Annotated in this window: 364 protein-coding genes, 2 tRNA genes, 1 other RNA gene, 4 pseudogenes, 3 CRISPR repeat arrays and 2 riboswitches (1 of these 376 cut by a window edge); of the genes and pseudogenes, 197 read left to right on the top strand and 174 right to left on the bottom strand. The window is 42.3% G+C overall.

Going from position 1 to position 461,373, the window contains the following annotated elements; genetic code table 11:
- On the top strand, positions 1 to 397 hold the 3' portion of the coding sequence (locus FHS24_RS03905) for a cation diffusion facilitator family transporter (protein ID WP_183618854.1). The gene continues 692 nt to the left of window position 1, outside the view; only the last 397 of its 1,089 coding nucleotides appear in the window; the start codon falls outside the window, past its left edge; the stop codon is at positions 395 to 397.
- Positions 398 to 502: 105 nt separating this feature from the next.
- Positions 503 to 1,192: a DUF2059 domain-containing protein gene (locus FHS24_RS03900; RefSeq protein ID WP_183618852.1), complete on the top strand. Its 690-nt coding sequence runs from the start codon at positions 503 to 505 to the stop codon at positions 1,190 to 1,192.
- A gap of 181 nt (positions 1,193 to 1,373) precedes the next feature.
- On the opposite strand, the gene dps is transcribed toward FHS24_RS03900, so the two are convergent.
- Positions 1,374 to 1,856, bottom strand: a complete 483-nt coding sequence (gene dps / locus FHS24_RS03895) for a DNA starvation/stationary phase protection protein Dps (protein ID WP_183618850.1) — start codon at positions 1,854 to 1,856, stop codon at positions 1,374 to 1,376.
- A 550-nt stretch (positions 1,857 to 2,406) separates the two neighbouring features.
- Between dps and uvrB the strand changes: the two genes are divergently transcribed.
- The 3 genes from uvrB to FHS24_RS03880 all read left to right on the top strand — a co-directional run bounded on the left by uvrB (position 2,407) and on the right by FHS24_RS03880 (position 6,518).
- The gene (gene uvrB, locus FHS24_RS03890) at positions 2,407 to 4,518 is read left to right on the top strand and encodes an excinuclease ABC subunit UvrB (protein ID WP_183618848.1); all 2,112 of its coding nucleotides are present in this window, start codon (positions 2,407 to 2,409) and stop codon (positions 4,516 to 4,518) included.
- Between the two features lie 225 nt (positions 4,519 to 4,743).
- Positions 4,744 to 5,814 carry a pyridoxal phosphate-dependent aminotransferase gene (locus FHS24_RS03885; protein WP_183618846.1) on the top strand — a complete coding sequence of 357 codons (1,071 nt, stop codon included), beginning with the start codon at positions 4,744 to 4,746 and terminating at the stop codon, positions 5,812 to 5,814.
- Positions 5,815 to 6,134: 320 nt separating this feature from the next.
- Positions 6,135 to 6,518 carry a hypothetical protein gene (locus FHS24_RS03880; RefSeq protein ID WP_183618844.1) on the top strand — a complete coding sequence of 128 codons (384 nt, stop codon included), beginning with the start codon at positions 6,135 to 6,137 and terminating at the stop codon, positions 6,516 to 6,518.
- Positions 6,519 to 6,656: 138 nt separating this feature from the next.
- Here FHS24_RS03880 and FHS24_RS03875 read toward each other — a convergent pair whose 3' ends face one another.
- Together FHS24_RS03875 and FHS24_RS03870 are read right to left on the bottom strand one after the other, a co-directional pair.
- The gene (locus FHS24_RS03875; protein ID WP_183618842.1) at positions 6,657 to 8,348 is read right to left on the bottom strand and encodes an alkaline phosphatase D family protein; all 1,692 of its coding nucleotides are present in this window, start codon (positions 8,346 to 8,348) and stop codon (positions 6,657 to 6,659) included.
- Between the two features lie 130 nt (positions 8,349 to 8,478).
- Positions 8,479 to 8,865 (bottom strand): hypothetical protein, encoded by a 387-nt coding sequence (locus tag FHS24_RS03870; RefSeq protein WP_183618840.1) that lies wholly within the window; start codon positions 8,863 to 8,865, stop codon positions 8,479 to 8,481.
- Positions 8,866 to 9,807: 942 nt separating this feature from the next.
- On the opposite strand from FHS24_RS03870, the gene FHS24_RS03865 reads away from it, so the two are divergent.
- Genes FHS24_RS03865 through FHS24_RS03855 form a run of 3 tightly spaced genes read left to right on the top strand, consistent with a single transcriptional unit; the run spans position 9,808 to position 13,448 of the window.
- Complete coding sequence (locus FHS24_RS03865) at positions 9,808 to 10,839, top strand: TAXI family TRAP transporter solute-binding subunit (RefSeq protein ID WP_183618838.1); 1,032 nt, start codon at positions 9,808 to 9,810, stop codon at positions 10,837 to 10,839.
- A complete protein-coding gene (locus FHS24_RS03860; RefSeq protein ID WP_183618835.1) occupies positions 10,817 to 11,362 on the top strand; it encodes a DUF1850 domain-containing protein in 546 nt (181 codons plus the stop codon). Before FHS24_RS03865 ends, FHS24_RS03860 begins: the two co-directional genes overlap by 23 nt.
- The gene (locus FHS24_RS03855) at positions 11,334 to 13,448 is read left to right on the top strand and encodes a TRAP transporter permease (RefSeq protein ID WP_201598971.1); all 2,115 of its coding nucleotides are present in this window, start codon (positions 11,334 to 11,336) and stop codon (positions 13,446 to 13,448) included. The genes FHS24_RS03860 and FHS24_RS03855 overlap by 29 nt, the downstream gene beginning before the upstream one ends.
- A gap of 142 nt (positions 13,449 to 13,590) precedes the next feature.
- On the opposite strand, the gene lipA is transcribed toward FHS24_RS03855, so the two are convergent.
- Complete coding sequence (gene lipA / locus FHS24_RS03850; RefSeq protein WP_183618833.1) at positions 13,591 to 14,634, bottom strand: lipoyl synthase; 1,044 nt, start codon at positions 14,632 to 14,634, stop codon at positions 13,591 to 13,593.
- A gap of 195 nt (positions 14,635 to 14,829) precedes the next feature.
- Positions 14,830 to 15,255, bottom strand: coding sequence for a carboxymuconolactone decarboxylase family protein (locus FHS24_RS03845; RefSeq protein WP_227671715.1), 426 nt, complete (start codon positions 15,253 to 15,255; stop codon positions 14,830 to 14,832).
- Between the two features lie 422 nt (positions 15,256 to 15,677).
- Between FHS24_RS03845 and acnB the strand changes: the two genes are divergently transcribed.
- The 3 genes from acnB (at position 15,678) to FHS24_RS03830 (ending at position 19,534) form a co-directional block, all read left to right on the top strand.
- A complete protein-coding gene (gene acnB / locus FHS24_RS03840; RefSeq protein WP_183618831.1) occupies positions 15,678 to 18,281 on the top strand; it encodes a bifunctional aconitate hydratase 2/2-methylisocitrate dehydratase in 2,604 nt (867 codons plus the stop codon).
- Positions 18,282 to 18,498: 217 nt separating this feature from the next.
- A complete protein-coding gene (locus FHS24_RS03835) occupies positions 18,499 to 18,927 on the top strand; it encodes a DUF805 domain-containing protein (RefSeq protein WP_183618828.1) in 429 nt (142 codons plus the stop codon).
- A gap of 160 nt (positions 18,928 to 19,087) precedes the next feature.
- On the top strand, positions 19,088 to 19,534 hold the full coding sequence (locus tag FHS24_RS03830) for a PACE efflux transporter (protein ID WP_183618826.1): 447 nt from the start codon (positions 19,088 to 19,090) through the stop codon (positions 19,532 to 19,534).
- 109 nt (positions 19,535 to 19,643) lie between these two features.
- Here the strand turns inward: FHS24_RS03830 and FHS24_RS03825 are convergent, their stop codons facing one another.
- The gene (locus FHS24_RS03825) at positions 19,644 to 20,441 is read right to left on the bottom strand and encodes an enoyl-CoA hydratase/isomerase family protein (protein ID WP_183618824.1); all 798 of its coding nucleotides are present in this window, start codon (positions 20,439 to 20,441) and stop codon (positions 19,644 to 19,646) included.
- Positions 20,442 to 20,781: 340 nt separating this feature from the next.
- On the opposite strand from FHS24_RS03825, the gene FHS24_RS03820 reads away from it, so the two are divergent.
- Positions 20,782 to 21,594, top strand: a complete 813-nt coding sequence (locus tag FHS24_RS03820; protein ID WP_183618822.1) for an alpha/beta fold hydrolase — start codon at positions 20,782 to 20,784, stop codon at positions 21,592 to 21,594.
- 158 nt (positions 21,595 to 21,752) lie between these two features.
- On the opposite strand, the gene FHS24_RS03815 is transcribed toward FHS24_RS03820, so the two are convergent.
- From FHS24_RS03815 to FHS24_RS03795, 5 genes are all read right to left on the bottom strand, one after another.
- Entirely contained in the window at positions 21,753 to 22,829 is a 1,077-nt protein-coding gene (locus tag FHS24_RS03815; protein ID WP_183618820.1) for an HpcH/HpaI aldolase/citrate lyase family protein, read from the bottom strand.
- A gap of 140 nt (positions 22,830 to 22,969) precedes the next feature.
- Entirely contained in the window at positions 22,970 to 24,169 is a 1,200-nt protein-coding gene (locus FHS24_RS03810; RefSeq protein WP_183618818.1) for a cysteine protease StiP domain-containing protein, read from the bottom strand.
- A 69-nt stretch (positions 24,170 to 24,238) separates the two neighbouring features.
- Positions 24,239 to 25,060, bottom strand: coding sequence for an HAD hydrolase family protein (locus FHS24_RS03805; RefSeq protein ID WP_183618816.1), 822 nt, complete (start codon positions 25,058 to 25,060; stop codon positions 24,239 to 24,241).
- A 92-nt stretch (positions 25,061 to 25,152) separates the two neighbouring features.
- Entirely contained in the window at positions 25,153 to 26,457 is a 1,305-nt protein-coding gene (locus tag FHS24_RS03800; RefSeq protein WP_183618814.1) for a phosphoribosyltransferase domain-containing protein, read from the bottom strand.
- A 44-nt stretch (positions 26,458 to 26,501) separates the two neighbouring features.
- The gene (locus FHS24_RS03795; protein WP_183618812.1) at positions 26,502 to 27,665 is read right to left on the bottom strand and encodes an ATP-grasp domain-containing protein; all 1,164 of its coding nucleotides are present in this window, start codon (positions 27,663 to 27,665) and stop codon (positions 26,502 to 26,504) included.
- A 300-nt stretch (positions 27,666 to 27,965) separates the two neighbouring features.
- On the opposite strand from FHS24_RS03795, the gene FHS24_RS03790 reads away from it, so the two are divergent.
- Entirely contained in the window at positions 27,966 to 29,249 is a 1,284-nt protein-coding gene (locus FHS24_RS03790; RefSeq protein WP_183618810.1) for a TerD family protein, read from the top strand.
- Between the two features lie 107 nt (positions 29,250 to 29,356).
- On the opposite strand, the gene FHS24_RS03785 is transcribed toward FHS24_RS03790, so the two are convergent.
- The 3 genes from FHS24_RS03785 to FHS24_RS03775 form a co-directional block, all read right to left on the bottom strand.
- The gene (locus FHS24_RS03785; protein ID WP_183618808.1) at positions 29,357 to 29,965 is read right to left on the bottom strand and encodes a TerD family protein; all 609 of its coding nucleotides are present in this window, start codon (positions 29,963 to 29,965) and stop codon (positions 29,357 to 29,359) included.
- A 129-nt stretch (positions 29,966 to 30,094) separates the two neighbouring features.
- Complete coding sequence (locus FHS24_RS03780; protein ID WP_183618806.1) at positions 30,095 to 30,847, bottom strand: TIGR00266 family protein; 753 nt, start codon at positions 30,845 to 30,847, stop codon at positions 30,095 to 30,097.
- 255 nt (positions 30,848 to 31,102) lie between these two features.
- The gene (locus FHS24_RS03775) at positions 31,103 to 31,678 is read right to left on the bottom strand and encodes a TerD family protein (protein WP_183618804.1); all 576 of its coding nucleotides are present in this window, start codon (positions 31,676 to 31,678) and stop codon (positions 31,103 to 31,105) included.
- Between the two features lie 333 nt (positions 31,679 to 32,011).
- Between FHS24_RS03775 and FHS24_RS03770 the strand changes: the two genes are divergently transcribed.
- Positions 32,012 to 32,671 (top strand): 7-cyano-7-deazaguanine/7-aminomethyl-7-deazaguanine transporter, encoded by a 660-nt coding sequence (locus FHS24_RS03770; RefSeq protein ID WP_183618802.1) that lies wholly within the window; start codon positions 32,012 to 32,014, stop codon positions 32,669 to 32,671.
- Positions 32,672 to 33,052: 381 nt separating this feature from the next.
- On the opposite strand, the gene FHS24_RS03765 is transcribed toward FHS24_RS03770, so the two are convergent.
- The 9 genes from FHS24_RS03765 to queC all read right to left on the bottom strand — a co-directional run bounded on the left by FHS24_RS03765 (position 33,053) and on the right by queC (position 43,893).
- Positions 33,053 to 34,120, bottom strand: coding sequence for a DUF475 domain-containing protein (locus FHS24_RS03765; protein ID WP_183618800.1), 1,068 nt, complete (start codon positions 34,118 to 34,120; stop codon positions 33,053 to 33,055).
- Positions 34,121 to 34,397: 277 nt separating this feature from the next.
- Entirely contained in the window at positions 34,398 to 34,973 is a 576-nt protein-coding gene (locus FHS24_RS03760) for a TerD family protein (RefSeq protein WP_025650997.1), read from the bottom strand.
- A 274-nt stretch (positions 34,974 to 35,247) separates the two neighbouring features.
- Positions 35,248 to 37,554, bottom strand: coding sequence for a bifunctional 23S rRNA (guanine(2069)-N(7))-methyltransferase RlmK/23S rRNA (guanine(2445)-N(2))-methyltransferase RlmL (gene rlmKL, locus FHS24_RS03755; RefSeq protein WP_183618798.1), 2,307 nt, complete (start codon positions 37,552 to 37,554; stop codon positions 35,248 to 35,250).
- Positions 37,555 to 38,020: 466 nt separating this feature from the next.
- Positions 38,021 to 38,548, bottom strand: a complete 528-nt coding sequence (locus tag FHS24_RS03750) for a peroxiredoxin (protein WP_183618797.1) — start codon at positions 38,546 to 38,548, stop codon at positions 38,021 to 38,023.
- A 254-nt stretch (positions 38,549 to 38,802) separates the two neighbouring features.
- Positions 38,803 to 39,990, bottom strand: a complete 1,188-nt coding sequence (locus FHS24_RS03745; protein ID WP_227671714.1) for a mechanosensitive ion channel family protein — start codon at positions 39,988 to 39,990, stop codon at positions 38,803 to 38,805.
- Positions 39,991 to 40,225: 235 nt separating this feature from the next.
- The gene (locus FHS24_RS03740; protein ID WP_183618793.1) at positions 40,226 to 41,725 is read right to left on the bottom strand and encodes a dihydrolipoyl dehydrogenase; all 1,500 of its coding nucleotides are present in this window, start codon (positions 41,723 to 41,725) and stop codon (positions 40,226 to 40,228) included.
- A 77-nt stretch (positions 41,726 to 41,802) separates the two neighbouring features.
- Positions 41,803 to 42,300, bottom strand: a complete 498-nt coding sequence (locus tag FHS24_RS03735; RefSeq protein ID WP_183618791.1) for a peroxiredoxin — start codon at positions 42,298 to 42,300, stop codon at positions 41,803 to 41,805.
- A 180-nt stretch (positions 42,301 to 42,480) separates the two neighbouring features.
- Positions 42,481 to 42,810: a hypothetical protein gene (locus FHS24_RS03730; protein WP_183618789.1), complete on the bottom strand. Its 330-nt coding sequence runs from the start codon at positions 42,808 to 42,810 to the stop codon at positions 42,481 to 42,483.
- A 360-nt stretch (positions 42,811 to 43,170) separates the two neighbouring features.
- Complete coding sequence (queC, locus tag FHS24_RS03725) at positions 43,171 to 43,893, bottom strand: 7-cyano-7-deazaguanine synthase QueC (protein WP_233449087.1); 723 nt, start codon at positions 43,891 to 43,893, stop codon at positions 43,171 to 43,173.
- 551 nt (positions 43,894 to 44,444) lie between these two features.
- On the opposite strand from queC, the gene ttcA reads away from it, so the two are divergent.
- Complete coding sequence (gene ttcA / locus FHS24_RS03720; RefSeq protein WP_406947776.1) at positions 44,445 to 45,464, top strand: tRNA 2-thiocytidine(32) synthetase TtcA; 1,020 nt, start codon at positions 44,445 to 44,447, stop codon at positions 45,462 to 45,464.
- 148 nt (positions 45,465 to 45,612) lie between these two features.
- Here ttcA and FHS24_RS03715 read toward each other — a convergent pair whose 3' ends face one another.
- From FHS24_RS03715 to ccoN, 6 genes are all read right to left on the bottom strand, one after another.
- Positions 45,613 to 46,194 (bottom strand): FixH family protein, encoded by a 582-nt coding sequence (locus tag FHS24_RS03715; protein ID WP_183618784.1) that lies wholly within the window; start codon positions 46,192 to 46,194, stop codon positions 45,613 to 45,615.
- A gap of 223 nt (positions 46,195 to 46,417) precedes the next feature.
- Positions 46,418 to 47,827, bottom strand: a complete 1,410-nt coding sequence (ccoG, locus tag FHS24_RS03710; RefSeq protein ID WP_183618782.1) for a cytochrome c oxidase accessory protein CcoG — start codon at positions 47,825 to 47,827, stop codon at positions 46,418 to 46,420.
- A gap of 511 nt (positions 47,828 to 48,338) precedes the next feature.
- Positions 48,339 to 49,499 carry a cytochrome-c oxidase, cbb3-type subunit III gene (ccoP, locus tag FHS24_RS03705; RefSeq protein ID WP_183618780.1) on the bottom strand — a complete coding sequence of 387 codons (1,161 nt, stop codon included), beginning with the start codon at positions 49,497 to 49,499 and terminating at the stop codon, positions 48,339 to 48,341.
- Entirely contained in the window at positions 49,496 to 49,678 is a 183-nt protein-coding gene (locus FHS24_RS03700; protein ID WP_183618778.1) for a cbb3-type cytochrome oxidase subunit 3, read from the bottom strand. The genes ccoP and FHS24_RS03700 overlap by 4 nt, the downstream gene beginning before the upstream one ends.
- Entirely contained in the window at positions 49,678 to 50,316 is a 639-nt protein-coding gene (gene ccoO / locus FHS24_RS03695) for a cytochrome-c oxidase, cbb3-type subunit II (protein ID WP_183618776.1), read from the bottom strand. Before ccoO ends, FHS24_RS03700 begins: the two co-directional genes overlap by 1 nt.
- 9 nt (positions 50,317 to 50,325) lie before the next feature.
- Positions 50,326 to 51,807 (bottom strand): cytochrome-c oxidase, cbb3-type subunit I, encoded by a 1,482-nt coding sequence (ccoN, locus tag FHS24_RS03690; protein WP_183618774.1) that lies wholly within the window; start codon positions 51,805 to 51,807, stop codon positions 50,326 to 50,328.
- A gap of 886 nt (positions 51,808 to 52,693) precedes the next feature.
- On the opposite strand from ccoN, the gene FHS24_RS03685 reads away from it, so the two are divergent.
- Complete coding sequence (locus tag FHS24_RS03685) at positions 52,694 to 53,083, top strand: SCP-2 sterol transfer family protein (protein WP_183618772.1); 390 nt, start codon at positions 52,694 to 52,696, stop codon at positions 53,081 to 53,083.
- 108 nt (positions 53,084 to 53,191) lie between these two features.
- On the opposite strand, the gene FHS24_RS03680 is transcribed toward FHS24_RS03685, so the two are convergent.
- Positions 53,192 to 54,172 carry a hypothetical protein gene (locus tag FHS24_RS03680; protein WP_183618770.1) on the bottom strand — a complete coding sequence of 327 codons (981 nt, stop codon included), beginning with the start codon at positions 54,170 to 54,172 and terminating at the stop codon, positions 53,192 to 53,194.
- 460 nt (positions 54,173 to 54,632) lie between these two features.
- On the opposite strand from FHS24_RS03680, the gene FHS24_RS03675 reads away from it, so the two are divergent.
- The 3 genes from FHS24_RS03675 to FHS24_RS03665 all read left to right on the top strand — a co-directional run bounded on the left by FHS24_RS03675 (position 54,633) and on the right by FHS24_RS03665 (position 57,075).
- The gene (locus FHS24_RS03675) at positions 54,633 to 55,868 is read left to right on the top strand and encodes a lipoprotein-releasing ABC transporter permease subunit (RefSeq protein ID WP_183618768.1); all 1,236 of its coding nucleotides are present in this window, start codon (positions 54,633 to 54,635) and stop codon (positions 55,866 to 55,868) included.
- 44 nt (positions 55,869 to 55,912) lie between these two features.
- Entirely contained in the window at positions 55,913 to 56,593 is a 681-nt protein-coding gene (gene lolD / locus FHS24_RS03670; protein WP_183618766.1) for a lipoprotein-releasing ABC transporter ATP-binding protein LolD, read from the top strand.
- A 164-nt stretch (positions 56,594 to 56,757) separates the two neighbouring features.
- Complete coding sequence (locus FHS24_RS03665) at positions 56,758 to 57,075, top strand: hypothetical protein (protein WP_183618764.1); 318 nt, start codon at positions 56,758 to 56,760, stop codon at positions 57,073 to 57,075.
- Positions 57,076 to 57,152: 77 nt separating this feature from the next.
- Here FHS24_RS03665 and FHS24_RS03660 read toward each other — a convergent pair whose 3' ends face one another.
- Positions 57,153 to 57,728 carry a DUF2062 domain-containing protein gene (locus FHS24_RS03660; protein ID WP_183618761.1) on the bottom strand — a complete coding sequence of 192 codons (576 nt, stop codon included), beginning with the start codon at positions 57,726 to 57,728 and terminating at the stop codon, positions 57,153 to 57,155.
- 274 nt (positions 57,729 to 58,002) lie between these two features.
- Here FHS24_RS03660 and FHS24_RS03655 point away from each other — a divergent pair, with 274 nt between their 5' ends.
- The 4 genes from FHS24_RS03655 (at position 58,003) to FHS24_RS03640 (ending at position 64,381) form a co-directional block, all read left to right on the top strand.
- Positions 58,003 to 61,143, top strand: a complete 3,141-nt coding sequence (locus FHS24_RS03655) for a ComEC/Rec2 family competence protein (RefSeq protein ID WP_227671713.1) — start codon at positions 58,003 to 58,005, stop codon at positions 61,141 to 61,143.
- A gap of 272 nt (positions 61,144 to 61,415) precedes the next feature.
- The gene (sppA, locus tag FHS24_RS03650; RefSeq protein WP_183618759.1) at positions 61,416 to 62,471 is read left to right on the top strand and encodes a signal peptide peptidase SppA; all 1,056 of its coding nucleotides are present in this window, start codon (positions 61,416 to 61,418) and stop codon (positions 62,469 to 62,471) included.
- Between the two features lie 147 nt (positions 62,472 to 62,618).
- On the top strand, positions 62,619 to 63,506 hold the full coding sequence (locus tag FHS24_RS03645) for an alpha/beta fold hydrolase (protein WP_183618757.1): 888 nt from the start codon (positions 62,619 to 62,621) through the stop codon (positions 63,504 to 63,506).
- Between the two features lie 71 nt (positions 63,507 to 63,577).
- Positions 63,578 to 64,381, top strand: coding sequence for a CPBP family intramembrane glutamic endopeptidase (locus FHS24_RS03640; RefSeq protein ID WP_406947775.1), 804 nt, complete (start codon positions 63,578 to 63,580; stop codon positions 64,379 to 64,381).
- Positions 64,382 to 64,477: 96 nt separating this feature from the next.
- Here the strand turns inward: FHS24_RS03640 and dusA are convergent, their stop codons facing one another.
- The 3 genes from dusA to FHS24_RS03625 form a co-directional block, all read right to left on the bottom strand.
- Positions 64,478 to 65,449, bottom strand: a complete 972-nt coding sequence (gene dusA, locus FHS24_RS03635; RefSeq protein WP_183618755.1) for a tRNA dihydrouridine(20/20a) synthase DusA — start codon at positions 65,447 to 65,449, stop codon at positions 64,478 to 64,480.
- Between the two features lie 199 nt (positions 65,450 to 65,648).
- Positions 65,649 to 66,950, bottom strand: a complete 1,302-nt coding sequence (locus tag FHS24_RS03630) for an MFS transporter (RefSeq protein ID WP_183618753.1) — start codon at positions 66,948 to 66,950, stop codon at positions 65,649 to 65,651.
- 283 nt (positions 66,951 to 67,233) lie between these two features.
- A complete protein-coding gene (locus FHS24_RS03625; protein WP_183618752.1) occupies positions 67,234 to 68,949 on the bottom strand; it encodes a phospholipase D family protein in 1,716 nt (571 codons plus the stop codon).
- 500 nt (positions 68,950 to 69,449) lie between these two features.
- Between FHS24_RS03625 and FHS24_RS03620 the strand changes: the two genes are divergently transcribed.
- The 4 genes from FHS24_RS03620 (at position 69,450) to FHS24_RS03605 (ending at position 73,417) form a co-directional block, all read left to right on the top strand.
- Complete coding sequence (locus FHS24_RS03620; protein ID WP_183618751.1) at positions 69,450 to 70,724, top strand: O-succinylhomoserine sulfhydrylase; 1,275 nt, start codon at positions 69,450 to 69,452, stop codon at positions 70,722 to 70,724.
- A gap of 92 nt (positions 70,725 to 70,816) precedes the next feature.
- Entirely contained in the window at positions 70,817 to 71,146 is a 330-nt protein-coding gene (locus FHS24_RS03615) for a YbaB/EbfC family nucleoid-associated protein (protein WP_025651278.1), read from the top strand.
- Between the two features lie 197 nt (positions 71,147 to 71,343).
- Positions 71,344 to 71,937: a recombination mediator RecR gene (gene recR, locus FHS24_RS03610; protein WP_183618750.1), complete on the top strand. Its 594-nt coding sequence runs from the start codon at positions 71,344 to 71,346 to the stop codon at positions 71,935 to 71,937.
- Between the two features lie 148 nt (positions 71,938 to 72,085).
- Complete coding sequence (locus FHS24_RS03605) at positions 72,086 to 73,417, top strand: ribonuclease D (protein ID WP_183618749.1); 1,332 nt, start codon at positions 72,086 to 72,088, stop codon at positions 73,415 to 73,417.
- Between the two features lie 34 nt (positions 73,418 to 73,451).
- Here FHS24_RS03605 and FHS24_RS03600 read toward each other — a convergent pair whose 3' ends face one another.
- Positions 73,452 to 74,159 carry an esterase/lipase family protein gene (locus FHS24_RS03600; protein ID WP_183618746.1) on the bottom strand — a complete coding sequence of 236 codons (708 nt, stop codon included), beginning with the start codon at positions 74,157 to 74,159 and terminating at the stop codon, positions 73,452 to 73,454.
- Positions 74,160 to 74,455: 296 nt separating this feature from the next.
- Between FHS24_RS03600 and FHS24_RS03595 the strand changes: the two genes are divergently transcribed.
- A complete protein-coding gene (locus FHS24_RS03595; RefSeq protein WP_183618744.1) occupies positions 74,456 to 74,740 on the top strand; it encodes a hypothetical protein in 285 nt (94 codons plus the stop codon).
- Between the two features lie 112 nt (positions 74,741 to 74,852).
- On the opposite strand, the gene gcvP is transcribed toward FHS24_RS03595, so the two are convergent.
- From gcvP to gcvT, 4 genes are all read right to left on the bottom strand, one after another.
- Positions 74,853 to 77,750: an aminomethyl-transferring glycine dehydrogenase gene (gene gcvP / locus FHS24_RS03590; RefSeq protein ID WP_183618742.1), complete on the bottom strand. Its 2,898-nt coding sequence runs from the start codon at positions 77,748 to 77,750 to the stop codon at positions 74,853 to 74,855.
- 77 nt (positions 77,751 to 77,827) lie between these two features.
- Positions 77,828 to 78,586 carry a nitroreductase family protein gene (locus tag FHS24_RS03585; protein ID WP_183618740.1) on the bottom strand — a complete coding sequence of 253 codons (759 nt, stop codon included), beginning with the start codon at positions 78,584 to 78,586 and terminating at the stop codon, positions 77,828 to 77,830.
- A gap of 277 nt (positions 78,587 to 78,863) precedes the next feature.
- On the bottom strand, positions 78,864 to 79,244 hold the full coding sequence (gene gcvH, locus FHS24_RS03580; protein WP_011280078.1) for a glycine cleavage system protein GcvH: 381 nt from the start codon (positions 79,242 to 79,244) through the stop codon (positions 78,864 to 78,866).
- 69 nt (positions 79,245 to 79,313) lie between these two features.
- Positions 79,314 to 80,486 (bottom strand): glycine cleavage system aminomethyltransferase GcvT, encoded by a 1,173-nt coding sequence (gcvT, locus tag FHS24_RS03575; protein WP_183618739.1) that lies wholly within the window; start codon positions 80,484 to 80,486, stop codon positions 79,314 to 79,316.
- Between the two features lie 168 nt (positions 80,487 to 80,654).
- Positions 80,655 to 80,806: riboswitch (glycine riboswitch) on the bottom strand.
- 54 nt (positions 80,807 to 80,860) lie between these two features.
- Positions 80,861 to 80,996: riboswitch (glycine riboswitch) on the bottom strand.
- Positions 80,997 to 81,343: 347 nt separating this feature from the next.
- Here gcvT and FHS24_RS03570 point away from each other — a divergent pair.
- From FHS24_RS03570 to FHS24_RS03555, 4 genes are all read left to right on the top strand, one after another.
- Entirely contained in the window at positions 81,344 to 81,664 is a 321-nt protein-coding gene (locus tag FHS24_RS03570; protein ID WP_183618737.1) for a YcgL domain-containing protein, read from the top strand.
- 335 nt (positions 81,665 to 81,999) lie between these two features.
- Positions 82,000 to 82,698: a hypothetical protein gene (locus FHS24_RS03565; protein WP_227671711.1), complete on the top strand. Its 699-nt coding sequence runs from the start codon at positions 82,000 to 82,002 to the stop codon at positions 82,696 to 82,698.
- 266 nt (positions 82,699 to 82,964) lie between these two features.
- Positions 82,965 to 83,831 carry an AAA family ATPase gene (locus FHS24_RS03560; RefSeq protein ID WP_183618735.1) on the top strand — a complete coding sequence of 289 codons (867 nt, stop codon included), beginning with the start codon at positions 82,965 to 82,967 and terminating at the stop codon, positions 83,829 to 83,831.
- An 81-nt stretch (positions 83,832 to 83,912) separates the two neighbouring features.
- On the top strand, positions 83,913 to 85,136 hold the full coding sequence (locus tag FHS24_RS03555; protein ID WP_183618733.1) for a vWA domain-containing protein: 1,224 nt from the start codon (positions 83,913 to 83,915) through the stop codon (positions 85,134 to 85,136).
- Positions 85,137 to 85,262: 126 nt separating this feature from the next.
- Here the strand turns inward: FHS24_RS03555 and FHS24_RS03550 are convergent, their stop codons facing one another.
- The 3 genes from FHS24_RS03550 to FHS24_RS03540 all read right to left on the bottom strand — a co-directional run bounded on the left by FHS24_RS03550 (position 85,263) and on the right by FHS24_RS03540 (position 89,120).
- Positions 85,263 to 86,102 (bottom strand): phosphodiester glycosidase family protein, encoded by an 840-nt coding sequence (locus FHS24_RS03550; RefSeq protein WP_183618732.1) that lies wholly within the window; start codon positions 86,100 to 86,102, stop codon positions 85,263 to 85,265.
- A gap of 91 nt (positions 86,103 to 86,193) precedes the next feature.
- Positions 86,194 to 87,996 (bottom strand): FMN-binding glutamate synthase family protein, encoded by a 1,803-nt coding sequence (locus FHS24_RS03545; protein ID WP_183618730.1) that lies wholly within the window; start codon positions 87,994 to 87,996, stop codon positions 86,194 to 86,196.
- 296 nt (positions 87,997 to 88,292) lie between these two features.
- Entirely contained in the window at positions 88,293 to 89,120 is an 828-nt protein-coding gene (locus FHS24_RS03540) for an IclR family transcriptional regulator (RefSeq protein WP_183618728.1), read from the bottom strand.
- 175 nt (positions 89,121 to 89,295) lie between these two features.
- Between FHS24_RS03540 and FHS24_RS03535 the strand changes: the two genes are divergently transcribed.
- The 3 genes from FHS24_RS03535 (at position 89,296) to FHS24_RS03525 (ending at position 93,098) form a co-directional block, all read left to right on the top strand.
- Entirely contained in the window at positions 89,296 to 90,480 is a 1,185-nt protein-coding gene (locus FHS24_RS03535) for an acyl-CoA dehydrogenase (protein ID WP_183618726.1), read from the top strand.
- Positions 90,481 to 90,746: 266 nt separating this feature from the next.
- On the top strand, positions 90,747 to 91,946 hold the full coding sequence (locus tag FHS24_RS03530) for a CaiB/BaiF CoA transferase family protein (protein ID WP_201598969.1): 1,200 nt from the start codon (positions 90,747 to 90,749) through the stop codon (positions 91,944 to 91,946).
- 102 nt (positions 91,947 to 92,048) lie between these two features.
- Complete coding sequence (locus FHS24_RS03525; protein WP_183618724.1) at positions 92,049 to 93,098, top strand: histone deacetylase family protein; 1,050 nt, start codon at positions 92,049 to 92,051, stop codon at positions 93,096 to 93,098.
- A 62-nt stretch (positions 93,099 to 93,160) separates the two neighbouring features.
- Here FHS24_RS03525 and FHS24_RS03520 read toward each other — a convergent pair whose 3' ends face one another.
- Positions 93,161 to 93,925, bottom strand: coding sequence for an IclR family transcriptional regulator (locus FHS24_RS03520; RefSeq protein WP_183618722.1), 765 nt, complete (start codon positions 93,923 to 93,925; stop codon positions 93,161 to 93,163).
- Positions 93,926 to 94,187: 262 nt separating this feature from the next.
- On the opposite strand from FHS24_RS03520, the gene FHS24_RS03515 reads away from it, so the two are divergent.
- The 3 genes from FHS24_RS03515 (at position 94,188) to FHS24_RS03505 (ending at position 98,789) form a co-directional block, all read left to right on the top strand.
- A complete protein-coding gene (locus tag FHS24_RS03515; RefSeq protein WP_183618720.1) occupies positions 94,188 to 95,660 on the top strand; it encodes an NAD-dependent succinate-semialdehyde dehydrogenase in 1,473 nt (490 codons plus the stop codon).
- A gap of 146 nt (positions 95,661 to 95,806) precedes the next feature.
- Positions 95,807 to 97,069: a 4-aminobutyrate--2-oxoglutarate transaminase gene (gene gabT, locus FHS24_RS03510; protein WP_183618718.1), complete on the top strand. Its 1,263-nt coding sequence runs from the start codon at positions 95,807 to 95,809 to the stop codon at positions 97,067 to 97,069.
- Positions 97,070 to 97,349: 280 nt separating this feature from the next.
- Positions 97,350 to 98,789, top strand: coding sequence for an APC family permease (locus tag FHS24_RS03505; protein WP_183618716.1), 1,440 nt, complete (start codon positions 97,350 to 97,352; stop codon positions 98,787 to 98,789).
- A gap of 94 nt (positions 98,790 to 98,883) precedes the next feature.
- Here FHS24_RS03505 and FHS24_RS03500 read toward each other — a convergent pair whose 3' ends face one another.
- From FHS24_RS03500 to FHS24_RS03480, 5 genes are all read right to left on the bottom strand, one after another.
- Positions 98,884 to 100,257: an NAD-dependent succinate-semialdehyde dehydrogenase gene (locus tag FHS24_RS03500; protein WP_183618714.1), complete on the bottom strand. Its 1,374-nt coding sequence runs from the start codon at positions 100,255 to 100,257 to the stop codon at positions 98,884 to 98,886.
- A 219-nt stretch (positions 100,258 to 100,476) separates the two neighbouring features.
- A complete protein-coding gene (aguB, locus tag FHS24_RS03495; protein ID WP_183618712.1) occupies positions 100,477 to 101,346 on the bottom strand; it encodes an N-carbamoylputrescine amidase in 870 nt (289 codons plus the stop codon).
- Positions 101,347 to 101,470: 124 nt separating this feature from the next.
- A complete protein-coding gene (locus FHS24_RS03490) occupies positions 101,471 to 102,964 on the bottom strand; it encodes a Na+/H+ antiporter NhaC family protein (RefSeq protein ID WP_183618710.1) in 1,494 nt (497 codons plus the stop codon).
- Between the two features lie 213 nt (positions 102,965 to 103,177).
- Positions 103,178 to 104,554 (bottom strand): NAD(P)/FAD-dependent oxidoreductase, encoded by a 1,377-nt coding sequence (locus FHS24_RS03485; protein WP_221185001.1) that lies wholly within the window; start codon positions 104,552 to 104,554, stop codon positions 103,178 to 103,180.
- Between the two features lies 1 nt (position 104,555).
- Positions 104,556 to 105,899: a glutamine synthetase family protein gene (locus FHS24_RS03480; RefSeq protein WP_183618708.1), complete on the bottom strand. Its 1,344-nt coding sequence runs from the start codon at positions 105,897 to 105,899 to the stop codon at positions 104,556 to 104,558.
- Positions 105,900 to 106,398: 499 nt separating this feature from the next.
- Here FHS24_RS03480 and FHS24_RS03475 point away from each other — a divergent pair, with 499 nt between their 5' ends.
- Both FHS24_RS03475 and FHS24_RS03470 read left to right on the top strand, forming a co-directional pair.
- Complete coding sequence (locus FHS24_RS03475) at positions 106,399 to 107,139, top strand: gamma-glutamyl-gamma-aminobutyrate hydrolase family protein (protein ID WP_183618706.1); 741 nt, start codon at positions 106,399 to 106,401, stop codon at positions 107,137 to 107,139.
- Positions 107,114 to 107,857, top strand: a complete 744-nt coding sequence (locus FHS24_RS03470; protein WP_183618704.1) for a cupin domain-containing protein — start codon at positions 107,114 to 107,116, stop codon at positions 107,855 to 107,857. Before FHS24_RS03475 ends, FHS24_RS03470 begins: the two co-directional genes overlap by 26 nt.
- Before the next feature lie 133 nt (positions 107,858 to 107,990).
- Here FHS24_RS03470 and FHS24_RS03465 read toward each other — a convergent pair whose 3' ends face one another.
- The 8 genes from FHS24_RS03465 to FHS24_RS03430 form a co-directional block, all read right to left on the bottom strand.
- Positions 107,991 to 109,412, bottom strand: a complete 1,422-nt coding sequence (locus FHS24_RS03465) for a glycosyltransferase (protein WP_227671710.1) — start codon at positions 109,410 to 109,412, stop codon at positions 107,991 to 107,993.
- A 161-nt stretch (positions 109,413 to 109,573) separates the two neighbouring features.
- On the bottom strand, positions 109,574 to 110,458 hold the full coding sequence (locus FHS24_RS03460; RefSeq protein WP_183618702.1) for a TIGR03915 family putative DNA repair protein: 885 nt from the start codon (positions 110,456 to 110,458) through the stop codon (positions 109,574 to 109,576).
- Positions 110,459 to 110,510: 52 nt separating this feature from the next.
- The gene (locus FHS24_RS03455; protein WP_183618700.1) at positions 110,511 to 111,779 is read right to left on the bottom strand and encodes a putative DNA modification/repair radical SAM protein; all 1,269 of its coding nucleotides are present in this window, start codon (positions 111,777 to 111,779) and stop codon (positions 110,511 to 110,513) included.
- 287 nt (positions 111,780 to 112,066) lie between these two features.
- Positions 112,067 to 113,032 (bottom strand): hypothetical protein, encoded by a 966-nt coding sequence (locus FHS24_RS03450; protein WP_227671709.1) that lies wholly within the window; start codon positions 113,030 to 113,032, stop codon positions 112,067 to 112,069.
- 504 nt (positions 113,033 to 113,536) lie between these two features.
- The gene (gene greA, locus FHS24_RS03445) at positions 113,537 to 114,013 is read right to left on the bottom strand and encodes a transcription elongation factor GreA (protein ID WP_079691347.1); all 477 of its coding nucleotides are present in this window, start codon (positions 114,011 to 114,013) and stop codon (positions 113,537 to 113,539) included.
- Positions 114,014 to 114,385: 372 nt separating this feature from the next.
- Positions 114,386 to 117,640 (bottom strand): carbamoyl-phosphate synthase large subunit, encoded by a 3,255-nt coding sequence (gene carB, locus FHS24_RS03440; protein ID WP_183618698.1) that lies wholly within the window; start codon positions 117,638 to 117,640, stop codon positions 114,386 to 114,388.
- 152 nt (positions 117,641 to 117,792) lie between these two features.
- Entirely contained in the window at positions 117,793 to 119,025 is a 1,233-nt protein-coding gene (gene carA / locus FHS24_RS03435) for a glutamine-hydrolyzing carbamoyl-phosphate synthase small subunit (RefSeq protein ID WP_183618690.1), read from the bottom strand.
- Between the two features lie 537 nt (positions 119,026 to 119,562).
- A complete protein-coding gene (locus FHS24_RS03430; protein WP_183618682.1) occupies positions 119,563 to 120,114 on the bottom strand; it encodes a phosphatase PAP2 family protein in 552 nt (183 codons plus the stop codon).
- A gap of 284 nt (positions 120,115 to 120,398) precedes the next feature.
- Between FHS24_RS03430 and FHS24_RS03425 the strand changes: the two genes are divergently transcribed.
- The gene (locus tag FHS24_RS03425) at positions 120,399 to 120,935 is read left to right on the top strand and encodes a gamma carbonic anhydrase family protein (RefSeq protein ID WP_183618680.1); all 537 of its coding nucleotides are present in this window, start codon (positions 120,399 to 120,401) and stop codon (positions 120,933 to 120,935) included.
- A gap of 140 nt (positions 120,936 to 121,075) precedes the next feature.
- On the opposite strand, the gene FHS24_RS03420 is transcribed toward FHS24_RS03425, so the two are convergent.
- Positions 121,076 to 121,522, bottom strand: coding sequence for a hypothetical protein (locus FHS24_RS03420; protein ID WP_183618679.1), 447 nt, complete (start codon positions 121,520 to 121,522; stop codon positions 121,076 to 121,078).
- A 197-nt stretch (positions 121,523 to 121,719) separates the two neighbouring features.
- Between FHS24_RS03420 and FHS24_RS03415 the strand changes: the two genes are divergently transcribed.
- The 3 genes from FHS24_RS03415 to ppnP all read left to right on the top strand — a co-directional run bounded on the left by FHS24_RS03415 (position 121,720) and on the right by ppnP (position 124,129).
- Entirely contained in the window at positions 121,720 to 122,421 is a 702-nt protein-coding gene (locus tag FHS24_RS03415; protein WP_183618678.1) for an HAD family hydrolase, read from the top strand.
- A gap of 116 nt (positions 122,422 to 122,537) precedes the next feature.
- Positions 122,538 to 123,633, top strand: a protein-coding gene (gene prfB / locus FHS24_RS03410; protein WP_183618677.1) for a peptide chain release factor 2 whose coding sequence is annotated in 2 segments (ribosomal slippage) — positions 122,538 to 122,609 and positions 122,611 to 123,633 — 1,095 coding nt in all. Because the reading frame shifts where the segments join, the coding sequence is not laid out codon by codon here.
- Positions 123,634 to 123,844: 211 nt separating this feature from the next.
- Complete coding sequence (gene ppnP, locus FHS24_RS03405) at positions 123,845 to 124,129, top strand: pyrimidine/purine nucleoside phosphorylase (RefSeq protein ID WP_183618676.1); 285 nt, start codon at positions 123,845 to 123,847, stop codon at positions 124,127 to 124,129.
- A 132-nt stretch (positions 124,130 to 124,261) separates the two neighbouring features.
- On the opposite strand, the gene FHS24_RS03400 is transcribed toward ppnP, so the two are convergent.
- Entirely contained in the window at positions 124,262 to 124,714 is a 453-nt protein-coding gene (locus FHS24_RS03400) for a GNAT family N-acetyltransferase (RefSeq protein WP_183618675.1), read from the bottom strand.
- A 180-nt stretch (positions 124,715 to 124,894) separates the two neighbouring features.
- Here FHS24_RS03400 and FHS24_RS03395 point away from each other — a divergent pair, with 180 nt between their 5' ends.
- The 9 genes from FHS24_RS03395 (at position 124,895) to FHS24_RS03360 (ending at position 137,778) form a co-directional block, all read left to right on the top strand.
- A complete protein-coding gene (locus FHS24_RS03395; protein ID WP_227671708.1) occupies positions 124,895 to 125,806 on the top strand; it encodes a DNA topoisomerase IB in 912 nt (303 codons plus the stop codon).
- Positions 125,807 to 125,856: 50 nt separating this feature from the next.
- Positions 125,857 to 126,054: a hypothetical protein gene (locus tag FHS24_RS12415; RefSeq protein WP_227671707.1), complete on the top strand. Its 198-nt coding sequence runs from the start codon at positions 125,857 to 125,859 to the stop codon at positions 126,052 to 126,054.
- 203 nt (positions 126,055 to 126,257) lie between these two features.
- Positions 126,258 to 127,952 carry an AMP-binding protein gene (locus FHS24_RS03390; protein WP_183618674.1) on the top strand — a complete coding sequence of 565 codons (1,695 nt, stop codon included), beginning with the start codon at positions 126,258 to 126,260 and terminating at the stop codon, positions 127,950 to 127,952.
- Between the two features lie 87 nt (positions 127,953 to 128,039).
- Entirely contained in the window at positions 128,040 to 128,819 is a 780-nt protein-coding gene (locus FHS24_RS03385) for an SDR family NAD(P)-dependent oxidoreductase (protein WP_183618672.1), read from the top strand.
- Positions 128,820 to 128,951: 132 nt separating this feature from the next.
- Positions 128,952 to 129,515 (top strand): L,D-transpeptidase family protein, encoded by a 564-nt coding sequence (locus FHS24_RS03380; protein WP_183618671.1) that lies wholly within the window; start codon positions 128,952 to 128,954, stop codon positions 129,513 to 129,515.
- 477 nt (positions 129,516 to 129,992) lie between these two features.
- The gene (gene clpB, locus FHS24_RS03375; RefSeq protein ID WP_183618669.1) at positions 129,993 to 132,590 is read left to right on the top strand and encodes an ATP-dependent chaperone ClpB; all 2,598 of its coding nucleotides are present in this window, start codon (positions 129,993 to 129,995) and stop codon (positions 132,588 to 132,590) included.
- Between the two features lie 220 nt (positions 132,591 to 132,810).
- Positions 132,811 to 134,052 (top strand): PQQ-dependent sugar dehydrogenase, encoded by a 1,242-nt coding sequence (locus FHS24_RS03370; RefSeq protein WP_183619149.1) that lies wholly within the window; start codon positions 132,811 to 132,813, stop codon positions 134,050 to 134,052.
- Positions 134,053 to 134,251: 199 nt separating this feature from the next.
- Positions 134,252 to 135,901, top strand: a complete 1,650-nt coding sequence (locus FHS24_RS03365; protein WP_183618667.1) for a BCCT family transporter — start codon at positions 134,252 to 134,254, stop codon at positions 135,899 to 135,901.
- 221 nt (positions 135,902 to 136,122) lie between these two features.
- Positions 136,123 to 137,778, top strand: coding sequence for a BCCT family transporter (locus FHS24_RS03360; RefSeq protein WP_183618665.1), 1,656 nt, complete (start codon positions 136,123 to 136,125; stop codon positions 137,776 to 137,778).
- Positions 137,779 to 137,953: 175 nt separating this feature from the next.
- Here FHS24_RS03360 and FHS24_RS03355 read toward each other — a convergent pair whose 3' ends face one another.
- The 9 genes from FHS24_RS03355 to dnaQ all read right to left on the bottom strand — a co-directional run bounded on the left by FHS24_RS03355 (position 137,954) and on the right by dnaQ (position 147,447).
- A complete protein-coding gene (locus FHS24_RS03355) occupies positions 137,954 to 138,307 on the bottom strand; it encodes a hypothetical protein (RefSeq protein ID WP_183618664.1) in 354 nt (117 codons plus the stop codon).
- Positions 138,308 to 138,559: 252 nt separating this feature from the next.
- Complete coding sequence (locus FHS24_RS03350) at positions 138,560 to 138,913, bottom strand: DUF3144 domain-containing protein (protein ID WP_193031653.1); 354 nt, start codon at positions 138,911 to 138,913, stop codon at positions 138,560 to 138,562.
- Between the two features lie 135 nt (positions 138,914 to 139,048).
- Complete coding sequence (gene metK / locus FHS24_RS03345; RefSeq protein ID WP_149489126.1) at positions 139,049 to 140,215, bottom strand: methionine adenosyltransferase; 1,167 nt, start codon at positions 140,213 to 140,215, stop codon at positions 139,049 to 139,051.
- Between the two features lie 144 nt (positions 140,216 to 140,359).
- Positions 140,360 to 140,956, bottom strand: a complete 597-nt coding sequence (locus tag FHS24_RS03340; protein WP_183618662.1) for a DJ-1/PfpI family protein — start codon at positions 140,954 to 140,956, stop codon at positions 140,360 to 140,362.
- 97 nt (positions 140,957 to 141,053) lie between these two features.
- Positions 141,054 to 141,749 (bottom strand): endonuclease III, encoded by a 696-nt coding sequence (gene nth / locus FHS24_RS03335; RefSeq protein WP_183618661.1) that lies wholly within the window; start codon positions 141,747 to 141,749, stop codon positions 141,054 to 141,056.
- A gap of 52 nt (positions 141,750 to 141,801) precedes the next feature.
- Positions 141,802 to 142,653, bottom strand: coding sequence for an RnfABCDGE type electron transport complex subunit B (locus tag FHS24_RS03330; RefSeq protein ID WP_183618660.1), 852 nt, complete (start codon positions 142,651 to 142,653; stop codon positions 141,802 to 141,804).
- 124 nt (positions 142,654 to 142,777) lie between these two features.
- Positions 142,778 to 143,857: an NAD(+) diphosphatase gene (gene nudC, locus FHS24_RS03325; RefSeq protein WP_183618659.1), complete on the bottom strand. Its 1,080-nt coding sequence runs from the start codon at positions 143,855 to 143,857 to the stop codon at positions 142,778 to 142,780.
- 125 nt (positions 143,858 to 143,982) lie between these two features.
- Positions 143,983 to 145,665: a hypothetical protein gene (locus tag FHS24_RS03320; protein WP_183618657.1), complete on the bottom strand. Its 1,683-nt coding sequence runs from the start codon at positions 145,663 to 145,665 to the stop codon at positions 143,983 to 143,985.
- A gap of 177 nt (positions 145,666 to 145,842) precedes the next feature.
- Positions 145,843 to 147,447 (bottom strand): DNA polymerase III subunit epsilon, encoded by a 1,605-nt coding sequence (gene dnaQ / locus FHS24_RS03315; RefSeq protein ID WP_183618655.1) that lies wholly within the window; start codon positions 147,445 to 147,447, stop codon positions 145,843 to 145,845.
- Positions 147,448 to 147,468: 21 nt separating this feature from the next.
- On the opposite strand from dnaQ, the gene FHS24_RS03310 reads away from it, so the two are divergent.
- From FHS24_RS03310 to FHS24_RS03300, 3 genes are all read left to right on the top strand, one after another.
- On the top strand, positions 147,469 to 147,735 hold the full coding sequence (locus tag FHS24_RS03310) for a hypothetical protein (RefSeq protein ID WP_183618653.1): 267 nt from the start codon (positions 147,469 to 147,471) through the stop codon (positions 147,733 to 147,735).
- Between the two features lie 4 nt (positions 147,736 to 147,739).
- Positions 147,740 to 148,297, top strand: coding sequence for a hypothetical protein (locus tag FHS24_RS03305; protein WP_183618651.1), 558 nt, complete (start codon positions 147,740 to 147,742; stop codon positions 148,295 to 148,297).
- 124 nt (positions 148,298 to 148,421) lie between these two features.
- The gene (locus FHS24_RS03300; protein WP_183618649.1) at positions 148,422 to 148,727 is read left to right on the top strand and encodes a hypothetical protein; all 306 of its coding nucleotides are present in this window, start codon (positions 148,422 to 148,424) and stop codon (positions 148,725 to 148,727) included.
- A 108-nt stretch (positions 148,728 to 148,835) separates the two neighbouring features.
- On the opposite strand, the gene FHS24_RS03295 is transcribed toward FHS24_RS03300, so the two are convergent.
- On the bottom strand, positions 148,836 to 149,246 hold the full coding sequence (locus FHS24_RS03295) for a YkvA family protein (protein ID WP_183618647.1): 411 nt from the start codon (positions 149,244 to 149,246) through the stop codon (positions 148,836 to 148,838).
- A gap of 282 nt (positions 149,247 to 149,528) precedes the next feature.
- On the opposite strand from FHS24_RS03295, the gene FHS24_RS03290 reads away from it, so the two are divergent.
- Positions 149,529 to 150,815 carry an LD-carboxypeptidase gene (locus tag FHS24_RS03290; protein WP_183618645.1) on the top strand — a complete coding sequence of 429 codons (1,287 nt, stop codon included), beginning with the start codon at positions 149,529 to 149,531 and terminating at the stop codon, positions 150,813 to 150,815.
- 131 nt (positions 150,816 to 150,946) lie between these two features.
- Here the strand turns inward: FHS24_RS03290 and FHS24_RS03285 are convergent, their stop codons facing one another.
- On the bottom strand, positions 150,947 to 151,969 hold the full coding sequence (locus tag FHS24_RS03285) for a GlxA family transcriptional regulator (RefSeq protein WP_183618641.1): 1,023 nt from the start codon (positions 151,967 to 151,969) through the stop codon (positions 150,947 to 150,949).
- Between the two features lie 173 nt (positions 151,970 to 152,142).
- On the opposite strand from FHS24_RS03285, the gene FHS24_RS03280 reads away from it, so the two are divergent.
- The 5 genes from FHS24_RS03280 (at position 152,143) to arfB (ending at position 157,322) form a co-directional block, all read left to right on the top strand.
- Positions 152,143 to 153,963 (top strand): acyl-CoA dehydrogenase, encoded by a 1,821-nt coding sequence (locus tag FHS24_RS03280; RefSeq protein ID WP_183618640.1) that lies wholly within the window; start codon positions 152,143 to 152,145, stop codon positions 153,961 to 153,963.
- 56 nt (positions 153,964 to 154,019) lie between these two features.
- Positions 154,020 to 155,027, top strand: coding sequence for an NADP-dependent oxidoreductase (locus tag FHS24_RS03275; RefSeq protein ID WP_183618639.1), 1,008 nt, complete (start codon positions 154,020 to 154,022; stop codon positions 155,025 to 155,027).
- Positions 155,028 to 155,030: 3 nt separating this feature from the next.
- Positions 155,031 to 155,813, top strand: a complete 783-nt coding sequence (locus FHS24_RS03270) for an SDR family NAD(P)-dependent oxidoreductase (RefSeq protein ID WP_183618637.1) — start codon at positions 155,031 to 155,033, stop codon at positions 155,811 to 155,813.
- A 42-nt stretch (positions 155,814 to 155,855) separates the two neighbouring features.
- A complete protein-coding gene (locus FHS24_RS03265; RefSeq protein ID WP_233449076.1) occupies positions 155,856 to 156,620 on the top strand; it encodes an SDR family oxidoreductase in 765 nt (254 codons plus the stop codon).
- A 288-nt stretch (positions 156,621 to 156,908) separates the two neighbouring features.
- Complete coding sequence (gene arfB, locus FHS24_RS03260; protein WP_183618633.1) at positions 156,909 to 157,322, top strand: alternative ribosome rescue aminoacyl-tRNA hydrolase ArfB; 414 nt, start codon at positions 156,909 to 156,911, stop codon at positions 157,320 to 157,322.
- A 122-nt stretch (positions 157,323 to 157,444) separates the two neighbouring features.
- On the opposite strand, the gene FHS24_RS03255 is transcribed toward arfB, so the two are convergent.
- Positions 157,445 to 158,644: a sugar transporter gene (locus FHS24_RS03255; RefSeq protein WP_183618631.1), complete on the bottom strand. Its 1,200-nt coding sequence runs from the start codon at positions 158,642 to 158,644 to the stop codon at positions 157,445 to 157,447.
- A 416-nt stretch (positions 158,645 to 159,060) separates the two neighbouring features.
- On the opposite strand from FHS24_RS03255, the gene FHS24_RS03250 reads away from it, so the two are divergent.
- The 6 genes from FHS24_RS03250 (at position 159,061) to amaA (ending at position 167,862) form a co-directional block, all read left to right on the top strand.
- Entirely contained in the window at positions 159,061 to 160,008 is a 948-nt protein-coding gene (locus tag FHS24_RS03250) for a LysR substrate-binding domain-containing protein (protein WP_183618629.1), read from the top strand.
- Positions 160,009 to 160,279: 271 nt separating this feature from the next.
- Positions 160,280 to 161,551: a 2-aminoadipate transaminase gene (locus FHS24_RS03245; RefSeq protein ID WP_183618627.1), complete on the top strand. Its 1,272-nt coding sequence runs from the start codon at positions 160,280 to 160,282 to the stop codon at positions 161,549 to 161,551.
- A 199-nt stretch (positions 161,552 to 161,750) separates the two neighbouring features.
- On the top strand, positions 161,751 to 163,151 hold the full coding sequence (gene hglS / locus FHS24_RS03240; protein ID WP_221185010.1) for a 2-oxoadipate dioxygenase/decarboxylase HglS: 1,401 nt from the start codon (positions 161,751 to 161,753) through the stop codon (positions 163,149 to 163,151).
- Positions 163,152 to 163,321: 170 nt separating this feature from the next.
- Positions 163,322 to 164,812: an L-piperidine-6-carboxylate dehydrogenase gene (gene amaB / locus FHS24_RS03235; protein WP_183618622.1), complete on the top strand. Its 1,491-nt coding sequence runs from the start codon at positions 163,322 to 163,324 to the stop codon at positions 164,810 to 164,812.
- Positions 164,813 to 165,097: 285 nt separating this feature from the next.
- Positions 165,098 to 166,558, top strand: a complete 1,461-nt coding sequence (nhaC, locus tag FHS24_RS03230; protein ID WP_183618620.1) for a Na+/H+ antiporter NhaC — start codon at positions 165,098 to 165,100, stop codon at positions 166,556 to 166,558.
- A 17-nt stretch (positions 166,559 to 166,575) separates the two neighbouring features.
- Entirely contained in the window at positions 166,576 to 167,862 is a 1,287-nt protein-coding gene (amaA, locus tag FHS24_RS03225; protein WP_183618618.1) for an L-pipecolate oxidase, read from the top strand.
- A gap of 160 nt (positions 167,863 to 168,022) precedes the next feature.
- On the opposite strand, the gene FHS24_RS03220 is transcribed toward amaA, so the two are convergent.
- A complete protein-coding gene (locus FHS24_RS03220) occupies positions 168,023 to 168,958 on the bottom strand; it encodes a LysR substrate-binding domain-containing protein (RefSeq protein WP_183618615.1) in 936 nt (311 codons plus the stop codon).
- Between the two features lie 106 nt (positions 168,959 to 169,064).
- Here FHS24_RS03220 and FHS24_RS03215 point away from each other — a divergent pair, with 106 nt between their 5' ends.
- From FHS24_RS03215 to FHS24_RS03155, 13 genes are all read left to right on the top strand, one after another.
- Entirely contained in the window at positions 169,065 to 169,763 is a 699-nt protein-coding gene (locus tag FHS24_RS03215; RefSeq protein WP_183618613.1) for a cupin domain-containing protein, read from the top strand.
- A 1-nt stretch (position 169,764) separates the two neighbouring features.
- Complete coding sequence (locus tag FHS24_RS03210; RefSeq protein WP_183618611.1) at positions 169,765 to 170,898, top strand: flavin monoamine oxidase family protein; 1,134 nt, start codon at positions 169,765 to 169,767, stop codon at positions 170,896 to 170,898.
- 520 nt (positions 170,899 to 171,418) lie between these two features.
- On the top strand, positions 171,419 to 171,604 hold the full coding sequence (locus tag FHS24_RS03205) for a hypothetical protein (RefSeq protein ID WP_183618609.1): 186 nt from the start codon (positions 171,419 to 171,421) through the stop codon (positions 171,602 to 171,604).
- Between the two features lie 14 nt (positions 171,605 to 171,618).
- The gene (locus FHS24_RS03200) at positions 171,619 to 172,191 is read left to right on the top strand and encodes a TetR/AcrR family transcriptional regulator (protein WP_183618606.1); all 573 of its coding nucleotides are present in this window, start codon (positions 171,619 to 171,621) and stop codon (positions 172,189 to 172,191) included.
- Between the two features lie 193 nt (positions 172,192 to 172,384).
- Positions 172,385 to 173,911 (top strand): betaine-aldehyde dehydrogenase, encoded by a 1,527-nt coding sequence (gene betB / locus FHS24_RS03195; protein ID WP_183618604.1) that lies wholly within the window; start codon positions 172,385 to 172,387, stop codon positions 173,909 to 173,911.
- A gap of 118 nt (positions 173,912 to 174,029) precedes the next feature.
- Positions 174,030 to 175,730 carry a choline dehydrogenase gene (betA, locus tag FHS24_RS03190; protein WP_183618602.1) on the top strand — a complete coding sequence of 567 codons (1,701 nt, stop codon included), beginning with the start codon at positions 174,030 to 174,032 and terminating at the stop codon, positions 175,728 to 175,730.
- Between the two features lie 318 nt (positions 175,731 to 176,048).
- Positions 176,049 to 178,094 (top strand): choline BCCT transporter BetT, encoded by a 2,046-nt coding sequence (betT, locus tag FHS24_RS03185; RefSeq protein WP_183618593.1) that lies wholly within the window; start codon positions 176,049 to 176,051, stop codon positions 178,092 to 178,094.
- A gap of 713 nt (positions 178,095 to 178,807) precedes the next feature.
- Positions 178,808 to 179,722 carry a hypothetical protein gene (locus FHS24_RS03180; protein WP_183618591.1) on the top strand — a complete coding sequence of 305 codons (915 nt, stop codon included), beginning with the start codon at positions 178,808 to 178,810 and terminating at the stop codon, positions 179,720 to 179,722.
- Positions 179,723 to 179,779: 57 nt separating this feature from the next.
- Positions 179,780 to 180,364, top strand: coding sequence for an alpha/beta hydrolase (locus FHS24_RS03175; protein ID WP_183618589.1), 585 nt, complete (start codon positions 179,780 to 179,782; stop codon positions 180,362 to 180,364).
- A gap of 290 nt (positions 180,365 to 180,654) precedes the next feature.
- Positions 180,655 to 181,290, top strand: coding sequence for a hypothetical protein (locus FHS24_RS03170; protein ID WP_183618587.1), 636 nt, complete (start codon positions 180,655 to 180,657; stop codon positions 181,288 to 181,290).
- 303 nt (positions 181,291 to 181,593) lie between these two features.
- Entirely contained in the window at positions 181,594 to 182,253 is a 660-nt protein-coding gene (locus tag FHS24_RS03165; protein ID WP_183618585.1) for a glutathione S-transferase, read from the top strand.
- 348 nt (positions 182,254 to 182,601) lie between these two features.
- Complete coding sequence (locus FHS24_RS03160) at positions 182,602 to 183,204, top strand: hypothetical protein (RefSeq protein WP_183618583.1); 603 nt, start codon at positions 182,602 to 182,604, stop codon at positions 183,202 to 183,204.
- Positions 183,205 to 183,289: 85 nt separating this feature from the next.
- Positions 183,290 to 184,003 carry a DarT1-associated NADAR antitoxin family protein gene (locus FHS24_RS03155; protein ID WP_183619147.1) on the top strand — a complete coding sequence of 238 codons (714 nt, stop codon included), beginning with the start codon at positions 183,290 to 183,292 and terminating at the stop codon, positions 184,001 to 184,003.
- Positions 184,004 to 184,180: 177 nt separating this feature from the next.
- On the opposite strand, the gene FHS24_RS03150 is transcribed toward FHS24_RS03155, so the two are convergent.
- Positions 184,181 to 185,176 carry a diaminopimelate dehydrogenase gene (locus FHS24_RS03150; protein ID WP_183618581.1) on the bottom strand — a complete coding sequence of 332 codons (996 nt, stop codon included), beginning with the start codon at positions 185,174 to 185,176 and terminating at the stop codon, positions 184,181 to 184,183.
- Positions 185,177 to 185,685: 509 nt separating this feature from the next.
- Here FHS24_RS03150 and rluF point away from each other — a divergent pair.
- Positions 185,686 to 186,684 (top strand): 23S rRNA pseudouridine(2604) synthase RluF, encoded by a 999-nt coding sequence (rluF, locus tag FHS24_RS03145; protein WP_183618579.1) that lies wholly within the window; start codon positions 185,686 to 185,688, stop codon positions 186,682 to 186,684.
- An 11-nt stretch (positions 186,685 to 186,695) separates the two neighbouring features.
- Positions 186,696 to 189,506 carry a tyrosine-type recombinase/integrase gene (locus FHS24_RS12550; protein WP_183618577.1) on the top strand — a complete coding sequence of 937 codons (2,811 nt, stop codon included), beginning with the start codon at positions 186,696 to 186,698 and terminating at the stop codon, positions 189,504 to 189,506.
- A 170-nt stretch (positions 189,507 to 189,676) separates the two neighbouring features.
- On the opposite strand, the pseudogene ssb reads toward FHS24_RS12550, so the two are convergent.
- From ssb to FHS24_RS12605, 4 genes and pseudogenes are all read right to left on the bottom strand, one after another.
- Positions 189,677 to 190,033: pseudogene (gene ssb / locus FHS24_RS03135) on the bottom strand (single-stranded DNA-binding protein); the annotation flags it as partial.
- Between the two features lie 63 nt (positions 190,034 to 190,096).
- Positions 190,097 to 190,921, bottom strand: a complete 825-nt coding sequence (locus tag FHS24_RS03130; protein WP_183618574.1) for a methyltransferase domain-containing protein — start codon at positions 190,919 to 190,921, stop codon at positions 190,097 to 190,099.
- A gap of 334 nt (positions 190,922 to 191,255) precedes the next feature.
- Positions 191,256 to 191,843: direct repeats of the CRISPR family, unit length 36 nt; unit sequence GTCTTAATCCCTTACGAATCAGGGAGTGTTTCAGAC.
- A 299-nt stretch (positions 191,844 to 192,142) separates the two neighbouring features.
- Positions 192,143 to 192,433: a CRISPR-associated endonuclease Cas2 gene (gene cas2, locus FHS24_RS03125; protein WP_183618572.1), complete on the bottom strand. Its 291-nt coding sequence runs from the start codon at positions 192,431 to 192,433 to the stop codon at positions 192,143 to 192,145.
- 169 nt (positions 192,434 to 192,602) lie between these two features.
- Positions 192,603 to 192,824, bottom strand: a pseudogene (locus FHS24_RS12605) (CRISPR-associated endonuclease Cas1); the annotation flags it as partial.
- 440 nt (positions 192,825 to 193,264) lie between these two features.
- Here FHS24_RS12605 and FHS24_RS03115 point away from each other — a divergent pair.
- The 3 genes from FHS24_RS03115 to FHS24_RS03105 all read left to right on the top strand — a co-directional run bounded on the left by FHS24_RS03115 (position 193,265) and on the right by FHS24_RS03105 (position 201,897).
- Complete coding sequence (locus FHS24_RS03115; RefSeq protein ID WP_183618568.1) at positions 193,265 to 194,980, top strand: hypothetical protein; 1,716 nt, start codon at positions 193,265 to 193,267, stop codon at positions 194,978 to 194,980.
- A gap of 2 nt (positions 194,981 to 194,982) precedes the next feature.
- Positions 194,983 to 196,551, top strand: a complete 1,569-nt coding sequence (locus FHS24_RS03110) for a hypothetical protein (protein WP_183618567.1) — start codon at positions 194,983 to 194,985, stop codon at positions 196,549 to 196,551.
- A gap of 72 nt (positions 196,552 to 196,623) precedes the next feature.
- The gene (locus FHS24_RS03105; RefSeq protein WP_183618566.1) at positions 196,624 to 201,897 is read left to right on the top strand and encodes an ATP-binding protein; all 5,274 of its coding nucleotides are present in this window, start codon (positions 196,624 to 196,626) and stop codon (positions 201,895 to 201,897) included.
- 256 nt (positions 201,898 to 202,153) lie between these two features.
- Here the strand turns inward: FHS24_RS03105 and FHS24_RS03100 are convergent, their stop codons facing one another.
- Complete coding sequence (locus FHS24_RS03100; RefSeq protein WP_183618565.1) at positions 202,154 to 202,978, bottom strand: methyltransferase domain-containing protein; 825 nt, start codon at positions 202,976 to 202,978, stop codon at positions 202,154 to 202,156.
- Between the two features lie 918 nt (positions 202,979 to 203,896).
- Here FHS24_RS03100 and FHS24_RS03095 point away from each other — a divergent pair.
- Positions 203,897 to 204,352, top strand: a complete 456-nt coding sequence (locus tag FHS24_RS03095; RefSeq protein WP_183618564.1) for a lecithin retinol acyltransferase family protein — start codon at positions 203,897 to 203,899, stop codon at positions 204,350 to 204,352.
- 33 nt (positions 204,353 to 204,385) lie between these two features.
- On the opposite strand, the gene csx2 is transcribed toward FHS24_RS03095, so the two are convergent.
- The 6 genes from csx2 to FHS24_RS03065 form a co-directional block, all read right to left on the bottom strand.
- A complete protein-coding gene (gene csx2, locus FHS24_RS03090) occupies positions 204,386 to 205,564 on the bottom strand; it encodes a TIGR02221 family CRISPR-associated protein (RefSeq protein WP_183618563.1) in 1,179 nt (392 codons plus the stop codon).
- A 222-nt stretch (positions 205,565 to 205,786) separates the two neighbouring features.
- A CRISPR array of direct repeats spans positions 205,787 to 206,445; the repeat unit is 36 nt; unit sequence GTCTTAATCCCTTACGAATCAGGGAGTGTTTCAGAC.
- 305 nt (positions 206,446 to 206,750) lie between these two features.
- On the bottom strand, positions 206,751 to 207,041 hold the full coding sequence (cas2, locus tag FHS24_RS03085) for a CRISPR-associated endonuclease Cas2 (RefSeq protein WP_183618562.1): 291 nt from the start codon (positions 207,039 to 207,041) through the stop codon (positions 206,751 to 206,753).
- 68 nt (positions 207,042 to 207,109) lie between these two features.
- The gene (gene cas1, locus FHS24_RS03080; RefSeq protein ID WP_183618560.1) at positions 207,110 to 208,237 is read right to left on the bottom strand and encodes a CRISPR-associated endonuclease Cas1; all 1,128 of its coding nucleotides are present in this window, start codon (positions 208,235 to 208,237) and stop codon (positions 207,110 to 207,112) included.
- 21 nt (positions 208,238 to 208,258) lie between these two features.
- Positions 208,259 to 208,546 carry a CRISPR-associated endonuclease Cas2 gene (cas2, locus tag FHS24_RS03075; protein WP_183618559.1) on the bottom strand — a complete coding sequence of 96 codons (288 nt, stop codon included), beginning with the start codon at positions 208,544 to 208,546 and terminating at the stop codon, positions 208,259 to 208,261.
- A 130-nt stretch (positions 208,547 to 208,676) separates the two neighbouring features.
- Complete coding sequence (locus FHS24_RS03070; RefSeq protein WP_183618557.1) at positions 208,677 to 209,444, bottom strand: alpha-ketoglutarate-dependent dioxygenase AlkB family protein; 768 nt, start codon at positions 209,442 to 209,444, stop codon at positions 208,677 to 208,679.
- 61 nt (positions 209,445 to 209,505) lie between these two features.
- Positions 209,506 to 210,417 carry a hypothetical protein gene (locus tag FHS24_RS03065; RefSeq protein WP_183618556.1) on the bottom strand — a complete coding sequence of 304 codons (912 nt, stop codon included), beginning with the start codon at positions 210,415 to 210,417 and terminating at the stop codon, positions 209,506 to 209,508.
- An 897-nt stretch (positions 210,418 to 211,314) separates the two neighbouring features.
- Here FHS24_RS03065 and FHS24_RS03060 point away from each other — a divergent pair.
- From FHS24_RS03060 to FHS24_RS03035, 6 genes are read left to right on the top strand one after another with little or no spacing between them, the layout of a single operon-like run.
- Positions 211,315 to 213,090: a Cas10/Cmr2 second palm domain-containing protein gene (locus tag FHS24_RS03060; protein ID WP_183618555.1), complete on the top strand. Its 1,776-nt coding sequence runs from the start codon at positions 211,315 to 211,317 to the stop codon at positions 213,088 to 213,090.
- 2 nt (positions 213,091 to 213,092) lie between these two features.
- The gene (locus tag FHS24_RS03055; RefSeq protein WP_183618554.1) at positions 213,093 to 213,764 is read left to right on the top strand and encodes an RAMP superfamily CRISPR-associated protein; all 672 of its coding nucleotides are present in this window, start codon (positions 213,093 to 213,095) and stop codon (positions 213,762 to 213,764) included.
- Between the two features lie 4 nt (positions 213,765 to 213,768).
- The gene (locus FHS24_RS03050) at positions 213,769 to 215,427 is read left to right on the top strand and encodes a type III-B CRISPR module-associated Cmr3 family protein (RefSeq protein WP_183618553.1); all 1,659 of its coding nucleotides are present in this window, start codon (positions 213,769 to 213,771) and stop codon (positions 215,425 to 215,427) included.
- On the top strand, positions 215,427 to 216,869 hold the full coding sequence (locus FHS24_RS03045) for an RAMP superfamily CRISPR-associated protein (RefSeq protein ID WP_183618552.1): 1,443 nt from the start codon (positions 215,427 to 215,429) through the stop codon (positions 216,867 to 216,869). The genes FHS24_RS03050 and FHS24_RS03045 overlap by 1 nt, the downstream gene beginning before the upstream one ends.
- Positions 216,869 to 217,378 carry a hypothetical protein gene (locus FHS24_RS03040; protein ID WP_183618551.1) on the top strand — a complete coding sequence of 170 codons (510 nt, stop codon included), beginning with the start codon at positions 216,869 to 216,871 and terminating at the stop codon, positions 217,376 to 217,378. Before FHS24_RS03045 ends, FHS24_RS03040 begins: the two co-directional genes overlap by 1 nt.
- A gap of 53 nt (positions 217,379 to 217,431) precedes the next feature.
- Positions 217,432 to 219,576 (top strand): TIGR03986 family type III CRISPR-associated RAMP protein, encoded by a 2,145-nt coding sequence (locus FHS24_RS03035; protein WP_183618550.1) that lies wholly within the window; start codon positions 217,432 to 217,434, stop codon positions 219,574 to 219,576.
- A 451-nt stretch (positions 219,577 to 220,027) separates the two neighbouring features.
- Here the strand turns inward: FHS24_RS03035 and FHS24_RS03030 are convergent, their stop codons facing one another.
- The 12 genes from FHS24_RS03030 to csx16 all read right to left on the bottom strand — a co-directional run bounded on the left by FHS24_RS03030 (position 220,028) and on the right by csx16 (position 231,640).
- Entirely contained in the window at positions 220,028 to 220,597 is a 570-nt protein-coding gene (locus tag FHS24_RS03030; RefSeq protein WP_183618549.1) for a hypothetical protein, read from the bottom strand.
- Between the two features lie 61 nt (positions 220,598 to 220,658).
- Positions 220,659 to 221,162 carry a hypothetical protein gene (locus FHS24_RS03025; protein ID WP_183618548.1) on the bottom strand — a complete coding sequence of 168 codons (504 nt, stop codon included), beginning with the start codon at positions 221,160 to 221,162 and terminating at the stop codon, positions 220,659 to 220,661.
- Positions 221,163 to 221,276: 114 nt separating this feature from the next.
- A complete protein-coding gene (csm6, locus tag FHS24_RS03020; protein WP_183618547.1) occupies positions 221,277 to 222,377 on the bottom strand; it encodes a CRISPR-associated ring nuclease Csm6 in 1,101 nt (366 codons plus the stop codon).
- A gap of 117 nt (positions 222,378 to 222,494) precedes the next feature.
- On the bottom strand, positions 222,495 to 223,700 hold the full coding sequence (locus FHS24_RS03015) for a Card1-like endonuclease domain-containing protein (protein ID WP_183618546.1): 1,206 nt from the start codon (positions 223,698 to 223,700) through the stop codon (positions 222,495 to 222,497).
- A 63-nt stretch (positions 223,701 to 223,763) separates the two neighbouring features.
- A complete protein-coding gene (locus FHS24_RS03010) occupies positions 223,764 to 224,462 on the bottom strand; it encodes a nucleoside/nucleotide kinase family protein (protein WP_183618544.1) in 699 nt (232 codons plus the stop codon).
- 69 nt (positions 224,463 to 224,531) lie between these two features.
- The gene (locus FHS24_RS03005) at positions 224,532 to 225,050 is read right to left on the bottom strand and encodes a GreA/GreB family elongation factor (RefSeq protein WP_183618543.1); all 519 of its coding nucleotides are present in this window, start codon (positions 225,048 to 225,050) and stop codon (positions 224,532 to 224,534) included.
- 63 nt (positions 225,051 to 225,113) lie between these two features.
- Positions 225,114 to 225,608 (bottom strand): hypothetical protein, encoded by a 495-nt coding sequence (locus FHS24_RS03000; RefSeq protein WP_183618542.1) that lies wholly within the window; start codon positions 225,606 to 225,608, stop codon positions 225,114 to 225,116.
- A gap of 143 nt (positions 225,609 to 225,751) precedes the next feature.
- Entirely contained in the window at positions 225,752 to 226,600 is an 849-nt protein-coding gene (locus tag FHS24_RS02995; protein ID WP_183618541.1) for a hypothetical protein, read from the bottom strand.
- A 105-nt stretch (positions 226,601 to 226,705) separates the two neighbouring features.
- Positions 226,706 to 227,845 (bottom strand): CRISPR system precrRNA processing endoribonuclease RAMP protein Cas6, encoded by a 1,140-nt coding sequence (gene cas6, locus FHS24_RS02990; protein ID WP_183618540.1) that lies wholly within the window; start codon positions 227,843 to 227,845, stop codon positions 226,706 to 226,708.
- Positions 227,846 to 229,019: 1,174 nt separating this feature from the next.
- On the bottom strand, positions 229,020 to 229,526 hold the full coding sequence (locus FHS24_RS02985) for a hypothetical protein (RefSeq protein WP_183618539.1): 507 nt from the start codon (positions 229,524 to 229,526) through the stop codon (positions 229,020 to 229,022).
- Between the two features lie 107 nt (positions 229,527 to 229,633).
- Positions 229,634 to 230,128 carry a hypothetical protein gene (locus FHS24_RS02980; RefSeq protein WP_183618538.1) on the bottom strand — a complete coding sequence of 165 codons (495 nt, stop codon included), beginning with the start codon at positions 230,126 to 230,128 and terminating at the stop codon, positions 229,634 to 229,636.
- Between the two features lie 1,203 nt (positions 230,129 to 231,331).
- On the bottom strand, positions 231,332 to 231,640 hold the full coding sequence (gene csx16 / locus FHS24_RS02975) for a CRISPR-associated protein Csx16 (RefSeq protein ID WP_183618537.1): 309 nt from the start codon (positions 231,638 to 231,640) through the stop codon (positions 231,332 to 231,334).
- 382 nt (positions 231,641 to 232,022) lie between these two features.
- A CRISPR array of direct repeats spans positions 232,023 to 232,475; the repeat unit is 37 nt; unit sequence GTCTGAAAGCCTCCCTGATTTGTAAGGGATTAAGACA.
- A 318-nt stretch (positions 232,476 to 232,793) separates the two neighbouring features.
- Between csx16 and FHS24_RS02970 the strand changes: the two genes are divergently transcribed.
- Positions 232,794 to 233,786, top strand: coding sequence for a WG repeat-containing protein (locus FHS24_RS02970; protein ID WP_183618536.1), 993 nt, complete (start codon positions 232,794 to 232,796; stop codon positions 233,784 to 233,786).
- An 83-nt stretch (positions 233,787 to 233,869) separates the two neighbouring features.
- Positions 233,870 to 235,687, top strand: a complete 1,818-nt coding sequence (locus FHS24_RS02965; protein ID WP_183618535.1) for an ATP-binding protein — start codon at positions 233,870 to 233,872, stop codon at positions 235,685 to 235,687.
- A 102-nt stretch (positions 235,688 to 235,789) separates the two neighbouring features.
- On the opposite strand, the gene FHS24_RS02960 is transcribed toward FHS24_RS02965, so the two are convergent.
- Positions 235,790 to 236,941: a cysteine desulfurase family protein gene (locus tag FHS24_RS02960; RefSeq protein ID WP_183618534.1), complete on the bottom strand. Its 1,152-nt coding sequence runs from the start codon at positions 236,939 to 236,941 to the stop codon at positions 235,790 to 235,792.
- Between the two features lie 163 nt (positions 236,942 to 237,104).
- Between FHS24_RS02960 and FHS24_RS02955 the strand changes: the two genes are divergently transcribed.
- The 3 genes from FHS24_RS02955 to FHS24_RS02945 all read left to right on the top strand — a co-directional run bounded on the left by FHS24_RS02955 (position 237,105) and on the right by FHS24_RS02945 (position 242,388).
- Entirely contained in the window at positions 237,105 to 238,121 is a 1,017-nt protein-coding gene (locus FHS24_RS02955) for a DUF4007 family protein (RefSeq protein WP_183618532.1), read from the top strand.
- Positions 238,122 to 238,185: 64 nt separating this feature from the next.
- On the top strand, positions 238,186 to 241,551 hold the full coding sequence (locus FHS24_RS02950) for an AAA family ATPase (protein WP_183618531.1): 3,366 nt from the start codon (positions 238,186 to 238,188) through the stop codon (positions 241,549 to 241,551).
- On the top strand, positions 241,552 to 242,388 hold the full coding sequence (locus FHS24_RS02945; RefSeq protein WP_183618530.1) for a phosphoadenosine phosphosulfate reductase family protein: 837 nt from the start codon (positions 241,552 to 241,554) through the stop codon (positions 242,386 to 242,388).
- A 160-nt stretch (positions 242,389 to 242,548) separates the two neighbouring features.
- Here the strand turns inward: FHS24_RS02945 and FHS24_RS02940 are convergent, their stop codons facing one another.
- From FHS24_RS02940 to FHS24_RS02900, 10 genes and pseudogenes are all read right to left on the bottom strand, one after another.
- Complete coding sequence (locus tag FHS24_RS02940; protein ID WP_183618529.1) at positions 242,549 to 242,980, bottom strand: hypothetical protein; 432 nt, start codon at positions 242,978 to 242,980, stop codon at positions 242,549 to 242,551.
- Position 242,981: 1 nt separating this feature from the next.
- Positions 242,982 to 245,078 (bottom strand): AAA family ATPase, encoded by a 2,097-nt coding sequence (locus FHS24_RS02935; RefSeq protein ID WP_183618528.1) that lies wholly within the window; start codon positions 245,076 to 245,078, stop codon positions 242,982 to 242,984.
- Positions 245,079 to 245,091: 13 nt separating this feature from the next.
- Entirely contained in the window at positions 245,092 to 245,301 is a 210-nt protein-coding gene (locus tag FHS24_RS02930; RefSeq protein WP_183618527.1) for a hypothetical protein, read from the bottom strand.
- 2 nt (positions 245,302 to 245,303) lie between these two features.
- The gene (locus tag FHS24_RS02925; RefSeq protein WP_183618525.1) at positions 245,304 to 246,782 is read right to left on the bottom strand and encodes a DEAD/DEAH box helicase; all 1,479 of its coding nucleotides are present in this window, start codon (positions 246,780 to 246,782) and stop codon (positions 245,304 to 245,306) included.
- Positions 246,783 to 247,110: 328 nt separating this feature from the next.
- Positions 247,111 to 247,467, bottom strand: a complete 357-nt coding sequence (locus tag FHS24_RS02920) for a phospholipase D-like domain-containing protein (protein ID WP_183618524.1) — start codon at positions 247,465 to 247,467, stop codon at positions 247,111 to 247,113.
- Between the two features lie 182 nt (positions 247,468 to 247,649).
- Positions 247,650 to 247,796: pseudogene (locus FHS24_RS12685) on the bottom strand (IS256 family transposase); the annotation flags it as partial.
- A gap of 430 nt (positions 247,797 to 248,226) precedes the next feature.
- On the bottom strand, positions 248,227 to 249,093 hold the full coding sequence (locus FHS24_RS02915) for a leucine-rich repeat domain-containing protein (protein WP_183618523.1): 867 nt from the start codon (positions 249,091 to 249,093) through the stop codon (positions 248,227 to 248,229).
- 845 nt (positions 249,094 to 249,938) lie between these two features.
- Positions 249,939 to 250,709: a hypothetical protein gene (locus FHS24_RS02910; protein ID WP_183618522.1), complete on the bottom strand. Its 771-nt coding sequence runs from the start codon at positions 250,707 to 250,709 to the stop codon at positions 249,939 to 249,941.
- Between the two features lie 61 nt (positions 250,710 to 250,770).
- Positions 250,771 to 251,727, bottom strand: coding sequence for a WG repeat-containing protein (locus FHS24_RS02905; protein WP_183618521.1), 957 nt, complete (start codon positions 251,725 to 251,727; stop codon positions 250,771 to 250,773).
- Between the two features lie 250 nt (positions 251,728 to 251,977).
- The gene (locus FHS24_RS02900; RefSeq protein ID WP_183618520.1) at positions 251,978 to 253,030 is read right to left on the bottom strand and encodes a WG repeat-containing protein; all 1,053 of its coding nucleotides are present in this window, start codon (positions 253,028 to 253,030) and stop codon (positions 251,978 to 251,980) included.
- A gap of 475 nt (positions 253,031 to 253,505) precedes the next feature.
- Between FHS24_RS02900 and FHS24_RS12405 the strand changes: the two genes are divergently transcribed.
- The 7 genes from FHS24_RS12405 (at position 253,506) to FHS24_RS02870 (ending at position 259,720) form a co-directional block, all read left to right on the top strand.
- Entirely contained in the window at positions 253,506 to 253,766 is a 261-nt protein-coding gene (locus FHS24_RS12405) for a hypothetical protein (protein ID WP_227671706.1), read from the top strand.
- Positions 253,767 to 253,811: 45 nt separating this feature from the next.
- Positions 253,812 to 254,363 carry a PP2C family protein-serine/threonine phosphatase gene (locus FHS24_RS12400; protein ID WP_227671705.1) on the top strand — a complete coding sequence of 184 codons (552 nt, stop codon included), beginning with the start codon at positions 253,812 to 253,814 and terminating at the stop codon, positions 254,361 to 254,363.
- A 54-nt stretch (positions 254,364 to 254,417) separates the two neighbouring features.
- The gene (locus tag FHS24_RS02890) at positions 254,418 to 255,506 is read left to right on the top strand and encodes a helix-turn-helix transcriptional regulator (protein ID WP_183618519.1); all 1,089 of its coding nucleotides are present in this window, start codon (positions 254,418 to 254,420) and stop codon (positions 255,504 to 255,506) included.
- Between the two features lie 51 nt (positions 255,507 to 255,557).
- Complete coding sequence (locus tag FHS24_RS02885; RefSeq protein ID WP_183618518.1) at positions 255,558 to 256,787, top strand: PDDEXK-like family protein; 1,230 nt, start codon at positions 255,558 to 255,560, stop codon at positions 256,785 to 256,787.
- A gap of 32 nt (positions 256,788 to 256,819) precedes the next feature.
- On the top strand, positions 256,820 to 257,833 hold the full coding sequence (locus FHS24_RS02880; protein ID WP_183618517.1) for a leucine-rich repeat domain-containing protein: 1,014 nt from the start codon (positions 256,820 to 256,822) through the stop codon (positions 257,831 to 257,833).
- 195 nt (positions 257,834 to 258,028) lie between these two features.
- Positions 258,029 to 259,066, top strand: coding sequence for a PD-(D/E)XK nuclease family protein (locus FHS24_RS02875; RefSeq protein WP_183618516.1), 1,038 nt, complete (start codon positions 258,029 to 258,031; stop codon positions 259,064 to 259,066).
- 54 nt (positions 259,067 to 259,120) lie between these two features.
- Positions 259,121 to 259,720, top strand: coding sequence for a hypothetical protein (locus tag FHS24_RS02870; protein WP_183618515.1), 600 nt, complete (start codon positions 259,121 to 259,123; stop codon positions 259,718 to 259,720).
- Between the two features lie 513 nt (positions 259,721 to 260,233).
- Here FHS24_RS02870 and FHS24_RS12395 read toward each other — a convergent pair.
- Genes FHS24_RS12395 through FHS24_RS02855 form a run of 3 tightly spaced genes read right to left on the bottom strand, consistent with a single transcriptional unit; the run spans position 260,234 to position 261,874 of the window.
- Complete coding sequence (locus FHS24_RS12395; RefSeq protein ID WP_227671704.1) at positions 260,234 to 260,422, bottom strand: hypothetical protein; 189 nt, start codon at positions 260,420 to 260,422, stop codon at positions 260,234 to 260,236.
- Positions 260,419 to 261,642: a tyrosine-type recombinase/integrase gene (locus FHS24_RS02860; protein ID WP_183618514.1), complete on the bottom strand. Its 1,224-nt coding sequence runs from the start codon at positions 261,640 to 261,642 to the stop codon at positions 260,419 to 260,421. Before FHS24_RS02860 ends, FHS24_RS12395 begins: the two co-directional genes overlap by 4 nt.
- 16 nt (positions 261,643 to 261,658) lie before the next feature.
- On the bottom strand, positions 261,659 to 261,874 hold the full coding sequence (locus FHS24_RS02855) for a hypothetical protein (protein WP_011513303.1): 216 nt from the start codon (positions 261,872 to 261,874) through the stop codon (positions 261,659 to 261,661).
- 196 nt (positions 261,875 to 262,070) lie between these two features.
- On the opposite strand from FHS24_RS02855, the gene FHS24_RS02850 reads away from it, so the two are divergent.
- Positions 262,071 to 262,295 (top strand): helix-turn-helix domain-containing protein, encoded by a 225-nt coding sequence (locus tag FHS24_RS02850; protein ID WP_133104085.1) that lies wholly within the window; start codon positions 262,071 to 262,073, stop codon positions 262,293 to 262,295.
- A 427-nt stretch (positions 262,296 to 262,722) separates the two neighbouring features.
- Here the strand turns inward: FHS24_RS02850 and FHS24_RS02845 are convergent.
- Positions 262,723 to 262,797, bottom strand: a tRNA-Gly gene (locus FHS24_RS02845).
- 260 nt (positions 262,798 to 263,057) lie between these two features.
- On the opposite strand from FHS24_RS02845, the gene FHS24_RS02840 reads away from it, so the two are divergent.
- From FHS24_RS02840 to FHS24_RS02830, 3 genes are all read left to right on the top strand, one after another.
- Positions 263,058 to 264,722, top strand: a complete 1,665-nt coding sequence (locus FHS24_RS02840) for an alpha-keto acid decarboxylase family protein (RefSeq protein WP_183618513.1) — start codon at positions 263,058 to 263,060, stop codon at positions 264,720 to 264,722.
- Positions 264,723 to 264,987: 265 nt separating this feature from the next.
- Positions 264,988 to 265,323 carry a GlpM family protein gene (locus FHS24_RS02835; protein ID WP_183618512.1) on the top strand — a complete coding sequence of 112 codons (336 nt, stop codon included), beginning with the start codon at positions 264,988 to 264,990 and terminating at the stop codon, positions 265,321 to 265,323.
- A 340-nt stretch (positions 265,324 to 265,663) separates the two neighbouring features.
- Positions 265,664 to 267,454, top strand: a complete 1,791-nt coding sequence (locus FHS24_RS02830; protein WP_183618511.1) for a potassium/proton antiporter — start codon at positions 265,664 to 265,666, stop codon at positions 267,452 to 267,454.
- Positions 267,455 to 267,503: 49 nt separating this feature from the next.
- On the opposite strand, the gene FHS24_RS02825 is transcribed toward FHS24_RS02830, so the two are convergent.
- On the bottom strand, positions 267,504 to 268,403 hold the full coding sequence (locus tag FHS24_RS02825; RefSeq protein WP_183618510.1) for a LysR family transcriptional regulator: 900 nt from the start codon (positions 268,401 to 268,403) through the stop codon (positions 267,504 to 267,506).
- A 227-nt stretch (positions 268,404 to 268,630) separates the two neighbouring features.
- Here FHS24_RS02825 and speB point away from each other — a divergent pair, with 227 nt between their 5' ends.
- The 4 genes from speB (at position 268,631) to FHS24_RS02805 (ending at position 274,686) form a co-directional block, all read left to right on the top strand.
- Positions 268,631 to 269,599, top strand: a complete 969-nt coding sequence (gene speB / locus FHS24_RS02820) for an agmatinase (RefSeq protein WP_011513879.1) — start codon at positions 268,631 to 268,633, stop codon at positions 269,597 to 269,599.
- Positions 269,600 to 269,708: 109 nt separating this feature from the next.
- Positions 269,709 to 271,442, top strand: coding sequence for a 5-guanidino-2-oxopentanoate decarboxylase (locus tag FHS24_RS02815; protein WP_183618508.1), 1,734 nt, complete (start codon positions 269,709 to 269,711; stop codon positions 271,440 to 271,442).
- Between the two features lie 136 nt (positions 271,443 to 271,578).
- Positions 271,579 to 272,985: a YjiH family protein gene (locus FHS24_RS02810; protein WP_183618507.1), complete on the top strand. Its 1,407-nt coding sequence runs from the start codon at positions 271,579 to 271,581 to the stop codon at positions 272,983 to 272,985.
- Positions 272,986 to 273,192: 207 nt separating this feature from the next.
- A complete protein-coding gene (locus FHS24_RS02805; RefSeq protein WP_201598966.1) occupies positions 273,193 to 274,686 on the top strand; it encodes an aldehyde dehydrogenase family protein in 1,494 nt (497 codons plus the stop codon).
- Positions 274,687 to 274,856: 170 nt separating this feature from the next.
- Here FHS24_RS02805 and FHS24_RS02800 read toward each other — a convergent pair whose 3' ends face one another.
- A complete protein-coding gene (locus FHS24_RS02800) occupies positions 274,857 to 275,390 on the bottom strand; it encodes a DUF2058 domain-containing protein (protein WP_183618506.1) in 534 nt (177 codons plus the stop codon).
- A 385-nt stretch (positions 275,391 to 275,775) separates the two neighbouring features.
- Here FHS24_RS02800 and FHS24_RS02795 point away from each other — a divergent pair, with 385 nt between their 5' ends.
- Positions 275,776 to 277,458 (top strand): NAD-dependent malic enzyme, encoded by a 1,683-nt coding sequence (locus tag FHS24_RS02795; RefSeq protein ID WP_183618505.1) that lies wholly within the window; start codon positions 275,776 to 275,778, stop codon positions 277,456 to 277,458.
- Positions 277,459 to 277,925: 467 nt separating this feature from the next.
- On the opposite strand, the gene FHS24_RS02790 is transcribed toward FHS24_RS02795, so the two are convergent.
- Positions 277,926 to 278,582, bottom strand: coding sequence for a TetR/AcrR family transcriptional regulator (locus tag FHS24_RS02790; protein ID WP_227671703.1), 657 nt, complete (start codon positions 278,580 to 278,582; stop codon positions 277,926 to 277,928).
- Between the two features lie 280 nt (positions 278,583 to 278,862).
- On the opposite strand from FHS24_RS02790, the gene FHS24_RS02785 reads away from it, so the two are divergent.
- The 7 genes from FHS24_RS02785 to FHS24_RS02755 all read left to right on the top strand — a co-directional run bounded on the left by FHS24_RS02785 (position 278,863) and on the right by FHS24_RS02755 (position 287,868).
- Entirely contained in the window at positions 278,863 to 280,014 is a 1,152-nt protein-coding gene (locus FHS24_RS02785) for an acyl-CoA dehydrogenase family protein (RefSeq protein WP_183618503.1), read from the top strand.
- Positions 280,015 to 280,163: 149 nt separating this feature from the next.
- A complete protein-coding gene (locus FHS24_RS02780) occupies positions 280,164 to 281,372 on the top strand; it encodes an acetyl-CoA C-acetyltransferase (protein WP_183618501.1) in 1,209 nt (402 codons plus the stop codon).
- A 77-nt stretch (positions 281,373 to 281,449) separates the two neighbouring features.
- A complete protein-coding gene (locus FHS24_RS02775; protein WP_183618500.1) occupies positions 281,450 to 283,621 on the top strand; it encodes a 3-hydroxyacyl-CoA dehydrogenase NAD-binding domain-containing protein in 2,172 nt (723 codons plus the stop codon).
- Positions 283,614 to 284,672, top strand: a complete 1,059-nt coding sequence (locus tag FHS24_RS02770; protein WP_183618499.1) for a CaiB/BaiF CoA transferase family protein — start codon at positions 283,614 to 283,616, stop codon at positions 284,670 to 284,672. Before FHS24_RS02775 ends, FHS24_RS02770 begins: the two co-directional genes overlap by 8 nt.
- 89 nt (positions 284,673 to 284,761) lie before the next feature.
- Positions 284,762 to 286,444, top strand: coding sequence for an AMP-binding protein (locus FHS24_RS02765; protein ID WP_183618498.1), 1,683 nt, complete (start codon positions 284,762 to 284,764; stop codon positions 286,442 to 286,444).
- A gap of 283 nt (positions 286,445 to 286,727) precedes the next feature.
- The gene (locus tag FHS24_RS02760; RefSeq protein ID WP_183618497.1) at positions 286,728 to 287,027 is read left to right on the top strand and encodes a hypothetical protein; all 300 of its coding nucleotides are present in this window, start codon (positions 286,728 to 286,730) and stop codon (positions 287,025 to 287,027) included.
- Positions 287,028 to 287,241: 214 nt separating this feature from the next.
- Positions 287,242 to 287,868 (top strand): hypothetical protein, encoded by a 627-nt coding sequence (locus tag FHS24_RS02755; RefSeq protein ID WP_183618496.1) that lies wholly within the window; start codon positions 287,242 to 287,244, stop codon positions 287,866 to 287,868.
- A 112-nt stretch (positions 287,869 to 287,980) separates the two neighbouring features.
- Here FHS24_RS02755 and FHS24_RS02750 read toward each other — a convergent pair.
- The 7 genes from FHS24_RS02750 to FHS24_RS02720 all read right to left on the bottom strand — a co-directional run bounded on the left by FHS24_RS02750 (position 287,981) and on the right by FHS24_RS02720 (position 297,265).
- Positions 287,981 to 288,057 (bottom strand) — tRNA-Ile (locus tag FHS24_RS02750).
- 93 nt (positions 288,058 to 288,150) lie between these two features.
- Positions 288,151 to 288,963 (bottom strand): pteridine reductase, encoded by an 813-nt coding sequence (locus FHS24_RS02745; RefSeq protein ID WP_183618495.1) that lies wholly within the window; start codon positions 288,961 to 288,963, stop codon positions 288,151 to 288,153.
- A 91-nt stretch (positions 288,964 to 289,054) separates the two neighbouring features.
- Complete coding sequence (locus FHS24_RS02740) at positions 289,055 to 290,251, bottom strand: tRNA nucleotidyltransferase (protein WP_183618493.1); 1,197 nt, start codon at positions 290,249 to 290,251, stop codon at positions 289,055 to 289,057.
- A gap of 159 nt (positions 290,252 to 290,410) precedes the next feature.
- Complete coding sequence (locus FHS24_RS02735; RefSeq protein ID WP_183618492.1) at positions 290,411 to 292,738, bottom strand: NADP-dependent malic enzyme; 2,328 nt, start codon at positions 292,736 to 292,738, stop codon at positions 290,411 to 290,413.
- A gap of 342 nt (positions 292,739 to 293,080) precedes the next feature.
- On the bottom strand, positions 293,081 to 294,547 hold the full coding sequence (locus FHS24_RS02730) for a protein adenylyltransferase SelO (protein ID WP_183618491.1): 1,467 nt from the start codon (positions 294,545 to 294,547) through the stop codon (positions 293,081 to 293,083).
- Positions 294,548 to 294,804: 257 nt separating this feature from the next.
- Positions 294,805 to 295,980, bottom strand: coding sequence for an acyl-CoA desaturase (locus FHS24_RS02725; RefSeq protein ID WP_406947774.1), 1,176 nt, complete (start codon positions 295,978 to 295,980; stop codon positions 294,805 to 294,807).
- A 544-nt stretch (positions 295,981 to 296,524) separates the two neighbouring features.
- The gene (locus FHS24_RS02720) at positions 296,525 to 297,265 is read right to left on the bottom strand and encodes a glycerophosphodiester phosphodiesterase (RefSeq protein ID WP_183618490.1); all 741 of its coding nucleotides are present in this window, start codon (positions 297,263 to 297,265) and stop codon (positions 296,525 to 296,527) included.
- 375 nt (positions 297,266 to 297,640) lie between these two features.
- Here FHS24_RS02720 and FHS24_RS02715 point away from each other — a divergent pair, with 375 nt between their 5' ends.
- A complete protein-coding gene (locus FHS24_RS02715) occupies positions 297,641 to 298,621 on the top strand; it encodes a hypothetical protein (RefSeq protein ID WP_183618489.1) in 981 nt (326 codons plus the stop codon).
- Between the two features lie 153 nt (positions 298,622 to 298,774).
- Here the strand turns inward: FHS24_RS02715 and FHS24_RS02710 are convergent, their stop codons facing one another.
- On the bottom strand, positions 298,775 to 299,374 hold the full coding sequence (locus FHS24_RS02710) for a cob(I)yrinic acid a,c-diamide adenosyltransferase (RefSeq protein WP_183618488.1): 600 nt from the start codon (positions 299,372 to 299,374) through the stop codon (positions 298,775 to 298,777).
- Between the two features lie 233 nt (positions 299,375 to 299,607).
- Here FHS24_RS02710 and cysS point away from each other — a divergent pair, with 233 nt between their 5' ends.
- The 7 genes from cysS (at position 299,608) to FHS24_RS02675 (ending at position 310,436) form a co-directional block, all read left to right on the top strand.
- Positions 299,608 to 301,068 carry a cysteine--tRNA ligase gene (cysS, locus tag FHS24_RS02705; protein ID WP_183618487.1) on the top strand — a complete coding sequence of 487 codons (1,461 nt, stop codon included), beginning with the start codon at positions 299,608 to 299,610 and terminating at the stop codon, positions 301,066 to 301,068.
- 159 nt (positions 301,069 to 301,227) lie between these two features.
- Entirely contained in the window at positions 301,228 to 303,309 is a 2,082-nt protein-coding gene (locus FHS24_RS02700; protein ID WP_227671701.1) for a mechanosensitive ion channel family protein, read from the top strand.
- 471 nt (positions 303,310 to 303,780) lie between these two features.
- Entirely contained in the window at positions 303,781 to 305,253 is a 1,473-nt protein-coding gene (gene guaB / locus FHS24_RS02695; RefSeq protein WP_183618486.1) for an IMP dehydrogenase, read from the top strand.
- 195 nt (positions 305,254 to 305,448) lie between these two features.
- Entirely contained in the window at positions 305,449 to 306,816 is a 1,368-nt protein-coding gene (gene glmM / locus FHS24_RS02690; RefSeq protein WP_183618485.1) for a phosphoglucosamine mutase, read from the top strand.
- Between the two features lie 79 nt (positions 306,817 to 306,895).
- Positions 306,896 to 307,561, top strand: a complete 666-nt coding sequence (pdxH, locus tag FHS24_RS02685; protein ID WP_227671700.1) for a pyridoxamine 5'-phosphate oxidase — start codon at positions 306,896 to 306,898, stop codon at positions 307,559 to 307,561.
- Positions 307,562 to 307,845: 284 nt separating this feature from the next.
- A complete protein-coding gene (locus FHS24_RS02680) occupies positions 307,846 to 309,117 on the top strand; it encodes an alanine racemase (protein ID WP_183618484.1) in 1,272 nt (423 codons plus the stop codon).
- On the top strand, positions 309,105 to 310,436 hold the full coding sequence (locus FHS24_RS02675; protein ID WP_183618483.1) for a D-arabinono-1,4-lactone oxidase: 1,332 nt from the start codon (positions 309,105 to 309,107) through the stop codon (positions 310,434 to 310,436). Before FHS24_RS02680 ends, FHS24_RS02675 begins: the two co-directional genes overlap by 13 nt.
- A 90-nt stretch (positions 310,437 to 310,526) precedes the next feature.
- Here the strand turns inward: FHS24_RS02675 and FHS24_RS02670 are convergent, their stop codons facing one another.
- The 5 genes from FHS24_RS02670 to FHS24_RS02650 all read right to left on the bottom strand — a co-directional run bounded on the left by FHS24_RS02670 (position 310,527) and on the right by FHS24_RS02650 (position 315,349).
- Complete coding sequence (locus FHS24_RS02670; RefSeq protein WP_183618482.1) at positions 310,527 to 311,162, bottom strand: glutathione S-transferase family protein; 636 nt, start codon at positions 311,160 to 311,162, stop codon at positions 310,527 to 310,529.
- Between the two features lie 29 nt (positions 311,163 to 311,191).
- Entirely contained in the window at positions 311,192 to 311,869 is a 678-nt protein-coding gene (locus FHS24_RS02665; protein WP_183618481.1) for a type 1 glutamine amidotransferase domain-containing protein, read from the bottom strand.
- A gap of 262 nt (positions 311,870 to 312,131) precedes the next feature.
- Positions 312,132 to 313,193: an NADP-dependent oxidoreductase gene (locus FHS24_RS02660; protein ID WP_183618480.1), complete on the bottom strand. Its 1,062-nt coding sequence runs from the start codon at positions 313,191 to 313,193 to the stop codon at positions 312,132 to 312,134.
- Positions 313,194 to 313,324: 131 nt separating this feature from the next.
- The gene (locus FHS24_RS02655) at positions 313,325 to 314,542 is read right to left on the bottom strand and encodes an iron-containing alcohol dehydrogenase (RefSeq protein ID WP_183618479.1); all 1,218 of its coding nucleotides are present in this window, start codon (positions 314,540 to 314,542) and stop codon (positions 313,325 to 313,327) included.
- 204 nt (positions 314,543 to 314,746) lie between these two features.
- Complete coding sequence (locus tag FHS24_RS02650) at positions 314,747 to 315,349, bottom strand: TetR/AcrR family transcriptional regulator (protein ID WP_183618478.1); 603 nt, start codon at positions 315,347 to 315,349, stop codon at positions 314,747 to 314,749.
- Positions 315,350 to 315,710: 361 nt separating this feature from the next.
- Here FHS24_RS02650 and FHS24_RS02645 point away from each other — a divergent pair, with 361 nt between their 5' ends.
- Positions 315,711 to 317,201, top strand: a complete 1,491-nt coding sequence (locus FHS24_RS02645) for an aldehyde dehydrogenase family protein (protein ID WP_183618477.1) — start codon at positions 315,711 to 315,713, stop codon at positions 317,199 to 317,201.
- A gap of 135 nt (positions 317,202 to 317,336) precedes the next feature.
- Here FHS24_RS02645 and FHS24_RS02640 read toward each other — a convergent pair whose 3' ends face one another.
- Positions 317,337 to 317,573: a hypothetical protein gene (locus tag FHS24_RS02640; protein ID WP_183618476.1), complete on the bottom strand. Its 237-nt coding sequence runs from the start codon at positions 317,571 to 317,573 to the stop codon at positions 317,337 to 317,339.
- Between the two features lie 379 nt (positions 317,574 to 317,952).
- Here FHS24_RS02640 and FHS24_RS02635 point away from each other — a divergent pair, with 379 nt between their 5' ends.
- Both FHS24_RS02635 and FHS24_RS02630 read left to right on the top strand, forming a co-directional pair.
- Positions 317,953 to 319,206: an NnrS family protein gene (locus FHS24_RS02635; RefSeq protein WP_183618475.1), complete on the top strand. Its 1,254-nt coding sequence runs from the start codon at positions 317,953 to 317,955 to the stop codon at positions 319,204 to 319,206.
- Between the two features lie 144 nt (positions 319,207 to 319,350).
- Positions 319,351 to 319,923: an Rrf2 family transcriptional regulator gene (locus FHS24_RS02630; protein WP_183618474.1), complete on the top strand. Its 573-nt coding sequence runs from the start codon at positions 319,351 to 319,353 to the stop codon at positions 319,921 to 319,923.
- Between the two features lie 96 nt (positions 319,924 to 320,019).
- Here FHS24_RS02630 and FHS24_RS02625 read toward each other — a convergent pair whose 3' ends face one another.
- Both FHS24_RS02625 and FHS24_RS02620 read right to left on the bottom strand, forming a co-directional pair.
- Positions 320,020 to 320,766, bottom strand: a complete 747-nt coding sequence (locus FHS24_RS02625) for a hypothetical protein (RefSeq protein ID WP_183618473.1) — start codon at positions 320,764 to 320,766, stop codon at positions 320,020 to 320,022.
- 305 nt (positions 320,767 to 321,071) lie between these two features.
- Positions 321,072 to 322,061, bottom strand: coding sequence for a dienelactone hydrolase family protein (locus FHS24_RS02620; RefSeq protein ID WP_183618472.1), 990 nt, complete (start codon positions 322,059 to 322,061; stop codon positions 321,072 to 321,074).
- A 587-nt stretch (positions 322,062 to 322,648) separates the two neighbouring features.
- Between FHS24_RS02620 and FHS24_RS02615 the strand changes: the two genes are divergently transcribed.
- From FHS24_RS02615 to mmsB, 8 genes are all read left to right on the top strand, one after another.
- Positions 322,649 to 323,794: an MFS transporter gene (locus FHS24_RS02615; protein ID WP_265088148.1), complete on the top strand. Its 1,146-nt coding sequence runs from the start codon at positions 322,649 to 322,651 to the stop codon at positions 323,792 to 323,794.
- Positions 323,795 to 324,153: 359 nt separating this feature from the next.
- Positions 324,154 to 325,824, top strand: a complete 1,671-nt coding sequence (locus FHS24_RS02610; protein WP_183618471.1) for a fatty acid--CoA ligase — start codon at positions 324,154 to 324,156, stop codon at positions 325,822 to 325,824.
- Between the two features lie 245 nt (positions 325,825 to 326,069).
- Complete coding sequence (locus tag FHS24_RS02605) at positions 326,070 to 328,154, top strand: propionate--CoA ligase (RefSeq protein WP_227671699.1); 2,085 nt, start codon at positions 326,070 to 326,072, stop codon at positions 328,152 to 328,154.
- A gap of 305 nt (positions 328,155 to 328,459) precedes the next feature.
- Complete coding sequence (locus FHS24_RS02600; RefSeq protein WP_183618470.1) at positions 328,460 to 329,944, top strand: CoA-acylating methylmalonate-semialdehyde dehydrogenase; 1,485 nt, start codon at positions 328,460 to 328,462, stop codon at positions 329,942 to 329,944.
- A gap of 200 nt (positions 329,945 to 330,144) precedes the next feature.
- The gene (locus tag FHS24_RS02595) at positions 330,145 to 331,305 is read left to right on the top strand and encodes an acyl-CoA dehydrogenase family protein (RefSeq protein WP_183618469.1); all 1,161 of its coding nucleotides are present in this window, start codon (positions 330,145 to 330,147) and stop codon (positions 331,303 to 331,305) included.
- 105 nt (positions 331,306 to 331,410) lie between these two features.
- Positions 331,411 to 332,193, top strand: a complete 783-nt coding sequence (locus FHS24_RS02590) for an enoyl-CoA hydratase (RefSeq protein ID WP_183618468.1) — start codon at positions 331,411 to 331,413, stop codon at positions 332,191 to 332,193.
- 58 nt (positions 332,194 to 332,251) lie between these two features.
- Complete coding sequence (locus tag FHS24_RS02585; RefSeq protein ID WP_183618467.1) at positions 332,252 to 333,517, top strand: enoyl-CoA hydratase/isomerase family protein; 1,266 nt, start codon at positions 332,252 to 332,254, stop codon at positions 333,515 to 333,517.
- Positions 333,518 to 333,628: 111 nt separating this feature from the next.
- Entirely contained in the window at positions 333,629 to 334,582 is a 954-nt protein-coding gene (gene mmsB / locus FHS24_RS02580) for a 3-hydroxyisobutyrate dehydrogenase (protein ID WP_183618466.1), read from the top strand.
- Between the two features lie 90 nt (positions 334,583 to 334,672).
- On the opposite strand, the gene FHS24_RS02575 is transcribed toward mmsB, so the two are convergent.
- A complete protein-coding gene (locus tag FHS24_RS02575; RefSeq protein WP_183618465.1) occupies positions 334,673 to 335,431 on the bottom strand; it encodes an IclR family transcriptional regulator in 759 nt (252 codons plus the stop codon).
- 656 nt (positions 335,432 to 336,087) lie between these two features.
- Here FHS24_RS02575 and FHS24_RS02570 point away from each other — a divergent pair.
- Positions 336,088 to 336,960 (top strand): hypothetical protein, encoded by an 873-nt coding sequence (locus FHS24_RS02570; protein ID WP_183618464.1) that lies wholly within the window; start codon positions 336,088 to 336,090, stop codon positions 336,958 to 336,960.
- A gap of 120 nt (positions 336,961 to 337,080) precedes the next feature.
- Here the strand turns inward: FHS24_RS02570 and FHS24_RS02565 are convergent, their stop codons facing one another.
- The 3 genes from FHS24_RS02565 to FHS24_RS02555 all read right to left on the bottom strand — a co-directional run bounded on the left by FHS24_RS02565 (position 337,081) and on the right by FHS24_RS02555 (position 339,423).
- Entirely contained in the window at positions 337,081 to 337,881 is an 801-nt protein-coding gene (locus FHS24_RS02565; protein ID WP_183618462.1) for a 4'-phosphopantetheinyl transferase family protein, read from the bottom strand.
- Positions 337,882 to 338,087: 206 nt separating this feature from the next.
- Entirely contained in the window at positions 338,088 to 338,606 is a 519-nt protein-coding gene (gene pal / locus FHS24_RS02560; RefSeq protein WP_183618461.1) for a peptidoglycan-associated lipoprotein Pal, read from the bottom strand.
- A 151-nt stretch (positions 338,607 to 338,757) separates the two neighbouring features.
- Positions 338,758 to 339,423 carry a DUF6231 family protein gene (locus tag FHS24_RS02555; protein ID WP_183618460.1) on the bottom strand — a complete coding sequence of 222 codons (666 nt, stop codon included), beginning with the start codon at positions 339,421 to 339,423 and terminating at the stop codon, positions 338,758 to 338,760.
- Between the two features lie 474 nt (positions 339,424 to 339,897).
- Here FHS24_RS02555 and pepN point away from each other — a divergent pair, with 474 nt between their 5' ends.
- Positions 339,898 to 342,498 carry an aminopeptidase N gene (pepN, locus tag FHS24_RS02550; protein WP_227671724.1) on the top strand — a complete coding sequence of 867 codons (2,601 nt, stop codon included), beginning with the start codon at positions 339,898 to 339,900 and terminating at the stop codon, positions 342,496 to 342,498.
- A 150-nt stretch (positions 342,499 to 342,648) separates the two neighbouring features.
- On the opposite strand, the gene FHS24_RS02545 is transcribed toward pepN, so the two are convergent.
- A complete protein-coding gene (locus FHS24_RS02545) occupies positions 342,649 to 343,731 on the bottom strand; it encodes a 3-deoxy-7-phosphoheptulonate synthase (protein ID WP_183618458.1) in 1,083 nt (360 codons plus the stop codon).
- A gap of 562 nt (positions 343,732 to 344,293) precedes the next feature.
- Here FHS24_RS02545 and lpxB point away from each other — a divergent pair.
- Entirely contained in the window at positions 344,294 to 345,544 is a 1,251-nt protein-coding gene (lpxB, locus tag FHS24_RS02540; protein WP_233449083.1) for a lipid-A-disaccharide synthase, read from the top strand.
- A 117-nt stretch (positions 345,545 to 345,661) separates the two neighbouring features.
- Complete coding sequence (locus FHS24_RS02535; RefSeq protein ID WP_183618456.1) at positions 345,662 to 346,534, top strand: ribonuclease HII; 873 nt, start codon at positions 345,662 to 345,664, stop codon at positions 346,532 to 346,534.
- Between the two features lie 139 nt (positions 346,535 to 346,673).
- Here FHS24_RS02535 and FHS24_RS02530 read toward each other — a convergent pair whose 3' ends face one another.
- Positions 346,674 to 347,339: a DUF924 family protein gene (locus FHS24_RS02530; protein WP_183618455.1), complete on the bottom strand. Its 666-nt coding sequence runs from the start codon at positions 347,337 to 347,339 to the stop codon at positions 346,674 to 346,676.
- A gap of 176 nt (positions 347,340 to 347,515) precedes the next feature.
- On the opposite strand from FHS24_RS02530, the gene FHS24_RS02525 reads away from it, so the two are divergent.
- Together FHS24_RS02525 and FHS24_RS02520 are read left to right on the top strand one after the other, a co-directional pair.
- Positions 347,516 to 348,751 carry a carboxynorspermidine decarboxylase gene (locus FHS24_RS02525; RefSeq protein WP_183618454.1) on the top strand — a complete coding sequence of 412 codons (1,236 nt, stop codon included), beginning with the start codon at positions 347,516 to 347,518 and terminating at the stop codon, positions 348,749 to 348,751.
- Between the two features lie 277 nt (positions 348,752 to 349,028).
- Positions 349,029 to 350,303, top strand: a complete 1,275-nt coding sequence (locus FHS24_RS02520; protein ID WP_183618453.1) for a saccharopine dehydrogenase family protein — start codon at positions 349,029 to 349,031, stop codon at positions 350,301 to 350,303.
- A 172-nt stretch (positions 350,304 to 350,475) separates the two neighbouring features.
- Here FHS24_RS02520 and htpX read toward each other — a convergent pair whose 3' ends face one another.
- Positions 350,476 to 351,390 carry a protease HtpX gene (gene htpX, locus FHS24_RS02515; protein ID WP_183618451.1) on the bottom strand — a complete coding sequence of 305 codons (915 nt, stop codon included), beginning with the start codon at positions 351,388 to 351,390 and terminating at the stop codon, positions 350,476 to 350,478.
- Between the two features lie 288 nt (positions 351,391 to 351,678).
- Between htpX and FHS24_RS02510 the strand changes: the two genes are divergently transcribed.
- The 4 genes from FHS24_RS02510 to FHS24_RS02495 all read left to right on the top strand — a co-directional run bounded on the left by FHS24_RS02510 (position 351,679) and on the right by FHS24_RS02495 (position 353,747).
- Positions 351,679 to 352,140 carry a methyltransferase family protein gene (locus tag FHS24_RS02510; RefSeq protein ID WP_183618450.1) on the top strand — a complete coding sequence of 154 codons (462 nt, stop codon included), beginning with the start codon at positions 351,679 to 351,681 and terminating at the stop codon, positions 352,138 to 352,140.
- A 62-nt stretch (positions 352,141 to 352,202) separates the two neighbouring features.
- Positions 352,203 to 352,532, top strand: a complete 330-nt coding sequence (locus FHS24_RS02505) for a DHCW motif cupin fold protein (protein ID WP_183618449.1) — start codon at positions 352,203 to 352,205, stop codon at positions 352,530 to 352,532.
- Positions 352,533 to 352,596: 64 nt separating this feature from the next.
- Positions 352,597 to 353,418 (top strand): PhzF family phenazine biosynthesis protein, encoded by an 822-nt coding sequence (locus FHS24_RS02500; RefSeq protein ID WP_183618448.1) that lies wholly within the window; start codon positions 352,597 to 352,599, stop codon positions 353,416 to 353,418.
- Positions 353,415 to 353,747, top strand: a complete 333-nt coding sequence (locus FHS24_RS02495) for a YnfA family protein (RefSeq protein ID WP_183618447.1) — start codon at positions 353,415 to 353,417, stop codon at positions 353,745 to 353,747. The genes FHS24_RS02500 and FHS24_RS02495 overlap by 4 nt, the downstream gene beginning before the upstream one ends.
- A gap of 137 nt (positions 353,748 to 353,884) precedes the next feature.
- Here FHS24_RS02495 and FHS24_RS12500 read toward each other — a convergent pair whose 3' ends face one another.
- Positions 353,885 to 354,007 carry a hypothetical protein gene (locus FHS24_RS12500; RefSeq protein ID WP_020443648.1) on the bottom strand — a complete coding sequence of 41 codons (123 nt, stop codon included), beginning with the start codon at positions 354,005 to 354,007 and terminating at the stop codon, positions 353,885 to 353,887.
- A gap of 389 nt (positions 354,008 to 354,396) precedes the next feature.
- On the opposite strand from FHS24_RS12500, the gene FHS24_RS02490 reads away from it, so the two are divergent.
- The 11 genes from FHS24_RS02490 (at position 354,397) to radA (ending at position 365,681) form a co-directional block, all read left to right on the top strand.
- Complete coding sequence (locus FHS24_RS02490; RefSeq protein ID WP_183618446.1) at positions 354,397 to 355,020, top strand: 6-pyruvoyl trahydropterin synthase family protein; 624 nt, start codon at positions 354,397 to 354,399, stop codon at positions 355,018 to 355,020.
- Positions 355,013 to 355,537: a tRNA (adenosine(37)-N6)-threonylcarbamoyltransferase complex ATPase subunit type 1 TsaE gene (gene tsaE, locus FHS24_RS02485; protein WP_183618445.1), complete on the top strand. Its 525-nt coding sequence runs from the start codon at positions 355,013 to 355,015 to the stop codon at positions 355,535 to 355,537. Before FHS24_RS02490 ends, tsaE begins: the two co-directional genes overlap by 8 nt.
- Before the next feature lie 84 nt (positions 355,538 to 355,621).
- The gene (gene mutL, locus FHS24_RS02480; RefSeq protein WP_320158065.1) at positions 355,622 to 357,388 is read left to right on the top strand and encodes a DNA mismatch repair endonuclease MutL; all 1,767 of its coding nucleotides are present in this window, start codon (positions 355,622 to 355,624) and stop codon (positions 357,386 to 357,388) included.
- Positions 357,389 to 357,492: 104 nt separating this feature from the next.
- The gene (gene miaA / locus FHS24_RS02475; RefSeq protein WP_183618444.1) at positions 357,493 to 358,662 is read left to right on the top strand and encodes a tRNA (adenosine(37)-N6)-dimethylallyltransferase MiaA; all 1,170 of its coding nucleotides are present in this window, start codon (positions 357,493 to 357,495) and stop codon (positions 358,660 to 358,662) included.
- 403 nt (positions 358,663 to 359,065) lie between these two features.
- Complete coding sequence (gene hfq / locus FHS24_RS02470; RefSeq protein ID WP_183618443.1) at positions 359,066 to 359,608, top strand: RNA chaperone Hfq; 543 nt, start codon at positions 359,066 to 359,068, stop codon at positions 359,606 to 359,608.
- 430 nt (positions 359,609 to 360,038) lie between these two features.
- Positions 360,039 to 361,031 carry a KpsF/GutQ family sugar-phosphate isomerase gene (locus tag FHS24_RS02465; RefSeq protein ID WP_183618442.1) on the top strand — a complete coding sequence of 331 codons (993 nt, stop codon included), beginning with the start codon at positions 360,039 to 360,041 and terminating at the stop codon, positions 361,029 to 361,031.
- A gap of 82 nt (positions 361,032 to 361,113) precedes the next feature.
- The gene (locus FHS24_RS02460) at positions 361,114 to 361,680 is read left to right on the top strand and encodes a KdsC family phosphatase (protein WP_183618440.1); all 567 of its coding nucleotides are present in this window, start codon (positions 361,114 to 361,116) and stop codon (positions 361,678 to 361,680) included.
- Positions 361,677 to 362,261, top strand: coding sequence for an LPS export ABC transporter periplasmic protein LptC (gene lptC, locus FHS24_RS02455; RefSeq protein WP_183618438.1), 585 nt, complete (start codon positions 361,677 to 361,679; stop codon positions 362,259 to 362,261). Before FHS24_RS02460 ends, lptC begins: the two co-directional genes overlap by 4 nt.
- 167 nt (positions 362,262 to 362,428) lie before the next feature.
- Positions 362,429 to 362,998, top strand: a complete 570-nt coding sequence (lptA, locus tag FHS24_RS02450; RefSeq protein ID WP_455238243.1) for a lipopolysaccharide transport periplasmic protein LptA — start codon at positions 362,429 to 362,431, stop codon at positions 362,996 to 362,998.
- Between the two features lie 240 nt (positions 362,999 to 363,238).
- The gene (lptB, locus tag FHS24_RS02445; RefSeq protein WP_183619122.1) at positions 363,239 to 363,949 is read left to right on the top strand and encodes an LPS export ABC transporter ATP-binding protein; all 711 of its coding nucleotides are present in this window, start codon (positions 363,239 to 363,241) and stop codon (positions 363,947 to 363,949) included.
- Positions 363,950 to 364,244: 295 nt separating this feature from the next.
- Complete coding sequence (gene radA / locus FHS24_RS02440) at positions 364,245 to 365,681, top strand: DNA repair protein RadA (protein ID WP_183618436.1); 1,437 nt, start codon at positions 364,245 to 364,247, stop codon at positions 365,679 to 365,681.
- A 180-nt stretch (positions 365,682 to 365,861) separates the two neighbouring features.
- Here the strand turns inward: radA and FHS24_RS12600 are convergent.
- Positions 365,862 to 366,209 (bottom strand): annotated as a pseudogene (locus FHS24_RS12600) (septal ring lytic transglycosylase RlpA family protein); the annotation flags it as partial.
- Positions 366,210 to 367,446: 1,237 nt separating this feature from the next.
- Complete coding sequence (gene rodA / locus FHS24_RS02430; RefSeq protein ID WP_183618432.1) at positions 367,447 to 368,589, bottom strand: rod shape-determining protein RodA; 1,143 nt, start codon at positions 368,587 to 368,589, stop codon at positions 367,447 to 367,449.
- 294 nt (positions 368,590 to 368,883) lie between these two features.
- On the opposite strand from rodA, the gene FHS24_RS02425 reads away from it, so the two are divergent.
- Entirely contained in the window at positions 368,884 to 369,873 is a 990-nt protein-coding gene (locus FHS24_RS02425) for a D-Ala-D-Ala carboxypeptidase family metallohydrolase (protein WP_183618429.1), read from the top strand.
- Positions 369,874 to 370,001: 128 nt separating this feature from the next.
- Here the strand turns inward: FHS24_RS02425 and FHS24_RS02420 are convergent, their stop codons facing one another.
- The 3 genes from FHS24_RS02420 to FHS24_RS02410 all read right to left on the bottom strand — a co-directional run bounded on the left by FHS24_RS02420 (position 370,002) and on the right by FHS24_RS02410 (position 373,439).
- Positions 370,002 to 371,534 carry a M16 family metallopeptidase gene (locus FHS24_RS02420; protein WP_183618428.1) on the bottom strand — a complete coding sequence of 511 codons (1,533 nt, stop codon included), beginning with the start codon at positions 371,532 to 371,534 and terminating at the stop codon, positions 370,002 to 370,004.
- Between the two features lie 68 nt (positions 371,535 to 371,602).
- On the bottom strand, positions 371,603 to 373,180 hold the full coding sequence (locus FHS24_RS02415) for a M16 family metallopeptidase (RefSeq protein ID WP_183618426.1): 1,578 nt from the start codon (positions 373,178 to 373,180) through the stop codon (positions 371,603 to 371,605).
- A 112-nt stretch (positions 373,181 to 373,292) separates the two neighbouring features.
- On the bottom strand, positions 373,293 to 373,439 hold the full coding sequence (locus FHS24_RS02410) for a hypothetical protein (protein ID WP_183618424.1): 147 nt from the start codon (positions 373,437 to 373,439) through the stop codon (positions 373,293 to 373,295).
- 409 nt (positions 373,440 to 373,848) lie between these two features.
- Here FHS24_RS02410 and ftsY point away from each other — a divergent pair, with 409 nt between their 5' ends.
- From ftsY to bilR, 3 genes are all read left to right on the top strand, one after another.
- Entirely contained in the window at positions 373,849 to 375,192 is a 1,344-nt protein-coding gene (ftsY, locus tag FHS24_RS02405) for a signal recognition particle-docking protein FtsY (protein WP_320158064.1), read from the top strand.
- Positions 375,193 to 375,257: 65 nt separating this feature from the next.
- Complete coding sequence (locus FHS24_RS02400) at positions 375,258 to 375,833, top strand: methylated-DNA--[protein]-cysteine S-methyltransferase (RefSeq protein WP_183618422.1); 576 nt, start codon at positions 375,258 to 375,260, stop codon at positions 375,831 to 375,833.
- 103 nt (positions 375,834 to 375,936) lie between these two features.
- The gene (gene bilR, locus FHS24_RS02395; protein ID WP_233449074.1) at positions 375,937 to 377,886 is read left to right on the top strand and encodes a bilirubin reductase, long form; all 1,950 of its coding nucleotides are present in this window, start codon (positions 375,937 to 375,939) and stop codon (positions 377,884 to 377,886) included.
- A gap of 271 nt (positions 377,887 to 378,157) precedes the next feature.
- On the opposite strand, the gene feoB is transcribed toward bilR, so the two are convergent.
- The 3 genes from feoB to FHS24_RS02380 all read right to left on the bottom strand — a co-directional run bounded on the left by feoB (position 378,158) and on the right by FHS24_RS02380 (position 381,513).
- A complete protein-coding gene (feoB, locus tag FHS24_RS02390) occupies positions 378,158 to 380,065 on the bottom strand; it encodes a ferrous iron transporter B (RefSeq protein WP_183618420.1) in 1,908 nt (635 codons plus the stop codon).
- Positions 380,066 to 380,166: 101 nt separating this feature from the next.
- Positions 380,167 to 380,532, bottom strand: coding sequence for a FeoA family protein (locus FHS24_RS02385; RefSeq protein WP_183618418.1), 366 nt, complete (start codon positions 380,530 to 380,532; stop codon positions 380,167 to 380,169).
- Between the two features lie 231 nt (positions 380,533 to 380,763).
- A complete protein-coding gene (locus tag FHS24_RS02380; protein WP_183618416.1) occupies positions 380,764 to 381,513 on the bottom strand; it encodes a YebC/PmpR family DNA-binding transcriptional regulator in 750 nt (249 codons plus the stop codon).
- 360 nt (positions 381,514 to 381,873) lie between these two features.
- Between FHS24_RS02380 and FHS24_RS02375 the strand changes: the two genes are divergently transcribed.
- The gene (locus tag FHS24_RS02375; RefSeq protein ID WP_183618414.1) at positions 381,874 to 382,704 is read left to right on the top strand and encodes an ion transporter; all 831 of its coding nucleotides are present in this window, start codon (positions 381,874 to 381,876) and stop codon (positions 382,702 to 382,704) included.
- Between the two features lie 52 nt (positions 382,705 to 382,756).
- On the opposite strand, the gene FHS24_RS02370 is transcribed toward FHS24_RS02375, so the two are convergent.
- Together FHS24_RS02370 and aroQ are read right to left on the bottom strand one after the other, a co-directional pair.
- Positions 382,757 to 384,058 (bottom strand): ABC1 kinase family protein, encoded by a 1,302-nt coding sequence (locus tag FHS24_RS02370; RefSeq protein ID WP_183618412.1) that lies wholly within the window; start codon positions 384,056 to 384,058, stop codon positions 382,757 to 382,759.
- A gap of 193 nt (positions 384,059 to 384,251) precedes the next feature.
- Positions 384,252 to 384,827 carry a type II 3-dehydroquinate dehydratase gene (aroQ, locus tag FHS24_RS02365; RefSeq protein WP_183618410.1) on the bottom strand — a complete coding sequence of 192 codons (576 nt, stop codon included), beginning with the start codon at positions 384,825 to 384,827 and terminating at the stop codon, positions 384,252 to 384,254.
- 512 nt (positions 384,828 to 385,339) lie between these two features.
- On the opposite strand from aroQ, the gene FHS24_RS02360 reads away from it, so the two are divergent.
- Both FHS24_RS02360 and FHS24_RS02355 read left to right on the top strand, forming a co-directional pair.
- Positions 385,340 to 385,555, top strand: coding sequence for a cold-shock protein (locus FHS24_RS02360; RefSeq protein ID WP_011513806.1), 216 nt, complete (start codon positions 385,340 to 385,342; stop codon positions 385,553 to 385,555).
- Between the two features lie 318 nt (positions 385,556 to 385,873).
- Entirely contained in the window at positions 385,874 to 387,028 is a 1,155-nt protein-coding gene (locus FHS24_RS02355; RefSeq protein ID WP_221185000.1) for a DEAD/DEAH box helicase, read from the top strand.
- 126 nt (positions 387,029 to 387,154) lie between these two features.
- On the opposite strand, the gene FHS24_RS02350 is transcribed toward FHS24_RS02355, so the two are convergent.
- The 8 genes from FHS24_RS02350 to ilvA all read right to left on the bottom strand — a co-directional run bounded on the left by FHS24_RS02350 (position 387,155) and on the right by ilvA (position 394,241).
- Positions 387,155 to 387,988, bottom strand: a complete 834-nt coding sequence (locus tag FHS24_RS02350) for a sulfite exporter TauE/SafE family protein (RefSeq protein ID WP_183618408.1) — start codon at positions 387,986 to 387,988, stop codon at positions 387,155 to 387,157.
- A gap of 164 nt (positions 387,989 to 388,152) precedes the next feature.
- On the bottom strand, positions 388,153 to 388,383 hold the full coding sequence (ccoS, locus tag FHS24_RS02345) for a cbb3-type cytochrome oxidase assembly protein CcoS (protein WP_183618406.1): 231 nt from the start codon (positions 388,381 to 388,383) through the stop codon (positions 388,153 to 388,155).
- 145 nt (positions 388,384 to 388,528) lie between these two features.
- Positions 388,529 to 389,302 carry a YdcF family protein gene (locus FHS24_RS02340; RefSeq protein WP_183618404.1) on the bottom strand — a complete coding sequence of 258 codons (774 nt, stop codon included), beginning with the start codon at positions 389,300 to 389,302 and terminating at the stop codon, positions 388,529 to 388,531.
- On the bottom strand, positions 389,292 to 390,440 hold the full coding sequence (gene murB / locus FHS24_RS02335) for a UDP-N-acetylmuramate dehydrogenase (RefSeq protein ID WP_183618402.1): 1,149 nt from the start codon (positions 390,438 to 390,440) through the stop codon (positions 389,292 to 389,294). The genes FHS24_RS02340 and murB overlap by 11 nt, the downstream gene beginning before the upstream one ends.
- 151 nt (positions 390,441 to 390,591) lie before the next feature.
- Entirely contained in the window at positions 390,592 to 391,089 is a 498-nt protein-coding gene (locus tag FHS24_RS02330; RefSeq protein WP_183618400.1) for a low molecular weight protein-tyrosine-phosphatase, read from the bottom strand.
- 275 nt (positions 391,090 to 391,364) lie between these two features.
- A complete protein-coding gene (locus FHS24_RS02325) occupies positions 391,365 to 391,805 on the bottom strand; it encodes an RNA-binding S4 domain-containing protein (protein ID WP_183618398.1) in 441 nt (146 codons plus the stop codon).
- 121 nt (positions 391,806 to 391,926) lie between these two features.
- On the bottom strand, positions 391,927 to 392,607 hold the full coding sequence (locus tag FHS24_RS02320) for an FMN-binding negative transcriptional regulator (protein WP_183618396.1): 681 nt from the start codon (positions 392,605 to 392,607) through the stop codon (positions 391,927 to 391,929).
- Between the two features lie 80 nt (positions 392,608 to 392,687).
- Positions 392,688 to 394,241 (bottom strand): threonine ammonia-lyase, biosynthetic, encoded by a 1,554-nt coding sequence (ilvA, locus tag FHS24_RS02315; RefSeq protein WP_183618394.1) that lies wholly within the window; start codon positions 394,239 to 394,241, stop codon positions 392,688 to 392,690.
- Positions 394,242 to 394,703: 462 nt separating this feature from the next.
- Between ilvA and rpiA the strand changes: the two genes are divergently transcribed.
- Positions 394,704 to 395,363 (top strand): ribose-5-phosphate isomerase RpiA, encoded by a 660-nt coding sequence (gene rpiA, locus FHS24_RS02310; RefSeq protein WP_183618392.1) that lies wholly within the window; start codon positions 394,704 to 394,706, stop codon positions 395,361 to 395,363.
- Between the two features lie 147 nt (positions 395,364 to 395,510).
- Here the strand turns inward: rpiA and argF are convergent, their stop codons facing one another.
- The 3 genes from argF to dnaB all read right to left on the bottom strand — a co-directional run bounded on the left by argF (position 395,511) and on the right by dnaB (position 399,341).
- On the bottom strand, positions 395,511 to 396,434 hold the full coding sequence (argF, locus tag FHS24_RS02305) for an ornithine carbamoyltransferase (RefSeq protein ID WP_183618390.1): 924 nt from the start codon (positions 396,432 to 396,434) through the stop codon (positions 395,511 to 395,513).
- A gap of 178 nt (positions 396,435 to 396,612) precedes the next feature.
- Positions 396,613 to 397,731, bottom strand: coding sequence for an alanine racemase (alr, locus tag FHS24_RS02300; protein WP_183618388.1), 1,119 nt, complete (start codon positions 397,729 to 397,731; stop codon positions 396,613 to 396,615).
- A 206-nt stretch (positions 397,732 to 397,937) separates the two neighbouring features.
- Positions 397,938 to 399,341 carry a replicative DNA helicase gene (gene dnaB, locus FHS24_RS02295; protein WP_183618387.1) on the bottom strand — a complete coding sequence of 468 codons (1,404 nt, stop codon included), beginning with the start codon at positions 399,339 to 399,341 and terminating at the stop codon, positions 397,938 to 397,940.
- Between the two features lie 348 nt (positions 399,342 to 399,689).
- Here dnaB and pdxA point away from each other — a divergent pair, with 348 nt between their 5' ends.
- From pdxA to FHS24_RS02275, 4 genes are all read left to right on the top strand, one after another.
- Positions 399,690 to 400,784 carry a 4-hydroxythreonine-4-phosphate dehydrogenase PdxA gene (pdxA, locus tag FHS24_RS02290; protein ID WP_183618386.1) on the top strand — a complete coding sequence of 365 codons (1,095 nt, stop codon included), beginning with the start codon at positions 399,690 to 399,692 and terminating at the stop codon, positions 400,782 to 400,784.
- A gap of 319 nt (positions 400,785 to 401,103) precedes the next feature.
- Positions 401,104 to 402,078: a sterol desaturase family protein gene (locus tag FHS24_RS02285; RefSeq protein ID WP_183618385.1), complete on the top strand. Its 975-nt coding sequence runs from the start codon at positions 401,104 to 401,106 to the stop codon at positions 402,076 to 402,078.
- 469 nt (positions 402,079 to 402,547) lie between these two features.
- Complete coding sequence (gene rsmA, locus FHS24_RS02280) at positions 402,548 to 403,411, top strand: 16S rRNA (adenine(1518)-N(6)/adenine(1519)-N(6))-dimethyltransferase RsmA (RefSeq protein ID WP_183618384.1); 864 nt, start codon at positions 402,548 to 402,550, stop codon at positions 403,409 to 403,411.
- A gap of 69 nt (positions 403,412 to 403,480) precedes the next feature.
- A complete protein-coding gene (locus FHS24_RS02275; RefSeq protein WP_183618383.1) occupies positions 403,481 to 404,323 on the top strand; it encodes a symmetrical bis(5'-nucleosyl)-tetraphosphatase in 843 nt (280 codons plus the stop codon).
- A 118-nt stretch (positions 404,324 to 404,441) separates the two neighbouring features.
- Here FHS24_RS02275 and FHS24_RS02270 read toward each other — a convergent pair whose 3' ends face one another.
- The 8 genes from FHS24_RS02270 to FHS24_RS02235 all read right to left on the bottom strand — a co-directional run bounded on the left by FHS24_RS02270 (position 404,442) and on the right by FHS24_RS02235 (position 419,073).
- Entirely contained in the window at positions 404,442 to 406,922 is a 2,481-nt protein-coding gene (locus FHS24_RS02270; RefSeq protein WP_183618381.1) for a site-specific recombinase, read from the bottom strand.
- A 443-nt stretch (positions 406,923 to 407,365) separates the two neighbouring features.
- A complete protein-coding gene (locus tag FHS24_RS02265; protein ID WP_183618379.1) occupies positions 407,366 to 409,150 on the bottom strand; it encodes an acyl-CoA dehydrogenase C-terminal domain-containing protein in 1,785 nt (594 codons plus the stop codon).
- Between the two features lie 298 nt (positions 409,151 to 409,448).
- Positions 409,449 to 411,242 (bottom strand): acyl-CoA dehydrogenase C-terminal domain-containing protein, encoded by a 1,794-nt coding sequence (locus FHS24_RS02260; RefSeq protein ID WP_183618377.1) that lies wholly within the window; start codon positions 411,240 to 411,242, stop codon positions 409,449 to 409,451.
- A gap of 350 nt (positions 411,243 to 411,592) precedes the next feature.
- Positions 411,593 to 413,317, bottom strand: a complete 1,725-nt coding sequence (locus FHS24_RS02255; protein WP_183618375.1) for a bifunctional diguanylate cyclase/phosphodiesterase — start codon at positions 413,315 to 413,317, stop codon at positions 411,593 to 411,595.
- Between the two features lie 64 nt (positions 413,318 to 413,381).
- Positions 413,382 to 414,254, bottom strand: coding sequence for a 16S rRNA (uracil(1498)-N(3))-methyltransferase (locus FHS24_RS02250; protein ID WP_183618373.1), 873 nt, complete (start codon positions 414,252 to 414,254; stop codon positions 413,382 to 413,384).
- 265 nt (positions 414,255 to 414,519) lie between these two features.
- Positions 414,520 to 415,368 carry a methylenetetrahydrofolate reductase gene (locus FHS24_RS02245; protein ID WP_183618371.1) on the bottom strand — a complete coding sequence of 283 codons (849 nt, stop codon included), beginning with the start codon at positions 415,366 to 415,368 and terminating at the stop codon, positions 414,520 to 414,522.
- 13 nt (positions 415,369 to 415,381) lie between these two features.
- Positions 415,382 to 416,806: an adenosylhomocysteinase gene (ahcY, locus tag FHS24_RS02240; protein ID WP_183618369.1), complete on the bottom strand. Its 1,425-nt coding sequence runs from the start codon at positions 416,804 to 416,806 to the stop codon at positions 415,382 to 415,384.
- 326 nt (positions 416,807 to 417,132) lie between these two features.
- Complete coding sequence (locus tag FHS24_RS02235; protein ID WP_183618367.1) at positions 417,133 to 419,073, bottom strand: TonB-dependent receptor; 1,941 nt, start codon at positions 419,071 to 419,073, stop codon at positions 417,133 to 417,135.
- A 490-nt stretch (positions 419,074 to 419,563) separates the two neighbouring features.
- Here FHS24_RS02235 and FHS24_RS02230 point away from each other — a divergent pair, with 490 nt between their 5' ends.
- Entirely contained in the window at positions 419,564 to 421,483 is a 1,920-nt protein-coding gene (locus FHS24_RS02230) for a mechanosensitive ion channel family protein (protein ID WP_183619114.1), read from the top strand.
- Positions 421,484 to 421,585: 102 nt separating this feature from the next.
- Here the strand turns inward: FHS24_RS02230 and FHS24_RS02225 are convergent, their stop codons facing one another.
- The 5 genes from FHS24_RS02225 to FHS24_RS02205 form a co-directional block, all read right to left on the bottom strand.
- A complete protein-coding gene (locus FHS24_RS02225; RefSeq protein ID WP_183618365.1) occupies positions 421,586 to 422,218 on the bottom strand; it encodes a DNA-3-methyladenine glycosylase family protein in 633 nt (210 codons plus the stop codon).
- A 231-nt stretch (positions 422,219 to 422,449) separates the two neighbouring features.
- The gene (locus FHS24_RS02220; protein ID WP_183618363.1) at positions 422,450 to 423,181 is read right to left on the bottom strand and encodes a Smr/MutS family protein; all 732 of its coding nucleotides are present in this window, start codon (positions 423,179 to 423,181) and stop codon (positions 422,450 to 422,452) included.
- Between the two features lie 100 nt (positions 423,182 to 423,281).
- Positions 423,282 to 424,169 (bottom strand): indole-3-glycerol phosphate synthase TrpC, encoded by an 888-nt coding sequence (gene trpC, locus FHS24_RS02215; RefSeq protein WP_183618361.1) that lies wholly within the window; start codon positions 424,167 to 424,169, stop codon positions 423,282 to 423,284.
- 118 nt (positions 424,170 to 424,287) lie between these two features.
- The gene (gene trpD, locus FHS24_RS02210) at positions 424,288 to 425,424 is read right to left on the bottom strand and encodes an anthranilate phosphoribosyltransferase (RefSeq protein WP_183619112.1); all 1,137 of its coding nucleotides are present in this window, start codon (positions 425,422 to 425,424) and stop codon (positions 424,288 to 424,290) included.
- Between the two features lie 116 nt (positions 425,425 to 425,540).
- Positions 425,541 to 426,164, bottom strand: coding sequence for an anthranilate synthase component II (locus FHS24_RS02205; protein ID WP_183618359.1), 624 nt, complete (start codon positions 426,162 to 426,164; stop codon positions 425,541 to 425,543).
- A gap of 734 nt (positions 426,165 to 426,898) precedes the next feature.
- On the opposite strand from FHS24_RS02205, the gene glnA reads away from it, so the two are divergent.
- Complete coding sequence (glnA, locus tag FHS24_RS02200) at positions 426,899 to 428,308, top strand: type I glutamate--ammonia ligase (RefSeq protein ID WP_183618357.1); 1,410 nt, start codon at positions 426,899 to 426,901, stop codon at positions 428,306 to 428,308.
- A 190-nt stretch (positions 428,309 to 428,498) separates the two neighbouring features.
- Complete coding sequence (locus tag FHS24_RS02195; protein ID WP_183618355.1) at positions 428,499 to 429,308, top strand: DUF4124 domain-containing protein; 810 nt, start codon at positions 428,499 to 428,501, stop codon at positions 429,306 to 429,308.
- 173 nt (positions 429,309 to 429,481) lie between these two features.
- Here FHS24_RS02195 and FHS24_RS02190 read toward each other — a convergent pair whose 3' ends face one another.
- Positions 429,482 to 430,198: an SIMPL domain-containing protein gene (locus FHS24_RS02190; RefSeq protein ID WP_183618353.1), complete on the bottom strand. Its 717-nt coding sequence runs from the start codon at positions 430,196 to 430,198 to the stop codon at positions 429,482 to 429,484.
- A 267-nt stretch (positions 430,199 to 430,465) separates the two neighbouring features.
- Here FHS24_RS02190 and ffs point away from each other — a divergent pair.
- The 12 genes from ffs to FHS24_RS02130 all read left to right on the top strand — a co-directional run bounded on the left by ffs (position 430,466) and on the right by FHS24_RS02130 (position 446,751).
- Positions 430,466 to 430,562: signal recognition particle sRNA small type (ffs, locus tag FHS24_RS02185), an RNA gene on the top strand.
- A gap of 207 nt (positions 430,563 to 430,769) precedes the next feature.
- Positions 430,770 to 431,366: a LemA family protein gene (locus tag FHS24_RS02180; protein ID WP_183618351.1), complete on the top strand. Its 597-nt coding sequence runs from the start codon at positions 430,770 to 430,772 to the stop codon at positions 431,364 to 431,366.
- Between the two features lie 50 nt (positions 431,367 to 431,416).
- Complete coding sequence (locus FHS24_RS12390; protein ID WP_227671697.1) at positions 431,417 to 434,581, top strand: M48 family metalloprotease; 3,165 nt, start codon at positions 431,417 to 431,419, stop codon at positions 434,579 to 434,581.
- Positions 434,582 to 434,720: 139 nt separating this feature from the next.
- On the top strand, positions 434,721 to 435,608 hold the full coding sequence (locus FHS24_RS02170; RefSeq protein WP_183618349.1) for a hypothetical protein: 888 nt from the start codon (positions 434,721 to 434,723) through the stop codon (positions 435,606 to 435,608).
- A gap of 227 nt (positions 435,609 to 435,835) precedes the next feature.
- Positions 435,836 to 436,945 carry a 3-phosphoserine/phosphohydroxythreonine transaminase gene (gene serC / locus FHS24_RS02165; RefSeq protein WP_183618347.1) on the top strand — a complete coding sequence of 370 codons (1,110 nt, stop codon included), beginning with the start codon at positions 435,836 to 435,838 and terminating at the stop codon, positions 436,943 to 436,945.
- Between the two features lie 280 nt (positions 436,946 to 437,225).
- The gene (locus tag FHS24_RS02160) at positions 437,226 to 439,058 is read left to right on the top strand and encodes an extracellular solute-binding protein (RefSeq protein ID WP_183619110.1); all 1,833 of its coding nucleotides are present in this window, start codon (positions 437,226 to 437,228) and stop codon (positions 439,056 to 439,058) included.
- A gap of 118 nt (positions 439,059 to 439,176) precedes the next feature.
- Positions 439,177 to 439,956: a hydroxyacylglutathione hydrolase gene (gene gloB / locus FHS24_RS02155; RefSeq protein ID WP_183618345.1), complete on the top strand. Its 780-nt coding sequence runs from the start codon at positions 439,177 to 439,179 to the stop codon at positions 439,954 to 439,956.
- Between the two features lie 42 nt (positions 439,957 to 439,998).
- Positions 439,999 to 441,066: a microcin C ABC transporter permease YejB gene (yejB, locus tag FHS24_RS02150; protein ID WP_183618343.1), complete on the top strand. Its 1,068-nt coding sequence runs from the start codon at positions 439,999 to 440,001 to the stop codon at positions 441,064 to 441,066.
- Positions 441,067 to 441,089: 23 nt separating this feature from the next.
- Positions 441,090 to 442,148: an ABC transporter permease gene (locus tag FHS24_RS02145; protein WP_201598975.1), complete on the top strand. Its 1,059-nt coding sequence runs from the start codon at positions 441,090 to 441,092 to the stop codon at positions 442,146 to 442,148.
- Positions 442,149 to 442,164: 16 nt separating this feature from the next.
- Positions 442,165 to 443,847, top strand: a complete 1,683-nt coding sequence (locus tag FHS24_RS02140) for an ABC transporter ATP-binding protein (protein ID WP_183619109.1) — start codon at positions 442,165 to 442,167, stop codon at positions 443,845 to 443,847.
- A gap of 56 nt (positions 443,848 to 443,903) precedes the next feature.
- Positions 443,904 to 445,106, top strand: coding sequence for a low temperature requirement protein A (locus FHS24_RS02135; protein ID WP_221184999.1), 1,203 nt, complete (start codon positions 443,904 to 443,906; stop codon positions 445,104 to 445,106).
- 322 nt (positions 445,107 to 445,428) lie between these two features.
- Complete coding sequence (locus FHS24_RS02130; RefSeq protein WP_183618339.1) at positions 445,429 to 446,751, top strand: iron-containing alcohol dehydrogenase; 1,323 nt, start codon at positions 445,429 to 445,431, stop codon at positions 446,749 to 446,751.
- 122 nt (positions 446,752 to 446,873) lie between these two features.
- Here the strand turns inward: FHS24_RS02130 and folE are convergent, their stop codons facing one another.
- Entirely contained in the window at positions 446,874 to 447,470 is a 597-nt protein-coding gene (gene folE / locus FHS24_RS02125; RefSeq protein ID WP_183618337.1) for a GTP cyclohydrolase I FolE, read from the bottom strand.
- 352 nt (positions 447,471 to 447,822) lie between these two features.
- Here folE and FHS24_RS02120 point away from each other — a divergent pair, with 352 nt between their 5' ends.
- Both FHS24_RS02120 and FHS24_RS02115 read left to right on the top strand, forming a co-directional pair.
- Positions 447,823 to 448,629, top strand: a complete 807-nt coding sequence (locus tag FHS24_RS02120; protein ID WP_068405263.1) for an enoyl-ACP reductase FabI — start codon at positions 447,823 to 447,825, stop codon at positions 448,627 to 448,629.
- Positions 448,630 to 448,738: 109 nt separating this feature from the next.
- Positions 448,739 to 449,437 carry a YoaK family protein gene (locus FHS24_RS02115; RefSeq protein ID WP_183618335.1) on the top strand — a complete coding sequence of 233 codons (699 nt, stop codon included), beginning with the start codon at positions 448,739 to 448,741 and terminating at the stop codon, positions 449,435 to 449,437.
- A 55-nt stretch (positions 449,438 to 449,492) separates the two neighbouring features.
- Here the strand turns inward: FHS24_RS02115 and FHS24_RS02110 are convergent, their stop codons facing one another.
- Positions 449,493 to 449,654, bottom strand: coding sequence for a hypothetical protein (locus FHS24_RS02110; RefSeq protein WP_183618333.1), 162 nt, complete (start codon positions 449,652 to 449,654; stop codon positions 449,493 to 449,495).
- 509 nt (positions 449,655 to 450,163) lie between these two features.
- On the opposite strand from FHS24_RS02110, the gene FHS24_RS02105 reads away from it, so the two are divergent.
- The 7 genes from FHS24_RS02105 to FHS24_RS02075 all read left to right on the top strand — a co-directional run.
- Positions 450,164 to 451,585, top strand: coding sequence for an SLC13 family permease (locus tag FHS24_RS02105; RefSeq protein ID WP_183618331.1), 1,422 nt, complete (start codon positions 450,164 to 450,166; stop codon positions 451,583 to 451,585).
- Between the two features lie 124 nt (positions 451,586 to 451,709).
- Positions 451,710 to 452,498 carry a metallophosphoesterase family protein gene (locus FHS24_RS02100; RefSeq protein WP_183618329.1) on the top strand — a complete coding sequence of 263 codons (789 nt, stop codon included), beginning with the start codon at positions 451,710 to 451,712 and terminating at the stop codon, positions 452,496 to 452,498.
- A 90-nt stretch (positions 452,499 to 452,588) separates the two neighbouring features.
- Positions 452,589 to 453,179: a DUF1543 domain-containing protein gene (locus FHS24_RS02095; protein ID WP_183618327.1), complete on the top strand. Its 591-nt coding sequence runs from the start codon at positions 452,589 to 452,591 to the stop codon at positions 453,177 to 453,179.
- A 1-nt stretch (position 453,180) separates the two neighbouring features.
- On the top strand, positions 453,181 to 453,498 hold the full coding sequence (locus tag FHS24_RS02090) for a hypothetical protein (RefSeq protein WP_183618325.1): 318 nt from the start codon (positions 453,181 to 453,183) through the stop codon (positions 453,496 to 453,498).
- A 345-nt stretch (positions 453,499 to 453,843) separates the two neighbouring features.
- Entirely contained in the window at positions 453,844 to 458,028 is a 4,185-nt protein-coding gene (gene hrpA, locus FHS24_RS02085; protein WP_183619105.1) for an ATP-dependent RNA helicase HrpA, read from the top strand.
- Positions 458,029 to 458,737: 709 nt separating this feature from the next.
- Entirely contained in the window at positions 458,738 to 459,715 is a 978-nt protein-coding gene (locus tag FHS24_RS02080; RefSeq protein ID WP_183618323.1) for an OmpA family protein, read from the top strand.
- Positions 459,716 to 459,776: 61 nt separating this feature from the next.
- Positions 459,777 to 461,373: Ig-like domain-containing protein (locus tag FHS24_RS02075; RefSeq protein ID WP_233449073.1), on the top strand; the 1,597-nt coding region annotated here is incomplete at its 3' end.

The following is a 461,373-nucleotide window of genomic DNA, read 5'->3' as shown; positions in this document are numbered from 1 at the left end:
GGGCATGCATGCTTATACCGGACAACCTTTTTGGGATGCGCTTGGATCAATTGTTGTCGGTATACTGTTGGGTATGGTCGCTATCTTTTTAATCAGCCGCAATCGCGATTTTTTGGTTGGCTATAAAGTCTCAGAAAAAATGCATTGCTACATATTAACTGAGTTATTAAATCATCCGGATATCGATAGCGTCTCTTATTTACATTTGGAATGGGTCGGACCCAAAAAAGTATTTATGGTGGCCGCAGTAGACATCGCTGGTAACCAGAAAGAACAACAAATCGCGCAAAAATTTGAAGATATTGAAAATCAGTTTCGCGCCAATCCGCTATTTCAAGAAGCCATCCTAACGCTGTCAGTCCCTAATGCTGAGATTCTATTCCCACCAGATGTCTGATACTGTTTAAAAGGTCTATTTAATAACTGAACATTAATAACTGAACATTAATAACCATACTACTTAAAACTATAATGCCGAAAACTATAATAATGAGAGCCTAATATGAAACGTTCTAATAACGCTACTATAAAAAAGTCGCGAAAGTATACCAGTGCCATAAACCCATTGCTCACCTTAGTAGTAACGACGCTTTTATCAGCGCCTATCGTCAATGCCAATGCAGAATTGATTATCCATAGTGAGCCCAATACGGTTAATAACAACGCCAATAATATTGCCAATCAGAAAAATAATAAACAAGCACCGACTGATGTTTCTATTATCAAGTTGATGCAAGTGATGCATATTGACGAGCAAATAGAATCTATCGTTAATGGCCAACAGGCGGCTATCGATGCCATCAATATGCAAACACAACAACAGGCTCAAAACGGCAGTCAGCAAGTAAATGATAAGCCGTTAAACAAGCGTCAACGTGAATTACAAGCGCAGATTCAAAGTGTTCTAGGTCAATACGCTAAGATTATGAGCAATGGGATAGGCGATGCTACTGACGCGCAGACTTTAACGCAAGCTTATATCAGTGCGGCTAAGACTTACTATACACAAGCAGAAGTTGATGCCCAAATCAAATTTTATGATACGGAAATGGGTCAAAGTATTCTTGCCAAGCAACCACAAATTACGGCGGCCTTTTTACAGCAATCATTGCCAGAAGATACCAGTGAAACTGAAGCACAACTGGGCGAGCTTTTGCCACAAATGAAGCAAATCATTAAAGGTGTTTTTTAACTTTGCTATTTTAAAGCTTAGTTTCAACGCTTGTCTCCAACGTCAACTCCTTTAGATGTGATTGCAATTCAAACTTAAAATCTTCGTGCATAAAAACTCGTACATAAAAAAAGGTCACTATTAAAGTGACCTTTTTATAATTTTATAACTTATTTTAATGTTTTGTTGATTTATAAGGCATTTATTTTTTTGGCGCATTGGCACCGATAAACCAAGCATCTTTATCAACGATACGGCTAACTTCAGTCAATAAATCAGCGGTATCTTCATCGCCTACATCACCCGCAGTATCAATCGCTTCGCGCAATGAAGCGGCAATAGTTTTATAGCGGTTGGTAAGCTCGCGCACATGCTCATCCACTTCTGTAATATCAGTTGGGTAAGTCTCTAAAATAGAGTCCTCAACGACACGTTTAGAGATGCCATTGGCTTTACCACCAAGGATAACAATGCGTTCAGCAACCGTATCATAAGCTTCTGTTAAGCGCTCATAAGTGTCATCTAATAGCTGATGCACACCAATAAAGCCAGTACCTTGCAAATTCCAATGGCACTGTTTGCTATCCATGCTTAAGTCAATTAAATTTGCCAAGTTGGCATTCAATAACTCGATCATTTTTTTAGCTGTCTTATCATCAATACCACTTGCGAAACGTTCTCTCATGTTCTTCTCCATTGTATTATTTTACATCGTTAGTGAATAAGCTGTTAGTGAGTCAGCCGTTAATGAATATATAGATTGTTATTAATATTCTTCCAAATAAATATTCATTAAATGCTCAATAGCTAATTAAGGATTTACTAATCGTTTTTCTGTTTATTATGTATTGATATTTATTTAATTCAATACTGATAATAGCAGCTTAAATTCGCTATGGAACCCTTGTGCGTTAGGCTTTATTAAGTGGTCGTGTAATGAGTTTGTTAATCGTGAAAATCTTTGTAAGTTTAACCGCGGCTCTGTGCGTTTTTTATAAAGAAAAAGTGCTTATATGGCTGGTAGTATTCTAGAAATACTCAGCCTAGTGCTTCTGTCTCGGACGTTATGTGCTTATTTACACGAGGCTGACTTGATCTTTTGCTTTGGCTTTTAGATAGCATGACCGTTAAAGGAGAAACCCAGATATTATCCTTTAAAAACTGTAGTTTAGACCCCATATTGTTATAAATCTAACCTCTTATAACCTTTTATAAATACCAGGAAGAAAGCCATTATGCGAATGCCTGAACCGCGCTCGTCGCGTCAGTTAAACCAATTGGCCACTCAGCTGCAAGGCGAAGCCGAAATTAGTGGTGTCAACGCGTCTGGGACGCAAATATCAAGTCGTGCTTTTGAGATGGTCACAGAATTTGAGCCAGCAGGGGACCAGCCGCAAGCGATCGAAAAGTTAGTCAAGGGTATTAATTCTGGCATGGATGAGCAGCTGTTACTTGGAGTGACGGGTTCGGGTAAGACCTATACTATGGCAAAGGTCATCTCTGAGACTCAACGCCCTACCATTATTATGGCGCATAATAAAACCCTTGCCGCGCAGTTATATGGTGAGTTTAAGTCATTTTTCCCCAACAATGCCGTTGAGTATTTCGTCAGTTACTATGATTACTATCAGCCAGAAGCTTATGTCGCGGCTAGTGATACTTTTATCGAAAAAGACAGCGCCATTAACGACCATATTGACCAAATGCGTCTGTCAGCGACCCGGGCTTTATTAGAGCGTCGTGATGCGATTATCGTCGCTTCAGTATCCTGTATCTATGGTTTGGGTGATCCAGAGAGTTATCTGAAAATGCTGCTGCATATTGTAGTCGGAGACAAAATAGACCGTACCGCAACGATTAAGCGCTTGGTTGAAATGCAATATACCCGTAACGAGCTGGACTTTGGACGTGGTACTTATCGCTTGCGCGGTGAGTTGTTGGATATCTACCCAGCTGAGTCTGAGCAGTTGGCAGTGCGTGTGCATCTGTTTGACAATGAAGTCGAGAAAATTACGTGGTTTGATCCATTGACTGGCAAGACAGTACGCAAAGTGCCGCGTATTACTATTTATCCAAAATCGCATTATGTGACGCCTCGCAATAAATTAGAAGCTGCCAGTCATACGATTCGTGCTGAGCTTGAGCCGCGTCTCGAGTATTTCCGTGAAAACAATAAATTGATCGAAGCGCAGCGTCTTAAAGAGCGGACCCAGTATGATCTTGAGATGATTCAGCAGCTTGGCTACTGTAACGGTATCGAAAACTACTCACAGCATCTTTCTGGTCGTCCGTCAGGGGAAGCGCCGCCAACATTGTTTGATTATATTCCAGAGGATGCGTTGCTATTCATTGATGAGTCACACGTGACCGTTTCGCAAATTGGCGCGATGTATAAAGGTGATAGATCGCGTAAAGAGAACCTCGTCAATTATGGCTTTCGTTTGCCAAGTGCGATGAATAACCGCCCGATGAAGTTTGAAGAGTGGGAACGTATCAAACCTAAAACGATTTACGTTAGTGCTACGCCGGCACTATATGAGCTTGAGCACAGCGAGCAAGTCGTCGAGCAGGTGGTACGTCCAACGGGTTTGATTGATCCAGAGATTGAAATTCGTCCGGTATTGACTCAAGTTGATGATGTGCTATCGGAGATTACTAAGCGTCGTGAAAAAGATGAACGCGTTTTAATTACCACTTTGACCAAGCGTATGTCAGAGGATTTGACCAGCTATCTAAAAGAATACGATGTGAAAGTCGCTTATCTGCACTCGGATATTGATACGGTAGAGCGCATGCAAATCATTCATGAACTGCGTACTGGCGTCCATGATGTGCTGGTCGGCATCAACCTATTACGTGAAGGTTTAGATATGCCAGAAGTTTCACTGGTGGCGATATTTGATGCGGATAAGGAGGGCTTCTTGCGTTCTGAGCGGGCACTGATTCAGACCATTGGTCGTGCTGCGCGTCATATCAATGGTAAGGCTATCCTTTATGCTGATCGCATTACTAACAGTATGCAAAAGGCAATAGACGAGACCGATCGTCGCCGCGAAAAACAAGTGGCATTTAACTTTGAGCATAACATCACGCCAAAAGGCGCGCGTCGTAGTATCACGGATAAAATCGATACCGGTGATGACCATGATGCCAATGATAATCAGGCGATTCCGGTCAAAAGTCATCTACCTGATGTCGATATCAGTATTTTACGTAGCCCTGATTTGTTGGCCAAAGAAATCAAACGCCTCGAGAAGCAGATGCAGCAGATGTCACGGGATTTAAAATTTGAAGAAGCGGCAAAAACTCGTGATAAAGTGTTGGAGTTAAAAGCGCATTTAATCTAGTAGGTTAAGGCGGACTGAATGTAAACGTAGATAAGGTGAGTTGCATATTTGTAGTTCACCTTTTTTTATTTAACATTTTAAACCAAGTAGGCTTGTACCTGCATAGATTGATAACTAATAATTTGCTGTCAGATAACTTGTAATTATACCAAATGCCACTTAATATGATATTAAGCAGCTGCATGCGCTTTATTACTCACGGACGACTTAGGCGGATTATCTATCATGCATACCAGTACCCAGAATAAAACCAATGAATTACTCAGATTAGATTTCAATGAAAACTCTTTAGGCATGTCAGACTCTGCCAAAGCAGCTATCCTCAGTGCTTTAGATGGCGCTGCTCGTTATCCTGATCAAGAGCGCGCTAAACTGATGAGCAAAGTAGCCGACATCAACGGCGTACCTGAAAAACAGGTCTTATTGGGTAATGGCTCAATTGAAAGTATCAGGGCTGTTGTGCAAATGCTTCATGACAAAGCCTTAAAGACAGATAAAAGATTTCAGCTCGTCATTCCAGACCCAACCTTTGGCTGTGCAGAGTTGTATGCACACTCTCTAGGGGTACCAGTGGTCAAAGTACCATTAACACGCGATAACTACGATTTAGATTTCGACAACCTACAAGAACCTGCCACTAAGTTTGACGGTATTAGCTTATTTTATTTGTGTAATCCTAACAATCCAACGGCCATCATTACCGCAACGGATAAGCTCAAAGTTTGGATAAAAAACGCGCCAAAAAACCACTATTTCTTATTGGATGAAGCTTATTTTGGGTATATCACAGACCCAAATTTTGAGAGTGGCGTTGAGTGGATAAAGCAAGGGCTATCAGATAACCTGATTGTCGTTCGTACCTTCTCAAAACTATTTGGGCTTGCAGGTTTGCGCGTCGGCTACGCGATTGGACAGCCGCAGATTATTGCGGAAATCGGGTCTTTAATGTCTACGGATAACATCAACGTATCAGGTGCCGTTGCCGCAATCGCAACGCTAGAAGATGAGGCGTTTTTGGCGCACAGTTTGCAAACCACCAACCAAGCAAGGCAAATGATGGAGACGGCGCTCGATGAGCTAGGACTGCGTTATTTGCCCTCGCAAACCAATTTTATTTTTTATGAAGTAAAGGGTAGTGTGCAAACATACATAGATAGAATGAAAGAGCATGGTATCGCGGTCGGTCGTGAATTTCCTTCTATCCCAGGTTTCAATCGCATCACACTAGGGACACCCGAAGAGATGGCGGTGGTTATTGACACGTTGCATTTATTTCGAAAGAAAGGCTGGGTGTGAATAAGCTAAATTGTATGTTTTGATTGATGAAAAGGAGAGCGGCTTAGATGGCAGCTTTCCTTTTTTTTCTAATGAATTTTATAGCCTACAGCTGGAACGAGCAGCATTTTTTACCAACAGCAAACGCAGTTTTACATATCCCGTCTTAAAAAATAGCACTACCTCTTATAGTCTAAGTAAACAAAGCATGACCTATTAGCCAATTAGCTAAAAGACCAGTAACTAATAACTATAGGCTGGTCAGCTAGTGAAAGTTAAAAAAAGTCTGCTAATGAACGTTTAATCATAATTATAAATTTGTAAATGTTAGGGATATAGAAATGTTCGATATAAAAGCGTTGTTAAAGCGCGAGGTAGAAAAAAAGCTTATTGATGTCGATGATTATATATTTATGCCTGAGCGCATAGAGATGGCGCTCGAAGGTGGTAAATTGAACTGTGTGTTAAATAGTGATGGTCGCGTTGATATTTTTTATACCAAGCAAGGGGTGACGGAAGTCAGTTCAGCGGCGCGCAAGCATCCTTATACGCCGTTTGAAAAGGAGTTAAGTCATGGGATATATGATGACATTATTCGTGACTTACTCAAAGCGGTAAACAAAGTTTTAGACGGAAAATCTAAATACTTCCATCATAGAGTGGTGCCTATAAGGACGCCGCAACTGCCAACGTCAACCGTTATTAAAGAGGATAGCTCCTTTTAATAATACATCTACTTAGCTATTTCATAAAAAGGGCGTGTTATATGCATATAACACGCCCTTTTTGTTAAGCATTTTTTATTAGGTATTTTTAGTAGACGCTACAACTATTTTAAATAGTAGATGTATCTATCTTTTATTTTAACCAGCACTTAAGGCAGCTGATTTTTTCATCGCTATAGAGCTATCTTTACTGGCTAAAGCAGCCGTTCTAGTAATAGGGCGAGACTGGCCACCTTCGACTAAATGATTGCTACTTGCTTGGGTCACCAGTCCTTTGGCGTAACGACAGCGGTCATCACGTTTTTTTAACGTCTCAGTATAGTACCACTCGCATTGAAAAGCCTGCTCGTTGATGTCCAGTAACATATAGCCATGGTCGGTTTGGTTATTGAATTTTTGGTGCGGGTTTTCTTCTACTCCTGCGCCACTTTCGGGAAACGCTAAGGAAGTTAGGGCAGGACAGACAAATTCGACCGCAATGGAGCCTTTTCCGGTCTCTGGATTGTAGCTATTGGCATCAAAAGGATTTTGACAAACATCGAAAGCAAATGAGGCATGATAGTCACCGGTTAAAACCACCGTATTATCGATGGCGTTTTCTTCGATAAAGTCTAGTAAACGCGTACGCGCGCTGGCATAGCCGTTCCAAATATCGCCAGAATTGGTAGCAGAAGCACCTTTAAAGGGCGCTAAAATGACTTGCTGCCCAAGTATTTGCCACGTTGCTTGCCGGCGTTTGCCTTCCAGCATCTTTAAATATAGCCAGTTTTCTTGCTCAAGCCCCAGCAGTTGGCGTTCAGGCTCATTACTGGCAGCCGCATCAAGCTTTTCACGACCAAATATGCGCGTATCTAGCATATTTAAATCAAACAATTTGCCAAATTCAAAACGTCTATAGATGCGTAATTGACTGTCTAATTCGTTACTACTGTCATCGCGAATGGGCATCCACTCATGGTAGGCACGTACGGCGGACATTTTACGTTCTAGATAACTGCCTTTGCTATCATTATGGAAACGGGCGCCATCCTTCCATGAATTGTCGGCTATTTCATGATCATCCCAGACAGCTATAAAAGGATGCTGGCGATGACATTCTTGCAAATCAATATCGGTACGGTAGCAGGCATAGCGGCGACGATAGTCGTCCAAACTGATGATCTCGTTTTTAGGAAACAGCGGGCGTTCTTCTCTTAAGTCGTTATCGCGATAAAAGCCTTCTCGATACTCATAGATATAATCGCCTAAATGTATAACAGCAGAGATGTCGATTTGCTTAGCGATATTGGCATAGCCGTTAAAGTAACCAAAGCCGTAGTTCGAGCAGGAAACCACTGCTAAGCGTACGCGATCAACTTCGCTGGCTGGCAGGTCTGGGTGCGGTATGGTACGTGTACGATCGATAGGAGAGAGATAGCCCAATGCTTCAAAGCCATAGTAACAAGTGGCATTAGGTTGCAGATTCTTAGGGTCAACTTTTACGGTAAAATCAGAGGCGGTGGAGGCTTTTTCTCGCCCTTGAGCGACGATGTTTTTAAGTGTTGGATCTGTTGCAATCGTATAAGCCACAGGGATGCTGGAAACCTCGATACTACCGTCGTTGGTAATTCGTGTCCACAGTATCACGCGGCCATGCAGTGGGTCGCCACTGGCAATACCATGCACAAATGGTGCTGCCCCTTGATAGCCTAAGTCATCTAGATCATAAAGCTTATTTAGCGGTCTGACGTTATCGTCATCTGACGAACAAGCGCTCAGCTGCGTCAACATAGTGCCAGATACCGTTACCTGACCACCAGTTTTATAAATGCGCGTCTTTTCATGAGTCATCCTTGATATGAGTTGCAGATAAATTCCATTTATCCTTAATGATAGTAAATAATCTATATGAATAGGCTGCGTTAAGCAATCGCTAACCCAGCCTAATTATTTATAATGACTGATATTATTAACAAAGTATTTATTTAACGATACTGGAATAACAGCTCTGCAATGATTTGGCGACGACTCTAGCCACTAATTGCACACGATATTGTGGATCTATGGCTGCATTACCCAATTCAACGATACTAACTTGTTGCGGTGCTTGCTCGCTAACGCAGCCACAAACTCTGCCTTTTACCGCCTCTTCTTGAGCATCAGTCATAGCGACACTCGCAATACGCCACGCGTTTTGTTTTTCAATCTGGCTACGGCATTGATTATCAATGGCAGTTTTAAAGATATTCATGCCAATCTCGTTTGCCGTACCAATCGCTGTACCGGCATTGGAATTGACATCAGTTGTGGCACAGCCCGCTAGCGCAAATGTGGCCAACATCATGGTTGAAGTAAGTAATTTTTTCATAAATTTTCCTATAAGGTTATTCAGTATTATTGGTGGTCGTATGCTCTAAGCGTTAATAACTTTCATTTTCTATCTTAGGCTTAGCTATAGAGCGAATACAGCGTTTGCACTTTAGCATAATAGAGATGGATTTCGCCTTCAAAAAATTGAATGGGCAATAAAAAATATTTTTCAGTCGAGGTGCAGTTATTCTGTTAAAGGGCGGTTATATAAGCAGCATCAATCAATTAAGCAAATAAATGGCTAGTAGCAGTATTATAAGGAAAATGCTATTAATATATTTTTTAATAAAATATCTTTTTGACGAAAATACCTTAGCGCCTTTTTATGAGGAGGAGCGCCGATAAAGGTTTACAACCCCTTTAAAATTTGCTTAAATAACTATAATATGAAACTTAGTATCGCATAGCGAAACTATACGCATGGTTTCGGTTGTTGATATATAGTTAAAAGACTTTGGAAACGATACAGTGTTGCTGGGATTAATTTTGCGCAGCCTCTGTCAGCGTAGACAAAGTACGAAAGTAAAATTAATCCCAGCAGCACGTGACAAAAAACGTTTCAGTTTTATTTAGGATTAACCATAGCTTTGGTACAGGGTGTAGCTTAGATTTGGATTGTGACTCGCGCTATATTGATTCGCTTATCACATATAGATAACTGACTATCTTTTGCACATAATAACTCGTATCTATTAAAACATCATAGCAATATATGACATGTCATGTTTTAATTGAGTAGACCTTAGGTTGTGAGGTGCTTAACTCCTGAGTCTATAGCGAAATTTAACGTTATAGATTGGGGTTAGTAGTCAACAAGAATGAGTTGCTACTTCAATTTTGTATTTAAGAACTATGTATTTAGTAACCTTGCGTTCAAGAACTTTGCATTTAAGTATTTTTTATAAACCCATTTTGCTTTATTTTATCAAGGAAGAAAATAATGAAGTCTATTTATAAAATGCCTCTACTAGCCGCAATGATTGCAGCCAGTATGACGCTGGTCGCTTGTTCAGACAAAGCGCCTGCTGATAACGCAGCTAATGACAGTGCTACTACCGACACTTCTACAGATACTGCTGCTACAGCAGGCGATAAGCTTGAAACTAAATTTGTCACCATTGCCACAGGCGGTGCGTCAGGTCCTTACAACATTATTGGAACGTCTTTGGCAGAGATTTATGCCAAAACTTTTGGGGTCAACGCCAAGACTCAAACGACCGGTGCTTCAGTAGAAAACGTCAATCTATTGACCCAGGGTAAAGTAGATATGGTGCTGGCGCTTAGTGATGTCGTCACTGATGCGGTTGAAGGTAAAAATGACTTTAAGGCGCCTATCGCCAATATTCAGCAAATTGCCGTGCTTTATCCTAACGTCATTCAAGTGGTTGCCTCAGAAAAGTCTGGCATCAAAAACATTGAAGATTTAAAAGGCAAGCGTATTGCGGTTGGCGACCAAGGCTCTGGTACTGAAGTCAATGCTCGTACTTTGTTAGAAGGTTTTGGTATTACTTATGATGATGTCAAGGTCGATTATCTAGGCTTTGCGGATGCTGCAGATGCGATGAAAGCGGGCAAAATTGAAGCAGCGTTTTTTAGTAGTGGTTTACCAAACTCTTCATTATTAGAATTAGAGCAGGGCATTAAGTTGCAGCTGGTCACCATCAATCAAGATAAGCTCAAGAAAATTATCGAGACCAAGCCTTACTTTAAGACTTTTGAGATTCCTGCCGGTACCTATGGTAATGATGTTGCTATTCCAACCACAGCCGTCATGAATGCCTTATTGGTGCGTTCTGATATCTCTGAAGAAGACGGCTACAAGCTGACCAAGGCATTGTTTGAAAACTTGGATGGTCTAAAGAATGCTCACCAAGCGGCAAACGATATCAGTTTAGAGACGGCCCAAGTCGGTATGGTTGCTCCTATTCATCCTGGTGCCAAAAAATACTATGATGAGAAAGCAGCTAAATAAGCAGCTATGGTGGTTTACTGGCGTAGCATCTATTGCTGCGCTAGTTTTGTTTATACTATGGGCGATTTTTAGCCGCCAAACTGTCATTGAAGTACGGGTAGCGAGCGTTGCTGATAACGATAGCCTAGTTTGCTATTTTGTCGAGCCCAATTTTCAATTGCGCTGGATCCATTCAGTAGAAAAACAGTGGTGGGAGGAGGAGTATCTTCGTCAAAAAGATGGCCTATTATTAACCAATACCTACTTTCAAGCATTTGGCGCTGGAACGCCATCTACTGAGAAATTTGCTACTATACAAAAAGAGGGCTACGTCGGCTATCAAATCAACCAAAGATTTCCTCATCTTAACTGGGTTGTATCAAGATTAACTCAGGGTGAGATTGATTATGCTGGTCAGCGCATTTTTATTCATCAACTGGTACCAGATTATTCAGAAGTAACTATCATGCCCAAGGCATATAGTCTAATCGATAGATTTAATAAGGATTTTTGTCATGAACTCCCAAGTGATGGATCACAATAGCGGGACTCCTATTTATAACGATGATGCAAATTCTAACGATAATGTGAATTCTAATGAAAATGCGATATTGGCACATCAGCCAAATGCGCCTGCAGAGACTGAAGATTACGACGACGTTGATCCTAGTGTCACGCAAGCGATATTAGAAAAATACGATCGAGAGTCTATTACGCGTCATATCACTCAAGGTCCAGTAAAGTATATCATCGCTGCGATCTGTATTTTCTACTCCATTTTTCATTTATACATCACTTTTAACCCAATGCCATCATTACTACAGCGCTCAGTGCATGTGGGCGTTGGCTTCGCTTTGATTTTTTTGATCTTCCCTGCTAGCAAGAAGAGTAGCCGTAAGAAAGTTGCATGGTATGACTGGATTTGGTTTATTTTTTCCTTATCTGGGATGGCGTATCTCATCTATGAATACCAAGATATTGTCACCAGTCGCGGCGGCATGGCAAATTCGGTCGATGTGATATTTTCTATTATCACCGTCATCTGCGTCCTTGAAGGCAGTCGGCGGATTACGGGCTGGATATTGCCCATATTAGCCTCTATATTTTTGCTATATCCTTTTGTCAGTCATCTGAGCTTTATGCCTGATCGGCTACTCACCCGCCCTTATGATATGGGTGATATTTTTGGTCAATTATTCTTAAAAACCGAAGGCTTATATTCAGTTGCAATCGGCGCATCCGTCACCTTTATCTTTCTATTTATTTTGTTTGGGGCATTTTTGGCGCGCTCTGGAATGGGTCAGCTGTTTAATGATTTGGCATTGGCGCTGGCAGGGGATAAAAAGGGCGGCCCTGCTAAGGTGGCTGTCATTTCAAGCGGCTTTATGGGCAGTATCAATGGTTCAGCTTTATCAAACGTAGTCAGTACGGGCGCGTTCACTATCCCCTTGATGAAAAAGGTTGGTTATCATAAAGACTTTGCAGGGGCAGTTGAGGCAAGTGCGTCAGTTGGTGGTCAAATATTGCCACCTATTATGGGTGCCAGTGCTTTCATTATGGCGGAGACCACAGGACTACCGTATAGCACTATCGCTTTAGCAGCATTGCTACCCGCTATTCTCTATTATTTAGGCGTTATCGCGCAGGTGCATTTTCGCGCCGGTCGCCGAGACTTAAAGGGCATGGCAAAAGAGAGTTTACCACAAGTAAAAGAGGTCTTAAAAGCACGCGGTCATATGCTATTGCCGATTGTGTTTTTGATTTATTTATTAATACAAAATGTGCCGGTAGGGTACGCTGCGGCTTATACCATTGGCTTTACTGTTGTCATCAGTATGCTACGTAAAGAAACGCGCATGGGCTTTAAGGATATATTGGGTGCGCTAGAAGATGGTGCACGCCAGTCATTAGCAGTGATGGCAGCTTGTGCGGTTGTAGGTATCATCATTGGTGTCGTCAGTTTGACCAGCTTTGGTACGGTAATGACTTCTTCGATTGTCACCTTGGGTGCAGGATCGCTATTGCTTACATTGATTCTGACCATGCTGGCTTCGATGGTTTTAGGTATGGGATTGCCTTCTATTCCTGCTTATATCATTACTGCAACTATGGCAGCGCCAGCGTTAGCGGGATTTGATATTCCTATTTTATCAGCGCATATGTTTGTCTTCTATTTTGGTGTGTTTGCTAACATTACCCCGCCAGTCTGTCTGGCAGCTTTTGCTGGTGCTGGTATCTCTGGCGGTGATCCGATGAAAACCGGGTACTTGTCATTAAAACTAGCGCTAGCAGGTTTTATTGTGCCGTTTATGTTTATTTATAATCCTGCGATGTTGATGATTGACCCGACAGATCTTGCCGTCACAGCGAAAGAGTTTCCATTGCCACCGGTCATCGATATTGTTATTGCCGTTGTGACATCTGTCATTGGTGTGATTGGACTTAGCGCAGCATTAGAGGGTTATTTCAAAAGTGATATGAATACCGTTACGCGCTTAATATTAGCATTGGGTGCATTACTACTGATTTATCCTGGGCTTATCACAGGTGCAATCGGTGGTGTAATAGTACTGGGTATCGCGGCATTCAATATAAAAAGGAGTAAGGCGCCAGCAGTTTTAAATGTTTAAGTACTTAAAGCTGATAGGCTGATGCTTTAAGTGAGACAGATAACTCTGAATCATAGAAAAGGGCGAATAGTAGATATCTACTATTCGCCCTTTTTATATTTTAATAGTCGTCATTCTACCTTGATATAGTGACGAATATCATTTAACAGCCAAGTTTACCTTCTGCTGCTAAGGCTTTTTTGCTACGGATAGGTGCTGGGCAATCTTCGCCGTAGTATTGACGATCAGCAAAGTAGCTTGAACGTACCATAGGACCTGCCCAAATGTTAAAGAAGCCAATCTTTTTGCCATAATCCATATAACGCTGGAACTCATCTGGATGAACATAACGATCGACAGGTGCATGATCTTTACTTGGTTGTAAGTACTGACCAACGGTAATCATATCAACGTTATGGGCTTTTAAATCATCAAGTAGCTTATAGATTTCTTCTTCCGTTTCACCAAGTCCAACCATGAAGCCGCATTTGGTAGCGATATCAGGGCGACGCTCTTTGTAGAGCTTCAGCAAATCTAAGGAATGCTGATAGTCAGAGCCTGGGCGGAAGGCTTTATATAAACGCGGCACGGTTTCGATGTTATGGTTAAAGACATCGGGAGGCGTTTCCGTCAGCAGGTCTAAGGCAACTTCCATACGACCACGGAAATCTGGCACCAAAATCTCGATTAAGCAATTTGGACTTAAAGCGCGAGATTCGTTCAAGACTTCAACGAAATGAGCGGCGCCACCATCTTTTAAATCATCACGGTCAACCGAGGTAATCACGGCATATTTAAGACCCAAACCTTGAATGGTCTCAGCGGTATGGCGTGGCTCGTCTTTGTCCAATTCATTTGGGCGACCGTGTCCGACATCGCAAAACGGGCAGCGACGCGTACAGATATCACCCATAATCATAAAGGTGGCGGTACCATCGGCAAAGCACTGCGGCAGGTTAGGGCAAGCGGCTTCCTCACAGACGGTATAAAGCTTTTGCTCACGCAGGGTGGATTTAATACGCGCCACTTCCGCAGGTGAGGACATTTTGACCCGAATCCAATCTGGCTTTTTCTTTGCCTCGACGGTCGGAATCACTTTAATAGGAATACGCGCTACCTTGTCGTAGCCACGTAGCTTTTCACCTTGGATGGCTTTTTTGGGTTTCGCACGGGCAGCGGGGACGTGGGTTTGTACGGCGTTTGTCATAATCAAATGTTCTCTTAACCCCTGATAGAATAAGGGTTTATGGCATTATTAGAATGTTTTATGAATGAAGCTATTATAGCAGATAACGGGTCAATATTTTTTAGGAAATCTTGTTAAGATAACTAAGAAAGATACTAGCAATAACAAAGCATGTCTAAATAACAGGGTACTACGAAGCGTGCCTTTACCGTAGTTTTATTTATTGATATCAATGTCCATGTCATTTAGCACTTCTATGGCAGCGCGAAACGCTTCTTGGCTGGCAGGTGCGCCGCAATAAGGTAGGCTATGCAGCAATACTTCTCGGATTTCAGCGACGCTAGCACCATTATTTATCGCGCCACGGATATGACCTTTTAGCTCAGCGGGACTTTTTTGTGCAATTAAAAAAGCCATGGTAATTAATGAGCGGTATTTACGCGGTAATACAGAATCATCTTGCCACGTGCTGCCCCAAGCGTGTTCGATAATCCAGTCTTGCAACGGCTGGGTAAATGGTGTCGCTGAGTCAAGCGAGCGTTTAACATGCGCTGCGCCCATCACTTCAGTACGAACTTTTAAACCATTATCGTAATGAGCGTTATTGTCCTTATCGCTATTTTTCATACTGCTATTGTCCATATTGCTATTGTCCTTAATATTCACTCATGGCGTCTGTGTTATAAAACCATGTATTAAAAAATGGTCTTAGAAAAAATATCTTATAAAGTCATAGACGTTTAGATGATAAGAGTATAGCAGCCGTGCCATTTTTATTTAACCGTCAATGTAGAAGTCTATGCAGAAAAGGAGAAGGACAAAAATGAGCGGTAAGGTGATAGGGTTGCTATTTAAGGGCGTCAATCATATTAGTTATGGTACTATTTTTATAATAAATGTCCAATATGGCCTTATTCTGCGCCTTTTCGCCGCACAGCCATTAACATTTTGAGCGTTTTGAGCTATGATTGCACGGATAATTATTCAATGCAGTACATCGATGTAGGCTGTCATCCTGACTACTCACGTGATGTACTGGTCACCAACCGACGAGGACGACTATTGTGTTAGAAGCTTATCGTAAACATGTCGCAGAACGTGCTGAGCTAGGAACTGTACCACTTCCACTAAATGAGAAGCAGGTAGCAGAATTGGTTGAGCTACTCAAAAACCCACCAGCGGGCGAAGATGCGTTCTTAATGGACTTGTTAGAAAACCGTATTCCTGCCGGTGTTGACCAAGCCGCTTATGTTAAAGCTGCATTTTTAGCCGCTATCGTTAAAGGCGAAGCGACTTCACCACTTATCAGCAAGAAAAAAGCCGTTGAAATATTAGGTACTATGCAAGGTGGTTACAACGTTCAGCCATTGGTTGCTGCTCTTGATGATGCGGAAGTGGCACAAGAAGCCGCTGATGCATTGAAAAAGACATTACTCGTATTTGATGCGTTCAATGACGTGACCGAAAAAGCTGAAGCTGGCAATGACATCGCAAAAGAAGTCGTGCAATCTTGGGCTGACGCTGAGTGGTTCTTAAACCGCCCTGAAGTACCAAAGAAAACCACTTATACAACCTTTAAAGTGACTGGCGAAACCAACACGGATGACTTGTCACCTGCGCAAGACGCATGGAGCCGCCCAGATATCCCATTGCATTCATTAGCCATGCACAAAAACTCTCGCGACGGCATCTTTGCTGACGAAGAGGGCGTTGTTGGTCCAATGAAGCAAATCGAAGCTTTGAAAGAAAAAGGTCATCCACTTGCTTATGTTGGTGATGTGGTTGGTACGGGTTCTAGCCGTAAGTCTGCAACCAACTCAGTACTTTGGCTCATGGGCGATGATATCCCGAACGTACCAAATAAACGTGGTGGTGGTCTAGTACTAGGTAATAATATCGCTCCTATCTTCTTTAATACTATGGAAGATTCTGGCGCGTTACCAATCGAAAAAGTTGCGGTTGATAACCTAAACATGGGCGATGTATTTGACATCTATCCGTATGAAGGCAAAATCACTAAGCATGATTCTGACGAAGTATTGTCAACGTTTACGCTAAACTCGCCAACACTCCTTGACGAAGTTCGTGCAGGCGGCCGTATTCCACTAATCGTTGGTCGTGGTTTGACTAACCGCGCTCGTGAATACATGGGTCTTGGTCATTCTGACGTATTTGCTAAGCCAGAAGAGCCAGCTGATACCGGTAAAGGCTTTACATTAGCACAAAAAATGGTTGGTAAAGCTTGTGGTCTACAAGGCGTCCGTCCTGGTATGTACTGTGAGCCAAAAATGACTACGGTCGGCTCGCAAGATACTACTGGTCCTATGACCCGTGATGAGCTAAAAGACTTGGCATGCTTGGGTTTCCAAGCAGACCTAGTTATGCAGTCATTCTGTCATACCGCTGCTTATCCAAAGCCAGTTGACGTTGAAACTCAGCATACACTACCTGACTTTATCATGAACCGTGGCGGCGTAAGCTTACGTCCTGGTGATGGTATCATTCACTCATGGTTGAACCGTATGCTACTTCCAGATACTGTTGGTACTGGTGGTGACTCGCATACTCGTTTCCCAATGGGTATCTCGTTCCCAGCTGGTTCTGGTTTGGTTGCATTCGCAGCGGCAACTGGTGTTATGCCACTTGATATGCCTGAGTCTGTTCGTGTGCGCTTCGTTGGCGAACGTCAGCCTGGTATCACGCTACGTGACTTGGTCCATGCGATTCCTTATCAAGCGATCAAAGAAGGCTATTTGACCGTTGATAAGAAAGGTAAAATCAACGAGTTCAACGGTCGTATTCTTGAAATCGAAGGTCTAGAAGACCTAACCGCTGAGCAAGCGTTTGAGTTATCTGATGCGTCAGCTGAGCGTAGTGCTGCTGGTTGTACCATTACTCTATCTGAAGCGTCAGTGACTGAGTACTTAAACTCAAACATTACACTACTTAAGTGGATGATTTCAGAAGGTTATGGGGATGCGCGTACAATTAGCCGCCGTGTTGAGCAAATGCAAGAATGGCTAGCAAACCCAAGCCTATTGCGTGCTGATGAAGATGCAGAATACGCCATAGACATGACTATTGATATGTCTGAAATCAAAGAGCCGATTCTTTGCTGCCCGAACGATCCAGACGATGCTAAGACTTTAGCTGATGTCGCTGGTGATACCATTGATGAAGTATTCATTGGTTCATGTATGACCAACATTGGTCACTTCCGCGCTGCCGGTAAACTGCTACAAGACGTACCAGCAGGTAGCCTCAAAACTCGTCTATGGATTGCGCCGCCTACTAAGATGGATGCGCGTCAATTGATGGAAGAAGGTTATTACAACATCTATGCACAAGCCGGCGCTCGTACTGAGATGCCAGGTTGTTCACTATGTATGGGTAACCAAGCACGTATCGCACCGAACTCTACTGCGGTATCGACGTCTACGCGTAACTTCCCGAACCGTCTAGGTCAAGGTGCTGACGTTTACCTAGCGTCTGCAGAGCTTGCAGCAGTCGCAGCGGTACTTGGTAAATTGCCAACCAACGACGAATATCAGCAGTATGCTGGCATGCTTGATAGCATGGGTGAAGAAGTCTATCAGTACATGAACTTCGACCGTATGGATTCTTATACTGAAGAAGCTGACAAAATTAACGTTGCTCAGTTGACCTAATTTTGCTTAAAGCTTAGGTTAAGTATTTTTAAGTTTTACAGTTCTCATTTAAATAGAAACCCCGTATCGTGATGATGCGGGGTTTTTTTAATTTAAAATAAATCAATAACGGTTTGCAAACTTTTATTGAGTGCTTATAATCAAAGTGGCTGATTAAATTTTTTGGTTGATGATTTCACCGTTAAGGTTGACGACCAATCCTAGGGAAAATAAAAATATGCTTGATAAAATGACGCCGCCACCTTTACCGAATTCTGCAATGGTTAATAATCATAGTGCTGAAGCAAACTTTGGCATCCTTGACTGGTTTAAAAAAGCTTTAAGAAATTATACCAATTTCTCTGGTCGTGCTCGACGTAAAGAATATTGGTACTTTGTATTAGTACAAATGGGTTTAATTATTGTAGCGATGATTTTAGATGCCATTATATTTAATTCAGAAACGGGGCTATTCTATATTGTTGTAGTGCTCGGTCTGTTTTTGCCGGGATTAGCGGTGACTATTCGCAGATTGCATGATACCAGCCGTTCAGGATGGTGGTTTTTGCTATCCATTTTGCCATTGATAGGCTCTATTATATTACTGGTATTTTTAGCGAGCGATACTAAGCTCGAGACCAATCAATGGGGTCCGCCAGCAAAATAAGCTACGACTGGTTTCTCGCCTTTGGTTTCTTGTGTTGTCTTATGTATAATATAGGGGCAGGCGGAAACCGTGGCTCTGCACTTTTTTCTCTTTTCTATCTCGGGACGGACCGACACTTTGCTAGGCAACTTTTTTATACTTAAGTGCTTTGGAGTTTTGGTTGATTACTTTATCCCCACTCAAACGTCGCATCGTCTATGTGACTGTTTTTGAGATTATCGCTATCATTGCTTCTACCTTTGTACTAATGAAACTTAGCGGCGGCGATGCGGCAGAGTCGTTACCCGTTGCTGTTATGGTGTCATTAGCCGCCGTTATTTGGAACTTTTTATACAATACGGCTTTTGAAGCGTGGGAACGTCGCAAGCAAGTGACTAAGCGCACGTTACTCATCCGCAGTGCTCATGCTTTAGGGTTTGAAGGCGGATTGGTATTGATTTGCTTACCGCTGTATATGATTTGGTACGATGTTGGTTTAATAAAAGCCTTTATGATGGAGGCGGCGTTACTGCTATTTTTCTTGGTTTATACCTTTGTTTTTACCTTGGGATTTGACAAGATATTTACTTTGCCGCATCACTATAAGACCGCTTCTGCTTCTTCATGAGTAAATAGATCAAGGGTGTTAATATAGACTGTACTTCAAATTTATTTACTCAAAAAAAAGCTGCCAAATGGCAGCCTTTTTTCTGATACTAAAAAAGCGTTAGAAACTTTTATTTACCTTGATAAACGGGCTTACGTTTTTCCATAAAGGCGGTGATACCTTCGGCAAAGTCAGCAGTTTTTGCCATCATGGTTTGTTGGTCAACTTCCATATCGAGTGCTTCATTTAAGCCTGCAAAAGCATGAACGTTAATCATATGCTTCATTGATGCCAAAGCTTTACCGGGTAAGTTGCTTAGGCGTGTTGCCAATGCCAATACACTGGCGTCAAGCTCATCTTTGCTCACGACACTATTGACTAAGTTTAGACGCGCGACATCATCACTAGTGAGTTTATCACCTAACATCACAAGCTCAGTCGTTTTAGCCGCGCCAATCAGCTGATTAAGCAAGTAAATCCCGCCCGCATCTGGAATCAAACCGATATTGACAAATGCTTGCACAAATTTGGCATTATCAGCGGCAATTCGGAAATCACACGTTAATGCTAAGTTCATCCCAGCACCTGCTACCGCACCTTCTAATTTGGCAATAATTGGCTTATGAATATTACGCAACTTTAGGCTCACTTCTGCCACTTCTCTGAGCATAAAATCAAGCTTTGCCACTAGTGCTTCAGATTCCATACCGTTCTCTAGCATCTCACCGATATGACCGCCACTAGAGAAGTTGTTATTTGACCCTTGCAGGACAATTACGCGCACATCAGTATCTTGATCGGCTTGATCAAGCGCGTCTATAATCGCGCCTTTTAATGGCGTGCTAAACGCATTTAGCGTCTTAGGGTCATTCATGGTAATGGTGGCAATATGATTTTCGCTGTGATATTCGACCAGAGGTTGTGACATATTTGGTTTCCTTAATGAGAAGTTTTAGATAAGCATTGCTGATAACAATGGACGTTATGATGGATAGGGTGGTTAGGTAGGTGTAACAAATCGTTCAAGCTGATTACTATAGCAGCTTGCTATGATTATAAAAGCAGGTTTTGTGGGCGCTTAAGGCACGCTTAAAGAGGTTTAAATTTTATCTATTTCGATAAATATTTATATTATTGAATATATAACGCGTACTGTGCAAAAATAACGCTATGAACTATCCGCTCGCTGCATTATGCTAAAAGGTAGTATTTTTAAGGATTTCGTTAATTAAATAAGCAATCAACAAGCAAAAAACAAGGAAGTTATTATGCCAATGATAAATGTAAATAACGTTGATATTTATTATGAAGACAGCGCGCCCGAGGATAAGCAAAAACCAGTGATGGTATTTGCCCATGGACTGCTATGGAATACGCAGATGTATGATAAGCAGGTGGAATACTTTAAATCCGGCTGCCGCTGTATTACATTTGATTTTCGTGGACAAGGTCAGTCTGAGATTACCAAGTCGGGCTATGATATGGATACTCTGACCGAGGATACACTAGCGTTATTGGAAGCACTAAATATTGAGAAATGCCATTTTTTAGGGTTATCCATGGGTGGCTTTGTCGCTCAGCGTATCGCGCTAAAACATCCAGAGTTACTATTATCGCTGACACTACTGGAAACATCGGCAGACCCTGAAGACCCAAAAAACGTCCCACAGTATCGTAAATTGATGAAAGCTATCCGCTGGCTTGGGATGAAGCGGGTCAGTCAAAAAGTCATGCCTATTATGTTTGGCAATAGCTTTTTGAACGATAAGTCGCGTAAGGCTGACCGTAGAGAGTGGTTAGCGATGCTACAAAGTAATCGTAAAGGCGGCGTCGTTAAGGCGACCACAGGCGTGATAGAGCGCTCGGGCACTTATGATCAGCTAGGGGAAATTACCACGCCGACACTGATTATTGTTGGCGATGAAGATACGGCAACGCCTTATGCAAAGGCTGAGCGTATGCATTTTGCGATTAAAGGCTCTAAGCTTGCGGTTATCAATGGCGCTGGGCATACAGCGACGGTAGAAGAGCCTGAGCAGGTTAATAAGGTGATTAATACCTTTTTAGCAAACTGTGTCTAGGTTTGAGATAGACTGGAACCAGTTTTGAATCAGACATAGCAATTCATAAAGTGTTTATACGAAAAAAAGCCGTTATCCTATTTAAGATAACGGCTTTTTTATTGAAACTATTTAAGAGGTTAACGTTAATCTTAAAGCAACAAGGTTAACGTCTTTATTTATAACCGTGCTGTATAGTCATTATTAATATCATCAAGGGTGCCAAAAACCTCGGCGCGATTGACGATTTCTGTTGCCCATGCACGATGCGTGGCAGGCTCGAGCATCGTATCGTTATATTTAAATACCGCTTTTGCCTCGCTGTGCAATATTGCCTGCGCTTCATCCAAGGTGCTTAAAGGCACGCAGTACGCTTGCTGTACCAAAGCAATCTGACTTGGGTGAATGACCGTTTTTCCGACCAGTCCCAAGTTCACATCACGCATCAGCTCTTTCATAAATAGCGTTGGCTGCTCTAAGTATTCAAATACCGGCGCGGTGAGATAAAAACCATGCGGTACAAAGCAGCCAAGCAGCTGATAGGCGAGCGTACCAATCGGGGTGTCATAAACTATGCTGTTTTTAGGACGGCGCAAACGCAGCGCTGCAAATAAGTCATTACCACCGATACGCAGGGCAAATACTGGTTGGCTGAAGGCTTCTTTAAAGGCAATCGCCAATTCTTGATTGTGATGCGGATTAAATAGCGCTGCCGTCTCAAGCGTCGGCATCAATAGCTGCTCAGTGCTTAAATTCTGACAGGCCATGCGCCAATTAGACAAGCTATACATATCGACTTTTGGCATAACAAAGCCGTCGACCAAATCAATATGCGCAAAATCTGCCAGCTGCTCTAACATCGCTGGATGACGCGGACGTATAAATACTAACGGTCTGGTTGGCTGACCGGTGTGCGCTTTTGATTGAATGCCATCTTTTTTTGCTGGGTCATTGATACTATCGGCATGCGCGGCCCAAGTATGTAGCAGCGTTTGCAGACGCTCAAGTGCCAGCTCAACATCGCTATGGCTGACAGCATCTTCTAAGCAGATAATAATACTGTTGATCGTCGGTAATTTATCACGCGTAATGACTTGCCAAATATCTTGTCGCGTCGCAGGCATATATAGGCTGGCACCCAGCTGATATGGATGATGGGTATGCGGCTTAAGCATCGCATGACGCTCAGTAATCAGATGGGCGTAAGACTGATTGTTATTATAAAGGTTGGACTCATTGTGGGGCATATCGGACATAGTTGGCATCGTAAATAGTGATAAGTGAATGGTTATAGCAAGAAATCATAGCGTTAAGGATGTATGATAAAAACAGCGGTGCTGATTCAGTACAGATGCAATTTTTTCGCAAGGCATCAATTCATTAATATATTAATGAATCATGAGCGATCTGTTGCCCGCTGCTTGATCAGTGTAATCGCTTGATAGGGGAGTATTTTAGCACCTAATACCGTGATATTGATATCTCGCTCGCTACATAAATGCCGCAATAATACAGTATCAGGGTGATCGGCGGTTGCCAGCAAGATGCGCTCAGGATCACGGCGTAATATCGCCCGTGTCGCCTCTGCAATCGTCGGCTTAATACGGTTGCGGTTGTTAATGTTATATTCTGCTGCCAGCGTATCAATTAAATTCGCGGTCTGATAGCGTGGTTGCTCAAACGTTTGCAAGTATTGTGGAGATGTAGACAATGCACGTCGCGCACCATCAATATGATCAACAAAGGCTAGGCTATGATCTACCTCAACCAAGTTATCATAAAAGACGCTACGATGTAGCCCCGATTGTGGCTCAGTATATAAACTGCGTGATATCAGTCCTGATACGGTGCTGTTTAATAAACCTGATGGAATCAGCCAGTCATCCTCACTAGCCGCCAACCAAGCAACGCCTGCTGGATCAGCAAGTGTAAGTAGCGGAATAACATCTGCACCTTGATGGAAAATATTGGCAAAATTTGGATGGTTAGGGTTACTAAAGATGTCTAAGCTACGAGCTAGCTCTTGATAAATTGCCCCTTTGCCTGTCCAGCCATCAACAAATACGATAATACTGTGTGGATGAGCGTCTAATATCATTTGCAAAGCGACTGCATCAAGTCCGCGGTCGCGAATGATACTGATACCATAATGCATACTTGGCAACGCATAGCTGCTATCGGTATCTGACCTTTCATTATCTGATAGGGCACGCTGCAGCAATACGCCAACTGGTAAACCTGCTCGTACCAAGCTGACTAACACTAATGGACGTTCATTACTCACAGTTTGCTGAAAATTCTGCTGTAGTGTATAAGCCAAGTTTGCAATATCATTCGCAGTTCTGGTTGTACCTTGCACTAATGCCTGCTGATACAATTGCTCATGCATGGCAGTTGGCGCGCTTTCTAATGTCAACATATCTGAATAATGGCGCTGACCGCTTTGGATCAGCGCTTCTTTTTGACTGACTGGTACATCAGCAACGGCATTTTTATCAACGATATCAAGCAGTACAGTCACATCGCTGGCAAGATAGCTGCCCGAGCCGTATTCCTGTATTTTTTGAATATTAGGGTTCGTTATAGGATGGGTCATAAGATGGTTTCTACTTACAAAAATGAGTTCGATTATTATTTTTATTTAAGAGAGGTTAAACGTTTAGAATTATTGCGAGCTAAAGCACTCATGTAGCTGACCATGATTGGGCACGCCATACCAGTCTAGTAATTGCAAAAATGGTAAATCGGCCAAGCTATCACCAAAACCAAAGCTTGAACGCTGACTGTCTAAATGATGCTCTAATAAAAACTGTACCGCATGATGTTTATGAACCGCGTGCGGTAATATCGCCAGATTATTAGCATTCACATGCACATAAAAATCTTGCTCAAAATCACGTATTAACGTTGGCAATTTTTTAGCTAGCTCTACTAATGCTTGATGGTCTTTTTGTGCATGCTTAATAGCCAGATAAATGGTCAATTCTTCATTCACAGCACCATTATTAAAGCTATCGATATGCGGTGTAAATACCAGCTGGCTGTTGTCATTTCTACTATGGTTGGCAAATAATTGGCTTAGCTGCTGTAATTTATCTTGCAGCGGTGCAAGCTGACTATGCATACGCTGTTGCCACTGCGCTTGTAACGCACCGTCTTTATCAAGAATAATCGCACCATGGGTTAAAACTTGCCAACTGTCAAAAGGCAGCTTAACGCGCTCAATTTCACTGCGGTCGCGTGCGGTGACCACTATCAATTCGGTACTAGCAAGTAGCCAATTAAAGAACACTGCTTGACGCTGACTCATAAAACTCAGTGGCTTTCCTTGTTTATTAACAGTCGCGCAAACTAGATTTTCAGGTTCAGACGTTGGCAGTTCCCATGCATCAATTTTGCGTTGGGTTTGAAATAGGGTATCGTCCAAATCCATCAGCGCGTAGGGTTTGATGATATCGGGATTGGCTTGAAAAAATGGGGTAGTCATAATATTTGCCATAAAGCGTGCGTAAGTGTTGAATGTGAAAATAAAGTAGAATTCAAAGGATAATTTCAATGGGACAGCTTTTATAAGATAGCTTAAAGCGTCGGACTCATCACCAACACATTATCCAAATCTTTCCACATGTCATCAACACTATCCGCCGATGTTTCTACACATAAGACAATCAAATCCCAATCGTTAGGCTCAACATTATAAGCAAAGTTGGTCATACCAAGCCCATAGTTGTCGCTAAAACTCAGCATCGTCTTAATCGCGCCACCAAGGGCAATCGGTGAGCGGGTTAACGCGCTAAAGTTAACCGTAGAGTTTTGAGTTTGCGTCTCAAGCCATTCAGCCAATAAAAACGGTAACCAAACAAACTCATTACTGCCCAATACTAAAATCCGCTTGGGCAACTGCTCTTTCTCAAATTGTTCTTTCTCAGATTGGGCTTGCTTATTAAACACCTTGAATGCGGTTTGAAACTTCAAAAGGTAATTATCAAAGCCATCGGTGCTGTCTAGGGTTGGGAAGCGTCCCCAGTTGCCAGTATCACCTAGCGTATGACTGCCAGCCTCAGTGGTATCGACCGATGGCATCGTTATCGGTTCAGGATTAGGCACATCTGTCCATGTCCATGCACCAGACAACAGGTGATGACGTTGAAACTTGATATTAGGTAGGCGTTTAGCGATTTGATCAGACACAACGTCTTCCGAGTCAGCGTTATCAGAATCAGCTGCACCCTGATGCTGGTTTAATGACCAATCTACCAAAGTGGTCAGATGTACTTGCTGTAATTGGTCAAGTCCCGCATTGCGTAAGGCCGTGACGACATTGACGCAAGTATTGCCCGTTGATGCTTCGTCATCGACCATAATCAAGGTTTTGCTCGCTAGTAGCTGCGCTTGAGTGACGTTGTCTGCACTTTGATAAATCAAATGTTGGCTAGCGTGACTGTGGTCTTCGCTAAAAGTGGTCAATAAAGAATCATTACTACTGTCATCATGTTGCGCGTGACGGGTAGAGTTTAATAGTAGTGCATTGGGGTAACGCGTTTGTAACGCTTGATGCACCCCCGCAGATAAGCCAACAGCAGTCTCAGCCATACCAATGACCAATATGGGCTCAGGCAAGTTATTAGGTACTAGGTTTGCCAAATCCGTAAAAGCATGACGCATGGTACTAGGCGCGACTGGAATATGGCGACCTAAGACTTTTGAGACAAATAAAAACGCACGTTTAGGATTAATACGCTGTGCAAATCCAAGCAAGTCTTCTAATTGATAATGATTGCTTTGTTCTGTTCCATTCTTCGCAGTGGCTGAATTGGTTTGATAAGTTAAATCAAGGGTACCGCGTGGTAAGTTAATGGTCGTGCTGTATTGCTTATTTAGCATTTATTTTCCTTTGGTCTTTCAAATTTTTATATCGTTATTTTTACTTACTCGCCAGCATCTTCTTCAATTTTTACGCTGACCATGATAGAGCGTACTTGGCACGGCGTAATCTGCTGTGCAATATCAACCAGTTTTGGCTTATCGGTTAAGCCAAGCCAATAACTGAATCCAACTTGGGTTAAATCGACCCCGCTATGGGTGGTGTAACCGATGCCACCAGAGGGACGACTGTTAATCTCAAGCACTCGGTGCTGACCGTCATCATCGGCCTTGGTTTGTACACTGACGATGCCATCACAGCCAAAGGCTTTGATTAGTGGAATAACCACATCCATGACCGATTGCTCATAGCCGATATGCTGGATTTTCCCCGTCTTATAACGGGTAATAGCAGCTAGCACTTCACCATATTCGCAAACGACATCGATAGAGTATTCTTGCCCTGATAAATAAGGCATCAGCAACATAGGAATAGGGCGCTCGTGCACCATCAGACTGTTCGCGTAGGCATTGATAAACTGCAAGGTATTGATTTTTTTCTCTTCGGTAAAGTATAAATGCTCAAAGCTATCGTACTGTTCACCATCGTTTTTGGCTAAGTCTAGCCGCCAAAACCCTTGGGCAAAAATACCAGTAACCGGTTTAACGCATAAAGGCTGATGACCATGCGTAGCAAGTAATGCTTCAAGCTCTGCGACATTATCAAAGCGCCATGCATTGGCAACGGGAATATCGTGCTGATGACACTGTTGCATAAAGGCAAATTTATCATCTATCGCTTCTAACGCCGCCACACTTGTCGCGCCAGTTAATAAACGAATACCCGCCGCGTCAAATGCCTGACGATGAGCTTCATAATCAATGCCATTACGTCCAGTCAGTAACACTTTAACGTTATTGTTTTTGGCTTGCTCTAAGACAAACTGCCAACGCGGCATCAATGGCTCTAAAGGTTCGAGCATTGCTTGCTCATCGCTATCTGTAGCGCTCGAAGATGGCTCACGATAAACGCTATCGGCAAATTCAAAAATCTCGGGTCTATTGTGGCGGTGTGAAGCGATAATGTTAAATGGCGTCTCAGATTGTGCTTTTAGTGTTTGCAGACTGGCTAACATATCACGCTGGCTCGACTGACCTTCAGCTAACCAAGCGGCAGGTGGCACGGCAGTCGACGTTGTATGAGGGCTATCGTTAGCAGGGTTTTTCATAATTCTCTCAGCGTTATCATAAATTTTAGAGGGGACTAATTAGTAATGGCATTTAATAAGGCGATAACCCAAGGTACGATACGGCATTGGCTATAGCAGGGTCTATTATATACAAATGCTAAGCGTTATAAATGCTGCTGACAAAATAGCATTAAGGATTTGTAAAAATGTTTTTGCAGCGTTGTTAGTGCTTTATTGAACGGCCGTACACTGTAAAAATCAGGCGTTATCCATGCTACTATATAGCGATAGTTAACAACACCCATATCAATAAATAATAAATAACGTAAAGGATAAATGATGAGTCAACCTCAAAAGCTGATTGCGGGTGCCAATGCGCCTTTGCCAACGGATAATATCAGCATTCGTATTTTAAGCCAAAGCGCCATTGATTGCGCCGCTTATCGCCTGACGACTGAAGGTAAAGTACGCGGCGATGGCGATATGATATTTTATGGGCAGACGCGTAGCGATGATGGCAGCGTAAGTTTCCGTGGTCATGATAGCGATGGATTTTTTGATATTAACTTACCTGCGCAGCCAGCCAGTATTGAGAAGATAGCCCTCGCATTTTCTAGTGCGCAAACGCTTGCTCAAGTTGGTGATGTGGATATTCAAGTCTTACAAGGCAGCCAAGTGCTGATGACTTGCCAACTAAGCGCTGCTGGACGTAGTGAAAAAGCGATTATTTTAGCAGAGTGTTACCGCCGCCAAGGCAGTTGGAAATTTCGTTTTATTGCGCAAGGTTTTGAAGGTGGTTTAAAACCTTTATCTGAGCATTTCGGTGTAGAGATTGCCGATGAAGCACCAGCTCAAAACCAGTCACAAAATCAGAATCAAAGCCAATCTCAACCTATCAATACGCAAAGGCCTATTAACACGCAAAAAGCGGGTAGTGCGCCTCAAACAAATACGCCACCGCCAATTCCTACAGCTTCTCCAAATCCGTCAATTAACCTAAGTAAAATTACCTTAACCAAAAACCAATCTAGCATCAACCTAAAAAAACGTGATGATTTTGGTAAAATCTCTGTCAATCTTAACTGGAATCAACGTCCAGATATGAGCAAGCAAGCACCCAAAAAAGGGCTGCTTGGTGACTTGTTTAAACAGCATAAAGCTGGTGGTATTGACCTTGATGTTGGAGCGATGATTCATTTGAAAAATGGTGAAAAAACGCTGATTCAAGCCTTGGGCAATCGCTTTGGTAACTTACAATCAGCGCCTTATGTATTGTTGCGTGCCGATGATAGAACCGGACAAGTCAGCGGCGGTGAGTGGCTCGATATTAATGGGCAACAGTGGTCCCAGATAGAAGAGGTATTTATTTTCGCTTTTATTTATGAAGGTGCACCAAATTGGGCGCAAACCGATGGCGTGGTGACCATTCATGTACCCGAGCAGCCACCGATTGAAACCCGTTTAACGGAAGGTGCGGGTAATTTACCAATGTGTGCGATTGCGCGTTTGGTCAATCAGCAAGGCAGTATCAATGTTGAGCGTATCAACCAATACTTTAAGGGCCATCAAGAGATGGATAAAGCCTTTAACTGGGGCTTTAGCTGGAAGCGTGGTAGCAAGTAAGCGCTTTAATAGTATTATTTAATCCAAAAAATCAGCCCGTCTATTATAAATAGACGGGCTGATTTTTTATAGATTACTAAAAGTCTTACAAGTTATGCTGGGATAAATTAAGCATGCGGTGTAATAGCAGGCATTAAATCATGGAAGGTACGACCAGAGGCAGTCTCGCCAATGGCATGCATTTTCCACTCATTGTTATGGCGATAGACTTTTGCCATAATCATCGCTGTATGAGTACCTTGTGAAGATAAGTTATAGCGCGCCACTTCGGTATTGTTGTTGGCATTAACGATACGGCAAAATGCGTTTTCTACTGTTTCAAACGTCTGACCAGTAAAGCTATTTACCGTAAATACCAGTGATACTACGTTTGCTGGAACTTTTGATAAATCAACATTGATGACTTCGTCGTCGCCGTCGCCATCACCAGTGCGGTTATCGCCGGTATGGACGATACTGCCATCTTTTGATTTTAGCTGGCTGAACCAAATCGCATCGACGGCCTGTTTATTGGCATCAAACATGATGCATGAGGCATCTAAATCGATAGAGTCGCCGCCGCTGCCACCGCCAAATAATTTGCCTAAGAAGCCGCCTTTTTTCTCTTGCTGTCCTTGAAAAACGTCCCAACCTAAACCCAGTTTTACTTGAGTAAGCTCGCCACCAGCTTCTTTGCTGAGGGAGATTTTTTGACCCTTTTGTAAACTAACTGCCATGATAAAATCCTTATAATAATTGTGAGTAGAAAACTAAAGTTGTCAGCGCTATTTTTCGGTTATCAATTTCAGCGCTGATTTGTAGCTTTAATTTTAGCTATAAACTTTAATTATAAAATGAAATTTAAGTTATAAGATGTTATCTAAAAAACCACCGCTGCCACCGCGACCGCCTGAGCTAGTACCTAGGATGCTTTGTAGCCAGCCTTGGTAGCTATCACGATTACGCGAGCAGATGATAACTTTACCTGTTCCTGAGAAGTTTAAAACCATCCCTTCGCCACTGGTGACGGAGTTGATAATATTGCTCATGATGCCTTTTTTCTTACTGGTTGATACCGAGAGCTTATAATCAAGGTTTGAATCCCAGCAGACCACATGGCCGTTATCAATGATGACGTCTTTATCAGGCGTCACATCAATCTCAAATAGTGAGCCAAAACCTGACACCACTACCTGACCTTGACCTTGGGTTTGCATGACCATAAAGCCGCCGGTATCACCAAATACCGCGCCGCCGAGGTTACGTTGGATATTGGCTCTGATATCGACGCCAGTTTGTGCGGCAACGAACGCGCCATCGCTCAAGGTATATTGCTGAGCGCCGCAATCGATGATTTGCATGTCACCGTCTAGGGTTGGTGCTAGCAAACAATCACCTTCACCGCCCGTCGCTTCAATTTGCTGTTGAAAAAGTGATTCGTCATTGGCAAAGCGGCGCATCAGTGACTGCATGAGCCCACCTTGTAGCTTACCTTTCAGCTCAAGGTTCGACTCCATCATCACCATCGCATTGGCTTCACAATAAATTGAATCGCCTTTTTTTAAATTGCAATGCAAAAAGGGTTCAATTGTGCCGATTAAGCTAAACGTTGCGGCCATGGGGTGCAAATCCTTATTCTAATGTCTTGAAATTATGCTCTTAATATATGATGCCAAGTATCTATATTTTTAAATATTTTTTTATAAGAATTATCGTTTTCAATTTAAGCCCGCCCATTACATTTAAAGCCATCAAATGCTTTAAACAGGCACACTTGATGGCTTATTGACTATCGCAATCAAATAGTTGATTGCGATAGGGATCTTGATAGCGTTCTTACAGTTATCGTATAAAACGATGACGTTACTTTAACGTTAAACGTTTACGCCGTAAGAGGCTGCTAATGGTCCAAGACCACCGCTAAAGCCTTGACCGACCGCGCGGAATTTCCAGTCACCGCTATGGCGATATAATTCACCAAAAATCATTGCCGTTTCGGTGCTACCGTCTTCTGATAGGTCATAACGTGCAATTTCAGAATCGCCATTATCGTTTACAACGCGGATATAAGCTTCACCAACTTGACCGAAGTTCTGGTTGCGGGCTGTGCCTTCATAAATGATAGCGCAGATAGCAACTTTGCTGACGTCAGCTGGGATACTAGCTAGGTTGATTTTAATTTTTTCATCATCACCGTCGCCTTCACCAGTACGGTTATCACCAGTGTGCTCAACCGCGCCGTTGTCTGACTTTAGGTTATTAAAGAAGATGAAATCTTGGTCGTTACGGACTTTGCCTGCTTCATTGACCAAAAAGCCAATCGCATCTAAGTCAAATTCTTGACCATCAGTAGCACGTGGATCCCAGCCAAGACCGACAGTAATATTGGTTAAGCCTGGCGCTTCTTTTGATAAGTTTACGTTGCCGCCTTTTGTTAAGCTAATAGCCATATAAATATCCTTTGGATTAATAGTTAAGTGGATTTGGTTTTATAAAACAAACTAAAAATAATGCAGTGATTACTCTTTTAGCGAAAGTATCTGAGCGTAAAAGGTCAATAAATCGACCTGTACGCCACGTCCTGCATATCATTACGGTTTACTATACTAAGCGTTTGCTTACTAAGCAAGGCGTATTTTGTGTGACTATATGACAGTTGTATTTTTGTTTATAAAAAAAGGGTTTTATGGCGATATAAGACCTATTTTGGCTATTTATCTTATTATGACTTATAATAGCGCGCCCAGGTTCCCTCAACCCTGAATTAAAAAAAGGACTCTTCTATGAGCAGTAGTACCCTTTCAACCACCCCGATTCAATCTATTCGCTACAGCCGTGCTTTATTCTGGCTTGTCAGCCTACATATCTTTATCATCGCTATTAGTAATTACTTGGTGCAAATACCTGTTGGGCTATTTGGTTTTATCACCACATGGGGCGCCGTCACCTTTCCGTTCATCTTTCTAATTACTGATTTGACTGTACGCATATTTGGTCAAAATCTTGCCAGAAGAATCATCTTCTTTGCTATGTTGCCAGCTTTGGTGATTTCTTATTATTTCTCAGTGGTATTTTCAAATGGACAGTTTGTTGGTCATGAGCATCTGCTAGATTTTAATCTGTTTGTCTTTCGCATTGTAGTAGCAAGCTTTAGCGCTTATGTCGTCGGACAGCTGTTAGATATCCAAGTATTTAATAAATTACGCCAACTTAAAACATGGTGGATTGCGCCCCTGGTATCGACATTTATTGGCAATCTTGTCGATAGCTTTTGCTTTTTTGCCATCGCCTTTTATAAAAGCCCAGACCCCTTTATGGCAACGCACTGGGTTGAGATTGGCGCGATGGATTACTTGTTTAAGATAGTGATGGGCGTGCTTATCTTCTTACCTCTATATGGTGTGATATTGGCAAAATTGCAGAAGATACTGGCAGGGAAGTGAAAATAAACAGCTAGGTTGACCGTATTTAAAATGGTATGTATTGGTAAGGTGTCTTTCACGCATCGAAAGGGTAGATAAACTCAAATTAACGCCAAAGATTTAGATATAGTCAAAATATCCTAAAAACGCTACGGTATTGCTGATATCAATTTTTTGTAGCCTCTGTCTGCGCAGGCACAGCAAGCAAGAAAAATTGATATCAGCAGTGCGTGATGTATCTATATTACTTTTCACTGATTATAAGTATTCAAAAACATAGTATATAAATACAGATAAAAAAACAGGCTATACCAATTACTTGATATAACCTGTCATTACTACGATTTTCTACCAAAGCACTTTTTGCTTAATTTGAACTTAGCTTTTAAACTAAAATTCAAACTAAGTAATCGACTTTGCTTCTCGCTTACGATAGTTCAGTGAAGCGACAAACGCCCAACCAATAAACGCAATGCCAATAAGACCAGTCACAATCTCTGGCACATGGAATTTCACCGATAACAACATGATGATGGCTAAAGCACCGATGGCATAATGCGCACCATGCTCAAGGTAGACGAATTCATCAAGTGTGCCTTTATCGACCAAGAAGATAGTCATCGAACGAACAAACATCGCACCAATAGCAAGACCAAGCATAATCACGATAACGTCATTGGTAATCGCAAATGCGCCAATCACACCATCGAAACTGAATGAAGCATCAAGGACTTCTAAGTATAAGAAGCCGATAATACCACCCTTCATAATTGCGCTAGTCGCCGCAGCTCCCGAGCCACTCTCTTCGTTTTCTAAGTCTGCTTCAAGGTCACCCTCAAGCATACCCGAGACAACTTGTACGCCAAGGTATACTAAGATACCCCAGACGCCTGCAATCAATACCGCTGCTGACTGATCGGCATTCGCCCACGATACGGCAATCATCAAAACAATAAGGGCGACAAACACGCTCATCGCATCAACCTTACCCAGCTTTGCCAAACGGCTCTCTAACCAGTCAAACCAATGGACTTCTTTATCATCAAAGATGAAGTTTAAGAACACCAATAGCAAGAAGATACCACCAAATGCTGAGATTTCAGCATGGTGCGCCATTAAGCGGGCAGAATATTCTTTAGGGTCATTTAAAGCCAAGTCGACCACTTGCATAATACCTAAGTCGGCGGTAACCGCAACGATGACAATAGGGAATACCAAGCGCATACCGAATACGGCAACTAAAATACCGACGGTTAAAAATATCTTTTTCCAAAATTCGTCCCAGCCTTTAAGGACTGAGGCGTTGACCACCGCATTATCAAATGATAATGAAATCTCCATGACGGCCAAAATAGCAGTAATAGATAGGGTGGTTATCAAGCCGCCCATACCGCCGTGTGAATATCCCCACCACGCCGCTACCGCTAGGGCGATGGCTGTGAAGATAAAGTCTAAATAAAAATGTCTCATGACACATCCTGTCTGGTTGCATAAAGCTAAGGTCGGTCTATTATAGACACTAACCACAAAAAAAGCGGTTATCGCTAACCGCTTTTTTTGCATAATTTTAAACGAAACATAAAGCATTACCAATCATTTAACTACTGAAAATTGTGACTATTTTGCAACCACATTTTACAGTCATAGTTACAGCGCATAGGGATAGCACATAGTGATGTAGCATAACTTTAAGTTCTGGACGTGTTTATTGTCTAGTTAAAGAGGTTAACACAGGGTAAATATCAATTTAGATATCGACGCCATACTGCTGACACATGGCTTGCAAGCCACCTGAATAACCTTGACCAACGGCGCGGAATTTCCACTCACCGTTATGACGATAGACTTCGCCAAATACCATTGCGGTTTCAACAGAGTAATCTTCTGCTAAATCAAAACGTACCACTTCCGTGCCAGTTTCTTCATTTACAACACGGATAAAAGCGTTGGCCACTTGACCAAAGTTTTGGCTACGAGCAGCTGCATCATGAATAGTGACGGTGACGACGATTTTATCGACATCAGCAGGAACTTGGGTTAGGTTTACTTTAACGACTTCATCATCGCCATCGCCTTCGCCCGTACGGTTATCGCCGGTATGCTCAACAGCGCCATTGTCAGATTTAAGCTGGTTGTAAAAAATAAAGTCATGGTCGCCGCGTACTTTACCCGCCGTGCTGAGTAAAAATACACTGGCATCCAAATCAAACTCAGCGCCAGAAGTCGCGCGCTCATCCCAGCCAAGACCGATAAGCAGCTTGGTTAAGTTTGGGTCAGTTTTAGTGAGCGATAAGTTACCGCCTTTATTAAGGGATAATGCCATGGAATTGTCCTTGTTATTAGAGTAGGGAAGGTTTAACTATTACAGCGTTAGGAATGAGTGCTGCAACAGCCAAAATCTATACATGCAAGCGATAGCGGGATTAAAATGCACATAAAACCATCGCTTAACCATTACTTAGTGACGCTCTATCATAACAACAAAAAATGACCCAATCAAAGCCGATTGGGTCATTGTTATGTGTACGATAAGACTAACGATAAAGGACAACATTTAAACGCAGTGCTCAACCTTTACCGGCATCTATAAATCTAAATTATAGGCTTTGACGATGACGAATCTCAAAGCTCTGATGAATGGGCTTTTTAACATCAAAATCAAAACCAATGGTTTTTTGGGTGATATCAACAATATCATAGCGCTCAGTCAGCTGCTCATCGAGCTCAAAGCGAGTAAAGTTGTTGGAGAAATACAATACGCCATCTGAGGTCAAGCGGTTCATCGCACGATTAATAAGAGCAGAGTGGTCGCGCTGCACATCAAAGGTACCTTGGAACTTTTTCGAATTCGAAAAGGTTGGCGGATCGATAAAGATAATATCAAATTGTTCCGTATTGTCTTTAATCCACTCAAAGATATCAGCAGCGACAAACTGATATTTGTTGCGGCTAACGTCAAGACCATTCAAGACAAAGTTTTGCTTGCCCCAATCGAGGTAGTTTTGTGATAAATCAACGCTGGTGACTTTTTTCGCGCCAGCCAATGCCGCATGGACACTTGCTGTACAGGTATAAGCAAACAAGTTCAGGACAGATTTATTACGACTGTTGTCTTTGATACGGGCGCGCATATTACGGTGATCAATAAACAAGCCTGTATCGAGATAATCGGTAAAGTTGACATAGAAGTACGCGCCATCTTCACGAGCGACATAGAACTTGCCACGCTTTTCAGTATTGCCTTGCTTGCTATATTGGTCATTACCAGACTGACGCGCACGGGTTTTAATAAAAATTTGCTCGCGATTAATACCAAATACTTCACGAATGCCCATTAAGGCCAAATTAAAGCGTTTTTTCGCCGTTTCAGGTGGAATGGTTTTTGGTGGTGCGTATTCTTGCACGTGCACATAATCGCCATATAAATCGACCGCTACTTTAAAATCGGGCAAATCAGCATTATAAACGCGTAAATTACTGACATTGTCTTTTTTAGCCAGTTTTTTCAGTTTGGCAAGATTCTTTTGCAAACGGTTGATGAAGTCTTGTCCTTCTTCCACTTCAATCTCACGTTTCTCAAAGCGGCTGACCAAATTACCCGTTTGCCCAGCAATCAAAGTACCGTAGCGGAAATAAACCGTAATAGCACCATTATGGCAACGTAAGGTTTTTGGCTCTTTAATCGGTAATATATCGACTTGTTCGACATTGGCCGCCAAGATTCCAACCATAGGGTCGATATCAATGCCAGCAAAACTGTCTTGTAAAATCAGCCCAAGCGCATGATATAACGGTTTAATCATCTCTTCATCACCCAAGCGCTCACCATACGGCGGGTTGGTAATGACTAAAGGATTGCTTAAGCGTCCATCATCGACCAGTGGCTTTAGGACGCTGCTTAGTTGGTCAAGGGCGCGCGTCTCAAGGTCAAGCAGTGGTAATAAGTCCTGTAAACCGGCGGCGATTAAGTTCTTTTCTGTCGCCAAAATTGCACCACTATCGGCATCAAAGCCTAAAATCAGTGGTAAAGTATCTGGCTGCTCATTGATAATGGCCAATGCATCACGGAAACGCGTCTGGGCGTCATCAATCATCTGTTGCCATAGCGCATCGTCATGATGTTGCCATTGATAAAAACCAAATTGATTGGCTGCTTTATCAATACCGACGGCATAATCGCAATGCATGAGTAGAGCTTCGATAATAAAGGTGCCAGAACCACACATCGGGTCAATAAGAGCGTTATATAAAGGAGCATTACCTTCTTTATTTTTCTTATGCCAGCCTGCACTGTAGAGCAATGCTGCTGCTAAGTTCTCTTTTAATGGCGCTTCAGTCATGGCCACGCGGTAGCCACGGCGATGCAAACTGGTGCCTGATAAATCTAGATAAAGCTCAGCTTGCTTATCATTGACTGTTGCAAACACAGAAAAATCTGGGTTTTTGCTATCAACGTTGGGGCGGCTGTCATAAACTTCATTAAAAGTATCGGCAATCGCATCTTTGATACGCAGCATGGCAAACTGCTGACTGACGGCAACGCGTTTATCAACCGATAGACGAATCGCGAATGTTTGCTCTAGCTTAAATTGTTCCGTCCAATCGACCGATTTTGCCAAACCATAAAGCTGCTCTGCCACATCGTATTCAGTGTTGATATTTTTACGTTTAATCAGCATCAATACCCGTGACGCAACCCGCGACCATAAGCAAATGGTATATAGGTCGCGCAATGTACCGGTGACTGCCAAACGACCGGTACTCTTGATCTCGCTTGCAATACCGAAACTGGTCAGCTCAGTTTGTAGCGGTGCCTCAAGCCCATCGGCACAGGTAATAATAAGGTCAAGCGACAACTCTGCTGAAGTGGCTGGTAAGGAGTTGGGCGTGGTTGTTTCGGTCATACGGATACCTGTGGGCTAAATTGATAAATATTGATAAATAAGGCACATCATAAAGTAAGATGTTTAACTGCTAATTTTACCATAATTACGCTATGGATGGTTTAAGTGGCTTTGATTAAAAGATGGGTTTTAACATTTTGGCTTTAAGGCATTATTCAAAGCATGGCTAGTTAGCGTCAGATTAAAAAAATGGCTCATTATTGGTTTTTAATCTAAGGTGTGTCCTGATTTTAAAAATGGTAATAAATATGAGATAAATTACATTCAAACAAGGAAAATAAACCGCTCAGTGATAGAAAATCTTGTAAAAAACCATAAAAAAACGGCTTAGTCCTTATATTTAAGAAATAAGCCATTCGACAGTATTTGAGCTTCAGTATTAAGCTTCAGTATTTAAGCATCTATCGACGCCTGAAAATACGAGTCAAGAGCTAATGTACTTAAGCATTGTAATTAAGGATTGTGATTAAGCATTACTTTTCAAATACGCTAACATGGTGTCTGCATCTGATACTTCAAACGGGTCTGTTGGGCAGTTGTCGTCAAAACCAGCTTCCTTAAACACTTTCTTGATTGCTTTATTATCGACATACATCGAATAACGCCATGAGCGCATGCCAAAGCCAAGATTACTCTTATCAACCAGCATGCCCATTTTACGAGTAAACTCACCATTGCCATCAGGAAGCAAGAAAACGTTTTCACGGTTTTGATTTAGGCCCCATTGGTACATGACGAAGGCATCATTGACAGAAATGCAAACGATTTCATCTACGCCTAACGCCTTAAACTCATTGTAAAGCTCTTCATAGCGGGGTAGATGGCTGGTCGAACACGTTGGCGTAAAGGCACCTGGTAGCGAGAACACAACCACTTTTTTATTGGCAAACAACTCATCTGTGGTTAGGTCTTGCCATTTAAATGGATTGTCTCCTCCGATAGATTCATCACGAACACGAGTTTTGAAAGTCACATCAGGTACATGGGTAATCATTATTCACTCCGATTTAGGTTATTGTCTTTTTTTTAAAATACTTCATTTATATAATAATGGTTGTAGCAATCCATAAGCAAATCTTTAAACTGATATTCGCTATATAGGATATAAAAATATAGGAGCTTTTTTTAGACCTTACAAGCTATGCTAGCTGCTCTTACCATATCCTAAAGAGCCCTGATTGAAGTATCCTCTGTAGTTTAAGGCTTCTGAACTTACTTTTCTAGATTAGGGACACGCTCTAATCAACGTTATTTATCATCCTTTTTTAACGACACTGTTTCTGTAACCAAATGAGTAGGGGTCGCAATCGGCTTGGTAACGATAGGATAGGCCTGCTCTTTTGGCATCAGCAGGCGCATATGCGGGTAAGGGGTTGAGATGTCAGCAGCATCAAAGGCACGTTTGATATGCTCTCGTAAGGCTTCTTTGATTTTAGGCATACGCGCCACTGCCGCAGGCTTGACCCAAAAACGCACGATAAAGAACACGCCATATTCGCCAATTTCATCAACAGTCGCTGAGGTTTCAGGGCGATTTAATACCACGTCGCTCTCAGATAATACCTGCAAAATCACCTCACGAGCCTTGTCGATATCATCTTCAAAAGCGATGCGCATACGGATATCAAAACGTATAAAGTTTTTCGAGGTTAAATTGATGACCACAGAAGAAGCGACATTTGAGTTGGGGATAATAACGGTGATATTGTCGCGGGTTAAGACATGAGTGGTGCGTAAGGCGATAACCACAACGCGCCCTTCATTATCATTGATATTTACCCAGTCGCCTACTTGAAACGATTGCTCAAGCAAGATAGTAATGCCAGCGATAAAGTTGGCAAGCGTCGATTGGGCAGCAAAGCCGACCGCCAAACCAGCGATACCCAAACCTGCTACCAATGACACGATATCAAAGCCAAATTGTGCCATGACGCTGGCAAGCCCTAATACCAATAACAGCACGGACAAAATATTTTTAAGTAGCTGCTCGATAGAAGCGTTCAGACCATAATGCTGCAAGACTTTATGAATGATTTGTCCGGATGATGTCCATAGCACATAATAGATACCCGCCCAAGTACTGGCCTTTGCAGTGGCTTTGACCGTCTCTGGCTCAAAATTAAGCTGACTCATAATGGCAATGAAGCTGGTTACAATCCAGATATAGCGTAGCACTGAGCGGACAATTTTTGACCGGCGCTCATTAAGTCGAATTCTGGTTCTGCTTTTTTTGACAATGTAGATAGCAAGCCAATAAAAAAACCCCAATACCGCCAGCAGTATTAGGATTTTGATACCCGTACTTACCAATTCTACTGATTTAGCTGACCAGTCTAAGGAATCTTCTTCTATGGTGCCGCCGATAGCAAGATATAGGCTAGTATGTAGGTCGCGAACAATCTCTTGAAAGAAGTCAGTAATACTAGCGATTGCCATCATTTCATCCATGCAGGGTTTAGGTCTAAATAAAGTGGGTATTAAAAAAGTCTAATTCTAAATTAACTCAAATCGCTCAGGCAAATCAAGTATGACCTCGAGTACTGCGAGCGATTATTTTAGCGCTAACTTAAAATGACGACGCATGATTTTATTAAAAACTTTCGTTACTTAGTCTTTTAAAAACGGTTTCTTGAGAGTAGTTTTTTAAAAGTACGCACTTAAAAGTAGATGCTTAAAAATTGCCTTCTTGGGTATCATGCGATTGATAAGGTATTTCCATCAGTCGCTGAACATCACGTAATGCGGTACGTAAACCTTCTAATATCGTCGGATGATAAAAAGGCGTATCAAGCATGTCTTTGATACTCAAATCATTGGTAATCGCCATGGCCAATATATGCCCAATATACTCAGCATCAGGGCCGACCATGCTCGCGCCTAAGATTCTATCCGTCTTTTTACAACCATAAATATGCAATAGGCCGCAGTTAACACCCATCACGCGGCTACGTCCTTGATTGTCAAAGCTCACTTTGCCAATCACATGTTCAAGCTCTGAGTCTGCTTGGATTTCAGGTAACGACATGCCAACATTAACGATTTGTGGCGAGCAGAATACGATAGAAAATGGCGTGGCAGGCGGGCGAATATAGGCGTCTGTCTTATTGTCACAAACAAGGCTGCCGGCGCTAAATCCTTCATCACTGGCAACATGCAATAACGGCAGGTGAGCATTGGCATCACCAACGATATAGACTTCTAAATCACCGATTTTACCGGTTTTTTTATCAAGCTGTTTTGGGCGATTTTTATCATCAAGCTCAACACCTAGATTTTCAATACCAAGCTCTTCGATGTTATTGCGGCGACCTGTGGCAACTAGGACGTATTCGCCTTTCCACTGCTGCTTCTGACCGGCGCTATCTTCATAATTAATAAAGGCACGAAAGCTTTCATCGCCTGTATCTGCTTGGGTACCAACCTCGGTAATGTTACTACCCAAATGCATGGTTAGCTCACGATTTAAGCAATCTATGGCTTTATTATTAATGTCATCGTCCTTTAAACCAGCCACGCGTTTGGCACGATTAAATAAGGTGACATCGACGCCCAAACGGTTAAAGGCTTGGGCAAGCTCTAAGCCGATGGCACCTGCACCTATCACAGCCAGTGACTTTGGTAAATCAGCCAGCTCAAAGACAGTATCGGAGGTAAGCATCGTGTTGCCAAGCTTATCTGCCCAGCCATCTGGGATAAAGGTTGAGCTACCAGTCGCCACAATGATTTTATCCGCTTCGATTAGCTCGTTATTGACTTCAATCAATCCTTTTTTATTGATATGAGCGCGACCCGCTATTTTTGTCTCGGCAGGCCAACTTTCTACTTGTTCTTTGACGTAGCTGGCAAAATGATCACGTTCAGCGCGAACCCGATCCATAACTTGTTTGCCATTTATTTGTGCGCTGGCATGCACACCAAACTCACCAGAATGATTGGCGTCATGTGCACGGTCAGCAGCGGCAATGAGGAGTTTACTTGGCATACAACCGACCGCAATACAGGTGGTTATCCAAAATCCCTCATTAATAATCAATACATCATCTTTTAGTTTTCTGGCTTGGCGAAAGGCGTTTTGACCGGCGGTACCGGCACCAATGACCGCAACAGATACTTTACGCGTCACTTTTTTGTGAGGGCTATTATCCGCAGCGCTGTCAGGCTGTTTATTCATATTATTCTCAAATCAGGCGAATGAAATATTAGGTGATAGATTTGCACAAAAAAACGATGAAAAAGGCTATTGAAAAATCAAGGTGCTAACGTATTCAGTAAACGCTCAGTATAGCCAGCAGCGCGTAAATTACGCTGCGCATGAGTTAGCGTGCCATATTTATCAAAGACAAAGGCAGAACGTACTAGACCTAAGCTGATTTTGCCATACATGTTTTTTTCTTTAATAACATCAAAGTATTGGCATAACTTCTCATCACTATCGCTGATAAGCGCGATATTGAGATTGTGTTTAGCGATGAATTTTTCGTGAGATTCGACGCTATCACGCGAGACACCGATGATATCGTAGCCCAATTCATCAAATTCATTAAGCCGCGCTGTAAATTCTGTCGCTTGCGTGGTACAGCCTGGGGTATTGTCTTTCGGATAAAAATATAAGATAAGCCCTTTATCGGTGTGAGTGACCAGCTCTTTTAGGCTGATGTCGTCATGAATAAAGTTGCCGTCTAGCTCGCGCACGATGGTGACTGGAAAATCAGGTAGAGCGATAGTCTCGGTGGTCGGCTTGGCCATTATAAAATCCTTATTAGTTCTGGTTATATTGTCGTTTATATATATTATAGTCAGTGTTCTTATTATAGGCAGATTAATAGCAATAACTACTCAGTTTTACATTTCACTTATTCATTAGCAACAAAAAAGACTGGCAATGACCAGTCTTTTTTATTTTGCAGAAAATATATTTTACGTGGTTTAAGCAGGTTTTTGTGGCTGCTTTAAATCCAAACCAACGGTGCATTGCTGCAAGTCTTTTTGCATCTTTTTCACGTAAGGTAAGCTTGATGGGTCTTTTTTATCTTGTGCGTAGCTTTCAATTTCCCACATCTGACCAATGGTCATCTCGCTGCGGACACCAATGGTGCATTTACATAATTTGGTCGCCGTATTTTTGTCAGCGACCTTATATTTGACCGCGCCATTGACACAGGTATTGATATTATTTTGCTTGATATCGGCAGCGTTTGCTTGTGGTAATGCAAACAGAGCAGCTAGGGCTAGGGGTAATACGGGCAAAAACTTCATAAACATCCTCTACGGGTCGCGTTTTTTTAGATTTTATAGCTAAAGTAAAATCTCGATAACTTTATTTTGTCACTGGTCTGCTTAATAGGTTTGGCATGGGTTTTGTCGCTATTATGAGTAAATAAATAGCAATTCTTCTGTCTAAAAATCGCTATTTATTTGCTATCTATCAGAACCAGTATCTTGTCATTGATATAATCGTCCATACCATAGCAAGTAAATTGCTTAAAATACAACGTCAGCGTGCTGTGTTAATGCAAGCAAATGTTGCACAAATATATAGATGCTTGTTGCATTAAGGTGTTTATATTGCATTATCAGGTAGTTATAAGCGCATTTACAGATGGTTTATTTATGCTATCAAGACTGATAGTGCGTAGGGTCAGCAACGCCAGCTTGGGCAAATCCTTGACGACGCAGCGCACAGCTATCGCAGACACCGCAAGCCAGACCGTTGGCATCTGCTTGATAACAAGAAATCGTCTGCCCATAATCGACCCCTAACGATAAACCAAGCTCAATGGTTTTGGCTTTGGACAACTGCTGCAACGGTGTTTGAATCGATAAATGATGACCGGTGACACCAGCTTTGGTGGCAAGATTTGCCATGTGCTCAAAGGCGGCGATATATTCTGGGCGGCAATCAGGGTAGCCTGAATAGTCGACTGAGCTTACGCCAATGACGATATGATTGGCATCGGTCACTTCAGCGACTGCTAAGGCATAAGATAAAAATATCGTATTACGTGCAGGCACATAAGTGTTTGGAATAGCATCGTTATCGATCTCATCACGATTTTTACTGAGGAATTTATCGGCATCACCATCAGGAACAATCATGCTATGGTCGGTGAGTGATGATCCGCCCAGTTGCGCGATATCGATATCAATAATACGATGATTGACTGCTGCGGTTTCAGCGATGGCTTTGGCAGCGACAAGCTCACTATTATGACGTTGACCATAGTTAAAACTGACTGCTGTCACAGAAGCATAGCGCGCCTTTGCCCAATACAAACAAGTCACAGAATCAAGCCCACCTGATAGTAGCACCACCGCATTTTGGCTTTTATGCAGCGCCATCAAGCTAGCATCATTTGCTGGATTGGTAGAGGGAGTCTGCGCAGTAACAAGAGTCATAGTGGTATCTATTAGTGGTTTAAAAAATATGGATTTACGAAAGCCGTCTATTTTAGCAAAAATAGCATCATTACAGAACCTGGAAGGTGTTATTAAAAAAGGCTTAAAGCATGGTCAAAGAGTGGCTAAAGAATAGTTCAGTCAGCACTGTATTTGTATTATCCATCAAACACTGTTAATCAGACATAGAGCAATCAAGCGCTGATTTAGCCTTATCAATTAACGTCATATTTTCAATCTGTTAGCAAAATTTGTTATAATCGCTGCTTTTAAAGCCCATGCGCTAAAAAATATTGCTAACTGCTTTGTAGCAAAACTAACCTTGTAAAGATATTGAGTAACTTATGACCGTAGCGACCTTGTTTACGCCAAAAATCACCCCTCAGCCTGATTCTACGGATAGTGCTTTTACAGATGCTAGTTCCACCGATATTGGCTGGGATAGCTATGCGGAAGATACTAATGTTGCAGACCAAGTTGCGCATGACGATGATATGGCTGAGCAATTATCATCTAGTCAACTGCTACCGACTGAAACAGTACAATTTCGCAAGCTACAAAAAAAGCTACGCCGTCAAGTATCATGGGCGATTCGCGATTTTAATATGATTGAAGATGGCGACGTCATCATGGTCTGCGTCTCAGGTGGCAAAGACAGCTATACACTGTTAGATATTTTGTTGCTACTTAAACGTATCGCCCCGATTAGCTTTGATATCGTTGCGGTCAATCTTGACCAAAAACAGCCCGGTTATCCTGAGGATGTTTTGCCCGCTTATCTGAACGAACAAGGTATTGCGCATTACATTTTAGAAAAAGATACTTATAGTATTGTCAAAAGCGTGGTGCCAGAAGGTAAGACTTATTGCTCAGCTTGTTCACGTCTGCGTCGCGGCTCGCTATACGGCTTTGCCAAACAGATTGGCGCGACCAAAATCGCCCTTGGTCATCACCGTGATGATATGTTGGCGACTTTCTTCTTAAACTTATTTCACGGTGGCGCGCTTAAATCGATGCCGCCTAAACTGCTAAGCGATGATAAACAAAATCTGCTTATTCGTCCGCTCGCGTACGTTGAAGAAAAAGACATCATTGAATATGCGCGTTTAAAAGAATTTCCGATTATTCCCTGCAATTTATGCGGTAGCCAAACCAATCTGCAACGGGCGATTATCAATGATATGCTACGCGAATGGGATGATGCCCATCCGCAGCGTTTAGCATCTATCTTTAAAGCGATGCAAAACGTGGCACCGTCGCAATTAGCCGATCGTGAGTTATTTGATTTTGAGACATTAAGCCTCGAGCGTGATGATAATGAGCGCTTATTTGAAGGCGATAATATTCAAGCAGGGCAGACAGACAGTCTGGCTGAGATTGGCTTACCTGTAGCGCCAAAAACCCAAGTTTTTAATCCAAAGTTTACCAATAATCAGAACTTGCAAGCTGAAACTGAGACAGTGAAAGACAGCCGTATAACGCAGAAAATCCCAACCATTAATCCTGTTATTTAATGAGCTGATGGTTTAAAGCTAAGTTACTCAAATGGTTTTAAGTTAATTTGATAAAGTCAGAGCCATAAAAAATTAGCACCATAAAAAACCAGCCCTTAATAACTAAGGGCTGGTTTTTTTAATCTTAAGAGTAGCTATTTAAATAGTATTAGCTTTCTGCAAAAACCTGTAGCGGATTAAAACTAACCTCTGAACGCGGTAATTTTGCCACATCTTGCATGCGCCAGTCGTCTTTACCATCGTTACTAACTTGCAAATAGTACTTGGCTTTGACAGGATCAATATTTACCTGAGCGCTATATTTGTTGCCTTCTTCATGTTTTAACACAACATCACGATCTTTTTTGATATCGGTGGCATGTGAGATGGATAACTCTAAGGTGTCAGGATAAGTAACCGGCTCGCCATTTAATAATTTACCAGATTGCAGGCTTTGCTCTGGATAATTTAAATAAAACACGATATCACCATTATCGGCAAACTGCATTTGACCGTGTAAATCCAAATCGTAAGTGAGCTTGTCGCGCGAAACGTCATGGTAAAGGGTTTTACCATCCATATACCAGTCGTCACGTACCACACTGTCGCGTATTTGGTAAGAATAATAAACGAACCAGATGCAAGCGATCACAACAAATGCTGGCATGCCAATGACAAAGATAACCACCATATAGTTTTTGTACCATGGCTGGCTATCTTGATGCTTAAAATTGGGGGCTGGACTAGACATAACATACCTATTAATCAGATATTCGTTTATAGCTCTCTATCAGAAAATTATAAACGGTATCAACGGATAAAATGATGGCTCAATACTGCCAGTATAATAATAAATGGTTCACTTGCTAGCTGTTTGCCAACAAGTGAATTATATAACAATATGCTAGTTAAGCTCTTAATAACTCAATAACTCAATAACTCAATAGCTCAATAGCTCAAGATAATACTGAGGCTTACTGCCCCTGAGTGGTAAAGATGTTTTGTTTGCTGACATTATACTGACCATCTTCGTTCTTCACATTTAAAGTAATTGGTGTTTGACCAAACTCAATCACATCTGGGTCACCATAAATACTGACTGGCATATCAAAGCTTTCACCCGCTTCAAGCGGTACATCGTTAAAGCGTAGCTCTAAGCTCAAACCGTCTTGTGGCTCAAGGGTTATCTTATAAGTGTGTGGCTCTTGTGTTTTGTTGGTCAATTTGACGATATAGCTGTTCTCAATCATGCCTTGCTGATTCAATGAAGACAACTGGTTGCGGTCACGGCGAATATCAATCTCTAGCGGCACACGATCATTCAAGGCATAAATAACGCCGCCACAAAGTACGGTCAGTAAGGTTAAGTAAGCAAAGAAGCGTGGACGGAATACTCGGCTTGGCTCTTTTTCGACCAATTGACGCTCTGTTGTATAACGAATTAGCCCGCGTGGGTAGCCAACTTTATCCATCACATCATTACACGCATCGATACAGGCGGCGCATTGGATACAAGCTACTTGCAGACCATCACGAATATCGATACCTGTTGGGCAGACCTGCACACACATCTGACATTCGATACAGTCGCCTAAATCTTCAGGATTAGTGCCTTTTTTACGGGCGCCGCGAGGTTCACCGCGCTCATAATCGTAAGAGACAATTAATGTATCTTTATCAAACATCACGCTTTGAAAGCGACCATAAGGACAGATTTGGACACACATCTGCTCACGCATATAGCCTGCATTGACGTAGGTAGAGAAGGCAAAAATAAATATTGATACCCATATCCACGTTGACCAATCAGGGAAGGGGATAAACCCTATCATCTGCCAATTTTGATACAACGCCTCTGTACCGGACACATAACTGACGAAAGTCGTGGCGGTAATCATCGAGAACACAAACCAAATAAAATATACCAAAAAACGCTTAAACGCTTTCTGTGCGCTCATGGGCTCTTTATCGAACTTCATACGCTTGTTACGATCGCCAATGACCAATTTTTCGACATACTGAAACATATGCGTCCAAATGGTCTGGGGACAAGCATAGCCGCACCATACTCGTCCGGCGTAGACAGTTACCATAAATAGGGCAAAGGCGGCAATAAGCGCAAAGGCGGCAATAAAGTAAAAATCTTGGGTTAAAAAGGTCATACCAAAAATATAATAATGCTGCGACGGCACATCAAACCAGATTGCTTGCCTACCGTTATAGCGTAGCCACGGTAAAATCAGAAATAATGCCAAAAACGCATACATACTAATTACACGGATGTTTTGATAAAATCCGGTGACAAATCTGGGATGCACACGTTTTTTACTGGCGTTAAGATCGACTTCGACGACAGGGATTTTATTGGATTGTTGTGCTGACATAAACGTGCCTCTTTAAAAAAAAGAATCAGTCTGCTGGCATGATGAACAAATACCCTGAATAACTGGGTATATGAATGTGCGATGTTATCAATGTCAGTAAGTAGCGAGACATCATGAAAGTCAAAATATGCTGACTCGACTACCAAATGAGCGATTGTAGATAATGGGTTTAAATATGCTTAAATGGATGATTCAATAGTGTTTCTCATAGATAGCTATTTTAACATTCTCCCTACTATAAATGGGGCAATAATGTTAGAAAGCAACATTAATCTCATTATTATCGATAGCTAAATGCGGTAGTAGCAGCCAATAATGACAAACAAATAATAAACAAAGGGTAAATGACAAAGCGTGCTTATTTCTCATAAGATTAGCCCTGTTTTTATCGCGTCCCTTCACGATAAGCGTGACTTAGCCTTCAGTGAATAACTAAAAAGGGAGAACTGTAATAACAGTCCTCCCTTTTTTAAACTTACTTATTTACGATATAACGACTGACTAAATATAATTATTTAGCTGCTGTCGTTTCTGCTGTAGCTGTAGCGGTTGTCGCTGCCTGAGGAGCAGGGGCAGAGACTGTTTTTGCTTTAGCAGGTTGAGCACTTCTGTCTGATAGAGAATAAACATAAGCAGCAAGCAACATAATGCGCTCATTGCCCAGTTTGGTTTCCCACTCAGGCATTACGCCTGCACGACCATAACGTATCGTTTCGCGAATAGTTTCACGATCGCCACCATATAGCCAGACTTTATCTGTCAAGTTTGGCGCGCCAGTAGAAGTCATACCTTTTGCATCTGGACCATGACAAAGTACACAGTTAGTTGGCTCATTAAAGATTGCCTCACCCTGAGTAACTTTTGCTTTATCAAGCTCATAACCTGGTTGGTTACCAGATATTGATAGAACATACTCAGACACTGCACGAACACCATCTTCACCGATTTGATCGCGCCATGCGGTCATACCACCGACTCGGCCGTTATGTAGAGTCGTCAAGATGTTTGCTGCCTCACCGCCATACAACCAGTCATTATCGGTGAGATTTGGATAGCCTGTAGCGCCTTTGGCGTTAGAGCCATGACAAACTGCACAGTTCTGTAAGAACAAGCGACTACCAACCTTCAATGCATTCGGGTTTTCAGCCAGTTTTTCTACATAAGGTGCCAACTCGGCAACTTTCTCATCAATTTGAGCTTGTAGCTCTGCTGGTGGCTTCTCACTGTGACGCATTGTTGCTTGCATTTCAGAAAGCGTTGCTAGGGTTTTTGTTGCACCACTCGCATCTGCTTTGGCCAAAATGTTTTGCTCAAAGTTATCGGTAAATACTTTGTTATTACTTTCAAGTTCGCTGTTCAACTCGTTATGAGAAGTCCATGGTACGGTTTTACCATCTACTTCTACGGTTGTAATACCTTCCCACTTCGATGGAAAAATACCTGGGAAAAATATCCAATATGCAACTGCCCAAATAATTGAGCCAAAAAATATCACTAGCCACCATTTAGGGAGTGGCTTATCGTATTCCTGAATACCGTCGTAGGTGTGGCCTGTGGTACCGTCTTCTTCTACTTCTGGCTTGTATTTCAAGACCATTAGCAAAACACCGAGGATACCCGCCCAACACATAATACTTAGTATGGTGATCCAAGAACTCCAAAAAAATGTCATCGTTTATCCTTATTGCGCTGCTCTTCAGACAGAGATTCTATATCCTCGTCATCAAGCGCAAGTTGTGCATCTTCTTCGAAGCGTTTTTTGTTTTTTGGCGAATACGCCCACCATGCAACGCCTACGAAGGCAACAAAGGCAGAAACGGTCGCAATTGTTTGTAATTCACCAATACCCATTAGCGCTGTCCTTCCATCGCGGTACCTAATTGCTGTAGATAGGCAACCAAAGCATCAAGCTCAGTGGCACCAAGTACAGCGTCTGGTGCGCCTTCGATATCTTCTTCAGTATAAGGCACACCGAAACGATCGCGGAATAGACGCATTTTGGCTTGAACATTGCTACCATTGACTTCATTGGTTGCAAGCCAAGGGAAACCAGGCATGACTGATTCAGGTACTAAAGAACGTGGTGCAATCAGATGCTGTTTTTGCCAATCTTCAGAATAGCGTCCACCGACACGTGCAAGATCAGGACCAGTACGTTTTGAACCCCATAAGAATGGATGGTCCCACGTTGATTCAGCAGCACGCGAATAAGGTCCATAACGCTCAACTTCAGCACGTAACGGACGAATCATTTGGGTATGACAGACGTGACAGCCTTCACGAATGTAGATGTCACGACCTTCAAATTCAAGTGCAGTCCATGGCTCCATGGCGGGAAGGGGAGCGTTTACCCCACCTTCTTCAGGACCCTTGTTGTCATAAATCAGCGGTACGATTTCAACGAGCGTTGCAAAGCTAATGGCAATAACAATACCGATAACCAACAAGCCGGTATTTTTTTCAATAATTTCATGCGGTGTACCAGACATGATCGCTCCTTATACGTTAGCTGCCGAAGGTTTATCAACACTAGGTTCATGATCCGTTGGGTCAGCGATATCTACAGGCTTACCTTCTGGCATTTGCAGTGTTTTATAAACGTTATATGCCATAACAAACATACCCGATACATACAATAGGCCACCAAAAGCACGACCAATATATGGGAAATGTGAGAACTCAACCGTATCAACGAAGCTATATACCAACGTACCGTCTGGGTTGGTCGCAAGCCACATCATGCCTTGGCCAATACCTGAAATCCACATAGAGACGATATAGAAGATAGTACCTGCTGTTGCCAACCAAAAATGCGTGGTGATTAAGCTGATTGAGTACATTTTTGGTTTGTTATAGATACGTGGTAACAGTACGTATAGCGAACCAATAGTAATCATACCAACCCAGCCAAGCGCACCTGAGTGTACGTGACCTACAGTCCAGTCAGTGTTATGAGATAACGCGTTGACGGTCTTAATAGACATCATTGGACCTTCAAACGTCGACATCGCATAGAACGACAATGCCACAATCATAAAGCGAATAATCGGATCGGTACGTAACTTATCCCAACTACCTGATAGCGTTAGTACCCCGTTAATCATACCACCCCAAGATGGTGCAAATAGGATGATCGAGAACACCATTGCTAATGACTGCGTCCAATCTGGAAGCGCTGAATAATGCAAATGGTGACCACCAGCCCACATATATGAAGCAATCAATGCCCAAAAGTGAACGATAGACAAACGGTAAGAATAAATAGGACGACCAATCTGTACCGGAACGAAATAGTACATCATTCCAAGGAAAGCGGCCGTTAAGTAGAAACCTACCGCATTATGCCCGTACCACCACTGCACCATCGCATCGGTTGCACCGCCAAATAACGAGTAAGATTTAAACGCACTAACAGGGATAGCCATACTGTTTACGATATGCAGTAGAGCAATCGTAATAATAAAAGCGCCAAAGAACCAGTTAGCCACATAGATATGTGAGGTTTTGCGCTTGATTAGTGTACCGAAGAAAACGATGGCATAAGATATCCATACCAAGGCAATCAAGATATCGATTGGCCACTCAAGCTCAGCGTATTCTTTAGTCGATGTTAGACCTAAAGGAAGCGTAATAACCGCTGATACGATAACCGCTTGCCAACCCCAAAATGTAAACCAAGCCAAGTAAGGCGCAAATAGTCTCGTCTTACAGGTACGCTGTACCACATAATAAGAGGTTGCGAACAGGGCAGAGCCACCGAATGCAAAGATAACCGCGTTTGTGTGGAGCGGTCTTAGACGACTAAATGTCAACCATGGAATGTCAAAGTTTAGTGCTGGCCATGCTAACTGTGAAGCAATGAACACACCAATACTCATGCCGACGATGCCCCATATCACGGCCATTATCGTAAAGAATCTTACGACAGTGATTTCATATTCACGGTCAACTGGGGCGACTGCTGTGTTTTGTAAACTCATTGGATGATTCCTTTACAGCCCGAATTATCAACAGAATTAACTAACTCTCCGCGGCATCCGTCTTATAAAAATTTATAAGCAGATAATGATTGCGGTACATGCTATTTTTTGACTACTCTTATCAGTCTTGCCATTATTAACTATCAACTTCGCTAGTTATCAGCTATCGCTGATGAGTAGAGGAAGGCGATAAAAACGCACTGCGCTCACAGCTAGTCGATAGTAGGATTGTTAATAAACGGTCAGGTTTGATAAGAAAATATGCCTTCCTTGAGCATCAAACATCTATTGAGGCTGAGTATGTATCTTAATTATTACTGATAAAAACAGTATGAACGAAGATAGATACTGATATTCAACTGGCGCTAAAAAGCTTATGCACCATCAATGTATGCTAGCGGCGGCTGACAAAAAAACATGTTTAGGTAATGTTTAGTTAAAACTCCCGACTCTGTTTAAGGGTATTGTAACGCAAACCTAATCAAATATCATCAGAACTATGCGCCAAAATACAAACTCTTTGGTAAAAATATGCGCCAACAACTTAATATTGCAGCATTATGCTCCCATTTTATACCCAATTTCTCTACTATTCTAGGGGTGAAAAAACATAGTGCTAGCTTAGAAAAAACAGAAATTTATCAGAAAAATTTGTAATCATGACGACATTGGAGCTTTAAGGGGTTATAAATAAGTTTTACTTATTATCAAGTTGCATCTTATAATGGCGCTGAGCAGTATTGCGAACAGGACGTTTTTATACCTCTGTTAACAATTATTTTAATCAATTAAATAGCGGTCAAGCTTATGCCTTTAACGGCACAAGCTGTCCATACATAAGCTTTCTAGATATGAGCTTTTTATAATAGGTATTAAGGATAATAATATGGCAGTTTTTTTGACAGACGAATGGTTTGAGCAAGTTGAGCAAATGGGTCAAGAAGCCGGTGAATTGAATTTACCACCAGCATTAAGCAATATGATTGTAAACCTAAAAGTATCTGATACTGAGCAAGATATCGAAGCCAGTTTCGCTGATGGTTTATTACATCGTGGCTTAAATGACGCAGCGACAACCACTTTATTGCTTGATCGTAGCATCTTGCAATCAATCATTACTGATTTTGATACCAATGAAATCATGGGCGCCTTTATGGGTGGTAAAATCCGTGTTGAAGGCGATATGTCACAATTGATGGCAGTACAAACGGCACGCCCAAGTGCTGAGCAAAAAGAGCTTTATAGTCGTATTAAGTCAATGACTACCATGGCTTAATGGTTTGTCTTGAGTTTTTATAAAGTATAACGCTTAACATAAAAAAGCCCTTAATTAAGATTAAGGGCTTTTTTATTGATAAATTTAACAGCAGAGGGCTGTGTTAAATTAGCTGGCTTTTGATTGTTGCGTGTTTGCTTGCGATTTTTGATTTTCTTTATAAATCGCTGCTTGTAACCAGATATTCGCCTGTACATAGTCATGAACTTGGATAGCAGCAGTGGTCGAAGTTTTAGGCGCGCCAATACGGATTACAAATGGGTCAGCATCTTGCTCACGCAGTACCACCACATCAAATAAGAGGATGGGCTTACCATTAAATAGAGTTTCTTGCTTACCCAGTACTTGACCCTGACACCAGGCTTCGTCTTCTTGCCCTAAGGTATCGCCAAACAGGTAGGCACACATATGACCTAAGTTAATCTCAACCGGTGCCATTTGTTCTTTGGTCTCTGGTTGCCATGCTTTGATTTGCTCTTGTAAATCATCAGGAATTTTTCCATCATTGGCGGCGACAATGTCGTTAAAAGCGCGATGGTAGCGAATGGCTTCTTGGTCTTCGACCATAATCACCTCGTCTTGTTCGCTAAGCTTAATCTCATGCGCCCAAGCACTAAAATTCACATAATACGCCATATCCTGTTGATATAAATGACGGTTGGCCGTATAGAGCTGGTCAAAAGCGTAAATGATACTGCCATCAGCGGTGCGTAAACGTAATACCGCATCATGAGTATTGTCATTGACAATCATACGTTCGATTTTGCACGTCAGCCCATAAGGGCTATCGACACAAGGGTAGGCGTTAATAAAGCATTCAGGCTTGCCATCTTTCATCGCCAGTACCTGATTGATATGACAAGGCTGGTCTTCAGATAGTAGTAAACAGCTGTCTTTGGCACTGACATTGCTGTTGAGCCCTTTAGGCATTGCAGCCTTTTCAATCATCTTTTGCAGCCATTCTGGCACGTCTTGACTCATGTCATCGGTCAAAATGCGCCAATGATCAGCGTGACCGGCAGACTGCTCGTCAGATAGAGTGATTTTGGTGGGGGATTGGATATTTTTATATTGATAATTAATGGTCATGAATATACTCAAACTTAAGTCAGCCATGAGGTTTGGGTCTAAAACTGTGATTGCTGACCATTATCCAATGTATGAGCGGATTGGTTTATGATAACCAGCAATGTCGTCAGTAAAGAGGCAACAAACAACAATGAGGGGTTAATGACAATTGTCCTTAGCATACAATATATAGGTATAGACGCAACTAATAGCAAGCCCCTCATGAAAAATAATGTTAAAAGTTGAGTTTTTATTAAAAAATACTGGCAGTTTGCGCTAATGACTGGCACATATAAGTCAAATTGTGTCAAACTAGCTCCCTTTTGACAGCGGCATTTTGCTGGTCATAACCCCTGTTTTTGTGTTCGATTGATATGTTTTGCGGCAACTGCCTTAGTAAATGTAATGCTACGAGGCGGTTGTTGCAGCTGGTTTTATAACATAAATAAAGTCGCACGTAGATAAGATAAAGAGTTTGAATATGTTTCGTCCTTTAGCGTTATTTATCGGCTTACGGTATACCCGAGCAGAGCGTAGTAATGGTTTTATCTCCTTTATATCGCTGATTTCAATGATTGGTCTGACGCTTGGCGTGGCGGTACTGATTACCGTGCTATCGGTCATGAATGGTTTTGATCGGGAGCTAAAGACTCGTATTTTGGGTATGGTGCCACAAGCGACGGTTATCTCGACCGAGATTATCGGTGATTGGAAGCAGGTAGCAGATAAGATCAAAGAAGATCCAGAGGTCGCTGCCGTTGCGCCTTTTATCCAGTTGCAAGGTATGTTGACCTCCAACGGTCAAGTGGCTGGGATTATGGTCACTGGTGTCGATCCTGAATACGAAAAAAACGTCTCTATCATCAATGAGCATATGGTAGAAGGCAGTATTGATACCTTGCAAAACGGTGAGTTCAGTATTGTGCTTGGCGAAGAGATGGTGCAATCTTTGGGACTGCGCTTAGGCGATAAAGTGACGTTAGTGCTACCAGAAGCGTCGCCATCACCGGCGGGTGTGATACCACGCTTTAAGCGTTTTACTTTGACAGGTATCTTTACCATCAGTCCAGAAGTAGATAGCCTGATGGCATTTATTCCGATGGGTGATGCGGCAAAATTACTGCGTCTGCCAGAGGGCGCGCAGGGTATCCGTATGAAGCTTGATGATATCTTTAACGCACCGATGGCCGCCCAAAGAGCTGCTGCCATTGCTCCTGAGCAGTTATATCCTAGCGATTGGACCCAAACGCATGGCAATCTTTTTGGTGCAATCCAAATGGAAAAAGCCATGGTTGGTTTGCTGCTGTTTTTAATTATTCTAGTTGCAGCTTTTAATATTGTCTCAAGTTTAGTCATGTTAGTGACCGACAAAAAAGCCGATATTGCCATTCTAAAAACCTTTGGTGCTTCACCGCGTCTGATTACGCATGTCTTTATGGTACAGGGTGTGGTTATTGGCTTTATCGGTACGATTGCGGGCACGATACTGGGTGTGATATTTGCCCTAACCGTTAGCGACATTTTGGGCTTTATTAATAACAGCTTTGGTCTAAATTTATTTGATGCTTACTTTGTAAACTATCTGCCATCACAGCTACGTTTGGCAGACGTGGTACTGATTACCAGCGCGTCATTTGTATTGAGCTTTTTGGCGACCATTTATCCAGCACGCCGAGCGGCTAAAATCCAGCCAGCCCAAACGCTACGTTACGAGTAATCTATAGGCGTTAATGCCATGATAAATAAAATAAAGGAAGCGCTATGTCTGCGATTTTAAAAGCGACCAATATTAATAAAATATATGATGAAGGGGCGGTAAGTACGCAAGTATTGACGGGCTTAGATTTGACCGTTAATGCCGGTGAGCGCATTGCTATTGTCGGTACCAGTGGTTCAGGAAAAAGCACCTTATTGCACTTGCTCGGCGGACTTGATACGCCAACCAGTGGTGAAGTCTGGTTACATGGTCAGCTGTTAAATACCATGAATGAGACTGAACGCGGCGCGATGCGTAATAAGCATTTAGGGTTCATTTATCAGTTTCATCATTTATTGGCGGAATTTACTGCGGTTGAGAACGTCGCTATGCCGCTACTGATGCGCCCAAAAATGTCGACCACAGAAGCGCGTCAACAAGCCATTGATATTTTAAACAGTGTCGGTCTTGAGCATCGTTTGGCGCACAGACCGGGTGAGCTGTCAGGCGGTGAGCGTCAGCGTGTGGCGATTGCTCGTGCGCTAGTGACTAAGCCCTCGCTTATCTTGGCCGATGAGCCGACCGGTAACTTGGATTATGACAATGCCCAAAGTGTATTTGGACTGTTATCCGAGCTGCAAAGTACCATGCAAACGGCGCTGTTAATGGTGACGCATGACCGTAGTTTGGCAGCACTTGCGGACCGTCAGCTGCTATTACGTAATGGTCATTGGGAAGATTATTAAACCTTTAACCTTTTGTTAATAAAGATATTTTTAACAGTTGTTTATAAAATTTGCATGATTGCCGTTACTAAGCAGTAGCATGATAGGGTTAGGTTTTTTTATAAAAATGAGATAACAAGTAGGCTGTACAGGGCAGCCTTATTCATTAAGTAAGGATGAATATTATGAATAAAGACGATGACCCGATTGAAGCGTTTGGCAGTATCGAAGAAGGCAATGAGCCATTAAAGCCTTATATGGATCCAACGCTGTTTGACACCATCGATAAACAGGCTCAAATAGAATTGTTAACGCCGGTTTTTGACTCGATTACTTTAGCGGGCGTCGATTACGACTTAAAAGCGCAAGATAGTGCGACGGGCAAGCGTTATACGCTGCTTAAAGATGAGAAGGTGATAGATATCTTTGTGATGGATACCAATCTTACTGACAATATTCTAAATGCTATCGAAAAACATAAAGAGCAAGAAGGCGAGTTATAACGCCGCCTAATATTTGGGCGATTTTTATATTACGACTGGCACTAAATGAATAGTAATATGTGATTGATTGATTGATATTAATGTTTAGGCGTTTCGTCAGAGGAATTCTGCTGACGTTTTTGCCAACTAGTAACGGTCTTATAGCGCCAGATAGCTTTAAACGCCAAGCCGCATACGATGCTGCTAATGATGGCTAGAATGGTGAGTCCCAAACAAAAAGCCGTCAGGGATACCGTGCCTTTATACGTAATAAAGGGATTAGCGCCGTCTGACAATGCCCATAAGCTGAAATCAGCAATCATCCTGCCGATAAGCCGCAAACTAATCATTGGTACGTCAAGGATCTTGGCGCCGACATAGTAGCCAGCATAAAAGACAGGCAAGCTGGTCACCGGATTGGTAATCCAAGTCAAACCGAGCGCCATTGGCACATTGGCACGAAAGATGAGCGCACCGATCAAGGCCAGTAACATCTGTCCTGGCAGCGGAAAAAACGCGCTAAGCACACCGATATAAACCGCTTTATTTAGACTGTGGCGATTAAAATGCCACAAACGCGGGTCGGCAAGTTGCGGCGCAAACATTTTTAATGTGCGACTGGCTAAGATTTTTTCAGGGGTAGGAAGTAGGTCTTTCAGACGTTTGTTTGGCACCGAATCGCCTTTACTCGTTATCTACAGCCCGCTCAATCATACTGATGGGCTGGTATGCAGTGATATTATTAATAAAAAATACAGGTAAGGATGTTATCAGAAAAGCAGGAAGATAATGTTGGATAATCACTATCGCAATATTTCTGCTCAGTATAGGGTAATCGCAGAATAAATACCATCGCTTGACGGTTCGGTCTAATATTAAGACTATCGTCAATCAATATTTATTATACAGCCTATACTTATCATACAGACTATCTAGCAAGGAGCGCTGGTGTACTGGTTAATTGGTAGCTTGATAATCATCGTTATGATGGGCGTTTTAGCCGTTGCTGATAGTATGTCGGTACCCGTCAGTCCGTTATTAGCAAACCTCAGTGCTGCCGCGCCATTGCCGCTATTATTAACGATTATTACTATTATTTTACTAGTCGTCAGTCAACGTCGTATTCCATATCCTCATTTCTTTAACGAAAAAACACCTCTTTCTCAAGACCCTTCTGATCAAAACTCAGCTAAAAATTCATTGTATACCTTGTCGTTACTTTCTAAAGGTATCCGCTATTTAATATTGGCAGGATTATCGTTGTCGCTGATTATAGGTAGTGGGCTGCTCGCTTTAATGAGTCATCAGGAGGCGCAAAATAGTGCCTTAAAGCAATCTTTGCGTGTACAGGCGCTAGTTAGCATCGAAGGAATAAGCGATAGTGTCTATGATATTGCAAGCGATAGTGGTTATCGACAGGTTGCCACCATCAGTCAGATATCACCGTTATTGTCTGAAATGACAGCGCAGGATTTAGATAATCTTACGGCGAATTACGCTGCCAATCATAAAGAAGGGTTGAGTAATAGCCTAAGCGAAAATAGCGAACATACAGATAATTCAAACCATGATAACTCTGAAGGTTTTGAGGGCTTTAAAAAAGCTGAATATCGTGTATTGCTAAATGCATATCCCAAAATGCAGTATAAGAAATCGCTTAAAAACCCCTCTAAAAAATATTCTAAGAAACAAGCTAAAAAACTATCTAAGCAAACACAGATTACAGATTTAAATCATCTACAGCCCGGTGATAAATTATTGATGACTTTGACGTTAGCACCACTTGTTGGCTCTGAGCAAGCGCTGAATAATCCAACGGGATTTGATAGTTATCGTTGGTTGCGAGGGCGGCATATCGATGGCGTTGCCAATATACTAGAGATCAGTACTTCGACGATTAGGCTTGATGACTCAGAGGCACTATATAGAGCTGACGATTCTTATTTACAACGTTTTCGTACCGCTATAGACCAAGGACGTTGGCAGCTGCGCCAATACTTTTATCAAGATTGGGCAGCACAAACTATCGCACAGCAGCAAGCAAAAGCGGTAACTCTAAGTTTGCTGACAGGTGATCGCAGTTTAATCAATCGCGATACCAAAGATTTGTATCAGCTGGCCGGTATTTCACACTTACTGGCCATCTCAGGGACGCATGTTTTATTTTTAGCGATTGTGTTAGCAGGATTGGCTGTCCTACTGGTTAATCGTTTTTGTCCATCTCTTTATCGTCATATCCCGCGCTGGCAAGTTCGCTGGTGGGTCATGATTAGCGCGGCTTTTATTTATGCTCTATTTACGGGGTTTGATGTGCCTGCTGCGCGTACCGCATGGATGTTATTAGCGATAGGGTTGATACGCTTAACATTGCTACCGATTAGTACCACGCGTATATTGTTGGCGCTAGCAATATTGATGGCATGGCTCGACCCATATGTATTGTGGCAGGCAGGTTATTGGTTATCTTTTATAGCAGTTGCGCTATTGCTAAAATATGAAGATAGCTCAGTACAGTCGAGTCAAGCAGAGTTCGCTCAGTTAACGGCTTTTAGTCATGATGGCAATACAAGCAGGCAGATTCTTAAACGCATGTGGCTAGGCTTCAAACGACTGTTGAAGTTACAGTTTTGGCTATTCATCGCGCTATTACCCATTACCTTATTGTTATTCGGCAAGGCTTCATTGTTAGGGCTTGTCGTCAATCTATTTGCCATTGGTTTATTTGGCTGGGTGATTGTCCCGCTGAATCTATTGGCAGGGCTTTGCTATCTTATCGTACCCACGCTGGCGGAGACTATTTGGGCATTGGTGATTGCCATTGTCGCTTATTTACACGAGCTGATTATATGGCTGACGGCATTACCTATATTTTCAGGGGCATGGCTCTATACGCCAGTGAATATGGCTATTTTGCTGATGGTATTACTGGCGATGTTGCCTTGGTTATTGCCGCGCGGGCTTATCAGTCGCTGGCTCGCGCTACCGCCGCTAACACTGCTAGTGATGACGGTATATGCCAATCAGCAGTCACTAACCACGATACCGACTCTTTATATTTTACCGACTGGCGATCAATATGTGAGTGCGGTTTTGCTGCAATATCCTGTGATAAACAATGAAAATGCGCATAAGGGTAGTAATGAAGGCGCATCCGCTAAAAGGATAAATAAGAAAAATGTCAGTTGGTTGTTTTTGGCTGATCACAGACCTGATGGTGTCCGTACGATGCCAAGCACGCTAAGAGCTGACAAGCTTTCTGCGACGCTAGAGCAGCAACTACGCAGCTTATCCATTAAGCGTTTAGAAGGTATCGTGGTGCAAAGTAGTAGCGCTGCATTGACTGCTACATTGTCAACATCATCGACTAGCAACGGCAAACCATTGCAGCACAAAAGTTTTAAGTTGAATAATTCTGAGCCGAGCAATTCTGAATTACTACCAATAACAGTGGCGCAACTAAGTCAACGTTTCCCAACCGCTCAATACTGGCAAGCAGGACGTAGTGAGCGCTGGTCTGAGCTTCAGCACGCTTATCAAGTAGCCAGTCAATCTGGTCAAGCTAAAACTCATGCAACCATTAGCGCTCAACGTTGTGAGCAAGGTAAAATCTGGCAACTCGCAACTGGTGATTTAACTTTGCAAGCAATAACAGGTTGGAGCAAAATAAACGATACCAGTGTGTGGGACTGCACGCTTACGATTGATAGTAGACTGCCTATTCAAGTGATAAATTATAATGCTGCTGAGCCACTCAGACCATTACCTAGCAAAGTACAAACGCTTCAATCCGATATAGAAGCGCCAATCAATCAAGCTAAAAATCCTCAATCACGCCTGATTCTGAATGCCGATACGCATCCGCGGGTGTGGCAAATGTGGTCGTTATTATGCCCAGTTGAACCGAATGATAAAGATAACAATTTAAATAGCAGATTAAACAATGCAATAAATAGCACGACATGGCTTGGACACAGTACCTCGCATATCTCTACTGAGGTAATAAGCCAGCAACAAATCCATGAGATAATCACTTACGATAATAAGCCATTAGATGCCGCTCTAGCTTTTAATGCTGATACTAAGGATTAATCTTAGGCTTTATCTTAATAGTGTTATTCTTATAAAATGCCTCGCTGCTATAAGGTGTTACCCTTATAATATCAAGCTATTTCACAGTTCTGCTATTGAACCATGAGTGAAATGACACCATACTTAGTAGCTTATTTAACTTTTATGAAAGCGCTACAAAACGCACTTCTATAAGTAAATATACTTATTGCGGTTATATTAAGTTTTTGCTTGATTAAGTTTTAAGACCCTCTCTTTTATTGTTTTACATTGTTTCTGACTTAGGAAGTTATATGCCCAACTGGCCACCAGACCCTAACAAACGTCCTGACAACTCGGCAAATCAGCCAACGCCCCTGCAGCAGTCAAATCAGCCGAGCGGACAAGAGTGGCGACTGATTGAAAATACGTTATTAGCCAGTGTGGTTGAGCAGCGCCGCGCCCGTCGCTGGAGTATTTTCTTTAAGCTATTGACCTTTGGTTATATATTATTGATATTTTTGACCCTTGGCCGTGGTTGCAGCACTAAAACACCAACCAGTCTCGATGGCGTAGATACCAGTAAACCACATTTGGCAGTAGTTGAAATCCAAGGTACGATTAGTAGTGGTGATGCGGCCAATGCTTATGATGTCAATGAAGCCTTGACGCGTGCCTTTAAAAACAGCAATGCCAAAGCGGTGGCGCTCGATATTAATTCACCTGGTGGCTCGCCGGTACAGTCTGATGAAATTTGGCAGACGATGATGGATTTACGTAAAGAATATCCTGATAAAAAACTCTACGCGGTGATTGGTGATATGGGTGCTTCTGGCGCTTATTATATTGCTTCGGCAGCGGATGAGATTTATGTCAATCCATCAAGCTTAGTTGGTTCGATTGGTGTGATTATGCCAAGCTATAATATCGAAGGCTTAATGGATAAATTCGGTGTTGAAGACCGTACTATTACCGCAGGCGAGTATAAAGATATCTTAAGCTTGTCACGTCCGCTTACTGCTTATGAAGAGCAGCACGTCGAAAAAGTGTTGAATAATACCCATAAGCACTTTATCAACGCGGTCAAACAAGGTCGTGGTGATCGTCTGAAAAACCCTGAGGAAAACAAACTGTTTTCAGGGCTATTTTGGACCGGCGAGCAGTCTATTGAGCTTGGTTTAGCAGACAAAAAAGGCAGTATCTCAAGTTTAGAGAAGCAGCTTAAGCTTAAAAATGTGGTCAATTATACGCCAACTGACCCATTTAGCTTATTTATGGATCGCTTCGCCGTCAAGTTAGGCGCAGGACTTGGTTCAAGCATCAAGCTTGATGTGTTACCGCAAGAAGAGGGTAATGCGCAAATGCGCTAAGCCCTTTATATTTTAGATTTAATGTGTATGATTGTTGAGGCTGAGTATATGATTATGCTCAGCCTTAATTGTATATAAGTTTTGATTATTATAATAACTATTCCAAATAACTGTTTAAATCGCTATTTAAATTACTGAGAGCCTGTCATGAGTGCCATTAATTTACAGACCTTTGCGTCATTACCCAAATCTAAAATAACCCAAAAACCTGTCATTCATTTTGCCCATGCTAATGGTATGCCAAGTGCTGTTTATGCGCCGTTTTTTGAAGCGCTTGTTGAATTTTTTACCATTGAATATATTCCAATGTTGGGTAACACGCCCGATTATCCAGTAGATGACCATTGGAAGAGCCTGACGCAGCAGGTTATTGATAATGTTAAACGTACCTGTGAGCAGCATGGCGTTAGTCAGGTAGTAGGTGTCGGTCATTCGCTTGGTGCGATGTGTACTATGCAGGCGTTATACCGTGCGCCAGAACACTTTGCGCAGGCGGTACTGATGGATCCGCCTTGGATTTATGGCAAGGTCAGCTTGCTATGGCATTTGGCCAAAACCGCAGATAGATTACCGCTGATGAATAATCGTTTGATGGATAAGCTATCGCCAGCGGGCGTGTCTAAGCATCGCCGTGATGTTTGGGATAGCCGCGAAGATGCCTATGATAAGCTGCGTCATAAAGGTTTTTTTAAAGATTTTGATGAGCGTAGCTTTCAGGGCTATATCGAGCATGGCTTATATGAGCGTGCGGACGGAAAGGTAACATTGGCTATTCCTAAAGCCAGCGAAGTTGAGGTTTTTCGTACCAATCCGTCATGGTATTGGCTGACTCCAAACCGTGCACCGAAATCTCCAGTAACGCTTATCATTGGTAAAGACAGTATATTTCTTAAGCGTAGGTTCCCGCAGCAAATCAAATCACGCCTTAATATCGGTTATGAAACCCACGCTGGTGGTCATATGTTCCCACTTGAGCACCCAGAATCGGTGGCGCTACAAGTACTTGAGCTTATTGAGCAGCAGTTACCAAAATAAGCCGATGCATTATTAATGCTCTTAATAAATATTATGTAGGCAGCTAGTACACCTTTTTGAGTGACAACTTTATGCTAAAAGATGCGACCACAAAACCTGTTATGATCTCATCTGTTATGACTAAAGCAGCTAAGCCTGCACCACTATTTTCACGCTTGGGTGCGTTGCTGTTGGTCATAGGCATGGTAGTGACATTTTTTATCAGTCAATTAATCGGCGTATATATCGCCGGTAAACTGGTATTGCCTGCTGCTAAAAATGCAACCATGGGCGATATTTTCTTTTTTGGTAGTAATGATGGCACGGTAGTAAGTCTTTCTATCATCATCGGATGTGTATTATTGGTAGCAATCAGCGTGTTGTTGATTCGTGTGAGAGGCGGGAATGTAAAACAGTATCTGGCGCTAAAGCCCTTCTCATGGACGTTAGGTATCGGCATGCTAGGATTGCTGCTGATATTTATGATTGGCAGTCAGGCATTAACTTACCTACTTGATAAATCGCCACTGGTTTTCGTTGACCCTTTATATCAGTCTGTCAGCTCGGTGTGGATATTGATATTTGCGATGGTGATTGTCGCGCCAATTTACGAAGAGCTTATATTTCGCGGATTATTATGGTCTGCTATCGCAGAGCAATTCTCGGACGCAACCTATGCAGAGCATCGCGGGGTAATAGTAGCTAGTTTAGTTACCAGCTTAATATTTGCAGTGATTCACTTGCAATATGGTATTTATGAAATTAGTACCATTGTGGTATTGGCATTGATATTTTGCTACGCGCGCATCAAGTCAGGCTCGCTAGTACTGCCTATGTTGCTACATATTATTAATAATGGGGCAGCCATGTGGCAGTATTTAGCGCAAGTTACTTAGATACCTATATATAAATGATTAACGGCCAATTGGTAGATATTTTTACCAATTGGCCATTTACCCATAGTTTTATGCGAGAAGGGTAGTTACTTATCTTTAAGCATCTGGGTTAAGTGCTAAGACTTCTTCAGCGGCTCTTTTAATATCGTCAATCGTCAATTGAGGTTTGCCGCTTAATGCCTGTCGCCACCTGCGAGCACCCATCAAACCTTGGAACAACCCTAAATAATGCCGCGTCATCGTTGGTAGAGCTTCACCTTTAGCGACTTGTTCTTCTAAATAAGGATATAGCTTTGCTAAAATATCTGAGCGCTTAGGGCTAGGTTCGCCCCATAAGCTATTAGCTTCTGCCAACAAGTAGGGGTTATGATAAAACGCCCGTCCAATCATTACTCCATCGACATGCTGTAAATGCGCTTTAATATCAGCAACCGTTTCGATACCGCCATTAATTTCGATATCAAGCGCAGGGAAATCCTGCTTAAGACGGTAAACATCATCATAACGTAAAGGCGGTATTTCGCGATTTTGCTTCGGGCTCAAGCCCTGTAGCCACGCCATACGCGCATGGACAATAAAGCGCGTACAACCTGCAGCTGCTACTTTTTCGACAAAATCTACCATAAACTCGTAACTGTCAAAATCATCGATACCAATACGATGCTTGACGGTCACCGGAATATCAACCGCTGCCTGCATATGCTTGACCAAATCAGCAACCGTATGCGGCTCTGCCATTAGACAAGCACCAATCTTATTATGTTGGACGCGATCAGACGGACAGCCAACGTTAATATTGACCTCATCATAGCCATGCTGCTGGGAAAATTCAGCGCATTGGGTCATCTCACTAATATCTGCGCCGCCCAATTGTAGCACCAGCGGATGCTCAAGCGTATCAAAGCGCAAATGCCGTGCGCGATTGCCATGTATCAGCGCACCGGTGCTAATCATCTCGGTATAAAGATAAACGTGCGGATTAAACAGCCGTGCAAAGTAGCGATAATCTGTTGTTGTCCAATCAATCATTGGCGCAACAGAGAGTCGTTTGTTGGTCATATCAACCATTATGAATAAGCCTCGTTATTAAGCATGAATACTTTTAGGTGCATTTTTATATATATTTAAAAAACAGTTGATAAAGTGCCATGTCTGATAGAGGCAGGGCGCTTTTTTATTACTAAAGTTATATTGGTTGAACGATGAAAAAATCAATGGTCAAGCAAAGTAGAGTTAAATGACATAGCTACTATGATATAGCTAATTCTTAAATAACCTCATTGATTTTTCTAAATTCTGGCAAATTATAAAAATAAATGCCCATAATGATGCCAATGAAGCCGATAAATACGATATACAGGGCGGGTGAGAAACTGATATATAAAGTGGCGTAACCAAGCGCGAAAGGAACCAATACCCCGACGAGACCGTAAGACAGATTATAACAAAGTGACATGCCTGTCAGACGTACATTGGTTGGAAATAGCTGCACAAGGATAGCGGGTATCATGCCAACGACGCCAGCGCAAAAACCTAAAAGCGCATACATAATCAGAATATAGTCGCCACTGGCTTGTAGATGATAAAAGAAAGCAAGCATTTGCACAATTAATAAGACAGAGCCAATCGCCAATACTTTACCAAAATTTTGATGATTGGATATGATGCCATAAAACACACAGCCGAAAATCATAAACACAATGCCAAGACTGTGTGAAAATCCAAACAAGTCATTATCTAGGGTAAAGCGCAACTCAATTAAATCCGGTAATAACAGGACGATAACGGTCGTGATACTAGCGACAATGAGGGTCAAAACCAACCCGATAAAGATAGAATGCTTACAATGTTTGAAGAGCAGGGTAAAGGGTTTGACCACATAATCGCGTGGTTTTGATGCTTTCATGGCAATAAAAAACGGTGACTCATCTATCCAGCGCCATGCCAACAAAGGTAAAACGCTCAGAAATGCTGCGATAAAAAATGGTATACGCCAACCATAATCAGCCAATTGCTCGGTGGTCATCGCATTGGTCAGCCAAAGAAAAAAGGCGTTGGAGAATAACACACCAACATAGAAGCTTGCGGTCACATAGCCACAGGCGATTGATAAATATTGGCGCGGCACGTGTTCTGAGACAAAAACCCAAGCAAGCGGTACAAAAACGCCAAATGCCATCCCTTGTATCAGACGTAAGGCAATAAATATGACGGGCGCAACTAAGCCCCATTGTGCATGCGTTGGTAAGCATGCCATTGCCAATAAGCTTGCCGCAGTGACCAATATACTGATTAATAAGAGCGGTTTTCGACCTTTGATATCACCAAAGCGGCCAAAGATAATACCGCCAAATGGACGTGCCAAATACCCAATCGCAAAAAGCCCAAGCCCTTGCATACTGGCCACTGTAGAGTCAGCATTGGCAGGTAAAAAGGTGGCGGCGATGATATTTGCAAGATATAAATAAATCAAAAAATCAAAAAACGCGACCGCGCTGCTAAAGCAAACAAACAGTACGGCATTCCTATCTTTAGAGGACATCAGAGCATATTGAGAACGAGAAGGCATAATATATCACGCATCCACATAGGGAAGAGTTTGTTAAGCAAGTCACCATCTAGATAACCGGCCATAATAAAAAACGGCAAATCAATATAACTGGCTAATGATTTGCCGCAACGATAAGGTCTGGCACTAAAAAATACTGCAGCATTAGATTATCGGCTTAACATATCTCGCTCAAGTTATTGTCGCTATAGACAATTTGTAAATAAGCGCTTATAAACGAAACTGATTCATTCAAGCTAAAACTAATTCAAGTTAAAGGAGTTAAAGCTAAATGAGCTGACAATTATAATAACCAGTCAATCGGTAACCATGACATGATGGTGAGCCATACATGGTCACTGATATCGACGCGTGGCTCTGAATCATAAATGACTTTTTTGCCATCTTCCACGGTATGCCACTGCAAATTACCATTTTCTAATAACTTGACTTCATAAGCTTGGCTTAATAAGTCATCGCTGAGCGCACCGTGTAACTGTTTTGCCAGCTCATCATCATTGATAATCACGCCCATCTCGGTATTGATATTTGCGGAGCGCGGGTCGACATTGTACGAGCCGATAAATACTTGATAATCATCAACGGCAAAAGTTTTTGCATGCAAACTGGTTGACGATTGACTGCGCGCTTTCCAAAGCTTGTTTTCGCGTTTTTCTTCAGAAGCGGTAGATTTTAGCTCGTAGATTTTTACCCCTGCACGCAGCAGGTTAGGACGCCATTGACTATAGCCAGAATGCACGGCAGTCACATCGGTGGCATCAAATGAGTTAGTCAAAATCTTGATATCAATGCCCGCTTCAGCTAAGGCAACCAACGTCTTGACACCATCCTTGGTCGGTACAAAGTAAGATGAGATAATAGTCAGGCGCTTGGTCGGGCTACCCAATAAAGTGCGCAGCTGATGCACCAAGTTGGTATCTGCTGGGACGGTCTTGGTCAGTTTACCCACATCATCACTCAAGAATTGCATGTCCGTCCAGCGAAAGGGCACGCGCTTATTGATTAAATCAGTATCAATAGAAGAATCTTCGATAGCGGTTTTATAGACATCTAAGCTACTTTTGCTGTTGTTTTTCTCATCAACTCTTAACTTATCTAAGCCCTCTAAAAAATCCGTGGTTTCGCCTTTATCAAGGGTCGCTAAGGTTTGAATATCAAATGAGATCGGTGCCGACCAGTAGCTTGCAAAGCTATTGTCAATATCAGCGACGACTTTACCTATCAATAAAACATCTAAATCAGCAAACTGGCTGTTTTTATCGTTACTTAAGTATTCATCACCGATATTACGCCCACCAATAATGGTGATTTGCTTATCAAAAATCATGCTTTTATTGTGCATGCGTCGATTGATTCGCGGTAAACCTGTCACGAAGTTTAAAGTTTGAAATTTACGGTACATCAAGGGATTAATAATACGCACGGCGATATTAGGATGACTAGCAAAGCGTAATAAATGCTGATCGAATTTGGCATTATTATTAAAATCATCGAGCAACAAGCGCACAATAACTCCGCGCTCTGCGGCATCCCACAAGTCTTTAAGCATCAGCTGTCCGGCTTGGTCATCGTGCCAAATATAGTATTGCGCGTCGATGTTTCGGGTGGCCATACTGGTCAAAATACTGCGTGACGCAAACGCATTGGCGCCAGTCACAATCGGATGGTAGCCAGATAAATCAGGGTGAATCTCACTTTGTTCACTAATCGCCGCCACCAAATCCGTACTGTCAATTTTTGGATTGGTATTTGGGCTATTTTCTTGGCTGTTGTCTTGATTGTTACTATTTTTATTGCTACCACTTTGACTGTTACCTTCAGTGCTCGCATCTTGTGGCTCATTGCTTTGCTTATATAGAGCATCAACACGCGCTGATAAAGCTTGGCTTTCAGGCAAATGCGGCTGCTTTGGTAAACTCTGACAGCCACTAAGACTCAAGGTGAGTCCCAGTGTTAGACTCAGCGATAAGTTGCTTGGTTCTATACTAAACATCGACATAAATGAGATACCTTAATGAGCCTGAATGTAATGACATACTTGTGAATAATGGACTTAACGTTGCTTGCTGTTTTTACCGATGATAGCACTGATTACGAAGCGGGTGATAATATCGCTCAAAGCAATATTCAAAGCGCCGCTAAGCTTAGCAGCTGTTGTCATCTGTGCCTATTATAAATACGTTATTTTTGTTAGATAAAACACGTTATTGGGTCATGATAACCACATCGAATAGTCATCGTCTGCGCTTGCATCTTATCCTTATAAATGCATCGGGTATTTTTAGTATCAAGTCATTAATACCTCATTCTAAATACTTAACAATAATTTCTGAATACCTAATGCTAAGAGCTAATCCTATAGTATTCAAAAATAATATTTAGCAGGCCTTTGAAACCAGCTGTTTGGAATAAGTTGCCATGCTATGATAACGCGAACAAATGCTGTTTATAAGCGAAATAAGCCGTATGTTTAATAATAACCAGTGCAATGGAAAATTTATGAGCCAGTCGCAAGTGCATGATGATAAAAATTTGAATAAAGTAGACCCTAACTGGCGCAGTGACGCGCTCAATCTAGAACTCGATTATGGTATGCAGACGATAGCAGTACGGGCAGGGCAGCATCGTACCGACGAGGGCGAGCATTCAGAAGCTATTTTCACCACCAGCTCTTATGTTTATGAGTCGGCAGCAGACGCGGCAGCCCATTTTAATGGAGATAAGACGGGCAACGTTTACTCACGCCATACCAATCCAAGCGTCCGTACCTTTGAGCGTCGTTTAGCGGCGCTTGAAAATGGTGAGCGCGCCGTTGCGACGGCTTCAGGTATGGGTGCGATTTTGACCATGTGCTTAGCCTACCTAAAAGCGGGCGATCATTTGCTCGCTGCCAATCAACTATTTGGCTCATCGATTGGTTTGTTCAATAACTATATGGCAAAGTTCGGCGTTGAAGTCAGCTATGTCGATTGCTTCGATAATGAGGCGTGGGCAAAGGCTGTGCAGCCGAATACCAAAGTTATTTACTGTGAAAGTCCTAGCAATCCACTGGCACAGATTTGTGATATTGGATATTTAAGTCAGCTGTGTAAAGCAAATGATATCTTATTGGTCGTTGATAACTGCTTTGCCACCCCAGCATTGCAGCGTCCATTAGATTTGGGTGCTGATGTGGTCATTCATTCTGCGACCAAGTATTTAGATGGACAAGGTCGTGTATTGGGCGGCGCATTGGTTGGCAATGATAAGCTGATGCAAGAAGCATTTACCGTGGTACGCTCAGGCGGTATTAGTATGAGCCCATTTAACGCATGGGTCTTTACTAAGGGGCTTGAGACGCTGAAACTGCGCATGCAAGCGCATTGTCAGAATGCCAATCAAGTGGCAGAGTTTTTGGTCAATCATCCCAATGTCAGTGCCGTGCATTTTTCAGGTTTGAGCGATCATCCCGCTCACGAATTGGTAACGCGTCAACATCATATGAAAGGTGGCTACGGTGCTATCATGGGCTTTGAAGTGAAGGCTTCTAATAGCGCTGATTCAAAAGCCGCTGCGTGGCATGTGATTGACTCAACGCAAATGGTTTCTATCACCAATAATTTGGGCGATGCCAAAACCACCATCACTCATCCGGCGACTACTACCCATTTTCGTCTGACGCCTGAGGCACGCGCAGAGGCAGGCGTTAATGATAGTCTTATCCGTCTGTCGGTAGGCTTAGAAGATGTGGAAGATATCATCAAAGATTTGGCGCGTGGTTTAGACAGTTTGTAAAGATAAAGGTATAATCGCAATTAACATCAGGTTTACGTAATTAATGACGATTCATTATTATACGCATTAAGACAAAATACAAAGAGGCAACTATGAATATTCAAGCATTGATGCAACAAGCACAAACGATGCAAAAAAAAGTTGAAGCAAACGTTGAAAACGCTAAGAAAGAATTGGCGAATAAAGAAGTTCAAGCCGAAGCGGGCAGTGGTCTAGTAAAAGTTACTATGACGGGTCGTCACGTGGTTAAGCGTTTGACCATCGATCCAAGCTTATTGGAAGATGAGCCAGATATGATCGAAGACTTAATCGCTGCTGCGATCAATGATGCCGTCCGTCAAGCGGATGAGCTATACGAAGAAACCATGGCTGGCGCGACCTCAGGTATGGGTTTACCACCAGGTATGCAAGGCATGTTCTAAGTAGCTAGATTTTAAGCGCTAAGTTTTTAAAGACGAAAATTTTAAAGACTAATTTTTAAAAAACAAAGCCGTTAAATATTAAGCTTCTAAGCTCGAAAAACTGCTGATTGAAAACAAAAATGGGGTTGTTATCGACACGATACGACCCCATTTTTATAGCTACGATTTATAAATTAAGTTAAATAAAGGAAGTTACTTTGCTGACAGCCAAATTTGATCAGCTGGTTAAACAGCTGCGTATTTTGCCGGGCGTGGGGCAAAAAAGTGCCCAACGTATGGCGCTACATCTGCTTACCAAAAAACGCCCACAAGGTATGGCGCTCGCGCAAGCGCTTGATGAGGCGATGCGCGATATCGTCGAATGCCAGCGTTGCCACAGCTTCAGTGATGAAGCAGTTTGTCCATTATGCCAAGATCCAAGGCGTGATAATGGCCTGTTATGCGTGGTCGAAACCGCCGCAGATGTGATGGCTATCGAGCAAACTGCGGGTTACCGTGGGCGCTATTTCGTTTTAGGCGGTCACTTATCACCGATAGACGGCATCAGTGCTGATGATTTAAACATTGACCAGCTAGTTTGGCGGGTTAAGCAAGAGCCTGTTGAAGAGTTGATATTGGCAACTGGTACTACCGTTGAGGGTCAAACGACGGCACACTTTATCAGTGAAGCGGTCGGTCGTCATGTTAATAAAGTCACTCGCTTGGCACAAGGCGTACCAATGGGCGGCGAGCTTGAGTACCTTGATAGTATGACCCTTGGGCAAGCCATGCAAAATCGCTCATTCTTGTAGTATTAAATATAGCAATTTCATGAATTCTCTATAAAAGCCAAGTCTTATCCATTTTATTTCATGAAATTGTTATAATTGTTTTCTTATCCACTTTTATTAAGACGCAATTTAGTGTCTTATTTTCTCCTATTTATGCAGGTATCTGCCCGTGTCCAACCATGCTTCAACAGCTTCAACTGCTGCTATCCCATCAAATCTCTCAGACAATACTGCTGCTACTGATGATGAGCCCTCAAAACCATCAGTCAATAATGAGGTAGCGCCCGCAGATTTGCCGCCCGAGCCAGATATCGATGCACTGCTAGATATCGCCGATGAAGCTGCGGTCACCTGGGTACGTCAGCAAGATGGTTTAAAGGAAGTTATCGATGCCTTGGCGACTTGCGGGCGGGTAGCGTTAGATACCGAGTTTATCAAGCGCGATACTTATTATCCGCGTTTGGCATTGGTGCAGCTCAACACAGGTAATCATATTTATTTGTTAGATGCTCCGCAATTACAGTTGGCTGAGCTATGGCAAGCGCTGATGAAAGTGGATGTGGCGATTTGGCATGCCTGCGGCGAGGATTTAGGGATTTTTTATCTACTGTCTGGTTGTCCGCCACTGACCAATATCTTTGATACGCAAATTGCCCTGTCATATTTAACCGGTCAATTGCAAATGGGCTATCAGCAGGCGCTTGATGACCAGTTAGATATGCATATCGATAAAGAACATAGTCAGTCAGACTGGCTACAGCGTCCGCTATCAGATGAGCAAGAGCAATATGCGATTGATGACGTAAGATTTTTGCCAGCTTTATATCTAAGTCTCGAATATGAGCTAAAAAAGCAAGGTCTGTTTGAATATGTATGGGCGGACTGCCAGCTTTATGCCAGTGATTTGTATGACGCGCAGCACGTTGAAGACGAGGCGATGTATCTAACGATGGCAGATTATCGCTATACCTCTGAGCAAATGGCGATACTACAAGCAGTAGCAACGTGGCGTGAGGAGCTAGCACGCGCGACCAATCAGCCGCGTACTTTTGTGATAAAAAAACAAGCAGTACGTGAGATTATCACGGAAAAACCAAACAGTATGCGAGAGCTGGCGCACAAAACCACGATGCACCGTAGTATGCTGCGCCTATATGGTGAAGAATTGCTTAAAGTCATTAAAGAAGCAAAAAATCTGCATCCTGCTGAGCATCCGGATTGTCTGTTGCCACCGTATCGCTCAAAAAATAAAGTACTGTCAAAAGCGGTACAACACGCGATAGATAAGCAAGCAGAAAAAATTGGCGTACCTGCCAATGTATTGATGCGTAAAAAATGGCTAGCGCAGCTTTATGAAGTGATGGCCTTTGATAAAGACCTAAGCGAGCTACCAGAAGGATTAAAAGGCTGGCGCAATGAGTGGGTGATGCAAACCTTGATTCCGGTGATTCAAGCGCATAAAACCGAGTTACAGCAGGGTATGGGTATCAATGTTCGATAAGCAATAAAGGTTAGCATTTATGAGTGCTTAGTGTTTATAAATGCTTAAGCTCGCTATGGTCAAACTGTCCATGTTGTAAAAAATACTTGGTTTGTGCGGCCACTGTTTTATCGACCAGCATCCCAGTGTGTGATACGGGTAAAACAATATGATCAGTGGCTGCCTCTATTTTGGTTTCTTCTATATATACTGTGCCATCGTGTAGTAGATGTTCTGCTGATGGCATATTATTTGTCTTACACAGTTTGCGATTATGATATTGCAAAAACAGCTGACCTAAGCCATAAGGACGATTACCGGCAATTACGCCTAAGGTAATATGCTCCGGTAAGGGCGCGACCATGCCATCTAGCGCATCGACGTACGAGCGCCCCACCACAGCTGGGGTCAAACGCCAAATATAATCTGCACAAACACTACCTAAATGCGGTGTCCCAAGCGTTACGCAGCGTCCTATCTGCCATTTCGGATATGCAGTGACAAAATCACGAATAACCAAACCACCCAAACTATGACCGACCAAATCTATAGGTTGGTCAGGGTGATGATGGTTTTCTAGCCAGTCATTTAGGCGAGCGCTATTGGTTTTGATGCCATCACGCATACTACGATAGCCATACTGATGGGTGTCAAATCCTGCTACTTGCAAGCGTTTGGCCAATGGCCGCATAATCCAAGCGGTTTGATGCAGACCATGAATCAGAATGACGCGGCTTTTTTGTTTAGACGCTTTTTGTTGCATAAAAATATCCAAATCAGTAATATCATAAGATCTATTATCGACGCTTGTTTATTAAAATAAACGGGCAGACAGGTTCTGTTATATTAACTTTTTAGGGGTAAAGGTTGTCAAATTATCTAGGGTCTTTTTTCTTAATATTCGCGGTTCTATCGCTATCAGGATGCGTTAGCCAAGAGTTAGAAAAGCCTGTGTTTGTTCTGGCAAGCGTACCAATAGTTAGCCAACCGTTAGTAGTTGAGCCACTTCTACAAATTGCTACTTGGTCACCAACTAAATATCACGGTCGGTTTACAGCTATGGTATCTGGATATTTAACAGTTGTTAATAACTGTCTTGCTTTGACTAGGGATAGTAAAGAGCTAACGACGAAAGACAATACATATTTATTGGTATTAGCGGATACTTCATTTTCGTGGGATGCAGATAAAGAGAGTCTACTGTTTGAAGGAAAACCCTATAAGATTGGCGATGAGCTTTATCTTGGTGGCGGGGCATTTACTTATCCTAATGCTAACATTACAGATCACGTAAAAGTGAGCTGGATAGAATGTGGTCTAGATAAAGGTTGGTTGGGTGGTTAAGCCTAAGCAACAGCGAAAAATGTTGACAATTTATAGGCAAAATAAAAACCTCCAAATCAGTAACTGACTTGGAGGTTTATTTTTATATCAACTGTTTATACTTATTTGAAAACTACATATAGTTTTCGATACTTGGGCAAGAGCACATGAGGTTCTTATCACCATAAGCATCATCAACACGTGCCACACTTGGCCAGAACTTATGGGCACGAATGTAAGGCAGTGGGAATGCAGCTGTATCACGGCTGTACGGATGCGACCATTCGCTACTGGTAATCATCGCCGCGGTATGCGGTGCATTGACTAATGGGTTGTCCTCTAACGTCCAACCATCGTCGCCAGCTTTGGCTTTCATCGCTTCGGCTTTGATAGATTGTAGCGCACTGATAAAGCGATCTAACTCTTCTTTAGATTCAGACTCCGTTGGCTCAATCATCAAGGTGCCCGCTACTGGGAAACTCATCGTTGGCGAGTGGAAACCATAATCCATCAAGCGCTTAGCAATATCGCTTTCAGTGATGCCAGTTTCTTCCTTCAACGGGCGAATATCGATGATACATTCGTGAGCGACGCGACCGTTTTTACCAGTATAAAGAACAGGGTAGTGGTCCTTAAGCTGACTGGCAACATAGTTAGCATTTAATAGCGCAAGCTCAGTGGCTTTTAGCAAACCATCACGGCCCATCATGGCAATATACATCCATGAGATAGGTAAAATACTTGCTGAACCATAAGGTGCTGCTGATACGGCTGAGCAATCATTTTGCGCATTGTGTACAGGGCTCAAGGTATGGTTGGCCATGTATGGTGCTAAGTGTGCTTTCATACCGATAGGGCCCATGCCAGGACCGCCGCCGCCATGTGGGATACAGAAGGTTTTGTGCAAGTTCATATGCAGTACGTCTGCTCCAACATCTGCAGGCTGCATCATGCCGACCTGCGCATTCATGTTGGCGCCATCCATATAGACCTGACCACCATGCTTATGAATCAAATCGCAAATATGACGGATACCTTCTTCAAACACGCCATGCGTCGATGGATAAGTAATCATCAAGGCACCTAGATTGGCACTGTGTTCTTCACATTTAGCCGTCAAGTCATCGATGTCTACGTTACCGTTGTCATCGGTTTTGACCACGACTACTTTCATACCCATCATCATTGCGGTAGCAGGGTTGGTACCGTGCGCTGACTGAGGAATTAAGCAAACATCACGGTCTGTTTCGCCCAATGACTCATGGTAACGACGGATTGCTAATAAACCAGCATATTCACCCGAAGCGCCGGAGTTCGGCTGCATAGACACTTCATCAAAACCGGTGATGGCTTTAAGTTGCTCTTGTAAGCTATCAATCATTGCAATGTAGCCCGTGACTTGATCGCGCGGTGCAAATGGATGCACATTGGCAAATTCAGGCCAAGTAATCGGTAGCATCTCGCTGGTAGCATTCAATTTCATGGTACAGCTACCAAGTGAAATCATGCTACGGTTCATCGCCAAATCTTTATCTTCAAGCGATTTTAAGTAGCGCAGCATTTCATGCTCGGTATGATGCGAGTTAAATACTGGATGGCTCAAAATGTCATCGGTACGCAAGTGAGTGCTATCAAGTGATACGCTAGCAGTTTCAGGTAAGTCATGTGATTTGCTGACAAATAGCTGAGTTAAGACATTAAAGTCCTGCTCATCACTGATTTCACTAAACGCGACGCCAAGCTTATTGTCGCCCAAACGCCATAAGTTATAGCCGACATTGTCCGCATTTTCAAAAATCTGCGTCGCAAGTTTCTCTGAACCACAATCAACAACAACCGTATCGAAGAACTGGTCATGTACCACATTTAGATTGCTATCGTTGGCTTGTTTAATAACATCAGCGAAGGCAGTAGCAAACGCATGGATACGAGTAGCGATACGCTTAACGCCACCTGGACCATGATAAACGGCGTACATACCGGCGAGGTTGGCTAGTAAGACTTGTGAGGTACAGATGTTTGAGTTGGCTTTTTCGCGGCGGATATGCTGCTCACGAGTTTGCAGTGCCATACGTAAGGCAGTATTGCCTTGCGAATCTTTAGAGACGCCAATGATACGACCAGGTGCTGAGCGCTTGGCTTTATCAGAGAAGGCAAAGTAGGCGGCGTGCGGACCACCAAAGCCCATTGGAATACCAAAGCGCTGGGTGCTACCTAATGCAACGTCTGCACCCATATCGGCTGGTGATTTTAATAACACCAAGCTCATGATGTCGCTGACAACGCTCACGTAAGTTTTATTTTTCTTTACCGCCGTGATAACGTCGGTTAAGTCTTTCACATCGCCTTCTTGACCGACGTATTGGAAAATAGCACCGAAATAATCACCTGATTTGGCGGTTTCAAAATCACCAACAACAACCTCCCAACCGAAATATTTGGCACGAGTATTGATGACATCTAAGGTTTGTGGATAAATGCGGTCATCAACAAAAAACTGGTTTGATTTGCTCTTGCTCACACGCTTTGACATCGCCATCGCTTCTGCTGCGGCCGTTGCTTCGTCAAGTAATGACGCGCCAGCCATCTCCAAACCAGTCAAGTCAATACAAACTTGCTGGAAGTTTAGCAATGCTTCTAGACGACCTTGGGCGATTTCTGCTTGATAAGGCGTATAAGCGGTATACCAGCCTGGGTTTTCAAGGACGTTGCGTTGAATAACCGCTGGCATGCGCACGGGCGAGTAGCCTTGACCGATATAGCTCTTATTAACCGTGATGTCATCTGCCATCGCGCGCAATTTAGCTAGGGCAGCATGCTCACTCATCGCGACTGGCAAATCTAGCTCTTTATGCAACCGCACAGGCTCAGGCACGGTATCGTTAATGAAGCTCGCCATGTCTTTATAGCCAACTGCGCTGAGCAGGTCAGCTTGCTTGGTTTCATTCGAGCCTATATGACGATAGACAAATTCAGCTTCGTTGAATAAACCTTTAAAGGTATCAAACGTTGGGTTTTGAGAAATAGTCATGACAGTCCTTGGTTAAGGGAATAATAAAGGGATTGGCTAAAATAACTAACAAGAATAAATAATGATGGCTTACAGGTTTATACGTAATGGACAAACTGCTCTTGGTCAAAGCGGAACTGGGTGTTGTAGACGCCATTGTCAGCGCGCTCACCAGCACCAATCATCATAATGATATGTTGGTCGCCGCTTAAATCTAATAAGCGTTTCATAGCAGGCTCATCAAAGCCGCCCATTGGACAGCTATCAAAACCGTGTGCGCGTAGGGCAAGCATTAGGTTTTCAGCGGCAAGGGAAGCATTGTTGGTGGCCCAGTTTTTGGTGTCTTCAAAAGTGTAATAAGGTGACTTAATCGGACCTTTTACGCGTCTAAATACTTGAGTGGCACTCCATTTGACCGCTGAGACTACGTTGGCAGGACCTCGCAAAAAATCCAAGGCAACGACTTTGTTATAGTAGTCTTTGACTTTTTTTGGCACTGGCGTATCAGGGTATTCGCGCAATATCTGCTGAGCATGATCCTGCCAGACATCGGTACGAGCAACGATCGCAATTAAGCGTGCTGCGGTTTTTGCCGCATTTTGATTCATGCAGTTCTTTACTGCTCGTTTGCGATTGTCCGCATCGTCAATCACATAAAATTCCCACGGCTGCAGATTACTCGAGTTCGGCGCTAGCATGGCCAAACGTAGACAATCTGTTAACACGTCATCAGGTATCGGTGTATCGGTAAAACGACGAACGGAACGACGTGACTCAACCACTTCGCGAAACGCTTGCAGCTGCGGGGTATTATCAGGAGTGGCAAAACTTGCTTGCTTATCAGTGCTAGAGGTCATATTAGAATCCATACTGGGGATTGAATGATCAACTTAGGTCAGTATTGAGTGCAACTTTTCAATAGTGTCTGACAAGTGATGAATACGAGTAAATAGAATAGCGGTTGGCAGTAGTCAATTGAGCGATAAGTATTTTAGATAAAAACGCACAGATATCAGCTGACGCCAATATCTGTCATAACAAGTTATATTTTTTAAGCTACATTCTTTAAGGTTGCAAATAGCGATATTTCATTTCAGTCAAATACCGCTTTTATGCGAGTGAGCAAAGCTGATATTACAGCTCGTTTTCGTACTCATCAGCAGTCAGCAGCGCTTCGTAGTCAGCGATGTTGTCAGGCTTCATTCTAAAGAACCAACCTTCACCGTATGGGTCAGAGTTGATGATTTCTGGATCGTCTTCTAGTGCTTCGTTGATGGCAACGACTTCGCCTGAGATAGGCGCATAAACGTCAGAGGCAGCTTTTACTGATTCTACGACTGAGATTTCGTCGTCAACGGCGATGATGTCGCCCACGTCTGGCAATTCAACAAACACCACGTCACCCAATAGGTCTTGAGCATGGTCAGTGATACCAACAGTTATAGTACCGTCGTCTTCTAGGCGTAGCCACTCGTGGCTGGCGATGTATTTTAGTTCTGCTGGGATATTGCTCATGGTCTCTCTCCTAAGTGATAGAGGATGGTTAACAAAAATAGTGGAAGCTAATAATAGAATTTATAATGACTACGAGTCAAACTGCTGCTTGCCGTTACGGACAAACGGTAGTTTAAGTACGCGTACATCGACAAACTTACCTTTACCGCGCAAATCAATTTGTACGTTGTCATCGTCTGCTAGGGTAGCAGGAACACGGGCGATGGCGATGGAGTTTTTGAGACTAGGAGAAAAAGTACCACTAGTAATGATACCTTTTTGCTCTTTATCAGTGCCTTGATTAATGGTCACTTCCATACCTTCACGTAACACGCCACGGCTAGTCATTAATAGACCGACTTGCTTCATTGCGGTATTGTCATCTTTTGATTGTTTGCGTTTGCTGACCATAGCCTTGCGACCAATAAAGTCACGCTCGTCTTTTAGTGCTAGAGTCCAGCCCATATTGCACTCATAAGGGCTAACATCTTCATCCATGTCATGACCATATAGGTTCATGCCAGCTTCCATACGCAAGGTATCACGAGCGCCAAGACCGGCAGGTTTTATGCCATTGGCTTTTAATTGCTCAAAGAACGCCGGCGCTTCATCGCCATGCATAATGACCTCGACGCCATCTTCACCGGTATAGCCTGTACGAGCGACGAACCAATCTGTGCCTTCGATGTCTGTTAAATCAGCACCAACGAAAGGCTTAAGGGTAGCCAAAGTATCTGCCCAACTCGGTTTAACTTGCGCCAGTTTTTCAACCGCATTTGGTCCTTGTACGGCAATCATCGCAAGCTCTGGACGCTCGGTAAGGGTAATGTCAAAACCTTTAGCGACTTTTTCAAACTGTACCATGTCTTTATCGCGGGTCGCTGCGTTTGAGACGATACGGTATTCGGTAGCGTTTTCATTCATCAGGTAAACAATTAAGTCATCGATGATGCCGCCTTGCTCATTGAGCATGCCAGAATATAACGCTTTACCGACGGTCTTTAATTTATCGACATCATTGGCAAGTAGCTTTTGGAGCCATGCTTTAGCGTCAGCGCCTTTGACATCAACAACGACCATATGTGAGACATCAAACATACCGGCATCGGTGCGCACCGCTTCGTGTTCTTCGATTTGTGAACCATAATGGATTGGCAATTCCCAACCAGAAAAATCCACCAGTTTGCCGTCACTATCAACGTGAGACTGGTAAAGAGGCGTGCGTTTAGGGGCTGAATTGTTGGCTTTTTGAGTGTCGGTCATAACAAATCCTTATGTGTACATCAGTCGTACTCGGTAGAGTAATGAGCGATGTGCAGTATCATAGTAGCGAGAAGCAACATTGCAGGGTGCAAGCATTGCAACCAAGGGTAGCACAGAAAAAAAAGATAAAGCAGTAAGCCAAACCAGCGCTGAACGTCGGTTTAAGCAAAAGCCCTATCTGTCCTGTAACCTGAGATTTTCAACACGAACCATCATTTTTTTTAAGCATCTATTTGCAAAAAGATAACAATGATGTCGCATTTTCTCCCCTTCGGTGGGTAAGGCGTCGTCCGTCCTTACCGCTCTCCAGATTTGTTATGCCTTGTGTTTAAGTGTGCTACGCGATTGACGGTAGACAGCGAAACAGTCGTGGCATGTGTCTTTCAGTCCTTTTACCTGAGCGATTGGCAGGGTATATGCGCCTTCGGTGGTCTTGTTACAACTATCAGCGCAACTCATTAAATGAGTGCACTCGACATCGTGCCCAAGACTCTCTCCTGAAAAACGCTTTTATTATGAAAGGTTAATGGTTTTTTTACAAGCCACCGCATGGATTAAAGTGAATAATTTAACCAAAATGCGCTTTTTTAGAGATATTTAGGCAAATAAACCGCTAAAAAGGTCAATTTTTTGCGCCTGTACAAAGCAACATAAGGCAATCAAAAGCCATCTCTTTAAAGCCTGCTACGCAAAGCCACTATTGAAAGTCAGGCAAATTATGCTAGGCTAGCAACCATTATTCCCGTATTCCTCATTCATTTCATTTAAGCTATTTAATACAGGTTATTTAATACCAGTCATTTGATAACTGTTTTAATTGATGGTTTTTAACCTTTCGTGCTCAATAGGTGCCCTTTATGCATTGCGATATTTACAAATTTCCCAAACACAACGATATGTACGTCTATATTGCTCGTCCTGATTATCCTAACGATACCGACGAGATTAAAGACTGGCTTGGCGTATTACCGAAAGACTTCCGTGCAGGCTTAGGGCGCAGTCAGTTTGTTATGCATCTAGATTTGGCAACCACGGAAACGCTTGCGCGTGTTGATAAAGAAGAAGTATTGGCGAAATTACAATCACAAGGCTATTTTGTACAAATGCCGCCGCAAGATGTTATGCGCCGTCAAGCCGAGTTGCGCGCCCGTGAAGCACAAGACAATATCTACGACTAATGTGCTTATTTTAAAGCGTTTCTATTAAGTTGTATGGCAAGTTTATTTTACAGTACGTCTGATTTTATAAGGCAACTAACGGCAACTGAAGGTAAATATAGGTCAGTGGCCAAGTGGCAGCCAGTAATAAACAGTCATAATCGGTGCTAATAACAAGCTAACTGGCGATATGACCAATTGATAAAAAACGTTACCAAACAGTGCTCAGCATGCACTTTATTTAGAAGTCGTGATAAACTAGCAGCCTATTCAGTACAGATGTCGATGATGTAGTCGGCCCTATTTTTAGTACGAAAGAATGTACCCTATACCGCTAGACACATAACGTGTCGCCGGTGATAAATGCAGGTAACCAAACACGTATGGACTGGTTTAAAAGTATCTTACACAGCTTACCGTTGGAAGCCATCAGTGACATTCTCGGCGAGATTGCGATTTGGTGGGGGCAGCTGGTAAAAGACGTTCCAGCCGCAGACTTACCCATGTATGCGTATCTGGGCGGTGTCATTATTGTCTTGATACTTTGGCTGCTAGTTGCGCGGGTTTTGCCGCGTCCACTCGGCGGTATGAGCTGGATGATGCTCTTTGCCGTTTTATTAGCTCCCGGTACAGCTCTTGGCGACCCTAGCGTGATTGCACCGGCCAGTATCAGTGTTGTTTACGCCATTATGATGAAAGACACGGCTGGCGCGATTGCTAATATGTTGCCGATATTGGTGGTATTGGTCGTCGGTCTGTTTGTTGGCTTTGTTTGGCAACTGATTCGCGGCGCGTTTGAGTCTAGTTTAGATAAAGCCCGCAGTCGTACCGCAGAAGATACGCAAGCGACGATGCAGCTAACCACGGGTAATTACTTAACAGACAATGCTGGTTTAGCAGAGCCGTCTGCTGATTCAGCATTAATGGCCAAGCCTGAAATAACTAAACCTGAAATGGCTAAGACGGAAATAAGTAAGCCTGCAGCTGAAGTCAGTTTAAAAAAAGATGATAAGCCATTGAAGCAAGCGGATAGTGATAAGTCTGATAGGCTTTAAAGTAGAGTTAAGCAGCATTAGTTAAAATAGAAGACACCATGCGTGTCTTTTTTTATGTGAAGCATTTTTATGTAAAATCGTTTTCTGTTGGTTGAGGATATAAGCAATTAATGACTATTAAAACGATATCAGTAATATTTGTTAGCAACTGCGAACGCATGAGTATTTTGGCAATTAAAGTAGCTGTGCTAGTCTAATTCATTATTTCTTATTCACCAATTGCCCCTTAATCCCTTTAATTTATAACAATAACTGAGACTTAGTTTATGACAAACACGACCGATAAAACCAAGAAAACCTTTACCGGTACGCAAAGCTATATTGCCACCGATGATTTACAGTTAGCAGTCAATGCAGCGATGACTTTGCAAAAGCCGCTTCTTATCAAAGGTGAGCCGGGTACTGGTAAGACATTATTAGCTGAAGAGGTTGCTGAGAGTTTGGGTATGCCGCTGATTACGTGGCATATCAAATCGACTACTAAGGCTGAGCAAGGGCTGTATGAGTATGATGCGGTATCGCGCTTGCGAGATTCGCAAATGGGCGATGATAAGGTTTATGAGATTGGCAACTACATCAAGCCGGGTAAGCTATGGGACGCCTTTACCAGTAAAGAGCGCAGTGTGTTATTGATTGATGAGATTGATAAAGCAGATATCGAATTCCCTAATGACTTACTGCATGAGCTGGATAAGATGTCGTTTTATGTTTATGAGACGGGCGAGACCATTACCGCCGAGCAACGTCCTGTAGTTATTATCACTTCAAACAATGAAAAAGAGTTGCCAGATGCGTTTTTGCGTCGTTGTTTCTTTCATTATATCGATTTCCCAGAAGAAGCAACCATGCGCCAAATTATTGAGGTGCATTTCCCCGATATCCAAGAAAAGCTGGTTAATGATGCATTGGATATCTTTTATAAATTGCGTAATATTCAAGGGCTTAAAAAGCCACCATCGACGTCAGAGTTGGTTGATTGGTTAACGTTATTATTGGCAGATGATATGGCGCAAGAAGAGCTGGAAGAAAATTTGCGTGGTGAAAAGTCTATTCCGCCATTATATGGTGCACTGCTCAAAAACGAAGCTGATGTGAGTCTGTTGCAGCGCTTTGCCAATATGATGCGTCGTTAAGCGAAAGACCATTTGTCATGATTAAAGCCAATGAAACGGCTTAATTCGTAACTATATCAGCCAATAAGTGATGCGACTCTTATGTTTATCAAATTGTTCTACACCTTACGTACTTACGGCGTGCCCGTAAGTACCCGTGAGCTGCTTGACCTAAACGCTGCGTTAGATCAGGGGCTGATGATGCAGCCGCATCCTGAGAATCCAGAGCTGTCTACCTTTGCCAGTCGTGAGGACATGTATCGGCTGATTCGACTCTGTATGGTTAAAGATGAGCGCCATTTTGATAAGTTTGACCGCGCAATGGCAGATTATTTCGAGGGGGTTGATAGCCTTGATATGGATGAGCTGTTGGCCAAGTTAACGGACGTTCCTAAAGAATGGTTAGACTTACAGCTCGACCCAAAAAATCTGACCGAAGAGCAGCGGCGCTTGCTAAAAAAATACGGTTCGCTAGAGGAGCTGATGAAAGCGCTTGAAGAGCGTCTTAAAGAGCAAAAAGAGCGTCATCAAGGCGGCAGTAAATGGGTCGGTACAGGTGGGACATCACCATTTGGTGCCTATGGCGACCATCCAGAAGGGGTGCGAGTAGGTGGTGAATCGCGTAAACGTAGCGCCGCTAAAGTTTGGGAACAGCGAAAGTATCGCAATCTCGATGATGATAATCAGCTTGGTACGCGCCAAATTCAAATGGCACTGCGTAACTTGCGCCAGTTTGCGCGTACAGGAAGCGCGGATGAGCTAGATATTCATGAGACCATTAAGCGCACCGCCAAAAAAGGCATGCTCGATATTCATATGCAAGCTGAGCGCCGTAATCGCGTCAAGGTGCTTATGCTGTTTGATGTCGGCGGTAGTATGGATATCCATGTGGAAGCATTAGAAAAACTGTTTTCAGCGGCGAAGAATGAGTTTAAAACCCTAGAGTTTTTTTACTTTCATAACTGCTTATATGATTATGTCTGGAAGGACAATAATCGTCGCCATAGTGCGCCGATGCCTACCTTTGAGCTGCTCAATAAATACGGCCGAGAATATCGCGTTATCTTCGTCGGTGATGCATCGATGTCGCCCTATGAGCTGATGACGGTCGGCGGTAGTGTTGAGTATATGAATAATGAGGCGGGTATTGTTTGGCTTAAGCGGGTGCTGGCGCATTTTGATAAAGTCGCTTGGCTTAATCCTGAAAATCTTGCTTATTGGCAATATACACAAACCATCGTTGAGATTAAAAAGCTATTCGACAATAAAATGTACCCCATGACCCTGCATGGTGTGGAAGATATGACCAATTATATGGCGCGCTAGCGGATAACTATAGATAACGATAAGAATCATTTGCTTTATTTTTTATTGAAATGCGCATAAAAAATAGCCGTTATAAAATATAGCGGCTATTTTTTCTTTCTAATTTTTCGTTTCTACCTTTTTTTTCTAATTTTTTGTTTCTATCAGCCCAATCATGACGCCCATCTCTTTTTTATCATGCTTGTCGATAGTCGGTGCATACATTGCCGAAGCAATACCACCATCTAAAAATAATGCATTTGGACATTTTAAATCATCCTTAAACAGGGTGGCAAACTGATAAAAGCTCACAGGCTCTTCGCTACTGACAAACTGTAAGCTGCCATCGCTGCAAACACCGGCACCATTGCGCAGCTTAATCGAAGTGCTGTTAGGATTGAACTGCGGGTGAATTTCATTATTGATGACCAACATAGGACCTGATTGCGTGGCATACCAAGGCTGTGCTTTACCACTTTTGAGTTGCTTATCTAAAGCATTGCTTTCAGTAATTTGCACCTTGCCAGACTTATCCCACCACATAACGCCATTGGGCAATAAATGAAAGTTGCCGCCGCCTTCTTTAATATTTAACGCCCGTAGCTCTTTACCTTCGATAACCGTATAACCAATCGGCGCATAATTTTCATTATACATACCGGCGTTCATGGCAAAATTCAGCGTTTGCTCAGACGGTAATGTCGCTAGCAAAGTATCGAAAGTGAGCAGCGGCTGGTTGTTATTGGCACTGTTATCCGCTTGCTGCCAAAACAGCTGTAAAGAATAGCGTGGGTCTGATAGCGTTTGCGCGTCTATACGACAAGCGCTATAAGTAAAGGGTGCGTTTTGCGACTGGCATGACCAGTGATCTTTGGTATTATCAGCGCTGCTATCGTTCTGGTCTGTCGGCTGACAGGCGCTGATGCTTAATGCAATCAGCACTGCTGTCAAAAGATTTTGGGATGAAGTGAAAAGGGAACTTGGCATCAATGACTTGCCTTGTGGCAGGTAGATAGAAGTTGTCTATTGTAATGCTTCTACAATATTTTGTCGCTTATTTGCTGGTTCACTTATTCGCTTAGTCATCTGTATGGGGAAAGTCGCGAAAAGTATTATTGACGTTGCCAATTAACATGCCACCATCGATGATGTCTACTGAATCATCTGGGTGTTGCGTGGTAGGCGCACTGGTTTCTTTGCCTCTATCGCGTGAGTCTTTATTATAAGCAATCAGCGCGTCATTATTGGCAAGAAAGCTATCAGGATTTGCCATGACCCACATTTGGTTAAAAACGTCGGCGCGCGCATTTTGTTCAAGTAATGCGCCTTGGTCAGCAAAATAAAAGAACTTCGATAATAGCTTAATTTGTCCGTTATCTAAACGGCGCGCAATATGATAAGGCTGCAACTGGCTTGGATGCTGGAGGCCTACTGCGCCAACGATACTGGCCAGTGACTTAAGGGTGTTTTTATGGAAGCTTGCCACGCGCTCCGCTTTACTAGGCACATCGAGCGCTTTTTGGCGATATGGGTCTTGGGTCGCAACCCCTGTCGGGCAGGTATTGGTATGACACGAGCGTGATTGAATGCAACCAACGGCAAACATAAAGCCGCGCGCTGAGTTACACCAATCAGCGCCAAGCGCAATCATGCGGGCGATATCAAAGCCTGAGACGATTTTGCCACTGACACCAAGCTTGATTTTGTCACGGATACCGGCGCCAACCAAGGTATTGTGTACCAATAGAAATCCTTCAACCATTGGCATACCGACGTTGTCCATAAATTCAACGGGCGCTGCACCTGTGCCGCCTTCTGCGCCATCGATAACGATAAAATCAGGATAGTTGTTCGTCTCTATCATCGCTTTAACAATCGCCATAAACTGCCAAGGCTGACCTACGCATAGCTTAAAGCCGACAGGTTTACCGCCTGATAAGTCACGTAGCTGCTGCCAAAAAGCAACCAATTCTCGTGGCGTGCTAAAAGCGCTATGCGAAGAGGGCGAAACGCAATCTTGACCAGTTGGTACTTCACGGGTATCAGCGATTTCTTGGGTGATTTTTTCGGCGGGTAATACGCCGCCTTGACCAGGTTTTGCGCCTTGTGAGAGTTTAATCTCAATCATTTTTACTTGCGGGTCAACAGCTTTTTCCGCAAACGACTGCGGATCAAAATTACCCTGAGCATCACGGCAACCAAAATAACCGGTTCCGAGCTCCCAAATCAAATCACCACCAAATTTGCGATGATAAGGACTAATCGCACCTTCACCAGTATCATGGGTAAAGCCGCCCATCTTCGCGCCTTGGTTAAGCGCCATAATGGCATTGGCAGATAAACTCCCAAAGCTCATCGCTGAGATATTAAATACCGACATATCATGCGGCTGCTTACAACGATCGCCACCGACCACGATGCGAAAATCTTTGTTTTCTAGCGGTTGGCTGACGGCGGATTGTAAAAACCACTCTTTATCATGGGCATATAAATTGTCTAGCGTACCAAAGGCATTGGTGTCACTGACGTTTTTGGCACGTTGATAAACCAATGCACGCTGCTGGCGTGAAAACGGCACTTGTTCTTTATCGTTTTCCAATAAATATTGGCGAATTTCAGGGCGGAAATCTTCAAGCACGTAGCGGATATGGCCTGCAACCGGATAATTTCTTAAAATAGCATGCTTTAACTGTGTGATGTCATAAATCCCCAGGCACACACCGAAGCCGCCAAGAATAATTAGCCACCAATTCGCCAGTAACAGTCCGGCTAAAAACAGTAAGACCGCGGCAGCAAAGGTACTATAGCGCAAAAATACGCCGACTAAATAAGGGGAACTGGTTTTTGGTTCTGGATTCAAATTGGTACGAGATTGGGGCATAACAATACTCAACAGTAAAACATTGGAATTAAAAATGCGGCAGAAAGTTATTTCGTAACTTTGACGCTATTCGTTATTCAGTATAAAAGGATTGGATAATACTCATTAAAACAAATTAAAGCGCCATCAACTTGAGCGCCGACCATAAAGACGGGGCTCAAATTGATGGCGTACATCATACGCCTATAATATCACGGCTCCATATTAATTGAGTAACGGCTTGCTAATAATGACATGATAACGCCGCTTTTAAAGGTTTTAGCATGGCATAAACTACTTGTTAGCCAGGTAAGGGCTTAAACACCGCTTCCAATCCGCTCAGCCAATACCTGCAACTTAGGCACAATCATTGCCGCATATTCTTCCGCTTCCCAATTGGCACTCGGCACACTGGCATTGAGCGAATACGCATAATGTCCAGTAGCAACATCAAAAACACCAACGGCTACTGCCAATATATCGGTAGAAAAATCACCATCTGATACTGTATAACCATGCAATCTATAATGCTCTTCTGCATCAGATAAAGCCAACTGCGCGTGCTTATAATCTTCTGTAGATAAGTGCTCTTGTAAATTACTAAGAATAATAGCCTGTCTTGCTGGCGAGCTAGATGCATAAAAAGCGCGTCCAATAGCGGTTCGTGCGACGGGCACTGCCGAGCCAACTTGTAAATTAACTGACAGGCGAGCAGGGCTACGACAGCAAGCGTGATAGCGCATTTCTCCTTCGACTTCGGTTGCTAAATTCACTGATACCTCATTGCTACTGGCAAACTGTCGTAGCAACGGCTCAGCTGCCGCGACCATGTCGTGACGACTCCAAGCGGTAGCGCTTAATCGCACCGCACTACTACCCAATTGATACTGTCCGTGCTCAGTGAGGCGTAAAAATCCAAGCGTCATCAAAGTATGAATAAGCCGAGTGATGGTCGCTTTTGGCAGTCCGGTCATTTGACATAATTGCTGATGACTGAGCTGCTCATGTTGCTCAAAGGCTGATAATACGGTCAGTCCACGCCCCAGTGCAGTGACAAACTGTCTATCGTTATCTTCCTTACTTTGTTCAAGGACTGTATTGATTCGAGCCAGCAATGGTAAGGCTGCGGATACGTTTTTTGTCATTTTGCACTCATTTTTTTTGATAAAGGTTTACAGCGCGGTAAAACTTTGCTTAAATAGATTTAAATTATGAAACTAAGTTTCGCATAGCGGAATTGGTAAGTCAATAACCTGTGCAGTCAATCTACTTATTAATCACTACTCGTCGGTCAGGAAGACTGACATCAAGGAGATCCACATGGCAACATCTACGCGTCCAAGCTTCGATTGGGAAGACCCGTTTTTATTACGCGATCAGCTTACTGATGAAGAGCGCATGGTCACGGACAGTGCCCGTCAGTTTTTTCAAAAAGAGCTGATGCCTGGCATTATCGAAGCCAATCGTAACGAGAACTTTGACCGTAATATCATGCGTCAAATGGGTGAGATGGGCTTGCTTGGCGTAACGATTGAGGGTTATGGCTGTGCCGGTTTGTCTAGTGTCGCTTACGGTCTGATTGCCAAAGAAATCGAAGCGGTTGACTCAGGTTATCGTTCAGCGATGAGCGTGCAATCAAGCTTGGTCATGCATCCTATCTGGGCATACGGCACCGAAGAGCAAAGAGAGAGATACCTGCCTAAGCTAGCGACTGGTGAATATGTCGGTTGTTTTGGGCTGACTGAACCAGATTCAGGGTCAGATCCTGCATCGATGTCGACACGTGCGCGTGCGGTTGACGGTGGTTATGAGCTGACGGGTAATAAGATGTGGATTACCAACAGTCCTATCGCTGATGTATTTGTCGTTTGGGCAAAAGACGATGCAGGTGAGATTCGCGGTTTTATTTTAGATAAAGGCATGAAAGGTTTATCAGCGCCGAAGATTGAAGGTAAGTTTTCCCTACGTGCCTCAGTCACGGGTGAGATTGTGATGGACAAGGTGTTTGTCCCTGAAGCCAACGCTTTCCCAGATATCCGTGGACTCAAAGGTCCATTTGGTTGCTTAAATAAAGCCCGTTACGGTATCGCATGGGGTGCAATGGGTGCGGCTGAGTTCTGCTGGAAAGCAGCTCGTCAATATACGTTAGACCGTAAGCAGTTTGGTCGTCCGCTCGCCGCAACGCAGCTCGTACAATTGAAGCTTGCCAATATGCAAACAGAAATCACCTTGGGTCTACAAGCAGCATTGCGTGTTGGTCGTTTGATGGATGAAGACAATGCCGCGCCTGAGATGATTTCACTGATTAAGCGTAATAACTGTGGTAAGGCGCTCGATATCGCACGTATTGCTCGTGATATGCATGGCGGCAACGGTATCTCTGATGAGTTCCACATTATTCGTCATGTGATGAACTTGGAAGCGGTCAATACTTATGAAGGCACGCACGATATTCACGCGCTCATTCTAGGTCGTGCGCAAACTGGGATTCAAGCGTTTTATTAATAGTTAGCAGCTAATAGGTATCAGCTGATTTCTAGACTATAAACGTACGTTACTGTTTGGCTTTTTCATAAGCTGTTATAAACAGGAACGTACGTTTCTGAGTTTTTGTTAATTATTTTTATCCATCGTTGTTATGCATCATTTATTTAGCGTCTATTCTTAAAAGGTATTAAGGCATTGAAGAAAAGACAGTAAAAGCTAAATGATACATAGCAATTTTTTATCAAATCTTTATCAAAGAATAAGTTACATAATAAGGGAAGATTATGACTGATATGGCGAAAGGCGCATTATACGGTATTAAGGTGCTCGACTTGTCACGAGTATTGGCCGGTCCTTCTTGCACCCAAGTACTTGCAGATTTAGGTGCTGAAGTTATCAAAGTTGAGCGTCCGCATATCGGTGATGAAACCCGTCATTGGGCGCCGCCAAAATTCAGCGATGACACCTCCGCTTATTACGCTACCATTAACCGCAATAAAAAATCCGTTACCGTAGATATCACCACACCTGCCGGACAGACTATTATTAAGCAGCTTGTCGCGGATAGCGATATCGTGGTTGAAAACTTTAAGGTTGGTGGTTTAAAGAAATACGGCTTAGATTACGACAGTCTAAAACAAGACAATCCGCGCCTGATTTATGCGTCATTGACAGGCTTTGGTCAGACAGGTCCAGACGCCAAGCGCCCCGGTTATGATTATATTATTCAAGGCTTGTCAGGACTGATGAGCATCACTGGACCTACTGATGGCGAACCGCACAAGGTTGGCGTGGCAGTGGTTGATTTATTTGCAGGCTTGCAGCTGACCATTGGTATTCAAGCGGCCTTATTAGCGCGTCAAAATACGGGACTTGGGCAGCATGTCGATGTGGCATTGCTTGATAGTGCGCTTGCGATGTTGGCTAACGTCGGTATGAATTATCTGGCGTCCGACAAAGTGCCGCCAAGACTGGGCAATCAGCATCCCAATATCGTACCTTATCAAGTGTTTGCGGGGCAGGGTGACGCTCACTTTATCTTAGCGTGTGGTAATGACAGTCAGTTTGCCAAGCTTTGTAACGTGTTGGGTGTTGGCTGGCATAGCGACAGCCGTTTTGCGACCAATCCACAACGCGTTGCCAATCGTGAGTTATTATGCGGCGAACTAAGCAAAAAATTCGCTGAGCAACCTCGCACTTATTGGTTAGAGGTGTTGGATAAAGCCGGTATACCATGTGGGGCGATTCATAATGTCGCTGAAGCATTAGCCATGCCGCAAGCGCTGGCACGTGAGATGGTGGTTGATTTTGCCGAACAAGGCAGCCCTGTTCGCGCACTTGGTAGTCCGATTAAATTATCTGCCTCACCGGTTACTTATCGTACACCGCCACCGCAATTGAGCGAGCATACCGATAGTACGCTTGCTGATTTAGGCTATGACAGCGAAATGATAGCTAGGCTTAAAGCCGATGGAATTGTTTAGTAAAGCGCTTGCAGTATGTGCAGCACTATACTAATTGTTCCAAATAAAGCTAGGAAATGGACAGTTTTAAACAAATCAATGTTAAACAAAGGAATGTTAAGCATGAAAATATATAGCCATGGAAACCTCAGTTTGCATAGACCGTTACCGTATTTTTCTTATGGCAAGATGCATGAGCCGTTAGAGATACCAGAGCGCATGGTCGAGTTGCTAAAAGCACCAGCGGCACTAGGCTTGGAAGTAACCACTGCCACCGATGTCGGAATGGGACCAATATTAGCGGTTCATGATTTTGGCTATGTCGAGTTTCTCAAGCATGGCTATGATGAATGGATAGCGGTCGAGGAAGATTTGGGCGCGCAGGTGCAGACGGGAATTTTTGTACCTTATGACAATCCTGGTATCGGTATCATGGCAAAAGCGGCAAAATATCAGGCAGATGATAGCGCGCCCATCAGTGAGCATTCTTGGACATCTATCTATTGGTCCGCACAAACAGCGCTGAATGCTGCTGAAGCCTTGTTAAATGAAGAAACATCAAGTGCTGAGCGTGCGCAAAACAATATACAGCTTTGTTTTTCACGGCCTCCTGGCCATCATGCGCGTAAAAGCGCAGCGGGCGGATTTTGTTACCTTAATAACGCCGCCATCATCGCCGAGCACCTGCGGCAGAAATACGCAAAAATCGCCATTATAGACACCGACATGCACCACGGTCAAGGTATCCAAGAGATATTCTACGAGCGCAGCGATGTGCTCTATACCTCGGTTCATGGTGATCCGGTTAACTTTTATCCAGCAGTCACTGGGCATGAGTTTGAAAGGGGCACAGGCGCGGGCGAAGGCTATAACGTTAATTTCCCGATGCCACATGGCACCGATGAAGCTGGGTTTTTTAATTATGTTGATAAATCTATCGAGGCGATGACACTATTTGACCCTGATGTCATCGTCCATGTATTGGGTTTTGATGTGTATAAAGACGATCCAGAAGCCAGATGTGCGGTCAGTACAAAAGGGTTTAAGGTACTAGCACAAAAGATGAAAGCGCTAAATAAACCACTGATTGTTTTAGTCGAGGGCGGTTATTACCTGCAAAAGCTTAATGACAATTTGCAAGCATTTTTATCGGGGCTTATTTCAGAAGATTAACAGTTATCACCAAAATAACTGAAAGAGTTTGAAGTAAACAAGAAACTGGCAGCGTTTAAGTTTTATTTATTATCGATAAAACCCAAACGCTGCTCAATTTGCTCTGCCAATTCAATCAGTACGGCACTGACCTCAGCACGCTTGGACTCATATTCTGCTTGCAAAAAGCTGACCGCCATACCGGCAACCGCATTGCCTGACGCATTACGAATATAAGTGCCAAGGCAATACATACCTTCGCGCAGTTGCCCATCGTCAAGGGAGATGCGACTGTTTTGGATAGCCGTCAGCTCAGTGGATAAATCGGTAAAGTTATCGACACCATGCTGGGTAATGGGCGTAGGGAAACCGCTGGCATAGATGGACTTTATGCTGTCCATAGAAAAGGTAGAAAGCATGGCTTTACCCGTAGCAGAAAATACTGCTGGAACGCGAACACCAGCACGGAAAGTAAAGCCAAGCGGAGCGGGCGCTTCATGACAGGCCAAAAACACCACTTCACCAAAATCGAGCTTGGACAAAGTCACTGTATGCTGAAGAAGGGTTGGATACTGGACAATAAGATCTTTAAATAACTGAATGACGCCTTGCTGCTGCTCATACTTGCCCGCCCAATACATCAAATACGAGCCCAAATGAAAGCGGCTATCGCTGTCTTTATAGATGACATGCTTGGCTAACAGACTTTGCAGAATATTGTGGGTTGAGCTGCGCGGCAGGTTGAGCTCTTTGGCAATATGAGCCGCCGTTAAAGGTTGGGCGCTATCGGTTATCAAATCTAAAATCTGAAAAGTCTTGTCCAAAGCAGGAACGGCAGTGGTGCTCATAAGGAACCTATAAAAGTCGGTAAGTTTAAAAAAACATCAAAATAAAGCGATAATTCATCACAAAGTTGATAATAGGGGTTGCAAATATGCGTCCATCATTCTTATAATGATGTCTCATATATAGAATAGATGTTCAGTATATTGAACAAATAACAAGTTATCAATAATTATTTAAGTCAGAACCTTTTATTTATTGTTAGGTGTTTATCGCTATAAATCTGCAATCACTATCTGCAAAACAACATTGACAAGGAGTGTCAACATGTCACAACTGCCACATACGCTACAGCTATCAAACCCAGACTTACTCAAACAGCAGTGCTTCATCAAAGATGGATGGCATGGTGCTAGTGATGACGTGACTATTGACGTCAGCAATCCTTTTAACGGCGAGATTATCGGTAGCGTGCCAAGTTTAACGACCGATGATGTCAATGACGCGGTTGCGGCTTCTCATGAGGCGCAAATTACTTGGGCGGCCAAAACCCCAAAAGAGCGTGCTGAGCTACTACAAAAGTGGGCAGATCTTATCGATGCCAACAAAGAAGATTTGGCCATCATTATGACCGCCGAGCAAGGCAAACCTTTAACCGAGTCACGCGGGGAAGTTGGCTATGCCAATAGCTTTATCCGCTGGTTTGCTGAAGAAGGCAAGCGTGTATACGGTGATGTCATCCCTGCCAATCAAGCACAACTACGCCATGTCGTCCTAAAACAGCCTGTCGGTGTTTGCGCGGCTATCACGCCTTGGAATTTCCCAGCAGCGATGATTACCCGTAAAGCTGCTCCTGCTTTAGCAGCAGGCTGTACTATGATTATCAAACCTGCAACCGAAACGCCATTTTCAGCCTTAGCATTGGCTGCATTGGCTGAGCAAGCGGGCATTCCAGCAGGCGTTATCCAAGTCGTCACAGGCAAATCATCAACCATCGGCGATATCCTAACCGGCGATGCCCGCATTCATAAATTATCATTCACCGGCTCTACCGAAGTTGGTCGTACCTTGATGGCTCAATGCGCGCCAACCATCAAAAAACTGTCATTAGAGCTCGGCGGCAATGCGCCATTTATCGTCTTTGATGATGCCGATCTTGAAAAAGCTGCTGAAGGCTTAATCGCCTCTAAATATCGTAACGCTGGTCAAACTTGTGTTTGCGCCAACCGCGTCTATGTGCAAGATAGTATCAAAGACAAATTCCTAGACGTGTTTGTGAAAAAAGTCGCTGACCTTAATGTCGGTAATGGCATGGACGAAGGCGTCGATATTGGTCCATTGATTAATAAAAAAGCCTTGGAAAAAGTGCAAGCACTGCTAAAAGATGCTTTAGATAAAGGCGCAACCCTTATCACCGGTGGCAGCACTAACGGCGCATCAGAGCTGACTTATAATCCAACGGTAATTACCGATATCAGTAGTGACATGGATATCGCCCATGAAGAAATCTTTGGTCCTATCGCTACCATCTTTACCTTTAAAGATGAAGCCGACGTTATCCGTCAAGCTAACGATACTATTTATGGGTTGGCTGCTTACTTCTATAGTGGCAGCTACGCACGCTCATGGCGCGTTACTGAAGGTTTAGAGTACGGCATCATCGGTCATAATACCGGTCTAATTTCTACCGAAGTCGCACCATTTGGCGGCGTCAAGCAGTCAGGCTTTGGTCGTGAAGGCTCAAAATACGGCATCGAAGAGTATGTCGTGACCAAATATTGGTGCTCTGACGTCAGCTAAGTTTTGATTTATATTTTCTATTTTAAGTATTACACAGCATGAAACGGGATTCAGTACCATGAATCTCAACTATCAATAAACCTTACTATATAAACCGCCATCACATCACTGGCATCTACGTAAAGAAGAAAGAAAAGGATATTCTTATGACTACTACCAATCAATCATTACTTGCACGCCGTAAAGCTGTATTACCAACCGGACTGGGTGTGGCTTTTCCTATCTTTGCAGAAAAAGCAAAAAACTCAGAAGTATGGGATATTGAAGGCAATCGTTATATCGATTTCGTTGGCGGCATCTCAGTACTAAATACTGGTCACAGCCATCCAAAAATCACTCAGCGTGTACACGAGCAGCTAGACAAATTTACCCATACTGCTGCGCAAATGATTAACTATGAATGCTATGTTGAGCTTGCTGAAAAGCTTTGCCAAAAAGCGCCAATCAGCGGTGAGAAAAAAGCGTTCTTTTTGACCACTGGTGCAGAAGCCGTTGAAAACTGTATCAAAATTGCTCGTGCAAAAACCCGTCGTCCAGGCGTCATTTCTTTCGTTGGCGGTTGGCATGGTCGTACACTGATGTGCATGAGCTTAACAGGTAAAGTATTGCCCTATAAAAAGAATTTTGGTCCGATGCCAGGTCCTGTATTCCATGCGTTATTCCCAGCTGAAGAGCTAAATGTTACTGAAGCTCAGGCATTGCACAGCCTTGAAATGATTTTCCAAGCGGATATTGACCCAAGTGAAGTGGCGGCGATGATTATCGAGCCGGTACAGGGTGAAGGCGGTTTCCATCAAGTCACGCCATCGTTTGCCAAAGCCTTGCGCGAGATTTGCGATGAGCATGGCATCGTGCTGATTTTTGATGAAGTACAGTGTGGTTTTGCCCGTACGGGTACGTTGTTCGCCAGTGAGCAGTTGGGTGTTGAGCCGGATCTAATGACCAGTGCTAAGAGCTTGGCGGGTGGTTATCCTATCTCTGCCGTTATCGGCCGTGCTGACATCATGGATGCGCCGCAAGTAGGCGGTTTGGGCGGTACTTATTCTGGTAACCCACTGGCTTGTGTGGCAGCTTTAGCAGTGATGGAAGTTATCGAAGAAGAAAACTTGCTTGAGCGTAGCATTGAGATTGGCGACAAAATCGAAGCTTTCTTAAAGGGTTTAAACTTAAGCAGCATCGGTCATATTCGTCATAAAGGCGCGATGTTAGCGTTTGAATTAATCGACAGTGATGGCAAGCCTGATGTTGAAGCGACTACCAACCTAAAAGCCAAAGCATTTGAGCAAGGTCTGTTATTAGCCTCTTGTGGCATGTTCGGTAACGCCATTCGCGTGATGGTACCGCTAACGGTTGAAGATGAAGTACTACAAGAAGGTCTTGATATCATCAAAAGTATTTTGACTGCTTAAAGGCATTAAGATTTAACATAATGAATGCTCAAGGTTAGGATTATGACAGTCCTGCTTTGAGCGGCGGTTTTACAACGGCGCCTTGCAAGTCAAGACGCCGTTGTTGTCTCTGCTATCGATATATCAAAATATTATCAAGCTTCTCAATCGAGAAGTATGGAAAGATAAATATGAGGGGCGATGCCCTGTTACATAAAATCCTGTTATCTAAAATACAGTGTCACTCTAGGTGTAATGAGCGAAAGATTCACATGGATGAAACACGGACAAGGAGTAGATTATGTCTGAATTAAAAAAATCGTTAGGGACGCTAGATGTTATCGCCTTAGCATTTGGTGCGATGGTCGGTTGGGGCTGGGTCGTCTTAGCGGGCGGTTGGATTTTATCTGCGGGTACTTTGGGCGCGATGCTGGCGTTCTTTGTAGGCGGATTGGCCGTGATACTGATTGGTGTGACTTATGCTGAGCTTGCGGCATCAATGCCGATTACCGGCGGTGAGCATACCTATACCCATCGGGCATTGGGGGTCAATGTCTCCTTTATCTGCTCATGGAGTATTCTATTTGGTTATTTTTCAGTGGTCGCGTTTGAGGCGGTCGCACTACCAACAGTCGTAGAATATTTTATTCCCAATTATAACCAAGGGTATCTCTGGACCATCGCTGGCTGGGATGTCTACGCCACTTGGGTCGGAGTCGGAATGCTTGGCTCTGTCATTGTGACTTGGCTCAATATCCGCGGTATGGAAGTCAGTGCCTGGTTCCAAAAAACCGCCGTATTGGGCATTTTATTTGTTGGGACGTTACTGTTTATCGGTGCGGTACTGTTTAATCCTGAAAGCTCAAATTCAGTACAAGCGCCAGCATTCATTGGTGGTATCGGCGGTATAATGGCGGTTATTGTTATGGTGCCATTTATGTTTGTCGGCTTTGACGTTATCCCGCAGGCAGCAGAAGAGATCGATTTAACGCGCCCTAATATCGGCAAGTTTCTGATTATCTCAATTATCGTTGCGGTGATGTGGTATGTGGGTATCGCTTGGAGCGTGGGTACGACTTTGCCACTGGTACAAGCAGAGAGCTCGACCTTAGCGACTGCTGATGCCATGACCAATGCTTGGCAAGGCAAGTGGGCAGGCATTTTGTTAGTTATCGGTGGTGTGCTTGGTATTCTATCAAGCTGGAACGCTTTCTTAATTGGTGGCAGTCGTCTGCTGTATGCGATGTCAAAAGCGCGTATGTTGCCAGCCTTCTTAGGCAAATTGCATCCAAAATATAAAACACCTTCAAACGCCATTTTATTAATCGGTGGTTTGGCGACGCTCGCGCCGTTATTCGGTCGCAAAATGTTGGTTTGGATTGTTGATGCCGGTGGTTTTGGCATCGTTATCGCTTATACCTGTGTTGCTATTTCATTCTTGGTGCTACGCTACCGCGAGCCTGATATGGTGCGTCCTTTTAAAATACCAGCAGGTAAGCTTGTCGGTATGGTCACGATTGTACTCAGCTTTGGTTTATTGATGTTATATATGCCAGGTATGCCATCCGCGTTGACCGCTGTTGAATGGTGGATATTCTTTGGTTGGACCGTGTTAGGTATCGTGTTATATAGCTATGCAAGGATTAAATATCCAGGTATCAGTGAATCGATTATGGCAGAAGAGCTACGCGAATTAAAAATTGTCAATCAGCTATGGTTAAAGGACAATCCAAAAAAGTAAGACATTTAATCAGTAGAAATTATGATAGTAAAAAGCCTAGCGTCTATTACAGACGCTAGGCTTTTCTAGTTCTACTACCATTCAGTCGGATAGCTTAAGATTTATCACGAATCAATTTATAATTTAAAAACTCAGTGATACCAAGCGTACCAAGCTCGCGGCCAAATCCTGAGCGTTTGACACCACCAAATGGCGTGTTTGCTTCACTACCAGAAGGGGCATTAATGGTAACCATACCGACTTCTAATTTGTCAGCAATATCAGCAGCTAGAGCAGCATCTTGCGTTTGGATAGAAGCACCAAGTCCAAAGGGTACATCATTAGCGATTTTAATCGCATGCTCGATGTCACGAGCCTTATAGACGACCGCCACAGGACCAAATAGCTCCTGACGATAAACATCCATAGACTCATCAACGTCTGTCAGTACTGCAGGCGCAAACCAAGCACCCGGTTTGTCTTTGACCAAACCGCCTTCGACCAATACCGTTGCGCCGGCTTGAACAGCACTGTCAAGCTGCTCTTGTAAATTAACAGCCGCGGCTTTTGAAGACATTGGACCAATAAAGGTACCTTCATCAAGTGGATTAGCCAGTGTCATGCTACGTACCGCATTGGTAAAGCCTTCAACAAATTTGTCATAAACCGATTCAACGACGATCAGGCGTTTGGCAGCATTACAAGCTTGTCCTGTATTACCAAAACGACCTTCGATTGCGCCTTTCACGGATTTTGCGATATCTGCATCGGCTGCGACTATGAAGGCATCTGAACCGCCAAGCTCTAGCACCACTTTTTTCAGCGCGCCGCCTGCTACTTTAGCAACTGCTTGACCTGCACGCTCAGAGCCTGTCAGTGAAACACCTTGTACGCGGCTGTCTTCGATGATGGTCGCTGCTTGCTCATTGGTGGCAAACACATTGTTATAGACGCCATCAGGTAAGCCTGCGTCTTTTAAGATGTCAACGATGGCTTCTGCAGTTTTAGGACACTGCGGCGCGTGTTTTAGAATGATGGTATTGCCCGCCATAAAGTTTGGTGCAGCAAAACGTGCTACTTGATAATGTGGATAGTTCCACGGCATGATGCCTAATAACGCACCTACGGGAAGTTTTTCTACAGAAGCAGAACCACTATCGACATCGATGCTATGCGGTGCTAGTAACTGCTCAGCGTTGTCTGCATAGTATCGATAAATCTCAGCAACCAGTCCGATCTCGCCTTTTGCTTGGGCGACAGGCTTGCCCATCTCGTTGGCCACGATACGAGCCAACTCATCTTGGCGCTCAAGATAGATGTCAGCAATTTTATGTAGAAGCGCACTGCGCTCACTAAGTGAGACATGACGCCAATCTTGATAAGCACTGTGCGCTTGTTCAATTGCGTTTTGAATATCTTGCTCAGCTGCTGTCGGGTAGGTGGCTTCTACTTCGCCAGTCGCTGGGTTATTTACTTGATAATCGCTCATCATTATTCCTTAGGGTTAGATGCAAAATCCGTTTATGTTTCTTTCTATGCGTGTATTTGTCTGTTTAAGTTTATCTTTTTAAGCTGATAGGGTTGGTTGCTACTGAGTAAAGTTATGATTCTTACTGCTATTGAAAACGATTTGTCTTATTCGTACACCTATGACCTGACGCTTAATAAGTCTGTTCCAAGTGCTATAAAGGCTTCACTTAGGTATCATTTAGCCATGAGTCAGTAACGTACCATACATCGATGGGCGGCGATCACGGAAGACACCCCATTGACGTCGCTCGATAGCCAACTGATCTAAATCAAAAGTGGCAGTAAGTACTTCTTCATTATCCCTAGACGCTTCTTGGATAATCTCGCCGCGACCGTCGGTAATAAATGAGCTACCGTAGAACGCCAAGACGCTATCGTTTCCGTTTTGAGTAATAGTTTCATTGCCGATACGATTAGCCGCGATAACTGGCATAAGATTGGCGGCGGCATGACCTTGCATACAGCGCTGCCAATGACCTTTTGAGTCAATGTCCAATGTTGGCTCATCGCCAATTGCTGTTGGATAAAATAGTAGCTCTGCACCCATCAGCGCCATGCTACGGGCGCACTCAGGGAACCACTGATCCCAGCAGATACCGGCACCTATCTTGGCGTATTTGGTTTCCCAAACCTTAAAGCCTGTATCACCTGGGGTAAAGTAAAACTTTTCCGCATAAGGGATACCATCTGGTATATGAGTCTTACGATAAGTGCCGAGTATCTCGCCATCGGCATCAATCACGGTCACACTATTAAAAAAGGTATTGCCTGACTTTTCATAAAAGCTAATGGGCAATACTATGTCCAACTCTTTGGCCAATGATTTAAAGTGTTTGATAGCGGCATTGTCGGCAACTGAAGTCGCCAGTTTAAAATAATCAAAGTCATGAACTTGGCAGAAGTAGGGAGTTTCAAACAGCTCTTGTAGCAAGATGATATTGGCACCGGCTTTAGCAGCCTTGGTCACTAAGTCAGTAGCAGTAGCAATATTTTTTTGTATATCCCAATTACAAGCCATTTGGGTAGTAGCAACGGTGACAGTTCTCATTATCTAATTCCTTTTAGTTATTGAGAGAGGTAGGCGGTCTTCTGAGAAGACTATCTATGGGTAATAATTGATAGATTATTTATCCATAGATAGAGCTCATTTTGAAAGCTTGTAATAGTGCAAATTAAGCCATCATATAACCCAAGCCTAGGAACGTCACGACGGATAAACCCGCGCCGAGCATGGCATAGGGGAACTGGGTGAAGGCATGCTGCATTGGAGAGCAACCAGCACCTTGGGCAGCAAGTAACGATGAATCACTAAAGAAACAAGCATGACTACCAAATGACGATGCTGATAACAATGCACCAATCATCAGCGGCGTGCTCACACCAAGCGCGATAGAGATTGGGAATACAATTGGCATGGCAAGAACATATAGTCCCCAGCTTGATGAAGTGGCAAAAGTTAGAAACGCCATGACTGCAAAGATAACAGCAGGAAAAATGACAATCGTCATATAAGGGGTGATAGCTTCAATCACGTATGAGGTCATACCTAGCTCGTCATTGATGGCTTTTAGAAAAAAGCCGCCGACCACCGTTGATAATGGATAGAGCATCACTTTAAAGCCTTTAAAAATAGCCTCAACTTGGGTCTCGAAGCTTAAAATACCCTGCATCCAATAAACCACAACTGTGATGAAACAAGTCAGTAATGCACCACGTAATAAATCAATCTCAAAATAAACCGTTGAAACAATCAATAAAATCATTGGGAAGGCAAAGTTCGTGATATTGGCTTTAAACGACAGCTTACGTTTGGCTTGAACGTTTGAAACCAATTGCTCTTCTACAAATGCTTCAGGTACAGGATTACCCGCTTTGGCGCGAGCCTCGGCTTTTTTCATCGGACCCCAATCGCCCAAAATGCCATATGCCACCAAAAAAACAATCAAAAGTGCAAACCAAGCATAAGCCATATAAGGAATAGCACTGATATAAAGCCCGATACCTTCACCATCTCCAGCCACACCATTCTCTTCTAATAGACCGGCAAAATAGACCGCCCAAGTAGAGATAGGAACGATGATACACATAGGTGCGGCGGTTGAATCGACAATATAAGCGAGTTTCTCACGCGAAACGTTATAGACGTCAGTGAGCTTTTTGACAGAAGTGGATACGGCTAGACAGTTTAAATAATCATCAATAAAAACAACGACGCCTAAAGCAAAAGTGGCTAATAAGGATTGACGGCGTGATTTGATGATTTTTTGTAGCCATTCACTAAAGCCATCGAGACAACCACTAATCTCAAGCAGCTGAATAAGACCGCCCATCAGACCACAGACAAGTACAATCCATATAATGGTTTCATTGCCGAGTACCATCGACATATTGTCAGCAAAAGGAGACACCAAATCAAATGGATTGAGCATTACGAGGCCCGCGACACAGCCTGCAATCATAGACTCAAATGGTCGTCTAGAAACAACAGCGGTGACCAATACTAATAATGTTGGTAATAGGGATAAAGCACCCCAAGATTCATTAGCATCACGGCTGGTGGATAGCCAAGCAAAAGCCAGATATATGACGGCTGCCACTATTAAGGTTAGAAATACTCGCTTATTATGATACTGCCCTTCGACCGCATCATTGAGTTTCATGTTCATACTTACGCTCCCTGTAAAACCTCATTGTTTGGAACAAACTTTGTTTTATGGTTGATGCTCGATAGGCAGTAGCGCATCAATGAATTCGCTTTCTATCGAGCTCTATCACAACAGTCCATTGCTATGACAGATTCATGTCACATCACCTTTAAAATAAAACGTTGAATGCAATATGTATCAATCAACGTTAATTATTTATAGGCTTTGATGTATTTACATACCAGTCGTATCTTTTAGCGCATACCACCATGAACCCATCACAGAATAAGGCACACGTAGGGCTCGGCCACCTGGGAAAGGAATCCAAGGAATCTTGGCAAAATTATCAAACTCTCTGGTGTTACCATTGATGGCATCGGCCAAGATTTGTCCAAACAAATGCGAGCCCGTTACGCCATGACCACTATAACCATGAGCGAAATAAACGCGGTCATGCAATTTGCCCATTTGTGGTACTCGAGAAAAAGACAAGGCAAAGTTACCACTCCACGCGTAGTCAATTTTGACATCACGCAGCTCTGGGAAAATCTTGTTCATATTTGGTCGGATTTTGGCCGTGATATCAGCAGGGTCTTGACCACCGTAGACCGTACCACCACCAAATAACATGCGTTTATCCGCTGACAGGCGATAGTAATCAAGAATATAGCGTACGTCCTCGACACAAACGTCGGTTGGAAGCAACTGATCTGCTAAATCACCTAATGGCTCGGTGGCAATAATCTGCGTCGATACGGGCATGACACGGTCCGTCAGCTTAGGTATTACTTTATTAAGATAAGCGTTACCGCACAGCACCGCCTGTTTACAAGTGACGGTGCCAAACTCGGTGATGATTTTGATAGAGTCATCGGCGTATTCAATATCAACCACCAAGGTATTTTCATAAATGGTACCGCCAGATTTTTCGATTGCAGCCGCTTCACCAAGCGCTAGATTTAATGGATGGATATGACCACCTGAATGGTCAATAATACCGCCCACGTAGGCGTCGGTTTTTATATGCTCTTGGATACCATACTTATCGAGCATTTCTCGATCATGCATACCATGGCTTTCCCATAGGGCATGCGTCTCTTGCAAATCTTTTAATTGACCGTTATTTAACGCCGCAAAGATGTTCTTCTCTTTAAGGTCGCAGTCAATATTGTAATCAGCAACAAAGCGACGAATGATTTTGCCACCGCGGGTCACGAGCTGACCGACGAAGTTTGCATTCTCTTGACCATAGGACTTTTTGATTTTTTGTAGGCTGGCGTTAAGACCGTTGACGATCTGACCGCCATTACGACCTGAAGCACCCCAACCAATTTGCGCGCCTTCTAGTACCACGACTTCATGATCAGTTTCAATCAGATGTAGGGCAGTTGATAGGCCACTATAACCACCGCCGACCACGCAGACTTCCACTTGGATATCATTTTTTAAGGTCGGTCTATCTGGCTTATGATTACGGCTGGCAGCGTAATAGCTGTCAGGATATCGACCTTGATCTGAATAATGCGGGATATTGCGCTTGTTGTTTGATGATAGGTTTTGGTTCGTTGCTGCATTACTATTTAAGTCGTTATTCGAGTTGCTATTTGACATATTAAACATCCTGTAAATAGGTAAGGTATTCAAGGTTGGTCACTTGCTGAGCAAAGCGTTTGGCTTCTTGCTTTTTGACCGCAATCAATAGCTCAATCATCTCACTTGGGAATAGGGAATCAATGACATCGCTGCTTTCAAACTTACGAATGGCTGATAGCCAGTCTAATGGCAAGGTTTTAAGCTCGGCTTCGTTGTAAGTGATGCTATTGACCGGTTCTGGCGCTTCAAGCTTGTTTTCGATGCCATATAACATGCCTGCTAATACGGCACTACAGACCAGATAAGGATTGGCATCAGCCCCAGATACACGGTGCTCGATACGGCGTGCTTGTGAGTCACCCCCAGGGATGCGTACGGCGGCAGTGCGGTTTTCATAACCCCATGACACATTATTTGGTGCTAGCGTACCAGGTGTAAAGCGGCGATAAGAGTTGACGTGTGGCGCAAATAATAAGGTGCAATCTGACATGGTTTTTAATAAGCCTGCGACTGCATGACGTAAGATATCCGACCCTTCTTCTGAGCCATCATCGAAGACATTGTTGCCATCTTTATCTAGCAGGCTGCAGTGTACATGAAAACCATTACCTGATTGCAAGCCGAATGGTTTTGCCATAAAGGTGGCCGTCAGCTTGCGGCGTGTAGCAACAGACTTGACCACTTGTTTGAATAAAATCGCATCGTCAGCGGCTTTCAAAGGATCATCAACATGCAGTAAGTTAATCTCAAATTGACCACAGCCGTTTTCAGCCAAAGCTGCATCAACTGGAATATCAAGTTTTTTACATTGCTCATAAACCTCGTCTAAAAATTCATCAAATTGCAACAAGTCATTGATACTTAAGATAGAAGTTTTATTCAGCCTTAAGCCACTCTTTGGGCGAATAGGCGGCTTTGGTGTTTCGCCTTCGGTGTAATCAATCAAATAAAATTCAAGCTCCGTTGCCATGACCGGCGTCAATCCGAGTGCTTTAAATTTTTTGCTGACGTAATCTAAGACGTGGCGTGCGTCACCGTAGTAGGGTTCATTGTCTTCGGTATAAAGCCAAACAGGTAATAGCGATGAAGGTGCACTGGTATTCAGAAGGGGGTAGGCGGCGCGTCCTGTAGGACGGGCGATGGCATCGATATCGCCATTACATTGAGAAGATTCGATGACATCAGCGCCCCAGATGTCGACTCCTAAAATTGATAGGGGTAATCTTATTGCGCCATTTTCTGCTTTTTCCATCTGATTAAAGGGGATGCGCTTACCACGAAGTAATCCATTAATATCCCCCGCTGCCACATACACATATTCGGTGTTGTTTGCAGATTCGACCATTCCATTGGTTGTCGTCATGTCTATTATCCCTATTGATGTTGATTTTTACTCTGATTATGGTTGCGCCGTTTATGGTCGTTGTCATTCATAATTGACAAGTCATGATTATGAATAACGTTAAGTAAGACAGTGTTTCTAAATAAAACAGCACTTATAAATGCTGTGGCTGATACCACGTTTTTCATTTCTCTAAGTATTTTTCTAATGATGTTTCACGATATTTTTACTGCAAAATTAATCACTTAGCATTTTTTTATCAGTGATGACATGAAGGTTGTAAGCACTGTTATTAACCTTTTGTCTTACTGACGTCCTTCAATATATGACTGAAATTTATAGTTGTCAATTGATATTTAAAATTATTAAAAAGTAATTAATTATATCCATTATAGTTTTTATTAACTAAAAATGAAGTTTATAGTTTACATTATCCAAAAGACTGTGTTAGATTTTAATAAATAAATTATCGCCATACTTGAGCTTTAAAGCCCGTATATCACATTCAAGGAAGAGTGAAATGCCAACTTATCGACCTATTATTGCCATCGTCTCCTGCCATAAAATGGTTGACGGTCAACCCGCCCAAGCGGTATATCAAAAATATATCGATGCCGTCCACTTTTATGGTGGTAATCCTATCTTGCTGCCTAATACCGCCGCAGAAAGTGATAATTTCGACGCTTTGATTGCCATTGCTGAAGGTATTCTATTAACAGGCAGTTATAGCAACGTTGCGCCTGCACGTTATGGCGCTTCACATATTGAAGAAAAACAGGATTTAGGTCGTGATGAGTTAAGCTTTAAGCTGCTTGCTCATGCAGAAAAAGCCGGTACGCCTTTATTGGCAGTGTGCCGAGGCTTGCAAGAGATGAATGTCTATTTTGATGGCAGCTTGCATCCAGACTGGCGCGAAGTAGAAGGGTTTTATGAGCCGCATTTAGAAGACAATACCCAGCCACTTGAGGTGCAGTATCAGCCGGTGCACGACGTGATTATTCAACCTGAGGGTCGATTGGCAGCGTTTGGTGAAAAATGGCATGTCAATTCGTTGCATAAACAAGCCATCAATGAAGTAGGTAAAGGTTTGTTTGTCGAAGCACGCGCACCGGATGGATTGGTAGAAGCCATCAGCTTAATAAAACATCCATTTATGATTGGTGTACAATGGCATCCTGAGTTAAATTATGCACAAGACGACTTGTCGAAATTTCTATTCAAGGAATTTATCCACTATGCCAGCAAAAAACACGGTTCATAATAGTGCAGAAAACGATATCGAAAAAGATGGCCTTGCGCCCGAAAATGAGATGGCTTCGCCAGAAGACGAGGCTGAAGAAGACGAAGCTGATGACGTTAATAGCGATAAGGAAGACACGTTAGAATCTGATGAGGCGCCGTCCGTGCTCGAGATGGATGGACAGCCAGAAGAAGATATCGGTAAAAAAATCAATCAGCTGCGCCTTGCAAAAGGCTACTCGCAACGCAAGCTGGCAAGAATGGCAGGGGTGACTAATACCTCAATCAGCGCGATTGAGCGTAATAAGGTTAGCCCCGCGGTAAATACGCTAAAGGCAATTTTGTTGGTGCTAGGATCTGATTTAACGACCTTTTTTAGTGATGAGTGGAAAGAGCCTAAAGCACGTGTGGTGGTCACGCCAAAAGATTTGATAGAGCTTAGTGAGCCCAGTAGTAGAGTGTCTCTAAAGCAGGTATATAATTGTAGCACCACCAAAAATCTGGGTTTTTTGATTGAGACTTATCAGCCAAATAGCTCGACGGAAGAAAAAATTGCTCATGAAGGTGAAGAGATTGGTACTGTTATTGAAGGTAAAGTATTGATTCGTATTGAAGAGACAACTTACCTGTTAAATGAAGGTGACAGTTATGTGATTGATACGATTAAACCGCACACTTTTATCAATCCTACTGATGGCATAACTCGTATCGTAAGTGCCCATACACCCACGACTTATTAAGTTAATGTTAGAGCTTAATTAACGTTATTGGGTACTTTGAAAGAGTTTTAGAAATTATTAATTATCATGTAAAGCGCTACTTCTAGAAATAGAAGCAGCGCTTTTTTGTTAAAAATGAGGGCTTGTAAATAAGCTATTCGGTATTATCTTGAGTTGCTTTTGAATCATCGGCTGGTTTTACTGACTCTGTTGCTTTCACCTGTATTTCCTTGGTATCTGTCGCTTTAACATCTGCGGTTTTAGCCTCTAGAACTTTAGTCTCAAGCACTTTAGCATCGGTCGTTTTAGTAGAGTCTTTAAGCAATCTGACTTTGGTATTTTTATTTGCTGGTTCGATTTTTACATAAGGGGATTCAGGAATGGATTTAGACGCCTTGCTAAGGCTGTTTCTAATTCTTTTGACCGCTATTGCATCGGCCTGTGCTGCTGCAAGCGATTCTTCATACAGCTCTTGATATACCGCAAGGGTTTGCTCAATCATCTCACGCATGGTGAATTTGGTGGTCATTTCAGGGCGCGTGACACTTTCTAGCTGATTGCGTACCGCTTTACAAAGTGCTTTAGCATTGTACTTTCTGACCAAGCCCTGCGGATAGAGCGGTTGTAAAATCTCGCTAAACGCCGCTTGATCCCAACCAATCACCGGTGTGCCTAAATGAATCGCTTGTAGGGCATTGATACCGATAGATTCAGGCTCATTAGCAAGCGCCATGACAATGTTAGCAGCTGACAGCCACTCGCGCATGTCGTTACGCTTACTACCGACATAGGTAATACGCTCAGAAAGCCCTAGTGTATTACTGCGTTGGCGAAAGTCTTCATGCGCGACGTCACCCTCGCGGTAATCTTCATCCATAATAATGGCGTGAATATTGGGAAACTGTTCTTGTAGATTGCCCAAAATATCAATCAGCCATTCTTGCCCATACTCATTACCAATGATGGTCGGAAAGACCAGCCATTTTTTATGCTCAAGCTCAGGATATTCAGCAAAAGTGTGCCGCAACCAATAAACAGAAGGGTTATGCCGATACGGATAACGGCGCGTATCGACACCGCGGTAGATACGCTTAATGACTTTGGGTTCTAGATCTTCACGGCGCAGGCCTTTTTTTAGATAATTGGTGACGCTATCGGAGACCGTGATGATGGTATCGACATCAAGCAGCGCTTGCGAGTATTTATTAATCGGATAAAAGCCATACATGGTCGAGACCAGTTTTGGTCGGCGCTTGACGCGAGCACGGCGCAATGCTAAATGTAATATCCATGCAGGTGTGCGGGAATGCACATGAATGACGTCGGGGTCGTATTTTTCAATCAGGCGGCGTAGCGGGGCAACTTGTAGCAGTGACAGCCAAGATTTCTTATTCATATAGAGCTGATGGTAGATATTGCCGTCACGCTTTAGGCGCTTGACCAAGTCGTTTTCTTCATCAGCACTGGAGATGATGATGGAGGTATGCTCATTTTTAACCAAAGCGCGTCCAAGATGAAAAATACCGCGCTCGGATTCATCATGCTTTAAAGACGACAGTAAGCGCATAACTTTCATAATAGCGTCGGTCACCAAATAAGATATCAAGCTGCTATTGTCAGTTAAAAGTGCTGAAAACTCAACCACCAAGATAAAAAGATAAGGTCGGATTTGCCATGCTTTTTTTAGCTAAAAATAATAATTTAACGATATTTAATCTTAGTATCAATCCTAACAAGTTAGCGACGTTTTTGTAAATGTTCAGCATTTGGTAGTACTTGCTTCTCACTGAGGTATTTCCAATAGCGCTGCGGCAGATATTGTTTATGCAAGCGCGGGTTTTTACGCTCCTTGATATTGACGTTGGTAAAGTAACCTTGCCAAAATTTTTGATAGCGCTGCTCGTCCTTACTATGAATGCTGGCAGGATTACGCAGTACTGCATCATCTAAGTCAGTGATGGTTTGTAGGGCAGCAGGGCGCATGGGCGTGCTTTTACTTTTGTCATAATAAATACCATAGCCACGAGCCACATCATAAATTGCCCAATGCTGGTCTTGGTAGCGCTGACGAAAATGCTCGCCAATTAAAGGCAATACATTAAAATCCGGCTCAACCCGAGCAAAGTAAATATCATCAGTAGTATGCTCAAAGCGTACAAAAGCTTCCATGCGGTGTTTTTCTCGACCGACAGACTTAACGGTTTGTACCAAATACAGAACATTCAAGTTACCTAAGTCTTCCATAATAGAGCGACTTGGATAATCAATAGCGTATTTGACCACTTGAAACAATGTACTACCAATACTGTCTTTTTCCGACAAAAACCCCCAAAGTAAATTGCGCATACCTGAGCGACCTAATAAGTTATTAAGCTTTGATAGTACGCGTTCAGCTTTGTCTTCATCAATTGCAACACTGGTCGCTTGTGAGATTAATGAAGGTACATAGCAGTCTTGAGCAATTAACTGTAAGGATTCATCGTCCTGTAACTTATTAGCATAGACATAAAATACCGCACTCAGCCAACCTTCAAAACTGGGCTCATAAAGCACAATACTGGGTGTCAATTGACCCAGCTGATAGTTTTGGTTTCTGGCAAGCTCTAACCGTGATTGCGACATTATGTATCCCAAGACAACTTCATGATTGTAGTTAACTTTATTAATAATTTTACTAAAATAAAGCCAGCTGCCCACTGCGTTGATCTTTAAACTTAGTCTGCGTTTGTGCCAGTACATATTGACGGAAATTATCACGCGTTAAATGGGCAAGATGTTCGTTTTTACCGGTCGTTGCGATAAAGTATTTGGCGCGATTGACTGCTGCTCCCATCTTTTTCAAATGATAAAGTGTCAGTTGATTAAACTTGCGTGCCTTCACTATCTTTTTAGCGGTTTTGGTGCCGATACCCGGAATACGAACAATCATCTCGTAAGTGGCGGTTTGAATATTAACGGGGAAGTGCTCACGATGGCGGATTGCCCACGCCAATTTTGGATCGCAGTCTAAGTCTAGAAATGGCGAATCTGGCTCAACGATTTCATGTGCACCAAAACCATAAAAGCGCATCAGCCAATCGGCTTGATAAAGACGGTTTTCGCGTATCATCGGTACAGGCGTACCGATAGCTGGTAGGCGACTATCGGACAACATCGGCACATAACCAGAGTAGTAAACGCGCTTAAGATCATATTGTTTATAAAAATGGCTTGATAGCTGTATAACCTGCAAATCCGTTTCATTGCTAGCCCCAACAATCATTTGGCTGGTTTGACCTGCTGGTACAAATTTCGGCGCTTTTTTATGGGTCTTACGGCTCTCACGAATGGTGATAATTTCTTCTTTCACCGTTTGCATTGGTGCTTTTAATTGCTCATGAGATTTTTCTGGTGCGAGTAAAGCTAAGCCTGATTTAGTCGGAATCTCGATATTAACGCTTAAGCGGTCAGCATAAAGACCAGCTTCTAACAGCAATTCTTTTGATGCACCGGGAATGGTTTTTAGGTGAATATAGCCGTTAAAACGCTCACGGGTACGTAATATCTTAGCAACTTCGACCAAGCGCTCCATCGTATAATCGCCACTTTTAAAGATACCTGAGCTTAAAAACAGCCCTTCGATATAGTTGCGGCGATAAAACTGCATGGTTAAATCGACGACTTCTTCAACACTAAAAGCCGCGCGTGGGGTGTCATGGCTTTTGCGCGAGGTACAATAAGCACAGTCGTAAATACAATGATTGGTCAGTAGAATTTTGAGTAAACTGACACAGCGACCATCTTCGGTATAGCTGTGGCAAATACCAGTTGCTGAGGCATCGCCAAGACCACCACCTTGATTTTTGCGCGTGCCAGCGGAGGAGGAACAAGAGACATCATACTTAGCAGCATCGGCCAAGATATTAAGCTTGCCTTGCAGTCGTTCATAATTGATGGTTGCCATAAGCGGTAGTTACCAATGCATTAATGAAAGACTATTTTAACAAAATTATTGTTAAGTCATTGTATTAATAGAGAAATATCTAGAATAACACGACAGATAGTGTCGCTAGATGGTAATAATTTATTATCGAAGAGTTACTGCTGTAAGATTACTATCAAAAAGTAATTATCAAAAAGTAACTATCGAAAAGAGCTTTATCGTTTATATTCTTTACAAACACAAAAGTCCTGCATGAGCAGGACTTTTGGAGTAATTATTCAGCAGATATTTTTTATACAAGATAACTATTATTGAACTTTCGCACGTATAACAACCGTTTGCGGTGCATTGGCAGGGAGGTCAACCAAGTTCCATTTTAGTCCAGAATAGTTTTCTGTGATGACTACAGTATTGCCAACTTGTTGGATAGTTTGATAGCTGTCGCCGCCCGTAGTCGCAAGCGTTGGCAGTGGACTGTTTAGTGATACCAATTGAACGCCGTTTGGCAATGAGACCATCGCATTGATATCATTAACAGGCTGCGCGGTGGTATTGGTATAAGTGGTGTAATATTCGATGACGTCGCCAGGTGCGATATGATTGGCAGGTACAGCTACTTCACGACCGTCTTTGTTTTTTAATATCTTCATGACTTTGGTTTGTGCATTGACCACGCCAGGGGTACTAAAGGTTGGTGTCAGTTGCAGAGCGTCTAAAGAAGTAGATACGATTTGCGTCGTTGCAGGTTGGTTAGTCACGACAGTTGTCGTCGGCGCATTGATGACTGGTAATTGGGTAGCTTTCATCACAGGCAAGACTTCTGTCACGCTAGTCGTCGGCACAGCTATAACATCAACCCTGCTGGTTTGATTGGTCATCTGGTTGGTCACAGGTACGCTGGTAACCGTGGCGGCGCCTTGGGTGACGACTGTATTGCTAGCACCATTACTGGCGACTTGGCGAACCGTATAGCGCGGCACATTGGTCACTTGTGTCACCGCAAACGGCATGCCATCTTGCATGGTGATGCTATTAGGCGTTGCGGTGATGACCGCCGTTTTACCGTCAGAATACTGCTCAACCACCGTCGTGCTACCAACAGACGAGCTAACAGCAATCTCAGGCGCGGCATGTGCGGCAGATAGCGTCAGTAAAGTTCCTGCTAAAACCGTTGAAATGGCAGTAGTCATGGCGCTTTTTTTAACGAGGCTTTGCTGAATAAGCGCTTTCTTATTTATAGTCTGTAACGCTGGCGTATTGATAGGCATGGTCATAAGAGATTCCTTTAAAATAACAGTAAATAAAGCCGCTAATGTAGTAGCAAAAAACTAAATTCATAAAATAAGGCTTAGAAAATAAGACTTAAAAAAATAAACCTAAGATAAGAAAAACCCCCGTCAAATGAGCATGTAAACCATGTCAAATAACGAGGGTAAAGGTACTAATGATAGCCAACGTTCGCTATCTCTCCATCATTATTTTAGTCATTTGCTAAGCACTCATCATTAAGTACTTATAATTAAGCACTCATCATGACGCACGTATGCTTAAACGCAGTGCTCAGCATCTATACTCGAGCAATTATGCGCTAAAACAAACTGACTAGAAAAGCAGCGTTGTGTAACTGCTGCTCTATGAATAATGAGGTTATGTACCATTTTCTGCGTTCATTAGCTATTCAAACGGCAGGCTTATCTAAAATAAAAAGCAATTATCAAAAGCTTTCTATTTATAAAATCATCAAAAAACCAAGCAAAATATTTGTAAAGTAGGTTAAATTAATCGTAAATCACTTTCATAATTTCGTATTCAACCACACCTTTTGGCGTTTCAATACGCGCTTCGTCGCCTTCAGATTTACCAATCAGACCACGTGCGATAGGCGAGTTGACTGAGATTTTACCGGCTTTAAAGTCAGCTTCGTCATCACCAACGATTTTGTATTGTTTTTCTTCTTCAGTATCCATATTTTCAATAACGACGCTCACACCGAATATAACACGGCCATCTTTTGGTAATGTCGTAGGATCGATAACTTGCGCGCCGCCAAGTTTGGCTTCGATATCACGGATACGTGCTTCACAGAAACCTTGTTGTTCGCGAGCTGCATGATATTCAGCATTTTCTTTTAAATCGCCGTGTTCGCGAGCTTCAGCGATAGAAGCGGTGATGCGTGGACGGTCGACACTTTTTAACTGTTTTAATTCGGCTTCTAGAGCCGCATGTCCTTGCGGAGTCATGGGATAACGTTGCATGTTTTTTCCTTAAACCAATAACACCACACCATCTCCTAATGAATAGTGAGATGGTGTCAGTGTTGTTGCAATGAGTATGTGAAGATATAAAAAGAATGAGGTTTAGACTGCGTCACAAGTAAATGCGCGTTTATCTATGAGCATATATACACTGATAGATGATACACATTAACCTTACGTAATAAAAAGCATAGTCGCAGTTTAGCCACTATGCTTTTTAGGTCTGTCTTTTTAAAACTTTGTTTTTTTAAAGCAGTACGTTGTTTAAGCACTGCTGTCATATAAAAATCAATAACAAGTTTTGCATCAGCTATTCAACAAGCACTGCAATTATGCTTAATCTACTGAAATTATGCTGCTAAGTCAATAGAGCTATGCGATAGTCTTTGCTTGTTCGTGCAAATCTTGTAGCTTATATACATCAAACGGTAAATCGATGGCATAAGATTTACAGACTGCATCTGCCGCGCCTAATGTGGTGACGTAAAATACTTTACCTTGTAGGGCGCTACGGCGGATAGAGAATGAGTCCTCTTGGGCCTGTTTGCCTTCCGTGGTATTAATAATAAGGTCGATTTTACCATTTTTCAAGGCATCGACGATATGTGGGCGCCCTTCGGTGACTTTATTGATTTGCTTACACTCAATACCGTTGTCGCTCAGTACTTTTTGAGTACCAGTGGTGGCGACGATTTTAAAGCCAAAATCGATCAGCTGACGGGCGATAGGGGCAACTTGTTCTTTGTCGCTATCACGGACAGAGATAAAGACGGTTTTAGTTTCACCTTCAGTCGGTAGACCTGGAAGACGCTCATTACTACCGATGACCGCTTTGTAGAATGCTTCGCCAAAGGTTTTACCCACACCCATAACTTCACCGGTCGATTTCATCTCAGGGCTTAAGATTGGGTCAACACCAGGGAATTTAGCAAACGGGAATACCGCTTCTTTGACCGCGAAAAATGCAGGAACAATTTCAGTGGTAAAGCCTTGGTCTTTCAATGAAGTGCCAGCCATACAGCGAGCTGCGATTTGCGCTAATGACGTACCGATACATTTAGAAACGAAAGGTACGGTACGCGCCGCACGTGGATTCACTTCTAAGATATAAACGGTTTCACCTTTTACCGCAAACTGGACGTTCATCAAACCGATTACACCAAGCTCTTTTGCCATTGCTACCGTTTGCGCGCGCATGACGTCACACAATTCATCAGACAATGAGTAAGGTGGCAATGAACAGGCTGAGTCACCAGAGTGGACGCCAGCTTGTTCGATATGCTGCATGATACCGCCAATGACGACGTCAGTACCGTCACTAACACAGTCAACGTCGACTTCGATGGCATCATCTAAGAAGCGGTCTAATAGTACCGGTGCTTCGTTTGATGCTTGTACCGCAGTACGCAAGTAATGTCTTAGCTCGTCTTCGTTATAAACAATTTCCATCGCGCGACCACCAAGTACATAAGATGGGCGTACAACTAGCGGATAGCCAACGTCTTTTGCCTTAACCAAACCATCTTCTAAGCTCGTTGCTAAAGCATTGGTTGGTTGAATAAGGTTCAATTGCTGAATCATATGTTGGAAACGTTCGCGGTCTTCAGCGCGATCAATCGCATCAGGACTGGTACCAATGATTTTGACACCAGCGGCTTCAAGGGCACGGGCTAGTTTCAATGGCGTTTGACCACCGAACTGTACAATCACGCCATCAGGATTTTCGATACGCACAATCTCTAACACATCTTCAAGCGTGATTGGCTCAAAGTAGAGGCGGTCAGAGGTATCATAATCGGTCGAAACCGTTTCAGGGTTACAGTTGACCATGATGGTCTCGTAGCCATCTTCGCGCATGGCAAGTGCGGCGTGGACACAGCAATAGTCAAACTCGATACCTTGACCGATACGGTTAGGACCGCCACCGATCACCATGATTTTCTTGTTATTCGTTGGGTTGGCTTCACATTCGCTATCGTACGTTGAGTACATATAAGCAGTACTGGTGGCAAATTCTGCGGCACAGGTATCGACGCGCTTATATACTGGATAAACGTTTAAATCCCAACGCTTAGTACGTAGCTGCTTTTGTGAGACGCCAAGCAGTTTCGCCAAACGCAAATCTGATAAGCCTTTACGTTTAAAGCTACGTAAGTTCTTTTCAGTTAAACCACCAAAACCTAAGGCTTTAACTTGCGCTTCGGTTTTGACGATATCTTCAATTTGTACCAAAAACCATGGGTCGATTTTGGTTAAGTTAAAGACTTCATCGACACTCATGCCAATACGGAAAGCATCAGCAATATAATAAATACGTTCAGGCGTTGGAATGGTTAAGCGATTATTAATCTCGCTACGGGCTTTTTCAATGCTTACTTTTGCTAAGTCAATTTGCTCATCAAAACCATCATTGCCAGTTTCCATACCGCGTAATGCTTTTTGCATCGACTCTTGGAAGTTACGACCGATTGCCATGACTTCACCAACCGACTTCATCTGCGTTGATAGAACACTGTCGGCTTGTGGGAATTTCTCAAAGTTAAAACGAGGGATTTTGGTGACGACATAATCAAGTGCAGGCTCAAAGCTGGCTGGTGTTTTACCACCCGTGATGTCATTTTGCAATTCGTCTAGCGTGTAACCAATTGCTAGTTTTGCAGCGATTTTGGCAATCGGGAAGCCAGTGGCTTTTGATGCCAATGCTGATGAGCGTGATACGCGTGGGTTCATCTCGATGACAACCATGCGACCAGTATCAGGGTTGATACCGAACTGCACGTTTGAGCCGCCCGTTTCCACACCAATCTCACGCAGTACTGCCAATGAAGCATTACGCATGATTTGATATTCTTTATCGGTCAGCGTTTGTGCTGGTGCAACGGTGATTGAGTCGCCCGTATGCACGCCCATTGGGTCAAAGTTTTCGATGGCACAGATGATAATGCAGTTGTCGTTTTTGTCACGAACCACTTCCATCTCATACTCTTTCCAACCGATTAACGATTCATCGATCAGTAATTGATGGTTTGGCGACAAGTCAAAACCGCGCTCACAAATTTCGATAAATTCATCACGGTTATATGCGATACCGCCGCCCGAGCCGCCCATGGTAAATGATGGACGAATGATACATGGATAGCCCATTTTTTCTTGGGTCGCGAAGGCTTCTTCCATGGTTTCAGCAGTTTCAGCGCGTGGACATTCAAGACCGATACGCTTCATCGCTTTATCAAATAAGTTGCGGTCTTCTGCCATTTCGATGGAATCTTTGGTCGCGCCAATCAGCTCGCAATTGTATTTGGTTAATACGCCATGCTTGTCTAGTTCTAAGGCACAGTTTAGCGCCGTCTGTCCGCCCATCGTTGGCAAGATAGCGTCAGGACGTTCTTTAGCAATAATTTGCTCAACCGTTTGCCATGTAATTGGCTCGATATAAGTGGCATCAGCCATAGCAGGGTCAGTCATGATGGTCGCAGGGTTTGAGTTGACCAATATGACGCGGTAGCCTTCTTCTTTTAGCGCTTTACACGCCTGCGCGCCTGAATAGTCAAACTCACACGCTTGACCGATGACGATAGGACCTGCGCCTATGATAAGAATACTTTTTATGTCGGTACGTTTTGGCATAGTTAAGGCTACCTTCGTTTGGGTGATATTTTGATTAATCTGTATTTTTAATAACGCTTATCGTGTTTGGTCGGGAGTAGCTTGAAACACTGTCTGTGCTTCAAGCTTTATACTTTTTATTTATATTTTGCTTGCTGTTAATTATTGATAACTTATGCTTTCGCCTTTTCCATCATATCTGCAAACTTATCAAATAGTGGTGCAGCATCATGCGGGCCAGGGCTGGCTTCTGGGTGACCTTGGAAGCTAAAGACTGGCTTATTGGTCAGCTCAATCCCTTGGTTGGTACCGTCAAATAATGAGCGATGGGTCGATTTAACGTTGGCAGGCAGGGTGTCTTCATCAACCGCGAAACCATGGTTTTGACTGGTAATCATAACGGTACCCGTAGCCAAATCTTGTACGGGATGGTTAGCACCATGATGACCGGTTTTCATTTTGATGGTATTTGCACCGCTGGCAAGACCAATCAGCTGATGACCTAGGCAGATGCCAAAAGTTGGAATATCCGTTTCTTCAATGATATGACGTACCGCGTCGATAGCATAGTCACAAGCCGCAGGGTCGCCAGGGCCATTTGATAAGAAGATACCGTCTGGATTCATTGCTAACACATCTGCGATAGGTGTTTGCGCTGGTACGACAGTAACATGGCAGCCGCGGTCAACAAGCATACGTAGGATATTGGTTTTGCTACCGAAGTCATAGGCGACCACGTTATATTTCGCTTCGACATGCGTACCCAAATGCTTAAAGAAGCCGCCTGTACCGCTATCATGGCTACCCGGTACATCGCGGTTAAGTAGGGTGTCTGATAAATCCCAGCTACCAGCTGTCCATTCAAACGTTGTCGGTGTACAGCATTCTTTTGCCAAGTCCATCCCTTCGATACCAGCAAATTCTTGCGCCAATTTAATTGCTTGCTGTTCGTCTTCGCTGCTAATCGTTGCGCCGTTAGAAGCGGTCATGATACAGCCGTTTTGAGCACCTTTATCACGTAGTAGGCGGGTCAACTGGCGCGTATCAATATCAGCAATAGCAACGGTATTATGGCTCTGTAGATAATCACTCAGTGACTCTGAGTTGCGAAAGTTTGAGGTAACCATGGTCGCATCACGAATGATAAGGCCTTCAGCCCAAACTTGATGTCCATTACCAGACTCGACATCTTCAGAATTGGTACCAGTATTCCCAATGTGCGGATAGGTAAGCGTGACCAGTTGACGTGCGTAACTTGGGTCAGTTAGGATTTCTTGGTACCCTGTCATGGCCGTATTAAATACCACCTCACCGACACGATGACCGAGACTACCGATGCTCAAACCGCGAAAAATCGTACCGTCTGCTAGTGCCAAAATTGCTTGTATTTCTGCCGATGAATTCAAGGGTTGCCTCCGCTGTTATTAGTGAGTGCCATGATGTGTTATGGTTAAAATCTTTCTCTAAAGTGCATTTTAATCTCTACCTAACGGCTGTTAAATAATGATAAAAAAGTGTTAAAGCCAAATTTTTTCCACAAAAAAGCGAGAAGACATCATAGATGAAAAGGTACAGGATTCACTAGGTGGTGAATAAGTAACTTACATCATGTCCGCTCGCTTTGGCACAGATTTTGCGCATTATACTAGAGTTTTGCGTTAAGGGCTAGCACCTTCTTAAGGTGAGGAAGGCGGATAAAATGGACGTAATGTTAAAACTGTTCTTATTTAATCGAAAACTTAGGCAATGACAAAAGCGCTTTTATTTTAAACTGGTTGTATAGTTGATGCCAAATAAAATAGATACGCTATTTTATGACGCGAGACAGAGATGTTTTTTCTAGCTTGCTGTGCCTACGCCGACAGAGGCTGCAAAAAGTTCATCCCAGTCCCGCTGTATCGTTTTTACATCGAACTGACTATATCTGCAATCAATCTAAAGCCTTAAAAATTATAATGAACCGATAAGCCGTAATAGTCGGGTGACAAATTGGTGGCGATATGCAATTGGTCATCATAGTAGCTTTTGGTTAGATACATACTGCTGGCAACCCCTAAGGCTGCCCCTACTAATACGTCAGTCACATCATGCTCATCGGCTTCAACACGGCTATAAGCCACGAAACCTGCGCCAATATAAGCAGGAACGCTATATTCTAGGCCATAACGTTTATGAATAAAGCTTGCGCCTTGAAACGCCATTGAGGTATGACCAGAGGGGAAGGAGGCCTCATCACGGCCATTGGGTCGCTCTTTATCTATCACTGACTTTAATACGTGAGTTGCAGCAACGTTGGTCGCAAATGAATAGTAAAATTGCTGACGACCCTCTTTATCATCCATATAATAAGTGCTACCGTAAGCAGCTGCCGGTATCGCAAAGGCCAGCACATCGCCTAGCTTAGTAGTACTAGAGCTACCATCTGCATGGGCAGGGATGGCAACCATCAAGCTGGTCGATAATAAAATGATAGGGAAGTATTGTTTGCTGATCATCACTGCGATCCTAAAGAGGGTTGGTGAGCATTGATTGTCCGTATAAAATCTTATTGTTATTTTATAGGGATAAATGGCATACGGCTTTACTCTAAATTATAAGTGCTCTATTAATTAGCGGCTCTGTTTATCGGCAGCATTATACTATAAAGTTTTTGTCATTCTTTACAACTATCACGCTTTAGGTCATATTTATTTATGACATGATTTTAACCCTATTATTTTTTACGACACAATTTTCACTATGCATAAACTTGTATAAAAATAACGACTAAGGATGGATTATGATTTATCAATATTTAGACAAAGCGCCAGAATTTGCTAGCCCATTTAATGGTTGGGTAGCGGACACTGCTCGCGTGATAGGCGATGTGTATTTGGGTCATAAAGCCAACGTATGGTTTGGGGCGGTGATTCGCGGTGACAACGAACGCATTCATATCGGTGATTATAGTAATGTACAAGAAAACAGTGTCATTCATACAGATGCAGGCATTGAGGTAAAAATTGGTAATTATGTCACTATTGGACATTTAGCGATGCTGCATGGCTGCGAAGTTGGTGATAACAGCTTGATTGGTATTGGCGCAGTGGTGCTAAATAATGCCAAAATCGGCAAAAACTGTATCATTGGTGCCAAAGCCTTAGTCACTGAAGGCAAAGAGATTCCTGATAATTCGCTAGTGATGGGCGCTCCTGCAAAAGTGGTCAAAACTTTAACCGATCAGCAGGCGGCAATGTTAAAACTGTCGGCAATGCACTATGCAGAACGTTGTCAGAATTTTAAAACTGGCTTAAGAGAAATAGCCATGCCAGATTAATTGCTATAGATGTTAGAACAAAAGAAGTCAGAACAAATTTATAAAAAAAGAAGGTGGTTTTATAATAGTAACCAATCCTCTTTTAGATGTTAAATTATCGCTGTTTTATATTGTTGTGATGCTTTTTAAGCAAACAGTGGTTATGCCATTAGCATCATGATAAGCCAAATGATGGCAAAGATGATAATGCCAATAATCAGGCCGCGAAAGATATCATGGCGAATAGAGTAGTCACTAAGGTAATGATTATTACCCGTGTCGTCGATATTTAAGGCGTTGACGCTCTCAGCACCGGCGCTTTTACCAACGATAAAACCCGTCAACGCACCCAAAGCTAGCATAAATGGCGTAAATAGCCAGAATATCTCGCCATTGCCCATACCAGCGATTGAGCGAATAACAACAATCGCAAGGTCGATAAGTAAGCCGCCAAAGCCATACATCAAGCCATTTAACAGTGCATAAAACAGACGCTCTAAAGGCGATTGGTAGCTTTTGCCTAATTGCCGTCGTCTGATTTCTCTGATTGAGCGGGCAGGACGTCGCGGTCGATTAGACAAAACGGTTTTATCATCAGGCGCTTTCATAAATTTCTCTATTGTTATTATCAAGCAGGCTAAAGATAAGCTAATGAGATATTAAAGTAAACAAGTTAGCATAAATTTGTTTGGTAAACAGTAGTCTTATAGGAAGTGATGCAGCACGTTTTATATCCGATATTCTTTCTAAAATATTTTACATTCAAAAAATTATTCTTTTAATAAATAAAAAATAAGGTTCCACTATGCAGGCAACACAAGCAGGACAGGCGCCAAAAGAATTGGCACTCTTTGATTTAGATCATACTTTGCTCGACGTCGATAGCGATTATCTCTGGGGTGAGTATATCGTTAAGCATAATCTCGTTGACGAAGCCGAATACCGCACCGCCAATCAAAAGTTTTATCAAGATTATATCGAAGGTACGCTTGATGCGACCGAATACAATGAATTTGTCGCGCAGTTTTTAAGTAGCTTACCTATGGACAGGTTAAATGAGCTGCGCGAAGATTATATTAAAACTGAAATCGAGCCACATATTCGCCCAAAAGCCATGGAGGTGCTCTGTCATCATGTCGAAAAAGGTCATGAGGTAGTCATTATTTCTGCGACCAACAACTTTGTGGTATCAGCTATTGCTAAGCGTTTTGGTATTGAAGATGGCAATGTATTATCGACACCGCTTGAGATAAAAAACGAGCGTTATACTGGTAAATTAACGGATAAACCTAACTTTAAAGAAGGTAAAATTTATCATCTTAATAAGTGGTTGGATAAACGACAATCAGTAGGTACTACCTTTGATAAAACCTATGCCTATTCAGACTCCAAAAATGACATTCCATTGCTTGAATGGGCGGATGTGGCTATCTGCGTGTCACCCGATGATGCGTTACATGCGCATGCGCTGGCTCATCGCTGGGCAGTAGAAGATTGGTCGATTTAGGTGGTCTATAACTATTTAATATAAAGGCAGTACTAATTAGCCAACTATTTAGCGTCAATCTCATTTAAAATAGCGCCATATCAGCGAGATATTTATTTAAAAAGACAGGAAACCTTATGGAAATCAATCCGTATCAAGAACGTATCAAAGACTTATCCGAGCGTGGACAGGACCTTCGGAGGTATCTTTGACTTCGATGGTAAGCAAGAACGCTTAGAGGAAGTCAATTTAGAGTTGGAAAATCCTGAGTTATGGAATGATCCAGAGCGCGCGACCAAGATTAATAAAGAAAAAAGCCAGCTTGATGGCGTCATTGATGTGGTGGTTTCGCTTGAAACGACTTTAGAAGATGCGGCTGCTATGCTTGATCTGGCGGTAGAAGCAGAAGACGAATCCTTGCTTGCTGATGTCCAAGCAGAGCTCGATAATGCAGAGAAACGCGTTGCTGATTTAGAGTTTCGTCGTATGTTTAGTGGCGAGATGGATCCAAATAATTGCTACTTGGATATCCAGTCGGGTAGTGGCGGCACGGAAGCGCAAGATTGGGCTGAAATGCTGCTGCGGATGTATACGCGCTGGGCAGAGTCTCATGGTTTTAAAGTTGACGTCATTGAAGTATCGTCAGGTAGCGTCGCTGGTATTAAATCAGCAACCATTGAGATTAAAGGTGATTATGCGTTTGGTTGGTTACGTACCGAAATTGGTGTGCATCGCTTAGTACGTAAGTCACCTTTTGATAGCAATAACGGTCGTCATACCTCATTCGCCGCCGTTTTTGTCTCGCCTGAAATTGATGATAATATCGAGATTGATATCAATCCAGCGGATTTGCGTATTGATACTTATCGCTCATCTGGTGCAGGTGGTCAGCACGTCAATACCACCGATTCTGCCGTACGTATCACCCACGAGCCAAGTGGCGTTGTGGTCACTTGTCAAAACGAGCGTAGCCAACATGGTAATAAGGCCACAGCGATGAAGTTGTTACGCGCCAAGCTTTATGAGCTTGAGATGCAAAAACGCATGGAGTCGCAACAAGCAGTTGAAGATGGTAAATCTGATGTCGGTTGGGGCAGCCAAATTCGCTCTTACGTACTCGATGACTCGCGTATCAAAGACTTGCGCACTGGCGTTGAAACCTTTAATACTGGCGCGGTGCTAGACGGCGACCTCGATCAATTTATCGAAGCAAGCCTAAAAGCGGGATTGTAAATTTAGACGATAAAGACTATCGACAGCTATCCGTAAAAGTGCGACAGATAGCATTTTGAAATGCGATTTAATAAAGATAAACGAGCGACTTTGAGAGTTTACGAACAACGGAGTCGAGTGTTATTTATTAAATCGCCATACTGTTATAGATAGGCTATTGCTCATATTTAATCACTAATCAAATTTTAAACCAAACAAATTAAGGAAAATTATGCCAAGCGTTAATAACTATTTTGATGATAAAGTTACCTCTATTGCTTTTCAAACAGCGACTAAGCCTGCTACCGTTGGGGTAATGGAGATTGGTGAATATGAATTTGGTACCAGCGAATTTGAAACCATGAGTGTGGTAAGTGGTGCATTGACAGTGAAGCTACCAGAAAGCAATGAGTGGCAAACCTTTAATGCGGGTGAGCAATTTACCGTTGAGGCCAATCAGAAGTTTCAAGTAAAGGTAGCCGTTGAAACCGCTTATTTATGTGTGTATGGTAAATAATCGTTTTTAGATTAGTAGTATAAGAATTAACGCCAAGTGTTTAACGCTTGGCGTTTTTTTGTGCGTCTTATTTTGCATAAATTTAAAAAATAGTAGACTGGCAACATAGAACCAATATAGAGACAATCAAAGTCATAAGTTTTTACGATATTGCACCATATCAGTTTGGGTAGCAATTGCATCGTAGAGTTTGCGCGCGGTGGTATTTCCTTCTTGAGTTGTCCAATAAACACGATTGCAGTTTTGTTGGCGGGCAAACTCATAGACATACTCAATCAATGCTCGTCCTACACCGTGCCCTCGCACAGATTCAGCCACGTATAAATCCTCTAAGTAACAACACTCTGTCGTATTCCAAGTATTAGGATGTATTACCACATGCGTGATACCTACCAACGTGTCGTTTTGCCAAGCACCAAAGCCATAAATCGGCACATTGCTATCAAGCAGTTTGCGCCATGTTGTGTTAGTCGTACTCAGTGGCAAACTGGTCTCATAAAATGCTAGATAGCGCTGCCACAAATTTAACCAAGAGTCGTAATTAGCTTTAGATAATGGGGTTATTTTTATAGAGGTATTTTTCATTATATTTTATTTAACTTAAGTTATGGTTGTTATCGAATTATGGCTCAAAAGCTGAATATTTAGAACCTTTTAAAAAGTGTTTCTTACATATCGATTACACTTTGCTCGTGGCAAATAAACAGCAAAGACAATCGCAATTGATTATGCTAAAACGACTATTTTATCAATCGAGTATGTGTTATGGCGAAGCTAGAGCAACAGACAGATACGCAAGATGTGCGCCATGATTATGAGCATTTGGCTGGCTTGGCCAACTTACGCTACGTTAGCGACGATGAGCCTGGGTTTACGCGCAGGCGTTGGGGTCGCGGCTTTACTTATCGAGACGCTACTGGCAAAACGGTCAAAGATAAAGCCTTGCGCCAGCGTTTTGATGCGTTGGTGATACCGCCGATGTGGTCAGAGGTTTGGATATGCCAAGATGAAAAAGGGCATCTGCAATCAACGGGGCGTGATGACAAAGCTCGTAAACAGTACTTGTATCATCCCGAGTGGGATCGCGTACGTGATCAAGCCAAGTTCGATGCCATGATAGGTTTTGCGGAGGCATTGCCAAACCTACGTGCGCAAGTCGAAAGAGACTTAGAAGCCACGCTGCTATCACGTGCTAATGTACTAGCAGCAGTGGTCAAGTTGCTTGAGACGACTTTAATCCGTATCGGTAATAGCCGCTATGCGAAGATGAATAAAAGCTATGGCCTGAGTACCTTACGCAGCAAGCACGTAAGCGAAACAGACAATGGGCTGGCATTTGATTTTGTCGGGAAAAGTGCCAAAGAGCATCATATTGAATTACAAGACGAGCGTTTAATTGATATTGTGCAGGCATGTAGTGAGTTGCCTGGTTATCAGGTTTTCAAATATTTGGATGACAATGGCGACAAGCAAATTGTCGATAGTAGCGATATCAATGACTATCTACGCACACATACTTGCGGTCATGACTGTGAGAGCAAGAGGTATAGCGGCAATTTATATAGCGCAAAGGACTTTCGCACTTGGATGGCAAGTGTTCTTGCAGCCAGTCATTTATACGATGAGCTGCAAACAGTCATTTATACGATGAGCTGCAAACCTCCAAAGGTCAAATAGTACTAATCAGTGAACCGAATAGCGATGAGCGTCAACAGCTGGTGACTGCTATGGTCAAAGCGGTGGCGGAGGAATTGGGCAATACACCTGCTGTCTGTCGAGCATCTTATATCAATCCTATTATTATCGAGCGTTTTCTAGCAGGACAATTTTTTGAACCTTATAAACAAGCGTGTCGCGGACGTACCAAGCAATATCAAAGCTGTGAAGAGAAAGCATTACTGGGATTTTTAAATGCAATACAATAAGTTTATCTTCCATAAGAAAAATATATTAAAATTAAAAATGATACGTTATGTATTGAAATAAATATAAAAATGCGTTACTAATAGAGTATATGAATTTTAATAAGTGCAAACAATAAGAGAAAACAGTGTATAGGATATGACTGTTTTACTCCTGATAAATCGCTGATATCGTCAGTGACCCTCGATTGCTAAAGGATTAGCTTATGAACACCTCATCTACAGAAGTCGCAATAAATACCCTCAATACAATAACAAGCTATAACGACTACTATCATAATTTTGATATGAATGCGCTATTAACAGAGATATTTGGTGAAAATTTAGATGACCGTCTAAATGCCTATATGGCGTGTTGTGGTCGTCATGTGCGTGATGGTCGCGGCGATAATATTGCACTGGTGCATGAAGATACAGCGGGTAATGTGACGCGTATGAGCTTTGTTGAATTGGACAAGGCAAGTGCACAGGTTGCCAATTTATTACTGTCTTATGGCGTGCAAGCGGGCGACCAAGTAGCAACGATGCTACCGCGTACCCCTGAACTACTCACTATTGTATTAGCCACTTGGCGGATTGGCGCGGTCTATCAACCGCTGTTTACTGCCTTTGGTTATGATTCGATTAAGTATCGAATGGATAAAGCTAATACCAAGGTCGTTTTTACCAATCAAGAAAATCGTGGCAAGTTTAACGACTTGGCTAAGCAAACCAAAATGGTGTTGGTTGGTAGTAAGGTAGATGCGCAAAGCTGGGGTGATGATAACTATGCACAAATGATGGCGACGCAGCCGCAAACGCTAGAGCCAGTATTGCTGGATACCGATGCGCCATTTTTGCAAATGTTTACCTCGGGTACGGTAGGCAAATCAAAAGGCGTTAGCGTACCATTAAGCGCTCTGTCAGCTTTTTATCTGTATATGCGTTATGCGATTGACTTACGCAAAGATGACAACTACTGGAATATGGCCGATCCCGGTTGGGCGTATGGATTATATTACGCGATTACGGGTCCCTTACTGATGGGCGTCACCACCTATTTTAATGAATTGGGCTTTGATGCTGCCAATACCCGCGACTTTATGGTCCGTCATAAGATTACCAATTTGGCTTCTTCACCAACGGCATTTCGTATGATGAAATCAAGCGGTGTGTTTGAAAGTGCTCACGACGACGCCAATGCCAAGCTATCGTTACGCTGTGCGAATTCAGCAGGCGAAACCTTAAATACCGAAGTCGTCAACTGGGTTGAAACCTACTTAAATTGTAAAGTCTGCGATCAGTACGGGCAGACCGAAACGGGTATGACTTGCTGCGAACATCATGCATTAGCACATGAATGCCCAGTTGGCTCGATGGGTATGGCTTTACCCGGCCACACATTGGTCGTGCTAGATGATGACATGCAAGTCTTGCCTGATGGCGAACAAGGGCAGCTTGCCGTAGTGGTTAGCCAATCGCCCGCGTTTTATTTCCGCGGTTATAGTTGGAATGAAAAAGATGCGTTCACTGATGATTATTATTTGACCGGCGATGTGGTCGAGCGTCATAGCGATGGCAGTTATTGGTTTTCTGGACGTGATGATGACATTATCATTACGGCAGGCTACCGCGTAGGGCCTACGGATGTAGAAAACGCCGTGCTCGAACATGAAGCAGTCGCAGAATCTGCAGCAGTTGGGGTGCCAGATGAAGTGCGCGGTCATACGATTAAGTCTTATGTGGTGCTAAAAGACGGTATTGAAGGGACAGACGAGATTGCCAAGGAGATTCAGGACTTGGTGCGCAGACGTCTATCGACGCATGCTTATCCACGTGAAGTTGAATTTGTCGATGCGTTACCAAAAACGCCAAGCGGTAAAATCCAGCGCTTTTTGCTGCGTAGTTTGTCTGCGGCATAAATGAGTTGAAGCATTCATAGAAGTTGAAGATAATAAAATAGTTAGCTTATAAAGATAGCAGTAAAAATTTCAATAAAAGGAATTGTTATGCAAATAGAAAAACATAGCTTTTTGGTTACGGGCGGTGCGTCAGGTTTGGGTGAGTCAGTGGTTCGCGCTATCGTGAGTCAAGGCGGCAAGGTCGTCATTGCTGATTTGAACGAGTCAACTGGGCATGCTTTGGTTAATGAGCTAGGTGACAACGTACGCTTTGCACGTTGTGATGTGACCAGTGGTGATGAGGTGCAAGCAGCTGTTGAGTTGGCTGAAAAAGAATTCGGCGGTTTGCAAGGTTCTATTAACTGTGCAGGTATCGCTGTCGTACAAAAGCTACTTGATCGTGAAAACAATCCAGCGGATCTTGATGCTTTTAGCCGTGGGGTTAATATTAACCTCGTTGGCTCTTTTAACGTGGCGCGTTTGGTCGCGGCCAGTATTGCTAAGCGTGTGGCTGCTAGCACACCCGCCGAAGTCAATGCTGACAACGGAATTATCATTAATACGGCTTCTATCGCTGCTTTTGATGGGCAAGTAGGGCAAGCAAGTTACGCCTCATCTAAAGCTGGAGTCGTTGGCATGATGTTGCCGCTAGCACGTGAGCTGACCCGTCATGGTATCCGAGTGATGACTATTGCGCCTGGCGTTTTTGCCACGCCGATGATGCAAAGTCTGCCTGAGAAGGCGCGTGAGCAACTAGAGGCTGCAGTACCATATCCTAAACGTTTGGGTACTCCAAATGAGTTCGCCAAACTGGTCACGCACATCATTGATAATGCCTACTTGAATGGTGAAGTCATTCGTTTAGATGGTGCAATTCGTATGGTGTAAGGTGATTTTAAATTTTGACTGCAACGACTTTAAGTTTAATTCATAAAATTTGTATACAAATTGACATAGTCTTTTGCTATCTTATCAAAGATGGTTTTATCAATGAATGCATAAAATTAAGAAGCAAAAGCTATGTCTTTTTTCAATATAGATAGTAAATATTCACATTGGTTATTTATCGTCATAGGTCTTAGCCTCGCTATCATTACCAGTACGAGTGTCATTGCTGCTGAGACTACTTCAGAGAATAAACAAACCATGCCGAAAAGTATGATGATTGATAAAGTCTTTGTCGATAAATCCGCTCGCACCCTGCAGTTGCTTAGTGATAATGAAGTTATTAAATCCTATCATATTGCCTTAGGCGGCAGTCCTATCGGTCATAAGCAGCAACAAGGCGACAAGCGAACGCCGACAGGTTCTTATACACTCGATTATAAAAATGAAAAATCCAAATTCTACCGCTCTATTCACGTAAGCTACCCCAATGCGACAGATAAAGACCGCGCCAAATCTCATGGCGTTAGTCCCGGCGGCGATATCATGATTCATGGGCAGAAAAATGGTTTTGGACATCTGGCAACGGTGAGTCAGCAACGTGACTGGACGGATGGTTGTATCGCAGTGACTAATGATGAGATGGATGAAATCATGGCTGCTGTAGAGATTGGCACACCGATCGAAATTGTAGAATAAATCCTTTGTTAACAGGCTTTTGTTAACAGGCTTTTATTCAGCTCATATTTAACGTAATTCCTACTTTTATAGATATTTCACAAATTCCACTTCCTGCTGTTTTCCGCTATTTTAGTCGTACTCTAAACGACATCTGTCTGTTTTTGCACACACTCAAAACTTCTTATTTTTTCTTTTCTATACTCCCTTGAAATCTCTCATAAATGTGCCTATTAATACTTTATCGTAATATCATTGTTATAAGTAAGGTTTATATTAATAAGGTGATATATTAGCGCTTTGCATTGGCTTCTTAGTTGAAAGGAGCTGACACTCACAAGCCACTAAATACTATTGATAAAAGTTAAATTTATATTGAAATATTACTTAACAAACCCGATATAGATAACAACGAAAAGCTTGCGGCAACTTAATACTTATAAAAAGCCGCAGCTACTATCAGATATAAACTATGATTAATTATAAGAGGAAACAAATATGAGATTCGAGAAATTTACCCAAAAACTGCAATCTGCGATTCAAGAAGCGCAAAGTTTGGCGTTAGGGCGCGACCACACAGGTATTGACCCTGTGCATTTGCTTGCCGTACTGCTGCAAGATGAGTCTAATTTATCTATCTGCCAGCAAGCGGGCGCGTCCATTCCAGCGTTAAAAAATGGCGTGGCAAAAGCACTTGATAATCAAGCGACGATTAGCGAACCAACCGGCGACGTTAATTTAAACCCCAATTCAGTTAAAATCTTAAACTTGGCAGATCGTCAAGCACAAAAAGAAGGCGATGATTTTATCGCCACTGAATGGGTGATGTTGGCGCTCGCTGAACAAGGCGAAACCAAAAAGATATTTGAAAGTGCTGGCGTGACCGCAAGTAATTTAAAAGCCGTGATTGAGCAATTGCGAGGTGATGACACAGTGGACAATCAAAATGCCGAAGATCAGCGTGATGCGCTGAATAAATATACGATTAATTTAACTGAACAGGCGGAACTTGGTAAGCTTGATCCGGTGATTGGTCGTGACGAAGAGATTCGCCGTACCATTCAGGTACTATCGCGCCGTACCAAAAATAATCCAGTGCTTATCGGTGAGCCGGGCGTTGGTAAAACCGCTATTGTTGAAGGCTTAGCACAGAAAATTATCAGTGGTGATGTGCCAGAAGGTCTACGCCATAAAGAAGTATTGTCGTTAGATTTGGGCTCATTGATTGCGGGTGCCAAATTCCGTGGTGAGTTCGAAGAGCGCCTCAAAGCGGTACTCAGCGACTTATCAAAGCAAGAAGGCAATATCATTCTATTTATAGATGAGCTACATACCTTAGTCGGTGCCGGTAAAGCCGATGGTGCGATGGACGCTGGTAATATGTTAAAACCTGCGCTAGCACGTGGTGAGTTACATTGCGTTGGTGCGACGACTTTAGATGAGTATCGCCAGTATATCGAAAAAGATGCCGCGCTTGAGCGTCGTTTCCAAAAGGTGCTGGTCGATGAACCAACAGTTGAGGATACCATTGCAATTTTGCGTGGTCTAAAAGATCGTTATGAGCTGCATCATGGTGTCGTTATTCAAGACAGCGCGATTATAGCGGCAGCGCGCATGAGCCATCGTTATATTACCGACCGCAAACTGCCAGATAAAGCGATTGATCTCATTGATGAAGCCGCCAGTCGCTTGCGGATGGAGATGGACAGTAAACCTGAAGCATTAGGTAAGCTAGATAGTCGCCGTATTCAGTTAAAAATGCAGCGTGAAGTGCTCAAAAATGAAGAGGATGCAGGCGCGCAAGCCGAGCTTAAAATACTAGACAGTCAGATCGAAGAGTTAGAAAAAGAGTATGCGGATCTCAATGAGATTTGGCAGGCTGAAAAAGCGTTAGTTGAAGGGAGCAAACAGCATAAAGAAAACTTGGATAAAGCACGTATTCAGTTAGAGAAAGCCAGTCGAGAAGGCGATTATGCAGAGATGTCTCGATTACAATATGGTGTGATACCTGAGCTCGAAAAACAAATTGCCGAGATTGATTCGGCTGAGCAAAAAGAGCAAGCGGGCGAGCCAATCACTGTAAAATTGCTGCGCAATAAAGTTACAGATCATGAAATCGCTGAGGTCGTGGCGGCTGCGACTGGTATTCCAGTGAATAAAATGATGCAAGGCGAGCGTGACAAGATGATAGCGATGGAAGAAAAGCTCCATGAGCGCGTCATCGGTCAAGATGAAGCGGTCGAGGCGGTCGCCAATGCGGTACGCCGTAGTCGTGCGGGCTTATCGGATCCGAATCGCCCTTCAGGTTCGTTTTTATTCTTAGGACCAACGGGGGTCGGTAAGACTGAGCTGACAAAATCATTGGCGAACTTCCTATTCGATTCTGAAGATGCAATTGTTCGTATCGACATGAGTGAGTATATGGAGAAGCATAACGTCAGTCGTTTGGTAGGTGCGCCTCCAGGGTATGTCGGCTATGAAGAAGGTGGCGCTTTGACTGAAGCTGTACGCCGTAAGCCTTATAGTGTGATTTTGTTTGATGAAGTCGAAAAGGCACATCCTGATGTGTTTAATATCTTGCTACAAGTATTGGACGATGGTCGCTTAACGGACTCGCAAGGTCGCGTCGTAGACTTTAAAAACACGGTTATCATTATGACCAGTAACTTGGGTTCGCATAAAATCCAAGAGATGGTCGGCGAAAGCTATGAGGATATCAAAGCTGAGGTGATGGAGTCGGTTGGACAGCATTTCCGCCCTGAATTCGTTAACCGTATCGACGAAATTGTAGTATTCCACCCGCTCGGTATGTCACAGATGTCTGGTATTGCTGCGATTCAGTTGGATCGCTTGCGTCAGCGCTTGCAGGAGCGTGAACTCGATATCGAACTATCAGCCGATGCGATGAACAAGCTGGTGGCAGTTGGTTACGATCCTGTGTATGGTGCGCGTCCACTAAAACGTGCTATCCAACAAGAGATTGAAAACCCATTGTCCTTGAAACTGCTGGCGGGTGATTTTGTCGCTGGTGATATCATCAAAGTCGATGTCGGTGCTGATGATAAGCTAACGTTTGATAAGCTTAGAATGAGCTAAATCAAGAGTTTGTTACATTAGCTGAGTACACTTAGTTTCACTGTCTAGCTAATGGAAATCTTAAAACTACCTCTTATTTGCCTATTGTTTATACAGGCAAGTAAGGGGTTTTTGCGTTGGGGGCTATAATTATTTTACTTTTGCTGTACTTTGACTGTGGTATAAATAAGCTATATACCAAAAAAAAGACAGTCACATTAAGGGAGATGACATCAGGATGATGACCACTAAGACAAAGAGGCTAATAACATTACCGTTAATCCTAACCACACTGCTGTTTAGTGTCTCTGCTTGCTCAAATCCCTCGGCAGTTAATACCAATAAAGATCTGACAGAATATAAACAAGGACAAGCTGATGCTAATAAATCAGCAGCAAGCACTGAAAAACCTGCCTTTATAACCAAGACGGTTGCTACCTTTAATGAACCTTGGGCAATGACAGCGTTGCCTACCGTTAATAATGAGCCGCCCAAACTGCTGGTAACCCAAAAGACTGGTGAATTACTTATAGTTGATACCGTGACTGGTACTAAGACAGAAATCGCTGGTAGTCCAAAAGTGGCTTACGGTGGACAAGGTGGCCTTGGTGATATTATCCTTGCGCCAGATTTTGCCACGTCTAATACTGTATATATCAGCTACGTTGAAGCAGGTAAAAATACTGATGACAATAAATTTGGGGCAAAAGTAATCAAGGCTACATTGACTGGATTGGATACTGATACGCCAAGCTTGCAAGCCATTACGTCCATTTGGGAGCAATTTCCGAAAGTGAAAGGGCAGGGGCATTATAGCCATCGCTTACTGTTTTCACCTGACGGGCAGTATTTATATATCAGCTCAGGTGACCGCCAAGAAAAAACCCCAGCGCAGGATATGAGCGTTAATTTGGGTAAAATCATCAGATTACATACTGATGGCTCAGTGCCAGCCGATAATCCATTTATGAATACAAATAATGATATCGCTGACCAGTTTTGGACCACTGGTCATCGTAATGTACTTGGCATGGCTTTCGATGAGAAAGGCAGACTTTGGGCGCATGAAATGGGGCCACGCGGCGGTGATGAGTTTAATCTTATTGAAAAAGGTAAGAACTATGGCTGGCCAATCGTCTCGAATGGCCGTAATTATACAGGAACCGATATTCCTGATCACGATACGCGTCCTGATTTTGCAGCGCCTAAAATTACTTGGACGCCCGTCATATCACCTTCTTCCATGAGTATTTATGATGCTGGTAAATACAATGACTTTCCAGCGTGGCAAGGCAACGCGCTGATCAGTGGTTTATCATCAAAAGCGCTCATCGTAGTGAGTTTTGATAAAAATAACGGAGCGGCAGAACGCTATCGCTATGATATGGGCGAACGAATTCGTGGCGTTTTAAACGTCGATGGGCAGGTATGGTTATTAGAAGATGGCACTAAAGGTAGGCTGCTGCGATTATTACCTAACTAGTGACTTATCTGATAGCACGCATCAATCGCTGGCTAAATAATATAACTGAAATAATTGCTTAAAATGTCTAAATCGAGAATTAAAATAGCCAAGCAAATTGTTACCAAAAAAATATCTTTATCGAGTTTATTTTGTAGTTAATTGATAATTAAAGGTTAGTTTGTTAAGGTGACCTTTCTTAAATATAAGGTTTTAGCAAATGAACGAAGTAAAAGTAGGCAAGCTCGGCCCATTTCCAAGGGTAAATAAGCCTGTATTTATCACATCAGGTATCTTAATTGTCGGCTTCATCATTTTTGGCTCGTTATTTACTGAAACTGCAGCAGCGCTTTTTAGCTTCTTACAGGACTTTATTGCCGAAAAATTCCGCTGGTTATTTATCATCTTGTTTAATGTGGCGCTGGTGTTTTGTATTTACCTTGCCGCCAGTCGCTACGGTGATATTCGCTTAGGTAAACAAACAGAGCGACCGCAATATACCTTGTTTTCATGGATTGGGATGTTGTTTTCAGCGGGCATCGGGATTGGATTGGTCTATTGGGGCACAGCGGAACCTTTATATCACTTTATGGCACCGCCCGTTGGTGAGGGACAGACTGTAGAGTCGGCAAAGCAAGCGATGAATCTGTCATTTTTGCATTGGGGGTTGCATGCATGGGCGATTTATACCGTCGTGGCACTGTCGTTAGCCTATTTCCATTTTCGCCGTGGTCTGCCATTATCGATTCGCTCAACCTTGTATCCTATCCTCGGGCAAAAGATTTATGGTAAATGGGGACATACCGTCGATATCTTGGCGGTATTTGGGACGATGTTTGGGGTTGTGACCTCTTTAGGTCTTGGGGTTATGCAGATTAACTCGGGTCTAGAAGGTTTGTTTGGTATTCCTAATACCTTGACCGTACAGTTTATTATCATTGCCTTCGTAACTTCACTGGCTTGTGGCTCGCTGATGCTAGGTCTTGATAAAGGGATTAAGCGCCTCAGTGATATTAATATGGGGCTGACCGGTATTCTACTGGCCTTTATGGTAATTTTGGGTCCGACGTTATTTATCTTTGACAGCTTTATTGAAAACGTTGGCAATTATCTGGCAAACATCGTTACGTTATCGACGTGGAGTGAAGCCTATAGTGGTACTGACTGGCAAAGCGCTTGGACGATATTTTATTGGGCATGGTGGGTCAGCTGGTCACCATTTGTCGGCGTATTTATTGCACGTATCAGCCGCGGTCGTACCATTCGCGAGTTTGTATTTGGCGTGCTGCTTATCCCGATGACGATTTTGTTTTTCTGGTTTACGACTTTCGGCGGCGTTGCGATTCAGATGGAGCTATTAGCCGCTATCAGCCCTGATTTAGTTAGCCCAGGATTGGTAGCCGCGGTGCAAGCCGATACTGGTAGTGCCATTTTTAAATTGGTTGAATACTATCCACTTACTAAACCTATCACCTTATTAATTGTAGTGATGATTGTACTTTGGTTTGTGACGTCATCAGATTCTGCCAGTTTCGTCATTGATATGTTGACCGCTGGTGGCGATACCAACCCACCCAAAATCCAACGTTTATTTTGGGCCATTATGCAGGGCGTGATTGCGGCAATTTTATTAGCGGCCGGTGGTTTAGATGCATTACAAGCGGCGGCTATTGTGGCAGGATTGCCCTTTGCTCTGGTCATATTTGTGATGATGTATGCGCTGCTACGTGGCATGAGTCGCGACCGTCTTATCTTATATCGCAACCAGCAGCGTTACATTACTGACGAGTCAGCCGACCATAATTCGGCCAATGAGTTTGTGGACGAAGAGCTATTGAAAGGTCCGCCTAAAATTGTGAAAGGTGATTAAGAGGCGATATATAGCCGTATGAGAAATACTTTCGTAAATTGAATCATATAGTTAGCTTATATTCATTTTACCTAAATAATATAATAATTGTCATTTAAAATCCTAAGATGCATCGTTATCTTAGGATTTTTTACTTTTGCCCATTAACAGATGACTGACCCGATTTGATAGTTTGTAGATATCTTGTTAAGGTTGGCGTCCTAAAAAATTGAGACGACTGAATGGATCACGTTAAAGTTGGCCGATTGGGCCCTTTTCCACGGGTAAGCAAACCTGTTTTTTTGACCTCAGCGATTTTAATCCTCGCATTTATTATATTCGGTGCCTTTTTTAATGAATTGGCAAGCGAAGTGTTTGGCCAAGCGAAGGCATTTGTATCAATGCGCTTTGGTTGGTTTTTTATCCTGGTGGTCAACTTAACGTTGGTGATGAGTATCTATCTGATATTTAGCCGCTATGGTGATATTAGATTGGGTCATCAAAATGAGACCCCAGAGTACAATATTGTCTCTTGGATTGGCATGCTGTTTTCGGCCGGTATCGGTATTGGCTTGCTCTACTGGGGGACGGCAGAGCCGCTATATCACTTTATGGCACCGCCTTTAGGTGAGCCTGAAAGTATTGCCGCGGCTAAGCAAGCGATGAATATCTCATTCTTGCATTATGGTCTGCATGTCTGGGCAATTTATGGCATGGTGGCGTTATCGTTGGCGTATTTTCATTATCGCCGCGGCTTGCCATTGGCCATTCGCTCAACCTTATATCCATTATTAGGCAAAAAAATCTATGGCCCTATGGGTCATATTGTTGATACGCTGGCAGTATTCGGCACCATGTTTGGTGTGGTCACCACTTTAGGTCTTGGGGTGCTGCAGATTAACTCGGGGCTTGAGAGTTTATTTGGTATTCCAAATAACATCACCGTACAGATTATATTGATTGCTTTTATCACCATGCTGGCAGGATTGTCACTATTGATGGGGCTTGATAAAGGCATTAAGCGTTTAAGTGATATCAATATTTTCTTTACCATTGTGCTATTAAGCTTTGTGATTATCTTGGGTCCAACCCAGTTTATCTTTAACAGCTTTTTTGAGAATATCGGTAACTACCTGCATCAAGTAATTCCACTTGGGCTGTGGACAGAGTCTTATGAAGGTGAAGCAAACTGGCAGTCATCATGGACGGTATTCTACTGGGCATGGTGGATTAGCTGGTCACCATTCGTTGGGGTATTCGTTGCCCGTATTTCTCGTGGTCGTACCATTCGTGAATTTATCTTAGGGGTATTATTAATCCCTATTACTATCTTATTTCTATGGTTCACCGCCTTTGGTGGTTCAGCCGTCCATATGGAATTGATGGCAGCGGTTGACCCAAATATGGTAAGCCCTGGACTGGTGGAGGCGGTAAAAGCCGATACAGGTAGCGCTATCTTTAAGTTGATGGAGTCGTATCCGTTTACAGCAGCGCTAAACGGGCTTATCGTGGTGATGATTGTACTTTGGTTTGTAACCTCATCAGATTCTGCCAGTTTTGTCATTGATATGCTGACCTCAGGCGGTGATACCAATCCACCAAAAATCCAGCGTTTATTCTGGGCAGGTACAGAAGGGGTTATCGCGGCGGTACTATTAGCCGCAGGCGGTTTGGGTGCGTTACAAGCAGCATCTATCGTCTCAGGCTTTCCGTTTGCCGTGGTGATTGTCATTATGATGTATTCATTACTGCGGGGTTTGAGCCGTGATAGATTGATACTTTATCGTAATCAGCAGCGGTTTATTACCGAAGAATCAGCCGAGCATAACTCAGCCAATGAGTTCCGCGATGAAGAGCTATTAACCGGCCCACCAAGTCTAAAGCCGACTGATGAATAGCTATAATTAAAAGCTATGTAGCGAATGTTTATAGCAGGTTTGCTAGAAAACAGTCGCAGTAAAAATATAAAAAATCCCAGTGTTGAGCTGGGATTTTTTATGGGCATTGAATAATTTATGCGTGTTTAGATAATGATAGGTATTTAACGATATGCTTGTAAAATCAGCTTTGCTGTTATAAACATTCACCTTTCACATAGCTGATTGCCTGAGGTGTACTACAAGCTGAGCAGGCATTGCCTGCCGTGCGATAGCTTATCACTGAACCTACTTGTGTTTTTACGCAGACCGGATCGTATTGCGCCGTACACATGGTTTTTGCGGGGTCAAAGGTTGGACACTGAGCAACGAGTCCTTTAGGAGGTTGACTGGTGTTCGAAGCAGGTGGCTGAATTGGTGTACTATCAGGCATAGGGTTAGGGCTGATATTGTTACAACCGGCTAAGCCAAGCGTAAAGGTTATGGCTACTGATAGGGCGAGGGTAGAAGGCTTTAATAGAGATAGCCATGGTTTAGATAGAGCGCTCATAATAAATATCCTTATATTTTATGTATACGTGCTTTTAATTATTCATTTTGCATCAACAGTCTGTGTTAAAAAAGTCAATTATCGATGCAAAGGTTAGTATTTAATCATAGAGTATTTGCTCGTAAGATATTTGATAGTAAAGGATTTATGCTCAGTCATCTAGTGCAAAACAGATAAAAAAACCCAAGCTTATAAGGCTTGGGTTTTTTATGTTACTTCTTAATAAAATTCTGCAATCAGATTTTATACAAGTTACTGCGCAGGTTTATCATCTTTATTAAGTTGTACGTACTTATCAAAATTCTGTGCGTAGTCGGTCAAGTTGTCGCTTAGCATTTGGCGATATTGTTTGGTATAAAACTCAACGATATCGTCTTTTTCTTTAGCGAAATCATCACCCTTTACAAAGCCAATCGAGGCAACTGAGGCGCTGTAACGTGCCGCCGCATAAAGCAGTGACGCGCCTACTTGACCTGAATGTGCTTCAGGGCCTAGTTGACTGTTTGCAACGCCAATAATCGCATCAGCACGCTGATAAAAGGCTTGCATCTCAGGGGTGATTTCAAGAGCAGCATCAATATCATCATTTTGGGCATTGTTTGGCATATTGTCTTGAGACATAAGCGACTCCTAATAAGGGTAAGTAAATTTAAATATATTACGGCAGTCTTTAAACTTAAGAAGGATAAAGACTGGATAAATCAAACAATGGATAAAATAGTAAAAAATCTAACGTTAGGTTTATAAACCTGCATCTGCTTTTAAGATTTCTGCTTTGTCTGTTTTTTCCCACGTAAAGGCGGTTTCAGAACCTTGGCGACCGAAGTGACCAAAGGTTGCAGTTTGCTGGTACATCGGCTGCAATAAATTCAGCATACGCGTAATACCATAAGGACGTAGGTCAAAATGTTTACGAATCAAGCTAATGATTTCATCGTTGCTGATTTTATTAGTACCAAAGGTGTTAATTGAAATAGAAGTCGGTTCAGCAACCCCAATCGCGTAGCTCACTTGTAACTCACAACGATCTGCAATACCGGCAGCAACAATATTTTTGGCCACGTAACGCACCGCATAGGCAGCACTGCGATCGACTTTTGAAGGATCTTTACCACTAAATGCACCGCCACCATGACGCGCCATACCACCGTAAGTATCAACGATAATTTTACGACCGGTAAGACCAGCATCACCGACCGGACCACCAATGACAAATTTGCCCGTTGGATTGATATGATAGCGTGTACCGGCATGCAATAAATCTGCTGGCAATACTTGCTTAATAATGGATTCCATTACCGCTTCTTGCAGGTCTGCTTGCGAGATGCTTGGATCATGCTGCGTTGACAAAACCACGGCATCAATGGCAACCGGTTTATTACCGTCGTATTTGAGAGTCACTTGAGCTTTGGCATCGGGACGTAACCAAGGTAACTCGCCGCCACGGCGCAGCTCAGATTGACGCTCCATCAAGCGGTGCGCATATTCGATAGGTGCTGGCATCAATACTTCGGTCTCATTGCTGGCATAACCAAACATTAAGCCTTGATCGCCGGCACCTTGTTCTTCAGGATCGCTACGATCGACACCTTGAGCAATTTCAGGAGACTGCTTACCCAGCATATTAATAACAGCACAGGTCTCGCCATCAAAGCCCAAATCTGAGTGATGGTAACCGATGCCATTTACTGTATCACGTACGATACGTTCAACGTCGATATTGGCAGTCGTAGTGACTTCGCCTGCTAGTATTACCGCGCCCGTCTTAACCAGCGTTTCACACGCCACACGGGCATGTAAATCTTGGCGTAAAATGGCATCAAGGATAGCATCTGAGATTTGGTCAGCCATTTTATCTGGATGGCCTTCGCTCACAGACTCTGAGGTAAATAAGTTGTATTCGCGCATAGTGGGATCGCTTAATTGCAGGGACTGTAATATATAAAATCAGTCATTATTAAATGTTAACGGAAAATAGAAGGTAAAAGTGAATCAAAAAATTATGGTATTTTACCGTGAATTGAGGTAAAACTCTAGTATCAGCCATGACGGCTAACAATTGTAGAAATCATCGAGGTGACTGTCTTCTTGCCAGCGGTATTCTGTATAGTCGGCGACTTCCTTTGCGCTATCGCGACCTTGTCTATCAGCAATAAAGCCGAGCGCCATATCCATGCCAGCCGTGACACCTGAAGAAGTATAAAACTTGCCATCTACGACCCAGCGCGCCTGCTTTATCCAATCAACCTGATCTGATTGTTCGGTAACCCATTGCCAAGCACGCTTATTTGACGTGGCTCGTTTATTGTCTAAAATACCTGCCTTTGCCAATAAAGCACTGCCTGTACAGACGCTAAGCACCCAGTCGGCGTTATCAGCGAGCGTAGTCAGGGTTTGCAAAAACTTACTATCATTGATGAGTAGACGCGTACCTTTACCGCCGATGACCAATAATATATTCGTTTGATGGGCTAACTCTGCTACTGCGACAGTTTGTAAGGCAACACCATGATGGTTATGAATGATACCACCTTTCATTGACGCAAACTGAATGTGAAAATCGTTAGGTAAGCTACCGAATAGCTCAATAGGCCCAAATAAATCTAAAGTTTCAAAGTCATCAAATACAAGTGCGGTCAAGGTCTGCATTCTGCTTCCTTAAGTTAAAGTATTAAGCCGAAGTATTTAGAAAGAAAACTTTTAAAAGCCTCTAAATCTCTAAAAGCCTCTAAATCTCTAAAAGTCTTTAAAGCTCTAAAAAATTGGCTTTATCCTTAAACATACATTCTTCGTACACAGGGCAAGCGCCGCATTTTGGGGTGCGAGCCTGACAAGTATAGCGCCCGTGCAAAATCAAGTAATGGTGTGCATCAACGATAAAGTCATCGGGGATACGTTCGACCAGTTTTTTCTCAACGATTAAGACGTTTTTGCCTGTGGCAAGTCCGGTACGGTTGCCGACGCGAAAGATATGGGTATCGACTGCCATCGTCGGCTGTCCAAAAGCTGTGTTTAAGACTACATTCGCCGTCTTACGTCCGACGCCCGCTAGAGACTCTAAGTCTTTGCGGTTATCAGGGACGGTGCTATCAAACTTCTCAATCAAGTCACGGCAGGTTTTGATGACGTTTTTGGCTTTGGCATTAAATAAGCCGATATTCTTAATATACGCTTTCAGTCCTTCTTCGCCCAATGCCAAAATCGACTCAGGCGTGTTCGCTACCGGATAAAGCTGATTGGTGGCAATATTGACGCTGACATCGGTTGCCTGCGCCGATAATATGACCGCGATAAGCAGCTCAAAGTTACTGCTGTAATTGAGCTCAGTCACGGGCTCATCAATCGTCGCCGCCAACTTCTCAAAAAACGGACGCACATCACGATTGGGCATGCGCCTCGATGGCGGGGTATCGGCAGTTTTATGTTTAACGGCTTTACTCATGGTATTGTTACCATTATTTTTTCATTGGTTATTCAGGAGTAGATATTTGCTATTAAAGTTGTGCAAGCTCAGCTTGTAATCCTTCAAGTTCCAGTTGTTTACTTTCATTTGGACGTACACTAAGTTGCTTTTCTAACTTCTTAATTTTACTGCGTAGCTTTGCTGCTGCAATGGTGTTTTTTGCTTGTGCTTCGCTGATATTTAACGATTGACTGGCGGCATTATTCAGTTTTGCCTCTACCATGCTGAACACAGGCTTGCTATTGCTGCTATCAGCCAATTGCTCACTGACGCGTCTTAAATGCGTATGATAACGCTGGCGCAAATCCTCTTGTTCAAGCGCGCGCTCAGCTGTCGATAAGGTGCGCTCAACGGTGACCAAATCAATGCAATCAACCGGGCAGGGTGCAATACATAGCTCACAGCCCGTGCACAAGTCCGTAAAAATAGTATGCATATGCTTGCCAGTACCGACGATGGCATCAACCGGGCAGGCAGGGATGCATTTGGTACAGCCGATACAATCATCTTCTCGAATCACCGCGTGCACTTCTACTGGACGCTGTGAGCTTACATCTATTGGCCATTTTGACGGCTCAGCGCTAAATGCTTGTGTATCGTTGCTATTTTGATTGACAATTTGCGCGATAGCATCGGTCACAGGCTGACCGCCAGGCACACATTTATTATAAGGCTCATTGTCGATAACAATCGCCACCGCATACGGCAAGCAGCCATCAGCGTGGTCGCAAAGTCCGCATTGTGTTTGCGGCAAGCAGGCATCAATGCGCGCAATCTTTGCTTGAGTGGCGGCAGGCAAGCTCTCTATGTTCAAGCTATCGAACAAAATAGGGAGATTGGTCAGACGGATATGACGGCTGTTTTTATTCATGGTGCTTTGCATTTAATGTAAAACCTTTATATCAGTGCTAGATGCTGATATTAAAAATAAATAAGGTAATAGAGATACTTATTAAGAACATCTATATTCATAAAAAGACATCTTGCCCTTATAAATTGAATATCAATTAGAGCGAGATACCTTGCTCATGAGCAATTTGTGCAATCAGTGCATAAGCAATACTGCCTTTTGACGGTATTTTTGGCAAATCTGACAGGTCAAAGAAATCGGCATGTGACAGCTCATCTTCTTGTATGACGATGTCACCACCAGCATGCGATGCTCTAAAGCCGAGCATTAAATTAGATGGAAACGGCCAAGGTTGACTGCTGACATAGCGAATATCTTTAAGGCTAATATTTACCTCTTCGGCCACTTCGCGTACCACCGCATGCTCTAAGCTTTCACCGACTTCTACAAAACCGGCAATCAAGCCATATTGTAGCGCTTGTTGAGGCGTTTTTTGCTGCCCATAACGGTGGTGGTGCGCCAGTAAAATTTGCATTTCACCCGTTTGCGGATTCGGTCGAGTAATGGCGGTAATGATACACGGCTGCACTCGCGGATACTGGCGTAAGCGGCAAACTTGGCAGAGCATCGCACGCTCACCACCTGTGGCATGCACCACTGGAGCTGCGCAGCGACTACAAAACTGCGTATCTGCTTGCCAACGAAGCAGCTGTATGGCTTGGCTCAGTTGGTCGGATAACGCGAACGGCAGCTGCGTGATAAGCAAGCGATAAGCAATAAAAGCGCAAGTATCGGTGTCTGGACTAATTTTCTCGTCGCTATTACTTGTTAAATCGTTATTCTTTAGAGCGTTGCTTTCTATATCATGACTTTCAAAAATTCTAGGTAAATCGATATGATGAGCTATGGCATAGTCATAAGTAATAGCAATGGCCGCTTGTGATGTAAAAGTATAGGTAGTCTCAGTTTCAAAATCAGCCAAACTATCTGTATCTGTACTATCAATGCTACGGGTGCTGCTTTTTACATCATCATTAGGTAACCAATGAGTCGGCGCTAAGCTTTCAAGTAATGTGACTCGCCCAACTTGATAGGCTGGCTGCGTGTCATGAATGTCATGAGTATTTAACGCTGTATCATTAACCGAATCTGGTAACTGAACCTGTATAGGCAACCAGCCATTGGGGGTTTGACGACATAAAACCGTTTCGTCACGAAGTATAAAGGCGTGGGTCATAGGATAAGTTTCCAAACAATCAAAGACAGACTCATATCCGCATCGATAGGAGTCTGTTTAAAATGGGCAGTGAAATGATAACTCAGTAAGTAAATGAGCAATCTACCTACCTACTAACCTAGCAATTAGGCAGCAAGCAGTTGGCTTAAGCTTTGTTGCCCAACATCTAGCGCTTGTTTACTCACGGGGCGATTGTTCTCAAAGCCATCTAAATGATGGTCGACGGCCATAATGACATCGGCAATATAAGCCAAGGTGCCATCATCAATCCGTGTGCCAATATCAATACGCTGCTGCAAATAACTTGCTAATTGGCTGAGCATACTAGCAGGGGTGGGCAATTGTAAAAAGCGCACCGCACCTGATACTTGACGTAGCATTTCAGGGATATTTTGAATGTTCAATACATCACGCTCAGGCTCAGCCAAATAGTCATTGATGGCTTGTTCGGCACTAGCAATGGCGGTACGGCTTTCTTGTATCAGCGTATCATAAGCGGTATTCAGCTGATGTAATGAGATATGTGGATTATTCAAAGGCAAATAAATTGCCCCTGGGGTGTGCATTTCTGCCATGGCGATAGTAGCATTTTCAGCGTGCATCAATGCCAATAATAAATGGTCGAAATCTTCTGGAGTAGGCGCGCGCCATTTGCTCACGGCATCTGCTGCAGTACTCAAGCTGTTTGCGGCATTTGCTAAGCCCAATAATCGGAACGCTGAACTTAGTTCGGTCAGCTGCTCAGTGATTTGTGAGGTTTGCATATCCACAGGATTGATGGAGTCGCCGCGTGCGTAGCTATCGACATTTTCTTTAATGGTATTGATTTGTGCCTGAATAATAGTGTTTAAAGTGTCCGTTAATGCACGATTAGGACCAAATAAAAAGCGAGCCATTTGCTCAAGTTGCGGTGTTTCTAGCTGATTGGCAGCATATTGTTCACGCAGTATTTTGGCCTCTGCCGTATCGCGCTGGCAAGCAAAGCTGACCAAGTCTGCAAAGCGTGTGTCCATTACAGGCAGATAGCTTTGGAACTGCTGCTCTAAATAAATAAGCGTGTGTTTTTGGCTTAAGTTCAGCGGTAAAATGCTGGCAATATCCGCCACGGCGGCAGTTGCCGCTTGCCAAAACAAACGGTTAGAGTTTGCGGCTATCAAAGCGCAAGCTGCTGACATCGCATCGAGTTTTTTCTGCTCATCGTCGCTCACGTTGCCATCTTGATTTAACAAAGCAACACCAAGTCCACTACGATAAGCGTAAGTCAATAATTCGCTATCAAGATTGAGCTCGTGAAGCGGTTGAAAATTGTTTTCAGGATTGGCAATGATGACGCTACTGCTACCAAAAGTGGAAAAATAATCGGCAGCGATCGGTGCTTCTTGCCCGTGAGCATTGAGCTTATTAATAATAGACAGTAGTAAAGTTGGCTCTACTGACTCAGTCAATAAGACAAACTCAATATAACGATCGAGTGTCATAATGGCTTCTGATAAGTCCATAATCAAAGCCGTATTGCTATTATCACCGCTGTCATAAAGTTGCTGTAAACCATGGACGATTGCGTTATTGAGCGCCTCTGCGCCTGCCAAAGCAATCAGCTCAAAAATACAAGACAGCTGTTTTAACACAATAATAGAATCTAATAATAAAGGTGCTTGGCTACTATCATCATTAAATTCGCCCAGATGAATTTCAGTGTCTTTTAAGATGACTTTAATTTCATCGTGCAATAAATGCAGTGATGGAAGGTTAAAATCAGTCACACTCAAGGTTGGGGCGGTTAATTTCATTTGCGTAGAATGGTTCATAGTTGTTTTTTTCCATGACGTACTGATGAAAATAGCAATGGTTTATGATCAATTAAAAATAATATGAATAAGGTTTTAACGCTTATTGTCATAATAATCAAGAGTAACTTACTTAACCGCCAGTATAAGAGGTTATTTTAATAAAAAAAGCGATTTCAATGCTGGTGATTATAACGGCTACATTTTATCTTTAAGCGCAGGATAATCCTCAGCAAGTGCCGCATACCAGCTTTGATTGGCGCTCTCATTGCTGCTTGACGTCATTAATAAACTGGCCAAATCAGCAAAGCTTGCATGGGCGGTATGTCCGCCATCGGCTTGGGTGTCGTCCTCGATAGCAAGGGTGACTTGGCCGCCGGTCATTGCCAAATAAACTTCAGCCAAAATCTCTGAGTCAAGTAATGCCCCGTGGAAAGTACGGTCTTGCTTACCGACATCTAGGCGGCGCACGAGGGCATCTAGAGTGTTTTTTTGCCCCGGATATTGCTGCTTGGCCATGACCAGCGAGTCGGTCACTTGGACGCGCTGTGCAAAGTCATGCATGCCAACTTTGGCGAACTCCATATTTAAGAAGTTCATATCAAAGGTGGCATTATGAGCGATGATTTCGGCACCGTCCATAAAGTCATACAGCGCCTGAGCGACTTGATCGAAGGTTGGCTTATCGGTTAAAAATGCCTCAGAGATACCATGAATGCGAATAACTTCTTCATCCATACCGCGCTGCGGGTTGATATAGACGTGGAGCTTTTCGCCGGTAAATTTACGCCCAACCATCTCTACAATACCAACTTCAATAATACGGTCACCCTTCATTGGGTCAAGACCTGTAGTCTCGGTATCCATAATAAGCTGGCGGTCAGATTCATGACGATGGATAGGTTTGGGTAGCAGCGGTATAAAATACGGATTGGCACGGCTGGTATCACCATCAAATTTTGGCGTATCGGCTTCGCTACTGGTCTCTATATCAGCTGTTATATCTGCTATTTGGTTATTTGTGCTGGTGTCTGGCATCACTGTATCGCTTATTGTTTTGGTAGCATGGTGCTCATTGCTATTTTCTGCAGCTAAAGCATCTGTAGTTATCATCGTATCATGATGGTTTTGACTGTCTGTTTGACTGTCTAATAACTCCGCATCAAGCTCATCATCCATCATATCAAACCCTAACGGATCAAATTTTAGCCAATCATCGCTAGCGTTCTGGGTATTATCGGTCACTATTTGCTCTTTTTTTTTAGCAGTCTCTTGTGAATTGAGTATGGCAGTATTTTCACTGCTAGAGGTCACGCCTAAATTTGCTAGCTCATCTGCTTTTTCATTGCCTGCGTGTCCGGCGTGACCTTTGACCCAATGCCAATCAACATCACGTTGCTGGCATAGCTCGTCTAGTCGCTGCCAAAGGTCTTGATTGGCGACGGGTTTTTTACTTGCCGTTTTCCAGCCTCTTTTTTTCCAACCTTCAATCCACTCGGTAATGCCTTTTTTGACATAGCTTGAATCTGTCCAAATTTCAAGGTTGTGCTCATGCGGACTGTGGGTCAGTGCTTGTATCGCGCCCATCAGCTCCATGCGATTATTGGTCGTTTCTTTATCACCACCATATAAATCCTGTGTGCACCCATCACTGAATATCAGGTGCGCGCCCCAGCCGCCAGCACCCGGATTGCCTTTACACGCACCGTCAGTATAAGCAACTGTCGTATTAGGTTTCGCGGCCAACGGGTTTATGGCGTTACTCGTATTAAATGACTGCGCTGAAGTAGAAGTGTCTGACATAAAAGCGTATTGACCTAATAAATGGTAAACGTGGAGCAGGGAGGTTTCGGTAGTGCTATTTTACACCCGCTAGCACGCTATATTTTAGGTTTGAGTATAGCAAATCTAGCCCAGCTATGGGCAGCTGCCATGCACAAAATCGTAAAAGCACAGATGATAGTAGTGATGATAATAGTAACGCGGTGGTTTTCTGTTAAAATGGCTGCGATTGTAGTGCGATGGCACGATTTAATTGTTTTTAATAGTCATACGCTCGATAACAGCTTTTTATATGCAAATGCAGGATAACCCTATGATGTCCGTACGCTCAAACGTGTTTTATAAAACATTGACGCCTTTGATGGTCGCTATCACAGCAAGTAGTGCGCTGTTTTTGAGTGCTTGCAATAATAGCAATACGCAAGCCGATACTAAACAGATAGAAACGACAGCGGATTTATCCATATTTGAAGGCTGCTACACTGTCAGCCATGACGAGCCTGCACAAATAAAGGTCAGCCAAGAAGGTGGCGCGTGGGTGATGCAAATGAAAGAGCCGGCAAGCGCCAAGCGCGTTTGGGATGATGCTGAGCCGTTAGAGGTGATCGAAAATAGCGACATAGCGACATATTTCTCTATCGACCCTGAAAATGTCGATGCGGTCATCGGTCGTCCAGACAGAGTGCTGGTACTGGCGCATGTGAAGCCTGTCTATGCCAATATTGACCCACTACTTGATAGTGAGTATTTATCCTACATTTATCGAGGTGCCAATACCATTTACCGTGTCGAGTGTGACGATGTTAATACGGATATTTTAGCCAATCCTCATTCAAACATTGTGATTGATAATGTGAATGAGAGTAGCTAGTAAAGCTATAGAGAACCCTTTATATAAATAGCCCTTTATCGGGTATTATAATAAGCGAAGAAAGTTACCTATAAACAATCAAAGCTTTCTGTAATCAACAAATACGTCATTAGAGTCAAGCAATATGAATTTTTTTAGTTATGTGGTGTTAGGCGGATTTTCTTATGCGGCGGGTTGGGCAGTCAGAACCTATATTCTAGATAAACAGCCTAAACCTGCACAGCCTTATAATCTTAAGCATCCAGCAATCTTAGCGTATCTTGGCGGGTTTTTTATTATTATGCTGATTGTTTCATGGCTTATCGGTCGCTATTTGCTTGGACACGTTGCCGTAGACTTGCCTTTTATTATTATTAACAGCTTAGTGGCTACCTTTGTGTATTCATTTGGTTTGAATCCAGAAAAAGCCAATTATGAAGTGCCGGATTAACCTATATAGATAAATGGCTCGTGATTGATAAAAAAGCCACGGCTGATAACTTACTTATCGGTCGTGGCTTTTTAGAATGCTCATTTGAGGAATCTAACTTGCAAATAGTTAAGTGTTTTTCTTTAAATTGGTTTCAGTTTTGACAGTTGATTCGCTTTTCTTCCACGTTTGATATTTTTGCAAATCCTTTTCGATAAGTTTTAGGCAAAAGGTGAGTACCAGCGCATCGTCTATATGACCGATAAAAGGAATGAAATCTGGAATGATATCAATCGGGTTGAGAGTATAAAGTAGCCCAACGACGCCCGCTGAAATGGTCTTGTAAGGAATGTCGCGATAATTGCCTTTGTAATAATCTTTAAGCAAACTCATAAAAAGCATCAAATCTTTGGTGAAGCGCTCAAGATGGCTACTATCTTTTAGCTTTTCTTGCAGTTTTTCTTCTTCATTAATGAGATATTCTAAATCGGCATCCAATATCTCATCTTTTTTTTGCTTATCAGTCGCTTTGTCAGCCATTATTATTATCCTTATTTAAGCGCAATCGGTATTCTCATACTACAACAAAGTCGTGGCGTGCGCCAATATTGCGTATTATTAATAGCTTTAATTAGATTATGTTTTTAGTCTATAGAGTAGCGAAAAAGTAAATACGGGCAAAGTTTAGGCAACTATTATAGCCAATAAAGCGTCTACAATATGCTGCTGTGGTGTTTAAGTAAGTAGGTTGCAGAATTGCCAAGATAAAGAAAGATGGTTAAAAAATATATCAAAATAAAAAAGATAAGGTAGCAGCGAGATATGGGTGCCAAGAGTCAGTTATTAAAAGATAATATAAGTAAGAATGGTCATACAGCGAGTGAAACTATCTCTGGGCTTAATCGTCGCCAGTTTTTACGTCAAGTAGGAATCAGTGCGGGGGCAGGATTATTAGTAACCCAAAGCATGACTCAGGCGCTGGCTTCTAGTAGTATTGAACAAGATAATAGTACAAAACTTACCAAAGATGATCTGCCAACGGCATTGATGGATGAGAGCCTGCCATTACAAGAAGCAGCGCCCGAAACATTACAGGCGCAAACGAGCTGTATCATACCAAATGTTGAAACGCGGCTTTTTGCCAGCTCCAATGTCGGTGGTAGTAATGAGCGCAATCAATTGGCGTTAGATCGTTTGGCTTGTGCGGGTTTTAAGGTGGATAATCCTGCGATTACCACTCGGCAGTATCTGCGTTTTGCAGGTACCGATTCACAGCGAGCCAGTGACTTGCAAAATATTGCGACGGGAGCAATCGCTGCACCCAGATTACTGCTTGGCGTACGCGGTGGCTATGGTGCTGTGCGTCTATTGCCGATGGTTGATTGGTCGACGCTTGGGCGCATTATGAAAGAGCGGGGCACGATACTCGCAGGTTTTAGTGATGTTACAGCCATCCAGTGCGCGCTATTGGCAAAAGGAAACATGAGCTCGCTTGCCGCACCGATGCTTTATAGTGAGTTTGGTAAGATCAAACCCAATCGAGTCAGTTGCCGACAGTTTGCGGAAGCATTAACCAATCCTAATTTGGCTATCAATATAGCAGATGCCTCGTTAACGAGTCAGAATTTACCGAGTATTTTGACAAAAGCTGAGCCTAAAACGATAACTGGCACTATTTGGGGTGGCAATCTGAGTGTGGTATCCGCGCTAGCAGGTAGTGAGTATTTACCACGTATTGACGGCGGTATTGTATTTTTAGAAGATGTGGGCGAGCAAGCCTATCGTATTGAGCGCATGCTGTATGATTTGTATCTAGGAGGCGCGTTTAAAGGTCAGCAAGCAATCGTATTTGGCGCATTATCGAGTACAGGTGAGGACAGTTATGACAAGCGTTATGATGTCGCCACGGTGGTTCGTCAATTGCATAAGCTGACAGGATTGCCTATTTATAGCGGCATGAGCTTTGGTCATATTGGACAAAAACACAGCTTTCCACTGGGGGCAAGGTGTCAAATTAGCCCCAATGCAATCGGCGGCTACCAATTAACATTTACGGATTATCCAACAATTAAAGCTGATGCGATTCATGTCGAAGGGTTGTGGCAATAAAATTTAGGTCTATAAAGTTTTTTTGCTGTGATAAATTTTCTTTGCTTGCTGTGTAACTTCGCCACTTCAGAGTCTGCAGAGAACATATCACAGCAGCAACCTATTACTTTCAAAAGGCATCTGCTATAAAGTTAAATCGCTAAGCGCGAAAACTTATCTTGATACTCTTTCGGGGTCAGCTCAGTGGCACGCTTAAAAAGCCGAGTGAATGATGAGATATCATCGTAGCCAACTTGCTCCGCCAACGATTTTATCGTGACATTTCCTGACTCTAATAAACGTTTTGCCTGTTCAATTCTGACCGCTTGAATATATTCGATCGGACGCATAGCGACAGACGACTGAAAGCGTCTGTTTAAAGTGCGCGGGGTGATATTAATCATCGCAGCCAAAGTGCTCACTTGAATAGGACTTTTAAATTTTTCCTCGATAAACTCTTGCACTTGCTTGACCAGCGGGTCTGAATGCGGCTTATGTAAGGTCACATTGGTATAACTGTTTTGATTGCCTCGTTTACTATCAATAATCTGAGTTTTTGCCACTTGAGTAGAAATCTCGCGCCCGCAATAGCGCTCGATTAGTAATAATCCCAAGTCATAAAAGGCGCTACCGCCCGCTGCACAAAATATATTGCCTGATTGGTCTTTTGACTGGCTTTTTGAGTGAGTGACAAATTGGTTCTCTTGCAAATCAACCAGTGGAAAGTCTGCCTTAAATTTACTCGCATAGCCCCAATGGGTCGTCGCTATCTTATGATCTAACAAACCTGCCTTTGCCAAAAAGAAAGCGCCGCTACAGTTGCTGGCAATATCCGCTTTGGTGTTTGCCAGCCGCTTTATATGAACAATTAATTCCCTGTTTTGACTTAATACTTTATCGATCGAATCCCCAATCGTTGGGATTAATAATAAGTCGCACTCTGTCACTTCCTGAATATCGCAATGCGCTTGCATGATTAAGCGGTTGCTGCATCTGATGTCAACACCACCTAGGCTGGCGATTTGTACATTAAACCTCGGCTCTACTGCCTCATTTAAAAATCGTTGCCAACTGACGCCAGTAAATGAAAATAAATCTAGCGCTCCTGTCAAAGCGCTGCCAAGTACGCCATCGAAACCGACAATGATGACTTTAAAGGGTTTAAAGTAGGGCATAGTTGTGTGATTTCCTTTAGAAACATTTTAAAAATAGTATTTTCCAACTACGTTTTTCTAATTAAATGTAATTATGCTTGTCTTATTTGACCATAATTATGTCATAAATGACAATACGGCAAGGCGATGAATTAGATTAATATCAATGCATAACTAAATTTAATGAGAATACTATGGCAGCAGATACGCTTATCAATGACTTTGAATTACCGTTTCAATTATATGATGTATTAGGCATTGAACATTTAAACGAGCATCCGAAGTTTGCAGAACACAGCCGCGAAACCTTCGATGCGGTATTAGACACCGCCAATAAAATCGCGACCAATTTATTCTTGCCTCATAACCATGTGGCGGATAAGAACGAGCCACAGTTCGATGGCAAAAAAGTCAGCATGATAAGTGACGTAAAAGTTGCCTTTGATGCGTTCCGCGAGTCGGGCTTCATCGCGGGTCGTTATAGCTTTGACGATGGTGGCATGCAATTACCCGAAACGGTTATGACCGCTGTGGCAGGCTATTTTATGGCAGCCAATCCATCGACCACTGCTTATCCATTTTTAACCACGGCGGCGATTAATGTTATCTCACATTTCGCCAGTGATGAGATTAAAAATGCCTTTATGCCGCGTATGCTGACGGGTGAATTTACGGGCACCATGGCGTTAACCGAACCACATGCTGGCTCGTCGCTTGCCGATATCAAAACCACGGCAGTAAAGCAAGACGACGGCAGCTATCGCGTAAAAGGCAGCAAGATTTATATTTCAGCAGGCGATCACGAATTGTCTGACAATATCGTGCATTTGGTCTTAGCTAAAGTGCCGGGTGGTCCTGGCGGTGTCAAAGGTATTTCTTTATTTGCTGTGCCGAAGTATCGTCTGAATGACGATTTATCGGTTGGCGAGCGCAATGACGTGCATTTAACCGGACTCATTCATAAGCTTGGCTATAGAGGCGCGACTTCTACAACATTAAGCTTTGGTGATGCAGGTGAATGTCACGGCTATCTTATAGGCGAAGAGCATTTTGGTTTGCGCTACATGTTCAAAATGATGAACGAAGCACGCATTGCCGTTGGCTTTGGCGCAGCGATGATTGGCTATCGCGGTTATCAGTATTCGTTAGATTATGCCAAAGACAGAATGCAAGGCAGAATCGCGCCTAATAATAAGCCTGAAGATGCGGCAACGGCAATTATTAATCATGGTGATGTCAAGCGTATGCTACTGGCGCAAAAAGCCTATACCGAAGGCGGTATTTCACTGTGTTTATATGGCTCAAACCTCATTGACCGTATTAATACTTGTGAAGAGGCTGCATTGAAAAATGAGCTTTCAGAATTGCTGGATTTATTAACCCCAGTGTTAAAAGCATGGCCGTCTGAATTTGGGCCTAAAGCCAATGATTTGGGTATTCAAGTATTGGGCGGCGCAGGCTATACACGTGAATATCAGGCCGAGCAATTTTGGCGTGACAATCGTCTGAATCCTATCCATGAAGGCACAAATGGCGTGCAAGCGTTAGATTTGTCATTTCGTAAGTTATGGCAAAACAAGGGTCTTGGTATTCAAGTTCTAAAACGTGAAATCACGCAGGATTTAGAAAATATTAGTACACCAGAAACTGCCAAACTGGCGGGTAAATTGATGCCTTATATGGGTCATCTGCATGAAGTATTGGTACGCTTAAGCAAGGTTTTACAAACAGAAAAAGCCATTACGCTGACCGGTAATGCGCAAGCACTGATGAATATCTTTGCCTCCATCGTGGTGAGTTGGATTTGGATACGCCAAGCGAGTAAGGCTGAGCAATTGCTAAGCGAAATTAACGACAGCTCAACGCAGGATGTTGAAAAGCAAAACTTCTATCATGGCAAAATACAAGTGGCAAAATACTTTATCGATTGGGAATTACCGTTAATCAATCGCGATATTGCTTTGTTAAATAACGACAATGCGGTATGTACAGATATGCAGGCAGCGTGGTTCTAAGTAATTTTGAACCCTATTTGATATTAATAACGGATAAAATTTTAAAGGAATAAATGATGACCGCGATAAATAAGCAGTGGCGCCTCAAAGCAAGACCAGTTGGCGAGCCAATCGCTGAGACTTGGGATTATACCGAAACAGAAGTACCAACTATTACGGATGGTCAGTTACTGATAAAGATTGAGTATATCTCGATAGATCCGGCGATGCGTGGTTGGTTAAATGATGCTAAGTCTTACATTGCACCGGTACAGATTGGTGATGTCATGCGAGCTGGTACTGTCGGCAAAGTCATCGAAAGTAAGCATGAGAAGTTTGCCATCGGCGATTATGTCGTAGGTCATAACGGCGTGCAGTCCTATGCAGTCAGTGATGGTACTGGACTACACAAAATCGATCCAAGCCTTGCGCCATTGTCTTATTACTTGGGTGTGCTTGGCATGCCGGGTATGACGGGCTACTTTGGTTTATTAAAAACGGGCGAGCCAAAAGCTGGCGAGACGGTCGTTGTTTCTGGCGCTGCCGGTGCTGTTGGTGGTTTGGTTGGGCAAATTGCCAAAATTAAAGGCTGCCGCGTGGTTGGTATCGCGGGTGGTGCTGAGAAATGTAAATTCTTAGTCGATGAGCTAGGTTTTGATGCGGCAATCGACTATAAGAATGAGAATGTAAAAAAAGCGTTAAAAGAAACCTGTCCAAACGGCGTCGATGTCTATTTTGACAACGTCGGCGGCGATATTTTAAATGACGTGCTGACACAAATTAACCTGCATGCGCGTATTGTGATTTGCGGTGCGATTAGCCAATATAACAACACCACAGAAGCAAAAGGTCCATCAAACTATTTGTCTCTATTAGTCAATCGTGCACGAATGGAAGGTATTGTCGTCTTCGATAATATCAAAGAGTATCCGACGGCAATGAAAGACATTGCTGGCTGGATTCAATCAGGTGATATTAAAGTAAAAGATCATATCGTTGCAGGTATCGAGACATTCCCTGAGACGTTGATGATGCTCTTTAAAGGTGAAAACTTCGGCAAACTGGTACTTAAGGTAGAGGGATAAATCATGACACTGAATACAAATGGAATTGCATCAGACGTAACGGGTAAACGCATCTTAATCACAGGCGGTGCATCAGGTATCGGTGCAGCAAGTGCGTTATTGTTAGCCAGTCGCGGTGCGAAAGTCGTTATCGGTGATATGGCAGAAGAGATGGGTGCTGCTGTTGCTAAGCAAGCACAAGATGCTGGCAACAGCATCGTCTTTAAAAAGGTCGATGTGACCAGTGGCGATGAAGTGCGCGTCTTATTTGCCTTTGCTATGAAAGAGCTTGGTGGTCTTGATGTCGTGGTAAATAATGCGGGTATTGACCATCAGCCTGCACCGATGCATGAATTAAGTGATGATGATTTTGATCGTAATATCGCCGTTAACTTAAAAGGTGTTTGGCATTGTATGCGTGCGGCAGTTACTTGTATGGCGCCCAATGGCGGCGGCCATGTGATTAATATAGCGTCTATCGCAGGCCTGCGTTCAGCGCCGTTGCTGTCAGCATATAGTGCTGCTAAGCATGGCGTGATGGGTCTGACCAAATCTGCTGCCCATGAATATGCTCGCGTCAATATTCGCTTTAATGCCGTGTGCCCAAGCTTTATCGATACGCCAATGGTGCGTAATACCATGGCTAATATGGACGAGCGCGCCCAGCAAGCGACGATAAAAGCCAGTCCACTACGCCGTTTGGGTGAAGTTGATGAGGTATCGGGCGCGATTGCATGGCTTGCGAGTGATGAAAGCAGCTTTATGAATGGTCATGCCTTTACCCTTGATGGCGGTATGCTGGCTTAACATCAAAAGTATTTATTAAAATATTTAAAAATATAAGGAATAATGATGAAAGATTTATTTGATTTAACGGGTAAGATTGCTTTGGTTACGGGTGCGAGCCGCGGTATTGGCGAATCTATCGCCCGCTTATTGGCGTCAAGAGGCGCGCATGTAATTGTCTCTAGCCGTAAGATTGATGCTTGCCAAGCGGTCGCGGATAGCATCATCGATGATGGTCATAAAGCCAGCGCTTTTGCCTGTCATGTGGGCGAGATGGATCAAATTGATGCTATTTTTGAGCACATCAAAAGCGAATTTGGTCAAATCGATATCTTAGTGAACAATGCTGCAGCAAATCCTTATTACGGTCATATTTTAGATACTGATTTAGCAGCTTTTGATAAAACGGTCGAAGTCAATATTCGTGGTTATTTCTTTATGTCGATGGCAGCGGGAAAAATGATGCGCGAACAGGGCGGTGGGGTGATTTTAAATACCGCATCGGTCAATGGCTTGGTCGCGGGTGACAAGCAAGGAATCTACTCAATCACTAAAGCGGCGGTTATTAGCATGACCAAAGCTTTTGCCAAAGAATGTGGTCCATTAAACATTCGCGTCAACGCCTTATTGCCAGGTTTAACCGATACTAAGTTTGCCTCTGCTTTAACGACCAATGACAAAGTCTTAAAAATGGCGCTGCATGCAATCCCGTTGGGGCGTGTTGCCCATCCTGATGAAATGGCGGGCACGGTATTGTATTTGGTGTCTGACGCATCAAGTTATACCACTGGCGCAACGATAGTCGTTGACGGCGGCATGTTGGCGTAATTTATACTATGTCAGATGAATTGCTAGAGCCGCATGTCAATAAATAGCATGCGGTTTTTATTTGATTGTATATAGGTAATAATGATAAATAGTATAAGGATTCAAAAGCAATGTTAAATATGCGAGTATTAATGGATTGCGATTGGCTGCGATAAATTTGTGAGCTTGCGCCGTTATTACTATATTTGGAAAACTTCTACCTGTTGCCTTGTAACTTTTTAAAGTGCCCAAAATATAGATAATGCTTTATCATTTATCTTACCTATTAACGATATAGAAAAGCATTTTATGATTTTTATCAGTAATACCATCATCCTTAATGACAATGAAGTAGAAATTAGCGCGATACGTGCGCAGGGCGCTGGAGGGCAAAATGTCAATAAAGTCTCTTCTGCGATTCATTTGCGCTTTGATATTCATGCTTCGAGCTTGAGCGATGTCATTAAACAGCGTTTATTGGACAGTAAAGACAATCGAATCACTAAAGAAGGCGTACTAATTATTAAGGCGCAGCAATTTCGTACCCAAGAACGTAATCGAATTGATGCCTTGGAGCGGCTGCAAAGCTTTATTATCAAATCAACTCATGTCAATAAAACCCGCAAAGCTACCAAACCTAGCAGAAATGCCAAACGTAAACGCGTTGATGCAAAGACCCAGCGCGGTAAAACCAAAGCCTTACGCGGTAAGGTAGATTTTTAAATAGGTTTCTTTTTTGATACTTTTAAATAAAGCAAGCAGCAAAATGCCAGCCCCTTTAAGTGGCTGGCATTTTTTATAGCCTTATTTATTATCAGACTTCTCTAATTAACCGAGTCTTTTGCTTAACCAAGTCTTCTGCTTAATTCAGGAAAACGCTTTATCATAAATAACATCAAGAGCAGCGACACACTGGCGATAGCTGCGCCAACATAGCCGACGCTTGATATTGAAATATGCGTCACTGCATAACCACCAAACAGCGCACCTGCACCAATCCCTAAGTTAATGATGCCTGAGAACATTGACATCAACATGTCTTGCGCCGTGACATCAACCATGATGACTTTGGCTTGCATGGAGATAATCAGCAGCATAAGCGCCGCGCCCCAAAGTAACGCAATCAAGCTCAGCGCCCAGATGGATGTCACGGCAAATAGCAGCACTAGCATAGATAGCAGCATTAATATTATCGATATCAGCATCAATCTGGTATTAAAACGATCACCCCAACGACTGAATATCACACTGCCTGCAATCCCTGCCACTCCAAATAATAGCAAGACGACAGTCGCGGCGTTTTCACTGATTGCACCGACTTGCCGCATAAAAGGCTCTATATAAGAATAAGCGGTATAGTGAGCGGTAAAGACCAGTAAAATAAGTAAATACAAACAGACCAACAAGGGATTTTTGAGCAATTCTGGAATTTTTCTAAATGAGCCTTCAAACATGCTAGGCAATGTTGGCAACAGTCTCATTTGCAGTACAAATACGACAAAAGCAATTGCCCCAATACCACCAAAGGTTGCCCGCCAGCCAAACCATTGACCAACTAAGCGCCCTAGTGGCACGCCAAGTACCATTGCCAATGAGGTACCGGTCGCGAGTACACTAAGCGCCAGTGCTTTTTTGCCTTCCGGTGCCACGCGTATCGCAATCGCGGCGGTGATGGACCAAAATATCGCGTGTGATAGCGCAATACCAACGCGGCTAATCAGCAATACATCAAAACTCCAAGCAAATACTGACAAGGCGTGGCTGGCAATAAAAACCACAAACAAGCCTAAGAGTAAGCTTTTACGCTCAAAGCGACTGGTGAGCAGCATCAATGGTAGTGACATGGCTGCGACAATCCACGCATACAGCGTCAACATCCAGCCAGTCTCAGCCGTAGTGATGGAAAAATCTTGGGCGATGTCACTTAATAGGGCAACGGGGACAAATTCGGTGGTATTCATAATAAAGGCGCTGACGCCCATCAAAAATACTTGGAAATACTGAGTTCGGCGAGCATTTGAGCTCACCTCAAGGTTATGTTTCATATGATCCAATACAAATAAAGAGGGCGCTAACAAATAACGTTAGCTGAAAAATAATTCATGAGTTTAAGAATAACGGCGGCATAGGTCGTAATGATGAAAAAGAGGAGGGCAAGATAGCAAATTAGTTGCGGTATCTCAGAGCCTATCATCAGACCCTACTATTTTATCAGGAATTGAGGGTATTTTTTGTAGGAGAGTCTTTAAAATTGGCGACTGAATAATTAAGTGGACTTTCAAATTCATGATTAAGTAAAACCGATAATGGTAGCAGTGTCAGTTACATAGTGCTTATGGTGAGGTATCGCTATTTAAGCTTGAATATAGGTATGATGACGCCATAGGCTAGGAATACCTGATAATGTGATTTTAAAGAGTTATTGATATTTTACTAAGATGGAATAAAAGAAAAGCAATCTATGAAAACAGACACCAATAAACCGCTGGCCTTTAGAAGATATCCTTCAACGACGGCGCTGCAATGTTTTGAAACCGCTGCCCGTCATTTGAGTTTTACCAATGCGGCGCAAGAGATGCACATGACTCAAAGCGCCATCAGTAAGCAAGTGGCGCAGTTAGAGGAGATGCTAAACCTATCTTTGTTTTATCGGACGCCGCATCGGATTTCACTGACCCCTGCTGGTAAAGTATATTATCTTGAAGTTTTAGAGATTTTAAAACATATCGAGGTAGCAACCACCAATTTGATGTCGCATAGCAGTAATACTGAGCTGCTAAAAATCGTCTCGCATCCGACATTTTGTGCCCGTTGGTTGATTCCCGCACTGAGTGGCTTTAGTCAAGAATATCCCCTTATTAACTTAGATATTAAAGAGTTGGCGGGGCCATTTTTTTCTGAAGACCAAAATGTCGATATTGCTTTTTTATATGGTGATGGTATGTGGAGCAATATGGAAGCTATAAAACTGTTCGATGAATACTGCGTTGCGGTCTGTCAGCCGCAGTATTTACAAGGTAATACGCTAAGTAGTGAGTGTTTGGATGACCATGTGTTATTGCAAATAAGCTCGCGCTTAAGTGCGTGGTATGAGTACTTTAAGCAACAAGATATCAGCGTCGATGGCACCTTTGTAGGTCCACGTTTTGAGACTTTTCATGCCTGCGTTTCTGCCGCCTTACTTGGCTATGGCATTGCCTTGGTGCCGTTACGTTTGGTTGAGCCCGAGCTACAATCAGGCGCTTTAGTGATGGCGTGGGATTATGCAGCAAAGGGTCGCGGCGGCTATTATGTGACTTATCCTGTCTCTTCAGGACAATCGCATAAGGTAAAAGCAGTTTTAGAATGGATTACGGCTTATTTGGCAATCTCAGATGAGCGTGAAAAGGCGTTAGGATTGGTTTTATAATGTCACTTACGTTTATTTATGATCTAAAGTATTTGTCTATAGCACTGGTCTTGTGAATTCTATCTTGCAAAGTTGTTTGCTGTAAGGATTTAATAAGCTAAACAAAAAAACTGCCTTAATACGCAGTTTTTTTGTTTTTTAAAGGATTCGTTTAGGGAGCTAATTTACTGGTAATGACAAAAAGGAATGCCACCACAACTATTATTCGTTTGCTGCTGGAATGATGTTTTGTTGAAATGAGTCTAACTCAAGGAAGAGATAGAGATTCATCATGGACAAGCTTTATAACGTGACCGATGCCTTTACGATGGTGCATCCGCTCACACTCATCAAAGGAAAAAACGCCAGAGTTTGGGACGACAATGACCGCAGTTATATCGATTTTGTTGGCGGAATTGGTGTTTTAAACTTTGGTCACTGCAATTCTCACATTGTTGACGCCATCATTCATCAAGCCCAGTCGCTGATTCACTATGCCTACAATGCGGCAGCGCATCAGCCGTATCAAACCTTTATGCCGCGGTTGTGTGAGCTTGTACCCATCAGCGGTGAGCTGGCAGGCATGCTAACCAACTGCGGCGCAGAAGCAACCGAAAACGCCATCAAGATAGCACGCATGAAAACGGGTCGCACAGGCGTTATTGCATTTGATGGCGGCTTTCATGGGCGCACACTGGCTGCCGTCAATCTCAATGGTAAGGTCGCGCCTTATAAGCGCGGGCTCGGCGCGTTGGCCAGCGGCGTTTATCACATTCCTTTTCCTAGTCCTGATAACAATATCAGCGACGAGCAAGCGATTGACGCGCTCCAGCGTTTATTTGTGGTAGAAACCGATATCGATAATATCGGTGCCATCATCGTCGAACCTGTACAAGGGGAAGGCGGTTTTCAGTTGTTGTCGCCCACCTTTGCGCAGTATCTACGTAAGTTTTGTGATGAGCAGGGCATGTTACTTATCATGGATGAAATCCAATCTGGTTATGGTCGTACTGGTACGCCGTTTGCTTTTACCCATTTAGGCATTGAGCCTGATCTTATCTTACTTGGCAAGAGTATTGCGGGTGGCTTGCCTTTAGGTGCAGTCATCGGCAAGGCTAGTGTGGTCAACGGTCTACCCAAAGGCAGCTTGGGTGGTACCTATTCCGGAAATCCAGTCGCCTGCGCTGCTGCCAATGCCACGCTCGATATCATGGAAGCCGATGACGTTTGGCAGTCAGCCAAACATTATGCCCAGACGATTGAAACGACCATTAGCCAATGGCAGCAAGAAGGTATCTCGCCTTGGTTGTTTGGTCTTACGGGTATCGGTGCGATGCGCGGTATTGAGCTGCGTCATCCTGAGCACGATGTGCATCCAAGTGTCATGGCGCAAGTATTAACCAAAGCGCGTGAGCGTGGTCTACTGCTGATGCCAAGTGGGCAACATCGCCATATCATCCGCTTATTGCCACCACTCACAATAGAGCCTGACACCCTCAAAGAAGGATTGGATATTCTAAAAGAAGTGCTCATCGCACTTCCTTATGGATTACCTGTCGTTTAATGCTTAGGCATGTTTAGGAATATTTAAGAGTGCTTAGGATAGATAGCGCATCTTCATAACCAAATGCTCGAAATAAAACACTTATTGTTAAGCTAAAAATTTATTAACTCTATTACAAGGATGTTTATTTGTGAAAAATAGTAGCGTCAGTCCAGATAAGGATTTTATCTGCAGCGATGATATCCGCCATGATTTTTCTATGGCCATGTCAGCCATGTACCAAAACGAGGTGCCGCTGTACGGCGATTTGGTCGATTTGGTCAGCGATGTCAATGCCGAGGTGTTGACCACACATCCCGATATCAAATCACAGCTGCTGCATACGGGCGAGATTGAGCGTCTGAGCATGGAGCGCCACGGGGCGATTCGACTGGGTACCGCAGCAGAGCTGAGCATGTTGCGCCGTCTCTTTGCCGTGATGGGTATGCACCCTGTTGGCTACTACGATTTAGCCCCTGCTGGCGTACCAGTACATTCAACAGCCTTTCGTGCGCTTGACTCCCATTCATTGCATAAAAGTCCCTTTCGCGTCTTTACCTCGTTATTGCGTTTAGATTTGATTGCCGATGAGACCTTACAACAAGAAGCCACGGCCACATTGGCGCAGCGTCAGATATTCACTACTGGCGTCATTGAGCTTATTGAGGTTTTCGAGGCGCAAGGTGGCTTGACCACTGAGCAAGCAGATCAGTTTATCCAAGAAGCGATAGAGACATTTCGTTGGCATGATAAAACGCCGGTGGCAAAAGCGCTCTATCAGCGTCTATTAAATCAGCATCCACTTGTCGCTGATGTGGTCGGCTTTAAGGGTCCGCATATCAATCATTTAACGCCTCGAACCTTGGATATTGATGCGGTACAACAAGGAATGCAAGCACGCGACATACCTTCAAAAGCCATCATCGAAGGGCCGCCACGTAGAGCTTGTCCTATATTATTAAGGCAAACCAGTTTTAAGGCGCTACAAGAAGCGGTTGGCTTTAAAGTTGCTAATAACTCAGACGCTAGCCATGAAGAGTACGAGCAAGGGCACCATACCGCGCGCTTTGGAGAGATTGAACAACGCGGTGTGGCGTTAACGCAAAAGGGCCGCGCGCTTTATGATGAATTATTGGCCGCAGCTCGCCGCCAGCTTGGTGCTACCCCAAATGAGGACAATGCGGCTCAGTATAATCAAATTTTAACCAAGGTATTTACCGCTTTTCCTGATGATTATCAAACTCTACACGATGAGGGGCTGGCGTATTTTTATTACCAGCTGACGGACAGCACCCTTGATTCTGAAGATGGTCAAGCATTATTGGCCGCTACCTTAACCAATGATGATTTGAATAAAGTGACTAATGCTAAGCTGACTGCTCTGATTAATGATGAAGTGCTTCGCATTGAACCTATCGTTTATGAGGATTTTTTGCCCGTTAGTGCCGCTGGTATCTTTCAATCGAATCTGCAAGAGGCGCAGCCAAGCCAATATGATGGTTACTCAAGCCAACAAGAGTTTGAACGTGATTTGGGCGCCGCCATTTATGATGAGATGGCATTGTATGAAGCGATGCAGGCGCAAAGCCTTGAGCAGTGCCTGTCTAGTGTCAATATTTAGTAAAATTTAGGCTAGAAATGTCTAGCGTATAGCCGACTTATTAGCACGTCATTCCAAAAAGGAATGGCTGCAAGAAATTTATTATTTTGCAACTTAGTAGGTAGCAGGGTAATTTTATAAGTCAGTCAAGGACGTAGTAAACCATTATACCAATATGCAAGGGATTGATTATGATTAAGCAATATATGTCTGCAATGGGCGTAGAAGAAGCACACTATCAAAATGGCGACTTTGAAGTCACCACCCCAATTGATGGCTCAGTCATCGGTAAAGTCACGCTAGATACAGTCGCCGACGTCGATACTAAAATCCAAAATGCCAAACAAGCCTTCCAAGAATGGCGTGTCGTTCCTGCCCCTAAACGTGGTGAGCTGATTCGTCTATTGGGTGAAGTCCTGCGTGAGCACAAAGAAGACTTAGGTATCTTAGTATCGCTAGAAGCCGGAAAAATCAAAGAAGAAGGCCTTGGCGAAGTACAAGAAATGATTGATATCTGTGACTTTGCCGTGGGCGTATCGCGCCAGCTTTATGGTCTAACCATTGCCTCAGAACGCCCAGGTCACCATATGCGTGAGACATGGCATCCACTGGGTGTCATCGGCGTCATCTCTGCTTTTAACTTCCCCGTTGCGGTTTGGTCTTGGAATACGGCACTGGCCATCGTCTGTGGCAACCCTGTCATCTGGAAACCTTCAGAAAAAACCCCACTCGTCGCCTTAGCGTGCCAAGCGTTATTTGAAAAAGCGTTGGCAAAATTTGGTGAGGCACCAGCACATTTATCGCAAATCATATTGGGCAAAACCGATATCGGTAATGCGTTGGTTGAAAATAAAGACATCGCTTTGGTCAGTGCCACCGGCAGTACACGCATGGGCCGAGAAGTAGGACCAAAAGTCGCTGAGCGTTTTGGTAAATGCTTGCTTGAGCTTGGTGGCAATAATGCCATGATTTTGGCACCAACGGCGGACTTGGATTTGGCGCTACGTGGCATTCTATTCTCAGCAGTAGGAACGGCAGGGCAGCGTTGTACCACCTTACGCCGTCTATTCGTTCATGAGTCGGTCAAAGACGATATCTTACCGCGCGTGAAGTCTGCTTACGAGACCGTGAGCATCGGTCATCCGCTAGAAGGCAATTTGGTCGGTCCCCTAATCGATGAAGACAGCTTTAATAATATGCAAACGGCGTTAGAAAAAGCCCGCAATACTGGCGGTAAAGTCACGGGCGGCGAACGTGTATTAATGGATAAATTCCCTGACGCTTATTATGTGACCCCTGCGATTGTTGAGCTTGATGAGCAAAATGATGTGGCACGTAGTGAGACGTTTGCGCCGATTTTATATGTCATGCCTTATAAGGAGTTCGACGATGCGCTAGAGATGCAAAACGATGTGCCACAAGGACTGTCTTCTTGTATCTTTACCAATGACTTACGTGAAGCTGAAACGTTCCTCAGCGACCGCGGTAGTGATTGCGGTATCGCCAACGTCAACATCGGTACCAGTGGCGCTGAAATTGGCGGTGCATTCGGCGGCGAAAAAGAAACAGGCGGTGGTCGTGAATCAGGTTCAGATGCATGGAAAGCTTATATGCGTCGTCAGACCAATACAGTCAACTATTCAACCGAGCTGCCACTAGCGCAAGGCATCAACTTTGGCTAATAAGAATGTGACGTGATGTGACGCTTGTTAAGTAGGCTCAGCGCCTATTTAACAAGCCAAGTATCAGTTATTTTGGTAGCCAATTATTAAGTATTTATCGTTTTAGTATGAAAGCCTGCGGAAGTGATGAATAACTATTCATGATTTCAAAAACAGGCTTTTTTACTCCCTTTTTAGTACTATTTTCAGCGTTTTTTTAGCATTATTAGCAGCCATGGATTGGTTGTTCCCACTACTGTTATATCTATGACAACAGTATCCACTACTAAGGAAGGTAGGTGTCTTATGATGGATGATAAACCTTATGACGAAGCTAAAGATGGCTACGGTCCGTCTTCTAGTTTTTTATTAGATATTGCACCTCTGGTGTTGACTGCCATTATTCTGATGGTTCAGTTTTTTGTATTCAAAGATTTTACCCCTCACATTCCCTTAGCTTGCGGTCTTTTAATCACAGGCTTGTTTATGAAGCTGCGTGGCCGTGATTGGGACGGCATGGAACAACGCTTTTTAAAGGTTGTCAAAATTGGTCTACCGGCCATGATTATCTTGATGGGCGTTGGTATGCTCATCGGGGCTTGGATTATCGCTGGTACCGTTCCTACGATTTTATACTACGGTTTTAGCGTTTTTTCTCCTTCATCATTTTTAGTCTCTGTTTGTCTTATCTGTGCCATTATTTCTGTCGCAACCGGTACCTCTTGGGGCACGGTTGGTACAGTCGGTCTTGCTATGATGGGGATTGGGCTAGGCTTGGGAATCCCGCCGTCACTAACGGGCGGCGCTATCGTTTCTGGTGCTTTTTTTGGCGACAAAATGTCTCCTTTATCTGATACCACCAACTTAACGCCAGCAGCGGCTGGTGTTGAGCTTTGGGATCATATTCGCGGCATGTTGCCAACGACTGTACCTGCCATGGTGACTGCATTAATTATCTACGCTTGGATTGGGATGGGTTACGGTGCAGAAAATGTCGATTTATCTTCGATCAAAGAAATTCAAACCTCACTAGCGGCCAACTATAACTTGAGCGTGATTACTTTATTACCTGCTGTAGTCGTTGTCATTGCGGCGGTAATGAAAATGCCTGCTATTCCAACGGTATTATCAGGTGTAGTAGTTGCAGGCTTAGTTGCGTTCTTTATGCAAGGCGTGGGTGTTCACGATATCTTTAACGTCCTACAAAATGGCTTTGTCAGTGAGACAGGCTTTGCTGTCGTCGACCAACTGCTGTCTAAAGGCGGCGTTATGTCAATGACTTGGGTTGTGACCTTGACCATCTTTGCCTTAGCCTTCGTTGGTGCCATTGAGCATTACGGTACGCTCAAAGCCATAATGGCGAAAATTAATAAGATGGTGAAATCAAGATTTGGCCTAGTAATTACCACTTATCTCAGCACTCTTGGTGTTGGTACGCTCATCGGTGACGTCTATACCACACTGGTATTGCCAGGCCGTCTACTCAAAGACAAATATCAAGAAATGGGCTATAAGCGCACGACGCTTACCCGTTCTATCGAAGATACCGGCACCCTGTTATCTCCTCTGATTCCTTGGAACATGGGTGGTAGTTTCGTTGCGGCAACCCTAGGTATTGCGACCCTTACTTATGCGCCATTTGCCTTTGCCTGCTGGTTATCGCCGCTATTTGGCTTGCTATGGGTATTCTTAGATAAATTTATTCCCCGTGAAGAACCTATTGTTAATAACGACACAAGCACGCTCTCCACTGTAGACAACGTGTAATTTAGAAGGAATATAAGATGTTGCAAGAGCAATGTTTGTGGAATATGACCGCACCTATTATTGATACCTATAGCCAGATGAATAGCGATACTGAAGCGACTATCTGTATCATAGGTGGTGGTTATACAGGGTTATCGGCTGCGATTCATTTGGCAGAAAAAGGTGTCAAAGTTATCCTCTTAGAGAGCCATACGATAGGCAGTGGCGGCTCAGGAAAAAGCGTAGGGCTCGTCAATGCAGGTACTTGGGCGCGCCCTGATGATTTGAATATTGCTCTAGGTGAAGCAGCAGGTGAGCGTCTGACAGAAGCCCTTGGACAAGCGCCAAGCTTAGTGTTTGATTTAATCAAGCGTTATAATATCGATGCCCAAGCCACCCAAGCCGGTAATATCCATATGGCACATAACGCTAAAGGTGAAGTCGATGTCGATATTAGATACGAGCAGCTTAGCCGTCGCGGTGCGAATGTTGAGGTATTAACTGGCAGTAAATGCCATGAGTATTGTGGTACCAAGAATATCAATAAGGCACTACTCGATCACCGTGCTGGTACCATAAACCCGCTGGCTTATGTGAGAGGGCTGGCCAAAGTAGCAAAAGATCTTGGCGTCACTATCTATGAGCATTCCGCTGTTGAAGCATTAGAAAAGGTGGATGGCTATTGGTATGCAAGGACTTCTAAAGCGCGCGTGAAATCTGAGCGCGTCATTATTGCAACCAACGCTTATACCGAAGGCGAATGGACAGAAATTAAAAAGACATTTTATCTGGTTTATTATTATCAGATTGCATCTGAGCCGCTCAGCGGAGAGGCGGCAGATCGGATTTTGCCATACAAAACAGGGGCGTGGGATACACGCTTGGCCTTGTCTAGCTTTCGCCGTGATGACGATGATCGCCTGTTATTGGGAACGGTGGGTGGTACACAGCTTAAACCAAAATCCTTTTATCAATCATGGGCCAATGCGGTGCAAAAAAGCTATTATCCAGATTTGCCAGCATTTAAGTGGCAGTATGAATGGACTGGTAGCTTTGGCTTTACGCAAGATCACATTTTTCGAGTCATGGAGCCCGCTGAGGGTTTGCTGACCGCAACAGCTTATAACGGTCGCGGCATTACGACAGGTACGCTAATGGGTAAATGCTTTGCAGATTATATAATGACGGGTAATAGAGAGAGTATTCCCTTACCGTTTAAGACCTTAGAAGAGGCAAAAGTCTCTTTTGGAAGCGTTAAGTCAGGCTTTACTGAGTTGGGACTGACTTTATATCATGCGGGTCAATGCTTGAGAATCATTGGGTAGGAAAGTTGGGTAGGGAATAAGAACACGCCCTATTCTGAGGAGAATGCTGAACTTTGCCTAAACCGCTGAATAGGTTTAGGCAGTATTTTTCTCTAAATTGAAACGGCTATATTTTTTTATATTGAATCGCCTATACCTTTTTATATTGAGCTGATTATACTTAAATAAATTTGTTCTCATGAGTGGACGAGACTTCTGCAAACAGCCAATCGCGAAAGGCTTTAAGCTTTGCCATATTGGCAGATTCTGCTTGATAAACAACGTAATAAGCCAATGGCGAGCTAAAGGTAATCTCAGGAAATAATCTTACTAAGCGTCCAGCAGCGACATCATCACGTGCCATCACACTACGCGCCAACGCAATTCCATGACCATCGATGACCGCTTGTAGCACTGCTGCTGAGTTATTGATTTGCATCCCTCGCGAGGTATCTACTTTGGTGAGCGCTACATTGGTTAAACTTGATTGTGCAAGCCAATCATCCCACGAAGGAAAACCGATAAAGCCATCCATGGAGCGGTCATGGATAAGCATCTCTTGGGTCAAGTCAAGCGCGTTTTTTCCTTGTAATAATTGTGGCGAGCAAACCGGATAAATCTCTTCTTCCATCAGCTTTTCGCTCAGCAATCCTGCCCAAACCCCAGCACCATAGCGCACGCCGATATCGACGTCTTGAACGGCAAAGTCGATTGATTTAGCACTGGTATCAAGCCGTACATCGATATCTGGCTGTAGGCCTTGGAATCGATCAATGCGCGGCAACAGCCATTTAGCGGCAAAGGCAGGGCTGACAGTCACCGTGAGCATGCCGCTATTTGAGCCTTCTTGTAACTGCGCCAATCCTTTTGCCAAGTTATCTAAGCCCGCCCGAATATGCGGCAATGCCAGCTCGACGGTTTTTGTGGGGATTAAGCGCGATTTACCACTGGTTTTGCGATAAAACAGCGGTAATCCTACTGAATTCTCCAAACTACGAACCAGTTGTCCAACGGCAGCAGGAGTCACGTTTAGCTCCTCTGCCGCCGCAGAAAAACTTTGATGACGGGCGCTCGCCTCCAAGGCACGTAGGGCATTTAAATACACGACTTTCTTCATAGTGGCAAACATTTTCTTTTAGATAAGTGAATATTATCTCGTTTGTCAGCCGATGTAAATCAGTAGATAATTGACGGCATTAAACCTTATCTTTGGAAAACATCCTATGCTCATTAATGCAGATTTTACCTGCCGTGCTTCATTAGCACCCGAACACTATCAATGGGTGTCATCACCGCAAAATGGCGTCGAGCGCGTGATGCTCGACCGTGTCGGCGCAGAAAAAGCCCGTGCCACCAGTATCGTGCGCTATGCTCCTGATTCCTATTTTCCCCATCATTTGCATCCGGGCGGCGAAGAAATTTTGGTCTTGTCGGGTACTTTTTCGGCAGATAACATCGATTATCCAGCGGGATGGTATTTACGCAATCCACCAAACTCTGGCCATCAGCCGTATAGTAAAGAGGGAGCAGTTATTTTTGTCAAACTTTGGCAAATGCCAGCAGAAGAGGCACGTTATGTTGCCATCGATACCAACGATACGGCAAATTGGCAGAAACAAGGTAATCGTGATGTCTGTCATTTATTCTCAGATGATAGCGAACAGGTCAGCTTACAACGCTTAGATGCTAATAAAGTGCTATTTACTGAAGCTGTCAAAGGCGGCGCTGAGATACTGGTACTAGACGGCGAGCTGATAGATGCTGAGCTACCAGATAATACTCAAACCTACGGACGCGGTGGTTGGATACGCTTATCAGTAGATGCGCTGCCACAAATAAAAGCAGGTGCGCAAGGTGTCACGGCTTATCTCAAAACTGGTCATTTATCTCACATCATCGGCGCTGACGTAGAAGGAGCATAATATGCAAACAGTATCTGTAGCGATTATTGGCGGCGGCTTAAGTGGCTTATATGCGGCTTATTTATTAGAGAAAAAAGGCGTTGATTATGTGCTCTTAGAGGCGCGTCCAACCTTGGGCGGTCGTATTGTGACAGCGCGGCCAACGGATTTAAATACTGCACAAATAACAGATAGCATGAATGGTTTTGATTTGGGACCATCATGGTTTTGGCCAGAATATCAGCAGCAGTTGGCGCGTCTGATTGATGAATTGCAATTAGAGAGTTTTGCGCAATTCGAGGAGGGCGATATGCTGGTTGAGCGCTCACCTAATGAGCCTGCTATGCGTACACATGGCTACAAAAGTGCGCCGCCGTCTATGCGGCTTAAGGGTGGTATGGCGACATTGATTGACGCGCTCTATCATAGTCTAGATGTCACACGGATTTTGACTAATCAAAAAGTGCGTCAGCTACATAATACTGGGCAGTATATTGAAATCACTAGCGAAGATGAGTCTGGGCAAGTGGCCATTTGTCAGACACAGCAATGGCAAGCGCAGCATGTGTTACTGGCGCTACCGCCTAGATTGGCAGAAGAAAGCATAACCTTTGAGCCAGCGTTACCGACCAATCTCACGACGCAGTGGAGAGGAACGGCCACTTGGATGGCGCCGCACGCTAAGTACCTTGCTGTTTATGACAGTCCATTTTGGCAAAAACAAGGATTGTCAGGCTCAGCACGCAGCGGACAAGGACCGATGGTCGAGATTCATGATGCATCAGTGGCAGATGGCAGCGGGGCATTATTTGGGTTTATAGGTGTACCTGCAGCCGCACGTCAAAGTGTCTCTACAGAAGTATTAAAGGCCCATTGTCGCACGCAACTGGTACGTTTATTTGGGGAGCAAGCAGACGCGCCTAAGGCTGAGTATCTTAAAGATTGGGCGCAAGAGCTCTTTACGGCAACTGTTGCCGATGCTAATAGTGATGTTCAGCATGCCGCTGCACCTATGTCTAAAGCACTATCTGGCATATGGGCAAACGGTCTGATCGGTATAGGTAGCGAGTGGTCAGCACAGTTCCCCGGTTATATTGCGGGCGCTATCGATGCAGCAAGCATCGGCGTTAAAAATTTACCTGAGTCGATAGCATAGTCAGTTCAAAATAAAAGCGCTACGTTATAGCTATGTGCGACTGGTATAAATTTTCCTTGCTTGCTGTTATGACAGAGGCTACGAAAAATTTATCCTAGTCGCATTGTATTGATTTTAAAGTAATTCTACTATAGCTGGTTGGTACTGCAATTGCTTGATACTGCCAGAGCCTAAGATTGATACTTAATAATCTCTATCAGTCTACTTGATTTAAAACTTCAACATTAATTTCTCTTTATATTTAGACCATGCGGCTTTATTTAAGCCAGTGTGGTCTAAATCAGCATCTTCTAAAATAGTATTTTCTCAAACAATTTTATCTAGAATAATGTTCTGTAAAACCCAGATACATACTAGCCCTTCACATTGCTGTATTATTTCTATAAAATACCGACCGTGTGGTTTCTTTTGTGCAATATATAATTTTATCCTTATAAAACTGCTCTCTAAGCTTAGGATAAATAAATAATCCACATTTTCTTTAAGGCGGAAACCTTACATCTGCGTCTTAGTATCAATAATGAAAGCTTATGAAGAGCTTGCAAGAGTCATTATCTTTCAAGTGCTTGGCGCAAGATATTTAGTAAAGACTGGTTATACGGCGGTAGTTGCCATTATTAGCATTGTGAACATTGTCAGAATTATTGATGGCATAGACAGCGGCAATAGTGGCGACAAACTTATTCTCAAACTCTTTGGTGCATAAACATCGAGATAAAAATGAAAACAGAAAATCCTTATAAACGTAGAAAACAGCCAGAAATCGTTCGTCGTGCGCTGCTTGATCAGGCAGCACGCATCACGCTAGGGCAAGGGTTGTCTAAAGTTACTTTTCAAGCAGTGGCTGATGCAGTTGGTGTGACTAAAGGTGGGGTGATGCATCATTTCACCACCAAGAATGCGTTGATTTTGGAAGTATTCCATGACGCGATGAAAAAGTTTGAGACAGAGGTCGATAAGGCAATGGCCAAAGACCCAGTGCCTTACGGTTCGTTTACCCGTGCCTACATCAATGCCACGATTAGCTTGGGCGAAAAAGGGCAGGAAGAGTTTGATAGTCAGGCAACCTTATATGTATTGATGCTGGCGGACAGTGAGCTGCGCAAGCTGTGGGCTGAGTGGTCAAATGCGCAATTAGATAAGCATAAACCAACTGATAATACTGAAACGCTATGTATGGTGCGTCTGGTCGCTGATGGTATTTGGCTCTCTGATTTTTCCGGCATTAATATATCCGATAAAAAATCATTACGTGAGCGTTTGCTAAAAATGACCCAACCTGAGCATGAGTAAAACGCCGCTTTGCTTTGATTTGAACACAATGCTTTAAATGCGTCGCTTCAAGCGTTTATCAAAGAAACACTGAAAGAAAATATTTTAGAAATAAATGATATAAATTTTTTTAAATACTTAACCCATGACGACATTATTTGGTGTTGGCTTGATTATATTATAAAGCCTTTACCAGTCATCGATAGGAGAACCTATGACAGCTACAAATACTGATTCAAAAACAGAGCTAAACAACTTAAAAGACGTCATCGATTTAGAGCAAATACAAACCGCTTATATCAACGGTCGTTATTTGGCTATCGATGATTCGTTAACCACTTTTGAAGATATTAATCCAGCGACGGGTGAAGTGCTAGCAACCATTCAGCAAACGACTGATGAGCAGATTAAGGAAGCGGTAAAAGCGGCGCAGCAAGGTCAAAAAATTTGGGCAGCGATGACAGCGGTTGAGCGCAGCCGTATTTTGTTAAATGCGGTTGCACTATTACGCGAACGCAATGATGTACTGGCATTGCTCGAAACCAAAGACACCGGTAAAGCGCTCTCTGAAACCAGGTATGTCGATATCGTCACTGGTGCTGATGTCGTTGAGTATTATGCAGGTCTTGCACCGATGCTTGAAGGTCGTCAGATTCCATTACGTGATAGCAGCTTTGTCTATACCCGCCGCGAGCCGCTTGGCGTGGTCGCAGGTATTGGTGCATGGAATTATCCTATTCAGATTGCGATGTGGAAAGCTGCGCCAGCATTAGCCGCTGGTAATGCGATGATTTTTAAACCATCAGAAGTTACGCCATTGACTGCATTAAAATTGGCAGAAATCTTCACAGAAGCAGGCTTACCAGATGGTGTTTTTAACGTTGTGCAAGGGGATTATAAAGTCGGCGAAGCATTAACCCAGCATCCTGATATCGCCAAAGTCTCGTTTACCGGTGGCGTACCAACGGGCAAAAAAGTCATGGCGAGTGCGGCATCATCATCGCTTAAAGACGTGACCCTAGAGCTTGGTGGTAAGTCGCCACTGATTATATTTGAAGACGCTGACATCGATACCGCCGCTGATATTGCGATGATGGCGAACTTTTATAGTACAGGTCAGGTCTGTACCAATGGCACGCGCGTCTTTATACCTAAGTCGCTACAAGCAAAGTTTGAAGCAGCCATCTTAACGCGTGTTGAGCGTATCAAGCTTGGCGATCCAATGGATGAAAATATCAACATGGGCCCATTGGTCAGCTTCCCGCATATGGAGCGAGTACTTGGCTATATACAGCAAGGAAAGGAGGGTGGCGCGCGTCTATTAACGGGTGGTGAACGTATCACGACAGGCGAGCTTGCCAACGGTGCGTTTGTCGCGCCGACTGTATTTACAGATTGCAGCGATGATATGACTATCGTACGTGAGGAAATCTTTGGTCCAGTGATGTCAATATTGACGTATGAGACGGAGGAAGAGGTCATTCGCCGTGCCAATGATACCGAATATGGATTGGCAGCAGGGGTGGTGACTGCGGACTTGACCCGAGCGCATCGAGTAATCGGTCAGATTGAAGCGGGTATTTGCTGGTTAAATACTTGGGGCGAGTCACCAGCGCAAATGCCAGTTGGCGGTTATAAGCATTCGGGTATTGGCCGTGAGAATGGCATTGAAGCACTTGAGCACTATACTCAGACCAAATCTATCCAAGTAGAGCTGGGTAAGTTTGAATCAGTATTTTAAGCAGTTGTATTGTAAAAATTTTTAAAATAGTAAGGTTGGCTTATTAGGACTAATTATGTCTTTTTGCACCGCCTTACTGATATGAAATGATGGATTTTTTAATATTATGGAGCGTTTTATGACATCAACCACACCTGAGTATGACTACATCATCGTTGGCGCAGGCTCAGCAGGAAATGTGCTGGCCACGCGATTGACCGAAGATGCCAACATTAAGGTGTTGCTGTTAGAGGCGGGTCGTCCGGACCATCGCTTAGACTTTCGCACGCAGATGCCAGCGGCGCTCGCAATGCCGTTACAAGGAACCACTTATAACTGGGGCTACAAAACTGACCCTGAACCCTACATGAATAACCGCGTGATGGACTGCGGTCGCGGTAAAGGGCTTGGCGGCTCATCACTGATTAACGGTATGTGCTATATCCGTGGCAATGCGCTAGATTTTGACGATTGGGCCAAAATTAAAGGTTTAGAAGATTGGACCTATTCGGACTGCCTACCTTACTTTAAAAAACTAGAAAACTGTGACGCTGGCGAGAACGACTATCATGGCATCGGTGGTCCGGTTGAAATGACCACCTCAAAACCAGGGGTTAATCCGCTATTTGAAGCAATGATAGAAGCGGGCGTGCAAGCTGGCTATCCAAGTACTGATGACCTAAACGGCTATCAACAAGAAGGCTTTGGTCCAATGGATCGCTTTGTGACACCTAATGGCCGCCGCGCATCAACAGCTCGTGGTTATCTTGACCATGCCAAACCGCGTAGCAATATTACGATTTTAACTGGTGCACTGACCGATGTCATCTTATTCGACGGCAAGCGTGCTGTCGGCGTCAAAGTCGCCCATCAAGGTCAAACTAAAAACTTCTACGCGTCTCGTGAAGTGATTGTATCCTCTGGCGCGATTGCTTCACCGCAACTGTTACAGCGTTCGGGCATTGGTCCTGGTCAATGGCTTAAAGATTTGGGCGTCAATGAGATTCTAGATTTACCAGGGGTCGGTAATAATCTACAAGACCATTTAGAGCTGTATATGCAATATGAATGTAAGTTGCCAGTCTCGATAGCCCCTGCCAATAAGTGGTGGAATAAACCAGCGATTGGTGCTGAATGGTTATTTAATGGCACCGGACTCGGCGCGTCAAATCAGTTCGAAGGGGGTGGCTTCATTCGTACCGATGAAAAATTCACTCATCCTAATATTCAGTACCATTTCTTACCGTTAGCAGTGCGCTACGATGGTCGTAGTGCAGTGAAATCTCATAGTTTCCAAGCGCATGTGGGCTCATTACGTTCGCCAAGTCGCGGTCGTGTCAAGCTGACCTCGAAAGACCCAAGCGCGCATCCAAGTATCTTATTTAACTATATGTCGCATGAGCAGGACTGGCAAGAGTTCCGTGCTGCCATGCGTATCACGCGTGAGATTATGCATCAGCCAGCGCTTGACCCATATCGTGGCCGAGCTATTGCGCCAACCGATGATTTGGTTACCGATGCACAGTTGGATGAGTATGTCCGTAACCATAGCGAAACCGCTTATCATCCGTCTTGTACCTGTGCGATGGGCGAAGGCAATGATTCGGTGGTTAATGGAAAAGGGCTGGTACACGGTATCGATGGCCTGCGTGTCGTCGATGCGTCGATTATGCCAAATATCATCAGTGGTAATCTGAACGCGACCACCATTATGCTTGCCGAAAAAATCGTCGATAAGATGCGCGGTGTGCAGCTACCACGCTCAACAGCAGATTATTATGTCGCCAATGGCGCACCGCTCAGAGCCGAACCAATGCGCGTTTATAACTCTGTTATTTAAAAGGCTGTTTAAACAAGTGTTTGAACGACGGTATCGGCTATCGGACAATAAATAATATAAGACCATTTCAAAAAAAGAAGTCCTTTCACAGGAAAGGCTTTCTATCAGCACTGACATTTAAGAATATAAAGCCTTTGAGGCTGCTTCTGTTTATCGTTTATTTTGCTATTTTCACAGATTGTTGATTTAGCAAATTTCATTTATTGGTACTGCTTTGTGCGTCATGTGGTTATTTATACGTTATGGGATTATCAGTCATAAGGTTATGACGGACAAAGCAATATCAGACCCTGTTTAATTTACCTATTGAGGTCTTTTATGTACAGCTCGCCATCAGCAGATGCGACGAAACCCCTGACCCTAAATAAGACGGTTTTTTTAGGCTCAGCGATTATTTCTATTTTATTGATCATCTGGACGATTGCGTTTCCAGATTATAGTGAGACATTATTAAGCGCTAGCATGGCATGGGTATCAGAGAGCTTTGGCTGGTATTACATGCTGGTGGTCGCCGCTTATAGTATTTTCGCCTTGTTTGTTGGTTTTTCTAAGTACGGCGATATCAAGCTTGGGCAAGACCACGAAAAAGCCCAGTTTCCCTTTTTAGCATGGGCAGCTATGCTGTTCTCTGCGGGTATCGGTATTGATTTATTGTTCTTTGGTGCGTCTGAGCCTTTGATGCATTATTTAACACCGCATACAGGACTTGAGCCTGCCAGTGCCGAGGCTATGCGTGAAGCACTGTCGCAGACCTTTTTACATTGGGGTCTACATGGTTGGGGTATTTATGCGCTAATCGGGATGGCATTGGCATACTTTGCTTATCGTAAAAACATGCCGCTCGCCTTACGGTCACCACTGACTCCTATCTTTGGTGAGCGCTTGATTAAAGGCTGGCTAGGTGATGGTATTGATACCTTTGGCGTCGTCTGTACCTTAATGGGTATTGCGACTAGCTTAGGTATTGGGGTATTGCAGGCTAATGCGGGCTTGACTCATGTTTTCGGTATCGAATCTAGCAAAATGGTGCAGAGCCTTATTATTTTAGGCGTGGTTATTGCTGCAGCTATCTCTGCGATGACGGGCGTTGAAAAAGGCGTACGCCGTTTATCTGAATTTAATATGCTGTCATCAATATTGCTACTATTGGCGATATTGGTGCTGGGTAATACGGTTTATTTACTAAATACCTTTACCCAAAATATTGGTCAATACTTTCAGACCATTGTTTTTAAAACCTTTGATGTTTATGCTTATGACGGTAAGGCTGGCGCTGATTGGAAGTCAGGTTGGACGATATTTTTCTGGGCATGGTGGGTTGCTTGGGCACCCTTTGTAGGCTTATTTATCGCGCGTATTAGCCGCGGTCGTACCTTGCGTGAATTCGTGTTTGGCGTGATGTTTATCCCGCTTGGTTTCATCTTTGCATGGTTCTCTATCTTTGGTAATTCAGCGATAGATTTGGTTGCGAATGGTGCTACCGAACTTGGTGAAATTGCCGTCAATGATGCGGCGATGGGTATGTTTGCCTTGTTTGAATACTTTCCTTACAGTGATATTTTCTCATTAGCAGGCGTGGTTATTGGACTGATATTTTTTGTGACCTCTGCTGACTCAGGCGCTTTAGTCCTTGCTAACCTAAGTTCAAGAGGTATGACCAATGACACCGATGCGCCAGTTTGGTTGCGTTTATTTTGGGCGGCAGCTACAGGTTTGATTACTCTGGGTCTATTGTTCGCTGGTGGCTTCGCGTCATTACAGTCAGTCTCTGTGATTGCCGGTTTGCCGTTCTCTCTTATTTTAGTGCTTTACATGATGGCTATGTGGAAGTCATTAAAAGAGGAAGGTAATAAGCGCAAAGCCAGTACCGTTGGCACGGCAAATGTACTTGATAGTGGTAAAGGCTGGAAAGCACGATTGCAACGTATCGTCAGTTTCCCAAGCCATAAACAGGTCGAACGCTTTTTACAGACGGTCGTTAAGCCTGCCATGATTGAGGTTGAAAAAGAGCTAAAAGATGGTGGCCTTAAAACCTCATTGGATATCCGAAATCTGGCGAGTATCGGTAAAGATATAGATGCTGGGATAGATGAAGATGACGGTCAGATAGATGGGGTGAAACTGCGCGTCGGTCATGGTGATGAAGATGACTTTATTTACGAAGTTAATCTAATCAAAGCTGAGCGTCCGAACTTTACACTAAATACTTCAAGCAAGCAGGCCGAGTTTTATTACCGTGCTGAAGTGTTTTTAAGTGACGGCTCGCAAGAATATGACTTGGTTGGTTACACCAAAGAGCAAGTGCTGGTTGATATCTTGCATCAGTACGAGTGTCATATGCAGTATCTCCATTTAGAGCGTTAATTCATTCATCAAAAGCTAGTAGATGGCTTGCTAGATTTTAGACATTCGATCAACAATTTGGCAAAAGATAACCCCATAAGTTGCATACAGCTTATGGGGTTTTTTATATAAATTCGTTCAATAAATAGTGAATTGAATGATAAATCTAATAATAAATGATTGAGCGACAGCAGTTGTCGCGCGGCTTATTTTAGCCTCTTTATTTTCATAAGGTTTTATATTATAGTTATTGAGTCAGGCAAAAATAACATGACAAACAGTTAACCCTCGGGGCGCAACGCTTCACTTCTTAACTGAGTTGTCTTTAACAAACACTTTTAACAGTGTCCTTTTTAGCAATGTTATTTTCGTTTACTCCTAAACAACTTCGCCTGTACAAATCCAAATCTAAGCCCCAAAAAACATATTGATTGATAATCAGAAAAACGCTCGTTGATTTTAATTTTTTTAAGAGTAATAACGATAAAAAAAGCAGCTTTACGATAATGACCAGCTACGGCTAAACAATTAGAAAAAACACCGAATCCTACATTCTAAAACCGATTAACTTACTTAACTTTATAGCTAATAACGTCATTTTACAAAATGGCGAATATACTCGGCTGGCTTAAAATTGCGCTTAATAAACCCCAAGAAATAAGAAAACAGTACGAAAAACAATACGAAAAATACTGCAACGCGCAAACTAAAATCAAAATAATAAGGATATGAAGATGACAAAGTTAACGTATCAATTTGAGCAAAAACGGATAGACAATGTGCAGTGGTCAGATGGCGCAAAACTGTCTGGAATAACGGCACTGGCGAGTCATGAGAAAGGGCGCGTACGTAAAAGCCCATTGTTTTATCTTGAGACGGTTTCGATAAATAATTATGAAACCGATGTGTATTTTGTCAATAATACTGATGACATATTGAGTTTTGTCGCGCCGTTTAGGCTGTGCCGGAACATAGATGAAGCGAGGGCTAAGCTTGGTGATATTAGCGCTGAGAACGTAGAAAAAGTAAGACTTTATAGCGATGACATGGATTGTTTATATACGGACGTTTTACCTAAGCAAGGGGTGCGTATTGGCAGTATTCATATCATTTATGATAGCGATGCGCTGATGCAGTGGTTTATTAGTGTGCCTTATAAGGGCGTTGATACGCATTATGGTATTTGGCGTTTTAACGTAGTAGAGAAGGGCGGTATTGGCGGGTCTTATCCACTACTTTGGGAGAATTTTAGTAAGCCCTCGCACGTAGTGAGTAGTGAGTGTGTGACTGAGCGTGATGAGATGCCGATAGAGCCTGCACTTTATGAGGAGCGCTGTTGGGTGTTAGAGCAATTTATCGATCAGTATGGTGTGGCTGAAGCCATATTTATATTGGCCATTAATGATGTGCTCTATCGCTATTGTGTGGGCTGGAGTGCGCCCTATAATGAGTCTGATATTCAGGCAAAAGACATTGCGCGTAAATTAACAGAGCAAAAGCCAAAAGATGCTGAAGCAGTGAAAGCCATTGTCCAAGCCGTTTATGATTTTTGGTTTAATAAAGGTTTTGCAAAAAATACCTCAGTACAAGCTTGTGCAGAGATTTTGAGTTTATACCAAGCGCAGATTGCCAATCAAAAAGCGGTTTAAATAATTGGCCAGATTAATAACAATAAATCTAAATAATAATGAAAAAAGGAAAAAGCTATGATGTTTCCTATCGAAAATAATGAGACGTTTTTATTGTTTTTTCATGGTCTCGATTCGAGTTGTGAGACCAGTAAATATACTTGTATTACACGTGAACCGAAATATTGCCAAACGGTCAATTATCGAGACAATTTTGCAGAAATATTTGAGATTTATGACGCTTTAATTCAGGAGAAGATGCATGAGTATCCACGCGTAGTGCTGGCAGGGCATTCGCTTGGCGGTTGGTTTGCCAATCATTTTGCCCATAAATATAACTTGCGGGCGCTATTGATTGCGCCTTGTATTTATCCAAGTGAGGTTTTATCAGATCGTATTCCAGCAGTGGTGGATATGAAACTGTCTTTTCCAACGTCAAACACTGAGATGGTAAGAGTCATGGTGGAAGTCGATGATGAAAACTTAGATGTGGCGGTCGCCAAACGAACCTTAGTCAATCTGCCTGATAGTTGGGAAATCGATTATTTTGACGGCGGTCATCACCGTATCGCCCGTAGCAGTGATATTTGGTATCACTTGGTACATTTGTGTGAAGACCCTATCGTTTGGATGGATGAAGCGACGTATCATGGTGAAGATTAGGATATTTCTTTAAAAAAGAAGTCATTATCTCGTATTTATTTTCTATGAGCTGATGTGCTATCATTATTAAACGATCTAATTATCTATCGTGGGTTTAACAGTTTTGTCGTTGCCAATGGTTATTGCAAATTATCATAATTGCAATCAATGGTGGCGTATAAACCTTGCAACTTCCAGCACGATATAAAACAATCCTGGTAAAGCGCATGAGCCTGTACTCCGACATCCTCATTTGTGCCTGATTTTATACTTTTTCGTCGGAGTTATAGGAATCTAAGGTCTTCACTATCATGAGCCAATCCACCAATCTATCCAAATATACTCGCCGTTATCAGCCGTGTCATCCTCTCGCACAATACGTCATCGCTCAAATAGATACGTTAGAATATCGTGCGCAAGATATTGTCAAAGCCATGGGTTACCCTTTAAAACATACCATGCCTGCCTGTGAACGCTTACGTCATGTGTTGTCTAATAAACATATTGGCCTTGATGGCAGCTATAGAGATAAATACTTTACCGCCGATGAGTTTTTAGCCAAGCTATTTTTGGTGCTCGATTTGCCTTATGAGCCATTTGCAGAAGATATCGCCCAGATTAAGGATGAGATAGCACAGGGTTCTAAGCCGCAACCTCAATATCGTTTACACGCCGATGTTGATTTTAATTTTGATGGTAACGCAAATTGGTTGTCTCGTTGGGGCGCATCACTTTGGACTCATGTAGATTTGCCAATTGGATTTGCTAAACTAGAGGAAGCTGCGCGTAAAAGCATTATTAAAGAGCGTATCCGCACGCATTATCAAGAGCGTGGGGCTAATGTACCGTACGATGGCACTATAAAAGGCTATCGCTTGATTATTGAACTGCAAGATAAAGAAGTCTATAGAGTCGAGTATGACCTGCCAAAATCTAAAAGTGTTTAATAGCCTAAGCAATGTTAATTCTATAGTCTTATAATTCTAAAAAATCGCCTTTACAATGTTTTAGATTAAACACAAGCCTTACTACTTTTTATGATAGTGAGGCTTTTTTATATCGAGTAGACCCTTTTAAGATTCAAGCCTACCATTGAAGGTCAGTACGGTCATTGTTATGATAAGCCAAGCTATTATTATAATTTTCAAAATCACTTCTAAAATCTGCCCATACCTTGACAATAATTGGCAATAAAATAATACTTTTTAAGTCTAAAGCGATAAAAATTAATCAAACTGCGAAACACCTCTATGACTTCCTCTTATCCTTGTCTGTACTCTTTTCGTCGCTGTCCTTATGCTATGCGTGTCCGACTTGGCATACTGTTTGCCGAGCTGCAGGTGGAGCTGCGCGAGATAACGCTGAAAAATAAGCCGCCGCAAATGCTAGCGATTAGCCCAAAAGGTACTGTGCCTGTTTTACAGCTTTTAGACGGGACAGTAATTGAAGAGAGTAGAGAGATAGTGACATGGGCGCTTGCGCAGCGAGATTCGCAAGAATTACTTAATGCAGAGGTTTTGCATCAAGCGAATGCGCTGATTGATAAAAACGACAATGAGTTTAAATATTGGCTTGATCGCTACAAATACGCCGACCGTCATCTCGAGATGAGCCAAATAGAGTATCGACAACAGGGTGAAGTATTTTTACAGCTTTTAGAGGAGTTATTAACTAAAAACTCTTATTTGTTAGGGGAGAGTATAACCATCGCTGATATCGGTATTATGCCTTTTGTCCGTCAATTTGCGAATGTGAATCGCGATGTTTTTTATAGTCTTCCTTATATGAATCTACAGCGATGGCTACAGGACTGGCTTCAGCATCCGCTATTTTTACAAGCGATGACCAAGTTTCAGCCATGGCAAGATGGGGATGAGGTGGTGGTTTTTCCTCTGTCTTCAATAAGCTAAGATTTAGTCTGACTGCGATAAATACAAACCACGTGCTGTAGGTAAGTTGGAGGTGTCAGGCTTATGAGATTTAGTGTCTTTTTTATAGCGTAATCATAATATTAAACCACTTCTCATCTCTATCTACTCTTTGGTCGTTGGTAAGCCATATCATCTATGCCGAAGAAAGCGTACAGCTCGACAAATATTTTTATCCTTGCTAATATACAAGGACATCGTGGGTTTAACGCTACTTCCAGCACGATGAAAAACAATAACTGGTAAAACGCACAACTCCTTTTTCTCTGTAAAGTTAAAGCGACTGTGCTGAATTATTTTGGCATACACAGAGTAAAAGGAGCGCCTCATATGACTAATTCTAGTCAATCGACAACGACACTGCAATCTATCATTTTAAAACGCATCGAGCAAAAAGCACTATCCCATCATGAAATACTGACGCTAATGGGGTATCATAATCATCCTAAAACGACAGACAAAGCCATTAATCGCTTGCAAACAGTTCTATCCAGTCCTGCGTTGGGACTGACTAATACAACCTATGATTTTAAGTATGCTGCCTCAGAATTTGTTGAAAAGTTATGTACGGTTTTGGAGATTAATAAAACGGTATACCAACAACTTTTAACAGAGCTAGAGCGCCATGCCAGTCATTTATTAAATGCCATCACACCGATTGTTTATGCTGATATCACATTTAATGAACACTTTAGGCCGTCATTCAATTCGTATATGGCGGTTGATAGATTTAAACGCATCTCATTGGATGATGACGTCAGGTTATTGCCGCGTCAAAAGCAGCTAGACATCATTAATGATTGCATAATTGCACACTATAAGGCGATGCGGGGTAAGATTCCATTCGCTGGGGTGATTAAAGGATATAGGATAGTATTCAATAATGGCCGCGACGATGAAGCACGACTTTATATTGCACATCACCAGCTATAAAAGAAATGTTATAAAAGTACATTTATACAAGACCATTGATAATTAAGATATAAGGCATATTGCAATGCAAGAAACACAGAACCCTATGGAACAAACGCAAAGCGCGGTAGAACACAGACCGGTATTCATGCCTAGAGTCAATAGTGACAATTTGGTCAAGACGGACATGGTGAGGTTTGAGCGGCATGTGGGGTTTGCCAGTCGCCAAAAGAAAAAATCTATCAATGATATGCATCAAGTCATTCGCAAAAAATATGGCTTTAGTCATGTCTTAGAGCTATCGAGTAAGTCTGGCAATAAGTTGAGTTTTCCGCTCAGTCCATTGAGCTTAAAACTTACCAATGAGTATGATGGTCAAGCATATAGTGTCGAAAATGCCTTTCAAAGCAGCATGATTTTTGAGGATGGTGGTCCCTATACTGACTTGCTGACAGTACCACCAAGACAAGCCAAAAAAGACGAGCGCTTAATAACATCAGGTGAGCTGATTGGCTATGATTATTTTGGCATGGAATGGAGTGTAGAGCCATTGACTACATTTTATGACTGGCTCTATGTGAATGCCCTGAAGCAAAATACTCATCTGCATGAGGAAGTCATGCAATATCAAGCTTTTACCGATCGTGAATTTAATCCTAAAAGATCTATCCATTGTGCGGCTTATGCGCTGGCGATGTTTGTCGCGCTCAATAAACGTGGGTTACTTGATAATGTTGAAGATCCAACGGTATTTTTTAACTTATATCATGAGTTTAAAGTGAGTAACACCGAGCACCTTTTGGAAGACGGTTGGGTCTAAATAATTTGTAAAGAAAAATTTTTATACATCATCAATTAGCTTTAAATCACGTAGAAAGATTTCTACTGTTTATTTAGCATAGCTCACTAAAAACCAGACTAGAAAAAAAGCACCGAACCTTAATGGGTTTGGTGCTTTTTTGTGGTTCAATCTTTATCTTTAGTTTAGAGCAGACATTTATAGTAGCTCTTTACGCAGCTGAGCTGGAGACTTAGGAGATAATAAACTAGGTGCGACGTCGAGTACAGTTTTGGCACCAGATTCGCCTGCCAAGTTCATTTTATAGGCAGCGCGGGCATAGGCCACGAGCACGCTAGAGGTAAAATCAGGGTTACTACCGAGCTTTAATGAAAACTCCAACACTTGGTTATTTTGCTCATTATCCATGCCGCTCACGCCACTGCGAATGACAAAACCGCCGTGAGGCATCTTTTGATGTTCACGCTCAAACGTTGGTTGGTCGATAAAGTGCACTTTGGTATCGTAGTCGGCAAAGTAATCCGGCATGGTCACGATGGTATTGCGTACGGCATCGCTATCTGCGCCATCTGCTAATACAATATAGCATTCGCGGGTGTGCTTCTCTCGGGTGCTCAGCGTTGGCTGCTCGCCATTTCGTACCCGTGCCATAGCAGATTCTGACGGAAGGGTGTATTGTACGCCTGACTTAACGCCATCTACTCGGCGTACGGCATCTGAGTGTCCTTGGCTTAAGCCTTTGCCCCAAAAGGTATAGGTTTCGCCAACCGGTAAAATGGCTTCGCCGTATAAGCGGTTGATAGAGAATAAACCAGGATCCCAACCGACGGACAACATGGCTACTTTGTTAGCTTGCTTAGCAGGTATATCAAGTGCTGCAAAGTACTCAGGAATCTTAGCGTGAGTATCAAAACTGTCAACGATATTAAATAAACCAGCCAACGCTGGACCTTGCTCAGGCAAATCAGACTTAGAGCCGCCACATAATATCAGCACGTCTATGTCGTCTTTATATTGGGCAATATCGTCCATGGCGTACACGGGTACGCTTTGGTCAATGAGGGTAATGGAGGCAGGATCTCGGCGACTGAATACGCAGACTAATTGCATGTCTGGACTTTGTTTGATGGCGGCTTGGGCGCCGCGGCCGAGGTTACCGTAACCGGCGATGGCGACTCTAATTATTGGGGTCATTATGATTAGCCTTACGTTGATGTAGCAGACAGTCACTTACTGCTGTTGTGATAAGTATCAAGTAGCACATGCTATCTAATTAGTATTTGTTATGCAATAAGGGTTTGCAGTAAGCTGAACGGTAATACGTTGATGGTTTACACAAATGGTATCTATTTTAGAGGATAACTATAACAAGTGATAGGGTGCTGTTATACTAAATTTGAACTGTGATTTAGATGCTCATAAAGATGCATGGAGCAGGGCTAAATCTTCTAGTTAAATTAAATCAAAATCTCTTTCTGAACTGACATTGAATAACCTTTATTACTATAACTTAAACGAAGTAATGGTCACGGTTATGAGACTACTTGTAACTTTAAACAATGAGAGATAGGTTTTTGTCCATCTCTCCTGAAACGTGAACTGAATTTCCTATATAATGCGAGCTATCTCGTTATTGATAATCCATTCATTTTAGGTCTTTTTCTTAGTAAAAAGGGCTTTTTATTAGGTAAAAACGGTGCTTTATGTTTAACGCTTCTTCGACTCGTTTAAATAAATACATTAGCGAAAGCGGTATTTGCTCCAGGCGAGACGCTGACCGCTTTATTGAACAAGGTAATGTGTACGTCAATGGCAAGCGTGCCCAAGTAGGTGCGCAAGTAGTTGCTGGAGATGTCGTAAAAGTTAACGGCCAGCTTATTGAGCCACGAGAAGCAGATGATTTCGTTTTTATTGCGTTGAATAAACCAGTAGGCATTGTGAGCACCACGGAAAGCTCTGAGAAAAACAATATTGTTGATTTTGTGAGACATAGCGTACGTATTTTTCCGATTGGGCGTTTGGATAAAGATTCCCAAGGTTTAATCTTTTTAACGAGCAATGGCGATTTGGTTAATAAGGTATTGCGTGCTGGTAATAACCATGAGAAAGATTATGTGGTGACGGTAAATAAGCCGATAACAGATAGTTTCATTGAGGGTTTAGCCGGTGGCGTGCCTATTTTGGGCAGGATGACCAAAAAATGTCCGGTCACTAAGGTGTCACCTAACGTGTTTAATATCACGTTAGTGCAAGGTTTGAATCGTCAAATTCGTCGTATGTGTGAGCATTTTAGCTATGAAGTTGTAAAGCTTGAGCGCACACGTATTATGAATGTGAGTCTTAAGGGTCTTCCCGTTGGAGACTGGCGAGATTTAACCCCAAAAGAGTTATCGGTTTTACTTAAATCTATAGAAGACTCTTCTTCGGAAGACAGTACTGCTGCTAAGAAACCTCGTAAGTCGCCACGAAAAAAACCTTGTACTGATACTTCGTCAAAGTCGAAAGAATCTTCAAAACCAGCGGGCACAGCAAAGGGAAATGCTAAACATCCCAAAGATGGTGCTAGAAAACCAGCGGGTTCTAAAGGCAAAGATAGGCGTCCTTTTGGTGATAGCAAGAAGCCCAGTGGTAAGGGCAAACCTGCTGCAAATGGCAAGCGCCCTGCGAAAGGTCGAGGTTCTTCGCGCTCTTCAAAACGATAGAGTTATGGGTAGTGGAAGCGCCACTCAAAAGGCACCGATTCTCATCTAAAGAGTATAGCAGTATTATATTCGGCGGCCTAAATGATTTATCTGCATTAAAGGCGTTATATCAGTGGGTCTTTAGCGATCGAAAATTGCATCTTGTTGATTTAGAAAAACAGACTGAACATCATAAGAAGTTAGATACTGATAAAATTCTGCTCGTGATCCCTTTAGAGATCAGAGATGACAAATATGGTTGCAGAGTTGATGGCAACGATGATTCATTGACTCGCTATGTTCCTGATGACCTAAGTCTTATGTTTCTATACGCTTTAGGTGATACTGGTATAAATAAGCGTGAAATACAGCAGTTTGAGACGATTATCAAAGGATTGAACAATAAGTTTGAACTTACTTGCCGAGATCCAAAAAAAATTCATTTATCACATCTTATCAAATACGCTAATTTTCATTGGCGGCAGTGGCCTGGTAGTGCTATCGATGGCGCTGGCAGTCTAGTCATGCAAGGACAACTTAAAAGTACGTCACTACCTACTGAGCAACTACTTAGTTATAACCAAGAAATTATTCAAAGTACCCAGCCAGCTATTACTTGGCAAAAGCTGTTTATTCAAAGCACATCATCGAACGATACCTCTAAGCCTAGTAAAAGCTATCCCGCTTTTAGCAAGAATATCATTCAGCTCATTCAAGAGGGACTGAAAGGGACTAAATCATCTGCCAAAGATACTATTAACAACATAAAAGATGAGTTTACTCAGCCCAACGCCATACGTCTGCTAGGTTGGGTATTATTTTTACTAGAAGGCAATCAAACCAACCTAAACTCAGTCAGTAAATATGTAGGTTGTATTGGACGTGAATGGCTTATGTTGACCATGGATGAAGAATTAGAGGAATGGGGTACCAATGATTATGAAGAAATATATGAGCAAATTATCTTAAGTAAAGTCAAAGATGCTCGTAAAAAAGATGTTTTGCAGAAAGACCCGATCGATGATAGAGATGATATTGGGCTTGATGATGACAATATCAAGAATAGTGGGGGTGACAATTTAGAGGAACCAATATCTGATTTAACGCAGGTGCTAGACGAAAATAAAGAGTCAAAGAATGAGAGTCAACAATCCACTAGCTTAGATGAGCTTAAAGACACCCAGTCTTACACTTACGGACGGATACGCGCTTTTCACCGATACCAGATGCAGTATTTCGAAGCTCCTGATGTAGTTTTTGCATGGGGAGAAAACAAACAGGTCGTCAAAGCGAGCATGGTCTCACCTCGGGTGTATAAGCCTATGCATGAAACGCTACAAGCATCTGAATTAAACAAGAGTCAAACGCTTTTATGCCAGACGATATTAATTTTAGCGTATCGTACTGGCATGCGCATTAATGAGCTTGCAGGTATAAAACTCAAGAATGTAAAAGCCCTTTTGGATATTAGTATTGTACTGACGCCAAACCCTTATCTACGTCTTAAAAGTAGCAGTGCTAAAAGAAGAGTATTATTGGCGGCGCTTTTAAAGGAAGATGAGTTAAAAATAGTTACGTTGTTTATTGCTCAGCAACAAAGAATGGGTGCGTCCTATTTATTTTCACAAGGGGCTAGTAGGCAGCCACTCCCAACGTATTTTTTTAGCAATTTGATGAGAATACTATGGGATAGAGTACTTGGACAAGATAATCATAATTATACTTTTCATAGCCTTAGGCATACGGCAATCAGTCAATTAGCGCTAGCTATTAACGGTTCGGCATTAGCAGAGGTGCTGACCGACTATACCTTGGATGAATGCCAGAACATCGCTGATAGCTTGGCAGGTTATCATCAAAATCAAGGTGCTTGGTTTGGATTAGCAAGTTTCGTAGGTCATCTCACTTGTGACACTACCTTTGAGCATTATATCCATACCGCACATTTATTAGCAGGATGGCAGCTGAGGAAAGCTAAAATCGAAATACCTTTTACTGTGCTGAAAATTATAACTGGTATAGATTACCAAACCGTCAATTATCACGATAAAACGGCTTATAACAAATCTACTAAGACAGTAGTGTTAAAGAAATTAAGACCTTATTTTGCAAAAAAGCTAAAAGCACATCACACTCCTTTATTTACAGCACCTGATATGAGTTCTCAACTTATCCAGCATAATAATGAAGGTGAGGGAATATATCGCTCTATTTTTATTGATGCAAGATATGATGCTGTTATAAGCTTTATAAGAGAGGTAGACAACCTTAAACCTGAGCTGCGTGAAAAAGAGTTGGAAAATATAGCGATAAGACACGGTATTCATTTACTCAATGCACGCGAGCTATACAAAAATGCGAGTAACCTAAATAATAACGACAAGCTCATCACTCAAGTCAAAGGTCAAAATGCTCAAGCAATCATTACCACGGCATTGGATAACGCTTATAACATGTCCGTACAGAAACCTGATCAATTACGAGAGTTTGTCAGTATTTATAAGCAAAAGCACATTACCTCTAGATCTTACTTAAAATTTGGTATTAAAAAATCTCAACATGAGCTATTGGCTGAATTTTTGAAGATAGGCTGTGAAATTATTGCTCCTCAGCATTGGCAACTGACTTCTAGTAGTATAAAGGAGGTTAGAGACTTCAAGAAGAAGCATAAACTCAATAGTGCCATTAGGGTAGAAGCCAACCAAAACTGTATAGGCTTTGAAGTTAGGATTGTCAGAAAAATGAAATCCAAATCTGAAAGACAAGCTAGTTATGAATCTTCCGGTGTCTTGAAGTTTTTGGGAGAGGTGTTAGTGATACAGCTTGACTGGAATAATGATTGAGGAGGTTGATGCAGACTGTCTTCTACTGTCAGGCTGCGTACCTATGAGCTGACGAATAGTTTAAGCACAGTCTTAGGTATATCCTAAAATGGAATGTCATCATCGATAGGGTAATCTGGCATCACAGTCGGTTTTGGTAGGTTAGTATGCTGAGCTATAGGTTTAACAACTTCTGGCTTTTGCGTATCAGCTCTGCTGTTATCACCAAGCATCTGCATGCTACTGGCGTGGATTTCGGTGATGTAGCGATCTAAGCCATTATCATCTTTCCATTTCCGCGTACGTAAACTACCTTCTATATATACCTTACTGCCTTTATTTAAGTACTCAGCTGCAACTTCGCCTAAGCGATTGAATAGCTTAATCCTGTGCCATTCTGTTGACTCTCTTGATTGTCCACTAGCATCTGTCCACTGATTTGAGGTAGCGACGGAGATATTAGTGACACGATTGCCATTAGCGAATTGATGAACTTCTGGTTCAGTACCCAAATGACCAATAACCATTACTTTGTTTACGCCTCTCATACATGTGTCCTCATTAAAAGTTGATGATATCAGCTAGTCTTAAAACAGTTGAATAGACGATATTTAGTGACTAATCCATGACATCATGGCCATACGCTGTGTTGAGGTGTGTTGGCTCCAGCATGCTTGCATGACACGGTACATCTCATAAGTCATATCCCAGCACTCATCATAGAGGTGGTCAGCAAACCCCATGGTTTGCTGCAGTAGGCGAAAGCCAGTTTGTGCATTGGCATATCTTGGGCAAGTAGCGAGTAAGAAGTTCTTGCCTGTACAAGAATTCATCTGCTTTGCTAGATTTGGGAGGGTTGCTTGCACCGTTTGAATATCTATCACATTAGATAATAGATGAAAGGTTTCGGTACATTCACTATTCAAGGAAATGAGTGCAGTATCAAGTGTGCGCTGCTGACAATGGATAGACACTTGCATGCCATAGACTTTTGCCAGTCGCTCAATTAAAAGCTTAGCAATGTCCAAACTGACTTTGGATGGTTCAATCAAGTGTATTTCAAGCGCGCTTTGTTGTGCAACGCCTTTTTTTGCCAGATAGTCCATAAACGCCAATGTCGCCACGCCTTGACCACAGCCATAATCCACCACGCGGGTATTTTCTTGTGGCTCACTGGTAACGTCGATCGTTTGAGACAATAGGTGCTGCATGCTTTGGTGATGCTGCCAGCCATAAGCGACAATATAAAATATGGCTTCTTTTTCCGAGATGAGCGCATTTGTCGCTCTATTAGTGCGACTAGAAAAATCACCATAGCTTAGATTCTGAGCATGGTTTTGATGAAAGTAGCTCACCATGTTCTTATAGTAATCAACGAAACCGTCATTCATAGACTCGCTAGCACTGTCAATCTGAAGCTGAAGTTGGTTCTTCATAGTCATTACTCTTATGGAGGTTGTTTGATGTGTTGAGTTGATTATCAGCTCTTTTGTACGACATCTCATAAAATGACAAGCTTGCGAACAATGCATAAATTGAGCACAACAAAAAAGCCGTCTATCAGTTCGCACTGGTAGACGGCTTTTTTGCAAGATTTTATAGGAAGTTAGGGTTTTCTGTTCAGACTGTTGTAGCTAGTTGGACAGAATTTACGAAAATGTAAATTCTCTTGCACTCGGACGAAACAGTGTTTCGTTACTTCCTCGTTCACCTTACGAATCAGGGAGTGTTTCAGACATTATCGAGCAAAAAGAAGAAGCTACTCAACAAGTCTTAATCCCTTACGAATCAGGGAGTGTTTCAGACCAATAAGTGTGACTACCTAGAGTCATTCAGTATGTCTTAATCCCTTACGAATCAGGGAGTGTTTCAGACATTGCGATGCACTTTATGGAGGCAGTATTTGTGGTCTTAATCCCTTACGAATCAGGGAGTGTTTCAGACAACCAATTTCAAGCTTGCCAGCAAGCTAGAGAAGTCTTAATCCCTTACGAATCAGGGAGTGTTTCAGACCTTTCCTATTGATGAGCATGTTGACCTAGTCGCAGTCTTAATCCCTTACGAATCAGGGAGTGTTTCAGACCAAGTACCCAGCAAGATTGAAAGTCGAACTAAAGTCTTAATCCCTTACGAATCAGGGAGTGTTTCAGACAACACCAGTAGCGGCTGCGCCTGGAACTTTAAAGTCTTAATCCCTTACGAATCAGGGAGTGTTTCAGACTCCTAAATTATTTACTAAGAAAAGCAAGTTAGGTCTTAATCCCTTACGAATCAGGGAGTGTTTCAGACAGAACAGCAGTTGATGAAAAACCCGCAAACTAGGTCTTAATCCCTTACGAATCAGGGAGTGTTTCAGACTGTACAACGATTTTTATTATCAATAAAATCAATAACTTACATTAATTCAATTAACCAACAAAAGTCAGCTTAAAAGTTGATGCTTTTTTGATCAATTTTTTACTAAAAATTGACTAAATAATAACCAATTATGCGTCTGAAATTTTAAATAATGACCAGTATCTTCGTCAGATAGCGTCTGAAACCATGCCTAATTGCTTAGGATGTGAGAGTTTTAAACTCACCGGTTAATCATAATGGATGTGCCAGATAAGTGCAAGATGATAAAGCGACGTTATCAGGGTGTCAGGCGTTCATTATTATAGTGTCATTTCTCTTATATCACTAAACAGCATAATATCATCATCACGTTTGCCGATGACAAACGATTTCTCAAGTGGCTCAACTTCATATATACGCAGATCATCCTCGTTAGGATGAATAACCCTCTGCATTGCAATTATAAAACTATCCATGCGTTTAGTCGTCATGCTGCCATAATAGAGAGAATACTGTAGCTGCAAGAACTGATTGCTAAGCAAGCGCTGTAAACTTTGTAGTCTATTCTTTTCGCTAATGTTGTAAGCAAGAATAAAATAGGTCTTTTTCATAGACAATCTAGTATATTTATAGATTAGTATTCCGGTTTGTAAAGAGTATAGTGTTATATCAGTGTTCATAAGCTTAGAGTAGTGGCGGTGGCGCTTCAGGGTGATGACTGACAAAAGACAATGATGGCTGTAGTAATATGGTTTCTGGATAACGCTGTAGTCGATTTTGTTAGAGCCACGCATGACTGAGTGCAGTTTTGCTCAAGACTGTACGTATCGCAGTAAAGGCTTTATAGAATCTACTGCGTCCAGACCTTAGTAGCTCACACAGATAGCCATTATCGTCGACCATACTAAAATCTGTTGAGTCTAAAATATTATGATGAAATAATTGCCAAACCCAAAAATCAATATTACTGCGTTGCAACTCTACAAAGTCACAGGCTAGAGATTTTCTCCAATAGCTTAGACTAGGTTATACTTATCAAAATATTAGCTAACCAGCACAATAAGAGTATTTTATAGAAAAAGTGTTTTCGAACGGATAATCTTAATTTTAGTGGTAACATAACAACTGTCGATAATCGTAATGACTGCTCAAGATTTATTTTAGTTGAAATGATTAAGCTATAAATTACTGTGTACTAAGAGGATATGTAAGCCTATTTTTTAATATTAAATAGATTTAGTAAGTATAAAAAATAAAGCTAGTGCTTGGTTTTTATATATTTTTTCTTTGTTGTTAACATAACTCAAAGGAGTTAAAAGTTTATAATTCGATTCATCTGCTCACAATTCTCTTAACAAATTTAAGGGAATTATGAGTAATTACTTAAAAATAACAGCAGTTGCACATAAATTAACTCTAAAATCATATATTAAGTAGTCATCATGGAACTCATAAATTACATTAATTCGCTTCATAATCTTAATGCTTCAGGTACAAACAGTCTTGCAGAATCTCAAGCTAATTCCTCTTACTTTAAAGATATATATCATCCTTTTCCTATTGTTGAGTCTTTAAAATCCATTATTTCTAAAGATCGTGATGCTATCATCATTCTCACCGGTCATGCAGGGGATGGCAAATCTACAATAGCATTCGAGTTGCTGAGAGAGTTAGGCAAAGAAGAGTATCCACAAGGCTATCAATTCAAAGAGCATGAATATCTCGAAAAAAATGAATTGAATGTAATCAAAGATATGAGTGAACTAAGTTTAGAGGATAGAAGAAGTTGGTTAAGCAAAGCATTTAACTCATCAGGAAATTGGTTGATTGTAAGTAATACAGGCCCTTTATTAACTTCAATAGCCAGTTCTTTGAGGAAGACTAACTGGACTTCTAGTTTTAAAGCTCATCAAATAGAATCTAAAATACTAGAGTTTCTTGATAAAGATATTGCTATTGAAGATATAAGTAATTTGAGATTAGATGACGTAAACTCAAAAGCATTTTATATTGTCAATATTGCTAAGTTAAATAATATAGAAGTAGCCTTGAATATTTTTAAAAATATTATCAACCATCCAGAGTGGGATCAAATTATACAAGAGTATCCCACTCATCCTATTAGTATCAATTATTGCACTATCAAAAATCACTATCAAGATGTTGAAGAAAGTATTCGCTTAACATACTTGTATTTATTAAATTATGAAAAGCGCATGACTCTGCGGCAGATGTTAGCGCATCTAAGTGTTTCTTTGACTGCCGGTATGAGCATATCAGATGATGAGATGCCATTTAAAAATAATGCTGAAACTCTATTGTTTAGCGATACTTTTTTCGGCTACATTGGCAATAGGATTTGGCATAAAGCAAAAGACTTGAAGGCCATAGATCTGGTTTCTCGAATTCATGCTGGCAAATATACAGGGATAGAAATTGAGAACTTTATTACAGATGAGAGCAACTTTGAGCTAGTCAAGGAGCCTTTAAAGTCTATTATTATAGAATATATCAATAACGACAAGAAAAGTGAGTCCCATTACGAGAAAGCGACCTTACGTAGAATTCTATTTATGTATGGCGTGAATGTGAATAAAAACACTAAGTCTCTATTTTTGGGTTCTACTAGCATATATAAATTCAATAATTGGCAAATAAATCCTGAGAGTTTTAATGATGAATCCCGAAGAGTTAAGAGACTATGTGAGAAGGCATTGAATTTGTTCTATTCAGGTTCAGATGATAAGGATAATATCAATATCACGCTAAAGCGTTCAGATTCTTCAGTATTTCAAATCGCTCAATTAATGGTTTGTAGTATTGCTAAAAACTCCTTTCGCATTGATTATGATAATCAAAAACAGCTGCCTTTTATACACTTAAAAAAATCAAAAGATTCAGAAAATGTTCGCTTAGACTTAAGCTTACCACTATTAGATTACATTGAAAATATTGTGATTGGAGATGTTACCGAATCATTAAATCCTATCTATAAGACTCAGTTAGAACGTTTTAAATTAAGCCTTATTGATTATGCTCAAGACGTTGATGATGATGCAATTACTTTGGTCCGAATGAAGTCTGATGAAAGTGTTAATAAATTAGAGATATATTTCGAGCAATCAGGTGATCACAAGATTATTAGAATGGAAGGGTAGTAATGACTGATATTAATGCGATTCAATTTCCTAGTGCTAGCTTTAAAGCTGACAGTAAAACCAATATTGCTATTCAAGTCTATGGTAGAAGATTCTTAGCTGACCAAACTCCTATAGAGTATTTATCAGAATTCCTTTTAGTCTTTCATTCTAAAAAGAGTGAAAAGAAGGTAACTACTGATGAACTCAAAATGAACCAAAGTGAAAACTCATTTAATGTTAGTGAAGATAGTAGATATTATTTTCCAAAGTCTAGACTTCCTCTTAAACTCTTTAGTTTTTTTAGTCAATCAAAGCTGGATACGCGTCACCCTATTCATCAACAATCTTTTTTAGACGCTTTAGATGAGTTAGGAGCTAAAACGCAGCGAGGTCTGTCTGATGCTGAAAAAAATAATTTGGTAAATACATTACAAAATTTGCTATATGGCTTTGTTGGTATTGCTAATAACCGAACGTGGTCTACTTATAGCTTTATGCCAATCACCCCTAGTTTTCTTGGGAGAGAAGTAACCTGGCCACATTCTTCTAAAGAATATGGAACTTGGTCAGATAGCGCTGAAGATTTCCAATTAGACCGTCATAATTTCATGGCTCGAGGTGGAGAGGCATTATTTTTACAAATAGCGTTTTTATTCACTAACGACATGGCTATTAAATCAACATTACAGAAAATTGAACAAAATGCTGCTTATCAACACTTAGAATTTAACTTACCAAATTTAAAGCATAAGCTTGAGAATGCGTTAATACAGCTATTAAAAGATGAAACTCATCAATTAGAAGAAATCTGCCACTTTGTAGAAAGCACCTTAAGTGAATACGATATTGAAGACAACGATAATCGTTCAGCTACTTTGGCAACTATTCCGAAGAGCTATATTATCGAAGGCTTTTTATTTGCTAATGAAATGCTCAATTTATTAAGCTCTAAAATAAGCAAGCTTGAAAAAATCGAGCTCTTGCAGCAGCTTTGTGTACTTCAAGTTTTACGCTCTATTATGGCTCGTTCTACCCAGATTGATCAAAATAATCACACAACTGAAAACTATCACGGAAATTATGCATGGATTGTATGCAATCCGAGCGCGACTACTAAAGACAATGTAAGGAAGCTGGCCGAATCTTCTTTTAGTAAGTCTGAAGAAATTGTTTATAGAGTGATGCGCTCAGTGGGCAAAGAGAAAAATCTAAAACCAAGCGATTATAGGCAAGTTGATAAACATAGCTCGGATGTATTTAGAAGGATGTCAAAAAATATAGGCTTAGTAATTCCACAGAAAGGTTCGGGACAACGTTTTGTATTAACAGCTAGTCTAATAAGATTGTTTGTATATTCTCTAATTGAAAGTGGCACACGTATTAAGCTTAATGATTTTTTGAGCAGAATTTATACCCATTTTGGTATTGCTATAGAAGGTCAACAGATTCAAGAAGCTATTGCCTGGCAATTAGAGCGTAATGATGACTCAGTACTTAATATAGATGTTAGCTGGGTAGAGGAAGGTCTGAAGCAGTCTGGATTGTTAATCGAGCTATCAGATGCTATTTCAATAGTTAATAACCCTTGAGGTTTATCCAGACCACTGATTACTCGGCCTCAGCTATTAAATAAAAAATAAATGATTAAAGAAGAAATAATTATGACCCTTTCAAGTAAATTGTTTTTATCTGCTTATACTGATTATTTAAAGGATACTATTGATAATTCATTGATCCATGCTGGTGAAACTAGAATTATCACTCAAAGCTTAATGCCTAATCAAGCACTATCAATTTTTGAAAAAATAACAACATCATATCCTGCAAGTGTTTGTGGATCATATTTAAGGGTTGCTCATGGCTTAGTTAAGCATTGGCAATCTTTGAAACTAAACAGTAATGATATGGAAGCTTTCACTAGACTAAGACTTAATTCATGGCTAGATGAAGAGGATAAGCTAACTTGGTATCGTAATAGAACCACTGTTGATGAGGGCGTTGAAAGACTATTGGTTCTACTAGTAGGTATTGATCATACAACTGATAAAGGTGGACTCGCGGATTTCTTTGTTTGTACAAGTAACAAAGTTTGGGATTCATTAGAAGGTAATTACAATAAATGGTTGAAGGAAACAGCTGAAAATGAGGGTCTCACGCTTGGAGAACAACATTATAATCAGTTAAACGATTATTTAATGTTAATAGATAGTCTAGTACCTCTGACATTGAGTCAAAAAGCAGACCTACTTGAAGAATGGTTAGCGAATTACTCTTCAAATGACGAGTATAGTGAAGACTACGATGGTCTGTTATGCAGTTTATTCTCAAGCTTAACTAACTTAGGTATTCCTTATCTACGTGTTGAGAATGATATAAAGTTGTTTAAGAGTAAAAAAGGTCATCAATACTTAAAAGCTGCTCATCAATTTATTTCTCATCGCCTATATAATCAAGGTAGTAGAAAAACAAAAGACCTTGATAAAGTTAGAAAATACTTACTGGAAAATTCTGAAGTTAAAGTATCTGATATATCAGGTAGTAAAATAGATGTTGATCTTTATTTTTCTTACATAGAAAATTTCATCCTTAATGCAGATAACGATTGTAAGTCAAAGCTCATCGAAACAGACTTATTACCTGTATTAAAAGCTTTAAATATAAAAGAAGAAAAGGAAGAAGCCTCTTCTAATACAAGCATCCCTTCTTTTAATTGCCATAGCTTTGAAGCGGTATGTAAAGGTTTGAATTTTTCTTTAGAAAGATTTAGTGATGAGCACCAATCTCGTAGTATTTCGCTAATTACTATTAGAGTCAAACATTTTCAGCACGATTTCAATAGTAAAGATGCTCAAAATAATAATATAAATAAAGATGAGCTGGCTAGGTCTGTATTGAAAGGAGTATTGGGTGGTATAGAGGGTTATATCGGGAATTTAAATTTAGCGATAGAAAATTGTGTTGTAGAGTTTTTACCACTTAATGAAGATACCACCTATCGTTCGTCCACCTCAAATCCACATGTGGTTTTTGAAACAAAGATAACTGGAGAAAGTACTCAAGTATATCTGTTTAAATGGAAGCTATCAGAGTTTCAGGTCGAGCGGTTACATGTTCAACTCGCAAAAACAATACTACAAAAAATAGAGACTAATAAAGGCTGTCTTTTACCTATATTAGTAATGAATAAACAAATCTATCAAGCAATTTACCATGCTTCAAATCAAGAAGAGGCTTGTCGCTTAACAAGTCTAGGCTTGAGTGATATGAAAGTTATTGATATTTTTAAAGATTATGATTTTTCACAAGCTGAAGGTATTCAGTTATCACTTCAGAATTTAAGCAATACTTATATACGTTTACTCGAGTGCGTTATCGATGAAGGATTATATGTTGCCAGACATCAATCTCAAATACTTTTAGATGCATATAGCTCCGCATTAGAAGAGATAATGACATCTGAAGCTTATATTGCACAAGATATTAAAGAAAAATTCTATTATGGTTTTTTTATGACTGAGAATCTAGGTCATAGTGGCTTTAATGCAATAGAGGGAGTACTAATTAATGCTTATCATCCAGCAGTATTTGAATTAGTCTCTGCCCAGATAGATTTTATTACTTTTGCTGTTTCTGATATCTATAGTGATTCAAACTATATATTTAATAAAAATGGTATTGATGATGTTTTTGTTCAGTCTGAGATTGAAACACCAATCCTTGCGCTAAAACAAAAACAGGGTATTAGTACTCATGCGAAGTCTTTTGGTTGGCTGCATTATATTGGTAAGCCACTTGATGATAATATCGACTTATCTGTACAGGCTTTGCTGAAAGAAAGCGATGATGATGAAGATACTCAGGATGTGCAAGCTATTACTCCTGAAGAAAGCATTGTTTATAACACGCTCAATGATTATCAAAAGGTCTACTCTCATGCAAAAGATGGCCTACGTATATTGGCAACAAATGTAACGAACCTACCCTCGTTGCTAGCTGGGCTGACAAAGTATTGTCAGGATTCTCTAATCAAAGACCTAAATCGCATTCATTATTCATTACATATTTCTGTCTATACCATTGGCTTATCCAAATTAACTGCAGTAAATACATTAAAAAATTGGCAAGAAGATTTAGTCGACAAGTTTGCTAAAAAGGATAAGGTTATAGAGTTAAAAATTAGCCATTTTAACTCTGAGGTAGGGCATATTAAGAAAAACTTAGATTCAATACTTGAAATGCAAGATGCAACCGGGCTTGGTTGCTTTGACATGGTGTTTAATTTTAGCTTTTTACAAAATAGAACTTATGGTAAAACTGATCCAGCAGCCACTATATCCTTGCAGTCAAATGAGGATCGTAGCTTAATATTTCCAATTATCTACTATCCAAAACCTATTATCCAACAACAAGACAACCTACGTGAACTACGCCTTAGTCAGCGACAGATTGCCATCCAATCTAAACACGCAAACTTGACTGCTAACCTTGAAGTATCCAATCGAAGTGAAAATGAGCAGTATTTTGTAGTATCTAAAATGGAATATGAGCAAGCTGATATTGAGTTTATTGAAACTCTACATCAGATATCGCAGTGGGTAGTCAATATTGATGAATACTTTGATTATAATTTACTGCAGAAAGGTGATAATGAAAATCATAAAGTCGTCAGCTTTAGTTCTGGTTATGGTCATTATGGCGAGCTAAATGTCACTTTATCAACTGCACATAACGCCCAACAGAAGCTTAAGGAAAGTATATATAACCATATTTCCGGTATCATGCATTATCTTCATAAAGAGACATTATTACAGTTAGTTGATGAGATATTACGTCTGAATGAATCTTTATCAGGTGTTGCTAACATTAAAGCGGTTTTAGGAAATAACGAAGCGGTAAGAAATTTGTATGGCTATGCGTTGTCTATCAAAGCAATTCCTGCATCAAAGGATTGTCTAATTAGCCAGTGGATACCTTTAGATGCATGCCAACATTGGTTCAAATTACAAGATAGTTATAATAGAGCAGACTTATTGCAGTTATCACTGACATTAGATCAAGATAATAAGCCTATATTAAGTGCTCATGTTGTCGAAGCTAAAATTGGCTCGCCAGATTTGGTAAAAAAAGCTGAAGATCAAATTGAAGCCAGCATACATTACCTAAGTAAGCTATTTGCACCAAAAGACAGTAATAAAAGTAATAATGGCTATAATAGAAGATATTGGTGGGGACAGCTGCATAGAGCTTTAGTAATACGCTCGCACATCAATCAGTCAGAAGCCGAACAATTGAATATTGCACTTGAACGATTAAGTGAGGGTGACTTTACAATCCATTGGACATCCAGTGTAGTGATATGTCATACCGAGGATAATAGCAATGATTCTGTAGTAATAGAAAAATTCTATACGGATGAGTTTAATAATCTAGAAGAGGCTTCACAGAGATATTTTGTTAGACAGTACTCAGAGGTTGGCTTTGAAAAAACTATTCTAAACCATCTTTATTCAGAAGGTTTGTTGAGTTTTAAGACAGAAAGAATAAGTCTAAACAATAGTAGCGACAATGATTTCAAGTCTATTATTACGACGCCAGCTATAGATATAAGTGGTGAAAATGATTCCAATTTAGATAATATGTCTGTTACAGAACCAACATTAAGTCAGTCGATGACCCAAGTTAAAGTAGCAGAGGCTCCAGAGGCTCCAGAGGCTCCAGAGGCTCCAGAGACTTCAGAGACTTCAGAGACTTCAGAGACTGTGGATGTTGTTGCAGATAGAAAAATAGTAATCGGTACAGAAGGAAGAAAACAAACTCCAATCTATTGGGAATATAATCACAAAAAGCTAAGCAACCGTCATTTGCTTATTTTTGGCTCTTCGGGGTCAGGGAAAACATACGCTATTCAGTGCTTGTTATCTGAATTAGCATTAGCAGGTGTTTCTTCCTTTATTATTGATTATACAGATGGGTTTTTGAAGCATCAGTCAGAGCTTATATATCAAGATGTTTGTAAGCCGCAAGAGTATTTTGTCATACAAGATCCATTACCTATCAATCCATTTAAAAGTTACTCAACAGAAATATTTCCGGGTAAAATTATTATAGAAAGACCTTTCCAAGTAGCGATTAGAGTAAAAAATATTCTAAACTCTGTATATACAGACTTTGGGAGTCAGCAAGTTGCAATTATTGATAAGGTACTTGAAGCTGGGCTAACAGCTAATCCCAATTATAATTTAGAAGGATTTGTTGATGACTTAGAAGAAGAGGGTACGCGGGGCGAAAGTGTTGCCAATAAAATTCGTACCTTAGTAAAAATGAACTGTTTTGATAATACTTCTGCTACTAACTTGTATGAAGATGAAGTACGTAGTAAACATGCTGTACAGATTATTCAGCTCACTCAAATTCCTAAAGACTTACAAAGGATCATCACTGAGTTTGTTTTGTGGGATTTATGGGCATATGTACAAAAACATGGTCACAAGAATAAGCCCATCACAATTGTTTTAGATGAAATGCAAAACCTTGACCATAGTGCAGACTCCCCAATTGATAAGCTTCTTCGTGAAGGTAGAAAATTCGGTATCAGTTTGGTTTTGGCAACACAGACGGTTAGTAATTTCACTAATGAACAAAAGGATAGATTGTTTCAAGCTTCTACAAAGCTATTTTTTAAGCCTGCAACTACAGAAATAAGCAGTTTTGCTGATTTATTATCTAAAGTACATCCTGAACTAAGAAAAAGTGACTGGATTGAACAGCTGAATAGTCTTGAAAAAGGTCAGTGTTTCTTTGCAGGTTATGTTGACGATGGAAGAGGGCAGTTTAAGGAAGTCGTAAGAAAATTGGATATTACTGCTCTAGAAAAGCGTGGCTTTACTAGCTATATCAGTGATAAGCAGTCTGATTCATTTTTTGTATGTATATGATAAAAAATTAGATAATGTAATTGATCACTGAAATTATTTACTATGGCTTCAGGCTCTAATAGGAAACACACAGCATTTTTTTTGTGCGTTTCTAAAATTATATTTTAGTACGATGATTTTGTTATAACTTAAAGGGGCTGTCCTAGATAAGCAAAATAATCTAGGACAGCCTCTTAATTTATTTAAGCCTATCGACTGTCTTCCTATTATATTTTCATGAGATAAGCCAGTTTTTAAGCAGCTAGATAAACGATTTCTAATTATTAGTCCACGACATCATTGCCATACGCTGGGTAGAGGTATGCTGATTCCAACTTGCTTGTATAACTCGGTACATCTGATAGGTCATATTCCAAGACTCATCATGATGGCAAATAGCAAAGTCCATTTGTTGATGAAGTATGCGAAAGCCAGCTTGTGCCTTATCATATTGTGGGCAGGTGGCAAATAGAAAGTTCTTGCCTGTACAAGATTTTAATTGCTTCGCTACATTCGGCAGCGCTACTTGTACGGCTTCTATATCTACAATATTAGACAGTAAGTGAAAAGTCTCTTTACACTCACTATTTAATGGCAGTAATACACTATCGAGCGTGCGCTGTTGGCAATGAATAGACACCTTCATGCCATGTACTATCGCTAGACGCTCAATTAAGAGCTTTGCAATATCTAAGCTAACTTTAGAGGGCTCGATTAGATGCACTTCAAGTGCGATTCGTTGTGCGAGTCCCTTCTGTGCCAAATAATCCATAAATGCTAATGTTGCTATCCCTTGACCACAGCCATAATCGACCACACGCATACTTTCTTGTACCTCAGCCGTCATATCAATCGTTTCAGTTAATAGATGCTGCATACTTTGGTGATGTTGCCAACCATAAGCCACGATATAAAATATTGCTTCTTCTTCGCTGATAAGCGCATTGGTCGCTCTATTGGTACGGTTAGAAAAGGTATTGTAGGTTATGTTTTGATCAGGATTCTGATGAAAGTAATCCACCATATTTTGATAGTAGTCAGTAAAACCGCCATTCATAGATTCGCTGGCTTTATCCATTTGAAGCTGAACTTGATTTGACATAGTCATTATCCTTATGGCGGTTATTTGATGCGTTGAGTTGATTATCAACTTTTCTTGATGACACCTCATAAAATGACAAGCTTGCGGACAATGTATGAATTCAGCTCAAAAAAAGCCGCCTATCAATTGATAGGCGGCTTTTTTGTTTGGCTTTTATGGAAAGTTAAATATTTTCAATTGCGAGACTAAAATTGGCATGCAATTTTCTAACGCTGTGCTCGAGCATAGCTCTACGCCTTGCGCTTCAGCTGAGTGTCTCCCAGACACTCACTTATCCTCGCTCACCTTACGAATCAGGGAGCGTTTCAGACAATTATGAACACATTACCAACAGCAGCAGATATGTCTTAATCCCTTACGAATCAGGGAGTGTTTCAGACCAATTGAATTAAATAATGAATCAGTTAACCATATGTCTTAATCCCTTACGAATCAGGAAGTGTTTCAGACACACAAAGTACCTATATTCAGAAAGTATGAAGGTCTTAATCCCTTACGAATCAGGAAGTGTTTCAGACTGTACAACGATTTTTATTTTCAATAAAATCAAAAACTTACACCTATTTAATTAACGGACAAAAGTTAGCTTAAAAGTTGATGATTTTTTGATCAATTTTTTACTGAAAATTGTATAAATGATAACCAATTATGCGTCTGAAATTTTAAATAATGACCAGTATCTTCGTCAGATAGCGTCTGAAACCATCCCTAATTGTTTAGGATGTGAGGGTTTTAAACTCACCGTTTAATCATAATGGATGTGCCAGATAAGTGCAAGGTAAGAGTAAGTTACTATGCTCACTTATTCTTTATTGCTTAGCAGACTGAAGTCATGAATGACAAGCTTGTCATAAATCAACTTTTATAGCTGCGTTGCTATGATGTGCATTACAGTTTTAACGATGGATGAAAGTAGTGATGGGATTTTTCGATAAGCAACTACAAGCAGGCGATCATCTGGTTACTGAGCGCTTAGGATATACCCATCACGGTATATATTTAGGTCGTAACAAAGTCATTCATTACTCAGGACTTGCTGCCGGTCTGCGAGCGGGTCCAGTTGAGATTACTGATTGGGATAATTTCTCTCAAGGGAAGCGCACGTATGTGAAGCAGCATCATAGTCGTATGTTCAGTCGTAGGCAGACAATCAAGCGTGCTCGTAGCCGCTTATCTGAAGATAAATATAATCTGCTATTAAATAACTGTGAGCATTTTATCAATTGGTGTATTTATGGTAAATCACGGAGTGAGCAAGTCTCTAAAGTGGCTATTTATCTTGTTTCACAAGGGTTGTTTGGCGGTACTATAAGCAGCTTTAGTCTGATTCGAGTGGTCGGAAAAACGGCTTTTCGAGTGTCCAAAAACTTATAAAGATGTCATTTGGTAAGACAAAACTCACTCATATCATGATAGATCTTTGAATAATTGTTTAAAGCGATCTTTTAATGAGGCATGCAAACGTTCAGGATCTTTCATTATTTGCCGGATTCTGTCTTTTCCAGATGCGGTTCCATGTACCATTGCATTTCTAAACTCTTTAAATATTTTAAAGTCCTCTCTTGAGTCAACTAAGTATTCGTAAGCTTCTTTACGCGCTTTAAAGCTCTGTACATCATCTTCATTCAGCGCTGTTTCTCTTGAGATCAGTCCTTCCATCGCATAAATGACGGCACGCACATAATCCTTTCTCTTGAAGTATTTCTCTGCCAAGTCTTGCTCTTGTAAACCTAAAGAGGTTTTTTTGTACCAAGATAGACGCTTGGCTAAAGGCGTATAGAATAGACTAAATAGAGGAGAGTCAGTTTTGTGCAGTTCATCTAATTTAGGCATAACCTGCTTTAATTTGGCGCTGGCGGCACTGGCATTTAATATGCGCTCCAAGTAGCTGGCACGCTCAAGCTCGTCGGCAGACTGCTGGTCTAAACCTACATTGACTAGTAATGGGGCAAACACCGCATAATCACCGTCTTTATCAAAGGTTTCAAGCGCACTGACCCAGTTCAGCATGTCTAGTAAGCCACGTAACTCTAAAACCTCAGAGAATTTTAGCTCGTTAGAATACAATCCATAATAAATATGTTCAATATGTACGTTTTTGGTCACCTGCAGATAGCGTGCAGCGACCAGTGCAATTAGGGGCAGGTGACGAAAGCCGTGGGTGACATCCATGACGACATGCTCGTCTTTAACTAGCAGCTCGTCTAGCTTCTTTAGTATGTCAATCTGTCCTGCAGACTCTTTTGCATAGTCTATTAGCTGGCAGGTCACTTGCAGGCCTAGCTCATCAGTTAAAAACTGCTCAAATGGTTGTAATTGTTCTATGGTAACGCTGTCACTCTGCACAGCATCAGATAATGTACTCCATGCCTCTATATGATCCTCTAGTCCTGCTACAAAAAACACATCCCACATGCTAGCTGACGTGCCAAGGAGAATAAGCCTATCAGGCTTGACCTCTTTGGTAAGTACCATCCCAAAGTAACGCTCATTTTCATAAACAGTGCCATGAGAGAACTTGTAATCGGTAGTTTGGTAGCTACCACCTCGTTTACCGCCACCCAAAAAGCTAATTAAGGTCGTCATGCTATTACTGTCCTTTTTCTGAGCATATGGTAAAGCAGCTGCTATGAAAATAGCAGCTATTTTGGTGATTACTGGCTAATAATTTATCTGTTTTAGGGTTTTACTCAAGCTTAGCTTTGCACTTTGGCAAGCTGTCTACTAGATACTTTCTTATCCTCACTCATTTTAAGAATCAGGCAGTGTTTCAGACTATCAGCTAATCTTCGTTAAGTACTTAGCTACGTCTTAATCCCTTACGAATCAGGGAGGTGTTCAGATAATTAATCGTTATACGTGCCCTATAAACGGTAAGTCTTAATCCCTTAGGAGTCAGGGAATGTTTCAGACAATGAAGATATTAGAAGCCTACCGCCTTGCAAAAGGTCTTAATCCCTTACGAATCAGGGAGTGTTTCAGACCTAAACGTCCTGACGCATACGCTAATATGTATGTGTCTTAATCCCTTACGAATCAGGGAGTGTTTCAGACGTACAACAACCGGAGCAACACCATGACACCTAGTCTTAATCCCTTACGAATCAGGGAGTGTTTCAGACTCATGACTTCTCATTCATGGCAGGAGCTCAATAGTCTTAATCCCTTACGAATCAGGGAGTGTTTCAGACGATTGCTAAACATCCTCTGCTTTTTGATATGGCGTCTTAATCCCTTACGAATCAGGGAGTGTTTCAGACCTAGAAGAGATTGACTTCAAGCTATAAGTAATAGTCTTAATCCCTTACGAATCAGGGAGTGTTTCAGACTCTTATCGAAACCGCATTAACAGGTGAGATGGAGTCTTAATCCCTTACGAATCAGGGAGTGTTTCAGACTGAGGAACATACGCTAGAAGAATTAAAAGGGGTGTCTTAATCCCTTACGAATCAGGGAGTGTTTCAGACTGTACAACGATTTTTATTATCAATAAAATCAATAACTTACATCTATAAAATTAACCGATAAAAGTCGGCTTAAAAGTTGATGCTTTTTTGATCAATGTTTTACTGAAAGTTGTATAAATAATAACCAATTATGCGTCTGAAATTTTAAATAATGACCAGTATCTTAGTCAGATAGCGTCTGAAGCCATCCCTAATTGCTTAGGATGTGAGGATTTTAAATTCACCGCTCAATCATAATAGATGTGCCGGATAAGTGCAAGATTATAATAAAGTTGAATCACGATCTGAAGCGCGCACCACTATCATTATAATGTTATCTCTCCGATGTCGCTAAACAACATAATCTCATCGTCACGTTTACCGATGACAAATGAGTTTTCAAGTGGCTCAACTTCATAGATACGCAAATCATCCTCGTTGGGATGTATGATCTTTTGTATCGACGTGATAAAGGTATCCATGCGTTTAGGCGTCATACTGCCATAGTAGACAGAGTATTGTAGTTGCAAGAACTGATTGCTGATTAAGCGCTGCAATCGCTGTAGTCTGTTCTTTTCACTGACGTCATAAGCAATAATAAAATAGGTGTTTTTCATAAGCAATCCAGTGTATTGATAGATTCAGCTCGGACAAAAATTACATATTACGTCATTATTTTATACGCCTACAATAGTGGTGTTGGTGCTTCAGGATGATGACTGACAAAGGACAATGGTGACTGTACTGATGTGGCATCTTGATGGCAATGATAGCGCTGCAGACGATTTTGCCAGAGCCACGCATGACTGAGTGCAGTTTTACTTAAGATTGGGCGTATCGCAGCAAAGGCTTTGTAGAACTTACTGCGTCCAGATTTTAGTAGCTCACAGGGATAGCTGCTGTCGTTAGCCATACTAAAATCTGCTGAGTCTAAAATATTCTGATCAAATAATTGCCAAACCCAAAAGTCGATAGTACTGCGTTGCAATTCGGCAAAATCACAGGCTAGAGACTGTCTGCCATAGTTTGGACTGTGCAATAGACCATGATAAGGGTCAAAGCCGACACTATATGTGGCGTTCTGGCATAAATGCTGTAGTAGGGTATACGACAATGATAAAACCACATTGACAGGGTCTTTCGGTGGTCTTCTATTTCGAGAGTAAAATCGCCACTCATCAGCAAAAAACTGCTGATAGCATTTAAAGTAAACAGCAGAGCCGACACCTTCAGTACCTAACAAGCTGGATATTTGGTATTGAGGCGTATATCCATCATAAATACTAGAGGGCTGGTCTGGTTTTGTAGATGTATTGGTATAACGTTTTCGGAATTTATCACGTAAGCTTTTGATTTTTTGAACAGAGCTTTCTATCTCAATAAGCGTTATCTGTGAAGCATGAGTATTGCCAGTAGAGTCAGCACTTAGGATGCAGTTTTGTATTTTACTTAACGTAGTGGCTTGTTGGTGCAGTTTGAGCCGCACAACAACAGATGCCCAGTAGCTTCTTGCCTCATCATTATCAATAACGGCATATTGCTGTGTACGGCGTTCTCTGCCGGCATGCCAACTACCCAGCAAGAAACACGCTTCTCCGGAACGACCGCTCGGCAAGATACAGACACTGATGGCGTTTTCAGAGAGACGAGTCAGTAAGGTGCTGCTCAAATCTACTTGGCTGGTAATCGTCAGGCTTTGAATCTGAGATAGGGGAATACTTAATGGCTTGGCAAAGCTTTGATAATGTATGATGAGGATGTTGCGCTGGGTGGAGAGTTGGCTGCCTTTTTTATCTACGACTATATTTTGCATGACAGCCTCCTAAGTAGACGTTTACCCAATATAAAAATGATGAGTAGCTGAGTCCTCTGACTTGGATAGGTCGCCTTTAACGACTTGTGACCAATACGTCCGCCGCGTTTTGATAATAAAAAACGCATCTCCTGGATGAGTCTTGGATAGCGCAAATTCAGTTAATTGTTGCTTATTGTCTAGTGAGAGCATGCATTCATAAGCAGATTTTTGACCTGTCGCACTATAGCTTTTAACGTGATAGCGCAGTAGTGCTTGGCGCTTTGGATCGCTGATGTCGTAGCCGACTAGATACAGTAGCTGTTTCATGATTTTATGCCCCAACGTTGTTGCCTAGCCAGCCATAAAGTAGTCGTAAGCTAGACATAAAAAAATCTGCGCTTAACGGCAGTACTAATTCAGCTGATTAGCATATACGAAACCATCAAGCTGATAGATACTAGATGTGGATGGTCCGAAAGGTTAGATTAACACGGTTTTCTTTTACCTTTTTTTGCTTCGGTACACTATGCTGCCAATGATGTTGCAGTGCGCCTGCCATCACCAATACACTGCCATGCTGTAGTGATATCTCAAGCTTGATACTGTGATTGTCTCGACGACGCAATAAAAACCGCCGACTGGCACCAAAGTTTACTGACGCGATTAATGGATTTTCTCCAAGCTCAGGTTCAGCATCGGTATGCCAGCTGATATGATCCTCACCTGAGCGATACCAGTTGAGTAATACGCTATTGAACTCTCTTTTGCATATCGGTACTAGTGCTTCTCGTAAACCAAGTAACACTGTATTCCAAGCCTTTGGTTGTAAGGTAATACCAGAGTAGGTATAGGGTCTGTCGTTATCGCCATACCATGCCGATAGTCGCGGTAGAGGATGGGTTTTGCCAAACATACTGACACTATCATGCTGCCAACGGATATTTTTAAAGGGCAGCTCATTAATCTCGCCCTCTTGATGCCAGTCGTGAGTGGTATGGTCAATGCCCTTACATGCCAACAAGCTATCCAAGATCTCATCGCTGTGTATACTATCGAAGTACTGCGGCGCGTAGTAAAGTCGACCATCTGGCAGATCGATGACGATACCTTTAGCATCTTGATGAATGTGTGCAGGGTAATCAGACTGCATAAATTTCCCATCATTAATCAATCCTGCCAGTGCAAATGCTGGCTCATCTGCAATCAAAGTATCAAATAAGTCCATCTCTTATTCTCCTAATGAGTACTGATTGTTAGTCATATTGCTAAGTAGACGTCTAAAAAATCTAAGCAGCTATCTTTATATTTTTATCTGATAGTGTGTTTTTAAAGCACAATCCCATCATCACCCCATAAGAAGCGCTATGCTGCCAGTGATTGTTCTTAATTGAGTATATTTCACTTTCGATAGAGAAGTCAGCCACGTCTTGCTTAACAGTCACATCGTTTAACGAACGCTTTAGCTGCTGTAAACCTTGATAGTTATTGGAGTACTGCGGACCTACGGCAATCACCATTTGTTTGCCCTCAATGCTATGTAAATACTTACAGAGACTCGGTATCTGTTGCTGCACTGCATCTATGTCCAATACATTAGAAAATAGATGCATTGAGTAATCCGCAGTTGCAAGGGCTTCACTGTCATACTCTAAAAAGTCAGACAGACTCTTATTATACTGATGTATAACTACGTTGGCTGCGATGCGTGAGGACATTTTGGTCACCAATAAAACTGCCAAATCGAGCGTGGTGCGTGAAGGTTCAACGAGATGGAAGTTCAGCGTAAAATTCTCCCAGTTGACATACTTTTCAAGATAACTTAATAACGCTAAGCTGGCAATTGCTTGTCCGCAGCCGTAATCTACGATATTAATCGTTCTAGCTATTGCCTCTGAGCGTTTATTTTTACCCATAATTTGAGCAATAACCTCGCTAAAGCGATCAAAGTGGCTTTTGCCATATAATGTTGTGTATATCACTGCTTGCTCTAAAGAGGTTAGTGGAGCCTGCGCACGGTTGGTAGCATTGGCAAAGCTAGGGTAGTTAAGCGTCTTATATACTTCAGACACATAAGCGCCGACCATCGCATTGTAGTAGCGATCAAAACCATGAAGTTGTAACTGTTCAGCGGCATGGGATATATGCTCTGCTAAGCTTTGCGCTGATTGAGTGTTTGCTGCTCGGTTGAATGCGATCATCGGTCTCTCTCCACTGGCTGTTGAATGAGCCCATTATGCAGGGTAGGAGCACTTTGATCTTTAAATGGCAAGCTTGCGACAATCAGGATATTAAAAACAGAAAACCACCTCGAAAGGTGGTTTTCTGTTTTATAGGTTAAATCTCTTACGAATTAGGGAGCGTTTCAGACGACCCGAAGTTCGCGCAAGCACACTTTGGTGGGTCTTAATCCCTTACAAATCAGGGAGCGTTTCAGACAGATTCAGATGAGGTGACTCTACCTGCAGGCATGGTCTTAATCCCTTACGAATCAGGGAGCGTTTCAGACATACAGTCACGCATCACGCCAGTATCCCATCGATGTCTTAATCCCTTACGAATCAGGGAGCGTTTCAGACTGTACAACGATTTTTATTACCAATAAAATCAACAACTTACATTTATAAATTTAACCAACAAAAGTTATCTTAAAAGTTGATGCTTTTTTAACCAATTTTTTAATGAAAATTGTGTAAATAATAACCAATCATACGTCCAAAACGTTAAATAACCACAGTAATCTTCGTCAGATTAAGTCCAGAACGCCCTGATAATTAGGGGTCACTTAATAAAAAGCAACGCTGTTATAGTAAAACAAATATCTAACTTTTGCAATAATGAGTCAACCACTGTGCAATAGTAATATAAGTTCAATAAAGACTCTTACAATACTAATGTAATGAAGTCAAAATATGACAAGCTTGTGATAATCACTAATTGAGTGGTTTTGCGTTATTCTGGCTATATAGATGATTCATTTCTGCTATGCTAACAGCCGAAATAATATGACAAACAAAAGTAAGGGTAGCTGAATATTTTTTTGCTGGAATTTAACTTAGCTTAAAATACAGCTTGCTTATCTAATATAAGGATGTGATATGAAAAACGCTTATCTGTTTGAAACCAGAGGCATTCAGCGGTTTTTATTCGCTACAGGCAAGCTCAAAGATATGCTCGAGGGTAGTGAGCTGATTGATTATATCTGTGCGGATAACGGTCTATTAGATGAGACTTTAGACTGCTTGAATTTGACAGGTAAAGTCATGTCACCCCGCAAGGCTGGTGGTGTTTTTTACTTGGTCTTTGATGAGTTAGCGGATGCAGAAAGGTTTCAAAGAACTTGGCGACTACTCATGTCGCAGTGGATACCTTCTGTTGAGCAGGTAGATGTGGTCAGTCAAGCAATCTCCGTTAAAGAAGCCATTAATAACGGTATCAAGCAGCTTGCTCAGCAGCGCAATATTATCAGTGCTGCGCTACCTAATGCCAGCCCTATCACAGAAAGAAGCCCAAGAACGGGGCAGGCGGTAGTCAGACGAGAGGCGCATGGTAAACGCGGGACTGAATCACTTGATATGAGCACCTCAATATTACGCAGCTTTCAAAGGCCTGCTAAGAGCCAATCTCTAACGGACCGATTTTTATATGGTTTTTCTGAACGTCAAGAAGACGATGAGGATAGTCAAAAGGTACACTTTCCTAATAATTTCGAATCAGATGCCAAAGCCTCAAAAAAATTCCCATTAGGTCGCCGCCAGTTAGTAGGGCTCATTCATGCAGACGGTAATGGTTTAGGCGAGATACTGCGTTTGCTCAATGAAGCTTGTCAAGATGCCAGTGATGAGGTCTATATTGATCTATATCGTACTTTTTCAGAAGGTATCACTAGAGCGACGATTGAGGCGACTAATCAAGCCGCTCATGCCACTCTCGTAGCCAGTATTACTGATAATAATGTGATTCCAGCTCGTCCATTGGTATTGGGCGGTGATGATTTATCTGTCATCGTAAAAGCTGATATTGCCATTGATTTTACTCGTGCATTTTTACAAGCTTTTAAGCAGACTAGTCAAACGGAATTAGCACAGCTCAAGCAGAAGTTTATAGATAATGGGCTGACAGCATCAGCAAACAAGCTACCTGCTTATTTGACTGCTTGTGCTGGTATCGTCTATATGAAATCCTCGCAGCCATTTTATCAAGCCTATGAGGTGGCTGAAGGGTTGTGTAAACAAGCAAAAATTTTCTCACGCAATTATAAGCAATCGGTTGCAGGTAGTGAAACACCGATTATTCCATCGAGCTTAGCCTTTTATAAGATTGGCGACAGCCTGATAGAAGAAGTGGATATGATGGTCGAAAACAGTATGACAGTCTCAACCGATCATAAGTCTTATCATTTGTCTGCAGCTGCTTATATGGTAGATGAGATACAGCAGATAGAAGGTCAACAAGTGGCAAGCTTACATCAGTTAGAAGAACTCAACGATTTATTGGTCAACTCTGCAATCAACCCTCGAGCACTTAGAGAAATTGCAACATTAATGTATCTCAATATTGATCAAGCACAGCACGTCTTCAAGCGCTGGGTACAATACTCTAAGCGCTCTGATGAGCAACTAAAAAACGTTCCTAGAGCTGAACAGCGAGAAGTTAAACAAATTAATGTGTTCCTACAAAAGCTTGCCCAAGTCATCGGTAAGCTTGAAAGCGACTTACCCTTTAGTCAGGTTAAGCCCGGCAGCACTGATATAGATAATAAGCTTGAGTATCAAAGTGTGATTGCGGATTTATTGACCTTAATGACTATAGCAGAAGAAAAAACAGCGTATCAAAGTAGCGATAAAAACGCGAAAGACTCTGAGGGAGCATAAGCATGCAAAATGCATTAGAACAAGTGATTCATTTAAATTTTCAGGGTTATTGGCATGTAGGTAGTGGTAAAGGGCGTGGATACTATCTCGATGAGGAGTGCCTAAAAGACACTTATGGACTGCCATTTGTTTCAGGAAAACAGCTAAAGGGCCTGTTGCGTCATGCGGTAAGACGAGCAGAAGCATGGGGATGGTACAAAGACATTAGCTTGCCAAACGGTGATGGCGGGGCTACCAGCTTTGAAGACTTATTATTCGGTAGTGCTACTCAGAGCGAGGGTCGGTTTGAGACCTCTTCAGGGATGATTTTTGTGGGTAACGCTGAGCTTGCAAAGTCAGAATATGACTATCTACGAGACACAGAACAAGCATCATTACGTCAGTACCTGTATCAGCCACTATATAACACCAAAATACAGCACGATAGTGGCACTGCTGAGGATATGAGCTTGCGCGGTATAGAAGTTGCTTTGCCTATGAATCTATACACTGAGCTACAGTTAAGGCTGACTGCACTTGATGACACGCTTTTGGAGCAACAACAAGCAATGCTTGTTAGCAACCCTTGGCAAATTATACAAAAAGCATTGCCACTGATAGATGCTATAGGCGCGCATAGAAGTCGCGGATTAGGAGAAGTAGTGCTCTCATTTGTTCACGAGTTAAAGGACTAACCTTATGAAAACCAATCAATACCTCCTAACGCTTCGTCAACCTGTAATAATCAGTGAAAAATCTGCATCCGTTGGCGCTCATCAAAGCTTAGATTATATCAAAGGTTCTACATTGCTCGGTTTGCTGGCAAGTCGGCTATATAAAAATCTGTCAGCAGATGAGGCTTTTTTAGTATTTCACAGTGGCAAGATTAGATTCAACGACGCGCTACCAACGCTTCAAGGCAGCTCAAAAATTGCTTATCCTGTTCCTATGTGTTTGCATAGTTTTAAAGCTGAGAAGTATGCTGACGGTAACGCGCTGTTTGCCGATAAAATATTTGACATCTCTAAAGTAATGACAGATGCATCTTTAAAAGAAGCTATCAAAGAAAAACAGCCCGTACAGCTGCGCAACTTTTATATTACTATGGATGGTATGCGTATCAGTCCAGACAAAGAACACACCCTAAAAACAGCCATTGACCCTACACAAAACAGAGCACAAGATGCGCATCTGTTTGGTTATGAAGCGCTGTCAGCAGGTCAAGTCTTTGGTTTTAGTATTGATATAGATGATGATGTCTGTGATGAGCTGGTTGATAAGCTATCAGCTATAGTGGGCAAAGCACATTTAGGTCGCTCTCGCTCGGCACAGTTTGGCGCTGTAGATATTGAGCAACAAGACTCAGTTCAAACCAGTCAAGCTAAAAATCAGGCGCAACAGCTATTGACCTTATGGTTAATAAGCGATATGCAGCTACAAAATAATGGACAACCAACCCTGATACCAGAGCCGCAAGTACTTGGGCTGCCTGAGGGCACTAGATGGATAACTGAATCAAGTTTTTTGCGTACTCGTCGATACAGTATGTATAACGCCTATCGCCGTCATTATGACAAAGAGCGTCAAGTTATCAGTCGAGGTAGTGTATTGAGATACAAGTTACCCTCAGACTTTAGTGACTACGATAGGTTGTATAAAGATATATCAGAAGGTATTGGCATACAGACAGAATGCGGCTTAGGTCAGGTATGGATCAATCCTTATATTTTATCAAGTACGCATCCCTCTTGGCAGAATCAGGATAATACAGTAGACAATGCCCGCTCAATGTCAGCTGCCCAGCCTAAAGATAGCACGCTAGTATCAATGCTCTTTAGAAAACAACAAGTCGCTGAGGTGGGTACTAAGCCGCGCCAGATTGCTGCTGATATCTTTGAAAAGCTGTGCACCAAAATTACTCAAGCCAGACGCTTCCAAGGATTGGTTAGAGGTATACCATTAGAGCCTACGCCGCCTTCAAGAACACAGTTCGGTCGATTAAAGGAGCTAGCTAATCATCATCGTAGCGATGTCAACCAGCTATGGCAAAATTTAGTAGTGAATAAAAATGCAATGCTGAAGATCAGTACGGAACAAAACCGCGATAACAGACAAAGTGGGTCATCGTATAAAAGTGCTGGATGGGAGATTAAGTATGCGCCTAGTACCCATGCAAGCCTTGGTCAGTTTATGCAAGATGAGCTAGCCGCATATAAGTCAGAAAGCTATTTTGCTTATATTGTTGCTGAGCTTGCCATACTAGGCCTATCGGACACATGGGATGAGTACTGTATTGGTATTAGACCGACAGCAAGTGAGATGCAAGCAATAGAAAAACAACGTGAGGAGCAAGCGTAATGATCAGTTCTCGTCCAATATTCCACTTATTAAAAGTGACACTAGAAGCAAAGAGTGCTCACGCTATTCATACGGGGCATGGTGATACGGTTCATGATAGCTTGGTTATGCGCGACGCTAATGGACTACCTACGCTATCAGGGTCTAGCTTGGCGGGCGTATTACGTCACGAGTATCAGCGTCAGTATGGTGAGCTTGCCACACAGACATTGTTTGGCTATGCCAATGGTCAAGATGGTCAAACCTCTTGGTTAAACGTCACTTGGGGTCTAGTGCACAATAGCTTAAACCAAGCGCAAGAAGGTCTGCTAACCTCAGCTCAGTTAGAGGACTCTTTATATACCGAGCTTAGTGATGCCAAGCTGATTGTACGTCAACGTGTTCGCTTAAACGACCGTGGTTCAAGTGTAGATTCTGGCAAGTTTGATGTTACCTTAGTACCTGCTGGCACGCGTTATAGCTTTGGCATCAGCTACTGGGGTGATGGCTCTGATGAGTCTAACGAGCAATGGAGTCGCTTACTCAAACTGTTTGTTGAGCGAAACATACGCATCGGACATGGCACAAAAAATGGTTATGGACTGTTTGAATCGGTAACGTTATACCAATCAGTATGGGATTTGACTACTGAGGCAGGCCAAAGCGCTTATGTTAATCGTGGGCGTACGCGAATGGACTATCAGCATATGGAGTCACTTAACACTGAGTCTGAGCTAGATGGTCATGAGTCATCAACACCGCTGTCAGCTTCGCTTGAACTTAGCGCTGAATCTGCTTGGCGAGTGGGCGGTGGTGAGCGTTATTTGGCTAATACCTCGTCATATGATGACGATAGAGATCCTGACATGCTACCCATGCACGAAGCTAAGATATATTGGACTAAAAAGTCTAATGGTACACAAGTAGGTGAGATAGGAGAGCAGCAATATCTACTGCCTGCCAGTGCAATCAAAGGTGCTATTCGTCATCGTGTGGCTTATCATTACAACTGTCTAACCTCTCGCTTTGTAGATGATGACTCAGCTTATGAGTCAGATGAAAGTCCAGCGATAACTGCATTGTTTGGCTATGCCAAAGACAACGAATCAAGTGCGGGAATACTGGCATTTCAAGATACCTATCTAGAATCACAAAAGCAGCAAGTGCTAATGCACAACAAGATAGATAAATTCACAGGCGGCGTGATAAATGGGGCGTTATTTAGCGAAAATGTCCTTTGGCACACTAGCATCACCATAAAACTTGATGTGGTAAATCCTGATAAAGTCACAGATCCAGATATTAAGTTAGCGCTACACAAGTCATTAACAGACTTAGCAAATGGTTGGTTGCCTCTAGGTGCATCAGCCTCACGTGGTTTAGGTGTGTTTTTGGACAAAGATAATAAAGGTATTCAGTGGTCAGATGACCAGACATGGATTGAGACAAGAGGAGCGGTATAATGACGACTCAAAATTGGTTGTCTGAATTACTAGACGATATCGCCACGCTAAGTCAGAACAGCAACTTAAAAATAGATATGAATAAGTTTAAAGCGGTGCATAGTAGTACCAGTCATCAAACGCTTGATAAAGATCAGATGGCCATAAAAGTTCAAGAAATAAACAACGTATCAGGCTGGGTGCAAGCAACAGGTGAGGTAAAGATACTTGATAATGAGGCTATCATAACAAGCAGCCCACTACTCAATGGTGAATGGGTAGAAGACGATGGACAAGGGGATATTCAAACAAGCTATGTGCTTGAATATATCGGTAATAATAAGTGGATGTTACAACAGTGCGTTTTGGATTTTAGCGATAAAAAACCAGCTAATAGTTTAGCGGAGCGTGTGGTACACAAAGAAGTCGGTGTCAAAAACACACGTAATCTGATTTATCAGAAGCTTTGGGTGTATAAAGACGCTACCGCTATTGCGGATATGGCGTTTTTTGTAGGTTTTGATAGATAATATTATTGTATTAGCAACAGTATGCTTAGTAACGGTATAAAAAGGAAACCAAAATGCCAGACGTAACCGCACCATATCGCTTTGTCCCCTTATCTAATTTGATTGTTTACCCAAGCTGGGCGAATAAAGCTAGTCATGACAAGCCATTTAAAGATGGTATCAGTGGTGAGATTACCATAGCACTTAAAAACCAGACACCGCTTTGTGTGGGTGGTCAGCAGTCATCTTCATCAGAGTACGAGGCTGGTAAAATACATTTTTATAGAACGCCAGATGGTAAGTTATCAATACCTGGTAGCTCATTAAAAGGCATGCTCAAAAATGTACTAGAGATTGCTAGTTTTTCGCCCATGCGTCAAGTTGAGGATCAAAAACTAGGAGTTCGTGATCTGACACCAGCAGGAAAGTTTTATACTGAGGCAATTATTAAGCAGAAAGCTGAATCTGGCTGGCTAAAGTTCGATGAGCAAAAAGGCTGGGTTATTTACCCATGTTCTTATGCTCGAGTACATCAACAACAGATTATTGATACTTTTAAGCTTTCTTATAAAGACTGGACAGACTGTCAAACAGTGATGGATAGATACTATAAGATAGGAGTTTGTCCGGACATTAAGTTTGAACAGACGGAAGAGAAAAACGGTAAACAGTTGACTGATATCAGTCGTACTCAAGGTAACTCTGGTGTGCTGGTTATGACAGGACAGCCAGGTGCTGCATTTGATAAAAGCAAAGGTGCCAAAAAATACGAATTTGTGTTTTTTAATACTCAAGACAGTGCTATGGAGGTAAGTAGTACAGTGATGAGCGGCTTTCGCCAAATCCATCAAGACACCAAAGAGTGGCAGTTTTGGCAACAGAATATCAACACTCTAAAACATGGCGTTCCTGTTTTTTATCATACCGATGGTAATTCAGTGCGCTCTTTAGGGTTAGCGATGATGTATAAACTACCGTATAAGAACAGCATTCATGATGCGGTTGGTCATACTAACGCGCAGCATGTCAATGACAATCTTAACGCTGATAGTGCTGGCATGGCTGACTTGCTGTTTGGGTATCTTGGTGAGAAAGAAGGAGAGTCAGGTCTTAGAGGTAGAGTGCAAATAGGATTTGCTGCATGGCAAGGTAACACTCCATTATTACAGTTTAGTCCTGAGGTGGTTTTAAGTGCGCCTAAGCCGACCTATTATCCTGCTTATATATATCAAGATGGTAAAGGCAACGGCTTTAATCAATTGATGCAAAACCATGCAAAAATTGCAGGATGGAAAAGATACCAAGCCAAAGCTGTTGAGGATTATCCAAAGCTAGAAGCGAAGGTATTACAAAATAAAAAAGTACAAGTCAGACTAGAAACCTTAGCCAACGAAAGTCAGTTTCACTTCAAAATTAGACTGCATAATATACGTCCTGTCGAGCTTGGCGCATTGTTATGGTCTTTAGACTTTGGCGAGAGTGATAAGTGCTGTCACGCGCTAGGTACTGGTAAGCCATTTGGTCTAGGTCAAGTGAAGCTATCTATAGTTGATAGCCGTTTAGTGCTTAATGATGGCAAGGATATTAAGGATGAGACTGCGTGGCTGGCAGGATGCCGTATTGAGTTTCAAAAGTATATGAATAATGTCTTTGAAGCCAATAGTATCGCTACTATTACCAAATGGGAGGACTGCGATGTCATAAAAGCTCTGCGTGAGTATGCGACGCCTAGCCATGACATAGAAAGCTATCAGTATCTATCAACTCCTAAAGACTATGCAGACCTTAAAAAACGAGAGTATATAGACGATTTTGCAAAAGATTTTCACCAGTATGAGCCTATCGAAATTGATGATCCAAAGCAGATCAAAGTGGTTGAGTATCAGTCTAATATTGATGAGAGTATAGAAGACGCAAAAGCACAGCTAGTAGAACAAGCTAAAACCAAAGTACGCGAAAAGGCAAAACAGAGCGCTACAGAAGAAGAAATGGCGTTATATGAGATAGAAGACTTTATTGCCAAAGCAAAGCAAGAGCTGACCAATACCATGAAAGAAGATGCTCATAAAATTCTAAAAGAATCTTTTACAACGTACAAAGATACCTTTACTGACGAGCAAAAGACTAAGTTGCAAATGCTATCGAATGAGCTTTCTGAACTAGTGGGTACAAAAAAACAACTGGATAAAGTGGTTAAGCAAATCAATAAATGGAGCTGACTTGTTAATTAAATGATCTGAGACACAAAAAAGCGGTCATCATGCCCCTAAAGGTATAATGACCGCTTTTTTATGTCATTTCGAGCAATAACTATTTTTTTAATGACTGCGCAAGCATAGCTCTTGCCTTGTGCTTTGAATAATTATCTTCAACACACTGTTTGCTCAGAAAATTCCATTTAAGGAGTTTTCTCTTGCGAGACTAAAAAGCAGTGCTTTTTTTAAATGTCTCTTACATTGAGAATCGAGGAGCTTTTCAGACTAATAAGTGTTTATAACCCACATAATGAACCTCCGTTTTAGTCCCTATTGATTTAATCGGCGATAGAGTTATATCTAGTGCAAGCCACTCAGCTTTGCAACACTAATTATGCCATTTTATCTCAAGCAATGTAGTTTATAATAAACTTAATGCGATAACTTTATTTTTTAAGTTGCTCGTAGGTATGTTTTAAGACGCACGCAAACGCGCACGCTCGGCACTGCGCTCATACCAGTCGCGACCTTTTTCACCGCAGTAGTCTCGAATATACAGCTTATATTCGCGTGTGGCATTGTTTATTTGACGAATTTGGGTTAGCTTATGCTCTTTTTCCTCTGACAGCATGACAAGATATTCTTTAGCCTCATTAAGTTGCTCTCGCATTTGCTTTAGTTGCTCTTTAATAAATTGTTTTTGATCACTCTTCGCAGCATCGCGCTGCTGTTTAAGCTCACCAATGCATTGACCAAACGACTGTTGTTTCTCCCTAAGCATAGCGACAATTTTTTTATGACTTTCAAGTTCTTTGTATAGAGCGTCAGCAGTCAAATGAGAAGCATGATGCAGCTCAATATGCTCATAAAAGTTTTGGTTTTTCTCATAGTTAGCGCGCCGTTCAGCTATTTGCTGCTGGCGTTGAGAGGTCTCTGTAGAGAGCCTGCGGCTAGATGCATGGTAGTTTGTACATGCTGCCTGTTCTTCACTGTTTAACCAAGCAACGACACCAGCAACAGCGACTGCACCAATAACCCAATACATATACCTCTCCTTAATTAGAAACCAATATACATCACGTTATCAATCAGGCTTATAGACGATATTAACTAACATCAGTAAAGGTACGTGGTTGATCGCTGTCTCGCATTCTATCTAGCATCATAGCAAAAGCATTGATAGGTGCTTGTGAGCTTTGCATATGATTGTTAACCAGCTGAGCCTGTTGTTGCGAGAGCTGAGATATTACCGTCATCATACTTTGCTTAATATCGTTTGAAACATCAGGTGATACAATGATGTTTAAATACTTATCAAGCTCTAATTGACCACTCTCAACCATATTGACGACTTCTTTACTAGAAGTATTTATACCCTTAAGCGTGATTTTATGAGCATCAGCAATAGTGTTTAGGTTAGCTAATTTAACTTTATAATCATGATCGAGCTGCTGAATGATAATATTAGCTTCAGCATGCATACGGTCTCGTTGTAGCTCAATTTGTTGTGTAGCGATACGATAACTTATAATTGATTGGCACAAGCTTAAGCCTTCTTTTAAGGCGGCGACAGCAACAGTATGACTAACAACGATAGCAGGTAGTGCCATGAGTATTCTCCTAAGTATTTAATATTGGGTAGCTGATGACATTAAATATATCGTGTTTTAGCCTATAAAACTGAGATCACAAGCTTGTAACAAACGTGAGATTTTATAGCTATATCAATAATCTATAATTTTAATTTGGTCATTATTTAGATTTACTTGATATAGTCTATTTTCGTCAGGCTGTACTTTTAATTGATCATATACTTTGGGTAAAAAAGTAGCAGCTAGCTTTTTATCTATATTTGATAATGCTTGTGAAAAATAGTCATGGTCTATCACAATGCTATTTATGTTTATGTTTTTAGCCGCATAATCTTTATATACTTGCTTGAATTCTTCAGTTTCTTGTTCGGAGAGTTGGTCGTTTTTAATATCTTTAGAGGGGTAGCTGACACCAAGTTTGGATTCACAGCGTCTTTGTAAAAACCATAAGTAAAAACTAAACTCTTTTGATGATAGCTTGCAACTTTGGCTATTTGCTTTAATAGTCTTAGAAAATTTGTTCACGGTGACTTGAACAGGGTTTAGGCTGTCGTTAATCAGCTGAACGACTTGTGAAAATTCATGAGTTTGGGCGATAATATCTTTACTTAATAGGCTGCGTATTCTTACAAAAGGTATCTTAGCTAGCCATACTTTTGCGTTATAAGCATCAAGTTCTATTGACTTATTATTGACTGTCTTTGTCACATAGTGTTCAGCAGGATTCTTTGCCGGATAGAAAAATTCACGAACTTGTTCAAATACTTCATCCACTAAAACATGAGACATACTGTCTTGATCGCGTCCATAAAGTGATAACGCGTAACCAGCGTAAAATCCCATAGTTTTGCGCCCACCTGCTATTGATACATGCAAAGTGACGTCATCGTCCTTAGTGAAGTCACGTATGATGCGACATATACTATTTGCAGCGTACTCATTGTCTAAAGGTGTCTTAAGGTCATCAAGCTTTCGTCCGTCGTTATCAGTGATAAAAAATAAGCTATCTTCATGAAATTTAATTTTTGGTAAGTTGTATTCATCTAAAAACTGTTGAAAAATACCTTTTTTGAATAAGCTTGACTTTACCTGATCAATACCAAACTGTGTGCTTAAAATATAAATTTCATCTGGAATCCAAGTTTCTTCTTGGGCGACAGATAGTCCATATACTGTCTCAGTAATGATTTGCGGGGTGGCGCCAGTAACTAAAAATAAGATATTACGTGACATAATTTGCTCTCTATCATCTGGTTAATGTGTGTCTAGTATAATGGCTTTAGGATTGTGGTGTGGCTAGCGCAAGCTTGCGAGATTGCAAACTTGCACTACGTTGCAATATGAAGATGACTAAGCGATATAACGACCAAAATCCAATAGTTGCTTGCCCATAATGACTTTGACACCCGTATCCTGAGCGACAGCAAGTGACTGATTAGAGATGTCAAATAAGCTAATGAAGTACTTATGCGTATTAAGTCCACCAACTTGACCAACGGAGTCGAACTTACGCAAGTCGGCATTGACCTTGGTAGTAGGGTTATCTTGTTTGTCCCAATTCACGGTTTTGCACTCAAACAGATGTAAGTAGCCTGAGTTAATATAAGCAACATCGACTTCGTTGCCATCGCTGGTCTTTTTGAACCGCAAACCAATCTGAACATCAACTTGTTGCTCCTGAGCAAGATAATGTTGAACAATCAACAATCCGGTCAGTACTTCGAACCATTTGCCACCGACGAACTCGACGGCTTGCTTGTCTTGCCAAGTGATGGTGCCTGCTGCACTGTCATAACTGAAGTATGGTTGCGGTGCTTGGGCTAATAATTTCACCCAAGTGATGCATTTTTTAAGTAGATTGCTGTCTTGTACCTTGACGGTCTGTGGAAAGCTATGCTCAGGCTGCTTCATCAAGCCAGCGGTTAAGGCATTGAGCAGTAATACCAAGCTTTGCGCTTTGTCAAAATCAGCCTTCATATACTGATGTAGTTGATTGATATAGTGATATTGCTGAGCGGGCAGGTCTAAAAATGAGGTTTCAGCACTCACCGTTTGATAGCCACGACCTTTAAGACGGGCTTCGATATTCTCTGGTAGTACTAAGTCATAGCACTGCTTAGTAGGAGGACGGTTATACCAAACTAGCTGATTATTAGCACGGCTTTGATAAACACACTCATAGCGACTGCTAATCTGAGCAATTTGGTCTTGAGCGATGCTCATCAGTTTGGTGCCACCGGTAATATTAAAGATAATCTGCGATGCCTTATTGTGGGCAATCCACTGTAACAGCACATCCTTGATTGCCTCTATATTACTCTCCTCAACCCCGTTCTGTAGATGCAGCTCCTCTAAAGATATTGATGAGTTTTCAGAACCTACCTGTAATGCATTTAATACACTAGTGAGATTGTCTACGTAGCCTTTTGAACGAGTGAATTCAGTACTAATAATAACTATCTTCTTGATATCAGTATTGTTTTCTTTGAACAAATGCCAAATAAGATAGTAGTTTGCTTCAGTTTGGGCAGTAGCGGTCACGAATAATGTTTTCAATTCAATACCTTATTATTTTGTTGTGTGTCTTTTAAATGGTGGCTTAGCATACGTTTAAAAACTTTAATGGATTAGACTATACTGATTTTTTAACAAAAATTCACTATTAATTTTAGCGAAATATTGTTCTACCATAGCCATAATCTCTTGACAAATACTTTGAACATTGACAATCCCAGTGTCATAGATGTATAGATGTATAGACTTACCTAATAGGTATGTTGTCTGAGTGCCTCTTAGCCAATCAAACAAATCCATATAATTGTTCTTCATGGTTATGACAGAGGCTATGGTTTCTTCATGCTGACCGTATTGACGATCTCTCAGAGCATAGCGCTCTAATAAGATTGCATTCGGCGTATCAAGTTGAATGACGATGTCTGGTATCGCTATTAGACACTCTTGGCTACGCACTTGCTGGTAGTGCTCACTAGGGCTTAGATTGTCCTGAATGGCGTCATGCCACCTGACAGCTAAACTTGTTAGTATGCTCCTATCACTAATAATTAGATCGGAATTCCAGTCAGTGCATGCAGCATGATAGTTAGAGCGTTCGGCATATAGCGCTCTAATATAAGTATCATTACTCTGCTGCTGTGCAAAACTATGTTCTAGATAACTGCCATGAGGGATGGGCTTAGTGGGCTGCAATATAGCAAGCCGTTGTTGCTTTGAGTCGCAATATGCCTTTAGATAAGGGGTTAGAGCGTGCAGTAATGTACTCTTGCCAGTGCCTTTTAGACCTTCAATTGCGATATACATGCTAACCCTCAGTGCTTTTTTAAAGATGTAATATTCACTCTTATTTATTGAGTTATGCTTAGAGCAACTTTATGAGCTTGGATGAATGGCGATAACTTCTATCTCCCAAGCTTGAGTACCAAGTACGAGTTGCTCTGACACATCTCCTACCTGCAATCCGATGATTGACTTTGCCAAGGGTGCGTTGTAGCCAATCTTTGCTGCTTTAATATCAGTTTCGTCAAAACCAACGATTTCCCAAGTTTCTTCTAAGCCCTTATCGTTGATATCGTTATTCAAATTCCAACGTGTGATACTGACCAAAGAGCCAATGGCAACGTGGTTAGTAGGACGATTACTAGGATCAATATTGACTGGGCGAGCGTGCTGCAACCTTTCGGTCAACTCTTTTACAGTATGATTTAGGTTTGCCTCTAGCTGTTGCTGGCGGTTGAACTCAGGGTTGTCGTGCCAGCCATCACCCGACATCTCAAAAGCGACTTGTCGATGATCACGCACATCCGCATACTCTTGTTTTTTACGAGCCAGCAATGACTTTAGGTTGTCAAAACCAGTCTCTGTCATATAAATCTTTGTCGATTGGGTCATGTGTCGCTCCTATGCGCTATTTTTAAAATTACTTTTGGTAAGGCTTTATGGCTACTAGTTGCATTAACTGGATACCGATGAGCGCACTATACTTTGTATAGGTAGCAGGCATAGTGTTTGACAAGCTTGTGCATCTCGAATGTCATAGTCGTTAAGCAGCTTGGTCAAGGTGGCAATGGATCTTTCACAATCAAGTGAGCCTGTGGTTTTTTTGAGTGCATGCCGAAGACCAATCATTTTCTGCACTTGGGTGTCAGGAGCACTTTGTCTTACGATACGACATAACGTCTGATGTGGTTGTCTCGCAGTGAGCTGATACCCTTGCGCGAGCAGAGCGATACTGACATGGCGAAATAAACAGTCGTATAACGCCAAGTAAGCTTGCTCTGGAGATACAGGGTTTGATGTGTCGAGTAAACGTTGGCGTAAGCGATATAGGCTTTGCTCTTGTTGCGCCAAATCAAAGGCAACCTGTGAGGCAGGCTTGATTTGATCGGTATAGTGCAATGCTTTTATTAGTGCAGTATCTATAGGCATCGGGCGTTTCAGGTCGGGCATAACTTCTCTCTTTTTTATTAAGGAATTAGAGTGTTGCAGGAGTAAAGACGGTTTTAATAAAGGTAATCATCTATCGATGATGGTTGGTTATATCTGATGGCAATTATTAGATTACAGATAAGCGATTTTTTATGATTTTGTGGTTATGCCGCGAGAGGGCTATGGTTTATATAGCGAGTCAAGGCATGCTTCAGCTCATCAGCGGACAGGTTGGCAGGCTGAAGATTGGGATCATCAATGGTTGGAAACAAGCGGTTGGTCAGTATCTGAGTAGGGGCAGTACAGATGATGGTGGCGACCAGTTCTTGTCCAGGATGGTTGATACGATGCAGCTGATCCGGTGTCATAAGATAGCTTGCACCAGCCGTTTGTGTGACGTTTAGCAGCTTTTGAAGGTAAGCTTTACCAATGTATTGCTTGTGAGGTAGCATAGAGGTATGGCCGCTTTGGTGCTTGGCGGTATAGACGTACTCTTTAGTCTGTAGCTTTAAAGCTTGGGATGTGGCTGGTACTACGTTTGAAGCATAGTCTGAGACCGCCAAATCATCGTTTGCGGCATCAGCCCATATTTCACTGCTCAGCGCGCCTGTAAGTACGTGTGAGGCAAAGCCCCAACGATGACTGTGAATGTTTTCTTCGCATGAAGTACCAGCAAACCAGATGTGTAAACGCAGCTTGTACCCTTGGTCAAGAAGGACGACTTTTAAAAAACCATTGCCATGCCAGTAAGAACGCGCTGCAATTTTTGCAAGGAGCTCTGGTGATTGTATGAGAGAAGATAGTAGAGTAGTGATGCTGGCAAGATGACAGTGCTGACTAAGCAGGGATGCAAGCTTGGTCAGTGATAACTTACTAGAGTTGTCAATGGCCGATGCGCTATCGCTAGCAAAGTGCTGATTCAGCTGAGCACTGATAAGGTTCAATCGCTCGGTCGCCGCAGCATTTGAAGACGTTACGGTTAGTTCTGTAGCGCGTTCTGTAGTAGCTATCATCGTAATGTCCTCTAGGCCGTTGTATAGGCGCTATTAGACATCAGATGGGCGTACTAGGTTTAAAGGTGCAAGCTTGTCATGTATTAAACTTGCGTATGATGAATACTAATGGACCATTGGCATGAATATAAGCCGATATTGACCCAATCCCATGGTGGTGTTTTTACCGATATGTAGCTGCTCACCAAGTAGTAGTGCTGGCAAGAGACGACTAAGAGTTTGACCGTCACCTGATAGATGAATGTCACCTTGTAGTCCATAGAGCTCCATCTTACGCTGCTGCCGATTAGAGCGCCGTGCGACATGATTGGCTGCGACATCGACCTCTATGTCTAAAGTTACAATATCGTCTTTAAAATCATGGTAAGAGTCGTAACCGATATCCCAACTCTGATTAGGGCTATGGTTGTCTTGGCATAATCGGATACGATTGTATAAAGAGGCAATAAAGGTGGCGCTATCTAAATGACTCGGTCGTGAGACGATACGGTTGTCTTGCTGATAGCGAAAGGGCGTTAAAAATCTTAGGGTCAATCTAGCTGCTACGTCAGTTGTTTGTAGCTGCTGCCACAGTTCATTTAGCCTATGCGTATCATCTAAGGTGACTGATGAATGTGGTGAGTTTTTTACTGTTGTATGAGCTAGAATGTCTGATGGCTTAGTATAATCAGCGTTAGAGTAGAGAATATGATCACCAGCTGTGACTCTGAGTAGCGTCGCACGTTTGTAAGGCGCATAAGCGCCAAGCCCTGTTTGTAGTGCAAGCTGCCATGCTTTGATAATTAAAGCTGTCTCTGTAGTGGTAGAGCCTATCAAAGTCATTCCAAACTGCCAGATGTCACCTTTATGATAAGTATCTTTATGATAGGTATAAGCTGAACGGTCGGACGCAGATACTCTATGGCTGTTAGAAGTAGCTGTTACAGATGCAAGCTGTGACTGTAATTGTGAGCGTATAGGGACGTGAATGACATAAGGGTTGACTGCCTGTACGCTCTTGTTCTGTAGTGCCGGCTGCTCAAAGATACTTGGAAATTTGCAATACTGCTTTAGTGGGCAATCCTTGCAATTAGGAAGATCAGTAATACAGGTCAATGAACGTAATGCCACACCAAATGCACCACGTAGCATAGAGCCTGCATGCTCAGGCATCTGTAAGCTATCATCTTGGCGCACGGTAAACTGTAGAGTAATAAGGTTGGCAATATTTAAGACGGTTGATGCAAAAGGCGTACAAGTATCCATACAGCTGTCCATTATGGTATCCAAATACAGATGAATGAAAGAAAAAATCGTCACGGCATAATACTATAGCAAATCTAAGTATTTGTTTAGAAAAATACGATACGATAAGAAATGCCAGGCTATAAAAAATACAAATATCTCAGCGCAGTGTATCAATATCCAGCGCAAACGCTATAGCAGCACAAGCTTGCTAAAGATTGTTTTAAGTAAAAAGCCAAGCGTTGCTGTTTGCCTAATATTAGTTACTATCTGATAGATAAGCGTTGCATCACGAGCGCCCATCTATTACCATAGCAAAGTAGCGTCAAAAATGTTATGCCCTGACTTATCAGGACTGCTTTCAGACTTTATCTGACGAAGATAAGTGTCATTATTTAATATTTCAGACGTATAATTGCCTATTTTTTGATCAATTATCAGCTAAGAATTGATCAAAAAAGCATCAACTTTTAAGCCAACATTAGTCGGTAAATTTAATAGATGTAAGTTATTGATTTAATTGATAATAAAAATGGCTGTACAGTCTGAAAGCCTCCCTGATTCGTAAGGGATTAAGACTTATTAATTGTATAGAAGAACTTCCTTACATAATGTCTGAAAGCCTCCCTGATTCGTAAGGGATTAAGACTGCGTCTGCACTGATACATTCCCAGAAAGCTTGGTCTGAAAGCCTACCTGATTCGTAAGGGATTAAGACAGCTGAGCTTTCTTGCGTTCGCTATTAATCTTGGGTCTGAAAGCCTCCCTGATTCGTAAGGGATTAAGACTCAGGGTCTGCCGTGTAACGTGCAATCATTGCCTGTCTGAAAGCCTCCCTGATTCGTAAGGGATTAAGACTGACTTGTTCTTCTCACGTCGAGCATTCTTTCGTCTGAAAGCCTCCCTGATTCCTAAGGGATTAAGACAACTTGAATGCTACGATGGCTGCAACGATGTAGAGTCTGAAAGCCTCCCTGATTCGTAAGGTGAGTGAGGAATAGTGAGTGCCTGGGAGACACTTTCCCGAAGCACAAGGCAAGAGCTACGCTTGCGCAGGCGTTAAAATTGCATGTCAGAAAACTATAAACTTTCTCTTGCGTTGATATAAAGCGCTTGCGGACTGCTATAAGACCAAATCAATAAAGCCACCTACGAGAGGTGGCTTTATTGGTTTAATCACTATTTGATGTGTTACTTACTCAAGATACATTTGCAGCTCCAGTAGTAACTCACAAAATAAACGCAACTGCTGCTGTGACTCTTGTCGCTGCGCCTCAATGCGCTCAAACTCATCCAATGCTTTATGGGCGTCATTTTGTAAGATAGCAAGCTGCTGATCTAGCGTCTGTCTTTGATCATCAGTCGCTTGCTCCTGCTGTCGCATCAGAGCAAGCCTAGAGGTAATGCTTTTAGTCATACGCTCATTGAGCATAGACAGTAATTTCTCTTGTTCTTTATAGTGTAAAGCACATGCCTGTGCCGTTTGAAACACAAGATTATAAAGCTCGACGTATTGGCTAAGTGAATAGGCCGCTTGACACTGACTCTGGTAATTCTCAAGCTCACGTTGACGCGCCTGACTTTGTTTTTTTAGACTTCTCAAGGCTTGCTCTGACTCTGTTATTGAGCTCTTCTCTAAAATACTAGCTAGAGAGCAAGCAATAGCACCTACTGCTGTAACACCAAAACTTAGCCAAAACATAAGCGTATCCCTTTATCAATAAGTCATGAATATAAGCAGTCGTTGACTTAGCAACCTTTAATCGTCGCAGCCTTTGATACGTGGTAATGATAATAATCAGCTAGCGTCTATTGCACATCCATCAAACTCAGTAATCTTTCTATCATTATATCGCTACTGTGTTTGAATGCTGTGAGCGCATGACTGCTAAGACTACGATGATGAGCAATCAACTCAGTCTGCTTGGCTTGCAAGGTGTCTATGACTGCTTTGAATAGCTGCAACTGCTCGATATTTAAGTCCGGCTCACATATACGGTCTAGTAATTTGGTGAGCATCGTATTTGAGTCGTTATACATCTGTATGACGTCCACACATTTTTGCCGATTGTGTGCCAACGTGACACCGAACTGTTCACTTAATTGGTAGAGATTGGCCATTTGTCTTTCATGGTGGTTTTTTTCTTGCTGCATAGCATGGTTTGCCTGTTTGTGCATGGTCTCACGCTGTAATGTTGTCTGACTGCTGGCATGACGGTATTCCATAATATGGCTACATAGTTTCAGGCCCTCAGTTACTAGCTCATTAACATAAGGGGCGGCAACTATAAGGGACTTTGGCATTGTATTTCTCCATATTATATAAACGTTATCTAAATTGACGACTAGGCGTAAATTGAGCATGGTTAGGTAAAACCATGCTTGAAATGATACCCAATCAAACTGATGTGTTTTCAATTCGACAAGCTTGTCATTGATAAGTAGGACGGTATCATTATCGTAAGATAGTTCTAATGGTGGTTAGCAATCATGCTGATTATATTGGGAGCAAGCATGGCATCGATCTTTGGTTTGTTGGTGATTTCTTTGATTAGTGGCTCAGCTATCTTGCTTATCATCGCTATGATTGGCGGCTTTATCAAAGCAGTGATGTATCTGTTTGGTCATCGCTGAGTACAGCGGATATGATGCTACGGTGAGCAGTCATCATGGAGTTAGCGGTTGCACAGATGACAGGCTTGCATTAATATACATAGGTAGTCATCATATGGCTATTCCCTAAAAGTCAGGACTGCTTTCAGAATTTATCTGACGAAGATAAGTGTCATTATTTAATATTTCAGACTTGTAATTGCCTATTATTTGATCAATTATCAGCTAAAAATTGATCAAAAAAGCATCAACTTTCAAGCTAACTTTTGTCGGTTAATTAAATAGGTATAAGCTATTGATTTTATTGATAATAAAAATAGTTGTACAGTCTGAAAGCCTCCCTGATTCTTAAGGGATTAAGACTTGACTGAAGTATCATCTGAGTATTCTTTAGTAGTCTGAAAGCCTCCCTGATTCTTAAGGGATTAAGACTTACGAGCAACTAAGTCAAACTCTCTCTTTGATGTCTGAAAGCCTCCCTGATTCTTAAGGGATTAAGACCCCATGAATAATCTACTATCTTTGAACTTAGGGTCTGAAAGCCTCCCTGATTCGTAAGGGTGAGAAGCGTTTAAAATTGCATGCCAATTTTAGCTTCGCAAGTAAAAATCCTTTAAATAGGATTTTTTGAAGACTTGTTATCATCGTCTGATCAGAAAATCATAGATTTTCTCTTGCGTCGGGGCAAAGTAGTGCTTTGCTGTATCCTTCCTCATCCCTGATTCGTAAGGGATTAATACAACATAATGTTTGCCCAACCATCTGCTGGTGTGGTCAGAAAGCATCTGTGATTGCTGAAGGTAGGGAGCTGCAAACTCAATTTTTCTCAAACCAAGAAAGCCACTTTATTAAGGTGGCTTTCTTGGTTTATGGGCAGCTATTAAAAAGCAGCGACTATGAGGTTGTCTTAACTATCCGTCTTACTTCGTATGCTTCGAGCTTTGCATCGAGATTAGATAGCTGATTAGCTGTCAGCTCAATACCTCGCAAATGCTCTGGAATATATAAGCTCAGATGTCGATAACTCACGCCACACTGAGCTAGGTCCGCCACGATATTGATTGGTAACGATCCTACGACGACATCTTCTGCGCACAGAGTTTCATAATTATCGAGATGCGTTAGATGCTGATCGTAGTGATGACCCATATATTGCATCCACTCTACCGCGCCTTGATGACGACTGACCAAATATATGCTCATACTTACTCCTCTAAATATACTAGCAGACCTATTTTGACTATCGTTTTGACTGGCGACTATTATACTGACGATAGCTATGAGTGATGATTATTACAAGCTTGCTAGTGTTTTTGCCAAATAAGCATTGCCTCAACGGCTAGCATGTACTACCATAATAAAGGTAACCATAAAAAGTTATGCCCTGACTTATCAGGGTTGCTTTCAGACTCAATCTGACGAAGGTTATAGTCGTTATTTAACATTTCAGACGTATAATTGCTTATTATTTGTACAATTAATCGTTAAAAATTGGTCAAAAAAACATCAACTTTTAACCGAACATTAGTCGGTTTATTTTATAGGTGTAAGTTATTGATTTAATTGATAATAAAAAGGGTTGTACAGTCTGAAAGCCTCCCTGATTTGTAAGGGATTAAGACATCTGCATCTTGTACCATATCTTCAAGCCCATCTGTCTGAAAGCCTCCCTGATTTGTAAGGGATTAAGACAACGTGGCTAGTTCTTCTTTTAATTCAGCCAACGTCTGAAAGCCTCCCTAATTTGTAAGGGATTAAGACCGTGCTAAGTTAGGTGCATTCACTGCTACTGGTGTCTGAAAGCCTCCCTGATTTGTAAGGGATTAAGACACATGAATCCTTGTTTCAATGGTTTCAGTTACTGTCTGAAAGCCTCCCTGATTTGTAAGGGATTAAGACATTGAACCAAAAGAAGTCGCGCAGTCTTTGATTGTCTGAAAGCCTCCCTGATTTGTAAGGGATTAAGACGAGAACATCTCGTAGAACTTACCATTTGTCATGGTCTGAAAGCCTCCCTGATTTGTAAGGGATTAAGACAGTTAATGTAGTCATGGTTATATTCCTTTAGTAGTCTTAAAGCTTTCCTGATTCGTAAGTTTAGCAATAAAGTGTTTTTCATAAAAAGACCACAACATTATATGTTGTGGTCTTTTTTTATTCATTTATCAGCTTAGTTTCATCTATTTTAAATAATAAATACGTTTCCACTTGTTAGTAGATTGATAATTAAAAATTAGTTGAGTAGTATGATTAAGGTTATGAAAGCGGTGCAAAGCTACATATATAGCTATAGAAAACAGCAGAGATGAATTCTTGACAATCACATCCCTTTATCACACCTTTTAATGAGAAGCTTATGAAGATACATTATAAAAAAACGGCACTGGCTTTAGGCTTCTGTGGCGCATTTTTGACATTACCTGCTGTAGCTGCATTGCAGAGTTTTGAGGTAGAAAATAACAATGACATTAAATGTGGCTATAAAAATGATAATGGGAAGGTTGTTGTAGCTGCAAAATATTATAGTTGTAGTGATTTCTCTGAGGGCATGGCGCGTGTCTCATTAATGAAAATGGGCATGGTCAAAGGTTATGATGGCGCTGAGGATTATGAAGACTATTTATACATGCAAGGCTATATCAATGAAGCTGGCAAATTGGTCATCCCAGTTGAACATCAAGCACCACTTTTTTATGGCGTGATTATTGACTATCGTGATTTTAAAGAGGGTCTGGTTGCCGTTTATAAAAACGGTAAATACGGCTATATGAATAAAACGGGTAAAATGGTCATACCCTATGCTTACCAAACGGCAGGCGATTTCAGTGCCGGTAGAGTGGTCGTCAGTAAAAACGATAAGTACGGCGTCATCGATAAAACTGGTAAGACCGTCGTGCCTTTTAAGTTCAACTGGCTAGATGGTTACTATGAAGGTTTGGCTAGGTATAACACCTCAATGCAGGGTGATGATGAGGGTAAGATTGGCTTCGTTGATAAGTCTGGCAATATAGCAATCCCTGCTAAATGGGATGAAGCCATGGAGTTCTCAGAAGGATTGGCTGCTGTAAAAGTTGGAGGATATAACAACGGCAAATGGGGTGTTATAGATAAGACTGGCAAGGTAGTTATACCGCCTAAATACGATAGGGCTTATATTGAGCCAATGGGAGACTCGCCAGACGTCGATGGTGGACGCTATGAAGGTGGAAAGTTAGATGTTTATAATTTGAATACTAAAGGCGCGAATGCATATAACGATGGCTATGACAGTATTACTCGTTATACGTTAGATCGCCAAGGTAAGGTACTCTCTAAAAAGACCTATGCAGAATGGAGTGAGATAGAATAAGAGCGTTTTCCGAAAAACTATCAGCCGAACGACCTAACTAACCTATAGAACGACCATCTTAAAATACTCTTTGAGGAAATATAATGTCATTAAGTAACAAGCTATTTATTAGCCCATCTGTTGTAATTGAATCTATGCGGGACAACGGTTATAAAAATACAGCCTATGCCGTTGCTGAGCTCATTGATAATAGTATTCAAGCCAATGCAACTGAAGTTTATTTTGTTGTTTACGAAAAACAAGTTCAAAATCTTGACGGCTCAACAGGTGGGAAGCAGATTGATAAAATTGCCATTATTGATAATGGTGATGGTATGCCACCTGAGATATTACATGCTGCCCTAGAGTTTGGTGCGTCTGAAAACCGTAAAGACTTTAAAGGTATGGGTAAGTTCGGTATGGGGCTGCCGAACTCAAGTATCTCACAGTGTAGAAGAACGGATGTTTATAGCTGGCAACATGGCGAGCAACCTTATACTACGTATCTAGATATTAAAAAAATTCAAGAAGATAAGCAGGAACATATCCTTTATCCTCATCAAACTGAAATTCCTGATTGTTTATCACTACCTTTTGAAGAAAGTATTCCAGAGTCTGGTACAGCAGTTGTTTGGAGTGATTTAGATAAGTTGCATTGGAAAACTTCTGCTGCACTATTACGCAACACTCAAGATATTATTGGCAGAATGTATCGCCGTATGATAAATAATGGTGATGTTAAGGTGATTTTCCAAACCTACTATATGACTGACGATGCATTGTTCGGATCTGAATATATACTAGATAATAGCAGCTCTTTTGTTGCTAATGATCCTTTACAGCTTATGGCTAATACTACTTTGAAAGATATCAGAGACTATCCTGAAGAGCTTAAAACAAAACCTGCTTTTAAAACAGCATTTTTTGATAGCTTTGAGATATTGCTGAATAATGGTAAAAAAGGAATGGTAACCATTACCTCTGCTATGATCGCTGATGATTTAGTTGAAAAGCTGCGAGAGTCAACGACCGGATATATTGGTAATACTGATATAGGTAAAAAGTTAAAGAATAATATCGGTCTTTCGATCATGCGTGCAGGTCGAGAGCTAGATTTGATAGAAAATTTTAAAATTTTCGATGATAAACGTAAAGATAGGTGGATGGGTGTAGAAATTGAGTTTGATCCAGTGCTAGACGATTTCTTTGGTGTGACTAATAATAAGCAGTCTGCTAATAAGATTAGACCTATTGATATGCAGGATATTATGATCCAGCAAGGTTGTACTGAGCCAACAGAAGCGTTAGATTTACTTGAAAGACAAAATCCTGAAGATGCTCAGCTTGTAAAATGCTTAAATAAAATTATTTCAGCATTTGAGATGTCATATCGTAAGGTAGATGCTATCAATCTAGCAGGCTTAAAGCATCAAAGCGTAGAGCATCATAGGATGAAAACCGATAGTGTGAACTTGAAGGCTACTTACGTTAATGAAAAAAGCAGTCAAAAAAGAGGTGGGATTGATAAATCTCCTACTAAAGAAAGTCTGGAAAAAAGCTTTAAGGACTTAACTGATAAAGGGTTACTATCTAAAGAAAAAGTACCACAAATGATTGAAGAGATTTTAGAAAACAATCTGCGTGTAAAGTTTGAAGAAATAAACCTACCATTTGATCAGTTTTTTGACGTAACTGTAAGTGACGGGTTTATCTTAATTGAAATCAATCCAGAACATACTTTCTATAAAAACTTTATTCAAAATGCTACTGAAGAGAATAAAGACTTACTTAAGTTAAGTTTGGCTGCTTGGGGTCATATGGAGTCAGAAGCAGTCTCATCAGATAGAAGACGGCAATACGAAGTTGTCCGTCAGAACTGGGGCCAATTCCTTTCAGAATATATGGCAATGGATGAGCAATAATATATACCGTGATAATCATTAGCCTGCTGTATTTTAGAGAGGGTCTAAGCAAACCTTCTCTAAAATATTTCTAATCGCTACAGGTTTATCTAAACAATTTGCCTACCTACATATTTTATTCACACCGTCTGTGATTAATTTAATGGCTAAATCCACCTCTTCGTTAGTAGTCATTCGACCAATACAAATTCTAAATGCACACTCAGCTATGTTTTTTGGAATACCCATAGCCTTCATAATGGGTGAGTATTCACGACTCAAACCGTCGCAAGCGGAGCCAAGCGAAAAAGCGATGTGAGGTTGTAAGTTGTTCAGAAGTTGCATGCTATCGATATTTTCAATCGCTAAATATAAGTTACCAGGATGGCGGTCATCTAAGTCGCCAAACACCGTAATGGGAAGCGCTTGGTTCAAGCCATTTAGTAATCTATCTCTCAGAGCTCTTAATCCTGAAGCTTCAGTTTCTTTAGTATCATCTAATATTTTAGCTGCTTGAGCAAATCCAACAATCAATGGTACAGGTAGTGTGCCAGCACGAAGACCATCCTGTTGGCCGCCACCAGAAATTATAGGCATAAACTCAGGGTTCTGAAGATGCTTTGAATACAATAGACCAATGCCTGATGGACCGTATATTTTATGAGCTGATAGTGTCAGAAAGTCTACTTGCAAATCGTGACAGGCGATATCTAGATAACCGGCTTGTGAGGCATCTACATGCAACATTGCATTATAACGCTGGCATAGCTCAACAACTTGATAGATAGGCTGGTTTGTTCCTATAACGCCATTGGTCATCGTGCAAGAAACCCATAGCACATTATTCTGCTCAAGCTTGGTCTGCATATCTTTTAAATCGATAATACCTTCCGATGTAATGTCCACATAAAGGAGTTTGAGACCATATTTGTCTGCGGCGATCTCCAGGGGGTTCAAGACAGATTTATGTTCTAAGTGACTGGTTAGTATTGTGTCTGCTTTTGGATTGATTTTTTTGGCAATAGGTATGCCCGAATATATGGCTAAATTATTAGCTTCAGTAGCCCCTGAGGTAAATAGTAGCTCCTCTTCAAAGCAGTCGTATATGTCCGTAAATGTCGCCAAGCTGTCACTTACTAGTTGTTGTTTGGCCCAGCCAAAAGAGTGTGAACCTGAATGAGGATTACCAGGCTGTGACCATACATCATGCATTGCGATAATAACCGAAGTATCACATGGTGTATGCGAGTTATAGTCTAAGTATAGGTTTTTCATAGGTTTTTTATTAGTTGTTTATAATGATGATTTTTAGGACGAAAAAACTAGAATCTAATTACAGGGAGATAGTAACATGATATACTTTCGCATTGGAGAGTTGTTCCAATGCAGTAGGTAGTTATACAAGCTTATTATAAATTATATGGATTGATTGATATTTATGCGTTACTTTGCATCTTTGATAAATAATATAAAACCAACTCTTTCAGGCCACGATACGTTCCCATTGCGATATGGCTGGTTAAAAAAAGTCCATGATCAAATTGCAGTACAGCCAGAATCCGAGGAAATCGACAATGTGTTTTCTCAGGATACTGCCATTGCTGACTTTGGTGTTGGTAAAAATATGCTGAATGCTATGCGATTTTGGTCGACCCATACCGGTATGATTATCAGAGATAACAGCGCTTATTATAATACACATGCTAATACGATAATTGATGAAATTGCGAATAATAATGCTGTTGATGTGACTAAAAAACTCAATTCCTTTTATAATTCTGAGAATATCTTTGCTGACAATGGTTTAGACCCTTATTTAGAGTCACCTTCAACGATTTGGTTATTACATTTATGTCTGGTCACTAATCCTAATCTAATGACTTACTATTGGTTGTTTAATATCAATACGAAGTCGGAGTTAAGCCGAGAAGAGTTTGCTCGATTATTAAAAGAGTTTTTTAAAGACCATGGCTTATCTGCTCCTTCAGACTCAACAATAAAAAAAGATATCGAATGCTTAATTCAAAATTACACAACAAAAACACGTAAAGCATCTGATGATTTCGAAAATGTATTAGAGGGCCCATTAGTAGAGCTTGGTCTATTGACTCGTGTTAACAAACAGAATATCAGAGCGCTGCGAGGTGAGAAAAACTCTTTGACTCTGCATGTGTTTGTTTATGCGCTCATAAACTGTTGGCGGATTCATAATGGAGCAGCTGATACGTTGTCGTTAGAGATGTGTACTTATGACGAATGTTCGCCAGGGCGGGTATTTATGTTAGACGAAGATGCGATTATAGATTATGCGGAGCAACTACAGGATTCTAACTACTCTTTAACTTGGACTCAGTCTGCTGGGATTCGCCAATTCCAAATAACGGATGGCAGCAATCTGACTGCTATTTTTGAGCAGTGCGTAGAGCATATGCGAAAAGAAGACTATAGCCATTAAGACTTACTGAAGAATATTTAATTACCATATTTTTAATAAATTAATTAAAGAGTTATAAATAGTCATGAATACTATTCCTAATACAGATAAATACCTTGTAGACCACATTGAGCGTAATCAATATTTTCAACGCTCTATAAACATCCATGCTGATAGCAACGATAAAGGACCTATTAGTAATTTTTACTGTACTGCGTCCTATGAACAAATTCTAATCAATATGATTGATAATATAAAGGGTGGTCAGACAGCATTTACATGGACAGGTCCTTTTGGGTCAGGAAAATCTAGCTTAGCTTTGTTTCTACAGGGTCTAGTAAGTGATGATAAGGAGATCGTTGAAATAGCGTCTTCTAAGTTAAGCAAAAAAAACAAGGCTGCTATTGTTAAACACTTTAACTCTGAAGACCAACAATGGAAAACGCTTAACCTAACAGGTCAGACGATAGCGCCAGAACAGATATTTAAAGAAGCATTAAATTTAGAATCAAGTGCGAGTGCTAAAGACATTTTAGAGGCGTTAGACAACTACGTCACTAAAGAGCAACATCTTATAATCTTTATTGATGAGCTAGGTAAGGTGTTTGATGGTGCAGCTAAAAGTCATCGCGCAGAAGATATTTATTTTCTCCAGCAGCTTGCTGAGTTTGTAAATAGAACCAATGGAAGAATACTATTAATTGGTATGTTACATCAGTCTTTCACCGCTTATGCACGTCAAGCAACGGCTAAAACGCATAATGAATGGATGAAGATTCAAGGAAGGTTTGTTGATTTCGCTATTACTCTATCAGTTGAAGAGCAAATTTATCTAATTGGTCAAGTAATCAATATAAATGGTGAGCAGCTAGAAAGATACAAAAATAGCGATGACTTCAACGCCCAAATCCAATCTTTAGTCACTAATATTGCTAACTCTCGCCAAATCAATGTAGAGAGCTTCACCCAACTACTAAGCGATGTCTTCCCTCTACACCCTCTTGTTGCAATTTTATTGTGTAAATTGTCTCAAAAGAACTTTGGTCAAAACCAGCGTAGTATTTTCTCTTTCTTAATGTCGTCTGAACCAAATGGATTTGGCTACTATTTAAAAAATACCACAATGGATGAGTTTGCTTTATTTAAGCCGCATCAGTTTTGGGATTATCTGGATAGCAATTTAAATAATGCCATCATTGCATCTGAATACAGTAAACAATGGTTGCTGTCCCAAACGGCAGTTAATCGTTATGAAGGAATTGAGGATGAGTCTGCAGTTAAGTTAATTAAAGTAATAGCTCTCATTAGTATTTTTGCAGATGGAACGGGGGTGCATGCAAGTCCTGATATATTAATAGCGCTACTAGGTGTTGATGGAGAGCAGCTGGCTGAGCTTATAAAGTCATTAGAGTCTGCTTCGGTTATATTCTACAGTAAATTCAAACAATCCTATGTGCTTAGTGAAGGTAGCGATTTTAACCTAAACGATGCGGTGAGAGAACAGATTCAAGATCTGGACTCATTACCATTTGAACAGCTGGAACAGTTTGAGCCTATCGTTGCAAAAAAACATTATCAAATTACCGGTAGCCTGCGTTGGATGGAAGTAAAACTACTTCCAGTTACTGATGTACTAGAAGAAGTACTTTCAGGCCTGCAAGATAGTATCAATGCGTCCTTAGTGGGATACTTCTGTCTACTTATACCTAAAAATGACGAAGAAATATTGCTGGCTACAGAGGTTTGCAAAAAAATAGACAGCTCTGATGAGTTTAGTAACTTGGTTGTTGCGGTCTTGGATAGTCATACGACTATCATTGATATGTTAAAAGACAAAATTGCCCTGAGTAATATCTTAAAAAATGAAGAGAGGCTGCTGAATGATAAGATTGCGCGTCAAGAAACTGAGGGACGTTTGGTTGAAATTGAAGACGCGTTGAATAGGCTGCTTGATAGGAGTTTGAATGCATCAAAATGGTATAGCAGTCATTTATCAAACCCTGAAAGCCAGCTGAACCGATTTAAATTATCAGCACTTGCATCAACTATCGCTGATAAGCAAGTCACTCAAAATTTCATTTGTAATAATGAGCTGGTCAATCGTAATAAGCCGTCACCTAGCGCTAAAGGTGCCATCCGTGAATTGCTTAAACGTATGATTGAACGTAGTGAGGAGCCGAGCTTAGGGATTGAGAAATATCCACCTGAAAAAGGCGTATATGAATCAGTCATTGTCAAAAACGGTTTGCATAAAGCGGATAGTGACGGTAACTATTATTTTTCTAGGCCTGATGATGCACAGTTAGAAACTATCTGGAAGTGCGCAGATAGTATCATTGCTGAGGCTAAAGGTGATCTGGTCACTGCTAAAGAGATATATGAAGCTTGGGAGGCCCCTCCTTATGGTGTTAAGGCTGGACTTCATGAAATTTTATATATTGCTTACATACTATCGCGCCATAGTGATTTGGCCAGTTATATCAATGGTGAATATAAGCCTTCGGTTCAATACTTACTGGCTGAGTACTTAATTAAAGTGCCAGCTGATGTAGGCATAAGAGAGGTATCTTTTCTGGAGGGTGTGCAATCATGGATTCACGTTTTACGAGATAGACTACAAGAAGCATTTGGTGCACGTCTGAATACTAAAATTGAAGATGAACCATTACCTATTGCGCAAGCATTGGTGAGTATATTCTTTAGCATGCATCCATGGATACAGCGTACCAGCAACTTATCACCTAAGACAATGCAATTGCGTGATATTTTGAAAAAAGCAAATGACCCTAACCAACTGCTTTTTGATGACTTACCGAAGTTTTTCAGTGCAGCAGATGACGATGATGCAAAGGTAGCTAAGATTATTGATGGCTTGCAAGAGCTAGATAAAGTTTATCCAGATCTGGTTTCTGATATTAATATGAACCTTCAAAACTATCTTAAGATAAAAGAAGACAGTGTTAATCCTTATACTGAAATTAATCAACGTTCTGAAGCACTATTTGGCAAATCAGGTGATTATTTACTAGATTCATTCATAGCAAGGCTTGTTAAGTACGATGGCTCTATGAATGATGCTGAAAGCTTAATCAGTTTATTAGCAGGTAATAAGCCGTCTAAAAAGTGGATTGATCAGGATATTACTAAAGCCCAGCAGCGTATCGCTACATATGGTTTTCAGTTTTTAGAGGCTGAAGTTAATGCTGATGTGAATGCCAGCCCAGATAGACAGAAAGTAGGGGTTATTACTAAGTCTCCAAATGCCACGACAAGCTTAGTAAAAGAGGCTCATATCACATCCAAGAATGCCGAATCTATCAGGCAACAAGTACAGCAGATTAATCAAGCTTTAGAACTTAGCGCGCTTGATATGAACGATAGAATTGCTGTGATTGCTAAGCTTTTAGAGTCCCTCAATGATGAAGAATCTGCTGAAAAGGAAGAATCTTAAATGTCAAAAATTAAGCATGTACTGGGTATTTCAGGTGGTAAAGATAGCGCGGCATTAGCCATCTATATGCGTGATCATTACCCAGAGTTAGAAATTGAATATTTCTTTACCGATACTGGCAAAGAGCTTGATGAAGTTTACGAGTACCTTTCTTACTTAGAGGGATACTTAGGTAAACCTGTTCAACATATCAACCCTGATAGAGATTTTGATTTTTGGCTAACTCAGCATAATGACTATTTGCCTTCACCTCAGGCACGTTGGTGTACCATTAAAATGAAACTAAAGCCCTTTCAAGACTGGGTACAAGGCTTCTTAGATGATGGTTATGAAGTACACTCATACGTTGCTATTCGTGCTGATGAGCCTTACCGTACTGGTTATGATTCTAGCGATGAAAAGCTTATCATTAAGCTGCCTTTTAGAGAGGACGGTATCGATAAGCCAGGCGTTATGGATATTTTAGAAAACTCTGGAGTAGGGCTGCCATCATATTATGAGTGGCGTACACGTAGTGGGTGCACTTTCTGTTTCTTCCAGCGAAAGATAGAGTGGGTAGGTCTACTAGAGCGTCATCCTGAAGCTTTTAAAGAAGCTATGGCTTATGAGAAAGAAGCTTTAGCCAACCAAACACCTTTCACCTGGTCTGAACGTGAATCATTGGAACAGCTCAGTCGCCCTGAGCGCATCGCTGAGATTAAAGCAGATCATGAGAAGCGAGTTGCTAAAATGAAGAAGCGGATTAAGGTTAATCCGCTTCGACCTGATGGTGAGCCTGAGCTAGATATGGATGATATCTATGGTCAGGGAAAAATGTGTGTTATGTGTCATAAGTGATTGCATTTTAATCATCAGTGATATATCAAAAAGCATGCTGATTAAAACCTTGAACAATTTTTAATGCTTTAAGGTTTTTACACTTATTAGTTAATTCGCTTGCTATTAACTAATCCTAAAATAAAACATAATTATGATCAAGTATCCTGTCAACACAAACTCATTTTAAGTTTTGTTCTAAGTAGAAAAACAAATTATCTAAAGGCGTGTCTTCATCATCACTTAATAATTGAATGACATGCGGGATACCTGCATTTGCCATGTCAACAGCGTAATTAAATATTTTTCTACTGTCTACTAGGCTTTCAATATCTAGGTTCTTAGCTAAATAGGTCATTTGAATATGATTGATATGATAGTCATCTAGAATGCTGGCAGCAGTAATATTAGACATATCTGTTAAATGGTCAGGTTGTAAATCTTCCTTAGTAGCATAGAGAAAAGCAAAGTACCAAAAATCCACTTGGCGATTAAAAGGTGTATATTGTGGGCTGGTTTGTGAACTAGACAGCTTACAAAATTGCTTTACTTTATCTGAATATTTACTGGGTATGGCAATTTGATAGCTTTCAAAAGGGTTTCGCATTGACATACTAGGCTTCCTCTAAATAGTTATTTCTTTCACAGACTGAGCATGATTCATGATGATTGCAATCACAGCGTATGATGCTACCATTATCTGTAGGCGGTTTATTCTTTAATATTTTGGGATAATGAGCAGGATTAGTTAAGGTATAGACAGCGCCAGCATATCTATCAATTAAAGGCTCAACGCCATTAATCTCATCATGTGTCAAAAATAAGATAACTTGAGATCCTTCTTTCACCATTTGTCTTAATACAGACTGCTTAACATAACCTGACATCATGCCAAGCGGTGTATCAATAACATTCGGAGCTTCGACTTGTGAAATTTTGGTTAGTGCCAAAATAAATGCAAGTGTGATGGCACGCCTAGAAGCACCATTCAAGTCTTGATCCGGATTGATTTTCTGACCATTCATACCATAAACCAAGATTTCATAATTGGGGCTTAATTCAGCTTTTGTAATGGATGAAAAGTCATTACTATCAGCAGAAGACCCAACCATATCTAAAAAGATGCGGTTCATCTCTTGACTGACTTTTTCAACCTCTTGTCCTTTTAATTTATTTAGAATGCTTTGAAAGCCGCTTCTCAAGGTTTTAGACAATTCAATTTTATTAGCAGACTTATCATTCTTGTTTAGTTTTTTCTGAACTCTTTGCTTTTCTCGCTCGCTACTTTCTAGCCTTTGTTGATTTGTACTTATGATTGTATTGGCCTCACTAATATCAGAGACAGTTCCCATCAATTTATTCTCATATTCACGCAGTTGAGTACGAAAGATATCTAATCCATCGTCTTGAACCTGAGCAATCTCTTCTTCTTTTTCATTAAGCTTGAACTGTTTGTCATTAATGAGCTTACTTAGATTATAATATTGTTGCGAAGATGAACTATATTTATCCTTCCACAGTTCAATTGCTTTATTAGTATCACTGCGGTAGATCGCAAAGTGTAAGCTTGTTGCTAATTCAGTCTTTCTATCAGCTTCTTCACTGTCTTTAATGGCAACTTGGATATTATGGCGGTGTGTCTTACCTTCATCTGTATGGTCATCAAGGCTAGAGCCACAAAAGCATTTCGGTTTATCTAATAACTCTTCTAAGATGGGTACATTAGCTTTAGGTAATTGTTTTTTATCTTTTAAATCTCCTAAATAGGACTTAGCTTTATTAAAATCATCTTTTAATAGACCAAGCGAAACATTTTCGTTTTGAACATTATCTCGCATAATTTTTAACGATTCAGCTTCTGTTCTAATAAGACTTTCAAGCTCTCTTTGTATGTTTTTTCTTTCTCCAATAAGCTTGTTTTTATCACCTTGTCTAATAATCTCTTCTATTTTGGCATTAACTGTTTTTTTGCCTTGTTCTAAGTTGGTTTTCTTTGATTCTAAATCTTCTAAACGCTCAGTTTGTTCTTCGATATCTTCATTGTATGAAATGATATGGTTGTTAATTAATTCAAATTCCTTTGCATAGTCTCGATTATCTACTTCCGACTCAAATTTACTGGAAACTGTATTTATATGGCGAATAGTATCAGTTAAGATGTCTAACGATAATAATGATTTAATCGCATTCTCAACACGTCTTTTTTTTACTCCCGCACTAGAGCTCGCTTCAATAAATGATAATGCTCTATCCCCGTCAGTGAAATAAACATCCTTTAGAGTTTCAGGTAAAATGTTTTGAATAAGTTGTTTTTTCTCTGCATCGTATAGTGGTATAGCGCCAGTGGCTTTGATTTCAAAAATGGTGAGGTCATCAATAGGAGGGTTTGATGCAGGTATATACTTTCTGATTAAACGATAGCGTTTGTGGGGCTCATCTTCTTTAGCCTCTGTTTCAAACTCTATGGTAACCTCAGGTACTGCTTGATTCGTATCAAGTTCGCTAAAGGAAACAATATTGAAGTTCTGATACTTATCGGGCAATCCTTCTTCACCCCAAATACCCCACATAAGAGCGTACTGACACGTTGTTTTGCCTGACTCATTAGCGGCACGAATGATGGTTAATGGCTTGTCTGCTTGTGTTGAAAAGTCTAACTGCAGATCCTTCAACAAACGAAAGTTCTTAATATCGGCTCTTATCAGTTTCATGGCTATCTCTTACTCACTTAACAATAAAGTCATCTGATTTTGCATCAATTTTAGCTCGAATTTCTTCAATTTTTTTTGAGTTGCTTTGACCTGCAATACTTGCTTCCATAGCATAAATAGTTTTTGAAAGATTAATAAGTAATTTGCTGTTTTCAGCCCCGTAGTCTTTGGCTAAAAACTCATCTTCTATCATGGTATTAATTTTTCGTGATGAAATAGACATAGTTATCTCCTTTTTTCTTGTAATAAATCTCCAATCTTACCAAGAAGTTCGACCGCACCGTTTTGTTCTGTGCCATTTTTTGAAAATTGAAGAAAAAACTGTATGCGCTCTGCTTCGGATTTTAGTAGATTCTTAAAATCATCATCTATAACAGTATCAGATATAGAAGGCATGACGATAAAATCATGAATGCTAGCATTATCTTTACCCTTATCTTTTCTCAACACCCGCCCAAGTCGTTGTGTCCATTGCTTTTTGGTTGTATTGCTAGCAAGAATATAGGCAGTCTGCGTTTGCGGTACGTTAAAACCCTCATCTAGCACTCGTTTGGAGGTTAAAACTTGAATTCTACCTTGATTATAATCGTCAATGATTTGTTTTAGAGTAGTATTATTAGCAGTTTCAAGACTGGTAATCTGATGAAAATTAATATGCCTTTCATTCAAAATACTATTTATACACTCAAGTTGCTCGGGTTGTTTATCACTACAAAAGACTAACGTATTGGTAATATCAGAGCTTTTAGTTGGGAGATATTGTTTAAAACTGAATATTTTGTTTTCTGCTGTTTCAATAATTCTACGTCGTCTGATACAAAGCCTTGACCAATTTTGAAATTCAATACTATCCTTATTGGCATTGACTGCAAAAGAAAGCCGTTTTATTTTTTGAGTGAGGTCGTAAAACTCATCGTTTTCATCTTCTGTTAAATGAGTAATGTGAGCATGATAATCAAATGGCACAAGGCATTTGCCAATCGCTTTATCAAGTGGGAAGTCATATACCACATCACCAAAATACTGTAGTAAAAATTCAGAACCTTCTTCATCATACTGACGTATCGGCGTCGCTGAAAGACCGATTTTAAAACCAAAAAAATCTGGTGGATTTTCTATAAATCCAGTACTACCAAGGTTATGAACCTCATCTGCAATAAGCAACGTGCTAAACGAGTCCGAGTATTTCTTAATTTTAGCCATTAATTCAGACTTGAGAGCGTTATGGCTGATAATCAAAACTTCAACATGAGAAGAGTTGAATTTGAGGTTTTTACAAGTGCGGTCAATTTTACTTAACTTATTTTTAGAACCGCTAACGTTATTAAGGTTCACAGCTTTTGAGCCAAATAATGCCACCTCATTTTCCCATTGAACCATTAATGCCTTCGTAGGAACAGCGATAACGATTAATAGATTTTTTAAAGATTTACTTAACAAGGTGGCAGTAGTCAATGAGGCAAGTGTTTTGCCACCGCCCGTTGCTATCGAGAGTATGCCCTTATTGTCATTAGCAAACCAAGCGTCTATCGCATCCCCTTGATGAGCGTAATCGCCTGTACGATAATCTAACCAATCAGGAACTTTCAGCGTATTAGGCCTATAGTCTGATAAAAGACTTTCAAGTCTTGAGGTATAATCCTCAGTTTGCATAGATTTAGATTCCTGTTGCTGTTCAAGAGCTTGCCGTAATGTACTTGTCAAATATTGCCTATTGTATTCAGCGGAGACTTGAGTAGATTGAAATTGGAGCAATAAAGCCCTTAATACATCTAAAGTTAAGTTACCACAAATAATGTTGGAATAACTGTTCTCCCACAATAGATTAAAGTCTTGGCGTAATTATTGACAGATCTGTAATGACTGTTTACTCCCTAAAGTGGAATCAACACTCAAATATTCAAGTTTTCTTACTAAGCTACTGTCAGTATGATTACTTCACCCTTGAACTATGATTTCACTACCGTCAATTTACGGAATTAACCAGCATTTAACATGAAACAGCCCTAGTTTTGGTAGGGCTGTTTCTAGTTCAAACTTTATCTAACTTAATAAGATAAGCGCGAGCATAAAAAGTTGATTGGGTTAGGTTATCTTGATTCAAAATAAATCCAGTCATATCCTCGTAATGTATATTGCCTTCATACAAATTAATAAGGGTTGTAATATCTTCTTTTGATAAGTTTGCACTAACAATTAAATGCATCCGATAATTGAAATCTGACTGCAAATAATAAAAAAGTGACTGGGCTATGGCTCGAAAAAAAGAGCTATTAAAATAACCTATCATACAATCATAACCGATAGCATTTTTTATAATAGGTAAAAACAGTTCTTTAGCCAAATTATGCTCAAATGGATTAAAAATAACTGCTTTTAGCGCCATCATAGAGTCTATCCTATAAAATATATGCTGACTAAGCATTTTCTCAGAATCAATATAATATTATATATATTAATTAAACGTCAAAAGCTACCTATCTGATATAGCATGTCAATTTAGTTATTTAGTTATTTAGTTATTTAGTTATTTAGAAAATTAGGCTTGTCTGCTTCCTCGTGCTTGGGTTAACCAAGATGGTCTTTTACCTCGGCTTCAAGGGTAGTATCGATAAAGGATTGCATGAGCTATTCCTAAAAATCTTGGATATCGTCAAAGCTGTTCATGCTGCTGGTAATTTGCTCGGCTAGTTTTTTAATGTCAGATTGAGTAGTCATTGCTTATTCTCAGGTTAGCGGATTATAAGCCGTACACAGAGCTTGGGAAAATCTCAAGACTTCAGGCACATGAAAAATGGCTTTAGCAGGTATATCATGTATACGTGCTCAATCCCAAATTTCCCACATTCAGTCTTTAATTTGAAAATTCTTAGTACAAGTCGCGTTATTTTTTTTTGCTATTCATAATAACTACTATTGCTCTATCTTTGCTAAGTTAAAACGCACAACACATTACAGAATAAAAAGTGTTGTGCGTTTTACTGGTCTTTATTTTTCATCGCGGGAAGAGTGGTCATAAACCCACGATTTTTTTATGTAAAATTTTTTATTACGGTAGTTTAGCTTATTATTTCCTAAGTGCTATTCATTTGGTTTCTTACATTTTTGGGCTTAATTGATGACACGCCATAGTTGCGTGCGCTACTTTTTACCAAGTCACCTTACCGCTCACTCTACCCAAAAATTGATTAACAGTTTCTGATACATCTGAGAGACGATTCTCACTAACATCGAGTTGTTCCAATGTTTTTAGGCTGGCAATACTATCAGGCAAACTTTGTAGGTCATTGTGATAGAGTCCAAGACTTTTTAATTGATGTAGATTGCCTATCGAGCTTGGCAGGGTTGTGAAATCAGAAGCACGTATGTCTAGTTTATCAAGGTTTGTTAAATTTCCGATACTCTCAGGCAAGGCCTTCAAATCTCTATTAGCGCACAGTTGAATACTTGTGAGCTTGCTTAGATTGCCAATAGAGTCAGGTAACTCCTGAACCTGCGTTCCTCTCATATCAAAACTGGTAAGTGAAGATAAATTACCGAGCTCATCAGGAAATCTCTCCAAGCTTTTTGAAAAGATATTAAGCGATTTAAGATTCTTTAATTTACACAGTACCTTTGGGAATTCAGTGAAAGCGCACTTCATAAAAACCAGCGTCTCTAAGCTATCTAATTGAGCAATCTCTTCCGGCAGCTCCTTAAAACCTATTAGTCTAAGATATTTTAGGTTTTTTAAATTGCCGATAGCGCCTGGCAATGGCTTAGTGGACTCACTTTCGCTTTGTAATACTGACTTATTATCAATATAGCTATAACTCGTCAATTTTCCATATCCTAAATCAAGTCGCTCTAACTGACGTAATGCCCCAGGATCACGAGGGACAATGCTATCAGGGCCACAATGCATATTATGGTTATCGATCCAGTCCCATATCTCTAACATCCAGTCTTCAACGCCCGTATCTTGATTGCGAGTAGTGTGGTCATCTTTGTTGGTTTCATCGCTATATACTGTCATAAGGTTACCTTTTAATAATCGTTAAATGAGGTGAGTGCATTCGAATTTTTAGCTGGTCTTATTGTTATGTGTCAAACTGCAGAGTAGTTGGGCACAGTAATAAAACCAAGGTAAGCCATATTTTTAACATAGCTTGATCTATCAGTAACTGAGACTGATAAAAGCTTATGACGCTGTTTGGAGAGCTTGTTTAAAAAAGCGGGATAGCATAAAGCGCTCATAAGACTCAGTAGCTGAGTATGAGAAAAATGATTAAGAAATATAAAAGTTGGAATCAATCGACTAGAAGTAGTCATAAAGAAATCTCCTGTTGCTCTGTCTGTGCCAAATTGAAACGACACAGTCACCTTACAGAGCGAAAAGGAGTTGTGCGTTTTACCAGTCTTTATTTTTCATCGCGCTGGAAGTAGCGGTAAACCCACGATGTTTTTTTATCATAACAAGCTGTTTAGCATTTGTCAAAAGTGAAGTGGCTTATCAAATGTTGATAATGTTCAAGAGAAGATATACTGCACACAAAAAATCCAGACAGCTTAGCTGTCTGGATTTTTTGACGGTTAATACTCATTTATTTTCTTTTATCTGTTCACCCCAAAGAATGCTCAAATATACAAGTACTTTATCGGACAAGCATAACCGCATTATTCATATACGATATTGTCTAAGTAGACATAGCACTGAGAGGTCTTCCAAAATAGGATTTTTTACCAACTGAAAAATCCAATAGATTGAGACGGCTCACGTTGCATTTTTTATATAATGAATGAGTTTCGACTTTCATCACAATTATACATGATTCGATTTCATGGTTTAATTCATTAAGATTCAAATGTATTGAATAAGAATTAGAGTTCAAAGGTACAAGTCACACTATTGCCTTCAGCATCCAAAGCTCTTAAGTTTATAAGGGCATTGCTATAGTCAAGGTTAAAAAAATCATCAAAGCTTTTGGCAATCCCAACATCACTTGAGGTGCCCGCATTGGCTTGGTCTGTGATGGCATAGACATAAAGAGGCTGATATCCTGGTTTTTGCCATTTGTAAAATTGTTGTGAGAATAAACCATCTTCCTCGGTATCACAGTTTGATTTCACTCGAGTAAGCTCATTTGCTCTAAAGAGATCCTCAGTCTTATACACAGCGCTACCTGTTTCATCTTCCATAACGCCTTGACCAGAGTTGATTTTAATTAACACGGGCTTATCTTTTGTACCATAAGCAGAGACTCCACCATGATCGTCTAAACCACCCCATATATAGTAGCTTGGATCTTCAGGCGTATACTCATTTTTAGTGGGCGTTTTAGGGTCCCATTTTTGTATATCAGGTGTGCTTGCTAATGTATCCCAGCTCCACTCTGCATTTGGTTTAAGTGCCAGTGAGTCAGTAATGTTGGCAAATCTAGGTGGGTTTTCTTCAACGACAACCTCTGCCTCTTCTGCTGATTTCTCGGTTTCAGCTGCATCCGTTGAGGCAGTCACGACAGGTTCTGTGGTAACTGCTTCTTTGGCAGTAGTATCTTGCTTAGTATCTTCTACGGCGGTTTGGTCAGAACAACCAGATAAAGCAATAAAACTCATTAAAGTAAAAGCTGAAAGCAGACGATTAGATAGCACTATATAATTCCTTGAAAAGTATAAAAGTAGTTAATAACTATTTATGAATAGCAAAACGCATTTATTGTGGGCAGGCTACTTTTTTATCTGACTTATTAATACAAACCGTCTGCTCATTGATAGTCGCAACTTCTGCTACACCATCTTCAAATATGAAATAGTTGGCACCCATATAATTGACGCTATACCGTTCAACATTGCTATCAGCATATTTAAAAGGAATGATGGTTTTATTCGTGCCATCAATGAAGCCCCATTTATTACCTTTTAAGACGCCCGCGACGCCTTCTTTAAATGGACGTATTTCATCATAAACAAAAGGTATAGCGACTTTACCTGTCTTAGTGATATAGCCCCATTTCCCACCTTTTTCCATACCGGCCAGTCCTTCAGAGAAACCGTAGACGCCGCCAAAGTGACCGTTTGTCCCATCATACTGCGGAGCAATAATTTCTTTACCATCCTTATCAACAAAGCCCCATTTACCAGCTTTTGACATCACAGGTGCTGCGCCTTCGCTAAAGGATTCAATAGAACTGTATTTATTACTAAAAGGCATAATGACTTTGTTAGAGGTATCGATAATGCCTAATTTCCCGCCTTTTGAAACTATGATACGACCTTTTGAAGGAGATTCAGCCCATCTTTCATCATATTTATCATCAGGGTCTATCATGTTGTCATAGACCGTTGGCACAACGAGCTTTCCTTGTGTATTCATGTAGCCGACTTTGCCATTTTTCATCACTGGAAAGACACCATTGTCAACACTATAGTAGTCTACATTTTCATAACCCTTTAAACTTAGTAGTGCCTTTCCTTGCTTATCTAATAGGGTTTGCACGCTATAGTCAGCGTTGTGTCCAACGAAGTATTTATCATCTGCTGTGCAAGATACTTCAGCGTATTTTGTCTTTGGTGGCTTGCAGTTATCTACATAAGCTTGGGCAGATAATGTAAAAGAGCAAAGGCTAAGTGCAGCAGCCAGAGAAAGCAAACGGCTAGGGGATAAAGTCATAAGTTGTATTCCTTGTTATTGAATGAAGATGTTTTTTTTAAACTCGATTCGTATTCGAAATTATATCGCTTAATTTAGCGTTAAAATATTGATCCGACGAACGGTAATTGCGGGTTTATCCCTCAAAATAAGAGACTTTACAGGTATAAAGTAAGATATAAAACCTTTTTTATTTTTACTATCTTGTCACTTTAACTTTGAGAAATGACGTTATGGGTGTAGACCGCTTTCATGTCTGACTATGGATCTATCAGAGCAAATCAGAATAATTTGCATAGTTTTTTCGCTTAAGCTCTTTACCATTTTTATCAATCGTAATCGCCGCAATTTGACCGTCCTCACCGTCTTGGTACACAACCATAGTACCGTTTTCAAAATAGCCACCAATGACATCGGATGAATCTCCACCTGGTTCAAGAAAAGCATGATCATATTGTGGTTCTATAACGACTTTGCCTGAGGTATCAACGAATCCCCACTTAGCGTCATAGTCGCCTTTAGCGACCGCAGCTAGCCCTTCAGAGAAGTCCATTGCCTGATCCCAAATGGGGGCAATTATTTCTTTGCCTTTGGAATTAATAAAGCCATTTTTTTCTGAGTCTGTCGGTGTGAAGTTTGCTAAACCATCTTTGAATTCACCTAAATGGTTGTATTTAAAATCAATAGCCGTTTTACCAGAATGATCAATCGCACCGTATTTGTAGTCTTTTGATACTGTTGCTAGAGCGTTAGAAAAATCTGAGGCACTTTCATATTTAAAAGGAATAACTGTGTTTCCTTCTTTATCCATATATCCCCATTGGTCTTTATTTAGAATAGCGACCACGCCTTCACTGAAATCTCTTGCATCCAGCATCCAGCCATAATCTGCTTCGATATTTACTGGGATCACAAGCTCGCCTGAGTTGTTAACGTATCCAATGTAATAGCCGCCGTCAGAATCAGACTTTAGATTCTTTTTGAGTAGATAAGCCATGCCATCATGGAAATCACCGCAGAAGTCATACTCTGCTTTTAAGATAATCTTTCCTTCACTATTTTTAAAGCCACATACTTCTGAATACTCACCATTAGCCACAGTATATTGGACCAATTTAGAATCAGTCTTTACAGTTGGTGACTCATCTGACTCTGGTGCCACTTCTGTATTCGGCTTTTTATTTAATTCTGTCTCGATTTTTTTTGATTCGACGCTCATATTATCGGTAGTATTTACGGTGTCTGGAACGGACTCGTTTTTACTACAACCACTAAGGGCAAGGCTTGCCATTACTGACAAAACAATAAATTTTCTTCCTAACATCCTAATTGTCCTTTTTATACTCTTATATTGTTTGCTGAAGATTTAGCGCTAATTTGACGTCAAATTTCAATAGTAAATAGCTTTTTAATTTTAATAACGCTGCTGAACCGCTACTTAAACAAAGAAACTATTGTGATACATGACGAATATCCACTTTAATAAAAAGGTTATATTCTAGCAACAATTAACTTGGTTTCATATACAAACATTAGTTTAATTTAAAGTGAATTTGATAAAGGAAATAAGGGTTATTTTATTTAGGTTTAAGAGGCAAGTAGGTGGAATAATTATTCAAGATATAGACATCAACTTAATTACTATTTATCAGTACAACAATTTAAATTAGATTACCCTAGCTTCTGCGAAAAATAATTTTAAATGTATGTATTTCATTTAGATAAAATCTAACCTAGAAAATAATTTTATAGGTTGTTCGTTATACTAGCCTGTATGATAAATATATAGGCTCAACATCATGAATATCTCTTCAAATAAACATAAAGCCCAAAATATGCTTCCTACAGCACAAACCTGTGCAATTACCTTTCAAGGTAATGCCAGTAATAACCTGCAGCAAGACGCTTTTTTCTTTTTAGATAACTGGTATCAAGAAGACTTAGGAGTAATGGCAGTGACACCAGTTACACTTCCTTTTTGTTTAGCAGTCTCTGACGGTGTTGCCAGCTCCAATTATTCACAGCATTGCTCAAAGGCGGTGGTAAAATCAGTTAGTTAGCTGTGGAGTGAGCAAAAGAGTATCCGCTCAGACAGTATTCATCAGTTGATTAATCAAGCTAAGCACTCAAGCAAGCGTCATGGTGCAGCGGCAACCCTGGCGATAATTGTTGGAGAGCTAAATAGTGATGGGGCAATAAAGGCGAAGATAACCCATGTCGGTGATAGCCGCGTTTACTGGTTGCCTAAAGGAGAGTCACAATGGCAGTGCCTGACTCGTGATCATAACTTGTTAAATGAACTCATTGACCAGCAGGCACAGGAGCAAGGTCGCCAAGCAGAGTTTACAGAATATAACCGAGAAGGGATGGCGGGGAGCTTATATAGCATTACTGAATGCTTTGCATTAACTAGTGATAGCAGTTACCTAAGTAGTGAAGCGCCAGAAAGTATCTCTCGAACGATGGATATTCATAGTGGCGACTGTCTCTTGGTTTGTACGGATGGCATTCATGATTTAGTGCCAAGTCATGAATGGCAAGCTGTCAGTGAAGAGACTGATTTACAGGATTGGCTAATCACTTTGAAGGACCAAGTTTATGATTCCGAGGGTGATGCTTATGATAATGGCACAGCGATTTTGCTTCGTTTTGATTAAATGTTTATTTGAATAATGAACTCATTACTGAGTTCACTTAATAGAGAAGCCAATATGCCCACACATCCTATCGCCAGCTATAATAAATCAGAACGCCTATTTATACTCTATCAACGTTTGCCACGTGATAAAGCCAAAGCCATCTCATTAACTGAGCTTATGAGTGCTTATGGCAATGACCTCAAAGGTTTTGCTAATGAGCGTAAAAACCTAGAGAACGATCTGATTGCACTAAACCAAATCTTTAGCGATATTTTTTATAGTGAAGCCTTGGTTCGAGTACCAGCGTGGGGGCAAAATATTAGTGGAAAGACAGCACGCTTTTATATTGAGCCGAGCTTCAGCATCGATGTTATCAATGAGCAAACGGTCTTCTTTTGGGAGATGCTAGATAAATATACCGCAAACTATTTGCCGATATCTTTTAAGCAAAATATCACAGATAAGCTCACCCAATTAGGCCGGCACAATAAGGATGGTTTCAATCAAAGTAAGCTAGGACAATGGCAAGATTATCTCATTACCTTACCTAGTATCGTACAAGCACCGACGCTTAATAATGATGTGATGGCCAGTATTCACCAAGCTCTGCTAAATAGACTGCAACTCAAAATTAGTTATCAAAATAAATGGCATGGCAGTTCTGCTGAAAGAGTGATATACCCCAAAGGACTTATCTTTATTGGCAATATGATCTACCTCACAGGCTTTAATCCTACTGATGATCATATCGATGATGAGTTACTGCTAGAAGCGCATCGTAATTTTGCGGTTAATCGTATTGCTGAGGCAGTAGTAATAGATAAGGTGATACCTGATTGGGTAGGGAGAAATGCTTTTTCATTAGAGCATTTGAATAAATTGGGTAAGTTAGAACCGACTGATAATGACCAGATCAAACTAGTTTTAAGAGTGCAAAAATATGCCTGTCAGCATCTTTATGAGCGTCCATTATCACAAGATCAGCAGATTACTATGATAGATGATACTTGGAATCAGGTAAGTGCTACTGTTGCCAATACTAAGCGTCTGCAGGATTGGCTGATGAGTATGTCGCAGCTGGCCGTGGTTGTTGAGCCAATAGCGTTAAAAACGGTTATTCTAGAGCGTTTACAGAGTGCGTTAGAGTTGTATGAGGATTAGTGCAATAAGATGTATTCAACAACTATTAATAAATTATAAGGAAATATAATTGTGAGTGAAGTCCAGACCTTAATAAATGCAGTCAGCCAAAAAATCCATGCTTTAGAGACTGCGCAAGCACTCTACAGTCGGCAGCTTTCACCTGACTTTAATACTTTTGACTATATCACCACCGATGAATTGGGACTTAGCCGTATTTTAGCGGCTCTACTCGATCCACAAGGTAGTCATGCTCAGCAAGAAACCTTTTTAAGATTATTTATTGAGCATTGCCTACCTGATATGTACAAAGCTCCAGAATGGCAGATTTTTCTTGATAATGTTGATAAAACAGAGGTTTTTGTTGAGCAAGTTACATCAAGAAGTAATAGCCTACGCCGTATGGATATTTATCTACAATGTCGGGTGGGTGAGAACAGTTACGGTGTTTGCATTGAGAACAAGCCTTATGCGGTAGATCAGTTTGAGCAGTTAAGGGATTATGCTGAAGAGCTTAAAAAAAGAAGCCACAAGGCTTGGCATCTTATTTACCTTAATGAGTCTAATGAAGGTCCGAGCAAATACAGTATTGATATGAGTGAATTAGAAGCGTTGAAAAAGGAAAAGCAATATAGCCATCTTCGTTTTAGCGATCTAATTGTTTGGCTCAAAGCGTGTAAAGTAGAATGCCATAACCACAGTGTCAGTGAGTTTATTACACAGCTAATCAAGTTTATTCAAAAGCAATTTATGGGGATTGAAGATATGAGTGAAGACAATGCAGTTTTAGATATTATTAAAAAAAATGCAGCTACCATCGATGCCAGTATCAAGGTTTCTAACACTGTGGATCGAATGAAGAAAGAGCTGATAGCAAAGCTGAAAATAGACTTATTAGCGAAATGTAAAAAAACTGATTATGAATTGGATGTCACTTATCTTGGTGAAGGTAGAAGGTACGAACAGATTAGATTTATAATCCCTGGCTACGATATGGGATGGGTTTGCTTCGAGTTCGATAATGCAAATTTCGACCATCCCATTTTAGGCATTAAATTTATTTCCGCAGAAGAGGCAAAATCTTGTCCATATACGGAAAAAATGAAAACAATCTTAAATACCGTGCTAGCTGATAAAAAAGTAAACTCCTCTCCACAATGGCCTGCTTACTATTATTTTTATCCACAGGATTGGAAAGGTTCAAGTGAGGCATGGCTAATGATAGATAAAGGCACAATGGCAGATAAAATTTTAGAGGAAATGGATAGTGTTTTTGATGTTTTGAAATGCCTCACTCAATAATCATGCCTTAACTCAATAAAGGAATATAGTCTATGTCAGAAATTAAGAGTAATACTGATGTGCAACTATGGATGACAGAGCTGTGGACATGGGCTGATAAGTTTAAGATTTCTAAAGATGTCTTGCCACGTGATCACGCTACTCTATTGGCGTTAACAGACCTGAGTATTGATTGTAGCCAATTAACTAAGTTACCTGAAAGTATTGGCTACTTATGCAACTTAACCAATCTCAAGCTAAACTGCGAAGCGCTTGAGCATTTACCAGAATCAGTAGGGCAGTTAAGTCAGTTAGAGAAGCTTACGGTCAATAGCCATAAAATACAGGAGTTTCCTGATAGCATCGCTAATCTTGAGAATCTTAGCCTAATAGATGTTCCTAATCAGTTAATTAGTCGATTACCAATAGCTGTCATTGAAAGATATCGTAACAATGAATTGTGGATTAAAAATATCACTTTTACAAAGTTGTATACGCCGCAAAAAAGCGAATATGACTTAGCCGCATTTGGTTTTTTCCTTGTCAAGGATGATTGGGATGAAAGTCAATTAATTGATCTAAAGCAAAAGACAGCACCAGAATTTTTATTCGGTCTGCAAACGACTGAAAAAGCTATTAAGCAATTTGATGTGGTAGATGGCATTATCATTTGCAAGCCTGATGAAGTACAACAAATCATGAAGGTATTTGAAACTGCATTTTGCTTAGAATCTATTGGCGTGAATTATGTTGGTATCCCTTATGATGATCTGAGAGATACGCTCAGCTTTAAAAGACCTGCTAGGTTCATCCAATCAAGCATAATTAGCATGTCTAAGTTAGATGTAGCGCTCAGTCAAATTGTCCGTCAAATCCCTGAAGAAATTAGCATAAAGTCTTTTATTTTTAAATTTGAGGGCAGTCGTTATCCATCGTTTGAAGAATGGAACAACATAGCCGCTCCTATTGAGGCTAAGGTTTTAGATGAAAAGAACCTATTTTTTAATGCAGAAGTGATTGATGAGCCTGATCGGTGTTGGATGGGAGCGATATATGTTGCTAGCTAATTGGGTTAAGTGCATTTTTGAAACAAGCGATTCAAAATTAGTTATCGTTAAATACTTGAAAAGCGGTCTCCAGCTTTTTAAGTAATGTCTGCTTTAATGGGCTTCCCTATGATACTTCTATATAAGTCTTAATAAGCTAGTACATTATTTTTACTTCAATAAAAAAATATTTTAAAAATCAATTAAGGGTTAATCATGACAACGCCCAATTTATTCAAGTTTGCTACTTCTGAGCTGTCTCAAGATGCATTTATATGCTGGTTACTTTCTTGGGCAAAAAAAGAGTATAAAAAAGGAGACGACAAACAAAAGGCTCTAAATGGAATCGCAAATAGAGTCTTAGCGTTATTCTTCGAAAAAGCTGGTAAAGAAATACCGAATACCATCGAGACTATAGTCGTACAACGCCAAGTGAGTAATATTGATATTCTATGTATTATTAATGACACCTACTGTGTCTTAATCGAAGATAAGGTAGGCAGTATTCAGCACTCAAATCAATTAGTTCGATATAAGCAGTTTATGATTGATGGGCATTCTACAATATTTGAAGAAAACAAAATTGTTGCTATTTATTTGCAGACTCATGATCAAAGCAGTTATAAAAGAGTATTAGAAGATGGATTTTATCCTATTACTAGAAAAGATTTATTAGATATATTCAACAATGAAAGACATGAAGGTTTAAAGTATAGTGATATATATACCAATTTTTACGACTATCTAACATCCATTGAGGATGCAGTGCAAAGCTTTAAGTACTTACCAGTTAGTAAATGGGGACATAGAGCTTGGATAGGTTTTTTTCAATATCTACAATCACAATCACAATTAGGAGAAGGGAGTTGGGGCTATGTAGCTAACCCATCAGGAGGTTTTATGGGGTTTTGGGGGTTTACTCGCAAAGTGGATGATGTAGATATTTATCTGCAATTAGAACAAGATAAAATTTGTTTTAAAATGGCTATACCTCAGAAAGAAAACCGTAAAAATTTTAGAAATAGATTTTATAAATTATTCGTAGCAGAAGCGTCTAACTTCGACTTAACGGTTAGTAAACCTAAACGTTTTGGTTTAGGTAGACATATGACCTTCGCTGTACTTGATACAGATATTATCAATACTAATAGCACGAGCTTAGTGAACCTAGAAGATGTAAATACACTTATAAATGACTTGCGTAAGTTTATAAATCATGGGGTGGATCAATATGAGAAGCAAAGTGATTGTTGATTAGCATGGTTGCTATGCATTAGTATGAATTTATCCTTTAACAAGGCTCTATTTATGATAGAAACCCCTAACGCACTTCTATATAAACCAAATATTGAGGAATATAATCCATCAGTTATCGCTTGTTTTTGTATTAGCGATGACTGGAATGAGCAATCGCTATTGAAGCTAAAAGAAAAAACAGATGCTTATTTCTTAGTAGGTATACAGACACCTGACAGTGAGTTGGTGAGTTTCGATATCGTAGAGGGTATTGTTGAGTGTCAATCTGAAGACGTAAGCCAAGTGGTTAAATTGTTGAATATCAGTCAGCGAGGCTTGATAGGTATAGATGTCAACGATATCAAAAACTTATTTGAACGATCACGATCTTATAAATTCATTCAAATTCATATAACAGATGAATTTGAAACAGATATGGTAAAAACTACAGCCCATGAATTGGTTGATCAGCTCCCTAAAGGCCTTAATGTTGAAGGTCTATTAGTAGGCATGGAGAGTAGCGAGAGCCTCTCAATAAACCATACTTCTTATATAATAGATTTTCTTGAAAAGAGCATTGTAGGGGATGAGTTATATAAGTACTACTGTACAAGTATTAGCGATGAAGCTAATTCTTTTCGTTTAAGAATGATATATGCTGAGGCTCATTAAGACCTTTACTACATTTAAGAGAGAAGCATGAATAAAAAGCCAGGCAACCCAAGCTGCCTAGCTTTAAAATTTGAACAACTTATCTACTATTATGTTCCCGCCATACAGCATGCTCACATACCTCACAGCACCAACTGTCTTTTGAGCGCATAAAAGGTATGTCTACTGGTATCTGTAAAGGGCACACATAACCACAGTATTCGCATCGCACATCATCTAAATAAGCAAAACACTCACTGATTGTCTCGAATAGTACTTGAGTGCTAATCTCATACTTCTCACAGATGTTTTCTATATGTGCGATATAATCACTTTCGTTATCATATGATCAGTAATCCTCACGGATTTTTTAAATCTCGCGCATTCTGCGTCATATTCGGCTGAAGCTTTACACTCATCATATTCTCCTTAGTAGTCGCCATAGCCAGACTGCGGTAATAGCTCGTAAAGCTCGCTCTGAAGCTTACTGCTCATATCTTCTACAAAGTACCCATCCTGAGCATCTAAGCGCTTCTAAACCCACACCCGCATCGCCATATCATTAGCAAAACAGCGCTTTACTCCTAAAAAGCGAGCGAGGCTATGACCCGATGAAACATACAGCTCATGCATCAATGCATTAGCAATAACATTCGCATCTTCACTGATTGCACCATCCCGTTTAAACTCAGCAAACAGCTCTCCATAATTGATAATTGTCATTGTGACACCTCCTTGTCAGTTTGTGCATTAGAGCTATTCGATGCACTGGTTAGCTTCTCCTTACTCGCTAAGAGCAAGTTATCCATTGCTGAGCCATCTTGACGGGTAATATCAGGTACATAACGGCTATACACCCGAAACAGCATCTCTGTACTACTGTGACCCATCTGCCGTGCTATCCACTCAGGATTCTCACCAGCAGCCAGCCAAAGCGTCGCTGCGGTGTGCCGAGTCTGATAAGCACGCCGGTGTTTGAGGCCGAGTAGGGCAAGCGTAGGCTTCCATACCCGCCGATTCACATTACGGTACTCCATCGGATTGCCTTGTGAATTGCAAAACACAAACTCAGACTTACCAAAGGTGCGTGCCTTTTGCTCTAGTAGGGCGTCATAGACCAGTTGTGACATCGCAATGTCACGTTGTGAGCCTAACGTCTTAGTCGGACCCATCTCACCGTTGACTAATGCCCCTCTGATACTGATCTCACGACGATCAAAGTTTATGCAGTCCCATTTAAGCCCATCAATCTCACTGGTACGCATTCCTGTAAAGAAGCGAATGGTGTAATAGGGCTTATAGTCTGCGCGGACATGCTTTAAAATCAGCCATACCTCACTCAATGTAAAAGGATTAACATCCGGACGAGCTTGCTTGAGATTCTTAATATTTTTATAAGGCATCTCAAACTCATGGCGATCTGATGCTTCTTCTAGTATCATACGAAGAAGTATCATAATCTGATTGATTCGTGCTACTGACAGACTTGACTGACCATCTTTACCGTAACGAACTTTGGCGAGGGAGCTAGGGAAGGTCAGCAAGTCTGGTTTTTTTATCGCATGTACTGCTTTACCACTAAACTCAGGTAACAAGTACTTATTTAAGATAATCTGCGTCTTTTGCCGATAGCTCGGCCGCCATTCAGTCTTCTTCTCCTCATACCAAATATCGACAAACTGCCGAAAGGTGGGATTACGACTGATACAAGCTTCCGCTCTATCAGCCAGTGCTGTCATCTCTTTTAAACGCGTGCTCTTCGGAAAGTAAGCGCCATAGTCAAAGATACCTAGGGTTATTTCTGCCTCTATCTTTTTCAAAACAGTCGCTAGTTTTTTTCTGTTAGCTGGGTTATCTTCCAAGCTAGTCTTTTCTCGACAACGTATACCTAGGTAGTAGAAGTCGGCGATTAGTTTGCCAAACCTTCCTTGTATAGTAGCCATGATAAATCTCCTTCTATTATTGAAGTGCCATACCGTTGATAGCGCTCATAACCGGCTTGCACATATCCTCTTCGATACGCTCCCACACATACAGAATCTTACGGCCACCAAAAGGACGGATGTAGTGAATGTTTTCAATCAAAACGGTGTCTTTCATTTGATTGCGGATAGTACGTGCGTCGTACTTGATACGTTCAGCCAACTCATCAGTTGTTAAATAAGTATTGCTCATGGTCTTTACCTCTTTTCAGTTATTAAGTCATCGCATTAAGTGATAGAATAAAAATTATTTTATCAATCTGTAAGAATGCACCTTGAAGTAATCAGTAATTATTTACCCGCTTAAAGGTAATTAATAACCGATTTGTGTACTATATTATCTTTTTACCTCAATGTAAAGCATTTTTACCCGAAAAGAGGTAATAATTATGATTGTGTCTAAACTCCCTGTTATTCTGGCAGAGAAAAAACTGCGCGTAGCAGATGTTGTAAGGGCAACAGGCATGAGTAAATCAACACTTCATAAGCTATACAATGAAGAGTCATCAAGAATTGACTTCAATACTATCGACCAGTTATGTGAGTTTTTGGATGTGCAGGTAGGTGACTTATTTATTTATGAGCCAAATACTAAGGATGATGAAGAGTCTTGAGGATCTACAAAATTGAAAAATATGCGCAGAGTAATAAGTGGTAGAGCCTTATATATATGACGTTCCAAGGCCTAAAATTAAGGTTGGGGTTATTTTAAAAACTTACTTTTTCATGATTTGGTCACGTTTTGGTCACGCTATGAGCTCAATATACAAAAGCAGTAAAAAAGGAAAAGCGATGTTAAGAAAATATTTCTTAGCATCGCTTTTTATAAAGATATGAATAATAAGTTGGGGTCAATTACGAAATCAGTGTTTATAGCGTGGGCACGAAATGGTCACGTTTTGGTCACGGTGCTGATTTTTAAGCTTTTAATATATTAGATAAACTTAGCAATTAGACTGAATAGCTAATACTGGAAAACGCTGTAGCCCCTAAAACTCGGACAAAAAAAGCCTCACTGTTAAGTGAGGCTTTTTAAGTATTTGGAGCGGGAAAAGAGATTCGAACTCTCGACCCCAACCTTGGCAAGGTTATGCTCTACCACTGAGCTATTCCCGCTAATTATCAATTAACTATCGTCAGTTGATGAAGGCGTATTATACGCAGTTTTTTGAGGGTGTCAATACCTATCACGAAAAAAAGTAAAAGTTAGCAAATTAGCTATGTCATCAGCCCCTCATCGTATGTTATAACAGATAGTTATATTCTACATTCCAAAAGCTTTGCATTACAGAAATAGGCTGGGATGCGGTTTATAGAGAACAACTATCATATACACCATTATTAACACTTATAATGATAAATCATAAGGATAAAAAATGAGTCAACAATATACCATCGCTGATTACTTATTTGATCGTATCGCTGAAGCGGGTGCGACTGAAATATTTGGGGTGCCCGGTGATTTCAATTTAACGTTTTTGGATAACGTAATTGCTTCTGATAAATTGCGCTGGGTGGGTAACACCAATGAGTTGAACGCTGGTTATGCCGCTGATGGCTATGCACGCGAGCGTGGCTTTGCTGCAATGGTAACTACTTTTGGCGTCGGTGAGCTATCAGCGATTAATGCCACGGCAGGCTCTTTTGCTGAATACGCACCAGTATTGCATGTGGTCGGCGCACCAAGCACGGCGCTGCAAGATTCAAAACGCCGGATTCACCACACTTTAGGTGATGGCGTATTTAATCATTTTATTAAAATGGTTGAACCCGTTACTGTGGCTCGGGCGCATATCACGCCCGATAATGCTGCCTCTGAGATTGATCGCGTCATTCGCTTGATTCTTAAAAAGCATCGCCCCGGCTATTTGTTATTGTCACCAGATGTGGCAAAAATGCCGATTTATCCACCCACGACCAAGCTTGACGATAGCCAAGAAGACATCACCAGCCAAGCAGCGTTAGCAGATTTTAAACAAGCGCTAATAGATTTTTTGCCAAACAAAACCACCACACTGATGGCAGATTTGATGGTACATCGTTTGGGTTTACAAAATCAGCTAAAAGCTTTAATCGCTGATACCGATATTCCTTATACCACGCTATCTTGGGGCAAAACTTTGCTTGATGAAAACAGCGAGCGTTGGGCGGGTACTTATGCTGGCGTGGCATCACGTCCTGTGGTTAAAGACGCGGTAGAAAATTGCGAATGCTTAATTAAAATCGGCGTGCAATATACTGATACTACGACTGCAGGTTTTAGCCAAGATATTGATGAAAAAGTCGTGGTAGATTTGCATTATGAGCGTGCGTCTATCAGTGGTCGAAACTTTGCGCCGATTGCGCTAAAAGATGCCCTGCAAACCCTGCATGAAGTCATGACCTCGGGTATTGAGATCGTGCCCAAGCAATTCTGCAAAGAGATGAAGCCGCATGAACAAAACGGCAAGGATGATGAGCCGATTCGCCAAGATGACTTATGGCACATCATTGCCGACTCTCTCGATGATAAAAATCTGGTTTTTTCTGACCAAGGTACGGCGTATTTTGGTATCAGTGATGTGCGTCTACCAGAAGGCGTGACGTCTTATGGGCAACCGATGTGGGGCTCAATCGGCTATACCTTGCCAGCGAGTTTGGGTGGTGCTATTGCTTCCCCGCATAAGCGTAGTATCTTATTGATTGGTGATGGTTCGGCTTTATTAACGGTGCAAGAAATCGCGGTGATGATTCAAGAGCGCATCAATCCGGTGATTGTACTGATTAATAATGACGGCTATACCGTTGAGCGGGCGATTCATGGTGAAAACCAACGCTACAATGACATTCCGAAGTGCGATTGGCAAATGATGCCAAAAGCATTTGGTGCGACAGAAGAAAACAGCTTAATTATGAAAGTGGAAACCGCTGGCGAATTAAAAGCGGCGTTGAAAAAAGCGGCTGCCACCAAAGATAAGCTGGTGATGTTAGAAGTGATTGCAGATAAGCATGATATTCCACCATTATTGGCTGATATCAGCGCTGCCCTTAAACCTAAATAGCCTAAGTACTATAAAGGGTTTTAAATTAAAATAGATTAATACTTAGTAATCACTTTATTCATTAAAAAAGCTTATAAAAAAATCCCTGTTTGGCGTTATGCTAAATAGGGATTTTTTTATGTTGTAGCATGGCAATTTTTATAACATTAATGATGCGTATGGCTAAGGTTCTACAGCGCTAATGATTTATTATCGACCATTTTGCGTGGAGTATTCGTTATCATGCTAAATTATGCGATTAACACGTGATAGGAGATAGGCCATCATGATTTGGCTAAAAATGCTTATTGGCGCTTTGATGGTATTACTGATTCAACTTTTTGCGCAGACGCGCTTCTTTTATTTGGCAGCCTTGGCACCGCTGTTTCCCACATTTACCTTGATTAGCCATTTTATTGTTGGCACTGAGCGTAGCCCTGCTGACTTAAAGGTAGCGTTGATTTTTAGTATGCTGGGTGTCATTCCGCACCTTATTTATACCTTGGTGGTGTTTTTTAGCATCAGTTATGTCAGCTTATATAAGGCGCTTTTATTGGGCGTGGTCGCTTGGACAATTGCAGCGGCTATTTTGGTAATTGCATGGCAATATATTCAAGCTTAGTGGTGATTTAAAAACGGCAGTATTTTCTACCATTCAAACAATAGAGTAAAAGTGGCTTTTTATAAACTGATGTTTTAGAAGCTGATAAAGAAAATGAAGCGATTAATAAAGGATTTTAAGACGATTGCTGTGAATATAGGTTCTCTAGCTTTGGTCAACGATGTTATTCTTAAAGACAGTTTTATTATTTTGTCTGCAATATTAAACACAGCGCTATCCGCCGCAAAATAAGGTCAATATCAATATCAATATCAATATCAATACAAAGGTTAGTAATTAGATCAACACTATCGCAATCATTCCACTCGTTATCACTGATAAAAATAGGGCTTAAAAAAAGATGGATACCTTAAATATCCTGTATCTCGTAGGAGCAGTATTAATTTTTGCCAGCATCATGGCGAGTACGCTATCGGCGCGTTTGGGCGTTCCTCTTTTGCTATTGTTTTTAGTCGTCGGGATGCTCGCCGGTGAAGAAGGCCTTTTGGGTATTGAGTTCTCTCAATATAGTCTTGCGAACTTTGTCGGGCAAGCGGCATTGGCTTGTATTTTATTAGATGGTGGACTGCGCACCTCTTTTAAATCTTTCAGAGTTGGGCTAAAGCCAGCCATCACGCTTGCCACATGGGGCGTACTTGCGACGGTCATGATACTGGGCGTGTTCGTCACTTGGCTACTCGACGTCGATTGGCGCTTTGGGCTATTGATGGCGGCTATCGTTGGTTCAACCGATGCGGCAGCGGTATTTTCATTGCTGCGTAATGGTGGTGTTAAGCTTAACGATCGTGTCCAAGCCACACTTGAATTGGAATCCGGCGCCAACGATCCTTTAGCTATTTTATTGGTGACAGGGTTGATTGCTTTAAATGTTGACCCTGCTGGACAGACAGTATTTGGCTTTTTAGGTTTGCTGTTACAACAGCTTAGCTTTGGCCTCGGTATGGGCTTACTATTTGGCTATTTATTGTCAAGGTTATTGCCCAAGGTACATCTGGCAGAAGGCATGTATGCCATCTTGATATTATCGGCTGGCTTGGCGGTGTTTGCGGCGACCAATTTAATCGGCGGCAGCGGATTTTTAGCCGTTTATCTTACAGGGGTGTTGATAGGCAATCATAAAGTACGCTCAACCGAGCATGTCATGCGCGTGATGGACAGCTTTGCGTGGTTATCACAAGCGGTATTGTTTGTGGTGCTGGGTCTATTGGTCACACCATCAAACGTGCTCAATGTTTGGTATTACTCGGTCGCCATTGCCGCCTTTATGATTTTGATTGCTCGTCCCATTGCTGTTTATAGCAGTGTTAAACCTTTTAAATTTAAAGACAGAGAAATCGGTTTTATCTCTTGGGTCGGCTTGCGCGGCGCAGTGCCTATTACCCTTGCGATTTTACCGGTGATGGCAGGTATTGATGATGCCTTTATGTTGTTTGATATTGCCTTTGGCGTGGTGGTTTTATCTTTGATTTTGCAAGGTACGACCATTCCCTTTATGGCCGATTTATTTAAAGTACGTATCCCCAATAATAAAGATCCCGAAGAAAAGCATGAGGTTTGGGTATCGGACAAAGCGAGTATTACGTTATATCAGTTCCAAGTAAAGTCAGGGGCGTTTGCGATTGGTCGCCATCCGATGGGCATCTCTAACCGCGTCAACCCTGATGAGATTAGTGTGTTTGCCTTGGTGCGTGGGCAACAGATTGTCATTGTCGATGAGAATACCAAGCTTAAATTTGGTGATAGTGTCTGGTATGCCATGCGCGGCAATCATGCCAGTCAGATTGCCAAAATTTTTAATGATACAACCTTAGACCGTAAAGCCATCGATGACTTTTATGGTGATTGGCTACTATCACCGAATGTCAAACTGGGCGATTTGCCATTTTTTACCGGTGTTATGACCTCTGAATCTTTGGTCGATAAGTTAAAATCCAAACCAGAAGACCACGAAAAAAGTATGTGGGAGCAAACGGTTGCTGAATACGTCAAAGACAGCTTGGATATGGCGCCGGTATCTGGTGATACGGTGGCGATTAATGATGAATGGTCACTGGTTATCAAAGAAGTCGATGATAAAGGTAAGCTTAGAACCATAGGCTTAAAACGCGAGGAACTACCCAAGGCGGGGTAGCTGTTTGCTGTTGTTATTTATCGTTATTGTCTATACAAAGCTCGTGATTCTATAAAAGCCCCGTCATTTGCTGTAAAAAATCAGCGACGTGCTTATGTAGGTTTTCTCGATAAGCCCAATGATGCTTGACCTCGTAACTTGCCTCATTGGGCAACAGTATTTTCATCATCCCCATCTCTTCATAACGCTTTGCCAAATCATTGGGTAAATAGCCGACATGATGACCTGCCAAAATTAACTGCGCGGTCGCTTCCATATGGTAAGTGGTGGCGCTCAAGGTTTTTGGGCGCACATGATTGATACTCAAATCAGTAATATAGCCTCGCTTTATCCAAGGATGATTTTGTTCCAAATCTTCAAAGGTTAAACCTTCTGCCTCATAAAATAGCTGATGCTCGCGTCCGCAGCAGACGACTTGCTTTTCGATAAATGCTGGCTGGAAAGTCAATAAAGGTGGAAAACTACCAAAATATCCCACGCCAATATCACTCTCATTACTTAAAAGCTTATCGAGCATACTCTCAGGGCTTTGCACATCGATAGAAAAATGTATCAGTGGGTTATTACGATAGCTTGCTGCTAAGCACTGACGTAATGCATCATAAAAAACCGTTGGCATTTGATCGATAAGACACAGCCTAATATGACCGCCACGTACTGAATCCAGTTGCCGGATATAATGCAGTTGGTGTTGAAAGCTGGCCACCGCTTCGGTAAAACTTAAGCAAGCCTCGTAAACCGCGGCGCCGTCTTCAGTGAGCTTAAAACCTGCGCGGCCGCGATGACAAAGCGTCATACCCAAACGATCTTCCAAATGGGTTAAATGACCGCTGATGACAGACGGCGTGACATTTAAGCGTGACTGCGCGGCGGTCACACCTTGACACTCTACAATGGCCATAAAGCTACGTAAGGTTTTAATGTCAATTTTTATCAATTCATCTAGCATCAGAAGTTATGTCCCCGTATCTCATGTCTTAACCAAATTTTCTATAAAACTTCTATAAATAACGAATAAAACAAAGTTACTACGAAAAATCAGAAGTTTACTTCTAAATTTTACCATGGTCTCGCCTCTGATATTTAGGTATTGTCAGAGGTATATAAAAAGTGACATAGACAAAAGTAACATAAACAAATTGTCTGTTTTGACCAATCGATACAAGGATGTGAATGATGAAATTCAATCAACCATTAAGCGGCAACGACATGCCAAGATTTGGCGGCTTCGCGTCTATGATGCGCCTGCCAACCCAAGCCGATGCAGAAGGGCTAGATGTCGCATTCGTTGGTGTTCCTTTAGATATAGGCGCTTCTAACCGTAGCGGTGCAAGATTGGGACCACGCCAGATTCGTGATGAATCACGCATGATCCGCCCTTACAATGTCGCCACTCGCGCGGCTCCCTTTGAGTCTTTGCAAGTCGCTGACATTGGCGACGTTCCTATCAATACCTTTAATCTGCTAAAAAGCGTCGATATTATTGAGAAATTCTATACCGATAAAATCGTTAGTCATGGCGCTATTCCTTTGACGTTAGGCGGTGATCATACGATTGCACTGCCTATCTTGCGTGCGCTTGCCAAAAAACATGGCCCTGTTGGTATGGTACATATCGATGCGCATGCTGATATCAATGATGAGATGTTTGGTGAAAAAATTGCCCATGGTACGCCATTCCGCCGTGCTGTCGAAGAAAACCTCATCGATGGCAATCGTGTGGTGCAGATTGGCTTACGTGGTACGGGTTATAGTGCTGAAGAGTTTGATTGGTCAACCGAGCAAGGTTTTCGCGTAGTGCCTGCTGAGGAGTGCTGGTATAAATCATTGACACCTTTGATGGCAGAAGTGCGCGAAAAATTAGGCGCTGGCCCTGTCTATTTAAGTTTTGATATTGATGGTATTGATCCTGCTTTTGCACCGGGTACGGGAACCGCTGAAATCGGTGGCTTGACGTCAACGCAAGGTATCGAAATCATTCGCGGTATGCGTGGCCTTGATGTGGTTGGTGGCGATTTGGTAGAAGTGTCACCGCCGTATGACCCGTTTGGTAACACCTCGGTACTAGCCGCGAACCTGCTATTTGAGATGCTATGTATCCTACCGGGCGTGCGATATGACGATAAAGTCAAAGCCATTTATTGAGCATGACTTATAATTCCAAACTGTCCTTTATAAGGAATTAAAGGGCAGTTTGGGTTTGATACTGAACGACTTATTTAATTGCTATTGAATTTTTTAGGATGATTAACTCATGACGCACTCTCTACAAACGCCTTCTTCATTGCCAAATTCCGCGCCCGTCATCTCATCTCTAACCTGCGGTGAGCTGCTTGTCCAGTGGCTAGAATATTACGGGGTGGAGACGGTATTTGGTATTCCGGGTGTACATACGGTCGAGCTATATCGCGGTCTACCCAATACCGATATTCGCCACGTGACACCGCGTCATGAGCAAGGCGCAGGCTTTATGGCCGATGGTTATTACCGCGCGTCTGGCAAGGTAGGGGTTTGTTTTATTATCACCGGTCCTGGCATGACGAACATCATGACAGCGATGGCGCAAGCATTAGCGGATTCTATACCAATGCTGGTGATATCTAGTGTCAATAAAGTGCAGCATACCGGCAGTGGTGAAGGACACTTGCATGAATTGCACGACCAGCAAGGCATGGTTAGCAAGGTTGCGCTCATGAGCAAAACCATTTGGCAGCCTGAGTCGCTACCTAAAGTCATCGCCGAAGCTTTTGCGTTATTTAATGGCGGGCGTCCGGGACCGGTACATATCCAGTTGCCTATTGATGTAATTACTGCTGATGCCAGTCATGTCGCTAGACCGCCCAATCTAAGCAATCCTGAAAATAGTCAGGCTGCCCATCATCGTTTGACGCAACCGCAAGTCATGAGACCGCTGCCCAATTCTGCGCAGCTTGATTTGATTGTTGAGCAGCTAAAAAGTGCAAAAAACCCAGTTGTATTGTACGGTGGTGGTTGCGTTGATGTTAATCATGACGCACAAAAACTGGCAGAACTTATCGATGCGCCCACATTTTTGACCATCAATGCCAAAGGTTTACTGCCGCCAGCTCATCCGTTGAGTTTGGGTAGCAATCAATCATTGGCTGCAGGTCGTGCTGTCATTAGCGAGGCCGACTTAGTATTGGCGATTGGTACTGAACTTGGCGAGACCGATTACGATGTATTTTTTAATGGTGGGTTCCAAATTAATGGCACGCTGATTCGTATCGACTGCGATGCTCAGCAATTGCAGCGTCCTTTTAGAGCGGATATTGCGCTATTGTCAGATGCGCAAATGGCCATCAGCGGTCTATGTGATCGCTTAGAGAGTCAACCGTTAAATCATCAAGCGCTCGTGCGAGTAGCACAGGTAAAGCAAACGTTGCTAGAAGAAATGACGCCAGACTTTGCTGGTCAAAATGCGCTGCTGCAGCTGATTCGAGATGAAGTAAAAGACGTCATTTTCGTTGGTGATTCAACCCAGCCTGTCTATAGCGGCAACCTTGGCTTTGAGGCGTTAGCCACACGTCGATGGTTTAACTCATCGACTGGATTTGGCACCTTGGGTTATGGTTTGCCTGCCGCGATTGGTGCCATGATTGGCTCAAAATCGCCAGTTGTGAGTCTGATTGGCGATGGCGGCATTCAGTTTACCATCGCAGAATTAATCTGCGCCGCTGAGCTTGAGCTGCCGTTGATTGTATTGTTATGGAACAACCAAGGTTACGGTGAGATTCGCCGCTATATGGAGGAGGGCGGTTTACCATTGATTGGGGTTAATATCAAAACCCCGAACTTTGAGCCACTGGCAGCCGGATTTGGCGCAGGTTATCGTCGAATTAAAGATAAGCAGCAGCTGCTCAAGGCATTAAAAGAAGACATCAAGGGGAAACAACCAATTATTTATGAAGTTGATGAAGCCGATGAATTCCTTATTGAAATGGGTAAGACTTTTACCTGCTTTAGCTAATACTCTAAAGCATAATTTGTACTAAAAATAACTAATAAAACGGTATTCAACTATTTGCTCAATTCGCTAAAACTAGGGATAGGTCAGACAGCAAAAGGAAGAAATTTGGCGATCATCGCCTATCAAGGAGGATTAAATGACGAATTATATCGATAAGTCGCAGCAGCCGATTTTAGGGAATGACCCTGTCGATCCAGAAACGCCGCAAGGAGCACAGTGGCGTGCCGCAATGTGGAAGTTTTTGCTATTTTCAGCGCTAGGTATGGCGTTATTTATTATCCCATTTCAGTGGGATGGTAAAATCACCATTTTATTGGGCGTGTTAACCGATACTTTGCAAGCATTGTTAGGAGGTTATGTTGTTTACGCGGTACTGGCCATTGTGACAACATCCTTTATTGGGGCGCTGGCAGTTAAGGTGTTAAAACCCAATCTGCACGAAGGCTCTATGTGGGCAAAGCTTTTTGATGTGGACTGGTTTTGGCTTGGTGCGCGCTTTTTGGGCGCCCTGTTTGCATGGATGATTTATCTACAAGTTGGCCCTGAATTTATTATTAACCGTAATACCGGCGGCGTGATTTTTGAAGACCTTATTCCTATTTTGATTCCTTTGTTCTTTTTTGCCATTTTATCTTTACCGTTTCTCACGGATTTTGGTTTGATGGAATTCTTGGGTACTTTATCCAGCAAAGTATTTGTTAAATTATTCAAGTTACCGGGTCGCTCTGCGGTCGATGCGATGTCTTCTTGGTTTGGTGCGGCTTCCATTGGCTTGCTGGTCACCATGCAAGAATATAATAAAAGCTACTATAGTCTGCGTGAAGCAGCAATTATTGCCACCACCTTTTCAGTAACCTCTATCGCCTTTACTTATGTCGTTGCCAAAACCATCGGCGTCGACAATAACTTTGTCTTCTTTTATTTGACCATTGCGTTAACGGGCTTTATTGCCGCCATTATTATGCCGCGCATACCGCCGCTGTCGCTAAAGCCTGATACTTATCACTCGGGCAAAAGCATGCTGGATGAAGGTATTCCTGCTGAGTACTCTACCTATCAATGGGCGGTCAATCGTGCCGTCACGCGCGCGCATTCTATGCCAAGTTTGGGTAACGTATTCAAACACAGTTTAAAGAATTTGTTTGATATCTACTTTGGTCTCATTCCTGTAATTTTCGCTATCGGTACCATTGGTCTTGGTTTAGCAGAATATACTCCAGTATTTAATTGGCTGTCTGCACCGCTCGTGCCATTGCTTGAATTATTGCAAATTCCAGAAGCTGCAGAGGCAGCTCCAGCGATGATAATGGGCTTTGCCGACATGTATTTACCAGCGTTGGTCGGCAAAAGTATCGAGAGTGAAATGACGCGCTTTATCGTTGGTGCAGCTTCTATTACTCAGATTATCTATATGTCTGAAGTCGGCGCGCTGATCTTGAAATCAAATATCAAGCTTAACGTGTTAGAGCTATTTTTGATTTTCATCTTACGCACGCTGATTAGCTTGGTGGTCATTACGTCAGTGGCGCATCTACTGTACTAAAACCTACTGCTATATGACGATAATGGATATTCAGTTTGATAACATTGCTAATAATTATAACAACCACTCAGTCGGTTTTACCTTAATAAGGTGAAATCGACTGTTTAGTTGGTAATATAAATAATAAATAAGCTTATCAATAAGTACCATTTAATAAAAATGACATTACTAACAAAGAGATTAAAGGGGTCAGAGAAAATTATGGAAATGAATAATTCTACGTCCTTCACAAGAGATATCGCCATACAAACGATGCAAAATGAAGTTAGGTTAAATGCCGCCTATATCGATGGGGATTGGGTCACTATTGAAGCATCTGATTCAGTAGATGAGCATGCTTTATTTAACCCAAGCTCAGGCAAGGTCATTGCAATAACTCGTTTGTGTAATAGCGCACAGGTAGAAGCAGCAGCCAATGCCGCGGCTCGTGCTTATCCGTCTTGGTCAAAAACCAGCGTTATTGAGCGGGCGCGTTATTTACAGGCTATTGCAGATACGATGGAGCAGCAGCTTGATAAGTTGGTTGGCCTGTCTGTCCTTAACAATGGTAAGCCGATTGCAGAGGCGAAAATAGACGTCGGTGATGCCATTGCGTGTTATCGCTATTATGCCAATCTTATTATCAAGCAAGAAACTTGGACTGAGGTAACCACCAACGAGTCAGGTATACGCTTATTAAAAACTTACGCACCCGTTGGTATTTGCGCCCTTATCGTGCCTTGGAACTTTCCAATGGTGACTACTGCTTGGAAACTAGCGCCCGCGCTCGCCGCAGGCTGCACCATGTCATTAAAACCTTCTGAGATGACACTACTACCAGAGTTGATGCTGGGAAATATATTATCCGCCATTGAGATGCCAAAAGGGGTGGTCAATATCCTACCGGGCGCCGCTGAAGTAGGGGCGGCAATGACCAGTCACCCATTAATTGACAAAGTCTCTTTTACCGGCAGTAATATCGTCGGCGAAAAAGTGATGCGCCAAGCAGCAAAAGGTATCAAGGATATCAGTCTAGAGCTGGGCGGTAAGTCTGCCATCGTAGTGTGTGCGGATGCTGATGTTGATTATGCTTGTAATTTAATCATGGGCGGCATATTTACCAATGCTGGTCAAATCTGTTCAGCGACCTCAAGATTACTCGTCCATCAAGATATTGCCCAGGCGTTATTTGAAACACTGAAAACAAAAACAGAAGCTTTGAAAATTGGCGATGGTTTTGCTGCTGACACACAAATGGGTCCATTGGTCAGTGCGCAGCAACTTGTGCAAGTCAAAAAATATATCGATATCGCGACTGCTGAAAATCTTGACTGTCTAGCGGGTGGCGAGATATTAAACCGCCAAGGATATTTTGCAACGCCGACTATTTATACCAATGTGCCAGTGACCAGTCAGTTATGGACAGAAGAAGTGTTTGGACCGGTATTGGTGAGTAACACCTATGCAGACGATGCAGAGGCGATTCGTCTAGCCAATGATAGCAAATATGCCTTGGCAGCAACCATTGTAAGCGCAGATGAGACTGCAGCGTTAGAGATGGCGCTACAAATTCAAGCAGGTCATATTTGGGTTAATGAGCAGCAAATTGTACTGCCCGAAGCTGGCTGGGGTGGGTTTAAGCAAAGTGGCATTGGTCGCGAGTTGGGTACTGATGGCTTATCTGCTTATCAGAAGAGTAAGCATGTTTTGCTACCGTCTTAAGTGCGGTTTTTATTGCTCTATCATTTGAATTACTATGATTTTAATCGCTAGACTTTTCTGCGCATAGAGTGTTTTTCTATTTCGCTAATAAAAATCCCCTGTTATAGATATTCTATACAGGGGATTTTGGTTAATGCTTAGCCATTAGCAATATAATGAATAACTACTACCTACCACATTAAATCATCTGGAATGACATAAGCGGCGTAAGGGTCGTCTTCTGCTAGCTCAACCTCTGACTTGTCATTCGATACCACCATAAAGCCTTCCAACTTGGAGTTGATACGGTCAGCTAATGGGCGAGGGAGCAGCGCATAATCGTCTTCTAATCGCGCAATAACCACATGACCTGCCACTATTTGATCATATAACTTCTGGGTAATATAAATCTTTTTAATTTTAGCATCGTCAACAAATTGATAGGTGACATCGCCTTGTGTCTCTGTGATTTGGTGTTGCTTAATCATCTGAATGACATTGGCTATTAGCATTTTTTCTTCTAAAAGCTGCTGTTTTTCCTGATTGAGCTTTTGGTCTTTTTCTATTTTTTTGGCTTGAGCTTCTGCCAAGGCTTTTTTAGCTTCAAGGTTTGATGCGTCGCCAGTACGCTTTGCATGCTGCGACTGTTTGCTGATTTTTTTGGCTTTTTTGCTATCCACCAATCCAGCTTTTAAGAGTTGTTCTTGTAGGGCGTTTTTGGCCATGTCTGTATTACCTAAGTGAAATTACCTAAATCGTAGCATCTAAAATGTCATGGTAACAAATTTTGTGCAGATATGTCATCACATTGAGCGGGCTATCACTGCTGCAGAGACAAATGATGTGTTAGAAACATCAGTAAAAAGTGAAAGGGTCTGTAGGCGAAGGTGCAAATGCCAATATATCTGTTACTATCATGGACTTGAATCTATTCAGATTATCTCACTAGCGAAAACGATATTATTTCTAGGCAAATGTATAAGTAATCAAGTTTACAGCCATCCTCACCCAAAATGATTTGTTACCTATTGTTAAGTACGGGCAGATGCTATGTATAATGCACCACTAGCATAGTTTTCACTCATACGTCCTTAATAAGAAGATTTTATTATGCCAAACAAGCGTCCCTTATATATTCCCATTGCTGGACCAGCTCTATTAGAGACCCCTTTACTGAATAAAGGCAGTGCCTTCTCATCAGAAGAACGAGACAGCTTTAATTTAACAGGATTATTACCTCACAACATTGAGACGATTGAGGAGCAATCTCTGCGGGCTTATCACCAACTTCGCTCGTTTACTAGTGACATGGATAAGCACATTTACTTGCGTAATATACAAGATACCAATGAAACCTTATTTCATCATTTGATTGAGCAGCATATAGAGGAAGTTATGCCGCTCATTTATACCCCAACGGTTGGTCAAGCTTGTGAAAAGTTCTCGCAAATTTATCGCCGTAAACGGGGCTTATTTATCTCATATCCTGAGCGCCATAAAATCGATGATATGCTGCAAAATGCCACCAAACAAAATGTCAAAGTGATCGTTGTCACTGACGGTGAACGTATATTGGGTCTGGGAGACCAAGGTATTGGCGGTATGGGCATTCCCATTGGTAAATTGGCCTTATACACGGCTTGTGGTGGCATCAGTCCCGCTTACTGTCTACCTATTTTGCTAGATGTCGGTACCAATAACCAACAGCTACTTGACGATCCTATGTACATGGGTTGGAGGAATCCACGCATCTCTGGCGATGAATATAATGAATTTGTCGATTTATTTATTCAAGCCGTTAAGCGTCGTTGGCCAGAGGTGTTATTACAGTTTGAAGATTTTGCACAGGGAAACGCCACCCCGTTATTAAACAGATATCGTGACCAATTATGCTGTTTCAATGATGATATTCAAGGGACTGCTGCAGTTTCGGTCGGTGCTTTGATTGCAGCGTGCCTAAATAAGGGTCAGAAACTAAGTCAGCAAAAAATAGCATTCTTAGGTGCAGGATCAGCAGGTTGCGGTATTGCTGAGCATATCATTCGCCAAATGCAGCGCGAGGGATTAACGGAAGAGCAAGCGCGCAGCCAAGTATTTATGGTTGACCGTTATGGCTTGCTCATTGATAGCATGACAGAACTACAAAAATTTCAAGAGCCACTCGTGCAAAAGCAATCGGCTATTGAACATTGGGATAAGAGTCAAAAACTGGGTTTAGCGCAAGTGGTTAAACAAGCAAAAATAACGGTATTGTTCGGTGTAAGTGGACAAAAAGGTCTGTTTACTCAAGAGGTGATCGAATCCTTATGCGCTAATACTGAAAACCCAATTGTACTACCGCTTTCAAACCCGACGTCTCGTGTGGAAGCCACACCGCAAGAAGTGACGAATTGGAGCCGAGGGCGCGCCATTATCGCAACGGGTAGCCCTTTTGCTAATACCACTTTTAACGGACAGTCTTTTGAGGTCTCTCAATGTAATAACAGCTATATATTTCCTGGTATCGGTCTCGGTGTTCTAGCAGCACGGGCGACAGGTATCAGTGATAATATGTTAATGGCGGCAAGCCAAGCGCTTGCAGATATATCAATGGAGTACGAAAAAGCGCCCGGTGCCATACTACCGCCTATTAAAGTCATTAGAGAGATTAGTGAAAAAATAGCCTATGAAGTGGCACTGCAGGCGGTTCAAGATAAGCTGGCATTACCTGTGACGGCGGAGAATCTACAACGTCGATTAAAAGCGAATTTTTGGTTACCTGAATATCGCAACTATCGCCGTACTTCTTTTTAGTTCTGTAAGTTATATATAAAGAAGCCCAGTGCTACGCTTAAAGTAACACTGGGCTTTTTATGATTATTTATCTTTAGATAAGCACAGTACAGTCTTTCCTCGACATTTTACCATTCATTTGTCAGGGCATGCTGGAATAGCTGCCGTCATTTAACCCCGACTTATAATTGCTTATGTGCGCCAGCTGCTTCTAATAAACAATTTTCTTAGAAAAAGAAGATTGTTTATTAGAAGCAGCCATAACAACTATATCTAAGTATACGGTTCGCTATAGTCCTATATATTTTGAAAACCTTGAAGACCCCATAAAAAAGCTCATCGTATCGCTGCAAACAAGCTTTTTTCTTCGTAAAATATAAGGAACGGTCTTAGGGGTATGTCATCAATTAAGCCAAACGACATTGAACACTATCATTCAGCCTAGTTGTCTTTAGCTGAATACTTATATTGAGCAATTCATCTTTATATTATTGAAGTTTTTCTATTTCAGGCTTAGATATTGCTCGCCACAAAATGATGAAGAGTGCATCAAAATCTTTGTTTATCGGCGTATGGCTCTGACGCATGATATGCATAAAGCCTAAACGACTAATAAAGCCCATAAATACATCAAAGAGTATGTATAGTGGCACGCTGTCATTTAATACACCACGTTTCTGCCCATCTTCTAATACATCCAAAAAAGCGCCAATCAGCTCTTTATTCTCATAAATAGCGATACTACGAATGCGTGATACCGATATCGAAGACAGTACCAGCACTGCATCTGGATGGCTATCTACAAAATCAAAACACACCCAAAGCGTCTTTCGCAGGCGATCTTTGACACTATCAATCCCTTGTAAGTGATCCATAATTCGCTCAGCCAGCCTGCCGAGCACGATATCCATAATGGTATTAAACAGGGTTTGCTTATCACCAAAGTACTTATAAAGAGTTTGCAATGAAACGTTGGCAGACTTGGCAATTTGCGCCATCGTGACTTCACTAGGATCGAAACCTGCGAACACTTTACGAACTGCTTTTTCAATCTTATCCAAGGTTGCAGGACGCATATCCGCCAACGGTGCCAATTGCTGAGGTGTCGTAATGCTATCTTTTGGGCTAACCTTCGTCATTGTCATCAGCATTTATTCCTATATATTTAGCTTAAGATAGAGTGAATTTCTTTGTCCAACTGATAAAAGTTCAGAGAGGTAATTTTGATTACCATTTTACCTAAATTGATTGAACAAGGCTTTTTGTTAATCTAGTATATCCGTTACGATTTATTATTTATATAGATTTAGGGTTTCAAGATAAAGGGTAATTTAAATTACCATAAATTTTTTATCATACTTAATGAAGCTCTAATTCCACACCATCAACTTAATTATATTTTAATTTATATCAAGGATGAACAGCATGAGTATTGAAGCCTTTGCCTCGAACTGGATGACCGAAGAACACAGCATGGTATATGACAGTGCTTTGAAGATGTTTAAAAGCTGGGAAGATAAAGACGAGCAGTGGCGTGAAAACGGCATGATCGACCGTGAAGCTTGGAACGAGGCAGGCGATATGGGCTTTTTATGTGCGTCAATGCCTGAAGAGTACGGTGGTGGCGGTGGTGATTTCGGTCACGAAGCAGCTATTTTGTTGGCTCAGGCACAGGCTAACCAAGCTGGTTTTGGTGGTATGGTTCACTCAGGTATTGTGGCACCGTATATCTTAAAGCATGGTACTGAAGAGCAGAAACAAGCATGGCTACCTAAACTGGCCACTGGCGAATCTGTTGGCGCTATCGCGATGACAGAACCAACGACAGGCTCTGATTTGCAGGCAATCAAAACCTATGCGGTTAAAGACGGCGACGACTATATCATCAACGGTTCAAAAACATTCATCACGAATGGTCAGCACGCAAACCTTATCGTATTGGCTTGTAAGACAGATCGTGAGCAGGGCGCACAGGGTGTGTCTCTGATTGTCGTCGAAACGGATGGTTTAGAAGGCTTCGAGCGCGGTCGTAACCTTAAAAAGACCGGTCTATCTTCTCAAGATACCTCAGAGCTATTCTTCAGTAATGTCCGTGTCCCACAGAAAAATGTATTGGGCGGTATAGAAGGTCTTGGCTTTATTCAAATGATGCAAGAGTTGCCACAAGAGCGTTTAATCATTGCGTTAAGTGGTTGCGGCGCTATCAAGCTAGCTTTAGAGTTGACACTTGAATATGTAAAAGAGCGTGAAGCCTTTGGAAAGTCAATATGGAAGTTCCAAAACACGCGCTTTAAGCTCGCTGAAGTTCAAGCGGATTACCTAGCTGTAAAAGCATTATGTGATTCTGCTGTTGAAGCGATGATTGCGGGTAAGCTAACCGCACCGCAAGCGTCATTAATCAAGTACTGGGTCACTGAAAAACAGTGTAATGTAATGGATGAGTGTTTACAGTTATTTGGTGGTTACGGTTATATGTCCGAATATCCAATCGCTCGAATGTATGCTGATGCTCGCGTCCAAAAAATCTACGGCGGCACCAATGAGATTATGAAGGAGTTGGCCTCACGCTTTATGTAGTAGCGTTGGGTGAAACCAAGCCGCTGTATGCAAATCACTATATGCACGCCAATATACGAATGTTATTAAGCATTTAATTAAGGAGAATATATTCTCCTCAAAACTTCATTATTTAACAAGTATCCAATGAAATATTAAAGGGATTTATTATGACTGAGACCGCTTATATCTATGATGCCATCCGCACCCCACGTGGCAAAGGGAAAAAAGATGGCTCTTTACATCAAGCCTCTCCCATTTGGCTGACTCGCACGCTACTCAAAGAGATGCAGCAGCGCCATAATTTAGACACCAGTTTGGTTGATGATGTGGTGCTCGGCTGTGTTACACCGGTTGGCGAGCAAGGCTCTGATATTGCGCGTATTGCTGTTATTGATGCTGGCTGGGATCAAAGTGTCGCAGGTGTAACCTTATCACGCTACTGCGCATCAGGTCTTGAGTCTATCAATCTTGCTGCTGCCAAAGTAATGTCTGGTATGGAGGACATGGTTGTAGCTGGCGGTGTTGAGTCAATGAGCCGCGTGCCAATGGGTTCTGATGGCGGCGCTTGGTATATGGATCCCCGTGTCAATGATGCCACAAGTTTTGTCCCACAAGGCGTGGGCGCTGATACCATCGCAACCTTAAAAGGCTTTAGCCGTAAAGACGTTGACGAGTTTGCCACAGAGTCACACAGAAGAGCCGCCGCTGCTTGGGAAAAAGGCTACTACGATAAATCAGTGGTTCCAGTAAAAGATTTAAACGGTTTATTGCTATTAGACAAGGACGAAACCATTCGTCCAAACACTTCAGTAGAGACTTTAGCTGGCCTAAACCCTTCATTTATGATGCCAGGAAAAATGGGTTTTGATAGCGTGATATTAGACAAATACACTACTATTGAAAACGTCAACCACGTACACCACGCTGGTAACTCATCGGGTATTGTTGATGGCGCTGCGATCTGCCTCGTCGGTAGTGCTGCTGCTGGTCAAAAAGCCGGCCTTAAACCTCGTGCCAAAATTACGATGGCATCAGTCATTGGCTCAGAGCCTGCCATTATGCTGACCGGCCCGACACCTGCTTGTAAAAAAGCCTTAGCTAAAGCCGGTATGACTGCTGCTGATATCGATCTTTGGGAGATTAACGAAGCCTTTGCTGCTGTCCCAATGAACACCGCTAGCGACTTTGGTATTTCATTAGATAAAGTCAATGTCAATGGTGGCGCTATTGCGATGGGTCACCCACTTGGTGCGACAGGCGCGATGCTGCTGACCACGGTGCTTGATGAGCTTGAGCGCCGCGATCTGAAGACTGCGATGATTACACTGTGTGTCGGTGGTGGTATGGGTATTGCGACTATCATTGAACGTGTATAAAAACGTTGATAAAACATTTATAAATAGCGGTTTTCAATGACCAATCGTACAGCACAATAAATTAAGAAGGACTGAATATGAGCACTAATAGTGTAGATGCCATCAATGCATTGAATAATTTTTCTGCCGAAGCCGATAACGGTATTATCACGGTTACTATCGATCAAGCAGATCGTAAGATGAATGTCATCGGTGATGGCTTTAATGACGCCTTTGCCAAATTGACTGATGCTTTTGTCAACGACCAAGAAATAAAAGGTTTGATCCTAACGTCTGCCAAATCAACCTTTGTAGTTGGCGCAGATATTGACCAACTGGCCACTATTGAAACTGCTGAGCAAGCGTTTGACTTGGTTGAGGACTTAAAAACTAGCCTGCGTAAACTTGAAACTTCAGGTAAGCCAGTGGTTGCTGCCATTACTGGTACGGCATTGGGTGGTGGTTTAGAGCTGGCTTTGGCCTGTCATTATCGTATCGCCATTGACTCGCCAAAGACCAAACTTGGTCTACCTGAAGTTAAACTAGGTCTATTACCAGGCGGTGGTGGTACTCAGCGTCTGCCACGTTTGGTTGGTATTCAAAAAGCACTTGAGCTGATGACACAAGGCAAAGAGCTTCGCCCGCAGCAAGCGGTTGAAATTGGTCTTATCGATGACGTGGCTCATGACAATGATGAGCTTATCAGTAAGGCAAAAGCGTGGATTAATGAAAATCCAAAAGCGCAGCAGCCATGGGATAAAAAAGGCTTTAAAATCCCAGGCGGTGACAGCAAGCATCCTAAAGTGGTACAAGTGTTTTCAATTGCACCAGCGATGGCATACCAAAAGTCTCACGGCAACTATCCGGCAATCACCCATATCTTATCTAGTGTGTTTGAGGGCTGCTTAACGGATATCGATAACGGTCTTAAAATTGAGTCGCGCTTTTTTGTCGCCTGTGCGCTATCAGACGTGTCTAAAAATATGATCAACACCCTTTGGACGCAGCTAAATAGCATTAAAAAAGGTCAGTCACGCCCAGAAGGGTTTGAGCGGTCCAAAGTGAGTAAAGTCGGCATACTTGGTGCCGGTATGATGGGCGCTGGTATCGCTTACGTTTCAGCCAAAGCGGGTATGGAAGTGGTGCTGTTAGATACGGCTATCGAAGGTGCTGAAAAGGGCAAAAATTATTCTACTAAGCTGCTAGACAAGGCTATTAGCCGTGGTCGTTCGACGGAAGAGAAAAAACAAGCATTATTAGACCTTATCAAAACCACAACGTCTTATGATGATCTAGAAGGCTGTGATTTAATCATTGAAGCGGTATTTGAAGATGTAGATGTTAAAGCAGAATGTACGCGTAAATCTGAAGCCGTTATTCCAGAAACTGCCGTTTATGCTTCTAACACGTCAACCTTGCCTATCACTGAGCTTGCCAAAGCCAGCAAACGTCCAAACCAGTTCATCGGTCTACACTTCTTCTCTCCAGTAGATAAGATGCCGTTGGTTGAGATTATCGTGGGCGAAGAAACGGACGATGCAACGCTAGCCAAAGGCTTTGACTATGTCGGTCAAATTGCTAAGACGCCTATCGTTGTCAATGACAGCCGCGGCTTCTACACCTCTCGCGTCTTTGGTACTTACGTATCAGAGGGCATTGCTATGCTAGGCGAAGGTATTCATCCTCGTAGTATTGAAGTGGCAGGTATGAAATCTGGTATGCCGATGCCGCCGCTCGCATTGCAAGATGAAGTCTCACTAAGTCTGTCACTACACGTGATGGAGCAAACTAAAAAGGCATTAGAAGCAGAAGGTAAAACCTTTACACCGCATCCTGCCATGCCCGTGGTAGAAAAAATGGTCAAAGAGCTAGGCCGTGAAGGTAAAAAGGTTGCTAAAGGCTTCTATGACTATCCGCAAAATGGTGAAAAGCATCTATGGCCTGAGCTCACTGAACTGTACCCAACGACCGATGAGCAGCCGTCTCAGCAAGACTTGGTAGACCGCCTACTTTACGTGCAAGCCAATGAGACCGCGAAGTGCTTCGAGGAAAACGTCGTACGTACCGTGGCCGATGCCAACGTCGGTTCAATCTTCGGTTGGGGTTTTGCACCAAACCAAGGTGGTACCTTACAGTTCATCAACTCAGTAGGTGTCGATAAATTTGTAGAGCGTAGTCGTGAGCTTGCGAGCAAATACGGTGAGCGTTTTGCGCCTGCACAAATCCTAGTAGAGATGGCCCAAAAAGGCGAGGAGTTTGTAGATGGTTAATCAAGCTGATGCTATGAAAGACTGCCTGCAGGGGCTGCGCGTCGTTGATTTGACGCGCAACCTACCAGGGCCTTTTGCGACTAGGCTGCTTGCAGACTTGGGCGCGGATATTATTAAGATTGAACCGCTTAATGGTGATCCAGCCCGCGCTTTTGGCGAGCTGTTTACCGCATTGAACCATGGTAAAGAGACTCAAAAAGTTGATTTCCGTGATCCAGCAGGTATTGAAGCTATCAAAGCGCATCTTAAAGATGCTGACGTGATGCTCGATAGCTTTCGTCCTGAGGTGCTTGAGGGCATGGGACTGGATGCTAAGACCCTGCATGCTCTCAATCCAAAGCTGGTCATGGTATCTATTACTGGTTATGGCGTAGCTGATAGCGATAACATCACTCATAACTGGGCTAAGAAAGCGGGTCATGATATCAATTTTATGGCGATGAGTGGCGTGCTTGACCAGTTGAAAACGGCAGATGGTGATCAAGCAATGCCTAATATCCAGTTTGCAGATTTGGCAGGCGGCAGTGACACGGCGGTGATTGCTCTTTTGGCCGCTGTGTTTTCAGCGCAGCGTACTGGAAAAGGTCGTCACGTTGCGGTCAGTATGACCCACAGCTTGTATCAGCATCTGGTCATGCCAAAAGCGACTGGTAAGTTGGTTGCGAGCTTCTCTGGTAAAAACCCAAAGCCACAACATGACTTCTTAGGTGGTTTATTGCCTTGTTATCGGTTGTACAAAACCGCAGATAGTCGTCATATGGCGGTCGGCTCTTTGGAGTTAAAGTTTTGGCAAGGACTATGTGAAGTATTAGAGCTGCCGGAGCTTAAGACTAAGCATTGGCAAATGGGCGTTATGCCTAATACCAAGGACAGTCAAGAGGCAGCACAAGTGGTTGCTGATACCTTTGCCAGCCATGATCTTGCTCATTGGCAGCAGGTTTTTGAATCCGCCGATGTTTGCGTCACACCAGTGCTAACCTTAGAAGAGGCCAAAGCACATCCTTTATTTGCTCACCAAGATGAGCATAGTGCGACACCGGGCTGGCAGTAAGATGATGAATTTGAAGTAACGTTATTATCAGTTAATCAAATATTCCCTTAGTCCTCACCAATGAGCTAATAAAACCATGGAGGGTTTTTATGAATAAGTTTTGGACCGAGAAGTATCCTGAGGGTGTCGCCAAAGAGCTGCCTTATGTTGACCAATCCTTGAATGATTTTTTTGATGACGTATTGGTTAAATTTGCGCCGCGCAAGTTCATGACCAACATGGGCGTCTCTTATACCTATCAGCAGGTTGATCAAATTGCTACAAGCATCGCCGCTTGGATTCAAAATCTGGGTCTCCCAGCAGGTAGTAGCGTTGGGGTGATGATGCCTAATGTTAATCAATACTTGCCTATCGTCATTGGCACTCTACGCGCGGGCATGGTGTTGACTTTAATTAATCCACTATACACTTCACGTGAGCTCAAGCATCAACTCAACGACGCTGATGCAAAGCTGCTGTTTATACTAGAGCCTTTTTGTCATAGCTTAGACCCTATCATAGATAAAACGCCTGTCGAGACGGTCGTGGTCAGTGCTATTGGCGATATGTTGGGTACAGCCAAGGGGACTGTGGTCAATCTGGCAGCAAAATATATCAAAAAGGCCGTGCCTAAGTATGACTTGTCTGGCTGTACTAACTGTACAGAGGTGAGCTTTAAAACGGTGCTACAAAAAGGCGGGCAATTGAGATATACAAGGCCCGAAATCAAGCCTGATGATCTTGCTATGATTCAATATACGGGTGGTACGACGGGTATGGCTAAGGGTATCTTAATTAGCCATCACAATGTCGTCTACGGTACTAAGCAATATAGCGAGTGGTTTAAACCGCTGAAGTATACGGATAACGATGGACAGCTGACATCAGTGATTGCTTTACCGATGTATCATATTTTTGCTTTTATCATCTCTTTACTTGGACTGCGTACGGGTCAGCACTTGCTGCTGGTTACCAACCCACGTGATATCAATGCCTTTGTTAAGCTCCTTGCAAAAGAAGAATTCCATCTGCTGCCAGCGGTAAATACCTTGTTCCAGGCGCTACTCAATCATCCCAAATTCAAAGATTTGGACTTCTCTAACCTTAAACTGTCACTAGCTGGTGGTATGGCGGCCACGCCTGAGATGGCACGTAAGTGGCTAGATACCACGGGTGTCACGATCATCGAAGGTTGGGGGATGTCTGAGACTTTAGGCGTAGGTACTGCTAATCCACTGACCAATAAAAACTTTACAGGTACCATCGGTATGCCAGTGCCAGGTGTCGAGATAGTCATTTTAGACGATGATGAAAATAAGCTGGAAATCGGTGAAGTAGGCGAGATTGCTATTAAGGGTATGAACGTCATCAAAGGCTATCATAACCTTGATAACAGCAAATTTTTCACTGAAGATGGCTATCTGAAGACAGGTGATGTGGGCTCTATCGATGCAGAAGGCTACGTCAAGCTGTTAGATAGAAAAAAAGATATGATTATCGTTAGCGGCTTTAATGTATATCCTAATGAAGTTGAAGGCGTGGTCGAGATGCACCCTAAAGTTAAAGAGTGCTCAGTAGTGGGTGTCGATGATGAGCAACAAGGTCAAGCGGTCAAGTTGTATGTCGTCACTGATGACAAAAGCTTGAAAAAAGAGGAGCTGATTGAGTTTTGTAAAAAGAACTTATCGGGCTATAAATGCCCACGCCATGTGGAGTTTATCGATGAGCTGCCTAAATCAACAGTGGGCAAAATATTGCGTCACGAGCTTAGAAAACAAGCTGCTGAAGCTTGACTGCTCTGAAAATGAATATTCAAAGGGTTTGTCAGTTTTATTAACGGCTGCCTTTTTATTTACAAGTCAGCTTTTATCAATGAGACTTTTTATAAGAATATTGAGAGTCGTAAACTGTTGATTAACAATGGACGCTAATCGTTCGACTCTTCATGGAGGAAGTACAATGTCGAAATTTAAGATTACCTCGCCGTTGTTAAATCAGAATAGGATTGTCTTAAATGCTTCAAAAGGCAATACCATAGACTAGGTAAATCTTTTATAGTATAGCGATGACTCTTATATGCTTGAGGTAGGGTTGGGTAAACGTCTTACGCCAGCGCTAGCAATATCAGGATCAATTGGTCGGGATAGTGGTGCGGGCAATCCAGTATCGCTATTAGGACCTACCGAAGGATACTATAGCGTTGGTCTTGGGGCTAAATATAATTTGACTCCTGAATGGGCAGTATCTGCCGGTGTTAAATATTTGATGTTAGGTGATGCAGAGGGACTTTTGGCGGCTAGTGGCACAAAAATTGATAAGTTTGAAGACAATGATGCCTATTTATTTGGTATGAAGCTGTCTTATGCAGCTAAGTAGCCTAGCGATGGAGCATAATGCCTAGACGGTCTCACTTATTCTTATATTACCATTACCCTTAAAATGGGATAAAAACGCCTCACTACTCCAACAGGAGTGGTGAGGCGTTTTGTTAATCGTAATATAGTCAGTTCTAAATACAATCAGTACAAATGTTATAATGCGCTACTGGGTTTAGTGTATTGTAAGCCCACAATATGAACGGAAGTTAAGTATGAAAAAACAAAAAATAAAATATCGAAAAATAAGAGGCATTAACCGCCGCAAGCGCGCTATTGAGAAATGGGGTTCACGCAATAAAGTATTGGACATCAAAAATTTAAAACAGATGCATCGAGATTACGTCAAGTTTTGGGTGAGTCCTTGGACTGACTTTAGTCTCATCAATAGCGTCTATCCTGAGCCAACTGGTGAGCTTAAATCCTTACTTATTGCCAATCTAATGAGTATTTATGACTTATGGGATAAGGCTTTAAAACAACTAGAGCAACCTTATGATTTGCAAACATGGCTATTTGAAGGGGCTATCAGCCGCTCACAAGTGACATGTACTATCAATGAGCCGATGGATTTTACGAATGTTTTTGAGCCAGTAGAGGAGCAACCTAACGAAGGTATCAAAAGCTCAAACCATTACAACGATGACACGGCTGAGGTATTAGACCGTTACGACTGGACGCTGCACAAATATATTCAGGCGTATGACTTAGCCGACCCTTGGGATGTTGAATATATCGAGAGTGTAGATAACCAGCAACTATTAAGAACACAAACCATCGGGCAAAAAGAGTATCAAATGATCGAGATTGATAAAGTATGGTTGTTGCTTGAGCAAAAGTAGAGGACTCATTGATAAACTCCAATACTAACTAACACCAAGATATTCTTAAATCTGGCAAACCCCCATAAAAAAAGGCTTGCCGCATCGCTGCGAACAAGCCTGATTCAATATATGGTGGGCCCAGTAGGACTTGAACCTACGACCAAAGGATTATGAGTCCTCTGCTCTAACCAACTGAGCTATGGGCCCTAACGTTAGACGCACAATGATACCTGATTTTTCTAGATTTTCAAGTAAAAGATAGGAACTAATACAGATATTTTTATGCAGTGCTGTTTTCTATCAAATATGACCGCCAGCCAATGTCAGGCTGCGACCGCCATCTACCGTAATTATCTCACCAGTCACGTAACTGGCCTGCGCGAGATAAAGCACACTATGTGCAATTTCAGTAGGCTTGCCTATCCGCTGCATAGGGATAGAATCGATGATGCTTTTTTGCTGCTGTTGATCTAGGGCTTGGTCGCTATCAGCCTCAGGTAAGATGTTTACCCCAGGAGCGACACCATTAACGCGTATATCAGGCGCCATATCAAGCGCCAGAGATTGCACCATCATCCTGTGTGCCGCCTTTGCCATATTGTAGACCGTATAATTAGCAAAAGGTTTATCATGTGCATGAATGTCAAGCAGACTAATAATACAGCCTTGCTGACTTTTTATATAAGGGTATAGCGCTTGGCTTAATAACAAAGGTGCTTTGGCATTGGTTAAAAATAACTCATCCCATTGTTCAATATTGATATGACCAAGCGGACTTGGATAAAAGCGTGAGGCATTGTGTACTAGGACATCGAGCTGCCCAAAAGCCCGCATGATATTGCGAGTAAATTGCTGTAGCGTCTCACTATTATTAACAACCGCCAAATCTGCAAGAACAACGGCCGCACTATCAGCACGACTGTTATTCAGCGCATCGGCTAGGGCATTGGCTTCTTGTTTACTATGGTGACAATGGATAATGACACGGTAGCCTTGCTCATGGGCAGCACGAACAATAGCCGCACCAATACGCTTGGCGCCACCGGTTACTAGCATGACTGGCGCTGAGGCATTAGTATCTTTTGGCTGGTTTAATCCAAACTCTTGGTTCATATTAAAGGTGCTTTTATAATCTAAAATGCATGTTTAAGAAGCTTTTTTAAGATAATTATTAAAGGTGCTTAGCTAAGATGATAAGTTATTACTAGGCATGTTGTGATTCTAAGTGTTCTATTCTCGCTTGTCGCAGCGCCGCACCAATCGCTGGACCTTTGAGATTTTGGTCAATATCATTCATGCCGATTGCATGAAAGCTGCCTAATGCCAACATCATTTGTCGATGCTGTATGGCGAGTTTTAATACATGGCTAGTGACCAAGAGCTGTGAGAGTTTTTCCGGCGTTTTATGGGCGCTACAAGCTTGGATAAGATCAATTTTCTCGGCGGCGCTAAGTTGGTCTATGATGCTAAGATTTTTTGCTTGCTGCACAAATAAAGTGGCAAATTGGGTCTGTGCTTTTGGTACCTTTACGCTGTTTCCTATATCATTAATACCTTTAACAGCAGTTGCTATGTTATTTGAACTCAAGTCTGTAGGTTTTAAAGCAAATAAATCTGTGTTCAGACTGGCCATTAATAACGCCCAACGCTGTGATAAGTTTAATTGCATTTGACCGGCGAAATACAGCGCGGTTTGTGCAATCTCTCTTATTTGACCGTATTGAGAATGGCTCCAAACTTGATGTAGTGGGGCAAAATACTCTGTTAGCGCCCCAATCTCAAAAAGCTGCTGCCAATATACCTGCGGCGACACTTGCATTATGGCACGGCTCGATTCTTGCCAAATACGTTCACTACTTAAATGCGCAAGCTCTCCTGAGCTGACCAATTGGCGCATTAGTAGCAAAGTTTCATCGGCGATACTAAAGCCCAGGTCATAGTATCGTCCATAAAAGCGCGCAGTTCGCAGCACCCGTAAAGGGTCTTCGCTAAAAGCGCTTGAGACATGACGTAGGGTTTTACTTTTAATGTCATCCAATCCGCCATAGTAGTCAACCACTTCACCATTGATGGGCGTGTCATCGGTAAGGCTCTTGACTTCAATCGCCATGGCATTGACGGTTAAATCACGACGTTGCAAGTCTTCATGCAATGTGACATCAGGGCTGGCATGTACACTAAAGCCTTGATAGCCTAGGCCTTGTTTGCGCTCCGTACGTGCTAGGGCATATTCTTCACGGCTAATAGGATGCAAAAATACCGGAAAGTCTGCGCCCACTTGTTGAAATCCTGCCGCTAGCATATCTGCGACAGTCGCGCCGACGACGACAAAGTCCTTATCTTTGATAGGACGACCTAACAGTTGGTCACGGACAGCACCGCCGACGAGGTACACTTGCATAATAGTCTCTTTTTTATCTAGTATTTACTAAATCATTTTGCAAAAAAAACCAGTCAACACTCGATTAGGAGCATTAACTGGTTTTAGTATAGCAGACGGTTTCTATAAATAACTAACAGAAGGCCGTCTTAGTAAGGCGTGCATACACTGTATAAACGACTACTGCTGCTGCTGTTCACTTTCTAGGTCTTGAGCTTCAGTAACTGCAAGCGCCGTCATATTAACCACACGGCGTGCCGTTGCTGATGGTGTTAGAATATGTACAGGCTTATTAGCTCCTAGCAAGATAGGACCGATAGAAGCACTGCTGGTCGCTGTTTTGAGTAGGTTGAAAGCAATGTTTGCTGAATCAAGCGTTGGCAAGATAAGCAAGTTTGCTGAGCCTTTTAGATTGCTTGATGGCAAGTCATTGGCACGGATATGCTCATCAAGTGCTGCATCACCTTGCATTTCACCATCAAATTCAAAGTCGACATTCATCTCTGTCAGCAGCTGATGCACCTTACGCATTTTTACCGCGCTGGCACGGTCTGATGTACCGAAGTTTGAATGCGAAACCAACGCCACACGTGGAGTGATACTAAAGCGACGTAACTGATCGGCAGCTAATACCGTCATCTCAGCCAATTGCTCAGCAGTTGGGTCTTCATGGATATAAGTGTCGGCGATAAAGATATTGCGATCTTGCATAAGCACAGCATTCATCGCATAAAAATCACTGACGCCTTCTTTTTTGCCAATGACTCTGCTGACGTATTTTAGATGGAGCTGATAGTAGCTGAATGTGCCACAAATCATACCATCGGCATCGCCATTTTCAACCAGTAGGGCGCCGATTAAAGAGGTCTTACGACGGACATCACGGCGAGCAAGTTCAATGCTGACGCCATTACGTTTGTTTTTCTCGTAATAGCCCTGCCAGTAGTCTTTATAGCGTGGATCATCATCTTGATTGATAATAGTGATGTTTTCACCATCTTTTAGGCGTAGTGCTAGCTTTTCAATGTTCTTTTCGATGACGGCAGGACGACCAACCAAGATTGGATAAGCCAACTGCTCATCGACCACTACTTGTACCGCTAACAAGACATTGCTGTCCTCGCCTTCACAGTACACGATACGTTTAGGATCGGCTTTCGCGCGGGCAAAGATAGGCTTCATGACAAACGCTGAGTTATAAACAAACTCAGACAAGCGTTGACGATACGCTTTCATGTCTGAGATAGGTAGTGTTGCAACACCAGAATCCATCGCCGCTTTAGCAACAGCAGAAGCGATTTCGATGATTAAGTTTGGCTCCAAAGGTCCTGGAATCAAATATTCGCGTCCAAAGCTTGGCGTGCTTTCAACGTTTTTCACATTGCTCATTGGCGTGGCTTCAACATGCGCCATGGCGGCAATTGCTTTTACGCAAGCAATTTTCATCTCTTCGTTAACGGTCGTTGCGCCAACATCTAATGCACCGCGGAAGATATAAGGGAAGCATAGCGCGTTGTTTACTTGGTTAGGATAATCTGAGCGACCCGTTGCCATGATGACGTCTGGACGTACCGCATGGGCCAATTCTGGCATAATCTCAGGCGTTGGGTTGGCAAGGGCAAAGACGATAGGGTCTTTTGCCATGCGGCGAACCATGTCTTCGGTCAATGTACCAGGCATAGATAGCCCTAAGAACATATCGACATCATCCATTACTTCTTCGATGGTAGATGCAGTGGTATCACGGGCATAACGCTGCTTAGTCTCATCAAGATTTTCACGACTGGTAGTAATAATACCGCGTGAGTCTGATACCAAAATGTTGTTTTTATCAACACCAAGCGCACAGATGATATCCAAGCAAGAGATAGCCGCGGCGCCAGCACCTGAACAGACTACTTTAATCTCTTCGATTTTTTTGCCAGTGATGAGCAAAGCGTTTAGCATCGCTGCGGCAACAATGATTGACGTACCATGTTGGTCATCGTGGAATACTGGAATGTTCATACGTTTACGCAATTCGCGCTCGATTTTGAAACATTCTGGTGCTTTGATGTCTTCTAGGTTAATACCACCAAAAGTAGGCTCTAAAGACGCAACCGCTTCGATGAACTTGTCTGGATCGTTTTGAGCAATTTCAATATCAAAAACGTCGATACCTGCGAATTTTTTGAATAGAACCCCTTTACCTTCCATCACAGGCTTGGATGCCAATGGACCAATATTCCCTAAACCAAGTACCGCAGTACCGTTGGTAATCACACCGACCAAGTTGCTACGAGCGGTATATTTAGCTGCTAAAGCTGGATCTCTTTGAATCTCAAGACAAGGTACGGCGACACCTGGTGAATAGGCGAGCGCCAAATCACGTTGGTTGGCCAGTTGCTTGATAGGCGTCACTGAGATTTTACCTGGGCGTGGAAACTCATGGTAATGTAAGGCAGCTTGTTCGAACTGCTCTTTTTCCGTAGTAGGGGTATCCGTATTCAAAGTGATATCGTCATTCATAATAATTGCCATGGTTGGGATAATTGGAATAAAGTAAATGGTGATAAAAACTAACGCCTATACCTCAAAAATCATAAAATATGACCATCAAGGTACATTTATACTAAAAGAGTCGCCATTGGCAACTAGACATCAGAGTAAAAACAGCAATCGTGCAAAAATAGCTATTCTAGCATTATTGGTATTTCACTGCCTAGTCAGCTAGGCTGAACAGTGTGAGCAATATAATAAAATGATATTCATTATTTCACTGGTTGATGATGACAAATAATAGGGCAAAATATCAACCCCAATTGCATCATGTTTCAAAATATTACAGAATAGAAGTTTACTAGCATTTTATTAAGAAGAGCAACTAATCGGCATTTGTGGCGCATGCGGAGCAGGGGGCAGGGTATCAAGGTCGGTGGCGATGTCTTGCACCCTATAAGGGGTCGCAAGCAATTCAAAGACTCGATTTAACTCATCAAACTGTCCTTGTTCCGCTGCCGTGATAACGCGCTGCGCCATACTATTGCGTAGCACATAAACTGGATTACTGCTGCGCATCTCATCAATAGACGTCTCGCTAGATAACGGCTCTAGCGCTGCCAAATATCGTGTTGACCAATTTTGCCAGACGTTTAGCGCCTCATTATTAAACTCAGCAGTCATTATTGCAAGCAGCTGCTGCTCATAAGGATGCTCGTTTGGCGCGACCAAACCCAATAGCGCGCGGAAACTATTAGTATAGTCGAGTAAATTATCTTCTAGTAATGTCAACCATTCAAAGGCAAGGGTTAAACTCTCTTTGGCATGCGGTAATCCAAGCTTACGGCACAGTCCTTGCTGATAATGCTGCATAAAGATCGCTTCATACGGCGCTAGGCAATCAGCCAAGGTATCGCGCGTGACACCTTCTAGGCGCATAAAGTGCGGTAGCCAAATATTTAAGTTCCAATGGCCGATAGCAGGTTGGTTTTGGTAAGCATAACGTCCGGTATGGTCGGAGTGATTGTTAATCCAAGCAGGATTAAAACGTTGCATAAAGCCAAACGGACCAAAGTCTAAGGTGCTGCCAGTAATAGATAAGTTGTCGGTATTCATCACTCCATGGGCAAAACCAATCAGCTGCCAATCAGCAATCATACGCGCGGTACGCTCAACCACGGCTTGTAAAAAAGCTAAGACTGGCGTTTCACTATCATGGCACTCTGGATAGTAAGTATCAATCATATAATCGGTAAATTCGCCAAGCAGGTCAGGCGCAAAGCTTGCAATCCACTCAACATGACCGAAGCGAATGTGACTGTCAGCGACGCGCATCAATGCCGCTCCAGCTTCCATACGCTCGCGGCGCACTTTGGTATCAGAAACCACAAAGCCTAAAGCATTGGACGAGGGGATGCCAAGTTGGGTCAGCGCATGGCCACATAAATATTCGCGAATGGTACTACGCAGCACTGCGCGACCATCACCCATCCGTGAGTAAGGGGTCAGACCAATACCCTTTAGGTGTAAATCTTGCAATTGGTCATTATTACCCAGTACTTGCGCCATGAGTAAACCGCGTCCATCACCCAATTGTCCCGCCCATTGCCCGAACTGATGACCGGCATAGGCCATCGACAGCGGCTGAAACTGCGCTGGCACGTATTGACCACCCAATATCTCAACCCAACGCGCCATCAAATCTTTATCATCAAGCCAGCCCAATTGCTCGGCAACTTGCATATTAAAATGACCGGCACGAGGATTGTCTAGCGGTGTCGGCTGTTGCTCATGATAAAGGCGAGTGTCTAATTTGACATAAGTATTCTGATAGCGCATAGCTGCCGTTCCAATATAGGGGAGTAGATTAGTAAGGTACTAGATATAGATTTGTAGCTGTATAAATATAGACGCAAATAGTGAGTGCTGATATTTATAAACTCACTATAACATAGCCTTAATAATACCGCGTTTCACTCTGTCCATCTCTTGTAATTAGTCCGCAAATCACTACCATAAAAAACCCCCTATCTTTACAGATAGAGGGCAGGAGAGACTGACAATAAAGCAATTAAATCAGTAATCTTTATAAATACTTAAGCGGCTTTTGGGCTTTGACCGATAGAGCGAAACGCATTCTTTAGATTGCTATTATGAGCCAGTATCTTTTGCTCAACTTTGGCATAGTCCTGTTTTAGCGTTTCTTCAACTTCATGCAAGCGATCAGCAAATTCAGTCTTTTTCAGCTCAATGGTTTTGGCTTTTAGCGCTTGCCATTCTTCGACCGTTTGCGTAAAGGCATCGTATTCAAACTTGATGCGATCTTGGAAGCTCTTCATCGCATGAGGAATATCAAGTCCGTTTGCGGTGGCATTATCAATCTGCTGTTGGGCTTTTTTGAACTGCATTTGCACTTCAGCATGCTTGATGGTGGTGTCGTCAACCGTACGCAATTCACTCGTTAAACCAAGTTTAGATAGGCCAACAATCAACCATTTAGTTGGGTCATATTGCCACCATTTTACGCCATTACGATAGTCGTATTGGAAGAAGTGATGGTAGTTATGATAACCCTCACCCCACGTAAAGATAGCAAGGAAGAAGTTATCACGCGCACTATTGGTATCGGTATAAGGACGCGTACCAAACATGTGACATAGCGAGTTGATAAAGAAGGTAAAGTGATGGGTCAATACCAAACGCAGTAGACCTGCCAATATTAACGTACCCCAAACATCACCGATTAACCAGCCAACCGCAGCGACCATCGCAACGTTGGTCGCCAATACCCATAAACCATAATATTTGTGCTGAATCTGCAGCACTTTATCTTTGGTTAAATCAGGAATATTTTTATAGTCAAAGCGACCGCTAGGATAATTGCGTAGCATCCAACCGATATGGCTAAAGAAAAACCCGCGCTGTGCTGAATAAGGGTCTTCTATACGATCATCAACATGACGGTGATGCGTACGGTGACCCGACACCCAGTCAAAGGCTGAGCCTTGAACCGCAAGTGTTGAGCCTAGCAATAGGAAGTTTTTTACCAAAGGATGAGCTTTATACGCACGGTGCGACAGTAGGCGGTGATAGCCTGCGGTAATACTAATACCTGTCCAAACCATAAAGGCACCGAATACCCCCCAAACGGGCGCACTAACCTGATGAGTCATCAAGTACCACGGCGTAATGACTGCAGCAGCAATAGGCGTGGCAATAAGGAAAATCGCTGGTACCAAGTTAATCGGCGATTTTTGAAATTCGAGCTCCAGAGGATCGATGCCTTCATCGTTGCTTGCTGCATTGACATTTTTATAGCCGCTGGTGGTCGCAAACTGCGTATCGGCAGCGTCGTCAGTTTTGCTTTTGCTAGTATCAAGCCACGTCTTTACGCGTAGTGCTTGAGTGCCAGCGTGCTGTATAAGCGTATCACCCGACTTCATGGCCAAACGTAAGCCCTTAAGTGGTAAGCCTATTACTTTTTTAGCAATCATGTAATATTCCTAACGGTATTAATTTTAAACCCCATATTACCTGAAAATAAGGATAAAGTGAACAGTTATACACTAGAAAAATATTGCTAAATAACAATAACTTGTATGATTTATGGGAAGTATTATTGTAAATAAGCCATGATTTATCAGCAATTGGGTAAAAGTGTAAGTAGCAAGGCAAATATGTAGGGCATTAAACCTTGATAGTCACTAATCTAAGGCTAGCCCTAAAATGGGCGGGTATTAGAAGAGGGGTTAGAACTATATGGATGGCAAAGGTTGTACGAGAATAAATAACCAGTTCATTATATGAATAAATAGCTTATGAGAGAAAGTATGTTGGATAGTCAGTAATGATGACATCGACTTGCCACGCGATCAGTTGTGCAATCGTGTTGCTGTCATTGACTGTCCACGCGCTCACAGGCAAGTTACAGCGATGACAGTGCTCAATGACTGCTTGATTAAGCAATGGATAGTGAATACCCAGTTGCACACAGCCAAGTTGCCGCGCAGTATTGGTTGCTGTTATTAAGGTTTCAGGCGTCCGAATCAATAAACCACGCGGTATATGTTGCAACAGCTTATTGCGTTGCAGTCCTGCATGCAGCTCGACATCAAAGCTGGTCAAAACAATAGGTAAGCTGGCAAGAGGACTGTCGATTAGTTCCGTCATCAAAGCCTTGATTAGCTTGCGGTAATCTGTGCGCTCATGAGTCTTAATCTCAAGCTCTATATAACCAAAGCCTTCTAGTGCAATTGCTATATGCGCTAACGGCGTAATTTTATGGCCAGATTGCTTATGGTCCAATTGCGAGTAGCGCTCAATTTCAGCAAGACTTAGCTGATCGATACGTGATTGCTGTCCGCACAGTCGTTGTAAATTGTCATCGTGAAAGACAATCAAATGACCATCCGCAGTCAGCTGCACATCGAATTCTACGCCAGCTAAGCCCGCCGTTTGTAGATTCTGCGCAAGCTTAAAACCTGCTACGGTATTTTCTAATGCTTCACCGCGCGCGCCGCGATGCCCTAATAAAAGCGTGTTTTTAAAATTTATCATTATCAATAACTATCAAATATTTTACCGACATCATATCGCCTCTGCGAAACTCGGTCTAATAAAATATTTACCTGATAGCAGATTCGTCAGATATATTAGATGCGCCGAAAACTTACGCCATTATTTCCCTATGTGTTTGTTGCGTTTTTGCAACCAAACCTCGATTTTGGCCCTAATGTTAGGCGTTATTTGTATATCAGCAGGCTACACTGCTGACCATTTAATTCAAACACCGTATAATAATGTGGTTTTCAAAACTTGCATGATGACTGTCAGTTGTTACGATTCTAACGTGACGTTTTCAGTGTGAGTCTTTGAATGTTAAACAATGTCCATCAGTGGCGGTACGAATCAGTAAATTGGAGCAAAGTAAACATGAGTGTAGCAAATAAGAGTTTGAGCAAATGGTATAAGGTTGCTGGTATTAGCATCGCATGCAGTTTAGCGCTTGCTGGCTGCGACCGTTCAGAAAAAGAAAATACGACGGAAGCGGCAGAGCTAACCGAAGAAACAGCTGTTAGTGAGAACGCTGCTGCTACTGCGGTCAGCTGTGATGACCCGATGGTACAAGATCGTCTCAAATCTGCTTTAAAAAATACGCTCAATCAACAAGGACAAACGCTGGCTGCAAGCTACGCCAACGATGCTGAGATTGGTTTAAACGGCGGGGCTGTCACTGAGAAAACTGATGGTATCGTCATCGACGTACAAAATGCGGCGATTTTACAAGCAGCCAATGCCAATGGTATGACAACGTGTCAAGCGAGCGTGAGTATGACCTTGCCAAGTGAAGATTTATATCAAGCGAGTCAACTCCAAGCGGCCAACAATCAGCCAAGCTTGCAGTCTCGTTTAGCCAATGACAATATCCGTATCAATAACAACATGCTTGTTGATGATGCCTTTACTTATGTCGTTGGTACGCAAGGTGGTCAAGTACGTACGCGTATCGCAGGCCAGCCGGCATTGATTACAGTCGTATCAGAAGTGGTGGCAGGCTCAGTCTTTCAATCTGTGCTAGAAGAGCAGCGTGCTCAGCGCGCTGCCCAGCAGGCTGAACGTCGCCGTCAAGCTCCTCAAAACAACAGCGATAGCCAACCGCGTCAGCCAAGACAGGTAACGCCAGCAACCCCTGTGCGCCCAACTCAACCTGCTACGCCGCCAGCTGTGAAGCAAAGTAATCAAGATAGCAGCAGTCAAACTAGTAGTAGCAATACTCAGAACAGTCAAAGCAGTAATCCACCCGCCACAACGCCTAGTACGTCAGCGCCTGCGACCCCAGCCGCACCTAAATCAGTACCTAAAGACGAAAGTATCGACATGGTGATTATTGAAGATAAAGAAGCGACGTATTAAGCGATAAAGTGTCAGTAGCAATTTTTCAACTAACGATGCTTACTACGCAAGCTTATTATCTTAAATAAAAAAACGCCCGCAACTATCATAAGTTACGGGCGTTTTGCTTGCTAGATTTAGTCTATAGCTGACAAGGTAGTGGTAAGGCTTACGCTATTTATTATCAGAAAATTTCTGTAGTACTTGACTGTCCCACAGCACTTCAGAAACTTGCTCGGGATCCGTGCAGAAACGGGCGGCAACAAACAGCCAATCAGATAAGCGATTGATAAAGCTGACTGCTGTTGGACGAATCGCTTGTGGGCGCTGTTGTTGCAATAATACTGCTTGACGCTCAGCGCGGCGGCAGACCGTACGTGCCACATGCAGTTGACTGACAAGCACTGAGCCTGTCGGTAAGATAAAATCTTTCAGCGCAGGCAAGGTGCTATTCATCGCGTCAATTTGCTGTTCTAACCAGTCGATATGGACGGCGTTCACGCCTTCATATTCTGGCATGGCAAGCTCGCCACCGATATTAAATAGCAAATGCTGAATAATCACTAACGCTTGCGCAAAATCGGTTTCTTTTATTGTATCAGTCGATGTTTGCGTCAATTGTGCGCGGATTAAACCTATGTGTGAGTTGAGTTCATCGACGTCACCCATCACGCTAAATAGATTGTCTGCTTTACTGACACGGCTGCCATCTGCCATGCCAGTGGTACCGTCATCTCCAGTACGTGTATATATCTTGCTTAAACGATTGCCCATGTTTGCATCCTTAGCGGTCAGTGTTTCTTATCAGTGCGAGTCTTAGTTGTGTGCTCATTGTAGTATTTTACGAGCATTTTCGCTAAGATAATGGGTTAAGTTTTATATTGCTGTGCTCTTCAGGGTAATAATCACGTTGAAATCTTTTATAGATAGACTTTTTTATGACCACAGAATGCAGTATTGATATGCTCGTTTATTTCTTATACTTTTAATCAAAAGGCTTTTCTACTATGACCACACCTCTTGCAGACGCTATGTCTCAGCTTGCTATTTACGACTCACTTACTGGGCGCAAGCAGTCATTCAAGCCGCTTGTTGCTGGCAAAGTTGGCATGTACGTGTGCGGGATGACGGTCTATGATTATTGTCATATTGGTCATGCGCGGATGATGGTTGCCTTTGATATGGCAGTACGCTGGCTTAAGCAATTGGGTTATGACGTTAATTATGTGCGAAATATCACCGATATTGATGACAAAATTATCACCCGCGCTGCCGAAAACGGCGAAGAGATTGGCGCACTAACCCAGCGTTTTATTGCAGCGATGCATGAAGATTTTTCTGAGCTTGGTTGCTTATCGCCTGATGCTGAGCCGCGCGCGACCGACCATATCGATGAGATGCAACAGATGATTGGCAATTTGGTCAGCAATGATTACGCTTATGCGGGCGATAATGGTGACGTCTATTATGCGGTCGATAGCTTCCCTGATTATGGCAAACTATCCAAACGCAATTTAGACGATATGCAAGCGGGCTCGCGCGTTGATGTCGAAAATGACAAGCGCAATCCGTTTGACTTTGTGTTGTGGAAAGCGGCAAAACCTGGTGAGCCACAATGGGCATCGCCATGGGGTCAAGGGCGTCCAGGCTGGCATATTGAGTGTTCGGCGATGTCGACCAAATGCCTTGGCAATACTTTTGATATTCATGGTGGTGGTCATGATTTACAGTTCCCGCATCATGAAAATGAGATAGCGCAATCTGAAGCAGCGACCGGCTGCGAGTACGCACGTAATTGGATGCACGTTGGCTTTATTAATGTCGACGGCGAAAAGATGTCCAAATCTTTGGGTAACTTTGCCACCATTCGTGACGTCATCAAGCATTTCCATCCTGAAACGCTGCGCTTTTTCTTATTATCAAGCCATTACCGCAGCCAAGTAAACTTCTCCGATAGCGCCTTAAATGAAGCACATAATAGCCTAAGCAGACTTTATCAAGCTTTAAAAGCGGCTGAGCAACAAAAAGGACAAGAACTTGTCATTAATGATGAGCTGATAACAGCTGCTTATAGTAGTGCGGCGGGACAAGATTTTATCAAAGCTATGAATGATGACTTTAATAGCTCAACGGCAATCAGTGTGTTATTTGGGCTGGCGCGTGATATCAATAAAGCGGTCAAAGCTGAAGACGTAGAGGACGCATGGCAGTTGGCGCAGCAGTTAAAAGCCTTGGCGCAGACATTAAATATACTACAGCTGCCAGTACAGCAGTTTCTACAAGCGGTCATCGGCGAGGCGCAAGTAGACGGTTTAACCGATGCAGCTATTGATGGATTAATCATCGAGCGTGCAGATGCCAAAACCAATAAAAACTTCGCCCGTGCTGACGAGATACGTGAGCAATTAAAGAATGCCGGTATTGAACTTGAAGACAGCCGCGCAGGTACGACTTGGCGCCGTGCTTAAAGCAATTTCCTTATATAACCAATTGTATTGATTAACAGTTTGCCCATAAATTAAGTCAGCTTAGCGCTGGCTTTTTTTTGTCCAGTGCATTAGCTTAAGCTTATATTCACCCTTAATAGTTAATAACTAATTTTACTAATCAGCCCAGAAGCTTATCGTATGAAATATTCTCTTCAATCTTTGATTGCCAAAAATATCCAATCTCAAAATACGAGCGATATTGGTGATGCTGATGTTGTGGATTTAGAGGCTTGTGAAAAAGTCGAGAGTCTAAATACTATTACGGCTAAGCGTCGATCAGCTGTGAAGCATTTAAGTGTCTGTCATTTTATTCTTATTATGTGTGTTATTACCCTAAGCATTGTTTGTCTGCCCGCTGATGCTGCCAGCACTGATAATACCGCGCTTGAGAATTCAGCGAGCAGTTCAGCTACAAGCAATAAAAACGAGGCAACTGCGCCAGTCACTGCCGCGCCAGAGAATATCGTTGATTATGCAGTGCAAAGGATTGATAAGCTAAAAAGAGAAGGGGTTAGCGTTTCTGCTATTGCCGAAGAAATGATTAGTCCGCTTGAGAAAAAAACCGTGCAGCAAGCGGGGGTGTTACAAGGTGATTCTGGTCTGACGGGTGACTATAACGAAGGTTATTATGCATTAAATACTCTCAATGCAGGCTTACCGCCCTTATCTGAGCCACCAAATTTATCGACACCACTGGCCACATTAGAGTTTTTTCAATCAGCAGTCATGAAGCAGCAGTATGACTTAGCGGCTTATGCGCTCAACATGAACTTGATTGATGAGAAACGACAAAGCAGTCAAGCACTGGACCTTGCTAAGCAACTTGATTTTTTATTGGTAGAGAAGAAGTTATATGTATTTGATAAGCTGCCAGATCGTCCAGATGGGTTGATAGAGCCGCCGCTTGGTAGCACGAATAGCATCCAAGGCATTCCTAGGCGCTCGATTCAATTAGGCTATATCGACTATCGCGAACGCCGTGTACCGATACATCTCGAACGCGTTCGCCTCGAAGATAGCGCACCTTTTTGGGTGTTTTCTGCGCAGACGGTAGCCAATATCGATAAGCTATACGAGCAATATCAGCCCGCAAAGTTTGAGCGTTATTTGCCTGATTGGACCAAATTAAAGATTTTTGGTATTGCCATTTGGGAGTTTATAGCGTTATTCATGTTTTTCTCTTTTACCATGGGCGCCGGTTGGCTATTAAGTAAAGCGGCCGGTAAACTCCTAAATTGGTATGTTTTGGATAAAGAAGGCAACCGACTCGCTACCGTTCATCACAACGGGGTAGAAGATTTAGTTAATAAGCTGACCGTGCCGTTGACTTTTACCATCAGTTTTTCGTCTGTCTATACATTGGTATCAGGTGGCTTTCCTTATTTGGATGCAGTGGCCTCATCGACACGTCCTATTATTTGGCTAGGTCTAGTATTTAGTGCCATGTGGCTTGGGATTCGAGCGATTAACTTTTTTGCCAATCGCTATAAAGATTTGCAAATCGAAAACTTAAGCGAAGAGCAGTTCGATAAAGGTCGCCGCCGTCGTACCTATATGTCTATCTTTCGCCGCGTCTTTATCTTTGTCATGATTTTGGGCGGTATTTGGATAGGGCTGAGTGAGTTTACCAATATCGATGGTTTGGGTAAGACGCTACTCACTTCAGCGGGAATTGCGGGCGCGGTGATAGGTATTGCCGCCCAGCCCATTTTGGGTAATATCATCGCAGGGATGCAGGTCGCCATTACCCAGCCTGTGCGTATCGGTGACACGGTGATGATGGAAGGTGAGTGGTGTACGATTGAGGATTTAGGTTACACCTATGCGGTACTCAAAACGTGGGATGAACGCCGCTTGATTGTGCCCATGCGGCATTTTATAACTGAGATTGTTGAAAACTGGTCGCATACCGAATCGCATCAAACGTCAGTGATTTATTTACATGTCGATTATGGCGCTGATATTGACGCCATTCGACAGAAATACATCGAGTTGGTAAAAGACAATGCGCTATGGGACGGTGAAACTGAGCCTGAAATGTTTACCGTCTCAGTATCAGAAAGCAACATTAAGCTGCGCTGTAGCCAAGCTGCTAATAGCCCTATTGATGCATGGACGCTTGAATGTGAAGTACGTGAGCAGATGCTGAGCTATTTATATAGCGAACAAAAAGAGTATTTGCCGGCTGAGCGTTTAATTGTTAGGGCGGGTGATGATTGAGTTATTTCTAATAAAGGCTTAACGTTAACATTCTGGTCAATAACAATACTATTTGATTATATGTTGAGCTTCTTAAAGAGTGGTCTTATAAATAAGCATTGATGATTAGTTACTATTACGGTTGTAGCAAAATAAGCTGACAAATATGTTATGCGAAGGCTTGCCTTATTTGTTATAATATGGCGTTATTTTTAAGGGATAATTCAGTTATTAAGCATCGTTAATCAGACTTTAGGATGTTTAGAGGCGCTGTATTGGCAAATCTACTTACCCAATCGTTTTATTACCGCTGATAAATAGATAACGTGCCGAGCGAATGTTGGTATTTAGTGTTTGTTCCTCATGGTTTTATCACAATCTGATGGCTTTATCTTCATTTGCATTTTAGCCTGCTGGTTTTGATGAAATTTTCGTTTATCGACTTGATACTGCATTGCCCACCCATCAAAATAACCACCACTAGGGGTCTGTATGTTGCGAATTGTCGATGAAGCCTTAACCTTTGATGACGTTTTATTATTGCCAGCTTATTCTGAAATCCTGCCAAAAGCTGCTGATTTAACGACCCGCCTAACAAAAAATATCACGCTAAACTTACCAATGATTTCTGCTGCAATGGATACCGTCACTGAGTCTGATATGGCCATTACCATGGCACAGCTTGGTGGCTTGGGTATCTTGCATAAGAGCATGGATATCGATAAGCAAGCCATGCAAGTACGCCGTGTCAAAAAATTCGAAGCAGGTACGGTGGTTGACCCTATCACAGTTCATCCAGAGATGACGATTGGTGAGCTACTAAGATTGACCCAAGATAATAATATTTCAGGTGTGCCTGTAGTTGAAAAAGGTACTGATAAGGTAATCGGTATCGTGACCCACCGCGACTGGCGTTTTGAGACCAATTTATCATTGCCAGTTAGTCATATCATGACGCCAAAAGATCAACTGGTCACTGTCAAAGAAGGTGAGAGCAACGAAAATATCAAAAAACTCCTTCATGAGCACCGTATCGAAAAAGTCATTGTGATTAATGATGATTTTCGTCTGCGCGGTCTGATTACGGTCAATGATTTTACCAAAGCAGAAAACAACCCCAATGCTTGTAAAGATGAGCATGGTCGTCTGCGTGTTGGCGCAGCTGTTGGTACAGGCGCTGATACCCAAGCACGTGTTGAAGCATTGATTTCAGCTGACGTCGATATCATCGTTGTTGATACCGCTCATGGTCATTCAAAAGGCGTGATTGATAAAGTTTCTTGGATTAAAAAGAACTTTCCAAACGTTCAAGTTATCGGCGGCAATATTGCCACTGGTGATGCCGCTAAAGCGTTACGCGATGCTGGTGCGGATGCGGTAAAAGTAGGTATCGGTCCAGGGTCTATCTGTACTACGCGTATCATCGCTGGTGTTGGTATGCCACAAATTTCTGCGATTGATAGCGTAGCAAACGCGTTACAAGACAGTATTCCACTGATTGCTGATGGTGGTATTCGCTATTCAGGCGATATGGCAAAAGCCATTGCTGCTGGTGCGTCGTGCATCATGGTTGGTTCATTGATGGCAGGTACTGAAGAAGCACCAGGTGAAGTTGAGCTGTTCCAAGGTCGCTATTATAAAGCCTATCGCGGTATGGGTAGCTTGGGTGCGATGTCAGGTCAAAATGGCTCATCAGATCGCTATTTCCAAGACGCCAAAGATGGTGTGGAGAAATTGGTACCAGAAGGTATCGAAGGTCGTGTCCCTTATAAAGGTCCAGTTTCTGGTATTGTCAATCAGATGATGGGTGGTTTGCGTTCATCAATGGGTTATACCGGTTGTGCTACCATTGAAGAGATGCGTACTAAGCCACAGTTTGTCAAAGTCACTTCAGCGGGTATGAAAGAATCACACGTCCATGATGTGCAGATTACCAAAGAAGCGCCTAACTACCGTGTCAACTAATAGCATTTTTAACGCTGCCTAAGTGCAAATCTACGACTTAGCGGCGTTGTCGTGACGTCGAGATACAAACAGCCAACAATGCCTTGTTATTGTTGGCTGTTTTTTTTGTAAAATACAAGATTGGATTAAGCGTATCTGCGGCTTAGCCTGTACGCACATCTGGTTTTTACTTTTTAATATTGAGGAATAATAATAATGAGCTACTTTGGCACTGATGGTATCCGCGGAAAATTTGGTGAGTTACCTATTACCCCTGATTTTATTTTGAAGTTAGGCTATGTCACGGGATTGGTGCTGATAGAAAATAATAACAACCCTGAGCGTAAACCCAGTGTGGTGATTGGTAAAGATACGCGTCTATCAGGTTATGTGATTGAAGGGGCGCTGCAAGCGGGTTTTAATGCCGCAGGTGTCGACGTACATATGCTAGGGCCGCTACCAACGCCTGCTATTGCGCATCTGACGCGCAGCTTTAATGCTGATGCTGGTGTGGTGATTTCAGCCTCGCACAATCCTTATTTTGATAATGGCATCAAATTTTTCTCAGGTGATGGCAAAAAACTCACCGATGAGCTGCAAAATGCCATTAACGATAAATTGACTGCCATTATGGCTTCCTCTGATAATAATGACGTACTCATGCCTATTCTTGATCCGGCACAATTGGGTAAAAACAATCGTATCAATGATGCCAAAGGGCGCTATATTGAATTTTGCAAAGGTAGCTTCCCTTATCAATACGATTTAGACCATTTAACCGTCGTCGTCGACTGTGCCAATGGCGCAGGCTATAGCGTCGCCCCGCGCGTCATGCGTGAGCTTGGGGCCAATGTGATTGCGATTAATAACGAACCTGATGGTATTAATATCAATGCAAAGTGTGGCTCAACGCATCCTGAAAGTTTGCAAAAAGCCGTACTTGAGCATGAAGCGGATGTCGGTATTGCCCTAGATGGTGATGGTGACCGTATTGTGATGGTCGATGAAGCAGGCGAGTTAGTCGATGGTGATGGTATTTTGTATGTGCTAGCTACCCAAGGTCAAACCAAAGCCAAAGGCGTCGTTGGAACGTTGATGAGTAATATGGGCTTAGAGTTGGCGTTAAAAGACGCTGATATTGAGTTTACCCGTGCAAAAGTGGGCGACCGTTATGTGATGCAAGACCTTGAAGCCAATGGTTGGATATTGGGCGGCGAGCCATCTGGTCATATCTTATGCTTGGATAAAAGCCGTACCGGCGATGCCATTATTGCAGGTTTACAAATACTCGCAGTCATGCAAGCACGCGGTAAAGCGCTTAGTGATTTGACCGAAGGTTTTGAAGTATTACCGCAGAAGCTAGTCAATGTGCGCTTATCTCAAATGCAAGATCCGTTTGAGCACGAAGAGTTGGTCGCCGCTTTTGATAAAGCCCGCGCCACCTTAGAAGGTCGAGGTCGCTTGCTTATCCGTCAATCAGGCACAGAGCCGATGATTCGAGTCATGGTTGAATCAGATGATGAGATAGAGTGTGATGTGATGGCAAATGATTTGGCTGATAAAATAAAAACGGTCTTGGGCTAGGAAATCTTGGGATAAAAAATCTCAGATGTATAGTATTTACGGGTATAGTTTATATTTAAAAGTATAGCGAGAAACAAGCATGAGTATGGATTTTACCGATCAGCGCCTATCCTATGAGAAAGGTCAACTTGACCAACAGTCAGTACCCGCATCACCATTTGAGCTATTAAACGCTTGGATGAATGAGGCCATAGGAGCGCAAGTATCAGAACCGTATGCGATGAGTTTAGCAACTTGTGGGGCGGATAGTAAGCCTAGCGTGCGTATCGTTTTGCTGCGCGAAATTACCGATACAGGTATCGTGTTTTATACCAATTACGAAAGCGCTAAAGGGCAAGATATCGCTGAAAACCCCAATGCTGAAGCGCTGTTTTTTTGGCATCAGCTTGAGCGTCAGATTCGTATCAGTGGCAGTATTGATAAAATCGATGCTAATAAATCAGCCGCTTACTTTCAAAAACGCCCGCACGACAGTCAAGTAGGTGCATGGGTTAGCCAACCGCAAAGTGGTGAAGTGGCAAATCGCACTGTGATGGAGCAAACGTTTGCACAGCTACAGGCCGATTATCCAACAGATAGTCCAGTACCGACCCCTGAGTTTTGGGGTGGCTATGAGATTACGGTTAATGAGATTGAGTTTTGGCAAGGTCGTGCCAACCGTATGCATGACCGTATTATTTATAGCTTAGATAAAAGTGGCTCAGACGGCATGGCAAACTGGACAACCAAACGCTTATTACCATAATGCTTATGCCTTTATAGCCAATGGTTATAGCGCACTGTTTACCGATAAAATAAAGCCCCTCTAAACCTAATAGTATAGGTATTTAGAGGGGCTTTTTTATGCGCTCATAAGTATCACTTATCTTATAATCCTAACAATTGTTCTATTTTTATAGATATGATGCTTGACTGTCTTATGCTCTCGGTTCAAACTATGGTGCTGATTTATGGTCTTTTATAGATGCATAATGACAGAATGATAAAAGACACAGGGCTGTGTTTAATCGTCGTTATAAGGAAAGTAAAATGGATTTTGCCCACATTACTCCGCCAAAAACCCCGAGCGCGTGGCTTGACATGGATGCGCTTGATCATAATATAAAACTGGTCAATAAAAAAACCCAAGCTATTAAACTGCGTTTGGCCACTAAGTCTATTCGTTCTCTCGATGTCCTGCGCTATATCAAAGATAATTCTCCCAACTTTATCGGTCTGATGTCTTACGCCGCTGATGAGTCGTTGTATTTGTTAGAAAATGGCTTTGATAATATTCTTTGCGCTTATCCAACTTTGGATATGGTAAGCATTGCTGCGACTTTTAACTATACCAAGCAAGGCGCGACCATGATTTGGATGGTTGATCGTTCTGAGCATGTTGATTTACTTAATAAAGTCGGTAAAACTCATGACGTCATCATTGATGTTTGCCTTGATATCAATATGTCGATGCCGCTGCCAAAGCTGTATTTTGGTACCAAGCGCTCAGCCTTGATGAGTATCAAAGACGTTAAAAAACTCCTAAAGCATATCAAAAAATGCAGCCATATTAATGTTAGTGCGGCGATGGGTTATGAGGCACAAATTGCTGGTTTACCCGAGCATTTACCGGGTAAAGCCTTGTTGTCGCAAGCCATTCGATTGTTAAAAACCCGCTCACAAAAACAAGTTAGTAAACGTCGCCGCTCAATCGTTGAATATCTTAACAAACAAGGCTATACCCTTAAGCTCGTCAACGGTGGCGGTAGCGGTAGTATGGATTTCACCTCAAGCCAGCCTGAAGTGAGCGAGATAACCGTGGGTTCTGCGTATTATAAACCCGCTTATTTCGATTATATGGATAGCATGCATGAGTTTCAGCCTGCCGCTGGATTTGTGCTGCCTGTGACGCGTCAACCTGAAAAAGGCGTCGTCACTTGTCATAGCGGCGGCTTTATTGCTTCAGGTGCGACAGGTTCGGATAAAGCGCCAGTAATTCATTATCCCAATTATTTGTCATTATTAAATGATGAAGGCTTCGGTGAAGTACAAACGCCGATGGCTATTTCTAAAACGAAAAAGAATGGTAATACATCGCGTATTAGTAGTATCGGCGATGGAGTTTGGTGCCGTCATGCAAAGGCAGGCGAGCTGTGTGAACACTTTAATGAGCTCATTTGCTATCGACAGTCTGAGCAATCTGCAGCAGATGGTTCTACGAGCCATGATTTTGAAAGCGAAGGAACGCTTACAACAATAAATAAAAAAACAAAAAATCAAACAATGACAACCTACCGAGGAGAGGGCAAATGTTTTCATTAAGGCTGTGGCAAGGAAGCAATGAATGGCAAAATTGGGTCGGTTATGAACGTGCTACACCTGAGCAAAAACTTACTCCTTCATCGGTTGCAGAACTGCAAGATATTGTGAAAAACGCACGGGAAAATAAAAAGCGCGTTAGAGTTACGGGTGCGGCGCATTCGTTTAGTGGTTGCGCGAAACCTGAAGAAATTGCCGTCAGTCTGCATAATATGCGCGGTCTTATCTCGGTCGATACAGACGCTAAGCTTGCTACTTTACACGCCGGTACCTATTTATATGAAATCGGAGCAGCACTTAAAGAGTATGGTTTAGCACTAGAAAATATGGGAGACGTGCAAGCGCAGACCATCGCTGGTGCTGCCAGTACGGCGACCCATGGCACGGGAATAACATTGGGCTCCATCGCCAATCAAGTAGTGACATGGGAATGGGTCGATGGCAAAGGAGAAGTACATATCCATCATCGCGGCGATCCAAAAACCGACGAATTGGGCAATGCTTTGCATGCCAGTCTTGGTATGCTGGGTATTTTTACCAAATTGACCCTAAAGGTTGTTGACTTATACGGGCTTAAAGAAGCCAATGAGGTGTTAGGTTTTGAAGAAGGGTTGGCGAGGTTTCATGAGACGGCGCACAGCCATCGTCATTTAGAATGGTTCTTATTTCCTGGTACCAATAAAATTCAGCAAAAGACGCTTTCAGTGATAGCACCTAAAGCTATGACGGGTACACAAAAGCTCAAAGATCATTTCGACAGTGCTATCACCCTCAATGGCGCTTTTTATGTGTTGTGCGAGCTGGCAAGAATGAAGCCATCGCTAACCCAAAAGGTAAGTGAAATCTCCGCAAACTCTATTCCTAATACTAAGCGTGAAGGTTATAGCTATGAGGTGTTTCCGACACCGCGCGGCGTTAAGTTTAATGAGTCTGAGTATTTTATTAAATTATCTGACTTTGACGAGTGTATCTCGGAGGTCAATCATATTTTATTAAAAGACAATAAAGGCTCGCACTTTCCCATCGAAGTGCGCACACATAAAGGCGAAACTGGTATGCTCAGTCCCACTCAAGGAGAGGATTGCGCGGTATTGTCATTCCATGTCTATAAAGGCATGGACTGTGAGCCATTGTTCAAATGGCTATATGAATATATGAAAAAATGGCAGGGTCGACCGCATTGGGGAAAGGTGAATAAATTGAACCATATGGAGCTACAAAATCTGTATCCAAAGCTCAATCGCTTTTTAGAGATTCGCCGAGAGTTTGACCCTGATAATGTCTTTATGAATAGCTGGCTTGAGCAAAAATTTTGTATTTAAAGTTTTAATAAATGAATCAAGTATCAATCATGCATAAAAAGACAGCTCTTAAAGAGCTGTTTTTTTTATTAAACAATAAAACTATTTGGCTTAGCGCTTAATCGAGTCATCATAATTGGCTTCCAAACGCATTGCACGCTGATAGCTATCTATACTTGCCAGTTGTAGCGCATATTGCTTGATATGCATATAGTCTTTTAACGCCCCACGATGAGCAAGCATGATTAAGTCAAACGCTAGCATAAAGTCAGCACCGCTTAATTTATTGCCGATGATAAATGCTTTGTCTTTGACTTCATCATTTAAGTAGCTCAGTACTTTGTGCTTTTCTGCGCTGATATAACCCGCCAAGAATTCATTATCACCAACGCCTGCTTTAGTGGTAAACAGTTCGAGCAGTAGCGGCAACATAAGCGAGCTTTCAGCAAAGTGAATCCACTGCAAATAATGACCATACTCTGCGCTATCGGTAGCAGGGCGCAGACGCTCGGGGGCAAAACGCTCAATCAACATCTCGATAATCGCCCCTGATTCGGCATAAAGCTCGCCACCCATCTCAATAACCGGAGACTTACCGAGTGGATGGATTGCTTTTAGACTGTCTGGTGCTAGATGCGTTTTGGTATCACGTTGATGACTAATTAGCTCGTAAGGTTGCCCCAATTCTTCTAATAGCCATAGCGTACGCAGTGAGCGCGATTGATTAAGATGATGTAAGCGAATCATGATATTAGCCTTTTTACGATATTTTTATATTATGCTTGCAGCTTGGCAAGTAAACGTTTAGCGGCTTCTTCTGATGACGCTGGGTTTTGACCGGTAATCAATAGACCATCTTCAACGACATACGACTCCCAATCCGCACCTTTTTCATAATGACCGCCATTGGCTTTTAACGCATCTTCCAATAAGAAAGGCACAACGTCAGTCAGGCCAACACCTTCTTCTTCAGTATTGGTAAAGCCAGTGACTTTCTTACCTTTGACCAAATACTCGCCATCGATTTTGACGTTTTTAAGCGCGGCAGGAGAGTGACAAACAAAGGCAACCGGCTTGTCTTGTTTAACAAAGGTTTCGATTAACTCGATAGAGTTTTTATCGACTGCCAAATCCCATAATGGACCATGACCACCCGGATAAAAGACGGAGTCAAAGTCTTCGGCTTTTACTTCAGCAAGCTTCTTGGTATTGGCAAGACGCTCTTGAGCTTCAGAGTCTTCTTTAAAGCGTTTGGTGTCTTTTGTTTGCGCATCTGGCGTATCGCTACTAGGGTCAAGAGGTGGTTGACCGCCAGCAGGAGAGGCTAGAGTAATATTGACACCAGCATCCAAGAAAGCATAGTAAGGGGCGGCAAATTCTTCTAGCCAAAATCCCGTTTTTTTGCCTGTATCACCCAATTTATCGTGTGAGGTTAGTACCATTAAAATATTCATAATTGTCCCTATTTATTATTTATATTGATTGCTAAGTTTTAATACTGATTTAATACGAGGTTCATGGCTGTAGCAGCCAGCAATGCTAAAGCTATGCAAAAACCATGTAAAAGGGTCTTTGCTAAAAACTGGCTGCTAACAGTATTAATGTTTTAATCATCATTTTCAGTAATTGTCTTAACGCATTATGTTGTTAAGTGGTTATCTGAAAGTTATTTGAAACTGGCTACTTTATAACTTTATATAACTCGCTTGATATGAACTACTGAACGTCAGCAACTTTAACCACGGTTTTACCGAAGTTTTTACCTTCTAGCATGTCAAAGAAAGCTTGTGGTGCTTGTGCTAAGCCATCGACGATATGCTCTTTGGTTTTGACTTTACCTGACTCAACCCATTCACCCATGATTTTTAAGAATTCTGGGAAATGGTCGCCATACTCTTCAAAGATGATAAAGCCTTTGATAGTCAGGCGCTGACTGAGGATATGACCCATCAACATACCTAGGCGGTCTTTGCCATCAGGAAGATCAGTTGCGTTATATTGTGACACCAAGCCGCATACTGGAATACGCGCATGAGCATTTAATAATGGCAATACGCCATCTAATACTTTGCCACCGACGTTTTCATAATAGATATCGATACCATCTGGGCAAGCGTTTTTAAGCTGTTCGGCAAAGTCGTCGGCTTTATGGTCGATACAAATATCAAAACCCAGTTCTTCGACTGCATAAGCACATTTTTCTGCACCGCCTGCGACACCGACCGTACGTAAGCCTAAATGATTACCGACTTGTCCAACCGTTGCGCCCACAGGACCAGTCGCCGCAGCTACTACTAAGGTTTCGCCTTTTTTTGGTTTGCCAATATCGGTCAAACCCATATAACCGGTAAAGCCTGGCATACCAAGGACACCAAGACCATAAGAAGGGTTTGACATGTTCTTATCAAGCTTTAGCACGCCTTCGCCATCACTGACGCTATAATCCTGCCAGCCTGAATTTGATACGACCAAATCACCGACGGCAAATTTATCGATATTAGACTCGACGACTTGGGCAACCGTTCCGCCTAGCATGACATCGCCAATTTCTAATGGGTCAGCATAGCTTTTTGAAGCACTCATACGTCCGCGCATATAGGGGTCAAGTGACATATATACGGTACGCAGTAGCATTTGATTGTCATTAGGAGTTGGGATGTCGCTGGTGGTTAGCTCGAAATTATCGCTGGTTGGCACGCCATTAGGACGGCTGGCAAGTTTGATTTGACGGTTTTGTTTTTGGTTTTGTTGTGCATTAAAATTATTATCAAAGCTCATGTTAAAGCTCCTTATTGTAGTTATTAGTTGTAGTTATTCATTTTTGTTTTAAAGTTTTAAAGTCAGTAGCCATGCCAAAGTGAATGGCTACCGATTGTTGTGACAATAAAAAGTTATAAGGTTTGTGACGATTAAGCTTTGCTAGTAACGGCGCGTTCTAAAATTCGGCGTGATACAGCTAAGTCATTTTTACCGTGTTCACCCAGTTTCACCATTTTGTGTGCTTCAAGTTGCTTGATGATAGGGTCAATGGCTGACTCGGTTAATTCTGCATCTTCTAAGCTAACTGGCAATCCAAGCTCGCGGAAGAAGTTCTCAGTATGAACAATAGCAGTTTCGATGATGGTGTCATCGTCTAAATCTGTATCTGCAATGTTCCAAACGTTACGCGCATACTGAAGCAGTTTATCTTTTTTACTGTCTTTAAGCTCACGCAATACTGACGGCAATACAATGGTTAGCGTACGGGCATGATCAATCGCATGCAGTGAGGTCAGTTCATGACCAATCATATGCGTCGTCCAATCTTGCGGTACACCAGTACCAATCAGACCATTCAATGCCATGGTTGCTGTCCACATAATATTTTTACGCGTTTCTAAATTCTCTGGATCGGCTTTGACTGCTGCGCCTTCTTCAATCAGAATTTTTAATAAGCTCTCAGAAAATGCATCTTGAACTTTCGCATTGACTGGATAAGTCAGGTACTGTTCCATCACGTGGACAAATGCATCTGCAACACCGTTCATTACTTGACGCTCAGGCAATGTTAGCGTCTTAGTCGGATCTAAAATTGAGAACTTAGGGAAGACCAACGGACTACGGAAAGGTAGTTTTGCTTGACGTTCACTATGATTAACAACACCGCCATTATTCATCTCAGAACCAGTCGCTGGAATAGTCAATACCGCACCCAAATCGATGGCAGTGTCTATGTTTGCACAACCACTGAGCAGTGCATCCCATGCTTTCTCACGTGAGACAGTATTGTTTTTGCTGTCATCTTCAGTAAATGAAGAGACGAGCGCGACGAATTTACTGCCATCAATGACTGAACCACCACCAACGGCTAATAAGAAATCAATATTATGCTCGTTCACCATATCAGCGGCTTTTAGCAAGGTGGTGAATTCTGGATTGGCTTCAATACCACCAAACTCAAATACTTCACGATTACCATTCGCTGATAGCGCATTCTTTACTTCATCTAACGTACCGGTACGCTGTGCTGAACCGCCACCATAAGTGATTAATACACGTGCCTCTGTTGGCACTAGCTCTGATAACTGTTTGATTTGACCTTCGCCAAAGACGATACGGACGGGATTGTAATATTGAAAGTTATTCATAATATTCCTAGTTTTTAATGATAAGTTGTGATGTAAGTGCTAATGAGTGACGTCTTTTATATCGATATGCGTCATAGCGATTATTTCCATCTGTGCGCATTGTACATGAATTAGACCGGTCGTCTAGTAATTTTGTTATCAATTTTACAAAACTATCGCATAACTGAAAATAATGATTATTTGATTTAAGATTTAAATAAGGAGTTAGCGACCAAGCTGTGAGGTGGTCATCAGCCATACTTCTGCCAATGGCGTATCTGTTTGACTGATTTTTGCAACTAAGCTAGCACCCAACCAAGAAAAATACCAACGCTTTGCCATACTTTCGGCAGCCATATTATCAGGATGAGGCACAGAACCGTCTGCCCAGCCGGCTTTGACTTGGGTTGCTAACCAAGTAATCGTTTGCTGATAGCCGGCGTGTAAGACTTTGCGCATCGGCTCCGACATATCTGAAACCTCGGCACTAAGCTTCACTACCAAGCATTTTTCGTGATCGCAGCCGTTTTGTTGGGTGTCGTACCAATTTTGGAAATAGTTATATATCTTCTGTTGCGCGCTAATGTTTTCGGCAGCAATTGCATCGAGGCGATTTTTATAGTTGGCAAAATAATGCTCGATAATGGCTTCACCAAAGGCCTCTTTTGACGCAAAGTAATGATAAAATGAGCCTTTGGGTACACCAGCGGTATCAAGGATTTGTTTGATGCCGACAGCGGTAAAACCTTTTTGTGCAATGAGTTGATAGCCTATCGCTAACAGGTGCGCTCTAGTATCTGGTGGAGCAGTGGTTGTAATAGTGGACATGAAGAGGATGTTCTCCTTAGATCTTTATTTGGTTATATCGTTAAATATAAGTTAGTTAGAGTATTATTTTAAGCGTTACGTTTTTTCAACAATACTTAGTGATAATTGATTCTTGTTTTTATGCTTACTATGTTAGCATTAGACCAGTCGTCTAGCAAGTTGCATTTGTTATCGATGGTTAGTAGCAAATGATTGTTTCACATTACCGTTTCATAAAACCCTCATTTCCCAACACAACCATTGCACATAACTGTTTTGCTGTTTACCTATTCCAAATGTAGCAGCTCGCTGCTTTAATTAATTAAGCGTTTTAATAAACCAAACGTTTTAAATAACAAACATAAAATAAATAAGGATTATTATGTCAACCGATACTAAGAATACGCAGAAAAGTGCTTATAGCGATTTCCATCTGCAATATATCGCCGGTACTTGGCAACAAGGTAAAGATGATAGCGTCAATACTGATGTCGATCCATATAATGGCGACACGCTGGTCGAGATTAAACAGGCTACCAGCAAGCAGCTTGATGAAGCCTATCAAGCAGCAAATGCGGCGCAAAAAGAATGGGCGCAAAAGACGCCAGCTGAGCGTGCCAGCTTAATGTATAACGTTGTTAATGTCTTAGATCAGCGTCAAGACGAAATTGTCGATTGGCTCATCAAAGAGTCGGGAAGTACGCGTATCAAAGCAATGGTAGAGTTCGGTAGTGCGCGTGCGATTACGCTTGAAGCTGCCAGTTTCCCTAACCGTGTCCATGGTGAGATTCGCGCATCAAACACGCCAGGTAAAGAAAACTTCGTTTACCGTGAGCCAATCGGTGTGGTAGCCGTTATTAGCCCATGGAACTTTCCGCTACATCTTACTCAGCGTTCTATCGCGCCTGCATTAGCACTTGGTAACGCGGTCGTACTTAAGCCTGCAAGTGACACGCCTATTACGGGTGGGTTACTGTTAGCAAAAGTATTCGAAGAAGCCGGTCTGCCAAAAGGGCTGCTCAACGTCGTCGTTGGTGCGGGTAGTGAGATTGGTGATGCCATCGTCACTCATGATATTCCAAGCTTTGTATCATTTACTGGTTCAACCTCAGTCGGCAAACACATTGGCGAGCTGGCCAATGGCGGCGACTATATCAAACAAGTTGCGCTTGAGCTCGGCGGTAACAGTCCATTTGTGGTATTAAAAGACGCGGATATTGAGCAGGCAGTTAAAGCAGCAGCCTTTGGTAAGTTCTTGCATCAAGGTCAAATTTGCCTCGCTATTAACCGTATCATCGTCGAAGACGAGATTTATGATGACTTTGTTGAGCGCTTCTTAGCTCATGTTAAAACCTTAAACGTCGGTGATCCAGACAAGCAAGATACGGCAGTCGGTCCAATCATTAATGAAAAACAAGTCAAATCGCTGAAAGAAAAAATCGCTAAAGCACAGGAAGAAGGTGCCAAAATGATTTTAAGTGGTGAGATTAAAGGTCAAGTAGTACCGCCGCATATCTTTACTGAAGTGACGCGCGAGATGGATTTGTCACGTAATGAAGTATTCGGGCCATTGGTCGGTATCATCCGTGCCAAAGATGAAGATGATGCGTTATCGATAGCTAATGATTCCATGTATGGTCTATCGAGTGCGGTATTTACAGCAGATATGCAAAAAGGTCTGCGCTTTGCTCGCGGTATCAGAGCGGGCATGACCCATATTAATGATATCTCAGTCAACGATGAGAGCAATATGCCATTTGGCGGTGAGAAAAACTCAGGTATTGGTCGCTTTAATGGTGAGTGGATACTGGAAGAATTTACTAGAACGCATTGGATATCAATGCAAAACGAACCGCGTCAATATCCGTTTTAATCAGTGCATTCTAATCAATGCGTTATAGATAAACGCACTTAGATGTAGTTAGATAAATGTTTCGATATAAAAAAAGACCGCCTGAATGGTGGTCTTTTTTTTATTTATACGCAATGATTCTAAAATTTTATAGTTCTAATGTTGTTTAGAATGAAAGCCTAGTAATGCTTCAATCTCTTCGATAGTCATATGTCGAACCAAAGCTTGCTCTTCTACTGTCAGACGGTTGGTATGTTCTTTTATCATTGTATGGATGCTACGAGAGATCTCAGATGTCGTTGCATAATACATTTGCGGCTGTTCTTTAGTCAGTAGGGTCAAAAATCTATTAACGATTTTACGTTTCTCAATCGGTGCATGCGCTTCTGTCATGACAATCTCCTAAAAGTGAACCATTTACGCAGTCAAATTAACTGTGGTCATTACCTATGATGGTAATGGTGAAGGTAAATATCAAGCTATATGCTACTTTAGAGTTTTATGCGGCTGTAAATTATAGAATGTCAGTTATCGAATATCACTTATCGAGTATAAGCTATCGAATATCAGTTATTAGATACAGATTGGGCTAAGATAAGACTATCCAATCTAGCGCTTTATATCAATTATAGCTGTATATGATAACTACTTTAATGAACCACCACTTGAATGAACCACCGTAGTCATATAGTTTAGGTGGCATTATAATTAACATTCATATAAAATGAATCTATGAGACATACCTTCTAACTTTTATTATAAGAAGTCTGCTATGCAATCGATTAATTTACCTAGCAAGCTACCAAGCTCGCCGCATCCCATACTCAACTTGAGCTTTCGGATATTTTTTAGCGCAGGCGCACTGTTTGCCATTATAACCATGGCGTTGTGGGCATTTGTGTTTACTGGGCATACAGATATCGATGCGCAAACGTTGAATCCGCTGTATTGGCATGGTCATGAAATGATTTATGGTTATGCGCTGGCCATCGTGGCAGGATTTTTATTGACTGCGGTAAAGACTTGGACGGGCGTTATGATGCCGCACGGCTATAAGCTGCTCGGTATTTTTGTCTGTTGGTTGTTGGCGCGTTTGAGCTGGGTAGGATTTGGCTTGGGTATCACGGTTGCTGGTAGCAGCGCGGCGTTACTATATGCGGCGGCGGTATTCGATTTATTGTTCATCGGCACGATGGCTTTTGTGATTTTCCGTGCAGTATTACAAGTTAAGCAATATAAGCAAATGGGGATTTTAGCCAAGCTTGCACTATTAACAGTGGGCAATGCTTTGTGCTATTGGGGTATTATCAGCGCCAATATGACTCTGACCAAGGTTGGCGTTTATTTAGGTTTTTATCTGATTATCGGCTTGGTATTGACCATCGGTCGCCGCGTGGTGCCGTTCTTTATTGAGCGTGGTCTAAGTGTGCCAAATGCTCAAGGCGAAACCGAAGTAGTGACGGTACGTAATAATAAAGCGCAGGATATCGCCAGCTTATTGTTCTTCTTTGCCTTTTTTATCACTGATATGTTTTATCCCAATAAATACTTACTGACCATCAGTGCGCTTGGGGTGGCGGTGGTCAATATTGTACGCTTAATAGGCTGGTATCATCGCGGTATTTGGCAAAAACCGTTACTATGGTCGTTATATATCGCCTTTTTAGGGATGTGTGTGAGCTTTGTATTGTACGCACTGCAGCCATGGTTAGGCTACAATCACAGCATTGCGGTACATGGATTATCGATTTCCGGTATTGGCATGATGACGGTGGCGATGATGGCGCGGGTGTCACTCGGCCATACGGGGCGCAGTATCCATCAGCCACCCAAAATCGTCAATGCAATGTTCGCGCTTATGGTAGTGGCGTTTGTCAGTCGGGTATTTTTGCCATTAATAGATATGAGTCATTACTTATTATGGATTATGCTGGCACAAAGCGCTTGGATAGCTTGTTTTGCCTTGTTTTGTATCAGTTATTTGCCGATACTGGCACGCCCGCGACCAGATGGTTTATTTGGCTAATAAGGTGTTAAAACGGTTAAAATGCAATTGATTTAAAATCTAAGTAATTTAAAAGCTAAAGCAACTTAAAAATTAGCATTTTAAAACGTAACATTATTTCAAATTATAAAGTTAATAGTTATAACAAACATTGGAGTGCAAAAAATGCGACTGACCAACTATAGTGATTATGCGCTGCGCTCATTAATTTATTTGGCGACCAAGCCTGAGCCGCATCTATTAGCAAATATCAGTGATATTGCTAACAGTTATCACATTTCTAGAAGTCATTTGACCAAGATTATTCATCAGCTCGGGCAACTTGGCTACATAGACAGCGTGCGCGGTAAAAACGGCGGGATTCGCTTGGCGTGTGCGCCAAAAGACATCAATTTGGGTGTGTTAATCAAACAGATTGAGCCTGATTTTAATTTGGTTGAATGTTTTTCGACCGATTTATTGATTAATCCTAAGCCTGATAGCTCTTTTAATGGTACTGACGATAATGCGGTTGCCAAAGATTTGTCTTTGACGCTGATTGATGAGGAAGCAAGTGCGGAGGTCAAGTCAGGTTGTATTATTAGTCCTGTCTGTCAGCTAAAACAGGTATTTTTTGAAGCGTTGACCGCTTTTATCAACGTCCTTGAGCGTTATACATTGGCAGATATTATCAGTAATGAAGCAGAGCTTGCGGAGTTATTATTTTATAGAAATGGCCTAAATAGCTTTGTAAAATAGAAGCTTTATATATAATAGCGTCACAAAAAAAGGCTGCCCAACTAGTAATAGTATGGGCAGCCTTTTTTATTATCAATTTTTTAAGCATTTAAGCATTTAAGCATTTTCAAGCTTAGGACGGGCTTTATGAATGGCTTTTAATAAAGCTTTTTCAAACTCACCCTCTTTAAACTTCACTAAATAAGAATGCGCAGCACAGAAGTTACGTACCTCGCGCCATTCTTGCGCTAGATTGGTCGCCCAGTCGCAATACTGTTTGCCAGCATCAGACTCATCTTTTAGTGCTTTTTTGGTGGTTGGGTGCAATAACAGTTCCGGTAGCACCGCTTCTAGTAGTTTTGTTGGTGGACTCATAAAAGTATCATCGACGTGCAAGCTTTTACTGGCAGGATGGAATATCAATAGCGAGCCTGCATGAATCATCTCATTGGGCGAGATATAATGAATACCTTCTGACATAGAAAACTTCAGCTCAGGGTAGCGTTTGGCAACCGCATCGCTTTCGACCAAATCGTCTGCCCATTGAATTTCGGGGATCTTTTTATGATGACGGCTACTGCCATAAAAAGTTGCTTGCGGGAAATCTTTTGCCATTTGTGCGCAGTGAACAGTATGAAAGGGGTGTACATTGAGTACTGCCTCGACATCTTGCCCATTATTGGTTAAGGCCATTATCTCAGCGCGTACGTCACCGGTGAGCTCGTAGCTGTCTAAAAATATAAAGCGCCCTGAAGCTAATTTTACAAGCGAGCACTGAGTGCCTATATTTAGCACCCCGCCCAAGCGAAACGTACCGCGAATATTCCAAAATCCTGCACCCAAATCATGTATTTTATCGGTCATTGATACTTTTCCTTAATGGTTGTTTTCTTAGTTTTTTAATTATTAGTAATAGCAATGAATTATGCATACGTTCTGATTATGGTTTTTTAAGCATGCAAAGTCTGTAAGGAAATAGATATCAGCCATATAGATGTGTAAATATTAAAAATTGGTTAGAGTACTGCTTTGACTGTAATGTAATTCAAAATAGCGTTCTGCTGGTAAAAATTCTCCTTCCTTCTCTCCTTGCTTGCTGTGTGCTTCATACTCCAGTGGCTGCGCAAAATTTATCCCAGCCGTGCTGTATTCTTTTTAGCTTAAATTGACTATACGCAGTTTTTATAATCGTAGGCCGATATACGAGGGCTGTTGCCATAATTTTCGTTATTACACAAAAACTTATCGAAGCGGGTATCACCATTTATGTAGCGATGCATCCAAGCAATGCCCGGCTTGCTCAGTAATTTCTCATTAAAGCGATAGCTTGGACAAAAGTGGCTACCGTTTTTTATCTCAATTTTCATTTTTGGCCCAGCAGCAGCATTATAAAAAGGACTGCTATATTTCTTATTGGAAGCAATACGGTCGTTCTGGCAGGTAATAAATAAAGCAGGTGTATTTATGTCGCCATAGTCTTTATCATGATAGGGCGTTTGCGGAATAATGGCGCGTACGTCACTGCGTTTGGTCGCTAACTGCAGCGCGCCACCACCGCCCATTGACCAACCGATAGCGCCCAAACGTTTGCTATCTATCTGAGCACCCACCGTACTGTCGCTAAGCATATGGTCGAGAGCAGCACTTAGCTGCGTCGCTCGGCTATCTGGGTTATCATAAATAGAGTTGGTATCAATAGTAATAACCACAAAGCCCCAAGATGCCAGACGCGGGCCCCACCATTTAATAGACGCTTCGTAAGACACATAACCAGGAATGACTGCGATGCCGCCTAACAGACCACAGTCGCCAGCATTGGTTGGATAATGAATGGTTCCGCCACCAAAGCCATTTTCCAGCTGCCGAAGAACGGGTTTGCTAGCCACAGTAAAAGGACCGTTATCACGCGTAGCTGACAGTTCAGCTGCAGTAATGACACTGTCAGGAATACAGTTTGATGTAGGCGATGCTGATGTTGTTGTGGTTAAAGGTATTTTAGTTGCGGGTATTTTGGTTGTTAAAGTGGCGGTTGATAGTTCATTAATTGAAAGCTTTTCAATTGAGTCTACCTTTTCTGACGTAACCGCTGTCACATTCATAGAAACAATCAGTGTGCCTGTCGCGGCAATCAATCTTGGATAAAAAGGGGTGTTTAACATGATAAAGGATCTGTTAGATGAAGGTTTGTTTTATGCGCTATGTTGTTTTAGAGCTTAAGTTGGTCTGTTGTTTATGCGCTACGGTTCACAAAGTAGCGATATCAATCATAAATTGCAGGGCAAAATAATGGTAGACAGTAATCTATTAGCTGTCAAAAATATCAGTCACCTCTACAGTGTTAAACCTAGCCTAGCTTTTAGTTATAAGCGCTTTAATCATAAGTACTTTAACGATAACTGATTTCATAAATAGCACTGTGAATAACACACCGAAACCTGAGTCTGGTATTTGCTGTGATAAACTCACAAATTATGCATCATTTTATAGTAAGTCATAAGTTTTACTATTATCACAATTTCATTCTATCAGTTTATCTCTATCACCTATGCCGTCTAGCTTCGAGCTAAAAGAGGCGTCCAACATAGTCAGTACTACTTTGAATAATAATATAAATAACAGTATAGATAACGACATCAATGCTAATGGCAATGGCAAAGATAGCAATGACATTAGCCACCATATTCAACCGCCTACTCAGCTACCCAATCAACCGCTGCCATTTGATGCGCCCTCATGGGTATTGAAGCTGACGATTGGTTTGATTGGGATGTTTGCTTTTTTGCAGGTCTATTCTATTCAGGCTATTTTGCCGGTGTTGATGGTGGATTTTTCGGCAACTGAGGTGCAGGCAGGCATGATCGTCGGTGCTACCATATTGGCGATTGCTATCATGTCGCCATTTTTAGGTATGCTTTCTGATGCGGTGGGGCGCAAATCATTTATTGTTGGGGCGCTATTATTTTTAGCCATACCCACTGCATTAATTGCCCAAAGCCCAGATATTGGCTGGATGGGTATGTGGCGGTTTATGCAGGGATTGTCTGTGCCTGGTATTACGGTGGTGACGATTGCTTATATCGGTGAAGAGTTTGAGGGGCGTGCGGTTACTGAGCTGATGTCATTTTATGTGTCAGGCTCGGTGCTTGGCGGCTTTATGGGGCGTTTTTTACTTGGGCACTTGCATGAGCTGATTGGTTGGCGCGCCGGATACTATGTGATGGCAGCTATGACGCTTGTCGGAGCGCTGTGGGTCGGTAAAATGCTGCCATCGTCACGGCACTTTATCGCCAATCCCAACTTTCGCTCAGCCATGCAGACCCTTGGTGAGCATTTAGTCAACCGTTATGTCGTCACGTCCTGCTTACTTGGTGCCTGTGTTCTGTTCTCTTTGGTAGGCTGCTTTACCTTCATTAACTTGCATCTCGCGGACACGCCTTATGAATTAAGTACGGGTGCGCTTGCCAATATTTTTGCCGTGTATTTAATCGGGGTTATCATCACGCCATTGTCGACGACGTTGCTACGCCGATTTGGCTCAGCGCGTACGGTTCGAGTAGCGATAGTTATCTCGATGCTTGGCGTGCTGCTAACACTGCTGACACCGCTTTGGGGAGTCGTGATAGGGCTTGCTGTCATGTCCACTGGGGTTTTTATTACCCAAGCTGCTACCATCAGCTATATCGCAGTCAATGTTAAAAAAGGACGCTCATTGGCCTCTGGCTTATATTATATGGGCTATTACGCAGGCGGCACGATGGGCGCGTGGCTATGCGGCATCGCTTATGCGCGTGGGCAATGGTCGCTGACCGTTTGGTTATTATTATTTGTACAAGTGCTTGCGTTATTAGTCGCTAGCATCGGCATGGTTAAAAAAACTGCCCGCGCGAATTAAGGCAGTTTTTGATACCATGATTTTTAATACAGCACCTTTTTATTTTTACACCGTATCTTTTATCACAATGTTGCCATAGCATAATAATTTAAGTATTTAAATGCGAATTAATGTACCTGTAGTCGTATGCTACTTACGCAAGCACGCTTTACATAGCCTGGGTTTTTTCTTACTATCAATAGCATCTTATTAAGAATGACGATAAGCAGCACAATCATCTATCACCGGGTTTATGCCGATAATCATGGTGAAAAAGACAATAAAAATGCTAAGTTGTTATATGTTCACTAATAGCTATTTAAATAGTTATTAAAAGCGCTTTTAAAATAAGTAAAACCATCCACAAGGAAGTCAGATTTATGTCAAATATCTACCATAGTGCGCCGTCAGCCTACGATTATCCGTTAATCGTCAAGCAATTGTTAAACCGTGCCAAAACGGTGTCGCTAGAGCAGGAAATCGTTTATGCCGATAAAAAGCGCTTCACTTATAAAGAGTTATTTCAGCGTATCAATCGCTTAGCCAATGTCTTAGCCGGTTTAAATCTTGATGCCGGTGATGTGATTGCGGTCATGGATTGGGACAGTCATCGCTATTTAGAATCGTACTTTGCAATACCAATGTCAGAATATATCCTGCAAACCGTCAATATCCGTTTGTCGCCCGAAAAAATCCTTTATACCATCAATCATGCTAAGCCAAAAGTATTGCTGCTTAATTCTGAGTTTGCGCCATTGGTGAAAGACTATCAGTTTGAAAACTCCAGCATTGAGCATATTATTTGGCTCGATGACAATGGTGTATCTTATGAAGGCGTCTTTGGTGGCAACCAAAACCGCGTCACTGGTGAATATGAAGCCCTGTTAGATGCCGCTAATAGCGAATTCGATTTCCCAGATTTCGATGAAAATACTATTGCCACTACTTTTTATACTTCAGGTACAACAGGTGATCCAAAAGGCGTGTTCTTTAGCCATCGCCAATTGGTACTACATACGCTGACAGAAGCGGCGACATTAGGAATGCTGCCCAACAAGCAAGGTGTTAGCTATGGTGATGTATATATGCCAATGACGCCGATGTTCCACGTTCATGCATGGGGTTTTCCATTTACTGCGACGATGGTTGGTCTAAAACAAGTCTATCCCGGACGTTACGCACCTGATGCCTTGATGGATTTAATTATCAATGAAAAGGTCAGTATCACCCATTGTGTGCCAACGATTTTGCAGATGGTACTTAAAGAAGCGCAAGATCGTAATGCCAGTTTTAATGGTTTGAAAATGATTATCGGTGGCTCTAAGCTTACCGAAGGCTTAGCAAAAGCTGCATTGGCGCAAGGTATTGAAGTTTATACTGGCTATGGTATGTCTGAAACCGCGCCTCTTATTAGCTTGACAGAGTTTAGCCTCAATGAGCCTGAGATGTCTGAAGAAGAAGATATCGCCCGCCGTTGTATGACTGGTAAGCCAGTACTGATGGTGGACGCTCAAATATGGAATACTGACAATGAATCTGTCGGTATGGGTAAAGACAATACGGGCGAATTAGTACTGCGCGCGCCTTGGTTAACGCAAAGCTATCTGAAGAATGATGATGCGGGTAAAGAGCTGTGGGAAAATGGCTATATGCATACCCAAGATATCGCCTATATTCAACCTGATGGTTATATCAAAATCACTGATCGTCTAAAAGACGTTATCAAGTCAGGCGGTGAGTGGATATCTTCATTAGAGATTGAGACGATTCTATCGCTACATCCAGCGGTGGCTGACGTATCAGTGATTGGCGTGCGTGATAAGCAATGGGGCGAGCGTCCGCTAGCCTTGATTGTGCTCAAGCCTGCTTGCCAAGATACCAGTGCTGATGATATTAAAGCGATTGCTGAGCAGGCAGTAGAGCGCGGTATTATTCCTAAATATGGCGTGCCTAGTCAGTTTAAATTCGTCGATGAGCTACCTAAAACCTCTGTTGGTAAACATGATAAAAAAGTCATGCGCGAGATGTATGCCAATCAGAGTGAGGTGTAATCGCTTGGGGTGGTTAACTTTTAACGTGCTTATTAGTTGACCTTTATCATTGGCTCTGCTACATTTTAAACCGATACATAATGTATCGGTTTTTCATTTCTGGCAGGGATAGCCAGTTTTATATTATGATAGTATTCAATAAGAGCGTATCTTATAAAGCGTCATATTATGAAACCGTATCTTATAAAAGCGCATCTTATAAAATCTTAATGCATTACCCATCGTTTACGCTAAGGACAGCCATTATGAACGAGCAAGCCAAATCTCAAACCAGCAATCAAGCTGTGAATCAAAATAATAATCAAAACCTCAAGCAATTCTCTAGCCAAAATTCTCAAGCGTCATTTGACAGCAAGCAAACCTTTGCAGATATTTATCAGTCCTCTATTGATAATCGCGAGCAGTTTTGGGCTGAGCAAGCCAAGCGTATTTATTGGCATAAAGAGCCTGAGCAAATCCTTGATGACAGCAATTTGCCGTTTGCCAAATGGTACGTCGGCGGTGAAACCAATCTCTGCTATAACTGTGTCGATCGTCACCTTGAAGAACGCGCAGAGCAGGATGCCTTTATTTGGCTCTCATCCGAGATTAACCAAGAATTGATAGAAACCTTCCCCGCAGTCGTCGATGCCTTTAAAGATTTGGGCAATAACGTTGAGTTTTATACTGACTATACCAAGCGTCGCCTGACTTACAACGATCTTTATAAAGAAGTAAATTATTTCGCCGATGTGCTACAGCGTCATGGTATCGGCAAGGGCGATCGTGTCATCATCTATATGCCGATGATACTAGAGGCGGCTTATGCGATGCTAGCGTGTGCGCGTATCGGTGCGGTACATTCGGTGGTATTTGGTGGCTTTGCCGCGCACAATCTGGCTATTCGTATGGATGATGCCGAAGCAAAAATGGTGATTACTGTCGATGCCGGCCTACGTGGCGGTAAGGTCGTTAACTATAAGAGCCTTGTGAATCAAGGTGTCGAGCAAGCAACGGTCAAGCCAGAGCATGTATTAGTAGTCAATCGCGGTGTACTACCATTTGAGCCGCAAGCTATTGATGTGGATTATGCAGCCCAGCGCCGAATCAGCTGTGAAGCCAATGCCATTGTCGAACCAGTTTGGTTAGAATCTAACACACCCTCTTATTTGCTTTATACCTCAGGTACCACGGGTACGCCAAAAGGCGTGCAACGTGATACGGGCGGTCATGCAGTGGCACTAACGACGTCGATGGATTATATCTACGATGGCAAAGCGGGCGAGACGTTTTGGGCAATATCAGATATCGGCTGGGCCGTTGGGCATTCTTACACCATTTATGCGCCGTTGCTTGCTGGCATGACCAGTGTCATGTATGAGGGCTTGCCGCATCGTCCAAATCCAGGTATCTGGTGGCGCATTGTCGAAGCCAATAAAGTGAATATCTTATTCACGGCACCGACCGGTGTACGTATGCTCAAAAAACAAGATGAGACTTGGATGACGCGCTATGATGTTTCAAGCGTCAAGTCGTTCTTTTTAGCAGGTGAGCCACTTGATGAGTCAACGGCCAATTGGCTTACTAAGCATTTAGGGGTGCCAATTTTAGATCATTACTGGCAGACAGAATCGGGTTGGCCGATTCTAAGTAATACGCCCAAGTTTAATCATAAACCGCACAAACAAGGCTCACCGGGTTATCCCATGTATGGCTATGATGCGCATGTCATTAATGAAGAAACAGGCGAGCCTTGTGCTGCAGGTGAAAAAGGTCTGCTCGCCATTCGCGCACCACTGCCGCCCGGTTGTCTCACCACCGTATGGCGTAATGACGAGCGCTTTATTAGCAGTTATTTTGGTTTATTTGACGGCAAGCAATACTCGACCTCAGACTATGCCGTGACTGACAAAGACGGCTATTTTTATATATTAGGACGTACCGATGATGTGATTAACGTTGCCGGTCATCGTATTGGGACGCAAGAGATTGAAGAGGCGATCAGTACCCATCCAGAAATGGCGGAATGTGCGGTCGTCGGTATCCAAGATGAGTTAAAAGGCGAATTGCCCATCGCCTTCTGTGTGCTCAAAGATCACGAGCAAGTGGCAACGACAGAAAATCGCTTCCGCATTGAGCAGCAGGTCATTGGTGCAGTGGTCAAATCGCTTGGCGGTATTGCCAGACCGGCGGCGATTTATTTCCCACAAGCATTACCAAAGACGCGATCTGGTAAAATATTACGCCGTGCTATTCGCGCTTTAGCAGAAGGTAATGAGACAGGTGATATGTCTACACTGGATAATCCAACAGCGATTGAGGCCATTAAACAATCTATGAAAGATTACTAAGCACATTTTTAGGTATATTTTAAAATAGCCTTTATCTAAAAAAGCTCATGAATGGTCATGGGCTTTTTTATTGTCGCCAATAACTTACCGGTAATGATAAAGAAATCGGACATTAACATTAACTTTGCTAAAAGCAACATAAAGAGCTTGACCCTAAAATTGTTTTATTGTTATAGTCAATAACGATACGAAACAAATCATTTTAAAATTATGTTTGATTACTAAAAACTTATTATTTTTAACACCTTTTACGCACACGAAGACACCGTCACACGGCAGTCCGGTAAACAAGATAAGGAAATCTTATGCACCACGTTCAGCAGCTCATCAATGGTCAATTTGTTGATTCTAATACCAGCGAATGGATTGATATCACGGATCCTGCCACGCAGGAAGTCATCGCTAAAGTTCCGCAAACCACTGATGATGAGATTAACCAAGCAGTTGCCGCCGCTCAAACGGCTTTTCAAACTTGGCGAAAAACGCCAATCACCACGCGTGCCCGTATCTTCTTAAGGTATCAAGCATTGATACGTGAACATATGGACGAGCTGGCAGAAATCTTAACGGCCGAGCAAGGCAAAACGATTGCTGATGCGCGCGGTGATGTATTTCGTGGCTTAGAAGTCGTCGAGCATGCCGCCGGTATTGCTAACTTGCAGATTGGTGACTTCGTTGAAAACGTTGCCTCAGGCGTGGATACATATAGCATCTGGCAGCCACTTGGTGTTTGTGCAGGTATCACACCGTTTAACTTCCCAGCGATGATTCCGTTATGGATGTTCCCAATGGCGATTGCCACGGGCAACACCTTTATCTTAAAGCCTTCTGAACAAGATCCTATGGTCACCATGCGTTTGGTTGAGCTTGCGGTTGAAGCGGGTGTACCTGAAGGCGTACTAAACGTGGTTCATGGTGGCAAGGCGACGGTTGACGCTATTTGTGATCACCCAGACATCAAAGCAGTTTCATTTGTTGGCTCTACCAATGTCGGTAAACACGTCTATGAGCGTGCTAGTAAATCAGGCAAACGCGCACAGTGTATGATGGGTGCAAAAAACCATGGCGTTATCTTGCCGGATGCCAATAAAGAGCAAACCCTTAATCAGCTAGCAGGTGCTGCATTTGGTGCTGCCGGTCAGCGTTGTATGGCGCTGTCTGTCGTTGTCCTTGTCGGTGCCGCTGGTGAGTGGATTGATGACATCAAAGCCAAAGCAGAGGGTTTGATTGTCTCAGCCGGTAAAGATGACAAGGATTTAGGTCCGCTCATTTCTCCTGCTGCAAAAGCACGTGTTGAGCATTTGATTGGCACAGGGGTAGAAGAAGGGGCGAGCTTGATACTTGATGGTCGCGGCATTACGGTTGAAGGTTATGAGAATGGCAACTTTGTTGGTCCAACTATCTTTGATAATGTCACTGCGGATATGCAAATTTATAAAGAAGAAATCTTTGGACCTGTACTGTGTATCATGCGTGCTAACAGCTTAGATGAAGCGATAGAAATGTTGAATGCTAATCCACATGGTAATGGTACCGCTATATTCACTCAGTCAGGCGCAGCGGCGCATAAGTTCCAACAAGATATTCAGGTGGGTCAAATCGGTATCAACTTGCCGATTCCTGTGCCACTACCAATGTTCTCATTCTCAGGTTCGCGTGCTAGTAAACTTGGTGATCTCGGTCCTTATGGTAAGCAGGCTGTGCAATTCTATACTCAAACCAAGACTGTCACGGCGCGCTGGTTTGATGATGAGGCGAGCCGCGGGGTTAATACGACTATTTCAATTTAATCATTAATTCACTATATTAGCGGTGTAACGTCAATCTTGTTTACTATGTTTTTTAAACACTAATGTATGATTTTGTGATTGTCGTTATGCCACTGCTATTATGATTGACATTTATAAGTAGCATTATATAAGTGACATTAAATTGACACTTTACCAAATTCTCTCCACCATATTTGCTTTTTAAGCACAAGGATGACCCTATGGATTTTTCACTGACCGAAGATCAAATGGCCTTTCGCCAAACTGCCAGACAGTTTGCCCAAAAAGAGCTAAGGCCCAATGCGGCTGAATGGGATCGCACCTCGCATTTCCCAGTCGATGTGATTAAAAAATCAGGCGAACTTGGCTTTTTAGGGCTATATACCAATCCAGAATATGATGGTTTGGGATTGTCACGCTTAGACTCTGCCATGGTTTTTGAAGAGTTGGCATGGGGTGATACGGCAGTCGCCGCTTATATGAGTATCCACAATATGGCGAGCTGGATGATTGGTGAGTATGGTAGCGATGCTTTGTGTAAGAAGTATCTGCCCAATATGGTCAACGGTGACTGGCTTGGCAGCTACTGCTTGACTGAGCCGAACGCCGGTTCTGATGCGGCCTCATTACGCACCAAAGCCGATAAGCAAGGCGATCATTACGTACTCAATGGTGAAAAAACCTTTATTTCAGGCGCAGGCTCGACCGATGTGTTAGTGGTTATGGCTCGTACGGGCGCTGCAGGACCCAAAGGTATCTCAGCATTCGTTGTCGATGCCGATAGTGCTGGTATTGAATACGGCAAAAACGAGCATAAAATGGGTTGGAAAGCGCAGCCAACACGGACGATTAGCTTTAAAGATGTCAAAGTTCCAGTAGAGAATCTCATTGGCGAAGAAGGTCAAGGCTTTCGTATCGCTATGAAAGGCTTAGATGGCGGTCGTATCAATATCGGTATCTGTGCAGTGGGTACAGCGCAGTCAGCACTAGAGACCGCGACCAATTATGTGCAAGAGCGCAGTCAGTTTGGCAGCCCGATTGCCAGCTTACAGTCGGTGCAGTTTAAGCTTGCTGATATGCTGACTCAAACTATCACGGCACGGCAAATGCTCTATTTAGCGGCGAGCAAAGTCGACAATAAGGATTCGCAAGCCTCTACTTATTGCGCGATGGCAAAGCGCTTATCGACTGATCTTTGTTTCGATGTCGCCAACGAAGCTCTGCAACTACATGGTGGTTACGGCTATCTCAATGAATATCCGCTTGAGCGCCATGTACGAGACTTGCGTGTTCATCAAATTTTGGAAGGCACTAATGAAATCATGCGCGTGATTGTCTCGCGTCAGATGCTACAAGATGAGGTATTGAGTCAATTGCGTTAATTTCATAATGCTACTGTTTATATTTCGCTATGGTTTTCTATGGCTATTTAATAACTTTACTTTTTAAGAACCCGTATCAAATTCAAATAAAATAAAGGATTATTTATGACGGATTATACCAATCTCAAGTTATCAATTGATGGTCACATTGCTACCATAACATTGAATAACCCACCAGCCCATACGTGGACGATGGAGAGTCTACCGGCGCTGAAGCAGTTAGTCACTGACCTCAATGCCAATGATGATGTTTATGCCTTAATCATTCATGGCGATGGCGAGAAGTTCTTTTCAGCAGGTGCGGACTTAAATAATTTTTCAGATGGTGATAAAGGCCAAGCAATCAGCATGGCTATCGCTTTTGGTGAAGCGTTTGAAGCACTATCAGCGTATCGCGGTGTCAGTATCGCAGTCATCAACGGCTATGCGATGGGCGGTGGACTTGAGTGTGCACTGGCCTGTGATATCCGTATCGCAGAAGCGCATGCACAGATGGCCTTACCAGAGACCGGCGTGGGCTTATTGCCATGTGCAGGCGGTACGCAGAATCTGCCTTTACTGGTTGGTGAAGGCTGGGCCAAGCGTATGATATTGTGCGGTGAGCGCGTCGATGCCGATACTGCATTACGCATTGGCTTAGTCGAAGAAGTCACAGCAAAAGGTGGCGGTTTATTAGCGGCGCAAGCATTAGCGCAAAAAGTCGCTAAGCAATCACCTGTTGCCGTCAGTTATTCTAAGAAGCTTATCCAAGCCGCAAGAAATACGCCGCCTGCACAAAATCTTATTCATGAGCGCGAAGCTTTTGTTAAGTTATTCGACACCAAAGATCAGCGCGAAGGCGTACAAGCATTCTTAGAAAAGCGTAAACCCAATTGGCAAAATAAATAGACCAAATTAAATCAGACTTAGCGCTAATATTTTTCCTTTTAATTTTTAGGTTACTTTTATGACAGCAGCTACGACAGCGACGGATGATAATAATCAAAAATCCGTAGAAAAAAATGCACAAGAAGCGCCAGTATTGTTTAATACCGAGCCGACAGATTGTGGCCATCTTATTGGGATAATGACGCTAAATACGCCCAAATCTCTCAACGCGCTCAGTGTTGAGATGTGTCAGTTATTAGCCCAGCAGCTAGAGCAGTGGCAAAGTGACGATCAGATAGTGGCATTGGTGCTAAAAGGGGCAGGCGACAAAGCGTTCTGTGCTGGCGGTGATATCCGTAAACTCTATGACAGTATGTCAGAGACAGCACCACTGCCAAACCCTTATGCGACAGAGTTCTTTGGTAGTGAGTACAACCTTTATCGACAGATGCACTTTTACCCTAAGCCACTTATCCTGTGGGGTGATGGCATTATTATGGGTGGCGGTATGGGCTTGATGGCAGGTTGTAGTCATCGTTTGGTTACTGAGCGTACCCGCTTTGCGATGCCAGAAGTAACTATTGGACTGTTCCCTGATGCCTCTGGCAGTTGGTTCTTACAGCGTATGCCGTCTAAAACAGGTTTGTTTTTAGGGCTAACGGGTGCGATGTGTAATGGCAACGATGCCATATTAGCCAATCTTGCAGAGTATGCCGTCGCCAGTAGTGACTACGATGCCGTCATACAAAGTTTAAAACAGAGTAATTGGCAATCAGCAGCAGGTAGCAAAGATAAATGCCATAACAATAGCGCTCATAGTATTGTCAGCCGCGCACTGGCATCGCAACCAGTAGCTGAGTTACCTGCTAGCAAATTAGCGACATACTGGAAACCTATCCAACAGTTAATGAACAGCGGCGGACTGGGAGATATTGATGCACTCCTACAAAATGACGAAGCACTAGCAAAGCTAGATACAGACTTTGCAGAAGATAGCTGGACGCAGCGAGCAGTAGATACTTATCGACATGGCTGTCCAGTTACCGCTGCTTTGACCTATGCGCTTTATCATAAAGTCACGAACTTATCGCTAGAGCAAGTTCTGTATTTAGAAACCAACGTGGCAGTACATTGTGCGGCCAATCCTGACTTTAAAGAAGGCGTACGCGCGCTACTGATTGACAAAGACCGTAGCCCGCAATGGTCGCGTTCATTAGCAGACTGCCTCAATACCGAAGGGCAATCCTATATTCATCAGCATTTTGTCAATCCTTATGCAAAAGGTGAGCATCCCTTAGATGATTGGTTGGGCGATAAAGCGTTAGGCAGCCAGCTTGTGCGCTAAGAGCCTCATAGGCTCATTATAAAATTAGGTATAAATCAAAAAACGCAAACCTATGTGTAGCATTGTCTGCATATATATGTAACTAATAAGCAATCATCAAGGAGCGATGAGATGGGTACAAAGGATTCAGATTTAAGTAATAAAGCATCAAATGATGCTGCTAAGCCAAATATAGCCTTTATTGGGCTTGGCAATATGGGCGCACCGATGGCAGAGAACTTGTTAAAAGCAGGTTATGCACTATCTGTTTATGACTTGTCTGAGGAGGCGACCCAGCGCTTGCAACAAGCAGGTGCCAGTGTGGCCGATAGCCCTAAAGATGCTGCAAGCAATGCGCAGGTCGTCATTAGTATGTTGCCTGCGGGCAAGCATGTCCATTCTGTCTATCTAGGTGAAAATGGGGCTGCTGGCTTACTAGCAGAACTACCCAAAGGTACATTAGTCATTGATAGCAGTACCATCGCGGCGGCTGATGCTAGGATGGTGGCAGAGTCAGCAAGTAAGCTTGGTATCGACTTCTTAGATGCGCCAGTTTCCGGCGGTACGGGCGGCGCTATCGCTGGTACGCTAACCTTTATCGTTGGTGGCAGCGCTGATGCATTTGCCAAAGCCGAGCCGATATTAGCCGTTATGGGCAAAAACATCTTTCATGCGGGCAATCATGGTGCTGGACAAGTCGCGAAAATCTGCAATAACATGCTGTTAGGTATTCTAATGGCAGGAACAGCAGAGGCGATTAACTTAGGCGTCAAAAATGGCCTCGACCCAAAAGTGTTGTCAGATATTATGCTACAAAGCTCAGGTCGTAATTGGACATTAGAAGTCTACAACCCTTATCCGCAAGTGATGGAAAACGTCCCATCCAGTAATGGTTATAAAGGCGGCTTTATGAGTAAGCTGATGCAAAAGGATCTTAACCTTGCCATGCAAACGGCTAAGGATACCGATGTAGAGACACCAATGGGCGCTAAAGCGACTGAGCTTTATGCTGCACATACTGTCGAAAATGGTGATAGAGATTTTTCTAGTATTATGGCGCGTCACGACAGCTCTGTATTGTCTTAAGATATTAAAAAAATACAACTAAAAAAGGTCTGCATTATTATAATAGTGCAGACCTTTTTTTGGACTTATTTCTGGTTTATATCAAGGCATTTAACTTGGCAGCTCATAGACTAGAGACTGAATATCTTTTGCTGCTTTTTGCAGTCGTGGCACATGGGTTATGAGGTCGTCTAAAGATACCCGTATGGTTGGTGCATGAAGATATAAGGAGGCCAAATAGCGTGACTTTTTATCTAGTACAGGTACTGATATCGCTACCATCTCAGAGATAAATTCTTCATTATCAATGCCGATACCGGTAGCAGCGATACTATCAAGTTCAGCATTTAACGCATCGATATTGGTGATGGTGTTTTTGGTAAATTTATCCAATGATAAATTTTGCAGTATTTTGTCGCGACTTGTGCACGGTAACTGACTTAAGTACAGTTTACCAGTGGCTGTACACCATAACGGTGATTTTGCGCCCACTGGCAAATAAATCTGTATTGGCAAGGTCGTTTGTGCGCGGTTGGTATAGATCATATTCATCTGATATGGCACACCGATACCGCAGGTCTCTTTAAGCTCATCGACCAGTTTTTGCAAAATCATTTGCCGCTCATTAAAGAACAGTCGCTGCTGCCAAAGCTCAACACCTAAATTACGTACACGCTTGCCTGGAATAATACCGCCACCAATATCAACCGTCACAAATCCTTCATCGACCAGATTTTGAATCAATCGGTGAATGGTAGGTTTTGGGATATCAAGCTCTTGAGATAGTTCAAGTGGAGAGAGCGGCTTTGAGGCATAAGATACGGCCTCGATAATCTCTAACACACGGGTAATCGACGATACTTTAGGCATATAGATGGCTCAATAAGAATGATAAAAATAAAGCAAAGAACAGAAGAAGCGGTAATCAGTCAGTTAAAAACCAATAAATTTGAAGTTTAAAATCAGCTTCATTGCTAAGACTAATTTAGCATATTATGGCGCTTAGACAAGCTTATATCTCATTAAATATAAACACATTTCTGTACCATAATGCGATCCATACTAAGTTTCTAAACTAACAGATTTCTAAACTATCTGGTTTTTCAGCCATCGGGTTTCTAAATTATCGATGATTGGGTAATATTAGATACGTTAACTCACAAACCACAACAAACTGTAGTAATAAACTCTATAACTGTAATTGAGTTAAATCCTGACATAGGCCATTATACTGACATATTTTGTAATACCTTTACATGAGCGTTAAGCGATTCAATACTCGTGTTTGTACTATTCAGTTGCTTTGAGAGTATTGTGTAACAGAAAAGCGAAGTTTTGCGGATTGGTGTAGCAATTATTACAATATCTATGCAATCTTTACATAACGGCAAATAAAAAGCGCATCCATGGGGGTGACTTTTTGAGCCAAAATTGTTTTAATCTGCTCAACAAAAATGGTCGTTTAAAAAAAGCTAAATTATCATTTTTTTACGGGCGAGTTATTTCACACTTTAGGAGAGTATTCTATGAAACTTATTAAATTAACAGCTATTTCTGCTGCTGTTTTAGCATCAAGTGCTGCATTAGCAGCTGAGCCAGTTATCGTTGTTGACGGTAATGAAGCAGTTGTATACGAAGCTGAGCCAGTAGCAGTAGCTTATCAAGCACAACCTGGTTATGCATATAATGCTGACGCTGGTGTTGTACGTAACACTACAGGTGCTGTTGTCGGTGGCACTAAAACTTTCTTCCAGACTGTTACTCATCCAGCTGCTATCAGCGCTGAAGTTGGTACTTTAGGTTATGGTGCTAACATCGGTTGGGCACTTAACGACAAGACCGAACTACAAGCTGGTTGGGCAGGTGGCGATGTTGCTGACTTGTTCGGCGGTGACTTTGATGTAAACGACATCAATTACGACGTTGATTCAGACTTTAGCAACCCGTACCTAGGCGTACAATTACGTCCTATGGCGAACTGGTTCACTATGGGTGCTGGTATCATCGTTCCTGATAACGATATCGACGTAACTGCTAATGCTGAAGGCACCTTCTTCAAAATTGATGGTATCCAATATAACGCTGCCCAAACTGGCACTTTATCAGGTACTGTAGAGCATCGTAACAAATTAGCGCCTTATGCTACTATTGGTTTCCGTCCTAACATCACTAATAACTTCGGTTTGTTTGGTGAATTAGGTGCAGCATACCTAGGTAAGACTGATGCGACTGTTCGTTCAAGCAACCCAAATGCTGATGTGAATTTTACAAATGCACAAGGTCAACCTGATTCTATTAAAGGTAGTGCAGTTGCTGAAAAAGCTCAAGCCCAGTTAGAAGATAAAGACTATCTTGAGTGGATGCCAATTGTTAAAGTTGGTGCAACTTACCGCTTCTAAGCTAATCACAGTTTAAATACTGTTATTAGAAGATAAGTAGTAATAAAAAAACGATCCTGAAAAGGGTCGTTTTTTTTGTCTAAAATAACTTAGCGCAACTTTAATTTAATTAAAAAATCGTTAATACACAATTACTGTCTGCCGCTTAGGTAGTAAGACGAGATAGTAACCGGTTTTATCATCGTTAAAGGCCAAAGACAGCTGTGCCTGTTCTTCGATGCCGTTCACTAAGCCAGTGATGAGATAGGAGTAATCCATACCTAAACCTTGTGCCAGCTTATACTGATGAATTTTGATAAAACTCTCTTTTATTTGCCATAGTAACTTAGCGACAGTATCACGTTGCATAAAGGTTAAAGTTTGCAAGATAGCAATCTCATTCATGTGATAAAAGCGCTTTGCCACCCGCCACTCAAGGTTATTGGTTTCTATGTCGATGCCTACCGGTCGATGAAAACTAATAACAACCGCAACTTTATTATCTAACCCGTTAAAAGGTTTTCCCCCACTCGGCTGAGTAGAAGTATTTGGACTACTTCTCCCAGTATGACTAAAGCACACGTAATATTGGCTGTTAACAAGTCGATAGGGAAAGCTTAAGTCATCCAAACTGTCATTAATATTTAGCTTATTAAGTAGAGATTGTAATAATAGGCGTACACCAGCACGTTGTTGCTGGCGCTGTTCATAAGCAATTTTGCGCGCTGATAAAGAAGCGTTAGGAATATAGTAGTGCCACGTAATATGACAGAATTTATCAGTATTGATGTTAGATAGGTTTGCATTAAGCAGTAAAGTCGAATTGCTGAATAAGTCAGAAAAAATTAGAGGGCACGACGCAGTTACCTGAGCCGTCGCGCACCAAGTCTTGGAATCAAGTTGACTGTACTGAATATCATGTAAGTTTAAAGTTGGTATCATTTGGTTATAGTAAAGGCTATTAGCTTAAAGTTGTTGAGAGATAGGTTTCTTCGTATTTTTAAATTGGTCATAGCTGCAGTTTGTCAGAATACAAACCACTTTTAACAATTCATTTTAGCGTAGCAGAATGCAAAAAGCCCAACAATATATTTGCTGGGCTTTTTGCTACTCATTAATTTAGGCTAACAAAGTCTTATCAACAGCGATTAGTAAGACAATTCAGCACGGCGGTTTTGTGCATAGGCATCTTCAGTCGTACCGGCAGCTGCTGGACGCTCTTCACCATAACTGATGACACGAATATTATTTACCGCAACACCTTGGGCAGCAAGATAATCACGTGCAGCTTGGGCACGGCGCTCACCTAGGGCGATGTTATATTCACGGCTACCGCGCTCATCAGTGTGACCAGCGATAACAACACCAGCGTTTGGATTTGAGCTTAGTAGACCGGCATGTTGGTTTAATACGCCAGCTGCTTGTGAAGTGATTTCACTGCTATCAAAGGCAAAGTATACAACCGCTTGCAGGTTCTCAGCACCAGTGATAACAGCATTTGAGTTACCGACGATAACCGCGCCGTTATAACCCGCTTGACCACCTGGGATACCTAGTGGGGCCACGACAACTTCTGAAGTCGCGCGTTTGTTGGCACAACCTGATGCCAATACCACAGCACTTGATAATACTGCTAGAGCAGCGATTTTTGAAAAACTGGTTGACATAATGAGCTCCTAAAATTTTAATGACATTTGTTGTTGTAAACTGCTTTTGGTAAAACTTAGGCAATTGCTATCTATCATATACTAAATGTTACTTTATGTAAGTAGTATTACTGTAAATAATTCGAGAATTTACATATGCCTATCAGATATTTTACCAACGGTTCTTACCCCAGTTTTCAGGGTTTGCCCAGTAATCAGCATTAAGCCAATTTGGTAATTGCTTATAATCATACAAATTGAATTGCCAAAGTGTGGCGGATATGGATGACGGTGCCGATAATAAAGAGTTATCTCTTTGATGAGTGATATCCTTGTCTAAAGATGCTTCGCTCAAAATATCGAATGGTGTCAATCCATAAGCGCGCAAATCTATGGTCTTATCAAGCACGATAAGTAAATGGGCGGCATAGATGTCCCGATAGCGCATGAGTAGGGGAATATACTGTTGCAGCAATTCTGCTGATAAAGTTGGTAGCCAAAAACAGGCCAAATTATAACGCTCAGGCCGCGCTTGTTGGGTAAGCTCGGTTAAAGTCGCTATAAGAAACGCTGCCATTTCATCCTTACTTTCATAGTTCTTATGGACATTATCAGGCGCGCTGCTTTTTATAATAGCAATGCTATCTCTAAATTGGGTTTGCAGGTTTAAGCGTCCCTGTTTATCTGGTACGACCCACAATATTTCACCCTGAGGATTATTGACAGAGGTTAATTGCTCAGTTGCTTGGCTCTGGCTAGGCGCGGCTAATGAAGGTAGTAATGCCTCAATATAAGCACTTAATAATGGTAAGGTAATGTTTGAAGCATCAGTCGTCATAAGGTTGGTCGTTTAATTAGTAGTCAGGTTAGCAATCAGCCTATTAAATCATGTTAAAACACATTATCCAATGATTAACTGCCTTTTTGATAAAGGCGATAGTAATTCATAAATGAAGAAAAATGCGAGTGGTTCATGCGAGCCATGACTACTATCTGATTAATAAAAGCTAAGCTGGTTTTTATTCATCCTCGCACTTGAAATTTGGTGGTTTAGAGCAATGTAGCTAAGTGTTGTAAGCTATTTGTCAGGAGTTATGCTTCATGAACTATGTTTCATGAATTATATTTCATAAGCCATGCAATCATAATAAAACTGCTGCTCATTGATGACCCGCTTGAACGTAACTGATCATACATTTTTATCGTATATTTTTTTATCACAATATTTTTTATCAAAAGCTTTTTATCATAAATAATAATAGGAATATCTATGTCCGCCACTGAAACCGCTGCTCAAATTATTAACCCTGACATGCCAGATGTGCCGCCACATGCCCCAAGTAAAATTCATTTAAAAGACTATAAACCATCAAGCTTTGATGTTGAAACCGTTGATTTAGATATTAAGCTATTTGATGAACATGCCATTGTAGATAGCACCTTGGTGATGCAGCGTCAGACTGAGGGCGACTTGGTACTGTATGGCGAAGCGCTTGAGCTGATGTCTATTAAGCTTAATGATGAGCCGCTTGCTCGTAATCGTTATACGCAATCTGAGGGCACATTAACTATTACCGATGCTCCAGAAAACACCAAATTACAGTTGCAAGTACGCATCCATCCGCACACCAATACGGCGCTTGAAGGCTTATATATTGCGGGTAGTGGTGACGATACCATGTTTGTTACTCAGTGTGAGCCAGAGGGCTTTCGCAAGATTATCTTTTATCCAGACCGTCCTGATGTGCTGGCGGTATTTACCACACGCTTGGAAGCTGATAAGCGTTTCCCAACGCTATTGAGTAATGGTAATTTGCTCGAAGCAGGCGAAGTGGCGGATGTGCCTGAGCGTCATTATGCAATTTGGCAGGACCCGACCAATAAGCCAAGTTATTTGTTTGCTTGCGTCATCGCTGATTTAGACGTATTGACTGATAGCTATACGACGAGCGAAGGGCGTGACGTATTGTTGGAAGTATATGCAAAGTCAGCTGACATCGATAAATGTGCTGTCGGTATGCAAGCATTGAAAGACTCGATGCAATGGGATGAGGTCAATTATGGCCGCGCTTATGATTTAGACCGTTATATGATTGTTGCTGTTAGCCAGTTTAATATGGGCGCGATGGAAAATAAGGGTTTAAATATCTTTAACACTGCTTGTGTCTTGTCTAGTCCTGAGACAACCACAGATTCGCGCAGCTTTAGTGTTAAATCTATCATTGCCCATGAATATTTTCATAACTGGACGGGCAATCGTATCACGTGCCGTGATTGGTTTCAGCTGTGCCTAAAAGAAGGCTTTACCGTTTATCGTGATCAATCGTTTTCAGCCGACCAGCAGTCAAGTGCCGTCCAGCGTATTGATGATGTCGCAACCTTGCGCGCGCATCAGTTTGCTGAAGATGCAGGACCGTTAGCGCACCCTGTACGCCCTGAGAGTTTCGTTGAGATTAATAACTTTTATACCACGACTGTTTATGAAAAAGGTGCTGAAATTGTCCGTATGATTGCCAATACGCTAGGGCCTGATAACTTCCGTAAAGGTACGGATGAGTACTTCCGTCGTTATGATGGGCAAGCGGTCACGGTTGAAGACTTTTTGTCTGCGCTCAGTATTACCGATAGCAAAATTGAAGACTTTATCGACTGGTATCGTCAGCCCGGTACGCCTGTGGTATCTGGGCACCAAGATTATGACAGCGCGACGCAGACATTGACCATTACCTTGAGTCAACAAACTCGTCAGGTTGCAGGCTTTGATGTACCAAAACCATTACCTATTCCAGTAGCGACAGCGTTATTTGATAAAGATTCTGGTGCTATCGTCGCTGAGCGTATGTTGTTACTCGATCAAGCAACGCAAACCTTTACCTTTGAAAATGTAGTAAGCGAGCCAGTAGTATCTTTGCTGCGTGATTTTAGTGCGCCAGTACAGCTCAATTATGATTATCAAGATGAAGACTTGGCATTCTTGCTCAAATATGAGAACAATGGTTTTAACCGCTGGCAAGTGACGCAAATGTTGGTCAATCGAATTTTACTGCAAGGTCAAGGCGCTAAAAGCAGCCCTGAGGTATATTTGCAAGCGATGGCGCAGACCTTACCGGAATTGGCTGCTATTGATGCAATGTTGGCGGCACGTTTGCTTGATATTCCATCAGCGCCAGAGTTGGCATCTGCCATTCATAAAGATTACGATCCAGAGCTGATAAAAGCACAGCGTGAAGGCTTATATCAACAGCTAGCAGAGGCGCTAAAAGATCATTGGGCAATGCTTTATAAGCAGCTACCGATGCAGGATTATGAAGACAGTGCCGCCGCTCGTGGCACCCGTGCTTTACGTAATGTAGTGCTCGATATGGCATTGACCGCCAATATTGCCGATGCAGCTGAATGGGCGCAGCAGCAATATGATAATGCCAGCTGTATGACAGAGCGCTTTGGCGCGTTAAAGGTAATGGTCAATCATCAACTGGCAAACGCTGATGAGTATTTGACGGACTTTTATAAGCGCTTTCAACATGATGACTTGGTCATAGATTTATGGTTCAGTGTGCAAGCATCTGCTGATATGGTCACGCCTGATACTATTAAATCCTTGCTTGCTCATAATGATTTTGATTGGAATACGCCCAACCGCGTACGCTCGGTCATCAGTGCCTTTACCTCGCAGCCAACGGTCTTATGGACACAAGAGGGTTTAGATATTTATATCGCTGTGATTAAGAAGCTGGATGATGCCAATCCTGTGTTGGCATCGCGCTTATTACAAGTGCTGGCACGTTGGAATACCTTAGCTGAACCACGTCGTCAAATGGCACATGAGCAGTTGCTTGAACTGCAAAAGCAAGCTACTTCTAAGCACGTAATTGAAAGCTTAAACAGTGTTTTAGGATCAGCGAGCGAGTAGGTTGTATTAAATGACTCTATAACAATAAACTAAATTATTTTATAAGAAAAAGCCCATTCGATAATAATATCGGATGGGCTTTTTTATGAAACGTTTAATAATGCTTCAAAAACTTAATAGTATTTACTTACTGGAAATCGTCATTAAAGATTAACGATTCGGTAATACGTCTTTAACCATGTCACGTAGGTTGCGCAGAGCAACGACCGTGCTATCCCAATCTAAGCAACCATCGGTGATAGATTTGCCATATTCCAGTTGGCTCAAATCAGCGGTTAGTTTTTGATTGCCGCCTTTTAGATGGCTCTCAATCATCAGACCTATGATAGATTTATTACCGTTTTTAATCTGCTCGGCAACGTTTTGGATGACCATCGGTTGCAGATACGGGTCTTTACCTGAGTTGGCATGGCTTGAGTCAATCATAATCTTACTATTGGTCTTGCCTTTAGCCAGCTCGTTTTCAACTTGCGCTACAGCTGTTTCATCATAGTTGGGCTTGCCATCACCACCGCGTAGTACCACGTGTGCATAAGGGTTGCCTTTAGATTTGATGATAGAGACTTTACCATCTGCTGATAAGCCGAGGAAGCTATGACCTTCTTTTACTGCTTGCATGGCATTCACAGCAACCGTCATACCACCATCGGTACCATTTTTAAAACCAACTGGGCACGATAAGCCTGAGCTCATTTCACGATGCGTTTGGCTTTCAGTCGTACGCGCACCAATCGCTGACCAGCTAATCAAATCCTGCATGTACTGCGGCGTATTCGGGTCTAGTGCTTCAGTGGCACACGGTAGACCTTTTTCGTTCAAATCAAGCAGTAGCTTACGGGCAGTACGCAGACCTTTTTCGATATCAAAGCTGTCGTTCATATCAGGGTCGTTGATCATGCCTTTCCAGCCAACTGTGGTACGCGGCTTTTCAAAATAGACACGCATCACAACGAAGATGCTGTCTTCAATCTCTTTTGCCAATACAGCTAAGCGATCGGCATACTCGTGAGCGGCTTTAATATCGTGAATAGAGCAGGGACCAATGACCACAAATAGACGCTTGTCTTTACCATCTAGGATATCTTGGATGGTATTGCGACCTTTTAGAACTGTGTTATAGGCGTCTTTCGACAAAGGTAGCTCAGACTTTAGCTCAGCGGGAGTGATCAAAGGAATGAATTTTTCAATATTCACGTCGTCAATATCTGCATTATGGGTAACTGGTGTTGTCATGGTTATATATCGTCTAGCTGATTTATAGGGATATTCATTATGCGGACAAAAGCGCCGGTTGACAAGGGCAGTCGCGCAGTTAATTGACTGCTAACTGGAATGCTGAGGCTAAAACTTCGTTATCATTGCCAAGTCTGAGCTATATGCTGACGTTAATAGATGTGAAAATTAAGTATTAAAATGAGAGTTAATTTTGTCTGTGCTAATTAATAAGCGTTATTCTTTTAGAGAATAGTTATCGAGCTTTTATTGACTAATTTCGCTGTTTTTCGCTATTTTCATCACTGTCACGTATGATGAGCTTATAAACGACTAAATTTAAGACTTATGAATTGACCTTAGGCCTTATAAATATTACTAAGGTGGCTTTTAATAGGCATCTTATGAGCGATTTCATATACTATATTTTATAATATTCATATTGTATTTTTTGTCCTATTTTAACTGTACTGCTTTGATGGTACTAACTTGATATTGAGAGCTTGTCATGACAGATTCTGCTACGCCTCACCAATCTTCTGATTTAACGTCATCGCTTGATGGCTATAATGCTTATGATGCAATGCCTGCTGTGACGGGTGCGCCATTGGTCATAGGAATTGTCGCTGGTGAAGTGTCAGGGGATAGCTTGGGCGCAGACTTTATGCAGCAGATGAATAACCTGCGCGATGATATCATTTGGGTTGGTGTTGGCGGTGCAAAGATGCAGGCGCAAGGGTTACAAAGTATTTTTCCATTATCACGCTTGGCAGTTATGGGCTTGGTAGAAGTCATGGCGCAATTACCCGACTTACTCAAAGCGCGGCGTGAATTATTAACGGCCTTTAAAGCCGCCGATATTGACTGGTTTATCGGTATTGATGCACCCGACTTTAATTTGCGAGTCTCTAAAAAGCTAAAGCCGCTAGATATATTCTGTGTGCAATATGTCAGCCCTTCTATCTGGGCATGGCGCGAGTCGCGTATTCATAATATCAAAGCGGCGACCAATTTGGTGCTTTGCCTATTCCCATTTGAGCTACCCGTTTATGAGCGTCATAATCATCCGGCGATATGTGTCGGTCATCCGCTGCTACGTACTATTGATCAGACGTTGCTAGAGACACCCGTCAATCAGCGCCGTAGTGAGTTGGTCTGGCATAATGATGGTCTGCAGCAATTTTTCATCGACCGCTTTGATGATGTCAGCCAGCTTATCTGTGTCATGCCAGGCTCTAGACGCGGTGAGATTACAGCAATCTTGCCGCTGATGCTAGATGGCATCCAAAAGCTGATTTTATTAGACCCAAAGCTGTGCTTTATCATTCCAACCGTCGATCAAAACCATCAGTATATCGTGCAAGATGTCATTGATAAGCGCTCAGAGCAACTGCGCGCGGCGATTGTGGTAGTCTATGATGACAGCCAGCCAGACTTTAGTCAGCAGGCGATGGCGGCATCAGACATGGTGATGCTGGCATCGGGTACTGCAACCTTGGAAGCCCTGTTACTTGAGCGTCCAATGGTGGTCATTTACCAGTTAAATCAGCTGACTTATCAGATTGCTAAACGTTTGGTCAAAGTCCCTTATGTTGGTTTGCCCAATATTTTGGCAGATAGCGCGATTGTGCCTGAGCTTATCCAAGAGCAGGCCAGTGGTGATAATATCTGTCGTACCGTGATGCGTTTGTTGCAGCCTCGCGCGTATGCCGAGCAATTAAAAGCGCTGATTGATACCAAGCATTTATTACAACAGCAGAGTAACCATGACCCTGCCAATAGCGTGATTGAGCAGTGGTTTTTACAGGATAATCATCAATCCCAAGCTAACTAAGACTAAGCTCAATAAATATAAACTTACTAAACCTAAGTTCTCTAAGTATAAGTAAACTAGCTTCAATATTATCTACATCACACTTAAATCTTTTAATAAATAAGACAGTACAATTTTATGAGTAACACACCCTGCAGCGCAAATCCTTTCACGCCAATTAGCACCTGTATTGAGCAAGTAGATATTAAAGGTCAGTATATTCAACTGGCAGCACCGATACAGCTATCAGGTCAGTTAAATATTGTTGAGCTGTTGGCGCAATATCCGATAAATGAAGAGAGCGAACAAGCACCCATACAAATTGGTATCGATGAAGCAGGGCGCGGACCTCTGTTAGGCAGCGTCAATGTTGCTGCTGCGATATTACCTGCTACTTGGTCAGGACTAATCGAGGACGCGCCACTCAAAGGTACGCCGTTATCTATATTAACGGATTCTAAGCAGCTGAGTGAAAAAAAACGCGACATTCTTTATCCGTTGGTTCAGCAATATGCCGTCGGGCACATCGTCGCTGATATACCAGCTGCTGTCATCGACCAAATCAATATCTTGCAAGCAACAATGCTCGGTATGCGTTTATGTACTGAGGTTTTGTTAGAAATAATTGCCAAGCACTTTAATACCAGTGTGGAAAGGCAGTTTGAGGTGTTGATTGATGGCAATCGCTGTCCAGATTTGGATTATGCAAGCCTTGATAAACTTGGTATAAAAGAGTCAGTCATTGACTGTCAAGCGTGGGTAAAAGGCGATGCGCGTCATACCAGTATTGCGGCCGCTAGTATCTTAGCTAAGGTAAGCCGTGATAAAACCATGTATGCACTTGATGCCCAATATCCTGAATATGGTATTGCCAAGCATAAAGGCTATCCGACGCGCGCTCATATGGAAGCAATCGAAACTTATGGCGTATTAACCGCGCATAGACGCAGTTTTGCACCGGTAAGAAAAGCGCTGGAAAACGTAGCGCATACCGAGAGTGGCAATAGGTAAGTGGTTAAGATATTTAGAAAATAGCCTAAGTAAAAATTACTATCACTCAAATATAAAAAGCACCTATTTATTAAACAGGTGCTTTTTATTTCAACATTCAACAGTTAGGCTTTATTAAAGCTTACGTTTCAACAACTGCTTAAAAAGACGAGTTGGGCTGCTGTAAAAAAGCCTCTTCTTCGAGAGTTGATTCACGGCTCAAGGTCTCATTGCGGTGCGGATAACGGCCAAACTTATCAATAATGTCTTTGTGACGACGCTCAAAATCTAAAGTGTCGGCATCGTTTAGTTGCTCAAAAAGCGGTAGATAGCGTTTATGAATCATCGCTGATTCAGAATGCATAAACGGCATAATGATAAATTTACGCCACTGCGTTGGTAGAGTGTCGAAATGGGGCTGTCCAATGGCTTCTTGAGCCAGTACCAACGCCATACCATCTTGGGCAAACGCGCATGCTTGCTCGCGACACAAATTACGCGAAAACTGATCTAGAACAATGATTTCAGCCAAGCGTCCCGCCAAAGCCGTGATTGAGCTGTTATTATCGGCTGGCACATCTGCGATGCGCCATGTTACGCATTCACCTTGTTTTGCTGCTTGCCAAATCTTGCCAAACTTATCCTTTATCTGCTTATCAAAGTCATTATTTTGCGCAAACCAGTATTGCTCATTGTCTTTGTCAAACCAAAAATCCAACACAGCACGTGCATCTGAATCGAGATGCTCTAAGTTTATGTTTTTGGGCTCGAGTGACGATAAATTGGTATGGGTTTTTGAAGTAGAATAATCGGTTGAGAGTGACATAAGCTATTCTAATTGTGATGAATTTATACTACTATAGCGCACTTATTTGGCCCTGTCATTTGGCCTTGTCACAATGTGTGATAACGTGTCATGACTGTATCACAGTGCGCCATTAAGCCATCGTTAGCATTAAGCTATTATTGCCGTAAATTGTTAAAGCTATTAGGTTATCTCTTATGAACTCAACACCAGATGTCTCTCTTGCCGCGCTAAAAACGCCTTACTATTTGCTTGATGAAGCGGCGATTGTCGCCAATATGCAGATTATCGCTCGCCTGTGCGAGTTGTCTGGAGCAAAAGCACTGCTTGCACTCAAATGTTTTGCGACTTGGGGGGTATTTGATGTTATGCAGCCTTATCTGCATGGTACGACGTCATCTTCGCTAAATGAAGTCAGATTGGGCTATGAAACTTTTGGTAGTAACAATGATGCTAATAACGAAGATAAAAAAGAAACCCATGCCTATAGCGTTGCTTATAGCGCGGATGAAATCGAAGAAGTACTAAGCTATGCGGATAAAATTATTTTTAATTCTATCTCGCAATTAAATGCTTTTAAAGGTAAAGCTGCTGCTCAGAATATTCCAGTAGGGCTACGCTTAAATCCAAAGACCAGTAATTCGTCATTTATTATTGCTGATCCTGCGCGTCCTTTTAGTCGTTTGGGTGAGCATGATAAAGACAAGATTGCAGCAGTACTTGGTGATATCACTGGGGTCATGATTCATAATAACTGTGAAAATGACAGCTTTGAGGCGTTTAGTGAGAGCTTGGCAGATATAGAAGCCAGATTCGGTGATATCTTGGCACAGCTTGAATGGGTAAGTTTGGGCGGCGGCATTCATTTTATTGCGCCTGATTATCCGTTAGAAAAACTGGCAGACAGATTAAAAACATTCAGCGAAAAATATGGCGTACAAGTCTATCTTGAGCCAGGTGAGGCGAGTATTCACGGTGCTGGATCACTGGTGACGACGGTATTAGATACTATGCATAATGAAAAGAATCTAGCAGTAGTAGATTCATCTATTGAAGCGCACATGCTTGATTTGTTAATTTACCGTGAGTCAGCGCCGATAGTGGCTGTTAATAGTGATTTAATTAATATTGCCTCTCTTGATATAGACCCTACCAATATTGCACCCATCAGCGAGAACGCTAAATCAGCTGATAATACGATTATCTATGGTCGTTCTTGTTTGGCAGGCGATATCTTTGGTGAGTATGTATTACCAAATAACTTAAAAATAGGTGATACCGTTACTTTTGGCAATGCAGCGGGCTATACCATGGTGAAAAAAAATTGGTTTAACGGCGTCAATATGCCAGCGATTGTCATTCGCCGCTTAGATGGCACTATCGATATCCAGCGCGAGTTCGATTATCAAGATTACAAAGCAAGCTTGTCATAGCGCTATTAAAATCATATTCGAGATGAATAAATGACACTGCCAAACAACTATCTAGCAATTATTATTCATCTTGAAGTTTTTAAGTTAAGTTGTAATTTTTGCCGAAAAGCGAGTAAAAATTGTTATAATTGCTACTGGCAAACGCAGTAGGATTTGTCTAACGGGTGCGTGGGTTTTCCTCGGTCTTCCTTTTTAATTCACGCATATCATTCACTCGTTTCTGTTTTGCATAGCCAATATCAATGGTATCGACAGGGACACAAAGGAGGATTGTTCTTTGAACACAAACCAACAAGCTAAGCCTAGTAAAAAAGATGTGCTCATCATCGGTGCCGGCGGTGTCGCTCAAGTAGTTGCGCATAAATGTGCGATGCATAATGACATACTTGGCGAGATTCATATCGCTTCACGTACCAAAGATAAATGCGCTGCAATCGCTCAAAGTGTCATAGAAAAAGGTAGCTTTAAGCAGCCAGCGGTATTACATACGCATCAAGTCGATGCCATGGATACCCAAGCGCTGATACAGCTTATTCAGGATACAGGTATTCAAGTCCTTATCAATGTCGGTTCAGCATTTGTGAATATGACTGTATTGGAAGCCTGTATCGAGACTGGTGTAGCGTACATTGATACGGCTATTCATGAAGATCCGCGCAAGATTTGTGAAACGCCACCATGGTATGACAACTATGAATGGAAGCGTAAACAGCGCTGTGAGGATAATAATGTCACCGCTATCTTAGGCGCAGGCTTCGATCCTGGTATGGTCAATGCTTATGCACGTCTTGGTTATGACATGATGGATGCAGGTTCAGTGACTGATATTGATATCATTGATATTAATGCTGGTAGTCATGGTAAATACTTCGCTACTAACTTCGATCCTGAGATTAACTTCCGTGAATTTACCGGTACGGTTTACTCTTGGCAGGACAGCAAGTGGCAGTCTAATAAGATGTTTGAAGTGAAGCGTACAGATGACTTGCCAGTGGTTGGCGTGCAAAACAGCTATTTAAGTGGTCATGATGAGATTCATTCATTATCAGCCAATTTAGATGTGCCAAACATTCGCTTTTGGATGGGCTTTGGTGAGCATTATATTAATGTCTTTACTGTGCTACAAAACTTAGGTCTATTGTCTGAGCAGCCGGTGATGACTGCGGAAGGGCAAGAAGTGATCCCGTTAAAAGTGGTCAAAGCGGTACTTCCAGATCCAAGCTCGCTTGCGCCAAACTATACCGGCAAAACCTGTATTGGTGACAAAGTTAAAGGCAAAATCAATGGTATCGATAGTGAAGTATTTATCTATAATATCTCAGACCATAAAGACGCTTATAATGAAGTTGGCAGCCAAGGTATCTCTTATACTGCAGGTGTGCCACCCGTCGCTGCGGCGATTCTGGTCGCTACAGGTGAGTGGGATGCTGGCAAGATGGTCAACGTTGAAGAGCTAGATGCCAAGCCATTTATCAATCTACTGAATAAAATTGGTTTGCCCACGCGTATCAAAGACAGCGAAGGCGATAGAGCGTTAGAGTTCGATATTTAGTCAGTACGTTTATGCAATAAAAAAGCCTATCTTTTAAAAGATAGGCTTTTTTCATGTTCGGTTTAGTATTAATTTATATGGGAGGATAGAGGAGCTGCGCCTGCTGTCCGCTATTATATACTCAACTGGGCGGGGCGCATCCTACGGCTTAAAGAAACCATCATGCGTCTTACTACGCCTTATTGGGATTATACTTCCGCAACGCTGCAATACGATCATCAAGCGTTGGGTGTGAGCGGAAAAGGTTAGCGATACTAAAGCCTGTAGACTGCCCTGACGAGATGGCAAATGCCTTCATGCTCTCTGGCATTTGGTCTGGACGTTGTGCAGAAGGGCGCAAAGCATCAAGCGCACCAATCATCTTGTCTTTGCTAGCAAGCTTAGCACCCATCTCATCAGCACGGAATTCACGCAGACGTGAGAACCACATAACGATGGCAGACGCCAAAAATCCAAGCAAAATATCCATCACAATACTCGTCACAAAGTAACCAATACCTGGGCTATTACTGGTATTTTTAAAGACAGTGCGGTCAACGAAGCTGCCGATAATACGCGCGAAGAACATAACAAAAGCGTTTACCACGCCTTGAATGAGTGCGAGCGTTACCATATCACCATTGGCCACGTGACCAATCTCATGCGCAAGCACCGCTTCTACTTCATCTTGATTCATATTTTGTAGTAGACCAGATGAAACGGCGACCAAAGCTTTGTTTTTATTCCAACCTGTGGCAAACGCGTTTGGCTGGGAATTATTAAAAATTCCCACTTCTGGCATACCAATATTTACCGCTCGTGCTTGTCTAGCGACCGTATCCACCAGCCATTTTTCAGTAGCATTGCTTGGTGTTTCAATGACCACTGTCCCCGTTGATCTTTTGGCCATCCACTTTGAGATAAATAGCGAAACCATCGAGCCAATCATGCCGTATATGCCGCACATAATGGCAAGGCTGGTGTAATTTAGCCCGCCCGCGCCATGTACACCACCAATACCAAAAAATCTAGATAAAATACCAAACACGATGCTAAATACCACAATCACCGCTAAGTTGGTTAATAAGAACAATCCGATACGCATCATGACGCTAACTTCCTCATTAAAATTCAACGACAGTCTGAGGGACATTCCCTTTACTGCAATAAAGGCTAAAATTAAATAGAGGACAATTATAACCTTCTAAAAGTAATATAGGCGCCAATTCTAGTATCAATAAAGTTTTATAATGTGAAGAATAGGAATGATAGCGGCATGAAGTGTACAACTGCTAAGTACAGACACAGGTAGAAAAATAAACACATATAAAGTTAGTAGGTATAATAGATAATGAACGATTTAGATTTGTTGTTTAGCCATACATAAGGTGCAGCCATGAACACTCTAGCACTTAAAATACCACCCGTAGCACAAGTCATTATTACGGCAGCTGCCATGTATGGTATTGCTAAAATCATGCCAAGTTTGCAGTTTTCGCTTAGCGGCTCAACGGTGTTAGCGGTTAGTTTGGGTGTGATCGGAATGAGCTTAGGTGTCATGGGTGTGACGCAGTTTAGAAAGGCACAGACCACACCCAATCCGCAGGCGCTTGAGAAAGTATCTAGTTTAGTAACCAATGGCATATATCGATATAGTCGCAATCCGATGTATTTAGGCTTGGTGCTTATCTTGTTAGGCTGGGCGTTCTATCTGTCTCACTTTCTGGCATTTGTATTATTACCCGTTTTTATACTTTATATGACACGTTTTCAAATACAGCCAGAAGAGCAAGTGATGGCAAGGAAATTTGGCAAGACTTATCAAGCATATCTAAATAAAGTGCGGCGCTGGATTTGAGGTATAGTAACTAATGAGAATTATTGTTCATAAATGATCGATTAAATCAGGAAGGTGACGTTATGGAAATGAAGAACATACCTTTTGCTACTACCGACTGGACAACAGTAGAAACTGTAGAAGTCAAAGGCGAAACGGGCACAGGATATTGGAAGACTCGTGAATTCGATACTATCAATGTGCATATGGTTGAGTATTCTGCAGGCTACCTTGCCGATCACTGGTGCGATAAAGGGCATATTTTATTTTGTATTGAGGGTGAGCTAAATACCGAGTTAAAAGATGGGCGTACTTTTACCTTAACAGCCGGTATGACTTATCAAGTAGCGGACAATACGACTGCGCATCGTTCATCAACGAAGACAGGCGCTAAGCTATTTATTGTTGATTGATGGCGGTAAGCTCATAAAGCTATAAAACCATAAAGTTATGAAAAAATAAAAGCGAGAACATAAAATGCAGCTAGAAATCAATGTCGTCGATGCTTTTACGGATACGGTTTTTAAGGGAAATTCAGCTGCGGTTATCATTACAGATAATTGGTTAAGTGATGATTTGATGCAATCGATTGCTTTTGAGAATAATTTATCTGAGACGGCCTTTATTGTTCTTGATGATGACGGCATCTATCATATCCGCTGGTTCTCACCATTGACTGAGATTGCTTTTTGCGGCCATGCAACTTTGGCATCAGCTTTTGTGTTATTTAAGAAGAACCCTAATTTAGAATTCATTAAATTTTACGCCAAAGCGGTTGGCGTTTTGACCATTGTGCAAACAAACTCTGGCAAGATACAAATGGACTTTCCCAGTACTAAGCCTGAGAAAGTCGATAATATACCTGCTAGTTTGCTGGCAGGATTATCTATTCCATCAGTCGAAGTTTATAAAAACACCCAAGCATACTTCGTGATTTATAATGCTGAAGCAGATGTCCTAAACGTAGAGCGTGATAACGAGCGGCTAACACAACTTGCACCATTAGATGTGGTGGTCACTTGTGAGGCTCAGTCTGCTGAGTACGCGAACTACGATTTTATCTCACGTTATTTTTGGCCAGCCAATGGTGGCGATGAAGACCCGGTGACTGGTTCAGTTCATACAGGACTTGCGCCATTGTGGGCAGAGCGTTTAGGTAAAAATGACCTAGTCGCTTATCAAGCATCAAAACGAGGCGGTATTTTAGACTGTGTCGTCGCAGGTGACAGAGTAATGATTTCTGGCAATGCCGTACAGTATTTGACCGGAGTTATCACCGTCGAGGAGTCGTTAGTTTGACCGAATTAAAAACCGTTGGTCTATTTGCGCTGACCGCATTGGCAGAAATTGCGGGCTGCTATTTGCCTTATCTTTGGCTACGAGAAGGTAAGTCGATTTGGCTGCTTGTTCCGGGTGCGCTAAGTTTAGTTGCTTTTGTTTGGCTATTGTCTTTGCATCCAACCGCAGCTGGTCGAGTTTATGCCGCTTACGGCGGTGTTTATATTTCGATGGCTATTATTTGGCTGTGGACGGTGAACGGCATCAGGCCGACCACGTGGGATATATTGGGTTCTATCGTCGCGCTATTAGGCATGGCAATTATTATGTTTGCACCGCGCAGTACTTAGCATAAAAACAGTAGCTACTATAAAAACAGTACCTAGCATAAAAAATGCCAATCAAACCGTGAGGTTCAATTGGCATAGCTTTAATTAGTATGGTTCAGATTAATATAGTTTCAGTTAGTATACTGATGCACTAAATATTAATGTTTACCTAAGATACTGCCGTTGTCATCTTTTTTAGATTGTTTAGCGGCTTTTTTCTCTTTTGCCGTTAATAGCGGTTTCTTTTTTACGTTCTTTTTACTGTCTTGACCTTTACTCATGGTATTTTCCTCTTGAGATAAACCTTAATGCCTTTAAAGCCAGTGCAAACAAGCTTAAAGTTTAGGTTAAATGCTGATGACGCAAGTTGTGCGTACTGCAATGAGTATAGGCTTAAGGTGTCGCAATAGATAGCTTCAGCACAATTCACCTACGATTGGATTCAGACATCTCTTTTTAATGCTGCTTTTTAAAATGTTGTTTAATAAGTCGTTTTATAAGTGGTTGTTTAATGCAATGGATTTATTTGTTCAATATGGCTATTAATAAGTGCTTACTTACGGAGTCATCACGATTTGCTATAATGAGCCACAAGCCGATGAGTCGTCGCGGCAACCTTTTATAATATTCATATTTAGCACAACGATGCTTACTGTTTTGGTTGATTGTTATGCGTATCCGTAAACTTTTTAAATTTGAAAATGCGCATATTGTGCGTAATTGTAGCTCTGAGCGCTGTAAACATTCCATCCATGGTCATAGCTATCAGATTGAGTTGATACTTGAGGCTAAGCGCTTAGACCATGGGCAAATGGTCTATGATTTCGGCTTATTAAAATCTTCTATTAAAGACATTATCGATAGCTTTGATCATGCGATTTGTTTTTGGAATAAAGACGACCCTGAGTATATCGCTGCCTGTAAAAAGTTCAGCGCTCGCTGGATAAGCTTGCCAGTATCGCCATCAGCAGAGCAGTTCTCACGTGTGATATTCTTTTGGGCGCAAGAGATTTTAAAACAAACCCAAATGCAAAACGGTGAATCTGATGTCAGCGTTTACTCGGTAATTGCACACGAAACTGCAACCGGTTACGCGCAGTGTTTTGCTGATGATGTGGCCAATGAGCAAATGGGCAAGCTTAATTTAGAAGCATTTGAGTTTAGTGACCAAGTTCGTGCCGAGTGGAGCGACCATGAGCTATATACCAAGCTGATTCGCGGCGAAAGCTTTGTCAATCCGTCAGTGACTATGCAGGTACAGACGCAAGTACAGGAAGGTAATCCTCATGTCTAATAGTATAAGAGAAGACAAAAACGTTAAAACGTTGACACTTTACTCTGAAGCCGATACTCAGCGTTTGGCTGAGCAATTGGCAGCGTTATCCTTATTCGGTAGCGTTTGGTTGGCAGGGGATTTAGGAGCAGGTAAAACCACGCTGACTCGCTATTGGTTGCAAGCGCTTGGACATACGGGTGCTGTCAAAAGCCCGACTTATACCTTAGTTGAACCTTATAGCATCAAGCAAAAAGACGGCTCAATTAGGCCAGTTTATCATGCTGACTTATATCGTTTGCAAGACCCGGAAGAGCTGTCTTTTATCGGTTTCGATGAGTATTTGGATGAGCCAAATGCCTTGCTTATTATCGAATGGGCCAGCCGTGCAGACAGCTATTTGCCGCCGCCAACCTTGTTTATTGACATGACGCAAGCTACTAGCACTGATAAGGATAGAGAAGCCCGTCAAGTTGAGCTGCGACTATCAAAGTCAGGTCAAGCGCAAGGCTTGGATTTATCCTCTCTTAAGATTTAATTTGCATCTCATACCTTTAGTCAATGTAAATCATAAATAGTCGACAGCATCCTTTATTACTACGCAAAATAACGATACCTCTTAATGCCTAAAATGTCAGACAATCATTCTCATACTCGCATCAAAAAGCTATCACCGCTGCTCATCAATCAATTGGCAGCGGGCGAGGTAGTAACGCGTCCAGCAGCAGTGGTTAAAGAGTTGCTTGAAAACGCGATTGACGCTGGTGCCACCAATATTGCGATACAGATTACCCAAGGCGGCATGGGGATGATTGAAGTGGTCGACAACGGCATGGGTATCCATCCCGATGATATGGTCATGGCAATCACCCGACATGCGACCAGTAAAGTCGCTGATGTGGCTAATTTACATGGTATTACCACCTTGGGGTTTCGTGGCGAAGCATTAGCAGCGACGGCAGCAGTTTCTCGGCTGACCCTAACCAGTAGTCATGATGACAGTGGTGTTGGTCGCCAGTTGCAAGTCGCCGGTGTATTGGATGATGTGCCTAAATTGGTACCAGTTGTGCATCATCGGGGTACAACTATTACCGTCAAGGATTTATATTTTAATGTGCCAGCCCGTCGCGGTAACTTAAAATCTATTGCGACCGAGTTTGGTCATATCGAAACGATAGTACGAGAAGTGGCTTTAGCGCGCGCAGATGTGGCACTGACGCTTTTTCATGATAATAAAAAGCGGTTATCGCTTTCTTCAAAAGCAGGCTATTCAAATGGACTGTCTACTAATAGCAACAACAATGATGCTAATCGTCTGCCATTATCACGTCTTGAGCAAGCAACTGGCTTACCATTAACGGATAATGCCTTAGAAATAGCATTAGATCTGAGCAGTTTAATACAGTTGTCTAAAGTCTACGTTGATAATAACTTTGGTGCTCAAGCAACTATTAATGGTTGGTTATGGCCTATTGTTGATGCGCAAGATACTTTACCAAAGCTAATCTATGTAAATGGACGACTGGTTAAAGAAGCGTTAATTAGCAATCATCTACGCCAACTTGCTCAAAGTGCTCAGTTAGCAGGTATTGGCTATGCGCTTTATTTTGACCTGCCAACTGAATGGCTTAATATTAATGTACACCCATCTAAACAGCGCATCAAAATCAGTCCGTTAAATAATATCATGGCGCATTTAAGTCATGCGATTCAATCAAAGCTTAAAACGGTCGTTGTTAAAAAGATCATCAATTCCGCTAATGATGATAGTCAAGTGTTAGATAATAGTCTGTCTATAAATAAAGCCTTTGCTGCTGAAACGCAACAGACATCATCGGCCACTTACTCAACCAAAATTCAGCAAATCCAAGCGCCCAAACAGCCATATCAGTTATCAGAAAATACGCATACTCCCCAAACCGTAAATGAATTAAGTGTTTCTGAAAATATCAGTAAAAACATTACTAATATCGCTAATAATGTAGCAGTCGATTTGACATCGGTGCCTTATTGTCTAGACGTTGTTACCCATTTAAATAAGGTGTTAGCTGAATCTGCTAGTACGCCATACATTGAAGATAGAGGGCTACCGTTGTTATTATTTTATTACCAAAGCCAATACTTACTGATTAGTGCAGCAGATTGGCAGTCAAAGCTCAGTTCGTTATTTGAGTCATATGTACTTAGCGATACGGCATTTAAAAAAGATAAGATGTTGAACAGTGCGACTGCCATTAATCAGCAACTTGCTACCGTGAGCATTCAAATGTCACCGCAAGACTTCATGGTTTTCATAGAAGATATCGAAGCATTACTTGCTAAACATGCGATCAAATCTATAAATAGCCATCGATTGGTCTCATTGATGCTGACATCTGCCTCTGAATGAATGCATCTGTAACTTTTCTATAAGAAAACATAATAAACAAACTTTAGCAGTGACAAGGCGTAAATTTACTTAGCGCTAATCATATAATTAGTAAAGGCAATCCTATGCAACTCTCGTCTGATAGCTCATCTTATCGCCTCAATTCCAAGCTAACGGATAATAGCGTGGTGTGTTTGATGGCGCCAACCGCGAGTGGCAAGACGGCACTGGCTTATGAGCTGTATGATACAGGGCGTTATGAGCTGATTTCGGTCGATTCAGCACTGATATATCGTGAAATGAATATCGGTACCGCCAAACCAACGGCTGCTGAGCTGGCGAGCTATCCGCATCATTTAGTCGATATCATTAACCCGATGCAGAGCTATAGCGTCGCTGAGTTCGTTAGCGATGTCGCCCGTTTGATTGATAGTTGTCACGAGAACGGCAAGATACCCTTGCTAGTAGGTGGAACCATGATGTATTACATGGCGCTACTTGATGGACTATCCCCAGTACCGGATAGTGATGATAACGTTCGTGCGCGGGTGGAGCAGTGGCGGCAGGAGGAAGGCATTAATGCGCTTTATGAGTATCTTGGTAAGATAGATCCAATTACTCATCAACGCTTAAATGCGACTGATACTCAGCGTATTACTCGAGCGGTTGAAGTCTATCTACAAACCAATATACCCATCAGTGACTGGCAGCAACAGCCTAAAAAAGCCTTGGCTTATAATCCCAATCAAAATTGGCATGCGTTGGCAGTAATGCCGGATCGCCCGTGGTTGCATAAGCGTATCGAGCAACGTTTGGATATCATGTGGAAGGAAGGATTGGTGGCTGAAGTAATCGGATTGCTTGAACAGTATCCATTAACGCCTAATTTGCCGTCGATGCGCTGTGTTGGCTATCGTCAAGTATTGGAATACTTAGTCCATATTAATCACCCAGTATTTGAGCAAGCACATTTAGATAAAACACAGTTTTATGATGCTTTTGGTCAATTAGATGCTTCAATAAGTGGGCAGATAAGACCCGAACTCGCTGCTCAGCTGACCATTCAAGCGCCCGAGCACACCAGCCGGACTGAGGCGCTTGCTTGTCAGAAAATGCAAAATAAGGCATTATATGCGACAAGACAGCTAGCAAAGCGCCAATACACTTGGCTGCGTAAACTTACTCAATTGTCTGATTTATCTGGTGATGTGTCTAACAATGATAAGCAGATAGGCAATGCTATAACGATAAAAACGTTTGATTCCATGGGACAGGTACGAGATTATTTATATTGATGCTTGTTTATATCGATGCTGATTATAGAGCTGACGATTTTAACCGATAGCAAAATTAGCAATACGTAAAAAATAATGACAATTAGTTTCAAAGTATAATGTAGATAGCTGCTATAATTTAAACCCAGTAGCATAGTGGGAATTATATTTATATAACTGCTTTCTTGATGGCCACTAATTAACGTTTGTTGATAAAATAGCTTTCGAAACAAGTGGTTACTTAATAATTTACAATAATAACGTATTCACGATAAAGTGGAATCACTTAACAACAATGAGCGCTTATTTAGATACGTTTTATAAATAAAACTTATTATTGTATCTGCCCTTAGCCATTATAATTAAAGCGACACTTAAAATAATTGGCATTAAAAATAATTATACAATATTTAGGAGAGATTTCATGTCAAAAGGACAAACCTTACAAGATCCGTTCTTGAATTCACTGCGCAAAGATCGCATACCTGTTTCTATTTTTTTGGTAAATGGTATTAAACTACAAGGTCAAATCGAGTCATTTGACCAATACGTGGTATTGCTAAAAAATACCGTTAGCCAAATGGTCTATAAACATGCCATCTCAACAGTAGTGCCAGCGCGCAATCCTAGAAGTAGCACAGCAACTGGTACCAGTACAGCCACGCCACCAAGTGCCGCACCCGTTGGTTATCAAGGTGGTGGTATGAGTAGTGGCTTTGAGCGCGGTAGTAATCTTGCGAGCACAGGTGGCTTTGAAGAGCGTGGTTTTGCCAATCGTAGTGGTTTTAATCGTGGCGGTTTTAGCCAAGGTCAAGAGCGCGGGTTTGAGCGTGGCAGCTTTGGTCAAAGTCAAGAACGCGGTTTTGAGCGAGGTGGTTTTGGTCAAGACCGTGGTTTTGAAGCGCCGTCAGATAATGCGGGCTTCGAAAATAAACCAAATGATGATACTGACGACAGCAACCAATAAAATCTATACTAAAATTACTGTGTTTAATTTTTATGCTTAAAACATCGTACTCAAGAGGTGGTGCCTGGAATAATGGGCTGGGAACAGTATTGCTCAGATCTAAAGTAATGCTTGATTAAAAAGTACGTTATTAAAATGTTCTATATCTGATTAAGACCTACTATATTATAGTGGGTTTTTTTTGTATAAATAGACGTATAATTGCATCTATCAATGCCAATGTTAGTGCTAAAATGATGGCATATCATCATGCGCTATACTATTAATCTAGAGCATTATTAATTGAGAGTATAGTATAGTAAAATATTCTATTGATTCATCACATTACCCAATTTGAAGAATTTAAAGTCATTAAACTTTAAGTTATATAATTAAAAATTACTAAATTGAAATTCGCTGAATGTAAAGTCACTAAATATAGAGCCGCTGTATGAGTAATACCCAACGCAATGTAACCCATGAACAATTTATTAGTACTGCTATCGAAGCGATTCATACTGAGATGGCCGCACTAGAATTGTTAACTGAGCAAATCGATGATAGGTTTGCCCAAGCCTGCGATATTATCTTAGCCTGTCAAGGACGTGTCGTGGTAACGGGTATGGGGAAGTCGGGATTGATTGGGCGTAAGATAGCGGCAACCTTTGCTTCTACGGGCACGCCATCGTTTTTTATGCATCCTGGTGAAGCAGGGCATGGTGACCTAGGGATGTTAGTACAAGGCGACGTCTTACTTGCCATCTCAAACTCGGGTGAATCGGACGAGATTAGAATGCTCTTGCCCGTAGTTAAGCGCTTAAATATTCCGCTGATTAGTATCAGTCGAGACAAACGCGGCATGCTACCACGAGCAGCTGATATCGTTCTGACGCTTGGTAAATCACAAGAGGCTTGCCCGCTTAATCTTGCCCCGACTTCTAGTACCACGGCGACTTTGGCATTAGGGGATGCGTTGGCAGTGGCATTGGTTCATGCTCGCAACTTTACTTCAGAAGATTTTGCATTATCACATCCTGCTGGTGCGCTAGGACGACAACTGCTGACGCGCGTTGAAGATTTGATGCATACTAACTTAGAAAACTTACCGCTTATTAATCAACAAGCGCCACTACAAGACGCTTTATTTACCATGTCGGCTGGGCGTTTGGGTATGACAGTAGTCACTGATGACGAACAAAAAGTGGTCGGTGTGTTTACCGATGGCGATTTGCGTCGCGGCTTAGAAAAAGGCATTGATCTGCAAACCCCGATGCGCGAGCTGATGGTAAGCAATCCACGTCGCATTAGTAAAAGTATGCGCGCATCAGATGCGCTAAGTGTGATGAATGAAAATGGGATTAGCCAACTGCTGATTATCGATGAGGCAGAGCGCTTGGAAGCCGTTATTACGGTGCATGATTTATTACAAGCCGGTGTGAAATAAGTACTGCATTAATAATTACTGCATTAACGAAGAATGCATTAATAAGTACTATATTAAAAAAGCCTTTAATAAGGGAGCGCTGATGCAAGACTTAATTAAAAAAGCTGGACAAGTAAAGCTATTGGTCATGGATGTTGATGGCATTTTATCAAATGGTCAGATTATTTACGATGCGAATGGTATTGAGACCAAAGCCTTTTCAGTACAAGATGGTGTGGGCGTTAAGTCGTTAGCACGTTATGGTATTTTGACCGCTATTATCACTGGTCGTAGCAGCCCTATGGTAGACAAGCGCGCTGCTGAGATGGGTGTCAATTATATCGTCCAAGGTCGTGATGACAAGCTGATTGCCTTAAATGAGCTATTGATGACCCTTGATCCTGCGCTCAATATCACCGCTGACGATTGTGCCTATATGGGCGATGATTTACCCGATATTAAAGCCATGCAAACGGTTGGTTTTGCTGCTACTGTACCAAACGCGCATGCAGAAGTTATAAAATGCAGCCATATGGTGACCACGCGCGCAGGTGGCACCGGCGCTGTACGTGAAATATGTGATCTAATTTTAAAGGGTCATGGACACTACCAAGACTTTATTGCGTCTTATACGCTTGATGAAGCCAAAACTCAGGATAACTTGTCGTGAATACTCGTGTTTTAATCGTTCTTGCGTTGATTCTCGCTGTGATTGCTGGCTGGTTCTTTAAGCAGCAAGGAGAGATTACGCCACCGGTCAGTATCGAAGCGACGGATGTTGATTACGAAGCCACCGATATCAAGGCGGTGCAGACCAATGAGCAAGGTGAAACTGAGTACGAGCTGAGTGCTGAATCATTGACCCACAATCCTGTGACCAATAAGGATGAGATGAAAGGCATCACGATGAATTGGGAGCCTTCAGATGAGCAACGCTATCGTATTGAAGCGGGTAGTGCTGCCATCAGTCAGCAGACGGGTGAAATGAGCTTATCAGGCGGTTTCTCCTTAGTCAGCGAAGGTAAAGCAGGTACGTCCGATGTTGAACCTATCAAAGTGACGGGGACTACGTTGAAAGGCAATACCAAGTCAGGTCAAGTTTATAGTGATGAGCCAGTCAAAGTCGAACAAGGTATGAATCGCTTTGAGGCCTCTAGCATGACTGCTAATCTTGAAACCGGTGACTATGAATTTGGTAAGGTTGCTGTTGCCTTTATGCCAGCGAAACGCCAAGACAAAGCCTTGTTTTAATAGCTTTAGTAACGACTTAAGCTTTAAATTAATACCAGATTCAGCCTTAATATTGTCCTAATCACCCGATTGTTTTAGCCTTTATACTGATATTAAATGCATATTAGTAGCAGCACCTAGCAGGAAGTTTGCAAACTCTACTACCCATAATGACGCGAGTAACTTTTATGAAACCCACTTTTTTGCCTACTTTACGCTTGCTATCGACGCGCTCTATCCAAGTATCGAACGGATTACGTGCGCTGCCGATGGTGATGCTGTTAGCCTTACCGTTATATAGCCATGCCTTGCCATCAGATGCTAATCAAGAAATTAAATTATTGGCCGATAAAGCCACTTATAGCGAACGCACAGGAATTACCAGCTATTCGGGTACGGTAGTGATCACGCAAGGGACGTTTAAGATGACCGCTGATAATATTACGGTCAATTTATCACAGGGTCGTAGTATCAACTCGGCCGTAGCAACTGGTCGTCCAGCCACCATGCAGCAAGTAGTTACGCAAGAAAAAGGCTTGGCAAAAGGTCAGGCGAATAAAATCGACTATAATGCGGTCACGGGTATCGTTACGCTTACGGGCAATGCAAAATTGGTACAAAATGGCGCCAGTTTTGCCGGTAATGTCATTCGTTATAGCTTAAAAGCGGGCGATGTAGAAGCAACCGCTGGTGGCAATCAACGCGTAGAGTTGGTTTTCCCTCCTAATAATAGTACCAATCAAAGCAGCATACGTTAAGCAATTTAGCCGATTAATATATTAAATGATTAGTTGAATGACCAATAAAGTTCAATAAATAAAAATTGTTAAACTTTTAAACCTCTAAGCCGTCCGTATTAGCGCTTGAGTTTTGCAACTTTACAAGTAAGTGATGAGTAAGTTATGAGTGATATTAAAAACAATGTTGTTAGTAGCAATGAGCTTAATAATGACTCTATAGCGTCAGCTAATAGCTCTGAACCTGTCGCTCGTTTAACGATGCAAAACTTAGGCAAGCGTTATGGCAAACGTTGGGTAGTAAAAGATGTGTCATTCTCTGTTGAACAAGGACAAGTCGTTGGGCTGCTAGGTCCAAACGGTGCGGGCAAAACCACCAGCTTTTATATGGTGGTAGGACTGGTAAACATGGATAAGGGCCGTGTTACCTTAGGAAAAATGGATTTATCAAAATACGCTATGCATGAGCGCGCGCGTGCTGGTATTGGTTATTTACCGCAAGAAGCGTCTATTTTCCGTAAGTTATCGATTGAAGACAATATCTTAGCTATTCTGCAAACTCGTAAAGAATTGAGTGCGTCTGAGCAGCGCCAAGAGCTCGAAAAACTAATCGGCGAGTTTCATTTAGAACATGTGCGCAAATCTTTGGGCATGAGTGTCTCAGGCGGTGAGCGCCGTCGCTGTGAGATTGCCCGCGCTTTGGCCGCTGATCCTAAATTTATCCTATTGGATGAACCTTTTGCGGGTGTCGACCCTATCTCTGTTAGTGATATTAAAGACGTTATTTTGACCCTGAAAAATCGTGGTATCGGCGTCTTAATCACTGACCATAATGTACGTGATACTTTAGCAATTTGTGAAAAAGCCTATATCGTTTCAGAAGGCGCTATTATTGCTGAAGGGACGTCGAGCGAAGTATTAGAAAATGAATTGGTGAAATCAGTTTATCTTGGTAAAGATTTTCAGGTATAAAACATTTTTCGGCTTAACCGCTTTGCTTTCTTCAAAACCTCATTTATATTTTTATCCAACTATTTTGTCATTTGGCAGGGTACAGACGGATATTTGGCGATTGCATTTTTATAAGAGCAGTCTTTGTCAGTACATTCTTTGCCAGCACAGTCCTCTATAAATTACCGCCTGATTCCACAGGCTGATATGTAATCTCTAATACTCTTATATTAAAGCTCTTACAGAGCTTCATATAATTCTATTTATCTCTCTCTCTATTACTTTCGATTGACCAGCTGAATAAGGTTCATACGTTATGGCAAAAAATAAAAGCAGTTATGTTTGTCAGCATTGCGGTGCGCATTTCGGTAAGTGGGCAGGACAGTGTACAGATTGCGGCGAATGGAACAGCTTGGTTGAAGCACCAAACGTCAGTATGCCGCATCATAATAAAAACACCGCAAAATCCAATCCTAGCCGCGCCGTTTCTCGTAGCGACGGTGCGCCCGCTGGAAACTACTCTGGCACACATAGTGCGGTCATGCCACTCAATGCCGTGAGCGTAGGCTTAGATACCCGTTTACCGACTGGTATCAGTGAGTTTGATCGGGTATTAGGTGGCGGATTGGTGGCCGGTTCTGTCGTTTTGATAGGTGGTGACCCAGGTATCGGTAAATCGACGATTTTGCTGCAAACCGCGACCAATATGGCAAAGGCTGATTCATTGGCGGGTAGTGCTCTGTATGTGACGGGTGAGGAATCATTGGCGCAGGTAGCTATGCGTGCTAAGCGTTTAGATTTGCCAGCGGATAGATTGCGTGTGCTCGCTGAAACTAACGTCGAAACTATTTGCGCCGCATTAACCCAAGAACAGCCAGCGATTGCTATTATTGACTCGATTCAGACAATTTATACCGATGCTATTAATTCGGCACCGGGCGGCGTCAGTCAGATTCGAGAGTCGGCAGCTATTTTGACCCGTTATGCTAAGCAAACTGGCACGGCACTATTCTTAGTAGGACATGTGACCAAAGAAGGTACGCTTGCCGGTCCGCGTGTGCTTGAGCATATGGTTGATACGGTTTTATATTTTGAAGGTCAGTCTGACTCGCGTTTTCGTATGATTCGCGCCGTCAAAAACCGTTTTGGCGCGGTCAATGAGTTAGGGATTTTTGGCATGACTGATATGGGACTAAAAGAAGTCGCCAATCCGTCAGCGATATTTCTCAGCCGTTATGATAAGCCTGTGGCTGGTTCTGTGGTGATGGTGAGCCGTGAAGGTACTAGACCGCTACTGGTCGAAGTACAAGCCTTGGTTGATGATTCACAAGGTTCGCCTAGACGCATGGCGTTGGGATTAGACTTTCAGCGCCTATCAATGTTACTTGCGGTCATGCATCGCCATGGCGGTATCCATACCAGCGGACAAGATGTTTATGTCAACGTCGTTGGTGGCGTGAAAGTAATAGAAACAGGGTCTGATTTGGCAGTGCTCTTAGCTTGTGCCTCTAGTATCAAAGAGAAGCCTTTACCGTCATCACTTGCTGTTTTTGGTGAAGTTGGTTTGTCAGGTGAGATTCGCCCTGTACCCAATGGTCAAGAACGTTTAAAAGAAGCGATGAAACATGGCTTTAAACATGCGATTATCCCTAAAGCCAATGCGCCTGCCAAAGATGCGCCGCAGTTTAAAGGTATCAATGTGATTGCAGTAGAACGCTTAGATGATGCGATTGAAAGCGCGTTTGAGCTATAATTCTCTACAAACAAACTATCTAACATTCCTTACTGAACGTTAAATAATAAAAAAGCGCCTAACTTTGAATGAGTTAGGCGCTTTTTCTTTACTTTTAAAATACGGCTCTAAGGGCTTATTGTCTTTATAATACGAAACCGTTAAAGGCTTAAAACGCTATTGTTCTAAGACGTTAATGGTTTAAGAGGATGGGCCTGAAACACGTTCAATAGCCACGTTACCCACACCTTTGCCGGTAATTCCAAGTTGCTTGGCAGCACCATAAGACAAATCTAACACACGGTTGCCATGGAATGGACCACGATCATTTACTTTTACAACAACGCTTTTACCATTGTTTTTATTGGTGACTTTAACGTAGCAGTTCAGTGGTAGTGAACGGTGAGCAGCAGTTAAGCCATTCATATCAAAAGTCTCACCGCTAGCGGTTTTGCGACCATGAAATTGACGACCATACCAAGAGGCTAAACCAGTTTGTTTGAATTTGCTCACAGAGTTAGAGGCAACTGCTGTTAGGCGTTCTAGCACATCTTCGTCTTTAGATACTTGTGCTGTGTCACTGGCTAACAGTGAGCTGCTCAGCGCCAATGAAGTAGGTTGGCGGGCAGACTTAACTAAGCTTGATGCGCCGTCGTGCTGACGACTAAGTTCACCGAGTACACGGTCAATATGGGAGGCGTTATCTTGCGAAATCATTGCAAGGGAGGTTTTTGATTCTACAGCATTTGCATTAGAAGCGATTGCAGAGCCAGCAAATAAAACCGCTGACATTGTAAGTAAACCAGATAAACGCTTATTCATAAATACCTCTATAACTTATACATCAAAACTTAACACTAAAAACCTCTTAGATGGAGCGAGGCAACGTTAGACCAATCTAACCCTGCCGCAAACCCTAAAACCGAGATCAATCATCTTTCTCATAATGACTGACGTTACTGCCCAGCTTTAATAAATTTCAATATATGGTAATTTTTATTCCATCATCATAAGTGAGTAGGTGTTTATGATTTATGTACACGTCACCAAACTTAACTTATGACACGCTCAAATGATAGTTAACAATATTAATTAAATAACGCATCCACCACTAATATGGGATACTGATATTCGATAAACAAACTTTCACGCAATGCTAAATTAATAAAGAGTTTAAAGGGTATTACGTAGTACTTTGTTATTAAACCGTTAATTAAGTAGTAACTTTGAAAGTCTGAAATCTACAAGTTGCTAACTATACGGATGAGCTACAACGACAATATAATTGAATGATAAGTTTGTTAGTAGCTATGTACGGGTTATGTATCATATCTACACTAAAACGAGGTTAACGCAATTTTTTGTAAAAAACAAGGAATAAAATCTATCAGTATTAGTGGGCTAATGGTGGGTTTTTATAGAGTAATAGTTAGTATGTTTTTCAGGTAAATTATAATGATAACAATAACTTATGTTCATTAATAAGCATGCGATGTTAGGGTTTTTATGACAATCTATGTAGAATTGATTACAAATAAAATTAGGTTAAAGCAGCAAATATCCGATTAATTTTAGAAATTCTGTGATGATATCGAATGAAGTCTGAATGAATGATTAAGGCAAATTTATTTTAAATTTGCCCACTGTCTTGCTTACTAACGACATTTTAAGTGACTGAATTAGATGCTGGACAGGATGGCTAATTAGTTATTTTAACCAAGGCTAAAACGGCCATTAAGCATAAGATTGCTACACATCATTCATTTTACAAGTTATTTAAAAATCATTAATCAAATTTATGAGTATGGATTGACATCAGTAAGCCGAAACCTGCCATCAGGGTGACAATGGCTGTACCACCATAACTAATAAAAGGCAAAGGCACACCAACAACAGGTAAGATACCTCCGACCATACCGACATTGACGAAGACATAGACAAAAAAGGACATGGCAATCGCACCTGCCAATAGTCGACTATAGGTATCAGGATGTGTGAATGCGATATATAAGGCACGAGTCAGCACACAGGCATAAATAGACATGAGTAGTATCACGCCAAACAAGCCAAATTCTTCAGAAAATGCGGCAATGATAAAATCAGTATGACCTTCTGGTAAAAAATGTAGATGAGACTGTGTGCCTTCTAGATACCCTTTTCCGGTGAGACCGCCTGCACCGATCGCTGTCTTAGACTGAATGATATTCCAGCCAGCCCCTTGTACGTCAGCCTCAGGATTAAATAAGGTTAAGACGCGCGTACGTTGGTAATCATGTAATAAAAAGTTCCAAGCGAAAGCGACCAAAGGTACCGCCAAAGCCGCCGCACTCGCAATCAATCGCCACGAAAGCCCCGCCAAAAACAACACAAAGATGCCACTGGCAGCGACCAATAACGAAGTGCCAAGGTCAGGTTCTTTGGCGATTAACAATACTGGTACTACGATTAACGCTAAAGTGATGCCAATGCTAGATAGTGAGGGCGGTAAGTCGCGTTTGGATAAAAACCACGCACACATCATTGGCATGCCAAGTTTCATAAACTCTGAAGGCTGGACGCTGCCAAATCCGGGTAAGTTGATCCAGCGCTGTGCACCCATACGCACCTCACCAATGATATCAACCAGTACTAATAATATTAGCCCTAACACATAAAATATAGGTGTAAAGGTACGATAGAGGCTAGGCGGTATCTGCGCCATGATAAACATCACCGTAAAGGCAACACCATAGCTGACCATTTGGCGTATGACCATATCGCTATCTTGACCGGATGCGCTGTATAAAATCGTCAAACCAATACAGCAAACCGTTAATAGCAATAGGGTTAGCCACGGGTCAATATGAGTACGTTGCCATAGCGTCGGCGCATGACCTTGACCTAAATGATGGCTTTGACGTGAAAAACGGTATTGCGGGTTAGAAGACATAGGCAGAATGTGACTGGCAGTTGATGTGAAGGAAAAGTCGGGTTTGACGGATAATAGCTCATCACTGAAGCAGTTAAGCAATTAATCACTAAATAAGCGGTGATTATAAGGCGTTCATTAAACCAGATAATAGCCAATAAAGTAACTTGCTAGTAATAAAGTAACGTCAATATGAACATTATAAGGATAAGTGTTAATAACGAATAGGTGACCGCTGATTCGCTGCGATAGTTTAGCCTGCTTGCTTAAAATTTGATAGTATCGATAAAACGTTTTTAGCGGTAGTTTCTAATAATGATAAAGACAAAAAAATCTGTTTATAGGCAAATATATAAGCCTGTCATCGCCCTATGTATTTGTGCCAGCAGTGTCTCTGCTTCTGCCGCTATTATAAGCGATAATAGTGAGCGCCGTATTCAAATCCGTCATGGCAGTAGTGCTACTGATAGTACGTCTAATGCTTATATCACGCCTGCTAGAAATTATGGCAGTCAAAGTAATAGTTATAGTGGCGGCGCGACAATATTAAGCGAGGGCAGAAGTGGCTCAAATAGCTTAGGCGGCGATAGTATGCAAGGGCTCATTCAACAAAAACAGCGTGAATTCAATTTTGATAGTGGTTTATCAATAGAAGAAAGCAAACGAGTCATCACCAATAAAGTGACGCCACGTTATAACACCACTTATAACACTGGTAATAATAACTTCGGTAACAACAGCTATAATGACTTTACCAGTATGGACTTTAATACTTGGTTAAATAGTAATAGCTACCGCGCAGGACAAGTGGCCAATTATCAGCGCTATTTAAGCTCACGAGTGGGTGCGCAAAATGTCCCGCCTTTATCACAGCTGCTAACGACCGCCCGTAGTTGGGATAAATGCGGCTATGAGCCTTATCAGCTACCGCCACAGGAGCTATGGGCGAATATTGTGCCGACCTTGCAGCTTTACAGTCAGCTCAAAAACCAAGGTATCTTGCCCGCCAATACCGAGATACGTTCAGTATATCGCAGCCCTGGGTTGAATGACTGTGCGGGCGGAGCAAATGGAAGTAAGCACATGACCGCAGGCGCTATGGATATTTGGGTGCCAGAATATGAAAGTAGTCCATGGCAGCTGAGTCGCATGCAAGATAGCTTATGTGAGTTTTGGCAATATCAGGGTCAGTCACACAACTTTGGGCTAGGATTATACTCTACCGGTGCCATTCATTTAGATACTGATGGTTATCGTAAATGGGGCTTTAATCATGCCAGTAGCAGCTCTGCTTGCCGCTATTAAGTAATATGTCGCTAAAGACTGTATTTTCAATCCTAGAATTAAAAAAAGCTCAACCAATAAATATTACTGGTTGAGCTTTTTTATCGACCTATTTTTTTAACACCTGTAAAAATACGCTATCAGGCTTATTATTTTTTCTTAGACTTCTTCTCATCCCAAGGGTTCACCTCACCAACGGTAACGATTAAAAAGTTATCAGGTTTTAGGGTGTCGCGCAGGGTTTGGTTAACCTCTGAGAGTTTGACTTGTTCGATACGACTGACATAATTGGTCAGGTAGCTATGGGGTAGCTGATAAAAATTCATCATGCCAAGTAGACTATTGATTCCTGCATTACTAGCAAAACCCATTGGGAAGCTGTTTTTTAAATTATCCGTGGTTAATTTCATCTCATCGCTAGTGATACCTTTATCTAACGTCTCATTAATCACGGCTAAACTGGCATCAATCGCCGCTCGCGCTTTATCGTTACGGGTAGAAAAACCAATCTGATAAGGTCCGCGCGCCAGCATCGGGTTCATAGAACCTGAGATACCATAAGTATAACCAAGATTCTGCCTAACTTCCGTCATCAAGCGGGCATTAAAATCGCCCCCTGCTAGCACTTCATTGCCGACAGCGAAGTTGGTTTGCTTTTGCTGCGCTTGGGGGTCAGTGGCGCGCTTGTCGCCCAATTGACCCATTAATACCGTGGTTTGAGTGCTAGGAAACGGTATATGGATATGCTGAGATTGGGTTAATGGCTTTGGCTCGGGTAGGGTAGCCGCGGCTTGACCAGCTGGTAGGTCAGCCGTTATTTCTTCAGCCAAATTTTTCGCTTGTGCCAAAGTCAAATTACCGGTCATGGCAAGTGACGCATTGGCGGCGACTAGATAGCGATTTTTAAAATTGATTAGCTGTTGTCTTGTGATATTAGGTACTGTTTCCAGCGTTCCAACCGATGGATGAGCGTAAGGATGGTCGCCATAGAGTGCTTTGCTAAAGGCGATACTGGCAAGGCTACCGGGGTCTTGTTTTTGCTGTTGTAAGCCCACCAATAGGCGTGCTTTATTACGGGCTAATATTTGCTCATCAAAGCTCGGTTCAATAAGCATTTGGGTCATTAAGTCAACGGCAGGCAGTAGATGTTTATCATCAGATAAGCTACGCAATGACACAATAAACATGTCTTTATAGGCGCCACTGCTTAGATTGATACCCAAGGTTTCAACCGCCCGCGTGAATGCGTTTTCATCTAAACGTTTGGACCCTTGTTCAAGCATCGTTGCGGTCATATTGGCGATACCAAAGCCAGACGGACTGATACTACCATCACGTGCGCTACCAGCGTTGAAGCGCAAATCAATATCGACGATGGGTAATGTGGTGGTCGGCACAAAAAGCACAGGAATACCTGCTTTGGTCTTAAAGGTCTGAATCTTTGGAACAGTGACTTTTAAAGGTTTGACATTATCAAGGCTGCTAAGCTTAGCTAGAGCAGCAATAGGCGCGCTAGTATCGACTGCGGCAGCCGGCGTGCGAGCATCTTCGCCACCCGCCATATCTGCCTGCGCTACAGTGGTCAAGGTCATCATTCCAAAGAATGCACAAGCACTCAGATAAGGTAACTGCTTAAAATTAGATGAGAATTTGGTTTTCTTAAGAAAAGGTATTTGAGTCATGTCTTTCTTCTTATTAATAAGGTCACGAGTATTGGGCTTTGCTAAGATAACTGGATAGCATAGTGATGTTATTTAGCTTTACTTACCGCTTCTTTATTAGCATCGTCTTTGCTAGCGGTATTTTTAATAGCCTTATCTTGGCTAACTTTATCTTTACTGGCCGTCTCTTTAGGCGGGATGATATGCATCACCGTTAAATTGTCTTTGACCAAATACTTTTTGCTTGCCGCTTGGATATCCGCGATTGTTACGCTATCAAGCTTGGTTGGCAGTTTGGCTAGCAGCCTATCGTCAAGACCGATAGATTGTAGTGAGCCAATCATACGTGCCTGACCTTCCATGCTGTCCTGTGCGTATACCAAACCGGTGACGGTGTTGGTTTTGGCGCGCTCGATTTCATCGGAAGCAATCGGGTCGGTCGATAGCTTATTAATCTCATTAATAATAGCTTGTTGTGCCTGCGCTAAGCTGACGCCTTCGCGCGGGGTTGCTTGTATCAAAAACAGTCCGTCGCCGCGATCAAGCAAATCATAAGAGGTACCCACTGTGGTAAGTAACCCTTGTTCGCGTACCAATCTGCTTTCTAAACGTGCTGATAAACCGCCGTCTAGAACATCTTGGGCAAGCGAGAGGGCATAGGCTTGCTTTTCATTATCAGCACCAGCACTTACCAGACTGGGCACGTTATAACCCATTAATAAAACTGGCACTTGTACTGCTTGCTCGGATTCTACTTGCTGATAGCCGCGAAAGCCCTTTTGAGTGACCGCAGGACGCTTAGGTAATGCGCTTGGTTGTAGCTCACCAAAATAGCGTTTAACCTGCATTAACACTTCGTTTGGTTCAACATCCCCGACGATAACCAAAGTCGCATTATTGGGTGCGTACCATGTTTTATACCAGTCTTTTAAATCGTTAAGGGTAATGGATTCAAGCTCGCTCATGGGTCCAATGACCGATTCACCTTTCGGGCTGTTTGGCAAAGCCAGTAAGCGAAATGACTCATAAGCTTTGGCAAGAGGATTGTCATCCGTACGCTGACGACGCTCTTCCATCACCACTTGATGCTCTTTGGCAAACGCTTTGTCATCAAATATTAAGTGTTTCATGCGATCCGCTTCTAGCTCTAAGGCTAATGGCAAGCGATTGGCAGGGAATAGCTCGTAATAGCCGGTATAGTCGTAACTGGTAAAGGCATTATTAACACCGCCAAACTTAGCAATCAAACGCTCATAATCGTCGCTTGACATATCAGTGGTACCTTTAAACATCATATGCTCGAGCACATGGGAGATACCACCTTTATCAAGTGGCTCATCTGCTGACCCAACGCGATACCAAATCTGAGTCATTACCACAGGCGCGCGGTGGTCTTCTTTGACCACTATCTTTAAACCATTTTCGAGCTTGTATTCATGGCGACCGGACATATCCATGGTCAGCGCTGAAGGTTGCTCGGTATTTTCTAACGCTTGGTTTTTATCTACCATATCTGTAGTTGCGATACTTTTATTCGTGGCGACTGTATTCGCCGAAGAAAGCGCGCTAGTTTGGCAAGCCGCAAGGGTAGTCGCCATGGCTAAAGCGCAGGCAAGGCGTAAAGTATGAGCAGATGATGGTAAAGACAGTGATAAAGGCAATGGCATGATAGGTTCTACTTATATAAAAAGGCAGCTGGTAAGTGACTGATTTATAGAATGAGAAGAGCGTATGTTGAAGCTTCTATTAATATACGTATTGGTAATAAACATAACACCATTATAAAGACTTATGCGCCCCAACCATGACGCTAGCGGTCGGCTTAAACTCTTGTGTGGTATTACAGCCTGTTGACGATAATGCAATGGTAGCCAAAAGCAAAGCAGCGCCGATTTGAGTTATTTTTTGATAGTTATTCGATAGCATAGGTCATTCCCAATATCAGTGGTTGAGTAAATTAAATAAGATACAACAGTTTAGCGCTCGCTAAGAGTAGGCGAAGTTTGGCTTATCAAAGGTCGGATTTTTGTGTCCAAATCTTAAGCGAAACTTGCTTAGATAAGCCTATAGTTTGTAGTACGCTTGCTAGCATGGTTTTTTATAATGCATATGACAGTCTGTTTAGTGTGATTTTAGGCATTGCTGTCTGTTATGGATAGTCAATTTTACAATTTGACAGCGCTCTACAATGCTAAAGGCTAAGCGTCACTTGAATTATGCTAAACTAGGCTAAAAATAATCGCCCGCTAAATAATAAAAAGCGGGTGGCATAGTCATTTTAAAAACAGTCACTTTAAAACAAATTACTGATAATGATAACTTTTAGGGCAAGCTTATGAATAATCCCAATAATAGCAATCGCGTGGTCATTAACCTTGACGGCGGTCTTGATGATTTGGATGACGATGATATTACCTTACCCAGTCTGCCAGCGCAAACGGTGCCCATCGTTGAGATGGAAAAACAAAGTCCATCTGAAAACACTTTAGAAAGTACTTTAGAAAGTACTGTAGAAAGCACAGCAGCAAGTGCTTTAAATACTAGTAAAGCTATTCCATCGCAGTCTACAACTACCGTTCCTACCATGCCTTTGCAAGATCATCTAGGCGATAGACCAAGCGTGACACCTACAAATAGCGATACCAGTGCTATAAATAAAGCGCAAACAGAAAGTAAAGCGAAAACCGAGTTACAGCAGCCAACAGCAGCGCCAGAAGAGTCACAAGAGACTGAGGAAAATAAGAAAAAAGGCAGCTGGTTTAATCGCATGAAAACGGGACTGAGTAAGTCACGTAAAAATCTTGCCGAAGGTATGGTCAGTATCCTTATCGGTGGCAAAGAGATTGATGATGAGCTATTAGAAGAGGTTGAAGACCAACTGTTGGTGGCTGATATCGGTGTCAATGCAACCAATCGTATTATTAAAAGCCTTACTGAGCAAACCGCTCGTGGCGATTTGATTTATGCCCATTCATTGTATAAAGCATTGCAAACTGAGCTGGTTGATATCTTAACGCCAAAAGTTGCACCATTGGTCATTGATACGACTAAAAAGCCTTTTGTTATCTTGGTGGTAGGCGTTAACGGCGTTGGTAAAACGACGACTATCGGTAAGCTTGCTAAGCGTCTGCAAGGTGAAGGCAAATCCGTCATGTTGGCGGCGGGCGATACGTTCCGCGCCGCGGCGACTGAACAGCTGCAAATCTGGGGTGAGCGCAATAACATTCCAGTCGTCGCCCAAGGTCATGGCTCTGATAGCGCCTCTGTTATCTTTGATGCCATGCAGTCTGCCAAAGCAAAAAATATCGATGTATTAATCGCTGATACTGCTGGGCGCTTGCAAAATAAAACCCACCTGATGGCGGAGCTTGAAAAAGTCGTGCGTGTTATGCGTAAAGCCGATCCAAGTGCACCGCATGAAGGAATGATTGTGCTTGATGCTGGCACAGGTCAAAATGCCATCAACCAAGTGGAGTTGTTTAACAAAGTCGTGCCATTGACGGGTATTACCATTACCAAACTTGATGGTACGGCGAAAGGTGGTGTGGTCTTTAATATCGCTGAAACCACAGAGGTGCCGATTCGTTATATTGGTGTCGGTGAGTCGATTGATGATTTGCGTGCTTTTAGTCCGAAGCAGTTCGTCGCCGCCTTATTTGAGACCGATGATAAAGAGTAGTGGTTGATAGTTTTTTTCAATGAATAAATAAGTGTTAAAAATATGAGTGTTTAGAGGGAAGAATCATGATAGTCACCATCGCAGCTGTTGAGTCGCACCAGTTAGCACTGATTGCTAGTAGGCATAGCAGTCCTAAGCTGGTCGAAGTCAATTGGCTGCAGATGGGTGATTCTTGGCACCGCTCAAAATCTATTCCCAAGCTTAAAAAGCATTATGGACTTGTCGATCAAGATTTTACCTTTATATCTCAAAAAAGCCTAAGCAAAAGCGAGCCTGCCGAGACACTACTTATAGAAGCGCTTGAGCAATTAACAGCGTACTTTAAAGGTGAGCGTCAAGCATTTAATTTACCATTAGATATAAGCTTAGGTACTGATTTTCAGCAACGCGTCTGGCAAGAACTGCAAAAGATACCGCATGGCAAAACGATTAGTTATGCCACACTTGCGCAGCGAGTCGGTAATCCTAAAGGTTACCGCGCGGTAGCAAATGCCAATGGCAGAAACCCATTTAGTATCATTATTCCTTGTCACCGTGTTATTGCTAGCGATGGCAAACTAGGTGGTTATACAGGCGGCTTAGATAAAAAAGAGTACTTGCTAGCGCTCGAAGGTATTAAAGGTGACGAGGTTAAGCGTTAGTTCTTTTGATTGTACAAGTCTAATATCGTTTTTCCAATATAAATTTCTAATACAAATAATATCAATAGCATTCGTGCAAAGGATAGGCTAAAAGTAGAATATTATGAATAATACGACCACTAAAATATCGACTATGAAAATATTACAACCTATCACCATTGGCGGCGTCATCTTTAAAAACCGTACGATGTTTCCACCATTGACGACTGGCTATGAAGACAAAGACGGCAATATCAGCTCGCAAAGCCGTGCCTTTTATACTCGGCTTGCCGAGGGTGGCACGGGCTATATCGTGCTAGGCGACGTCGCGCCTGTTCGTAGTTTTGCGCCGACGCCTAAATTATTTGATGATAGCCAAATAGACAGTTTCCGGCTACTTGCTGATAATGTGCATGCCTACGGTGCCAAGCTTGGCGTGCAGATTTTTTATCCTGAGTATGACGTTAATGTCCTTAACGCCTTATTTGCTGCTGGCGAGATGCAAAAATTACGCACCCAGCTCAATCATGACATGCAACATTTCGTCAATGAGGTGTCAGAAGACGCTTTGATGGATATTATCGATAAGATGTGTGCCTGTGCAGTGCGTGCACAAAAAGCGGGGATAGATGTCATTCAGGTGCATGGCGATAGACTGGTCGGCGCGCTATGCAGCACACAAATGAACACACGCACGGATAAGTTTGGCGGCTCTCTTAAGAATCGTACACGCTTTGCTTTGATGTTAGTACATGCCCTAAAAAAAGTCGTACCAGATATGATTATCGATTATAAATTATCGGTTGTCACACCTGAGCGGGGTAAAGGTGGTGTTGATGAAATCGACGCGCCAGAGTTTGCACAGTGGCTTGAAGCAGCAGGCGTGGATATGTTGCATGTTGGGCAAGCGAACCATACCGGTAATATGGCAGATACGATCCCGCCGATGGGCGTGCAGCCTTACTGCTTTTTTGCTGATATCACAGGTGCCGTTAAGCAAGCGGTTTCCATCCCGGTTAGCACTTCAGGTCGTATCATTAATCCTGATATGGGTGAGGGTATATTGCAAAATGGCAAGGCTGATATGATTGGGATTGGCCGTGCGCTCTTAGCGGATCCTGATTGGGCGAACAAGGCGGGCGCGGATAAAGCCACTGATATCGTGCGCTGTATATGCTGCAATGAAGGCTGCGTTGATAATGTCCTAAATCGCTCGTTTATTGCTTGCGTGGTCAATCCTGAAAATGGCTTTGAAGAAACGCGTTTTATTACGCCTGCTCAAATGAAGAAGAATGTTGTGGTCGTCGGTGGCGGTCCTGCAGGTATGGAAGCTGCCCGTGTGGCTGCAAAAAAAGGTCATAATGTAACCCTGTTTGAAACCGCTACTGAGCTGGGTGGGCAGTTGCACATCGCTGCTGTCCCGCCGCGTAAAAATGAAATACGCCGAGCTATAGAGGATTTGGTGCATGCCGTACATACTCAGGGTGTAACGCTAAAATTGGGTCAAACAGCGAATATTCAAAGCATACTGGCGCTAGAGCCTGATGCTGTTATCGTCGCAGTCGGTGCGTCAAGTTTTATACCGCCAATCCCAGGTATAGATCGCAAAAACGTCTATGATGCGTGGCAGGTGCTGGCAGGTAAGTATAAAGTATCTGGGCGCGTGGCGGTAATCGGTGGTGGTGTGGTCGGCTGTGAAACCGCTGAATATCTTGCTACACAAGGCTGCAAGGTATCGATAATAGAGATGCGTGATCAGATTGGTGGTGATATCAGCGTGACTGTTTTACCTAGCATGCTCGAAAATTATAAGGCATACGGTGTAGAACAGTATACTGGATATATGGTAACAAGCATTAACAACGGTGAAGTGAATTGCAAAGATAAAAATGGCAGTATTGCCCAAATTCCATACGACTATGTCGTTATCGCTAGTGGTGCGCGCCCCGTAGTCTTCGACACGGAGGCTTTGAGCGTTAAAGGTATTGAGGTTGTTCAAGTAGGTGATTGTTGTGAGGTTGCTGATATATCATATGCAACCAAGACAGCATACGATGCAGCGAATGCGCTTTAGTCATTCCATTATTATTGTGCAGATTTCCACAAATAATAAAGGCCAAACACAGAAAACGTTTGGCCTTTTCGCGTTTAGAATAGGCCTTTATCAATAAGCAGACACTAGAACTTCTAAATAACATTTGGCTATTTAGAACATTTACCACAGCCGTTGCAATCTTGCGACTTTTTGAAAATTACCTTGGTCCATACATAATAAAAAGATAAAACAACTATTATAAATACCAATAAATACTCTAAGAATGTACTCATCATCATACCTCCAAAATTTAAAATCCAAAAATTTGCCCTGTCACCCGATAGGTTAGCCACGCCATTAAATAAGCCAATATAAACAGATAACCAGCTATGGCTGCAGTTTGTTTCAAAGACTTGGTTTCGCGGCGAATAACCGCCAGCGTGGCCAAACACATCGGCGCATAAACATAAAATGCCAAAAATGAAAACGCAGTGGCCAGTCCCCATTGAGTATGAATGATAGGGATAAGCGTTTGATTGATGGCCTCGTCGCCAACACTACCTACCGCATATACTGTGCCAAGCGCCGCAATGACTACCTCTCTGGCAGCTAGACCCGGAATCAAAGCAATACACATCTGCCAGGTAAAACCAATGGGCGCAAAAACTGGCTCGATAACATGCCCGAGCATGCCAGCAAAGCTATAATCAATCGCTGGATTCGTAGCTCCAATAGGCGCTGCTGGGAAAGTGACCAAGACCCATAATACAACCGTAAGCGCAAAAATCACTGTGCCCGCTCTCATTAAAAAGGCGCTAACCTTGTCCCAAAGTTCACTGGCAATATGTTTGATATTAGGCAGACGATAAGTGGGAAGCTCCATCAATAATGGAAATGCCGCCGCTTTCGATTCTGTGCTATGAAAGCGTTTAAATAACCAAGATACAAACGCCGCCGAACAAATACCCGCGATATACAATATAAATAAAGTCACACCCTGCAAGTTGAAAATACCTAGGACAGTTTGATTGGGTATCACCGCCGCAATAATCAGGGCATAAATTGGTAAACGCGCCGAACACGTCAGCATGGGCAAAACAGCAATCGCCACAAAACGTTCTTTATGGTTGGGGATAGTGCGAGTTGACATAACCGCTGGTACCGTACAAGCAAAACCTGATAGTAAGGGAATAAATGAGCGTCCAGATAGCCCCACTTTAGCCAATAAGTTGTCTAATAAAAAAGCGGCACGAGGTAGATAGCCTGAGTCTTCAAGCATTAATAAGAATAAAAATAGCAAGGTAATTTGCGGTACAAATACCACGACGCTACCGACCCCAGCCACGACGCCATTGACGAGAAGGCTTTGTAATATGCCATCCGGTAGCCATTCGACTAATAGCGCTCCAATACTCGCGACCAACCATTCAATGCCTAGCATAAGGGGCTCTGCCCACGCATAGACGGCTTGAAAGATAATAAAAAGAATCACTAATAGGATAATGACCCCGATTACAGGGTGCAATGCCAAATAATCTATGCGTTCATGCCATTTTGGCAAACGTTGTGACTTTATCACCGCTCGGCTCAGAATGTCATCCGCCTTTTGATACATAGCTTGTGCATCGGTATTGACATGATTATCCCCATGAAAAAAACGTACGGGTTGAGCTTTGTTATCGATATGGTCAATAAACTCATTGGCTAAAGTCAGCAACTGCTCGCAGCCTTGACGTTTGATGGCAACCGTCTTAACAACAGGAACGCCCAGTTCCTCTGATAATATAACCTCATCAACCACTAAACCCCGACTCTCGGCCACATCGCTAAGATTGAGGGCGACCATGATTGGCAAACCTAAGCTTTTGAGCTCCAGTAACATACGTAGTGACATGCGCAAGTTGGTCGCATCGGCAACGAAGATAATGCCATCAGGTATCGGCTCACCTGGCATCTGACCGAAGAGCACTTTGCGAGTGACTTCTTCATCAAGACTGGTGGTTTTTAAGCTATATGTGCCGGGCAAATCTACAATATTGACAGCAGAGTATCCAAGCATAGTTGCAGTGCGTTTATCGACGGTAACGCCAGAATAATTTGCCACTTTCGCTTTAGACCCTGTCATTACATTAAAGGTGGCTGTTTTACCACAATTAGGGGCGCCAACTAAGGCAAGATTGATAGGGCTAGTTACAGCTTGTATTTGCGTACTTGGCATTTATTCGGACATCGCTTATTTATCAATTTATAAGTCATCAAGGTTATACAACAGCCTTAATGCATTGGCTTAGGAGCAATTCATTAAATTGAACCGAAGACTTATCTTGAGTCTATAGTGATAGCGAGGCATCTGATTTTTATTAACTCATCGGCACGTAAGCTAAACTGTGCGCCTGTACTAAGTTGTACCGCATAAGGCGGTTTTCCAAATAGACCTTTGGCAACAATATGAATGCTGGTGTTAGGCAGAAAGCCCAAATCTTTGAGTCTTTGACTAATGACGCCATCGATATCACCAAAGCGGTCATTAGTGATAATCTCATCAATAATAGCGGTTTGATATTTAGCCAAATCGAGTAAGGAGCACAGATTTTCAGCATTGGTATTATTTGCAGCATTGGCATTAAGAGTGTTGATATTAGCAGCAGCAGGGGTAGGATAGGAGGGTGAAAGAGTCGTGCTCATAAAGAGTCCTTATCCGTTCTTATATGTTAATGATAATTGTTACTATTGAATCCGATTATATTCCTCGATTAGAAAAAATACAATACTGCAGGCGGGTGATTGAAATGAAAAAACCAGACAGTATAAAACTGTCTGGTTCTCATATTTTGATGCTAATAATTAAGCTATTGACGCATACCAACCAGATCTGAGACAGCTCTTTACGGCTAAGCCAGATTAGAATAAAGTACGCTACTGCTCAAGTTGAGCCATGACCTCATCTGAAAAAGTCACATTACTATAGACTTCTTGCACATCGTCAATATCTTCTAGCATATCGATCATCTTTATGACTTTTTCGGCATCTTCAACGTTGTCTATTTCAGCGCTGGTAGATGGTGACATAGTCACTTCAGCATTGTCAGAGACAAGGCCTGCTGCATTGAGTGCATCTTTGACTTGACCAAAGCTTTCCCATTCAGTGATGACAAGTAGTGACTCGCCGTCGTTTTCGATATCAAGTGCCCCAGCGTCTAAGGCTGTCAGCATGACTTCTTCCTCTAAGCTGATATCGTTGAAGGTGATTTCGCCGCGCTTGGTAAATAGATAAGCCACTGAGCCTGAGGTGCCAAGATTGCCTTCGTTTTTGGTAAAAGCATGACGCACTTCACTGACCGTACGGTTAAGGTTATCAGTCAAGGTTTCTACCAATACTGCGACGCCACCGATGCCATAGCCTTCATAGCTGACTTCATCCATATTATCATTGTCATCGCCGCCTGTACCACGAGCAACTGCTCGATTGATGGTATCCCGCGTCATATTGACCGACAGCGCTTTTTCAATAACGGCACGCAAGCGTGGGTTTTTATTAGGATCGGGGTCACCTTGCTTGGCAGCAGAAACAATTTCACGAATAATTTTAGTAAATACTTTGCCTTTTACCGCATCCTGACGGGCTTTACGGTGTTTGATATTTGCCCATTTTGAATGGCCTGCCATATGACATCCTTAAGTTTTACGTGTTATTTATAGTGCGGATAAAAAAGTTGTTAAGACTATACATCAGTAACAACTTTTTATACCTAGGGGAGGTAGTCTTATTATATGATTGTGCTGTTAATCCAGTGTAATAGACCTATCAGCCAGTTAACGATTTGTATGTCGTTTGGTGCGCTTTTTTGCTACACTGCTATTTTCTATCTTTTGACCTATTGTCAATTCTGACGATAACGGTCGATAGCAACAATATTTGCAATATTATAAACCACTTTAGCGCATTTTGACCAACCTTAGCTTGTCCATGCCAGCCTAAAACGTTCGGTTTTATATAACCATTGATCTTGTGACTTTATTGACTCTATGAAGCAACCAACCGCCGAAGCCATTACTCATTTGCGTAACCGCATTCATATTATTATCGAAGGCACGGATACCCGTTTGGGTAAGCTGTTTGATATCGTATTGCTGATTGCGATTTTGGCCAGTGTCGGCGTAGTGATGCTAGATAGTGTGCTGTACATGCGTTTGCAATATGGCACCATATTTCGCTATGCAGAATGGTTTTTTACCATTTTGTTTACCATCGAATATCTTCTAAGACTATTTTCAGCGCCCAATCGCTTTCGTTATGTCTTTAGCTTCTTTGGGATAGTGGATTTATTGTCGGTATTGCCAAGCTATTTAAGCTTAATATTTGGTGGTGTACAGTATTTACTCGTGATTCGCATACTGCGCATCTTGCGTATATTTCGCGTGCTCAAGCTCAACACTTATATGCAGCAAGCGGGCTTTCTTGCCTCAGCGCTTAAAACCAGCCAACAGAAAATCACGGTGTTTTTCTTATCCTTAGTATTGCTTGTGACTATTTTTGGCTCAGTGGTTTATGTGGTAGAAGGGCCGGAAAATGGTTTTACCAGTATTCCAATCTCTATTTATTGGGCGGTAGTAACCGTTACTACCACCGGCTATGGCGATATGTCACCAAAAACCCCTATCGGACAAGCGATTGCATCTATGGTCATGATTACCGGTTACGCGATTATTGCCGTGCCAACGGGTATTTTTACGGCTGAGCTGGCGCGTAATATGCGTCCACAGCTGAATCCTATCGCCTGCCCAAACTGTGGAAAATTCGGACACGCTGTAGGAGCAGACTTCTGTGATCGCTGCGGTCATGCCCTGCATATTTAGTGTTTATTAACCCTGTTTATATGGCTTTTTAAAATTATTAGGCTTCTGAGTTTTAATAGTCTATATATTCAGCAACCAGTGGTGATAAATCTATCACCACTCCTAGATTGACCAAATTCCAATACTGACCCGAAATCGTACGGTCAAGCATCATCGTCGTCGCTGATGGCTGAAACTGGCCAAAATACTTTAAAGAAGTACGCATTTGGGCGATGGCTTCATGATGGGTTTGGCTGCTACCGAAATCAAAAGCAGCTTCTTGATAGGGCTTTATGGATAAAGGTTTGAGGCCAATCTCTAGCCATTTCTGATAAAATTCACCTGGTACAACTTTCTCGTCATCACGGCGAATATCAAGGGCGATTAAATCTTGCTCAAGCGCAGTCACATCACCTTTTAAAGCATGCTTGGCAAAACGGCGAAATAATTGTACTTCGCTATCGCTATAACTGCGAATACCGCCAAAATCATAAGCGACCACGCTGCCATCAGTGCGAAAAGCAAAGTTGCCGGGGTGTGGGTCACAGTGCATGCGGTATAAACCAAATAGCTGTCCTGCACTAAAATGAAACAGACGCTCAGCAATTTTTTGTTTAATGGCATTATCCCACGTCGCGGCGACTGTGAGCGTTTCACCCATCTCTTCGGTTAAGGTCAAAATCCGTCTGGATGAATGGCTACCGATTACTTTAGGAATAATAAGGCCGTCGTCGTCTGCATGAAACGCCCCAAATACCTGGAGATTGTGCGCCTCTTTAATATAATCGAGCTCATCGTGCAAGCTTTGGCGAATCTCGTGAAATAGCTGCTCTTGTAATTGTTTGCTCATATTGAGCACGCCGGCTATTTTTAGCGCCATGCGTACTTGCTTAAGATCACTATCACAGTTTTCATCAACATCAGGATATTGAACTTTTACCACCACCCTTCGTCCAGATGGCAAAACGGCTCTATGCACTTGCCCTATCGATGCGGCAGCAAATGGTGCTTCATCAAATTCAGTGAATAATTCAGCAACCGGTGCGTTAAGCTCACGTTCAACTTGAGCACGTATCTGGGCATAAGGCATCGGCGGTGCATCTTTTTGCAGCTTCTCTAAAGCCGTGGCAACTTCAGGTGGAAACACATCTTTATATTGCGAGGCGATTTGACCCACTTTCATCACCGCGCCTTTCATTTCGCCAAGCGTCTCGGCTATCTGAATACCGACGTCTTGCATCAACTCTGAGCGCGCTTGTAGACGTTTTTCTTCGTCACTTGAGAGATGCTTAAATGAGTTTTTCGCGGCTTTGCCGGCAATACTGGCGGTCATGCCAGCGAGTTTCATAAAGCGTTTTCCGGACGATTTTGCCATTCATGTCACCATATAGTGGGTTTATTTACTAAGCCCTAATGTTATTATTTTAAGCAAAGGATTGCTGTTTGACTAGTGTGCCAAAAAATGTGCCAAAAGCAATATAATTGCTACTTCGATTGGGCTTGCAGTATGACGGTTTTTTATTGGTTAATAAGTAAGGTTTCAATAACAAGTATTAAGTGATAAATCATTAGCTGTCTAATTTCAAATCATAAGTATGAGTTAACCAGTAATCTAATGCCATCTGATAGCCTAAATGACCTAAGCCGCAAATGACGCCGACGGCTATATCACTGAAATAAGAATGCTGCCGGAATGATTCACGGGCGTGGACATTGGATAAATGCACTTCTATAAAAGGTTTTTGCGTCGCCGATAGTGCATCACGTATTGCAACTGAGGTATGAGTAAAGGCAGCAGGATTGATAATAATCGCATCTACTTGTGCTGCTGGCTCTGCTAACAGCCCATAATGTTGAATCTCATCGACAAGCTTGCCTTCATGGTTCGATTGGATGCAAATCAACTCAATACCATATTTAGCTGCACGCGCGACCAAATCTTTTTCAATATCAGCAAGCGTCGTATGACCGTAAATCTCAGGCTCACGTTTACCCAATAAATTTAAATTCACACCATTGATAAGTAATAGCTTATGCGTTTTGTCGTTTGCACTTATGTTGTTTGAACTTATGTTGTTTGAACTTACAAGGTGTTCTTGATTAGAGGGTTTATCAGTTACTGTTGACTGAGAAGGAGTGGTCATAATAGTCTCTATCGTTATGAAGTGGTATTGTATTTATAAGTATCGCTATGGGTCAGTAATAGTAGGGTCGTATAAGATAACTATGCTGCTAAGTCTCAAGAGTAAAACTATACGAATAGACAAGCCCTTATCATTTCATGATAACAGCTTGGCAGCCGTGTGATAAAAAATAACATGAAAAATTATACTAGGGGCTAAAAATCATGTTAAAAGTCTTTATGTTGCTAAAAACCCGTGCTATGATATTTTTTACGCAACAAATATTACCTATTTGTTGCTAATGTCAGTTAAGCCAAATATTAAAGCGCTTAAAGCAGTTTTAATGTGAACTTACACTGACCATAGTAATTTTACTATACGCTGCATCATAAAGAAGGTGATAACACGCTTTATGTTCAGATGATGGTATGTAGAGTAGTACTCTTACATTTTGATTTCATAATCTTAAACCCCGTTTATATGCAATCTCGCAAAGGAATTTGGGGTTAAGTGACTTTTTAGGAAGTAATATTATGTCAGCTCGTGAGCAAGGTATCGTTAAGTGGTTTAATGACTCAAAAGGCTTTGGTTTCATTCAACGTGATAGCGGCGAAGATATTTTTGTCCATTTCCGCGCAATCCAAGGTGATGGTTATCGCTCTCTAAAAGATGGCGAAAAGGTTGAGTTCAGTGTGGTAGAAGGCGATAAAGGCCTGCAAGCTGAAGAAGTCAGAAAAGTAGAAGAGTAATCGCTACAGTCATTAGCGCCGTTCAGCTATAATGTCTGTACAAACTACTGATATACTACTGGGTCAAGCCCGTCTTGTCTTACCTATGTTGAGTTGAACGCAGCATATTTGGTAAGTTTAGGCGTTGGGCTTGGCTTTTTTATGCTTATGAGTTTTATAGATCGCCTGATTAGAGATTACGGACTATGGTTTTTTAGTAGTGGCTCTTAATCACAATAGATATTGGCACTATAAAACCAATGCTTATCATGAGCCTTTATTTATTTAAGCGTTTATTTATTAATAATAGACAAGCGATTCACACACAAGGATATTTTTTTGAGTACTTTTAAGACGTTTACGGATTTGCCGTTATCAAGCCCCACCTTACGTGCCGTCAGTGATTTAGGTTTTACTGAATTGACGCCCATTCAAGCACAGATATTACCGCATACATTGGCAAATCAAGACGCTATCGGACAGGCACAAACCGGTACTGGCAAGACGGCAACGTTTTTATTGACCATTATGGAAGCGTTATTAAAGCGTCCTTTTGCTGCTGATGAAGAACGTTATTTAGGAGAGCCACGTGCCGTTGTTATGGCGCCAACGCGTGAGCTTGCTCAGCAAATATTTGATGATTGTATTGCTCTTACCAAATACACCTCATTGCATAGCGTTTGCATCATGGGCGGTACCAATTATGAAACCCAGCAGCATGAGCTTGAGCGCCAATATGTGGATATCTTAATTGCCACGCCTGGCCGCTTGATTGACTTGATGCATAAAGGCATGGTCTATCTAGATCGAGTTGAAGTGTTGGTGTTAGATGAAGCCGATCGTATGCTGGACATGGGTTTTATCCCAGATATTAAGCGTTTGGTCGGTCGCATGCCGCCAAATACCGATCGTCAAAGTTTACTTTTTTCTGCCACCTTTAACCAAGATGTGATGAATCTCGCTTATCGTTGGTTGCATGAACCAGAGTTTGTGGAGATTGAACCTGAGCATAAGACCAGTGAACTGGTCGATCAGCATTTTTACTTATTGACCGAAGATCAAAAACTAGCAGCGGTCGAACGTATTATCACTGATAGTACAGTAGAGAAGGTGATTATTTTTGCCAACCGTAAAGATCAGGTTAAGCGCTTGTATCATAAACTGCGTCAGGGACATAAAATTGTCATGTTGTCAGGTGATGTGATTCAGCAAAAGCGTGAAAAATATCTGCAACGCTTTAAAGATGGTCACGCTTCTGTTTTGGTCGCAACCGATGTAGCAGGACGTGGTATTCATGTGGATGATGTCAGCCATGTGATTAATTATACCTTGCCAGATCAGCCAGATGATTACGTACACCGTATTGGTCGTACAGGACGCGCGGGACAAACCGGTATCAGTATTAGCTTTGTGAGTGAAGATGATGCCTTTAACATCCCAGCATTAGAAAAGCATTTAGATACCAAGTTTAGCCTTGAGCAGTGGCAGCCTTAATAGAATTTTTTTAATTAAGTTCTAGAGCATTTAAACAGTAAAAAGCCCTTAATGAATGATTAAGGGCTTTTTTATACGTCTGTTTTTAGATGCCATCAATTTAAAGGAGTATTAAACAGCAATTAGTTAGTGATGATGTTCCATATCTGCTGAGTCATCATTCATATTGTGCATACTATGGTCCATCTGGCTCATATCGTGGTCGGTGGTATTACCTGTGTCATTCATCATCATAGTATGCTCACCATGCTGCATGTTCATGCTATGACCACCACCATGGTCTCCATGCATGCTGGACATGGCGATAGGCACAAAAACGACGGCTAAACCAGATAATACCATCACAGCACCATTGAGCTGTCTTAAACGAAAACGTCCAATTTTATCCCGTAACCAGCCGACGGTTTCGTGAGTCGCGACCAGCATTGGTACGGTTCCTAAGCCAAAGACGAACATCAAAGCAGCACCACTGAGTGGGTTGTGCGCGACCACAGCGATTAATAGAGCGCCATAGACTAAGCCGCAAGGTAAGAATCCCCATAGAAGACCGGCAGATAAAGCACGCGGAAAGGTGTTGAGTGGGAATACTTTTTGACGAATAGGGCTTAGGTATTGCCAAAATCGCATGCCGAAGCGTTCGAGCTTGTTTAAAAATGGTGCACCGAGCATGGTTACGCCTACAAATACCAATACCAAACCAAGTAAAATACGCGGTGTGCTATTGCCTTGCATCAATGGCTGTAATACGGCTGTGCCTATCAATCCTGCAACCAAACCCAAAAACGCATAGCTGGTCAGGCGACCGAAATGATAGGTGGCTACCAACGCACGGCGCTTGGCAGGGCTGACATCTTTCATGGATAGACCAAAGGCGGTGACTAAGCCGCCACACATACCTAAGCAATGCGGTGAACCAAAAAAACCCATTAGCAATGCCGCAACAAGTAGAGCTGTGGTCATGGGGAGTCTCTCCTAAAAATAGTAAAGCGTGAACCTACTGTCATCATTTTATAAGATGAAAAAGTGATGAGGTAGTCACGTATAAATGAGATGAGGAAGGTTGTATTTTTGAATTTTATTTATATCTATTGGTTTAATCGATACGATATCTGCACGATCACGATTCAATCATCAGTTTTGTCAGACGACGGCGTGTCATTAGCTTCCGGTATATTGTCATCAAGCTTATGAGCTTGAATCGTTTGCCGACGTTCTTGACGGTCATCTAAGATAATGCGCTGTGAAGCATTATCTAAGTCGTCGAACTGGTTTGATTTGACCGCGTAACGTATTGCCCAGATGGCGACCACGAACAGCATTAAACTTAAGGGAATTAATAAAAATATACTGAGCATGGCAAACCTCTTCAATAGCAGTTTCTTATATTATACACTTGTTGCAAGTGTTATAAATGCTGTATAAACATTCAAAGTGAGACAGTGGATAATGGGCAATAATAACAATGTGATGATGCTAGAGTTAGAAAATGCAAGATGCGCTTTATTCAGTAGGCGTCTTGGCAGCATTACCTCTAGGGGTTAATAGTTGCTGAGAGGTTACATCACTGGCTTTTCGACAGTTTGCCTGTGGGCGTATAACATCGCGCAAGTAGGCGGCGACTTCATAAACCGCCCGCCGCGAATGACTTAAGTTTTGCGCGGGCTCCATCCAGTCACGCCGCACCGGTAAAGGAGCATTAATCGCCGTGCTATTAATACCGTTTAAGGCAAACTGTCTGCGAGCACGCGCCATATGATAGCTATCAGTGATAAGGTATACATGATGTAGAGGAATACGTTTAGCAGTGAAACGCGCATTTTCACAGGTATTCATACTGGCGTTTTCGCTGATTAGCCCATCAATACCATGTTCGATAAGCCACTGACCAAGCCAAGGCGCTTCAGCACCACTGAGCACGATAGGCAGCGGTAAGTCGTGATAGGCGGTTGCTGCTGTACGAGCGCGGTTGAGGCTATAACTATTTAGGATGATTTGATTGTTATTGTCATTGGTCAGACCACCGCCTAATACCACATACGCGGTCGGCGGAGAGCTCATGGCTGCAGACGGCATCTTTGGTAACGGTAATTGGGCTAAGAGATAAATCACCGCTTGCGAAAATAGCGGGGTGAATAAACTGATAATAACGAGAATAACCGCCGTTGAACCCAGTAAAAAGGTGGCATTAATAATACGAAACAGCTTTATCATACGCTCAGCGGAACGCAAGTAAGAGCGCCATAAGCGCTTAGACCATGATCGTTTAGACCACATGCTCATCAAATCCAATAGAGCCGTCAGTATTTACCCAAACCGGCTCGCGCGCCAATTCAATGCCATATTTCTCATAGACAATATCAGAAATATAGCATTGGGCTTTTGCCACATCTGCTTGGGTCGCTTGATAAGGGCTGTGATTGGTCAGTACTAAGGCTTGCTGTTGATGGGTCATAATCGGAGCGAGACCGCCACCTTTTAGCCCAGACTGTTCAATCAACCAACCTGCCGCCACCTTGTTCATGGCATTCGGCATGGGATAGCCAACGATGGTAGGGTGAGCTGATTGTAGCGCTATAAATTGCGCTTGAGAAATAACAGGGTTCTGAAAAAAACTGCCACAGTTAGGGAGCTGTTTAGGGTCAGGCAGTTTTTGCTGACGAATATCTATAATTGCTTGCATGACATCAGAAGGTACAGGCTGCGTGCGCCCTTGCTGCTCTGCATAGTGCTGCGCGACCGTCTGAACAGCGCCATAGCTGGCAAGGATTTTGCTGGCATCAGTATGCAAACGAAAGCCCACACGAGTGATAAGCCAAGTATTAGGCGCACGCTTAAAGAGACTGTCGCGATAGCCAAACTGGCAGTCTGCCGCTGTTAGATGATGCCAAGTTTGGCTAGGCAGATGATAAGCACGTACGTACTCTAAGCAGTCTTCTAATTGCACACCGTAAGCGCCGATATTCTGTACCGGCGCTGCACCGGTCAAACCCGGTATCAATGCCAGATTTTCAAGTCCATACCAACCTTGAGCCACTGTATGCAGTACCAAGTCATGCCAATTTTCACCTGCCATCACTTCGATATCGACATAACGGTCTGTTTGCGCCGTCATAGTAATACCGCGCATCTGTGGACGTAAAACGATAGCATTCAAGTACGCCGGCAATAGAACATTGCTACCGCCAGAGAGCACGAATAATGATTTAGTAGGTTCTGCATCTTTTACGTAATTTGCCATAAAGGCATCAAGTTGCGCCTCATCGGTGAGCGTCATGACCACATCTGCCACACATGCCAATGCCATAGTATTGCTATGGGACAAATCGACCGATTTAGCCTGTGGTACATTCACTGCAAGACTGGTCGATGTCGTAGGTTGAGCGCTGGAATCATGGCGTAAAGCTGAGGTCATAACATAGCCTATATGGCAAATAAACAAGAAATCATGCGGTGTTTATTATAAAGGATGCACGGCATAAAAGGAGCAGAAATATGGCGCTTTATTGCTAAGCACTATTAAGCGTTATTAATCACTACTAAACCTTAAATGCCGTTAAGCATTACTAAGCAGTCTTCCAACTTTCAATCCAAGCTTGGGCGCTTGACTCAATACGTTCAATGACTTCTTCAAAAGCATCGCTATCACCTTGATAAGGATCTGGTACATCGTCGCCGCTATAGGTTGGATCTTCTTCACTAAATAGTGCCAGTTTGGCAAGCTTGCCATCTGTGTCGCTGATGCTGTCTTTGATAACTTGTAGGTCGGCTAGGTTTTGCGCATCCATCGCCAATATTAAATCAAACTTGCGAAAGTCATCAGCGCTTACTTGACGGGCAACCAGCTTACTGATGTTATAACCATGAGCTTTAGCATGGCGCTGTGCCCGCACATCAGGTGCATGACCAATATGCCAGTCCCCAGTCCCTGCTGAATCCACTTTCATCGCTAGCCCTGCAATGGCTGCTTGCTGGCGAAAGATCTCTTCGGCGGTCGGTGAACGACAAATATTTCCCAAACAAACCAATAGAACGGAGGAGGGAGTAGACGCTTTGATTGGCATATAAAAACCTTTTATCACAACAAAAAAACATGCTATCAAGACCAGCATGGTTAATGCGGTTTATTAGCATGTTATCGAGTAAATTAATTAGCTGTCAGCGTAACGGTTAATGTGTTGAATGGCAAGGGCAGAGGTAAGACAATGTGGTCACACTAAGCAGTAATAGTAAAAAGCTGCCGACCCTAATAGTCTGTACTAACCCTCTTGATGAATACTATTCATAGTTAAAACCTATTAGGGCTAAAGATGTTGCCGTATAAAAGTGAATAATAACCTTAGTCTTGGTTGTGTTTGAAGCGTTGTAAATCACGACGTTCTTTCTTATTGGGTTTATTATCTGGACGGGCAAGGTTGGCAAGTTTGCGCTGCTCAGCGTAATAAGCGCGGCGCTCTTCGCTTTCCTCGGTTTCTGAATATAATACTTCGGCGGTGGCCGCATTACCACGTTGTGCGCTTAGCGCTTCAACAATCACTGTTTTCTCAGTCATCGCAGTGGCTGAGCCTTGGCGAATACTGAGTTCATCTCCGACAGCAATCTCTTTACTGGTTTTGACGCGGCTCCCGGCATAATGGACGCGTCCGCTTTCGATGGCTTCTTTGGCAAGGTTGCGGGTGCGATAAAATCGGGCGGCCCATAACCATTTATCAAGACGCATACGCACGGCATCTGGTTGGCTATGTCCGGGCTGATCGTGGTTTTTATTGTGTTTACTCATCAAAACCTCATGGATATCAATAACGTAAGATAATAATGGTGGTGTTTTTTCTGATTAAAAGAGCGGTGAGCGATTAAAGTATTTCAAAATAGGTTTTTATGATGAATACGGAAGAATGAAATTAGCCAATGTTCTGATTAGCAACTTTCGTAGCCATTTCTGCAGCATCGTTTGTTTTTAACTCCGCTAAACCGTTTATCACACCATTAATATTTTCGACGGTTTTATTCTGGCTCAATTTAAACTGAGCTTGTATAGAATCGATAGGCAATCTAAAGCCAATAATACCGCGACACATGGCATCGATATAAGCAGATGGCGCGTCATTTAGTGACCAAGGGTTATCGGATATCATCTCTTGCTGTGCAGTCATGGTTGCTAATATCCATTTCAGCGTACCGGTGTCTTCCAGCATCTCGATTTCAGACTGAATATGGATGCTTTGATAATTCCATGTTGGTACTTCTTTATGGGTTTTTGCTTTACTAGGATACCAATTGGGGCTGATGTAATGTCCGGAATCTTGAAAAATGATTAACCATGAACTATTTGTTAAAGCATCTTGGTAAATAGGATTTTTACGACCAAAATGACCATAAAGATAGCCTTGTGACTTATTAGAAGCAGAGTCAGAGCCAACATCTGCATTGAATTTAGCATGGTCGTTATGCCAAAACAGCGGTATATGACAAGCTTCGATGCCATCTTTAGTTTGGGCAACTAAGGTCGCTAACGGATTAATGGCGATAAATTCAATGATGTTATCAAAATTGTCTTCGGTAAAAACAGCAGGGATATGCATAGTACTCTCAATATGAGTAAGCGACCAATTCTAGTCAAATAAGCCGCTCACAATGCGTCATCATCGTTGCTTATAAAAACCTATTTTAAAAACAACTGATAACCAATGTTGTCATTGAGCATAGTGCAGTCGTAGCCGATATCAAGAAGCGCATCTTGCAGCTGGCGAGAGTTACCCTCAGAGGCTTGCACGCCGACCAGCACGCGACCTTCAGCAGCGCCATGATTGCGATAATGGAATAAGGTGATATTAAAGTCGTCGCCAAGTTTTTCTAAGAAAGTCAGCAATGCGCCCGGGCGTTCAGGGAACACTACGTTGAATAATTGCTCGTTTTCGACATGCGCATGACCACCGATCAAATAACGGATATGTGATTTGGCGATATCATCATCGGTTAAGTCGTGTGCCGTATAACCATCGTCTGCCAATTGCTTGCTGATGGTTTGACGCTCTTTGTCGCCTTCTTTTAGAGCGATACCGACAAAAATTGCCGCAGGCTCCATCGAGTCTGGTGATTTTTTGCTATCAGCACGGTAGTTAAACTCGGTGATATTACGTCCATGCAAGCTACGACAGAAGTTTAAGAAGGCACCCGTTTGCTCAGGAATTGTCACGCCAAAGATGGCTTCTTTTTTCTCACCAATTTCAGTACGCTCAGCGATATAACGCAAGCGGTCAAAGTTCATATTGGCACCGCAGATGATGCTGACGCAATTTTTACCTTGTAAGTTGTTGGCTTCGATATATTTTTTCATGCCCGCAACGGGTAATGCGCCAGCAGGTTCAACAATGCTACGGTTTTCTTCAAAGATATCTTTGACCGCGGCACAGACTTCATCATTGGTACAAGTGACCACTTCGGGCTCGACCAATGGGCCTGATTTATCACTTTTTTGCATACGGACAATATCGAAAGGGAGCTCGCCAATTTGGGCGACTGCGACACCATCGACGAACAATCCGACTTGTTTCAGCTTGACCCGCTCATTTGCTTCAAGCGCTGCTTTGAGGGAGGCTGATTGTTCCGCTTCTACGGCGATGACTTTGACATGCGGCGCGACCTCACCTAGAAAGGCTGCAACCCCAGAGATAAGCCCGCCGCCGCCAACCGCAACGAACACATAATCCATATTACGCCACTGCTGGGTCAGCTCAAGTCCGATAGTGCCTTGTCCAGCGATAACTAACTCATCGTCATAAGGAGGGATAAAGGTTAGGCCTTCGGTCTCAGCACGATTGATTGCATAACGGTTGGCTTCATCAAAGCTATCACCATATAAGTCGACATTGCCGCCCAGTGCTCTGACAGCATCTACTTTGATATCGGGTGTGGTGGTTGGCATTACGATGATGTTATTGAGCGCAAGCTTACGGGCAGAATAAGCAACGCCTTGGGCATGGTTGCCGGCTGAGGCACAAATGACGCCGCGCGCTTTTTGCGCATCGCTCAGTTGGCTAATACGGTTATAAGCGCCGCGTAATTTAAAGGATTTTACTGGCTGTAAATCTTCACGCTTAAATCGAATATCATTAGCAAAACGTTGGGTCAGCTTGGGTGCCGATTCAAGTGGTGTTTGAATAGCAACGTCATAGACGGTGGCTTGCAGGATGGCTCGTACCCAGTGTGACAGCATAATGATTCCTAAATTGAGTGAAGATGAATAAAAGAGGTGCAAATGGCTATCAATTCAGTGTTTATAAATTATCAGCTATAAACCCGTATAGATTAGCCTAAAAACGAAATAGATTAGCCTATGCTGATTTTGACTATCTTGCAAGACACAATTGCAAATTTTATAGGGAGTTTTTTATCATGACTTTTAGGTTTTAATTTTTTATGAGTGTTAAATATTGAAAGCTAAATCATAACAGACATATGATCGTAAAATTTGAATCACACAATCTCAGTCAAACGATATTAGCCAAGCCATCAATACATTCAAGTAAGTATGAGCAATAAGATTGGGGAATGAGTATTTAGAATAGGTTTTACGCTAACATCGCATAAAGCCATCGGTTATAATAAGTGCGCATTTTACCTCTTTTATCATTTTAGCTCTTTTAGAGTGAGACGTTTATTTTTCCAAGGATTTATGATGAGTGATCAGCAAGCACAAAAGCAAGCTGCAGCCAAAGCTGCCCTAAGCTATATCGAAGATGACATGATACTTGGGGTCGGGACGGGCAGTACGGTTAACTGTTTGATTGAATTGTTGCCGACATTAAGGCTTGCTGGCGCGGTTGCAAGCTCACAGGTCACCGAAGATAAGCTTCGTGCCCTTGGTATCGAAATCGTCGATTTAAACTTTGCTGGTCAGCTTGATGTGTATATTGATGGTGCTGATGAGGTAAATGAGCATTTGCAATTGATTAAAGGTGGCGGCGGCGCACTGACACGTGAGAAAATTGTTGCTGCAGCCTCAAACAAATTTGTCTGCATGGTTGATGAAAGCAAAAGCGTGGAATGGTTGGGCCGCGAATTTCCAGTACCGATAGAAGTGCTTCCACAAGCGCGCTCGTATGTAGCTAGGCAATTAGCCCGTTTGGGCGGTGAGCCAGTATATCGTGAAGATTTTGTCACTGATTATGGCAATGTCATTTTAGATACCTATGACTTAGATGTCAGTAACCCGCTAGCGCTAGAGCAGCAATTAAACAATATCGTTGGTGTGGTCTGTAATGGTATCTTTGCTGCCAATCAAGCTGATGTATTATTAAAAGCGGGCAGTAATGGCGTGACGACTTTAATGCGTTAATTTATTAATGCTATAGTTTATCAATAAATAAAGCCGTAAATAATAAAAAGGCAGAGCGCTATAAATGGGCTCTGCCTTTTTTTACGTTCTATTCTTATACCTACTAGTATATAAGTATTTCACGTTATATTCTTTAGCAGCCTGTTTTTAGGCAGGCAGCTTGATTTTATCTTTTAATAAAAACTCCATCAAGGCTTTTTGCGCATGTAAGCGATTTTCGGCTTCATGCCAAACGACAGAGCGTGGGTCATCTAGCATATCATGAGAAATTTCTTCGCCGCGGTGCGCAGGCAAGCAATGCATAAAGACCACTTCAGGATCTGCTTTATCAAGTAGTGACGGCGTGACTTGATAAGAAGCGAAACGGCGCGCACGAGTATTTTGTTCAGACTCTTGTCCCATACTTGCCCATACATCGGTGACAATTAAGTTTGAATCTTTCGCGGCTTCTTGTACGTTTTCAACAATACTCACGCAATGTGAAAAGCGTTTCATCAGCTCAGGGTCAGGCTCAAACCCATACGGGGCTGCTACACGTAGCTCAAAACCAAACTGATTGGCCGCTTGCATGTAGGAGGCGCACATATTGTTGCCATCACCGACCCAAGTGACGATTTTATTTTCGATACTACCGCGATGCTCATAATAAGTCTGCATATCAGCAAGTAGCTGGCATGGATGAAATTCATCAGTGAGCGCGTTGATAATCGGAACGCTTGAGTATTCGGCAAAGGTCTCAACCTTTTCGTGCCCAAAGGTACGAATCATGATGATATCGACCATGCTGGAGATGACACGAGCGGAATCTTCTAGCGGCTCACCGCGCCCCAACTGGGTATCATTTGGCGATAAAAAGATAGCATTACCGCCAAACTGACCCATGCCAGTCTCAAATGAGATACGCGTACGGGTGGATGATTTTTCAAATATCATGCCAAGCGTACGACCCACAAAGGGCTGATATATCTCGCCAGCATGTTGCATCTTACGCAGTTCGCTCGCGCGTTTGATTAGGTTTTCTAGTTCTTGTTTGGTTAAATCAGATAGGGTCAAAAAATGGCGCAAACTCATAGTAATCCTAGCAGTCGATCGCAGTCAATGAAACGTTATCATTCTTCAATAGCATCGCGTCAGTGCGCATACTGGGGTGACAACAAACTTTTAGTATAGCGCAATTGGGCTTAATGTAAATGTCCAATTTGCCATGTTTATCAGTCTCGCAAACAGTCATCACATTAATTTTTATCGACTATGCTATTGTCCGAGTCGGGCGAGCGCTTAGGCGGCATAGTAACTCATAGCTAATGGTATCAGCGTGAGCAGCGACTTCATCGACATGCGGCGCGTCACCCCAAAGTATAACCTGACTATTTAAAGCCACGCTTTCTGGTACGGCACTGACATCAATGACAATCATATCCATTGCCACTCGTCCGACTACTGCGCATGGATAGCTATGATGGTTTATGGCATCAATAACAGAGACATAGGTGTTATCACTCACCACCCGTGGATAGCCGTCGCCATACCCGATACTGACCAAAGCCGTTTTGGTATTCTGCATCGCGGTCCAGCGGCTGCCATAACCAATACCATCGCCGGCGTTGACTGTTTGTAAGGCGATAATCTGTGCGCTAAACTCCATCGCTGGCTGTAAGTCCAAATCACACGCACTTTTATCAATAACCGGCGTACTCCCGTAGAGCATGATGCCCGGACGCACCCAGTCGTGGTGATATTTTGGAAAATTGACGATACCCGCTGAGTTGCACAAGGAGCCTTGTACATCGCTGCTAACCGTTTCTTTTAGGATGTGCAGCATGTCGTTAAAACGCTGAATCTGAATGGTGTTTAGAGGGTGAGTACGGTCATCGGCATTAGCAAAGTGGGTGGTTAGAATAAGCTGATAACCCGCTTCATGCAGACGTTTAGCTGCTGGAATAAGGGTTTGGTCATTAAAGCCTAAGCGGTTCATGCCTGTATTGTACTTAAGCCAAACCACACGGGTCGCGCTATTTGTAGATGGGGTATTTTCTAATGCCCACGTTAATTGTGGCTCATGATGAATCACGCAGCTAATATCATGCTCAATCGCCAGCTGCCATTCATCTTTAGTAAAGGCGCCTTCGATTAGACCAATGGTTTTATCCCAACCCAATTGACGGGCTTCTAGTGCTTCTATCAAGGTTGCGACGCCGATACCATCTGCCTGTGGTTCGGCTTGTTGTAATGCTGGCAGGACAGCTGCCACGCCATGACCATAGGCATTGGCTTTGACCATAGCAAGGACTTTGGACTTTGGTGCCAGTTTTTTAACTTGAGCCAAGTTATGAGTGATGGCTGCTGGTTTGATTGTGATAGTGCGCATAATGGCCTTCTCTATTAGCAAAGTTATTTTTATTAGTAAGACGATTTCATTAAAAAAACGGTGTTATTAGGAATGTGATAAAGCAATAAAGCCAGTGCGTCATCAATTGGGTTGATGACGCACTGGCTAGTTTTATGGCTAGTTGCTGATTAAGCGTAACGTTCGTTTAATTTATTATTTATCCAGCTGATTATTTACTAAGCTTATTACTCATCATTTTCAAAGCTGACGTTTTGATAGTATTCTGGCGTCAGGTTGATAAAGCGGGTAAATTGACCTTCAAAGCCCAAGCGTATAGTGCCGATAGGACCGTTACGCTGTTTACCAATAATGATTTCAGCCACGCCTTTGTGGTCTGAGTTTTCATTATAAACCTCATCGCGGTAAATAAACATAATCAAATCGGCATCCTGCTCAATCGCACCTGATTCACGTAAATCCGACATAATAGGACGCTTATTAGGACGGTTCTCCAGACTACGGTTAAGCTGTGATAAGGCGATAACCGGACATTCAAGCTCACGAGCCAAGGCTTTTAAGCTACGAGAAATCTCAGAGATTTCTCCAACACGGTTACCATCAAGATTAGGTACTTTCATCAGCTGCAGATAATCGACAATGATAGCGCCAAGCTTGCCATCATGGTTTTTGGCGATACGGCGGCAGCGCGAACGCAGCTCAGAGGGCGGCAGGGCAGTACTGTCATCAATATATAAGTGTTTAGACTGCAGATGCTGAATGGCGTTCATCATTTTTGCCCATTCATCTTCGTTCATTTGTCCAGAACGCAAGTGCGTCTGATTAATCGCGCCCCATGAGGACAGCAAACGCATGACGATAGATTCTGCGGGCATTTCCATCGAGAACACCACTACGGGTAAATCTTCGTTAAATAAAACACCTTCTGCTAAGTTCATAGCAAAGGTGGTTTTACCCATAGAAGGACGCGCCGCTACAATAATTAAATCCCCCGCTTGTAAACCTTGGGTTTTATTGTTTAGCTCAACAAACGGCGTTTGCAAACCAATCATGCCATCGGGGTTGGATTTTAGCTCTTGGATTTTATCAATGACATTGGTCAATACCGAGGTAATGCCAACAGGCCCACGCTGTTCTGCGCGTTTATTATGTTGCTCATTAATACTAAATATTTTTGCTTCGACATTGTCTAAAATGTCGCTTACTGTTTGGTCTTTGGGGTTATAGGCAAGAGTCAGCATGTCATTGCCAGTAGTAATCAGCTGGCGTAAGGTCGATAACTCGCGTACGCGCTGTGCATAAGCGGTGAGGTTAAACAAGGTGGCAGGGCTTTGGCTTAAAATATCGGCTAAGTAGCTGTCGCCACCGGCACCTTTAAGCAGTTTTTGTGCTTCTAACCAGTCATGTACCATAACTGTATCATAAGGCTCGTTGACCGCTGCCAAATGCGCAATAGCGTCAAAAATATACTGATGTCGCCCCGCATAAAAATCGTCTTTAGTGACGATATCTGCAATCTTATCGTATGCCTCTTCGATACTCATCAAAGACGCCAGTAAAGCCTTCTCAATATCGATATTGTGCGGCGGTGTCTGATTGAGTAATTCGTCGGTTTTTTCGTTGTCTGCCATGGGTGCCTAATGTGTCAAAAGTCGGTATAAAATTAAGTATATAAGAAACTATAAATAGCTATTTACTATCAGTATTTATTTTAGGAGTGATACAGCCAAGCAAGCGTGCTACATCCCTACGAGGGAAGTAGCAAAAGGTGGTCTCAGCGCTTGCTAGTAAATGCTACAATGAAAGGCGAAAGTTTAACACATTATGCAATTTTTTCGGCCGATATAAGTAACTATCTATAAAAATGCCAGATGCTATGACAAAAAGAATAAGACGTTTCAGAGCATCTTAACTACGCCTCTTTATAATAAAAAATAAAATAAAATCATATACTTAATATCAAAATAGGATATTTTACTATGCAAACAAAATTACCATTATTAATCACGACTGGTGAGCCTGCTGGTATTGGGATGGACGTCGTGCTCATATTAGCAGATGAAGGTAAGTTACAAGATTTTAACCGCCCAATCTGGGTTACTGCCGATAGCACTGCGATGCAAAAGCGCGCTGATATGCTAGTAAAAGCAGGCGTGCTCCAAAGCTGTCCACTTTGGAAAACTGTCCATTTAGACATTGTGGCTAATAACTTCTTAGAGCAGATGTCGCAGCAAACTCTTGATGACCATAATAATGATAATGCGTTTATTTTGTTAAACACGCCTTGTGCTGAACCAGTCGTTTGCGGGCAAATTAATATTCGAAATTCAGTGATGGTTGCCAAGCAGTTGGACATCGCCCATCAGTTAGCAAGCAACAAAACAGTCGCTGCTATCGTCACAGGACCATTGCAAAAATCAGCACTGATAGACGCTGAGATTAAATTACTCGATGGCACCATGTTTAGCGGTCATACTGAGTTTTTTATGCAGCAAAGTGGCCGTGATAAAGTCGTGATGATGCTCGCCAATCAAGCCATGAAAGTTGCGCTTGTCACCACGCATTTAGCGTTAAAGGACATACCTGCTGCTATCAATGCTGACAATGTCCGTCAAACAGTGCAAATTGTCATTGATGATATGCGGGAGAAGTTTGGCTTAACGCAGCCGCGTATTTTGGTCTGCGGTCTTAATCCACATGCAGGCGAAGGCGGGCATTTGGGCGTTGAGGAAATTGAGATTATCAATCCCGTATTGCGTGAGTTTATCGATGCAGGCGTCGATATATCAGAGGCGATGCCAGCGGATACTTTATTTACCCCCAGGCATTTAGCGAACTGTGACGCGGTGATTGCCATGTATCATGACCAAGGCTTACCGGTGCTAAAATCGCATGGCTTTGGCGATACGGTCAATCTTACTTTGGGTTTGCCGTATATCCGTACCTCAGTTGACCATGGTACGGCGCTTGATTTGGCAGGGCGTGGTGGCGCAAGTGCGACCAGCTTATACCAAGCATTACTGATGGCCAATGAGATGGCAGATAAGTCGCTTATTAATAGACCTCTTGTATAAAACTGGTGCATTCGAAGTTTATCACGCAGTATTGGATAACTTTGGTGTGAATAACGGCTATTTATGAATCATCAAACAGGGTCTGTTATAAGTGGTTCCACCATAGCAGTCTTTTTTGAGTGGTCTATTAATAGGTTTGAAGGGTAAAGGAACTGGTTTTGTTGGGGTATACCCTATATCAAAAAGTAATAGTATCTCATATCCTTAATTGAAACTTATAGTTATGTATTTTATATTTAATAAATACATAAATTTATGATTCAAGGTGTAGAAATCTATATAATCAAAAATTATAAGATCACATCTTGGGATGGTTTTCATGGAAGATATCAATAATAAGCTGATAAATATAGGTGAATACGGTCAAGCCTTAGACGGTTACAAAGACGTTCTAAATCAGACTATTTTGCAGATTGCTCCTGAATCTTTGCAACCGCTGTTAGGCAATGTTTTACCTTCGCATTGGCAGGAATGGTTATTGCCTTTGGTTGGCGGGCCATTTTTTCTACTGTTTTTGGCTGAATGGTTCTATCAGTCTAAGCGTGGGAACGGTGATTCATTTAGCTTAAAAAGAACCATTACTAATTTTAGCTTGGGCGGTTCTTATTTAACGTTTGAGTTGATTGTACAAGCGTTAATCGTATTACCAATCTGTCTATGGCTATATCAATACCGTCTTTTCACGATTGAAGTGACCTGGCTAACGGTTATCCCTATATTTATTGCTGTTGAATTCAGCTATTACTGGTTCCATCGTGCTTCACACAGGGTCAACTGGTTCTGGTCAGCGCATGTACTGCATCATTCTGATGATAAGATGAATTTATCTACTGCTATGAGACAGAGTTTATTGTATTCAGTCACTGGTTGGTGGTTGTTCTTTGTACCGCTTATGATGCTCGGTGTTCATCCTGTTTGGGTATTTTTCTTCTATGCACTCGATCTGATCTATCAATTCTTTATCCATACTGAAACGGTCGGTAAATTTCCTAAATGGGTAGAGTATATTTTTGATACCCCTTCTAACCATCGTGCTCATCATGGCGCTAATGATGAGTATATTGACCAAAACTATGGTGGCGTTATCATAATCTTTGATCGTTGGTTCGGTACTTACGTGGAAGAGGATACTGTTAACAATCCAGTTAAGTATGGTGCAGTGGGTGAAGCGAGTCATGACAATATTTTCAAGCTAATATTTGATGTTTTTTATCGCATGTGGCAAAGATTTTTCCGCGCTAAAGGTATTAAGAATAAGTTAAAGGTTTTGTTTAGCCCGCCTAGCGCAGCTTGAGTTTTATTGGCATAACAGAAAGTCGAACAAGAGAAATCTTAATGATTGAGATTTCTCTTATTTAAGAAATGTTGCTGCTGATCTACGTCATCACATCTATAGATGCTAACTTGGAAGATTTTGATTAGACGGCTTGATGCATGTATAGCGCAACGATTACAAATAGAATGTGTATGGCAGGTACACCATGAAGTACACCGTGACTATTTCAGCGAGTTAAAACGTTAATACTATTAGCACACAGCCGAAGCAATATTATAGCAAATGTTTTAAGAACAAAAAAAGCAATGTGTCGGTTGTGCTAAGGTATGAGTGGTTTACTAATAAAACGTCTCAAAAATACAGTGCAATTATGAGCTGTGGTATAATTTCTTATTACAAAGCCAGCAAATAAAAGCGCATATAAATCCAGCACATTGCTGCCATAGCGCTATAGCCCATTTATCTTTTATCGATTAAGACCTTTTTTATGTCCAAAACTACGTTTGATGCTCAATCTATTTCTAACAGCCTACGCGCTGCCAAACACCAACCGCGTAAGCGTTTTGGTCAAAACTTCTTACATGACCGTAGTGTTATCCGTGAGATTGTTGAGAGCATTCGCTTAGAGCGCGATGATAATTTGATTGAAATTGGGCCGGGTATGGGCGCGCTGACTGAGCCGCTATTGGCAGAAGTGGATGCGATGACAGTAGTAGAATTGGATCGTGACTTGGCAGATAGTTTACGTATTCGTATTGGTGCTAATAGCCATCCGAACTTTACGATTATCAAAGACAATGCCATGCATGTTGATTATCGTGAGCTGTATAGCCTTGAGCGTGGCAAGCTCCGCGTGGTCGGTAATCTGCCTTATAATATTTCTACGCCTATCTTATTTCATTTGCTTAGTTATGCCGATGTGATTCAAGACATGCACTTTATGCTACAAAAAGAAGTGGTCGAGCGTATTACGGCTGATGTTGGTAGCAAAACCTATGGTCGCTTATCTGTCATTATGCAATATCACTGCCATACGGATTATCTACTAACCGTACCGCGCGGTGCTTTTAACCCGCCACCAAAAGTCACCAGTGCGGTTTTTCGCCTGACACCGCATATTACTAAGCCAGTCGTCGCAGAAGACGAAGAGTATTTTGCACTGGTGGTACGCGAAACCTTTAATCATCGCCGTAAAACATTGCGTGCTATCTTTAAGAAATCAACGCTATTACCAACGCTAAGTGAAGAAGATTTCGCAGCTTGCGCCATCGACCCACAAGCGCGTCCTGAAGTATTAAGTGTGAAAGATTTTGTCAATCTGAGCAATCAAGCACGCAAAATAGAGGTTTAAATGAATCTGTTGCCGCTTCATTGACAAAAAATTTCATCTAAAAACACCACATAAAAGTATAGAGGGTTTATGAGTTTTCGCCATCAGTATGTTATCGGTGACTTACAAGGTTGCTATGCGGCATACCTGCATTTACTTGAAACCTTGGATTTTGACCCTGCGCAAGACAAGCTATGGTTTGCAGGTGATTTGGTGGCACGTGGTGAAGACTCGTTAAGCACCTTGCGTCATGTGAAAGCGCTATGTGAACAAGGGGCTGCGGCAACGGTATTGGGCAATCACGATATCAATTTAATTGCGGTTTGGCGCGGTGCGACGCCGCTCAAGAAAAAAGACAAAACAGCGCCTATCTTCGCGGCTGATGATTGCGATGACTTGCTTGAATGGCTACGTTATCAACCGCTACTGGCTTATCCTGATGAGCAGACGGTATTGGTACATGCTGGCATTCCACCGCATTGGACGATTGAGGCGGCAGCAAACTATGCGCGGCAATTAGAGACGCAGCTACGAGGCAGTTTAAAACAGTTGGATTGTTTATTGCCTAATCTATATAGCAAAACAGCCGATGAGTGGCATGCCGGTATTAATGGTTTTACCAAAATGCGCGCAATTACCAATTACTTCACGCGTATGCGCTTATGTAAACAAGATGGTATGCTTGAATTTAGTTTTGCAGCAGGGTTAGAAGAGCCGATGCCAAAAGGGTTTTTACCTTGGTTTGAATGGCAAGTACCGCGCACGCGCAAGATTTTGTTTGGTCATTGGGCAGCGCTTAAAGCTGAGGTTGATTTGCCGTATGCGCGTGCACTTGATGGTGGCTGTGTTTGGGGTAATCATCTATTGGCTTATCGCTTGGGCGATGGCAAAACCATCACCTCAAGCGCGCATTGCTTACTGCCAGAATCATAATCTTAGTTATATAGCTTAAAAGGGGGTGTTCTTTTTAGATAGTTATCTCAAAAAAAATACTCAGTTAACAATTCAAGTTTTCATTTAAAAGATTGTCTAAACCACCAAAACCGTCCCATTAGCTGGGTAGGTTTGGTGGTTTTTTTGGTTTAGGTAGTGGCGTTTTGGCATCGCCCGCAGCTTTACTCTCAGGATTGCTATCATCGTTGGTATGCTGAGTACTTGCCTCATGGTCTTCGTTCAATGCATTATGCGCTTTATCGTATTGAATATCATTGCTATAAGGAACGCTGTTTAGCTCCGCATCTACCAGTCCATCATCGAGGTCAATGGTTTTATTAGTGCTGACATGATTGGTGGTGCTGTGAGCTTCACGACTCGTAATCGCCGCGTCAAGGTCACCATTTGATATATTGTTATCGTAATCTATATCGATAACAGCCTGCTCATTTTGCATGCTTTTTTGTTTAGATTTAGGCAGAATTTTGACATCAGACAAACGGCGCACAACATAATTGTTATGTATGGGCTGCCCGCCCTTATGAGTGCTGGTATCATCAAAAATCATATGTCCTTGACTGTCGATGCGAGCGTACTTCATGGGCTTATCGCGCGGCCAGATAAAGTCAGAAGGATGGGTGAGCAGGTGACTAAAGAGTTGCTTGGTTAAACGGCTCCACTCCATGAATTTGACTTCTTTAGAGCGTAATGCCACAAATAAGGCCAGCGAAAAGCTTACCATTAAGTTGACCATACCGATAAGGGCAACGCCCAAGATGGAGATGAATACAATCTGCCAATCCCATTGGTTGGCTGATATATTAAACAATCCATGTGCTAGATTCGCCGAGGCAAAAGCAATATGGCGGATATCAATTGGTAAGCCAAATAAGAAACCGATGGTTGCGGTACTGCCTAAGAATACTCCGAATAAGAAGTTTCCCATAATAGCGCCGAGGTTGGCTTCTATAAAGCCGCCTAAACGCTGTAACCAAGCTTTTGGTAATAGATATTGCAATAGTTTATGCCGCTGAATACGAGCACCAATTTGGTTATAAACCGCCAAATTATCATAGTAGCCAGCGATAAGACCGGATAAGAATAAATACACGCCAGCGATAGCAGCATGGGGGAGCGCCAGTGAATGAAACGGGTCAAGATCATGCAATAAGTGCGCAGCCTTATCGGTATTGATCATTGGTGCACCGGTATAATGTAGCCAAGCAAAAGAGATAATCAGCGCAACTGGTATTGCTACCATGACGTTACCCATAATCGCGACAAACTGGGTACGTAAAATATCGACCACCAATTCTGATAACTTATTTAACTGGTGTGATTTTTTGCCAGAACCGTCGGATATGGTAGAGGCGATTGCTGCTGCAGTCATAGCGGGCTGCTTGGTCGCGACCGTACCATGGACGATATGAATAAACACAAAGCCCAAACCATAAATCATGCTATTGATAAAGGCGCGTCCCATCGGTGCAAGCGCTAGATGGTATGCCAATATCTTAGTGGTCGCCATAAAAGCAATGATAAAACCACCGATAGAGGCTTTTTTAAACATCTTCTGATAACCAGATTTATCGGTACTAATATAATGCTCACCGACGCGACTGGCGTTTTCGGTGACTTTACGCGACAGCAGCTTGGTGTTATTATCAATCAAATAGCCAATACTATAGCGGCGGCTGGCGGTGGTAATCAGCGCTTGAATCAACTCAATGATGGCTTGATCACGCTTATCATAGTTGTCTGCCACCAGCTCAGTTAGAATCCGCATGCGCTGCAGGCTTTGATCCAAACGCAGCATCATATTGGTTAGGCGGATAGAGATACCGGTTTTATAAATGCGCTTACGTATGGTGGCAACGATATCTTCACATTGTTCAATCATGACCAATAATGGTGCTGGATCCACGGCTTTTTCAGGAATGATATCGGTTAAGGTGTCAAGCTCATGTGCTTCTCGGTATTGATTGACATACAAGACCGCTTCCTGATTTTGTGCCACAAATGACGCTGAATAATTCAGCATTTGCGGATAAAATTCCATCAAATCTGGATGCAAACCAATGCCGCTGATACGATACGATAAAATGATAATCGCGTTTAAGATGCTGTTCTTTGCCGTTGCAACTAAGTTTAAATGCTGCTCATTGACTTTGAGGAGCCCGACCAGCTCATCCCATTTGTCTTTGTCAATATTGGCAAGCCAGTGCTCATCAGAGCGTCTATCAAACAAATAACCGACCAATTCTACGACGGAATCTTCTTGTGGTAACAGTGGTAAAAAACGATGGCCAATCAGACGGCGCAAGCTGATAAAGAAACCTTGATCTGACATGATGCCAGTATCGGTATATAAAGCAATTTGACGATATTCAATAATAAGTTTTAAGACGAAACTTGATAGCCCGTCGCCATATTCTGGATGTTGACGTATGACATCAATCAACTCTTGAATATTCTGATTGGCTAAAGCGGGCTCTTTATCACTCACTCGTAGCTCATCGATTAAGCGCTTGAGTACCGCAGGATCTGGCACATCACTTAAGGCAGTAATCTGTTGTAAAATGTGTTTTATCTCTGACACATCGCATCCCTTATGGTGGTTATTTCAATCATTGTTATTATTCAGTATGTGCAACAATATTTTTTCTAGTGCTTGTTGTAATTATCATTGTTGCGATATATGCCCTTATGAATTTACCGCTCATAATTTGCAGGGTATAAATTTAGAGTGTATTGATTTATAGGTATCAGGAATATTCTTATTAAGCGCAATGCGTTTGGCGTTGCGTTATTTTAATCGTAACGACACGTGGGCGGTTAATTATTTTGTTAGCAGTTATTGTGCTGTAGATTGTGCCGCTCATTCTGTCGAGTATTGTATAAGCTATAGTTTCGATTATTGCTTTGATTGTTTTAAGGTTTTTTTAATTACCGGGACGATATTTTTGGCAAAAAAAGGGACAGTAGCGTAACTGTCCCTTTTATCATAGTGCGGTAGGCTTACTTTATTATAAAAGTAAAAAATTAGCTAGCAGGAACATCAAAGTAATTTAGCTCAAAGTTCATCATTGGATCGCTGCCGGCTTTAACCATCTGTGCATGAGCATCGATGCGTGGCAAGATACGACCAACGAAATAATCGGCAAGCTTGGCTTTATTGGTATAGAAATCACCTTCTTTACCGTTAGCGGCTTCGACCATTAATGCAAACATATACGAGTAGGCAAGATAACCAAAGGCATGCATGTAGTCAACCGCACAGCCGTTGATTTCGCTCTTACGCGCGCCGATATTGCTAAGCACAGTGGTAGTAAGCTCTTCGATAGTATCGGCAGCATCTAGCGTTGCTTGCTTGATACCATGATCCGCTTGCATGTTATTGACAAAATCACGAATCTCACCCAAGAAATGAGTGACATATTTGCCATTATTTTTCGCCACTTTACGACCTAGTAGATCAAGCGCTTGAATACCGTTGGTGCCTTCGTAAATCTGCGCGATACGCGTATCACGAACGATTTGCTCCATACCCCATTCGCGGATATAGCCGTGGCCGCCAAATACTTGCTGGCAATCAATGGTCGCCTCTAATGCTTTGTCGGTCAAGAAAGCTTTAGCAACTGGCGTCAGTAGGGCAACGCGTGCGGCTGCTGCTTGAGCGGCTTCAGGATCGGTACTAAATTTCTCTGCATCCAGATTTTTAGCAACATACATAGCAAAGCAACGTGACGCTTCAGTATTGGCTTTAGCATTTAACAGCATGCGGCGTACATCGGCATGATGAATGATGGCGTCCGCAGGTTTTTCTGGGCTTTGAATTTGGGTATCGCTACGGCCTTGACCCCGGTCATTAGCGTATAAAGCAGCGTTTTGATAAGCAAGCTCAGAACCACCTAGGCCTTGAAGACCCATAGTCACACGCTCATAGTTCATCATAATGAACATTGAAGACAGACCAGTATTCTCAGCACCAACCATCCAACCTTTGGCGTTGTCAAAGTTCATTACACAAGTAGCAGAGGCTTTGATACCCATTTTATGTTCAATAGAGCCTACTGCCAAGGTATTGCGTTCGCCTAAGCTACCATCTTCATTAACCAAGAATTTTGGTACTACAAATAGTGAAATGCCTTTTGAGCCTTCTGGCGCATTCGGGGTTTTTGCCAATACCAAATGAATGATATTGTCAGTCAGGTCATGCTCACCGCCAGTGATAAAGATTTTGGTACCAGAAATATCATAACTGCCATCATCGTTAGGCACAGCTTTGGTCTTAATAATACCCAAGTCAGTACCAGCATGCGGCTCGGTCAAGCACATGGTACCAGCCCATTCACCGTTATACATTTTTTCTAGATAGGTTTGCTTTTGCTCTTCAGACGCTGCCGCATTTAGGCAAAGCGTCGCGCCAACAGTTAGGTTTGGATATAGAGCAAATGACTGATTGGCCGTGAATACCATCTCTTCGGTCAACATAGTGACCATTTTTGGAAAACCTTGACCGCCGTATTCAGAATTACCGCTTAAGCCAACCCAGCCAGATTCTGCATACTGCTTATAAGCTTCTTTGAAGCCAGTAGGGGTGGTAACAACACCATTACCTTCAAAGGTAGCGCCTTCTTCGTCACCGCTACGGTTAATAGGTAATAAAACGTTTTTTGACAGCTTTGCCATTTCTTCCAAAATCATATCGACCGTTTCCATGTCGACATGAGCGAGGTTTTCGTTATTTTGCCAAAATTCATGAGCTTTAAAAACGTCAGTTAAAATAAAGCGCATGTCATTAAGAGGGGCATTATAAACAGCCATAAACATTCCTTTGGTTCAAATGAATAAAAGTAAGTGGAGTGAGGATATCAAGTTGTTCTTTTGAGTATCGCTTAACCATAGATAGCTAAAGTTTAGCAAATTAGTGTGTGAACAGGTGTATTTGTTCGTGAATTATGCGTACACCAAAAATAGTGATTATTTGGCAAAGCTGTTGTTTTAGCAGCGTCATTCCCTAAATTTATATTAAGAAAATCGGCAACATACTTGGGCATGTTGCCGATAGGAGCTGTATCTTAAAATCCATACTATACTAGCGAAATTTGCAAAGTTTTATTTATTAAAACGCAAATTGATCAACGTCCATCGTCATGTACGGCTCAACACCAGTGCTGATACGCTGTACGTGAGTGGTGGTACGTGGCAATAGCTTAGCATAGTAGAATTGTGCGGTTTTTACTTTAGCATCATAGAATGCTTGCTCGCTGCTACCATTAGCGATTTCAGTTTGCGCAACTAATGCCATACGCGCCCATAAGTAAGCTAGGGTCACATAACCGCTGAAGTATAAGTAATCAACAGCCGCGCCGCCAACTGCATCAGGGTTTTCAGTCGCTTGCATGCCGATACGGGCAGTTAAGTCGCTCCATTCTTTAAGATGCTTGGCAAGAGGGCGGATAAACTGGCCCATCGCGTCATTTTCTTTATTTTCTTCACAGAATTTTTGAATGATTTTGATAAAGTTGGCAAGCAGTTTACCTTGTGAACCCAATACTTTACGACCTAGTAGATCAAGCGCTTGGATTTCAGTGGTGCCTTCGTATAAACAAGCAATACGCGTATCACGGACGTTTTGCTCCATGCCCCATTCGCTGATAAAGCCATGACCACCATAAACTTGCACGCCATGGTTGGCGGCTTCTAGGCCAGTTTCAGTCAAGAATGCTTTAGCAATCGGCGTCAATAATGACAGCATTTGGTCAGCAAATTTCAGATTATCGCCTTCGCCTTTTGCCACGGTATCTGCAAAATGTGAGAGGTAATAAACTAGGGCGCGACCGCCTTCTGCAAAGGCTTTTTCGGTCAATAGCATGTTACGAACGGCTGGATGAACAATGATAGGGTCAGCGACTTTTTCTGGTGCTTTAGCACCTGATAGTGAGCGCATCGCTAGACGGTCTTTAGCATAAGTTAACGAGCCTTGGAACGCGTATTCCGCAGCCGTTAAACCTTGAACTGCTGTACCGATACGGGCCACGTTCATAAAGGTAAACATGCACTGTAGACCACGGTTTTCAGGGCCAATTAGGTAACCTTTTGCGCCATCGAAGTTCATCACACAAGTTGCTGAGGCTTTGATACCCATTTTGTGCTCGATAGAACCACAAACGACGTTATTTTTTTCGCCTAAGCTGTTGTCTTCGTTAACTAATATCTTAGGAACGATGAACAACGAGATGCCTTTGGTGCCAGCAGGTGCGCCTGGTAGGCGAGCCAAACAAATATGGATAATATTGTCGGTTAAGTCGTGTTCACCGGCTGAGATAAAGATTTTCTGACCGGTGATGCTATAACTGCCGTCATCGTTAGGTACGGCTTTGGTGCGGATAATACCCAAGTCAGAACCCGCATGTGCTTCAGTTAAACACATGGTGCCTGACCATTCGCCGCTGACCATTTTTTCTAGGTAGGTTTGCTTTTGCTCATCCGTACCATGGTGTTCGATAGTTTGGATAGCGCCATGCGATAGGCCAGGGTACATAGAAAACGACCAGTTCGCTGTACCAACCATCTCATTGATAACCGTTGATAAGGAGAACGGCATGTTCTGACCACCGAACTCTTCTTCAGCAGACAAGGCTGGGAAGCCAAGCTCACAATAGGCTTTATACGCTTCTTTAAAACCTTTTGGCGTGGTGACAGTGCCATTGTCAAACTGACAGCCTTCAGCATCGCCGCTTTGGTTTAACGGTGACAGCTCATTTTCAGCAAAGCTTGCCGCCATCTCAAACAGGCTATCCATCAACTCACGATCCGCTTCTTGGAACGCAGGCAAGGTTTTGTAGTGACTTTCGCTGTCAAGTAACTCATGCATCACGAATTGGATATCACGTAGAGGCGCTTTATATTGCATAACTTCCTGTCCTTTTTTTAAGGTGCGACCGGCAGTAAGGCGGCGACTATCATTGACTATGATTATTTAAGTCTGAGTCACTCGCATATTACTGATATGAAATCTGTTTGCATAAATAACAAACAATGACACCGATCATATGAAATAGATTGAGAAGAGTAAAAAGAATTATGACTGTATTTGTAAATTCCTGGTAAAAGATAGGCGTTCACTGGCAAATATACAAGTTTGGTGACAATACTGATAAGTCATCAACCTGTCTTGCATCCTATATATCATCGACCTTACAGAATAAAACGAATCGCAATAACTCTATGAAAATGCTATCAATCTACTTTTATTAGACAGGATTAAGAAGGGTTGCTTTTGGACAAATGTTGCTGCGTTAACATCTGGGTTGCTTGCTCAGCCGTCATAGGTTTGCCAAACCAATAACCTTGACCATACTGACAACCCATGCTGAGTAGTAAGTCACGTTGCTGCTCGTTTTCGATGCCCTCGGCGATAACCTGCATATCAAGCGCCTCCGCTAAATCCAAAATCGCTTTGACAATCGCGCGCTGTGTACGGTCATCTGTGATTTTAGAGATAAAGCTTTTATCGATTTTAATAAAGTCAAAGGGGTATTCTTGCAAGTAACTCAATGAGGCATAACCGGTACCAAAGTCATCAAGTGCTAGACATATGCCGAGCTTCTTGAGTAAGTTAAGCTGCTTTTTAACATTTGCATGGCGCTGTATCAAAGAAGATTCCGTCACTTCAATGTGCAGTTGGTTGGCAGCAACATCATGCTCAATTAGCAAGTTACTGACCAAATCAAAAAAATCAGGATTGCTGAACTCCGCCGCATCCGCATTGATACAGATGTGTTGATCAAAGCCTAAACCTTGCCAAATGGTTAACTGCTCGGCGATTTGAACCGCCATTTGCGAAAATAGCTCAAGCGACAGTTTATGAGAAATAATGGCATCAATAAAATCAATGGGTTTTAGCAAACCACGGGTAGGGTGTTGCCAGCGTACTAGGGCCTCAAAACCGGTAATCATACCTGTGTCTAAGGCGAATTTGGGTTGATAATAGGGCACAAATTGCCCTTCATTGGTGGCAGCTCTCAGCTCAGATTCTAACTGTATATTATGTGCATTGTGCTCATTAATGGCTTTATGATACCAAAACACGTCATCGCCACCCTGCTGCTTGACATAATTCAAGGCTTTTTCAGCTTTGGTCAACAGGCCGATAAACTCATTGCCGTTTTCAGGAAAATAGCTTACCCCGACAGAAATATGGCAATAAACCTCAGTGCCTTTTGCCGTGTTACCATTTAAAAAGAAAGGGCGCTCGCACATTTGCATTAAGCTGTCTAACTGATGGCGCACCATATTGGCATCATTACATTCAAACAATAAGGCAAAGTCGTCACCGCCAAAATGGGAAAAACAGCGTAGATTATCAAGCTCCAGCTCGGTAATACGTAAGACAAAGTTTTCTACCAAGGTGTTTATTGCATCCGGTCCCAATAGACTGGCAAGATTGCGATAACGGTCAATGTTAAAACGCACGACCACCACTTCTTGATAGCTGTCTAACAACAATTCGCTGGTTTGACTTAAAAAAACTTTACGGTTTGGTAGTCCGGTCAGCTGGTCGTAATTCAGCAGGTGCACCACTTTTTTTCTGTTTTTAGCAAGCGTCGCCATATCACGGATGGTGCCGACGTAATAAGGGGTATCTTCTAAATAAATTTTGCGATAGATGATATGGCAGTCAATGACTTGCCCGTAGCGGTTTGCCATGGAAAAATCAATTTCACAAAAGCCTGTGCTGTCTAAACTGTTAATTAGGTTTTTGAGCACCGCTTGTTCATCTTCTGACAAAAATTCAGCAGCGTATATTCCAAGCGGACGTCCAAGCAAAAATTTTTCTGTATAGCCAAGCAGCATCTCATAGTTAGCATTGACGGATAAATAGCGTAATTTTTCGTCCAATATGAATATGGCGTCTTCAAATTGCTCGCACAATTTGACCAATAGTTGCTGTTTATCTGATATTGGCATAGGGGTGAAAGCGCTCATAATGGACTCATGACATCAAAATTAAATAATAAATGGAGCTTAGTAATAGTGACTAATGTAGCCACTATTGACTTAAATTATGCAGGGTCGCCAATGCAGACAATGCAACCACGGGCGCGGTTTCAGTACGCAGAACCCTTGGGCCAATTTGCCAAGGTACAAAACCAACATCCGCAGCTTGCGTACATTCATCAGCGCTGAGTCCGCCTTCAGGTCCGATTAATAATTCGATATAAGGCGCGTGCTGTTTTAGGACGATGGGCAGCGCCTCAGGCATCAGGGGCTGCCCTGCTGCTGGCACACTCAGTTGCAAGCGCAAATCTGCGGGCTGCTGTAGTACTTGATAATAAGAATCTTGGCTCAGCTCAGCTACCATAGGGCTGACGACCATTTCTTTTTCGCTAGCTGCTACATTTAATAGCCAGTCATCAATCGATAATGGGGCAATAATAAGCGGTGGACGGTTAAGACCGCATTGCTCACAAGCAGCAATGGCGACTTGCTGCCACTGTGTCAATTTTTTCTCCACTTGGGCAGGTTTTAGATTGACCTCCCCATGATGACTGCTAAGCAACTGAATAGCGGTAACGCCAAGTTCAGTGGATTTTTGTATGGCATAATCCATTCTTTCGCCACGACTCATTACCAGCCCGATTTTCGTCAATACAGCAGCATTGCGGTCAGTTTCTATGTGCGCCAATAACGTCACAGTGGCGTGTTTTTTACTGATAGTTTGCAGCTGTACCTGATATTCACCGCCAAAACCGTCAAATAAAATCCCTTTATCACCAATATTAGCACGCAATACACGACACCAATGATGGATGATGCTTTCGGTTAATTCGACACTGGCACCGATAGGCAAGGTGCTAAGTTTAGAGTAGTTGGTTTCTGATGGGTTGTTATCATCGTTGATGGCATAAAAAAAACGTCGCACAGTCGCTTATTCCTATAATTTAATAATATATTATTTTGAAACATATTAGCAGAATATTGTCGATATGGCTAAAGCATCATAGGCACTTATGTCGTTTATATTTTCTAATGACTATATTGTTGTACTCATATGCTTACTTTAATGGTTAGCTATGTTATAGCTCCTATTTATAGAGCCAATCATTTAACATTTGATAAAAAAAATAGCAATAAAAAACTGGCGCTCCTAGGAACGCCAGTCATTAAGCAGTATATTCGATAAAGGGCTAGGCTGTTAAGCCCAGCGCTTCGATCAAGCGCTTGTTCGGCTCAACCTTATTCATGCTATAAAAATGCATGGCAGGTACACCCTCACTAATTAAACGCTCACAAAGACGATAGACAACATCAAAGCCGAACTCGCGAATAGCGGTACGGTCATCGCCAAAATCAGTTAAGCGCTTACGCACATAACGCGGAATATCAGCGCCACAGCTATCGGCAAAGCGCACCAAATTGCTAGAGTTGGTAATCGGCATAATGCCAGCGACTAAAGGTTGAGCAATCGTGTCTATACCACGCTTCTCTAAGGTATCACGCAGATATAAATAGCTGTCAGCGTTATAGAAAAACTGGGTGATTGACGCATTGGCGCCCGCTTGGTATTTATTGACCAAATTTTCAACATCAAGCTCAAAGCTACGCGCTTGTGGGTGCATTTCAGGATAGGCTGCGACCTCGATACGGAAGTGATCACCTGAATATTCGCGGATAAACTTAACCAAGTCTAACGCAAATGGCAGCTCGCCCATACCAACCTGACCTGATGGCAAATCACCACGAAGCGCGACTAAGCGCTTGATACCTAAGCTCTTATAGAGATCGAGCAATTCCGCGATTTCACTTTTATCATCACCGATACAAGACAAATGCGGTGCAATATCAGTGTTACCACGAGCGCATAGTGCTTGAACGATGTCTAACGTGCGACTACGGGTTGAACCGCCCGCACCGTAGGTCACCGAAAAGTACGCAGGTGACAGCTTATTCAACTCATCATAAGTGCTGAGTAGCTTTTCATGACCTTGCTCGGTTTTGGCTGGGAAAAACTCAAATGAGATAGCAGGCTTAGTCACAGTCTAATTCCTATTAGTATTTATAAGCGTCAGGCTTAAATGGACCTTCAACAGGCACACCCAAATACTCAGCTTGTTTTTCAGTCAGCTTCGTTAAAGTACCGTTAAAGCCAGCAACCATAGCAGCGGCTACTTCTTCGTCTAGCTTTTTCGGTAAGACTTTGACGTATAAGTTGTCAGTGCGCTTATCTGCTGGTAAGTCAGCAAACTTTTCTTCAAACAGATACATTTGCGCCAATACTTGGTTAGCAAATGAGCCGTCCATTACACGTGATGGGTGACCAGTCGCGTTACCCAAATTCACCAAACGACCTTCAGCAAGCAGAATCAAATAATCATTTTCATCGTCTGAGCGGAAGATTTGATGGACTTGTGGCTTGATCTCAACCCAGCGCCAGTTGTCACGCATAAACTGTGTGTCAATTTCGGTATCAAAGTGACCGATGTTACAAACGACCGCGCCAGGTTTTAATGCAGCTAGCATATGTCTATCACAAACATGATAGTTACCAGTAGTGGTGACAATCATGTCAGTGTCTTCGAGTAGACGGGTGTTGATGTTTTCTGCGCCGCCAGTGTTATCGCCATTGATGTACGGTGATAATACTTCAAAGCCGTCCATACATGCCTGCATAGCACAGATAGGGTCAACTTCTGAGACACGGACAATCATGCCTTCTTGACGTAAGCTTTGCGTAGAGCCTTTACCTACATCGCCATAACCGATTACTAAAGCGCGACGACCGGCAAGGAACATGTCAGTTGCACGTTTGATAGCGTCATTTAAGCTATGACGGCAGCCGTATTTATTATCATTTTTAGACTTAGTAACGGCGTCGTTAACGTTGATAGCCGGTACTTTTAGCGTGCCTTTATTGAGCATTTCAACCAGACGATGGACGCCTGTAGTAGTCTCTTCTGAGATACCATGAATATTTTCAAGAAGCTCAGCGTAATCATTATGAATTAAAGCCGTTAAATCACCGCCATCATCTAAGATTAAGTTGGCATCCCACAGCTGACCTGATGCTTCACCGCCAACGTGGATTTGTTGACGTAAGCACCACTCGTACTCTTCTTCTGTTTCGCCTTTCCAAGCATAAACAGAGATACCAGCAGCAGCAATCGCAGCAGCAGCATGGTCTTGAGTTGAGAAGATGTTACATGAAGTCCAGCGTACTTCAGCACCTAGCGCGACGAGTGTCTCGATAAGAACGGCAGTCTGGATGGTCATGTGGATACAGCCAGCGATTTTTGCGCCTTTAAGCGGTTGATCCGCTTCGTAGCGACGACGCAAACCCATTAGGGCAGGCATTTCGGCTTCGGCTAGAGTGATTTCACGGCGACCGTAATCGGCAAGGCTGATGTCGGCGACTTTATAGTCAGTGAAAGAGGGGTTGATCGTATGGGCAGATGGGGTGTTAGACACTGCGTCCATAATATGCTCCTATCAGTGGTTAATGTATGATAAAAAGAATAATAACGCAGGTGCCGTTATTTGCGCTGCCAACAATCATGAGAAAGACTATTCAACAGTTACCGAGCCTAACATAAACACTGATTAGCGCGGCTTTGAAGCCTATTTGCAAGATCAGATATTATGGTGCAACACCTCTCGGAGGGTGGTTATTGTAATAGATAGCGGTTAATTTGTCACCTATTGGCTGATATAAATGGTAAGTGGACAAGTCATAAAAAAAGGCCATCGTTGGATGACCTTTTATAATTAGTAAAACACTGGATTTTTATGCTATTAAAATCAATTTAGAACCAGTTATAAGTTAGTGAGGTGAAATAACTGGTACCCTCTGTGGCGTACTCATTACCGAATTGGCTGGCAAGAGTATATTCTTCGTCAGTAATATTATCTACCCGCAAGTTAGCACGAAGTTTAGGCGTAATATAAGCACTGCCACTTAAATTAAGCAACGTGTAGCTATCAAGCTTATTATTTTCGGCTGTAAATCTATCATCTGTATGTTTGGCTTCAAGGCGAACATCGAATGTAGGTTGCTGATAACCAATATAAACCATACCGCTGTTTTTAGGACGATAGGCAAGCTGTTGATCATAGCTGGCGCTATTTGCAGTTTTGTCCTTCGCATCTAAGTAGTCGTAACCTAAACCAAATATAAAGGCATTCATATTCCAGTCTGAGGTTAAGCTTAAGCCTTTGATTTTTGCTTCACTGATGTTTGTACCACTCGCAATTAGGTCTTCTGCATCTGTGTGAAAGCCTGTCAATCGAGACGTCTGCATGTCATTAGCATATTCAACGAATACTTCCGTGTTCTCAGTTCTTTCAGGTTTCAGGTTTGGATTACTGAAACCAGGCCAGTATAAGTCATTAAAAGTAGGGGCGCGAAAACCTGTGGCATAGTTTGCACCAATTCTCATACCTGCCATTGGATGTATGGCAGCCCCTAGATTGTAAGTGCTTTCATTACCGTATTGAGAGTTGTCATCTACACGATAGTTGGCTTGCAGGTCGTAATAAGACTCTGACAATTGATAACCAACGAAAGCACTTTTAACGGTTCTGTCGTCAGGGTCATAGGCGGTTTGAACAGGAGGAGTGGTATCAGGGTAAGGCGGATAAACTAAAACATCTGAGGCGTCTAATTTTTGCGATAACCATTCTGCGCCAACAATCACAGTACCAGGTTGCGCGTTAATGCTGGTCTCTAAGCGTGCCTGCTCTTGCGTGGTATCGAACTGACTACCTTCTTGATAGTTAATAGAGTTGGCATCATAAGAAGTTGATTTATCAATACTTTGTCCGTAGCTAAGTTTGCTGACCGTCAAAGGCGTTTTATATTGAAGGTAAGCATTTGCACTGCCATTTTTTTGATCTGAATAAGCATTCGGGAAAGCATTTCCTGCTGAGTCGATGTCGGTAGTTGAGTCAGAATACAAGGCACTGAGTCCAGCGCTTAGCGAGTTTGAAAGCCTATGCTGTAATCCCAAACTGGCATTGGTAGATTTAAAACCATCATCGTCAACGTTGTAATCATAAGAATTGGCATTAGCAATTGCGTTGAAACCGTCAGTTTCGTTGCGACTGACACCTAAGCTCAATGACGAAGTATCATTTTTAAGCTGACCTGTCACGCCCACTTGATAATGATCATTACTGCCATAACCAACGGTCGTAGAAACATTGGATTTTTCTACGCTATTGCCTTTGGTGAAGATTTGGATGACCCCGCCCATGGCATCAGAACCGTAAATACTAGAACCTGACGCACCGTATAGAATTTCGATACGCTCAATTTGATCAGCAGATAATAGATTTAGTTGAGGTGTGCCTAGAGAGATGGAGCTATAGCGGATACCATCGATAATTACTAATACCTGCTTGCTATCAAAGCCGCGCATATAAAAATTACTGGCTGTGCCCATACCGCCACTTTGTGTAATATTAATGCCAGGCTGATTCTTCAATACATCAGTGACAGTCTGACCCTGATAACGCTGCAATTCTTCTTTATCAATCACCCGAGTCTGAGCAATAACATTGCTGGTCTTAGTCGGTGTACGTGTGGCTGTGACGACGATTTTATCAAGCTCAACTTGTGGCAGCGCGTTATCATCAATAGTGCTACTATCAGTAGTCGCGGCTGTAGCACTCATAGCAAATACGCCTAAAGCACTTAAGATACACAACCGAAGATAGGTGGTCGAAGACGAACGGGATAAAGACATATTTAATTCCAAATTGATCAAGTCAGAAAGTTACAGATGCGAAAGCTGAGATGCTAATATTTACAAAAAGTAATAAATAGATTACATGGCGTCATTATCTATAAAAGCGATTCATTTATAAACCACTTTCACCTAATGTTTATTCATTATAAGCTGAGCAGCTTTCATGATAGATGGTTATTTACTCACTTCAGTGATTTAATTTAATAAAATACAGTGGGTGTGTTTCTTAAATTACATAGATAAAGCGGCGATAAGAAGTGAACGCCCAAATATGAGACGTTAAAATATAATTGCCTAATATAGATCGCGATAAAAACACGTAATCAAAAGCATTGCCGTTATAAATAATTGCTATCATAGGGCAGGTTTTATCTATTTTTTTTGTTGTAATATTTATCAAGCTAAGAGGTTTGTTTTGTCTATTCAGCGTTATCTGAGTGCTCGTACTGCGCCATCTCCATCAATCTCATCTCCGAAAACGCCGCTTATGATGACGGCGTTTCTGTTTGCGATGATATTAAGTTTACTCTTGCCACATAGTGCGACTGCCGCCGAAGCCAGCATACTGGGTGTGGGCGGTCAAAGTGAAGAGACGACCAAAACCTCGATACCAGATTCATTTGGTCGCGATACGCCGCGCCATACGGTACAAGGCTTTATCGGTGCATTAGGTGAAAATGACTATCTGTTGGCAAGTAATTATTTAAATTTATCCAAATCCGATAATCCAACCACCATTGTGCGCCAGTTCAAGCAAGCGCTCGATGCCGGCGGACGTTTTCAGCCTGACTTACAGATTAACAATACCCCTGAGGGCAATTTAACCGATCAGCTACCACCGAGCCAAGAAAGCGTAGGGGTGATTAATGTTGGCGACAAAAGCGTACCGCTGCTGCTAGAAAGGGTCGTGTCTAAGGAAGGGGAGCAGTATTGGCAGTTTTCGAGTGACACGCTTGATGCAGTACCAGAGGTGATAGAGAACTATGAGCCGACGTTGGTTTCTCGCTATACCGTTGACTCATTAGAAGGCAAAAAACTGTTTGGGTACCAGATGGCGGATTTGTTTGCTGCCCTCACCATGATTATCAGTAGCTTTATACTCACTTATATTTTGGTTTGGCTGCTCTATCACTTATTAAAACTGGCCTATCCGCGTATTCGTGGCGAGGCATTACCCTTACCTAATAATGTGATATTGCCACTGGCAGTAGTGGTTATGGCGCTGATACTGTCTGAGGTAATGGTTTATGCAGGTGTCTCAGTGACGCTGCGCGAGCCGGTCAATCGCTTTACTGATATTGCCTCTTGGGTGGCGACCACTTGGTTATTATTACGCGTTATAGATTCGATATTTACTCGCGCAGTCAATTTAAGCTATAAGAAAAACTATACGGAACGTGTTTCTATCTTGGGGCTGCTGCGTAAAGTGGTCAAAGCACTGCTATTGATATTTGCCGTTATCGTCATCTTTGGCAATTTAGGTTTTGACTTGACCACAGGTATTGCGGCATTGGGGGTCGGCGGTTTAGCCTTAGCCCTTGGTGCGCAAAAAACGATTGAAAACTTGGTCGGCAGTGTGGTGGTGGTGGCAGATTCACCCGTCCGTATCGGCGATTATTGTAAGTTTGGTACCTATGAAGGCACTGTTGTCGATATTGGTATTCGTTCATCACGGGTACGTACCTTGTCGCGCACCATCGTTACTGTGCCAAACGGTGATTTTTCATCGATGCAAATTGAAAACTTTACCTCGCGTGATATGTTCCGATTCTTGCACCAGTTATATCTTAAGCGTACTGCTGATATTGAGGTGGTATTTAAAATGGTCAAAGACTTGGATGCGTTTTTAGATGAGCACTATTTAACCAACCAAGAATGGAATCAGGTCAATATCTTGGAGCTGCGTCAAGACTGTTACGTCATCCAATTGCAAGCTTACGTCAATGCCAATGGGATCACCGAGTTTTATGACAAACAAAACGTGTTATTCGTCGATATTTTAAAACAAGTAGCGAAATACAAGGTCGAGCATGCCTTGCCAACCCAGCAGCTGATTGTCAATCAAGCTGAGCTTGAACATGAAATGTTAAACGATATCGAGGATAATGGTAGTGAAGCGGTAGACGATAATTTAAGCACTGATGAGAATAAGAATGATGTTAATCATGACGTCAATGACATCTATAACAGTGATGATATAGACGGTGAGCAAAATGGGGTTGATTTAGGCAAAGAGGCGGACAAAAGCAAGGATGATAAAGTAGCGACAATTCAAGCAAATAAAGAAGCCAAGCACAAAAAAATTAACTTAGATAAAGAGCGTCAACTAAAAAGAAAGGCATTGGTGAAAAATAAATTTAAGCGTGCCAAAAGAAAATTTGGTTTTTCTATCTGGAATCAACCTTAGCGTATCATATGACAATTTTGCTTAAAAACTTACGCCACGTTTTGTTCGTTAGAGAGCTATTTAGTTAGATGGTCATAAAGGCATAGCTTATAAAAGTGCAGCTTATAAAGGTACGGCGTTTTTTTGACGTAAGAAACCATAGTATTGCCATAACAATAAACTGGCAGCGCTACGATGTGGAGACCAATCTTGAGTCAAATTTTTTAGTTGTTTCGGCGTTGGGCGCTCTGCTAAACCTAGCAAGTCCATCGCCGCCACTTTAATCGCTAAATCATCAACTGCCAGTACATCAGCTCGTTTTAATGAGAACAGCAAATACATCTCAGCAGTCCAGCGTCCAATACCAGTAACCGCGGTCAAGGTTTTGATAACTTCTTCGTCAGGCAGGGTATCTAAAGCGGAAAAATCTATATCGTGCTCGACCAAAGAGCGCGTATAACGAATTTTTTGCTTAGAGAGCCCCTGCGCGCGTAAGTCCTCGTCCGTTGCTGCACGAATCGCTGCCGGCGTCGTCAAACCTCTATCAACCAAGCGTTGCCAAATACTGGCCGCCGCTGCTACAGATAACTGTTGCCCAACCATCGCTCTCATTATCTGTGTAAATCCACCTGCGTTATGTCGTAAGTCCGGCATGCCAACTTGCTCATAGACAGGCGCGAATCTAGGTTCGATAGCAATCAAAGCACTTATATGCTCTTGTAATTCTCTACTGTTTTCGATGGTCTGTATGGTCATAATAGCATCACTTAAACGATGAGAAAGTATTGTTATAAAAGTAATAGAGATGTTTGTTTAGAGCAGGCTGTTAGCACTTATCATTAAAATTGGCTCTTAAAGCTTATTGTTAAAACTGTGTCCTAAAGCTTTTCATTAAAGATTTTATCAAAGAAAGCTACGATTGATTGATATAAAAAAGGACTGCCAATTGCAGTCCCTTCTGTTTTGATATTAAGCTAAAACTAAAAACTACTCGCCATCATTTTTAGGTTTTTTAAGTAAGACTAACACCGCACCATTACCGCCATCTTTTGGTGGGGCAGAGCAAAAAGCCAATACTTCTGGTAGTTGACGTAGCCAACCATTGACGCACGTTTTTAAAATGGCCTCAGAACCTTTACCATGGACGATTTTTACCATGGTTTCGTTGTTTTGCTTGGCTTGGCTTAATAGTTGGGTCATTGCCATGCGCGCTTCTTCGATGGTGCAGCCATGAATATCTACCGCATCATACCAACGTAGCTTGCCTTTTTTGAGCTGATCAAAGATTTTGTTTTGCAAGGTCGGCTGCTTATAAGACAAATAGGCTTCAGAAGCAACAGGATTGAGTAATGCTTGCATATCTGACAGGCCTGCGCCCAAGTCGCTTGCTTCACTACCTTGAGCTGCGGCACGTTTTGATAACGTTGCGGCGTCAAGTTTGCCAGCTTTTGAAGCATTGGCAGGCGAGCGTACATTTTTATCTTCTAGTTGATTGACGCCATGCATCGCTTGCATAAATAGCACTTTATCGTCGTCGATATGTTCGCTATCTAATTGCTTGACCGTTTTTTTAACTTGTTTTTGGGTCAACAGTGACACAGGTTCGGTTGGCTTTTCATTGTCGCCATCTGCTGAGTTGGTATCGCGACCCTTACTCAGTTGCCCTTTGAGCTCTTTTAGTTGGTCTTGCATTTCTTTTGAAAACAGAGAGTTTGACATAATAGTTAACGTATCGTTGGTTAGTGAATGAGGTGTTTATTAGATATCTTAAAGCTATCTAATCTTAAATTAAGATTCTTCAGTTACTTTTTTAATTACTTTACGCCTGTGCTGCGACGCTCGCAAGTAAGGATTGTAATGCTTGTCCAGGATGTTCGGTCTTCATAAACTGTTCACCGATTAAAAAGTGCTGAATATTATGGCTTAACATCATTTGGATATCATCGCTGCTGTGAATACCACTTTCGGTTACGATGAGCGGTCGTGCTAAGCTGTCATTGGGATTAGCAGAAAGCGCATCATCGATGGCAAGCTCACGTAATAGCGTGTTCTTTAACTCAAGTGTCGTTTGTAAATTCACATCAAAGGTATTTAAATCGCGGTTGTTGACACCGTAAATATTGTGTTCTGAATGTGGCAGCTGTAGGGCACGTTCAAGCTCTTCTGCCGTATGCACTTCTATCAATACATCCATACCAAGCTCGATACTCAACGCGTGCAGTTCTTGTACTTGGGTATCGTCAAGACAGGCCATAATCAGCAAGATGCAATCGGCACCCATCAAGTAAGATTGGTAAATCTGATATACATCCACCATAAAATCTTTGCGCAATATCGGTAAGCTGCAAGATTCGCGTGCTTGGATTAAATAACTGTCTTCACCTTGAAAGTAATCACGGTCGGTGAGTACTGATAAACAACTGGCACCGGCTTGCTCATATTGTTTGGCAAACAGCGCTGGTGCAAAATTATGATTGATAATACCTTTAGAAGGCGAGGCTTTTTTAATCTCAGCAATGATACCAATATCAGCGGCACGCAAGGCATTGGCAAAACCGCGACGAGGCTGTGTATCAGCGGCGACTTGCGATTTTAATGTCTCAAGCGATATTGCCGCACGAGCAGCGACAACTTCCTCATGTTTGGTGGCAACGATACGCTGCAACACTGAAGGAATAGTGGTGTCTGATTTTAGATTGGCGGTCATGGCTATATTCCATTATTTGGTAAAAAATTAGTGTAGCAATTAGGCAAATAAATTAAGGTTGCATCACTAGCAGCAATTAACAAGATTATGCGTCACGTATTTTTTAAATCTAATTTTATCAAGCTTCAGTGGCTAATTGCTGGGTATATTTGGCCAGGTCATCAAGCTTAATTAAAGCATCCCCATTTTGAATAACTTTTTGTGCACGGCTCACACCATTCGGGTAGTTGCTGGCAAGCCCTGCGGTATAAATAGCGGCACCGGCATTTAACGCAATCATATCACGGGCTTTTAAGACAGCGCGTTCGGTGGTCTCTGCACCTGATAAAGCGGCACGAATCAGCTCAAGGCTTTGTGCTGGAGAATCAACATCCAAACCGATTAAGGTTTGTGATTCGACACCGGCATCTTCTGGCATCATCTCATAGACAGAGATTTCACCATCTTTTAACTCAGCTACCGTGGTCGAGGTTGCGAGACTGATTTCGTCCAAACCATCTTTTGCCCCAACCACCATCACATGACGCGCGCCCAGATTTTTCATCACTTTTGCCAAAGGCTCACATAACTGCGCGGTAAAGACGCCGATGACAAGATTTGGCGTGCCAGCAGGGTTGGTAAGGGGACCTAAAATATTAAAAATCGTCCGCGCTTTTAGCTCACGGCGTACTGGGTTGGCGTAGCGCATCGCACTATGATGATTGGGCGCAAATAAGAAACCAATACCTTGATTTTCAATACACTGCTGCGCTTGTTCGGGGGTCAGCGTAAGGCTAATACCTGCTTGCTCAAGTAAATCTGAGCTACCAGATTTGGTCGAAACGCCGCGGTTACCATGCTTAGCAACTTGCGCGCCCGCTGCGGCTGCAACCAATGCTGCGGCTGTAGATACGTTAAATAAGTTAGCACCATCGCCGCCTGTACCGACGATATCGACCATATAGCGACAGTCTTTTGGGCTGATATTGGCGGCTAAAGCACGCATGGCACTCGCTGATGCCGTAATCTCGTCAATTGACTCACCTTTCATACGCAGACCAGTCAAAATCGCGCCCATCATGGCATCGCTACATCTACCTTGCATAATGATGAGCATTACTTGATACATCTCATCAAAAGTCAAATCAATATGCTGAAAAATTCTACCCAAAGCAGTGGTCAGGAGCTTATGAATACTCTCATCTGACAGCTGATTGATGTCTTCAACGGTTTGCTGGGTTTGGTTAATTTGATTGCTCTTATTAATTTGTTCCATCATTGATTTTTCATCCTGCATAGCGGCAGAGGTCATAATATTCTCACTTATTATTATCTTTTATAATTGTCGTATAAATTAATGGGGTTAAAAATAGAGCACGTTGTTTAAAATAGTTATCCTACTTGCGGTAACTCATCTGACGATATTGCTGCTAGATTATGCGTTTGCAAAAAGTTATTTAGCAGCTGATAACCTGCTTCGCTTAAAATTGACTCAGGATGAAACTGAACACCTTCAATCGCAAACTCGCGGTGGCGAATACCCATAATGGCGTCGATACTGCCATCCACATTTTGTGTCCAAGCGCTGACCTCAAAGCATTCCGGCAAGCTTGCTTGGTCAATCACTAGCGAGTGATAACGGGTAAACTGGGCTGGATTTGGCAAGTTAACAAACGCTCCTTGTCCGTTATGATAAATAGCTGATAAACGCCCGTGCATGACCTCATTTGCTTTCACGACTTTACCGCCAAATGCTTGGCCGATTGCCTGATGACCCAAGCAAATACCTAATATCGGGATAATGCCTTTAAAAGTATCAATCACTTCTAATGAGATACCGGCGCTGTCAGGGTCACAGGGGCCGGGACCAATAACAATGGCATCTGGCGCAAGTGCTTTAATCTCATCAATACTGATTTCATCGTTATGCCAAACTCTGATGTCCTGCTGCAATTCACCGAAGTACTGTACAATATTGTAGGTAAAGCTGTCGTAATTATCGATCATCAAAATCATTGTGTTATCAACTTAGAATTATCAACTTAGCATCTTCAACGCATTGCTAGGCAGTTACTTTACGGTTTTATGCTTGGTCAGGATAGCTTTTATGCGCGTTTATAAAGCGCCGCCATTCTTATAATGCGAAAGGCTCGTTGAGCTTGCGATATTAAACGTCGTTATCTTAACACTATTTTGTTATCTATCAAACGTAGCGCAGCCACCCTCTAAAACATAACAAATGCACCATAAAAGTGCGTTATTTACTAGATAAGTGCTAGAGTCTGCGCCTGTATAGTGCGTCCATCGTTATATTATAATTTTATGCTTGAGGGTTAAACACCGTAGTTGCCATGTAAACTATTTTCTAAGATGCCAATATTCCTTACATAACTATTTGTATTTACTATTAATAATTATAATTTATGACTTTGTATTATATTAAAGTTTTTATAGGGGTACTCAGAATTGGCATAGCAGTTGCACCCATAATCAGTATAAGTAATTAACGTTACGAGATAATGCGCTACGAAGCAATGTAGCATTATTTATTAATATGCATTTGAAGAGTTCAGCATTATGAGTCAGATGTTGCTAAAATAGCTTCTGCTTGTAGTCGGTTAAGAGAATTACCGTTAAGAGTAAAGAGACATACTGAGTAAATAACGCTGATAACACCGATTTTCTAGAATATAATATTTTAATCCTAAGTTTTAATTTCAGTACTATGATAACCATAAAGGAAACTATCCATGTCGAATAAACTACTTGATCTTATCAAATCATCCAATGCCAAATGGGTCGATTTTCGTTTCACTGATACGCGCGGCAAAGAGCATCACATGAGCTTTCCGGCGCATAGCGTTGACGAAGAAGTGATGGAAGATGGCAAGATGTTTGATGGCTCATCGATTGCTGGTTGGAAAGGTATTGAAGCCTCAGATATGATTTTGCGCCCAGATCCAGAGACGGCGTTTATCGACCCGTTCTTTGATGCAGTTACCGTAGTAGTGACCTGTGACATTATCGAGCCATCAACGCTACAAGGTTATGACCGTGACCCACGCTCTATCGCCCGCCGTGCTGAAGAATACTTAAAATCTACCGGTATTGGTGATACGGCTTTTTTTGGTCCTGAGCCTGAGTTCTTTGTATTTGACGAAGTAAAATGGTCGGTCAACATGTCTGGCGTCAGTCATGAAATCGTCGCTGAAGAAGCCGCTTGGTCAACCAATAAAGACTATGAATGGGGCAACATGGGGCATCGTCCGCGCGTCAAAGGCGGCTATGTACCAGTACCACCCGTTGATAGCTCACAAGACATGCGTGCGGTGATGTGCGATCGTATCGAAGATATGATTGGCGAAGGTTGTATTGAAGTTCATCATCATGAAGTTGCCCCTTGTCAGTTAGAGATTGGTGTTGCCTTTAATACGCTCGTTCGTAAAGCAGATGAAGTGCAAAAGCTAAAATATGCGGTCCATAACGTTGCCCATCAGTTTGGCAAAACCGCAACCTTTATGCCAAAACCAGTTGTCGGTGATAATGGTTCTGGGATGCACGTGCATATTTCTATCTCAAAAGACGGTGTCAATACTTTCTCAGGTGATGAATATGCTGGCTTGTCAGAAACCGCGCTATACTTTATCGGCGGTGTTATCAAGCATGCTCGTGCCTTGAATGCGATTACTAATCCGTCGACCAACAGCTATAAGCGCCTGGTGCCACATTATGAAGCGCCTATCAAACTTGCATACTCAGCGTCTAACCGTTCAGCGTCTATCCGTATCCCGCACGTTAGTAGCCCAAAAGCGGTACGTGTTGAAGCACGTTTCCCTGATCCAGCAGCCAACCCATACTTAGCGTTTGCGGCGTTGTTGATGGCAGGTCTTGACGGTATTCAAAACAAGATGCATCCAGGTGAAGCCGCTGATAAAAACTTATATGACTTACCACCAGAAGAAGAAGCACTAATTCCAACAGTAGCTGAAAATTTAGAAGTAGCGTTACAAGCGTTGAAAGAAGATCATGAGTTCTTATTAAAAGGCGATGTTTTCACTAAAGAGATGCTAGAAGCCTATATTGCCCTGAAACAAGAAGAAGTACAGCGCGTCAACATTACTGTACATCCAGTTGAGTTTGACTTGTACTATAGCTGCTAGTCAGTTATTTCAAATCTAATCTTTTAACCATAAACCAGTTAAGTAAATCTTAGCTGGTTTTTTTTGTTCAATTAACGTGCGCGTTTAATAGGTGACTTTACTGTGAAGTCATTGCTGATTTACTGGTAAAAATATCGCATAATGGTGTCATCTATATATTAATAATAAATCGCTATTAGGCTAACTAATTATGAGCTCATCATTTAAAAGCACTGTTTTCAATAAAGGATTGTCGCTAAGCCTGCTAACAGGTTTGATTATCAGCACAGCCAGTCTCTACGCACCTTTGGCAAATGCCGCTGCTATCTATAAAGTCATTGATGAAAAAACGGGTCAAGTCACCTTTACCGACCGTCCACAGAACTATGAACAGCAAGCAGGTAAGCAAATTAGCCAGACCAGTGTTATGAGTGGGAACGATAGCGTTGGTGCAAATAGTTTTAGTCAAACAAGTAATACGAATAATCAGCCTGTCAATACCACCCAAGCGCCTGCTGCCGCTAACACCATTGCCAACAATGACTCAACCGCTAATAAAGCGCCCATTAATTATCAGATGATGTTGACAGAGCCTAGCGAAGAGCGGGCGTACCGTCGTCCCGTACAAAGCATCGATGTAAAGGTGCAAGTAAAACCTGCGCTACAAGCGGGCGATAGTGTCAGCATTTACTTAGATGGTAAGGAAGTGGCGCAGGGTTTGAGCGCCTCGATTGCAACTGTAGATATCCTGCCGGGTACACATAGCGTCAAAGCCGCGATAAATAATAAAAAAGGGCAGGTAGTAAAACAGGTAGAGCGTACCGTTTATGTCATCCAAAACACGCAAACTTTGCAAAAAAATAAAAAGTTAGCAGAACAGCTTTTGGCGTATCAGCGTCTACCTTGGTATCAAAAAGTGTTATTAAAAATGCGTCAAGATGGCAAACAACCAAATATGCAATCATTTACTAAGCCAATAGTTGATAAACCTATGACGCTTGAAGAACCAGTAAAAAAATAACTCTGGGTCACGGTGTTAAAGCCTAGTAGTAAAAGGTTAACAGTGAAAAGTTAGCGGTAATCCATTAACAATAATTGATGTATATAAAATAAGGGCAATCACTGAAAGCAGTGATTGCCCTTATTGGTATAAGTTAGTAATAATATTTATTATTTACCTCATTACTTCTTCGTTTATTTCGTTAACTCAATCGTACCATTCGCAGTAACTGAAATAGTACTGTTACCCGATTCAAAGCTTTGGCTAGGCACTGAAGCATCCGCTGATTCAGCTTTCATATTCATAGCGCCATACATAGGACGTGGGTAGTTGCTGCCAGTGTTCAGGTTAACATTGACCACACGATAGCTACGAGCATCCCATGCACGAGTCAGGTTCTTTGCTTGCTGCTGGAAGGCGCGAGAAGCATCGGTCATAAGCTTTTGCTCTAGCGCATCTTTTTTAGCATCTGAAACCCCAAAGTTTAGGTTTTCCATCACCAAGGTCTCTTGCAGATCGGCAATCAGCTGACTGGTTGCGGCAAAATCAGTACTCTTTAAGTCGATGCTGGTTTGTCCTGTCCAGCCAATGATTTTGTCATTTTTATCATAGCGCGGATAAGTGCGCTGCTGACCGGTACTGACCGTCACGCTAGGGTAGCGTTTGGCAATTTTCATAGCGTTATTGATAGAGGTATTGAGTGTGGTTGCTAGCGCTTTCGCATTTGTTGCTTGCGCTTTTTTATACATACTGGCGCGAACTTCGTCGTTTTGAACTTCTTCTTTAACTTCCGTTTGAAAAGTCAGCTGATCGTAGCCTGTGGGCTCTGCATGGGCGCTACCCATCATTGCGGTGAGTAGGGTGGCTGTACCCGTAACAAGTGCTGCTTTGTTCATCCAAGTGTTTTTCATAATTATCTCCTAATGAGTAGTAACAATAGTAATCTCATTTATCTGAGTCACATTGATTCACGTTGTTATAATGCGCATTGTTATATCAGCTGTTGTTTATGTTCATTTTTTATTCAACAGACCTTATGTAAAATAGCAAAAAATTAACGGGTTGCTGTGAGAATTTTGTCACTTAAGTTACAGGCTCATTTAGTCTCTAAAGCAAACAGTTTGACGATGGGGGTTGTAATAATAAAAAATTCTTGTATAATCTGCAACTGGTGGCTCCATTGGTAGCCTCGCAACATTGTTCTATGAATCCCGCCAGGACCGGAAGGTAGCAACGGTAATAGTTATAATGTGTGCCGAGGATGTGCTGATGGAGTCGCTTTTTTTTGCCTAAAATTTGCTGATACTCCTGTTATATCGTTTCAGAGAGCCAAACCTAATAATAAGCCCTTCATTGTAAAGGGCTTTTTTTTCGCCTGCATTTCGTCTGATTTTGAACTCAATGTAATATATATGGGTTAAAATACAATGTAGTAACCTTTATTAACAATAGTATAAATACAAAACCTTTTGGAGTCCGACGATGAAAATGTTTGTTTTGCTATTCATTGCAATGGTCGTATTGATTGTGATTTTTGGGGTATCAGTATTTAATAAGCTGGTACGTGCCCGCAACCAAGCAAAAAATGGCTTTGCGCAAATAGATGTGCAGCTAAAACGCCGCCATGACTTGATTCCAAATTTGGTCGAAACCGCTAAGCGTTATTTGACCCATGAAGAAGAAACGCTGACTCGCGTGATTAGCGCGCGTAATCATGCTCAGAGTCTGCAAAACTCTACTAAGCATCAGCCAGATTCACTGGAACACATGGCATTATTTGCCAAGGCAGAGGGTATGTTGTCAAAAGCCTTGGGGCAATTTTCAGCTGTGATAGAAGCCTATCCTGAATTAAAAGCGGACAGTATGATTAAAGAGCTGATGGATGAGCTCACCAATACCGAAAACCGCATAGGCTTTGCCCGTCAGCATTATAATGACAGCGTGATGTTTTATAACAATGACCGTGAAGTGTTTCCAAATAACCTTGTCAGCAGCACCTTTGGCTTCCGTCCACTTAGCCCATTGGTATTTGAAGACAGAAAGGTAATTGCTCAAACACCTGTCGTCGATATGGGCTGATGTTTACATAATGTCAAATGCACTTAGTTATGGTTAGGTAAGATAAATAGATGGATTTTTTTGGTGCACAGCGGACCCGTACTCAGCGCAGCTTGTTGCTCTATGGGCTGTTTTTTCTGATAGTCTTTGCCCATATTGCGGTGGCACTTGGTGTCATGGCGCTGCTGCTCACGTTATTTACCGGTGGCATTTATCATTGGGTATTAATACTGGTTGCTGTCTGGACTATCGGTAGCTTTGTTGCGGGTAGCTTTTTAGAGTATAGACGCTTAAGAGCAGGTGGTCGTGCGATTGCTCAGCGTGTGGGCGCGGTGCGCTTGTTTATCGACCACAGTCAAGATGCTTGGGAGCATAGCCAAGGGGTTGCTCATCAGCATAAGCCTATACAGAAAGTTCGCTTTAGTGCCCGCCATATTGCGGTGCGTAATGAGCGTGATTTTCCGCCTGTCTATCGGCGTTACTATGAGATTGCCCAGCAGCTAGCCATTGCTTCCGGTTTGCGTATGCCTATTCTCTATGTGTTGCCCGATGAGCAAGGTATCAATGGCTTTGTTGCGGGTCGCAATAGTCAGGATATGGTGCTCGTCGTCACCCAAGGCGCGCTCGATAAGCTATCTGATGAGGCGCTATACGGGCTGATAGGTCATGAATATGGTCATATTTTGCATGGCGATGCGACGTTTAATTTACAGCTAATGGTGGTGCTAGCAGGCTTGCAATTACTCTATGACTGGAGTGATTCTATTAATAATTTTGGTTCTGGTTATAAAGGCAGTCAGAAAAACTATTTTGATGGCTCTTTTATTAATAGTGCGGTCAATCAAAGCAACCCTTTACCGCAAAGAGCGATTGATAGCCATGCGCGTAGCACTGAAGCGCAGACGGCAAGCTTTACCACTCATAGTGAATGGGTCGCCTACTGGCAAACCCAGTCGCAAAGCCAGCAGGCGTCAGCTAAGAGCCAGTCACGATGGCTACAAAATAATAATAGGTTCGATAGTCAAGCACCGCGCAATATCTGGACATGGTTAATACATGGATTGAGTTTTTCCAGTATGGCCAGTGCGCAGCTGATTAAACACAGCTTTAACCGTGAGCGCGAGTTACTTGCTGATGCGACCAGTGTGCAGCTGACACGTTCGCCTGCCATTATAGAAACCTTAAAGGCCATTCATCAAGATGCGCTTGGTTCGCGCTTAACTGGCATCGCCGATATCAATGGGCTAAGTCATTTCTTCTTTGCCAGTAGTGGTGCAGATTTGGGTGATGTATCTTGGTTTGCGACCCATCCGAGTTTGGCTGAGCGTATGAGTGCTATCAATGCCAACGCTTATCATAAATTTGCCGTGCAAGTCGCTAAAGAAAAGCGCCTAAATCAGCAAAAAATAAAAGAAATATATGAGCAGCGCCGCTTGGGTGATTGGGGTGTGATAACAGCAAATAGCCTAAGTAATGCTAAGCAAGAGAAAAAGATGCATCAATCATCAATATTTGCCGCTCAATCAGTATCAGCTATCCATAAAATCAATACTGATAAAAACAACTATTCGGCTGAGAAAAACGTTAACAGTAACTTTAATGATGTTATTAACGAACGTATTGTTGAAAAAGATGCTATTGAAAAAGAGGTTATCGAAAAAGAGGTTATCGAAAAAGAAATCGCTGCCTTTTCTACTAGTGAAATGCAGAACGAATTGCAAGGCGATAACGGACTTGAGTTTATTATAGAGGAAGATGTTGTTATTGATGGGCGTTTGCAAGTGCAAGCACAAGATATTGGCACTCAGCAGTTGCTTAAGCCATGGCAAGCCAAACCTGATAGCGACTTGCCATCAGATACATTAATTGGTATCGAAGATATACAAAAATTATCGCTACCGCAGTATGTGCTTAATCACAGTTATCACCCGCTCGGGGCGCAAGCTCTGATTGAGTCCGTGCTACTTTGTCATCAGGGTTGTGTGCTGTCAATAACAGCAACTTATGATTTAACTGATATCTGGCTTGGGCTTGCTAACGATGGAACCTCTGCTGCTGAAACTGATACAAGCGGCAACACACAAATTTTACCGCATACAATAGATCACAAATTATTAACGGCAGTGGCAAATCTTGACAGGCGCTTAGACAGTGCTTTGATTGCGTTGGCGTTAAAGCAACTACGCCAGCATGATTTATCAGAAAGCGCTATTAATGAATGGCGCTTAAAATATGAAGCCAGTCATAGCAATCAAGATCATCAACATTATGTGCAGCAAAAAAAGTGTCGTATGATGTTGTTGCGCTATCAGCAGGGTATCATTCAGCTGTTTGAAAACACCCTAACGGCTGATCTCAGCCAAAAATTTGCTGATCATATAGATAGTCAGGGTTCTATTGATAATCCTAAATCAGCATTCAATCACTTAGAGAGTACCAGCTCTCGGTCACCATCGATTTTAGCGTTATGGCAGGCGCTACAGCTGCAGCAATTGTTGCCCATATTATCTGCCGTATTAAATGATACACAGGTTCAGTCGCACATTTGTCCTCAACATCTTAAATCTCAATACTTTCAATGGCAGCAAGTATTGCAAGCTGGCAAGGATAATATCTATGCTCAGCTTGATCCGTCAGGACAGGTGTTTAATGGTCTCGATGTTGCTGCGAGAACCATGCTTGTTTTATTGGCTTATCGCTTATCAAAAGATGATAAAGGTCAGATGATATCCGCAATAGATAGCTCAGTATATAGTGCAGTGCTCAGCTATAATAGTGCTAGCGTTGCTCATTATCTTGTGGATTTACGACGTCATGCACGTTTGATTGATATTGATTTAGCAGTTGTCAGTGAGGCAAATTTGCAATGGTTGCTATTGACCGCACAAAATCTCAATAGTGTTCAATTATTGGCATTGATAGAGGTAGTACCTATTTTTATAGCATCTGATAGTCAATTGGAAGCATCAGAAGCCAACGGTGATGATAATTATCGACAGAGGCAACAGGGCGGCGGTCAAATAGATTATAATGCTCATATACAGGACGGCCAGGCAGATAGTGTAGATAAGGCGGGCAATGATAGTATGCACCATTCTTATACTTATCATACTTACCGGCAATGGCTGAGTACGTTGCATACAGTGATGTTACACGATACGATAGTCAGTCAAGATGAGTATGAATGCTTAACTGAGCTTTCCAATCATTGGTTAGGCGTTCGGCAGCTTTTTTGAGTAATTCATTGATTGCAGCTAGGTAAGTCTTTTGCTGGCAAGAAGCGATATGTTCTTGAATGTTATTTATTTTCTTAGTATTTCTTTTGATAGTAAAGACCTGTAAATCCATTTTAGATAAGTAGGATAGTAGATAAGCATGAGTGATATCCAAGACCCGCTAATTGTATTGCAGCAGCGTATGCAGCAGCGCCAAATTTTAGCGATGATGGGTATCAATCAGTGGGTGCAGCCAAGCTCTGAGACCATGAATATCGCAGATATTTCTTCACCTACTATCCCTGATTCGATGGCGGCGGCTCCGATTACCGCTAAAGCTAGCACTGCATCTAATGCTAGTACTTCTTCTGCGACCACCGCTGAACAGCCAAGTATTGAATCTTCTAATACTGAATCCTCAAATATTAATGCTATATCAAGTATGGTAGATGATGAGTCTATTAACCATTACTATGATGACGCTAATGAGACAGATTTAAGCCATTCTGACCCACAAAGCCCTGTTACCTATAGTTTTGACTCGACTGCCCCTGATGTATCTAAGCCCGTCGTGACTTCCCTTGTAAATACTGTCGTTCAGCAAACTGCGATTGATAATGTAAATAATGCTGCGAGCTTTGAAGATGGTAGTTTTAAAGACGAGGGCTTTAAAGACGATAGCTTTAAAAAGGTAGTACCATTTGATTTACAGGGTGGTCGCTATGGCGATTGGGTAATTTTGGTTGATATCCAAGCCCTTAATAATGACAGCCAAAAACTTTGGCAAAATATTACGCAAGCGCTATCCATCAGTTGTGAGACCACGTCCTTTCCTATTTGTGAGGGTATGGATACAGCAGAGCTTGCCAATGCCAGCCTTGCAGGATATGTATTTAAAATTGGTCGTAGCGAAGAGATAAAAGTTGCTGCATTGACCACGTTGCCTGACGGCCTTGAGCATCCGAACTTTATTACTGTGCCCACGCTCGATGACATGCTTGCTGATAGTAGCCTTAAACGTCAGCTTTGGGATCAGTTATCGAGCTAGCGTTAAAGGGTTGCAATTATAGGTTTATAATTACAGCTACATAATGAAAGGTAGATAGCTTGCAGCCATAGATTTTAAACATAGCTATTAAATACACTGTTAAAAATAAAAAAATAGAGATAAGACTTAAGGGGTTTTAAAGCGATAGTTTTATAGATGAGCTGCTAAAACTGCCGCTTTGAAACTTATATAACCACGATGATTTCATCATATTTAGGATATTGATTATGACCACTAAAGCCGCTCTTAACCGTGTACCCAATTTTTCAGCGGGACCTGCCACCATACCGACCGCCGTTTTATCACGCGCTCAAGAAGAGTTGCTTGATTGGCAGGGACGCGGTATGTCGGTCATGGAAGTGAGTCACCGTAGTAAAGAATACATCGCGATTACTGAAAAAGCTGAAGCCAAATTGCGCTCGCTAATGGACATTCCAGATAACTATAAAGTGCTGTTTCTGCAAGGCGGTGCTAGCTTACAGTTTTCAGCGATTCCATTAAACTTATTAAATGGTGGCCGCGCAGACTATCTAACGACGGGTACTTGGTCTGGTAAAGCGGTTAAAGAAGCACAGCGCTATGCCAAATTGGGTCTGGGCGAGGTTAATGTGGTCGCAACGGGTAAAGACAGTAAATTTACCGACGTGCCAGCCCAAAGCGATTGGAACCTGAGTAAAGATGCAGCGTACTTCCACTACTGCGCCAATGAAACCATTCATGGTGTACAAATATTTGAGCCGCCACAAGTTGATGCGCCGATTATCGCCGATATGTCTTCTTGCATTTTGTCACAGCCCATTGACGTGTCTAAATTTGGCATGATTTACGCGGGTGCACAAAAAAATATCGGTCCAGCAGGTCTGATTATTGTGATTATTCGTGAGGATTTATTGGGGCAGGCAAGTGAGTGGTGCCCACTACTCATGAACTATGAGCATCAGGCTGAAAAAGAATCAATGTCAAACACGCCAGCGACGTACTCTTGGTACTTGGCAGGGTTGGTATTTGATTGGTTAGAAGAGCAGGGCGGCGTCGCTGCTATCGGTGAAATCAATCAACAAAAAGCTGATTTACTCTATAAAACGATTGATGACAGCAGCTTTTATAGCAATCCAGTTGACCCAAAATATCGCTCTATCATGAATGTGCCGTTTACGTTAGCCGACAGCAGCCTTGATAAAGTGTTTTTAGAAGAGTCGGAAGCGGCAGGTTTGATGAATCTAAAAGGTCATCGGGATGTCGGTGGTATGCGCGCCAGTATTTATAATGCAGTGTCGCTAGATTGGGTACAGCAATTGGTTGACTTTATGATCGCCTTTGAAAAAAAGTACGCTTAAGTTAGCACAGGTTTTAAAACAAAAGACGCAACTTTTATGAGCTGCGTCTTTTTTTATGCATATCAGCGTTTTTTAAGCGGCATAATGCTTCATGTAGCAACCTAACGCTGCAAAGCATTAGGTTAAAAAACCTAAGTTTGTTATGATAAAATTTTGTAGCACTTAAGATAAAGGGTGCTTTTCCAGAGCTTTCATTTAATAAGCTCTTATTTAAGCTGTCATCAGGTACATGCTCAATATATTCATTCGGTCTGGCAGAAGGGTTGGTTATAACTTTATGATGCTAAAAAATACCATGTTAAAAGCCGCCTTGCTCGCCATTTCTATTAGTTGGATACCTGCTAGTATCGCGGCGCCAATCACTACTACTGCACTTGGGCATAATAGTACTACCGAGTATATTGACGTGCCATACATGCCTTACGCCAATCCTAATGCGCCCAAAGGTGGTACATTGTCGCTTGAGGCGCGCGGTACCTTCAATGCTGCCAATAAATGGATGACTACGGGCGTGGCGATGATAGGTACTGATTATCTGTATGATACCTTGATGACTGGCTCACTAAATGAAGCCTTTACCATGTATCCGCAGCTGGCAAATAAAGTCACGTATGACCCTGATGATACTAGCTGGATTATCTATCATATAAATCCTGCTGCGCGTTTCTGGGATGGTTCAACTGTGACCAGTCATGATGTCAAAGCCACTTATAACGCGATATTGAATAAAGGACCGATGTATATTCGCAGTTATTTGGGTGATATTAAAGATATTGAAATTATCGATAAGCAGCGGGTAAAGTTTGTTTTTAAGTCTGATGAAAATAAAGAGATTTTATTAACGGTCGGGCAATTCCCTGTTTTTGCTAAGTCTTCTATTGATAAAGATTTTGAGAAAATAACTCTGACACCATTAATGGGCAGTGGTCCTTATAAGCTCGGCCGCGTCGATGCGGGACGCGCGGTCAGTTATATACGTGATCCCAATTATTGGGGGCGTGATTTGATGGTCAATCGTGGTCGTTATAACTTTGATATGATTAAGTTTGTCTATTATCAAAGTGATGAGATTGCTTTTGAGGGCTTTAAATCGGGGCAATACCGTTTTCGCCCTGAGAATAAAGCCTCTAATTGGGCAACGGGTTACAATTTCCCAGCCGTCAAAACAGGTCTTATCAATAAAGAAACCATAAGTAGCGAAAACCCAGTACCGATGCAGGGTCTGGTGATGAATATGCGTCGGCCAATTTTTCAAGATATTCGCGTTCGCCAAGCCTTGACGGCAGCTTACGACTTTGAATGGATGAATAAAACCTTATTCCATGGGCAATATGAGCGTCTGCAAAGCTTCTTTCATGGCTCGGAGCTTGCTGCTACTGGTACGCCATCTGCGGCTGAGATGCAAGTATTAAGCCCATTACTAGGGACGCTTGAGCCAGTTCAACGGCAAGCAGTATTGACTGAATGGCAATTGCCAACCAGTGACGGTAGCGGCTTTAATCGTAAAGCATTATTAGAGGCGCGGCAGCTATTGCTAGATGCAGGCTTCTATTATGATGATATGAAGCTATATCAGCCTGATGGCAAGCTTGCTCAGATTGAGATTTTGATGACGGGTGAGACCATGGGGCGCGTGCTGTTGCCTTATATCCGTAATTTGAAGCGTTTGGGTTTTGATGCGACCTTACGTCAAGTCGATGGGCCGCAATATTACGAGCGTATGCGCCGTTTTGACTATGATATGGTGGTCGACGTCTTTGCACAGAGCTTATCGCCTGGTGCTGAACAGGCGGCATTTTGGGGAAGTGCTGCCGCTGATGAAGCGGGCAACGCTAATACTATCGGTATTAAAAATGCAGTGATAGATGAGATAACAACCGCACTTGCAAATGCTGAGAGCCGTGATGAGATTGTTTTATATACCAAAGTGCTTGATCGCTTGCTACGCGCAGGTCATTATTTAGTACCTTTATATGGCAAATCGGCCACCAATGTTGCCTACTGGAACCAATATCGTCATACTGCAAAACTGCCGGCCAATGCCGTCGGTATCGATTATTGGTGGACAGATAAAGAAGCAGAAGCACGTGTTAATAAATATTTGAAACAATAGTTTAAAAATAATAATTTAAGCCGATAGATACAATGATGCTTTATCTTAAAGTTTTATTTGGTTTAAAAATTTAATAAAAGACATTCGCAATAAAGATAATCACTGCTAAGGACTTTATATGAGTATTCGTATTCACCCCATTAAAGCATTTAATGACAATTATATCTGGACATTAATTAATGAGAATAATAAGCAGGCGATTGTCATTGATCCGGGTCAAGCTGAGCCAGTTATTGCCTACTTAGAGAAACATGAGCTGGAGCTAACATCTATCTGGACCACACATCATCATCATGATCATATCGGTGGCGTCGCAGAGCTGCAAGAGTCTTATCCGATGACGCATCTGGTTGCGCATACAGAACACAACGTCGATGAAGACCAGACTATCAAAGACGGTAGTACGGTCAGTGCTTGGGGCTGCGCCGCGCAAGTATGGGATGTGTCCGGTCATACAGCAAGCCACGTGGCTTATATTCTAGATATCGATGGGCAGAAGCATTGTTTCTGCGGTGATACCTTGTTTAGTGCCGGTTGCGGACGGGTCTTTACCGGCACGATTGAGCAATTGCATGAGAGCTTTAAGCGTTTAAATGGCTTGCCAGCTGAGACCTTGCTGTACCCTGCCCATGAATATACTGCCAGCAACATACATTTTGGTTTATCTATTGAACCTGTCAATGAAGCGATGCAGCAAGCCCTTGTGCAAGCAGAAGAAAAAACCGCTCAAGGTATCCCTACGCTGCCCGTGACTTTAGAGCATGAACGCGCGATTAATGTGTTTTTGCGCACGCAAGAACCAAGTGTGATAGCAGGGGTGAAATCTAAAGTCGCTATTGATGATGACAAGTCTTTGACTGTGTTTGCCGCGCTACGTGAGCTAAAAAACAACTTCTAAATGCTAAGTTGTCATATTTTTTTATTTTAGGAAGCCGCCATTATGGGTCGTTATATCTTAAAAAGGTTGCTACTGATATTACCGACGCTATTTTTGATATTGCTGGCGAACTTTGTCATTGTACAGGCGGCGCCGGGTGGTCCTGTTGAGCAGCAACTCGCGCTTATTGAGCAAAGCGCAAAAGACAATGCGCTCAGCGGTAATATTGGCGCAGGCAGTGCCGGTAATAATAGCACTTACCAAGGTACGCGTGGTCTATCTGAGGAGATGGTAGCAGCGATTAATGCACAATATGGCTTTGATAAATCGGCACCTGAACGCTTTTGGTTAATGTTAAATAATTATGCTCAGTTGGACCTTGGCGAGTCGTTTTTTAAAGGGCAGTCAGTAACCGATTTGATCGTCGAGAAGCTGCCAGTATCTATCTCGCTTGGACTATGGAGTACGCTGCTGATCTACATGATAGCGATTCCATTGGGGGTCTATAAAGCCATGCATCATGGCTCGGGTATTGATAAATTCACTGCTATGCTACTTGCCATTGGCCATGCAATACCCGTATTTGTATTTGCCGTCATACTATTGGTGTTTTTTGCCGGTGGCAGCTACTGGAATATTTTTCCACTACAAGGATTAACCTCAGAGAACTTTGATCAATTAAGCGCCCTTGGTAAAGTGAAAGATTACTTTTGGCATCTGGCACTACCGCTCCTAGCAAGTACCGTTGGCGGCTTTGCTGGCTTGACTTATTTGACCAAGTTTAGCTTTTTAGAAGAACTCGGCAAGCAATATGTGCTGACCGCGCGAGCAAAAGGCTTGGGTGAGCGACAGGTTTTATACGGTCATGTCTTTCGTAATGCCATGCTGATTATTATCGCTGGTATCCCAGCGGCCATCGTTGGGATTTTCTTTGCTGGTAACTTTCTCATTGAGATTATCTTTAAGCTTGATGGTTTGGGGCTGTTAGGTTTTGAAGCCATTCAGCAGCGTGATTATCCGGTGATATTTGGTACATTGTTTATTTTTACCTTGGTCGGACTGTTATTACAGTTAATCAGTGATTTAAGTTATCACTTAATTGACCCGCGTATCGACTTTGAGGGGCGCTAATGTCAAGTCATCCATTATCTTCAATGCCCTCAAGCGCCTCTTCGATTCCTATAGAAAAAAAACGTCGCCTAAATCCTATTTGGCAAGCACGCCTAAAGCGTTTTCGCCATAATCGTCTTGGTGTCATATCGCTGTTTATTTTTGCGCTGATATTTGTCATTTGTATGGCAGCCAATGTGATTGCCAATGACAAGCCACTACTAGTGCAGTATCAAGGCGATTATTATTTCCCCGTCCTAAAAGCCTATCCTGAGACGACTTTTGGCGGAGTGTTTGAGACGGAAAGCAATTACAAAGACCCTGCGGTGCAAGCGCTGATTGATGAGCAGGGTTTTTATGTTATGCCGCCTATTCCATTTGCGGATCAAACGCCAAACGTTGAGTTAGGTATTCCATATCCGGCTGCACCCAATAGTCAGAACTGGCTCGGTACCGATGATTTAGGTCGCGATGTGCTGGCACGGATACTTTATGGCATGCGAGTGTCGCTGTTGTTTGGTCTGGCGCTGACGCTGGCGGGTGCTTTGATTGGTATTATCGTCGGTGCGATACAAGGTTATTACGGTGGCTGGGTAGATTTAGCAGGGCAGCGTTTCATGGAAGTGTGGGGCGGTATGCCGCAGCTGTTTATGATTATTATTTTGGTCAGCTTGTTTAGCCCTAGTATCTTTATGCTGTTTGCGATGATGCTGCTATTTGGTTGGATGGGATTGGTCGGTTTAGTAAGGGCAGAGTTTTTACGCGCGCGTAATTTTGATTATGTCCGTGCTGCTCGCAACCTTGGGGTGTCGGACAGTCAAATCATGCTCAGGCACATCTTGCCCAATGCGTTAGCCTCAAGCTTATCACAACTGCCATTTATTCTAACCGCTAACATCATTGCTTTAACCGCACTAGACTTCTTAGGATATGGGCTGCCGCCTGGTTCACCATCGCTGGGTGAGTTGATGGTACAAGGGAAAAATAATCTCGATGCCCCTTGGTTGGCTTTATCAGGATTTTTTAGTTTAACCTTTATTTTGTCATTGCTCATCTTCGTTGGCGAAGCGCTACGTGATGCCTTTGATCCGAGGCGCTCATGATATGACAACTGAGAATATGATAACCGCTAATATGACAACTGCTACTGAGCAAAACAATCGTTTAAATGCCAATCATAGCAATATACAAAAAAAGCTTATGCTATCGGTAGATAAACTTAGCATCGTAACTGATGCAGGCGTTGTTCTAGTAGAAAAGCTATCGTATGAGCTCACGCAAGGGCAAACATTAGCCATTGTTGGTGAGTCAGGCTCTGGTAAATCGATTGCCAGTCTTGCACTATTGGGTTTGCTACCGGACAGTTTGACGGTTAGCGGTGAGGTGCAATTAGCAGACGTAACAGGAATGGTGACATTACCGATAGCGAATAATAAGACACGTAATGCAGCGCTGCGCTCTATTCGCGGGCAGCGTATCGGTATGGTTTTTCAAGAGCCGATGACCGCGCTTAATCCTCTACATACGGTCGGCAAACAAATTGCTGAATCCTTGCGTATCAGCGGCGTAGCCAAAAAACAATGGCACGAAAAAAGCATCGCCTTGTTAAATGATGTCAATATAACCGACCCTGCTGATAAGCTAAATAGATATCCGCATGAATTATCAGGCGGTCAGCGCCAGCGCGTGATGATTGCGATGGCATTAGCACAGCAGCCTGATATTTTAATCGCTGACGAACCGACTACTGCACTTGATGTCACCTTGCAACATGAGATTCTTGTTCTACTAGACAATCTTAAGCGTCAGCATAATATGGCGATGATATTGATTAGCCATGATCTCAATTTAGTCAGGCGCTACAGTGATGAAGTCATCGTCATGCGCCAAGGCCAAACGATTGAGCAAGGGCCAACAGCAGCAGTATTTGGTCAACCTAAAGCGGAATATACGCGCTCGCTTATCAAACAAGATTTTGGTCAAGCGCTGAATTTATTGGATGATGAAAGCCAGCAATCAACCGTACTACAAGTCAGCAATTTACAAGTACAGTTTCCGGTTGAAAAAAGTCTATTTTGCGGAACCAAACGCTGGTTTGATGCCGTCAAAGACGTCGATATGATCCTGCAGAAAGGGCAAGCGTTAGGTATCGTTGGTGAGTCAGGCTCGGGTAAAACCACCATTGCGCTTGCGCTAAGCCAATTACTTAGTAATCAAGCACGTGTCAGTGGTCAGATAGTGGTCAATGGACAAGACATTTTTGCATTGTCCAAACGTGAGCTACGCAGCTTCCGCTCACAGATTCAAATGGTATTTCAAGACCCCTTTGCCAGTATCAATCCTCGTATGACCGTCATGCAGATAGTCGAAGAAGGCTTGTTAGTACAAGGTGTCAATAAAGCAGAACGTCAGCAAGCGGTCATGGATAGTCTCGCGACTGTGCATCTACCAGCTGAATTTGCACAACGTTATCCACATGAATTATCGGGCGGTCAACGACAACGGGTGGCGCTTGCTCGAGCACTCATTATGCGACCAAGTCTGTTGATATTGGATGAGCCAACTTCTGCGCTTGATAGCACTACGCAAGTTACTGTAGTCAGTTTGCTACGAGAGATTCAAGAAAAACTGCAAATCAGCTACGTGTTTATCAGCCACGACTTAAAAGTAGTGCGTGCCTTATGTCAGCATATTATGGTATTAAAAGAAGGTAGATGTATTGAGTCTGGTCGTAGTGAAGATGTGTTCAATAATCCAAAGCATCCGTATGCGCAGCAATTATTGCAGGCGAGTGTGATATAGACTAAGCAGCTAAGACCAAATAACTGTATGAATTTAGAGACATCGGAACTCACTACATGATAAGTAGGCTTAAGATAGAACCCATCAAAGCCCGAGATACAAGCGAGCAAAACCGTCCCTCAACCACGCTTGAGCTACTATTTGACTTGGTTTATGTCATTGCTGTCGCCGCCGCTGCCAATGGTTTTTATAATCGCTTGAGTGAGCATGATCTTTCAGGATTTTTAACCTTTATCGTGGCATTCTTTATCCTTTGGAATGCTTGGACCAGCTTTACTTGGTTTGCATCAGGATACGACCCTGACGATTGGTTTTATCGTTTATCGGTGATGTTTCAGATGTTTGGCTCACTGATGATAGCGGCTAATATTCATCAGTTTTATGAGCAAGGGCTGACATGGATTGGCGTCACTGGTTATGCCATTATGCGGCTGGCGATTTGTAGTCAGTGGTTGCGCGTCTATCGACAAGTACCGGGTCACCAAAAAGTTGCTGGACGCAGTATGGTCGGCTTGTTAACCTTGCAAGCCTTGTGGATAAGCTGGCTGTTTTTACCCACATCGCTACAAACGCCCGCTTTGTTCTTGTTTATTGCAGCAGAGCTCCTAATGCCTGTGTGGGCACGCTCAGAGCAGTTTAATAATTGGCATCCGGCACATATTGCGGAGCGTTACGGACTATTAACCATCATTGTATTGGGTGAGGGTGTGGTCGGCGTCAGTAACAGTATTCAGTATTTTCTGGTCAATTCTGCCTCAGCCGCCAGCTCCATTATTTTTTTAGGTTCAAGTTTGGTTGCTTTGGTTTTTTCTTTATGGTGGTTATATTTCATCGTGCCATTCGACACCATTCTGAATAAAGAGCGCCGACGGCATGATTTATTCTTATTTGGCTATGGTCATTTTTTTATCTTTGCTTCAATCGCCGGTCTAGGCAGTATGCTGAACTTGGTCACTGAGTCTGTCGCCGCGGATACCAGCGCTCCGGGCTATCAAATTATCTCCCAGCCTTACGCAATGGGCATGTTGATGGCTATGCTGAGTGTGTTTTTATTAACGCTTACCATATTGCGCGAATTAATGTGCCGTAAATCGAGTCATAATGTCATCGCCATGCTCATTGCCTTGATAGTCATTGGGCTGAGTTATATGGCGGTCGTACAAGGATTGCCGATTACTTACGGTATTTGGCTAAGTATCTTGGCACCTGTGGTGATGACTTGGTATTTTAACCAAGATAATAAGCAGTGGCTAGTCTAAGAAGCGAATTAAGGCTGTTACAGCCAAATTTATAACGACTATCAATTAACTGTTTGATAAGTAAAAATATAAGCAACACATAAGCAAGAATGAGGCGCTAAATAATCAGAACATAGCAGTTCATAATAATCACTACATCCTAAAAATGGCGGTGGTACAATAAGTTTAGACAGTAGTTTACTTTAGGTAGACGCTGACACAGTACTTTCATTAAAAGTACCATTATTTTGACAGCATTTTTATTTTGACAGCGGTGATGAATCACTGCTTTAAGTTGTCGTTATTGCTAGTATTAGCATTATTAAAAAGGATTTTTATACCCATGAAAAAACAAAATACTATTTCTAAATTGGTAAATAGCACGGGCTTACAACACGCCGGTTATTTGGCGGTTGCCAAGACTCGTGCCAAAGTATTAAAAGCTTTCGCTTACGTCGTGCCTATCAGAAGACCGATGTTATTTGTTGGTGAGAGCTCTTGTGAAGATTTGTGCGACATGGTCATCAATGAAGGCAATACCAATGTTTTTATCGTGACTGACGCGGTATTAAACAAACTTGGTATCCCCGCCAAAGTCACTGATTATCTAGATAGCAAAAATATTAGCTATAAAGTCTATGACGGCATTACCCCAGACCCTACTTTTAAAGTCGTTGAAGAGGGCCTACGCAAATCTATCGATGCTAAATGCGACTCAATTATTGCCATCGGTGGTGGCTCAGTTATTGATGCGGCTAAGATGATTGCCATGTCACAAGGCAATAACTGCAAGCCAAAACAGCTTATCGGTATCTTGAAAGCCAGAAAACCTTCGGTTCCGCTTTATTGTATTCCCACCACGGCGGGCACGGGCTCAGAAGCGACTCTTGGTGCGGTGGTGTCAGATGATAAGACCCATCAAAAGGCCCTATCTATCGACCCAAGAATGGTGCCATTAGCAGCAGCGATTGACCCTATTATTATGAAAGGTATGCCTGCGCATATCACGGCTGATACGGGTATCGATGTGTTGACACATGCCTTAGAGGCTTGGATGAGTGCCAATGCCAGCGTCGAAACCGACTACTATGCGGCTTCTGCAGTCAAGTCTGTCATGCAAAATCTGCCGCTGGTATATAAAGATGGCGGCAATCTTAAAGCCAGAGAAGAGATGGGTATCGCAGCCCATTACGGCGGTGTCGCTTTTAATAAAGCCGGTCTTGGCTACGTCCATGCCATCGCTCACCAGTTAGGGGCTTATTATAGTATTCCTCATGGTCGCGCCAATGCTATCGTGCTGCCGTATGTGCTTGACGTCAATCGTAAAGGAAGCAAGAAAAGACTGGCAGAGTTGGCTCGAAAAACTGGTATGGTAAAATCGGGTCAAGCTAACAAGAGCGATGCTGAGATTGCCGATCATCTTATCGCACAAGTACGCGAACTAATTGCAAATTTAAATATCGATCCAACCGTTAAAGGCATGCAAAGCAGTGATTTTGATAACATTGCTAAAGCTGCGGCTAAAGAAGTCAGTGATACTTATGCAGTACCGACTTATCTGTCAGCTTCTGAAATCAAGGCTATTTTAACTAAGATTCAGCAGGCCAGTGATGAGCACGCAAGTCGTAACTCAAGGAGTGACTCAAAAAGTGATAAGGTGGCTTAATAGTTCTAATTAATAGCCTCTAATTAACAGCGTTTGAAAATAAAAAAGAGCATATTACTGATATCGCAATGTGCTCTTTTTTTGACTTCTATTTCTGTCGCTAGCTTTATCTTAATCGATATCTAAAACGCAGGTTTACGCTTTGGCACCGCGTCTAAGAACTCGTTACGTGCTTGATTGTCGTGTACGTATTCGCCCAGCATCGCTGTACTACGCGTGGTTGAATGCTGTTTGTTAACGCCGCGCATCATCATACACATGTGCGCTGCATCCATGACCACCGCCACACCGCGACAACCCGTCACATCCATAATCGTTTGCGCCACTTGTTCGCTTAAATTCTCTTGAATTTGCAAACGACGGGCAAACATATCGACGATACGAGCGAATTTTGACAGCCCTAATACGTGACCATTCGGCAAATAGCCGATGTGCGCAACGCCATGAAACGGCAACATATGATGCTCACATAATGAATAAAATTCAATGTTTTGCACCAAGACCAATTCACGATTGGTCGATGGGAATACCGCGCCATTGACGACTTCATCCAAGCTTTGATGATAACCCTTAGTCAAATGCGCAAACGCTTTTGCTGCACGCGTTGGGGTGTCTTGTAAGCCGGGACGCTCTAAGTCTTCGCCAGTTGAAGTGATTAGCTGACGATAAGATTCGACACTTTCTTGAAAATCTGATGCTAGTGTTGGGGTATTGCTCATAAGTTTGGCAGCCATCCAAAATGTGGGTGTAGCTTAACGCTAAATCCTTGGTTACAAACAACGGTTGTAACGGACTTTTATAAAAATTGTGCAAGCTGGGAGGGCTGTGATTATACTTGAAATCCGCTCAACTTCATACTGCTGTGGTCAGTGGATAATCGTTTTATCCATATTAGATGGTACTATTAAAAGATATTAAGTATTCATACAGTGTAAGTAAATACAGTATACGAGTGTTTACTTAAATAAATTCATGTATAATGAGTCATCTTTTAATTTGTGCTTTTACTCGCTATTTGTGAGCGAGCTATTAAAAATAATCTATCGTTTAAATCGATTACAGGGAAATATTATGCTACTACAAGGACAACGCTTTGTCGTCACCGGCATCGCAAGCAAACTTTCTATCGCTTGGGCAATCGCTGAAGCTCTGCATCGTGAAGGTGCGTCGTTAATCCTCACTTATCCAAACGATAAAATTAAAAAACGGGTCGATATGGCAGCAGAAGCCTTTGAAGCTGACTTGGTACTTGAGTGTGACGTGGCATCGGATGAGTCGATTGCCGCATGCTTTGAGCAAGTGACCGCACATTGGGGCGATGGTATTGATGGCGTTGTACACGCGATTGGCTTTGCACCGATGGATCAGTTGGATGGTGATTTTGTCAATGCCACCACTCGTGAAGGCAGCCAAATTGCCCATGATATATCGAGCTACAGCTTTGTGGCATTAGCTAAAGAAGCGCGCGCTTTATTAGCCATGCGTCATGGTTCTATGCTGACCTTGACTTATGAAGGTAGTATCTCGGTATTGCCAAACTACAACGTCATGGGTATGGCAAAGGCCAGTTTAGAGGCCAGCGTTCGCTACCTTGCCACCTCGATGGGCGGTGAAGGTATCCGTGTCAACGCGATTTCAGCTGGACCTATCCGTACCCTTGCGGCAAGTGGCATCAAGTCATTCCGCAAAATGCTCGATATCAGTGAAAAAATAGCCCCGCTACAGCGTAATATCACGCAGACTGAAGTCGGTAATGCAGCGCTTTTCTTGTTATCACCGTGGGCATCTGGTATCACTGGTGAGATTATGTTTGTGGATGCAGGTTTTAATACCGTCGCTATCAGCGAGCAATTAATGATGCTTGATGAGACAAAATAATTGTTTTAATCAGGGTTAATATGACTTAAGAAGTAGGGAAGGCAGCCAATTGGCTGTCTTTTTTGGTTATAATAGGGGCTTTTTGGTAATAAGCCATGAAGCGACGAATATGATAACCAAATTACCAAGATGGATATTGTGGGGCGGCGCTGTGCTAGCATTCAGTGCCGGCTGCGTCAATACAGCAGCATTAATGGGTTTTACCAATTTATCTGTCTCGCATGTGACGGGTAACGTCAGCTTATTTTCAGCCGCGATTGCCCATTTAGACGGTCGCAGTATTTTATATATCGGTGCGCTACTGCTGTCTTTTTTGGCAGGGGCGGTATTGAGCGGCTATGTGATTGGTCAACGGTCATTAAAATTAGGTCGGCGTTACGGCACGGCGCTGTATATCGAAGCGGCATTGTTATTAATGAGCTATTGGTTATATCAGCAGCATGATTATTTAGGGCAGTTGGCGGCGGCAATGGCGTGCGGGTTGCAGAATGCGATGGTCGCCACTTATAGCGGGGCTGTTATTCGCACCACGCATTTGACTGGTCTGACCTCGGATATGGGCGCTGCAATCGGCAATTGGTTGGCTGGTCGTCGTATCAGTAAGCCGACATTAGGCTTTCAGGCAATTATTTGGTATAGCTTTAGCGGTGGCGGGGCAGTCGGTGCGTTTTTATACGCCAAGATCGGTTATGGGGCATTATTTGTCCCTATTACCATTGTATTGAGCGCAGCGTTTGTCTATAACTATGTGTCAGATCGCCTGCCGGAAAAAAGACAGCCAAGACGCAAAAAGCACCCATCTATTTGATGGACGCTTTTTATTTTAATGTTATGGCTTAAATAAGCTTAATTATCTATATAAATTACTTATTGTCGTCTTCATGATTTTCATGTTCATGCAAGCCTTGCATCATGTCCAATGCGGAATCATCGGTACGCTGTTGGTCTTTTTTGGCCAAGCCATCTTGGTTGATGTCTTTTGGTGCCATCTTAGTGGTCGAGTCCGTTTTATTTGAATCTGTCATAAAGTACTCCTAATTATTTTTATCAACTCCCAATAAAAAACGTTATAAAAAATTAATAAATAAGCTTAATGAGCAACATTTATTGGTTTTATAGCGACTTATTTAGTATGGGATAGCACCATGCGCTTGTACATATACAGTGTACGCTTGTTTAGTGACGATGTGTAACGGCACCTCACAAGGGTTGCTACTTGATAAGGCTAATTAGCTATATGGGTTTAAAGAACTACAGCTAACGAGAAAAATTTATTTTAGCAACGTATTGTTTAAAGGGTATTCGTTTTATTTCATTAGAAATCACAATGCATTAAAGTCAATTTTTTAGCTTTAAAATGATCATGTTTATTGCAAATTTAATAACCGCTTTGTTCCATCATTTTTTTTGTTATATATCTGTTATGATGTCGGCGTCTTTTTAGTAGTTGCCGATTAATAAAGGGCAAATCGCTAAAACATGTCTTCATTTTAGCGTCTTTTTATACCGTCTTTGGGGAAAATAAGGACATTTTATGTCAGAGCAAAAACTAGATAGCCATCTTCCTGATGATGGCAACGAGTACTTATTTACCGATACCTTTCCTAAGGGTACCGGTAAAGGACTGATAGTGGTCGCTATTGCGGCGATTATTAGCATGATTATTTATAATGTGTTGCCGTTCGATATTAATGCCAATAAAGGCCTAGCGATGTTGTTCTTTATCGGTGTGCTGTGGCTGACAGAGGCGGTGCATGTCACGATTACTGCGCTTTTAGTGGTCGTCGTCGGGGCGCTGATTGGCATTCCAGAATTCGATGCGGAAATAGGTTTACAAAGCTTTGCCAATCCGACCATTTATTTGTTCTTTGGTGGTTTTGCTTTGGCTGCGGCACTACACGTGCAACAACTGGATAGGAAGATTGCGCTCAAGATTTTATCGATGTCAGGCGGCAAGCTCAGTACGGCGGTATTTTTGATATTTGGCGTGACAGCATTTTTGTCAATGTGGATATCAAATACTGCGACCGCTGCGATGATGTTGCCATTGGCGCTTGGTATCTTAACGCAAGTGGACCGTGAAAAAGACCGTGGTACCTTTGTCTTTGTTCTATTGGGTATTGCATATTCAGCGAGTCTCGGTGGTTTGGGTACCATTGTTGGTTCACCGCCAAACGCCATCGCGGCAAAGGCGCTAAACATTGCCTTTGTAGACTGGATGAAGTTTGGTGTACCGATGATGCTGGTACTACTGCCATTATTGTTGGGTGCGATGTATCTGTTTCTTAAACCTAATCTAAATCGCAAAATTGTACTGGTTGAAGACGAGCCTATCGCATGGAATAAACCACGTGTGGTCACGATTATCGTCTTTATCGTCACTGCATTCAGCTGGATATTCTCAAAGAAAATCGGTGCTGCATTAGATATCACTGATACCGATGCTGTGATTGCCTTATCAGCCGCTGCCGCTGTGGTCAGCTTGGGCTTGGTATCATGGAAACAAGTGTCTGACAATACCGATTGGGGCGTGCTCATGCTGTTCGGTGGCGGTATTGCGCTATCGACGATTTTGAAAGTATCAGGTGCGTCTTTGGTATTAGGTGAAACGGTCGCCAATGCGCTGTCTTCGGCACCGCTTATCGTGGTGATGATTGCAGTATCAGCATTTATTATTTTCTTAACAGAGTTTGCTTCTAATACGGCCTCTGCAGCATTGTTGGTGCCAGTATTTGCTGCTATTGCAGAGCAGATGGGTCTGCCGCACGAAGTGTTGGTATTGGTCATCGGTATTGGTGCGTCATGTGCCTTTATGCTACCAGTTGCGACTCCGCCAAATGCGATTGTCTTTGGTACAGGGCTGATTAAGCAGAATGAAATGATTCGTACGGGTGTCATCCTTAATATCATTGCTACCTTTGTCGTCGGATTGTGGGCTTATTTCTTCTTAATATAGCCTAGCAATCAAGTTCATCATAACTCCTAAAACCCGATGTTTAAGCGCTTAAACATTGGGTTTTTTGTTCCCTTTTATTCTTAGTCGGTGTATAACATAGTGATTTGTGAGGAAGAAAAACAGGATGGTGCACTCTAACAATAAGCAATTCAATACTATTGCGGCTATCTCAGACATTTACAGTAATGTGTTTGCACTTGAAGCTGTGCTTGCTGATATCAAGCATCGAGATATTGATCAAATTGTTAATCTCGGCGATATTCTATATGGGCCGATTGCACCTAAGGCCACGTATGAGCTGTTAACCAAATATCAAGACGATATTATTACTATTCGCGGTAATCAAGATAGACAGATCTATGAGGCCACGACAGTAGAAATTAAGGGTAATTCTACGCTGGCTTTCATTATGAAAGATTTGCCTGAAATGGCGATAAGATGGATGCAGAACTTGCCTTTTGATTATCATTTGAATGAAGATATATATCTGTGCCATGGGTCACCAACCGACGACATGGTATATCTATTAGAAAACATAGAAACAGGGCAGCCGACGCTTCGTAATAACGCAGATGTTTTAGCATTGCTCAATGGTATCGACAGTCCAGTAATCGTATGTGGGCATACTCATATTCCGCGTACAGTGATGCTATCGACAGGACAAATTATTATTAATACAGGTAGCGTGGGTTATCCCGCTTATAAAGATGATTTACCTATTATGCATAAAATGCAGACTTATTCGCCCCATGCCAGTTACGCCCTTATTAAATGTGTTGAAAATAAAAAAGGTAAGCAGTGGCAAACTGAGCATATTAGAATGCCTTACGATTATGAAGGAGCGGCTAAATTGGCTTTAACAAATGGTCGTGAAGATTGGGCATTTGCATTAAGAACAGGGCGAGTATTGTAACTGTGAAATGGTCGAAGATTTTTTAGTGTAAGCTGATAGTATTTATTAGACTAACCATAAGTTTTATATATCTAATAAGGATTACATAAAATGCCAACACTATTTATGGTGCAACTTGGTGGTCGCCCCAAAGGTCGTTTGATTGAGCAGCACGATATGTTTTTTGGCGTGGCAAAGCAGGTGAGTGAGTTGATAGACGATATCAATCAGCACTGGCCTGAAGTCAAAAATAAATGGCACATTGACTCGTATCGAGCGATTAGTAAAGTTGATAATTATGCGATTAAATTGGTCGAATCAAGTAGCCAAGCAGAGAGTCCCAACGATTTAAAGTTATTCTTTATCAATTTAGGTGGTTATCAGCGCGGCAGTTTCGAAGAATTTCACCATAAGCTACTTGTCGTGGCTGATAGCCAAGCGGACGCCATTAAACAAGCAAAGCAGAGCGAGTTTTATAAACAGTTTACTTTCAAAGATAAAGGCTCATCTTTTAATGCTGCCTCGCATATTGACGATAAGTTTGAAGTAGATATTGACGATATATATAACGTCAATGACCTTATCTCAAGTGTTCAGCTGTTAATTGAGCCGATTACTAATGATAGTCATGAGCTTGTGAATGCTGATGATAAAGAGTACGTTGGTTATCTCAGTATCAAGAATTTAAGGAGCTTAGAATAACATGGCTTTAGATATGTACTATAAAAACGGAATCATTCGCAAAATGTGTTGCCAGATACCTGATGAGCTATTGACCACGCTTTATCAGGTTCATAATAATGCCAATTTTCCACAATTAACGTGGTTAATTGATAACCTTTATGAAAACACCCAGATTCAGCCTGACGTCGCTAAGTCATTAGCAGATGAGGTGGTTGCGTTTGAGAGATTGATACTTTCGTTGCACCTGCCTTTTCCTATGGTGCTACTGCAAAAGCTCCATACCTTCTTTACGGGAGCTGCGACTAGTCGACAGCTCATTTATACCAGTAACACTTAATTTTACTCTTTAGGTTGTTCTTATTAGTTTTAGGGTATGCTTGACGGCTTAACCATGAGCATGAAAAAAACTATTACATTATGGATGCCATCAAAACTAGGGCTTTCAAAACTGCTAAAAGATTTCAATGTGTCAACCAAGCACCATAACCATCTTGAATCAGACCCAAATTACCCCCATAATCTAACCACTTTTAAATAATAAATAGCCTAAGTAAATATGCCCAATACTTCTAAGAATGACTCAGAAATGCCTACTGAAAATGCCGCCAATGAACTAAGCTCCAATAAGCCAAGCAATGAATCAAGTAAAGCTGTTAACCCAAATAACGAAAACTCAAATATCATGGTAAACAGTGATAACGCATCTTCGTACGCTAAGGTTGCCGCTGATTTACCAGTGCTGGCAAAAGATAGCTATTTTCTTAACCGCTTAGAGCGAGAGCTGGCGCGTGCTGCTGTGGCTAACAATAAGAAAAACAATAAAGATGATAGTAAAGCAGAAGAAGGGCTAGCTAAAAAACGTGCGCAGTATGACAAAATAAAAACTCGCTCACAGCAAGCAGTGCAGGCACGTATGGATAGCATTCCAGACAAACTGGCTGAAAAGCTCAATCTTGATTTGCCCGTGAGTCAACGTGCTGATGATTTAATTCAAGCTATTATCGATAACCAAGTCATTATCGTGGCAGGCGAGACAGGCTCTGGTAAGACAACGCAATTGCCGAAACTTGCGATGCTGGCAGGACGTGGTATTACTGGGCAAATAGGGCATACACAACCAAGGCGACTGGCTGCTCGCAGTGTAGCAAACCGTATCGCTGAAGAATTGGGCGAGCAGCTTGGTAATACGGTCAGCTTTAAGATTCGCTTTAATGAACAAGGTACGGCGCAATCTGTTGTCAAGCTCATGACCGATGGTATCTTGCTGGCTGAATTGGGTCATGATCGTTTTTTAAGTAAATACGATACCATCATTATTGATGAAGCCCATGAGCGTAGCTTAAACATTGACTTTATTATGGGTTATCTGAAAAAACTCCTGCCTAAGCGCCCTGATTTAAAAGTCATAATTACTTCTGCAACGCTTGATACCAAGCGTTTTAGTGAATACTTTAGCCGTTATGATAATAAGATTAAACGGCAAGTTCCTGCGCCAATTTTTAATGTTGAGGGTCGAAGTTTTCCCGTTGAAGTTCGTTACCGTCCGCTTACTGACGAGCCAGTGAATAGCTCGGATGATGACAGCTATGATGATTTTGAAGAGAATCTGCCACGTGCTGTGGTTGCGGCAGTCGAAGAATGCTTTAGCGATGCGCAGAATAAAGGTCATGCTGACCAAGCGGATATTTTAATATTTGCCGCGACCGAAGCAGAAATTCGTGAGCTGCAAGAGGTACTTGAGCGTCATGGTCCCAAGCACACCGAAGTATTGCCGCTATTTGCGCGGCAAACTTACGAAGAGCAGCAGCGTATCTTTCAACCTTCAGGTCGCGGTCGGCGTATCGTTATTGCGACCAACGTTGCCGAGACGGCGTTGACCGTACCTGGTATTCGCTATGTCATTGACTTAGGATTTGCGCGGATTTCACGTTATTCTTATCGCTCACGCGTGCAGCGTTTACCGATTGAAGCCATCTCACAAGCAGCAGCCAATCAGCGTAAAGGTCGCTGCGGTCGTGTTGCGCCGGGTGTTTGTATTCGTCTTTATAGCGAAGAAGACTTTACTGGTCGTCCTGAATTTACCGAACCTGAGATTTTACGTACCAATCTTGCATCCGTTATTTTACAGATGGCCAATCTACGCTTAGGCAGTGTCGATGACTTTGCCTTTATCGAGCCACCTGATAGTCGACTGGTTACTGATGGGCATAAATTGCTTGATGAGTTAGGCGCGATCACCTCTAAAAATGAAGCCTCTTCTGCTAAGCAAACCAATAAGCCCAAAAAAGGTCTTGATCATCTGGTTCTGACACCGACTGGTCAAAAGATGGCACGTATGCCAATCGACCCAAGGCTGGCACGTATGTTGGTTGCTGGCTCTGACTTTGATTGTATCCGTGAAATGCTCATTGTCGTTGCAGCGCTTGCCGTCCAAGATCCACGCGAGCGTCCAGTAAATAAGCGCCAACAAGCGGACCAAAAGCATGCAGAATTTCGCCAAGATGACTCTGACTTTTTGTTTTATTTGAGTCTGTGGAAAGCATTGTTTGAAAAGGACGAAGATGGCAACAAACTGTCTGGTAATCAGCGTAAGAATTTTACCAAGAAAAACTATCTGAGCTTCCCGCGTGTCCGCGAATGGAGCCAAACCCATCGCCAGCTAGTACAAATGGTTACTGAGCTGAAGCTGACCGATGTTAAAGATGTACAAACGACTGATAAAGGTAATGATAAGAATACTTCATTAGAGAATACCACTAGCGACCCTACCGCGATTGAAGATGAAGAACTCAAAGCCGTTAAATATGCCAATTTGCATCGCGCGCTATTGACAGGTTTGTTATCTACGATTGCTCATAAAACCGAAAATCGTGGTGAGTACTTAGCTGCTCGCCAGCAGAAAGCCAAAATATTCCCAGCCAGTACGGTATTTAAACAAGTACCGCCTTGGGTTATGGCTTTCGAAGTGGTCGAAACCTCGCAAGTCTTTATGCGTACCGTTGCCAAAATTGAGCCGGAATGGATTATCTCAGCGGCAGGTGACTTATTAAAATATCATTACTTTGAGCCGCATTGGTCTAAGAAAACGGGACGCGTCAAAGCTTACGCGCAGATTAGCCTATTTGGTCTCATTATTATTAGTAAACAGCTGACTAATTATGAGCAAGTGAACTTGGCTGAGTCGCGAGAAATCTTTATCCGCGATGGTTTAGTGACTGGTAATTTAGGTCGGCAAGCGCCATTTTTACAGCATAATATGGATAAAATCGCTGATATTGAACGCATCGAAGATAAATTACGTCGTCGTGATTTATTGGTCGATGAAGAAGCGCTGTATCAGTTTTATGATAAAAAAATACCCGAGCATATTGCCAGTCGCAAAGCGTTTGAGGATTGGCGTGCCGAGGTAGAGAAAAATGATGCTAAGCATTTATTCTTTACCGATGATGACGTCCTCAATAGCCAAGCACCAACGACAGGCGATTTCCCAGAAGTGTGGAAGTTGGGTGATTTAAAATTACCGCTACGTTATGTCTTTGATCCGTCAAGCGATGACGATGGTGTGACCATTCGTGTGCCACTGGTGGCGCTACCGCAGCTTGATGCGATTGAGTTATTGTGGGGCGTACCCGGCTGGCGCTATGAGCTGGTATTACAGCTGCTGAAATCATTGCCCAAAGATATCCGCCGTCAAATCGTACCGATTCCTGATACTGCTGATAGCTTGTTTGATGAATTGCAGCCCGCTGGTGGGCAAGGCTTGCTTAAGCAGCTTTGCCAAGCATTAAATCGTCGCGGCATTATGTCAGTGACGCCAGAGAATTTTAATCCATCTAGCATTGATCGCTATTTGCAGCCGCAAATCTGCGTCGTTGATGATAAAAATCGCATTATCGAAAAAGGTCGTGACCTGCAAACGCTGCAAATTCGCCACGCTTCTGAAACTAGACAAGCGGTGAACGAGCAGCAAGGCACGCACATCGAATTCCCTGAGCATTTCGCCTTTAGCAAAAACCATCATAGCGCAGGTGTGGTGATGAAGCAGTTTGCTGCCTTGGTCGCAGATGCGTCAGCTGAAGCGGTATCGATTCATCAATATACCGATGTCAATGCAGCGTTGCAGGCGCACCGTATCGGGGTTTTAACTTTGATTAAAGGTAAGTTGGGTGCTAAGAAAAAACAGCTCACTAGCCAAATCGATAAGATATTTAAATTGGCGTTTGCGCCACTTGGGGATATGGAGAAGCTAAAAACCATCGTTATTGATGCGGCATTGGATGCAGCGCTTGAAGAGCACTATGTATTATTTGATCATGGTGCTGATTTACCTGAAAGCGCCGATGATAGTGCTGTGGCACTTGCTGAAGAATTACCATTTACGCCAGAGGAGTATGAAAAAACCTTGGAAGTGGTGGCGGGAAACTTCCTATTGACCGGTCAAAACGTGATAAAAACGCTCAAAAATGTCTATACGCGCTGGCAACGTATTCGCCAAAGTTTATTGATGCTTGATCGTGAGATATTTGGCGAGTCTATCGAAGATATCGAAGACCAGCTAGGGGATTTGCAATTGGCTGACTTTGTTTATCGCATGGATTATAGCCATTGGCAGCAGTATCCGCGATATTTGGAGGCATTAGAGATTCGTATCGAACGCCTTGAGCATAATATTGAATCCGACCTCGACGGTGTATATGCCCTTGATGAGCATATGGAGCGGCTGGCAAATCGTGCCAATGATAAAGCCATCAGTGACTACCGCTGGATGGTTGAGGAGTATCGCATTCAGCTTTTCGCGCAACCAATGAAAACCCGTATGGCAGTATCTCCGAAGCGCCTAGGCAAAATGTGGGATAATATGAGTTAAGAATTGCATTATAATTTTAGAAAAACTGCAGCTATCCTAGATATATTTGGGATAGCAATTCACGTAACAATAGACTGAATTTGTATAGAAAAAATAGCTTGAACTATTAAAATAAATTTAGGCTCAAAAGCCACTTATTCTTAAGTGGCTTTTTGTATTTTAGATTCTAGTAAGTTTTCAGTCACTGTTTTAGTCAACACTCTAATGTTTTTCTATGAATTATCCTAAGATATTGAATATTTTTGTAAGCGTATATTACATACAATACAACAATTGCTCTGCAGTTTATTACACCTTTTGCAAAATAGTTATTCAAATTTAAGGGCTTTATGAATCCGATTTTTCTAGTCCCTTTAGCACATATGATAGGAGAGGTTATTCTCTAGCCTTTATCTATCTGTTATTAAAATACTAGTGTACTTTTGTGCTTTATCAGTCGTTTCTTACTTAAAGATAGGACGGAACTTAATTAAAAAGTTGTTCACCAGTGTTAGCACTCTAATAGCAGGTTCTATGGTGTTAAGCAGACAGACGGTTCTTTTATGGGTATAGAAGGTAAACTATAGTCTTGTTTTGTTATATTAACTATATATAATATATGGATATTGTACCGGTGTTTTTTATATTAAAAGCTTATGTAAATTAGATACTTGTATTAACTTTATATACTTGACGATAAGTCCATTTATTTCAGCAGGATAGTGAAAGTATGTTAAATAAATTTTTTTTAATTTCCTCTACAATTTTTATTACAACATCATTAATAGGATGTCAAACCATAAAAAGTGATCACTCAGTATCTCTAGATGATGGGATTCGTAAGGTTAACCAAGTAATTTGGGATAAGACTGGGGACGTATTTAATAGACCTGATGACAAGGCACTACAAAAAAATGAGAGTCGTGTCGTATTTTTTCGGACTACTGACATTGATGAGCCAAGGAGTGTCGTCAATATAGGTATTGGTTCTGATGAAGACTTTCAAGTGAGTTTGCAAGAAGACCATTATTCAGATGTCATTATCTGCGATGGCGAGGAAGCTATCCAAGTAAAATTTTTAGACAATCAAACCGGTAAAGTACTATCTGAAACTAAATACTATAACTTTCACCCTCAAACAACAACTTATCTTCAAATAGCGCTCTCTCAGAATAGTAATCCAATTATTGAAAAAATCTCAAATAAGGATGTTTCGCTATTAGATGGCAGCGTTCGCCAGACTCATCAAATTAGCCGCGCTTTATCAGCCTGCAAAATGTCTGGTCAAGTTGTATTACAAGAGCCTATTAAAGCCTCTCCTCAAAATCAAAACCTTCAAGATGAAAATATAAATATTGAAAACCCTGTCCAGTTTAACGTGTTTTTTGACTTCGATAGTAAAGATGTCAAAGAAATCAATTATTCTGAGCTAGATGCTATAGCTAATTTTCTTCAATCTTATCCCAAAACTAATTTAGTTTTAGAGGGGCATACCGATAGTAAAGGCCCAAAAAACTATAATCTAAAACTCTCTCAATCTCGTGCAAAGAATGTTAAAGATATTTTAGTAGACCGCTACGGTTTAGAAGCAATGCGTTTGAGTGTTATAGGTTATGGAGAAACCATGCCAATTGATACTAACGATACGGTACAAGGACGTCAAAACAACCGCCGAGTGGTTGTTGTAATAAGGCAGGTCAATAACTAAGTTTATAAGCCAATATATATTTATAACTATCTCATTTAAAAAGTTTATCAAGGATGCGTTTATGAACACGATCACTATTAAAGTAAATGATCAAGTAAAGACTATAGCTGAACATAAGGTCGTTACACAAGACGGCCAGCCCACAGTTATTAAAGCTAGTAGTAAGGTGAATTACGAGCTCCTTGATGAAGTGACTGGTCGTGCGCCAAAGCATATTATCACTAAACGTATCAACAAAGATTTACATATTTCTTTCGAAGATGATAGTGAAAATCCCGATCTCATTATTGAGGGATTCTATAATAAGGTAGATAGTGCGCTTATAGGTTTAGCTGAGGACGGTGGTTATTACTATTACATTCCTGATACCGGTGAGATAGTAGATTATGTTACTGAACTACAGATAGGAGATATAGAAGGACAAGCACTTGGTGGTAAGTCACAGGTTATGCCTTGGTGGATCGGCGCGACAGAAGGAGAGAGCTTTAATGCACTTCCTTGGTTAGTAGGTCTTGCTGGGGTTGGAATCCTAGGTGCAGCTTTAGGTGGCAGTAGCAGTAATGATAGTAGACCTCCAATTGATAGTACAGCGCCTGATGCACCATCAGTTGCCATTAACGAAAATGGTACTGTTATCACTGGTAAAACTGAACCTGCTGCTACGGTCAATATAGATACTAATGGAGATGGAAAAGCTGATTATACGGTAGTCGCAGATAGCAATGGCAACTACACGGTGGATATTAGTGATAAGCCTTTAACAAATGGTGAAACTATTGTTGTAACGGCAACAGACAAAGCAGGTAACATCAGCAAACCCACTACTATAAATGCAACTGACAGCACAGCACCTAATGCGCCAACTGATTTAGTCGTCAGCGAAGATGGCAGTACCTTGACTGGTTCAGGCGAACCTGGTGCAGCGGTTGAGATCAAAGATCCTACTGGTAACGTTATCGGCGAAGGCGTGGTTGCAGAGGACGGTACGTTTGAAATTGATTTGACCACACCGCAGCTTGATGGTGAAAACCTAGACGTTACCTTGACGGATACAGCGGGGAACGAATCAGATTCAGGTACCGCTTTAGCGCCTGATAACACCGCGCCTGATACGCCAGTAGTTACGATCAATGATGATGGCAGCTCAGTGACCGTGACGGGTGAAGTGGGAGCTGCGGTTGCTATTACGACACCAACTGGTCGTATTGCAGGGGTGATTGGAGCAGACGGTACGTTTACGACCGTGCTCACTCCGGCATTAACCAATGGTGAGAAAGTCAGCGCCACCTTAACGGATACGGCAGGCAACACCTCACAGCCAGGTACAGATACTGCGCCTGGTAGCCTGACGGACTTAGCGGTTGAGATTGCCGCAGACGGCACAAGCGTCACGATCAGCAACGGCACCCCAGGTGCAACGGTCAGCATCACTGCCGCAGACGGCACTGAAATTGGTACCGGTACTGTGGGCGCTGATGGTAGCGTTGACGTCACCCTGTCACCAGCTCAGACCAATGGTGGCGAGATCACCGCGACCACAAATGATGGTGAAACCGCAGTCGATACTGCGCCTGGTAGCCTGACGGACTTAGCGGTTGAGATTGCCGCAGACGGCACAAGCGTCACGATCAGCAACGGCACCCCAGGTGCAACGGTCC

This window comes from Psychrobacter luti, from assembly GCF_014192115.1.
Lineage (GTDB): Bacteria > Pseudomonadota > Gammaproteobacteria > Pseudomonadales > Moraxellaceae > Psychrobacter > Psychrobacter luti.
This window is presented reverse-complemented; position numbering and strand designations above follow the sequence as displayed.

Bases quoted from the DNA above. Each gene is read 5' to 3' on its own strand.
- FHS24_RS02900 (WP_183618520.1), bottom strand. From the start codon at position 253,030: ATGTTAGGAAGAAAATTTATTGTTTTGTCAGTAATGGCAAGCCTTGCC.
- FHS24_RS02830 (WP_183618511.1), top strand. From the start codon at position 265,664: ATGGATACCTTAAATATCCTGTATCTCGTAGGAGCAGTATTAATTTTT.
- FHS24_RS02655 (WP_183618479.1), bottom strand. From the start codon at position 314,542: ATGAATAACTTTCAATATTACAATCCCGTCCGTATCGTCTTTGGCGAA.
- FHS24_RS03770 (WP_183618802.1), top strand. From the start codon at position 32,012: ATGAGCAGTAGTACCCTTTCAACCACCCCGATTCAATCTATTCGCTAC.
- ftsY (WP_320158064.1), top strand. From the start codon at position 373,849: ATGAATAATCCCAATAATAGCAATCGCGTGGTCATTAACCTTGACGGC.
- FHS24_RS02130 (WP_183618339.1), top strand. From the start codon at position 445,429: ATGAAAAAACAAAATACTATTTCTAAATTGGTAAATAGCACGGGCTTA.
- csx16 (WP_183618537.1), bottom strand. From the start codon at position 231,640: ATGAGCATATATTTGGTCAGTCGTCATCAAGGCGCGGTAGAGTGGATG.
- FHS24_RS03480 (WP_183618708.1), bottom strand. From the start codon at position 105,899: ATGACGACAACCAATGGAATGGTCGAATCTGCAAACAACACCGAATAT.
- FHS24_RS02755 (WP_183618496.1), top strand. From the start codon at position 287,242: ATGAAAAAACAAAAAATAAAATATCGAAAAATAAGAGGCATTAACCGC.
- FHS24_RS03570 (WP_183618737.1), top strand. From the start codon at position 81,344: ATGCATTGCGATATTTACAAATTTCCCAAACACAACGATATGTACGTC.
- FHS24_RS03275 (WP_183618639.1), top strand. From the start codon at position 154,020: ATGACCGCGATAAATAAGCAGTGGCGCCTCAAAGCAAGACCAGTTGGC.
- FHS24_RS02595 (WP_183618469.1), top strand. From the start codon at position 330,145: ATGGATTTTTCACTGACCGAAGATCAAATGGCCTTTCGCCAAACTGCC.
- FHS24_RS03110 (WP_183618567.1), top strand. From the start codon at position 194,983: ATGACTGATATTAATGCGATTCAATTTCCTAGTGCTAGCTTTAAAGCT.
- FHS24_RS02710 (WP_183618488.1), bottom strand. From the start codon at position 299,374: ATGGGCAATCGTTTAAGCAAGATATATACACGTACTGGAGATGACGGT.
- FHS24_RS03280 (WP_183618640.1), top strand. From the start codon at position 152,143: ATGGCAGCAGATACGCTTATCAATGACTTTGAATTACCGTTTCAATTA.
- FHS24_RS02815 (WP_183618508.1), top strand. From the start codon at position 269,709: ATGACGCACTCTCTACAAACGCCTTCTTCATTGCCAAATTCCGCGCCC.
- FHS24_RS02195 (WP_183618355.1), top strand. From the start codon at position 428,499: ATGAGCTCATCATTTAAAAGCACTGTTTTCAATAAAGGATTGTCGCTA.
- FHS24_RS03810 (WP_183618818.1), bottom strand. From the start codon at position 24,169: ATGACCCATCCTATAACGAACCCTAATATTCAAAAAATACAGGAATAC.
- FHS24_RS02620 (WP_183618472.1), bottom strand. From the start codon at position 322,061: ATGTTAAACACCCCTTTTTATCCAAGATTGATTGCCGCGACAGGCACA.
- FHS24_RS03175 (WP_183618589.1), top strand. From the start codon at position 179,780: ATGATGTTTCCTATCGAAAATAATGAGACGTTTTTATTGTTTTTTCAT.
- trpC (WP_183618361.1), bottom strand. From the start codon at position 424,169: ATGACCGCCAATCTAAAATCAGACACCACTATTCCTTCAGTGTTGCAG.
- FHS24_RS02600 (WP_183618470.1), top strand. From the start codon at position 328,460: ATGCACCACGTTCAGCAGCTCATCAATGGTCAATTTGTTGATTCTAAT.
- FHS24_RS03600 (WP_183618746.1), bottom strand. From the start codon at position 74,159: ATGCAACAAAAAGCGTCTAAACAAAAAAGCCGCGTCATTCTGATTCAT.
- FHS24_RS02890 (WP_183618519.1), top strand. From the start codon at position 254,418: ATGCCCACACATCCTATCGCCAGCTATAATAAATCAGAACGCCTATTT.
- FHS24_RS02575 (WP_183618465.1), bottom strand. From the start codon at position 335,431: ATGCCTAAAGTATCGTCGATTACCCGTGTGTTAGAGATTATCGAGGCC.
- FHS24_RS02145 (WP_201598975.1), top strand. From the start codon at position 441,090: ATGCCCTCAAGCGCCTCTTCGATTCCTATAGAAAAAAAACGTCGCCTA.
- FHS24_RS02505 (WP_183618449.1), top strand. From the start codon at position 352,203: ATGGAAATGAAGAACATACCTTTTGCTACTACCGACTGGACAACAGTA.
- FHS24_RS12390 (WP_227671697.1), top strand. From the start codon at position 431,417: ATGGATTTTTTTGGTGCACAGCGGACCCGTACTCAGCGCAGCTTGTTG.
- FHS24_RS02360 (WP_011513806.1), top strand. From the start codon at position 385,340: ATGTCAGCTCGTGAGCAAGGTATCGTTAAGTGGTTTAATGACTCAAAA.
- ccoN (WP_183618774.1), bottom strand. From the start codon at position 51,807: ATGAGTTTACAAAACACAGCAGTCGCCCCAGTTGACCGTGAATATGAA.
- FHS24_RS02960 (WP_183618534.1), bottom strand. From the start codon at position 236,941: ATGAAAAACCTATACTTAGACTATAACTCGCATACACCATGTGATACT.
- yejB (WP_183618343.1), top strand. From the start codon at position 439,999: ATGGGTCGTTATATCTTAAAAAGGTTGCTACTGATATTACCGACGCTA.
- nth (WP_183618661.1), bottom strand. From the start codon at position 141,749: ATGAGTAAAGCCGTTAAACATAAAACTGCCGATACCCCGCCATCGAGG.
- FHS24_RS03490 (WP_183618710.1), bottom strand. From the start codon at position 102,964: ATGAACATGAAACTCAATGATGCGGTCGAAGGGCAGTATCATAATAAG.
- FHS24_RS03385 (WP_183618672.1), top strand. From the start codon at position 128,040: ATGCAAATAGAAAAACATAGCTTTTTGGTTACGGGCGGTGCGTCAGGT.
- FHS24_RS03330 (WP_183618660.1), bottom strand. From the start codon at position 142,653: ATGCAAAGCACCATGAATAAAAACAGCCGTCATATCCGTCTGACCAAT.
- FHS24_RS02230 (WP_183619114.1), top strand. From the start codon at position 419,564: ATGATGACGGCGTTTCTGTTTGCGATGATATTAAGTTTACTCTTGCCA.
- FHS24_RS02135 (WP_221184999.1), top strand. From the start codon at position 443,904: ATGATAAGTAGGCTTAAGATAGAACCCATCAAAGCCCGAGATACAAGC.
- FHS24_RS03005 (WP_183618543.1), bottom strand. From the start codon at position 225,050: ATGACCCAATCGACAAAGATTTATATGACAGAGACTGGTTTTGACAAC.
- FHS24_RS03475 (WP_183618706.1), top strand. From the start codon at position 106,399: ATGCCAACTTATCGACCTATTATTGCCATCGTCTCCTGCCATAAAATG.
- lptB (WP_183619122.1), top strand. From the start codon at position 363,239: ATGCAAAACTTAGGCAAGCGTTATGGCAAACGTTGGGTAGTAAAAGAT.
- FHS24_RS03775 (WP_183618804.1), bottom strand. From the start codon at position 31,678: ATGGCTATTAGCTTAACAAAAGGCGGCAACGTAAACTTATCAAAAGAA.
- FHS24_RS03530 (WP_201598969.1), top strand. From the start codon at position 90,747: ATGACTGATATGGCGAAAGGCGCATTATACGGTATTAAGGTGCTCGAC.
- FHS24_RS02645 (WP_183618477.1), top strand. From the start codon at position 315,711: ATGTCAACCGATACTAAGAATACGCAGAAAAGTGCTTATAGCGATTTC.
- FHS24_RS03820 (WP_183618822.1), top strand. From the start codon at position 20,782: ATGCCAATGATAAATGTAAATAACGTTGATATTTATTATGAAGACAGC.
- FHS24_RS02090 (WP_183618325.1), top strand. From the start codon at position 453,181: ATGGCTTTAGATATGTACTATAAAAACGGAATCATTCGCAAAATGTGT.
- FHS24_RS02720 (WP_183618490.1), bottom strand. From the start codon at position 297,265: ATGATAAATTTTAAAAACACGCTTTTATTAGGGCATCGCGGCGCGCGC.
- gcvH (WP_011280078.1), bottom strand. From the start codon at position 79,244: ATGAGCAATATCCCAGCAGAACTAAAATACATCGCCAGCCACGAGTGG.
- FHS24_RS03380 (WP_183618671.1), top strand. From the start codon at position 128,952: ATGTCTTTTTTCAATATAGATAGTAAATATTCACATTGGTTATTTATC.
- FHS24_RS02205 (WP_183618359.1), bottom strand. From the start codon at position 426,164: ATGATTTTGATGATCGATAATTACGACAGCTTTACCTACAATATTGTA.
- FHS24_RS02095 (WP_183618327.1), top strand. From the start codon at position 452,589: ATGCCAACACTATTTATGGTGCAACTTGGTGGTCGCCCCAAAGGTCGT.
- FHS24_RS02610 (WP_183618471.1), top strand. From the start codon at position 324,154: ATGTCAAATATCTACCATAGTGCGCCGTCAGCCTACGATTATCCGTTA.
- FHS24_RS03625 (WP_183618752.1), bottom strand. From the start codon at position 68,949: ATGTCGATGTTTAGTATAGAACCAAGCAACTTATCGCTGAGTCTAACA.
- csm6 (WP_183618547.1), bottom strand. From the start codon at position 222,377: ATGTCACGTAATATCTTATTTTTAGTTACTGGCGCCACCCCGCAAATC.
- FHS24_RS02140 (WP_183619109.1), top strand. From the start codon at position 442,165: ATGATAACCGCTAATATGACAACTGCTACTGAGCAAAACAATCGTTTA.
- FHS24_RS03455 (WP_183618700.1), bottom strand. From the start codon at position 111,779: ATGGCAACCATCAATTATGAACGACTGCAAGGCAAGCTTAATATCTTG.
- FHS24_RS02810 (WP_183618507.1), top strand. From the start codon at position 271,579: ATGACGAATTATATCGATAAGTCGCAGCAGCCGATTTTAGGGAATGAC.
- FHS24_RS02970 (WP_183618536.1), top strand. From the start codon at position 232,794: ATGAAGATACATTATAAAAAAACGGCACTGGCTTTAGGCTTCTGTGGC.
- FHS24_RS02835 (WP_183618512.1), top strand. From the start codon at position 264,988: ATGATTTGGCTAAAAATGCTTATTGGCGCTTTGATGGTATTACTGATT.
- mmsB (WP_183618466.1), top strand. From the start codon at position 333,629: ATGGGTACAAAGGATTCAGATTTAAGTAATAAAGCATCAAATGATGCT.
- dusA (WP_183618755.1), bottom strand. From the start codon at position 65,449: ATGGTTGATATGACCAACAAACGACTCTCTGTTGCGCCAATGATTGAT.
- FHS24_RS02635 (WP_183618475.1), top strand. From the start codon at position 317,953: ATGCAATCGATTAATTTACCTAGCAAGCTACCAAGCTCGCCGCATCCC.
- FHS24_RS12405 (WP_227671706.1), top strand. From the start codon at position 253,506: ATGAATATCTCTTCAAATAAACATAAAGCCCAAAATATGCTTCCTACA.
- FHS24_RS03800 (WP_183618814.1), bottom strand. From the start codon at position 26,457: ATGCTAAATAAGCAATACAGCACGACCATTAACTTACCACGCGGTACC.
- FHS24_RS03735 (WP_183618791.1), bottom strand. From the start codon at position 42,300: ATGGCCAAGCCGACCACCGAGACTATCGCTCTACCTGATTTTCCAGTC.
- carB (WP_183618698.1), bottom strand. From the start codon at position 117,640: ATGCCAAAACGTACCGACATAAAAAGTATTCTTATCATAGGCGCAGGT.
- nudC (WP_183618659.1), bottom strand. From the start codon at position 143,857: ATGACCCACGCCTTTATACTTCGTGACGAAACGGTTTTATGTCGTCAA.
- FHS24_RS02805 (WP_201598966.1), top strand. From the start codon at position 273,193: ATGAATAATTCTACGTCCTTCACAAGAGATATCGCCATACAAACGATG.
- cas2 (WP_183618572.1), bottom strand. From the start codon at position 192,433: ATGAAAAAGACCTATTTTATTCTTGCTTACAACATTAGCGAAAAGAAT.
- FHS24_RS03300 (WP_183618649.1), top strand. From the start codon at position 148,422: ATGAATTTTTTTAGTTATGTGGTGTTAGGCGGATTTTCTTATGCGGCG.
- tsaE (WP_183618445.1), top strand. From the start codon at position 355,013: ATGTCTAATAGTATAAGAGAAGACAAAAACGTTAAAACGTTGACACTT.
- FHS24_RS03450 (WP_227671709.1), bottom strand. From the start codon at position 113,032: ATGACCATGCCTATCAATACGCCAGCGTTACAGACTATAAATAAGAAA.
- FHS24_RS02790 (WP_227671703.1), bottom strand. From the start codon at position 278,582: ATGACAATGACGAAGGTTAGCCCAAAAGATAGCATTACGACACCTCAG.
- FHS24_RS03520 (WP_183618722.1), bottom strand. From the start codon at position 93,925: ATGAGCACCACTGCCGTTCCTGCTTTGGACAAGACTTTTCAGATTTTA.
- FHS24_RS02255 (WP_183618375.1), bottom strand. From the start codon at position 413,317: ATGAGCGCTTTCACCCCTATGCCAATATCAGATAAACAGCAACTATTG.
- FHS24_RS03790 (WP_183618810.1), top strand. From the start codon at position 27,966: ATGAGTCAACCTCAAAAGCTGATTGCGGGTGCCAATGCGCCTTTGCCA.
- feoB (WP_183618420.1), bottom strand. From the start codon at position 380,065: ATGCCAAGTACGCAAATACAAGCTGTAACTAGCCCTATCAATCTTGCC.
- FHS24_RS03220 (WP_183618615.1), bottom strand. From the start codon at position 168,958: ATGAAGAAAGTCGTGTATTTAAATGCCCTACGTGCCTTGGAGGCGAGC.
- ccoO (WP_183618776.1), bottom strand. From the start codon at position 50,316: ATGTCTGGTACACCGCATGAAATTATTGAAAAAAATACCGGCTTGTTG.
- FHS24_RS02735 (WP_183618492.1), bottom strand. From the start codon at position 292,738: ATGAATGACGATATCACTTTGAATACGGATACCCCTACTACGGAAAAA.
- FHS24_RS02510 (WP_183618450.1), top strand. From the start codon at position 351,679: ATGAACACTCTAGCACTTAAAATACCACCCGTAGCACAAGTCATTATT.
- FHS24_RS03390 (WP_183618674.1), top strand. From the start codon at position 126,258: ATGAACACCTCATCTACAGAAGTCGCAATAAATACCCTCAATACAATA.
- FHS24_RS03340 (WP_183618662.1), bottom strand. From the start codon at position 140,956: ATGCAGACCTTGACCGCACTTGTATTTGATGACTTTGAAACTTTAGAT.
- FHS24_RS03500 (WP_183618714.1), bottom strand. From the start codon at position 100,257: ATGAGCGATTATCAAGTAAATAACCCAGCGACTGGCGAAGTAGAAGCC.
- htpX (WP_183618451.1), bottom strand. From the start codon at position 351,390: ATGATGCGTATCGGATTGTTCTTATTAACCAACTTAGCGGTGATTGTG.
- FHS24_RS02350 (WP_183618408.1), bottom strand. From the start codon at position 387,988: ATGACCACAGCTCTACTTGTTGCGGCATTGCTAATGGGTTTTTTTGGT.
- FHS24_RS02325 (WP_183618398.1), bottom strand. From the start codon at position 391,805: ATGAGTAAACACAATAAAAACCACGATCAGCCCGGACATAGCCAACCA.
- FHS24_RS03555 (WP_183618733.1), top strand. From the start codon at position 83,913: ATGTTTATCAAATTGTTCTACACCTTACGTACTTACGGCGTGCCCGTA.
- lolD (WP_183618766.1), top strand. From the start codon at position 55,913: ATGTCTGCGATTTTAAAAGCGACCAATATTAATAAAATATATGATGAA.
- FHS24_RS02740 (WP_183618493.1), bottom strand. From the start codon at position 290,251: ATGCAAGTGTACCTCGTCGGCGGTGCTGTCCGTGACCAACTGTTAGGT.
- FHS24_RS03255 (WP_183618631.1), bottom strand. From the start codon at position 158,644: ATGAAACATAACCTTGAGGTGAGCTCAAATGCTCGCCGAACTCAGTAT.
- FHS24_RS03270 (WP_183618637.1), top strand. From the start codon at position 155,031: ATGACACTGAATACAAATGGAATTGCATCAGACGTAACGGGTAAACGC.
- hrpA (WP_183619105.1), top strand. From the start codon at position 453,844: ATGGTAAACAGTGATAACGCATCTTCGTACGCTAAGGTTGCCGCTGAT.
- FHS24_RS03150 (WP_183618581.1), bottom strand. From the start codon at position 185,176: ATGACCCCAATAATTAGAGTCGCCATCGCCGGTTACGGTAACCTCGGC.
- FHS24_RS03290 (WP_183618645.1), top strand. From the start codon at position 149,529: ATGGGTGCCAAGAGTCAGTTATTAAAAGATAATATAAGTAAGAATGGT.
- FHS24_RS02545 (WP_183618458.1), bottom strand. From the start codon at position 343,731: ATGACAACACCAGTTACCCATAATGCAGATATTGACGACGTGAATATT.
- glmM (WP_183618485.1), top strand. From the start codon at position 305,449: ATGAGCTACTTTGGCACTGATGGTATCCGCGGAAAATTTGGTGAGTTA.
- FHS24_RS03645 (WP_183618757.1), top strand. From the start codon at position 62,619: ATGAGTGCCATTAATTTACAGACCTTTGCGTCATTACCCAAATCTAAA.
- radA (WP_183618436.1), top strand. From the start codon at position 364,245: ATGGCAAAAAATAAAAGCAGTTATGTTTGTCAGCATTGCGGTGCGCAT.
- FHS24_RS02190 (WP_183618353.1), bottom strand. From the start codon at position 430,198: ATGAAAAACACTTGGATGAACAAAGCAGCACTTGTTACGGGTACAGCC.
- FHS24_RS02105 (WP_183618331.1), top strand. From the start codon at position 450,164: ATGTCAGAGCAAAAACTAGATAGCCATCTTCCTGATGATGGCAACGAG.
- FHS24_RS02220 (WP_183618363.1), bottom strand. From the start codon at position 423,181: ATGTCAAACTCTCTGTTTTCAAAAGAAATGCAAGACCAACTAAAAGAG.
- FHS24_RS03215 (WP_183618613.1), top strand. From the start codon at position 169,065: ATGCTCATTAATGCAGATTTTACCTGCCGTGCTTCATTAGCACCCGAA.
- FHS24_RS02275 (WP_183618383.1), top strand. From the start codon at position 403,481: ATGAGTTTTCGCCATCAGTATGTTATCGGTGACTTACAAGGTTGCTAT.
- clpB (WP_183618669.1), top strand. From the start codon at position 129,993: ATGAGATTCGAGAAATTTACCCAAAAACTGCAATCTGCGATTCAAGAA.
- FHS24_RS02160 (WP_183619110.1), top strand. From the start codon at position 437,226: ATGCTAAAAAATACCATGTTAAAAGCCGCCTTGCTCGCCATTTCTATT.
- FHS24_RS03715 (WP_183618784.1), bottom strand. From the start codon at position 46,194: ATGTCTAGTCCAGCCCCCAATTTTAAGCATCAAGATAGCCAGCCATGG.
- FHS24_RS02985 (WP_183618539.1), bottom strand. From the start codon at position 229,526: ATGTTTTGGCTAAGTTTTGGTGTTACAGCAGTAGGTGCTATTGCTTGC.
- amaA (WP_183618618.1), top strand. From the start codon at position 166,576: ATGTTGCAAGAGCAATGTTTGTGGAATATGACCGCACCTATTATTGAT.
- FHS24_RS02780 (WP_183618501.1), top strand. From the start codon at position 280,164: ATGACTGAGACCGCTTATATCTATGATGCCATCCGCACCCCACGTGGC.
- trpD (WP_183619112.1), bottom strand. From the start codon at position 425,424: ATGGAACAAATTAATAAGAGCAATCAAATTAACCAAACCCAGCAAACC.
- FHS24_RS02795 (WP_183618505.1), top strand. From the start codon at position 275,776: ATGCCAAACAAGCGTCCCTTATATATTCCCATTGCTGGACCAGCTCTA.
- FHS24_RS02980 (WP_183618538.1), bottom strand. From the start codon at position 230,128: ATGCCAAAGTCCCTTATAGTTGCCGCCCCTTATGTTAATGAGCTAGTA.
- FHS24_RS02665 (WP_183618481.1), bottom strand. From the start codon at position 311,869: ATGAATATTTTAATGGTACTAACCTCACACGATAAATTGGGTGATACA.
- FHS24_RS03400 (WP_183618675.1), bottom strand. From the start codon at position 124,714: ATGAAAAATACCTCTATAAAAATAACCCCATTATCTAAAGCTAATTAC.
- FHS24_RS03035 (WP_183618550.1), top strand. From the start codon at position 217,432: ATGCCAGACGTAACCGCACCATATCGCTTTGTCCCCTTATCTAATTTG.
- FHS24_RS02525 (WP_183618454.1), top strand. From the start codon at position 347,516: ATGAACTCAACACCAGATGTCTCTCTTGCCGCGCTAAAAACGCCTTAC.
- FHS24_RS03525 (WP_183618724.1), top strand. From the start codon at position 92,049: ATGAAAATATATAGCCATGGAAACCTCAGTTTGCATAGACCGTTACCG.
- FHS24_RS02855 (WP_011513303.1), bottom strand. From the start codon at position 261,874: ATGAGCAATACTTATTTAACAACTGATGAGTTGGCTGAACGTATCAAG.
- FHS24_RS03430 (WP_183618682.1), bottom strand. From the start codon at position 120,114: ATGATCAGCAAACAATACTTCCCTATCATTTTATTATCGACCAGCTTG.
- FHS24_RS02760 (WP_183618497.1), top strand. From the start codon at position 286,728: ATGCTTGAGGTAGGGTTGGGTAAACGTCTTACGCCAGCGCTAGCAATA.
- FHS24_RS02840 (WP_183618513.1), top strand. From the start codon at position 263,058: ATGAGTCAACAATATACCATCGCTGATTACTTATTTGATCGTATCGCT.
- queC (WP_233449087.1), bottom strand. From the start codon at position 43,893: ATGGCGCTGCATAAAAGCCAAAATGCGGTGGTGCTACTATCAGGTGGG.
- ccoP (WP_183618780.1), bottom strand. From the start codon at position 49,499: ATGACATTTTTTTGGAGTTCTTGGATCACCATACTAAGTATTATGTGT.
- guaB (WP_183618486.1), top strand. From the start codon at position 303,781: ATGTTGCGAATTGTCGATGAAGCCTTAACCTTTGATGACGTTTTATTA.
- cas2 (WP_183618559.1), bottom strand. From the start codon at position 208,546: ATGAAACAGCTACTGTATCTAGTCGGCTACGACATCAGCGATCCAAAG.
- nhaC (WP_183618620.1), top strand. From the start codon at position 165,098: ATGATGGATGATAAACCTTATGACGAAGCTAAAGATGGCTACGGTCCG.
- FHS24_RS02870 (WP_183618515.1), top strand. From the start codon at position 259,121: ATGATAGAAACCCCTAACGCACTTCTATATAAACCAAATATTGAGGAA.
- FHS24_RS03515 (WP_183618720.1), top strand. From the start codon at position 94,188: ATGTCACAACTGCCACATACGCTACAGCTATCAAACCCAGACTTACTC.
- FHS24_RS02400 (WP_183618422.1), top strand. From the start codon at position 375,258: ATGATAGTCACCATCGCAGCTGTTGAGTCGCACCAGTTAGCACTGATT.
- FHS24_RS02555 (WP_183618460.1), bottom strand. From the start codon at position 339,423: ATGACGACTGATGCTTCAAACATTACCTTACCATTATTAAGTGCTTAT.
- ttcA (WP_406947776.1), top strand. From the start codon at position 44,445: ATGGCTGAGCAATTATCATCTAGTCAACTGCTACCGACTGAAACAGTA.
- FHS24_RS02770 (WP_183618499.1), top strand. From the start codon at position 283,614: ATGGTTAATCAAGCTGATGCTATGAAAGACTGCCTGCAGGGGCTGCGC.
- FHS24_RS03305 (WP_183618651.1), top strand. From the start codon at position 147,740: ATGATGTCCGTACGCTCAAACGTGTTTTATAAAACATTGACGCCTTTG.
- FHS24_RS02530 (WP_183618455.1), bottom strand. From the start codon at position 347,339: ATGTCACTCTCAACCGATTATTCTACTTCAAAAACCCATACCAATTTA.
- FHS24_RS03730 (WP_183618789.1), bottom strand. From the start codon at position 42,810: ATGAAGTTTTTGCCCGTATTACCCCTAGCCCTAGCTGCTCTGTTTGCA.
- FHS24_RS02940 (WP_183618529.1), bottom strand. From the start codon at position 242,980: ATGTCAATGCGAAACCCTTTTGAAAGCTATCAAATTGCCATACCCAGT.
- FHS24_RS03615 (WP_025651278.1), top strand. From the start codon at position 70,817: ATGAATATTCAAGCATTGATGCAACAAGCACAAACGATGCAAAAAAAA.
- betT (WP_183618593.1), top strand. From the start codon at position 176,049: ATGTACAGCTCGCCATCAGCAGATGCGACGAAACCCCTGACCCTAAAT.
- gloB (WP_183618345.1), top strand. From the start codon at position 439,177: ATGAGTATTCGTATTCACCCCATTAAAGCATTTAATGACAATTATATC.
- FHS24_RS03665 (WP_183618764.1), top strand. From the start codon at position 56,758: ATGAATAAAGACGATGACCCGATTGAAGCGTTTGGCAGTATCGAAGAA.
- FHS24_RS02110 (WP_183618333.1), bottom strand. From the start codon at position 449,654: ATGACAGATTCAAATAAAACGGACTCGACCACTAAGATGGCACCAAAA.
- FHS24_RS03505 (WP_183618716.1), top strand. From the start codon at position 97,350: ATGTCTGAATTAAAAAAATCGTTAGGGACGCTAGATGTTATCGCCTTA.
- FHS24_RS02775 (WP_183618500.1), top strand. From the start codon at position 281,450: ATGAGCACTAATAGTGTAGATGCCATCAATGCATTGAATAATTTTTCT.
- FHS24_RS03585 (WP_183618740.1), bottom strand. From the start codon at position 78,586: ATGACCTCTAGCACTGATAAGCAAGCAAGTTTTGCCACTCCTGATAAT.
- FHS24_RS02730 (WP_183618491.1), bottom strand. From the start codon at position 294,547: ATGCGCTATCAGAATACTTATGTCAAATTAGACACTCGCCTTTATCAT.
- FHS24_RS02415 (WP_183618426.1), bottom strand. From the start codon at position 373,180: ATGCCATTGCCTTTATCACTGTCTTTACCATCATCTGCTCATACTTTA.
- metK (WP_149489126.1), bottom strand. From the start codon at position 140,215: ATGCGCGAATACAACTTATTTACCTCAGAGTCTGTGAGCGAAGGCCAT.
- FHS24_RS02590 (WP_183618468.1), top strand. From the start codon at position 331,411: ATGACGGATTATACCAATCTCAAGTTATCAATTGATGGTCACATTGCT.
- rodA (WP_183618432.1), bottom strand. From the start codon at position 368,589: ATGTCTTCTAACCCGCAATACCGTTTTTCACGTCAAAGCCATCATTTA.
- FHS24_RS03545 (WP_183618730.1), bottom strand. From the start codon at position 87,996: ATGCCCCAATCTCGTACCAATTTGAATCCAGAACCAAAAACCAGTTCC.
- FHS24_RS02570 (WP_183618464.1), top strand. From the start codon at position 336,088: ATGAAACTTATTAAATTAACAGCTATTTCTGCTGCTGTTTTAGCATCA.
- FHS24_RS03040 (WP_183618551.1), top strand. From the start codon at position 216,869: ATGACGACTCAAAATTGGTTGTCTGAATTACTAGACGATATCGCCACG.
- FHS24_RS02935 (WP_183618528.1), bottom strand. From the start codon at position 245,078: ATGAAACTGATAAGAGCCGATATTAAGAACTTTCGTTTGTTGAAGGAT.
- aguB (WP_183618712.1), bottom strand. From the start codon at position 101,346: ATGAGAACTGTCACCGTTGCTACTACCCAAATGGCTTGTAATTGGGAT.
- greA (WP_079691347.1), bottom strand. From the start codon at position 114,013: ATGCAACGTTATCCCATGACTCCGCAAGGACATGCGGCTCTAGAAGCC.
- FHS24_RS02800 (WP_183618506.1), bottom strand. From the start codon at position 275,390: ATGGCCAAAAACGCCCTACAAGAACAACTCTTAAAAGCTGGATTGGTG.
- ahcY (WP_183618369.1), bottom strand. From the start codon at position 416,806: ATGGACGCAGTGTCTAACACCCCATCTGCCCATACGATCAACCCCTCT.
- FHS24_RS03070 (WP_183618557.1), bottom strand. From the start codon at position 209,444: ATGGACTTATTTGATACTTTGATTGCAGATGAGCCAGCATTTGCACTG.
- FHS24_RS03640 (WP_406947775.1), top strand. From the start codon at position 63,578: ATGCTAAAAGATGCGACCACAAAACCTGTTATGATCTCATCTGTTATG.
- FHS24_RS03245 (WP_183618627.1), top strand. From the start codon at position 160,280: ATGGACAAGCTTTATAACGTGACCGATGCCTTTACGATGGTGCATCCG.
- ilvA (WP_183618394.1), bottom strand. From the start codon at position 394,241: ATGCTGTCACACTGGGTACGAGCCATCCTGCAAGCCACCGTCTATGAC.
- FHS24_RS02340 (WP_183618404.1), bottom strand. From the start codon at position 389,302: ATGTGGTCTAAACGATCATGGTCTAAGCGCTTATGGCGCTCTTACTTG.
- FHS24_RS03860 (WP_183618835.1), top strand. From the start codon at position 10,817: ATGATGAGAAAGCAGCTAAATAAGCAGCTATGGTGGTTTACTGGCGTA.
- FHS24_RS02420 (WP_183618428.1), bottom strand. From the start codon at position 371,534: ATGACTCAAATACCTTTTCTTAAGAAAACCAAATTCTCATCTAATTTT.
- FHS24_RS03815 (WP_183618820.1), bottom strand. From the start codon at position 22,829: ATGTCCGATATGCCCCACAATGAGTCCAACCTTTATAATAACAATCAG.
- FHS24_RS03470 (WP_183618704.1), top strand. From the start codon at position 107,114: ATGCCAGCAAAAAACACGGTTCATAATAGTGCAGAAAACGATATCGAA.
- FHS24_RS03060 (WP_183618555.1), top strand. From the start codon at position 211,315: ATGAAAAACGCTTATCTGTTTGAAACCAGAGGCATTCAGCGGTTTTTA.
- dnaQ (WP_183618655.1), bottom strand. From the start codon at position 147,447: ATGTCAGACACTTCTACTTCAGCGCAGTCATTTAATACGAGTAACGCC.
- FHS24_RS12500 (WP_020443648.1), bottom strand. From the start codon at position 354,007: ATGAGTAAAGGTCAAGACAGTAAAAAGAACGTAAAAAAGAAACCGCTA.
- FHS24_RS03115 (WP_183618568.1), top strand. From the start codon at position 193,265: ATGGAACTCATAAATTACATTAATTCGCTTCATAATCTTAATGCTTCA.
- FHS24_RS02965 (WP_183618535.1), top strand. From the start codon at position 233,870: ATGTCATTAAGTAACAAGCTATTTATTAGCCCATCTGTTGTAATTGAA.
- FHS24_RS02535 (WP_183618456.1), top strand. From the start codon at position 345,662: ATGAGTAACACACCCTGCAGCGCAAATCCTTTCACGCCAATTAGCACC.
- speB (WP_011513879.1), top strand. From the start codon at position 268,631: ATGAAATTCAATCAACCATTAAGCGGCAACGACATGCCAAGATTTGGC.
- FHS24_RS03855 (WP_201598971.1), top strand. From the start codon at position 11,334: ATGAACTCCCAAGTGATGGATCACAATAGCGGGACTCCTATTTATAAC.
- FHS24_RS03250 (WP_183618629.1), top strand. From the start codon at position 159,061: ATGAAAACAGACACCAATAAACCGCTGGCCTTTAGAAGATATCCTTCA.
- FHS24_RS03765 (WP_183618800.1), bottom strand. From the start codon at position 34,120: ATGAGACATTTTTATTTAGACTTTATCTTCACAGCCATCGCCCTAGCG.
- pepN (WP_227671724.1), top strand. From the start codon at position 339,898: ATGCCAGATGTGCCGCCACATGCCCCAAGTAAAATTCATTTAAAAGAC.
- FHS24_RS02585 (WP_183618467.1), top strand. From the start codon at position 332,252: ATGACAGCAGCTACGACAGCGACGGATGATAATAATCAAAAATCCGTA.
- alr (WP_183618388.1), bottom strand. From the start codon at position 397,731: ATGCGCACTATCACAATCAAACCAGCAGCCATCACTCATAACTTGGCT.
- FHS24_RS03350 (WP_193031653.1), bottom strand. From the start codon at position 138,913: ATGCCAAACAATGCCCAAAATGATGATATTGATGCTGCTCTTGAAATC.
- FHS24_RS02260 (WP_183618377.1), bottom strand. From the start codon at position 411,242: ATGCAATATAAAGCGCCTCTACGTGATATCCAATTCGTGATGCATGAG.
- FHS24_RS03425 (WP_183618680.1), top strand. From the start codon at position 120,399: ATGATTTATCAATATTTAGACAAAGCGCCAGAATTTGCTAGCCCATTT.
- FHS24_RS03745 (WP_227671714.1), bottom strand. From the start codon at position 39,990: ATGGCAATCGCTAGTATTACTGACTTCTTTCAAGAGATTGTTCGCGAC.
- miaA (WP_183618444.1), top strand. From the start codon at position 357,493: ATGCAACTCTCGTCTGATAGCTCATCTTATCGCCTCAATTCCAAGCTA.
- FHS24_RS03740 (WP_183618793.1), bottom strand. From the start codon at position 41,725: ATGAATAAACAGCCTGACAGCGCTGCGGATAATAGCCCTCACAAAAAA.
- FHS24_RS03415 (WP_183618678.1), top strand. From the start codon at position 121,720: ATGCAGGCAACACAAGCAGGACAGGCGCCAAAAGAATTGGCACTCTTT.
- FHS24_RS03105 (WP_183618566.1), top strand. From the start codon at position 196,624: ATGACCCTTTCAAGTAAATTGTTTTTATCTGCTTATACTGATTATTTA.
- hglS (WP_221185010.1), top strand. From the start codon at position 161,751: ATGGCCATGTCAGCCATGTACCAAAACGAGGTGCCGCTGTACGGCGAT.
- dnaB (WP_183618387.1), bottom strand. From the start codon at position 399,341: ATGGCAGACAACGAAAAAACCGACGAATTACTCAATCAGACACCGCCG.
- FHS24_RS02950 (WP_183618531.1), top strand. From the start codon at position 238,186: ATGAATACTATTCCTAATACAGATAAATACCTTGTAGACCACATTGAG.
- FHS24_RS03550 (WP_183618732.1), bottom strand. From the start codon at position 86,102: ATGCCAAGTTCCCTTTTCACTTCATCCCAAAATCTTTTGACAGCAGTG.
- gcvT (WP_183618739.1), bottom strand. From the start codon at position 80,486: ATGACCGACACTCAAAAAGCCAACAATTCAGCCCCTAAACGCACGCCT.
- FHS24_RS03000 (WP_183618542.1), bottom strand. From the start codon at position 225,608: ATGCCCGACCTGAAACGCCCGATGCCTATAGATACTGCACTAATAAAA.
- FHS24_RS03560 (WP_183618735.1), top strand. From the start codon at position 82,965: ATGACAAACACGACCGATAAAACCAAGAAAACCTTTACCGGTACGCAA.
- FHS24_RS02930 (WP_183618527.1), bottom strand. From the start codon at position 245,301: ATGTCTATTTCATCACGAAAAATTAATACCATGATAGAAGATGAGTTT.
- FHS24_RS12395 (WP_227671704.1), bottom strand. From the start codon at position 260,422: ATGACAATTATCAATTATGGAGAGCTGTTTGCTGAGTTTAAACGGGAT.
- FHS24_RS02500 (WP_183618448.1), top strand. From the start codon at position 352,597: ATGCAGCTAGAAATCAATGTCGTCGATGCTTTTACGGATACGGTTTTT.
- FHS24_RS03265 (WP_233449076.1), top strand. From the start codon at position 155,856: ATGATGAAAGATTTATTTGATTTAACGGGTAAGATTGCTTTGGTTACG.
- FHS24_RS03320 (WP_183618657.1), bottom strand. From the start codon at position 145,665: ATGAACCATTCTACGCAAATGAAATTAACCGCCCCAACCTTGAGTGTG.
- FHS24_RS02465 (WP_183618442.1), top strand. From the start codon at position 360,039: ATGAGTAATACCCAACGCAATGTAACCCATGAACAATTTATTAGTACT.
- FHS24_RS02625 (WP_183618473.1), bottom strand. From the start codon at position 320,766: ATGACCGATAAAATACATGATTTGGGTGCAGGATTTTGGAATATTCGC.
- cas6 (WP_183618540.1), bottom strand. From the start codon at position 227,845: ATGGATACTTGTACGCCTTTTGCATCAACCGTCTTAAATATTGCCAAC.
- argF (WP_183618390.1), bottom strand. From the start codon at position 396,434: ATGAGTTTGCGCCATTTTTTGACCCTATCTGATTTAACCAAACAAGAA.
- FHS24_RS03395 (WP_227671708.1), top strand. From the start codon at position 124,895: ATGGCGAAGCTAGAGCAACAGACAGATACGCAAGATGTGCGCCATGAT.
- FHS24_RS02080 (WP_183618323.1), top strand. From the start codon at position 458,738: ATGTTAAATAAATTTTTTTTAATTTCCTCTACAATTTTTATTACAACA.
- pdxA (WP_183618386.1), top strand. From the start codon at position 399,690: ATGCAAACAAAATTACCATTATTAATCACGACTGGTGAGCCTGCTGGT.
- FHS24_RS02265 (WP_183618379.1), bottom strand. From the start codon at position 409,150: ATGGCTGTTTATAATGCCCCTCTTAATGACATGCGCTTTATTTTAACT.
- FHS24_RS03805 (WP_183618816.1), bottom strand. From the start codon at position 25,060: ATGACTACCCCATTTTTTCAAGCCAATCCCGATATCATCAAACCCTAC.
- lptA (WP_455238243.1), top strand. From the start codon at position 362,429: ATGAAACCCACTTTTTTGCCTACTTTACGCTTGCTATCGACGCGCTCT.
- FHS24_RS03845 (WP_227671715.1), bottom strand. From the start codon at position 15,255: ATGGACAATAGCAGTATGAAAAATAGCGATAAGGACAATAACGCTCAT.
- FHS24_RS02565 (WP_183618462.1), bottom strand. From the start codon at position 337,881: ATGATACCAACTTTAAACTTACATGATATTCAGTACAGTCAACTTGAT.
- FHS24_RS02630 (WP_183618474.1), top strand. From the start codon at position 319,351: ATGCGACTGACCAACTATAGTGATTATGCGCTGCGCTCATTAATTTAT.
- FHS24_RS02825 (WP_183618510.1), bottom strand. From the start codon at position 268,403: ATGCTAGATGAATTGATAAAAATTGACATTAAAACCTTACGTAGCTTT.
- aroQ (WP_183618410.1), bottom strand. From the start codon at position 384,827: ATGACCACTCCTTCTCAGTCAACAGTAACTGATAAACCCTCTAATCAA.
- pal (WP_183618461.1), bottom strand. From the start codon at position 338,606: ATGTCAACCAGTTTTTCAAAAATCGCTGCTCTAGCAGTATTATCAAGT.
- FHS24_RS02320 (WP_183618396.1), bottom strand. From the start codon at position 392,607: ATGCATATCCCTGCTGTTTTTACCGAAGACAATTTTGATAACATCATT.
- FHS24_RS02715 (WP_183618489.1), top strand. From the start codon at position 297,641: ATGAGTGTAGCAAATAAGAGTTTGAGCAAATGGTATAAGGTTGCTGGT.
- ccoS (WP_183618406.1), bottom strand. From the start codon at position 388,383: ATGCTCAGTATATTTTTATTAATTCCCTTAAGTTTAATGCTGTTCGTG.
- FHS24_RS02100 (WP_183618329.1), top strand. From the start codon at position 451,710: ATGGTGCACTCTAACAATAAGCAATTCAATACTATTGCGGCTATCTCA.
- FHS24_RS03285 (WP_183618641.1), bottom strand. From the start codon at position 151,969: ATGCCCTACTTTAAACCCTTTAAAGTCATCATTGTCGGTTTCGATGGC.
- FHS24_RS03760 (WP_025650997.1), bottom strand. From the start codon at position 34,973: ATGGCATTATCCCTTAATAAAGGCGGTAACTTATCGCTCACTAAAACT.
- FHS24_RS03900 (WP_183618852.1), top strand. From the start codon at position 503: ATGAAACGTTCTAATAACGCTACTATAAAAAAGTCGCGAAAGTATACC.
- FHS24_RS03180 (WP_183618591.1), top strand. From the start codon at position 178,808: ATGACAAAGTTAACGTATCAATTTGAGCAAAAACGGATAGACAATGTG.
- ppnP (WP_183618676.1), top strand. From the start codon at position 123,845: ATGCCAAGCGTTAATAACTATTTTGATGATAAAGTTACCTCTATTGCT.
- FHS24_RS03885 (WP_183618846.1), top strand. From the start codon at position 4,744: ATGCATACCAGTACCCAGAATAAAACCAATGAATTACTCAGATTAGAT.
- FHS24_RS03095 (WP_183618564.1), top strand. From the start codon at position 203,897: ATGGGATTTTTCGATAAGCAACTACAAGCAGGCGATCATCTGGTTACT.
- FHS24_RS03025 (WP_183618548.1), bottom strand. From the start codon at position 221,162: ATGGCACTACCTGCTATCGTTGTTAGTCATACTGTTGCTGTCGCCGCC.
- FHS24_RS03310 (WP_183618653.1), top strand. From the start codon at position 147,469: ATGGTAAACGTGGAGCAGGGAGGTTTCGGTAGTGCTATTTTACACCCG.
- FHS24_RS02115 (WP_183618335.1), top strand. From the start codon at position 448,739: ATGATAACCAAATTACCAAGATGGATATTGTGGGGCGGCGCTGTGCTA.
- FHS24_RS02670 (WP_183618482.1), bottom strand. From the start codon at position 311,162: ATGATTCGCTTACATCATCTTAATCAATCGCGCTCACTGCGTACGCTA.
- arfB (WP_183618633.1), top strand. From the start codon at position 156,909: ATGATTTTTATCAGTAATACCATCATCCTTAATGACAATGAAGTAGAA.
- serC (WP_183618347.1), top strand. From the start codon at position 435,836: ATGACCACTAAAGCCGCTCTTAACCGTGTACCCAATTTTTCAGCGGGA.
- FHS24_RS02425 (WP_183618429.1), top strand. From the start codon at position 368,884: ATGATAAAGACAAAAAAATCTGTTTATAGGCAAATATATAAGCCTGTC.
- FHS24_RS03825 (WP_183618824.1), bottom strand. From the start codon at position 20,441: ATGTCACAACCTCTGGTCGAATATCACAGCGAAAATCATATTGCCACC.
- FHS24_RS03295 (WP_183618647.1), bottom strand. From the start codon at position 149,246: ATGGCTGACAAAGCGACTGATAAGCAAAAAAAAGATGAGATATTGGAT.
- FHS24_RS03130 (WP_183618574.1), bottom strand. From the start codon at position 190,921: ATGAAGAACCAACTTCAGCTTCAGATTGACAGTGCTAGCGAGTCTATG.
- FHS24_RS02650 (WP_183618478.1), bottom strand. From the start codon at position 315,349: ATGTCCACTATTACAACCACTGCTCCACCAGATACTAGAGCGCACCTG.
- mutL (WP_320158065.1), top strand. From the start codon at position 355,622: ATGCCTAAAATGTCAGACAATCATTCTCATACTCGCATCAAAAAGCTA.
- FHS24_RS03685 (WP_183618772.1), top strand. From the start codon at position 52,694: ATGGCAGTTTTTTTGACAGACGAATGGTTTGAGCAAGTTGAGCAAATG.
- FHS24_RS03835 (WP_183618828.1), top strand. From the start codon at position 18,499: ATGCTTGATAAAATGACGCCGCCACCTTTACCGAATTCTGCAATGGTT.
- FHS24_RS03355 (WP_183618664.1), bottom strand. From the start codon at position 138,307: ATGAGCGCTCTATCTAAACCATGGCTATCTCTATTAAAGCCTTCTACC.
- FHS24_RS03170 (WP_183618587.1), top strand. From the start codon at position 180,655: ATGAGCCAATCCACCAATCTATCCAAATATACTCGCCGTTATCAGCCG.
- ccoG (WP_183618782.1), bottom strand. From the start codon at position 47,827: ATGTCAGCACAACAATCCAATAAAATCCCTGTCGTCGAAGTCGATCTT.
- FHS24_RS02880 (WP_183618517.1), top strand. From the start codon at position 256,820: ATGTCAGAAATTAAGAGTAATACTGATGTGCAACTATGGATGACAGAG.
- FHS24_RS02850 (WP_133104085.1), top strand. From the start codon at position 262,071: ATGATTGTGTCTAAACTCCCTGTTATTCTGGCAGAGAAAAAACTGCGC.
- FHS24_RS03200 (WP_183618606.1), top strand. From the start codon at position 171,619: ATGAAAACAGAAAATCCTTATAAACGTAGAAAACAGCCAGAAATCGTT.
- FHS24_RS03865 (WP_183618838.1), top strand. From the start codon at position 9,808: ATGAAGTCTATTTATAAAATGCCTCTACTAGCCGCAATGATTGCAGCC.
- glnA (WP_183618357.1), top strand. From the start codon at position 426,899: ATGTCGAATAAACTACTTGATCTTATCAAATCATCCAATGCCAAATGG.
- FHS24_RS03065 (WP_183618556.1), bottom strand. From the start codon at position 210,417: ATGATCGCATTCAACCGAGCAGCAAACACTCAATCAGCGCAAAGCTTA.
- FHS24_RS02875 (WP_183618516.1), top strand. From the start codon at position 258,029: ATGACAACGCCCAATTTATTCAAGTTTGCTACTTCTGAGCTGTCTCAA.
- rlmKL (WP_183618798.1), bottom strand. From the start codon at position 37,554: ATGACCGAAACAACCACGCCCAACTCCTTACCAGCCACTTCAGCAGAG.
- FHS24_RS02995 (WP_183618541.1), bottom strand. From the start codon at position 226,600: ATGATAGCTACTACAGAACGCGCTACAGAACTAACCGTAACGTCTTCA.
- rsmA (WP_183618384.1), top strand. From the start codon at position 402,548: ATGTCCAAAACTACGTTTGATGCTCAATCTATTTCTAACAGCCTACGC.
- FHS24_RS02915 (WP_183618523.1), bottom strand. From the start codon at position 249,093: ATGACAGTATATAGCGATGAAACCAACAAAGATGACCACACTACTCGC.
- pdxH (WP_227671700.1), top strand. From the start codon at position 306,896: ATGAGTATGGATTTTACCGATCAGCGCCTATCCTATGAGAAAGGTCAA.
- FHS24_RS03210 (WP_183618611.1), top strand. From the start codon at position 169,765: ATGCAAACAGTATCTGTAGCGATTATTGGCGGCGGCTTAAGTGGCTTA.
- dps (WP_183618850.1), bottom strand. From the start codon at position 1,856: ATGAGAGAACGTTTCGCAAGTGGTATTGATGATAAGACAGCTAAAAAA.
- FHS24_RS03460 (WP_183618702.1), bottom strand. From the start codon at position 110,458: ATGTCGCAATCACGGTTAGAGCTTGCCAGAAACCAAAACTATCAGCTG.
- FHS24_RS03540 (WP_183618728.1), bottom strand. From the start codon at position 89,120: ATGACAAAAAACGTATCCGCAGCCTTACCATTGCTGGCTCGAATCAAT.
- FHS24_RS03595 (WP_183618744.1), top strand. From the start codon at position 74,456: ATGGTATCTGGATATTTAACAGTTGTTAATAACTGTCTTGCTTTGACT.
- FHS24_RS02640 (WP_183618476.1), bottom strand. From the start codon at position 317,573: ATGACAGAAGCGCATGCACCGATTGAGAAACGTAAAATCGTTAATAGA.
- FHS24_RS03785 (WP_183618808.1), bottom strand. From the start codon at position 29,965: ATGGCAGTTAGTTTACAAAAGGGTCAAAAAATCTCCCTCAGCAAAGAA.
- FHS24_RS02170 (WP_183618349.1), top strand. From the start codon at position 434,721: ATGAGTGATATCCAAGACCCGCTAATTGTATTGCAGCAGCGTATGCAG.
- bilR (WP_233449074.1), top strand. From the start codon at position 375,937: ATGAATAATACGACCACTAAAATATCGACTATGAAAATATTACAACCT.
- FHS24_RS02785 (WP_183618503.1), top strand. From the start codon at position 278,863: ATGAGTATTGAAGCCTTTGCCTCGAACTGGATGACCGAAGAACACAGC.
- murB (WP_183618402.1), bottom strand. From the start codon at position 390,440: ATGACCTCAGCTTTACGCCATGATTCCAGCGCTCAACCTACGACATCG.
- FHS24_RS03420 (WP_183618679.1), bottom strand. From the start codon at position 121,522: ATGAAAGCGCCTGATGATAAAACCGTTTTGTCTAATCGACCGCGACGT.
- FHS24_RS03050 (WP_183618553.1), top strand. From the start codon at position 213,769: ATGAAAACCAATCAATACCTCCTAACGCTTCGTCAACCTGTAATAATC.
- cas1 (WP_183618560.1), bottom strand. From the start codon at position 208,237: ATGCAAAATATAGTCGTAGATAAAAAAGGCAGCCAACTCTCCACCCAG.
- FHS24_RS03795 (WP_183618812.1), bottom strand. From the start codon at position 27,665: ATGAAAAACCCTGCTAACGATAGCCCTCATACAACGTCGACTGCCGTG.
- FHS24_RS03700 (WP_183618778.1), bottom strand. From the start codon at position 49,678: ATGGGTATTGGTGAATTACAAACAATTGCGACCGTTTCTGCCTTTGTT.
- FHS24_RS02675 (WP_183618483.1), top strand. From the start codon at position 309,105: ATGTTTTCATTAAGGCTGTGGCAAGGAAGCAATGAATGGCAAAATTGG.
- csx2 (WP_183618563.1), bottom strand. From the start codon at position 205,564: ATGACGACCTTAATTAGCTTTTTGGGTGGCGGTAAACGAGGTGGTAGC.
- uvrB (WP_183618848.1), top strand. From the start codon at position 2,407: ATGCGAATGCCTGAACCGCGCTCGTCGCGTCAGTTAAACCAATTGGCC.
- FHS24_RS03365 (WP_183618667.1), top strand. From the start codon at position 134,252: ATGAACGAAGTAAAAGTAGGCAAGCTCGGCCCATTTCCAAGGGTAAAT.
- FHS24_RS03055 (WP_183618554.1), top strand. From the start codon at position 213,093: ATGCAAAATGCATTAGAACAAGTGATTCATTTAAATTTTCAGGGTTAT.
- rluF (WP_183618579.1), top strand. From the start codon at position 185,686: ATGTTTAACGCTTCTTCGACTCGTTTAAATAAATACATTAGCGAAAGC.
- FHS24_RS03485 (WP_221185001.1), bottom strand. From the start codon at position 104,554: ATGTCAAATAGCAACTCGAATAACGACTTAAATAGTAATGCAGCAACG.
- FHS24_RS02120 (WP_068405263.1), top strand. From the start codon at position 447,823: ATGCTACTACAAGGACAACGCTTTGTCGTCACCGGCATCGCAAGCAAA.
- FHS24_RS02945 (WP_183618530.1), top strand. From the start codon at position 241,552: ATGTCAAAAATTAAGCATGTACTGGGTATTTCAGGTGGTAAAGATAGC.
- lipA (WP_183618833.1), bottom strand. From the start codon at position 14,634: ATGACAAACGCCGTACAAACCCACGTCCCCGCTGCCCGTGCGAAACCC.
- FHS24_RS02370 (WP_183618412.1), bottom strand. From the start codon at position 384,058: ATGGCAAAATCGTCCGGAAAACGCTTTATGAAACTCGCTGGCATGACC.
- FHS24_RS03160 (WP_183618583.1), top strand. From the start codon at position 182,602: ATGACTAATTCTAGTCAATCGACAACGACACTGCAATCTATCATTTTA.
- FHS24_RS02330 (WP_183618400.1), bottom strand. From the start codon at position 391,089: ATGCCAATCAAAGCGTCTACTCCCTCCTCCGTTCTATTGGTTTGTTTG.
- FHS24_RS02490 (WP_183618446.1), top strand. From the start codon at position 354,397: ATGCGTATCCGTAAACTTTTTAAATTTGAAAATGCGCATATTGTGCGT.
- betA (WP_183618602.1), top strand. From the start codon at position 174,030: ATGACATCAACCACACCTGAGTATGACTACATCATCGTTGGCGCAGGC.
- FHS24_RS03630 (WP_183618753.1), bottom strand. From the start codon at position 66,950: ATGCCTTCTCGTTCTCAATATGCTCTGATGTCCTCTAAAGATAGGAAT.
- FHS24_RS02955 (WP_183618532.1), top strand. From the start codon at position 237,105: ATGCGTTACTTTGCATCTTTGATAAATAATATAAAACCAACTCTTTCA.
- gabT (WP_183618718.1), top strand. From the start codon at position 95,807: ATGACTACTACCAATCAATCATTACTTGCACGCCGTAAAGCTGTATTA.
- FHS24_RS03870 (WP_183618840.1), bottom strand. From the start codon at position 8,865: ATGAAAAAATTACTTACTTCAACCATGATGTTGGCCACATTTGCGCTA.
- FHS24_RS02680 (WP_183618484.1), top strand. From the start codon at position 307,846: ATGGATTTTGCCCACATTACTCCGCCAAAAACCCCGAGCGCGTGGCTT.
- FHS24_RS03875 (WP_183618842.1), bottom strand. From the start codon at position 8,348: ATGACTCATGAAAAGACGCGCATTTATAAAACTGGTGGTCAGGTAACG.
- amaB (WP_183618622.1), top strand. From the start codon at position 163,322: ATGATTAAGCAATATATGTCTGCAATGGGCGTAGAAGAAGCACACTAT.
- FHS24_RS02380 (WP_183618416.1), bottom strand. From the start codon at position 381,513: ATGGCAGGCCATTCAAAATGGGCAAATATCAAACACCGTAAAGCCCGT.
- FHS24_RS02285 (WP_183618385.1), top strand. From the start codon at position 401,104: ATGGAAGATATCAATAATAAGCTGATAAATATAGGTGAATACGGTCAA.
- FHS24_RS02660 (WP_183618480.1), bottom strand. From the start codon at position 313,193: ATGAGCTTTGATAATAATTTTAATGCACAACAAAACCAAAAACAAAAC.
- FHS24_RS02700 (WP_227671701.1), top strand. From the start codon at position 301,228: ATGAAATATTCTCTTCAATCTTTGATTGCCAAAAATATCCAATCTCAA.
- FHS24_RS02180 (WP_183618351.1), top strand. From the start codon at position 430,770: ATGAAAATGTTTGTTTTGCTATTCATTGCAATGGTCGTATTGATTGTG.
- folE (WP_183618337.1), bottom strand. From the start codon at position 447,470: ATGAGCAATACCCCAACACTAGCATCAGATTTTCAAGAAAGTGTCGAA.
- FHS24_RS02385 (WP_183618418.1), bottom strand. From the start codon at position 380,532: ATGAGCACGACTCTTTCACCCTCCTATCCTACCCCTGCTGCTGCTAAT.
- FHS24_RS03620 (WP_183618751.1), top strand. From the start codon at position 69,450: ATGAGCCAGTCGCAAGTGCATGATGATAAAAATTTGAATAAAGTAGAC.
- FHS24_RS02410 (WP_183618424.1), bottom strand. From the start codon at position 373,439: ATGCTATCGAATAACTATCAAAAAATAACTCAAATCGGCGCTGCTTTG.
- cas2 (WP_183618562.1), bottom strand. From the start codon at position 207,041: ATGAAAAACACCTATTTTATTATTGCTTATGACGTCAGTGAAAAGAAC.
- FHS24_RS03165 (WP_183618585.1), top strand. From the start codon at position 181,594: ATGACTTCCTCTTATCCTTGTCTGTACTCTTTTCGTCGCTGTCCTTAT.
- FHS24_RS02235 (WP_183618367.1), bottom strand. From the start codon at position 419,073: ATGTCTTTATCCCGTTCGTCTTCGACCACCTATCTTCGGTTGTGTATC.
- FHS24_RS03370 (WP_183619149.1), top strand. From the start codon at position 132,811: ATGACCACTAAGACAAAGAGGCTAATAACATTACCGTTAATCCTAACC.
- FHS24_RS03680 (WP_183618770.1), bottom strand. From the start codon at position 54,172: ATGACCATTAATTATCAATATAAAAATATCCAATCCCCCACCAAAATC.
- FHS24_RS03465 (WP_227671710.1), bottom strand. From the start codon at position 109,412: ATGAAAGTTATGCGCTTACTGTCGTCTTTAAAGCATGATGAATCCGAG.
- FHS24_RS03205 (WP_183618609.1), top strand. From the start codon at position 171,419: ATGAAAGCTTATGAAGAGCTTGCAAGAGTCATTATCTTTCAAGTGCTT.
- cysS (WP_183618487.1), top strand. From the start codon at position 299,608: ATGACCACACCTCTTGCAGACGCTATGTCTCAGCTTGCTATTTACGAC.
- FHS24_RS03360 (WP_183618665.1), top strand. From the start codon at position 136,123: ATGGATCACGTTAAAGTTGGCCGATTGGGCCCTTTTCCACGGGTAAGC.
- FHS24_RS03880 (WP_183618844.1), top strand. From the start codon at position 6,135: ATGTTCGATATAAAAGCGTTGTTAAAGCGCGAGGTAGAAAAAAAGCTT.
- FHS24_RS02905 (WP_183618521.1), bottom strand. From the start codon at position 251,727: ATGACTTTATCCCCTAGCCGTTTGCTTTCTCTGGCTGCTGCACTTAGC.
- FHS24_RS12415 (WP_227671707.1), top strand. From the start codon at position 125,857: ATGGTCAAAGCGGTGGCGGAGGAATTGGGCAATACACCTGCTGTCTGT.
- lpxB (WP_233449083.1), top strand. From the start codon at position 344,294: ATGCCTGCTGTGACGGGTGCGCCATTGGTCATAGGAATTGTCGCTGGT.
- betB (WP_183618604.1), top strand. From the start codon at position 172,385: ATGACAGCTACAAATACTGATTCAAAAACAGAGCTAAACAACTTAAAA.
- FHS24_RS02605 (WP_227671699.1), top strand. From the start codon at position 326,070: ATGAACGAGCAAGCCAAATCTCAAACCAGCAATCAAGCTGTGAATCAA.
- FHS24_RS02860 (WP_183618514.1), bottom strand. From the start codon at position 261,642: ATGGCTACTATACAAGGAAGGTTTGGCAAACTAATCGCCGACTTCTAC.
- sppA (WP_183618759.1), top strand. From the start codon at position 61,416: ATGCCCAACTGGCCACCAGACCCTAACAAACGTCCTGACAACTCGGCA.
- FHS24_RS02460 (WP_183618440.1), top strand. From the start codon at position 361,114: ATGCAAGACTTAATTAAAAAAGCTGGACAAGTAAAGCTATTGGTCATG.
- FHS24_RS03535 (WP_183618726.1), top strand. From the start codon at position 89,296: ATGGCAACATCTACGCGTCCAAGCTTCGATTGGGAAGACCCGTTTTTA.
- rpiA (WP_183618392.1), top strand. From the start codon at position 394,704: ATGAGTGATCAGCAAGCACAAAAGCAAGCTGCAGCCAAAGCTGCCCTA.
- FHS24_RS02225 (WP_183618365.1), bottom strand. From the start codon at position 422,218: ATGACCATACAGACCATCGAAAACAGTAGAGAATTACAAGAGCATATA.
- FHS24_RS03750 (WP_183618797.1), bottom strand. From the start codon at position 38,548: ATGATTACCCATGTACCTGATGTGACTTTCAAAACTCGTGTTCGTGAT.
- FHS24_RS03030 (WP_183618549.1), bottom strand. From the start codon at position 220,597: ATGTATTGGGTTATTGGTGCAGTCGCTGTTGCTGGTGTCGTTGCTTGG.
- FHS24_RS03155 (WP_183619147.1), top strand. From the start codon at position 183,290: ATGGAACAAACGCAAAGCGCGGTAGAACACAGACCGGTATTCATGCCT.
- FHS24_RS02375 (WP_183618414.1), top strand. From the start codon at position 381,874: ATGAAGCAACCAACCGCCGAAGCCATTACTCATTTGCGTAACCGCATT.
- FHS24_RS03010 (WP_183618544.1), bottom strand. From the start codon at position 224,462: ATGTATATCGCAATTGAAGGTCTAAAAGGCACTGGCAAGAGTACATTA.
- FHS24_RS03045 (WP_183618552.1), top strand. From the start codon at position 215,427: ATGATCAGTTCTCGTCCAATATTCCACTTATTAAAAGTGACACTAGAA.
- FHS24_RS02745 (WP_183618495.1), bottom strand. From the start codon at position 288,963: ATGAACCAAGAGTTTGGATTAAACCAGCCAAAAGATACTAATGCCTCA.
- FHS24_RS03780 (WP_183618806.1), bottom strand. From the start codon at position 30,847: ATGGCCGCAACGTTTAGCTTAATCGGCACAATTGAACCCTTTTTGCAT.
- hfq (WP_183618443.1), top strand. From the start codon at position 359,066: ATGTCAAAAGGACAAACCTTACAAGATCCGTTCTTGAATTCACTGCGC.
- FHS24_RS02920 (WP_183618524.1), bottom strand. From the start codon at position 247,467: ATGATGGCGCTAAAAGCAGTTATTTTTAATCCATTTGAGCATAATTTG.
- gcvP (WP_183618742.1), bottom strand. From the start codon at position 77,750: ATGACTATTTCTCAAAACCCAACGTTTGATACCTTTAAAGGTTTATTC.
- FHS24_RS03100 (WP_183618565.1), bottom strand. From the start codon at position 202,978: ATGTCAAATCAAGTTCAGCTTCAAATGGATAAAGCCAGCGAATCTATG.
- FHS24_RS02765 (WP_183618498.1), top strand. From the start codon at position 284,762: ATGAATAAGTTTTGGACCGAGAAGTATCCTGAGGGTGTCGCCAAAGAG.
- FHS24_RS03675 (WP_183618768.1), top strand. From the start codon at position 54,633: ATGTTTCGTCCTTTAGCGTTATTTATCGGCTTACGGTATACCCGAGCA.